Source organism: Zobellia sp. 1_MG-2023 (assembly GCF_030549125.1).
In the GTDB taxonomy this organism is placed as follows: domain Bacteria; phylum Bacteroidota; class Bacteroidia; order Flavobacteriales; family Flavobacteriaceae; genus Zobellia; species Zobellia russellii.
In genome coordinates this window covers 1-461,373 of the sequence record NZ_JAUOSY010000002.1, presented here as the reverse complement: position 1 = coordinate 461,373, position 461,373 = coordinate 1, and the positions used below count along the sequence as shown (strand labels likewise).

General features: G+C 39.4%; 374 protein-coding genes and 7 tRNA genes (1 of these 381 only partly in view). 209 read left to right on the top strand and 172 right to left on the bottom strand.

Going from position 1 to position 461,373, the window contains the following annotated elements:
* On the bottom strand, nucleotides 1-2,132 hold the 5' portion of the coding sequence (locus tag Q4597_RS05895) for an AsmA-like C-terminal region-containing protein (protein WP_303405232.1). It extends 589 nt beyond the left edge of the window; only the first 2,132 of its 2,721 coding nucleotides appear in the window; its start codon is at nucleotides 2,130-2,132; the stop codon falls past the left edge of the window.
* A gap of 178 nt (nucleotides 2,133-2,310) precedes the next feature.
* Nucleotides 2,311-3,021 (bottom strand): queuosine precursor transporter, encoded by a 711-nt coding sequence (locus Q4597_RS05890; protein ID WP_215438463.1) that lies wholly within the window; start codon nucleotides 3,019-3,021, stop codon nucleotides 2,311-2,313.
* 106 nt (nucleotides 3,022-3,127) lie between these two features.
* Here Q4597_RS05890 and Q4597_RS05885 point away from each other — a divergent pair, with 106 nt between their 5' ends.
* Complete coding sequence (locus Q4597_RS05885; protein WP_303405230.1) at nucleotides 3,128-5,227, top strand: OmpA family protein; 2,100 nt, start codon at nucleotides 3,128-3,130, stop codon at nucleotides 5,225-5,227.
* A gap of 74 nt (nucleotides 5,228-5,301) precedes the next feature.
* Here the strand turns inward: Q4597_RS05885 and sppA are convergent, their stop codons facing one another.
* The gene (gene sppA, locus Q4597_RS05880; RefSeq protein WP_303405228.1) at nucleotides 5,302-7,065 is read right to left on the bottom strand and encodes a signal peptide peptidase SppA; all 1,764 of its coding nucleotides are present in this window, start codon (nucleotides 7,063-7,065) and stop codon (nucleotides 5,302-5,304) included.
* A gap of 71 nt (nucleotides 7,066-7,136) precedes the next feature.
* Between sppA and folK the strand changes: the two genes are divergently transcribed.
* Nucleotides 7,137-8,282 (top strand): 2-amino-4-hydroxy-6-hydroxymethyldihydropteridine diphosphokinase, encoded by a 1,146-nt coding sequence (gene folK, locus Q4597_RS05875; protein ID WP_303405536.1) that lies wholly within the window; start codon nucleotides 7,137-7,139, stop codon nucleotides 8,280-8,282.
* On the opposite strand, the gene Q4597_RS05870 is transcribed toward folK, so the two are convergent.
* The gene (locus Q4597_RS05870) at nucleotides 8,279-8,818 is read right to left on the bottom strand and encodes an RNA methyltransferase (RefSeq protein WP_303405227.1); all 540 of its coding nucleotides are present in this window, start codon (nucleotides 8,816-8,818) and stop codon (nucleotides 8,279-8,281) included. The genes folK and Q4597_RS05870 overlap by 4 nt on opposite strands.
* Before the next feature lie 198 nt (nucleotides 8,819-9,016).
* On the opposite strand from Q4597_RS05870, the gene mutS reads away from it, so the two are divergent.
* The 3 genes from mutS (at nucleotide 9,017) to Q4597_RS05855 (ending at nucleotide 11,964) form a co-directional block, all read left to right on the top strand.
* A complete protein-coding gene (mutS, locus tag Q4597_RS05865) occupies nucleotides 9,017-11,599 on the top strand; it encodes a DNA mismatch repair protein MutS (protein ID WP_303405225.1) in 2,583 nt (860 codons plus the stop codon).
* Between the two features lie 133 nt (nucleotides 11,600-11,732).
* A tRNA-Gly gene (locus Q4597_RS05860) sits at nucleotides 11,733-11,805 on the top strand.
* A gap of 75 nt (nucleotides 11,806-11,880) precedes the next feature.
* Nucleotides 11,881-11,964, top strand: a tRNA-Leu gene (locus Q4597_RS05855).
* A 750-nt stretch (nucleotides 11,965-12,714) separates the two neighbouring features.
* Here the strand turns inward: Q4597_RS05855 and Q4597_RS05850 are convergent.
* Both Q4597_RS05850 and Q4597_RS05845 read right to left on the bottom strand, forming a co-directional pair.
* Nucleotides 12,715-13,203 (bottom strand): DUF2335 domain-containing protein, encoded by a 489-nt coding sequence (locus Q4597_RS05850; RefSeq protein WP_303405224.1) that lies wholly within the window; start codon nucleotides 13,201-13,203, stop codon nucleotides 12,715-12,717.
* A complete protein-coding gene (locus tag Q4597_RS05845; RefSeq protein ID WP_303405223.1) occupies nucleotides 13,203-13,409 on the bottom strand; it encodes a hypothetical protein in 207 nt (68 codons plus the stop codon). The genes Q4597_RS05850 and Q4597_RS05845 overlap by 1 nt, the downstream gene beginning before the upstream one ends.
* A gap of 924 nt (nucleotides 13,410-14,333) precedes the next feature.
* Here Q4597_RS05845 and Q4597_RS05840 point away from each other — a divergent pair.
* From Q4597_RS05840 to ablB, 5 genes are read left to right on the top strand one after another with little or no spacing between them, the layout of a single operon-like run.
* Nucleotides 14,334-14,525 (top strand): hypothetical protein, encoded by a 192-nt coding sequence (locus Q4597_RS05840; protein ID WP_303405221.1) that lies wholly within the window; start codon nucleotides 14,334-14,336, stop codon nucleotides 14,523-14,525.
* A gap of 56 nt (nucleotides 14,526-14,581) precedes the next feature.
* Nucleotides 14,582-15,397, top strand: a complete 816-nt coding sequence (gene proC, locus Q4597_RS05835) for a pyrroline-5-carboxylate reductase (RefSeq protein WP_215438470.1) — start codon at nucleotides 14,582-14,584, stop codon at nucleotides 15,395-15,397.
* On the top strand, nucleotides 15,390-16,175 hold the full coding sequence (gene proB / locus Q4597_RS05830) for a glutamate 5-kinase (protein ID WP_303405218.1): 786 nt from the start codon (nucleotides 15,390-15,392) through the stop codon (nucleotides 16,173-16,175). Before proC ends, proB begins: the two co-directional genes overlap by 8 nt.
* A complete protein-coding gene (locus Q4597_RS05825; protein ID WP_303405217.1) occupies nucleotides 16,176-17,375 on the top strand; it encodes a glutamate-5-semialdehyde dehydrogenase in 1,200 nt (399 codons plus the stop codon).
* 31 nt (nucleotides 17,376-17,406) lie between these two features.
* Entirely contained in the window at nucleotides 17,407-18,261 is an 855-nt protein-coding gene (ablB, locus tag Q4597_RS05820; protein ID WP_303405216.1) for a putative beta-lysine N-acetyltransferase, read from the top strand.
* 59 nt (nucleotides 18,262-18,320) lie between these two features.
* Here the strand turns inward: ablB and Q4597_RS05815 are convergent, their stop codons facing one another.
* On the bottom strand, nucleotides 18,321-36,944 hold the full coding sequence (locus tag Q4597_RS05815; protein WP_303405215.1) for a malectin domain-containing carbohydrate-binding protein: 18,624 nt from the start codon (nucleotides 36,942-36,944) through the stop codon (nucleotides 18,321-18,323).
* A 728-nt stretch (nucleotides 36,945-37,672) separates the two neighbouring features.
* Between Q4597_RS05815 and Q4597_RS05810 the strand changes: the two genes are divergently transcribed.
* The 3 genes from Q4597_RS05810 to Q4597_RS05800 are packed head-to-tail and all read left to right on the top strand — an operon-like array spanning nucleotide 37,673 to nucleotide 39,966.
* Entirely contained in the window at nucleotides 37,673-37,969 is a 297-nt protein-coding gene (locus Q4597_RS05810; RefSeq protein WP_303405213.1) for a hypothetical protein, read from the top strand.
* A gap of 56 nt (nucleotides 37,970-38,025) precedes the next feature.
* Nucleotides 38,026-38,661, top strand: a complete 636-nt coding sequence (locus Q4597_RS05805; protein ID WP_303405211.1) for a vancomycin high temperature exclusion protein — start codon at nucleotides 38,026-38,028, stop codon at nucleotides 38,659-38,661.
* Between the two features lie 51 nt (nucleotides 38,662-38,712).
* Nucleotides 38,713-39,966, top strand: a complete 1,254-nt coding sequence (locus Q4597_RS05800; protein ID WP_303405209.1) for an NRAMP family divalent metal transporter — start codon at nucleotides 38,713-38,715, stop codon at nucleotides 39,964-39,966.
* A 15-nt stretch (nucleotides 39,967-39,981) separates the two neighbouring features.
* Here the strand turns inward: Q4597_RS05800 and Q4597_RS05795 are convergent, their stop codons facing one another.
* The 7 genes from Q4597_RS05795 to Q4597_RS05765 form a co-directional block, all read right to left on the bottom strand.
* A complete protein-coding gene (locus tag Q4597_RS05795; RefSeq protein ID WP_303405208.1) occupies nucleotides 39,982-41,919 on the bottom strand; it encodes an OmpA family protein in 1,938 nt (645 codons plus the stop codon).
* A 9-nt stretch (nucleotides 41,920-41,928) separates the two neighbouring features.
* On the bottom strand, nucleotides 41,929-42,912 hold the full coding sequence (locus Q4597_RS05790) for a type IX secretion system membrane protein PorP/SprF (protein ID WP_303405206.1): 984 nt from the start codon (nucleotides 42,910-42,912) through the stop codon (nucleotides 41,929-41,931).
* A gap of 8 nt (nucleotides 42,913-42,920) precedes the next feature.
* On the bottom strand, nucleotides 42,921-46,598 hold the full coding sequence (locus Q4597_RS05785; protein WP_303405204.1) for a Calx-beta domain-containing protein: 3,678 nt from the start codon (nucleotides 46,596-46,598) through the stop codon (nucleotides 42,921-42,923).
* A gap of 151 nt (nucleotides 46,599-46,749) precedes the next feature.
* Nucleotides 46,750-47,637: an ACP S-malonyltransferase gene (gene fabD, locus Q4597_RS05780; RefSeq protein WP_303405202.1), complete on the bottom strand. Its 888-nt coding sequence runs from the start codon at nucleotides 47,635-47,637 to the stop codon at nucleotides 46,750-46,752.
* Between the two features lie 69 nt (nucleotides 47,638-47,706).
* Nucleotides 47,707-48,216, bottom strand: a complete 510-nt coding sequence (locus Q4597_RS05775) for a gamma carbonic anhydrase family protein (RefSeq protein WP_303405200.1) — start codon at nucleotides 48,214-48,216, stop codon at nucleotides 47,707-47,709.
* A gap of 31 nt (nucleotides 48,217-48,247) precedes the next feature.
* Complete coding sequence (locus Q4597_RS05770; protein WP_303405199.1) at nucleotides 48,248-48,976, bottom strand: LytTR family DNA-binding domain-containing protein; 729 nt, start codon at nucleotides 48,974-48,976, stop codon at nucleotides 48,248-48,250.
* A 29-nt stretch (nucleotides 48,977-49,005) separates the two neighbouring features.
* Nucleotides 49,006-50,961: a histidine kinase gene (locus Q4597_RS05765; protein WP_303405198.1), complete on the bottom strand. Its 1,956-nt coding sequence runs from the start codon at nucleotides 50,959-50,961 to the stop codon at nucleotides 49,006-49,008.
* Nucleotides 50,962-51,206: 245 nt separating this feature from the next.
* Between Q4597_RS05765 and Q4597_RS05760 the strand changes: the two genes are divergently transcribed.
* Entirely contained in the window at nucleotides 51,207-52,394 is a 1,188-nt protein-coding gene (locus Q4597_RS05760; RefSeq protein WP_303405197.1) for a VWA domain-containing protein, read from the top strand.
* Between the two features lie 80 nt (nucleotides 52,395-52,474).
* Here the strand turns inward: Q4597_RS05760 and Q4597_RS05755 are convergent, their stop codons facing one another.
* The gene (locus Q4597_RS05755) at nucleotides 52,475-53,491 is read right to left on the bottom strand and encodes a type IX secretion system membrane protein PorP/SprF (RefSeq protein WP_038237978.1); all 1,017 of its coding nucleotides are present in this window, start codon (nucleotides 53,489-53,491) and stop codon (nucleotides 52,475-52,477) included.
* Nucleotides 53,492-53,624: 133 nt separating this feature from the next.
* On the opposite strand from Q4597_RS05755, the gene Q4597_RS05750 reads away from it, so the two are divergent.
* The 3 genes from Q4597_RS05750 to Q4597_RS05740 all read left to right on the top strand — a co-directional run bounded on the left by Q4597_RS05750 (nucleotide 53,625) and on the right by Q4597_RS05740 (nucleotide 55,901).
* On the top strand, nucleotides 53,625-54,539 hold the full coding sequence (locus Q4597_RS05750; RefSeq protein WP_303405195.1) for a NifU family protein: 915 nt from the start codon (nucleotides 53,625-53,627) through the stop codon (nucleotides 54,537-54,539).
* Nucleotides 54,540-54,622: 83 nt separating this feature from the next.
* Entirely contained in the window at nucleotides 54,623-54,823 is a 201-nt protein-coding gene (locus Q4597_RS05745) for a dodecin family protein (protein WP_215438486.1), read from the top strand.
* 241 nt (nucleotides 54,824-55,064) lie between these two features.
* Nucleotides 55,065-55,901, top strand: a complete 837-nt coding sequence (locus Q4597_RS05740; protein WP_289061546.1) for a mechanosensitive ion channel family protein — start codon at nucleotides 55,065-55,067, stop codon at nucleotides 55,899-55,901.
* Between the two features lie 15 nt (nucleotides 55,902-55,916).
* Here Q4597_RS05740 and tsaB read toward each other — a convergent pair whose 3' ends face one another.
* From tsaB to ruvB, 27 genes are all read right to left on the bottom strand, one after another.
* Nucleotides 55,917-56,591, bottom strand: coding sequence for a tRNA (adenosine(37)-N6)-threonylcarbamoyltransferase complex dimerization subunit type 1 TsaB (tsaB, locus tag Q4597_RS05735; protein WP_303405194.1), 675 nt, complete (start codon nucleotides 56,589-56,591; stop codon nucleotides 55,917-55,919).
* A 98-nt stretch (nucleotides 56,592-56,689) separates the two neighbouring features.
* The gene (locus Q4597_RS05730) at nucleotides 56,690-58,042 is read right to left on the bottom strand and encodes a TolC family protein (RefSeq protein ID WP_303405192.1); all 1,353 of its coding nucleotides are present in this window, start codon (nucleotides 58,040-58,042) and stop codon (nucleotides 56,690-56,692) included.
* Between the two features lie 31 nt (nucleotides 58,043-58,073).
* The gene (locus Q4597_RS05725) at nucleotides 58,074-59,213 is read right to left on the bottom strand and encodes an efflux RND transporter periplasmic adaptor subunit (RefSeq protein WP_215912953.1); all 1,140 of its coding nucleotides are present in this window, start codon (nucleotides 59,211-59,213) and stop codon (nucleotides 58,074-58,076) included.
* A 63-nt stretch (nucleotides 59,214-59,276) separates the two neighbouring features.
* Nucleotides 59,277-60,539, bottom strand: coding sequence for an ABC transporter permease (locus Q4597_RS05720; RefSeq protein WP_303405190.1), 1,263 nt, complete (start codon nucleotides 60,537-60,539; stop codon nucleotides 59,277-59,279).
* A 1-nt stretch (nucleotide 60,540) separates the two neighbouring features.
* Entirely contained in the window at nucleotides 60,541-61,770 is a 1,230-nt protein-coding gene (locus Q4597_RS05715) for an ABC transporter permease (protein WP_215912954.1), read from the bottom strand.
* Nucleotides 61,760-62,464 carry an ABC transporter ATP-binding protein gene (locus tag Q4597_RS05710; protein WP_215438493.1) on the bottom strand — a complete coding sequence of 235 codons (705 nt, stop codon included), beginning with the start codon at nucleotides 62,462-62,464 and terminating at the stop codon, nucleotides 61,760-61,762. The genes Q4597_RS05715 and Q4597_RS05710 overlap by 11 nt, the downstream gene beginning before the upstream one ends.
* A 108-nt stretch (nucleotides 62,465-62,572) precedes the next feature.
* On the bottom strand, nucleotides 62,573-63,685 hold the full coding sequence (locus tag Q4597_RS05705; protein WP_215438494.1) for an efflux RND transporter periplasmic adaptor subunit: 1,113 nt from the start codon (nucleotides 63,683-63,685) through the stop codon (nucleotides 62,573-62,575).
* A 61-nt stretch (nucleotides 63,686-63,746) separates the two neighbouring features.
* Nucleotides 63,747-65,006, bottom strand: a complete 1,260-nt coding sequence (locus Q4597_RS05700; RefSeq protein WP_303405187.1) for an ABC transporter permease — start codon at nucleotides 65,004-65,006, stop codon at nucleotides 63,747-63,749.
* 32 nt (nucleotides 65,007-65,038) lie between these two features.
* Nucleotides 65,039-66,283, bottom strand: a complete 1,245-nt coding sequence (locus Q4597_RS05695; protein WP_303405185.1) for an ABC transporter permease — start codon at nucleotides 66,281-66,283, stop codon at nucleotides 65,039-65,041.
* 100 nt (nucleotides 66,284-66,383) lie between these two features.
* On the bottom strand, nucleotides 66,384-66,617 hold the full coding sequence (locus tag Q4597_RS05690; protein ID WP_303405183.1) for a hypothetical protein: 234 nt from the start codon (nucleotides 66,615-66,617) through the stop codon (nucleotides 66,384-66,386).
* Between the two features lie 38 nt (nucleotides 66,618-66,655).
* On the bottom strand, nucleotides 66,656-67,189 hold the full coding sequence (locus Q4597_RS05685; protein ID WP_215912958.1) for a DUF420 domain-containing protein: 534 nt from the start codon (nucleotides 67,187-67,189) through the stop codon (nucleotides 66,656-66,658).
* Nucleotides 67,190-67,912: an SCO family protein gene (locus Q4597_RS05680; RefSeq protein ID WP_289038823.1), complete on the bottom strand. Its 723-nt coding sequence runs from the start codon at nucleotides 67,910-67,912 to the stop codon at nucleotides 67,190-67,192.
* A gap of 25 nt (nucleotides 67,913-67,937) precedes the next feature.
* Entirely contained in the window at nucleotides 67,938-68,576 is a 639-nt protein-coding gene (locus tag Q4597_RS05675; RefSeq protein ID WP_303405178.1) for a hypothetical protein, read from the bottom strand.
* 99 nt (nucleotides 68,577-68,675) lie between these two features.
* Nucleotides 68,676-69,062 carry a cytochrome C oxidase subunit IV family protein gene (locus Q4597_RS05670; RefSeq protein WP_215438501.1) on the bottom strand — a complete coding sequence of 129 codons (387 nt, stop codon included), beginning with the start codon at nucleotides 69,060-69,062 and terminating at the stop codon, nucleotides 68,676-68,678.
* 50 nt (nucleotides 69,063-69,112) lie between these two features.
* Nucleotides 69,113-70,102 (bottom strand): cytochrome c oxidase subunit 3, encoded by a 990-nt coding sequence (locus tag Q4597_RS05665; protein ID WP_215438502.1) that lies wholly within the window; start codon nucleotides 70,100-70,102, stop codon nucleotides 69,113-69,115.
* A gap of 97 nt (nucleotides 70,103-70,199) precedes the next feature.
* Nucleotides 70,200-70,781 carry a cytochrome c oxidase subunit 3 gene (locus Q4597_RS05660; RefSeq protein ID WP_289038815.1) on the bottom strand — a complete coding sequence of 194 codons (582 nt, stop codon included), beginning with the start codon at nucleotides 70,779-70,781 and terminating at the stop codon, nucleotides 70,200-70,202.
* Between the two features lie 8 nt (nucleotides 70,782-70,789).
* Nucleotides 70,790-71,689 carry a heme o synthase gene (gene cyoE, locus Q4597_RS05655; protein WP_303405175.1) on the bottom strand — a complete coding sequence of 300 codons (900 nt, stop codon included), beginning with the start codon at nucleotides 71,687-71,689 and terminating at the stop codon, nucleotides 70,790-70,792.
* Nucleotides 71,690-71,866: 177 nt separating this feature from the next.
* Nucleotides 71,867-72,571: an energy transducer TonB gene (locus tag Q4597_RS05650; protein ID WP_215438505.1), complete on the bottom strand. Its 705-nt coding sequence runs from the start codon at nucleotides 72,569-72,571 to the stop codon at nucleotides 71,867-71,869.
* A 53-nt stretch (nucleotides 72,572-72,624) separates the two neighbouring features.
* Nucleotides 72,625-73,047 carry a VanZ family protein gene (locus tag Q4597_RS05645; protein ID WP_303405172.1) on the bottom strand — a complete coding sequence of 141 codons (423 nt, stop codon included), beginning with the start codon at nucleotides 73,045-73,047 and terminating at the stop codon, nucleotides 72,625-72,627.
* Nucleotides 73,019-73,399: a glycine cleavage system protein GcvH gene (gene gcvH, locus Q4597_RS05640; protein ID WP_215438507.1), complete on the bottom strand. Its 381-nt coding sequence runs from the start codon at nucleotides 73,397-73,399 to the stop codon at nucleotides 73,019-73,021. Before gcvH ends, Q4597_RS05645 begins: the two co-directional genes overlap by 29 nt.
* Nucleotides 73,400-73,555: 156 nt before the next feature.
* Complete coding sequence (gene sprA / locus Q4597_RS05635) at nucleotides 73,556-80,749, bottom strand: cell surface protein SprA (RefSeq protein WP_303405170.1); 7,194 nt, start codon at nucleotides 80,747-80,749, stop codon at nucleotides 73,556-73,558.
* 5 nt (nucleotides 80,750-80,754) lie between these two features.
* Nucleotides 80,755-81,336, bottom strand: a complete 582-nt coding sequence (ruvA, locus tag Q4597_RS05630) for a Holliday junction branch migration protein RuvA (RefSeq protein ID WP_215438509.1) — start codon at nucleotides 81,334-81,336, stop codon at nucleotides 80,755-80,757.
* A 57-nt stretch (nucleotides 81,337-81,393) separates the two neighbouring features.
* A complete protein-coding gene (locus tag Q4597_RS05625) occupies nucleotides 81,394-83,691 on the bottom strand; it encodes an NADP-dependent malic enzyme (RefSeq protein ID WP_215438510.1) in 2,298 nt (765 codons plus the stop codon).
* Between the two features lie 109 nt (nucleotides 83,692-83,800).
* Nucleotides 83,801-85,126 carry an MFS transporter gene (locus Q4597_RS05620; protein WP_303405166.1) on the bottom strand — a complete coding sequence of 442 codons (1,326 nt, stop codon included), beginning with the start codon at nucleotides 85,124-85,126 and terminating at the stop codon, nucleotides 83,801-83,803.
* A gap of 121 nt (nucleotides 85,127-85,247) precedes the next feature.
* The gene (queG, locus tag Q4597_RS05615) at nucleotides 85,248-86,168 is read right to left on the bottom strand and encodes a tRNA epoxyqueuosine(34) reductase QueG (RefSeq protein WP_303405165.1); all 921 of its coding nucleotides are present in this window, start codon (nucleotides 86,166-86,168) and stop codon (nucleotides 85,248-85,250) included.
* 1 nt (nucleotide 86,169) lies between these two features.
* A complete protein-coding gene (locus Q4597_RS05610; protein ID WP_303405163.1) occupies nucleotides 86,170-87,663 on the bottom strand; it encodes a P-loop NTPase fold protein in 1,494 nt (497 codons plus the stop codon).
* Nucleotides 87,664-87,672: 9 nt separating this feature from the next.
* Nucleotides 87,673-88,695 carry a Holliday junction branch migration DNA helicase RuvB gene (gene ruvB, locus Q4597_RS05605; protein WP_215438513.1) on the bottom strand — a complete coding sequence of 341 codons (1,023 nt, stop codon included), beginning with the start codon at nucleotides 88,693-88,695 and terminating at the stop codon, nucleotides 87,673-87,675.
* A gap of 119 nt (nucleotides 88,696-88,814) precedes the next feature.
* On the opposite strand from ruvB, the gene Q4597_RS05600 reads away from it, so the two are divergent.
* Nucleotides 88,815-91,079 (top strand): acyl-CoA dehydrogenase, encoded by a 2,265-nt coding sequence (locus Q4597_RS05600; protein WP_303405161.1) that lies wholly within the window; start codon nucleotides 88,815-88,817, stop codon nucleotides 91,077-91,079.
* A gap of 14 nt (nucleotides 91,080-91,093) precedes the next feature.
* On the opposite strand, the gene Q4597_RS05595 is transcribed toward Q4597_RS05600, so the two are convergent.
* The 9 genes from Q4597_RS05595 to Q4597_RS05555 all read right to left on the bottom strand — a co-directional run bounded on the left by Q4597_RS05595 (nucleotide 91,094) and on the right by Q4597_RS05555 (nucleotide 103,898).
* Nucleotides 91,094-91,915 (bottom strand): GIN domain-containing protein, encoded by an 822-nt coding sequence (locus Q4597_RS05595; RefSeq protein ID WP_303405159.1) that lies wholly within the window; start codon nucleotides 91,913-91,915, stop codon nucleotides 91,094-91,096.
* 157 nt (nucleotides 91,916-92,072) lie between these two features.
* The gene (locus Q4597_RS05590) at nucleotides 92,073-93,899 is read right to left on the bottom strand and encodes a cbb3-type cytochrome c oxidase subunit I (RefSeq protein ID WP_215438516.1); all 1,827 of its coding nucleotides are present in this window, start codon (nucleotides 93,897-93,899) and stop codon (nucleotides 92,073-92,075) included.
* A gap of 67 nt (nucleotides 93,900-93,966) precedes the next feature.
* Nucleotides 93,967-95,070, bottom strand: coding sequence for a cytochrome c oxidase subunit II (locus tag Q4597_RS05585; protein ID WP_215438517.1), 1,104 nt, complete (start codon nucleotides 95,068-95,070; stop codon nucleotides 93,967-93,969).
* A gap of 30 nt (nucleotides 95,071-95,100) precedes the next feature.
* Nucleotides 95,101-96,438 (bottom strand): quinol:cytochrome C oxidoreductase, encoded by a 1,338-nt coding sequence (locus tag Q4597_RS05580; protein WP_303405157.1) that lies wholly within the window; start codon nucleotides 96,436-96,438, stop codon nucleotides 95,101-95,103.
* A gap of 16 nt (nucleotides 96,439-96,454) precedes the next feature.
* On the bottom strand, nucleotides 96,455-97,015 hold the full coding sequence (locus Q4597_RS05575) for a cytochrome c (RefSeq protein WP_289038797.1): 561 nt from the start codon (nucleotides 97,013-97,015) through the stop codon (nucleotides 96,455-96,457).
* Between the two features lie 2 nt (nucleotides 97,016-97,017).
* Nucleotides 97,018-97,548 (bottom strand): DUF3341 domain-containing protein, encoded by a 531-nt coding sequence (locus Q4597_RS05570; RefSeq protein WP_215912972.1) that lies wholly within the window; start codon nucleotides 97,546-97,548, stop codon nucleotides 97,018-97,020.
* A gap of 2 nt (nucleotides 97,549-97,550) precedes the next feature.
* Entirely contained in the window at nucleotides 97,551-99,302 is a 1,752-nt protein-coding gene (gene nrfD, locus Q4597_RS05565) for an NrfD/PsrC family molybdoenzyme membrane anchor subunit (protein WP_215912973.1), read from the bottom strand.
* Nucleotides 99,303-99,337: 35 nt separating this feature from the next.
* On the bottom strand, nucleotides 99,338-102,496 hold the full coding sequence (locus Q4597_RS05560) for a TAT-variant-translocated molybdopterin oxidoreductase (protein ID WP_303405155.1): 3,159 nt from the start codon (nucleotides 102,494-102,496) through the stop codon (nucleotides 99,338-99,340).
* A gap of 34 nt (nucleotides 102,497-102,530) precedes the next feature.
* Nucleotides 102,531-103,898: a c-type cytochrome gene (locus tag Q4597_RS05555; RefSeq protein ID WP_215912975.1), complete on the bottom strand. Its 1,368-nt coding sequence runs from the start codon at nucleotides 103,896-103,898 to the stop codon at nucleotides 102,531-102,533.
* A gap of 234 nt (nucleotides 103,899-104,132) precedes the next feature.
* Here Q4597_RS05555 and Q4597_RS05550 point away from each other — a divergent pair, with 234 nt between their 5' ends.
* On the top strand, nucleotides 104,133-104,504 hold the full coding sequence (locus Q4597_RS05550) for an SPOR domain-containing protein (protein WP_303405154.1): 372 nt from the start codon (nucleotides 104,133-104,135) through the stop codon (nucleotides 104,502-104,504).
* Nucleotides 104,505-104,565: 61 nt separating this feature from the next.
* Here Q4597_RS05550 and infB read toward each other — a convergent pair whose 3' ends face one another.
* The 3 genes from infB to rimP all read right to left on the bottom strand — a co-directional run bounded on the left by infB (nucleotide 104,566) and on the right by rimP (nucleotide 109,264).
* The gene (gene infB / locus Q4597_RS05545; RefSeq protein ID WP_303405153.1) at nucleotides 104,566-107,433 is read right to left on the bottom strand and encodes a translation initiation factor IF-2; all 2,868 of its coding nucleotides are present in this window, start codon (nucleotides 107,431-107,433) and stop codon (nucleotides 104,566-104,568) included.
* 120 nt (nucleotides 107,434-107,553) lie between these two features.
* Entirely contained in the window at nucleotides 107,554-108,786 is a 1,233-nt protein-coding gene (gene nusA / locus Q4597_RS05540; protein ID WP_215438525.1) for a transcription termination factor NusA, read from the bottom strand.
* 16 nt (nucleotides 108,787-108,802) lie between these two features.
* On the bottom strand, nucleotides 108,803-109,264 hold the full coding sequence (gene rimP, locus Q4597_RS05535) for a ribosome assembly cofactor RimP (RefSeq protein ID WP_215438526.1): 462 nt from the start codon (nucleotides 109,262-109,264) through the stop codon (nucleotides 108,803-108,805).
* A gap of 192 nt (nucleotides 109,265-109,456) precedes the next feature.
* On the opposite strand from rimP, the gene Q4597_RS05530 reads away from it, so the two are divergent.
* On the top strand, nucleotides 109,457-110,830 hold the full coding sequence (locus Q4597_RS05530) for a cation:proton antiporter (protein WP_303405151.1): 1,374 nt from the start codon (nucleotides 109,457-109,459) through the stop codon (nucleotides 110,828-110,830).
* A 55-nt stretch (nucleotides 110,831-110,885) separates the two neighbouring features.
* Here Q4597_RS05530 and Q4597_RS05525 read toward each other — a convergent pair.
* Nucleotides 110,886-110,957: transfer RNA gene (locus Q4597_RS05525), tRNA-Gln, on the bottom strand.
* 298 nt (nucleotides 110,958-111,255) lie between these two features.
* On the opposite strand from Q4597_RS05525, the gene Q4597_RS05520 reads away from it, so the two are divergent.
* The gene (locus Q4597_RS05520) at nucleotides 111,256-114,642 is read left to right on the top strand and encodes a DUF2723 domain-containing protein (protein WP_303405149.1); all 3,387 of its coding nucleotides are present in this window, start codon (nucleotides 111,256-111,258) and stop codon (nucleotides 114,640-114,642) included.
* 112 nt (nucleotides 114,643-114,754) lie between these two features.
* Here Q4597_RS05520 and Q4597_RS05515 read toward each other — a convergent pair whose 3' ends face one another.
* The 3 genes from Q4597_RS05515 to Q4597_RS05505 all read right to left on the bottom strand — a co-directional run bounded on the left by Q4597_RS05515 (nucleotide 114,755) and on the right by Q4597_RS05505 (nucleotide 117,143).
* Nucleotides 114,755-115,051, bottom strand: coding sequence for a co-chaperone YbbN (locus tag Q4597_RS05515; RefSeq protein WP_215438529.1), 297 nt, complete (start codon nucleotides 115,049-115,051; stop codon nucleotides 114,755-114,757).
* Nucleotides 115,052-115,148: 97 nt separating this feature from the next.
* Nucleotides 115,149-116,372, bottom strand: a complete 1,224-nt coding sequence (locus Q4597_RS05510; RefSeq protein ID WP_303405147.1) for a metallophosphoesterase — start codon at nucleotides 116,370-116,372, stop codon at nucleotides 115,149-115,151.
* 48 nt (nucleotides 116,373-116,420) lie between these two features.
* Nucleotides 116,421-117,143, bottom strand: coding sequence for a copper homeostasis protein CutC (locus Q4597_RS05505; protein ID WP_303405146.1), 723 nt, complete (start codon nucleotides 117,141-117,143; stop codon nucleotides 116,421-116,423).
* A gap of 64 nt (nucleotides 117,144-117,207) precedes the next feature.
* Between Q4597_RS05505 and Q4597_RS05500 the strand changes: the two genes are divergently transcribed.
* From Q4597_RS05500 to tsf, 8 genes are all read left to right on the top strand, one after another.
* Nucleotides 117,208-118,197, top strand: a complete 990-nt coding sequence (locus Q4597_RS05500) for an isoaspartyl peptidase/L-asparaginase family protein (protein WP_303405144.1) — start codon at nucleotides 117,208-117,210, stop codon at nucleotides 118,195-118,197.
* A gap of 58 nt (nucleotides 118,198-118,255) precedes the next feature.
* Nucleotides 118,256-121,096 (top strand): DNA polymerase I, encoded by a 2,841-nt coding sequence (gene polA, locus Q4597_RS05495; RefSeq protein WP_303405142.1) that lies wholly within the window; start codon nucleotides 118,256-118,258, stop codon nucleotides 121,094-121,096.
* A gap of 103 nt (nucleotides 121,097-121,199) precedes the next feature.
* Nucleotides 121,200-121,547, top strand: a complete 348-nt coding sequence (locus Q4597_RS05490; RefSeq protein ID WP_303405141.1) for a T9SS type A sorting domain-containing protein — start codon at nucleotides 121,200-121,202, stop codon at nucleotides 121,545-121,547.
* Nucleotides 121,548-121,761: 214 nt separating this feature from the next.
* Nucleotides 121,762-122,664: a hypothetical protein gene (locus Q4597_RS05485; RefSeq protein ID WP_215912983.1), complete on the top strand. Its 903-nt coding sequence runs from the start codon at nucleotides 121,762-121,764 to the stop codon at nucleotides 122,662-122,664.
* Nucleotides 122,665-122,887: 223 nt separating this feature from the next.
* Entirely contained in the window at nucleotides 122,888-123,343 is a 456-nt protein-coding gene (gene rplM / locus Q4597_RS05480; RefSeq protein ID WP_215438535.1) for a 50S ribosomal protein L13, read from the top strand.
* On the top strand, nucleotides 123,343-123,729 hold the full coding sequence (gene rpsI, locus Q4597_RS05475; RefSeq protein ID WP_215438536.1) for a 30S ribosomal protein S9: 387 nt from the start codon (nucleotides 123,343-123,345) through the stop codon (nucleotides 123,727-123,729). The genes rplM and rpsI overlap by 1 nt, the downstream gene beginning before the upstream one ends.
* A 254-nt stretch (nucleotides 123,730-123,983) precedes the next feature.
* Nucleotides 123,984-125,030, top strand: a complete 1,047-nt coding sequence (gene rpsB / locus Q4597_RS05470; protein WP_303405139.1) for a 30S ribosomal protein S2 — start codon at nucleotides 123,984-123,986, stop codon at nucleotides 125,028-125,030.
* 104 nt (nucleotides 125,031-125,134) lie between these two features.
* Nucleotides 125,135-126,100 carry a translation elongation factor Ts gene (tsf, locus tag Q4597_RS05465; RefSeq protein ID WP_215438538.1) on the top strand — a complete coding sequence of 322 codons (966 nt, stop codon included), beginning with the start codon at nucleotides 125,135-125,137 and terminating at the stop codon, nucleotides 126,098-126,100.
* Nucleotides 126,101-126,297: 197 nt separating this feature from the next.
* Here the strand turns inward: tsf and Q4597_RS05460 are convergent, their stop codons facing one another.
* A complete protein-coding gene (locus tag Q4597_RS05460) occupies nucleotides 126,298-128,169 on the bottom strand; it encodes a peptidase M61 (RefSeq protein WP_303405137.1) in 1,872 nt (623 codons plus the stop codon).
* Between the two features lie 179 nt (nucleotides 128,170-128,348).
* Between Q4597_RS05460 and pyrH the strand changes: the two genes are divergently transcribed.
* The 6 genes from pyrH to Q4597_RS05430 all read left to right on the top strand — a co-directional run bounded on the left by pyrH (nucleotide 128,349) and on the right by Q4597_RS05430 (nucleotide 135,808).
* Nucleotides 128,349-129,056, top strand: a complete 708-nt coding sequence (gene pyrH, locus Q4597_RS05455) for a UMP kinase (protein ID WP_215438540.1) — start codon at nucleotides 128,349-128,351, stop codon at nucleotides 129,054-129,056.
* A 42-nt stretch (nucleotides 129,057-129,098) separates the two neighbouring features.
* Nucleotides 129,099-129,656, top strand: a complete 558-nt coding sequence (gene frr / locus Q4597_RS05450) for a ribosome recycling factor (RefSeq protein WP_215438541.1) — start codon at nucleotides 129,099-129,101, stop codon at nucleotides 129,654-129,656.
* 136 nt (nucleotides 129,657-129,792) lie between these two features.
* Nucleotides 129,793-132,189, top strand: coding sequence for an RND family transporter (locus Q4597_RS05445; RefSeq protein WP_215912988.1), 2,397 nt, complete (start codon nucleotides 129,793-129,795; stop codon nucleotides 132,187-132,189).
* 77 nt (nucleotides 132,190-132,266) lie between these two features.
* The gene (gene asnS, locus Q4597_RS05440) at nucleotides 132,267-133,700 is read left to right on the top strand and encodes an asparagine--tRNA ligase (protein WP_303405134.1); all 1,434 of its coding nucleotides are present in this window, start codon (nucleotides 132,267-132,269) and stop codon (nucleotides 133,698-133,700) included.
* Nucleotides 133,701-133,742: 42 nt separating this feature from the next.
* Entirely contained in the window at nucleotides 133,743-135,203 is a 1,461-nt protein-coding gene (rpoN, locus tag Q4597_RS05435; protein WP_215912989.1) for an RNA polymerase factor sigma-54, read from the top strand.
* Nucleotides 135,203-135,808 carry a hypothetical protein gene (locus tag Q4597_RS05430; RefSeq protein WP_215912990.1) on the top strand — a complete coding sequence of 202 codons (606 nt, stop codon included), beginning with the start codon at nucleotides 135,203-135,205 and terminating at the stop codon, nucleotides 135,806-135,808. The genes rpoN and Q4597_RS05430 overlap by 1 nt, the downstream gene beginning before the upstream one ends.
* Nucleotides 135,809-135,816: 8 nt before the next feature.
* Here Q4597_RS05430 and Q4597_RS05425 read toward each other — a convergent pair whose 3' ends face one another.
* The 8 genes from Q4597_RS05425 to Q4597_RS05390 form a co-directional block, all read right to left on the bottom strand.
* Nucleotides 135,817-136,506, bottom strand: a complete 690-nt coding sequence (locus Q4597_RS05425; RefSeq protein WP_215912991.1) for a porin family protein — start codon at nucleotides 136,504-136,506, stop codon at nucleotides 135,817-135,819.
* Nucleotides 136,507-136,579: 73 nt separating this feature from the next.
* Nucleotides 136,580-137,062: a biopolymer transporter ExbD gene (locus tag Q4597_RS05420; protein ID WP_215438547.1), complete on the bottom strand. Its 483-nt coding sequence runs from the start codon at nucleotides 137,060-137,062 to the stop codon at nucleotides 136,580-136,582.
* A 23-nt stretch (nucleotides 137,063-137,085) separates the two neighbouring features.
* The gene (locus tag Q4597_RS05415) at nucleotides 137,086-137,712 is read right to left on the bottom strand and encodes a biopolymer transporter ExbD (protein WP_215912992.1); all 627 of its coding nucleotides are present in this window, start codon (nucleotides 137,710-137,712) and stop codon (nucleotides 137,086-137,088) included.
* 15 nt (nucleotides 137,713-137,727) lie between these two features.
* Complete coding sequence (locus tag Q4597_RS05410; RefSeq protein WP_215912993.1) at nucleotides 137,728-138,168, bottom strand: hypothetical protein; 441 nt, start codon at nucleotides 138,166-138,168, stop codon at nucleotides 137,728-137,730.
* Nucleotides 138,169-138,192: 24 nt separating this feature from the next.
* Nucleotides 138,193-138,939, bottom strand: coding sequence for a MotA/TolQ/ExbB proton channel family protein (locus Q4597_RS05405; protein WP_215912994.1), 747 nt, complete (start codon nucleotides 138,937-138,939; stop codon nucleotides 138,193-138,195).
* Between the two features lie 244 nt (nucleotides 138,940-139,183).
* Nucleotides 139,184-139,271, bottom strand: a tRNA-Ser gene (locus Q4597_RS05400).
* 111 nt (nucleotides 139,272-139,382) lie between these two features.
* Nucleotides 139,383-140,417 (bottom strand): asparaginase, encoded by a 1,035-nt coding sequence (locus tag Q4597_RS05395; RefSeq protein ID WP_303405129.1) that lies wholly within the window; start codon nucleotides 140,415-140,417, stop codon nucleotides 139,383-139,385.
* 40 nt (nucleotides 140,418-140,457) lie between these two features.
* Nucleotides 140,458-141,225, bottom strand: a complete 768-nt coding sequence (locus Q4597_RS05390; protein ID WP_303405128.1) for a TatD family hydrolase — start codon at nucleotides 141,223-141,225, stop codon at nucleotides 140,458-140,460.
* A gap of 37 nt (nucleotides 141,226-141,262) precedes the next feature.
* On the opposite strand from Q4597_RS05390, the gene Q4597_RS05385 reads away from it, so the two are divergent.
* The gene (locus Q4597_RS05385; RefSeq protein ID WP_215912997.1) at nucleotides 141,263-141,703 is read left to right on the top strand and encodes a TIGR02281 family clan AA aspartic protease; all 441 of its coding nucleotides are present in this window, start codon (nucleotides 141,263-141,265) and stop codon (nucleotides 141,701-141,703) included.
* 101 nt (nucleotides 141,704-141,804) lie between these two features.
* On the opposite strand, the gene odhB is transcribed toward Q4597_RS05385, so the two are convergent.
* Nucleotides 141,805-143,028, bottom strand: a complete 1,224-nt coding sequence (gene odhB, locus Q4597_RS05380; RefSeq protein WP_215438554.1) for a 2-oxoglutarate dehydrogenase complex dihydrolipoyllysine-residue succinyltransferase — start codon at nucleotides 143,026-143,028, stop codon at nucleotides 141,805-141,807.
* 48 nt (nucleotides 143,029-143,076) lie between these two features.
* Nucleotides 143,077-145,890, bottom strand: coding sequence for a 2-oxoglutarate dehydrogenase E1 component (locus Q4597_RS05375; RefSeq protein WP_303405125.1), 2,814 nt, complete (start codon nucleotides 145,888-145,890; stop codon nucleotides 143,077-143,079).
* Nucleotides 145,891-145,987: 97 nt separating this feature from the next.
* On the opposite strand from Q4597_RS05375, the gene Q4597_RS05370 reads away from it, so the two are divergent.
* Nucleotides 145,988-146,524 carry an alpha-ketoglutarate decarboxylase gene (locus Q4597_RS05370; protein WP_303405123.1) on the top strand — a complete coding sequence of 179 codons (537 nt, stop codon included), beginning with the start codon at nucleotides 145,988-145,990 and terminating at the stop codon, nucleotides 146,522-146,524.
* Here Q4597_RS05370 and Q4597_RS05365 read toward each other — a convergent pair.
* From Q4597_RS05365 to Q4597_RS05355, 3 genes are all read right to left on the bottom strand, one after another.
* Nucleotides 146,521-146,874 carry a hypothetical protein gene (locus Q4597_RS05365; RefSeq protein WP_215438556.1) on the bottom strand — a complete coding sequence of 118 codons (354 nt, stop codon included), beginning with the start codon at nucleotides 146,872-146,874 and terminating at the stop codon, nucleotides 146,521-146,523. The genes Q4597_RS05370 and Q4597_RS05365 overlap by 4 nt on opposite strands.
* Before the next feature lie 86 nt (nucleotides 146,875-146,960).
* The gene (gene galE, locus Q4597_RS05360; RefSeq protein WP_303405121.1) at nucleotides 146,961-147,977 is read right to left on the bottom strand and encodes a UDP-glucose 4-epimerase GalE; all 1,017 of its coding nucleotides are present in this window, start codon (nucleotides 147,975-147,977) and stop codon (nucleotides 146,961-146,963) included.
* Nucleotides 147,978-148,079: 102 nt separating this feature from the next.
* Nucleotides 148,080-149,234, bottom strand: coding sequence for a DegT/DnrJ/EryC1/StrS aminotransferase family protein (locus tag Q4597_RS05355; protein WP_303405119.1), 1,155 nt, complete (start codon nucleotides 149,232-149,234; stop codon nucleotides 148,080-148,082).
* A gap of 91 nt (nucleotides 149,235-149,325) precedes the next feature.
* Between Q4597_RS05355 and Q4597_RS05350 the strand changes: the two genes are divergently transcribed.
* Entirely contained in the window at nucleotides 149,326-150,561 is a 1,236-nt protein-coding gene (locus Q4597_RS05350; RefSeq protein ID WP_303405117.1) for a 3-deoxy-D-manno-octulosonic acid transferase, read from the top strand.
* A gap of 778 nt (nucleotides 150,562-151,339) precedes the next feature.
* Nucleotides 151,340-152,539, top strand: coding sequence for a fumarylacetoacetate hydrolase family protein (locus Q4597_RS05345; protein WP_303405115.1), 1,200 nt, complete (start codon nucleotides 151,340-151,342; stop codon nucleotides 152,537-152,539).
* On the opposite strand, the gene Q4597_RS05340 is transcribed toward Q4597_RS05345, so the two are convergent.
* Nucleotides 152,525-153,076: an RNA polymerase sigma factor gene (locus Q4597_RS05340; protein ID WP_215913005.1), complete on the bottom strand. Its 552-nt coding sequence runs from the start codon at nucleotides 153,074-153,076 to the stop codon at nucleotides 152,525-152,527. The two genes, Q4597_RS05345 and Q4597_RS05340, sit on opposite strands and share 15 nt — an antisense overlap.
* A 95-nt stretch (nucleotides 153,077-153,171) precedes the next feature.
* Between Q4597_RS05340 and Q4597_RS05335 the strand changes: the two genes are divergently transcribed.
* From Q4597_RS05335 to Q4597_RS05315, 5 genes are all read left to right on the top strand, one after another.
* Nucleotides 153,172-154,344, top strand: a complete 1,173-nt coding sequence (locus tag Q4597_RS05335) for a FecR family protein (RefSeq protein WP_303405112.1) — start codon at nucleotides 153,172-153,174, stop codon at nucleotides 154,342-154,344.
* Between the two features lie 61 nt (nucleotides 154,345-154,405).
* Nucleotides 154,406-157,417, top strand: a complete 3,012-nt coding sequence (locus tag Q4597_RS05330) for a TonB-dependent receptor (RefSeq protein ID WP_303405110.1) — start codon at nucleotides 154,406-154,408, stop codon at nucleotides 157,415-157,417.
* A 224-nt stretch (nucleotides 157,418-157,641) separates the two neighbouring features.
* Nucleotides 157,642-160,065, top strand: a complete 2,424-nt coding sequence (locus Q4597_RS05325; protein WP_303405109.1) for a TonB-dependent receptor — start codon at nucleotides 157,642-157,644, stop codon at nucleotides 160,063-160,065.
* 45 nt (nucleotides 160,066-160,110) lie between these two features.
* Nucleotides 160,111-161,259 (top strand): PepSY domain-containing protein, encoded by a 1,149-nt coding sequence (locus Q4597_RS05320; RefSeq protein ID WP_303405107.1) that lies wholly within the window; start codon nucleotides 160,111-160,113, stop codon nucleotides 161,257-161,259.
* Between the two features lie 182 nt (nucleotides 161,260-161,441).
* Nucleotides 161,442-161,945: an SHOCT domain-containing protein gene (locus tag Q4597_RS05315; protein WP_303405105.1), complete on the top strand. Its 504-nt coding sequence runs from the start codon at nucleotides 161,442-161,444 to the stop codon at nucleotides 161,943-161,945.
* Between the two features lie 70 nt (nucleotides 161,946-162,015).
* Here Q4597_RS05315 and Q4597_RS05310 read toward each other — a convergent pair.
* Nucleotides 162,016-162,097 (bottom strand) — tRNA-Leu (locus Q4597_RS05310).
* A 113-nt stretch (nucleotides 162,098-162,210) separates the two neighbouring features.
* On the opposite strand from Q4597_RS05310, the gene Q4597_RS05305 reads away from it, so the two are divergent.
* The gene (locus Q4597_RS05305) at nucleotides 162,211-163,599 is read left to right on the top strand and encodes a dipeptidase (protein WP_303405103.1); all 1,389 of its coding nucleotides are present in this window, start codon (nucleotides 162,211-162,213) and stop codon (nucleotides 163,597-163,599) included.
* A gap of 289 nt (nucleotides 163,600-163,888) precedes the next feature.
* Here the strand turns inward: Q4597_RS05305 and Q4597_RS05300 are convergent, their stop codons facing one another.
* Complete coding sequence (locus tag Q4597_RS05300; RefSeq protein WP_303405101.1) at nucleotides 163,889-164,467, bottom strand: alkylphosphonate utilization protein; 579 nt, start codon at nucleotides 164,465-164,467, stop codon at nucleotides 163,889-163,891.
* A gap of 272 nt (nucleotides 164,468-164,739) precedes the next feature.
* Here Q4597_RS05300 and Q4597_RS05295 point away from each other — a divergent pair, with 272 nt between their 5' ends.
* The 3 genes from Q4597_RS05295 (at nucleotide 164,740) to Q4597_RS05285 (ending at nucleotide 168,020) form a co-directional block, all read left to right on the top strand.
* A complete protein-coding gene (locus Q4597_RS05295) occupies nucleotides 164,740-165,105 on the top strand; it encodes a BlaI/MecI/CopY family transcriptional regulator (RefSeq protein WP_215913018.1) in 366 nt (121 codons plus the stop codon).
* A gap of 2 nt (nucleotides 165,106-165,107) precedes the next feature.
* On the top strand, nucleotides 165,108-166,793 hold the full coding sequence (locus Q4597_RS05290; RefSeq protein WP_303405099.1) for a M56 family metallopeptidase: 1,686 nt from the start codon (nucleotides 165,108-165,110) through the stop codon (nucleotides 166,791-166,793).
* Nucleotides 166,794-166,919: 126 nt separating this feature from the next.
* Nucleotides 166,920-168,020 carry a DUF4407 domain-containing protein gene (locus Q4597_RS05285; RefSeq protein WP_303405097.1) on the top strand — a complete coding sequence of 367 codons (1,101 nt, stop codon included), beginning with the start codon at nucleotides 166,920-166,922 and terminating at the stop codon, nucleotides 168,018-168,020.
* A gap of 1 nt (nucleotide 168,021) precedes the next feature.
* Here Q4597_RS05285 and Q4597_RS05280 read toward each other — a convergent pair whose 3' ends face one another.
* The 15 genes from Q4597_RS05280 to Q4597_RS05210 form a co-directional block, all read right to left on the bottom strand.
* Nucleotides 168,022-168,372 (bottom strand): Hpt domain-containing protein, encoded by a 351-nt coding sequence (locus tag Q4597_RS05280; protein ID WP_303405096.1) that lies wholly within the window; start codon nucleotides 168,370-168,372, stop codon nucleotides 168,022-168,024.
* A 230-nt stretch (nucleotides 168,373-168,602) separates the two neighbouring features.
* Nucleotides 168,603-169,604 (bottom strand): metal-dependent hydrolase, encoded by a 1,002-nt coding sequence (locus tag Q4597_RS05275; RefSeq protein WP_303405093.1) that lies wholly within the window; start codon nucleotides 169,602-169,604, stop codon nucleotides 168,603-168,605.
* Between the two features lie 21 nt (nucleotides 169,605-169,625).
* Complete coding sequence (locus tag Q4597_RS05270; RefSeq protein ID WP_303405091.1) at nucleotides 169,626-171,398, bottom strand: MutS-related protein; 1,773 nt, start codon at nucleotides 171,396-171,398, stop codon at nucleotides 169,626-169,628.
* Nucleotides 171,399-171,437: 39 nt separating this feature from the next.
* Nucleotides 171,438-171,797 (bottom strand): MmcQ/YjbR family DNA-binding protein, encoded by a 360-nt coding sequence (locus Q4597_RS05265; RefSeq protein ID WP_303405534.1) that lies wholly within the window; start codon nucleotides 171,795-171,797, stop codon nucleotides 171,438-171,440.
* Between the two features lie 16 nt (nucleotides 171,798-171,813).
* Nucleotides 171,814-172,347: a GNAT family N-acetyltransferase gene (locus tag Q4597_RS05260; RefSeq protein WP_303405089.1), complete on the bottom strand. Its 534-nt coding sequence runs from the start codon at nucleotides 172,345-172,347 to the stop codon at nucleotides 171,814-171,816.
* 5 nt (nucleotides 172,348-172,352) lie between these two features.
* A complete protein-coding gene (locus tag Q4597_RS05255; RefSeq protein ID WP_215438580.1) occupies nucleotides 172,353-172,751 on the bottom strand; it encodes a Dabb family protein in 399 nt (132 codons plus the stop codon).
* A gap of 25 nt (nucleotides 172,752-172,776) precedes the next feature.
* Complete coding sequence (locus Q4597_RS05250; RefSeq protein ID WP_215438581.1) at nucleotides 172,777-173,400, bottom strand: DUF4230 domain-containing protein; 624 nt, start codon at nucleotides 173,398-173,400, stop codon at nucleotides 172,777-172,779.
* A 2-nt stretch (nucleotides 173,401-173,402) separates the two neighbouring features.
* Nucleotides 173,403-173,753, bottom strand: coding sequence for a DUF4260 domain-containing protein (locus tag Q4597_RS05245; RefSeq protein WP_289038702.1), 351 nt, complete (start codon nucleotides 173,751-173,753; stop codon nucleotides 173,403-173,405).
* On the bottom strand, nucleotides 173,750-174,502 hold the full coding sequence (locus Q4597_RS05240; protein WP_215913027.1) for a cyclase family protein: 753 nt from the start codon (nucleotides 174,500-174,502) through the stop codon (nucleotides 173,750-173,752). Before Q4597_RS05240 ends, Q4597_RS05245 begins: the two co-directional genes overlap by 4 nt.
* A gap of 99 nt (nucleotides 174,503-174,601) precedes the next feature.
* Complete coding sequence (hemW, locus tag Q4597_RS05235) at nucleotides 174,602-175,735, bottom strand: radical SAM family heme chaperone HemW (RefSeq protein ID WP_303405083.1); 1,134 nt, start codon at nucleotides 175,733-175,735, stop codon at nucleotides 174,602-174,604.
* Nucleotides 175,736-175,989: 254 nt separating this feature from the next.
* Nucleotides 175,990-176,544: a crossover junction endodeoxyribonuclease RuvC gene (gene ruvC, locus Q4597_RS05230; RefSeq protein WP_215913029.1), complete on the bottom strand. Its 555-nt coding sequence runs from the start codon at nucleotides 176,542-176,544 to the stop codon at nucleotides 175,990-175,992.
* A 10-nt stretch (nucleotides 176,545-176,554) separates the two neighbouring features.
* On the bottom strand, nucleotides 176,555-177,025 hold the full coding sequence (locus Q4597_RS05225; RefSeq protein ID WP_289061430.1) for a hypothetical protein: 471 nt from the start codon (nucleotides 177,023-177,025) through the stop codon (nucleotides 176,555-176,557).
* Nucleotides 177,026-177,153: 128 nt separating this feature from the next.
* On the bottom strand, nucleotides 177,154-178,293 hold the full coding sequence (locus Q4597_RS05220; RefSeq protein WP_303405079.1) for a lipopolysaccharide assembly protein LapB: 1,140 nt from the start codon (nucleotides 178,291-178,293) through the stop codon (nucleotides 177,154-177,156).
* Between the two features lie 2 nt (nucleotides 178,294-178,295).
* Entirely contained in the window at nucleotides 178,296-180,260 is a 1,965-nt protein-coding gene (locus Q4597_RS05215; protein ID WP_303405077.1) for a M56 family metallopeptidase, read from the bottom strand.
* 11 nt (nucleotides 180,261-180,271) lie between these two features.
* Entirely contained in the window at nucleotides 180,272-180,652 is a 381-nt protein-coding gene (locus Q4597_RS05210; protein WP_155598441.1) for a BlaI/MecI/CopY family transcriptional regulator, read from the bottom strand.
* A gap of 199 nt (nucleotides 180,653-180,851) precedes the next feature.
* On the opposite strand from Q4597_RS05210, the gene Q4597_RS05205 reads away from it, so the two are divergent.
* On the top strand, nucleotides 180,852-181,367 hold the full coding sequence (locus Q4597_RS05205; protein ID WP_215913032.1) for a DUF456 domain-containing protein: 516 nt from the start codon (nucleotides 180,852-180,854) through the stop codon (nucleotides 181,365-181,367).
* A 13-nt stretch (nucleotides 181,368-181,380) separates the two neighbouring features.
* A complete protein-coding gene (locus tag Q4597_RS05200; protein WP_215913033.1) occupies nucleotides 181,381-182,697 on the top strand; it encodes a serine hydrolase in 1,317 nt (438 codons plus the stop codon).
* A gap of 14 nt (nucleotides 182,698-182,711) precedes the next feature.
* Here the strand turns inward: Q4597_RS05200 and Q4597_RS05195 are convergent, their stop codons facing one another.
* Nucleotides 182,712-183,266 (bottom strand): nitroreductase, encoded by a 555-nt coding sequence (locus Q4597_RS05195; RefSeq protein ID WP_215438592.1) that lies wholly within the window; start codon nucleotides 183,264-183,266, stop codon nucleotides 182,712-182,714.
* 87 nt (nucleotides 183,267-183,353) lie between these two features.
* A complete protein-coding gene (locus Q4597_RS05190) occupies nucleotides 183,354-184,511 on the bottom strand; it encodes a homogentisate 1,2-dioxygenase (RefSeq protein WP_303405074.1) in 1,158 nt (385 codons plus the stop codon).
* A 280-nt stretch (nucleotides 184,512-184,791) separates the two neighbouring features.
* On the opposite strand from Q4597_RS05190, the gene Q4597_RS05185 reads away from it, so the two are divergent.
* The gene (locus Q4597_RS05185) at nucleotides 184,792-184,917 is read left to right on the top strand and encodes a hypothetical protein (RefSeq protein ID WP_256439076.1); all 126 of its coding nucleotides are present in this window, start codon (nucleotides 184,792-184,794) and stop codon (nucleotides 184,915-184,917) included.
* A 233-nt stretch (nucleotides 184,918-185,150) separates the two neighbouring features.
* Here the strand turns inward: Q4597_RS05185 and Q4597_RS05180 are convergent, their stop codons facing one another.
* The 3 genes from Q4597_RS05180 to Q4597_RS05170 form a co-directional block, all read right to left on the bottom strand.
* On the bottom strand, nucleotides 185,151-186,428 hold the full coding sequence (locus Q4597_RS05180) for an NAD(P)/FAD-dependent oxidoreductase (protein ID WP_303405071.1): 1,278 nt from the start codon (nucleotides 186,426-186,428) through the stop codon (nucleotides 185,151-185,153).
* 126 nt (nucleotides 186,429-186,554) lie between these two features.
* Complete coding sequence (locus Q4597_RS05175; RefSeq protein WP_303405069.1) at nucleotides 186,555-187,457, bottom strand: universal stress protein; 903 nt, start codon at nucleotides 187,455-187,457, stop codon at nucleotides 186,555-186,557.
* A 90-nt stretch (nucleotides 187,458-187,547) separates the two neighbouring features.
* Nucleotides 187,548-188,183, bottom strand: a complete 636-nt coding sequence (locus tag Q4597_RS05170) for a Crp/Fnr family transcriptional regulator (protein WP_215438739.1) — start codon at nucleotides 188,181-188,183, stop codon at nucleotides 187,548-187,550.
* A gap of 178 nt (nucleotides 188,184-188,361) precedes the next feature.
* On the opposite strand from Q4597_RS05170, the gene Q4597_RS05165 reads away from it, so the two are divergent.
* The 13 genes from Q4597_RS05165 (at nucleotide 188,362) to Q4597_RS05105 (ending at nucleotide 201,581) form a co-directional block, all read left to right on the top strand.
* Nucleotides 188,362-190,758 carry a heavy metal translocating P-type ATPase metal-binding domain-containing protein gene (locus tag Q4597_RS05165; RefSeq protein WP_303405066.1) on the top strand — a complete coding sequence of 799 codons (2,397 nt, stop codon included), beginning with the start codon at nucleotides 188,362-188,364 and terminating at the stop codon, nucleotides 190,756-190,758.
* A 136-nt stretch (nucleotides 190,759-190,894) separates the two neighbouring features.
* Nucleotides 190,895-191,329 carry a doxx family protein gene (locus Q4597_RS05160; protein ID WP_215438597.1) on the top strand — a complete coding sequence of 145 codons (435 nt, stop codon included), beginning with the start codon at nucleotides 190,895-190,897 and terminating at the stop codon, nucleotides 191,327-191,329.
* Between the two features lie 195 nt (nucleotides 191,330-191,524).
* A complete protein-coding gene (ccoS, locus tag Q4597_RS05155; protein ID WP_289061415.1) occupies nucleotides 191,525-191,734 on the top strand; it encodes a cbb3-type cytochrome oxidase assembly protein CcoS in 210 nt (69 codons plus the stop codon).
* Nucleotides 191,735-191,736: 2 nt separating this feature from the next.
* The gene (ccoN, locus tag Q4597_RS05150; RefSeq protein ID WP_303405062.1) at nucleotides 191,737-193,941 is read left to right on the top strand and encodes a cytochrome-c oxidase, cbb3-type subunit I; all 2,205 of its coding nucleotides are present in this window, start codon (nucleotides 191,737-191,739) and stop codon (nucleotides 193,939-193,941) included.
* Between the two features lie 5 nt (nucleotides 193,942-193,946).
* Nucleotides 193,947-194,138 (top strand): CcoQ/FixQ family Cbb3-type cytochrome c oxidase assembly chaperone, encoded by a 192-nt coding sequence (locus Q4597_RS05145; RefSeq protein WP_215438600.1) that lies wholly within the window; start codon nucleotides 193,947-193,949, stop codon nucleotides 194,136-194,138.
* Entirely contained in the window at nucleotides 194,135-195,070 is a 936-nt protein-coding gene (locus Q4597_RS05140; RefSeq protein ID WP_303405061.1) for a cbb3-type cytochrome c oxidase N-terminal domain-containing protein, read from the top strand. Before Q4597_RS05145 ends, Q4597_RS05140 begins: the two co-directional genes overlap by 4 nt.
* 47 nt (nucleotides 195,071-195,117) lie before the next feature.
* Nucleotides 195,118-196,536: a cytochrome c oxidase accessory protein CcoG gene (gene ccoG / locus Q4597_RS05135; RefSeq protein ID WP_303405060.1), complete on the top strand. Its 1,419-nt coding sequence runs from the start codon at nucleotides 195,118-195,120 to the stop codon at nucleotides 196,534-196,536.
* Between the two features lie 16 nt (nucleotides 196,537-196,552).
* Nucleotides 196,553-196,999 (top strand): FixH family protein, encoded by a 447-nt coding sequence (locus Q4597_RS05130; RefSeq protein ID WP_303405058.1) that lies wholly within the window; start codon nucleotides 196,553-196,555, stop codon nucleotides 196,997-196,999.
* 7 nt (nucleotides 197,000-197,006) lie between these two features.
* A complete protein-coding gene (locus Q4597_RS05125; RefSeq protein ID WP_303405057.1) occupies nucleotides 197,007-197,711 on the top strand; it encodes a sulfite exporter TauE/SafE family protein in 705 nt (234 codons plus the stop codon).
* A 28-nt stretch (nucleotides 197,712-197,739) separates the two neighbouring features.
* On the top strand, nucleotides 197,740-198,228 hold the full coding sequence (locus Q4597_RS05120) for a GTP-binding protein (RefSeq protein WP_303405055.1): 489 nt from the start codon (nucleotides 197,740-197,742) through the stop codon (nucleotides 198,226-198,228).
* 65 nt (nucleotides 198,229-198,293) lie between these two features.
* Nucleotides 198,294-199,748: a vanadium-dependent haloperoxidase gene (locus tag Q4597_RS05115; RefSeq protein ID WP_303405053.1), complete on the top strand. Its 1,455-nt coding sequence runs from the start codon at nucleotides 198,294-198,296 to the stop codon at nucleotides 199,746-199,748.
* 138 nt (nucleotides 199,749-199,886) lie between these two features.
* Nucleotides 199,887-201,155 (top strand): acetyl-CoA hydrolase/transferase family protein, encoded by a 1,269-nt coding sequence (locus Q4597_RS05110; protein ID WP_303405051.1) that lies wholly within the window; start codon nucleotides 199,887-199,889, stop codon nucleotides 201,153-201,155.
* A gap of 24 nt (nucleotides 201,156-201,179) precedes the next feature.
* Nucleotides 201,180-201,581 carry a group III truncated hemoglobin gene (locus tag Q4597_RS05105; RefSeq protein WP_215913046.1) on the top strand — a complete coding sequence of 134 codons (402 nt, stop codon included), beginning with the start codon at nucleotides 201,180-201,182 and terminating at the stop codon, nucleotides 201,579-201,581.
* On the opposite strand, the gene Q4597_RS05100 is transcribed toward Q4597_RS05105, so the two are convergent.
* Complete coding sequence (locus Q4597_RS05100; RefSeq protein WP_303405049.1) at nucleotides 201,578-202,048, bottom strand: pyridoxamine 5'-phosphate oxidase family protein; 471 nt, start codon at nucleotides 202,046-202,048, stop codon at nucleotides 201,578-201,580. The genes Q4597_RS05105 and Q4597_RS05100 overlap by 4 nt on opposite strands.
* A gap of 235 nt (nucleotides 202,049-202,283) precedes the next feature.
* Between Q4597_RS05100 and Q4597_RS05095 the strand changes: the two genes are divergently transcribed.
* Nucleotides 202,284-203,675, top strand: a complete 1,392-nt coding sequence (locus Q4597_RS05095) for a Gfo/Idh/MocA family protein (protein WP_303405047.1) — start codon at nucleotides 202,284-202,286, stop codon at nucleotides 203,673-203,675.
* Between the two features lie 63 nt (nucleotides 203,676-203,738).
* On the opposite strand, the gene Q4597_RS05090 is transcribed toward Q4597_RS05095, so the two are convergent.
* The 8 genes from Q4597_RS05090 to Q4597_RS05055 form a co-directional block, all read right to left on the bottom strand.
* Nucleotides 203,739-204,560: a universal stress protein gene (locus Q4597_RS05090; RefSeq protein WP_303405045.1), complete on the bottom strand. Its 822-nt coding sequence runs from the start codon at nucleotides 204,558-204,560 to the stop codon at nucleotides 203,739-203,741.
* A gap of 31 nt (nucleotides 204,561-204,591) precedes the next feature.
* On the bottom strand, nucleotides 204,592-205,953 hold the full coding sequence (hemN, locus tag Q4597_RS05085; protein ID WP_303405043.1) for an oxygen-independent coproporphyrinogen III oxidase: 1,362 nt from the start codon (nucleotides 205,951-205,953) through the stop codon (nucleotides 204,592-204,594).
* Between the two features lie 73 nt (nucleotides 205,954-206,026).
* On the bottom strand, nucleotides 206,027-206,236 hold the full coding sequence (locus tag Q4597_RS05080) for a hypothetical protein (RefSeq protein WP_215438613.1): 210 nt from the start codon (nucleotides 206,234-206,236) through the stop codon (nucleotides 206,027-206,029).
* A 9-nt stretch (nucleotides 206,237-206,245) separates the two neighbouring features.
* Nucleotides 206,246-206,752: a DinB family protein gene (locus Q4597_RS05075; RefSeq protein ID WP_303405041.1), complete on the bottom strand. Its 507-nt coding sequence runs from the start codon at nucleotides 206,750-206,752 to the stop codon at nucleotides 206,246-206,248.
* A 158-nt stretch (nucleotides 206,753-206,910) separates the two neighbouring features.
* Nucleotides 206,911-208,035 carry a glycerate kinase gene (locus Q4597_RS05070; RefSeq protein WP_303405039.1) on the bottom strand — a complete coding sequence of 375 codons (1,125 nt, stop codon included), beginning with the start codon at nucleotides 208,033-208,035 and terminating at the stop codon, nucleotides 206,911-206,913.
* A 10-nt stretch (nucleotides 208,036-208,045) separates the two neighbouring features.
* A complete protein-coding gene (locus Q4597_RS05065) occupies nucleotides 208,046-209,650 on the bottom strand; it encodes a sodium:solute symporter (protein WP_303405038.1) in 1,605 nt (534 codons plus the stop codon).
* A gap of 299 nt (nucleotides 209,651-209,949) precedes the next feature.
* On the bottom strand, nucleotides 209,950-211,260 hold the full coding sequence (locus tag Q4597_RS05060) for an amylo-alpha-1,6-glucosidase (protein WP_303405036.1): 1,311 nt from the start codon (nucleotides 211,258-211,260) through the stop codon (nucleotides 209,950-209,952).
* Nucleotides 211,261-211,350: 90 nt separating this feature from the next.
* Complete coding sequence (locus Q4597_RS05055) at nucleotides 211,351-214,029, bottom strand: TonB-dependent siderophore receptor (RefSeq protein WP_303405034.1); 2,679 nt, start codon at nucleotides 214,027-214,029, stop codon at nucleotides 211,351-211,353.
* Nucleotides 214,030-214,223: 194 nt separating this feature from the next.
* Here Q4597_RS05055 and Q4597_RS05050 point away from each other — a divergent pair, with 194 nt between their 5' ends.
* The 32 genes from Q4597_RS05050 to Q4597_RS04895 all read left to right on the top strand — a co-directional run bounded on the left by Q4597_RS05050 (nucleotide 214,224) and on the right by Q4597_RS04895 (nucleotide 270,618).
* Nucleotides 214,224-215,249, top strand: coding sequence for a LacI family DNA-binding transcriptional regulator (locus Q4597_RS05050; RefSeq protein ID WP_289061383.1), 1,026 nt, complete (start codon nucleotides 214,224-214,226; stop codon nucleotides 215,247-215,249).
* 164 nt (nucleotides 215,250-215,413) lie between these two features.
* The gene (locus Q4597_RS05045; RefSeq protein WP_303405533.1) at nucleotides 215,414-216,382 is read left to right on the top strand and encodes a YafY family protein; all 969 of its coding nucleotides are present in this window, start codon (nucleotides 215,414-215,416) and stop codon (nucleotides 216,380-216,382) included.
* 176 nt (nucleotides 216,383-216,558) lie between these two features.
* Complete coding sequence (locus tag Q4597_RS05040; protein WP_215438620.1) at nucleotides 216,559-217,449, top strand: sugar phosphate nucleotidyltransferase; 891 nt, start codon at nucleotides 216,559-216,561, stop codon at nucleotides 217,447-217,449.
* A complete protein-coding gene (locus Q4597_RS05035; protein ID WP_303405030.1) occupies nucleotides 217,449-218,513 on the top strand; it encodes a phosphotransferase enzyme family protein in 1,065 nt (354 codons plus the stop codon). Before Q4597_RS05040 ends, Q4597_RS05035 begins: the two co-directional genes overlap by 1 nt.
* A 162-nt stretch (nucleotides 218,514-218,675) precedes the next feature.
* Nucleotides 218,676-222,806, top strand: coding sequence for a hybrid sensor histidine kinase/response regulator transcription factor (locus Q4597_RS05030; RefSeq protein ID WP_303405028.1), 4,131 nt, complete (start codon nucleotides 218,676-218,678; stop codon nucleotides 222,804-222,806).
* A gap of 376 nt (nucleotides 222,807-223,182) precedes the next feature.
* Nucleotides 223,183-226,278, top strand: coding sequence for a TonB-dependent receptor (locus tag Q4597_RS05025; protein ID WP_303405027.1), 3,096 nt, complete (start codon nucleotides 223,183-223,185; stop codon nucleotides 226,276-226,278).
* A 12-nt stretch (nucleotides 226,279-226,290) separates the two neighbouring features.
* Complete coding sequence (locus Q4597_RS05020; protein WP_303405026.1) at nucleotides 226,291-228,099, top strand: RagB/SusD family nutrient uptake outer membrane protein; 1,809 nt, start codon at nucleotides 226,291-226,293, stop codon at nucleotides 228,097-228,099.
* Between the two features lie 27 nt (nucleotides 228,100-228,126).
* Complete coding sequence (locus Q4597_RS05015; protein ID WP_215438625.1) at nucleotides 228,127-228,588, top strand: DUF5018-related domain-containing protein; 462 nt, start codon at nucleotides 228,127-228,129, stop codon at nucleotides 228,586-228,588.
* 73 nt (nucleotides 228,589-228,661) lie between these two features.
* On the top strand, nucleotides 228,662-230,218 hold the full coding sequence (locus tag Q4597_RS05010; protein ID WP_303405025.1) for a sulfatase: 1,557 nt from the start codon (nucleotides 228,662-228,664) through the stop codon (nucleotides 230,216-230,218).
* A 12-nt stretch (nucleotides 230,219-230,230) separates the two neighbouring features.
* Entirely contained in the window at nucleotides 230,231-231,739 is a 1,509-nt protein-coding gene (locus tag Q4597_RS05005) for a sulfatase (protein ID WP_303405023.1), read from the top strand.
* Nucleotides 231,740-231,757: 18 nt separating this feature from the next.
* Nucleotides 231,758-233,326: a sulfatase-like hydrolase/transferase gene (locus Q4597_RS05000; RefSeq protein ID WP_303405021.1), complete on the top strand. Its 1,569-nt coding sequence runs from the start codon at nucleotides 231,758-231,760 to the stop codon at nucleotides 233,324-233,326.
* Between the two features lie 17 nt (nucleotides 233,327-233,343).
* Complete coding sequence (locus Q4597_RS04995; RefSeq protein WP_303405019.1) at nucleotides 233,344-234,096, top strand: GDSL-type esterase/lipase family protein; 753 nt, start codon at nucleotides 233,344-233,346, stop codon at nucleotides 234,094-234,096.
* A gap of 13 nt (nucleotides 234,097-234,109) precedes the next feature.
* Nucleotides 234,110-235,822, top strand: a complete 1,713-nt coding sequence (locus Q4597_RS04990) for a glycoside hydrolase family protein (protein WP_303405017.1) — start codon at nucleotides 234,110-234,112, stop codon at nucleotides 235,820-235,822.
* Nucleotides 235,823-235,828: 6 nt separating this feature from the next.
* A complete protein-coding gene (locus Q4597_RS04985; protein ID WP_303405016.1) occupies nucleotides 235,829-237,271 on the top strand; it encodes an alpha-galactosidase in 1,443 nt (480 codons plus the stop codon).
* An 87-nt stretch (nucleotides 237,272-237,358) separates the two neighbouring features.
* Nucleotides 237,359-238,960 carry a sulfatase gene (locus Q4597_RS04980; RefSeq protein WP_303405015.1) on the top strand — a complete coding sequence of 534 codons (1,602 nt, stop codon included), beginning with the start codon at nucleotides 237,359-237,361 and terminating at the stop codon, nucleotides 238,958-238,960.
* A 14-nt stretch (nucleotides 238,961-238,974) separates the two neighbouring features.
* Nucleotides 238,975-240,477, top strand: a complete 1,503-nt coding sequence (locus Q4597_RS04975) for an alpha-L-fucosidase (RefSeq protein WP_303405014.1) — start codon at nucleotides 238,975-238,977, stop codon at nucleotides 240,475-240,477.
* A gap of 34 nt (nucleotides 240,478-240,511) precedes the next feature.
* Nucleotides 240,512-242,224 carry a GMC oxidoreductase gene (locus Q4597_RS04970; protein WP_215438629.1) on the top strand — a complete coding sequence of 571 codons (1,713 nt, stop codon included), beginning with the start codon at nucleotides 240,512-240,514 and terminating at the stop codon, nucleotides 242,222-242,224.
* Nucleotides 242,225-242,226: 2 nt separating this feature from the next.
* Entirely contained in the window at nucleotides 242,227-242,790 is a 564-nt protein-coding gene (locus Q4597_RS04965; RefSeq protein WP_303405013.1) for a gluconate 2-dehydrogenase subunit 3 family protein, read from the top strand.
* 48 nt (nucleotides 242,791-242,838) lie between these two features.
* On the top strand, nucleotides 242,839-243,756 hold the full coding sequence (locus Q4597_RS04960) for a hydroxypyruvate isomerase family protein (RefSeq protein WP_303405011.1): 918 nt from the start codon (nucleotides 242,839-242,841) through the stop codon (nucleotides 243,754-243,756).
* Nucleotides 243,757-243,786: 30 nt separating this feature from the next.
* Complete coding sequence (locus Q4597_RS04955; protein ID WP_303405009.1) at nucleotides 243,787-244,719, top strand: sugar phosphate isomerase/epimerase; 933 nt, start codon at nucleotides 243,787-243,789, stop codon at nucleotides 244,717-244,719.
* Nucleotides 244,720-245,203: 484 nt separating this feature from the next.
* Nucleotides 245,204-248,323, top strand: coding sequence for a TonB-dependent receptor (locus tag Q4597_RS04950; RefSeq protein WP_303405007.1), 3,120 nt, complete (start codon nucleotides 245,204-245,206; stop codon nucleotides 248,321-248,323).
* 21 nt (nucleotides 248,324-248,344) lie between these two features.
* Nucleotides 248,345-249,883: a RagB/SusD family nutrient uptake outer membrane protein gene (locus Q4597_RS04945; protein WP_303405005.1), complete on the top strand. Its 1,539-nt coding sequence runs from the start codon at nucleotides 248,345-248,347 to the stop codon at nucleotides 249,881-249,883.
* A gap of 154 nt (nucleotides 249,884-250,037) precedes the next feature.
* Complete coding sequence (locus Q4597_RS04940) at nucleotides 250,038-251,564, top strand: arylsulfatase (RefSeq protein WP_303405003.1); 1,527 nt, start codon at nucleotides 250,038-250,040, stop codon at nucleotides 251,562-251,564.
* A gap of 24 nt (nucleotides 251,565-251,588) precedes the next feature.
* The gene (locus Q4597_RS04935; protein ID WP_303405001.1) at nucleotides 251,589-254,984 is read left to right on the top strand and encodes a VCBS repeat-containing protein; all 3,396 of its coding nucleotides are present in this window, start codon (nucleotides 251,589-251,591) and stop codon (nucleotides 254,982-254,984) included.
* A gap of 410 nt (nucleotides 254,985-255,394) precedes the next feature.
* On the top strand, nucleotides 255,395-258,514 hold the full coding sequence (locus Q4597_RS04930) for a TonB-dependent receptor (protein ID WP_303404999.1): 3,120 nt from the start codon (nucleotides 255,395-255,397) through the stop codon (nucleotides 258,512-258,514).
* A gap of 15 nt (nucleotides 258,515-258,529) precedes the next feature.
* Nucleotides 258,530-260,068: a RagB/SusD family nutrient uptake outer membrane protein gene (locus Q4597_RS04925; RefSeq protein ID WP_303404997.1), complete on the top strand. Its 1,539-nt coding sequence runs from the start codon at nucleotides 258,530-258,532 to the stop codon at nucleotides 260,066-260,068.
* A gap of 186 nt (nucleotides 260,069-260,254) precedes the next feature.
* A complete protein-coding gene (locus Q4597_RS04920) occupies nucleotides 260,255-261,736 on the top strand; it encodes a sulfatase (RefSeq protein WP_303404995.1) in 1,482 nt (493 codons plus the stop codon).
* A gap of 9 nt (nucleotides 261,737-261,745) precedes the next feature.
* The gene (locus tag Q4597_RS04915; protein ID WP_303404994.1) at nucleotides 261,746-263,572 is read left to right on the top strand and encodes a right-handed parallel beta-helix repeat-containing protein; all 1,827 of its coding nucleotides are present in this window, start codon (nucleotides 261,746-261,748) and stop codon (nucleotides 263,570-263,572) included.
* Nucleotides 263,573-263,733: 161 nt separating this feature from the next.
* Nucleotides 263,734-265,617, top strand: a complete 1,884-nt coding sequence (locus Q4597_RS04910; protein WP_303404991.1) for a right-handed parallel beta-helix repeat-containing protein — start codon at nucleotides 263,734-263,736, stop codon at nucleotides 265,615-265,617.
* A gap of 31 nt (nucleotides 265,618-265,648) precedes the next feature.
* Nucleotides 265,649-267,745 carry a sulfatase-like hydrolase/transferase gene (locus tag Q4597_RS04905; protein ID WP_303404989.1) on the top strand — a complete coding sequence of 699 codons (2,097 nt, stop codon included), beginning with the start codon at nucleotides 265,649-265,651 and terminating at the stop codon, nucleotides 267,743-267,745.
* A gap of 17 nt (nucleotides 267,746-267,762) precedes the next feature.
* Complete coding sequence (locus Q4597_RS04900; RefSeq protein WP_303404988.1) at nucleotides 267,763-269,103, top strand: sulfatase; 1,341 nt, start codon at nucleotides 267,763-267,765, stop codon at nucleotides 269,101-269,103.
* A 42-nt stretch (nucleotides 269,104-269,145) separates the two neighbouring features.
* Nucleotides 269,146-270,618, top strand: coding sequence for a sulfatase (locus Q4597_RS04895; RefSeq protein ID WP_303404986.1), 1,473 nt, complete (start codon nucleotides 269,146-269,148; stop codon nucleotides 270,616-270,618).
* A gap of 70 nt (nucleotides 270,619-270,688) precedes the next feature.
* On the opposite strand, the gene Q4597_RS04890 is transcribed toward Q4597_RS04895, so the two are convergent.
* Nucleotides 270,689-273,415: a carboxypeptidase-like regulatory domain-containing protein gene (locus Q4597_RS04890; protein ID WP_303404984.1), complete on the bottom strand. Its 2,727-nt coding sequence runs from the start codon at nucleotides 273,413-273,415 to the stop codon at nucleotides 270,689-270,691.
* 272 nt (nucleotides 273,416-273,687) lie between these two features.
* Here Q4597_RS04890 and Q4597_RS04885 point away from each other — a divergent pair, with 272 nt between their 5' ends.
* Genes Q4597_RS04885 through Q4597_RS04875 form a run of 3 tightly spaced genes read left to right on the top strand, consistent with a single transcriptional unit; the run spans nucleotide 273,688 to nucleotide 278,994 of the window.
* The gene (locus tag Q4597_RS04885) at nucleotides 273,688-275,163 is read left to right on the top strand and encodes an arylsulfatase (protein ID WP_303404982.1); all 1,476 of its coding nucleotides are present in this window, start codon (nucleotides 273,688-273,690) and stop codon (nucleotides 275,161-275,163) included.
* A gap of 45 nt (nucleotides 275,164-275,208) precedes the next feature.
* Entirely contained in the window at nucleotides 275,209-277,482 is a 2,274-nt protein-coding gene (locus tag Q4597_RS04880) for a sulfatase-like hydrolase/transferase (RefSeq protein WP_303404980.1), read from the top strand.
* Between the two features lie 6 nt (nucleotides 277,483-277,488).
* Complete coding sequence (locus Q4597_RS04875) at nucleotides 277,489-278,994, top strand: sulfatase (RefSeq protein ID WP_303404978.1); 1,506 nt, start codon at nucleotides 277,489-277,491, stop codon at nucleotides 278,992-278,994.
* Between the two features lie 7 nt (nucleotides 278,995-279,001).
* Here the strand turns inward: Q4597_RS04875 and Q4597_RS04870 are convergent, their stop codons facing one another.
* Nucleotides 279,002-280,153, bottom strand: coding sequence for a hypothetical protein (locus Q4597_RS04870; protein WP_303404977.1), 1,152 nt, complete (start codon nucleotides 280,151-280,153; stop codon nucleotides 279,002-279,004).
* Between the two features lie 165 nt (nucleotides 280,154-280,318).
* On the opposite strand from Q4597_RS04870, the gene Q4597_RS04865 reads away from it, so the two are divergent.
* Nucleotides 280,319-283,156 (top strand): glycoside hydrolase family 2 TIM barrel-domain containing protein, encoded by a 2,838-nt coding sequence (locus tag Q4597_RS04865; RefSeq protein WP_303404976.1) that lies wholly within the window; start codon nucleotides 280,319-280,321, stop codon nucleotides 283,154-283,156.
* Between the two features lie 324 nt (nucleotides 283,157-283,480).
* Here Q4597_RS04865 and Q4597_RS04860 read toward each other — a convergent pair whose 3' ends face one another.
* Nucleotides 283,481-284,659, bottom strand: coding sequence for an acyl-CoA dehydrogenase family protein (locus Q4597_RS04860; protein WP_215438647.1), 1,179 nt, complete (start codon nucleotides 284,657-284,659; stop codon nucleotides 283,481-283,483).
* A gap of 55 nt (nucleotides 284,660-284,714) precedes the next feature.
* Entirely contained in the window at nucleotides 284,715-285,425 is a 711-nt protein-coding gene (locus Q4597_RS04855) for a tRNA1(Val) (adenine(37)-N6)-methyltransferase (protein ID WP_303404974.1), read from the bottom strand.
* A 276-nt stretch (nucleotides 285,426-285,701) separates the two neighbouring features.
* Here Q4597_RS04855 and Q4597_RS04850 point away from each other — a divergent pair, with 276 nt between their 5' ends.
* The gene (locus Q4597_RS04850) at nucleotides 285,702-286,745 is read left to right on the top strand and encodes a sugar phosphate isomerase/epimerase (RefSeq protein ID WP_303404973.1); all 1,044 of its coding nucleotides are present in this window, start codon (nucleotides 285,702-285,704) and stop codon (nucleotides 286,743-286,745) included.
* Between the two features lie 38 nt (nucleotides 286,746-286,783).
* On the opposite strand, the gene rimM is transcribed toward Q4597_RS04850, so the two are convergent.
* Together rimM and Q4597_RS04840 are read right to left on the bottom strand one after the other, a co-directional pair.
* On the bottom strand, nucleotides 286,784-287,314 hold the full coding sequence (gene rimM / locus Q4597_RS04845) for a ribosome maturation factor RimM (RefSeq protein WP_303404971.1): 531 nt from the start codon (nucleotides 287,312-287,314) through the stop codon (nucleotides 286,784-286,786).
* A 15-nt stretch (nucleotides 287,315-287,329) separates the two neighbouring features.
* Nucleotides 287,330-287,866 carry a 30S ribosomal protein S16 gene (locus Q4597_RS04840; protein WP_215438663.1) on the bottom strand — a complete coding sequence of 179 codons (537 nt, stop codon included), beginning with the start codon at nucleotides 287,864-287,866 and terminating at the stop codon, nucleotides 287,330-287,332.
* A gap of 306 nt (nucleotides 287,867-288,172) precedes the next feature.
* On the opposite strand from Q4597_RS04840, the gene dnaE reads away from it, so the two are divergent.
* The 26 genes from dnaE (at nucleotide 288,173) to Q4597_RS04715 (ending at nucleotide 321,920) form a co-directional block, all read left to right on the top strand.
* Nucleotides 288,173-292,609: a DNA polymerase III subunit alpha gene (gene dnaE / locus Q4597_RS04835; protein ID WP_303404970.1), complete on the top strand. Its 4,437-nt coding sequence runs from the start codon at nucleotides 288,173-288,175 to the stop codon at nucleotides 292,607-292,609.
* A gap of 141 nt (nucleotides 292,610-292,750) precedes the next feature.
* The gene (gene trxA / locus Q4597_RS04830) at nucleotides 292,751-293,068 is read left to right on the top strand and encodes a thioredoxin (protein ID WP_038237640.1); all 318 of its coding nucleotides are present in this window, start codon (nucleotides 292,751-292,753) and stop codon (nucleotides 293,066-293,068) included.
* Nucleotides 293,069-293,188: 120 nt separating this feature from the next.
* The gene (locus tag Q4597_RS04825) at nucleotides 293,189-294,118 is read left to right on the top strand and encodes a DUF58 domain-containing protein (protein WP_303404964.1); all 930 of its coding nucleotides are present in this window, start codon (nucleotides 293,189-293,191) and stop codon (nucleotides 294,116-294,118) included.
* Between the two features lie 72 nt (nucleotides 294,119-294,190).
* Nucleotides 294,191-294,264: transfer RNA gene (locus tag Q4597_RS04820), tRNA-Asp, on the top strand.
* Between the two features lie 230 nt (nucleotides 294,265-294,494).
* On the top strand, nucleotides 294,495-295,739 hold the full coding sequence (locus tag Q4597_RS04815) for a site-specific integrase (protein WP_303404962.1): 1,245 nt from the start codon (nucleotides 294,495-294,497) through the stop codon (nucleotides 295,737-295,739).
* A gap of 180 nt (nucleotides 295,740-295,919) precedes the next feature.
* Nucleotides 295,920-297,164 (top strand): SEC-C metal-binding domain-containing protein, encoded by a 1,245-nt coding sequence (locus Q4597_RS04810; RefSeq protein WP_303404960.1) that lies wholly within the window; start codon nucleotides 295,920-295,922, stop codon nucleotides 297,162-297,164.
* 115 nt (nucleotides 297,165-297,279) lie between these two features.
* Nucleotides 297,280-297,699: an HYC_CC_PP family protein gene (locus Q4597_RS04805; RefSeq protein ID WP_303404958.1), complete on the top strand. Its 420-nt coding sequence runs from the start codon at nucleotides 297,280-297,282 to the stop codon at nucleotides 297,697-297,699.
* 119 nt (nucleotides 297,700-297,818) lie between these two features.
* Nucleotides 297,819-301,565 (top strand): efflux RND transporter permease subunit, encoded by a 3,747-nt coding sequence (locus Q4597_RS04800; protein ID WP_303404956.1) that lies wholly within the window; start codon nucleotides 297,819-297,821, stop codon nucleotides 301,563-301,565.
* A complete protein-coding gene (locus Q4597_RS04795; protein ID WP_213829555.1) occupies nucleotides 301,562-302,782 on the top strand; it encodes a TolC family protein in 1,221 nt (406 codons plus the stop codon). The genes Q4597_RS04800 and Q4597_RS04795 overlap by 4 nt, the downstream gene beginning before the upstream one ends.
* 15 nt (nucleotides 302,783-302,797) lie before the next feature.
* Entirely contained in the window at nucleotides 302,798-303,313 is a 516-nt protein-coding gene (locus tag Q4597_RS04790; RefSeq protein WP_213829556.1) for a DUF3347 domain-containing protein, read from the top strand.
* Nucleotides 303,314-303,320: 7 nt separating this feature from the next.
* Entirely contained in the window at nucleotides 303,321-305,822 is a 2,502-nt protein-coding gene (locus tag Q4597_RS04785; RefSeq protein WP_303404954.1) for a heavy metal translocating P-type ATPase, read from the top strand.
* A 23-nt stretch (nucleotides 305,823-305,845) separates the two neighbouring features.
* Entirely contained in the window at nucleotides 305,846-306,313 is a 468-nt protein-coding gene (locus Q4597_RS04780) for a DUF305 domain-containing protein (RefSeq protein ID WP_213829558.1), read from the top strand.
* Between the two features lie 6 nt (nucleotides 306,314-306,319).
* A complete protein-coding gene (locus Q4597_RS04775; protein ID WP_303404951.1) occupies nucleotides 306,320-308,092 on the top strand; it encodes an efflux RND transporter periplasmic adaptor subunit in 1,773 nt (590 codons plus the stop codon).
* Nucleotides 308,093-308,136: 44 nt separating this feature from the next.
* Nucleotides 308,137-308,445, top strand: a complete 309-nt coding sequence (locus tag Q4597_RS19735) for a DUF6660 family protein (RefSeq protein ID WP_313788416.1) — start codon at nucleotides 308,137-308,139, stop codon at nucleotides 308,443-308,445.
* Between the two features lie 124 nt (nucleotides 308,446-308,569).
* On the top strand, nucleotides 308,570-312,913 hold the full coding sequence (locus Q4597_RS04770; protein ID WP_303404950.1) for a CusA/CzcA family heavy metal efflux RND transporter: 4,344 nt from the start codon (nucleotides 308,570-308,572) through the stop codon (nucleotides 312,911-312,913).
* A complete protein-coding gene (locus tag Q4597_RS04765; protein WP_213829561.1) occupies nucleotides 312,913-314,112 on the top strand; it encodes an efflux RND transporter periplasmic adaptor subunit in 1,200 nt (399 codons plus the stop codon). Before Q4597_RS04770 ends, Q4597_RS04765 begins: the two co-directional genes overlap by 1 nt.
* A gap of 22 nt (nucleotides 314,113-314,134) precedes the next feature.
* On the top strand, nucleotides 314,135-314,551 hold the full coding sequence (locus Q4597_RS04760; protein ID WP_126160965.1) for a Fur family transcriptional regulator: 417 nt from the start codon (nucleotides 314,135-314,137) through the stop codon (nucleotides 314,549-314,551).
* Nucleotides 314,552-314,608: 57 nt separating this feature from the next.
* Nucleotides 314,609-314,965 (top strand): STAS/SEC14 domain-containing protein, encoded by a 357-nt coding sequence (locus Q4597_RS04755; protein ID WP_303404942.1) that lies wholly within the window; start codon nucleotides 314,609-314,611, stop codon nucleotides 314,963-314,965.
* 11 nt (nucleotides 314,966-314,976) lie between these two features.
* Nucleotides 314,977-315,348, top strand: coding sequence for a DUF3703 domain-containing protein (locus Q4597_RS04750; protein WP_140591943.1), 372 nt, complete (start codon nucleotides 314,977-314,979; stop codon nucleotides 315,346-315,348).
* The gene (locus tag Q4597_RS04745) at nucleotides 315,348-317,321 is read left to right on the top strand and encodes a heavy metal translocating P-type ATPase (RefSeq protein WP_303404940.1); all 1,974 of its coding nucleotides are present in this window, start codon (nucleotides 315,348-315,350) and stop codon (nucleotides 317,319-317,321) included. Before Q4597_RS04750 ends, Q4597_RS04745 begins: the two co-directional genes overlap by 1 nt.
* An 83-nt stretch (nucleotides 317,322-317,404) precedes the next feature.
* On the top strand, nucleotides 317,405-317,890 hold the full coding sequence (locus tag Q4597_RS04740) for an asparaginase domain-containing protein (protein WP_303404939.1): 486 nt from the start codon (nucleotides 317,405-317,407) through the stop codon (nucleotides 317,888-317,890).
* Between the two features lie 9 nt (nucleotides 317,891-317,899).
* Nucleotides 317,900-318,817 carry a LuxR C-terminal-related transcriptional regulator gene (locus Q4597_RS04735; protein WP_303404937.1) on the top strand — a complete coding sequence of 306 codons (918 nt, stop codon included), beginning with the start codon at nucleotides 317,900-317,902 and terminating at the stop codon, nucleotides 318,815-318,817.
* A gap of 259 nt (nucleotides 318,818-319,076) precedes the next feature.
* Nucleotides 319,077-319,913, top strand: a complete 837-nt coding sequence (locus Q4597_RS04730; protein WP_281987786.1) for an RteC domain-containing protein — start codon at nucleotides 319,077-319,079, stop codon at nucleotides 319,911-319,913.
* Between the two features lie 320 nt (nucleotides 319,914-320,233).
* Nucleotides 320,234-320,518, top strand: a complete 285-nt coding sequence (locus tag Q4597_RS04725; RefSeq protein WP_140591951.1) for a helix-turn-helix domain-containing protein — start codon at nucleotides 320,234-320,236, stop codon at nucleotides 320,516-320,518.
* Between the two features lie 3 nt (nucleotides 320,519-320,521).
* A complete protein-coding gene (locus Q4597_RS04720) occupies nucleotides 320,522-321,274 on the top strand; it encodes a hypothetical protein (protein ID WP_303404934.1) in 753 nt (250 codons plus the stop codon).
* Nucleotides 321,258-321,920, top strand: coding sequence for an ATPase (locus tag Q4597_RS04715; protein WP_303404932.1), 663 nt, complete (start codon nucleotides 321,258-321,260; stop codon nucleotides 321,918-321,920). Before Q4597_RS04720 ends, Q4597_RS04715 begins: the two co-directional genes overlap by 17 nt.
* A gap of 75 nt (nucleotides 321,921-321,995) precedes the next feature.
* On the opposite strand, the gene Q4597_RS04710 is transcribed toward Q4597_RS04715, so the two are convergent.
* The 4 genes from Q4597_RS04710 to Q4597_RS04695 all read right to left on the bottom strand — a co-directional run bounded on the left by Q4597_RS04710 (nucleotide 321,996) and on the right by Q4597_RS04695 (nucleotide 324,055).
* Complete coding sequence (locus tag Q4597_RS04710) at nucleotides 321,996-322,202, bottom strand: GDCCVxC domain-containing (seleno)protein (RefSeq protein ID WP_130962971.1); 207 nt, start codon at nucleotides 322,200-322,202, stop codon at nucleotides 321,996-321,998.
* Nucleotides 322,202-322,807, bottom strand: a complete 606-nt coding sequence (merTP, locus tag Q4597_RS04705) for a mercuric transport protein MerTP (protein ID WP_130962970.1) — start codon at nucleotides 322,805-322,807, stop codon at nucleotides 322,202-322,204. Before merTP ends, Q4597_RS04710 begins: the two co-directional genes overlap by 1 nt.
* A gap of 10 nt (nucleotides 322,808-322,817) precedes the next feature.
* Nucleotides 322,818-323,189, bottom strand: coding sequence for a metalloregulator ArsR/SmtB family transcription factor (locus Q4597_RS04700; RefSeq protein WP_130962969.1), 372 nt, complete (start codon nucleotides 323,187-323,189; stop codon nucleotides 322,818-322,820).
* Between the two features lie 236 nt (nucleotides 323,190-323,425).
* Nucleotides 323,426-324,055, bottom strand: coding sequence for an N-acetylmuramoyl-L-alanine amidase (locus tag Q4597_RS04695; RefSeq protein WP_303404930.1), 630 nt, complete (start codon nucleotides 324,053-324,055; stop codon nucleotides 323,426-323,428).
* Nucleotides 324,056-324,244: 189 nt separating this feature from the next.
* Between Q4597_RS04695 and Q4597_RS04690 the strand changes: the two genes are divergently transcribed.
* From Q4597_RS04690 to Q4597_RS04650, 9 genes are read left to right on the top strand one after another with little or no spacing between them, the layout of a single operon-like run.
* A complete protein-coding gene (locus Q4597_RS04690) occupies nucleotides 324,245-324,532 on the top strand; it encodes a hypothetical protein (protein WP_073243663.1) in 288 nt (95 codons plus the stop codon).
* A 36-nt stretch (nucleotides 324,533-324,568) separates the two neighbouring features.
* A complete protein-coding gene (locus Q4597_RS04685; protein WP_281987792.1) occupies nucleotides 324,569-324,853 on the top strand; it encodes a hypothetical protein in 285 nt (94 codons plus the stop codon).
* On the top strand, nucleotides 324,840-327,242 hold the full coding sequence (locus tag Q4597_RS04680; protein WP_281987794.1) for a TraG family conjugative transposon ATPase: 2,403 nt from the start codon (nucleotides 324,840-324,842) through the stop codon (nucleotides 327,240-327,242). Before Q4597_RS04685 ends, Q4597_RS04680 begins: the two co-directional genes overlap by 14 nt.
* Nucleotides 327,243-327,246: 4 nt before the next feature.
* Entirely contained in the window at nucleotides 327,247-327,834 is a 588-nt protein-coding gene (locus Q4597_RS04675; protein ID WP_157363549.1) for a conjugal transfer protein, read from the top strand.
* 2 nt (nucleotides 327,835-327,836) lie between these two features.
* Complete coding sequence (locus Q4597_RS04670) at nucleotides 327,837-328,679, top strand: hypothetical protein (protein ID WP_140591969.1); 843 nt, start codon at nucleotides 327,837-327,839, stop codon at nucleotides 328,677-328,679.
* Nucleotides 328,680-328,699: 20 nt separating this feature from the next.
* Complete coding sequence (locus Q4597_RS04665) at nucleotides 328,700-329,314, top strand: conjugal transfer protein TraK (RefSeq protein WP_157363550.1); 615 nt, start codon at nucleotides 328,700-328,702, stop codon at nucleotides 329,312-329,314.
* Nucleotides 329,315-329,344: 30 nt separating this feature from the next.
* Nucleotides 329,345-330,274, top strand: coding sequence for a conjugative transposon protein TraM (gene traM, locus Q4597_RS04660; RefSeq protein ID WP_157363551.1), 930 nt, complete (start codon nucleotides 329,345-329,347; stop codon nucleotides 330,272-330,274).
* Between the two features lie 32 nt (nucleotides 330,275-330,306).
* Nucleotides 330,307-331,137, top strand: coding sequence for a DUF4138 domain-containing protein (locus Q4597_RS04655; protein WP_281987796.1), 831 nt, complete (start codon nucleotides 330,307-330,309; stop codon nucleotides 331,135-331,137).
* Between the two features lie 7 nt (nucleotides 331,138-331,144).
* Nucleotides 331,145-331,507: a hypothetical protein gene (locus Q4597_RS04650; RefSeq protein ID WP_281987797.1), complete on the top strand. Its 363-nt coding sequence runs from the start codon at nucleotides 331,145-331,147 to the stop codon at nucleotides 331,505-331,507.
* A 3-nt stretch (nucleotides 331,508-331,510) separates the two neighbouring features.
* On the opposite strand, the gene Q4597_RS04645 is transcribed toward Q4597_RS04650, so the two are convergent.
* From Q4597_RS04645 to Q4597_RS04605, 9 genes are all read right to left on the bottom strand, one after another.
* Entirely contained in the window at nucleotides 331,511-332,482 is a 972-nt protein-coding gene (locus Q4597_RS04645; protein ID WP_281987798.1) for a hypothetical protein, read from the bottom strand.
* A gap of 139 nt (nucleotides 332,483-332,621) precedes the next feature.
* Nucleotides 332,622-333,242, bottom strand: a complete 621-nt coding sequence (locus Q4597_RS04640) for a hypothetical protein (protein ID WP_281987799.1) — start codon at nucleotides 333,240-333,242, stop codon at nucleotides 332,622-332,624.
* A gap of 3 nt (nucleotides 333,243-333,245) precedes the next feature.
* Entirely contained in the window at nucleotides 333,246-336,350 is a 3,105-nt protein-coding gene (locus Q4597_RS04635; RefSeq protein ID WP_281987800.1) for a class I SAM-dependent DNA methyltransferase, read from the bottom strand.
* Between the two features lie 221 nt (nucleotides 336,351-336,571).
* Nucleotides 336,572-338,158, bottom strand: a complete 1,587-nt coding sequence (locus Q4597_RS04630; protein WP_281987802.1) for a type IV secretory system conjugative DNA transfer family protein — start codon at nucleotides 338,156-338,158, stop codon at nucleotides 336,572-336,574.
* Nucleotides 338,159-338,163: 5 nt separating this feature from the next.
* Nucleotides 338,164-339,195 carry a MobB family relaxase gene (gene mobB, locus Q4597_RS04625; RefSeq protein ID WP_281987804.1) on the bottom strand — a complete coding sequence of 344 codons (1,032 nt, stop codon included), beginning with the start codon at nucleotides 339,193-339,195 and terminating at the stop codon, nucleotides 338,164-338,166.
* An 11-nt stretch (nucleotides 339,196-339,206) separates the two neighbouring features.
* Complete coding sequence (locus tag Q4597_RS04620) at nucleotides 339,207-339,587, bottom strand: BfmA/BtgA family mobilization protein (RefSeq protein WP_140591979.1); 381 nt, start codon at nucleotides 339,585-339,587, stop codon at nucleotides 339,207-339,209.
* A gap of 427 nt (nucleotides 339,588-340,014) precedes the next feature.
* The gene (locus Q4597_RS04615) at nucleotides 340,015-340,212 is read right to left on the bottom strand and encodes a hypothetical protein (RefSeq protein ID WP_140591980.1); all 198 of its coding nucleotides are present in this window, start codon (nucleotides 340,210-340,212) and stop codon (nucleotides 340,015-340,017) included.
* 11 nt (nucleotides 340,213-340,223) lie between these two features.
* Nucleotides 340,224-340,673 carry a JAB domain-containing protein gene (locus Q4597_RS04610; RefSeq protein WP_281987808.1) on the bottom strand — a complete coding sequence of 150 codons (450 nt, stop codon included), beginning with the start codon at nucleotides 340,671-340,673 and terminating at the stop codon, nucleotides 340,224-340,226.
* A 78-nt stretch (nucleotides 340,674-340,751) separates the two neighbouring features.
* Nucleotides 340,752-341,096 carry a single-stranded DNA-binding protein gene (locus tag Q4597_RS04605; protein ID WP_099543840.1) on the bottom strand — a complete coding sequence of 115 codons (345 nt, stop codon included), beginning with the start codon at nucleotides 341,094-341,096 and terminating at the stop codon, nucleotides 340,752-340,754.
* Nucleotides 341,097-341,879: 783 nt separating this feature from the next.
* Between Q4597_RS04605 and Q4597_RS04600 the strand changes: the two genes are divergently transcribed.
* Both Q4597_RS04600 and Q4597_RS04595 read left to right on the top strand, forming a co-directional pair.
* Nucleotides 341,880-344,429: a DEAD/DEAH box helicase gene (locus Q4597_RS04600; RefSeq protein ID WP_303404918.1), complete on the top strand. Its 2,550-nt coding sequence runs from the start codon at nucleotides 341,880-341,882 to the stop codon at nucleotides 344,427-344,429.
* A gap of 15 nt (nucleotides 344,430-344,444) precedes the next feature.
* Nucleotides 344,445-344,529: transfer RNA gene (locus tag Q4597_RS04595), tRNA-Phe, on the top strand.
* A gap of 70 nt (nucleotides 344,530-344,599) precedes the next feature.
* Here Q4597_RS04595 and Q4597_RS04590 read toward each other — a convergent pair.
* The 7 genes from Q4597_RS04590 to Q4597_RS04560 form a co-directional block, all read right to left on the bottom strand.
* Nucleotides 344,600-345,145 carry a hypothetical protein gene (locus Q4597_RS04590; RefSeq protein ID WP_303404916.1) on the bottom strand — a complete coding sequence of 182 codons (546 nt, stop codon included), beginning with the start codon at nucleotides 345,143-345,145 and terminating at the stop codon, nucleotides 344,600-344,602.
* 68 nt (nucleotides 345,146-345,213) lie between these two features.
* Nucleotides 345,214-346,050: a DUF932 domain-containing protein gene (locus tag Q4597_RS04585; protein ID WP_303404914.1), complete on the bottom strand. Its 837-nt coding sequence runs from the start codon at nucleotides 346,048-346,050 to the stop codon at nucleotides 345,214-345,216.
* Between the two features lie 264 nt (nucleotides 346,051-346,314).
* Nucleotides 346,315-348,111 (bottom strand): ParB/RepB/Spo0J family partition protein, encoded by a 1,797-nt coding sequence (locus tag Q4597_RS04580; RefSeq protein WP_303404912.1) that lies wholly within the window; start codon nucleotides 348,109-348,111, stop codon nucleotides 346,315-346,317.
* Between the two features lie 658 nt (nucleotides 348,112-348,769).
* Nucleotides 348,770-352,174 carry a LamG-like jellyroll fold domain-containing protein gene (locus tag Q4597_RS04575; protein WP_303404910.1) on the bottom strand — a complete coding sequence of 1,135 codons (3,405 nt, stop codon included), beginning with the start codon at nucleotides 352,172-352,174 and terminating at the stop codon, nucleotides 348,770-348,772.
* A 217-nt stretch (nucleotides 352,175-352,391) separates the two neighbouring features.
* Nucleotides 352,392-352,601 (bottom strand): hypothetical protein, encoded by a 210-nt coding sequence (locus Q4597_RS04570; RefSeq protein WP_215438667.1) that lies wholly within the window; start codon nucleotides 352,599-352,601, stop codon nucleotides 352,392-352,394.
* 108 nt (nucleotides 352,602-352,709) lie between these two features.
* Nucleotides 352,710-353,375, bottom strand: coding sequence for a DNA-binding response regulator (locus Q4597_RS04565; RefSeq protein WP_303404908.1), 666 nt, complete (start codon nucleotides 353,373-353,375; stop codon nucleotides 352,710-352,712).
* 12 nt (nucleotides 353,376-353,387) lie between these two features.
* Nucleotides 353,388-355,319 carry a hypothetical protein gene (locus tag Q4597_RS04560; protein ID WP_303404907.1) on the bottom strand — a complete coding sequence of 644 codons (1,932 nt, stop codon included), beginning with the start codon at nucleotides 355,317-355,319 and terminating at the stop codon, nucleotides 353,388-353,390.
* A gap of 515 nt (nucleotides 355,320-355,834) precedes the next feature.
* Between Q4597_RS04560 and Q4597_RS04555 the strand changes: the two genes are divergently transcribed.
* From Q4597_RS04555 to Q4597_RS04530, 6 genes are read left to right on the top strand one after another with little or no spacing between them, the layout of a single operon-like run.
* Nucleotides 355,835-356,731, top strand: a complete 897-nt coding sequence (locus tag Q4597_RS04555; RefSeq protein ID WP_303404906.1) for a hypothetical protein — start codon at nucleotides 355,835-355,837, stop codon at nucleotides 356,729-356,731.
* Between the two features lie 38 nt (nucleotides 356,732-356,769).
* Nucleotides 356,770-357,825: a substrate-binding domain-containing protein gene (locus Q4597_RS04550; protein WP_303404904.1), complete on the top strand. Its 1,056-nt coding sequence runs from the start codon at nucleotides 356,770-356,772 to the stop codon at nucleotides 357,823-357,825.
* A 39-nt stretch (nucleotides 357,826-357,864) separates the two neighbouring features.
* Nucleotides 357,865-359,385: a sugar ABC transporter ATP-binding protein gene (locus tag Q4597_RS04545; protein ID WP_303404902.1), complete on the top strand. Its 1,521-nt coding sequence runs from the start codon at nucleotides 357,865-357,867 to the stop codon at nucleotides 359,383-359,385.
* 23 nt (nucleotides 359,386-359,408) lie between these two features.
* The gene (locus Q4597_RS04540) at nucleotides 359,409-360,377 is read left to right on the top strand and encodes an ABC transporter permease (protein ID WP_303404900.1); all 969 of its coding nucleotides are present in this window, start codon (nucleotides 359,409-359,411) and stop codon (nucleotides 360,375-360,377) included.
* A gap of 24 nt (nucleotides 360,378-360,401) precedes the next feature.
* Nucleotides 360,402-361,898 carry a mannitol dehydrogenase family protein gene (locus tag Q4597_RS04535; protein WP_303404898.1) on the top strand — a complete coding sequence of 499 codons (1,497 nt, stop codon included), beginning with the start codon at nucleotides 360,402-360,404 and terminating at the stop codon, nucleotides 361,896-361,898.
* Nucleotides 361,899-362,786 (top strand): carbohydrate kinase, encoded by an 888-nt coding sequence (locus Q4597_RS04530; RefSeq protein WP_303404896.1) that lies wholly within the window; start codon nucleotides 361,899-361,901, stop codon nucleotides 362,784-362,786.
* A gap of 3 nt (nucleotides 362,787-362,789) precedes the next feature.
* On the opposite strand, the gene Q4597_RS04525 is transcribed toward Q4597_RS04530, so the two are convergent.
* A complete protein-coding gene (locus tag Q4597_RS04525; protein WP_303404894.1) occupies nucleotides 362,790-364,280 on the bottom strand; it encodes a mannitol dehydrogenase family protein in 1,491 nt (496 codons plus the stop codon).
* 157 nt (nucleotides 364,281-364,437) lie between these two features.
* Here Q4597_RS04525 and Q4597_RS04520 point away from each other — a divergent pair, with 157 nt between their 5' ends.
* The 3 genes from Q4597_RS04520 to Q4597_RS04510 all read left to right on the top strand — a co-directional run bounded on the left by Q4597_RS04520 (nucleotide 364,438) and on the right by Q4597_RS04510 (nucleotide 366,236).
* The gene (locus Q4597_RS04520) at nucleotides 364,438-365,163 is read left to right on the top strand and encodes an NrtR DNA-binding winged helix domain-containing protein (protein WP_303404892.1); all 726 of its coding nucleotides are present in this window, start codon (nucleotides 364,438-364,440) and stop codon (nucleotides 365,161-365,163) included.
* 212 nt (nucleotides 365,164-365,375) lie between these two features.
* The gene (locus tag Q4597_RS04515) at nucleotides 365,376-365,684 is read left to right on the top strand and encodes a T9SS type A sorting domain-containing protein (RefSeq protein ID WP_215438677.1); all 309 of its coding nucleotides are present in this window, start codon (nucleotides 365,376-365,378) and stop codon (nucleotides 365,682-365,684) included.
* Between the two features lie 228 nt (nucleotides 365,685-365,912).
* Nucleotides 365,913-366,236: a T9SS type A sorting domain-containing protein gene (locus tag Q4597_RS04510; protein ID WP_215438678.1), complete on the top strand. Its 324-nt coding sequence runs from the start codon at nucleotides 365,913-365,915 to the stop codon at nucleotides 366,234-366,236.
* Between the two features lie 106 nt (nucleotides 366,237-366,342).
* Here the strand turns inward: Q4597_RS04510 and Q4597_RS04505 are convergent, their stop codons facing one another.
* A complete protein-coding gene (locus Q4597_RS04505; RefSeq protein WP_215438679.1) occupies nucleotides 366,343-366,774 on the bottom strand; it encodes a peptidylprolyl isomerase in 432 nt (143 codons plus the stop codon).
* Nucleotides 366,775-367,039: 265 nt separating this feature from the next.
* Between Q4597_RS04505 and Q4597_RS04500 the strand changes: the two genes are divergently transcribed.
* Nucleotides 367,040-368,017: an acyl transferase gene (locus tag Q4597_RS04500; protein WP_303404887.1), complete on the top strand. Its 978-nt coding sequence runs from the start codon at nucleotides 367,040-367,042 to the stop codon at nucleotides 368,015-368,017.
* Here Q4597_RS04500 and Q4597_RS04495 read toward each other — a convergent pair.
* Together Q4597_RS04495 and tyrS are read right to left on the bottom strand one after the other, a co-directional pair.
* On the bottom strand, nucleotides 368,014-368,544 hold the full coding sequence (locus Q4597_RS04495; RefSeq protein ID WP_303404885.1) for a hypothetical protein: 531 nt from the start codon (nucleotides 368,542-368,544) through the stop codon (nucleotides 368,014-368,016). The two genes, Q4597_RS04500 and Q4597_RS04495, sit on opposite strands and share 4 nt — an antisense overlap.
* Before the next feature lie 86 nt (nucleotides 368,545-368,630).
* On the bottom strand, nucleotides 368,631-369,926 hold the full coding sequence (gene tyrS / locus Q4597_RS04490; RefSeq protein ID WP_303404883.1) for a tyrosine--tRNA ligase: 1,296 nt from the start codon (nucleotides 369,924-369,926) through the stop codon (nucleotides 368,631-368,633).
* A gap of 103 nt (nucleotides 369,927-370,029) precedes the next feature.
* On the opposite strand from tyrS, the gene Q4597_RS04485 reads away from it, so the two are divergent.
* Entirely contained in the window at nucleotides 370,030-371,037 is a 1,008-nt protein-coding gene (locus Q4597_RS04485; RefSeq protein WP_303404881.1) for an NAD-dependent epimerase/dehydratase family protein, read from the top strand.
* Here the strand turns inward: Q4597_RS04485 and Q4597_RS04480 are convergent.
* From Q4597_RS04480 to Q4597_RS04470, 3 genes are read right to left on the bottom strand one after another with little or no spacing between them, the layout of a single operon-like run.
* Nucleotides 371,018-371,437 (bottom strand): DUF4296 domain-containing protein, encoded by a 420-nt coding sequence (locus Q4597_RS04480; RefSeq protein WP_303404879.1) that lies wholly within the window; start codon nucleotides 371,435-371,437, stop codon nucleotides 371,018-371,020. The two genes, Q4597_RS04485 and Q4597_RS04480, sit on opposite strands and share 20 nt — an antisense overlap.
* Before the next feature lies 1 nt (nucleotide 371,438).
* On the bottom strand, nucleotides 371,439-372,773 hold the full coding sequence (locus tag Q4597_RS04475) for a dihydroorotase (protein WP_303404878.1): 1,335 nt from the start codon (nucleotides 372,771-372,773) through the stop codon (nucleotides 371,439-371,441).
* A 1-nt stretch (nucleotide 372,774) separates the two neighbouring features.
* Nucleotides 372,775-373,503, bottom strand: coding sequence for a polyprenol monophosphomannose synthase (locus tag Q4597_RS04470; protein ID WP_303404876.1), 729 nt, complete (start codon nucleotides 373,501-373,503; stop codon nucleotides 372,775-372,777).
* 162 nt (nucleotides 373,504-373,665) lie between these two features.
* On the opposite strand from Q4597_RS04470, the gene Q4597_RS04465 reads away from it, so the two are divergent.
* The 3 genes from Q4597_RS04465 to Q4597_RS04455 are packed head-to-tail and all read left to right on the top strand — an operon-like array spanning nucleotide 373,666 to nucleotide 376,742.
* Entirely contained in the window at nucleotides 373,666-375,333 is a 1,668-nt protein-coding gene (locus tag Q4597_RS04465; protein WP_303404875.1) for a glycosyltransferase family 39 protein, read from the top strand.
* Nucleotides 375,333-375,989, top strand: coding sequence for a DUF4271 domain-containing protein (locus Q4597_RS04460; RefSeq protein ID WP_289038476.1), 657 nt, complete (start codon nucleotides 375,333-375,335; stop codon nucleotides 375,987-375,989). The genes Q4597_RS04465 and Q4597_RS04460 overlap by 1 nt, the downstream gene beginning before the upstream one ends.
* 6 nt (nucleotides 375,990-375,995) lie before the next feature.
* The gene (locus Q4597_RS04455; protein WP_215438689.1) at nucleotides 375,996-376,742 is read left to right on the top strand and encodes a uroporphyrinogen-III synthase; all 747 of its coding nucleotides are present in this window, start codon (nucleotides 375,996-375,998) and stop codon (nucleotides 376,740-376,742) included.
* Nucleotides 376,743-376,828: 86 nt separating this feature from the next.
* Here Q4597_RS04455 and pckA read toward each other — a convergent pair whose 3' ends face one another.
* Both pckA and Q4597_RS04445 read right to left on the bottom strand, forming a co-directional pair.
* The gene (gene pckA, locus Q4597_RS04450) at nucleotides 376,829-378,427 is read right to left on the bottom strand and encodes a phosphoenolpyruvate carboxykinase (ATP) (protein WP_215438690.1); all 1,599 of its coding nucleotides are present in this window, start codon (nucleotides 378,425-378,427) and stop codon (nucleotides 376,829-376,831) included.
* Between the two features lie 86 nt (nucleotides 378,428-378,513).
* The gene (locus tag Q4597_RS04445; protein WP_303404872.1) at nucleotides 378,514-378,900 is read right to left on the bottom strand and encodes a DUF423 domain-containing protein; all 387 of its coding nucleotides are present in this window, start codon (nucleotides 378,898-378,900) and stop codon (nucleotides 378,514-378,516) included.
* Between the two features lie 81 nt (nucleotides 378,901-378,981).
* On the opposite strand from Q4597_RS04445, the gene Q4597_RS04440 reads away from it, so the two are divergent.
* The 4 genes from Q4597_RS04440 to Q4597_RS04425 all read left to right on the top strand — a co-directional run bounded on the left by Q4597_RS04440 (nucleotide 378,982) and on the right by Q4597_RS04425 (nucleotide 381,907).
* Complete coding sequence (locus Q4597_RS04440; protein ID WP_303404871.1) at nucleotides 378,982-380,361, top strand: saccharopine dehydrogenase family protein; 1,380 nt, start codon at nucleotides 378,982-378,984, stop codon at nucleotides 380,359-380,361.
* A gap of 93 nt (nucleotides 380,362-380,454) precedes the next feature.
* Nucleotides 380,455-380,925 carry an Lrp/AsnC ligand binding domain-containing protein gene (locus tag Q4597_RS04435; RefSeq protein WP_215438693.1) on the top strand — a complete coding sequence of 157 codons (471 nt, stop codon included), beginning with the start codon at nucleotides 380,455-380,457 and terminating at the stop codon, nucleotides 380,923-380,925.
* 40 nt (nucleotides 380,926-380,965) lie between these two features.
* A complete protein-coding gene (locus Q4597_RS04430; protein WP_215438694.1) occupies nucleotides 380,966-381,292 on the top strand; it encodes a hypothetical protein in 327 nt (108 codons plus the stop codon).
* Between the two features lie 102 nt (nucleotides 381,293-381,394).
* A complete protein-coding gene (locus Q4597_RS04425) occupies nucleotides 381,395-381,907 on the top strand; it encodes a ferritin (RefSeq protein WP_303404870.1) in 513 nt (170 codons plus the stop codon).
* Between the two features lie 79 nt (nucleotides 381,908-381,986).
* Here the strand turns inward: Q4597_RS04425 and Q4597_RS04420 are convergent, their stop codons facing one another.
* From Q4597_RS04420 to Q4597_RS04410, 3 genes are all read right to left on the bottom strand, one after another.
* A complete protein-coding gene (locus Q4597_RS04420; protein ID WP_303404869.1) occupies nucleotides 381,987-382,685 on the bottom strand; it encodes a zinc metallopeptidase in 699 nt (232 codons plus the stop codon).
* A 215-nt stretch (nucleotides 382,686-382,900) separates the two neighbouring features.
* On the bottom strand, nucleotides 382,901-383,155 hold the full coding sequence (locus tag Q4597_RS04415) for a SemiSWEET family sugar transporter (protein WP_215438697.1): 255 nt from the start codon (nucleotides 383,153-383,155) through the stop codon (nucleotides 382,901-382,903).
* A gap of 29 nt (nucleotides 383,156-383,184) precedes the next feature.
* Entirely contained in the window at nucleotides 383,185-386,229 is a 3,045-nt protein-coding gene (locus Q4597_RS04410; RefSeq protein ID WP_303404868.1) for a leucine--tRNA ligase, read from the bottom strand.
* 80 nt (nucleotides 386,230-386,309) lie between these two features.
* On the opposite strand from Q4597_RS04410, the gene Q4597_RS04405 reads away from it, so the two are divergent.
* From Q4597_RS04405 to Q4597_RS04385, 5 genes are all read left to right on the top strand, one after another.
* Nucleotides 386,310-387,188, top strand: a complete 879-nt coding sequence (locus tag Q4597_RS04405; protein WP_215438699.1) for an ABC transporter permease — start codon at nucleotides 386,310-386,312, stop codon at nucleotides 387,186-387,188.
* Nucleotides 387,189-387,273: 85 nt separating this feature from the next.
* Nucleotides 387,274-387,540 carry a DUF3098 domain-containing protein gene (locus Q4597_RS04400; RefSeq protein WP_303404867.1) on the top strand — a complete coding sequence of 89 codons (267 nt, stop codon included), beginning with the start codon at nucleotides 387,274-387,276 and terminating at the stop codon, nucleotides 387,538-387,540.
* A 2-nt stretch (nucleotides 387,541-387,542) separates the two neighbouring features.
* Nucleotides 387,543-388,337 (top strand): undecaprenyl-diphosphate phosphatase, encoded by a 795-nt coding sequence (locus tag Q4597_RS04395; RefSeq protein WP_303404866.1) that lies wholly within the window; start codon nucleotides 387,543-387,545, stop codon nucleotides 388,335-388,337.
* A 35-nt stretch (nucleotides 388,338-388,372) separates the two neighbouring features.
* The gene (truB, locus tag Q4597_RS04390; RefSeq protein WP_215438702.1) at nucleotides 388,373-389,086 is read left to right on the top strand and encodes a tRNA pseudouridine(55) synthase TruB; all 714 of its coding nucleotides are present in this window, start codon (nucleotides 388,373-388,375) and stop codon (nucleotides 389,084-389,086) included.
* A 117-nt stretch (nucleotides 389,087-389,203) separates the two neighbouring features.
* A complete protein-coding gene (locus Q4597_RS04385; protein WP_368506673.1) occupies nucleotides 389,204-389,887 on the top strand; it encodes a hypothetical protein in 684 nt (227 codons plus the stop codon).
* Here Q4597_RS04385 and Q4597_RS04380 read toward each other — a convergent pair.
* Both Q4597_RS04380 and Q4597_RS04375 read right to left on the bottom strand, forming a co-directional pair.
* Nucleotides 389,864-390,490 carry a thioredoxin family protein gene (locus Q4597_RS04380; protein WP_303404864.1) on the bottom strand — a complete coding sequence of 209 codons (627 nt, stop codon included), beginning with the start codon at nucleotides 390,488-390,490 and terminating at the stop codon, nucleotides 389,864-389,866. The genes Q4597_RS04385 and Q4597_RS04380 overlap by 24 nt on opposite strands.
* 180 nt (nucleotides 390,491-390,670) lie before the next feature.
* On the bottom strand, nucleotides 390,671-391,801 hold the full coding sequence (locus Q4597_RS04375; protein ID WP_303404863.1) for an esterase-like activity of phytase family protein: 1,131 nt from the start codon (nucleotides 391,799-391,801) through the stop codon (nucleotides 390,671-390,673).
* Nucleotides 391,802-391,957: 156 nt separating this feature from the next.
* Here Q4597_RS04375 and Q4597_RS04370 point away from each other — a divergent pair, with 156 nt between their 5' ends.
* From Q4597_RS04370 to Q4597_RS04360, 3 genes are read left to right on the top strand one after another with little or no spacing between them, the layout of a single operon-like run.
* Nucleotides 391,958-392,521, top strand: coding sequence for a DNA-3-methyladenine glycosylase I (locus tag Q4597_RS04370; RefSeq protein WP_303404862.1), 564 nt, complete (start codon nucleotides 391,958-391,960; stop codon nucleotides 392,519-392,521).
* Between the two features lie 21 nt (nucleotides 392,522-392,542).
* Nucleotides 392,543-393,130: a hypothetical protein gene (locus Q4597_RS04365; protein WP_303404861.1), complete on the top strand. Its 588-nt coding sequence runs from the start codon at nucleotides 392,543-392,545 to the stop codon at nucleotides 393,128-393,130.
* Nucleotides 393,111-393,797, top strand: a complete 687-nt coding sequence (locus tag Q4597_RS04360) for a DUF2490 domain-containing protein (protein ID WP_303404860.1) — start codon at nucleotides 393,111-393,113, stop codon at nucleotides 393,795-393,797. Before Q4597_RS04365 ends, Q4597_RS04360 begins: the two co-directional genes overlap by 20 nt.
* On the opposite strand, the gene aat is transcribed toward Q4597_RS04360, so the two are convergent.
* The 4 genes from aat to Q4597_RS04340 all read right to left on the bottom strand — a co-directional run bounded on the left by aat (nucleotide 393,768) and on the right by Q4597_RS04340 (nucleotide 396,657).
* A complete protein-coding gene (gene aat, locus Q4597_RS04355; protein ID WP_408065829.1) occupies nucleotides 393,768-394,448 on the bottom strand; it encodes a leucyl/phenylalanyl-tRNA--protein transferase in 681 nt (226 codons plus the stop codon). The genes Q4597_RS04360 and aat overlap by 30 nt on opposite strands.
* A gap of 92 nt (nucleotides 394,449-394,540) precedes the next feature.
* Nucleotides 394,541-394,918, bottom strand: coding sequence for a DUF3127 domain-containing protein (locus tag Q4597_RS04350; RefSeq protein ID WP_303404859.1), 378 nt, complete (start codon nucleotides 394,916-394,918; stop codon nucleotides 394,541-394,543).
* Nucleotides 394,919-395,018: 100 nt separating this feature from the next.
* A complete protein-coding gene (locus Q4597_RS04345; protein WP_303404858.1) occupies nucleotides 395,019-395,684 on the bottom strand; it encodes a hypothetical protein in 666 nt (221 codons plus the stop codon).
* 88 nt (nucleotides 395,685-395,772) lie between these two features.
* Nucleotides 395,773-396,657: a flavin reductase family protein gene (locus Q4597_RS04340; RefSeq protein WP_394370250.1), complete on the bottom strand. Its 885-nt coding sequence runs from the start codon at nucleotides 396,655-396,657 to the stop codon at nucleotides 395,773-395,775.
* A gap of 145 nt (nucleotides 396,658-396,802) precedes the next feature.
* Between Q4597_RS04340 and Q4597_RS04335 the strand changes: the two genes are divergently transcribed.
* Together Q4597_RS04335 and Q4597_RS04330 are read left to right on the top strand one after the other, a co-directional pair.
* Nucleotides 396,803-397,951, top strand: coding sequence for a PAS domain-containing sensor histidine kinase (locus Q4597_RS04335; RefSeq protein ID WP_303404857.1), 1,149 nt, complete (start codon nucleotides 396,803-396,805; stop codon nucleotides 397,949-397,951).
* A 49-nt stretch (nucleotides 397,952-398,000) separates the two neighbouring features.
* The gene (locus Q4597_RS04330) at nucleotides 398,001-398,342 is read left to right on the top strand and encodes a hypothetical protein (protein ID WP_303404856.1); all 342 of its coding nucleotides are present in this window, start codon (nucleotides 398,001-398,003) and stop codon (nucleotides 398,340-398,342) included.
* Between the two features lie 3 nt (nucleotides 398,343-398,345).
* On the opposite strand, the gene Q4597_RS04325 is transcribed toward Q4597_RS04330, so the two are convergent.
* Together Q4597_RS04325 and greA are read right to left on the bottom strand one after the other, a co-directional pair.
* Nucleotides 398,346-398,738 carry an HIT family protein gene (locus Q4597_RS04325; protein ID WP_215913129.1) on the bottom strand — a complete coding sequence of 131 codons (393 nt, stop codon included), beginning with the start codon at nucleotides 398,736-398,738 and terminating at the stop codon, nucleotides 398,346-398,348.
* An 11-nt stretch (nucleotides 398,739-398,749) separates the two neighbouring features.
* Nucleotides 398,750-399,226: a transcription elongation factor GreA gene (greA, locus tag Q4597_RS04320; protein ID WP_215438717.1), complete on the bottom strand. Its 477-nt coding sequence runs from the start codon at nucleotides 399,224-399,226 to the stop codon at nucleotides 398,750-398,752.
* A gap of 172 nt (nucleotides 399,227-399,398) precedes the next feature.
* On the opposite strand from greA, the gene Q4597_RS04315 reads away from it, so the two are divergent.
* Nucleotides 399,399-399,809 (top strand): hypothetical protein, encoded by a 411-nt coding sequence (locus tag Q4597_RS04315; RefSeq protein ID WP_215438718.1) that lies wholly within the window; start codon nucleotides 399,399-399,401, stop codon nucleotides 399,807-399,809.
* 6 nt (nucleotides 399,810-399,815) lie between these two features.
* On the opposite strand, the gene Q4597_RS04310 is transcribed toward Q4597_RS04315, so the two are convergent.
* From Q4597_RS04310 to Q4597_RS04300, 3 genes are all read right to left on the bottom strand, one after another.
* Complete coding sequence (locus Q4597_RS04310; RefSeq protein WP_215913130.1) at nucleotides 399,816-400,475, bottom strand: hydrolase; 660 nt, start codon at nucleotides 400,473-400,475, stop codon at nucleotides 399,816-399,818.
* Between the two features lie 51 nt (nucleotides 400,476-400,526).
* Nucleotides 400,527-401,507: a Gfo/Idh/MocA family protein gene (locus Q4597_RS04305; protein ID WP_303404855.1), complete on the bottom strand. Its 981-nt coding sequence runs from the start codon at nucleotides 401,505-401,507 to the stop codon at nucleotides 400,527-400,529.
* A 121-nt stretch (nucleotides 401,508-401,628) separates the two neighbouring features.
* On the bottom strand, nucleotides 401,629-403,794 hold the full coding sequence (locus tag Q4597_RS04300) for a TonB-dependent receptor (RefSeq protein WP_303404854.1): 2,166 nt from the start codon (nucleotides 403,792-403,794) through the stop codon (nucleotides 401,629-401,631).
* A 381-nt stretch (nucleotides 403,795-404,175) separates the two neighbouring features.
* Here Q4597_RS04300 and Q4597_RS04295 point away from each other — a divergent pair, with 381 nt between their 5' ends.
* A complete protein-coding gene (locus Q4597_RS04295) occupies nucleotides 404,176-406,656 on the top strand; it encodes an ATP-binding protein (protein WP_303404853.1) in 2,481 nt (826 codons plus the stop codon).
* On the opposite strand, the gene Q4597_RS04290 is transcribed toward Q4597_RS04295, so the two are convergent.
* The 11 genes from Q4597_RS04290 to Q4597_RS04240 form a co-directional block, all read right to left on the bottom strand.
* Nucleotides 406,631-408,013 carry a sigma-54 dependent transcriptional regulator gene (locus Q4597_RS04290; RefSeq protein ID WP_303404852.1) on the bottom strand — a complete coding sequence of 461 codons (1,383 nt, stop codon included), beginning with the start codon at nucleotides 408,011-408,013 and terminating at the stop codon, nucleotides 406,631-406,633. The genes Q4597_RS04295 and Q4597_RS04290 overlap by 26 nt on opposite strands.
* A 179-nt stretch (nucleotides 408,014-408,192) precedes the next feature.
* Nucleotides 408,193-408,498 carry a hypothetical protein gene (locus tag Q4597_RS04285; protein ID WP_215438724.1) on the bottom strand — a complete coding sequence of 102 codons (306 nt, stop codon included), beginning with the start codon at nucleotides 408,496-408,498 and terminating at the stop codon, nucleotides 408,193-408,195.
* Nucleotides 408,499-408,576: 78 nt separating this feature from the next.
* Nucleotides 408,577-408,882 carry a hypothetical protein gene (locus tag Q4597_RS04280; protein ID WP_215913136.1) on the bottom strand — a complete coding sequence of 102 codons (306 nt, stop codon included), beginning with the start codon at nucleotides 408,880-408,882 and terminating at the stop codon, nucleotides 408,577-408,579.
* A 71-nt stretch (nucleotides 408,883-408,953) separates the two neighbouring features.
* Nucleotides 408,954-409,262, bottom strand: a complete 309-nt coding sequence (locus Q4597_RS04275) for a hypothetical protein (protein WP_303404851.1) — start codon at nucleotides 409,260-409,262, stop codon at nucleotides 408,954-408,956.
* Between the two features lie 484 nt (nucleotides 409,263-409,746).
* A complete protein-coding gene (locus Q4597_RS04270; protein ID WP_215913138.1) occupies nucleotides 409,747-410,052 on the bottom strand; it encodes a hypothetical protein in 306 nt (101 codons plus the stop codon).
* Nucleotides 410,053-410,410: 358 nt separating this feature from the next.
* Nucleotides 410,411-410,716 (bottom strand): hypothetical protein, encoded by a 306-nt coding sequence (locus Q4597_RS04265; protein WP_215435913.1) that lies wholly within the window; start codon nucleotides 410,714-410,716, stop codon nucleotides 410,411-410,413.
* Between the two features lie 229 nt (nucleotides 410,717-410,945).
* On the bottom strand, nucleotides 410,946-412,484 hold the full coding sequence (locus Q4597_RS04260; protein WP_303404850.1) for a DUF4301 family protein: 1,539 nt from the start codon (nucleotides 412,482-412,484) through the stop codon (nucleotides 410,946-410,948).
* Nucleotides 412,465-413,052, bottom strand: a complete 588-nt coding sequence (locus Q4597_RS04255; protein ID WP_215913140.1) for an AAA family ATPase — start codon at nucleotides 413,050-413,052, stop codon at nucleotides 412,465-412,467. Before Q4597_RS04255 ends, Q4597_RS04260 begins: the two co-directional genes overlap by 20 nt.
* Nucleotides 413,007-413,645, bottom strand: a complete 639-nt coding sequence (gene pnuC, locus Q4597_RS04250; protein WP_303404849.1) for a nicotinamide riboside transporter PnuC — start codon at nucleotides 413,643-413,645, stop codon at nucleotides 413,007-413,009. The genes Q4597_RS04255 and pnuC overlap by 46 nt, the downstream gene beginning before the upstream one ends.
* Nucleotides 413,629-413,889: a thiamine-binding protein gene (locus tag Q4597_RS04245; RefSeq protein WP_215435918.1), complete on the bottom strand. Its 261-nt coding sequence runs from the start codon at nucleotides 413,887-413,889 to the stop codon at nucleotides 413,629-413,631. The genes pnuC and Q4597_RS04245 overlap by 17 nt, the downstream gene beginning before the upstream one ends.
* Before the next feature lie 60 nt (nucleotides 413,890-413,949).
* Nucleotides 413,950-414,582: a 4'-phosphopantetheinyl transferase superfamily protein gene (locus tag Q4597_RS04240; protein WP_289061248.1), complete on the bottom strand. Its 633-nt coding sequence runs from the start codon at nucleotides 414,580-414,582 to the stop codon at nucleotides 413,950-413,952.
* Between the two features lie 82 nt (nucleotides 414,583-414,664).
* Between Q4597_RS04240 and ahcY the strand changes: the two genes are divergently transcribed.
* Nucleotides 414,665-415,981, top strand: coding sequence for an adenosylhomocysteinase (gene ahcY / locus Q4597_RS04235; protein WP_215435924.1), 1,317 nt, complete (start codon nucleotides 414,665-414,667; stop codon nucleotides 415,979-415,981).
* A gap of 183 nt (nucleotides 415,982-416,164) precedes the next feature.
* On the opposite strand, the gene rpmA is transcribed toward ahcY, so the two are convergent.
* The 3 genes from rpmA to Q4597_RS04220 form a co-directional block, all read right to left on the bottom strand.
* The gene (rpmA, locus tag Q4597_RS04230; RefSeq protein WP_303404848.1) at nucleotides 416,165-416,425 is read right to left on the bottom strand and encodes a 50S ribosomal protein L27; all 261 of its coding nucleotides are present in this window, start codon (nucleotides 416,423-416,425) and stop codon (nucleotides 416,165-416,167) included.
* Between the two features lie 78 nt (nucleotides 416,426-416,503).
* The gene (gene rplU, locus Q4597_RS04225) at nucleotides 416,504-417,151 is read right to left on the bottom strand and encodes a 50S ribosomal protein L21 (RefSeq protein WP_215435927.1); all 648 of its coding nucleotides are present in this window, start codon (nucleotides 417,149-417,151) and stop codon (nucleotides 416,504-416,506) included.
* Between the two features lie 185 nt (nucleotides 417,152-417,336).
* On the bottom strand, nucleotides 417,337-417,801 hold the full coding sequence (locus Q4597_RS04220) for a DUF4199 domain-containing protein (protein ID WP_303404847.1): 465 nt from the start codon (nucleotides 417,799-417,801) through the stop codon (nucleotides 417,337-417,339).
* 169 nt (nucleotides 417,802-417,970) lie between these two features.
* Here Q4597_RS04220 and Q4597_RS04215 point away from each other — a divergent pair, with 169 nt between their 5' ends.
* Nucleotides 417,971-419,293, top strand: a complete 1,323-nt coding sequence (locus tag Q4597_RS04215) for a pitrilysin family protein (RefSeq protein ID WP_289061237.1) — start codon at nucleotides 417,971-417,973, stop codon at nucleotides 419,291-419,293.
* A gap of 73 nt (nucleotides 419,294-419,366) precedes the next feature.
* Nucleotides 419,367-421,436: a pitrilysin family protein gene (locus Q4597_RS04210; RefSeq protein WP_303404846.1), complete on the top strand. Its 2,070-nt coding sequence runs from the start codon at nucleotides 419,367-419,369 to the stop codon at nucleotides 421,434-421,436.
* A gap of 292 nt (nucleotides 421,437-421,728) precedes the next feature.
* On the opposite strand, the gene Q4597_RS04205 is transcribed toward Q4597_RS04210, so the two are convergent.
* Nucleotides 421,729-422,571, bottom strand: a complete 843-nt coding sequence (locus Q4597_RS04205) for a DMT family transporter (protein ID WP_303404845.1) — start codon at nucleotides 422,569-422,571, stop codon at nucleotides 421,729-421,731.
* A gap of 210 nt (nucleotides 422,572-422,781) precedes the next feature.
* Here Q4597_RS04205 and Q4597_RS04200 point away from each other — a divergent pair, with 210 nt between their 5' ends.
* Complete coding sequence (locus Q4597_RS04200) at nucleotides 422,782-423,195, top strand: hypothetical protein (protein WP_252735727.1); 414 nt, start codon at nucleotides 422,782-422,784, stop codon at nucleotides 423,193-423,195.
* Nucleotides 423,196-423,308: 113 nt separating this feature from the next.
* On the top strand, nucleotides 423,309-423,728 hold the full coding sequence (locus tag Q4597_RS04195) for a hypothetical protein (RefSeq protein WP_303404844.1): 420 nt from the start codon (nucleotides 423,309-423,311) through the stop codon (nucleotides 423,726-423,728).
* Nucleotides 423,729-423,782: 54 nt separating this feature from the next.
* On the opposite strand, the gene Q4597_RS04190 is transcribed toward Q4597_RS04195, so the two are convergent.
* Nucleotides 423,783-425,036, bottom strand: a complete 1,254-nt coding sequence (locus Q4597_RS04190) for an NAD(P)/FAD-dependent oxidoreductase (RefSeq protein ID WP_303404843.1) — start codon at nucleotides 425,034-425,036, stop codon at nucleotides 423,783-423,785.
* A gap of 208 nt (nucleotides 425,037-425,244) precedes the next feature.
* On the opposite strand from Q4597_RS04190, the gene hutH reads away from it, so the two are divergent.
* From hutH to Q4597_RS04030, 32 genes are all read left to right on the top strand, one after another.
* Entirely contained in the window at nucleotides 425,245-426,783 is a 1,539-nt protein-coding gene (gene hutH / locus Q4597_RS04185) for a histidine ammonia-lyase (protein ID WP_215435949.1), read from the top strand.
* Nucleotides 426,780-427,907, top strand: coding sequence for a WG repeat-containing protein (locus tag Q4597_RS04180; RefSeq protein ID WP_303404842.1), 1,128 nt, complete (start codon nucleotides 426,780-426,782; stop codon nucleotides 427,905-427,907). Before hutH ends, Q4597_RS04180 begins: the two co-directional genes overlap by 4 nt.
* Nucleotides 427,908-428,014: 107 nt before the next feature.
* The gene (gene fabG / locus Q4597_RS04175) at nucleotides 428,015-428,770 is read left to right on the top strand and encodes a 3-oxoacyl-ACP reductase FabG (protein WP_215435955.1); all 756 of its coding nucleotides are present in this window, start codon (nucleotides 428,015-428,017) and stop codon (nucleotides 428,768-428,770) included.
* Between the two features lie 15 nt (nucleotides 428,771-428,785).
* Nucleotides 428,786-430,003, top strand: coding sequence for a beta-ketoacyl synthase (locus Q4597_RS04170; RefSeq protein WP_303404841.1), 1,218 nt, complete (start codon nucleotides 428,786-428,788; stop codon nucleotides 430,001-430,003).
* 12 nt (nucleotides 430,004-430,015) lie between these two features.
* A complete protein-coding gene (locus Q4597_RS04165) occupies nucleotides 430,016-430,258 on the top strand; it encodes an acyl carrier protein (protein WP_303404840.1) in 243 nt (80 codons plus the stop codon).
* A 23-nt stretch (nucleotides 430,259-430,281) separates the two neighbouring features.
* The gene (locus tag Q4597_RS04160; protein WP_303404839.1) at nucleotides 430,282-431,169 is read left to right on the top strand and encodes a lipid A biosynthesis acyltransferase; all 888 of its coding nucleotides are present in this window, start codon (nucleotides 430,282-430,284) and stop codon (nucleotides 431,167-431,169) included.
* 71 nt (nucleotides 431,170-431,240) lie between these two features.
* Entirely contained in the window at nucleotides 431,241-432,164 is a 924-nt protein-coding gene (locus Q4597_RS04155; protein WP_303404838.1) for a dialkylrecorsinol condensing enzyme DarA, read from the top strand.
* A 9-nt stretch (nucleotides 432,165-432,173) separates the two neighbouring features.
* Complete coding sequence (locus Q4597_RS04150) at nucleotides 432,174-433,307, top strand: beta-ketoacyl-ACP synthase III (RefSeq protein ID WP_215913153.1); 1,134 nt, start codon at nucleotides 432,174-432,176, stop codon at nucleotides 433,305-433,307.
* Between the two features lies 1 nt (nucleotide 433,308).
* Nucleotides 433,309-433,746 (top strand): hypothetical protein, encoded by a 438-nt coding sequence (locus Q4597_RS04145; RefSeq protein WP_215435968.1) that lies wholly within the window; start codon nucleotides 433,309-433,311, stop codon nucleotides 433,744-433,746.
* 61 nt (nucleotides 433,747-433,807) lie between these two features.
* Nucleotides 433,808-434,200 (top strand): ABC transporter permease, encoded by a 393-nt coding sequence (locus Q4597_RS04140; protein WP_303404837.1) that lies wholly within the window; start codon nucleotides 433,808-433,810, stop codon nucleotides 434,198-434,200.
* A gap of 38 nt (nucleotides 434,201-434,238) precedes the next feature.
* On the top strand, nucleotides 434,239-434,637 hold the full coding sequence (locus Q4597_RS04135) for a hypothetical protein (RefSeq protein ID WP_215435973.1): 399 nt from the start codon (nucleotides 434,239-434,241) through the stop codon (nucleotides 434,635-434,637).
* Between the two features lie 8 nt (nucleotides 434,638-434,645).
* Entirely contained in the window at nucleotides 434,646-435,641 is a 996-nt protein-coding gene (locus Q4597_RS04130; RefSeq protein WP_303404836.1) for a BtrH N-terminal domain-containing protein, read from the top strand.
* Nucleotides 435,642-435,718: 77 nt separating this feature from the next.
* Complete coding sequence (locus Q4597_RS04125) at nucleotides 435,719-436,462, top strand: ABC transporter ATP-binding protein (RefSeq protein ID WP_303405530.1); 744 nt, start codon at nucleotides 435,719-435,721, stop codon at nucleotides 436,460-436,462.
* Nucleotides 436,455-437,723, top strand: coding sequence for an ABC transporter permease (locus Q4597_RS04120; protein ID WP_303404835.1), 1,269 nt, complete (start codon nucleotides 436,455-436,457; stop codon nucleotides 437,721-437,723). Before Q4597_RS04125 ends, Q4597_RS04120 begins: the two co-directional genes overlap by 8 nt.
* Nucleotides 437,713-438,150 carry a thioesterase family protein gene (locus Q4597_RS04115; protein ID WP_215435982.1) on the top strand — a complete coding sequence of 146 codons (438 nt, stop codon included), beginning with the start codon at nucleotides 437,713-437,715 and terminating at the stop codon, nucleotides 438,148-438,150. The genes Q4597_RS04120 and Q4597_RS04115 overlap by 11 nt, the downstream gene beginning before the upstream one ends.
* Nucleotides 438,143-439,291 carry a beta-ketoacyl synthase gene (locus tag Q4597_RS04110; RefSeq protein ID WP_303404834.1) on the top strand — a complete coding sequence of 383 codons (1,149 nt, stop codon included), beginning with the start codon at nucleotides 438,143-438,145 and terminating at the stop codon, nucleotides 439,289-439,291. Before Q4597_RS04115 ends, Q4597_RS04110 begins: the two co-directional genes overlap by 8 nt.
* Nucleotides 439,288-439,896 carry a 3-oxoacyl-ACP synthase gene (locus Q4597_RS04105; protein ID WP_215913156.1) on the top strand — a complete coding sequence of 203 codons (609 nt, stop codon included), beginning with the start codon at nucleotides 439,288-439,290 and terminating at the stop codon, nucleotides 439,894-439,896. The genes Q4597_RS04110 and Q4597_RS04105 overlap by 4 nt, the downstream gene beginning before the upstream one ends.
* Entirely contained in the window at nucleotides 439,893-440,150 is a 258-nt protein-coding gene (locus Q4597_RS04100; protein WP_038237427.1) for a phosphopantetheine-binding protein, read from the top strand. Before Q4597_RS04105 ends, Q4597_RS04100 begins: the two co-directional genes overlap by 4 nt.
* A gap of 125 nt (nucleotides 440,151-440,275) precedes the next feature.
* Entirely contained in the window at nucleotides 440,276-441,481 is a 1,206-nt protein-coding gene (locus Q4597_RS04095) for a beta-ketoacyl synthase (protein ID WP_303404833.1), read from the top strand.
* Complete coding sequence (locus Q4597_RS04090) at nucleotides 441,478-442,542, top strand: beta-ketoacyl synthase N-terminal-like domain-containing protein (RefSeq protein ID WP_303404832.1); 1,065 nt, start codon at nucleotides 441,478-441,480, stop codon at nucleotides 442,540-442,542. Before Q4597_RS04095 ends, Q4597_RS04090 begins: the two co-directional genes overlap by 4 nt.
* Nucleotides 442,536-443,312 carry a polysaccharide deacetylase family protein gene (locus tag Q4597_RS04085; protein ID WP_303404831.1) on the top strand — a complete coding sequence of 259 codons (777 nt, stop codon included), beginning with the start codon at nucleotides 442,536-442,538 and terminating at the stop codon, nucleotides 443,310-443,312. Before Q4597_RS04090 ends, Q4597_RS04085 begins: the two co-directional genes overlap by 7 nt.
* Nucleotides 443,305-443,922, top strand: coding sequence for an outer membrane lipoprotein carrier protein LolA (locus Q4597_RS04080; RefSeq protein WP_303404830.1), 618 nt, complete (start codon nucleotides 443,305-443,307; stop codon nucleotides 443,920-443,922). The genes Q4597_RS04085 and Q4597_RS04080 overlap by 8 nt, the downstream gene beginning before the upstream one ends.
* On the top strand, nucleotides 443,903-444,514 hold the full coding sequence (locus tag Q4597_RS04075; RefSeq protein ID WP_303404829.1) for a hypothetical protein: 612 nt from the start codon (nucleotides 443,903-443,905) through the stop codon (nucleotides 444,512-444,514). Before Q4597_RS04080 ends, Q4597_RS04075 begins: the two co-directional genes overlap by 20 nt.
* Complete coding sequence (locus Q4597_RS04070; protein WP_303404828.1) at nucleotides 444,511-445,098, top strand: porin family protein; 588 nt, start codon at nucleotides 444,511-444,513, stop codon at nucleotides 445,096-445,098. The genes Q4597_RS04075 and Q4597_RS04070 overlap by 4 nt, the downstream gene beginning before the upstream one ends.
* Before the next feature lie 4 nt (nucleotides 445,099-445,102).
* On the top strand, nucleotides 445,103-445,471 hold the full coding sequence (locus tag Q4597_RS04065; RefSeq protein ID WP_303404827.1) for a 3-hydroxyacyl-ACP dehydratase: 369 nt from the start codon (nucleotides 445,103-445,105) through the stop codon (nucleotides 445,469-445,471).
* 5 nt (nucleotides 445,472-445,476) lie between these two features.
* On the top strand, nucleotides 445,477-445,980 hold the full coding sequence (locus Q4597_RS04060) for a ubiquitin-like protein Pup (protein WP_289038361.1): 504 nt from the start codon (nucleotides 445,477-445,479) through the stop codon (nucleotides 445,978-445,980).
* 92 nt (nucleotides 445,981-446,072) lie between these two features.
* Nucleotides 446,073-447,242 carry a DUF2062 domain-containing protein gene (locus tag Q4597_RS04055; RefSeq protein WP_303404826.1) on the top strand — a complete coding sequence of 390 codons (1,170 nt, stop codon included), beginning with the start codon at nucleotides 446,073-446,075 and terminating at the stop codon, nucleotides 447,240-447,242.
* On the top strand, nucleotides 447,235-450,924 hold the full coding sequence (locus tag Q4597_RS04050) for a 1-acyl-sn-glycerol-3-phosphate acyltransferase (protein ID WP_303404825.1): 3,690 nt from the start codon (nucleotides 447,235-447,237) through the stop codon (nucleotides 450,922-450,924). The genes Q4597_RS04055 and Q4597_RS04050 overlap by 8 nt, the downstream gene beginning before the upstream one ends.
* Complete coding sequence (locus Q4597_RS04045) at nucleotides 450,921-452,468, top strand: NAD(P)/FAD-dependent oxidoreductase (protein ID WP_215436008.1); 1,548 nt, start codon at nucleotides 450,921-450,923, stop codon at nucleotides 452,466-452,468. Before Q4597_RS04050 ends, Q4597_RS04045 begins: the two co-directional genes overlap by 4 nt.
* A complete protein-coding gene (locus tag Q4597_RS04040; RefSeq protein ID WP_303404824.1) occupies nucleotides 452,468-453,349 on the top strand; it encodes a cupin-like domain-containing protein in 882 nt (293 codons plus the stop codon). The genes Q4597_RS04045 and Q4597_RS04040 overlap by 1 nt, the downstream gene beginning before the upstream one ends.
* Before the next feature lie 54 nt (nucleotides 453,350-453,403).
* Complete coding sequence (locus Q4597_RS04035) at nucleotides 453,404-455,080, top strand: C45 family autoproteolytic acyltransferase/hydolase (RefSeq protein WP_303404823.1); 1,677 nt, start codon at nucleotides 453,404-453,406, stop codon at nucleotides 455,078-455,080.
* Nucleotides 455,080-456,369 (top strand): phenylacetate--CoA ligase family protein, encoded by a 1,290-nt coding sequence (locus tag Q4597_RS04030; RefSeq protein WP_303404822.1) that lies wholly within the window; start codon nucleotides 455,080-455,082, stop codon nucleotides 456,367-456,369. The genes Q4597_RS04035 and Q4597_RS04030 overlap by 1 nt, the downstream gene beginning before the upstream one ends.
* Before the next feature lie 101 nt (nucleotides 456,370-456,470).
* On the opposite strand, the gene Q4597_RS04025 is transcribed toward Q4597_RS04030, so the two are convergent.
* The 3 genes from Q4597_RS04025 to Q4597_RS04015 all read right to left on the bottom strand — a co-directional run bounded on the left by Q4597_RS04025 (nucleotide 456,471) and on the right by Q4597_RS04015 (nucleotide 459,387).
* Nucleotides 456,471-456,785, bottom strand: coding sequence for a GIY-YIG nuclease family protein (locus tag Q4597_RS04025; protein WP_289038350.1), 315 nt, complete (start codon nucleotides 456,783-456,785; stop codon nucleotides 456,471-456,473).
* A 61-nt stretch (nucleotides 456,786-456,846) separates the two neighbouring features.
* Nucleotides 456,847-458,943, bottom strand: coding sequence for a DNA helicase RecQ (recQ, locus tag Q4597_RS04020; RefSeq protein ID WP_303404821.1), 2,097 nt, complete (start codon nucleotides 458,941-458,943; stop codon nucleotides 456,847-456,849).
* 111 nt (nucleotides 458,944-459,054) lie between these two features.
* The gene (locus tag Q4597_RS04015) at nucleotides 459,055-459,387 is read right to left on the bottom strand and encodes a single-stranded DNA-binding protein (RefSeq protein ID WP_303404820.1); all 333 of its coding nucleotides are present in this window, start codon (nucleotides 459,385-459,387) and stop codon (nucleotides 459,055-459,057) included.
* 270 nt (nucleotides 459,388-459,657) lie between these two features.
* On the opposite strand from Q4597_RS04015, the gene Q4597_RS04010 reads away from it, so the two are divergent.
* The 3 genes from Q4597_RS04010 to Q4597_RS04000 all read left to right on the top strand — a co-directional run bounded on the left by Q4597_RS04010 (nucleotide 459,658) and on the right by Q4597_RS04000 (nucleotide 461,281).
* On the top strand, nucleotides 459,658-459,924 hold the full coding sequence (locus tag Q4597_RS04010) for a hypothetical protein (protein ID WP_303404819.1): 267 nt from the start codon (nucleotides 459,658-459,660) through the stop codon (nucleotides 459,922-459,924).
* A 15-nt stretch (nucleotides 459,925-459,939) separates the two neighbouring features.
* Complete coding sequence (locus Q4597_RS04005) at nucleotides 459,940-460,416, top strand: hypothetical protein (protein ID WP_303404818.1); 477 nt, start codon at nucleotides 459,940-459,942, stop codon at nucleotides 460,414-460,416.
* A gap of 211 nt (nucleotides 460,417-460,627) precedes the next feature.
* Nucleotides 460,628-461,281, top strand: a complete 654-nt coding sequence (locus Q4597_RS04000) for a hypothetical protein (protein WP_303404817.1) — start codon at nucleotides 460,628-460,630, stop codon at nucleotides 461,279-461,281.
* Nucleotides 461,282-461,373 lie beyond the last annotated feature (92 nt).

The window sequence follows — 461,373 nt, the reverse complement described above, 5'->3', positions numbered from 1 at the left end:
TCGTCTAAATTAAGCTGCTTTAGGTCAATAAAATTTAACTTACTATCTAGAGCGGTAAGCAACGGGGCACTTTCCGAATCAATTTCCTTTGTCATGATATCCGCAAAGATATCACCGGTCAAAGTCAACAAGTCCGGCACCAAATCATCCGTTAGACTACCGGACAGTTTAATATCCGAATCTAGTGTTCCCTTTAAAATCTGAGCAATTGGCGCAACTGCCTTAAAAAGCTCAAGAGACTTAAAAGTTTCACTTATCCCCAACTGCTTCATATCTAAATTCATGGCAAATCTTGGGGTCTCTTCTTTTGTTGAAACCTCACCATTAAAAGCCATTTTACCATTAAAAATAGAAGAGGTCATATTAGAAAGTGTAGCTTTTTCATCCTTAATCTTCAAATTACCTTTTACATCTTTTAACGTAAGGTTGTCATACAGAACCGTATTTGCCGATGCATTTATATTAGCATCCAAGAAAGATGGAATCTTAATTTTCTCCTCGGTAGTACCTGCTGTTTTGCTTTCTTCAGTTTTGTTTCCGGATGCTTCGGGTTCCGTCTCCTCAACCATAAAATCGCTTAATGCAAAAGTGTTTGAAGAAAGGTCAAAATCTCCCTCTACCTTTTCGTCATTGAACATAAAGCCCAACAGGTTCTTAATAGTTCCTTTGGCACTAAAATCAGTCTTTCCGGTAGTACCGCTCAATTCATTAAGGGTAACCGTAGAAGGGTTAAAGGTTAAACTTGTGGTCTTAAGTTTTACAGGGTTTGGTATTTCAGCGGACTTGTATTCAAAATCGCTAACACTAATTTTTCCGTTTGTGGTGGTCTTCTCATATTGTTCCTTCTCTATGGAAGCCATATCAAATGCCGTACGTACATCTGCCACTAGAAGTCCCTTTAAATCTAAATCGGCCGGAACAGGATATGCCTTCTTAAGATTGGCCAAATTCATTTTACCATCTATATGGGCCTTTACCTTGGTATTACCCATTAACTCCTTAATATTAGCAGTCATATTAAACTTATCCTCATCGATCATAAAGGAAAGCTTGTCAATATCTACATACGTATCCTCTGCAATACCAGTGGTATTGTTAATCTCTGTATCTATAAAGACGTTTCTAACGGATTTTGGTAAATCGGGATATTTAAAAGATGCATTTTCTGAATTGATCATAATATTGAACTTAGGAATATGCTCCTCATCTACAATACCGTTAAACTTACCATCTAACATAAAGTTTCCGGTAGTTTTAACGTTCTCTATATTTTTTGAATACTCCTGTGGAATAACCGCCAAAAAGCTTTTAAAGTCGGAAGATGGGGTCTTGAACGAAATATCAATCTCTTGGTTATCCTCATTCACTTTAATAAAACCATCAAATACTAAAGCCAACTGATTGATTAGGGCCTCATTTTTCAAGAAAGTGTATTTACTTTCCTTTAAGTCAACACCAATAAGGGCATCTAACTGAATTTTATTCTTGTTCAAGTAATTGGTACTGTCCATTTCAAAAGAAACCAAAGCTTCCGTAAACGTATCCAACTCTGATTTCTCCAAAGAAAGGTCGCCTTTACCATTGTGTTGCATCTCCGAAATCTCCAAACGCATTCCGGTAGATCGGTCATCATATACAATTTTGGTGTCCGTAATGGCATACGATTGCAGGTCAAGATTAAAACCATCCGTGCTTTCTGTTTCGGCAGGTGCATTGGGCTCATCAGAAGGTATGGCTATGTCAAAACTGGCATTTTCTTCCTTATCGATAGTAACGTTAACGAGGGCACCATCTACGGTTAGACTTTTAACCCCTATAGGCTCATCCTGCCCTTTAAACAACTCTCCAATACCCATGGAAAGCGCTACTTTTTTAGAAGCAAAAAGCGTGTCGCCTTCAAATGGCGCTTTGTTCAACAGAACTACATCTTCCAGACTTACTTCTGCATTGGGAAAACTACTAAAAAGGCTTAAATCGGCTTCCGAAAAATCAAGCGTAGCGTTCACATTATTGTTTACGTTATTCTTAATAATATCTCCAATTTTGGATTCTAGAAAGAAAGGAGCGGCAATCAATACACCCATTATAAGTAGTACTATTACCCCTATAATCCTGATTATTTTCTTTTTCATATTTCTAATTCAAATACTGATTCAAATAAAATTTAACGGAACAAAATAGGCATGTGTTCATCCAAACCTTAAAATCGCCATTAAACAAACCTCAACCTAACAAAAGTGAAGCGGTCTTTTTAGCTCTTAAATCAAGATTCTTAACCCTATCGGATACAACTCAAAAAAGCATTGAATATTATACCTCTAAGGCTATTTCTTCGCCCACGGCCAATTTGAACCGTTTTCTCATGATATATACGAGCAAATACAAAAAAGGAGTATCTAGAAATGCTATAAAAATCTTAAAAATGAATCCACTTACCACTAAGCCAAAAAATAGGTGCCATGGCAGAATTCCAAAAACACAAAGCAGCCCTACCACGGTGAAGGTATCTACAAACTGAGAAAGAAAAGTAGAAAAATTATTACGCACCCAAAGATACTTGCCTTTAGTAAGCTTTTTCCAAAAGTGGTAAATAGCAATATCTATGTATTGTGCAAAAAGATAAGCGATCATGGATGCCAAAACCGCTATGGGAGAAAGTGCAAAAACATTGGTAAACGTACTATCATCTACCGGAGAAGATGGTATGGCAGGGGCCACCTCTGCCACAAGAATTATCCCCATAGAGAACAAACTTGCAAAAATGCCGGCCGTAACTATCTGGTTAGCCTTTTTTCTTCCGTAGATTTCAGAAATCAAGTCCGTGATCAAAAAAGTAATAGGGTAAGGTAGGATTCCAACGGATACCTCAAACAAGGATACGCCAAAAATAGTAAAATCACCAAACGGGTTCCAATAGAAAAACTTCTGAAAAATAAGATTGGAAACCACCAATGAGGTAATAAAAAGGGCTCCCAAATACAGGTATATCTGATATGCCAAACGGCTATCTCTCACATTCATATGTAATTTCTTATTAAAAACATCGGTGAACGGTACAATTTCGCCGATGGTCGTTCGTTATTGCATCACTACCTAAAAACCAAAAATAGCTTAAAAAATACCAAGCATGAAAAAAACGATACTTACATCATTACTTGTTTTAGGCGGATTAAGTGCCAAAGCACAATCGTATGTCGGTTTCCTGACAGACAACTACAGCGGTGTACACAGCCTAATTGCCAACCCTGCAAACATTACCGATTCCAGATTTAAAACCGATATAAACATTGTAGGCGCAAGTACTTTCTTCAGTAATGATTACTACGGATTGAAATTGGGAGATGTAGTTACATCCGATTTTGACTTTGATACGGACGGCACAAAATATCCAAAAGACAGCAACAACTTTTTTGGAAATGCAGATGTGCTAGGCCCCTCCTTTATGTTCAACCTTACCCCAAAAAGCTCCTTGGCCATTTTTACCCGGGGAAGAGTAGGTTACAACGTAAATAAAATAAACGGAAATACCTTTGAAAGCATCTCCAACGATTTTGATGAGAACGATGATCTTTTTATTGACGAAGACGATGTATACCTAACAGCCAATGCATGGGCAGAAGTTGGGGTTACCTATGCGCAGGTTCTCATGAACAAAGATCAGCATTTCTTAAAAGGAGGTATCTCATTAAAATACCTACAAGGTATGGGCAATGCCTACGCCAGCGGTAAAAACATTACCATAGATTATGATGCCGATGGCACTCCCCTTCCCGGAGGACGAACTACAGGAAGTATTGAGTCCGTTGGTGAAGTAAACTATGGACATAGTGATAATATTGATGACAACTTTGAAGATTTTGATGTTGAAATCGTTGATGGCGCCACAGGTTTTGGCGTAGACTTAGGAGCCGTATACGAATGGAGACCGGATTACGCTTCCTATTCTTCAAAAGACGGTTCTAACACTTTTAAACATCAGAATAAATATAAACTGAAATTTGCCCTTGCCATTAGTGATATAGGTTCCATTAACTATAAAAATGGCACACAGAACAATTATGATATTACGGGAACGGTAAATGAAGACGATTTTGAAAACGAAGACAATCTAGAGGATATCCTAGATAATTTATACACCCAGACAGGAACAGGGTCTTCTGAAAAATTCGCTTTACCTACAGCTCTTCATTTTAATGTGGACTATAGCTTGAACCAAAGGTTCTACCTGAATTTAAACACGGATTTCTCATTACGTTCCAACAGCAAGGTAAACGCGAACAGAATACCTACTATGGTTTCCTTAACTCCACGTTTTGAAAGTAAGTGGTTCAGTTTTTATATGCCCGTAAGCCTTACCCAAGGTTCCGGAGCGCAATGGGGTGCCGGTTTTAGAGCAGGACCTTTGTATATTGGTTCCGGGTCTGTTATGACCTTATTGTTAAGTGACAATTCCAAAGCTGCAGATGTATATGCAGGATTAAAAATACCGGTATACCAAGGAAAACCTAAAGATCGAGATGGTGATGGAATAGTTAACAGAAAAGACGATTGCCCCGATGAATTTGGACCAGCGGAAAACAATGGTTGCCCATGGCCTGATACTGATGGTGATACCGTAGTTGACAAAGACGATAAGTGCCCTGAAGAAGCAGGTGAAGTTTTAAACGATGGTTGCCCCTTGGTAGATTCGGACGGTGATGATGTTATGGATGAAGATGATAAGTGCCCAAATGAAGCGGGTGCTGCCGAAAATGAAGGATGCCCATGGCCTGACACTGATGGCGACGGTGTACTGGATAAAAATGATGACTGCCCTAATGAAGCGGGAACGGTTTCCAACAACGGTTGCCCAGAAGCACCTGAAGTTACCGAAGAAGTACAGAAGCAATTGAACGATTACGCCAAAACTATTCTTTTTAATTCAGGAAAAGCGAGTATTAAAGCGGAGTCTACAAGTGTTATGGTAGACATCATTACTATTCTAAAAGAATACCCGGATGCCAAATTTACCGTGGAAGGTCATACGGACAGTGTAGGAAGTGAAGCTACCAACCAAAGGTTATCAGAGTCCAGAGCTACGTCCGTAAAAGATTTCTTGGTAGAAAAAGGTATAGACAGCTCCCGATTAACCGCTGTTGGTTATGGCGAAAGCAAACCTATTGCCTCTAACATGTACAAAGATGGTCGTGCTCAAAACAGAAGAGTAGAAATCAACCTTGTAAAATAGAACATCAAAATCAATTATATACCAAAAGAGCCAGCGTATAGCTGGCTCTTTCTATTTTAAACAACTGATCTTTGTTATTTTATGTCCAACACAAAAGGCATGCGCGCCTGAACGCCTTCTTGATTCATAGCGGACTTTACTTGCTTTAGTATAGAATATGCTTCCATACCTATTTCCTCTTCTATAAACTCTTGTTTCACCTTTGCGCTGGCACCTCCTAAATCTTCTAAGATACGTTCCAGACCGGTTTTATATTTCGGAAACTTTTTTATTCCGTAATCACTCAATTCTGCCATACGGGCGGCTTCGGCAATAGCATCCTCTAAATTACCAAGTTCATCTATGAGGCCTATACGCTTTGCATCTACCCCACTCCATACTCTACCCTGTGCCAAGCTATCCGCTTCTGCCATACTAATATTCCTCCCCTGAGAAACCCTTTGCAAGAAGGTATCATAGGTGTGCTCAATACTTTCCTGAACGTATGCCCTAAACTCACTGGTCATAGGCTCAAAAAACGAATATTCCAGAGAATTTTTGTTGGTCCCCACCTGTTCTGCATTTACACCTATATCCGCGGCCAACTCGGTCATATTGGGCACGGTTCCAAAAACTCCTATAGACCCGGTAACCGTTGTAGGTTCAGCAAAAATCTTGTTCGCACCAACTGCAATATAATACCCGCCGGATGCGGCAACGTTACCCATAGAGACTATAACAGGTTTCACTTCTTTGGCCAATTCTATTTCTCGCCAAATGATATCTGAAGTCAGCGCACTTCCACCGGGAGAATTCACCCTAAGAACTATTGCTTTTACGTCTTCGTCTTCCTTCGCTTTAATAATGGCTTCGTTTATAATACCTTGACCAATTACATCAGGGCCACCTTCGCCATAAAGTATTTCGCCTTGCGCAAAAACAACGGCAATCTTATCCTTACCTTTTTTAAGCACTTTCTTGTTGGAACGAATTACATAGTCCTCTAAGGCTACAATATTTAAATCGTCTTCTTTTTTTAGATTAATGGCATTTCTTAGTTTTTCTTCATATTGGTCAAAGAAAATAACATCATCTAAGAGGCCGCTTGCTTTAGCATATTCCGGGGTTCTACCTCCTAAAGTATCTGCAATAATGTTAAGGTCGGTATGCGAAATACCTCTTCCTTTAGAGATGTCCTCAATCATTGAATTCCAAAGCGAACCCATTAATTCTTCAATCTGGGTTCTATTGGCCTCACTCATTTCATTAGAGATAAAAGGCTCTACGGCACTCTTATATTTTCCATGGCGAATAACCTCCATCTTTACACCGGTCTTCTCCTGTAAATCCTTAAAAAATAGAACTTCGGTAGACAATCCACGAAAATCCAATCCACCTACCGGATTCAAAAAAATAGAATCCGCCACACTGGCCAAGTAGTAATCTTTTTGCATGTAAAAATCGCCATAAGTATAAATAAATTTACCCGAAGCCTTAAAATCTTCCAATGCCTTTCTTACCGCCTGTGTTTGCGCCAGACCGGCCATCATAAAGTTATTGTTGATGCTTATACCCTTAATATTATCATCATCTTTTGCTACGGTAATAGCATGCAGAATTTCATCCAACCCTTGGGATTGTTCCATAAATGCCCCAGTAAAGGGATCCATATCATTGTTACCCACATAATCACTAATAGGCAACTTTAATTGTAGCTCCAAAATGGAGTTCTTTTTTATGGAGACGGTTTCTTCGGAACTACCTGCAATGCCAATAAAAATAATGGTCATTATGAAAATAACTCCAAAAGCAATCAAGCAGCCAATTATGGCCGCCAGAAGATTTCTTAAAAATTTCATGAAAATTGGGTTAGTATTTTTACCCAAAGATAATGAACTCACCTCTACTTTTTGTTACTTTGCTATATATTATGAGCAACCCCAAAACAGTTTACCTATCACTAGGAAGTAATCTTGGTGACACTTTAAATAACCTGCAAGACGCAGTATTCGCTATAAACAGCACCGCCGGAGAAGTCCAGAAGATATCTCATGTGTATCAGACAAGCTCTTGGGGTTTTGAATCTAGCGACTTCATGAATATTTGTCTGTCGTTAAAAACCACCATGGCTCCACAAGAGCTGTTGCGTACCCTTTTAAAAATAGAAACGCAATTAGGAAGAAGACGTTTTACGGAAGAAGGCTACCAACCCAGGCCTATTGATATTGACATTCTGTATTACGAAAGGGAGGTTCTAATTTCCGAAAACCTGGTTATTCCCCATCCGGAACTGACGTACAGGAAATTCGTGCTCAAACCCTTGTCCGATATTGCACCGCAGTTTTATCACCCAATCGTGAACAAGGACACGCGAAACCTTATTCAAGAATGTAGGGACAAAGGCAAACTAGAGCGCACGACATTTAAACTGCATCGCAACAGAGCCGAGCTATTTGCCCATTTAAACTTCATTGCTATTGAAGGTAACATTGGAGCAGGTAAAACCACCTTAGCCAACAAAATATCGGAAGATTTTAACGGAAAACTGGTATTGGAGCGTTTTGCAGATAACGCCTTCCTACCCAAATTTTATGAGGACCAAAGCCGTTATGCCTTTCCTTTGGAGATGTCATTCCTAGCGGATAGATACCAACAGTTTACAGATGACACCTCGCAATATGACCTTTTCAAAAAGTTCATGGTGAGCGATTATGACATTTACAAGTCCCTTATTTTTGCACGGATTACATTGCAGGCGGAAGAATTTGAACTATACCGAAAGCTTTTTCATTTGATGTACAAAGAGGTAAAAAAACCTAAAGTATACGTCTACCTCTACCAAACTACGGAACGTTTGCTGGATAACATTAAGCAAAGAGGCAGGGATTACGAACAAAAAATAGCCCCGGACTATCTTAGCAAGATTAACAAGGGATATTTTGAATTCATAAAAGGATACCCGGAACAGAACAACTTGATTATCGAATTGGGAGATATGGATTTTGTAGAAAACAAAGACGACTACAATACCATTATTGATAAGATAACCAAATTTGCCGTTCGGTTGCCAAACTAAGATTTTAAGGCATTACACTTGGACCAGAGGTCCCAAACAACCACACCTGCGCTCACCGAAATATTCAATGAATGCTTGGTGCCGTATTGTGGGATCTCCACTACCGTTTGGCTGGCGTTCACCACTTCTTGCGAAACTCCTTTTACCTCGTTACCGAATACTAGCGCATACTTTTTATCCGCATCTATGGTAAGTTCATTAAGCATGACCGCATTTTCCGCCTGCTCAATGGCCAAAACCGTGTAACCGTCAGATGTCAAGGAGTTTACCAAATCAACCGTGTTTTCACGATATTCCCAGTCCACACTCTCGGTAGCGCCCAAAGCCGTTTTTCTTATGTCTTTGTGCGGAGGCTGCGCTGTAATGCCACAGAGGTATATTTTTTGTATAAGAAATGCATCCGCCGTCCTAAAGACCGAACCAATATTATTCAAGCTTCGTATGTTATCCAAAACAATAACGATAGGCGATTTTTCGGCCTTTTTAAAAGCTTCCACATCCAATCGGTTCAATTCTTCATTCTTAAGTTTGCGCATGCTAAGATTTCCCTAAACGGGATATTTAATGGTTATATATAAGGTAAAACGCTGAAGATAAACTTATCCTGAAATATCAACAATGGTTTATCATCCCTATAAAAAATAGTACTTTCGTTTTACTGACTTTCGCCGTAAAATTAAACTATTCTTATCGCTTTGGGAAAATCGCAAAAAACAAAAAAGGTAACGCCTTTAATGAAGCAATACAACACCATCAAGACCAAGTATCCTGATGCCCTGTTATTGTTCCGTGTAGGCGATTTCTACGAAACTTTTGGTGAGGATGCCGTAAAAGCATCCAAAATCCTGGGCATTATACTCACCCACCGTAACAATGGTGGTGACCGCACAGAATTGGCCGGTTTTCCACATCACTCCCTGAACACCTATTTACCTAAACTGGTAAAAGCCGGTGAACGGGTGGCCATTTGTGATCAGTTGGAAGACCCCAAAATGACCAAGACCATCGTAAAACGGGGCGTTACGGAATTGGTTACTCCCGGCGTTGCCATGAACGACGATATTTTAAGCGCAAAGACCAACAACTTTCTTTGTGCCGTTCATTTTGGCAGAAAATTATTGGGTGTATCCTTTGTTGATATTTCTACAGGCGAATTTTTAACTTCGGAGGGTACCGAAGAACAAATAGACAAACTCCTGCAAAACTTTGCTCCTAATGAGGTTTTGGTCTCCAAAAAGCACAAAAAAGAATTTCTAGATGTTTTTGGGAAGCAGTTTCACACCTTCTATATGGAAGATTGGGTCTTTCAGAACGATTATGCGCAAGAAACCCTAACCAACCATTTTAAGACCAGTACCCTTAAAGGTTTTGGCGTAGACCATCTGGCACACGGTATTATTGCTTCCGGGGTAGTATTGCATTATTTATCCGAGACGCAACACCGCCAACTGCAACACATAAACAGCTTAAAACGTATTGCGGAAGAGGAACATATTTGGATGGACCGCTTTACAATCAAAAACTTGGAACTTTACCATTCCTATAATCAAAATGCGGTAACCCTTCTAAGTATTATAGACAAGACCTTATCACCTATGGGAGGGCGAATGTTGAAGCGGTGGTTGGCCTTACCTTTAAAAAATACGGAGAAAATTAGCCGAAGGCATCAAGTGGTTTCCCATTTGCACGGCAACGATGATACTTTATTAAAAATACAGCAGCGCATTAAGCAAATGGGCGATTTGGAACGCCTTATTTCCAAAGTAGCTACGGGAAAGGTAAATCCAAAGGAAATCGTACAGCTCAAGAATTCACTTGAAGCCATTATTCCCATAAAACAGCTTACGGCACAGAGTAAAGACGAGTCGCTTCAGCTTATATCAGACCAGCTACATGCTTGCGATATGCTTCGTAACAAGATCAAAGAAATGATCAATGAAGAAGCTCCCGTTCATATTCCAAAAGGTAAAACCATTGCCGATGGATACTCGGACGAGCTGGACGAATTGCGCGGACTGGCTTTTTCGGGCAAGGATTATTTGGACAAAATGTTGACTAGGGAAACCGAGCGCACTGGCATTACATCTCTTAAAATAGCTTCCAATAACGTTTTTGGTTATTACATTGAAGTCCGAAATACGCATAAAGACAAGGTACCGGAAGAGTGGATACGCAAACAGACCTTGGTAAATGCCGAACGCTACATTACGGAAGAGCTCAAAGAATACGAAGCAAAAATCCTGGGTGCGGAAGAACGTATTCTCAACTTGGAACAACAACTGTTTTCCCAATTGGTAGTTTGGGCACAGGAATATATTGCACCAGTACAGAACAATGCACAGCAAATTGCGCAATTGGATTGTCTTTGCGGCTTTGCACAACTGGCCAAAGAGAACAACTATGCCAAACCCGTAATTAACGACTCTACCGAAATCAATATTAAAAACGGAAGGCACCCGGTCATAGAAAAACAATTGCCCTTGGGCGAGGCGTATATTTCGAATGATGTAGTGCTAAACCGAGACGAGCAACAAATTATCATGATTACGGGTCCTAATATGAGTGGTAAATCCGCCATTTTAAGACAAACGGCGCTAATCGTACTTCTTGCACAAATGGGCTCCTTTGTACCTGCGGAAGCTGCCGAAATTGGTTATGTAGATAAGATTTTTACACGAGTTGGTGCAAGTGATAATATTTCTATGGGTGAATCTACTTTTATGGTGGAGATGAACGAAACAGCCTCTATCCTAAACAACCTCTCAGAGCGCAGTTTGGTTCTTTTAGATGAGATAGGCCGTGGAACCAGTACTTATGACGGTATTTCCATTGCATGGGCTATTAGCGAGTATCTGCACGAACACCCGGCAAGGGCAAAAACGCTTTTTGCCACACATTATCATGAGCTTAATGAAATGTGTAACACTTTTGAACGCATCAAAAACTTTAACGTATCCGTAAAAGAGTTGAAAGACAACGTACTTTTCTTGCGTAAATTAACCGAAGGTGGAAGCGAGCATAGTTTTGGTATTCACGTGGCAAAAATGGCGGGAATGCCCTCCCAAGTCATTCACAAAGCGAACAAAATTCTCAAAAAATTGGAGAAATCGCACTCCAGTGAAGAGCTAACGGACAAATTACAAAGTGCTCAAGACGAAATGCAATTGAGTTTCTTTAATTTGGACGACCCCCTACTGGAACAAATAAAGGAAGAAATCACCTATCTAGATATCAACACCTTAACACCCGTTGAAGCCCTTATGAAATTGAATGAAATTAAGCGGTTGCTCACCAAAAACAAGAAGGCCACCTCTTAATTTTTTAATCCAAAAAACCGTTGTTTTTTTATTTTTCAGATTTCATAAAAAATTTCTTTGCGTTTTAGAGAATTGTATTAAATTTGCATCCGCATCTGTGAAAGATGTCACGTTCTTTACCTTAATACAAAACGCGAAAATAGCTCAGCTGGTAGAGCGCCACCTTGCCAAGGTGGAGGTCGCGGGTTCGAATCCCGTTTTTCGCTCTAAGAGCAAAATACCGCTCAACGAATTGAACGCTGCATGACAGCGTTTTTTTGTTAAAAACTTTACCAATAGCGGCTCGAGTGGTGGAATTGGTAGACACGTTGGACTTAAAATCCAATGGACATTAGTCCGTACGGGTTCAAGTCCCGTCTCGAGTACTCAAACCCTTGTTAATCATTTGATTTTCAAGGGTTTTTTTTGTTTTAAGAAAGATGTGTTTGTAACCATTTTGCAACAAAAGCAGACAAGCACTTATCCTAAGCCCTTTTATAGATACCAATCAATAGATGAAAGACAAAAACAAACTACGCTACAAGCAAACATATTATTTGATATAGCAATTAATAACTAAAGACTTGATTTAGTAGTTCTAAATCCCCGGCAAAAACCTGAAAAATGATTAAAAAAAACCTTAGTAATTCTTGGTCATATTTAAGGAGAACACTTTACTTAAAACTATTAGTTCAAAAGCCTTTCACACCCAACACTCCTCAATATTCACAAAACAACATTTGAGTTGACAAATGATTCAAATTAATATTTGAGATTGAAAAAAAGGTGATAAGGGTATAAAATAGAAAATTACAGAGTTGTTTCAGAAGTAAGCACAAAACAAAGGAACCTTTAAAATATCTAACGCAAGGACACATAACTATAAACTAGTTAGACAATACCACAGTAAAACTCATAGTATCGTCTCCAATCACTTTAATCAAACAAACGCCACTCTCAGACCAAGTAATTAAATATAATAAAGCGTAACCAGTTTACAATGCGCAAAGAGTTAGACTCTTATTTTTAATTTAAGCAGTAAAATTAATAATATGGGATCAAAAGAAGAATTTAAGTTCTTTGATTTCAGAAGAAAAAAAAAGGATAGAATAAAGTTTTAAGAAGCGAAATTCATTTTACTTCTTTCCATTACCAGTAACAAATACAGTGACTAATGCAATCAAATCAAAAGCCCCTAAAATCGTAGCACTTATTTCGTATCCAGATTTAGCTAAATCCCATGCAATAATCCCAAAAACTAAAGCGATTGCAAAACCGAACCACTGACCTGTAGAACTTTGATTAAATGACCTCTCCATACCAATCTTCTCAATTGCTATACGATGTTCAAGTTGTTTCTCCACCGTTTTCATCAATCTATCACCACCATCGGGAATAACTTCATTATAAATCCTAATAGTCTCACCATCTGGAAGTGGACCAGATTGATGCCTAACTCGCATAGCACGAAGTATAATGTCTTTTTTTTTAACAGGAAGATCCTCAATAACCTCCGCTACTTCAGCTTCAATTAAATCTTCTCTATCTCTAATTTCTGGAATGGATTTCTGTACTTTATCACCATCTTCTTTTTTAGCTTTAGAATGATGTTTTTTAGAAGACATTATTTAGACAAAGTTTTAAAAAATTCTTTAAAATCTTCACCAACCATTTCCCAGTCTTTAGCTAGAGCTTTGTAATCAGCCAATTCTCCAGATTTAGAAGTGTTAAATTTTTTTCTAGTAGCAAAAATATCCAAGACACTACCTACTCCAGTCAGATAGCTTCTTCTTGGAAATAAAAAATCGGTTCTTTTTTCTGTCTTAGTCATTAGTCTAAATAAAATTAATCCTATTTCAAAGATATATAAATACACTAACAGTATGTGTTAAAAGATGTATAACAGCACTATATTGTTGTGTAAGTTCCTTAGAAAAGTAATATATATTATCTTCTTCACCAAAATTTTGACACAAAAAACCTTTAAAAGAAGTTAAATCACTATAATTATTATATTTAGAATAAACAATACCAGATTCCTAACCCTTACATCCACAACACCATATAATAGATAAATTAGCAACATCTGTTTTAATACACAAACCTTCTGCAATTTTTCAATTTTATGCTTTAAATATTTGAATCACATTTGTAGCAGCTTTATCCATATACTTGAATAGGTAATTATGCTACAATTTCACTTTCTGGAAGCTGGGTAATTACACTACACTTTTTAATTATTTCGGTCCTTAGCTTTTGATGAAGGTTTTGAGAATTACCCTGTATGATTTGCTTTAAATTCTCTTTTTGTTTCTCTTTTTGTTTCTCTTTTTGTCGATACCTATGATTTGGCTTCAATTCATCAATCCAGTATCTAGGATTAGAAAACCTTTCTAATGACCTTAATTATGAATTTTTTAAATCATAATTACAGAACTCTATCATAGTAAACTACTTAGGCACCTCTCCAAACTGAGGTATAATACAAGACATATCACAAATGTAAATTTTGTAAGATTGTTTCTTACAAAACAATTACATCATAAATTCTTATATTTTTCACAAACCCATTGTATTTATTATTCTTCACATTATTTCGGTTTCTTAGGATTTCCTATAAAACAACTACACGCATATTGAAATACCTTACATTTTAAGTAAGATAGTAACCCATTTGGACTACAATAACAAAACCTTAACACCATATACTTGCGATAGCTATCTATTATGATATGTTACAAGCTAAATAAATTTTATGAGGCTATTATATATCAGAAGAAAAACAAAAACAGAAAAGCACTATAGCGCGAAAATGGGGCCCTTAACCACAAGGGTAACTTCCATTAAGCGCTACTTTTTAGGGCTACCTATCAACACCCTTCAGAAATACCGTAAAACCTATTACGGAAAAATAAAGAACTATGATGAATGTCAACTCTTTGTCTAAAACCAACCTCAACACTTTACTTTAAATATTCAATAGTAATCTTTTAAAACAAATTCATGAAAGTACTAGTAATCGGAGCCGGAAATATGGGATTGACCTATGCAGAAGGCATGTCTAAATCTAAATTGCTCAAAAAAAAGAACATTATGGTATTGGACAGTTCCGAAGAGAAACTGAAAGAACTGAATGAAATAGCGCATTTTGACGCTTTTAAAACCTTAGAGGAATGTGTACCGCAAGCGGATATTATTTTCATTGCCGTAAAGCCGTACCATGCCACAAAATTGTTCGAGACCATAAAGCCTATGGTCAATTCGGAACAGATTTTAATCTCCATTATGGCAGGTATTACCATAGAAACCATGAAAGAGCAATCCGGCTTAAGTAAGATTGTACGCGCCATGCCCAACTTGCCGGCCAAAATTGGAAAAGGACTTACCTCCTACACCTCTTCAAGCGAGGTTTCACGAATTGAACTTTTAACCGTAGAAAGTCTCTTGGATACTACGGGCAAATCTATCCGTGTAAGCGATGAGAACTTTATTGATGCCTCTACCGGAATTTCCGGAAGTGGCCCTGCCTATGTGTTCTATTTTATGCAAAGTATGATGGAGGCGGCGCTACAAATGGGCTTTTCCAAAAAAGTATCCACTGTTTTGGTGAGCGAAACCTTTACGGGCGCCATTGAACTTTTTAACCAGAACAACTTAAGTCCAAATTCTTGGATGGACCGCGTAGCTAGTAAAGGTGGTACTACGCAGGCCGCTCTAGATTCTATGGATGACAATAATGTAAGTGAACTTATAAAAGAAGCAGCATTCGCGGCTTTTGACCGTGCTGTTGAACTTGGTAAAGAAGAACATTATGCATAAGGAACTTATAGTAATAAAAGTTGGCACCAACGTAATGACCAATAAAGACAACCGTATTGTACGGCCGGTCTTGCGCAGGTTGGTAGAACAGATTGCGGAACTCTATGAGCGCGGCATTATTACCATTTTGGTTTCGTCCGGATCGGTAATTGCCGGAAAGGAAGTTTTGGGCAATTCCAGTATTGAGAACGATACGCAAAGACGACAGGTATATTCCGCCATTGGCCAGCCTAGAATGATGCGGTTGTACTACAACATATTCCATGATTACGGTATGAAATGCGCTCAAGTACTTCCCACCAAACGCGATTTTAGTCCAGGCGTACACCGCCAGAATATGATTAAATGTTGCGAAGGATTGCTTTCGGAAGGGGTAATACCTATTGCCAATGAAGATGATGCAGTGTCCGTTACCATGTCCATGTTTTCGGATAACGATAAGTTGGCCAGTTTGATAGCTCAACTAATGAATGCCGATAAACTTATTATCCTAACCGATATTGACGGACTCTACACGGGGCACCCGAATGCAGATGACAGCGACCTTATTTCACATGTAGGACCAGAGGACGATTTCAACAAATACATAAAAGACAGTAATAAAGCTGCTGGCGAAGGACGCGGCGGTATGGGGTCCAAACTGGATTACGCCCAACAAGCGGCAGCCAATAGCATACCTACTTATATTGCTAACGGTAAAAAAGACCGTACGATAATAGATATTATAAACGGAAAAGATGTGGGCACTAGAGTTGCCCTAGAAAAACAAGAAGCATAAATGAAACTACTTACAACAGATATAAAGAACAACGTATTGGATTCTATGGTCCGTATTCTGAACGAAAACCGGACAGAATTGCTCCAAGCCAATACAAAGGACTTAGACCTTTTTAATAAAGATGACCAGGCACTCTATGAGCGTCTGATAGTTGATGACAAAAAAATTGACGAGATGATCGCTGCCGTAAACAAGGTGCGCTCGCAAGAAGATCCAGTTGGCAAAGAAATTTCAACTCAGGATTTACCTAACGGACTTCACGTAACCAATAAAACGGCTCCATTTGGCACCATTATGATCATTTACGAATCCCGACCGGACGTAACCATCGAAGCTGCCGTACTTGCCTTTAAAGCAAACAATACCATCCTGCTAAAAGGAGGTAAAGAAGCGTTGCACAGCAATACGGTCCTTGTTGATTTTTGGCATAGGGCACTAGAGGAAAACAATTTACCCACGGATTATATTCAACTCTTGAACATGAACCGTGAAGAAACCCAAGCCTTTTTAAAAGATCCTGAACAAAAGTTAGACTTAATTGTACCCAGAGGTGGTGAAAGATTGATTGCTTTTGTAAAAGAACATGCCAAATGTGCTGTTCTAGTAAGCGGGAGAGGCAATAATTTTCTATATGTTGATGAAAATGCGGATTGGGAGATGAGCCTGAAAGTAATATTGAATGCAAAGACCGCAAAGATATCTGCATGTAACGCATTGGATAAGATTTTGATTCATACTGATATTGAGGATTACTCGCAGAAAATGATAGACTTGGCAAATATTCTCAAAACCAATGGTGTAAGTCTTTTGGTTGATGAAGATGCCAAAAAGGTACTAAAGGACGAACCTCTAATTCCCGACCCATCCGTTTGGAAAGAAGAATTTCTAGCCATGAAATGTTGTATAGGTACGGTTAATAAAACAGATGAGGCCATAGCAACCATAAACGAGCATTCCGGTGGGCATTCGGCCACAATTATGACCACAAACAAAGATACTGCCCAGCATTTTATGGAACAGGTAGATTGTGCTGCGGTCTACCAAAATGCTTCCACTCGCTTCACGGATGGCGGCCAAATGGGCGTTGGGGCCGAGTTGGCCATTAGCACGGACAAATTGCATCATCGTGGGCCTTTGGGATTAAATGAACTTGTTACCAACAAGTACTACATTTTTGGCGAAGGTCAGATCAGAGCGTAAATACAATTAAAAACACAAATCAAATAGATAAATGTTCGATACCCTAGAGAAAATTAATGGGGCCACCTTACAACATGGTCGCGCACATAATCGCGTATACCTTATGGATACGGAACAGTACAACTGGGATTTGCTCATAGAGAACATGAAAACCATAGCGCATAAAAAGGAATACGACAAAATTCTGAGTCGAGTTCCAGAAGAGGCTATCGAAGTTTTCAAATCTAAGGGATATACTGTTGAGGCTAAAATACCCAAACTATACAACGGAGAGCAAGCCGGTTATTTTTTAGCCGATTACCTCAGCACCGAACGTGCCAACAGCCCTAGTCAGGTAAAGAAAACCATTACTTCGGTAAAGACAATTGCTCTCGCGGCCAATAGTTCTTCGGAAGATGCGTTCTTTGCTTTGCCTGATCATCTTGAGATACGTAAACTTGGTGAAAAAGATTTACCGTCTATCATTCGTTTGCACGAAATGGCATTTCAGTCCTATCCGTTTCCCATTCATGATCCAGAGTATCTAAAGCAGTTACTACAAGAAAACCATGAATTTTATGGCCTCTTTGAAAATGATGCTCTTTTGGTTTCCGCTATCCTAAAAATTCAGGAGAATGAATCTAGCGTAGAAATCATGGATTTTGCCACACATCCCAATTATAACGGGCAAAATCTGAACTACTATTTAGTTCAGGAGATTAAGCAACGTGTTTCAAGCAACAAGTACAAAACTTTATACGCTTTGGTTCGCGCTACCTCATATGGTCTAAACATTACCTTTAGTAAACACGGTTTTATTCTTGGTGGTACCTTGATGAACAATACTGTAATTAGAGGAAACTTAGAAAGTATGAATGTTTGGTATTGTAATCTAAGTGAGGCATAATAAAAAAGAGGAGCGATTGAATCGCTCCTCTTTTAATTTACACTACATTCAGCTGAACCCTATCTATGATTCACTATCAATTTCCTATCAAAAACATCTCCATCACTAATACCTATACGCAACAAATACATGCCATTCGTAAGGTGAGAAACATTAAGTGAGTACTCGCCTTCAGCTGTTCTTAATTCTTGCCCATCATACACTGCTATCAATCGACCGGAAACATCGTGTACATGGATCCGATTTACTTGAACTTCCGGGTTCTGAAGTCTAATTTTTGTTTCCACCGAAGCTGGGTTAGGGTACAAATCAACTCCATTTGGAACCTTTTCACTGTAGAATACTACATCAGCAATTGCCTCTGGCTGTATGTTATCAGCAATGACTTTTTCATCAATAGTTTTTCCACTACCTCCACAATTTGATGCTGAACCTCCAAAGCCAGAAGGTAAATCTCCAGTTTTGGTCAAGAACAATTTATCTAGACCTAAACCGTCTTCCCTATGTCCTATTTCAATCTTATTGATTCCATCTACAAGCTCAAAACTTCGTGGTTTGCTCAATTGTTCATTAAGATGTACTCTATGCCATACAAATTCATTACTGGCAGGAATACTGTTCCAACGTACCCAAGCTCCATTATTAACCCGTATCCAGAAACTATCATTAATTCCTGAAGGAGTTCTTACAAGTCCAAATATTGCATAAGTACCCTCACTTACAGATACATTATAGGTCAATACCGCTTCCCCTATATTTCCTGATGAAGAATTAAATCCTGTGGGAGGCACAACGTACTTTCCTCCCGATCTGGAAGCATCCTCTACAACCGTCCAACCCGTACCGATTACACCACATTCTGCCTCTAACCACACTTCTTCTTGAGCATCATTATTAACCGTGACGGTGACATCATCAAAAGCGGACCGGTCTTCATTATCGGTAACCGTAAATCTCAGCACATATGTACCGTCAACCAAAAATACCGCATTTAATTCCGGGGTGTTGCTATTGGACATAATGGCCGTATCCGGTCCTGAAACTTGAGACCATTGGTAACTAACATTTCCACCATCTGGATCATAACCGTTTCCGACCAAGCTAACTTCGCTAGTTGACAAATTGATTTCAATATCCTCACCGGCATTGGCTATAGGATCAAATTGAACTACCGAACCATTGCCAATTATCTCTATGGCCGATAGTTTAGGTTCATTTTTACCATCACTACCTTCCGCATCGAATACTAAATTCAACTGACCATCTTGGATATTCGTATTGAAGGTTCGTATTACAATAGTTTCCGAAACTGCTTCCGAAAGAATATCAAAATCATCCAGTATTTTATTTCCTTCCATTTCTACATCAAAGACACGCCTACCTGCGGTTCCCGGGATTCCTCCTTGAGCGTTCCAGAAAATCTCTGCAAAATGTAACACCACTTGATACTCCCCGTTAGGAACAGGAATATCATAGCTAAAGACCGGTGGCAAAGCACTTCGTTCAGTTTTATATAACTGTGGTACATTGGCGCTGGCATTGGTATATGACTTACCTCCTACAAAGTATTGGTCAGCTAGAAAAACTTGACCGTTATGGGTCATTTCAGGCCCACCCGCATTGATTCGTAGAGCGAAGTCATTTACTTCAGGCTCTTCTACCAGAACAGTTACCGAATGTGTATCTGTTTCTCCTTGCGCATCGGCAACGGTCAGACTCACCTCATATTCACCAGGACTCACAAAAGTATGCACCGGATTTATTTGAGTTGAGCTACTACCATCTTTGAAATCCCATATATAAGAGACCACTTCTTCATCATCTATTGAGTTACTACCATTAAAGTTTACTTCTAACGGAGCTACACCATTTAATGGCGTTGCACTAGCAAAAGCTACGGGTGCCTCATTGACTTCACCTACACTAACTATTTCAATTGCCGACAACTTGGGCTCGTTTCGCCCATCTGGTGCATTAGCATCAAAGCCAAGATTTAACACACCATCAACAATAGTAGTATTGAACGTATGGGTCACTACGGTTTGCGTTCCCACATCTGCTATGATATCATAATCGTCCAAAATGGTATTTCCTTCCATAACCACATCGAATACACGTTTTCCTACAGCACCCGTTCTTCCACCTGTAGCGCCCCAGAAAATCTCAGCAAAATGTAAGGTTACTTGATACTCACCATTTATCAATGGAATTTCGTAGTCAAAGTTAGGGGGCATCGCACTACGTTCCGTCTTATATAATTCAGGTACCTCAGCACTGGTGTTCGTATAAGATTTACCTCCTACAAAATTATGGTCTGCCATGTACACTTGACCGTTATGGGTCAATTCTGGCCCTCCGGCATTAATACGCAGTGCAAAATCACCTACTACCATCTGTTCCTCTACCACTACTGTTAGGGATTCCTGATCTGTAAGTCCTTCTGAATCCGTTACCGTTAAGGTTACGGTATACGTTCCCTCTGTATTGTATGTATAGACTGGATCCGCTAAGGTAGAGGTATCACCATTTCCGAACGACCATGCGAAATTTAGGTTTTCCGTACCATCGTCATCAGTAGAGTTACTTCCTGTAAAGCCTACCTCTAAAGGAGCTTCACCATTTAAAGGTGTGGCCACTGCCACTGCCACAGGCGCCTCGTTCGGTGCTTCAACGACAATCGTAACTGTATCTACATCAACCTCACCCTCCTCATCAGCAACCGTGAGAGAAACATCAAAACTTCCGGCATTAGTAAAGGTATGTTCAACAAGGGCTCCTGTACCGTTTGCCGTTCCATCTCCAAAGTTCCAAGTATAACTTACAATGTCTTTATCATCACTTGAACCGTTTCCGTTAAAGCTCACAACCAACGGAGCCCTGCCTGTAGAGATATTTGTAACTATGGCTGCTTCCGGAGCCTCATTCTGTTGTGTTTCTTCTTGAACACTTACATTCTCGAACGCTGCATCCGTAAGCTGATCATCGTTATGGGAAGTAGTAGCTAGACCTACAAAAATAGTTTCGTTCATAGGTAGCACCTTAGATCCAACAAGAGTCCAATTTCCATTTGTTTCAGAAACATATCCGGTAAAGGTATTGCCTGAACGCACCAATCGAACATAATGCGGGAATCCTCCCGGAACAGATTGTGGCGTTGTAAAGTTGGCACTACTCATTGCAGCACCCTTTACAGGGCGATCTTGAAAACTATGTCCTACACCTCCCAAGTTGTTGGGATTTGGCGAAATAATCATTTGAGCAAGAACTGAATTGGCATCCAGATCATTCCTCATCATAACCCCAGCCTTGGCCCAGACACTGGTAGCCTCCAAACTCATTACTTGTGCAACGATTTCACCGTCACCGGTCAACTCTCTGTATACGTAATGAAATTCATCTGCATTGTTCCATATATCCGCTCCTGAAGCACTCACTTCATACCTACCGTTTTCAAAACAGGTTTCTCCCTCTATTTGAACAGAACCTATATCATTATTGACCCATCCTTCAGGTAATGCACAAGGAACAACGATATCATCTTTACTTACTATCTCAATACCTGATAGTTTAGGCTGATCAACACCATTGGCACCACCTGCATCAAAATGCATATTTAAAATGCCGTCTTGCACTACAACATCAAAGGTCCTCACAACGGGAGTTTCTGAACCTGACACTAGGGTTATATCAAAATCAGTCAGCACTTCATTTTCTTCTAAAGAAACATCAAAAACACGTTTGCCTGCACCCCCAGCTCCACCGCCTGTGGCTCCCCAATAAATTTCGGCAAAGTGCAACGTAACTTCATAAGTACCATTATCCAAAGGAATATTATAGTCAAAAATAGGTGGTGTAGCACTACGCTCAGTTTGATATAACTCAGGGACCAATGCATTTGTATTTTCGTATACTTTACCACCAACGAAGCTCTGATCTTGTTCAAAAGTTTCCCCTTCATAAACAAGTTCTGGACCACCCACATTGATTCTCAGGGCAAAGTCTGACATTACAGGTGCCTCAGCTTCTACCTGAACCGTAATTACATCTTCCAAATTACCTTCATCGGTAACCGTTAAGGAAGCGTCATAAACACCCGCCAAGGCATAAGAATGATTAGCAACAGCAGTGGTAGCCGTATTTCCATCACCAAAATTCCAGAGATAGCTTAGCGATCCTTCAGAATCACTAGACGCACTACCGTCAAAATTAAACGATAAGGAGTTGGCCCCGTTCAACGGTGTAACCGTAGCTATAGCGTTTGGCGCCGTATTAAGTGGTGCCGAAACTGTAATTGTTGTTGATGCCGTTCCTGTTAAATTCTCATCATCTATGACGGTAAGGACCACTGTATAAATACCTGTAGACGTAAACGTATGACTTGTATCCGAATCAGTATTTATTGGCGAACCATCACCAAAATTCCACTCATATCGTAACGTAGTCGGATTTTCATCAGTTGACCCGCTACCAACAAACTCAACATACAAGGCTACTTCTCCTACTTGTACACTTGCTTGAAGAAGCGCTACCGGAGCTTGATTCTCAGGGGTAACCGTTATGGAAACCGTGGCCGTAGCCGAAAGTCCCGTTTCATCTTCAATAGTGTACTCAAAACTATCAGAACCAACATAGCCTACATCAGGTGTATACAAAACAGAGAGCCCATCTTCTTGAAGCACTGCTTCACCATTTTGAGGTGTATCTACGGTAACAATCGTAATGACCTGACCATTAGGTTCCGTATCGTTTGCCAGCAAGTCTTCTATAAGCATGGCCGTATCTTGAGTGGTTTCTACCTCATCATCTACTGCAACCGGAGCTTCGTTAATTGAGACTGTCAAAGTCGTAGTTGCTGTAAGACCATTGATATCGACCGCGTTAAACACTACCGGCACACTACCCGTAGCATCTATAGGAGCTGTACCCGACACTGTAGCGGAGTGATTATCATAAGTCATCCAAGCTGGAAGGTTTCCTCCGTTTACCGTAGCTGTTACCGTCAACTCATTACCCGCATATCCTTTGTCAAAATACGAAGCGATATCTATATTGAATTCCTCCCCTACATTGGCCAAGTACTCTTGATCGGGCTGCGCCGTTGGTACGGCTTGAGGCCGGATGTTTATGAAATAAAAAGTATTATCGTTCCAATCACAATTTGCCGATCCCGCACCACAACCGTTCTGCACAAAATCCTGTAAAACAATATATTCGTTTGGAACAAAGTTCCCATTATGATTAATTACCTTATAAACCCTAGCTCCCAACAAGTCAGGTCTACGCCCTGAAATGTTATTTCCACCGGTTGTCAAATAATTGGCTACGGCAATTCTAAAGGGCTCGGAAACCACATTACTTGTATCAAAATTGATAACCCCTGAATTATTCTTTGGTAGCAAGGTCTGGTAATTGCTTCCCGTATGGGAAAAACTAATTCCTCCAACAGTTTCCGTACCGTCTACCTCTACAAATCTAGCTCCGTTTGAGCCCGTACCGTGTAAGGCCGATAATTGAATACCGATGACCGGTTGATTTGGGTCTGCTTGAACAAAAGCATCACTTAAAATAAGATCTCCTTCATAACCCGCTTCTATATTTGCCTCTAAAGGAAAATTAGAACTTGGTCTATAGGTAAGATTATTGGGCGGAGTAATAGTTCCCGAATCATTTACGATACTCAGCATACTAGATTGAAAACCAAAAGCATCAAACACCTCTTGCGCATGGATTTCATCCCCTCCCTCTGGCTGGGGCGCATACCCACCGTGAAGCACAGCTTTGTTATTCAACGCGTTGTCCGCATTGGAAACAATTTCAATATCTTCTACAAAAATACCATTATTACCATTTCCGGTAGTAGCTATAAATGTGATGTCTACATCTGCATAACCTCCCGTTGGAATTATAATAGGTAATTGCACTGGACTCCCATTGGAATCAAGTAACTCAAAAGCATAGTCGTTGGCGTCGGAGATATTTACTTCCGTCACCAATAAATCACCCGTACCGGTATTATTCAACCGCATGACATTTGTATCATGAAATTGAGCAGAACCAGGTGTACCCAACCGGTAGAACGTGTAATAATCATCGGCTGGAAATCCTCTATCCGTACCAGGTACCTTGGTCATATTCTCTATGGCCAACAAAGCTCCTGTTGGGGTTTCTATGGTAAAGTTGAATGTTTTAACAGAACTGTTGCCATTGTTATCCTCAGCTGTCACTACAAGAGTGTGGGTTCCTTCGTCGGTTAAATCGAATGCATCAGTATAATTTTCTACCGTACCTCCATCAAGTACATATTCTATGTGAGCAATTCCACCACTTTCACTTTCATCCTTAGCCTCTAGAGCGATATTTACAGCTCCCCTATATACATCCGGGGCACTTTCATTTCCGTTAAATGTAGCGATTATAGTAGGTGGTAATAGAGAACTGTCTATAGAAGCCAATCTAATGTAACTTACCTTGGCATTATCTCCTGAAGGAGCCAAAGACAGTCGCAACAAACCATCGGTTACCTCTACCTGCTTGGTATTTTGGAAACTATCAAAATTTTCGGGAACGATACTTTCTTGGTCATAATCCACTACAACAACTCCATTTACATCTAAGACATGGTTGCTATCCGCATAATCTGGATCACCCGCAACACTAATGTTTACAGAATATATACCATTAGGCACCTCTACTACCCAATCACGAAGCGGATAGGTATTGGCCGATCTATGACCTATAATGGAAAAGGTTTTTACCAAGGCATCATCATCAGTACCCGTATTTCTATTCCTGGCATTGGCGGCGGCATCGGCCGGAGTAAGGGTACCTGGCTCTACCCATCCATAGTTTAGATCTCCAAGAACTGTATTTTGTGTTCCGTAAGGCAAACCAACATCATTAATATACCCCTCAGGGGATACCTCTATTTCATCTGGGTTCTGAAAATTGAACTGATAGGTATAAACCAACTCATTCGTAACTTCCAAGGCTATTTGCACCGTGGCTCCTTCATAGTTTACTGCAGAAGCACTAATCGTGGCCTCATACGAACCAATGGACAAACCTGAAATATCCACACCTACCTCAAATGGTGTACCCATTTCAAAGGTTTCAGGAAGGACGACCCATTCTTCGGTACTTTCCAAGTTTATTTCTGTAGCGGTTATACCGCCATTGCCACTTAAAATTAATGATTGCTCTGGTATATTCTCTTGATTGATTGACGCAAAGAAACTTATATCCTCCTTATCAAAATCTAAGGCTAGTACGCCACTTTCAAATGGAATCACATTATCAATGATAAACATATAATCTTGATAATCTCCATTGGAGGCATCCTCAAAAGCTATGAGGTAGCTATTTTCAACAGCATTTCCTTCTCTATCATTTACAGGATATATCCTAACCCTATGGGCCACTCCTCCTGTGTTAATTTCATCTTCGGTATAATTGAATCTCTCAAAGAATTTGGATTCTACATAAAACCCAAATACCGCTCCTTGAGGGTCAAAGGTATCAGTACCTGAAGTAATTGGGGGAAATAGGGTCTGTGCATTTGCTATATCATCTGCTAACACCCCTACTTCATGGGTTACAACAGTTCCATCATTGGTATACCAGCCGAAAGGCAATTCTTCCCTTGGAGAATAGCGTCCAACGGGAGTGACCTTAACGGGTTGCTCGGATGCCTTCACCCATCTTTCTACTTCTACCTCATCACCTACGGGAGAAGGATCTGTGGAGCTGGACAAGGAGGTCCATCCTACGGATATACCAACACCCAAAGCATCTACAACATCTTGCAAGGCAGGTTCCTGACCTCCTTCAAAACCAGATTTTTTCAAGGCATGCAATCCTATTTCAAGGCTGGGATTATCCGTATCATCACTTCCTAAAGTAAGTACAGCATCTTGGTAACCTAAGTCCGTTCCGTCTAAACTGGGCGTATAGGTCAACGTATATATTTGACTTTCTCCTGGGTTTAGCGTTACTGGGCCCGAAGGTTGAACAGCACTGAATTGACTTGCAAAATCACCTGTTAGGCTTGCACTCAAAATATTCAGCACGGCACTGCCATCATTGCTTATCTCTACCGTTTTTTCATCAGTATTGCTTCCTTCGTTATTTGTTGTTGCTTCAAAAATGAGTTCCTCGGGAGTTGCCACTATGGATGGCCCCATACTTGCCGGGGTGCCCGCCCTTAGTAGTGTCAATCGAGCGGTTCCGTTATTGTCGCGATCGTATTCCGAAATATAGATATTCCCCGTTGTGGGGTCTTCCACCACATCCAATGGATCATCAAAACCACTAAGCCCTGGAATACTACTGTAGGCTTCGGCAATATCCCCGCTTGATTTAGGGTCTAATACCAACAAGTCGTCCTGTCCGCTAAAACGGACTACCATAAGAAGGCCTTGTAATTTCCCTTCAAAAGCATCACTCTTATATTCTATGGCCCCATTGGGCGATTTGTTCTTTCCAAAATCAAATGCAGGTTCGCGATAATTTGGATCTGGTGCCAAATCATCGGGGTATTTGCCCACATCGGTATAGGAAGCCTCTACCTGACCGGGCAATCCACTGTATGAAATACCACCGTGGTTCAATACGAACTCTCCCCTGTAAGGATTGGGATGACCGTGATACGACCCGCCTTTGGTCTTGAACAACCAGTCTTTTTGCGTTTCCCCTCCCAGTAATTTTGGAACATTGGGAATTGAGGTCAACCCATCAATACGTCTTGCCAGTGTATAATCCGAAGTTGAAGGCGAATTGGGCGAACTATTATTGTTGCCCGCAGTACCGTTGGTAGGCACATATAGCCAACCATTGGAATGCCATACCAAATCATAGGCATTACGAATACCTGATGCAAATATTGTTAATGGTGAATTGGCAGCATAGGGATTGTAGGTAGCATCACTCATTTGCAAACTACCATTTGGCGCTGTATTTATTACCGAAATATCATCCGTAGTATAAACACTTAAGGGAAGACTATTTGGTAATTTATCTAACTCCAACTTTAAAATAGCAGCAGCCAAAAGTCTTTCGGGCCTATTGCCCCAATTACCATCTGGACTACCTCCTGCCGAGTTACTCCCTTGCGTAATATAAAGATCTCCTTGGTCATCAAAAGCTATACTGTTAGTTAAATGATCGTTTACAGATCTAGGTAAATGGATAACAAGGTCTTCTACTGTAGACAAATCCGGACCGGTCAAACGCGATAGCTTACCATCCCATTCCGGACCGCCCGAAATAGAGGCCTTACTATGGGTTACATAGGCGATTAAATTATCGGCAGTAGATGCGGGGTCAAATGCCAGACCAATAATCAATCTATCATCGTTACCCCCTGCATTGGTTTCTGGATGAAGGGAACCTTGTAACGGTGGGTTTAATATTTCCAAATTACTCAAAGTTCCGTCCAAGGCCATTTCCCATCTATAAATTTGGCCATCTGAATTAAAGTTACCAATAGTACTTGCGTAAAGCTTACCATCAGGTCCGATTACCAAACTTGAAAAACGTTGATTATCAACACCAGGACCTAAATTGACTACACCTGACACCTTGGTAAATTCAACCCCTGTTAAATCCCGTATAGGCGTGCTTCCATCATCAAGTTCTCCCGTTTCAAATGTAGATTCAAAAGCACGGAAAGGTATTCTATCATTCAACTCGCCCCTTCGGTTTGCCTCTATATCACTAGTAAGCACAAAGCGATAGGTCGTAAATTCCTTTAAATCTTGTATCGGAGTCAACGTAATGGCATCTCCCCCTCCTGTATCATTGGAGTTGGAAGGCACCAAGACATCTCCGCCCGCAGTAACCTCAAATAAGTTGATATTGCCCGCCAGGGTGTTATTATCTATCTCATAATCGTCAGGGACTATAACCTCAACGTTGATCTGAAAATCTTCAATTCTCACATCGTTGGTGTTATCAGCGGGATTAACATTAGCGAAATACGGCTGAACAACTCCACTGCCTTGGGTTATTTCCAAAGCGTTAATCTTTGTATTAAAACCACCGGAAGCATCTATGGTAAGTCTACCGTCGGTAACCGTTACATTGGCCACTCCCGAGGAAAATCTGGTAGAAGCGCCCTCGACCCCAGTGGGCGAATACCTATTTATCGCATTAACACCTTCAATGTTTATGGTGTGAAAAGGTTCCGTACCTGCCTGACCATCAATATTAGGATCACCTACCCCTACAGCAACCATGTAATTTCCATTGGGTATTTCCATTTCCCAAATACCCTCTTGCCCTTCAGGCTTTACATTTTGATACTGCATATGTACTAGGGTATTTTGTAATATGTCTACCCCCGCAACTCCTCTATTACGAACCCTTTCGGAGAGGTCCAAGCCCGTTGCACCATCAGTAGCCAACCAACCATAGCTATATCCATTACCACGATCGGCGTAGGCCAAACCAGAATCTACAAGATATCCCGAAGGCGGTACGTCATCTGGAAGTGAAAAATTGATATTAACCGGTTCAAAGGCCACTACATCATCTGAAACTATTCTAAAATGTTGGAAAGCATGATTAACATTGGCAGTAGTCTCTCTTCGTTTCGTATTAAAGATACCGGCAAAAGATAAGTTATCATAAGAAGAATTGCCCGTAATAAAACCTAAGGGCAGTTGTAAAGACCCCACTTCAACCTCGGTTCCTCCGTTCAAGGTATAGTACCCAACAAGTAGATTGTTTTCAACATCTACAAATATCCTTAGGCCTACGTTACTTGTATGTAAATCTGTAATACCATCGGCCTTTAAGGATTGTGAAATTGGGGAAAGACCATCCAATTCGGACAGTAACTCTACCCTATTTCCATTGGAAGTCACCAACTTAACATAGTTATCTTCATTAAGACCGAACCACAATCCTGCTTGCTCGGAATTATTGGAGCCATCGCTATACGGATTCACCAAGGAGGTTTCTATACTAAAACTTCCGTAGCTATCGGCATCGACGGCTACCCCCAAGGTATTGATCTGTGAATTTACATCTGTGCTCGTTCCGGCACCTGGACCATTACGCAGATAGGCGATACCATTCGCGGCATTTAGAACCAGATTTCCATTGGACAAGCTTATCCTACCGGGTTCATACCCCGGAACATTTGGATTGAAAGCGGTACCATCTACCGCAAGCCTTGCCGAGGGGTTATCGACCATGGTAAAGCCTGTATTGGCCAATCCGCCTTCGGTCCCATCAAAATTCAAAGAGAAGGGCAAGCTTACCTCAAGCTCGTCACATTCTAAAATACTAATAGGGGAACAAGCTAGGCTAGATGCATCGTCAAAGGGTTTGATATTTCTGACAATGACGACAATATCTTGGTAGTCAAACCCGGAAGTATGTTCTTCCGTAGCGATAATATAGGCGTTCTCTTCCCCAGGAAGCTCATATACCCGTACATGATGCGGAATGGCGTCGGCGAATGTATTGAGGGCATCTTCGCTAAATAAATGTCGGTCGCCAAAGAATGGCCATCTACTATAGAAACCAAAACTTACGGCTCCCGGATCAAACTCCGTTGCCCCAACAATAGGAGCGTTAAGTGTCTGTCCGTTACTAGCGGGGCTATTGGAAACTGTAAACAATTCTGACGCAGTATTTGCATCGCCACTAACATACCATCCAAATGCCACTACCGGAGTTGTATTTGTAGGACCGTATACACTTAACAATTCAACCGTAACCGGTGCATCAACAGCCCTTTCAAATTTTTGAACGGCCACTTCATCACCTAAAATATCATTATAACCGCTGCCATTTGGTAAATTGATAAGGTTGGTCGTCGGATCGGTATCTCCCACATTTACGGCGCCATCGCCCAAATGGGTATCCAATATCCACTGCAATGAAGGCTCATTATTTCCTCCCAGTCCCGTTTTACCCAGACCGTTCAATGACACGACTACGGGTTCCGCATTTGTGCCCGTCAAGGTCAATTCTGCCGATTTAGGACCGTTGGAGGTAGGTGTAAACACCATCTGGAACGAGGCTGAATTCTGGGCATTTATCGAAGTGGGCAAACCGACAATCGAAAACTGATCTTGATCTACCCCTGTTATTTGAGCTTGAATATCACTCAAGCTTGCGTTACCCAAATTGGACAGCAAAATCTCGCTCGTGAATGATTCCGAATTCGAGATGGCATCACCTGTTACCTTTTCCGTATCCAAAACAATAAGTGGTGTAGGCGAAGCTTGATTGCTAGGTTTGAGCAATACGATTTGGCCTCTTCCATAGTCCGACACATAAATATTTCCGTTGGTGGTATCCTCTACTAAATCTAGTGGATCTTGAAAACCTGTAAACCCAGGTATTCCCTCTTTAAAGGTCATTATATCGCCTCCTGACCCATCCGGCACCAAGGCAATGATATCACTTCCTCCACTGTACCTAACAACTAACAAAGCTCCTTTTAAATTTCCACTTTCGGCGTTACTCCGATATTCAATGACGCCGTTGGGAGATTTATTCAATTCAAAATCAAAGGCCGCTCCCCTATAGTTTTCGTCTGGTTGCACCCCGTCATAAGCTGATTTACTTACATCGGCATCACCACGATTCAACACAAACTCTCCTCGATAGGGATTAGGATGTCCGTAATACCCCATGTCAGTATTGGGGTCAATCCTGAACAACCAATCCCGCTGCACATTGTTTCCGTCCGAAAAAGGTACAACAGGGTACAAAGGATTACTATGGTCATATATTGTACCATCCGGTCTTCTTGTCCCGTTAATAGATGCTGGGGCATTACTGCCACCAGCCGTTCCATTAGTTGGCACGTATAATTGTCCGTTGGAGTGCCAAACCAAATCATAGGCATTACGAATACCTGTAGCGAATAACGTTAAAGGGGCATTGATATAATATGGATTGTACAATCCGTCCAAAGTTGGAGAATTCACATCTACCGCATTAATTGCCATAGCATTTCTTGTAGTACGCACATTAAGTGGTAAGGTACTTGGTAAAAGAGAAAGATCCAATCTTAGGGTAGCGGCCGTCAATAAGCTCTCCTCCCTATTGCCCCACGAACCATCCGATTTACCAGCCGCACTGTTACTTCCTTGATTAAAATAGATTACATTGGGTTCACCTGGCCTAAAGGTTAGACTATTCGTCAAATGATCTTTAGTAGACCTAGGTAATTCGGTTACCAATAACTCTTCGTTTTCAAGATTGGCACCAGTGAGTCTTGAAATTTTTCCATCCCAGTCCGGAGCACTGTTTAAACCTCCTGAATTATGGGAAACATATGCAATCAGATTAGACGAAGTAGCCGAAGGATCAAAGACGAGTCCCACGGAAGTCCTACTTCCTCCATAAGCATTTTTCCAAGTGGTAAGTACTTCTTCACCGGACAGCGTCCCGTCCGAATCAATATACCATCGGTGAATATCTCCAGAGATTTTTAATCCGTACAGCTTATCATCTGGACCAATGGTAAGGGTGGAATATTTTCCGTTTGAACCCACAACTCCCGCATTGGTAAATGAAACGTTATCCAAATCCGTAACCGGCCCTGTATTTCCATCACCTGTAGTAAATGAAGAAGTAAAAAATTCAAAAGGTTCCCCTACCAAGTCCAACACCCCATCAATTTCAAATACATAAACTGTATTAGCCTCTAAAGGAAGGTTTGGAACCAAATTAATGGCATCTCCACCACCGGTTCCATTTACACTGGCCCCAATTTGTGCAGTACTTCCCTGCTTAAACAAACGTACCGTAGTATTGGTGATGGTCGTATTATCAACCCCTGCATTACCACTGGTATCAGAGTTTGGCAAGAAAAGATTATTGGCGGAAACACTGCTGTTAACCGACACCCCCGTAGCTCCATCAGGTGGAGATATTGCGACTACCTTTGGAGTCTGTACACCTACGGAAGCAGCTACGATTTGTACACTATTAATTTTTGTATTCTTACCGGATCCCCCTAACGGATCAAGAGTCAATCTATTATCACTTACATTAACTATGGCGCTTTCCGATGTAAATCGGGAGCTTGCACCAGCCATACCTGTAGGTACGTAGTCGTTCACCAAATTCACTCCTTCCACGTTTATCCTATGCGCAGGGGTGTTGACTGCAGGTGTATCAACATCGGGGTCACCTACAAAAACCGTTACCAAATAATCACCGTTGGGAACTGCAATTTCCCATTTGGCATCTGCTAAATAGCCATTGGAAGCATTGGAAGAAACATCCCCATACTGCATGTGCACCAAGGTGTTATTTAACTCACTTACTCCTGAAACGGCCCTATTTCTTCCATTTTTGGATAAATCCGCGGGTTGTGATGTATTTGCATCCAACCACCCATATACAAAACCGTTGTCCCTATCCGCATAGGCATCACCACCGTCTTTTTCATAACCAGCAGGAGCTGCTGTAGCTTGATCCGAAAAATTAATATTTACCGAAAAATCATTTATCGCTTCGGTAATTTCCAAGTTGATAGTCATTTCTGCATTGGCATAGCCCATGTCAGGTAGGTCACTAGCAAAGATTGTAGTACCATAAGAACCTACCGGTATATCCGAACGAACTCCAAATTCTATTTCGCCCAGTACCGGTTCAGTAGGTAAAATCAACCATGATTCCGAATCAGGATCATCAGAAAGTACAAAAGTGGGATTACCTGAGCTGGCGGAAACCGTAACACTTTGTTTTTCAATATCCGCACCTTGTTCCCCACTAAAATTGAGTTCATCAACATCAAACGAAATAACTAAAGGCTCTGCCGCCTCCGCTACAACAAAATCTTTGAATAATACAGTAACGTTTTGGTCTACATCCGCTCTTCGCTGTGTGGTGAATACTCCTGCAAAGTTCAATAACTGCGTTGGGTTCTCCGCATCGTACATACTTCCTGAAAAATAACTGGACGGCACGGACAAGCTGTTTACTCCTCCTTGGGAGACCAAAACCTCAGTTCCCCCATCAAGCGAATAATACCCTGAAACCGTATTATTTATAGGATTAAGTTCCAAACGTAAATTAATAACTCCAGTACTTGAAGCTATATTGGCAGTATTCAATTCCAGATATGCTGTTTCCGATGTAGTCCGATCCATGTTCTCAACCTGCAATTGGACTTTTTTACTGGTATTCCCCGTTTTTGAGACTACCAATTTTACAATATGATCCTCATCTAGCCCATACCAAACACCTGCTTGTTGAGAATTATTTCCGGCACTAACCGAAAAATCCGGATTCTCAAGAGTTGTAGATACACTAAATACGGTTGAAGGCACTGGCAACCCAACTCCCAAAGCATTCATTTGTGAATTGGTCTCCGTACTACTGGGCGTACCTTGAGAAGGCAACTGACTGTAAAAAATACCTTTGGTACTTGTTATTGAAAGTCCAGAAGCATCTCGTACTACAAGACTGGGGGCGTATCCCGGTATATTTTCATCTGCGATAGCATCATCTGAAGCCAACCTGGCACTAGGCTCTAAAACCATGGTAAAACCTGAATCCGATAGCTTTCCATTCGTTGTCGTGAAATCTAGAGATAAGGGTAGTGAAGTTTGCAATTGATCACAGGGCAATGCACTTAATGGGCTACAAGGTTGAACTTCAACCACATCGTCAACATTGACCGTGATTTGGGCAGAAACCGCATTCACACCATCCCCTACCTCTACCGTAAGTATGTACTGAGGCACAGTTTCGGCATCTAAAGGAATTAAAGTAGTGAGTTCCCCATTATTAGGATCTATAGCAAAGGTCCCATCATCGTTCCCTGCAGTAATAGCGTACGTTAATAGATCCGAATTAACATCCGATGCCTGTACGTAACCTATAGAAGTTCCCACCGAAACGTCCTCCGCAATACCGAATATCTGATTCTCCACAACAGGAGCTGTGTTCAACACTTCGGTTACGACCACATCATAATCTGAAGCAAGGCGTACACCTCCAATTTTGGCATCATTAGTACCAACAGAACTAATAAATAAACGATCAATTTTGGGAGTTCCTACTACAGTATGAGATCCTGCAGAAGTCCATACCGTCTGAGTTAAATCGAGTTTTGGATCTAAAGTCCACGAATAACTAATGGCCCCTATTCCATCCCATTCGCCTTTTACCACAAACTGGAATGTCTTATCAGAATCTACGGTTATATTTCCGTTATCGGAAGCAGGACCGCCCAATCCTATTCTTGCCATAAGACCGCCGCTGCCATTGCTAGCTACCTGTTCTCTTACCCATTGATCTCCGGCCGCATCATCTGCGATGCGAATAGCCGTACGAACCCTATTGCTTACGCTACCCACTTTAAAATAGGTGCTAAAATAAAACGGCTGATCGGCCTCCAATGTTACTGGAGCATCAGTTAAAGGAATCAAATCGTGGGTATGTGGACCATTGGAAAAATCAAGGGAATGGGTTAGGTTAGGACTGATGGCCTCGTCCAAAACCGGAATAGCCACATCACCGGGCTTCTCCTTAAGCCATTGCGTGGGTGCAACCTCATGTAAATTACCTAAAGTATATGCATCAAAATCATCCAAAAATGAAAATGATGAAGGCGCTGCGGGCGTAGCCGTCAACTCTATATCCAATAGGGCCGGAACAAAACCTTTTGCCGTAGCAATAACCCTTGCACTATGAACATCACCTTCCAAAAGAGAGGTTCCGTCCAAAACAAAATCATAAGATCCTATATCAGTTTTTTCCGGAACAGTGAGCCAATCATTACTAATTGTTTCATTTATATTATCATCAATTACCAACCCTATGTTAACTGCTCCGGCACCCGCCAATAAAGCAGAAAATTCTGTATTTGCCCCTGCTTCCACGGATTGATTTGTAATAGCCGGAGTAAAGTTCAATAAGCCGTTTACGGGACTTTCTGTTGATTCCACAACATCAATATGCGTGATTTTTGAATTGAACCCTCCAGTTCCATCAATGGTCAACAGGCCGTCCAACACCTCTATTATCATAGAAGAGGTACGCACTTCTTGTTCTACAGGAGCAAAAGCGGCAATTATAGAATACCCTTCAACAGTGGCACTATGCCTACTATCCGTATTTCCGGTAGCCTTATCCCCAAGACCAATGGTTACCTCATAGGTGCCATTGGGAACTTCTATTTCCCAAAATAGTTCGTTCTTTCGAGGTTGACCATTGCCCCAGCCAGCAATATTATCGCCCTGAAAATGGACCAAGGTCCCTTCTAATTTTTCTTGAAGTGAGGCTGCATTATAATTGGATATGTTTCCAAGGCGCATACGACCAACTCCATTTGAATTGCCCGCAACGTCATCCGAAGCATCAAAAGGATTACCTGAAGACGCTAGTTTCCAACCATAATTATAGCTATTTCCGTTTAGGGTCACAGCAGCATTACCAAAGGCTTTACCATAATCAGCCAAATACCCCGCTGGCGGAATTGTAGGGGTAGTAGGATTGGTAGGGTTATTCTGAAAATTAACATGTGCCTCAAAAGGAAGCTCTTCCTTAACCACTATCACCGACCAATCCTGAGTAGTAACACCATCTTCTGCCGTTACAGAATAAGTAACAGGACCATTACTAAAATCAGAGAACTCGCCGGATGCCGGAATACTTGCCGCTCCTGAGGAAAGTGTAATCTGAGGAGCCAAGGCGGTTAAATCTGAAGTACTTTCTACTTCTATGTTTACGGTATGTGCCCCTGCATCTATAACCGCGTCCCCAATTTCAGACCCCAGCACAAAAGTTAAAATATCCGTTTCCGAACTGGCCGCAACAATCTCTTCAACTGAAAAATCATCATACGAAACCACCATACTTCCAGAAGTAGCGCGTCTTGTTGATGTCATGATTCCTGCGTAGGTCAAAGCTTCTGTAGCCGTATCCGCGTCGTGGTCAGCACCAATTAAAAATGAATTTGGCGCAGTCATAGAATCAGTTGCCCCTGTTACTTGGAGCATTTCTCCTCCGTCTAGGCTGTAATAGCCTCTTACAGAATTATCCGATGGATCAACTACTAGTTTGAACTCAATAGAAGTTACTGTACCGCTCAAAAAATTAGAGGTGTTATACTCTTCTAAAATTAAATTAGCTGAATTTCCAGGATTCGTTTGTTCCAAGAGCATTTGTATTTTTTGCTCTGTGGCCGAGTTTTTTACAACTACCAATTTGACGAAGTTGTTTTCGTTCAATCCCAACCATACACCAGCTTGTTGTGATTTGTTACCTGCTGTACCGGTAAAGTCTGGTTGAATCATGGTAGCTGAAACTTCAACAGGGTTAGCTTCTATTGAAAAGCCGGTACCAAGGGCATTCATCTGAGAATTAGTTAACGTACTTTGTGGAGACCCAGAAGGTTGACTATAATTTATCCCATTAGTAGCCATAACGTTCAACCTACCTCCAACAATAGAAAGATTGTTGGGCAAGAGGCCGGTTACGTTTGGATCTGCGTCTAAATTATCCGCAGCCAATCTGGAAGAGGGAGGATCCACCATAGTAAATCCCGTGTTAAGTATTCCCGCCCCAGAACCATTAAAAGTTAGGTTAAAAGGTAGTTCAGAAGCTATTTCTGTGCAGTTCAAAGTACTTATGGGCAAACATGGTGTTTGTCCAAAACAAAAAGTTGTAAATAGAACTAATACGGTTAGGATAGTAATTTTTTTCATACGCGAATGTATAAGGCTGGCTTGGTGTTAATAATTTGATTGTAAATCAGGAAAGTTTCTTTGTTAAGGGGGAGAAAAATGATTGGGGGAGAGAAATGAGCATAACGACTCGTCCGGCCTATGGACCGGATAAAATTAATGGGGGAAGATACTAGGGTAATCGGTAACGCTCTGAAATGACAAAAAACGTCATTCCAGACACTTGGTTTGGTGTGCTTCATTTTTAATAGGTTGGTTTGGTCAAACAACTACTAAAATCCAAGCAAGGTGAGTAAAATTACAGTAAGAATTTGTGGGGTTAATTTTATTAAACCTAAGAAATCTATTTTGATAATAGAGTTCCGAAAAATTTAAAATAGCTGACCTACAATGTTTTATCGATGAAATACACTATAGCGTTTTCGCCGAAAGTATAATAACAAGTAATTACATATAAAAAATAAACTTTTATCTTACAAAAATTAAAACAGTGATATAGCCAAAAGTTTGTTTTTGCTTCACTTCCTCCCCTTATATTTCTCTCTTACGACGATATTTTCTAAAAAAACGAACATTTAAATTTTAAATAATCGGCAAAATTCATTTCAAAAAACAAACAAAATCCTACCACTCATCGAAAAAATTAATGTAATTCATAATTATTAACGTTATCCTCTATACCTCGAAATCATAATATTAACAACATTAGGCTAGGATTAGTTTTAGCCCTCATCTTAATTTATAGCAATATGGCCTCGAACTCTACACAAACATCAATCAATTTACATCAGCCAAAATTTGACCACCCAACGGAAAAATTGATTACAAAGCTTCAACAAATAAAACTCAGGTTTCAATCTAATTACTATGGTAATTCCGATGGTAGAAAGTATGAGATAGCCCGTAATTTTAATATTAGATTGAGCAATATTATTTTTGAAGTAAATACATTGACCTCAAAGTTAAATTTAGCTCCCAAAAGAGGGTATCTAACCATACAATCGGAAATTCAACAGCTAGAAAAGGATTTGAACGAGCTTATTTAAAAGAAAGCGCTCCTAGGCTTTCTTTTGCCTATATTTATAACATACTTAATATCTATATGAGAAAAAGGCTCTACAAAATTGGTGGATTACTTATTATAGTCCTTTTTCTCTTTATCCTGTTATGTGACTATATAATAAGTTCATCTGCAGAAGGCAAGACCTTTTCGGATTCAAATGAAATCACTAAAAACAGGGTGGGGTTGGTACTAGGAACTTCTAAAAAATTGATTGGAGGTCTTCCCAACCCGTACTATACTTACCGCATAAAAGCTACGGTTGAGCTTTATAATGCCCAAAAAATTGACTTTGTATTGGTAAGCGGCGATAACGGTACTCGCTACTACAACGAACCCAATACGTTCAAAAAAGATTTAATTGCCAACGGAATACCTCCTGAAAAAATATTTCTGGACTTTGCCGGATTTAGAACTTTGGATTCCATGGTTCGTGCCAAAGAAGTATTCGGATTAGACAACGTTACTGTTATATCTCAAGAATTCCACAACCAAAGAGCCATTTACTTGGCCGAGAAAAAGGGCTTAAAGGCTATTGGCTACAACGCAACAGGCATTAGTGGCAAAGAAGGTCTAAAAGTTCAGCTACGGGAATATCTAGCGCGAGTTAAGGTATTTCTAGATTTACTTTTCAACACTCAACCCAAGTTTTTTGGCGAACGTGTTGAAATAAAATAAACCTCCCTTTCATTTAAAAAACCTATTTTGGTTGCCTAAATTCATTTTAAGGTGTCAAAATTAAAAGTGCTTTTAAAAAATCTTGGACCGGGTCTGCTGTTTGCCAGTATGGCAATAGGCACGTCTCACTTGGTTCTTTCTACAAAAGCTGGCGCCCAATACGGATGGGTAATGGCGATTCCTATTCTCTTGGCCAACATTTTTAAATATCCATTTTTTGAGTTTGGAGTGCGCTACACCAATGTTACAGGAAAAACGCTTACGGAAGGTTACCTCAACCGAGGTAGAGGTTATTTGTGGTTTTATGCCATTATTACCCTAATAACCACTTTTACCATTCTAGCAGCCTTATACACCGTAACTGCCGGGTTGTTCATTAACCTTTTTCAGATATCTGAAACTTATATTAACTATATATCTCTTGCCCTTTTTGCTTTTATAAGTCTCTTACTTATTATTGGCAAATATAGATTTATGGAGGTATCCCTAAAATTTGTGGTTTCCATTTTATTCCTTGCCCTTTTGGTCACAACCATTGTTGTTCTACTTAAAGGCCCCGTAGTACCGGTTTCAGACTTTACCTCACCACCTATTTTTGATAGCATGGGAATTCTTTTTCTCATTAGTTTAATGGGGTGGATGCCCACTACAGTAGAGGCTTCTAGCTGGGTAAGTCTATGGAGTGTAGAAAAATGGAAGACCCAACCCAAACCTTCCTTAAGGGAATCTCTACAGGAATTTAAGGTGGGGTATTTTACAACATCGTTATTGGCAATTTTCTTTCTGATAATCGGATGTATGACCCTCTATGGCACCAACACTGCGTTAAGTGGAAATGCAGTAACCTTCGCGGATCAAATTGTACAATTATTCACTACCCATATTGGACCATGGGCCTATATTCTTATTGCCATATCTGCCTTCGCAACCATGTTCAGTACGTGTATGACGGCACATGACGCCTTGGCCAGGGTTAGCTTAGATATAATAGACCTGCTATTTTCTAACTTGAAATTGTCTGGAAATAAACGGGTTTTCGCATTTGGCGTACTTGCCTTGGCATGTATAAACTTTACCGTTGTAAGCGTCTTTAAATCCAACATGGGGCAATTGGTGGCCTTGGCAACTTTTGTTTCCTTTGTTGTAGCACCTATTGTAGGGTATATGAATTTAAAAAATGTAATGAGCGAAGAAATACCGGAAGCAAATAAACCGAATAAACCATTGCAACTACTGACCTACTTAGGTATTCTCTTTCTATCGCTCTTTTCCGTATACTACTTTTATATTGTAGTCTTCAATTAACCGCAGTAACCAAGCTTACTTACTTAGTTCCTCATAATTCTCGATAACAAATAGCGTTCTAAGGTTTTGCTTATGTAAAAAGTCTAAACAGTACACACCATTTGTACAATTATTGGTAATTTTTTCCTCGCCATAACCAACTGCCTTGGTGATGTTTTCATTTGGCACTCCGTTCGCCAATAAATAAGCTTTTATTGCTGCAGAACGTTTTTCAGATATACGTTTGTTAGAACTGCTACCTCCTCTACTATCCGTATGGGTCTCAATTGAAATTTTAAGTTTAGGGAATTTTTTTATGGCATCTACTACCTTGTCCAATTCCGGTGTCATGGCCAAGGTTACATTACTCTTGCCTGTCTCAAAATAGAAATTATTCAGGCTTAGCACATTCTTTCCTTCTTTCTCCCTAACAATATCCTCTAAAGAGACCAATTGTATTTGAGATGGCGCCTTCTGTAATTCTTCTAATTCCTTTGGATTGTATTTCTCTTTAAATGTTGAATAACCATCTTTGGAAATCTCCATGGAAACCACATCTGTATAGGGTATCTCTACTTGATAGGCACCATTGATATTAGTAACCATTTGACTGAGTACAGCACCATCCTTATCAAAAACCGTTACACCCACATTAGCTATAGGGGTATCGTAGGGAGGTTTCACTACCGTACCCTTAAATATAAGTGTGCGTGGCCCTGGTTTACTTGCTATCTTAAAGCCATAAATATCATCATTACCTTTACCTCCTGGTCTATTAGACGAAAAATATCCCATTAGCTCATGTCCTTCGCTTGGGCGAATGATAAAGCCAAATTCATCATATTTCGTATTGATTCCTTCTCCTAGATTTACAGGAATACTAAAGGTGTTATCTGGCTGAATATTGCTTCGGTATACATCCATACCCCCATGTCCATAAAAAACATCGGAAGAAAAAAAGAGGCTATTATCGTAGACAAAAGGAGCAATTTCATTTCCAGGAGTATTGACTCTAGGCCCCATGTTAATGGGTTCGGACATAACCTGACCGTTATTGGTTACAACATAATAAAGGTCGGTTCCCCCATAACTATCATCAAAATTTGCCGCAAAATATAATCTTTCGCTTGCCGCATCGTAGAAAGGATAGTAAAAAGAGGTACTTAAGTCTTTTAGCAAAAACCGAAAAAGTCCGCCTTCATATGCCATACCAATTGCCAGTGCATTTTTTCCTTTCTCATCAAACGAAAGTTGTTTTCCGTTAGCATTGGAAAGCACATAGTACGTTCCTCCTGTAATACTGGAGTAGAAAGGTGTAGATTTGTGAAAAGGGGAATCCGGCACGCCTTTATATACATTAACATTGCTGATGTTTCCACCCTTTTCTATATCGGCCTCATAAATATCCAAGTACGACTCCCCAGATGGCCCATAAATACGTTTTGATTTATTCTTTCTACCACTACTAAACAGCAACTTGTCTTCGTGAAAAGCAGGTGAAAAATCGGAAAATTCACTATTACCGGTCAATGTAAAAATAAAGAACCCTGCAGATTCCGTTTCCTTGTTATCCTGTAGTAAATAATTGAAGTCAGCATTTTCTACCAATTCACTTTCAAGAACATTGCTTTTGGACTTCAAAAAGGCCTTTACTCTTTCCTGTTCCGAGATTTTAGCCAAGCTCTGCAACATCTTATTAAACCGATGTGCAGACATGATAGTATCGTTCTTATTAATATCTAAATATAATTTAGATGCTTTATTATATTCTCCCGTTTTAAAATAGGAATCGGCCAAATTCAAGAGCTGATGGTTGGTAATGAACTTACCCTCTTGCATTTGTTTGTTATATTCTAAAATAGCATCTTCATACGCATAACTATAAAAATACTTATCGCCTTTAGATGTCATTTCTTGACCGAACGAAGGTGCCACGGTCAACGTAAAAAGTAATATGAAGATTTTGAATTTCATAGTCTAATATTAGAAAAATCTTGGCGTATCTATTTGTTTTGGCTTTCCTTTTAAGCTCTTGTTGCTTCCTCCGGAACCATCACCTCTACCCAAGAAGAACTTAAGAATAACTTCATGGGAACCACTACTAAACTCTCCTAGTGGGTTTGTGTTGTAATCATAAGAATAACCAATAAAGCTACCGCTCGTAATCTGAAAGCCAACTAAACCACTAACGGCACTCCCCAAACGATAGGATGCACCCATTGTAAACCGATCATTAAACAAAAAGTTAGCACTAAGATTGGTGTTCAACGGAGCTCCGTTAATATAATTCAATAAAAAAGCGGGTTTGAACTTTAATGTTTCCGAAACATCAAAAACGTACCCCCCAATAAAATTGAATTGCATTTTATCCTCTATAATCGTGGCGACATCATCATTATAGATTCCATCAGTTAAAAAATTGGGAATAGACGCTCCTAAATACCAAATATCATCTTCATACAAGAAGAAACCAGCCCCAATAGTCGGGTAGAATTTTGAAATGGTCTCACGCCCTAAAATAGGTTCTCCGGGGTTTTCGAACGTACCCTTTGAAAAATCTACGTTTAAGAATGAACCACCGGCATCCATACCAAAAGAAAGCTTTGCTTTATCCGATACATTAAATTGATAGGAATAAGCCAACTCTACATATGTCTGAGTTGATGGCCCTAATTGGTCACTTATAATATTGAACCCCATGCCTGTTCTTTCATTGGCAAATGGTATGTTGGTACCTAAGCGAATCGTACGGGGAGACCCATCTACATCTAACCATTGAGCCCTATAGGCAACTGCTATTTCAGGATTCTGAACCGACCCCACATAACCAGGATTGAAGCTACCAATATTGTACATATACTGCGTATACTGTGGTTCTTTTTGGGCAAAACCGTTTGCCGAAATGAACAATACACCTATAGCAAAGCAGATGTAACCGTAAAAGGATTTTAATGTTCTATACTGCATTATCCAAATTATCTTATGAGCTGTATCCAGCCTTTTTTAGTGGTATTGGTATCAAAACCTTCTACTTCTTCTTGTAAGGTTAAATTTAAAACGTAGAAGTAAGTACCGTCTGGGGCCTCTTTACCTTCCCACATTCCGTCCCAAATAATTTCCTCGGTCATCTGATCGCCCTCGAAAACCACTTTTCCGTATCTATTGAAAATTTTAATATCGTAAACAAGATCTACCGGGGTTGAATTGAAAGTACCATCTTCATTTCTCTGATACTTATTGATTTTTAATTCATCATTTACACCGTCATTATTTGGCGAAAATTGATTAAAAATCAATCCAAGATCTAAATCGGATTTTCTTGAGACCCTAACACGTACCGAATCAATATTATTCTCGTACTTGCCTTCACTATCTACAGGTGAAGACCTTATAATTTCTGCTTGATTAGTAAATTCTCCTTCTAAAGGAACCAATACCCTTATTTCCAGAGTAGCGACCTCCCTATGTATAAGTTCAGGAATAGTCCACAAACCGGTTTGAAGACTATATTCTCCTTTATCAGCTACATGGTCTATATAATCAAAGCCACTTTCGCTTTCTTCAGCAATGACATCTAAAACTTGAATACCGGAAACTGCATCAATTTCGGACTCATTGGTAACCTTTATAGTAAAGACAACCTCCTCGCCAATTAAAGGGTTTACTTCACTTAGATTATTTTTTATACTGAAAGCATCCTCTGGATCAACTATTCTTGCAAACTTTTCCAATACCAAATCAATACCCTCGGGCAAATCAATATTTAAAGTCACCTCTGAGCTATCATTATCCGGATTTTCATCAACGGGAAAAGACTGCAACAATTCGGCAATATTCGTATATGGTCCGCCATCTAGAACATCAACAGTTATACTTAAAGTTACCGTTCCATTAGCCGGAATCTCGGCAATTGTCCACTCACCAGTAGCTACTATGTAACTTCCTTCGGTAGCAGTATGTGATTTATACTCAAAGCCGGTTTCTAGCATTTCACCAATAGTAACATTTCTCGCTACCCTATCGGACAAATTATTTACCGCTATGGAAAAAATAACCTCATCTCCCGCTATGGCTTCGGCCTTATCAACCGTTTTTACAACCTGAAGATCTATTGGTGTAGGATCGCAATTTCCATTATTGATATCGGGATCACAGGCATCTAGAGGATTGGTACCGTCTGCCTCCTCTTGACCATCGGTAATTCCATCTCCGTCCGTATCACAAAGTCCGTTGGAGTTATCCGGAATACAGGCATTATTGTTGGCTGGATCTAACTGATCAACAACACCATCTAAATCCGAATCCAAAACATTAGAATCCAACGCATCTATAATACCATCACCATCTTCATCTAAAGGGTTATCAAAATCATCACCAACTTCGTCCCCGTCGTTTATTCCATCATCATCCGAATCCGGATTGTTTGGATCTGTTCCCAAAGTAGATTCTAATCCACCCAACAACCCGTCTCCATCGTCATCCGTATCACAACTGCTCACTGAAATTGTAAGCTCCGCTGTTTCATTTTCGCAAGGCGCCTGCGCTCCCGTGGTTGTATATTCAAAAACATATGTACCATTGGGCAAACCTTGAAAATCTACTACATTTTCTCCATTTATAGCAGGAGTAGCCGGACCAGAGGCCCATGCCCATGTACCCGCACTTGCTGCTTCCGAGAAAGTAGTATCTAAATCCAATGTGGTTGTTCCAAAGTTGGAATCATTACAAGAAGATGCGTCCTCTGGAGCTCCTGCAGTAACAGGAGGAAAAATAACCGCCTCAACCTGTACCCTTGGCGATGATTTACACCCATTGGCTTCTGCTTCCACATAATAGGTAGTTGTACTTGCTAAATTGTTAACGGCAAAACTAGCTCCTGTACCCACTGGTGAACCACCCGTAGCACGTGTAAACCAATTAATTGTAGCGTTTTGGGTTGCCGTAGCCCTAAGCACCACCCTTCCCGGACCACATCTACTGTCGCCCGCTGAACTTGTAATTTCCGGTGTTTCACTCTGAGCCAGCGTTAATGTTAACAAAGGGCTGGCGCAATCGTTTATCGCATCGTAATAAAATCCATAATATGTACCTGGCAAAGGATCATTTAGCCTGTTATTAGGAACAAAGCTACCCGTGGGGTCCGCATCATCGGTTGCCCAGCGCAACACGGTACCGTTAGGCCCACTATTAGGCGCATAATCGTTTAGACCAGTGGTTATGTCATCACAAAAAGTTCTCTGTATACTCGTATCTAGAACCGGAGCTGCGTTTCCAGCGGTACAAGGATCGCAATCATCAACATTTATGGTTACCGATATAGAATCATTAGTACAAGGTGCCTCAGCACCTGTTGTTGTAAACGTGTAAACATAAGCGCCTGCAGGCTGCCCCCTAAAATTCACTTGGTTATTAGCACCTGCCGGATTTACCGTTGCTGGTCCTGAAGTATAGGTCCATGCACCTGCATCGTTACCTGTAATTAAAGAATTTAATGCAATACGAGTTGGTCCAAAATCATCGTTGGCATTATTACATGCGTTTTGAGGAGTAGTTACTGTGCCAACGGACGGTGGTGTGTTAAAAGTTATGGTAACAGGACTACTGGCTGTAAAACAGGAATTGTCATCCGCCCAATAAACAGCATGATAAGTTCCCGTGGCAGATATGTTAGGGTTAGGTAATAGAGCCCCTACTGTAGTTGGATTTGCATTATTACTCCATCGTAACGAACTACCCGCTGGAGCACTATTTGCACCTCCGGTTACGTACGTATTTAAATTAACAGTAGCAGTAGGAGGGTTACAAACCGCATTTGCCCTTCCATTTATGGTTGGCGGGGTATCTCCTGCGGCACAATCATTATCAATAATTGTTACCGTGCGTTGCGCTACAGGCATTTGAGTGTACGAAAATTGGGTATTGTTACTTGGATCACCCAATGTTAAGATTATAGTTTCGTTGGCTTCAGGGTCCGTATCACCAATAGTTGCAATATTTATATTCCTAGTTAAAACACCCTCGGGAAAAGTCAATGGACTTGCACCTTGAACGGAATAATCCGTACCGTTAGTAGCTGTGCCAGTAATAGTATATGGTATAGTTACCGCTGCACCAGTGGCATTAGATTTATCAAGGTTAAGAGTAAATGTTGCAGTTGCAGCGCCGTCTTCTGCAAGTGTAGCGGGCGTTCTGCTTAAAGTAAAAATACCCTCATCATTGTCCGCAATAGTAAAGGTTGCCGTTCTAGCACCATTATTAATGGTCGCACCGCCTGATGCACTTACTATAGTTATAATTATAGTCTCAGCATTTTCAACTAAGTTATCATCTTCAATTTCTATTGTAGTGGTAACTGATGGAAAAAGCAAGTTCAAAACAACTGTTCCCTGAAGTGCCTCAAAATCCGTACCAGAAGTTGTGGTTCCTGTTACACTATAAGTAACCGTATTCGTCGTTGCCGGATTTGAATTCCTAGAAATAGTGAAGGTCGGATTCGGTCCTCCTTCGGTAACATTGGTTGCCGATGTGGATAAAGAAACAACTTGAGCACTGGCCACGGAGCCAACACCTAAAAATAAAAGCAACAATAGAACGATTTTGCCATGTGCTCTCAAACTACGGGCAAAGCGAGCTTTTTTCTTTTTCAATTTCATAACTGTCCTTTGAACAAAAATTCAATTCACAGCAAATAAAGTAGGTCCTGGCTAAATGGGCATCAATATTACTAAAAAAATCATCCACAACCGTAAATTTGGGGTTAAATCAAGGTTTAATGGATGAACTACATCATATACGGATGAAACATCAACTTGGGATATCTGCCGACTGACTTTCTGCTCCTGGAGCAATCTTTCTAACCAACCCTTGCAACACTTTACCTGGCCCAACCTCTATAAACAGAGAGGCTCCATCGCTTACCATATTCTGTACACTTTGCGTCCATTTTACGGGAGCGGTCAATTGTGAAATAAGGTTCTTTTGAATTTCAGTAGAGTCACTTACCGCTACGGTAGTAACATTTTGATAAACAGGACATTTTGGCGTTGCAAAAGTGGTGTTTTCTATTGCCGATGCCAATTCTTCTCGTGCAGGCTCCATTAAAGGTGAATGAAATGCGCCTCCTACAGGAAGTACCAAAGCCCTTCTTGCTCCTGCTTCCTTCATACTTACACAGGCTGTTTCTATGGCTTCTACATCGCCGGAAATCACCAATTGACCTGGGCAGTTGTAATTAGCGGCAACCACAACACCCGGTGTCTCTGCACATATTTTTTCTACTATAGCATCTTCCAACCCTAAAACAGCCGCCATAGTGCTCGGTTTAAGCTCACACGCTTTTTGCATGGCCAAAGCACGCTGAGAAACCAATTTTAATCCATCTTCAAAACCTAGCGTTCCGTTGGCTACCAAAGCAGAAAACTCTCCCAAAGAATGACCGGCAACCATATCCGGCTTAAAACTGTCACCCATTACCTTACTAAGAATTACCGAATGTAAAAAAATGGCCGGCTGGGTAACTTTGGTCTGTTTTAGGTCTTCCGGGGTACCTTGAAACATAATATCGGTAATGGAAAAACCAAGGATTTCATTGGCTTGCTCAAACAGTTCTTGGGCCAGCGGATATTTTTTATAAAGGTCCAAGCCCATACCTACAAACTGTGCTCCTTGTCCGGGAAATATATATGCGTTCATTCTTTTTAATTTTTTAGTGCGTGCAAAAATAGCAAATTAAGTATAAGTCCCAAGTACAGAGCACTGTTCTTACTCCTTAAACCAACTACTGTACATAACATAATTATTGGCTATACGGTCTATTTCCCCGGAACTCAGTTCCGGACTAATGTCCTTAATCTTTTTTGCGGGTGTACCCGCAAATACACTTCCCGAGGGAATATGCGTGCCTTTTGTAACCACAGCTCCTGCCGCTATAATACTATTGCTCTCTACAATACAATCATCCATAATGATACTTCCCATACCTACAAGCACATTATCTTTTAAAGTACACCCATGAACAATGGCGTTATGACCTATTGAAACGTTATTACCAATTGTTGTTGGCGATTTTTGATAAGTACAGTGCACTATAGCTCCATCCTGTACATTAACCTTATTACCCATTTTTATAAAATGCACATCTCCCCTAAGGACGGCATTATACCAAATACTGCATTGATCTCCCATAGTTACCTCTCCAACAATGGTCGCATTCTCGGCAATAAAACAGTCCGTTCCAAATTGTGGGGTTTTCCCTTTAATCGTTTTTATCATTCTAATTTCCTTTACCTTAATTCTATATGTTCTAAAAATACGCCAAAAACTCTTTTTTCTTAGAGGCCGAAACCAATAACTCTTTTCCGTTTGAAACTACCACACTACCTCCCTTTCCCTTTCTATACTTCACCACCTCATTAACATTCACTAGATATGATTTATGAATGCGAGCAAATGAAAAGCCGGCCAAGGCATCCTCAAAATACTTTAGAGTCTTGCTGACCAAAATCTTTTTATTCTCTAGATAGATTTCAGTATAATTATCATCGGCTTTGCAATAGAGAATATCAGCAACATTCAGCACCTGAAAACCGTCTTGCTGCGGAAGGGTTATTTTCCCTTCTACGGATTTCAATTTAGGTTGTAATACCGTATCCGTCAGTTCAATTTCTTTTTGTTTAATTTCTTGTACATATTCCACCGCCTTTATCAATTCATCAATGTTTATGGGCTTCATAAGATAATAGGCCGCATGGCTGTTCAAGGCATCCATGGCATATTGGTTATAGGCCGTTACAAATACGGTCTCAAACGTACGGTCTGGTAACTGGTCCAGTAAATCAAAGGCATTGCCAAAAGGCATTTCAACATCTAAAAACACAAGGTCCAATTCATGTTTTTGTATAAGTTCCAATCCTTCTTGAATAGATGCAGCCTCCCCAACCAAATTGACATCAACACAATATTTTCCTAAATAGTTCCGTAATATTTCACGGCTATTGGCTTCGTCCTCTACAAGTATGGCGTTTAATTTCATATTGGAATTTTAATTGAACAAGCAGCTTATCAATCTTTTCGTAAAACGAATACCACCTTGGTTCCCGAGCCCTCTTTGGTAAGGTCAGAAATAGCAACATCTACCTTATTTTTATACATATCGTTCAGAATGGCAATACGTTTTTTGATGTTTCCCATTCCCTTTGATTTTTGTTTCTTTTGGTTCTGGGTTTTCAGTTGAGATGATTTTTTTCTACCTATCCCATTATCAGTAATGGTTATTTCTAGGGATGTTGCCCCTTTTGGTTTTACATCGATTTTTAAAAGCCCCTTTTCATCTTTATATCTAAGCCCGTGCCAAATAGCGTTTTCTATGTAAGGCTGAAGCAACATAGGCGGAATTTCAAAAGCCGAAACATCTAGCCCCTTATCTACATTCAATTCATAACTGAACTTATCCGGAAAACGGGAATGCTCCAACTTTACGTAAAGCTCCAACAGTTCCAATTCCTTGGTCAGGGGAATAAAATCTTCTTCGGAATTTTCCAAAACCGAACGCATTAAGGTTGAAAATTCACTTAAAAACCTATTGGCACTACGCTCATCACTCTTTGCTATGTAGTTGTTGACGGAGTTGAGGGCATTAAAAATAAAATGCGGATTCATCTGCGAACGCAGGGATTTCAATGCCAAGAGATTGTTCGCTAGTTTTTGTTGTTGATTGCTACGGTAAAAGAAAAAAGCGGCCAGACCCAACAAAATCATCCCGAATATCAGGGAATAGATAATCCACTTTTGGCGCTTATTACTCTCTTGAATAAGCTGCTGGCCGGTTACCGCTAAGTCATATTTGCTTTGAGACAACTCCCTCTCTTGCTCCAAACCAGAAATACGATTTTGCTTAGAGGCAATTTCACGATTAAAACGCGCCGCCCTAGAAATTTCTTGTTCCTTTTGCACGTATAGACTATCTACCAAGGACACATAATTACGATAGGTTTCAAAAGCCTTTGGATAGTCTCCCTTATATTCAAAAACCTCGGAAAGTTTGCGTGTTGCATCTTTTTGCACCACTAGATCATTCTCCGAACCTGCCTCTTCTATACTCTCTTTAAGGTATGGAATAGCCTCATCATACTTGTCCTGAGCAATGTATGCATTGGCAATTTTGTAATTGATACGTTGCGAGGTAATAGAATCAAAATCTCCTCGGGCCTCTTTTTTAGTAGTTCTTCCCTTGGGTAGGGTCTTTAATTCGTTAAGGCTTTTTTTACGAAGTTCAATTTCAGCACCATATTGACTTTTTTGATTGTAGAAATCGGCTACTTTTTCTTTTTCCTGTACTGCTCGTTTGGGCTCCAGACCTTCGGTTAATTGCAAGGAACTATTGTAGTACGCACCTGCCTCAACCAACTTATCATCTTGAGCATACGTATCGGCAATTTTTGAATTTAAATCGGCTACTTTGGGAGATATCTGATTCTTCTTAGCCACAATTAACCCCTCCTCATAAAAGGCTACGGCTTTATCTATCAAACCTAATCCGCGGTAAGCATCACCCAAATTTTCGTTCAAGCTCACCTTTTGATTCGGCTTAAGGCCTTCTATTTTCAGTAAAGGCTGCAATTCCTTTTCTGCTTCTGAAAATTGTTTGTTCAAAATATAGGCTTCACCCAAGAGCAAGGTGGTCCGGGTAGATTTGTGGGCTTCCAGAGCATCCTTATAATTGGTAATTGCCAGGTCATATTGTTTATGATATTGATATACTTCACCCAGAGCGACCAATGATTCCGAAAGCGATTTTTTATCAGCCTGTTTTCCAAGTACGGCAATGGAATTGGTGATGTAATCTATGCTTCTTTTAATATCACTTTGCTTGTAGGAGTTGGCAGAATCCAAATATACTTTATGAAGACTACTTTGCGGCTGAGCCATTTTGCTACTGCGCACCTCTTTTTGCGCCCAAGAGTTCATTGTGGAGCACCCAATAAAAAGGAAAAACAATATGTAGCGAACTGTTTGCATTTGATTATTTGTACAACGTAAACTTAGTTGAATTATGCGTCATTAAAAAACGTCATCTGTCACTAAATGGGCGAAAAATGAATTGTTTTAAAGGCTTCACACACCCAAAAGGAACGTTCCCTCTTTCAAAAGGCCACTTCACTCAAAACAGGTTTTACAAGAATTAAGTTGCTTCTACTTTTACCTCATCAATAACACTTACAAAAACATTAATCCCCTCTTAATAGAGTTCAAAAAATTAAATTATGAAAAACATTAGACAGATTCTAGGATTGGCTTTTATGTCACTTGCTTTAACAAGCATGTACGGCTGCGAGCTAAAAACCAAAAAAGAAACAACAAAACCTGTATTGGCCCAGGGTTTTTTACCAGATACAAATGACAGGCCTAAAAGCAATACCGTTAAAATTGCCCTTTTATTGGATACTAGCAATAGTATGGATGGACTCATCAACCAAGCTAAGTCTCAACTTTGGGACATTGTAAACAAGTTCACCTATGCCAAATGTGGTAACGAGCAACGCCCAGAATTACAAATTGCCCTTTATCAATACGGAAACGACAACCTATCCTCTAGGGAAGGGTATATTCAGCAAGTATTGAATTTTAGTGGAGACTTGGACGAGATTTCAGAAAAGCTATTCTCATTGACCACCAATGGAGGCGAAGAATATTGCGGCGAGGTTATCCATACTTCTTTAAAACAATTGAATTGGGGAGATAACCCGGATAATCTAAAAATGATTTTCATTGCAGGTAACGAACCATTTACCCAAGGAAAATTAAACTATAAGGACGCGGTCACCAATGCCAAAGAAAAAGACATTGTAGTCAACACCATTTTCTGCGGGAACTATGAGCAAGGTATTAACTCCGATTGGAAAAACGGCGCCACTTTAACCGGAGGTGAATATATTGCCATTGACCACAATAGAAAAGTTGTTCATATTGATACGCCTTATGACGATGTTATCATAAAATTGAATTCCAAACTAAATCAGACCTATATTTCGTACGGTGCTATGGGGAGTGTCAAAATGGAAAAACAACGTACTCAAGACTCCAACGCTTATGAACTGGAAGAAGCCGTAGCGGTAAAAAGAGCCGTAAGTAAAAGCTCCAGACTTTACAACAACAAGAACTGGGATTTAGTTGATGCCCTAGAAGATGAGTCTTTTGATATTGCCATGCTTGAAGAAACCGAACTACCAAAGGAACTAAAAGGAAAGTCAAAAACGGAAATGGAAGCTTATGTTCAAGAAAAGAAGTCCGAACGAAGTAAAATCCAAAATGAGATTCAAAAACTAAATACCAAACGCGAAAAATTCATTGCTGAACAACAGAAAGAAGGAGAAAAAGGAGAGCTAGAAAATGCGATGCTGGAAGCCATCAAAAAACAGGCTGCAAAAAAAGATTATAAGTGGGAAGAATAATCCCCTTCTGACATAAAATAAAAAGCATCCTGAAAATTCAGGATGCTTTTTTTATTTTCTTTATCTAGATTACACAGTATTTACTGAGCTGCAGGACAGTAACAATCATATTTACGTTCTTTTTGTCCAAAGTCATATCCTAACGTGATTTGATGAAATCCGCCATTATCAAAAACAACACTTCCTGATTGATAGGAATAATTATAAGACACCATAAAATTCCCAATATTAGCCCCTACAATTGGAGTAAACAGTTGCAAACGTTGCTCTCCAAAACTATCTGATGTAGCAAATTGGGCACCTTCAAAACTTCTACGGTATGAAAGTCCTCCCCAAATACGACCAAAGTCTACGTCCTTATAGACCTTAGCATTCAAATCGATAGACTTTTCTTCTGTAAATTCACTCATCTGAAACAAAATAGAAGGCTCTAGCTGCCATTCTTGCTTACCAAAAATGTATCCTACAGAAAACAAATACCTTCGTAAATTATCAATTACGGGCACATTTGCAGGATCCTGTCGGCCAAAACGATATAAATTACGCTTACTGCTTAACAGGTTGTTCACCGCAAAATGAGCATAAAACTCCCTAAGGTTATATGAAAAGCCCAGGTCCATGTTAAAATAACCTTCGCTAATCTTACTACCTATCAAAGCATTATCAGGTTGTGCCGAACGAAATTCAGTTTCATCCAAACTGCTTTGCAAATACGTTGGACTCAATCCAAAAGATAACTGATTAAGGCTTCTTGCGTCTCCACCAAGTTTTAAATGATGGGCATAGGTTAATTTTACACCGGTCTGCGCATGGTAACCATTGGCATCGTTAAAAATGATGGCTCCCACCCCGCTATTGCTTTCACCTATTCTAAAATTGGCATTTATTGTTTGTAAATTTGGCGCATCTTCTACACTAAACCATTGCATTCTTGCAGTAGCCCTTATTTTGCCCCCATCACTAATACCGGCCATTGAAGGGTAAACGAGATAATAGTTATCCGAGAGGTAATCAAAATATACAGGTATACCTTCTTGCGCGGTAGATTGAAAAGCAAAGGCAAGAGACGCTAGCAAGAGCAGTAATCGGTTTTTCATCTGTTGGATATAGTGGATGATTGATTGATCGACTAAATATAAGGTATAACGGATGAAACGTAACATTATTATATAGACAATTCCATACGGACTGTTCGGAAATAGGTTGTATTTTTACAAAAATTTTGACACCATGAAGGAGTATACAATTACGGTTGTTAAAACCAACAACCCTGCGATTCTAAAATTTGAGACGAATCACTTTCTGACCAAAAACAAGAACTACGAGTTCAAAAATATAGACGAAGCCAAGAATTCACCTTTGGCCCAGCAACTTTTTTACCTTCCGTTTATTAAAACGGTATATATTTCTGGAAACTTTATTGGCCTTGAGCGCTATGACATTGTTGATTGGGACGACGTTAAAGACGAGGTTGCCCAGCAATTGGTGGAATATCTAAATGCAGAGGAGCCTATTGTGAACGAAGAAGAGCTTACCAATAAAAGAGTGGCCATTACGGTTTATGCCGAGGTTACCCCTAACCCATCTGTAATGAAATTTGTAGCGAACAAACCTATTGTTCCCGGTGCTTTTGAGTTTAAAAATATAGATGAGGCAAAAAATTCCGAATTAGCTAAGCAGCTATTTAACTTCCCGTTTGTAAAGGAAGTTTTCTTTGACCTTAACTATGTTTCCGTTAGCAAATACGATGTAGCGGAATGGGAAGACGTTACCATGCAATTACGCGAACATATACGCGAATACCTTGCGGATGGTAACGAGGCTGTTTCCGAAAGTGCAATAGCCAAGACAAAAGAAGCTGCTCAGGATAGTTCATCACCTAATCAACCTGTAGCAGAATTGGATGACACTTCTCAACAAATAGTAGACATCCTAGAGGAGTATGTAAAACCTGCTGTTGCCAGCGATGGCGGAAATATTCTCTTTCAATCCTATGAAGAGGATAGTAAAACGGTAAATGTTATACTACAAGGGGCCTGTAGCGGTTGCCCTTCCTCTACCTTTACTTTAAAAAATGGAATTGAAACCATGTTGAAAAATATGATGGGAGACAAAGTAAACGAGGTAGTGGCCATTAATGGCTAATGGACTAATTTTTATAGGTTTAGAATCAAGAATCCTGTTCAATAATTTCGTAATTTGAAACGAATCATAAAAAACAGAGTATTATGGCAGTTTTAAAAGTTATTGAAGTATTGGCAAATTCCGATAAAAGTTGGGAAGATGCAGCCAAACAAGCGGTTGCCCAAGCCTCTAAATCAGTAAAGAATATTAAATCCGTTTACATTAACGAGCAAAGCGCTACAGTTAAAGATGGTAAAATGGATAATTACCGAGTAAACGTAAAAATTACCTTTGAGGTAAATTAGTACGGAAACCAAAACTAAAAAAAGCGTTGTAATAGGATTACAACGCTTTTTTTATTGCTTGAATCCTTAAAGATTGGTTGTATTTCAATAGAAATACAGGCTAGATATACGGTCAATTTGGGCACATATAAACAAACTATTAACGCATTTAATTTTTGCACTCCGGATTAACAATAGTTTAATTAACTGAGTTTGATTGAAGCCTTTGATTTTAGTATGTTGCTCCCTCAAAAAATAGTACATGGAAAAATTTGCAGATTACCAAGAACATATTGATAAAGCTATAGATTGGGTATGGGAGGTCTTGCCCGATGTTGTTATGGCGCTCATTATTCTGGTAGCCGGATTATGGGTGATTGGGTTTTTAAACAAAATGGTCCGTAAGTTCTTTGAAAAGAAAGACTACGACCTAGCTTTAGAAAGTTTTTTACAGAGTTTTATAAGTATAGCTCTCAAAGTCTTACTTTTTGTTTTGGTCATAACCCAATTGGGAGTTAAATCGTCATCACTTATCGCTATTATTGGTGCTGCCGGTCTTGCTATTGGTTTGGCCCTACAGGGCTCACTTTCCAATTTTGCCGGAGGCGTACTTATTCTCCTGTTCAAACCTTTTAAAATAGGCGATTGGATTTCGGCCCAGGGGGTTGATGGCTCCGTAAAGGAAATTACTATTTTCTACACCAAGGTAAATACCTTTGGCAACCAATTGGCTATCATACCAAACGGACAATTATCCAATAACAACGTGGTAAATTATAGTGCGATGCCAACAAGGCGTGATAATATAAAAGTGGGTATTGGCTATAGCTCTAATATCAAAACCGCTAAAGATATCATGTTAGACATTTGTCAAAAAAATGAGAACGTACTTAAAGACCCCATGCCAGAAGTGTATGTAGATAGTTTGGGCGATAGCTCCGTAAATCTAACATTAAGGTTCTGGGCAGAGAATTCTGTCTTTTGGGCCGCTCACTTCTTTATAATTGAAGAAGTAAAAAGAAGGTTTGATGAAGCAGAAATTGAAATACCGTTCCCACAACGTGATGTTCATGTAAAGGGTGAATCCCTAAAAGCTTAAATCAAGCCAACAGAATTATTTCTTTTTCTGTTGAAGGATAAAATCTTTTAAATAATAAGGCTCAAAGTAGGCTACATCTTCAAAGTGGCCTACTTTGAACTTTTTATAGGACAAACGGGCCATTTCATTTGCCGAAGGCACTACGGAAGCATCAAAACTTAAATTAGTGTTTGAGAGCACGGATTTACACTTTTCGGCGCCATTACCCACCAATAGAACCTTACCTTTTTTCATAAATTCAGCGAATGAATCTTCATCAATAATTTCGGCTTCGGTGGGTCTTACCTCGTTTTTATCCTTGTCAAAAACGGATGAGTACACCTCCATACGCCGCGCATCCAATACGGGAATTACAAAATCTATTTCCTTGGAAGATACTTGCTCTGCCATACTCTCTAGAGTGGCAATTGAAATTAAAGGTATATCCAAAGCAAAACATAATCCTTTAGCCGCAGAAACCCCAATACGAAGACCCGTGTATGAACCCGGACCTTTACTGACTGCAATGGCATCTAATTCGGAAGCATCCATATTTACCTCCTTAAGCACCTCTTGAATAAAAACATGCAACTGTTCAGCATGTGAATAATTAGGCGTATCGTGCTCTTTAATGACTAAAACACGCCCCTCTTTAGCTATACTTACCGAACAATTGGTAGTAGCCGTTTCTAAGTTTAATATTATGCCCATACGGCTGCAAAGATACACGAGAAGGTTTAATTTACATACAAAAAAAGACCCGCCCAGTATTACACTAAGAAGGTCTTCAGTTTTTGGTAATTAGAATCTTACTTCAACTCCAAAGGGAGTCCAAAATAGAACTCCAATACCTTAAGTCTAAAAATATAGTCGTACTTGGTACGGATTAATTCAGCTTCTGCATTATCTACCCTTGATTGTGCCTGACTAAAGTCAAAAGCATTCATAAGGCCAACATCATAACGTTCTTTTGAATAATCGTAGGCAAGACGTCTTGCATCCAACGTTTTTTGGGCCGCATCATAGGCCTTTGAAAAACTCTTGACATCTACATATGCTTGATTGATGCTAGTCTCCAAATCCAATTTATCCTGTTCCAACTGCAATTTGGCCTTCTCAACATTAATTTTAGAGCGCTTTATATTGTTCTTTACGGCAAAACCATTAAAGATTGGAATGTCTAACCTAGCCCCGTAAGAAATACCGTCATTAATCCACAATTGATTTACAAAACTCTCTGCAGGAACCAGCCTTCCCGTAGCACTATCAAATCCGCCTTGATCTGAATATCTGGTATTGTAATTAAAGAAAGCCCCCAAGGTTGGATAAATAGCCCCCTTGGCGATATCCAAATCTTTCTTGGCCAAATCTATATTGGATTGCGAAAATTTAATGTCGTTTCTAAAAGTTAAGGCCTCTGCAAAAATTTCTTTTGGTGATTTTGACTGCACCTCGGATGGTGGAACCTCAAAATCGGCATCCAAGACATCAAAATTTTCATAATCCGTTATCTGAAGCAATTGCGCCAGATTGATACGGGAAATCAACACTTGGTTCTGCGTATTTACGATTTGTTGTTCAAGGTTTGCGGCGGTTGCCTCTATTTCCAATAAATCTCCCTTGGGAATAACACCGGCATCCACCAATTCCTTAGACCTTTTTAAATCCTGTTCGGACACAGCAAACTGGGCTTCAAAAACCTTTAATGTTTCCTTATTGGAGAGTATCTGCAAATAAGCGTTGGCTACACTCAAGCGAATATCGTCCTTAAGATCATCCAAACGGTATTGATTGGATAATGCGTTCAGTTTAGCACGATTTAAACGGTGTAGATTTCGCAAACCGTCAAAAAGTGTCAAAGACGATGTCAACCCTCCATTGGCAGACAAAATTGTTGTGGTTACCGGCTGATTGGTGGTTGGGTCAAACGAAAGACCTGTACTACCCGTTACGCTTGCACTAGAATTCACCGCAGGTAACATTGCTCCCACCGCGTCCGATTTATCTATTTGTGCATTTTGCAGATCCAACTCATACTGTTCTACGGAAAGGTTATGTTCAACCGCATAGTCTACACACTCCTGCAGCGTCCATTTTTTCTGCTGGGCGCTAACGGCCCCAATAGAAAATAAGAGCAGTAATGCTGTTAGTTTAAAATTCATGTTTTGATTATTTGATTATGATTGATGATTTTTACTCTTCTTTAGCTTCCTCTTCCTCTTCGTCTTCTCCTTTTTTAATAGGCTCGGTCTTGTTCCAAATCTTCACTTTGTCCGATTCCGTTAATCCTGATACGATTTCAACGTTAACCCCATCCGAAATTCCTATCTCAATATCCCTTCTTTCAAACTGCTGATCACCAGTTTCAATCTCTACGTATGGTTTATCGGTCTTTTTATCAAACTGCAACAGCGCTTCGGGAATAACCAGTACGTCGTCTTTTTTCTCAAGAACCAATGATGCATTGGCACTATATCCAGCTCGTATAAAAATATCATCTTTTACCTCAACATCACCTTCAATCTTAAACTGTACCGCACCTGTTTCCTCTATTCCTTTAGGTGCTATAAAACGTAATTTTGCATCCAGCTCGGTTCCTTCTATTGCACCCAAACTAATTTTTAAGGGTGTACCTACTTCCAATTTGGCAACCTCGCCTTCATCAACCTTTCCTTCAAAAATCATCTTGCTTAAATCCGCAATGGAAGCAATGGTTGTACCATCATTAAAATTGTTACTCTCAATAACCTGATCACCTTCTTCTACCGGTATTTCCAAAATAGTCCCGTCTACCGTAGCGCGTATGTTCGTATTAGCACTGCTGGAACCTCCGGCCGACCCTTGACGAATAATCTGATAGTCTGCTTTTGCATTTTCAAGCTCCTGTACCGCTTGATCGTTCTGTAGTTGAAGGGTATTAAAATCCTGGCTAGAAATCACACCTTTATCGAACAAGGTCTTGTTCCTGTTGTATTCAATTTTTATATTATTAAGTGCCAGTTCGGCATTCCTTACCCTACCTCTAGATTGGTTTAGGGCCTGTTCGTTTGGCACCACCTTAATTGTTGCTATTAAATCTCCCGATTTAACCTTCTGCCCCTCCTCCAAGTATATTTTTTGGATGATACCCGAAATCTGAGGTTTTATTTCTACCTCATCCTCTGGAATTACTTTTCCAGTGGCCACGGTTTTCTTTTCTATATTAGAAATGAAAGGAGTTGACGTCTCATACGTAACAGCATCTTTACTGTTTGATTTCACGAAAAAAGCTGCGGCCCATAGGGCACCTAATATCAAAATACCAATTAAGATATATTTTACGATTTTGTTCATTTTTTCAGATGTGTTTATTGTCTATTGGTTCTGTTGTCTTCCTATTTGTTACAAAATAGCTTGTTATTCTTCACGTAGCGCGTCAATAGGCTTAATACTAACGGCACGTTGGGCAGGTATAAGCCCAATTAAGGTTCCTAATACCACCATAATGGCCAACGCCCCTAACACATAGGGTATAGGCACTGTTGGGTTTGTATAAGGGAAATCAATATCTTTTGTTAAACTAGCAATACCCGCCAAAGTCATGGCACCCAAAATAATACCCATGATACCCGCTATGACGGTAAGAAAAACGGATTCTAAAATAATCTGGTTACGCACTTCCGCAGGTGTGGCGCCAAGCGCCCTTCGTACGCCAAGTTCCTTGGTTCTTTCCTTTACCGAAATAAGCAAAATGTTACCAATACCTATAACCCCTGCCAAAATTGTAGCAATACCAACAATAAGGGACAGAAACGTAATTCCGTTGGCAAAACCAACGATTTTATTGAACTGTTCCCCCAAATTGAACGACCCAAAAGCACGGTCATCATCCGGATGTACGTTATGCAGGTTCTTTAACAAGTCCTTTATATTCTCCTCTACTTTTATAACATCTGCATCATCATAGGCCGCAATGGAAAACCATCCTACATTTTCGCCTGTATTGTACAATTTTTTGAAGGTGGTAAAAGGAATAAAAATATCGCCATCACCACCAAAACCACCACTAGGCTCAAATTTATGGACTCCTATTACTTGAAAATATACATTGTCAATTTTAAAATATCCACCAATGGGATTCTCATCCTTATCAAACAGCTCTTTTTGTGTACGCTCACCAATTACCGCCACTTTACGGGACTGCTCAATATCCTCATCATTAATAAAACGACCGCCATCATAAATTTTCTTGGGAGCTATTTTGGTAAAAGCCGGATAATCCCCAAACAAAGAATAACTACCCGTTTTGTTCTTACGGCCAATGTTGGCAGGGGGCGACCCAAAAAATCCACGTACGTTTCGTGGGGCAATATATTCTACTTCCGGTATACGATTTTCTATCATTACCGCATCTTCGATTTTTAATTGCATCTGCCTTCCGGTCTTGTACCCCTCATTGGGCATGCTTGTGCTTTGCCCCCATACGAACATACTGTTCCTGGCAATGGTCTGGAACATGCTCTCAAAACCATTGTCCATGCCCTTGGCCGCACCGGAAAGCGCTATGTAAATAAAGATGCCCCATAAAACCCCAACAACCGTAATGACGGTCCTAATATTGTTCTTACTGATCGAACCGAAAATCTCTTGCCATGTATTTCTATCGAATATAAAGCTCATATTATTCGTCTCTTAGGGCTACAATGGGTTTAATACGTGCGGCACGCCTTGCGGGAACATACCCTGCAATGGCACCAAAAATAATCAGTACTATAGTAGCCGAAACCGCTATACCTGTATCTATATATGGGTTGGTAATAAAAAAGTCCTTTAGCTTTTCACCCATTGAACTTAAAATGGCTACACCAACGAGCATCCCAACAAAACCGGAAACCGTAGTTATAAATACGGATTCCAATAAAATAGTTCCAATTACCGCTTTGGGCGTAGCGCCTAGTGCCTTGCGTATACCCAATTCCTTTGTTCGTTCCTTGACCACAAAGACCATAATGTTGCTGATCCCGATAATACCTGCTATAATAGTTCCAAAGGCTACGAAACCTACAATGATCTGTAACACCCTGGCAAATTGCTGATTCTGTTTTAATTGATCGGCCACATTCCTGATGAATATTCCGTTTTGATCCTTAGGATTGATGTATTTTTTTGAGCGGATAAACTTATCCAAACTCTTTTCAAAGGCCATAGCCCCTGCATAACCAATCTCCGGTTTAAACCCTACAACAATCTGATTGATCTTATCCGTGTTCTTTTCAATCAACTGTCGGGTGGTATATGGTATATATACCACGCGCTCTTCATTATCTCCTCCATCATCTTGAAAAACCCCAATAACTTTAAAAGAGCTACCGCCTACATCTATATATTTACCCATTGAATTTTTAGCCCCAAAAAGGTCTTGCTCCACCAACCTACCAATTACAGCATATTTGGTCTTGTTTTTTATATCCAGGTCGTTTAAGTAACGCCCCTTCATCATAATGGTCATTTCATTGTACTGGTGTGCAGGCCCTACTGCTTGTGTTCTATAACTATTGGACTCGTTTTTGTAGCTAACCGTATCCTGGCGTGTTAATCTTGGTGAAATATAATCAAGGAACAAGGGGAAGTTTTTCTCAATATCTGCCAAATCACTATTATCGAACTCAATGGCCCTATTGGATTTATAACCTTTATAGGGCATAGTTGTCCTACCAGGAAATATATAGAACACATTGGTGGCATCATCACCAAAAAAATCATCAAAAGTATTGATGAGGCCGTTGCCAAATCCGAAAAGCACAACAAAAATAAGAATACCCAAAGCCACGGTAAACCCCGACAAAAATGTACGAAGTTTGTTTTTTTGAATAGTCTCGAAAATTTCTTTCCAGTTGTCTCTACTTAACATATTGAGCAGCCCTAACCTGTTCTACTTTTTTATCTTCCACGATTACTCCATCCTTTAAATGCACAATACGCTTACACATATGGGCAATGTCTTCTTCATGCGTAACGACAAGAATGGTATTGCCCTCATCATTTATATTCTGAATAAGATCCATTACTTCGTACGATGTCTTACTATCCAATGCACCGGTAGGCTCATCGGCCAAAAGCACTTTTGGTTCTGCCGCCATAGCTCTTGCTATTGCCACACGTTGCTTTTGCCCCCCGGAAAGTTCATTTGGCAAATGGGTTGCCCATTCTTTAAGCCCCACCTGAGCCAAGTATTTAAGGGCTTTTTCCTCCCTTTCCTTTCTAGGTACTTTTTGATAGTATAAAGGAAGTGCCACATTTTCCATAGCACTTTTGTAGTTAATAAGGTTAAACGACTGAAATATAAAACCTAAGAACTTGTTTCTGTATTTAGCCGCTTTGGTCTCGTTCAAATTCTTAATAGGAACTCCGTCTAACGTATATGATCCGGAATCTGCCTCATCTAACATTCCCAAAATGTTCAATAAAGTTGACTTGCCCGATCCGGACGAGCCCATAATAGCCACAAGTTCCCCTTCTTCAATACTAAAATTCAACCCTTTTAAAACATGCAACGAATTGCTACCCATTTTGTAGGATTTATGCAGATCTTTAATTTCAATCATGGTAGTATTGTTAATTGTATTTGGAATTCTTGAACAATATGGCAATAGGACTTGTAAGTTGCCCAATTGTTACAAGATGGACTCCAAATTTTGTGTTAAATAATAAAATTATCCTTTTTCTTCCTCCTTTTCAATGGCATTCCAGACTTTGATTTTATCTGTTTCTGTAAGTCCGGATTTTACTTCAACAAAAATACCATCGCTGATTCCCAGCTCAATATCCTTGCGTTCAAAGCTTTGATCCCCACTTGACACTTCTACATAAGGCGACTTTGTTTTATCATCAAACTGCACCAAAGCTTCCTTAATAGCCAAAACACTATCTGCCTTACCTAGTATTACCGATGCATTGGCACTTAGCCCCGCCCTGATAAAAACGGAATCCTGCTTTTTCATAGTTCCTTTAATTTCAAACTGAATGGCACCGTTCTCTTCTTTTCCCTTAGGAGCTATATAATCTAGAACTGCATCAAACACCTTTCCCTCTAAAGCCCCAACAGTAATTTCAAGAGGCAAATTCTCTTTAATTTTACCTACTTCACTTTCGTCTACCTTTCCTTCAAAAATCATTTTATCTACATCTGCAATGGCGGCAATGGTAGTTCCTTCGTTAAAATTGTTACTCTCTATTACCTGATTACCCACTTCCACGGGCACCTCAAGTACCATTCCGCTAACGGTTGCCCTAATTTGAGTATTTGCGGCATTTCCATACCCTTTTGTAGTACCTGTTTTTACAATATCATAACGCTTGTTGGCCGCAGCATACCCTTGTTTAGCTTGGTCATAAGTAACTTCCGCACGTTCCAAATCTACTTTTGATATCACCCCTTTAGCGAACAACCCCTTTTGACGCTCCAGGTTTCTAAGCTGGTCATCTAAATTAATCTTGGCCTCATCAATTGTATTTCGCGCATCGTTAAGCGCATTTAGATTGGGCACCACCTTAATCCTACAAAGCAAATCTCCCGACTTTACATAATCACCACCTTCAACAAACACCTCTTCTATTACCCCAGAAATATTAGGCTTAATGAGTACTTCCTCCAAAGGAAGTATGCTTCCCGTGGCTACCGTTTTCTTTACAATAGTTTTTTTAGATGCCTGTTCCGTTTCATACACTACAGGGTCTTCAGCGTTTTTTTGGTATAGGTAATACATTGATCCGCCAAAGGCCACGACTATAAGCAAAAGGATGATTCTGGTTACTGACTTTTTCATTTTTATGATTGATTGATGTTATGTTATTCGATTGTTGTTTTTTACAAAATTGATTCTCAGTCTACTCGGTTCTGAGTGCATCTATGGGCCTTACTTTTATTGCACTCTGCGCCGGAATAAAACCAGCCAAGAGACCTGAAAAAATAAGAATGAACAGAGCCACTACAACTACCCCTAAGCTTACACTGGGATTAGCGAACATATCTACCGGACCGTTTATATCTAAAAGCACATTTACCCCATAGATGAACAATGCACCTAAAGTAATCCCTGCCATACCCGATATAATGGTCAAAAAGATAGATTCCATTAAAATCTGTAGTTTAATGGACCAAGGGTCTTCTCCCAAAGCCCTACGTATTCCTATTTCTTTGGTTCTTTCCTTTACCACAATAAGCATAATGTTACTTACCCCAATTATTCCGGAAAGTAACACTAGAATCCCTACGAAATAGGCGATAAAACGCAACGCCCCAAATAAACTCTGAACGCGCTGAAATTGTTCATATAAATCAAAATGCCCAACGGCACGTTGATCATCCGGGTGCACTTTATGGTTTTCCTTAACCACGCCCATAATCTTATCCTTTAGACTAGTGATAGAAGTACCATCGTTTGCAGTTATGGCCATCCATCCCACATCACTTCCCCTATTAAAGGCTTGGGAAAATGTGGTAAAGGGCACGAAAATTTCCTTTTGCGCTTCCTCGCCATCGCCATCGTTGCTCTTCTTTTTATAGGTTCCGACCACCATAAAATTCACTCCCTGAATCTTTATAAACGAACCCAATACTTCTTCATCCTTATCGTAAAGCCCTGCTCGTACTCCCTCCCCTATTATTGCAATCTTTCGTTTTTCCTTTATATCATTATAGTTCAAAAACCGCCCGGAAGTCATGGTCATAGGGTCTTGCTTACTAATTTCAGGATAATCACCGTACACATTATAGGCTCCGGTCTTAATCCCTCGGACTACATTGTTGGCTCCATTAAACCCGCCAAGTTGGTTTCTTGGAGATATAAATCTTAGGTTGGGCACCTTATCCCTTATAGCCTGAACGTCTTCAACTTTAAAAAGAAAACTTCTATTTTTTGGAAGGCCCTTATAGGGCTTAGTAGTACTTCTAGACCACATGAACATGGTATTGGTAGCGATGTCTCCAAAGTCTTGCATAATCCCGTTCTCCAGCCCTTTTCCTGCCGAAAGCAACAGGATTAAGATGAAAATACCCCAGAACACCCCAAAGGCCGTTAATACGGTTCGGAACCAGTTACCGGTAAGTACTTCTAAAATTTCTTTCCAACGGTCTTTATTGAACATGTTTGTGAAATAAAATTGGTTCAGATATTTTTTTATTCATCTCGTAATGCATCAATGGTATGAATATTGGCCGCCCTCCAAGCAGGAAAGAACCCTGCCACTGCCCCCGCCAATACTAGTACAAAAACAGTTGAAATAGCTACCGTAAAATTTACGGAGGGGTTTAAAACGTAGTCCACCTCTATATGAGGGCCAACAAACTCCAAGAGTCCCATACTAAAAATGAGTCCAGCAAAGCCAGAAATGGCCGTAATGAAAATAGATTCGTGTAAAATCATCCCAACTATAGACCATGGCTTGGCTCCAAGTGCCTTTCGTATACCAATTTCTTTCGTTCTTTCCCTTACCACGATCAGCATAATATTACTCACCCCAACCACACCAGCTATTATGGTACATATGCCAACGAACCAGAAAAACAAAGCAATATTATCCGTTAGACTATAGTACCTTTTGGCTTCTTCCATAGCACTCCATACGAATATAGCATTGGTGTCATCCGGAGCAACAGTATGAGCTTGTTGCAAATACGACTGAAGACTGTTTTTGAACTTTATGGATCGGGAAACTACTTCTTCAAAATTATCTGCTGGCGGTAAAGTATATGCTAGGTTATTTAATCTATCCCCACCGTTAAAAGTGCTTTGGGCCGTGGTCATGGGTATGTAAATGCGCTCCTCTTCCCTGTCCTCGGTTTCATTGAATATGCCAACAATCTTAAAAGGTAGTCCTGAAATCTTAATAAATTCCCCAACCGGGTTATCAACTTTAGAAAAAACATCATCTGCTATTTTCTTTCCTATTATAGCTACTTTAGCCCTATCCTTTTCATCCTGGGGATTTAGAAATCTACCCCCGGACATATTTGCATTCTCTATTAATTGAAATTGGGACGAAACTCCCTGTACCTGGTACACCAATGCTTCATTACCGTAGGTAACCGATACATTCCGAACAAAAATTCTAGGTGATTTAAATTGAATGTCATCTTCGAGCAACTTTGCCGAAAACTCGTAGTTGGCATTGGTTAACTGAATATTTCTGCCAGGGTTGAGCCCCTTATATTTTTTTGTAGTAGTACCCGGCCACACCCAAACACTGGTTGCCGCATCTTGTTCAAACTCATGGGCAATACCATTGCGAAAGCCTTCGCCAAAACCTAATAAAATAACGAGAATAAATATACCCGAAGCCACGGATAAACCGGTAAGGAAGGTTCGCAATTTATTTTTGCGAATCGTATCGAAAATTTCCTGCCACCTTTCGATGTCGAACATGTAGTTGATTTTGATTGATTGATGAGCACGATGGGGGATATCGTACAACTACAAGACTATGAAGGGCACTTTTTGTTACACTAAATTACCAAAAGAAATGTTAAACTTCTTCTGGGGACCTATTTTTCATCTTTTTGTATACGAAATAAAAGAGTCCTCCTACAAGAATATAGGGCAAAGCCATAAGGTATACAATGCCGTTGTTTATACCTTCCGCTGCATCAACGTTACCGCTACTTTCCAAAGCGGCACGACACATAGCACATTGCGCCTCCATATCTTCAGGAATCATTAAACTAGCTAAAAAAAGTAAGGCAAACAGGCTCTTTTTCATTCTCATGTATTAAACAATTATCTTCTTCCTATTTTCTTCTAACTTATATAGTAAGGTGAAATCATAATGTACACCACAACCCCCGTAACCGCAACATACAACCATATTGGAAACGTAACCTTTGCCCATTTTCTGTGGCTTTCAAACTTTTCCAAATAAGCAAAAGCATAGGTTTTTAAGACCATAGGTATGATAGCGATTGAAAGAACAATATGCGAAATCAGAATAAAGAAATAGACATAACGCATACCTCCTTCACCACCGTAGGATGTAGATTCTGAAGTCATATGATACGCAATATACATTACCAAAAACAACAGAGACAATCCAATACAACTGGTCATTATGTTCTGGTGTAGTTTCTTTTTACCGTTTTTTATGGCCCAAACAGCCACAATCAACAGCACGGCCGTAAGTCCGTTTATTGAAGCATAAATTGGAGGCAAGAAACCCAGTCTTTCTACATTTGGTATTTTAACCCCAAACAATATGGCCACCACTACCGGTACAATTATAGAAACTACCGTAATTAACTTATTAAACCTTTTTTCCTTGGCTAGCGTCTCCTCCATCTATTCTGCTAATAAACGTTTGATATCTTCTTTTAAGATTGAAATCTGCTCCTTTTCACCGTGGTCATTTTCACCTTGTTTCTCGGTAATGGCACCACGATAGTAAATGATAGGGTTTCCAAAATCGTCTTTTCTTGACCTTAAATATCCTTCTTTGTCCACTAAGGCAAACAGACCGGAATGCTCAAAACCACCTGGTGCATCCGGCATTTCAGAAGCAAAAATATTGAAACCGTTATTGGCCAAATCGTAAATCTGTTCTTTATCACCGGTCATTAAATGCCAGTCCAAATCTGTAATTCCATTCTTTTCGGCATATGCTTTTAATACCGTAGGAGTATCAAAATCCGGAGTTATAGAAAATGAAGCTATTCCAAATTGGTCATTACCCTTGAATTGGTTTTGTATTTCAACCAGATTTTGGGTCATGATAGGACAAATAGAAGGGCAGCTCGTAAAGAAAAACTCCACAACAAACACTTTACCCTTATAATCCGAATTGGATATGGCCAAGCTATCTTGATTGATAAGATTAAAAGAAGGCACCCTTTTCTTTTCTCCATTTAAAGTGATGTAGGACAAAGTACTCTTTGCATTTTCTACATTCAAACGGTCGTTCTCTACAATGGTTCCACTAGAAATACGGTTTACAATTTTTGGTACGAAGATGATTCCAAAAACCAGTATTACCAAAGACACCCAAACGTACGTATACTTTTTCATTGCAGCATTTAAATCTAAACCGTTACTACTTTTGCCTATCGGCGCTATTCTTTTTTAGGGCCATACGATATTCCGCCAATATAATCTTTACATCATCTTCCATCTTATTATTAAGTTCGGAAACCGATGAAGCATCAAAACCGTATAGCGTACCTTCCTTATCATCTTCCGTTCTGCCCCTAAGACTCAAATCTTTGTCTATAATAAAGGCATAGGGCGTGCTTAAATCGCTTTCAAGCTCTATATCCGTATTCAGCGAATTGAAAAAATCGGTTACTTGCTGGTCATTGCCAAAAACAAAGTTCCATTTTTTCATATCCACTAAATGTCCCAACTCCTTCTTTAACTCATTGGCCTGTACCTCGGTTCCCTTTGGCATTACCATGACAAACTGAAAGTCTTTAAACTGATAAAAACGCTTGTATATTTTTTGATTAAGGTTGAAGGCGTTACCATTTTTTTTATCTGGATTTTTACCCAAGAAACCTACCACGGTAATATTATCTTTGAGACTAACATTGGGATCCATGTGCGCCACGTCATCCACTCCTTCTGTCAAAACCGATAGCTTTCCAAAGTTAGTTACCCCTGAAGCAAAAAAGAGATATGCCACTATAGGCAAAATAAACAATACCACTAAGACCGAATACTTTTTTACCTGCATAACAAAAGAGTGCCGAACACCAAATTTAGTAAACCACAAAAATAAAAAAGACGGTTGTGAAACCGTCTTAGTATGCTGTTAATTTATTAAGATATTATTTTAGAAATTCCACTGTATGAAGCCATCTTTGTATACGTTGTAAACATAATCTGCCTCAAAAAGAAGAATGAACAATAGATAAGCTACTAGAAAAATAGGAGTCCATACAATCGCCCTTCTCAAAGAACTCTTTTCATCACGTAAGTGCATAAAATCCCAAGCAATATAGTACGCCTTTACCAAAGTAAGGATTATGAATATCCAGTTCAACAACTTCATCCCAATAAAATAGGAATGTGTTAATGATCTTGGTTTTACAATACCCAATACTACTTCAACCGCTGTAATAAGAGAAAGAAATATAAGTACTCCCCAAATTTTCTGGGTGTTGGACTTAAACTTCAACAGTCCTCTAAAAATTTCCAGTTTGTGTGCGTGTTGTGCCATATTATATAAATCTCAAATGCGTTATATATCGTTTTTTCAGGAAGAATAAATTATACCAAGTAGAAAAAGGTAAATACAAATACCCATACCAAATCTACAAAGTGCCAGTACAGACCAACTTTTTCAACCATTTCATAATGTCCTCTTCGCTCATAGGTTCCTAAAATCACATTAAAGAATATGATTACATTGATAATTACACCTGAGAAAACGTGAAAACCGTGAAAACCTGTTATGAAGAAGAAGAAATCTGCAAATAAACGACTACCATATTCATTACGAATTAAGTTAGCTCCTTCAACAACTAATTGACCGTCCTTTATTTTCTTAAGAGACTCCTCTCTGTTGAGTAAAGTTTTATGTCCTTCATGCTCACCTTCCTGGACTATCGCCTCAGTTCGGATAAGGATGTTAGGGTTAGCCTTAAAGCCTTCCATTACCTCGTTAAACGAATAACTAGGCATATATCCTTCATCAAAAAACCAAACTCCGTTCTTACGCTCATGTTCCGCACGCTCCGTAGGTATAGTCTTTGCAAAATCACGAATTGCAGCACGTTCGCCCGTTTCGGCATTTACAAATTGTAAAATACGGCCACCTTTAGTCTCAACCGCACCATAATCACCTTTTATAAACGTACCCCATTCCCAAGCCTGAGAACCTACGAATATAGCACCACCGATAATGGTAAGGAACATATACCAGATTACGGCGTTTTTCTTCATTTTATGTCCTGCATCCACAGCCAAAACCATAGTTACGGAAGACATAATAAGTATGAATGTCATAAAAGCCACATAAATCATGGGGTAATTACCATGAAAGAAAGGAACGTGGGTAAAGACCTCATCCGCTATTGGCCATGTTTCTATAAACTTAAATCTTGAAAAGCCGTAAGCAGCTAAAAAACCTGAGAAAGTTAAAGCATCAGAAACGATAAAGAACCACATCATCATTTTTCCGTATGATGCTCCTAGGGGACTATTTCCGCCACCCCACACGTTTTCTTCTGCCGTACCAGTTGTTACCGTTGTATCCATATATTTTGTAGTATGGTTAGATTTTGCACAAATTTATAGTTTTCTTATGTATCGTGAAAGCGCTATACACATGAAAAACCAACTTTATTTAATTTTATTACCCTACGAAGTACATAAATGCCAGTAAATAAACCCATAACAGGTCTAAAAAATGCCAAAAAGTTGCTCCTAAATCTACTCCTAAATGCTCTTGAGGGGAGTATTTACCCTTTACCTGATTGTATAAGACCACTAATAAGGATATAAGACCTGCCGCTACGTGTACAATATGCACCATAGCAATCAAGAAAACATATGATAATTTAATGTTACTTGTTGGACCCGTGAAATAGTATCCTGTGGCTATCATTTGGGAAAATCCGTTGAACTGAAACGCAACAAAGGCAATACCCAGCCCCAATGTAGCCAACAACCAACGTGTTCCTACAGTAGCGCTACCACTTTTTATAGCTTTTTTTGCCATAATATACGTTAGACTACTAGCTATGATCAATGCCGTACTCACAAAGAACGAACTTGGCAAATGAAGGTCACTGATCCAATCTTCACGAGAGCTACTTACAATATAAGCACTGGTCCACCCTGCAAAACCCATGATAAGGCTTACAATACCAAACCAGAGCATCATTTTTTTAGCCCTATCGTTCTTTTCTTTCCCCGTTCCTCTTGTTAAATCCATGATCATATTTAAATAAACTTATCTACTACGTAAACCACCTGCATTAATGTAATATAACTAACACTGGCCAACATTAATTTCCGTGCGGTAACGTTATCCCGTTTTTCGTACAAAAGAAAAGCGAAGACCAACATGACCATTCCCATTAAAAATATAATAATCGCTGCAGGAACGGAAAGTCCTAACCTACCTGTAAAACCAAATACGGGCACGATGGAAATAACCAACATCCAAATGGTATACATTATAATCTGCAATGCTGTGCCTTTGTCCTTTTTTCCAGTAGGTAACATTTTAAAACCTCCTCTTTTATAATCATCATCCAACATCCAACCTAAAGCCCAAAAGTGAGGAAATTGCCAGAAAAACTGAATCATGAATAATGTTCCCGGCTCAATACCAAATTCATTAGTAGCAGCTACCCAACCGAGCATAAAAGGAATTGCCCCAGGAAAAGCCCCTATAAAAACCGCCAAAGGCGTCTTGGTTTTTAATGGTGTATAACAACTTGTATAGAGAAAAATGGAAATAGCCCCGAACATTGCCGTCTTAGGGTTCAGCACATAAAGGGAAACTACCCCTAGAACGGTAAGCAAAATAGCAATGAACAATGCTTTTCTAACGGACATCCTACCAGAAGGAATAGGCCTGTTCTGGGTACGTTTCATTAACGCATCCAAATCCTTTTCAATAATCTGGTTGTAAGCATTAGATGCTCCAACCATACAATAGCCGCCAAACGCTAATAGCAAAAGTGAAACAAAGTTAATCTGATCGGCTCCCAGTAAATAACCGGCCAAAGAAGAAAAAACCACACTAATTGCCAGTCTGGCTTTGGTAATCTCCTTAAAATCCGCCATTGCCAACGCCAGAGAAGGAGTTGTTGCCGTATTCACCGCTGTCTTCATTCATCTTTTTTCGAACCGCAAAGATAGCTTTCAACCTCTATTTCTGCAACCAATTGGACATCTTTATATTATACCGTACAAAGCCATCAAAAATTAAAGAGCGATTATAAGGTTAATCAACAAAAAAAAGCCTGTCTACGTTGTAGACAGGCCTTGAATATATTTTGTAAGCGATGCTTATTGCAATTTAAATGTAATAGGAATACTGAATGGAACCCTTACAGCTCTACCACGTTGCTTACCTGGTGTCATTTTAGGAAGCTTACTAATGATACGAGCAGCTTCTTTTTCTAGGTTTTTGTCCGGTCCACGCATTCTAACGTTACCAATGCTACCATCTTTTTGAATAGTAAACATTACACTAACCCTACCTTGAACCCCCATTTCCTGGGCAATTTCTGGGTATCTAAAGTTTTTCCCGATGTGCTTTTGCATCATCTTCTGGAAACAAGCCCTTTTATCAGACTCACTTTCACAACCTGGAAAAATAGGTACATCTTCAATAACTGCAAAAGGTACATCTACATCTTCTACCTCTTCTTCAACAATTACATCTTCAACTTCAATAATCTCTTCTTCCTGACTTGTCTCAGTAGATTCAATTACAGTTTCCTCAACCTCTTCTTCATCTTCAACAACTTCAATAATTTCAGGAGCCGCTGGTGGCGGTGGTGGCGGTGGCGTCTTAATCTGCTCCGTCATAGGAACTTCTTCGTCCAATTCATCATCTACATTCATTGAAATATCGTAGTCATTTGTCTTATCGTACGTTTTCCACTCTAGCGCACCATATACCAATGCCATTGTAAGTGCCAGACCAATAACAAAATAGAGTCCGCTATTGCGGCCTATATCTGCTTTCGGATTCTTTTTCGGTTCCATAATTTTGTGTTTTAATGTTTGCTAATTTAATTAAATATTCCTTTAACAAGCAACTAATTTTTCCATTTTAACCACCTTTCCTTGGAAAAAAGGGATTTAACGGCCAATGACCCTAAGATTGCACCCACACTATTTGCCAATGCATCTAGGATATCGCCATGACGATCTGCTGTAAAACTATACTGTAATACCTCAATAATTATACCATAAATAATAGCCCCCACTACTGCATATAACACAGCCTTGCGTAGCTCCAAACCTCCTTTTGTCCTTTCCTTGATAAATAGCACTGCCAAAAAAGCGGCCCCAAAGTAAAAAGAAAAATGAACTACCTTATCAAGGTTGGGTATATCTATATTAGCAGCTTCAGTATCAGAGAAAGAAACTAGGCTAAAAAAGGTAACAAATACCATCCAGCCCAAAAACGCAATCGTATACTTGTTGTTTTTAAGCACCAATAAGTGATTTGTAATCATCTGCAGACAAAAGATCATCTACTTCAGAGGCGTCACTAATTTTAATTTTCACCATCCAACCATCGCCGTAAGGGTCAGAATTCACTTTTTCGGGAGCATCCTCCAAAGCTTCGTTGAACTCTATGATCTCTCCGCTCAAAGGCTGAAACAAATCGGATACTGTTTTTACCGCTTCAACCGTTCCAAAAACCTCTTCTCTATCCAAGGTTTCATCTACGGTCTCTACTTCCACATATACAATATCGCCCAATTCACTCTGAGCAAAATCCGTAATACCAACGGTAGCTACATCGCCATCTAATTTGATCCACTCGTGATCCTTTGTATACTTTAATTCTGCAGGTATATTCATGGTCTAATTTTTATGAAAACAAATGTATTGTTTTCTGAAAGAGTTTTCAAAAAAACAAGACCAAGTTAATGGGCAAAAGGCAAAAATTACCCTAACTTAATATTAGACCCAGATATAGCGCACGATTTACACCTCTGCAACCCATTGGAAAGCTTATTAATTACCAAAATTATACCTAATAGTAAATCCTGAATTGATTGTAGTCTGAGGAAAAGCAGTAGATACAGCAAACTGCGAGAATGAATGATCGTAGAAGAACAAGGCATTCAGGTTTTTGCTTAGCGCATAATCCGCAGTAAATTTAATGGACAGTAAGTTTTGACCTGATGTAATCTGGTTATTGTCAATATCTAAATTTCTAATTATAGTGATGTTGTCTCTAAGCGTAACATCTGCCTTTAAATTCAAATCTCCTTTTAAACGTGTCTTGTTTCCGCCAATGTTGGTAACAAACTTAACATCCTTAAACCTATACCCAAGACCTACGGTGTATTCCTTACCGTTCATTTCGGTCATAAGGTTATTATCAAAGCTAAGCGCCAAGGTTCTACTGGTTCTCATTTCGGCTAGAACACTTACGGAGTTTTTCATTTCAAAATCCATACGCACCAACGGGTTGAACTCATCGTTCAATACCACGTTGTTTAAAATAAGGTCTGGCATTCTATCTCCAGTCTCAGGGTCTAATGTAGACAAACCATCATTCTCTAGCTGTACTTTTTCTAGATTGGTCTGAAAAGAGTTTATACTGTAGGCTGCCCGATAACCGTGGCTCACAGAAAAACGCTGAAACCTTTTCTTGAACCACTTGTTACGCATAAGACCTGTAAACTTCAAATTCCAGTTAGGAATTGGGATATCACGGAAGGCATCTAAGTTCACACGCTCCGCATCCTGCCCTGTATATGCCGCAAAGAAAGCCGGCAACAACACATCTTGCTGAGTTTTACTGTACTTTTCAGGAAAACCTGTTTCTGGATTTATGTTTGCCACTTCTCCCCTATCCGCTACTAAACGATTGGCGATGATAATACGGTTTTGCTTAAACTGTTCAAACGTTTTGGAATCAAACTCGTCACTTTTATTGAAAATCGTACCGAGCATTACTGTAGAAATACTAAAGTTCCCGTATTCGTTACCTAAAAGATTATTATACTCCAACGAACCGTCCGTATTACGTATAACACTAAAATTCTCCTGATAACTATTAGAAAACTGCCTATCCGCAGATAAATCTATCGTTAAATCTTTAATGGGCTGAGCCGTGGCCGTAATATTCAATTGTTTGTTGATATTCTGAATGTACTGCTCGTTAAACTCGTCAAAACCGGTCAACCATCCTTTTCTTGCGGCATCAAAACGCACATCTGCCTGACTACCAAAAACAAAACCGAACGAAGGTTTTAACGAACCTACGAAACCAACGGATTGCGTATACCCTGGGAGCACTTTACCTCTGCTTTCATTATAATTAAGGTTCAACCGTTTTACCATAGTGAGGATATCTACCGCCGTATTGAAAAGACCACTAGTTTTCTTTTCTGTCTTTTCACTGCCCGAGGCCGGGTTACCCGCTTTATCCCTTCGCACCGGAGCCCTATTGGCCGCAGATTTTCCACTTCGTTTTTTAAGCCCTATCATATCATAGAACTTCTGCATGGTAAGATTAGCAGTTAGGTTGTGCGTACTAGCGTTTTGTACTGTATTAATATCTTCCAACGCTACTTCCCTAAGTGCATCGCCACCACGCTGCCAATCAAAATTACTGGTATAGCTGTATTGTGCATTTATAAAATCCAGTACAGGAATTTTACTAAAAGGCAGGTCGTAGTTTAGTTCTAATTGTTGGGCGTGCCTATTTGGCTCTCCCAAATCCCAAAAACCGTCCCAAAGTCCCAACGTCTCATCTATACGTTGGTCTTCATCCCCAGTACCGTTTACAAAATCTTCATAATAATTTCTTACGATGTGGTTGTTACTGGCGGTCATATTTAAACGGAGTGATTTGGTAAGGCTATAATTTACCGCATACTGCCAATTAAACTGATAATTTCTTTGTTGCAACGTTGGTAACTCCAATTTATCTACCCCTTCTTCCACAACATCCCTAAAACGTTGTTGGTTGAATTGCCTATCTATATTAGAGTTAACCGAAATACTGGTTGGCAACAGACTTAAGTTCAATTCTTTTAACCACCTCCAATACCGACTAGTAAACAGCGAGTCGTTTTTCATAAAAGGCGCCACTTCTACAGGCTTAAAATTATGGTTATAAACCAAGCCTGCAGCAACGTTTTTATCCTCTAAAGAAGCAATTTCAAAATCTCTATGATTGGTTTCGTTGTACGAATAGTTAAAAGTAAAGTTCTCTACATCGTAAAAATTGGCATCGGCCTCTTCTCCTCTATCTTTGCGAACTCCAATAAAGTTTATACTGGTACGCTTGGTATAGTCTTCTGCCTGCTGCTCAATGGCCTTTGCATCTTCAGGGTTATCTGCAGCATCAATTCTGTCCTGTAACTTTAAATCATCATATACCGGATCAAACTCAGGCGTAATCATTTGTTCCGATATACCGTAGTTGAACGGAAGTTGAATACCCCATTTATTAGGAAGCAGCTGACCAAGATTTACATTGGTAACTACATCATAGGAAAGCGCGTCTTCACGAGCACGTTCATTGGGCATCTGATCAATGGCGCCAAAACCTGAAGTACTGGTACTACCGGTTGCGGAGACATTCGCAAAATCTGCGAAGTTTGCATCTACGGCGGCCAATGCGGCCCAACCTCCTTCATTATCCAAACCTGCCAAACGAAGTTCATTGAACCAAACCTCTCCTCTTGCCGGGGTTCTACTTACATTCTTTACCCCTACCATCATACTACGGATACTCCCTAAAGAAGGGTTACCCTGTATTCCAATACGTAATCTACCGGGAGTTCTTGCTGAAAGCGGATCCACGGAAACCACTTCCCCGTCTATCACTTCAAAATATCTGATTTCACTTAAGTCCGTTCCCGAAATCCAAACCGACTTTACCTTATTAAGGTCTGCTAGCACAATTTCCATCTGGTTATTATCCGGCCAAATAGCTTCTTCGGAAGTAGCTCCAAAAGAGGTGAACTCCAACGGAATTTCCAACTGATAAAAGTTCTCGGAGAAATCAGTTCCTATTCTAAGAAAACCTACCAAAGGTTGGTCTACATCATAAATATCTGTCTCTAAAATTTTCTCGGCATGTATGAACATTTTTAATTTTTCATACTGACGCACATCAATATCAAGATTCTTAAATACACCTCTAGAATCTTGAGACTCCAAATTTTCCACCACCAAAGAAAGAGATTGCTCATTCTGTTGTATAATGGTATTGTTATTGTTCAATTGCTCACGAAGAACACCTGGAGGCAGCACATAAGGAATAGGACTTCTACTTTCGTTTTCCTGAATGTTAACCGCATTAACGTCTAAGGTAGTGGCATCATCTGCCGTATTTGGGTCATCTACATCAAGAGACTTAGTATAGGTTCTCCAATCTCCACGTACAAGATCTAACGTAGCAAAACGCAAAAGCACATCACTAGAGAAGCCGGTCATGTACATACGTAATGAGCTTATAGAGCGAAAATCATTGATACCACCTACTGCTTCGGTAAAATCACTTAACGGAATTTTATACTGGATCCATCGGGTACGCACTGTACTTTCATTAGGAATTCTATTTCCTGAAAGCACTAATGAATCACGAATGTCGGTTACATATTTATCGTTAATGGTCGTATTGGGTTTAATAGGAATCCGGTATTCATAGTAACTGTTGACCGTATTCATGGTCAAATCACGATCAATATCCTCTACATCTGGCAATGTGGTAGACCCTCTATTATCATTAGTTACCTCAACCGGCGAGTTTCCTTGCGGGTTGTTGAAATTTAAATATCTATTAAGTATCCCACCATCACGTTGCAAGAAGTATTCGTAGTTATCCAAAGCTGGATCTTCCGGATTATCGTTCCCATAAATTGCGGCTTCGGCTCCGTCATTAAGACCATCAAAGCCAAGATCTTGTTGTGAGCGACTACCTTCATTCACATCAAAGGCATACACTAAGGCCTGGGTTGCCGGAACCGGACCCCACGTAGGATTTTCCGGTTTTACACTTCCCTCACCGTTAACTGGTAGTCCATTTTCATATTGCTTAAGGCCATCCGCCAAAATATCTTCGGAAATATTACCTAGGTTAAAAACTAATTCTCCTTGACTTGTTGCAGTTCCTTCTAAATAAGGATCCATCACCCAAAACTGAACAAACTCAACATTGGCCTGCTCAAAATTGGTACTGCTCAAAGACCGCATGATACCACCCCATTTATCATTGGAAGATTCCGTGCCAAAATTAGCATTTGCGTTATACGGGCCTTTTAACTCAGGGTAATACGCTAAATCTAATGTAGTCTGTTGACGCGTCTGTCCTTGAGCTACTTCAACCTGAGGAAAAACCTCATCTATAAATATCCTTCTTGTAGCGTTTGTTGAAATATCATTATCACTGATACTCGCAGGCCTTTGGTTGGTATAAAAGACAGGGTCAATAGAATACCAAGCCATTTTTGCCCTACCGAAACCGGTTTCCAAACCTTTTTGAGTGGGTGAATCCAAAAATTCCACCGGTGTACTTGCCAGTGCCCAACCCAAAGAAGAGCGGATATCAATTAGAGCCTGAGCCCCTTCAAAATCATCTAAGTATGTTGTTGTTTCCCCTTGAAAGTCGGCATTTTTAGGTGAGCTAGGTTTTAACCAAGCAACTTCTCCCCTAACCGAAAGATTAGACGGAACGTCCGTATCTATATTAGGTAGTTTATTGACCAAACGGGTCAAGAAAGGAACTTCGGTTGAAAAATTTCCATTGATTCCGAATACGGTATTATTCACAGGCTCTACGCCAAAGTTGGACTTTTGCGTTAATGGCCTTTCATTTAGGTTTAATAAAGTGGCCCCTAAAACAAAATTCTTGTTGAATTGATGCTCTACGTTTACGCCAGTAAAACGACGGGTTTGCTGACCGAATACGGCATTATTTTCTACTGAAATATTAATTGGGGTATTGGATGCCTCCAAACTTGGATCAAGAATCTGAACCGTACCTGCCTGATAGTTTACCGTATAGTCTATACCTTCCTGCAACTGTCTTCCTCCAGCGGTAACACGCACAGAACCCCTGGGCACGTTAAAAGCTCCGATTGGAATACCATTGCTTCCCTCTGACTTGTATCTACCTTTTAATAAGAACTTATCTTTTTCCGGGTTTTGTAAGGCCGCAGATTTGGTAAGCTCATACATATCCCTAAATACATATTTCTCTTGGTTGGCGTTATATCCGCTTTCGGCATTATAATCCCCACCACCTAAACGTTCAAAAAGATATTCCCCAAAAGGCTCAACTTTCGTAAATATAATTTGGCCGTTCTGCGTATCTACGGTTATGCCCGGAACAAAATCAAAAAAACCATCACCACCAGGTTGCACATCATTGTAGGCATTAAGTCTATCAAAATTAAAGACATCTAACAATATGCGCTCTTGCAAAGGTTTTCCTCCATCCGTTTGGGCAGGAAAATCTTCAACCGGAGTAATATAGTTCCTTGGTGTTGGGTTAGAGTAAAGGATATTCATTTTAAAATCTTCCTGACTCAACCTAAAAGCACCGGTGGCATAAATATTCTTCATCATCAAATCCCAAATAGGATCGGACACATTGGTAATATTACTTTTCAGTAATTTCAGCACTAAGGTGTTATTATCAATAATAGGGTTTTCCAAAGATCCGGAAACCGTTGTTGCATCTACCCCACCATTGGCAAATTCACCAACCTGATATACTTTTCCATTATAGGTATATTGAAAGGCTACCGCCAATACCTCGTCATTGCTTAAACGTTGGTTTAATGAAATGTAGCCCAATTGGGTGTTAAATTGAAAATCCCTGCCCTGCTCCAACTTTCTTGCATTTTCAAGATAAGCGTAATCAAACCCTTGGTTAGGTTGGTAGCCCGAAATATTGAAACCTTGCTCAATGGTAGCCACATCACGTATGCTCTGTGTAAGTGCCCCACCTTTACCAATTGACGCAGGATTGTAATCATTTGCATCGTTACGTGGCAACTGGTTGGGCTGTCCTGAATTTGCGTTGAAAAATCCCGTTGGGGCATTTTCTGCAATCCTAGTCTTATTTTCACCTGCTAACAATGGGTCATATTCTCCCAAATCCTGAATACCAACTATATTACGAACGTTTAAAGTTTGCTGACTACGGTTGGTAACCCAAACCTCCAAACGGGTTATCTGTACTTGGCTCCTGATATAGGGGTAGTTAACCAAAGCTGCATCATAATTATCCCTAAAATACTGGGCCAGGAAGAAATGCTTATCCTCATCATATTGAAGTGCCGAAACGGAAAATTCATTTACCGTACCACCGCCCTGAGCTACAACTGTATTATTTTGAGAACGCTGTTCCGAGAAAACTGCGGTAACCGTGGTCTTACCAAATTGAAGCTGAGTTTTTACCCCAAAAAGACTCTGTGCGCCCGTTATAAGGGAGCTGTTGAGCGGCATGTTTACGTTACCCACCTCTATTGACTGAATGATATCGTCCTCCGTAGGTGTATAATCCAGTTTAACAATATTCTGAAAATCAAAAGTAGCCTCGGTGTCATAGTTGGCCGTAACCTGTAATCTTTCGCCTATTTTACCAAGCATACTTAGACTTATACGCTGATCAAAATCAAAAGATAGATTGGTACGGTTTCTTGGGGATAAAGAGGGGTTGTCATTTTTTTGCCAAATAACCCCTAGATCCATAGCCACGGATCCCTGTGGGATTACCTCTATAGTGTTACCTCCAAAAATGGATTGAAAAAAACTGTTGTTTACGTAAAAATTGGGGAGTAAGTTTTTTCTTGCTTCTTCACTACCTTCTTTTTTTCCGGCATAGGCATCGGATTTTTCTTTAAAGTAGTCCTTTATTCCTTCTTGGCGTACCAGCTCATAATATTGCTCGGGAGTAAGTATCACTGGGTATCCAATATCAAAATCACCTACCTTTTCAGAGTAGATGTACATATTTAGATTTGGATCGTATTCGTATTTAGAGACAATACTTTCCGGGTTTTCCATTTTGAGCTTACCCAAAGAAAAACCGGTCTTTACGGAATCCACTTCCTGCTCTTCCCTATCTTCATTTTCTGTTTCTTGGGCATACGATACACCGGAGGAAACGAGCAAAAATAAAAATAGGAGTGTAAGCTTAAATGGTGATTTAAGAAATAGTTTGGCCCCTGTTTTCAAACTTGTTATAAATTTTTAAGCGCAAGTTTAATAATGTTCTCTACGCTGAGCGAGGGGTCTTGGATAAGTACTTTGTCAACTACCTTTTCGGCGGATCTTCTTACAAAGCCAAGAACCTCTAAAGCAGATAACGCTTCTTCTTTATTTGTATTGTTCGTAGGAGCGGAAACTTCGCCTATATCGTAAACTTTTAAAATCTTATCCCTAAGGTCTAGAATTACACGTTGGGCCGTTTTGGCTCCTATACCTTTAATGGACTGAATTGTAGCCACGTCTCCATTGGCAATTGCGTCTCTAATTTGGGCCGGTTCCAATGAAGAAAGCATGGTCCGGGCCGTACTTGAACCAATACCTGAAACCGATAGTAAAAGACGGAAAATCTCGCGCTCTGATCTTTCGGCAAAACCAAAAAGCGTATGTGAGTCTTCCTTTACTTGAAGATGAGTAAACAAACTAATATTTTCCGAATCGCCTATCTTAGAAAAAGTGTTCAAGGAAATATTTACAAAATAGCCAACTCCAGCACATTCTATCACTACATAGGTTGGGTTTTTCTCTACAAGTTTTCCTTTAAGATGGGTAATCATATCCGGGGTTGTTTTGGGGAATTATTTTGCCCGGTCATTAGAACCGGGCAATTACTATTACTTGGCCTCTGTTTTGGCCTTTTTTCTTTTTTCTCTTTCCTGTGCATCTATAACAGCAACCGCCGTCATATTTACCATTTCATCTACGCTTGCACCTAATTGAAGGATGTGAACAGACCTTCTTAGACCAACCATAATAGGACCTATACTATCTGCTTGGTTCAGTTCTTTTAAGAGCTTGTAAGTAATGTTCGCTGATTCCAAGTTTGGAAAAATTAAGGTATTTACCTTTTTACCCGCCAGTTTGGAGAACGGGAACTGACTCTGTAACAATTCTTTGTTCAGGGCAAAATCTGTTTGAATTTCACCATCTACCACAAGACTTGGGTTGCTTTCATGTAAAATACGAACCGCTTCCCTTACTTTTTTTGCATGCGGATGGTTAGAAGAACCAAAGTTTGCGTAAGACAGTAAAGCCAATACAGGGTCAAATCCAAAAGTTGAAGCCACATTTGCGGCATTTTGAGCTATTTCTGCAATTTCTTCCGCATTTGGATCTATATTGATAGAGGTATCCGCCAAAAATAATGGACCTCTATCCGTAATCATAATGTTTACCGTAGATACCTTCTTTACATTTGAAGCTCTACCAATAACTTCCAAAATTGGTTTTACAACCGTTGGGTACGCCCTTGAGTATCCAGATATCATTCCATCTGCATCACCTTCAAGCACCATCATAGCTCCAAAATAATTGCGCTCACGCATTCTTATTTTCGCACTGTAAAGTGTAGTACCGCTGCGCTTTCTGCTTTCCCAGAACTTGGTTGCGTAGCGTATATGTTTCTCATCAAACTCTTTGGAAGTTGGATCCAAAATATCTATCTCGGCATCAAAATCCAATTCCTTTTTCAATTCTAAAATAATCTCTTTTCTACCTAAAAGAATAGGCTCAGCAATACCCTCTTCATGTACGATTTGAGCGGCCTTCAACACATCAAGATGGTCGGCTTCGGCAAAAACAATACGTTTTTTGTTCATTTTTGCCCTGTTGTGCAATAAGCGCACTACTTTGTTATCGTTCCCGGAACGTTGTAGCAGTTCTTCTTTATACCGGTCCCAGTCATCAATAGGGCTTTTGGCCACGCCACTATCCATGGCAGCTTTGGCCACGGCCGGTGGAATTTCAGAAATAAGACGTTGATCAAAAGGTTTGGGAATTATATATTCTTTACCGAACGTTAATCGCGTTTCCCCATAAGCAATGTTTACCTGTTCCGGCACGGGTTGTTTGGTAAGTTCGGCCAATGCCTTAACGGCGGCCATTTTCATTTCTTCATTAATAGCAGTAGCCCGTACATCTAGGGCTCCTCTAAAAATAAAAGGGAAACCAAGTACATTATTCACCTGATTAGGATGATCGGAACGCCCTGTAGCCATAATGATATCTTTCCTGGTCTTTATGGCCAAGTCGTAATCTACTTCAGGATTAGGGTTTGCCATGGCAAAAACAATAGGGTTTTCCGCCATTGAATTCAACATATCCGGTGTTACGATATCGGCTATGGAAAGTCCGATAAAAACATCGGCATCTACCATTGCTTCGGAAAGAGTATCAATTTTTCTATCCGTAGCAAATTCCGCTTTGGAAGCAGATAGATTTTCGGCATCTTTTCTAATAACCCCTTTACTGTCCAACATCACAATATTTTCGGCCTTTGCACCAAAAGCCTTATACAGCTTTGTACAGGAAACAGCAGCAGCACCAGCACCACTAATAACAATACGGACTTCTTCTATTTTCTTTTCGGACAGTTCCAACGCGTTTAACAAAGCTGCAGCAGAGATAATGGCCGTTCCATGTTGATCATCATGCATTACCGGAATATCAAGCTCTTCTTTAAGCCTTCTTTCTATTTCAAAAGCTTCGGGTGCTTTTATATCCTCCAAATTGATGCCGCCAAAAGTAGGAGCGATCATTTTTACGGTCTCCACGAATTTATCAACATCCTCCGTATCAACTTCAATATCTATTCCATCTATATCCGCAAAAATTTTGAACAGCAATCCTTTCCCTTCCATAACTGGCTTTGAGGCCTCCGGACCAATATTACCAAGCCCCAATACAGCTGTACCATTAGATATAACGGCCACCAGATTTCCTTTAGAGGTATATTTATAGGCATTATCCTTATCCTTAGCTATTTCCAAGCAAGGTTCTGCTACACCTGGCGAATAGGCCAAAGCCAAATCTCGCTGGGTTGAATAGGGTTTTGTAGGAACGATTTTTATTTTGCCAGGTTGCGGTTTAGCATGATATATCAATGCTTCCCTTCTCTGTTTTTGATTGCCCATAGGAATATTAGATTTAAGAAAACAAATTTAAGGGTATTCTTCGGATATGTGTAGCCCGTTTAGAGGATAAATTTCCAAGAATTTACGCGATTTACAGGTATAAACCCAACTAGCCCACATTCTCCTTTTTGGCCTCCTTTACGTTCAACCGTAAAGAAAGAACCGCGGCAAGAACAAAAAACACCCCAGCGAACAATATAGCGTTAACGGCATTACCACCAAGAAGGTTCTTAAAAATAGGTCCAAAAGTAAGCGTCTCTATCCCCATGGGAATAACGATCATCATATTTAAAATACCCATGTACACGCCTCGTCTATCCTGAGGCACAATCTTGGAAACCATGGTATAAGGTATACCCATCATAGCCGCCCAACCTATACCGAACAAGACCATAGGAAACAACACGGTAATAGGATCGGAAATATATGGAATTGCGAAAAGTGCTAGCCCTGTACCCAATAAACTGGCCGCGTAGACTTTTTTACTCCCGAATTTAAGCGCCAATGGCACCAATGCCAATGCTACGACCATAGTGGTAATATTGTACGTAGTGCTCATTTTTGCCGATTGCGCGGCAGCTCCGGACAAATCAAATCCCATAGTACTCATGAACAAAGGTGTTATAAACTGCCAATACACGAATAGGGCATACCATTGAAAAAGATAGACAGCAGAGAGTTTCCACATAAAAGAAGGCATTTCTTTTACCGCTTTGGCAATTTCTATAAAGGGCATATTAAAACGTTCCCCAAAAGAAAGGGCTTTATGAGCTTTGATTTCTTCCATTTCTTCTTCCGTAGGTGGAATTTCGGGAGTTTTTAATACGGACCAAAGAATGGTTGATACGGACAAAAAGGCTCCTATAAAAAAGGAGTAATACAACCACTTAGGTATGGAACCGGCTACATCCGCAACATCTCCGCCCCCAAACCAATCTTGGAACAAAAAAATGGATGCGTTGGCCAAAACGATACCGGCACCAACAAATAGACTTTGCATTTGGTACCCCAGACTCAATTGCTTTTCTGGCAACTTATCCCCTACAAAAGCACGGTAAGGCTCCATTGCCATATTGTTTCCCACATCTAAAATCCAAAGTAACCCTACTGCAAACCACAAGGCGGGACTCAACGGAAATGCAAAAAGGCAAAGACTACCAATAATAGCTCCAATCAGAAAAAACGGTTTACGCCTACCAAAACGGGGCGACCAAGTTTTATCCGATATAGCTCCGATAATAGGCTGAACGATCAAACCCGTTACAGGTCCAGCTATATTAAGAATAGGCAACATATCTTCCGATGCTCCCAAAAACAAAAAAACAGGATTGATTGCGGTTTGCTGAAGTCCAAAACTGAATTGGATGCCCAAAAAGCCGACATTCATGTTGAAAATCTGCCAAAAACTTAAACTCGGTTTTTTAATAAAGCTCATTTGAAGTTGGTTTTGGTATAAAAACTACCAAACAAGATAGCACAATAATTCATCGACCTGAAAGAACTTACCTAGAAAATATAAAAGATAGCAAACTCTAACGTTTTCGTAGTTCGCTGCTTTATTTTAGAAATTTGATATTGCGCTGTAAACCTGAGAATTTAGTCCTTTTTACTGCCGACTTCTGAAAAACTTTTCGGAAAACATCTTCGGTAATTTCTTCCCAATCTTTTTTGGACATGGATAATAATTCCGGATGTGGATTGAACAAGGGTTCTTGGTGAGGTTTTGAAAACCGGTTCCAAGGGCATACATCTTGACAAACATCACACCCAAAAGCCCAATCATCAAACTTACCCTCAAATTCCGTTGGAATTTCATTTTTGAGCTCAATGGTAAAATAAGAAATACACTTACTTCCGTCAACCACATAGGGCTCCACAATAGCTTCCGTTGGGCATGCATCTATACAAGCGGTGCAGGTTCCGCAATGATCCGTAACCCTAGAATCATATTCCAAATCCAAATCAACAATAAGCTCGGCAATAAAATAAAAAGAACCTACCCTTTGGGTGAGCAGGTTGCTGTGCTTTCCTATCCACCCCAGGCCACTTTTAGCGGCCCATGCCTTATCCAGAACGGGCGCGGAATCAACAAAAGCCCTTCCCCCAACTTCACCTATATTTTCAGAAATAAAATTTTGAAGCTCACGCAATTTGGATTTAATGACATGGTGATAATCTTGCCCGTAAGCGTATTTGGATATTTTATATGTGCTTTCCTCTTGTGTGTTTTCGGGATAATAATTCAGCAGTAATGAAATGACGGATTTAGCCCCGTCTACCAAAAGACGTGGGTCTAAACGTTTATCAAAATGATTGGCCATGTACGACATTTCACCATGCATATTGTTATTGAGCCATTTCTCCAATCTAGGAGCTTCCTCCTCCAAAAAATCCGCTTTAGAAATACCACAAGACAAAAAACCGAGGCGTTTGGCTTCGGTTTTTATAAGTTCGGAATAGTAGATAGTATCTGCCAACTTACTTTATTAAATCAATATAGGTTTTTACAGCCTCTTCGAGAATGGCAAAATAACTTATCTCCTTTGTATCAGACTCCTCTCCATCCTTTAAAATCTCTACACACTCAAAAGCGATTACATAATTTCTTATCAATGGTCTACATATAAACACATAATTATCATACTCAAGTTCGATATTCGTCTCTGTATTTTTATTGAACTTATCAGGGGCAAAACTCATGTAATTAATAAGAACCAATAGTTCCACAATTTTATGTCTTCCATCTTCATCATTATTCTCATATCCTTTGCTTCTTTCAATAAATTTAGCTTTTTCAATTTTGTTTAAAAAAGCGCTTGTGTTATCGAAAAAATCTAATAGAAAATGAATAATTGTAACTACATTAAAGTCAAATTGATAAAATATAGTCTTGTGGGCAAAAGGATATTTCGTAAGTGAAGACTTACCTGACCTTAGGTCGTAACTTTCATTACACCTTAGTAATTCTCTAAAATTCAACAAATTATATTTAATCAATTCTTCGATTACATATCTTATGTGTCCACCGACTCTATAATCTGGAGTAAAAAAATCATAACCAACCCCGACATCGATGTCATTCAAATATTTGCCAATAATCTTATTGATAAAAGAAGACGAACTGAACCAATAAATAGCCGAATAGAACTTATCTATATATCCACAAAAATCCGCTTGTAAGCCGTATCTATGTATAAAAACATTTTTGACATTATTATAATCACAAACTAAAATTACTTTATCAAAATCGAACTTATTGTCATTCTCCACTCCCATGAAATCAATGTGCGCAGAAAATATATTGAGTAATCGAAAAATATGATCCGGATCAAGTCTATCCAAATCATCAATTACAAGCACCATAGGTTTTTCTAAAGAACCTTCACTTTTGGACCCTTTAAGTTGTTCGATTAATGTTCTAATCAATTCTGTAAAAAAATCCTCTTCGTAAATATTACCTATTTCAGTGCTTTTTCTCCCAAGATAATCGGTTACGGTCTTTAAATCATCCTCTTGAAACTTACGATGAAAAAGTTCATACTTATTTTTAAGAATCTTGAGTTGATCATAGACCTTAAGTAAACTGCCACCATATTTTGCCGAAAACGAAAGGAACGACGCAAAAAAATCTATTTTCCCTCCTAAATTCTCTTTACTTATAAGATAAGTCCAAAGTGTTAAGTGGTACGGTATTTCTATTTTTTCAAAATCTTCTTTTGGAATTTTACCGATTAATTGAAGTAAGATGTCAAATTTGATTAATTCAAAAATGTCTTCATTGGAAGCTACTGAATAATTAACCGGATATATATGAATTGATTGGTAAGTGTCGTTTTTTTCAAAAAAGTCTTTTATAAAAGTAGTTTTTCCACTCCCAAAAACACCGGAAAAGAGTATTTTGGAATTTTGAGAAAATTTTATTTCAAAATCCTCAAAAGGCATCACAACCTTCTCTAAACGATTATTCCTCATAATGCATTTTTAAAACAATCCTGGTTGCACTCCTCCTTTGAGCTTCCCCAAGTGTTTATACGCCAAATCCGTTACTTCACGGCCACGCGGTGTTCGCATAATAAAACCCTGCTGAATCAAGAAAGGTTCATATACTTCCTCTATGGTTTCGGCACTTTCGGAAACCGCTGTTGCCAACGTGGTAATACCTACGGGGCCTCCCTTAAATTTATCTATAATGGTAGTAAGAATCTTATTATCCATTTCATCCAATCCGTGAGCATCTACATTCAATGCCTTTAGACTGAATTTTGAAATATCAATATCTATGCTTCCATTACCTTTGATTTGAGCAAAATCGCGCACTCTTCTTAAAAGGGCATTACAAATTCTAGGTGTACCCCTACTCCTGCCCGCAATCTCAATTGCAGCTTCTTGGGAAATAGGAACTTTTAGTATTTCTGCACTACGCTCAACTATGGTTGAAAGTAATTCCGTAGAATAATATTGTAAGCGGCTCTGAATACCAAAACGCGCACGCATGGGTGCCGTTAACAATCCCGAGCGGGTGGTAGCCCCGATCAGTGTAAACGGATTCAGGTTTATCTGTACCGATCGTGCATTGGGGCCCGACTCGATCATAATATCAATTTTATAATCTTCCATAGCGGAATACAAGTACTCCTCTACTATTGGGCTCAAACGGTGAATTTCATCAATAAAGAGTACATCGCGCTCATCCAAATTGGTAAGCAAACCTGCAAGATCGCCCGGTTTATCCAAAACCGGTCCGGAAGTAATCTTGATGCTTACCCCTAGTTCACTCGCAAGAATGTGGGCCAAAGTGGTCTTACCCAGTCCCGGAGGGCCGTGAAACAAGGTGTGATCCAATGCCTCCCCTCGTTGATTGGCGGCCTCCACAAAAACCTTTAAATTCTCCAATACCTGCTCCTGGCCCGTAAAGTCATCAAAACTTATGGGGCGCAAAGCTCTTTCTATATCAAATTCCTCAGGGGTAAAATTCTCTCCTTCGGCGTCTAAGTACTCATTCATATTAAAACAAAGATAGCAGAAAAAGAAACAAGCCCACTATACTTCACACCCCTAATCTACCGTTTTCTATATGGCCATAGGCCGCATTATTTTGAAGATAATTTTCGTAATTTCATTCTATGCAAGACTCCACTTATTCCTCAGAAATTCTTCAGTACATCCCATTTTACTATGTTATTTGGTCCGATGACCTGCTCACAGCATCCGAAATTAATGTTGTACAAAATGCGATAGACGCAGATAAAACCCTATCCGAAAAGAACAGGGCACAATTACTTACGTGGCTTAATACACAAAATCCGCCCGCAAATACAGAATTAAAAAAATGGAAACAGACTATTTCCAATTCAGGAGTTAAATTAATTGAAAGTGAAACTTACCCATTAGCCACATTTAGCCAAAAGGTAGTGTGCCACTATAAAGATGTATGTCCATTTAACGAACAATTAAAACATATTGAAATACAACTGGGTATTCAACCCAATCATTACAATCACCTCTTTGATGTTGATGTAATTCATGAAACTACCTCGGAATTTTATGATTCCAAAGAGATCGATACGATTTTAAAAGGGAAGCATGCCAAACTGGTGGATGATTTCAGGGAAGTATTGGCCGACCCTATTTTTAAGTGGGAAGTGCACCGAAACAAAGAAGATTTCAGAAATGTTGTTCTGAACCAAGTTAAATTCTTAGCCAATAAGGGCTATGGAGCCATGGCCTACCCAGAGGCATATGGCGGAACCGATGATATGGAAGGTTATGCTTACATGTTTGAAAATATGATGTTTGCCGATGGCAGCCTTTCTATAAAATTTGGAGTGCAGTTTGGTCTTTTTGGAGGAAGTATCCAAAAGTTAGGAACTAAAAAACATCATGACCTGTACCTCCCAAAAACAGGAAAAGCAGAGCTTTTAGGTTGTTTTGCCATGACCGAAACGGGCCATGGGTCCAACGTACGGGGAATAAAAACTACGGCGACTTACAACAACGAAACAGACCAACTTGTAATTCACACCCCAGGGAAAAACGATAATAAAGAATATATTGGAAATGCATTGCACTCCAAGATGGCATCTGTATTTGCGCAACTCATCGTAAATGGAAAAAACGAAGGTGTGCACGCCATTCTGGTTCCGCTTAGAAATGAAAAGCACGAACTTTTGCCCGGAATAAATGTAGAAGACAATGGTTATAAACTAGGTCTGAACGGAGTTGATAATGGTAAAATTTGGTTTAATCAAGTTGCCGTACCCAGAGAAAATCTACTTAATAAATATGGGGACATTAAAGAAGATGGGGCTTACCACTCTGATATAAAAAACCCAAATAAACGTTTTTTTACCATGTTGGGCACCTTGGTGGGCGGAAGAATTTGTGTGGCCCGAGCAGGTTTGGGAGGTGCTAAATTTGCTTTAACCGTTGCCATAAAACATGCCTTAAAGCGCAGACAATTTAATGACAGTATTAAGGTACAGGAAGACCTTTTAATGGACTACCCAACGCACCAGTTGCGTCTAACCCCTCTAGTGGCTAGCGCTTACGTCTATCACATAACCCTTGATAAGATGATGCAACAATATTGTGACCCATCCCAACCAGACAAGCGAAAGATAGAAACCCAAGTGGCGGGCTTAAAATCTATCATCACCTGGTATGCAAATGACACCATTCAAGAATGCCGCGAAGCTTGTGGCGGTAAAGGCTACCTTTTAGAAAACCGTATAGCCGACTTAAAAGGCGATGTAGATATCTTCACCACTTTTGAGGGTGATAATACCGTATTGTTATTATTGGCCGCCAAGGGGGTTCTATCAGACTTTAAATCGGAGTTTAATAGCGCAGGATTTTCCGCAGTACTAAAAATATTGGGCATACAGATCAATGACAAATTAACCACGATCAATCCTATTTACAGTAACAAAGTAGATAAGGATCATTTATACAATCCTAAATTCCACAAGCATGCTTTTGAATACCGTACCAGACGGTTAACCTATACCTTGGCTATGCGAATTAGAGATTATATTAAAACGGGAATACCTTCTTACCAAGCGTTTCTTAAAGTACAAAGCCACTTGCTGGCATTGGGCAAAGCCTATAGCAATGAACTAGCCTTTTCTACTTACAATGATTTTGTAGAAACCATATCCGACGCCAAGAACAAAGCTTTGTTTCAGAAACTAGGAACGTTACACGCACTTTATACTATAAGACAAGATGCGGAATGGTACTTAGAACAAGGTTATATAGGTGGGACAAAATCTAAGGCTATCCGCCAACGTGTAGAACGATTATCAAGTGAATTAAGACCCCATATAGGAGTCCTAGTAGATGGGTTTGGCATACCGGAGCATTGTATGAGCGCACCTATTGCCAAATAACATCGTAGTTCTAACTATTTCTCCTTATGTAACTCAGAAGTATCTAGAAAGTCTATTATCTCTACTTTGCCCTCCCCATACAAATGGGTCCTGGCGTTACCACTTGAAGAAAGTTGTAAGATTTTGGTACTGTTTATATCCGCAGTAGCGGATTCCTCTAAAGTAAGATAAACAGCTTCCGACTCTAATTTTTCAGCTTTTAGATTGGAATTTTCAAAAAGGTTGGCATACAATTCAAATGTAGTTCCTTCCAAAATAGCGGTAGCGTTTTTGTACAACTTTACATTACTTAAATCACTTGTGCCAAATACCTTTACGTCAACCCTGTCTTTTAAAACCAAATTTATCTCTTGTCCTTTTAAGTTGAATTCCCCTGAACTGTTACCTTCCATATTGATATTAAAAACTTCGGCATCAGCATTTAAATCCAATTTTGCGGATTCATGTAGATCTACATAAAGATCCTTTGCATTAACCGCTCCGTCCATTTCAATTTTCCCATCATACATTGTAATGGCCTCCAGGTAAATATAGTTGACCGTAATCTCCAGTTTCTTTTTACGGGTGATGTTATAGAAGGAGCTAATCTGAAGCACGCTATCTTGAACCTTAAACCTTAAAACGTCTATTAGGTTGTCATCAGCAGTGATAGCAACGCCTTCCTCAGTAGAATCATGTAGCTTAATATCAAGGTCATCACGCAGTTCAATTGCATGAAAAGCAGGCAATTCTTGATAAACATCTATCACAACCTTATTCCCCTTTATTTTGGGTTTACGTTGCCCAAAAGCCTGAAAAGTAAATAATAAAACAATTAAAAAAATAAAATTTCTCATACTACAGTCCCTTTGACACCAGTTGATTAGACCCTTCTCTTATAATTTGCAAATGTATCTCTTATTGTTCTTACGCAACAAGAATGTTAAATAAAAGTATCAAAAAAAATGCCCAACTATAAAAGTCGGGCATTTTAATTTGAGTTAGTCTAGTATTTTAATGTTGAAGCTCTTCTTCATCTTTTTGTAAAGGTACGGTCTGAGGAACAAAATCCTGACCTGGAAGAATGTACTCTCCGTTTTCATCTACCTTACTGTAATCATAAGCCCAACGGTGAACTTCAGGAATGGCTCCTGGCCAGTTACCGTGAATATGCTCCTGTGGTGTAGTCCATTCCAAGGTTGTTGCCTTCCAAGGGTTCTTAGGACCTACTTTACCGTAGAAAATACTTCTTACAAAGTTAAATACAAATATAAGTTGAACACCTGCGGTGATAATTGCAAACACGGTCATCAATACTTGAATATCCGTTAATTCATCAAACATTGGGAAAGCGGTATTCTCATAGTATCTTCTTGGCACACCGGCCATACCTACAAAATGCATTGGGAAGAAAATACCATACGAACCAACTGCGGTAACCCAGAAGTGGATATAACCTAAGTTCTTGTTCATCATCTTTCCTTCAAACATAGTAGGGAACCAGTGATAAATACCAGCGAACATACCGTATAGTGCAGAAATACCCATTACCAAGTGGAAGTGAGCAATAACAAAATATGTATCATGTACGTTAATATCCAATGTACTATCCCCTAAGATAATACCTGTAAGACCACCTGTTATGAAAGTTGACACCATACCTATTGAAAACAACATGGCAGGGTTTAACTGTAAGTTACCTTTCCAAAGTGTCGTAATCCAGTTAAAGGCTTTTACTGCAGATGGAATAGCGATCAAAAGCGTTGTAAATGTAAATACAGAACCTAAGAACGGATTCATACCCGAAATAAACATGTGGTGACCCCATACAATTGTAGACAAGAATGCAATCGCCAAAATTGAAGCAATCATTGCACGATAACCAAAAATAGGTTTTCTAGCATTTACCGCCATTACTTCGGATACAATACCCATGGCAGGTAAGATTACAATATATACCTCAGGGTGACCTAAGAACCAGAAAAGGTGCTCATATAATACCGGTGAACCACCTTGGTAGTGTAATACCTCACCTTGTATAAATATATCCGACAAGAAGAATGACGTACCAAAGCTTCTATCCATTATCAACAACAAAGCTGCAGATAATAGTACCGGGAACGATATAATACCGATAATGGCCGTTACAAAGAATGCCCAAATTGTTAGTGGCAATCTTGTCATAGACATTCCTTTTGTACGAAGGTTGATTACCGTTACTACATAATTCAACGATCCCATAAGAGATGAAGCAATGAAAATAGCCATAGAAACCAACCACAATGTCATACCCATTCCCGAACCAGGCTGAGCCATTGGCAATGCACTTAGCGGAGGATAAATAGTCCACCCTGCAGCCGCCGGTCCTGCTTCAACGAATAAAGAGGAAATCATTATTATGGAAGACAAGAAAAACAACCAATACGAAAGCATGTTCAAAAAGCCCGAAGCCATATCCCTTGCACCAATTTGCAACGGAATAAGTAAGTTACTAAATGTACCACTCAGACCCTGTGTAAGAACAAAGAATACCATTAACGTACCGTGAATGGTTACCAATGCCAAATAAACATCCGCATCCATAACTCCATCTGGAGCCCATTTTCCTAAAAAGGTCTCGAAGATACCAAAGGATTCCCCTGGCCATGCCAATTGCATACGGAACATAATTGACATTGCGATGCCTAGCGCTCCCATTATCAAACCAGTAATCAAATACTGTCTAGAGATCATTTTATGATCTTGACTAAATATATATTTGGTTACAAAAGTTTGCTTGTGGTGATGCTCATGATCGTCATGTGCATGGTCATCTAACTGTGCATTTGCAGTAACAGACATATTTGTTATTCTTTAATTTTAATTTTCTTTTAAAGCGCTCCTAGACTATACCTTACGAAAACTCGTATTAGTGACTAGCCGTTGCAGTTTCAATGTTCTTGAATTCATCTGTAGATGCTTGACCCATTACATTCTGCCCAAAGGTTTTTTGCTCGGCTATCCACGCATCATACTCTTCTTGAGTCTCAACAATAATCTTCATTTGCATATTGTAGTGAGACTTTCCACATATCTTATTACAAAGTAAAATATAATCGAACTCCCATGGATCGGAATTTTCCTCTCCATTAGCCGCTCTTTCCGATCTAATCTCGTTTGTACGTTTTACTTTATCAGCCACATCAGGATTCTGACGCATTTCTTCCGTAGTATAAATTGGAGTGAAAGAAAATTCAGTAATCATACCCGGAACACAGTTCATTTGAGCCCTAAAATGCGGCATGTATGCAGAATGAAGCACATCTTGCGAACGCATTTTAAAATTAACCTTTCTACCTACAGGAAGGTGTAATTCTTTAACGATGATATCATCTGCGGCGTAGCTGTCAGACTCATCCAAACCAAGTACGTTGGCCTTATTGATATCAATCATTCTAACGTTAGCCTTACCTAATACGTTATCCTCACCACCATATCTAGCCGTCCAACTAAATTGTTGTGCATAAAGCTCCACAATTAATGGATCGTCTTCGTCATTAACATCCATAATAGTAGTCCAAGTGTATAATCCCCAAAGGATAAGTCCAGAAAGTACTATTACAGGAATTATAGTCCATATAAACTCTAGACGATCACTGTCCGCAAAGAAAAGGGCCTTTTTACCTTCAACACCACGATACTTGTAACCAAAGTAGTGTAACAAAGCCTGTGTAAGGGTCTGCACAATGAAAATGATAATGAAGGAAACCAACATTAAAGAGTCATACTCCCCACCGTGAGCAGATGCAGCTTCCGGAAGTAAAAACTTAGAATATTTCCAGAAACTAAAAATTGTAATACCGTAAATAAAGATAAGAAACGCGAACAGAAGGTATCCGTTTGTTTTGTTATCCGAATCGTTGGCTATTTGAGAATTTTCGGCTTTGAGCTGAGACAATTCAAATATCTTCGTCATCTGCCATATCGCAATTGCCACCAAGGCTAAAACCACTAAAGTCAATAATGTAGTCATCGTATGTTCTACTATTATACGTTAAAAATACTAATAATGAAAATGTCTGCTCTCCTCAATAAACGGGTTACGTTTAGGCTGTAAAGGTGCAGTTGACAATGCACGGAACACCCAGAAAATGAATAGGCCGGCAAAGAAAAGAACAGCCCCAATTTCAGATATACCTATAAACCATTGATCACCTACAGTTGATGGCATAATCATATTGAATATATCCATATAGTGCCCACCTAAAATAACGATACCTGTAAGAACCACAAACCAGTTCATACGTTTGAAATCGCTATTCATAAGAAGCAACACAGGGAACAAAAAGTTCATTACTATCATTCCAAAAAATGGTAATCTATAATCTGCAATACGCGTTACGTAGTATGTAACCTCTTCTGGTATGTTAGAGTACCATATAAGCATAAATTGAGAGAACCATAGGTATGTCCAGAATATACTAATACCGAACATAAACTTAGCTAAATCATGTATATGACTATTGTTCACATCTGGCAAATAACCTCTAGACTTAAGGTACACGGTTACCATAGCTATTACGGTAATACCTGATACGAACATACTAGCAAAAACATACCATCCGAACAAAGTACTGAACCAGTGCGGATCAACACTCATAATCCAATCCCAAGACATGATAGATTCCGATACTAAGTAAAATACCAAGAATGCCGCAGACCATTTAAAGTTCAACTTAAAATTGGCATTGTCGTTAGACTCATCCTGTCTTAGTGAAAGTTTTCTAGAATACTCTCTGTAAAAAATCCAACCCGCCAAAAATATAGCGGCACGTATTAAGAAGAAAGTAGGATTTAAATAACCGGCCTTACCTTGTAAAAGTTGATCATGGGCAACTACATCGGCATCCATCCACACAAACAAGTGGTTCATGTGCAAAACCGACAGAACCAGTATTACAAAAACGATAATTCCACCAGGAACTATATATGCCGTAATACCTTCCATAACCCTAAAAAGTAACGGAGACCAACCGGCCTGCGCTGCACGTTGTATTGCATAGAAAGCCAAAACCCCCAAAGCAATCATAAAGAAAAAGAATGCGGCTACATATAAAGCGGCCCATGGCTTATTCTGTAATTGATGTAAAAGGTGTTCGTCGTGAGAAGAATCATGTTCCTCACCGTGAGCCTCAACAGCATCACCGTGTCCTTCTGCAACAGCGCCATGTGCTTCTACCGCACCATGGGCATCTCCATGTCCATCACCATGACTGGCCACTATAGCTTTTGCCTCTTCTACAGTACTTGGTGCCGATATAAATCCGATAGCAATACCAAGTATCCCAAGAGCCATTAAAATAAAGGAACCGATCTTTAATTTGTTTGAAAACGTATACATATCCCTTTTCTAAGTATTATTTCGTTAAGTCTTGTTTCAATTTCATCACGTACTCCGAAACTTGCCACATCTCTTTTGTATTCATCTGAGATGCATAAGAACCCATAGAGTTCAATCCGTAATGAATGGTATGGTAAGCTGTACCTACTGTAATGTTTCGAGCTTCATCCGCATATGTTGGAACACCCAAAATCTTTTCTCTTTTTACAAGCGTACCTTGACCATCACCTTTATCACCATGGCAAATAGCACAATAAATGGTATATAATTGACCACCTGCAGCCAAATCCTCTTCAATCTTCACTGAATCCAATGGACTTTTTTGAACTCTTGCCAACTCTTTACCTTCCGGTGTATTTTCATATCCGTAAGGAATCCAGCCACGAGAAATAGTATTTGCCGGTGGAACCATTGCCTCCTGACGATTAGGAAGAAAATCTACCTCACCATACGCCTCGTAACCTACTGGCTCGTACATATTAGGCATATATTGATAGTTGGGACTGTTCTTATCGGCACAAGCCGTAACACACAGTAGCAACCCAAAAACGATTCCTATTTTGCTAAAACTGTTCATATTTAATGACTGGTTTTTTCAACTATGTTTATCTCCACTGCCCCTGTATCCAACAACAGATCTTTTAACTCTTTTTCGTTACCATGAATATCTATCTCCATTAAGAAATGATCATCCGTAGTACGTACATCTGGATTTTCCGCTTTTTTGAAAGGCCATAAACGGCTTCTCATATAAAAAGTTATAACCATTAAGTGAGCCGCAAAAAATACAGTTAACTCAAACATAATAGGCACAAATGCCGGCATGTTCTCTATATAACTAAAACTAGGCTTCCCACCAATATCCTGAGGCCAATCCTCGATCATGATGTAGTTCATCATAAGCGTAGCTACACTAAGACCTATACAGCCGTAAATAAACGACGTAATGGCAATACGTGTTGGAGCCAACCCCATAGCCTTGTCTAAGCCATGAACAGGAAATGGACAATATACTTCTTCGATGTGATGCTTGGCTGCCTTTACCTTCTTAACGGCAAGCATTAGCACGTCATCATCATCATAATATGCATGTATCGCTTTAGATGCCATAGCTATTGTTTCTTATTATTTAATAATCTTGCCTGACCGGCCCAATCGTCTCTTTGCGCTCTACCTGGGAAAGATTCTGTTATTGAATCCAACAAATCATACTCCCTATTGGTCATTCTACCCACTTGGGCAAAAGTGAATATTCCAATTTCATTAAGTGTTGCTTCCATTTGAGGACCTACACCTTTAATTTGTTTAAGGTCATCAGCAGTCTCTTTTGTTGCATCAAACTTACCAATAGTACTCAAAAGCTCAGAAACACTCTCACTGGTATCTTGTTGCGGCGCAACTTCTCCCATAAGCACATCATCAGTAATAACTTCTTCTTTAGTATCAGCAGCAGACAATTTTGTTATCTGATATAATGGCTGACCCGCATCTCTTAGTTTTTTATACTTACTTCCAGATGACTTCAAGATAGATTTAACCTCCGCTTGAGCGATTACAGGGAATGTTCTAGCGTAAAGAAGGAACAACACGAAGAAGAATCCAATGGTACCTACAAAGATTCCGATATCTACAAATGTTGGCGAGAACATAGTCCATGAAGATGGAAGGTAATCTCTGTGCAACGATGTTACGATAATTACGAAACGCTCAAACCACATTCCTATGTTCACTACAATAGATATAGCGAAAGAAAACATAATACTAGTTCTCAATTTTTTGAACCACATGAACTGAGGAGAGAACACATTACAAGTCATCATTGACCAGTAAGCCCACCAGTAAGGTCCAGTAGCTCTGTTCAAGAAAGCGTATTGTTCGTATTCAACACCTGAATACCAAGCCATGAAAAGCTCTGTAATATATGCACAACCTACAATAGAACCGGTTAACATAATAACAATGTTCATTAACTCAATATGCTGAACAGTGATATAATCTTCCAAGTGACACACTTTACGCATGATAATCAAAAGTGTATTCACCATTGCAAAACCAGAGAAAATTGCTCCAGCCACAAAGTATGGAGGGAAGATGGTTGTATGCCAACCTGGTATTACCGATGTAGCAAAGTCAAAAGATACAATGGTATGTACAGAAAGTACAAGTGGTGTAGCCAAACCTGCCAAAACCAACGACACTTCTTCAAAACGTTGCCAATCTTTAGCACGACCACTCCAACCAAAACTTAACAGACTATATATTTTCTTTTGAAAAGGAAGGATTGCCCTGTCACGTAACATCGCAAAATCAGGAAGTAGACCCGTCCACCAGAATACCAAAGAAACTGAAAGGTATGTAGATATCGCAAATACATCCCAAAGTAGCGGTGAGTTAAAGTTTACCCATAACGAACCAAATTGGTTAGGAATTGGCAATACCCAGTATGCCAACCAAGGACGACCCATGTGAATAATAGGGAAAAGACCCGCCTGAACAACAGAGAATATTGTCATAGCCTCCGCAGAACGGTTAATAGCCATTCTCCATTTCTGACGGAAAAGCAAAAGTACGGCAGATATCAAAGTACCAGCGTGACCAATACCTACCCACCAAACAAAGTTGGTAATATCCCAAGCCCAGTTAACGGTCTTGTTCAAACCCCATGTTCCAATACCGGTAGAGACTGTATAAATAATACAACCAACACCCCAAAGAAATGCCACTAAGGCAATGGAAAACACAATCCACCAATGCTTATTGGCCCTACCCTCAACCGGAGCGGCTATATCCACACTTACATCGTGGTAGCCTTTATCCCCAATAACCAAGGGCTTTCGTATAGGTGCTTCGTAATGCGACGCCATATAAATCTATTATAGTTGTTTACTTAAATACGGTTTTATGCTTCGTTCGTATTCCTAACCTTAACATGGTAGAATACATTTGGCTTAGTTCCCACATGCTCCAATAAATGGTACATACGATTACTTTCTGCCAATTTGGAAACTTCACTTTCCTTATCATTAACATCACCAAAGATTATAGCTCCTGTGCTACATGCAGATGAACACGCCGTTTGAAATTCCTCATCTTTAACAGGACGACCATCTCTTTTCGCATCCAAAATAGACTTCTGAGTCATCTGAATACACATAGAACATTTTTCTATAACCCCTCTTGAACGAACATTTACATCAGGATTCAATACCATTTTACCCAAGTCATTGTTCATATGGTAATCAAACTCGTCATTGTTGTTATACAAGAACCAGTTGAATCTACGAACTTTGTACGGACAGTTGTTTGCACAATATCTAGTACCCACACAACGGTTATATGCCATATGGTTTTGACCTTGGCGACTGTGAGATGTTGCCGCAACCGGACAAACAGTTTCACATGGCGCGTGGTTACAGTGCTGACACATTACAGGCTGGAATGCCACTTGAGGATTAGCCGCTGGATGCTCCAACTCACCAAAACCACCTAAAGAACCATTATCACCTGAAAGACCATCAAACTCATCCTTCTTAATATTGTCTCCCTCAAAAGTATCTTCCGAAGAATAATATCTATCGATACGCAACCAGTGCATATCCCTACTCTTTCTAACTTCTTCCTTACCTACTACAGGAACATTGTTCTCTGCATGACAAGCAATAACACATGCACCACAACCGGTACACGCATTTAAATCTATAGACATATTAAAGTGATGGCCTATAGTACGATCAAAACTATCCCACAAATCAACAGATGTAGCCGGAACCTCTTGGTGATCCAAAGAAACCACCGGAACTTCGTTCCACTCAGCGTGATCCTTTGTATTGAATATCTCCAAGGTAGTCTCCTTAATGATATCACCTCTACCCATTAAGGTCTTATGCAACTGAATACATGCAAACTCATGCATTCCCGAAGCTTTCTCAATAGTAGCTGCCTGAACATTGGTGAAATTCTGATACAACGGATAAGCATTAACACCTGTCTGCATCTCAGATTTCATTCCTACTTTTCTTCCATATCCTAATGAAAGACCAATAGAACCAATAGCTTGACCCGGCTGAATAATTACCGGAACATTATTTAGCACAACTCCATTTACGGTAACGTTGGCATAACTACCGTCCAAACCTCCATTGGCAACGTGCTCGTTTACAAAACCTAAACGCTCAGCATCTGCCTTGGAAACGGTAACATAGTTATCCCAAGAAACTCTAGTAATTGGATCAGGAAACTCCTGCAACCACGGGTTGTTAGCCTGCTGACCTGCACCCATACCCGTTTTAGAGTAAAGAGTAAGCTCAACACCGCCTCCGCTGGTAGCATTTACCAAACTATTAATAGCCGTAGCAATAGGAATACCTGCCTGAGCAGTCACTTCCTCAATTACATCGGCACTTGCCGTTTCTTTATCTTCTTCTTCGGAAACCGCATTTTCTGGATCCGCATCAGAGCTTAAAGTCATACCTGCCGCAGAATAAACACCATCATGCAATGCTTTATTCCAATCATTTCCAGCCAATATTGACTGAGACCAGGTTTCCTTTACATATTCGTAATATGTTTTATCACTACCTAACCACTTTAACAATGCAGTCTGAAACTGTCTTGTATCAAAAAGTTCTTTAATGGTAGGTTGCATCAAACTGTATTGCCCTTTCTTGATTTGGGTATCTCCCCAAGACTCCAAGAAATGATTAGCTGCTGCAGTATACTGCGCTACTTCTGTAGTTTCATTCCAATTATTGGAGAACACAACAGAAAGACCAACTTTCTCAACACCTTCTTTAAAGTCAGCCGCATTAGGAAGCGTATACATAGGGTTAACACCGTCTACGATCAACGCGCCAACTTTGCCCGCCTTCATATCCGCAATCAACTTCTGCACTGCCTTAACATTTCCTTGTCTTACATAACGAGGAGAAGCAGGATCAAAAGCCTTACTACCCAACATTTCATTAATTGCAAGAACAACCGTTTGAGCATGTATATCATCAAGACCCGTAACTACTACGGCCTTACTTTTATTCTTTCTTATATGAGCAGCCACACCATCTATGGTCTTCTGAACATTTTCAGAAAGCTCACCACCAACACTTGTACCGTTCAACTTAGCATACAACTGAGCCAAAGCTATTTTCTGTTGCATTGGCGTTAAGGGCACACGCTTATCCGCATTGGCACCACTCAAGGTCATGTTTGCCTCAAACTGTACATGACGCGACATCTTACCATTTTTAGGTACTCTACCTTTTGCATACCCCCCATCATAGCTTCCTCCTTGCCAATCTCCTAAGAAATCCGCCCCAAAAGAAACTATAAGGTCTGCCTTTTCAAAATCATAATCCGCCAAAGCACGCTCACCGTATTTAGCTTCATAAGCACTAGCTGCGGCATCTTCGGCAATAGCATCATAAACCACATGGTTTACATTACCATACTCAGCTTTTAATTCACCGATCAATCTATCCGTAGAGGGGCTAGCATATGTTTGTGTCAACAATGCGATTTGCTGACCAGAACCTTTAAGGCTTCCTAATTTTGCTTTTACAGCAGCATCCAAAACAGACCACTCAGTAGGCTCTCCATTTGCCATTGGCCCCTGTAAGCGTGTACTATCATATAAAGAAAGTACAGATGCCTGAACTCTTGCATTGGCAGATCCGGCAACCTTGGCATCTTTATTATTTTCAACCTTAATAGGACGACCTTCCCTTGTTTTAATAAGGATACTTGCAAAGTCAAAACCGTTCGCTATAGTTGTAGCATAATAATTAGCAACGCCTGGAACAATATTTTCTGGCTGAACAACATAAGGAATAGATTTATGCACAGGTCCTTCACAAGCAGCCAATGAAGCCGCTGCGGTACTAAAACCAACGTACTTAAGAAAATCCCTTCTATTTGTAGATGTAGCAGATAGACTTTCCTTATCTCCCAAAAAATCATCTACTGGAATTTGCTCAACAAACTCGTTCTGTCTTAGCGTCTCAACAATGGAATCGTTCGGATTTAATTCCGCCTCGTTCTTCCAATATTTTTTGTTTGATGCCATACTTTCTATGTAATTAGCTACTTTCTAGATTCGATTAATAATGACACTTTCCACATTCCAGCCCGCCCATTTGCGCAGCCGTCAACTTTTCAACACCATATTTCTTGGAAAGCTCGGTATGAATTTTTTCGTAGTAAGCATTACCTTCTACCTTAATTTCAGTTTCTCTATGACAGTTAACACACCATCCCATTGTTAGAGGCGAGAATTGATACATAATCTCCATTTCCTCAACAGGACCGTGACATTGCTGACACTCAATACCCGCAACACTTACGTGCTGAGAGTGATTGAAGTATGCAAAATCAGGCAAATTATGAATACGCACCCATTCTACAGGCTGACTCTCACCAGTATATTTCTGATTTTCCTCATCCCAACCTACAGCGGCATAAAGCTTTTTGATTTCTTTGTTATAATCAACACCATACTCACGCTTACCTTCTTCCAAAGTTTCATCAGCAACTTGGTAAATTGATTTATGACAGTTCATACACACGTTCAAGGAGGGAATTCCCGAAGTCTTAGAAACACGTGCAGACGAGTGACAATACTTACATTCAATTTTATTATCCCCAGCATGGATACGGTGTGAGTAATGTATTGGCTGAATTGGCTGATACCCTTGATCAACACCTACCTGCATCATCCATCCGTAAGCAAAATACGCACTACCCAACAAAAGAAAAATAACTGAAACCAATACCAAAAATTGGTTTTTAGCAAACGCTTTCCAAAGTGGCAATCTCTTCTCGGATGCTTCATTTTCCAAAACAACCCCATTAGCTTCGGCTATTCTTCTCAATGTTTTGTTCACCAAGAACAACATCACCACCAAAAGACCAAAGACGAGCGCCAAAGCACCTAGAACTATTTCATTTGAAATTCCATCGGAAGCACCACCAGAGCCACCAGCAGCTTCACCACCAGCCGCAGCCGCAGGAGCAGCGGTTTTTGGAGGAGCGGCCGTATAAGCCAAAATATTATCAATATCCTCGTTAGACAAGGTTGGAAACGGAGTCATTGCCGCCTGATTGTACTCAGCATAAATCTTATTAGCATAAGAATCACCTGAAGCGATAAGCCCAGGACTATTCTTAATCCATTGATACAACCAATCACGACTTAAACCTTCGTCATCTGACAATCTAGTCTCTACATTAGCCAGAGCTGGACCTGTCATTTTACGATTTAAAGAGTGGCAAGCTGCACAATTCTGATTGAACAACGCTTTACCTTTAGCCGGATCTCCCGCAGTATCACCAGATGCAGCAGCTTCGGAAGAAGCCCCATCTTCACTTCCACCATCTTGAGCAGATATAGAAACGGAAAATAAAAGGAAAACAAATAGAGTTAAACCTAAAACCTTAGAAATCGAATGGCGGTACGGAACCTTTTTCATATGAATCTTATTTCTATCGACATCTTGGCACGATAATTTCATTTATAGAAAACTTGTGTTATTCTTATCAGTGCTAAAATCGAAGGCAAAAATACGTAATAGACTTTATTTTGAAAATGTTAACGGATTGATAATTCCTAATTTATATCTATTCTAAATAATATGTCATCCTTTACAATGCCGAGGAATACGCTACTTTTGTATAAATTATTAAAACCCAATTATTTCACTACAATGAAGACAATTTTTGCACTCAGTTTCTCCCTTGCGTCTTTAACATTTGGATATGCCCAACAGGGCCAAATTAACATTGAACAAGAACAAAAAATCACTGATTTAATAGAAATATATAAAACCTCCAACGAAAGTTCGGAATATTACCGCATTCAAGTAGGCTTCGGCTCCTATAATAAGGCTCAAAGTATTCAAGCTAACGTTGAGCAAGATTTCCCGGACCTACCCTCAAAAATAGACTTTGATTCACCTACATACCGAGTAAGGGTAGGAAGATTCCAGAACAAGCTAGACGCCGAACGAAAGTTTAAAGAAGTCCGACAGAAATATCCGGACGCCATGTTATTAAAACCAAAAAAATCGACCCGTTAAGGTCGATTTTTTTTGCTCTATACTGTCTCATTTAACAGTGATATGTATATTCTCAAGAGGTCTATTTAGATTTTAATTTCTTCTTAACCTCTACCTCTTTGAAAGCCTCTACAATATCCCCTTCAACTATATCATTATAGTTCTTGAGCTGCAGACCACAATCATACCCTTTGGCCACTTCCTTAACATCATCTTTGAAACGTTTTAAGGATGTCAACTCTCCTGTATAAACAACTACACCATCTCGTATAAGACGTATACCTGCATTACGGAAAATCTTACCATTGGTTACCATACAACCGGCAATCGTACCAACTTTAGATATCTTAAAGGTCTCTCTAATCTCTGCGGTACCCGTAATCTCTTCTTTGATTTCAGGAGAAAGCATACCCTCCATAGCATCCTTAAGATCATTGATCGCATCATAGATAATAGAGTACATTCTAATATCAATTTCTTCCTTCTCCGCAACATCTCTTGCATTACCCATTGGCCTTACGTTAAAACCAATAATAATAGCATCGGATGCCGAAGCTAACAACACATCGGATTCGGTAATAGCGCCAACTCCTTTGTGTATAATATTCACTTGAATTTCCTCAGTAGACAATTTTTGGAACGAATCCGTTAAGGCCTCCACAGAACCATCAACATCACCCTTCAAGATAATGTTAAGTTCCTTAAAGTCACCCAAAGCAATACGTCTTCCGATTTCATCCAACGTAATGTGACGCTGTGTTCTAACAGACTGCTCACGCTGCAATTGCGAACGCTTAGTAGCAATCTGCTTAGCCTCTCTTTCATCTTCCAATACATGGAATTTATCACCTGCTTGTGGCGCTCCATCCAAACCTAGAATAGAAATTGGCGTGGCCGGACCAGCTTTTTGAACAATTTTTCCACGTTCATCCTGCATAGCCTTAACCTTACCACTATTGGTACCTGCCAATACATAATCCCCAATTTTAAGGGTTCCACCTTGTACTAATATGGTAGAAACGTAACCACGTCCCTTATCCAAAAAGGCTTCTACTACAGTACCATTGGCCATCTTATTAGGATTAGCCTTAAGCTCTAACAATTCGGCTTCAAGCAATACTTTTTCAAGCAATTCCTTTACACCTTGACCTGTCTTGGCCGAAATATCATGAGACTGTATCTTACCGCCCCAATCTTCGACCAATAAATTCATTTGAGCCAACCCATCCTTAATTTTCTCAGGGTTTGCGGTTGGCCTATCCACTTTATTTATAGCAAAAACAATTGGTACTCCAGCTGCTTGAGCGTGACTTATTGCTTCTTTTGTTTGAGGCATAATAGCATCATCCGCAGCAATAACAATAACTGCAATATCCGTTACTTGCGCACCCCTTGCTCTCATCGCGGTAAAGGCTTCGTGACCCGGTGTATCCAAGAAAGTGATTTTCTGACCACCTTCCAAGGTTACACCATACGCACCAATATGCTGTGTAATACCACCACTTTCACCTGCAATTACATTAGCTTGTCTAACATAATCCAACAAAGATGTTTTACCGTGATCCACATGCCCCATTACGGTAACAATAGGAGCTCTCGGTTCTAAATCTTCAGGAGCATCTGCCTCAACTTCTATTGATTCTTCCAGATCAGCAGTAACGAATTCAACTTCGTAACCAAACTCATCTGCAACAATAGACAAGGTTTCAGCATCAAGACGTTGGTTCATTGTAACCATAATACCAAGTGACATACAAGCCGAAATAATTTCAGTAGTACCTACACCCATCATGGTAGCAACTTCACCTACGGTTACAAACTCCGTAACCTTCAATACTTTGCTCTCTAATTCTTGCTGCTCAAGGTCTTTCTCCGTTTGTTGACGGTGTTGATCCCTCTTATCCCTTCTATATTTAGCACCTTTTCCTTTCTTAGATTTTCCTTGTAATTTCTCCAAGGTCTCTCTAATCTGTTTTTGTACATCTTCTTCAGTAGGCTCAACTTTAGGAGCACCGTATCTTGGATTTCCACCGCCGCCTTTTCTAGCCGCTGGACCTGTACCGCGTTGTCTTGGAGCATTGCTCTTATTACCGCCGCCACTACCAGGACTACTAACTATACGTCTTCTGCGTTTTTTACGATCACCGGCAGCATCACCTGTTTTAGGCTCCTCTTTTTTCTTCTTAGGCTTGTTGAACTGAGAAAGATCAATTTTAGCCGTAATCTTTGGACCGGTAAGCTTCTTATACTTTGTAGTTAAGACACCATCGTCTTTTTTCTCCTCTGAATTCTCAGAATCAGCCTCCGCTTTGGTCTCTTCTACTTTTTCAGGAGCTTTTTCTTCTACCTTAGCTTTAGGTTCTTTTAGTGCTTCCGGTTTCTTTTCCTCAAGCTTACCAACAATTTTAGGTTTCTGAAGTATGGTCCTTGTTGGTTTCTCTTCAACCTTAGGCTTCTTTTCTTCCACCTTTTTAGCCTGCTCTACTTCTTTTGGTTTTTCAACCTCAGCAACAACCTCTTTTTCAACCTTTTCTTCTTTTTCCTCTACAGGAGCAGGAGTTTCTTTAGGCTTCTTACCGGCATCCAAGTCTATTTTACCAACAGTTTTGGGACCCTGAAGCTCAACTTTACCTGTCAAAGTTTTTTCTTCTGCCGCAGCTGCACGCTTTTCTCTAGCTAAACGTCGTTCCTCTTGCTCTTGCTCCAACTGCAATCGCAAAGCCTCTTTTTCCTTACGCTTTTCTTCGCCTACTTCTTTAGAGGCGACTTTTTTGCTTTTATCGGTCTGAAATTCTCCTTGAAGCACTTCATAAACCTCATCGGAAATCTTTGTAGTAGGTCGCGCATCAATCTCATGCCCTTTAGAGGCAAGGAAATCAACCGCCCTATCCAAAGAAATATTAAACTCTTTGAGGACCTTGTTAAGCCTAATTTTTGCAATGTCTGCCATAAATACTTTCTCCTAATTCTCTTTAATCCTTGCTAATATACAGAACTCAAAAGGGTTTTACATTCCAACACATTAGCAGTATTTTCCGCTAAAGTATTAAAACCCATGACGAGTTCATAGCTAATCTTCCAATTCTTCTTTAAGAATACGCACAACTTCGGAAATAGTTTCCTCTTCCAAGTCCGTACGTTTCACCAAATCGGCTACATCTTGCTCTAAAATACTACGAGCTGTATCCAATCCTATTTTCTTGAATTCTTCTATAATCCAAGCATCAATCTCATCTGTAAACTCTGTTAACTCAACATCTTCCTCAACACCTTCTCTAAACACATCAATCTCATAACCAGTTAATTGCCCGGCCAAACGAATATTATGTCCGCCACGACCAATTGCCTTAGAAACTTCTTCCGGTCTTAAGTAAACCTGCGCCGTCATCTTCTCATCATCTAACTTCACAGAAGAAACTCTAGCCGGACTCAATGCTCTCGTCACCATTAATTGTGGGTTAGCCGTCCAATTGATAACATCAATGTTTTCATTGCCCAACTCACGAACTATACCGTGAATTCTTGACCCTTTCATACCTACACAGGCACCAACCGGATCAATACGATCATCATAAGAATCTACAGCAACCTTTGCTTTCTCACCAGGAATACGAACCGCCTTTTTAATGGTAATTAGACCATCGTAAACTTCCGGAATTTCTTGGAAAAACAATTGTTCCAAGAATTTAGGGGAGCTTCTAGACATAATAATAGTAGGCTTACTACCTTTTAGCTCCACACTTTCTATTACCCCACGAACATTATCTCCTTTTCTAAAGAAGTCAGATGGTATCTGTCTATCTTTTGGCAAAATAATCTCATTACCTTCATCGTCCAACAAAATAATTGCCTTGTGACGAATGTGGTGCACCTCTGCGGTGTAAATTTCACCCTCAAGATCTTTAAAGTGCTTGTAAATGGTTGTATTGTCGTGCTCGTGAATTTTTGAAATCAAGTTTTGACGAAGCGCCAAGATGGCCCTTCTACCTAAATCTATAAGCTTTACCTCTTCCGAAACATCTTCACCAACTTCAAAATCCGGCTCAATTTTACGCGCTTCCGAAAGTGATATCTCTTCATTTGGTTCCTCAACCTCACCATCTTCAACAACTATACGATTTCTCCAGATTTCCAAATCGCCTTTATCCGGGTTGATAATAATATCAAAATTATCATCGGAACCAAATTTCTTCTTAAGCGCACTACGGAATACATCTTCCAAAATGGCCATTAGGGTTACCCTATCTATAAATTTGTCGTCTTTAAATTCCGAAAAAGACTCAATCAGTGCAATATTTTCCATTATGCTACTATTACCTTTAAAATTTTAAAATGACTTTTGCTTCTTTTATATCAGAAAAATTGATTAGCTCCTTCTTCTGAACTGTAACTTTCCCTTTTCCAATGGGTTTGGGTTCCCGTGCTTTCCATTCAAGAACAATACCATCATGGGTAGTTTCGGTTAAATTTCCCTCATAGGTTTCCGCCTCCGTTCGTACGGCAAGCTTTCTTCCCACATTTTTATTGTACTGTCTTGGCATTACCAACGGCGATGCCGCCCCAGCAGAAGCGACCTCTAACGAAAAATCATGTTCATCACGGTCTATATTATGCTCTATGGCACGACTAATTTTCATACAGTCCTGCACGGTTACGCCTTCATCCCCATCCAAAACCACTTTAATGGTATTGTCTGCAGACATCGAAAAATCTATTAAAAATAAAGACCCATCTTCCTCTAGGGCATCTTTTAAAAGGGCTTCGACTTTACTCTTCAACATAACATTTAGAAATAAAAAAGAGGACTAAATTGTCCCCTCATGAATACTTTTATATCCTTTCAGTGTTGCAAATATACGATTTTTTTGTTTCCCGCAATATCCGATTCATTTAAAGAGTTTTATATCATATCATTTCATCTAAAATTAACGATTTAATAGTACTTTTAAAATATCCCAACCAAATTAACGACCATGGAAATACTCTCTTCTTACAATATGATTATTGGCGCTTCCGCCATAGTCATCATCTCTTTCTGGTTTAATGGCATCTCTAAAAAAACCAATATTCCGTCCGTACTTATGCTAATAGTTCTGGGTGTTGCTTTACAATTTGCCCTGAAATACATTATTGGAACCGAAATAGATTTTGAAAAAAACCTGCGCGGCACCTTAGAAATAATCGGAACGGTAGGACTGATCATGATTGTATTAGAAGCCGCCCTAGAGCTTGAACTGAAAAGAGAAAAACTCATACCCATTCTCAAATCCATGGCCATTGCCCTACTCGGGCTTGTAGCTTCCGCATGGGTAGCCGCCTTAATTCTTTACCAATTTATAGAAGGCATGACCATGCAGTCTGCCTGGCTGTACGCTACCCCTTTGTCTATTTTATCCAGCGCCATAATCATACCCAGTGTTACCGGTCTTAGAGAGGACAAAAAGGAGTTTCACATTTACGAAAGCACCTTTTCGGACATAATGGGTATCATGATGTTCTATTTTCTTACCGGAGGCTTGGATCCCGAAACTGATTCTAGCCCCGTTGCTTTTGCCGGCAATATTGTTCTGACTATTGTTATTGCCATTATTGCCAGTTACGCCCTGGTACTGATTTTCCAAAAAATAAAAAGCCAAGCCAAGCAATTTTTATTAATTGCCGTACTGCTACTATTGTACGCTATTGGCAAAAAAATGCATCTATCGTCATTGATTATAATCCTCATATTCGGGTTGGTCATTGCAAACGTTAAATTGTTCTTTCCCGGAAAGACGGCTATTTTTCTTGAAAAGGAAAAAATGCACCAAATCTATCATGAACTACACATCATAACCCTAGAAACGGCTTTTGTTGTCCGCACGTTTTTCTTCGTGATTTTTGGAGTTACCATTGTACTTGCTTCTTTAATGAGCCTAAATGTTGCTATGGTAAGCATTCTAATTATAGCCTCCATTTACGTAATCCGTTTTCTTGTTTTGCGGGTTTTTATCGGTAAAGATATCCTACCACAAGCCTTTATTGCCCCAAGGGGATTGATCACTATACTTCTTTTCTATGCCATTCCTACGGAAGCAGAGATTGCCGGTTTTGAATCGGGAATTCTTTTGTTCGTAATTATTGCCACCAGTCTGGTTATGACCTGGGCCATGATAAAGGACAAAAAGAAAATGGGTACTATGCTAGATGAGATAGATGAAGAGATTTTGGCACGGAACGAAGCGGAGGACCAACTGAACGAACATAATGAAGAAATTACGGAACAGGAAGCAAGCAATGAAAACCTAGATACGGAAGACAACCCTCCCGAGTATCCCGAAGATACGGAACCTGACGATCGCCCCATATAAAGAACTCCAACAAAAAAAAGCCCGATACTTTTCCGTATCGGGCTTTTTAACTCTGTTGGCCTACTAGGACTCGAACCTAGAACGACTGGACCAAAACCAGCTGTGTTGCCAATTACACCATAGGCCATTACCGTAATTTCTGCCGAAACAAGTTCAGCATTTGAGCGTGCAAATTTAAAACAAAGTTTGGTTTGCACAAACATTTTCTGCTACAATAATTCCAAATCTACACAACTTACAGATTTTCAGCACCATAAAATTAATAATTTGATTCATTTTTATACGCTTAACCACCGCCAACAAGCCTTTGACTACAATTCTTTCTATACTCACCTTACAAATAGCTTGTTAAAGGTTTATCAAAAATGACCTTCCATATCTATATTAATTAGTAAATTCGCCGCATTGGTTAAACCACGTAGTACATGTTTTCAAAGAACTTCGAAAAATGGGACAATCTTCTTGGATGGTCCGTCTTTTTTATTGCCCTAATTACTTACGCAATAACCGTTGAACCCACGAACAGTTTTTGGGATGCCGGTGAATACATTGCCACATCTGCAAAACTCCAAGTGGGCCACCCTCCCGGAGCACCACTGCTCCAAATGATCGGGGCCTTTTTTGCCATGTTCGCTTTTGAACCTGACCAAGTGGCCCGTATGGTAAATTACGTTTCTGGTGTTTCCAGTGCATTTACCATCCTGTTTATGTTTTGGACCATTACCAACCTTACCCAAAAACTCATAAAACAAAAAGATGATGTTATAACCAACAGCAAGGCCATTGCTATTTTTGGCTCTGGAATTGTTGGCTCCCTTGCTTTTACTTTTTCGGATAGCTTTTGGTTCAACGCAGTAGAGACCGAGGTATATTCCACAGCAAGTCTCCTAATGGCATTATTACTTTGGCTTGGCCTAAAGTGGACGGACGACCTTGAAAACCCAAGAGGAAACAAATGGATCGTGCTTATCTCATTTGTGGTTGGCCTTACTTTTGGGGTTCAGTTCATGGGCTTCTTGGCTATACCGTCAATAGGTTTACTCTACTATTTCAAAACATACAAAAAAACAACTATAAAGAACTTTTTGTTGGCCAATATTGCTGTGATTGCAGTATTGATGCTGGTTTACAAATTCTCTTTAACCTATGTTCTTAAACTTTTTGGTTGGAGCGAAGTATTTTTCATTAATAGTATTGGCCTTCCGTTTAATTCGGGTACCATCATTATGGGGCTCATATTCATTGGCGCATTCTATTTTGCACTTAACTACACTAGAAAGAACAGTTACAAAACGGCCAACACCATTGTTCTATGCTTAATGTTCCTATTTTTAGGTTTCTCTTCATGGATGATGCTTCCTATTCGCGCAAATGCAAGAGTGGTCATCAACGAAAACAATCCGGAAGATGCCCGTGCTTTATTGGCCTATTATAACCGTGAGCAGTACCCCGGTGTTGATAGTCCGTTTTACGGGACCTATTACTCCAACACTTTTGGGGTTGGTGGTGAGGACAAAGACGAAGCACCTAAATACGAAAAGGACGAAAAGCTAGGGAAATATGTAATCGTAAATTATTACAAAGGCGCCGTACCTGGAGACGACCCTAAACATATAGGCTTCTTACCAAGAATGTGGAGCGGTCAGAACGCAGAAAACTACATGCGCTATTTTGGGCCCTTGGATTTTAAGATGACACAATCCAACGAGGAGTTGAGAAAAGCGGTTACCCAAGTAAAAGAAGGCTTTGCCAATGGCGAAATAGATGCCGAACAATACATTAGTTTCCTAAGAAGGTTTGGTGATTATATTGAGGTTCAACCACCATCCGTTTGGCAGAACATTAAATACATGGTACAGTTTCAATTCGGATACATGTACTGGCGTTACTTTATGTGGAATTTCTCCGGGAAGAACAATGATGTTCAGGGCCGTTATAACGGAAACGGAGAATGGCTAAGTGGTATTGGGTTAGTTGATAGTCCACGTCTAGGAAGTCAAAGCAATCTTCCGGACGAAGTTAAGAACGACAAGGCCCGAAACACCTATTTCTTACTCCCCCTAATTCTAGGTATAGTTGGTATATTGTTTCAAATAAGTAAAAACCCAAAACAGTTCTGGGTACTTTTAATCTTCTTTTTGTTCACAGGTTTGGCTATTCAGTTTTACACCAATCCATATATTTTTCAACCTCGTGAAAGAGACTACTCCCTTGTAGGTTCGTTCTATATCTTTGGAATATGGATAGGCCTTGGCGTATACGGACTTTTTGATGAACTCAAGAAGTACCTCACCCCTAAAATACTGGCTCCGGCCGTAACCGTTATTTGTCTTTTAGCGGTTCCTACGGTTATGGCAGTACAAAACTGGGATGACCATGACCGATCTAATCGGTTTACCGCAAATTCATCGGCAAAAGCCTATCTAGACTCCTGCCAAGAAGATGCAGGGGCCATACTCTTTACCATTGGGGATAATGATACCTTCCCGTTATGGTACGCCCAAGAAATAGAAGGCTACCGTACCGATGTTCGTATTGTCTGTACCAGCCTTTTTGAAACGGATTGGTATATTGACCAAATGAAGAGAAAGGCATACGAAAGTGAAGCCATACCATCACAAATTGCCCATGAGAAGTATCGCTGGGGAACTCGTGATGTGCTATACTACCAAACCGTAGACCCACTTTTCAACAAGAAAATATCAGAAAGCCGTTGGTCCATTCAAGATTTTATAAAGTGGGTAGATAGTGACAACCCACAAACAAAGCTGAAGTACATCCTTGAAAGACAGGAGAATATTGATATAGATGCTTATTCTGAAAGCAGCCAAAATATCGTGTACTACCCTACCAACAAATTACGCATACCGGTAAACAAGAAAAACGTCTTGGAAACAGGTCTGGTAAAAGAAAAGGATTCGGCCTTGATCGTAGATTATATTGATATAGACCTTCCAAAAAGTGCCATTACCAAGAAAAGCATGATGATGTTGGATATTATTGCCAACAATGACTGGAAACGCCCTATCTATTTTTCAGGAGGAAGTTTTGATGATGCCGAATTTATTTGGATGAAAGACTATTTGCAATTAGATGGAATGGCGTACAAATTAGTACCCATCAAGACCGAACGCAGAAACTCTTTTGAAATGGGACGAATTGATTCCGACCTGATGTACGATGTAGTTATGAATTGGGACTGGGGCAACTCTGGAAGCTCGGACATCTACCATGACCCCCAAACCCGTATTCAAGGCTTGTCTTACCGGAGTAACTTAGCAAGACTTTTAGAACAATTGCTAAAAGAAGACAAAATAGAAAAGGCCAAGGATATTATAGACCTTACTATAAAAAACCTTCCTGTTGAATACTTTGGCTACTATACTTTTGTTGAGCCTTTTGTAGATGGATATTACAAAGTAGGCGAAACAGCCAAAGCTCGCGAACTTTTCGGAAAATTGAAATATATTTATCAAGACCGTCTGGAATATTATGCCAGCATACCTCTTGAAGAGCAATATGACAAGATAGACGATATCATTGCCGATATGGAAGGGTACCGTAGAAATATTGATATTCTGATCGGAAACAACGACCGTGAAATGGCAGAAAAGGAAACTCTAATATTCAATGAATATATAGATAAGTTTCAGCATTTCTACAGGGACAATATTTTACAAGAAGATGATTTAGAACCTGGTCAGAATCCTGACTTAGAGGATACCGTTCCTGTTTCTGACACTACGGCAATAGACGCAGCTACGGCAGGAGAAAACCCTGTGGACACTACATTAGTCCCGGTCACTAACTAAGTTAGCTTACTCTATACAGAAATAAAAAAATGCCCTTCATTGCTAAAGGGCATTTTTTTATTATTCCATCTATACCGCTCAAAAAAAAAAGCGCTTTAGCAGTAAGTGCTTATTATAGGTATTCGTTTAGGATTCCAATAAGTGTATTGGCATCTTGCTCACCACTTTGGCGCCATACCATTTCACCCTTTTTATAGATCATAAGTGTAGGAAGCCCTTTAACACGAAGTGCCTGAGCAAGCTCTTTATTTTTATCTACATCGATCTTAATAACCTTGCCTTTATCACCCAAAGCCGCGGCTACATCACGCAAAACGGCGTGCATCGCATTCGATTGCTCGTTCCAATCCGCATAAAAATCCAAAAGAACAGGGATTCTTAAATCTATAAGTTCACCAAACTTTGACATACGTAGTTCATTGGGTTAGGAGCCAAATGTAAGAAAAAATGTTAAATTGCCACCTATACCCCCAATTTTATAGACTTTAGGTGGCGTTAAAATCGTGTTAAGCTTTCTTTTTAAGCGTGATTACGGTTATTTCAGGCCAAATTCCTACCCTACCCGGATACCCTAAAAAACCAAAACCCCTATTCACGTTTATATATTGCCCAAGCTCTTTATAGATGCCCGCCCAGTATTTATAGCGCCATTTTACAGGACTCCACTTGATCCAACCAGGAATTTCTATACCAAACTGCATTCCGTGTGTGTGGCCACTTAAGGTAAGGTGATAATGGTACGCATCGTGCAAAACCACATCTTCCCAATGAGAAGGGTCATGGCTCATGAGTATCTTAAAATCATCTTTATCTACATTGGCTACTGCTTTTTTAAGGTCTCCAGCTTTTTTAAAACCACCACGTCCCCAGTTTTCAACCCCAACCAAGGCAATCTTATCGGCTCCTTTTTGTAAAAACCGATTTTCATTCAACAATAGATCAAAACCCATGTTTCTTTGTAGGTTCTTTAAATCCTCCAAATTCTGATGTTTGGCTTCTTCCGTTTCCCAAGCTACATAATCGCCATAGTCATGATTTCCCAAGACTGAGAACTTACCGTCCTTGGCTTCAAGAGTGGTAAAAAGTTCTGCCCACGGCTCCATTTCGGTAGCCATGTTATTCACCATATCACCTGTAAAAAGGATAACATCGCTATTTTGTTTATTAATCAGGTCTACAGCATACTCTATCTTCTTCCTATCATCAAAACTACCACTATGCACATCGGATATCTGAGTGATTTGATAATCATGGAACCCAGCGGGCAAATCATCAAACTCCAAAGTATACCTCAATACTTTAAAATTGTACTTCCCCTTATACATTCCGTAGAGCAATGCGCCAAAAGGAATAGCCGCCAAGCCTAGACCCAATATGCTCAAAAATTTTCTGCGTTCTGGCAAGGTAAACTCTTTAGACTGACCAAAAAACTTTTGATACCCACTAGATATGACCCTAAAAATATCTTCGGAAAAAAGAAAAAGAATAGTCACCAACTGAAAGGCCAATACGGTCAATAAAAACCCAAAAGCATAGCTTTTAGACCTGCTCAGGACCCTACCCTCCTCTTCACCTAATGTAAATTGATAAATAAAATTACCCAGTACCAATACGGCTATCGCAATAAAGAGATAGTACACCCAAGGGTATCTGGTTACGGTTTTCAAGGCCTGTAAAGTATAGAGGCCCATAACAATATAAACGGCAATAAAAATAATCCAACGTAGCATAGCTACAAAGATATTTTAAACTGAGACGGGTATTGCCTCATTTAGATTTTATTTAACCCTATTTACGATAGTTGCAATTGTACCTGAGTGGGTTACGGTAATTTCAGAATCGCTTAAAAACGATGGAGAATTCATTGGTACCCGGTCCGTTTCGGGCAATGTTCTTAACAGTTTAGTACCCGAAAGGTGAATCGCCTTAAATCCGGACGCCTTAAAACCCATTACATTATCCGGCCTAACACCACCTCCCGGCATAATGGTACAGGTTGTAGATTTTTCACGAAGCCCCTTCAAGAGCTCCAGCCCTTCAGGAGCAGATTTCCGCTGTCCTGAAGTTAATATATAATCTACACCCAAATCTTCCAGTTGTGCTAGTGCGACTATTGGGTTTTTCACCCAATCGAAAGCGCGGTGAAACGTAAACTTCAAACCTACTGAAGCTTCAATCAACTCTCGGGTTCTGTCCCTGTCTACTGTAAAATCAGGATTTAAAACACCGGAAACGACGCCTTCAAACCCCAGATCAACACATAATTGAATATCCCGCATCATAATTTTTAATACATCGGGGGTATAGGTAAAATCACCGCTTCTAGGGCGAATCAATACATGAACGGGAATAGAAATTTGCTCACGAACGCTTTTCAACAGTCCGTATGAGGGGGTAATTCCTCCTACGGCAAGTTCAGAACAAAGTTCTATGCGATGCGCACCACCCTTTTGGGCATTTAATGCAGATTGCAATGAATTGGCACAGACTTCTACTAGCATTTTACTTATATTTAATGCCCAAGTGGCATTTTAAAACTACACCTAAAATAGAAATCTTAAACCCATGCAAAGAAGAAAGTTCCTAAAAAATTCAACTGCCGCCACGGCCGGTTTAATTTCAGCCCCTTTAATGGCTGGCAAAACTCCCCCGCCTACAGACCGGGTTACAGATAATTCCGCAGCTATAAAGCCTATAGTTATATGTACTTGGGATTTTCATAAAGCTTCCTCCAAAGCATGGGAAGTCTTAAAAGAAGGCGGTACTTCTCTTGATGCCGTAACCCAAGGTGTAATGGTTGAAGAAAACGATGTAAACAACCAGACGGTGGGTGTTGGTGGCAGACCCGACCGAGACGGAAATGTTACTTTGGACTCCTGTATTATGGATAAAGATGGGAATTGCGGTGCGGTACTGGCCATGGAAAATATTGCAAATCCTATTTTGGTTGCACGTAAAGTAATGGAAGAAACACCCCATGTTATGCTTGCCGGAAAAGGAGCTGAGCAATTTGCTTACGAAATGGGATTCAAGAAAACCAACCTCCTTACCGAAAAATCAAAGCAAGAGTGGATGGAATGGAAGAAAACCTCGCAATACAAGCCTATTATAAATATTGAAAACCATGACACCATTGGCATGCTTGCCATAGATGCCAACGGCGATATTTCAGGAGCTTGTACCACAAGTGGCATGGGTTACAAAATGGCGGGTCGTGTTGGCGACTCTCCAATTATTGGCGCCGGGCTGTTTGTTGATAATGAGATTGGCGGAGCCACAGCAACAGGCGTTGGCGAAGAGGTAGTTCGTACGGTAGGCAGCTTTCTTATCGTGGAATTAATGCGTCAAGGAAAATCTCCCCAGGAAGCTTGTAAAGAAGGTGTTGAGCGAATCATGGCCAAAAATAAAGGTCGGAATGATTTTCAAATCGGTTTTATAGCCGTTAACAAAGCAGGCGAAACCGGAAGTTATTGCATTCACCCGGGATTTACCTATCGGTCTTATTCTGAAGCTGGACATGTAAATAATCCATCGGAAACTTATATCAAATCTTAAAACACTTAAAAGAATTCAAAAACTTGATTAGCTTTGAATCCTTTTGAAAAACTATAAAATGCCAGAACAAAAACGACTCTTCTTACTAGACGCCTACGCACTAATTTTTCGTGGATATTATGCACTTATAAAAAACCCGAGAATCAACTCCAAGGGCATGGACACCTCTGCCATTATGGGATTCATGAATTCACTTTTTGATGTAATCAAACGTGAAAAACCAGACCATTTGGCCGTTTGTTTTGACAAAGGTGGAAGTGCTGAGCGCACCGAACTGTTCCCCGAGTACAAAGCCAATAGAGATGAAACCCCCGATGCTATTCGTACTGCCATCCCTTATATCCAAGACATTCTTAAGGCAATGCACATACCTTCTGTAATTCTTGAAGGTTGGGAAGCGGACGATATTATTGGAACTCTTGCAAAACAAGCCGAAAAAGAAGATTACAAGGTATTCATGGTTACACCGGATAAGGATTTTGGCCAGCTGGTCTCCGAAAATATTTTTATGTACCGCCCTGCAAGAATGGGTAACGGAATAGAAATTTGGGGCATTCCCGAAATACAAAAACGTTTTGGAGTTGAACGGCCAGAACAGGTCATAGACTACCTAGGAATGATGGGTGATGCCAGTGACAACATACCCGGACTACCTGGCGTTGGAGACAAAACCGCAAAAAAATTCATTGAGCAATTTGGTTCTATGGAAGGCCTTTTAGAAAACACAGATAAGCTAAAAGGTAAAATGAAAGAAAAGGTAGAGGCGAACAAAGAGCTCGGGCTACTTTCAAAAAAACTGGCTACCATCTGTATAGATTGCGATGTTACTTTTAACGCAGAAGACTATGAGCTCTCCGTCCCCGACAGTGAAAAAGTACAAGAGATTTTTGAGGAACTGGAATTTAGAAGGTTAAAAGACCAGTTTATCAAAATATTCTCTGGAGAAACAGAACCCCAAACCCAAGTAAGCAATACCGAATCGGCAAAAAAACAGTCAACATCTTCCTCATCTGCCGGAAGCGGGCAATTTTCTTTGTTTGGCGGTGACGGAGCGTCTGCAGCAACCATAGCGGACAGCTCTAGCAGAAAAACCATTAAGGATATTCCCCATGTTTACCAAAGCGTGGCACCGGGTATGGCCATGAAGCTATTTGTCCAAAACCTAATGAAACAGACCTCTGTTTGTTTTGATACGGAAACTACATCGTTAAATCCGTTAGAAGCCCAGCTTGTAGGTATCGCATTTTCGTGGGAAGCCACTAAAGGATACTATATTCCATTCCCCGAAAACAAAGAGGAAGCACAGGAACTTATAGAAATCCTACGCCCCTTCTTTGAATCGGAAACCATTGAAAAAATAGGTCAAAACCTTAAATATGACATTAAGGTGTTGAACAAGTATAACATTAAGGTTAAAGGCATGTTCTTTGACACCATGTTGGCGCACTACCTTATAAACCCGGATATGCGACATAATATGGATGTGCTTTCCGAAACCTATTTGAACTACACCCCTATTTCCATTACTGAGCTTATAGGCAAGAAAGGAAAAAATCAGCTAAACATGCGCGATGTTCCTTTGGAAAAGCAAACGGAATATGCTGTAGAGGATGCAGACATTACTTTTCAATTGGCACAGCATTTTAGACCGGAACTGGCCGAGGCCAAAACCGATATTCTTTTTAAAGATATTGAAGTTCCGCTACTACGTGTTCTGGCCGACATGGAACTGGAAGGCATCAACCTGGACAAGAAATTTTTGAACAGCCTTTCTGAAGACCTGAACAACGATATTAAAAATCTTGAAGAAAAAATTTACGAAGCTGCAGGAGAAGAATTCAACATTGGTTCACCAAAGCAACTAGGTGAAATTCTCTTCAGTAAAATGAAATTGGTAGACAAACCTAAAAAAACAAAGACAGGTCAATTCTCTACCGCGGAGGATGTTCTTTCCTATTTGGCCAAGGACCATGAAATTATTCAAAACGTATTGGATTACCGTGGGTTGGCAAAACTTAAAAGCACCTACGTTGATGCTTTACCGGAACAAGTAGAACCCACAACGGGAAGAGTCCACACAGATTATATGCAAACCGTTGCAGCTACTGGCCGTTTGAGCAGTAATAATCCTAATTTACAGAACATCCCTATCCGTACGGAAAGAGGCCGCCAAGTTCGTAAAGCATTCGTACCCCGCAACGAAGACTACATTTTATTGGCTGCGGATTATTCTCAGATAGAACTGCGCATCATTGCCGCGTTGAGCGAAGAGACTACGATGATAGAAGCGTTTAAGCACGGAGAAGACATTCATGCTTCCACGGCATCAAAAGTATTCAATGTACCTATTGAAGAAGTAACCCGTGAGCAAAGAAGCAATGCCAAAACCGTTAATTTTGGGATTATTTACGGGGTTTCCGCTTTTGGATTGAGCAACCAAACCGATTTATCCCGTTCCGAAGCCAAAGAACTGATAGACACCTATTACAAAACCTACCCAAAGCTAAGAAATTACATGAGCGAGCAGGTAGATTTTGCCCGTGACAATGGCTATGTACAAACAGTCTTGGGACGAAGACGTTATTTAAAAGATATCAACGGAAGTAATGCCATTGTACGTGGGGCTGCAGAGCGTAACGCCGTTAATGCCCCTATTCAAGGTAGCGCTGCAGATATTATTAAAATTGCCATGATCAACATTCACAAGAAATTATCGGAAGGCAACTACAAATCCAAAATGCTCTTACAGGTACATGATGAATTGGTATTTGATATCTACAAACCGGAATTGGATGAATTAAGCGGATTGATAAAATCCGAAATGGAGAACGCCTACAAACTAGAGGTACCGCTAGATGTAGAAGTTGGCCTTGGCCAAGATTGGCTGGAGGCGCATTAGACATACAAAACCTGCCCTTTCACAACATTTTTTCGTGTAAAGGGCTTTTCAGTTTTACTTTTACAGTCCTATTCCAAATACAATAGGCCAAGTTAAATTTAAAATGAAAACTTTAGCGACCCTTTTTACCATTCTCTTTTTAGTGTGCAATAGCCATGCGCAAGATACACCAATGCACAAAACTGGCCATAGCACGAACATAACCACCAAAAAGAAAGTAAAGGTCTTTCCTAACCCCGCTAGCAACGTAGTTAATATTTTAGGTTTAAAGAATACCGCAAAGGCTAATATATCCGTCATGGATATTTATGGAAATACCGTATTATCCCATCAATGGGAAATCCGAAGAAATGCCATTAGCATACCTGTGTCCTCTCTAGAGACCGGGGCTTATATTATTAATGTACACTCTAACGAAGAAAAGATCTGCACTAAATTCTACAAGCAATAATCATTTAAAGATTTTGTTTTCTTTTCAGTACGGAATTATACTCTTACTTCAATCGCTCTGGACACTTCTCCCGCCTTTAAATCAACTACTTAATATCATCTAAGACATTACATATACCCCACTACTCCTATAGGTCAAACTAAATTTTAACATTTAATATGTAAGGCAAACATAAAGTGCCGTACAAAACTGTAAATTTTAGAACCCTATAACTATGAAAAACAGAATTACAGTTTTACTCCAGATTTTTATCGCAACCTTGCTTTTTACAAGTAATCTGAACGCTCAAGGCCCTATTGATGGTTTCTTTAGCAAGAAAGGAAAAACAAGTATTTCCTTATCCTATTTATCAGGTAATTATGATAAGTTCTATGTAGGTGGCCAAGAGGTAAGTCCTGTGCCCGCACATAATGAAATAGACCAGACCATCTATAGCCTACATGCCACTTACGCCGTTACGGACAATTTAACCGCAATTGCAAATTTACCATACATAAAAAAAGAGGGTAACGGTGTAGCTGACCCAATCAACGGCACAACAGAGCAGTCAGATTTTCAGGACCTTAGTATCTTCTTAAAATGGGCTCCATTTACCAAAAACCTAGAGAATGGATCAATGACCTATATTGTCGCCTTAGGCGGGTCCGTACCCTTAGGTTATGAACCTAGCGGAATCTTATCATTGGGATCCGGCGCACCAGGTATAGATGCCAAAGTAGGCTTACAATACAAGAACAATAACGGCTTTTTTGCCATGGTCATGGGAGGCTATGGACATAGAGGCAAAGCAGACAACAATTTTAGCTTGGGTAACGGTAGTGATTTTGACGCTCCTGATGTGGTTAATGCAGTCTTAAAGTTAGGTTATGCCGGTAAGCATTTTTACCTAGACGCATTCCTAGATTCACAATCGTCATTGAACGGGGTTGACATAATGGGTCCCGGTTTTGCCGGAAATTTTCCGGAAACAATCGTGAACTACTCAAAACTGGGAGGAACCGTTTTTGTTCCCTTTACAAAATTTATTGGAGCTAATATTGGAGGCGCTACAATTATAGATGGGAGAAATATTGGCAAAAACAAATATTACAATGTTGGATTAACCTTAAATTTGTAAATCCAACACCCTAAATCGGGTAACTTGCCAAAGTACTCCTTAAAAAAAAACAGATTCTTGAACACCTAGGATCTGTTTTTTTGTCATAAAAATGATTAAGAAATTGAAAAAGAGTGTTTTTAACTAAAAATATTCCGAAAACAGCGCTTGTTTTTCAATAGAATTAGTGTACATTTGCAGCCCGTTTGACGGGATTGAAGTGTTTAATTAAAAAGTAACCGTAGTGGATACATTAAGTTATAAGACCGTTTCTGCCAATAAAACAACTGTGGACAAACAGTGGCTATTAGTTGATGCAGAAGGAGAGACTTTAGGCCGATTGGCTTCTAAAGTTGCCAAAATGCTTAGAGGAAAACATAAGCCAAGTTTCACCCCTCATGTTGATTGTGGTGATAACGTGATTGTTATCAATGCTGAGAAAATCAATTTAACAGGTAACAAATGGGACGATAAGACCTATTTGCGTTACACAGGTTATCCTGGTGGTCAGCGTTCTACATCTGTAAAAGAGCTTTTGGCCAAAAAACCTGAGCAAATTGTAGAAAAAGCGGTTAAAGGCATGCTTCCAAAGAACAGATTAGGTGCGGACCTTTTCAGAAACCTTAAGGTTTTTGTAGGTACAGCTCATAATCATGAAGCTCAAAAACCACAGGTTATCAACTTAAAAGAATTCAAGTAATGGAGACCATTCACAAAATCGGCAGAAGAAAAACAGCGGTTGCCCGTGTATACGTTTCAGCAGGTACAGGAAATATTACTGTAAACCAAAGAGACCTTAATGACTATTTTCCAACGGCAACTCTTCAGTACAAGGTTAAACAACCTTTTGCACTTACTGAAAACGAAGATGCTTACGATGTAAGTATTAATGTATACGGTGGCGGTATTACCGGTCAAGCAGAAGCTATACGTTTAGCCCTTTCTAGAGCTATGTGTGAAGTTGACGAAGAAAATAGACTAACTCTTAAACCAGAAGGTTTATTAACTCGTGACCCAAGAATGGTAGAACGTAAGAAATTTGGACAGAAGAAAGCTCGTAAGAAATTCCAGTTCTCTAAACGTTAATATTCAAGATTATTACGGTATCCATTTCACGATGGATACCTTTTTTTATATTTTTCTTTAATCAAAGTTCATTGAAAGTTCGCTTAAAGCGAATAAATTAAAAACTATTTTTCACAAGATAGTTATTCGGGAGACCCAAGAGCATCTCATGCTCAAAGGCACCGTTAGTTTAGCATCTAAATGCTCGAGGCTTGTCTATTTATAGACATACCACTCAGGCATTGCCTATTCAAAAGAACGTAAACTAAATTCAAATGGCGAAAGTCGAAGTAAAACAATTATTGGAAGCTGGTGTGCATTTTGGCCACCTTACACGAAAGTGGAACCCTAACATGGCGCCCTACATCTACATGGAGCGTAACGGGATTCACGTTATCAACCTTTACAAAACAGTTGCAAAATTAGATGAAGCCAACGAGGCTCTTCAAAAAATTGCTGCATCTGGACGAAAAATTCTTTTCGTTGCAACAAAAAAACAAGCAAAAGACATCGTTGCAGAGAAAGTAGCGAACGTAAACATGCCTTTCATCACAGAAAGATGGCCTGGTGGTATGTTGACCAATTTCGTTACCATTCGTAAAGCGGTAAAGAAAATGGCATCTATCGATCGTATGAAAAAAGACGGTACGTTCATGACATTATCTAAAAAGGAGCGTCTTCAAGTAGACCGTCTTCGTGCTAAACTAGAAAAGAACTTAGGTTCTATTTCTGACATGACACGTCTACCTGGTGCATTGTTCATTGTTGATACTATGCGTGAGCACATTGCCGTTAAGGAAGCTCAAAAATTGAACATTCCTATTTTTGCAATGGTTGATACAAACTCAGACCCAAGAGATGTTGATTATTTGATTCCATCTAACGATGATGCTTCAAAATCTATCGATATTATTATGACTCAAGTAACCAATGCAATCGCAGAAGGTCTTGCTGAGCGTAAATCTGAAAAACAATCAGGTAAAGAAGGTGCTGAAGAAACCAAAAAAGAGCAACCAAAGAAAGAAGTAGCAAAAGAAGCTCCTAAAGCAGAAGCTCCAGCCGCTACAGAATCTGTTGATCTTACAAAAATTGAAGGTGTAGGACCAAAAGCTGCCGAAGCTTTGGTAAACGCCGGTTTTGACTCTTACTCTAAATTAGCCGAAGGTGACCCTGAAAAAATCAAGGAAATCCTTACAGAGGCTAGCTCTAGAATGGCCCACCTTGACCCAACTTCATGGCCAAAGCAAGCTCAAATGGCTGCTGAGGGTAAATGGGACGAGCTTAAAGAATGGCAAGACAGTGTTAAAGGAGGCGTAGAATAAGTTCTGCCACCTTATTGCAAACAATAATAATAACATAACATTTGCTTTAAGATAGAGCTGAAATTACACTCTATCTTAGAGCAAATTGAAAAATAGCACAGAAAATGGCAAAAATTACAGCCGCAGAAGTAAACAAATTAAGAAAAGCAACTGGCGCAGGAATGATGGACTGCAAAAACGCTTTGGTTGAAGCTGATGGAGATTTTGACAAGGCAATTGACGTTCTTCGTAAGAAAGGTCAAAAAGTAGCCGCAAAAAGAGCCGACAGAGAATCATCGGAAGGTGCTGCTGTTTCCAAATTGAATGCAGATCAAACCGCTGGTGTAGCAATCGTTCTAGGTTGTGAAACTGATTTTGTTGGAAAAAACGAAAACTTCCTAGCTTTAGCAAACCAACTTGCGGAAATAGCTTTAAACTATGACTCTAAAGAAGCTCTTTTAGATGCGGATTTTGGAGGAATGAGCGTTGCCGATAAATTAGTTGAGCAAACAGGAGTTATTGGTGAAAAGCTAGAGATCACTGCTTTTGAAAAACTAGAAGCTCCTTACGTTGGAACATATGTTCACATTAACAAGATTGCTGCTTTAGTTGGCCTATCCGCCAAAGTAGAGTCTGCTGACGTGTTGGCAAAAGACCTTTCTATGCAAGTTGCTTCAATGGGAGCTACTACATTATCTTACAAAGATTTTGACCCTGCATTTGTTGCAGCAGAAACAGAAGCTAGAATTGCCGTTATAGAAAAGGACAATGAAGAATTAGGCCGTTTAGGTAAAACCCTTAAAAACGTTCCTCAGTTCATTTCAATGTCTCAATTAACTGATGAAGTTATAGCCAAAGCAGAAGAAGATGCTAAAGCTCAACTTAAAGCTGAAGGCAAACCAGAGCAAATTTGGGATAAAATCCTTCCGGGTAAAATGGAAAGATTTGTTTCGGATAACACTACTTTAGATCAAGAACAATGTTTATTAGACCAAAATTTCATTAAAGATGAAAAAATAAGCGTTGCAAAGTATGTTGAATCTTACGGAGATGTTCATGTTACAGGCTTTAAGCGTGCAACAGTAGGATAAATCAGAGATTAAACCTTATATAAAACCCGGTCTAACAAATGATGTTAGACCGGGTTTCTTTTTTTTCCTAATCTATTTCTCTTGTACACGAACAAAAGTTACAGACAACTTCCCATCAATTACAAAGTCCGTTTTAAAACAAAAAGAGCGCTACTGAGAAAGTAGCGCTCTTTATTTATACTTATTGAAAAACCACCTTATTTCCCTTTCATCCAAATCTCCCTTAGCTTAACGGCATCTGCACTAGCATCTGCAATTGGAGTTATCGTTTCAATACTCAAAGTTGGATTACCAACCTTACCTTCTAACTCAAGTTCCTCTTCTCCTCGTTTAACCGTCATTTTAATCTCAGTATCCGGAGACCACGCAAAACTCTGTCCTATAATAGACCTTATAGACGCTAAAGTAACCGGGGTACCGTTAATACTCTTTATAACATCACCTCCCTGAGCCTGCAAACCATTAAAGAAGCTATTTAACTGTATTCCTTTTCGTATAAAAACTACATTTTCATCGCCTTGCTCAACATCAATAAAAGGATTATCCCCATCTAAAAAATATCCAGTCTCCTGCTCAACCAAAGCGGTTTTTAACCCAACTTTTTTCAAGTAATCGTTGTAATTAATCGGGGTATTACCAATAACATGGGTATCAAAAAAAACACGGATTTCAGGATAGGTCATAGCTACAATTTCATCTATAAGCTCATCATCTTTAAACGGCGTGTTGTTACCATACTTCTTAGTTAACTCCTTCATCAACCATAACACACCTTTCTCTCCATTACTAAGCTCCCTCAATTGAATATCTAACGCCATGTTAATCAAAGTACCCTTTTCATAAACATTCGCATAGTTCTTTTCATAAGGCTCTACCAGAATGTTCTTACTCATTTCGGTAAAAGACATATCATCATCATAAGCTTTTGCATTATTTATCTTACCCATCATACGCTCATAGAAATCCGCCTCATCAATAAGCCCTTGTTGAATCTGAAAAAGATTGGCGAAGTATTCCGTGGTTCCCTCGTACATCCATAAATGCTGAGACATTTTAGGGTCGTTGAAGTCAAAATATTGCACCTCTTCGGAGTGCACATTTAACGGTGTAACGATGTGAAAAAACTCGTGAGAAACCACATCTACCATTGCCTGCTCCAATCTATCCTTTGTCATTGCTTCAGGCAAAACAACCACCGTAGAGGTATGGTGCTCCAATGCCCCAAAACCGGAAGCATCATCAGCTTCCATAGTTGACAAATACAATAGGATGTTATAAATTTTGGTTCCATTGATCTCTCCCAAAAATGTCTTCTGGGCTCCCATCATTTTCTCCATACGATCTCTTAGGCTCAATGCAGAATAAATTCCGCTTGGAGAGTAAACACTTAATGTAACCGTTATACCATTTATCTCAAAAGTCTCCGTATTTGGTTTGGCATAAAGAATAGGGTTGTCAATTACATCAAAATACCTATCCGCCGTAAAAACATCAACGTTTGCAACTGGAGACTCCAGTTTCTTGGGAGTTAAAGACGTTGTAGCCTGCAGTGCTTCTGGCCTTGAAATAGACAATTCATAAGGCACCTCCTTAAGTCCACCAAAATAACCAACAAAACCGTGTAGGTTGAGCATAAAGGTTTTACCCGCTATAATATTTGTTCCGGAAGGAGAAAAAACCTTATCCTTTACCTCCCCTTCCGTATCGTAGGTGTCATTTACATAATACGTAACTTTATCCAAGTTTCTTCCGTTGGAAATCGTCCATGTGTTATCATCCTTTTTAGAGAAAGCCAGCTCCTTTCCATCGTAATCCAAAGCCTTGAAGCCTTCAATATATTGGCCATAATTATCCGTACTGTAGGTACCAGGAACGGTTTTTGGTATAAAAAAAGACACTTCATCTGTGGTGAAAGCACCAGCATCTACCGTAACAGCAACTTTATCATCAACCACGTTCTTTAAATCCAAAACCGCCAAAACCGGAGTCTTATCCGCAGTAAGCAGATTCTTTGTTGCCCCACAACCGGCCAATAATATAGTTACGGCCAGTAAACTTAATTTTCTCATCGTATATATTTTAACACTCATATGTAAGTAATACCCCTATTTTTAGAGGATTACAAGGATATAAAATTTACTAGAATCCTGCACCATTATTAGGAAATAATTAAGCTTCGCTTTATCTACCACTTCAAAAACCAACCCTAAGATTTTTTGATTATTTTTGCCTCAACGAAATACTAGCCATGCAATACAAAAGAATTCTCTTAAAACTTAGCGGTGAAGCCCTAATGGGTGAAAAGCAATACGGAATAGACTCTAAACGTCTAGCCGAATATGCAGAAGAAATTAAAGAAGTAGCACAGAAAGGTGTAGAAATTGCCATAGTAATTGGTGGAGGAAACATTTTTAGAGGACTTACTGGAGCCGCAACCGGGATGGATCGGGTACAAGGCGACCATATGGGCATGCTAGCTACAGTTATAAACGGGCTTGCACTGCAAAGTGCCTTAGAAATGCAGGGCGTACAAACGCGACTACAATCTGCCATTCAAATTAACGAAGTGGCCGAGCCTTTTATCAGAAGACGTGCCATGCGCCACTTAGAAAAGGGCCGCGTAGTAATTTTTGGAGGCGGAACGGGAAACCCTTATTTCACAACTGACTCCGCTGCCGTTTTGCGTGCTATAGAAATTGAGGCTGATGTAATTCTAAAAGGTACCCGTGTAGACGGCATCTATACATCTGACCCTGAAAAAGACAAAAACGCAACCAAGTTTGACACCATCTCTTTTGCAGACGTACTTTTAAAAGGCCTCAAAGTAATGGACACCACTGCGTTTACGTTAAGCCAAGAGAACGAACTGCCTATTGTAGTTTTTGACATGAACAAAAAGGGCAACCTAATTAAATTAGTAGAAGGCGAAAATATTGGTACTGTTGTAAATCTTTAGCCTTAATTTAGTTTTATTTGCCGCTTATATTATATTTGAATTATGAATGAAGATATACAGTTTATACTAGACTCCGCCAAGGAAAGTATGGATGCTGCCATGAGGCATTTGGAAAAAGAGTTTATGAAGATACGAGCTGGTAAGGCAAGTCCGGCCATGCTTTCTTCCGTAATGGTAGAATACTATGGTTCTCAGACACCACTTTCTCAAGTAGCTAACATAAATACTCCCGATGGACGTACTATTTCTGTGCAACCTTGGGAAAAGAATATGTTACAGGAAATTGAAAAAGCCATTATGAACTCCAACCTAGGCTTCAACCCTATGAACAATGGCGACTTTGTAATCATTAATGTACCGCCATTAACCGAGGAACGAAGAATTCAATTAACAAAACAGGCCAAAGCCGAAGCGGAAGATGCTAAAGTAGGTATCCGTAGCGCTCGCCAAGATGCCAATAAGGAAATTCGTGATTTGAGCGATGTTTCCGAAGACTTACAGAAAAATGCAGAAGTTGATGTTCAGGCACTTACAGACAAGTACATAAAAAAGGTAGATGCGTTTTTAGTCGTAAAAGAAGCGGAAATTATGAAGGTTTAACCTCCCAGTTTCCAATAGAATTAAAAAAGCAGCCTTACTGGCTGCTTTTTTAATTTAGCCCCATACGTTAATTAAATATTACATTTTAGGAACAGACCTAATCATTCTATACCTTTGCGCTCGGAAAAATCGAACGATGGCAGCCAAACTTAAACAAGGTTTTTGGGAGAAGACAGCAAGTATAATTCTCCGAAATCGTATTTTGATACTTATTTTAATCGTTGCATTTACGGTTTTCTTGGGTATGCAATGGAAGAATATGCGCTTCAGCAACACTCAGGCAAACCTTCTTCCGGATGACCACCCTGTTAACTTGGAGTATCGTGATTTCCTTAAACAGTTTGGTGAAGAAGGCAACGCCATAGTTTTTGCCATTCACGATTCTACCCTCTTTACCCCTACCAATATTAACAGATGGAACAAATTCAGCAAACAGCTTGCTGCATTTCCCGAGATAGATTTTGTACTCTCCTTAGATAACCTTCAAGAACTAAAAAAGGACAACGAAAATCAAAAGTTTGTTCTTGAGCCGCTCATTAGCTCCAAGGTTAAGACCAAAAAAGAAATAGATAGTATAAAAAACCACCTGTTTAACGACCTACCTTTCTATGACAATTTACTCTTTAACAAAGAGAGCGGTACTGTCAGAACCATAGCAAACTTAGACGGGGATATTGTAAATACGAGCGTCCGAAAAGATTTTATCCTTGAAGACCTTAACCACCTGATAGAAAACTTTGAATCTGAGACCGGACTGGATGTTCGTGTTTCAGGTATGCCCTATATTAGGACCATGAACTCCCAAAACATCATAGATGAAATTGGGAAATTTATCCTTGCCGCCCTAGGTGTCACCTCACTGATCTTCTTTTTCTTCTTTAGAAGTTTCCGGGCAACTTTCATTTCTATGTGCGTGGTTATAATTGGGGTAATGTGGGCCTTTGGTATTTTAGGCCTTTTACAGTATGAGATAACGGTTCTTACCGCTTTAATCCCACCGCTGATTATCGTTATAGGTATACCTAACTGTATCTTCTTAATCAATAAATATCAGCAAGAAGTCAAAAAACACGGTAACCAAGCCTTATCATTGCAGCGCGTTATATCCAAGATCGGTAACGCCACTTTAATGACCAATATGACCACTGCATCCGGTTTTGCAACGTTCATTATAACGGACAGTAAGTTGCTTAAGGAATTTGGTATTGTAGCATCCATTAACATCATTGGTATTTTTATATTATCGCTACTCATCATCCCCATTATTTACAGCTTTTTATCGCTTCCTAAAACAAGGCACCTAAAACACCTTAACAAGCGCTGGATAGATGCTTTTGTAAATTGGATGGAACGCATTGTTAGGGAACGTAGAATTGCGGTTTACATCGTTTCTTTGATTCTTCTTATTACCAGTATAATTGGAATTTATCAAATTGAAATTTCGGGAAGCCCCATAGAGGACATGCCCAAAAACGCTCAATTTTTTAAGGATATTCGTTTTTTTGAAAAGGAGTTTGACGGTATCATGCCCGTTGAAATCGTTGTGGATACCAAAAGGCCAAAAGGAGTTTTAAAACCGGCCAACCTAAAACGCATAGACCAATTAAGTGAGGTAATTACTGAAATCCCGGAACTTTCAAAGCCCATTTCGGTAGTAAATTTGGTCAAATATTCAAAACAGGCCTTTTACAATGGCATTCCAAAATATTATCAGTTACCTACTTCACAGGAGAACAACTTTATAATGAAAGTTGCCCAAAATTCCGACGGAAATGGGAACCTATTAAAAAACTTTGTGGACAGCACAGGGCAAACCGCTCGTATCACCACCTTTATGCAAGACGTAAAAACGGACCGCATGGAGCAAATTGAAGAAAGACTAAACGAGAATATCAACAAATTTTTCCCTGCAGACCGCTATAACGTTTATATGACGGGAAGCGCATTGCTATTCTTAAAAGGCACAAAATACCTCGTAAAAAACCTAATTCTATCCCTGGCATTCGCGATTTTCTTGATTGCCCTATTTATGGCCTATCTTTTTAGGTCATTCCGGATGATTGTTATTTCACTCATTCCCAACTTACTACCGTTGGTCGTGACCGCTGGTATTATGGGTTTTGTAGGTGTACCCATCAAACCTTCTACCATACTGGTATTTAGCATTGCTTTTGGTATTTCCGTAGATGACACCATTCACTTCTTGGCCAAATACAGGCAAGAGCTGATAGCCAATAGATGGCAGATTAAAAAATCCGTATACGCGGCCTTACGCGAAACTGGAGTAAGTATGTTCTATACATCCATCGTACTTTTCTTTGGGTTTTCGGTTTTTATCATTTCAAATTTTGGTGGAACCGTAGCTTTGGGCGCCTTAGTTTCTGCCACGTTAATGTTCGCTATGTTAGCTAACCTTATCCTCCTTCCTTCCCTATTATTGTCTCTGGAGAGGAATATTGCGAGTAAAAAAATCTTGAAAAAGCCCCAAATAGACATTCTTCCGCAAGGCGAAGACGATGTTACTAAAAATTGAGGTTGATTTAAACCGTTAGAAGTATTGATTCTTTTCTCAAAAACTTATCTTTGCGCTTCAATTTTCAAGTGACTTAGATGAACTCGTATAGCGTAAAAGAACTACTTTCAGAAAACCTCTTACTACAAGAAGTAACTATAAACGGATGGGTAAAAGCATTCCGAAGCAATCGCTTTATAGCCCTGAACGATGGGTCTACCATTAACAACCTGCAATGTGTTGTAGATTTTGAATCGTTTGACGAGAGCGTCTTAAAACAAATTAACACCGGAGCAGCTGTAAAGATTACGGGTACTTTGGTGGAAAGTCAAGGAAAAGGCCAGAAAGTTGAAATTCAGGTAAGCGACCTAACCGTTCTTGGTGCCGCAGACCCGGAAACCTATCCTATTCAACCTAAAAAGCACTCATTGGAGTTTTTGAGGGAGAAAGCACATTTGCGCATACGTACCAATACATTTGCTGCCATAATGAGGGTTCGTTCTACATTGTCTTTTGCCATTCACCAGTATTTTCAGCAGAACGGATTCAACTATTTTCATGCGCCTATCATAACAGGTTCGGATGCCGAAGGTGCGGGAGAAATGTTCAAAGTAACAACTCTAGATGGCAAGAAACCACCATTGACCGAAGATGGCGAAATCAACTATAAAGAGGATTTCTTTGGAAAGGAAACCAATTTAACGGTTTCCGGACAACTTGAAGCGGAAACGTATGCCATGGCATTGGGCAAGGTATATACTTTTGGCCCCACTTTTCGCGCAGAGAACAGTAACACATCTAGGCATTTGGCGGAATTTTGGATGATAGAGCCGGAAATGGCTTTCTTTGACCTTAACGACAACATGGATCTTGCCGAAGATTTTATAAAAAACGTTATTAAATACGTTTTGGAAAACTGCCAAGATGACCTTGAATTTTTGGAAAAACGTCTTTTAGACGAAGAGAAAACCAAACCACAGGCAGAACGAAGTGAAATGCCGCTGATTGAAAAGTTGAAATTTGTATCGGAGAACAGCTTCAAACGTGTAAGCTATACCGAAGCCATAGATATTCTGAGAAACAGTAAACCCAATAAGAAGAAAAAATTCCAATACCCTATAAACGAATGGGGTGCCGATCTACAAAGTGAGCATGAACGTTTCTTGGTAGAGAAACACTTTAAGTGCCCGGTTATCTTATTTGATTATCCTGCCAAAATAAAAGCCTTTTACATGCGCTTAAACGAAGATGGCAAGACCGTACGCGCCATGGATATACTTTTCCCTGGTATTGGCGAAATTGTAGGTGGTTCTCAACGTGAAGAGCGCCTAGACGTCCTAAAAGAAAAAATGGCCGCTCTAGGGATAGATGAGGAAGAACTATGGTGGTATCTAGACCTTAGAAAGTTTGGTAGTGCCGTTCATAGTGGTTTTGGTCTTGGATTTGAGCGTTTGGTACTTTTTGCTACGGGCATGGGTAATATTCGTGATGTAATTCCTTTTCCACGAACTCCCCAAAATGCAGAATTTTAGTTAGAAATAGTTATCTTAGAAGGCAAGCTATATTAGTCCTAAATGCTAAAACAACACTTACAGTTTAAATTATCGCAGAAGCTATCTCCTCAGCAGATACAGCTAATGAAGTTGATTCAGTTGCCTACTCAGGCTTTTGAACAGCGGCTAAAGCAAGAGCTAGAGGAAAATCCTGCATTGGAAAGCGGCAAGGAAGATTTAGACGCAATGGACGATGAGTTTGCGGACACTTACGAAAATGAAGATTCGGATAGTGAAATTATTTCTGCGGAAGACATCAATATTGATGACTACTTAAGTGATGATGAAATACCAGACTACCGAACCAAAGCCAACAACTATAGCTCGGACGACGAAGAAAAAAACGTTCCCTACGCGGCGGGCACTTCATTCAATCAATATTTACTAAATCAACTTAACACGGTTTACTTAAATGATGAAGAATGGAGTATTGCCGAATTTTTAGTTGGGAGTGTAGATGAAAGTGGCTACATCCGTAGACCGATAGCCGATATTACGGACGACCTAGCTTTCACTCAGAATATTTATACAGACGAAGAGACAATTGAAAGGGTTTTAAAATTAGTTCAAAAACTAGACCCTCCGGGCGTTGCGGCCCGTTCGCTTGAAGAATGCCTCATCATTCAACTAAAACGAAAAGAAACTACTCCCAGTGTTGAACTCGCCATCACTATTCTTGAGAAGTCTTTTGAGCAGTTCACCAAAAAGCATTATAAAAAGCTTATTCAGAAGTACAATATTTCTGAAGAACAACTTAGAGATGCTATTTCCGAAATTGAGAAACTAAACCCAAAACCTGGGGGCTCTTATTCCGGAAACAATAGGATGATAGAGCATGTCGTCCCCGATTTTTCCATTCGCATTGTTGATGGGGAACTAGAACTTACCCTAAACGGCAGAAATGCACCGGAGCTACATGTTTCTAGGGAATACAACAACATGCTTAAAGGCTATAAAGACGCCAAGAAAAAATCAAAATCGCAAAAAGATACCGTCCTATTCATTAAGCAAAAATTAGACGCGGCCAAATGGTTTATAGATGCCATTAGACAACGGCAACAGACGCTTTTCATTACCATGAACTCTATCATGCACTACCAATCCGAGTACTTTCTTACCGGAGACGAGCGCAACCTTCGCCCAATGATACTAAAGGATATTGCAGATGAAATAGAAATGGATGTATCTACCGTATCCCGAGTTGCGAACAGCAAGTACGTTGATACCCCTTACGGCACCAAATTGATTAAAGAGTTTTTCTCAGAGTCAATGAAAAACGACCAAGGTGAGGATGTTTCTACCAAGGAAATCAAGAAAATTCTTGAAACGGTTATTGGCGAAGAATCCAAGAAAAAACCCCTTACAGACGACAAATTAGCAGCGATATTAAAAGAAAAAGGCTACCCTATAGCCCGTAGAACGGTTGCCAAATATAGAGAGCAGCTAGACATTCCTGTAGCACGATTGCGCAAACAAATTTAATGAAGGTTTTCTTAAAGGCTATATCCTACGTTTTTCACCCATTGTTCATTCCTGTAGCAGGAACTTTAGCCTACTTTCTAATTACGCCAAAATATAGCCCTATAGCCATTCAAAGTGCGAATGTCTTACCCATATTTATCTTAACGGTAATCATTCCTATAATCGTCTATTTTATACTTAAGAATTTAGGTTTGGTAACGAGTATTTTTATGTCATCTGCCAGGGAGCGTAGATACCCAATATACATTCACATTACTTTACTGCTATTCGTGGTTTACAAGGTTATTCCCAACACCAATATTGCTGAATTACACTTTTACTTTGTTGGACTCATAATCGCGTCTCTAACCACCCTAATTACGTTATTTTTTAAATTAAAAATAAGTATGCACCTCATGGGTATGGGGAGCTTGGTTATGTTTCTAACGGCACTAAGCATTCACTTTGAGGTAAACATAACCTTAGGGCTGAGCATATTTACATTGCTAACGGGACTGGTAGCTACTTCCAGACTATATCTCAAGGCACACACAAGAGCAGAGATAATACTAGGATTTTTAGTTGGCTTTCTTTCGCAGCTAATGATTATACGCTTCTGGCTTTAAACTTTGGTCTATAATATGTAGAAAATAAGCCCTATTCTAAGTGGCTTGGTATTTAAGCTCTCGTTTCCCACTACCACATTATCGTTAAAAACACCGGTTAAGGAATAATAGGCATGCAAGTTGAAGGTATTATACCCAAAGTTTAAGGTAAGTCCATATTGAAAGTCACGAATATCTTCATTATAAAAAGATATTTTACCAGTATCCACAGGCACTAACTTGGACCTTCCCCCAAAAACATATCCAAATTTCATCCCAGCATACAACCTCCAAAACTTATACTCAGAGGCTGTAGAGTTTCTCCAACGCACCTCAAAAGGCACCTCCAACATATGAGTTTCAATTTTATTACGCTTAAAGTCATTATCACTCTCAAGTATGCTATACAAAATTCCTGAAGCTGTTTCCTCTGCTTTAAGATTGGAATAATACGAATATACCCCGTAACCAAAACCAAGCCCTAATGCGGTAGTACGGCTATGATTTAAAGGGATATCCTTTATAAAACCCGCCTGTAAACCATAAGACAGGTTTCGCTGACTTACACCTTCTGGCTGATTCAAAAGAAAGTTATAGGTTATACCAATGTAAAATTGATCTTCAAAATATCTAGAATCAACGACTGTTGAATCTCCTACCACTTGACCATACATGCCAAAGCAGCACATAAAAAACAGAATAACAACATAACGAATCATAACTCAAAATTAAGCAAATAAAAAGCGCCTCAGAAAAAATTCTGAGGCGCTTGTCATATAAGTTTAAGAAATACTACTGCAAGTTATTAAAAGCATCTCCATCGTAAGTTGTATAGTTAACTTTCAATGCATTTACCTCTCTTAACTGTTGTTTAATATCAGATATTAAACCCATGTTAGCATTCTTATCTACTTTTAAAGCCGTTGTCAAAACATTTTGAAGTTCCTGTGGCTTCTTTGCTCTTTCTTGTAGAATATAATCACCTACATCAGAAGGAGAAGAAAACTTGTCGTTCAATTGAATTCTAGCTTCCTTTCCAAATTGAGCTACATACTGAGACGTTGGCTCACCTACGTAAATATATATTACCCGGTCCTTCTTTTCCAATTTCTTGGTCTCACTAGCGTTAGGCAAAGTATTCTCTACTTTCAATGTGTTATCTTTCATAACCGTTACGGTCATAAAAAAGAATAAAAGCATAAATACAATATCAGGTAACGCAGCAGTATTTACCGCTGGTAAACCTCCGTCCTTTTTCTTTTTAAACTTTGACATATATTATTCTTTTATACTCTTAATTAATTGGATGATCCGGTCTCTGCCTCAGATAACTTCTGTGGAAATAAATCTTGTATCCTTTTAACCTTCTCCTTTAGATCCTCTTTTCTACCGGAATCAGTTTCTGGATTCAAATATTCAGCTTCCATATCAGTAAAATCTCTCTTATAAAGACGTTGAGCCTCACGGTTTCTTAAATCGTTGTAAGCCCCTACCAATTCGTTTTGAACTGTTATGTAAGTGCTATACTTAGTCTCACGATCGTTCTTCAAAGAAATAATAGCCTTTGCCGGGTTATCAGATGACTCAGGAAGTCTCTTTCCTTGGCAGTAACTACAATATTCAGGAGAACCTGATGGTGCACCACCGTTATCCAAGAAAGCCATTGCCTTTTCTCTTAGACTCTTGATATCAGTAAGCTCATCTTCCACTAACAACTGACCATTACGGTTAATATTAACGGTAAAGATGTTCTTTTCCTTAATTACCGGTGGCTCTTCTGTAGGCGGCTCAATAGGTGGCAACATACGATCCAAACCTGCATCCGTTTCAATGGTTGTGGTAACCAAGAAAAATATTAGTAGCAAGAATGCTATGTCTGCCATTGATCCGGCGTTTACCTCTGCTGGTCCTCCTCTTCTAGACATAATTCAGTTCTTTAATTATTTTATCATTTTTCTCACACCACCCCAAAGCATAGACCCAACGGCCACCAAGGTTAATATGAAAAATACATTTATACCTGCTCCGATTTGCTTTATCTCAGCCTCATCAGTCGGTACACCTCTGTCTGCCATTTCCTGAACGCTAACATCGGTTCCGCTAGCCATTACAAAACCAATCCCAACAACTAAAAGGAAACCAACAACTACAAATAGTGTTTTCTTTAAATTAGCTGGATTAGAAAATAGGTTTTTAAGAGCAAATACAAGACTGAACACAACCGCTATTCCCAATAGCAACCAAGTAATAGCGAACATTCCGTTAAGAGCCCCGTTATTTACCGCCTCAGAGGCAGGTGTCTCAGACTCTGGAAGCATGAACCATAAGGCAGCGCCTATCAAGCCCACAACAACCAATATTATCTTTACAATTTTGTGCATAATTTTAGGTATTACGTGTGAAACTTATTTTTTGTGGTCCACCAACATGTCTATCAAAACAATAGACGAATCTTCCATATCATTAACGATACTATCAATCTTAGCGATAATATAGTTATAGAAGATTTGCAGGATAATAGCGGTAATAAGACCGAATACCGTAGTCAATAACGCTACCTGGATATCACCTGCAATAAGGGACGCACTTAAGTTACCCACTGCACTAATTTTCTGGAAGGCCTTAATCATACCAATTACCGTACCCATGAAACCAAGCATTGGAGCAATAGCGATAAATAAAGACAACCAAGAAACGTTTTTCTCCAATTGACCCATTTGAACACCACCATAAGCTACAACAGCCTTCTCAGCAGACTCTACACTTTCTCCAGCTCTATCCAAACCTTGGTAGTAAATGGAAGCAACAGGTCCTTTAGTGTTTCTACAAACTTCTTTAGCAGCTTCAACACCACCCGATGCCAATGCATCTTCTACTTGTTGTCTTAGTTTAGCAGTATTCGTAGTTGCCATGTTCAAATAGATGATTCTTTCGATCGCTACCGCAAGACCAAGAATCAAACATAAAAGAACAATACCCATAAAGCCGGCACCACCTTGTATAAACATTTCTTTCAACACTTGGGTGAAACCTTTTTCAGCTTCAGCCGGGGCATCTTGCAGCATCATTGCTGTATTAGCCATTGCATTAACAGTATTTGTACTCATTACAAACAACCCGCCCACGGCTAGGATAGAGGATAATTTTTTCATTTGTTCAAACTTAAATTAGTTATTTAATAGGGTTAAAGATAAAAAAAAATCACAATAAAAAAAGTAAAACTTCGTTGCATCGGGGAAGTGGTTGCCAAATACTGAGCAAGACATTGAAACAGGTTTTCACACCCGTGTCCGTGCCCGAACGAATCAAGCATAGACCTCCATTTTGCATATAAAAATTAAACTTACAAATATTTCCAGTTCAAACTAATTTAAACTGAAAAATCTTTTTGTTCTGCAGAGAGGAAGGGATTCGAACCCTCGATACACTTTTGGTGTATACACACTTTCCAGGCGTGCGCCTTCGACCACTCGGCCACCTCTCTATTTTAAACCTGTCCTTTTCTACCTTTTTACAAAAACAGACCAGACAAGATCACCCTTTTTAAGGGGTGCCCAAATAACAAAAAAAATATTAGTTGATGAAATTAAAACTATTAATTTTCTTGAATCTCTCCACGTAGCGAAGTCTCAAATATGCTCTTGAACAATTTTGGCGATACATTATTACCCAAAAGGTACATTAACTTGGCAATTGCAGCTTCGGTCGTAATGTCTTTACCATTAATAACTTGCAGCCGCTCCAACTGTTTACTTGTTTCATAACGCCCCATAGAAACACTACCTCCCGAGCATTGTGTAACATTTACAATATGAATATTATTTTCTTTTGCCTTTTCTAAAATATCTATGACCCAAGGCTCATTTGGCGCATTTCCGGCTCCATATGTTTCCAAAATTAAACCTTTTAATCCCGGAATAGCCACCACACTTTCCAAAACAGCAGGCCCAATACCTGGAAAAAGCTTCAAAACCACAACATTAGTATCCATATTTTTATGGACCTTGAACCTTTTGCGCCTCACATAAGGTAGCAAATATTCTTCACTTACCTTTAAATGAACACCGGACTCAATCAATTCAGGGTAATTCAACGATGCGAACGCCTGAAAATGCTCCGCATTTATTTTGGTGGTACGATTGGCCCTGTACAATTTATATTCAAAATAAAGGCCTACCTCTTGCACTACAGGCCTTTTGTTTCGCTGCAAAGCCGCTATTTGAATGGACGTAATCAAATTTTCCTTTGCATCTGTACGCAAATCCCCAATGGGCAATTGCGATCCGGTAAAAATGACCGGCTTGGCCAAATTTTCCAACATGAAACTTAATGCAGAAGCTGTATAACTCATAGTATCACTACCATGAAGTACCACAAACCCATCATGGGAATCATAATGACCCTCTACAATAGAAGCTATCTCTGCCCAATGCTTTGGGTTCATATTGGAAGAATCTATCGGTTCCTCAAAAGAAACGGAATCAATGGTACAATCCAACTGCTTTAACTCGGGTATATTCTTCAGTAATTTATCAAAATTAAATGCCTTAAGCGCCCCCGACTCATAATCCTTGACCATACCTATAGTACCGCCCGTATATATTAAAAGGATGTTACTTTTATCTCCCAAACCCTACATATTTATTTTTATACTGAATAAACAGGACGTTTTAGACCCCAAATACCTGCTTTGAATTTTCTGTGGTGACATCTGCTATTAGCTCCGTAGACACATTATAAACATCGGCCAGTTTTTCAAGCACGTTCATAAGGTATGCACTTTCGTTTCGTTTTCCACGATAAGGTACCGGAGCCAAATAAGGCGAATCGGTCTCCAAAACGATATGCTCCAGTGGAATTTCAGCCAAAAACGTATCTATTTTTCCATTTTTGAAGGTAACCACACCACCAATACCCAGCTTCATATTATAGGATATTGCTTTTTGAGCCTGTTCCAGATTCCCCGTAAAACAATGGAAAATTCCATGCAACTCATCTCCTTTCTCACTCTCCAAAACCTCAAAAACCTCATCAAAAGCATCACGACAATGGATAACAATGGGCAATTTATACTTTTTTGCCAACTGAATCTGCGCCCTAAAAGCGTTTTGTTGTTCCTTTAAAAAGGTTTTATCCCAAAACAAATCAATGCCAATTTCACCAACGGCATAAAAATTTCGTTGTTCAAGCATTTCCTCTACATGGCTCAACTCTTCCTTGTAATTCTCTTTTACATGAGTTGGATGCAAGCCCATCATCAAAAAAATATGTTTCGGGTATGATTTCTCTAGCGCCAACATAGCACTTGTATAAGTTGAATCAATAGCTGGTATAAAGAATCGTTTTACACCAATGGCAATTGCTCTATCAATAGCAATTTCCCTATCCTCATCAAAAGCTTCACTGTATAAATGTGTGTGGGTATCCGTTAGTATCATGCTGCAAAAATAGCCTTATCTTTGACAAAAAGAATAGATGTCCTCTTTGAAAAGATTCCTACGAAAAAAAAAGTACACCCAAATCCCGTTAAAGCTCACCAAAACCGATCACTTTGAAATTTCAGCCAAAATAAATGGTATTACCGGAAGATTCATTTTAGACACTGGAGCATCAAACACCTGTATTGGCATTGACAAAATAAAGCAATTTGGACTTGCCTCCGAAGCGTCTGAAATTAAAGCTGCAGGAGCGGGAGCCACGGATATGGAAACCCTTATATCTGACAAAAACAAAATTCAAATAGGCAACTGGAAAGCGAAAACATTAAAAATTGTACTTTTTGATTTAGTTCATGTAAACCAAGCCCTAACCGCACACAACAGTTTTCCGGTAGACGGAATCATAGGTGCAGATGTCCTAAAGAAAGCAAAAGCAGTCATTGATTATGACAAATATTGTGTATATCTAAGAATGTAGGCAACGTACCCAAAAACGTAATTACGCAACAAGAAAAAACCCTAAAACTCTTTAACAGACTTAAGAGTTTTAGGGTTATATATTATAAAGAATAGTATTTTCTACATTTCCAAAGCCTTCTTAACATTACCATCCATTAATAATTCTTCTGGATTTTCCAATGCTTCCTTAATGGCGACCAAGAATCCTACAGATTCTTTTCCATCAATAATACGGTGGTCATAAGATACGGCCACATACATTATAGGTGCAATAGCAATAGCCCCATCTCTAACAATAGGTCTTTCCACAATGTTGTGCATTCCTAAAATGGCACTTTGCGGTGGATTGATAATTGGTGTGGACAACATTGACCCAAAAACACCTCCATTAGTAATAGTGAATGTACCTCCGGTCATTTCATCTACAGTGATTTCACCTTCACGGGCACGAATAGCCAATCTTTTTACTTCCGCTTCAACCCCCCTAAAAGTAAGGTTCTCCGCATTTCTAATTACCGGAACCATCAATCCTTTAGGACCTGAAACCGCAATACTAATATCACAGAAATCATAGGAAACCATTTCCTTCCCATCGATCATTGAATTTACCGCCGGATACATTTCCAATGCACGAACTACGGCTCTTGTAAAAAAGGACATAAAACCTAAACCTACACCATGCTTGGCTTTAAAATCATCTTTATATTGCTTTCTAAGTTCAAAAATAGCAGACATATCAACCTCGTTAAAGGTGGTAAGCATTGCTGTTTCGTTCTTAGCGGAAACCAAACGCTCCGCAACTTTTCTGCGCAACATAGACAGTTTTGAACGCGTCTCCCCCCTACTTCCTCCGGTAGGTGTACCCATAGAAGGAACAGCGTTTACAGCATCATCCTTAGTGATACGCCCATCTTTTCCGCTTCCTTTTACAGCAGAAGAATCGATACCTTTTTCACTCAATATTTTTCTAGCGGCAGGAGAAGCTACTCCTGAAGCATACGTTTCTTTTGCCTGTGCAGGTTGCGGCGCTTTTGCCTCTTCCTTTTTAGGCTCCGCTTTTTTATCTTCAGCTAAATCCTTTTCCGCAGCAGCCCCTTCCGGTTTTGCAGCATCTGTATCAATTAAACAAACTACGGCACCAACGGCAACAGCATCACCAACTTCGGCCTTCAGCGTAATAACCCCACTTTCTTCAGCAGGAAGTTCTAATGTAGCCTTGTCTGAATCCACCTCGGCAATGGCCTGGTCTTTTTCAACGTAATCACCATCTTCTACCAACCATTCCGCAATTTCTACTTCGGTGATAGATTCACCCGGAGATGGGACTTTCATTTCTAATATCATGCTATACTTATTTGCTGTGTTATCTTTACTTTTAAAATCGTCTAAACCTTAATCGTTAGTAGGTTTAGGTATTGGTTTTGACATATTATTCTTTGTCTTATCGAATACATAATCAATTACTTGCTGATGTCTCATTTTTGAACGCACCGCACTACCGGCCGCAGGAGAAGCATAAAATCTTCTTGAAGCTACCCTGAATTTGTGCGAATCACTAAAATGCATCATCATATGACTCCAAGCCCCCATGTTTCTTGGCTCTTCCTGTGCCCACACCAAATCGTCCACCTTGTCATATTTTGCAATGATTTCTTTCATTTTTTCAGCCGGAAGCGGAAACAATTGCTCTACACGAACCAATGCCACATCTTCCCTATTCTGCTCTTCTTTTACCGCCAATAAATCATAATAGAATTTACCGGTACAGAACACAAGAGTCTTTACCTTTTCTACAGTTACGGAAGCATCATCTATAACTTCTTGAAAACTACCGGTTGCCAATTCATCTACGGACGAAACTGCCTTTGGATGCCTCAATAAACTTTTTGGCGTAAATATGATAAGAGGTTTTCTGAAATTAACTTTCATCTGCCTTCTTAAAATATGGAACATCTGAGCTGGAGTTGAAACATCTGCTATGTACATATTGTCCCTTGCACAAAGCTGCAAATATCTTTCCATACGAGCAGAGGAATGTTCCGCCCCTTGACCTTCATAACCATGAGGAAGCAACATTACCAATCCGTTCTGTAGTTTCCACTTATCTTCTGCCGCAGAGATATACTGATCTATCATAATTTGGGCACCATTACTAAAATCCCCAAACTGCGCCTCCCAAATAGTTAATGTATTAGGACTTGCCATGGCATAACCATAATCGAAACCAACTACACCATACTCTGACAATAATGAGTTATAAATCTGAAACTTAGCTTGTTTGTCACTAAGATGATTTAATAGCATTACTTCTTCTTCACTCTCCTCTACCTTCATTACGGCGTGTCTATGCGAAAAAGTACCACGTTCCACATCTTGACCGGACATACGCACACCATAGCCCTCTTGCAACAAAGTACCATAAGCTAATAATTCGCCCATGGCCCAATCTAGCTTATCGGTCTCGAAGAACATGTTTTTACGGTCTCTCACCAATTTCTCTACCTTACGCAAGAATTTCTTATCCTTTGGCAGTTGTGTGATTACCTTTGCCACCTTGGTAAGTTCCTCCTTATCAACAGTGGTATCTACTTTCTCCATCATCTCCCACTCACGAACATTGGAAAAACCTTTCCATTCGTCCGCCATAAAGGGAGTGATTTCCGTTTTATCTTCTTTACGGGAATCTACAAGCTCTTCTTCCAAAGAAGCCTTGTATTCCTCTTCTAATTTTTTTACATAGTCGGCCTCTATAATTCCTTCCGCCAACAATCTTTCCGCATATATATCACGCGGATTTTGATGCTTAGCTATAGCCTTGTACAATTTGGGCTGTGTAAAACGAGGCTCATCACCTTCATTATGACCATACTTCCTATACCCTAGCAAATCAATAAACACATCTCTATTAAAACGCATACGATATTCCAGAGCAAAAAGTGAGGCATGTACCACAGCTTCTGCATCATCTGCATTTACATGCAGAACAGGACTTAAAGTAACTTTACCCACATCCGTACAGTAGGTAGACGTACGTGCATCTAAATAGTTTGTGGTAAAACCTATCTGGTTATTGACCACCATATGAATAGTTCCGTTGGTCTTATAGCCATCCAAATTAGCCATCTGAACCAACTCGTACACAAGACCTTGACCTGCAATAGCCGCATCACCATGCACAACTATTGGCAATACTTTTGAAAAGTCATCCGGAAAATGAGCATCTTGTTTTGCACGGGCTATACCCTCTACAACGGCACCAACGGTTTCCAAATGCGATGGATTGGGTGCAATGTTCATTTTTATTCTGTTACCGTTATCCGTTTTACGTTCGGACGTCCAGCCTAAATGGTATTTTACATCACCATCAAAAATCTCTTGCTCATAATCCTTACCATCAAACTCGCTAAAGATATCCTTTGCGGCTTTTCCAAAAATATTGGTAAGTACATTAAGTCTCCCCCTGTGGGCCATTCCCATAACAAACTGCTCTACACCAAGCTCGGCAGCACGCTCCACTACAGCATCCAAAGCAGGAATCAATGATTCATTACCTTCTAGGGAAAATCGTTTTTGACCTACATATTTAGTATGCAAAAAGCCTTCGAACGAAACAGCCTGATTCAATTTTTTCAGAATCCGTCTTTTGTGCTCGGCATCAAATTTTGGGTGATTGTCATTTACGTTCAACCAATTCTGAATCCACTCAACACGCTCCGGTTTACGGATATACATATATTCAACACCAATGGCATCGCAATAAATATGTTGTAAATGATCAATAATTTCTTTTAGACTACTTGCTCCAATACCGATAATCTCACCGGCATTGAAAACCGTATCCATATCACCTTGTGAGAGTCCAAAGTTCTCAATATCCAGTGTAGGCTCATATTGTCTACGTTCGCGAACAGGGTTTGTTTTAGTAAACAAATGCCCTCGGCTACGGTAACCATCAATCAAACGAATAACCTGAAACTCCTTTTGAAGCGACTCCGGCATTTGCTGCACAGCACCACCCTGTGTGCCATTCTCAGCTATTAAAGCCTCAACATCCAACCCATCAAGAGCAGATTCGGTTCCAAAATCGAAACCTTGAAAAAAGGCACGCCAACTAGGCTCTACACTGTCGGGATTGATAAGATACTTGTCGTATAATTCCGCAAAAAAAGAAGTATGAGCGGTATTTAGAAAGGAATATTTGTCCATAGAAGATTCTCTGTCATGCAAATAAATGGGTACAAAAATACAATATTTCCCATTTCTGGGATGTATCTTAGTATGCAATTTTGAAAAAATAAAGATAATGATTAAAAAACTTTATAAGACCCCAAAAAGTACTTTTTTAGGGTTGTTTCTTATCGTTTTTGCATTAAATTGTTCCGCACAGAACACTTCTGCACCTTCAGACTTCTGGAATAACGTAAAATTTGGAGGCGGGCTAGGTTTTGGACTCACCAATGGCGGCTTTAATGCATCTGTCTCACCTAGTGCCATATATCAATTTAATGATCAATTTTCCAGTGGCGTTAGTTTAACGTTCAACTATGCCAAATTGAACAATGACAAAAGGTACGCTTATGGCGGCAGCATCCTTTCTTTGTACAACCCTCTACCATTTCTTCAAATTTCTGCAGAACTAGAGCAATTACGTATTAACCGATCAATTGCTATTAACGGTTTTCCTGGTATTGAAGACAATTATTGGTCTCCAGCACTATTCCTAGGACTGGGATATACAGACCGGAATTTTACGCTTGGAATTAGCTACAATCTGCTCTATGATGACAATAAGAGTATTTATGCAAATGCCTGGCTTCCTTTTGTGAGGGTCTACTTTTAGGAGTACTTGCTTTTAAGCCATACCTTTTGTAGTTCTCTTTTTAATATGAGAAAGGCCACTTGATCCGCTACCTCAACTACATCGGTGACGGTTATTTCTTTAAAGGCCTTCTCCGGAACATCTACAATGTAGAGCAAATTGAGGTATTCAGAAAAACGCTCCATGATAAGGTGATATATTTTCTCCTTTAGAACACTTTTTAAACCCTCCGGATGTACATCTGGACTAAGGCCAATATGAATATTGGCCAGACCAAAATCCTTTATCAATTGGGCAACCAACTTTTTATAAAGGTCGTTTTTTTCTGCATTGGCAAGCAATTCTGTACTATTGGAAAAATTCAAAACCATAAATTAACTACGTTGTTGAGTGTAACGTTGGTTTTGGATTTACAAAAAAAATAACCTCTAGTTACAGAAAACACAAGACAATTAGGTTAAGCCCTAATTTTTTGTTCCCACTCCCAAGCGGATTTCATTGCTTCATCTAAGGAATATTGTGCTTTCCAGCCCAAAACTTCATTTGCCTTCTTTGTATCCGCATAAGCAGATATGACATCACCAGGTCTTCTATCTACAATTTTATAGTTCAGTTTTTTTCCTGAAACTTTCTCAAAACTGTGTATTACCTCTAACACTGAACTTCCTTTTCCAGTACCTAGATTAAAGACTTCGTAGTTATCTTCGTTTTTATTACCCAACAACCGTTGTAGTGCCTGTACGTGTGCTTGAGCTAAATCTACTACATAAATATAGTCACGAACACAAGTGCCGTCTTCAGTAGGGTAATCATCTCCAAAAACAGATAGCTGCTCTCTTAGGCCCACACCAGTCTGTGTAATAAACGGCACTAGATTTTGTGGCACACCAATAGGCAACTCCCCAATTTTAGCGCTCGGGTGCGCTCCCATAGGATTAAAATAGCGCAACGCTATAGCATTCAATGCCGGCGTAATAGCGCAGGTATCGCGAATTATTTCTTCGCCCATCTGCTTGGTATTACCATAAGGCGATTCTGCCGGTTTTACCGGGGCCTTCTCGCTAATAGGCATTTCATCGGCTTGACCGTAAACCGTACAAGAAGAGCTAAATATAAAATTGGAATTGTCTTTCTTAGACAGTTCTTTTAATAGGTATACTAGCGTACCAATATTGTTTTCGTAATACAGAAGAGGCTTCTCAACACTTTCACCAACTGCTTTTGAGGCTGCAAAGTGAATTACCCCTTCAATATCCTGATGTCTTCTGAAAAAATCTTCAACCTTTGACTTTTCCTTTAAGTCTATTTTTTCAAAAAGTGGCATTTTACCGGTTATTGAAGAAATACCCTCCAATACTTTTTCGGATGAATTAGAACAATCATCTATTATTACCACCTCAAACCCCTTGTTCTGAAGTTCTACAACTGTATGCGATCCAATAAAGCCGAGCCCGCCGGTCACTAATATTTTCATAGTTCAATTTTTTCGAAACCTATAAAACACCTGTTTGGTTCCTTCTGTAATTTATAATCTAATTCGTTTTTAAAAATCCATGATTAAGAAGCGAAAGCACTCTTAACCATTTACAAAATTTAAAACTGTTGTTGTAATAAAATCTATTTGCTCATCATCCAGCTCTGTATGCATAGGCAATGAAATAACTTCTTTCACCAATTGGTTCGTAACCTGAAAATCTGCTTCATTATAACGCTCATCCGCATAGGCTTTTTGCTTGTGTAAGGGAATAGGGTAATAAACCCCGCAAGGAATATCGTTCTCGGCCAAATGCTTTACCAAAGCATCTCGTTTTCCGTTGGTGACCCTTAATGTATACTGATGAAATACGTGGCAGGTACAATCTTGGCAAATCTCATTTTTACACTTGGTCGTTACAGGCGTAATAATATGTTCTTGCCCCTTAAAAGCGGAATTATAACTTCTGGCCGCTTGTCTCCTGCGGTCACAGTACTCATCTAACTTTGGCAGTTTTGCACGAAGAACCGCCGCTTGTATAGAATCCAATCTAGAATTGACCCCTACCACATCATGATGGTAGCGCTCATACATACCATGGTTTACAACACCTCTTAATGTATGCGCCAATTCATCATCATTGGTAAAGATTGCTCCTCCATCTCCATATGCCCCTAAATTCTTTGAGGGAAAGAAAGAAGTAGCGCCCACATGACCTATGGTTCCAGCTTTTTGTTTACCCCCATTATCGAACAAATAATCAGCCCCAATAGCTTGTGCATTATCTTCTATAACATATAGGTTATGTTGTTCCGCCAATTGCATAATAGCATCCATATTGGCACACTGCCCAAACAAATGAACCGGAACAATGGCTTTGGTTTTAGGCGTTATGGCCTTTTCAACAGCGGTAATATCTATATTGAACGAATCTGGCTCCACATCTACCAACACCGGTGTTAATTGCAAAAGGGCAATTACCTCTACGGTGGCGGCAAAAGTAAAGTCTGCAGTAATTACCTCATCTCCAGGCTGGAGCCCCAAGCCCATCATGGCAATCTGCAAAGCATCCGTACCATTGGCACAGGGAATAACGTGTTTTACACCTAAGTATTCCTCCAACTCCTTTTGAAACGACTTTACTTCCGGACCGTTTATAAAGGCCGAAGTTTCCATGATAGTAGCTATAGCTGAATTTACCTGTTCTTTTATTCCTTCGTACTGGCCTCCCAAGTCGACCATTTGAATTTTTTTCATCGCCATGAATTATATAAATCTGTGCAAAAATACGAAACCAAGCAGTACAATTTTATGTAAAGAAGTGTAATTTAGCCCAAAATATGAATCAGTGCATAGCATCTATAATGTGATTGTTCAGATTTCTTGGTTCTTCCTGAAAATTCTGGCCCATTTCAATTCTAAATTAAAGTTGTTCGTAAACGGCCGAAAGCATTCCTTTTACCTACTGGACAACGCTATTTCCAAAGAAGACAAAACTCTCTGGGTACACGCCGCTTCACTAGGTGAATTTGAGCAAGGGCTACCTATTATAGAAAAGCTAAAAAAAGAATACCCTACCCATAAAATTGTACTCACCTTTTTTTCTCCATCAGGATACGAGCTAAAAAAGAATACTTCAGCAGCAGATGTTGTGGCCTACTTGCCCATGGACACCAAAAAAAATGCATCTCGCTTCATAAAATCCGTACATCCGGACTTGGCCATTTTTATAAAATATGAGATTTGGCCTAACTATGTAAGGGCATTGGAAGCCAACAAAGTCCCGACCATTTTAATTTCTGCCTTGTTCAAAAAAAGCCAAGTTTACTTTAAGCCTTACGGTGGATTTATGAGAAATACACTAAAAAAATTCTCGGCCTATTTTGTTCAGGACGAAAATTCAAAAAAACTATTGAAATCCATTGGAATAACCAATACCGAAACTAGTGGGGACACTCGCTTAGATCGTGTTTCCGAAATTTTGGATAGAGATAACACCTTGGATTTTATGGAAGTCTTTAAAAACGACAAACTATGTTTTGTTGCCGGAAGCACTTGGCCCGAAGATGAAACCATATTAATAGACCACATCAACCATGCTCCTAAAAACTTAAAGTACGTACTAGCCCCACATACTATAAAAAAGGATAAAATTTTGGGCCTTGCCGGTGCATTTACAAAAAAAACCACACTCTACTCAAAAATTGACAACAACAATCTTCGCGATTATGATGTGTTAATTATTGACAATATAGGGATGCTCACAAAAATTTATAGTTATGCCGATATCGCCTACGTTGGCGGAGCTTTTTCTACCGGATTGCACAATACCTTAGAACCCGCTGTTTTTGGGATACCGGTTATTATTGGACCTCATTATGAAGGGTTTAAAGAAGCGGAAGATTTAGTAGACCGGAAGGGTATTTACACCATAAAAGACCAATGGACATTTGGCGAACTGTTGAAAAAATTCTTAGATAGTCCCGAATTCCGAAAAAAGACAGGCGAAATAAATGCAGGCTACATTTCTAAAAATAAAGGGGCCAGCTCGGAAATCATGAACCACATTCGAAAGCTCCTGTAAATTTCTATTTAAAATTTACCCCTTTTGCAAGAATCCAGGTTTTCACAAGCTTGTGGTTCCCTCTAAAACGTAATGCAAGTTACCTGAAACTTCGGTATTTCCATTTAACCAAGATACGTTTCACCGTTTTTATTACACACTTCAACCAAGAAATATACTAAACATAAGCTAGTTAAGTCAAATAATTCGCAAAAATTAAGCTTCATATTTATTAATTTCTTAAATTTAAAGAAATCTAACACTTATGGAACAAGAGCTAACTTTTGGAGTAAAAATGCTCAATGGATTTCTTAGAATTATGATTGCCTGTCTGGTATTTATCTTATTAGCAGTACCGGTGGCACTCGTTTTAGATTTGATAGGAATCTTATAGCACCCTAAAAACATTGAATTGACCGAACATAAAAATGGCCCTGTAGAAGGGCCTTTTAATTCTCATAAAATTGCAAGTAGGTTCATAGCATAACCTGTTCTATTTACTATATCCAACAGAGATTTCCTTACCTGCTCCCAGGTTTTTCCAAACTTAAGTTTCATTAATAGTCAATCTCACGCTAAAGCCTGTATCCTTCATAATTTTCCCAGCCCCCCAGCAGGAGCTTCAATTTATATTTAGAATTTAGAGCAGTTCGTACTCAATCTCTAAATTCCTATAATACGTGTAATCTTTCTATTGTTTAATAGACCTATCTTAATAAAAGCCCTAGTTTTCATCCAAAAGTACAAACATCCAAACTAGATTTATTTACGTATTTTCTAAGACCACCAATACTACAAAATGAAATACATTGACTTGAACACCCTTATCCCCCAATTGGCGGAAACAGGTACATGGATAGGCAGATGCGCTGTACCATCAAAAAAAGCATATAATGGAGTGGCCGGACCCCACGTAGTTCTAGCCAGAAAAGGAAACGTTTATGATCTTTCTGCACATTACAATTCTACCAGCGAATTAATCAATAGTAAAGACCCCGTTACCAAATTAAAGGCATTGACCAATTTGCCCAAACTTGGTAAAGTAACGGACATTCTTAAGAACTCTCTGTATTTCAATAGAAATCCCAAGATTCCATATTTCATTGCTCCAAATGATATTCAGGCTATAAAGGCTTGTGGTGTTACTTTTATCAAAAGCCTACTGGAAAGAGTCATTGAAGAAAGAGCCAAAGGAGATGCCCATGCGGCCAATGACATCCGCCAGACCATATACGCCTCATTAGGCAATGATTTAAGTAAAGTAGTAGCAGGTTCTCCCGAGACCGAGAAGCTCAAGGAAGAATTACAGAAAAAAGGTCTTTGGTCTCAATATCTTGAAGTAGGTATAGGAAAAGACGCAGAAGTTTTTACAAAAGCCCAACCGTTATCCGCCATTGGTTTTGGTGCGGAAATAGGTGTTTTAAAAAGTTCTAAATGGAACAATCCCGAACCGGAAATTGTACTTGCGGTATCCTCTTCCGGCAAAATAGTGGGCGCCACATTGGGTAATGACGTAAATCTTCGTGATTATGAGGGCAGGAGCGCCCTTTTACTGGGCGAGGCTAAAGACCAGAATGGTTCTTGTGCCATAGGCCCTATGTTCCGTTTGTTTGATGACACTTTCTCTCTAGATGATGTTAAAAATTGCGATGTGGAATTTGCCATGGAAGGAAAAGATGGTTTTACCACTTCTGGAAGCAATAAAATGAAAGAGATCAGCCGCACTCCTGAAAATCTGGTTTCTCAGGTGATAGGTAAGAACCACCAATACCCAGATGGTCTTGTCCTCTTTTTAGGCACCATGTTCGCCCCTACGGAGGATCGTGGTAAAAAAGGATTGGGCTTTACTCATAAAAAAGGAGATCAAGTAAACATTTCCTCAACTCATTTAGGAACACTTATCAATTGGGTAAATACTTGCGATAAAATACCCAAGTGGAAATTTGGCATTGGATCTTATACAAGCTATGTCTTAAAAAGAAATTTAAAGAAAAGTTAGACTCAGTAATAAGAAAGTAGTAGCATGCTGTCTTAAAAAGTGCAGCGCTTTAGACATTTGGTTTTCTACCGTCTTAATGGAGATACCCATATCCAATGCAATCTGCTTGTATTTCTTTTTTTCCAACTTATTTTGCACGAAAACTTCTTTACACCGTGGTGGCAGCTGCGAAATAAGAACGTTTAGATTTTCTAGCTTCTCATCTACCCTATCCCGCTCAAAAGCGGTATCGGCAATAACTTCCCATTTGATTTTATCCAAGGTATCAAAGTTTATTTTCTTTGCTCTAACGTGTTGTAAAAACTGATTGTAACAACATTTGAACAAATAATTCTTTACCGAACCATTAATATGTAACTGAGCTCGTTTTTCCCATAAATGCACCAAAGTATCCTGAACAATATCCTCTGCTAAATAGCGATTGTTACACATTTTAAAAATGTAGTTACACAACCAATCATAGTATTCGGAAAACAAATACCGGTACGCTTCGGCATTACCGCTCTGCATCTTTTTGACCAGTTTCTGTTCGTTCATTCTTTATAGTATTCTTTCAAATTTAAATAAAAATCATTCATAAGTAGGGGTTTTTTGACAATTATGCATCATTAAGTTAAAAGGTGTAAATATTTATGAATTACCACGAACTAATTTCTAAATGGCTGGACGGGACTATTTCTTCCGAAGAGAAAACACACCTAAAGACCTGGGTATCTGCAAATGAGGTCAATTTAAGCATCTTTAAAAAGAGAATTAGGGAATACAATAAAGAAACCGCTTCAACTTTTGATTTTGAAAAAGGCTTTTCAACCTTTAACGCTAGACTTTCAGCAAAAAAACGCAACAGAAAACGGCTTCTTTACGGCCTATCCTTTGCTACTCTAGGCATACTGTTGGTACTGGGAGGCTTAGAGCTCCTCAACCCTCCATTCTCAACAAATAAGGCAGAACCCATTGTATCGGGAATTGATACTGACCAAGAACCCATTGAGCACATAACCATTACTTTGGCAGACGGCAGCACCAAAATTTTATCCAGTAATGGTTCTGAGGTATTGACGGATGCGGACGGAAACATAATTGCCGACAAAAACAGAGGCGAACTCAGCTTTCAGTCTAAAAACCAGAATAGATATATGCCGGTGGTTTATAACGAAATTTATATTCCCTACGGGCAGACCTTTAAACTTAAACTGTCCGATGGCACTTCTGTTTGGTTAAACGCCGGTTCCAGGCTAAAATTTCCTACCAATTTTAATAATGATTCTTTAGTAAACAGAACTGTTTTTCTTGAGGGCGAAGGCTTTTTTGATGTTACCGAAAACAAGAAAAAGCCATTTTTGGTAAAGACCCAAGGTCTTACCGTTAAAGTGCTAGGCACACAATTTAATGTCTCGTCATACCAAAACGAAGAAACCATTGCTACTACATTAGTAGAAGGCAAAGTCAGCATTAACGAATCTAACGCTCCTAGCAACGAAATAAACCTGACCCCAAGTTTCCAGGCCAATTATAAAAAGTCCGAAAGTAACTTTAGTAAAGCAAAAGTGCAGACAGAGCTTTATACCGCCTGGATGCAGAACAAGCTAATTATTGACAACCTTAAGTTTTCCGAAATCCTGGTCAAACTTGAAAGGATTCATCAAGTAAAATTTCAAAATAACGCACAACATCTAAACAATGAAGTCTTTAAGGGCGAATTTGAAAATGAAAGCATAGAGTCTATACTCAATACAATTTCACTTAGCACTCCATTTAATTATACAATAAATCAAAACACAATAACCATAAAAAGCAAAAGCTAATGTAACACTCTCATTTATAAACAAAAACAACTAATTAGTAACTATCAAATTCACAATGATCATGAAAAAAAACCAAAAACACAGTGCTCGGGCCACCAAGCGCCTCAAGCAACTAAATCTAAAGACCATGCTCAATTTGTTTTCGCTGTTCTTTATTGTTTTTCAAGTGAGCGCGGGTACAACATCTCAAAAAAAAATTGAGTTGGATTATGAGAATACGCCGCTAAAAAACATCTTGAATGAAATAAAAACGCAAACCCAATATCGTTTTTTCTACAATACAAAAGAGATAGACGATACCAGAAAGATTTCGTTTCACGCCAAAGAGGAAGCACTTGAACAGGTATTGACCAAGCTTTCTGAAAAGGCCAATTTCGATTTTAAGATAAACGGAAAACAAATTGTACTCACCAAGAAAACAGAAGCCCCTAGTTTGCCCCAAGAAAGGGAAATTGAAGGTACCGTTAAGGATGCATCCGGCGAACCCCTCTCCGGAGCAACTGTTGTAATCAAAGGGACCACAACAGGAGCACAAACCGACTTTGACGGTAATTTTACCATTACCGCTCCAGATGACACCGCTGTTCTTGTTGTATCCTATATTGGGTACGAAACCTTGGAAGTGGCCATTGCCGGAAAAAGTTCTTTTAACATTACCTTGAACGAAGCTGCAGCCCAGTTAGACAATGTGGTTATTGTGGGCTCAAGAAACCCCAACAGGACTTCTACGGAGACAGCTACCGCAGTTGACGTAATTCCTATGGAGGATGTGGTTTCCAAAACGGGTAAAATTGAGGTAAACCAATTATTACAATATGCGGCACCCTCTTTTAATGCGAACAAACAGTCCGGATCCGATGGAGCAGATCATATTGACCCCGCTTCTTTACGTGGTCTGGGTCCTGACCAAACCTTGGTTCTGATCAACGGGAAAAGAAGACACCAATCTTCATTGATCAACGTATTTGGAACACGTGGTAGAGGCAACACGGGTACCGATCTTAATGCCATTCCATCGTCTGCAATTAAAAGAATAGAAATCTTAAGGGACGGTGCATCTGCACAGTATGGCTCGGATGCCATTGCCGGTGTTATTAATATTGTACTAAAAGATAGAACGGATGAACTTTCCGGATCTATTAGCTATGGTGCCTATAGTACCAATGCCCCAGGGGATTTCCCCGATGGGACACCCAACACGGACGGTAACCGACTAAGCACGGAGAGAGATGGAAACGCCATAGGCGACGATCAAAACTTTGACGGTGGGTCTATAAAATTCGCTGCTAATTATGGTGTTAAGATCGGCGAGGAAGGTTACGCCAACTTTACTACGGAGTATATAGCGAAAAACAAAATTCTAAGACCCGGTTTTGATTTTAGAAGGGGCTTTGGCGAGGCCGCTATAGATGGGTTTAATTTCTTTGGAAACATAAACATTCCGGTTACGGATAATACGGAAATCTACGCTTTTGGAGGTAGAAACTATAGAGATACAGATGCCTTTGCCTTTACCCGGAACAATCCTACGGAACGTAATGTAGTAAGTATTTACCCTAATGCTTTTACACCTCGTATCACTTCTAATATTATTGACAACTCTGTTGCTGTTGGGGTACGAACTGAAATGGAAAACGGTTGGAACGTAGATATAAGTAACACTTTCGGAAAGAATTTATTCCATTACTTTATTAAAGGTTCTTTAAATGCTTCTCTTGAAGAAACATCACCTACAGATTTCGACGCTGGTGGACACAGCCTTAGCCAAAACGTAACCAACTTGGATGTTTCTAAGTTTTATGAAGATATCATGTCCGGTATGAACCTAGCTTTTGGTGCAGAGTACAAAACCGAGAATTTTGAGATTTTTGCAGGCGAAGCCTCATCATACGGAACTTTTGATGTAGATGGTGTCCTAATTACAAACCCTGCCACACAGACCATTCCTACGGATCCGGTTACGGGCGATCAAAGACCTGGTGGCTCACAAGGTTTCCCAGGTTACAGCCCTGCTAACGAAGTAGACCGAAGCAGAAGCAACGTCTCACTTTATGGAGATTTAGAACTGGACGTTACCGAAAAATTATTGGTCAGCGGTGCCGCACGTTTTGAGTATTTTAGTGATTTTGGAAGTACCACTAACGGTAAGTTGGCGGCAAGATTAAAAGCGTCCGAGAACATTAACATAAGAGGTTCCGTTAGTTCAGGTTTTAGAGCGCCTTCATTAGCACAAATCTACTACAACCTTAAATTCACCAACTTTATTGGTGGTGTAGCTTCGGAAGCTCTTCTTTCTCCGAACAACAGTCCGGTTACCGCTTCTTTCGGGATAGGGCCATTAAAGGAAGAAAAAGCATTTAATGCCGCACTAGGTTTCACCGCTAAAGCCGGTAATTTTACCGCAACGGTAGACGGATACTATATTAAGATTAAGGACCGTATTGTGCTAACAGGAAATTTCCCTGCGCCACAGATACCAAATGTTAGTTCTGCCCAGTTCTTCGTAAACGGCGCGGACACCCAGACCTCAGGTCTTGATGTTATTTTGGCTTACAAAAATACGCTTTCTGAAGACAGTTCATTTGGTGTAACCTTTTTGGCCAACTTCAATGATATGAAGATTGATAATGTAGATAACGGAAGTTTGGATGAAAGCACATTCTTTGGTGAGCGTGACAAAAGTTTCTTATTGGCCTCTGCACCTGATAGTAAATTAAACTTAAACCTAAACTACACAAAAGGTTGGTTTGATGCTGCACTAAGCTTTACCCGTTTTAGTGAGATAGAACTTATTGACTACCAGATTTTTGAGGATTTTGCTGATTTAGGTTATTCTTCGCAAGCCGATTTATTAGATGGAGCAACCGATAGGTATAGTGCAAAAATAGTTACCGATCTAAATTTTGGGTTTGAACTATCTGAAAGTTTAAAACTAAGTGTAGGTGGTAATAATCTGTTTAATGTGTATCCTGACCAACAAGACGACTGGTCTGATTCAGGCGGGTACTGGGATGCCGTACAAATGGGCTTTGCAGGTTCTTATTACTACGCAAGACTCGCATTTACCTTCTAAAACAAGCACTTATATTTGTTTTAGCTAAGTGCCAAAAGCCACTCACTTTTATGTTGAGTGGCTTTTTTATTTTGATATCAGGTTCCTTTAAAGTGCTTTACTCCCATCTTCCGATTATACAATGTAATTGCCTTTATTTAAATTAAATCTAAATAATTTTTGTGGGTTTTACGCAAAAAATTACTTTTGCCGAAATCAATTATTCATATTTAGTCTAAATAAGCATGAGACAACTACTTACGGTAATTCTTGTTTTTTCCTCCTTAACCTCATCGTTCGCTCAAGTCGGTAAAATTGAAGGAATCATAACAGATAACTCCCAAACCCCTCTTATGGGGGTTAACGTATCAATCAAGAACACCAATGTGGGAGCGTATACCAATGAAGACGGCAGTTTCGAAATCGAAGACATCAGCACCGGAGAGCATATATTGACCATATCCTACCTTGGTTTTAAGACCAAAGAATTGACTCTAACCGTTCTTGCAAACGAAACCAAAGACCTAGGTAGTATTACGCTCTATGAGGGAAATGAAATATTAAGTGAAGTGGTCGTAAAAGGAGAAAGACGCAACAAGTTTTCTAGAAAAGAAACGGCCTACGTGGCCAAACTGCCTCTTAAAGACCTAGAAAATACACAGGTGTATAGCACCATAACTACAGATTTATTAAAATCCCAAGTTACTACAACCTTTGAAGATGCCCTAAAGAGTGCCGTGGGTGTTGAAAAACTATGGACTTCCACAGGCCGTGGTGGTGACGGTGCCGGTTATTATTCGCTTCGCGGATTTTCTGTGCAACCCCAGTTGGTAAATGGATTGCCCGGTCTTACCAACGGAACTATAAATGCCGCCAACATTGAGCGTATAGAAGTTATAAAAGGTCCATCGGCAACACTTTTCGGTAATGCCGTAACTTCCTATGGCGGTCTAATAAATGTTGTTACCAAGAAACCGTATGTAGGTACGGGCGGCGAATTGTCCTTTACCTCGGGCACCTATGGTTTTAATCAAATTAGTGGTGATTTCAACACCCCGCTAGATAAGGCCAACAATATTTATTTTAGGTTGAATACGTCCTATGCCACGGAACAAAGTTTTCAGGATGCCGGATTTAGAAAGTCTTTCTTTGTGGCTCCATCCCTCTCCTATCGTGTAAATAATAAACTATCATTTTCATTCTACGGAGAAATTTCACAGGCAGAACAAACCAACCCCATGTTTTTGTTCCTAAACCGGAGCGCTCCAACAGAATCGGCCAATCTAGAAGAACTAGGGTACAACAATAAATTGTCCTTTACAAGCAACGACCTTTCTCTGGAAAATCCCACCCAGAACTACCGTATAGAAATGGATTATAAACTATCGGATTCTTGGCAATCGCAGACCATTCTTTCCAAAAGTTCTACTTCAACCCGCGGTTACTATTCTTATTTATTCGATTTTGGTGTGCTGGGCAACGACACTTTTACCCGGTACATAAGCAAGCAAAATGCAAATACCCAAACTACGGATATTCAGCAAAATTTTATCGGAAACTTTAAACTGGCCGGTATGCAGAACAAACTTGTTTTTGGTATTGATTACTACAACTCTACCCAAACGGATAATAGTACAGGGTATGCTTTCTATGGCAATATTACTCCCGAAGGTGGCTCAAACGGAAACAATCCGTTTACGCCAGAGGTAGAAGAAGACCTCTTCCCTTTGTCCACGGCCGGGGTAGATGCCGCACTTGCTTCACAGGGTGTAAGTAATATAAAATCCAAATCGCACATTTACAGCGCTTACGCCGCAGATGTATTGAACATCACCCCTTCGTTATCGGCTATGGTAGGTTTGCGTTTGGATGTTTTTGATAATGAAGGTGATTTGGCTACATTGGAAGATGATTTTGACCAAACGGCTTTCTCTCCTAAATTTGGCTTGTTGTACCAACCGATCCAGGACAAATTATCCGTCTTTGCCAATTACCAAAACGGCTTTACCAATGTTGCGCCTGCTTTAGTTGGCGATGTAAATGCAGGCCCACAAACCTTAAAAACCTTTGATCCCGAGCAAGCCAATCAGTTAGAATTCGGCATAAAGACCAACCTTTTCAGCAACCGTCTCAACGCTACAATTAGTTATTATGACATAAACGTAAAAGACAGGGTAATTACGGATCCAGCCTCGCCATTTAACAAAATTCAAGGAGGCGAAGTTGAAAGCAAAGGCTTTGAGATAGAAGTTAACGCCAACCCTATTAATGGCTTAAATATTAGGGCCGGTTACAGCAATAACGATAGTGAGACCACAGTATCCGACAATGCTGAAATATTAAACCGAAGACCTTTGGAAGCAGGGCCGGAAACCACATACAATTTATGGGCTAATTATGAATTCCAGGACGGTTCTCTAGAAGGGTTTGGACTTGGGTTTGGGTTTAATGGTGCCAGTGAACGTTTTGCCATAAACTACGCATCAACAGGAGAGTTCATATTACCAAGTTATACCATTGCGAATGCTTCTGTCTTCTATCAAGCAGACAAATATCGCATTGGTCTGAAATTGAACAACGTATTCAACAAAGAATATTATAAGGGGTGGACCACCATTACACCCCAAACCGCAAGGGCGCTTTATGCCAATTTCACTTATACTTTTTAATATTTGGCGAGCAACGGGTGATAATCTATTTATATAAACAGCATTATGAAATATAGAAATTCAATTCTTACACTTCACAAAGTTATTGGTCTAGCTACAGGTCTGGTGGTTTTTATTGTTGCTGTAACCGGATGTTGTTGGACCTTTAGGGAAGAAATTGAAAGTCTGTATGACGGATATAAAAAGGTTACGCCCCAAGAGGCCGCAATGCTAACTCCTACAAAAGCAAGGGCATTGGCCAAGGAAATTTTTCCGGACAACCATGTACATGGTACTGTCTTTGGACAAAAAGATGATGCCATTGAGGTTATTTTCTACGATGCCGAACCAGAATTTTACCAAAGTGTTTTTCTAAATCCGTACACGGGAGAACTTATTCAAGTAGACAACCATCTTACAGGATTTTTTGCCTTTATTCTAAAAGGACATATGCGCTTGTGGCTACCCAAGGCTATTGGCGAACAAGTGGTTGGGATTTCTATTCTACTTTTTATGCTCATCATTATTTCCGGAGTAATTTTATGGATACCCAAAAAGCGTAAAAACCTAAAACAAAGGCTAAAGTTTGATTGGAAAGAAACCACACGATGGAAGCGTAAGAACTTTGACCTACATTCCATTATAGGATTCTATATCTGTTCCTTGGCTTTTGTCCTGGCCTTGACCGGCTCCATTCTTTCTTACGGTTGGCTCCAATACGGAATGTACAAAATGGTAGGAGGCGAAAAAGAAGCCCGTTTTATCATTCCCGAAAATAATAGCGAAGCCCTTGCCGCCAATACCGATGTACTACCAATAGACAGGCTCATCGTAAAGCTCCAAAAAGAGTCTCCTGAAGCCAAAAGCTTTGAATTGCATTATCCGGATTCCGAAAAATCCAGTGTATATATAGAAGTATCCAACAGTGATGGTCTTTTTTATGATTCCGATTTTAGGTTCTTTGACCAGAATACGTTAGAAGAGATTGAAACCCCTAGTATTTATGGGAAATACAGCAATGCGGACGTTTCGGATAAAATTCTCCGGATGAACTACGATATTCACATTGGTGCCATTGGAGGCATTGTGGGCAAAATTATTGTTTTTATCGTTGGACTTCTCACCGCCAGTTTACCAGTTACCGGTGTACTATTATGGTATGGACGTACGTACAAGAAAACCAAAAAACTTAGAGTAGCATCGGCACAAAGCTAGGTTTAGATAAGTCTGAAAGCTCAGAAAAAATTTATGAGAATTTACCTATGGCAATGTCCATCTGATTTTCTCACTTTAATCTATTTTTTATTTGACAACAGACTTTTGTTATTTACGAAATTCTGTAAGCTTTTACTTTGGATTATTTGTAATATTGCTTCTGCAACCCAAACCATTTAACAATGAGGAATTTAGCATTTATTTTTTTACTAATCATAGTTTCCGTAAACGCACAAAAAAAGCAAATAGGAGTCTATAAAGCAGATAATGGCGTAACCTACAAGTTAAAAGATAAAATCACACTTAACGTAGGTTCTGATACGGATGGCACTTTTAATTACGTAACTATGCCATTGGTTTCAGGTGACGATAAAAGAGGTGGTAGACATTTAGCTAATAGTCTTTTTAAGATAATAGGTATAGAAAAATATAGCGGAAAGAAAAGAACAGGAGTTAATATTGTTGCCAAAAAAGGGCTTGGCTTAATACATGTAGATATTATAAACGCAATTAGAACATGTGAGGTTACACCATGTACTCAAACATCTTCTACTTCTCCAGTAGTTATAAATGAGTCCGACAAGTATGATAAACTTAAAAAACTAAAAGACCTTTATGACGATGGTGTAATAAATAAGGATGAATACGAAGCAGAAAAACAAAAAATCCTAGCGTCCGAAAAATAAGGTTAAGAAATATTACTATACAAAAAAACCTCAACATTCTAATGTATAGATAGTTGAGGTTTTGTACTTGTACAGGCGGAGAGACTCGAACTCTCACACCTTGCGGCACTAGATCCTAAGTCTAGCGTGTCTACCAATTCCACCACGCCTGCATCTCCCAATCAAATTGGGATGCAAATATAATGCAAAATTTTAATTCTCTAAATTTTCCGCCATTTAAAAACGTTCTTTTTCGTATTTTTAATTTACACTCTAAATTTGCTACATGCAAAACGTACAAGAATATATTACAGATAATAAGCAAAGGTTCTTAGATGAACTTATACAACTCCTTCGTATTCCGTCGGTAAGCGCGGATTCCGCCTTCTCCCAAGATGTTTTTGACACCTCGGAAGCAGTAAAGACCGCGCTGGAAAATGCCGGGTGCGATACGGTAGAAATATGTGAGACGGATGGTTATCCCATCGTCTATGGCGAAAAAACAATAGACCCCAACCTTCCAACGGTTCTTGTTTATGGTCATTATGATGTGCAACCACCGGACCCGATAGACCTTTGGAACTCGCCTCCGTTCGAACCGATAATCAAAAAAACGGAACTACACCCAGAGGGCGCTATTTTTGCCCGTGGAGCCTGTGATGATAAAGGCCAGATGTATATGCACGTTAAGGCATTGGAATTTATGGTGAAAACCGACCAACTGCCCTGCAATGTGAAATTTATGATCGAGGGAGAGGAAGAAGTGGGCAGTAACAATTTAGCAGTTTTTGTAGCCAACAATCGTGAAAAGCTTGCCAATGACATTATATTGATTTCCGATACCGGAATGATCGCAAACGATGTTCCTTCCATTACCACAGGACTACGCGGACTAAGTTATGTAGAGGTAGAGGTTACCGGACCTAACAGAGACCTGCATTCCGGGCTGTACGGTGGTGCCGTTGCTAATCCTATAAACGCGCTTACCAAAATGATCGCTTCGCTCCATGATGAGAACAACCATATTACCATTCCCGGTTTTTATGACAAGGTAGAGAACCTTTCGTTAGAAGAACGCGCAGAAATGGCCAAGGCTCCGTTCAGTCTAGAAGCCTATGAAAAAGCATTGGATATCACTTCCGTAGACGGCGAAAACGGCTACAGCACCAACGAGCGAAACAGCATTCGGCCCACGCTAGATGTAAACGGCATTTGGGGCGGTTATACAGGCGAAGGTGCAAAAACGGTCATAGCCAGTAAGGCCTACGCCAAAATTTCTATGCGTTTGGTCCCCAACCAAGATTGGCAGGAAATCACCCAATTGTTCAAAACCCATTTTGAAAGCATTGCCCCAAAAGGGGTTACCGTAAAGGTAAAACCGCACCACGGCGGACAAGGGTATGTTACACCAATTGACACAATTGGCTATCAAGCGGCTTCCAAAGCCTACGAAACCACTTTTAGCAAAAAGCCTATTCCACAGCGCAGTGGTGGTAGTATTCCTATTGTAGCACTGTTCGAGAAAGAACTGAACAGTAAGACCATTCTTATGGGCTTTGGGTTGGATAGCGATGCCATTCATTCGCCCAATGAACATTTTGGAGTTTGGAACTATCTAAAAGGCATAGAGACCATACCTTATTTTTATAAATATTTTACTGAATTTCAAGAATAAGGCTTATTAACTTTGAATTTTATTCCATAAATTTGACATATGAAAAAAGCTCTCTGCGGGAACAGAGAACTTTTTACATTGATTACAGTATTTTATCAATACCGAATCGGATAATCACATAGCATGTTTTCAAAACACTGACTATCCAGCCGTATTTAAGCCACTTCCTTCTAAAGGATTGAGGCTTTTTGATAAATTTTATCATATCTCAAAGATACGAAAAACGAAACCTTATTTAGAATGATTCTAAATAAGGTTTCAACATTTTTATTAACATTATATCTTTTGATTATGTTTTCTTTACATATTTGGTAATAATCACAATTTGTTGACCATCAACCTTACCTTCAATATATTCGGCATTTTCACGATCTAAAGAAATCCTACGTACAGGTGTTCCTTGCTTGGCTACCATACTAGAACCTTTTACTTTAAGGTCCTTTACGAGCACAACATTATCACCGTTCTCCAAGATAACCCCGTTCACATCCCGGTGAATGATTTTTTCGGCTTCGGACAAACCTTCTCCGGTAGCTTTCGCCCATTCCAAAGTTGCATCTTCTAGATACATCATATCCAACAAGTCTTTAGGCCAACCCTCCGCTTTTAAACGGGAAAGCATACGCCAGGCCACTACCTTTACAGCATCGTACTCGCTCCACATGCTATCGTTCAAACAGCGCCAGTGGTTGGCATCCGTAGTATCAGGATTTTCAATCTGGCCAGTGCACGTAGCACACGCCAGTAGGCTACCATCAATCCCACCCGTAGAAACAGGTGGCACCTCGTACACACTAAGTTCATTGGTGGCACCACATAGTTCACAGGTATTGCCACTTCTACCCTTTAATTCTTCAAGTACACTCATAACGTTTAAATATGGGGCCAAATGTAAAGTTTTCAACCCTAATACGTCCCACAGTACTGCCCTTTTTATCCCTTAAATCCCAAGAAGGACGTTCCCGCTAAAAAGCGGGCCGGGCTATACATTACAAGTACGCTTAGCAAAAAAGCTAATGCGGGCTTTCCATTACTATCCCTAACGCATGTTCAAAATTACATTAACTAACAATTAACAACTCTACGTTTGTAGAATAAAACTTTATGCTCTATGTTTGTAGAATACAAATGTAGCGTATTATGCAATTATCCAAAACAGAAGAAGAACTTATGAATATTTTATGGAAGCAAAAGAAAGCTTTCATGAAAGACCTATTGGATGCATACCCTGAGCCAAAACCCGCTACTACAACCGTAGCAACCCTTTTAAAAAGAATGACGGACAAGGGTTTTGTGGCCTACAAAAGTTTAGGGCGATCCCGTGAATACTATCCATTGGTCAGAAAAAAAGACTACTTCTCCAAACACGTAAACGGACTCATTAAAAACTTTTTTAATGATAGTCCGGGGCAATTTGCTTCTTTCTTTACCAAAGAAACGGACTTGAGCAGAAAGGAGCTTGAAGATTTAAGAAATCTCATAGACAACGAAATTAAAAAGCGATAACCATGGTTCTCTTCCTACTAAAATCTACCGCTTGCTTGGCCCTATTTATGGCTTTCTATAAGTTAGTTTTAGAGAATGAGCGTATGCACGGTTTTAAACGCATATATCTTCTTCTGGCCTTAGTACTGTCCATTGTAATTCCATCAATAACCTTTGTGGAGTATGTAGAAGTTCCTTCTTTGGCCCATGAAATAGACCACGTTACAACGGCATCAAACCAGATGGCAATGCCTGCAGGCGAAGAAGAGTCCGTTAGTTTGGATACCACCACCCTCTTACTATTCATATACTCGTTAGGGGTGTTGCTTTTTTCCTTTCGGTTTTTTAAAAATTTAGGACATATCCTGGTTAACATCCGCAACAATCCAAAATTACGGATGCAATCCTTTATTAATGTTTTGCTTAGTGATATTACTGTACCCCATACCTTTTTCAATTACATTTTCCTGAACAAACAAGAATTTGAAGCTAGTGAAATTCCCCAAGAAGTACTGCTGCATGAGGCTGCGCATGCCCAACAAAAGCACAGTTTGGACATTCTATTTATAGAACTATTGCAAATTATCTTTTGGTTTAACCCACTGGTATGCATCATAAAAAACTGGATCAAACTAAATCATGAATTCCTTGCCGATCAGGCAGTTCTTAACCAAGGTACTCCAACCCCTAAATATCAAAATATACTTTTAGCGTTTGCCTCATCAACAAACGGTAAAGATTATCAGTCGAGTCTGGCTAACGCCATCAATTATTCATCAATCAAAAAACGTTTTACAGTCATGAAAAAAACAACCTCAAAAGAATCGGTGGTCTTAAGAAGTGTCGCCGTTCTGCCTTTGATTACCATGCTCCTATTCAGCTTTAGCGAACAGATTACCGTACCTAAAGAAACCTCTGCCGTACAGGCCTATCAAAGCGAAGCCACTGAGCAGGAAGTGGCCCATTATAACGCATTGGCCAAAAAGTACAATGCTATCCCAAGGGAAAAGAGAAATATATCCCTAGAAGATATAAATACTTTGGAGCTTATTTATGGTAAAATGTCCAAAAAACAACAAAACGAAGCACAGCCATTTCCTGAATGCCCTGAAAACAAAAGCGATAAAAAAGGAGCTTGTGCAGAAGAGATTTCTGAATATAATGGATTGGCCAAAAAATACAATAAAATGTTAGCCAAGGGCAAAGCCATTCTTATCCAAAAGACAGAATTAGACCGTATGGCTCACCTCTATGCCCAAATGAGCACAAAACAACGCTCCAGTGCCCAGCCTTTTCCAAATTTACCCGAGCCGCCGGAACCCCCAACTCCACCTACCCCTCCTGAAGCAAAGATTGAAATTGAGGAACTTGTGGAACATGCCGTGGAAAACGCACTGGAAGAAATAGTTGCTTTTGAAGATATACATATTTCAGAGCTTACAGACCTTACTTTTAATGAGGAGAAGTTTGAACACAGAATTCACATTGTAAGACCTGAAAGTCCACCAAAACCAAAAACGCCTCTGGAGCATGTTAAGGAAATGGCCACTAAAGATGCCGTATTCTATTTGGACGAAAAGGAAATAAGTTCTAAAAAGGCCATTCAATTACTAAAGAAAAACAAAAGCATAAATATAGACACACGCACAAGCAACAATGAACCACCCAAGGTAAAATTATCCGTTAAGCCAATTATAATTAACAACTGACCGTAACCCATTTGTGTCTTAAAGCCTTCTAAACAGAAGGCTTTTTTTGTAACAAAAAACGTAACTTACGTCTAATTCATCATCAATCTGCCCAGCAATGGGTATCATCAAAAAAAATCGGACATCATGGTACAGCAATTTTTTATCCTCTGCTCGGGGGCGGACACCTCCATTCTAAAAACCTGTTCTAAAGGCGAACAGAACAAATATGCCGGTATTGGTGCTACTGTATTCTTTACCGCACTCATGGCCTTTATTGCCAGTAGTTATGCTCTCTATACTGTTTTTGACAATGTATACACGGCTGTTTTCTTTGGTCTCATTTGGGGACTCTTGATTTTTAATCTAGATCGCTTTATTGTCTCCACCATTAAAAAACGGGATAGTTTTGGCAACGAACTTTTGCAAGCAGCACCGCGTCTGCTACTGGCAATTATCATTGCCGTAGTTATTTCAAAGCCGTTGGAAATGAAAATTTTTGAAAAGGAAATAAATCAAGTGTTATTGGAACAAAAAAATGAGATGACACTGGCCAATAAAAATCAGCTAGCCTTACAGTACACCCCAACCATTGAAAAACTAAATGCCGATATTACTCAATTAAAGGACGAAATTTTAACCAAAACAGCTGAAACGGATGCTTTGTACAACACCTATATAACCGAAGCAGAAGGGACTTCCGGAACATTAAAACTGGGTAAAGGCCCAGTTTATGAAGAGAAACGTGAGAAACACGATGCCGCTTTGGCGGAGTTGAATGTTCTAAAAGAAACCAATGCCCAAAAGATAACGGGAATAGAAAACGAAATTTCAGCTTTAAATGCAGAATATGCAGATGTGGTTAAAAATTCCCAACCTGTAATAGATGGTTTTGATGGCCTCATGGCCCGGATCAATGCTCTTAATGAGCTGCCGTGGTGGCCCTCGTTCTTTATATTTTTACTATTTCTTGCTATTGAAACCTCCCCTATTATTGCCAAACTGTTATCCCCAAAAGGAACTTACGATGTAAAATTGGAGGAAGAAGAAAGTATGGTTCATACATGGGCACGTCAAAAAATACAACAACGAGAACAAATACTTTTAGCGGACACGGCTCTGAGCGAGAAAATCTACAATGAGATAAAACGGGAAGAAGAAGTTTACGCGTACAAAAAGAAAAAAGCCGAGGAACTTTTAAAATTACAGGCAGATGCCTTTAGAGACCTTCAGGTGAAGCAATTATAGGTTAGTAATCCAGTAAATCTAAAAAGATATTTATTTTTTTGAGTACTTTTTTAAAGTCCTCATCCAAAGCTGCGTCTCCCGCATGCAACCTTTCCTTATGCTCCTCTGCAAAGGCAAAGGTCTTTTCCATGCCCAGCACGCTTATCTTATATTTTAATTTGTGTACGATTTCTGCAGCGGCCCTGGGTTCATCTAACTTTATGTGGTAAAGATATTTACCAAGGTCCCATGAAAATTCGGATTTTAGAAGGGTAACGAATTTGCGTTCAAATTCTAAATCACGAGCACCTACGAGGTTCTCCACGTAGTTTAAACTTGGTCTTTCATCCCTATATCCCGCAAAATCCTCCATAAAACCTATCTCTCTTTTAAGCTCTTCAATCCGTCATTTCTTCAAGATAAACTAAAGGTAAGAATTATACTACCTCAATTTTCTTGTTTGTTGTGAAACCGTCAAAAAAATACGTTACTCCCTAAAAAAAAGATGTTAACGATTACAAAAAAGCGCCAAATGATAGCATTTCCGCAGCAAATGAACAGTTTAAACAATGTATCTACGCTCAGGAACAGGACCCTAAGAAACTAGTTGCCCCATATACGTTCCCAAAGCGCACTTAACAGTCGTTTGGCATCTGCGCGGTACTTGGGCATTTCTTGAACAGTTAACCCATCACTACCTCTTTTAAGTTCGTAGCTGAAAGCAAACTTAGACTCTTTAGGGTCTATACTAATAAGTCCAAACCTTAGGTCATTAAAATATAATTTGCCGGCCTTCTCGGTTATCGTATACCAACCATTGGTTATAGCGATAAGTCGTTCTACTTTATCATTGGATTTTAAGTCTCCAAGAAGTTCATGGTTCTTAGGGTAAGAGGTGAATTTAATTTCTTGGGTATCAAAAAAAGAATAATACCCTATCAAGTAGGAATCACCAGCGTCTACATTGGCAGTCCACAAAAGAGAATTGAACGGCATAGGCCGGGTATCTATGGCTTCATAAGATATGCTTTGTATTTCTAAATTATAAAGAAACTCTTTATAGGCAACCCACTTTAAAATTAAGGTGGTCAACAGATAGACTGTACTTACCGTTAACCCCAACCTATTGTACCTTTTTCGTTTGGGCGATGTCCTTTTTTGTCGCATGGCCATTATCAAGAAAATGATAAACGGAACCGTGTACAATGGGTCTATGACAAAAATATTCTGAAATGCCAATCGGATTTTAAAGGGCCAAAACAACTGGGTGCCCCACGTGGTAAAGGTGTCCAATATAGGATGTGTAAACATACCCCAAAACATTAACCAAGACCAATCTTTAAAAGTAGCTTCGCTTTTCTTTTCTATCTTGGTGATAAGCCATCCAAATAGGGGCGCAAACAGTAAGGAAAAGAAAATGGAATGGCTAAAACCCCTATGGATTTCGGTTGCGGTAACCGTATCAAAAAGAAAACGTGCCGTGACGTCCAAATCTGGAATAGTACCTGCAATAGCCCCATAGAGCATAGCCTTGTTCCCAACCTTTTTACCTAAAACGGCTTCACCTACCGCGGCTCCTAAAACTATCTGGGTTAACGAATCCATTTTTGATTGTTAGTTGACTAGCTATTCTACAATTTCCATTTTCTTCAACAAGAACGAAGCATTCATATTCTGGCAAATTCCGTCCTTAAACTTATAATCAAAATGAAGTTCATCATTAATGATTTCAGCATCAAAATAATGGTTCTCAACCTGAGGCAATGTATCGGCCACCTCACAAAGGCTTAAATCATGCGTGGCAATAATTCCGGTGGACTTTGAAGCTACCAAACGCTCCACGAATTTCCGGCTACCCTCTGCCTTATCCGTACTATTGGTTCCTTTCAAAATTTCATCCAAGACAATAAAATAACGATCCTCCTGAATTTCGTCTACAATGAATTTCAATCGTTTTAATTCCGAAAAGAAGTAAGACTCGTCATCCGTTAACGAATCCGTAGTACGCATGCTGGTAATCAATTTTATGGGAGAATACACCACCTCTTTAGCACAAAGCGGAAGCCCTACATTGGCCATTACAATCTGTAATGAAACGGTACGTAAAAAAGTACTTTTCCCGGCCATGTTAGCTCCGGTAACGATAAAGAACTGTTCCCGATCTATTTGAAAGTCATTTAAGACGCTCTTTTCCGGATTAAGCAATGGATGCCCTGCTCCAGTGGACTTTAGCACCACTCCATCCTTAGTAATTGTTGGATAATTGTACTGCGGATGATTGAACCCAAAATTGCCCAGACTGTTATATGCGTCAAAAATTGCGATAGTATCAAACCATTTTTCTACAAAAGCACCATGCTTTCCGATCCATTTTTCAATCTCATAGCAGTGTGTCAAGGTGCGAAGAAAAAAACCGTTCCCAAAGAAGAGGTAAATAATGTTATTGTTCTTGTCCAGACTATTGAGCTGTTTGGAAAACTGTGCTATGATCAAAGAAGTCTTTTCTTTATCCCGAAGCACGTTACCCTTCAATTGCTTTAGATAATCGGAAGTAAATTCCGTATCCTCGATCAACGTTAGTAATTTGTTGTACTGTTGAAAACTGCTCTGTACTTGGGAAGCATCTCCTCCAAGCTTGGTGATTTTTTTAGTATAGATTCCCGTGATGCCCATACCTAGGACAAGCCAGAGTACTAAAACCGATTCCGGAGCAAAATCAAAAAAATAAAGCGCGAACAATAACACGGAAACTACGGAAAACACCATTGGCACATACCGTATTATTTTTGGAACAAAAGCTTCGTAACCCGCCAACCATTTTACAATAGCATCCGTTTTACCCTCGGTTTTGGCCAAAGAAGCCGTTGCCGAAAAGTTTTGGCGCCATTCCGGCATTTTGGCGAGTTCCTGTATAGCTTCCTGTTTCTTAGGAATTCCGTCTATCTCGTTAGCCTTAAAAAGAGCAGCAAAGGTTTCCGCCCCTTGTTTTAAAGCGGTACGGTTGGCATACTGAAAAAATGAACCCCTACCGAACAAGTCTATGTCCTGACTGAAATAATGCAATGGGTCCTTAAACTCATCGCCTTCGGGCAGGTCATGAAAGTCACGGTGCAATACTTTTAATTCGGTCCGGTTAATATCCAGCAACGCCAACAGCCTATCTCGTTTGTACTGAAGTCCGGCATGTCTGGTTACCAAAAAAAGAAAAAGTACAATGGTTACCAACACTACGGCCATAACCCATTTCGCGTCTCCTAAAGTTAGGTAAACGCCAAAACCGGCAATACAAAATATGGCCAAACGCAGCATACTCGAAGCAAATAACAGCTTCTTTATTTGCGCTAACTCTTTGGTGTATTTTTCAATCTCACCGTTATAAAAAGATTCTAGTTGCTGCATATATCCTACACGGATTTTTTAAATAAGTGATGACGTTTTCTAAGAAAGAGCATCATACTCCGCCTTGAGCTTTTTGGTAAATTTGGAAATAACCAAATCATAGGAATGGTCTACCAATTCCGTGATTAGTTTTGGAGGCAGATTATCCAACAAAAGCGTATTCCAATGAACTTTGCTCATGTGGTAGCCAGGTATGATATGACCATCAAACTCTTCCCGAAGTGTTATTGCCCTATCTGGATCACACTTTAGATTCACCTGAGGTGGAAGCCTTTCCAGAGCACAAAGAGCGAACATTTTACCCATAACCTTAAATACCAAGGTCTTCTCGTCAAACGGAAATTCCTCTGTTACTCCTTTCTTGGCGATGCAATACTCCCGAAATACTTCAACGTTCATCATTTCTTAAGGTCCTTTACTGTTGGGGTACTTTCAGTTTTTCCAAGGACAACCAATGGTATCTTACTTTCATGATAGGTGTATCCCCAATATCGTTCCCTTCTACGGTCTCCAATCGTTTTCCTCCGCGAGAGTCGTAAAACCCTTGTGCCGATTTGTTACCCTCAAGCACCCACAAGTACATACCCTTATCAGAAGTACTTTTTTCTACCTCATCTGCAACGCACGCCATTAAATGTCTTCCAACACCAAGGCCCTGGGTCTCTGCTGAAACATGCAAATTATCCAATAGGGCACCATAGGTGTTGTCTTGGTTCAAAAATACGCACGCAAAACCAAGCATAACTCCGTCTTTCTCCGCCAAGATTACCTTTTGGTCCAAACTTGGGGTACCAAGTCTATCCCGCCATACTTTTTGGCGGTCGGCAAAAGCCAATTCATCCAAGTAATTATCGCTAAAGACTCCTCGGTAATTCTCTTGCCAACTTTTAGTATGTAACTGGGCTATTGCCAACGCATCTTCCAGCGTGGCATACCTATAAACGACCATAAAACTTACTGTATACCCTTAGAATCGTAAACGATTACCTTTTCCCACAATGCGCTAGATTCCTCTATAAATACCTTATGAGGAGCTTCGTCTTGATAGTTCTGCTGCGCTTCAGCAGATTCAAAAGTTACAATTAACGAGTAGGTAAACGAACCATCTACCACATCTCTACTAGCCTTTGGCGGGACGCCTATAAAACTGGTTTTGGCATAGGCTGAATTATCCAAAAATTTCTGAAGCGACTTCTCAAATGTAGCTCGGTCTTCTTTGCTATCCGGGTTTTTAAACCAAAAGTATACGGTATGGGCAAAATTAGGGTCAAATTCTCTCATGTCATTCTTTGTTTGGCCATTAGCGGTAATGGCAAGTGTTAAAAATAGTATTGAAATAGTAAGTGTTCTCATGTCTGTTGTTTTTAATATATGTAAATTAATCTTCGAGCATTTCTTTTTGTTTTTCCGTAATCTCCAAAGCCGTGTAATCTAGTTTCCAACCAATGGTCTCTACTATCTTTTCAATTAACAAAACAGCTTGAATAGCCTCTTTCCTGGCAGTTTGCATCAGTCCACTCTGCGGAATCTTTTCTCTTATGTGTTGTTTGGCCTCTTTGTTCAATAGGGTTAAATCATCCGAAGAAAAGAAATTGAACATACCACTCTGAATGTCATAAAACTGAATATCCGGCTCTATGGATAGAATCTCTGGCTCCGGAAAATGGGTCAGGATAATTTTTTTATTCTCGTCATCGGCCTTTATTCTTACTTTTTTTAGATCATAACCAATGTGTGCCTTGGCATTGATGACCAGCAGCGCTTTTTTCTTGCTGCTTACCAAACTCATAAAGCGTTCCTTTATATTCTCGTACCTGTAGATTTCTGCAAAATCGCCTTCTACCGAAACCAACTTACAAACGCTCTGTATTTTTTCTACCAATACTGTAGATTGGTGCTTGGTAAGTTCTTTACTTTTTTGCTTCCTAAAATAAGAATACACCCAATACATTAGGATAGCACCTAGAATAAGACCTAAAAAAGTATCGAAAATATTATCCATTCTTATTTTCCTATTTCCCCCAAGTGGGTAAACTTAAAACCTTTATCATATTTTAGACCATAGCCAAAAACACGGTCCATTGCCGCATGCGAAAATAAGATAATCCCTACCAATTGCAATACGGGTGCCGAAAGATACACCCCAATTATATAGATGGCAAGAGCAATTCCTTTGTGATGAAAAATATTATAGAAAACGGCACCCCACTTATTCCCCAAAAGATAGCCCAACATACTAAAATCCGGAGTTAACAGCAACACTACGAACCACCACCAGGCATATGGCAAAAGACTGAACATGTATATTCCAAACAAGAACATACCCAACTCCTCTACCTTTAGCCACTTGGTCATTTTTGTATAATTCTATAAAGTACAGGTCTACTGGGGCTGGCATCATTTTCAAAAGGAGCCACCTGAATATTTAACAGATACGTGCCATCTTCAATAGAATTGGAAACATAAATAAACTCCGTTATAGTGGCTTTTTTTCTGAGTTTTCCTCCAAAATTCCAGAAAGCTTTATGGGCTACCAGTGCTCCATCATCCTTTTCTTTATCTACGGAAGGTAAGTCTACCAATAAATGCTCCACACCTTTTTCTACAAGAAACTCGGCAGCCTCTTCTGTGAGGTAAGGAGGGTTTGAATGTGAATATTGGCGGGACTTTTTCTGCTTCATATTAGGCAGGGTACGTATAACCACGGCCTCTCTCTTTTTGTTCCCCAAAGCATATTTAAGCTGCTTTTTTGAAACCACAAAGTCGTTATCTACCATTTCCGGAGCAATGGTAATGACTTCCGCCAGAAAGAAAAATTGTTTTAAGTTTTTATTGATAGAATGAAAATCTTCTGTAATATGACCTACACATTCCGTGTGTGTGCCGTGGGCATGCGGGTTGAATGAAATATCATTGAAATTGATGGAAGCCCCTTCGGACACTTTACCAACATACCCTTTTTCTTCGTGCGGCTCAATTGTTGGCGGGGCCACATACCATGCACTTACATTTTGCTCGCCACCCTTAATGGCTATTGAAATATCCAAGGGTTTGGTAAGGTCTATGGGGTAGTTTCTTGTTCTATGTTTTATAGTAGCAATCATAAAAAATATTCTATTTTTAGGATAATCCTTGCGTTAAAAAACTTAAAAGCGGTTATCCTTTTCCGTACTGTACAACAGCACTAATTTTCACTTTCATATTTACCCCAAATTTACCATAAAAAGGTCGGATGCGAGACCATCTGCCAAAAAACGACCTTTTTTAGTGGTCAGTAATGTGTCTCCATTAATATGAAGTAAGTTATCCTTAAGATGTTTTTCGGCCTGCATTAAAGCGTACTCACGATATTTTTCACCAAAATCAGACGCAATTCTAGAAAGCGATACACCCCAAATGGTTCGCAAGCCTGTCATTACATATTCATTATAGGTATCGGTCATTGATAATGTTTCGGTTTCCATAGGGAGCTCCCCTTTTTCAATGGACTTCAAATATTTTGGGTTGTTATTGATGTTCCAACCCCTACTAACCCCATCATAGGAATGGGCGGACGGGCCAATGCCCAAATACTTCTTCTGTTGCCAGTATGCTGTATTGTTCCGCGAAAAATATCCGGGCTTCCCAAAATTGGATATCTCGTAGCTTTCAAAACCGGCGGCTTCCAAAGTTTCGGACAAAATATGAAAATGCGCCTGTGCCACCTCATCATCTACATTCTTTACCAGGCCTTTTTTAATAAAGTTGGCAAGGGCAGTTTGTGGCTCAACAGTGAGGGCATAACTGGAGATATGTGAAATCCCAAAGGAGAGAGCCTTGTCTATATTTTCCCTCCACCGTTCGTTGGTCATATCCGGAATGCCATAAATTAAATCGATAGAAATATTATCAAAATATGTGGTGGCTTCCCTTATACAATTTTCGGCTTCGCTGGCATTGTGCGCCCGGTTCATCAACTTTAAATCCGCCTCAAAGAAAGATTGAATCCCTATGCTTAAACGATTGATAGGACTCTTGGAAAGAGATATTATTTTCTCCGTGGATAAATCATCGGGGTTGGCTTCTAAGGTAATTTCCGGATGCTCCGAAACCGAATAGTGCTCATAAACCGAATCAATTATCGACTGGATTTCTTCAGTTTTCAACACACTAGGTGTTCCTCCCCCAAAATAAATGGTTTCTACCACCTCATCCTTAAACTCATCCTTTCTCAAGGAAAGCTCTTTCTGCAAAGCCAGGACCATAGCCTCTTTCTTCCCCATTGAAGTAGAAAAATGGAAGTCGCAATAATGACAAGCCTGTTTGCAAAAAGGAATATGAATGTAGATGCCGCTCATGGGTTAAATAGTATTGAGATTTTAGTAGTTAGTAGTTAGTAGTTAGTAGTTAGTAGTTAGTAGTTAGTAGTTAGTAGTTAGTAGTTAGTAGAAGTTAAAAAACGTCCATCAGGAAATGCTTTACACAAGATTTTTTTCGTTTAATTATCCTTTATCTCTACTTCTAACTTCCTCCTATTTATATATTTCATCGTTGGAATCTCAGTACTCTTTACTCTTTACTCAATACTCAGTACTAAATACTAATTCCTACCCTACTTCTTCACCCTTTTTGCATTCTGCTTTACAAAAGCGTCCCACCCGGTATAACTTTTACCAACTTCTACCCTCCCTTCGTTATAGAAATGGCAAACTGCTGCAGCAAGGCCATCCGTGCTATCAAGATTCTTAGGTAAGGTTTTTAGCTTTAATACACTTTGCAGCATTTTAGCAACTTGTTCTTTACTGGCGTTTCCGTTTCCGGTAATCGCCATTTTTATTTTTTTTGGCAAATATTCGGTAATGGGAATTTCACGCGAGAGTCCGGCAGCCATAGCCACACCCTGCGCACGACCTAGCTTAAGCATAGATTGTACGTTTTTCCCAAAGAAAGGAGCTTCAATGGCAATTTCGTCCGGGTGATAGGTGTCTATCAGTTCTATGGTACGCTCAAAAATGAGTTTAAGTTTGGTGTAGTGATCGTCATACTTTTTGAGCATCAATTCGTTCATTTGGATGAACTCCATTTTTTTTCCTACCACTTTTATAAGACCAAAGCCCATAATGGTAGTACCTGGGTCAATACCGAGTATAATTTTTTCTGTTGCCAAATATTTTAATTTATTGAAGCACTATGGGAATTCTAAATTTTGCCCTAACCGGAATACCTCTTTTAAGTGCGGGTTCAATTTTGGGCAAACTGTTCAGGCTCTTTTCTATTTGTTGATCAAAACCTGGAAGCTGGTCTTCGGTTATATTACCTTTATCAATATGTAAAAGGGATATGGCCCCTGAAGCCTCCATTAAAAAGTCTACAAAAATAGTGTCTTTTACGGCTTCTTCAACCACAAAGTCCGATTCTTCTAGCGTTTTGGAAAAATGTTTCAAAAGCGTTGCCATAAAGCATTGCTTTTGCTCTTGTTTAGAAGCAATTTCATCACAATCGGCAAAAAGAGGGTATTGGTCCACATCTTCCCAATCTATGCTCAATATCTCTTTATTGACCAATTCTTGGGTCTTCTCTTCCTTTGACGCCGACCAATTGCATGCGGTAAGCAAGAACAAAAAACATAAAATTGTGAGGTTTCGCATTGCCCTAAATTCTAGGCGGAAATTACGATTTTTTGTGGAGGTTTGTGCTATGAATCGCTATTCCCGCAAGGAAAATACTCCAAAATGGCAGTTTTCAATTAAAAAATGGAATTGAAAAACGATAGTGGTTATTTTACATCATAATGGATTTCCTCTTTTAATTCAGAAATACGCTTGCTTACCATTTTGGACATATAGTCGTTTTTATCACCAAATCTCTCGTCAAATTTTTCATAATACGTTAATTTGATTTTAGGGTCTTTGTAATACTGATCCGCCACTGTACAAACATTGTGATAGACCAGTGCATCATCCGGGTCTTCTTGATGTGCCAGTTTGTAGTATTTCAAAGCTGTTTTCATATCGTCCTTATTCCTTGCGATTCCCGCTAAAGCTACATATTCTCTTAACAAAAAGGGCTTTTGAACCGTAATGGATTCTTCAATATAGTATTGAGCGCTATCTACTTGCCGATTTTTCCAAAACACCTGACCCAAATTGAAATAAGCATCGGCATTTTCATCATTCAACTCCAGCACCTTTCTATAATTTATCTTTGCCGGCTCAAACTCCCATTCTTTAAAATAACAGTAGGCCAATTTCTCGTAGATATACTCCTTATGCTCGCCCAATGCTATTAACTTTTCAAAATACGGACGCGCTTTAGTGTATTCATCATTGTTATAATACGCCAATGCTTTTAAGTTGAGCATCGCCACATCATTTTCATAGAAATGAAGTCCCTTATCAATAAATGTTAAGGCCGAATCTTTTTCTCTCTGGCCCACATAATATTTCCCTAATTGAAACAGACTTCTTAAATGTGTACTATCAATTACCACTGCCTTTTTGTAAGACGCCAGACCACGCTCCGTCTTTTTTTCTTCACGAAAAGTCTCTCCCAAATAAAAATGATACTCAGGGTTGTTACTTGCAGCATGCGTCAGTTCTAAAAATAGGGCCTCCGCATTCGTAAAGTCTTTTGTTTTCAGATACAGCTTTCCCAGTTCAAATTTTGCAATTTGAAGCGTTGTATCTTGAGACAGCACATTCTGATACTGCGCAATTGCTTTTTCATAATTGCCAATAGCGTTATAGGCCCGAGCAATCTGTAAAGTAGAAGTAATGGAACCATCTTCCGCATAATGGTTAATCGCCTTTATGTAGTTACCTGTAGCGAAGAGACTATCTGCTACGGAGACTGTTGCTACTTGGGCTTCTGATGTAACACAGAAAACCAACAAAAAGATACTAACTATGACTCTCAAGTTTATCTAAGTTTAAAAGTGATAGGAACTGAATATGGTACATTTACATTTTTACCGTTATGTTTACCCGGGGACATTTTAGGTAATTTAGAAATAATACGTTCCGCTTCCTCTTCTAAAGATTTATCCGGGCCTCTTGTAGAAATATGAGTAATGTTTCCTGAGGTATCCATTAGGAAAATTACCAGAACCCTGCCTTGAATCCCTCTTTCTTGTGCATCCTGCGGATATCTGAAATTCTTGGAAATATGCCGATTTACACTTTTCTGAAAACAGTCTTGTATATTATCCGCATTTTCACAACCCGGAAAAACAGGGGGGATTTCTACTTCTTTAAAAGCCACGGAATTCCCATAAGCTATTTGGGCCTCAGCGGATAATTTAGCTATTTCTTCCTTTTGCATTTGCGCATAAATATCATTAGTACTAGACGGACTAAACCCTGCTTGCTCCAGCTTAAATGTAATAGGAATTGAAAATATAACTTTAACAGTTTTACCCTCGTAAGAACCCGGTGTCACACGCGGCAATTTTTCAATGATACGGACTGCTTCAGCTTCTAATGATTCATGGGGACCTCTTTTTCGAATATCTACAATTGAACCATCTTCATCAATAGTAAACATAATACTTACCCTGCCTTGAATTCCCTTTCTCTGAGCTTCTTCGGGATAATTAAAATGTTTACTAATATGTTTCTGGATATTTTGTTGAAAGCAAGCTTTTAAATCATTTTCATTTTCACAACCCGGAAAAACAGGAACTTCGTCAGCATAGATAAAAGGCACTAGATTTTCTTCCCTATAAATCTTTTTCCAATCGTACGGTTCGTCTGCAGAAGGTGAAAAGTTTTTGAAGTACTTTGGCGAACCATTATTATCAACAGTCATTTTAGCCCGAATTGGCTCATTGTTAATTCCCGAAACAAATACGTTATCCTTTGTACTTTCGAACTTCAATGAATTTTCGGAATCTTTTACCTTCAAACTCCAAGCTTCTTCGGAACTGGCTAGAGACTTCAATCTTGTATACACCATAGTTTCCTCTTCTTCAGAGAGATCATCTACACTGCTTACGGTTATAACATTATCATTGTCGATAGCATCGTCCTTATTATCATTTTCACACGAAGTATAAAATAACATACCCAGTACCAAGGGCACCAATGCCAAATATTTTAATTTGAAAACCGATTTTGATTGTGATTTTTGTAACATGACAATTCGTTTTTTGATTAATGATGATTTAAAAAAATGATTGATGAACGATATATTTTGAGTTTGGAATACTTGGGAAAGCAACAATTGGTATTGTTCGTTTTTATTGTTTTTCGCAACTTTTGCATCGGCGATGAACTCGTGCAATTCCGAAATTCTATTTTGGTAGACATAAACCAGCGGATTAAACCAGCCAATAACGCGCATGAGCTCAAAAAAGAGTAAATCCCAAGAGTGCCCTTGTTTTATATGAACCAATTCATGGGCTATGATATTGGTGTAATCCGTTTTTGAAACTTTATCCCCAATAAAAATTGATTTAAAAAAGGAGAAAGCCATATTGCTATTGGGAATCAGTATTTGCGTAAACTCCTTGAAACTAATCCTGTCTCCTTTTGTACTCAAAAGATACAGCTGGCGCAGCTTATACACCAATAACAACGTAGCTACTAGTGCTCCAGATACAAATAATACCATTTGCCATGAAATGTCTATTGCCGTAGGCTCCTGAACCCCAACTACAAGGGCATTATTTACCCCCCAAAATTCCTCGCCATATTCAATATAGGGCTGTTCCACTGTGGTTTTAAAGGCTTCTATTTTTATAAAGGGCAGCACTAAAGACAGCAAAAATGTGCTCAAAAGATAAAAGCGGTTCCATTGAAAAAAGGTCTCCCGTTTTAAGAAAAAATCATAAATAACAAGAAAAACCAATTGAAAGGCGATGCACTCTAGGATGTACTGTATCATCAAAACAGATTTTAATTATTCTTTTTATTTGTCTCGTCAGGTTTTTTAATATCCTTTAAAATGGACTCCAATTCCGAGAGACTCATATCGTTCTTCTTCATAAAGAAAGAGACCATACTTTTAAAGGAACCCTGAAAATACCCGTCTACCAGCTTGTTAATACTCTGATTGCTGTAATCCGACTTCTTTACGATGGGAAAATACAGATACCCCTTCCCTTCTTTTTCATGGTCTACAAAACCTTTGCTTTCTAAAATCCTTACAATTGTGGATACCGTGTTGTATGCCGGTTTGGGTTCTGGCAACTGTTCAATAATAGCGGCAACATTGCATTTTTCCAGTTGCCATAACTGCTGCATCACCTCTTCTTCTGCTTTTGTTAATTGCTTCATTTAACTAAGTATTTAGTTCATCTACAAAACAAATATAACTAAAAATATAGTTTAAACTAATATTTTAGTTTAAAAAATAAAAATCACATCAACGGATACTAACTAACTGAATATCAAACAAAACAGCAAGTAATTAAATTCATATCCTTTTAGGGTGTAACAAAATGAGGTTATCTTCGTCAAACAGAAAATTGATAAAATGGACATTGTATTACTCATTTTAGGCTTCATCTTTATGCTCATTGGCATTCTGGGAAGTTTCCTACCGGTTCTACCCGGACCTCCTATTAGTTGGGTAGGCCTATTGTTATTACACCTTACTCAGGCGGTCCCCCAAGACAATTTGTTCTTGGGAATTACAGCCGCTCTGGCCCTGTTGGTTTTTGGCTTGGACTATGTAATTCCGGCCATGGGGACAAAGAAATTCGGGGGTACAAAATATGGTGTTATTGGTACCACTCTTGGTCTTTTGGTTGCCCTTTTCTTTCCAATTTTAGGTCCGTTTGGAATTATAATTTGGCCATTTGTTGGTGCCTTAGTTGGCGAATTACTGAACAAAGCCGATGGAAAAACAGCCACTAAAGCCGCATTTGGGTCGTTCTTAGGCTTTTTGACCGGAACTTTTATGAAGTTCTTAATCGCTATAATCTATTTAGGACTCTTTATCTCCAAAGCATGGAACTACCGGCTAGAATTATTTCCATTTCTTAACTAATACATCTCATCTCATGAAAAAGATAATCTGCTTACTTGGTTTTACCCTCATTAGTCTTTCTCTTTTTTCACAAAATTTCAGTTCCCCAAAGCTAGACAGCCTATTTACCGCTCTGGAAAAACATGACCGTTTTATGGGAAGTGTGGCCCTTTCCCATAAAGGAAAGACCATTTACACCAAGACTATTGGTTATGCCGATATGGAAACCGAAAAGAAAGTAGATGTAAACACAAAATTCAGAGTGGGTTCCATTACTAAAATGTTTACTTCCGTACTTACTTTTATGGCCATTGAGGAAGGAAAAATAACTCTGGACCAACCTATAGCCGACTTTTTTCCTAACATTAAAAATGCCTCTAACATTACTATTGGTAATTTGCTTAATCACCGAAGCGGTATTGCCAATGTTACCAGCAGACCGGATTACCTTCTGTGGAATACGCAACCTAAAACAAGACAGCAACTACTGGAACTAATAGAACAAGGGGGTAGCATTTTTGAACCTAATAGTAAAGGGGAATACAGCAACTCCAATTATCAGCTATTGACTTTTATTCTGGAAGACGTGCTAAAGGACAGTTACGCTAATCTTATTAAAACAAAAATAACTGAGCCCCTGAAATTGAAAAACACCTATATGGGGAGCACCATAGATACCAACAACAATGAGGCTTTTTCATATAATTATGACACCCGCTGGAACAAGTCTTTTGAAACCCATATGTCCATCCCAATAGGAGCTGGGGCCATAGTCTCTACTCCTACTGACCTTAATACCTTTTCCACCGCTCTATATGAAGGAAAACTTATTACCAAAGAAAGTCTAAAACAAATGAAGACTTTTGAAGATGGTTACGGCATGGGATTGTTTGAAATGCCTTATTTTACTAAAAGAGGATTTGGACACAATGGTGGTATAGACGGTTTTACTTCTCAACTAGCTACATTTCCCAAGGACCATATTTCCGTGGCACTCACATCTAACGGCACTCGTTATAGCAACAATGATATTCTCATTGCAGTTTTAGCGGCATATTATGACAAGTCTTTTAGCCTACCCAATTTTAAAACCATTGAGGTTACGGCAGAAGATTTAGAAAAATATTTAGGCATTTATGGAAGCAAACAACTGCACTTAAAACTTACTATTACCGAGAGTGAAGGAAACTTAACAGCACAAGCTACCGGTCAGCCTTCATTTCCGTTGGAAGCTGTAGAAGAGCATGCTTTTGAGTTTCACCAAGCAGGCGTACGTCTGGAATTTAACCCAGAAGAAAAGACCATGCTACTAAAACAAGGAGGAAACACGTATACGTACACCAGGGAATAGGCTTTGGACAGGCCTTAATCCATCCAAACTACTTTATCCGCAATTGGGGTCCGCTGCCCCTCTTGGATGGCCTCATCCGTATAGCCCATATAGAAAAAACCCAAACAAGCTTCGCCTTGGTTCATTTCAAAGAAATCGTTCATGTGCTTAACGAGTCCCGGTGAGCTCCAATAGCAACCTATACCCATATCCGTACAGCAGAGCCACATGTTCTGGACCGCCATTGCCGTAGCAGCTACTTCTTCCCATTCAGGAATACTTTGAGCAGGGTCCCTTTGCATACAAATAGCAATAATTGCACCGGCACGTTTAGGATTTTCAATCAGTTTTTTGGCTTTGAATTCTTTTGGGTTCGGTTCATTCTCCAAATATTTCAGAGAAAGGAATAATCCTAATTTTTCTTGGGACTCGCCCTGTAAAACTCGAAACCTCCACGGTTCGGTTTTCTTGTGGGTGGGTGCCCAATTGGCCGCTTCCAATATTTTCTCAATATCGGCCTTGGCTATTGGCTTATCATTGTATTGCGCCGGAAAGACAGAACGTCTATTTTTTATTAAATCTAATATCACTTATCTCTTATTTTCTTTTTCAAAAGTATCCAAAAAGCGAGAGCCTAGCATGGGCTTTAGCAAAAAGATAACAGACCTCTTATAGATTTACTCCAACCAACTTTTATAATATTTGCCATCATCTATATCCATGGCCTGTTGGGTGAGTTTTAACGGCTTAAACGTGTCTATCATAACCGCAAGTTCTTCGGTTTTGCTTTTTCCTATACTGGCTTCATAGGTGCCTGGATGCGGACCATGAGGAATACCTGCAGGATGTAAGGAGATGTACCCTTCATCAATACCTTTTCTACTCATAAAATCACCATCCACATAATAGAGCACTTCATCCGAATCTATATTGGAATGATTGTACGGTGCGGGAATGGACTGCGGGTGATAATCGTACAACCTAGGACAGAACGAGCATACTACAAAGGCACTGGTCTCAAATGTCTGGTGTACTGGTGGCGGTTGGTGAACGCGACCCGTAATAGGTTCAAAATTATGAATAGAGAACCCATACGGAAAATTATATCCGTCCCAGCCCACAACATCAAAGGGATGAGTAGCATAAATCATATGGTGCAATTGCCCTTGCTTCTTCACTTTAATTAAAAACTCGCCCTTTTCATCAAAAGTCTGGAGATTTTGGGGCAACTTAAAATCACGCTCGCAAAAAGGCGAATGCTCCAAGTGTTGTCCAAACCAGTTACGATATCTTTTAGGTGTGTAAATAGGATGATAGCTTTCGGTTATCAACAAACGGTTGTCTTCGGTATCAAATTCAATCTGATATATCATACCTCTGGGAATCACCAAATAGTCCCCATATTCAAAAGGAATTTCACCTAACAAGGTCTTTAACGTTCCCGAACCCTTATGAACGAACAAAAGCTCATCTGCATCTGTATTCTTATAAAAGTACTCCGTTAACGATTTTCTTGGTGCCGCAAGCCCTACGTGAACATCATTGTTAAAAAGAACGGTTTTACGGCTCTGCAAATAGTCATCTTCCGGAGCAACCTGAAACCCCTTGAGCAGCCTAGATTTTAAATTGTATTCTACAGCGGCCCTTGGAGCAATATCTAAAGTTTTGCCCACTTCTTTTACTTGGGTAGGCCTATGTAAATGATATAGTAAAGAAGACATGCCATCAAAACCAATGGTGCCGAACAATTGTTCGTAGTGCAAAGTGCCATCGTCTTTTTTGAAAATGGTATGTCGCTTTTGCGGAAACTTTCCTAGTTTATGATATAAAGGCATCGTTTTTTCTTTAAAAATCTAGTTTAAAAATACGGCTTTTTTATCGATATCGCATATTTGGCCCTTTTTATAAATGGATGAAATTATTAGAACAGGACAAAATTCTTAAAATGGAAAAAACGTTTTATTAACGTGTTTCATCGATGAAAACAAATCTATTTGCCGTAAGTTTGAGGTGTTGTTAAGTTGATGAGAATGAGCGATGTAAAACTGAAAAGATTCAACTCTTTTGACCAGTTTTAAAAAACCAGTAAAAAACCAAAACCTTAAACCTCGTATCATGCAAAAAACACAATATCAGTTAAAAGCGGAAAAGGCAAAAAAAGCATGGTTATCCATCCAGAACAAAGTAACTTCTAAACGCAACCAAGAAAATCTTCTTGAGCGCCAACTGCAAAAAATCTAAGTTTTTAGAGTCAGAATATCATTAGGTCTACCTATTAATTCCTAAAGGTAGCCCGATGATTTCATGCGCCCGATCGCTACCCTAAAAGGGAAACCACCTGCAAACAGCGCACAAAAAAAGCCTTCCAACATGGAAAGCCTTTCATTGGCCCAAACCTATACAGGCTCTGGGTCACAACACAACATGGCAAAGATACTAAAGCATTTTAATTAATTGCTATCTGTACCGCTAAACTATGTCCTAGGAGTAAAACGCCTAAGAATAAGCCTTGCCGCTTTATCATAATTGATGTAATTGTAGGCCCAGTTAAAAAATACAATCACCTTGTTCCTAAAACCAACAAGCGCCATTAAGTGCACGAACATCCAAATGAACCATGCGAAAAAACCTCCAAATTTTAGTTTTTTGATGTCGGCTACGGCCTTATTTCTTCCTACAGTAGCCATGGTTCCTTTATCTACATAGGTAAAAGGTTTCATTTCCTTACCCTCTAGCAATTTCTCCAAATTTTTGGCCAAGAGCTCCCCTTGTTGGATTGCGGGTTGCGCCACTTGTGGGTGCCCTTTGGGAAAAGCCTCTGTTTCCATATAAGCAATATCTCCAATAGCAAAAACCGAATCATACCCCTCTACTTGATTGAACCGGTTTACCTTATACCTATTCAATCGTTCTACCAATATATGGGGTGCAAAACCCTCAATTGCAGCACCCGTTACGCCCGCCGTCCAAATAAAGTTTTTAGTACGTAGCGTGCTTCCGTCCTTTAAGGTAACCTGTTCTCCATCATAATTACTTGCAATAGCATTTAGATGTACGCGCACACCCAATTCCTTTAAAAATTTGGTAGCCTTTTTAGAGGCGTTCTCACTCATTGGAGGTAAGACCCTAGGGCCGCCCTCGAACAGATTGATTTCCATTTCATCTACATTCAGATGCCTATAATCTTTTGGAAATACATTATTCTTTAATTCTGCAAATGCCCCAGCAAGCTCAACTCCCGTTGGTCCCGCTCCCACAATGCAAAAATTAAGTAAGGCTTTGCGCTCTATAGGGTCTTGGGAATCATCTGCCTTTTCAAAATTCTGCAACATTAGACTTCTAATGTCCAATGCCTGCGGCACACTCTTCATAGACATGGAGTACTGGGCGATCTGCTGGTTTCCAAAGTAGTTGGTCTTTGTACCTGTTGCCAAAACCAGATAATCATATTCTAGGTTTCCCGTATCTGTAAGAATCAGTTTTTGTTCGGGGTCAATACGCTCAACATTGGCCAGTCTAAAGTAAAAATTCTCCAAGTGTTTTAGCACTTTGCGAATAGGGTACGCAATGGAATCCGGCTCAAGACCGCTGGTTGAAACTTGATATAATAAGGGTTGAAATGTATGGTAGTTATGTCTATCCAGTAAAACAATCTGTAAGTCTATTTCACTGAGTTTTTTTGCTAGTGATATTCCGGCAAAACCGCCACCAATAATCACTAATCTTTTCTGACCTGTATTAGGAAGGTTCATCGCTAATTTTTTTACAAAATTAAGAAGAACCCCAAGAGTATCTTTTTTATTTTGAGAAATATAACATATAAAATTATCGCAATAAAAAAACTAGGATTTTGTTTGTCCCGCTATGGTAAAAATTGATTACTCAGAAACTAAAGAACTCTCCTCTTTCCGGCTCTTTAAAGAGCTGCACATACCCAGTTCCGGTATAACCAACAAAGGTATCTGAGTGTGAAAAGCCACACGTTTCACCACAAGCTCCCTAGTTATATTTTCCATATAACTATGTTGGTAATGGAGCATGGCCAACAGGTGAATATCCAACTCATTGCTAAACACCTCAAGCGTTTTGGAAATGGAATTCAGTTCCGAAACCGTATGTACATAATGCTCCACACCATTTAAATATTTGCGCAGCATACCTAAATTAAACTTCTGAAGTTCCGTTAAGGCCGAAATTTTGTGCTGTACGTGCACTATCCTAATTACGGCATTAAAGGTAAGGGCCATATCCAAAAGAGGCTTAAGCTCCGATTCCGTATAAAAACGATTGAAATCTGTTGCAAAAGCTATTTCGTCCGGTGTTTTGAATTTAAAATGTTGAGGAACGGCAAGTACCGGACATCTCTTTACCGCCTTTATTATTCGTACCGTGTTACTCCCCATAAAGACCTCATCTAGACTAGATGCCCCTTTGGTTCCGGCAATGACCAAATCTATGTTATAATCATCCACCACTTCCCGTATCTCGTCTACCAACATTGAAAAAGAAGATATGGCCGTGAATTTATGCTTAGGGTTTTGGAACTGGGCCTGTATTCCTGAAATGAAGTTAGTTAACCCTTCCTCTGATTGTCTTCGTGCCGAATCCTCTATTTGTCCGTCAGAAACATTGGCAGCCATGAACCTACTGTGTGCAATATGGGGCGTATAGGTATTTAGCACATAAAAGTTACAAGCTTCATTTTCAAAAAGCTCTATGGCGTAACGCGCCGCATTCCATGCATTTGCCGAAAAATCTGTGGGAAGTAAAATATTTTTCATCTACTTTTTTTATTGAAATCTTCAAGGGTAAAAGTAGAACCAAACCCATAGGCAAACTATGACATATATCAGTTTTTGAGAAGTGCGCTTTTAGAAACCTTCAATTAGGTCTAAAAGTTTACGTTCCTCAACCACCCCAATCCGTTTTCCGGAAGTCTTGATCAATCCCTTTTTCTTAAATTCGGAAATAATCCGGATACAGGATTCGGTAGCAGTGCCCACCACATTGGAATAATCTTCTCTCGACAAGGTTAATTTCAAGAATCCTTCATCATCCTCTCCGTAATTCTTTTTGAGGTATAAAAAGGCTTCGGCCATTCGTTGCTTCACGGTTTTCTGGGACATATTTACAATAACATCATCTGCCTCCTTTAAATCGTGGGCCATATGGCGTAATACCTCAACCGCAAAATTCGGGTTACAGTCAAGCGTATTGGAAATAACATCTTTGGGTATAAAACACACCTCCATATCACTCACCGCAATAGCACTTAGGTTCGTTACCTCTTCCGCAATTACGGAACGTTGCCCCATTACAGCACCCTTACTGGCCAACTTCACTATTTGGTCCTTTCCGTTGGCACTAAGTTTAGACATTTTGGACACACCGTCCCTAACACAGAAAACACCATCTAATTGTTGACCTTCGTGAAAAAGGGCTTCACCTTTTTTAAGAGTCTTGGAGATTTTGGAATCGGACACTTTCTTCAATTCTTCTTTGCTCATAGCACGTAACGAATTGAATTGCCGTATTATACAATTTTCACATCTACTATTCATAACTCTATTATTTATACCTGACACTACAAAGGTACCGTTCGTAATCTACACAAAACCTGACAATTGTCATGTTTTTAAACATCTATAACCCGCACCTTTGTAACAGGTATTAGCAAGTGTAAAGATGAATTCTAATAATTGTTTCCATTGCGGTAATGACTGTGAATCCAATGCCATAGTCTTAGATGATAAAAATTTCTGTTGTAACGGCTGCAAGACCGTTTATGAAATTCTATCTAGCAATGATTTAAACTACTATTACGATATACAATCGGCTGCAGGGGCAACCCCAAAAGCTATTGATGGAAGATACGCTTTTTTAGATTCAACAGCAATTACTGAACGTCTTATTGAATTCAATGATGGAGACATCCAAATTGTTAACCTCCATATTCCACACATTCATTGTAGTTCCTGTATCTGGGTGCTTGAAAACCTTAACAAACTAAACGCGTCTATAAAAAGTACGCAAGTAAATTTCCCTAAGAAGACGGTCCGTATTACATACAACAGTGCTGATGTTTCTTTAAAAGAAGTTGTCATTCTTTTAGCAAGGATTGGTTACGAACCCAATATTTCACTAGATGATTTTGATAATAAAAAGAAAGGTGCCGATCGCAGCTTAATTTATAAACTTGGGGTTGCCGGTTTTGCTTTTGGCAATGTCATGTTTCTTTCTTTTCCTGATTATTTTGACCTCTCCTCCAGTGATGCATCGGGCGGTGAGTTCTGGCTCAACAGATATGAACCGGTATTTCATTGGCTCATGTTCCTGTTTTCATTGCCTGTCCTCCTCTATGCAGGTAGGGATTATTTTATATCGGCCTATAAAGGACTACGAAGTAACCTATTGAATATAGACGTACCCATTGCCTTAGGAATTTTGGCACTCTTTCTGCGCAGCACACTAGAAATTACATTTGGCTGGGGAAGTGGATTTTTTGACTCCTTAACCGGTTTGGTCTTTTTCTTGCTCCTAGGAAAATTTTTTCAGCAAAAAACCTATTCTTTTTTATCGTTTGAACGTGACTACAAATCCTATTTCCCTATTGCCATAACCCGTATTTCTAGAGAAGGCAAAGAAGAAACCGCTCAAGTGCACGACATAAAAAAAGGCGACCGATTATTGATTAGAAACGAAGAATTGATTCCTGTTGATGGTATACTGATAAACGGACAAGCCCGTATTGATTATAGTTTTGTTACCGGTGAATCCGAACCGGTTAAAAAAGAATCCGGAGACAAAGTCTTTGCCGGCGGAAAACAGCTTCAGGGTGCTATAGAGATGGAGGCCTTAAAATCGGTTTCACAGAGTTATCTTACCCAATTGTGGGGAAACAGTGTTTTTCAAGAGGATAAAGCCACTAAGTTTCAGACCTTGACCGATAGTATTGGAAGAAGATTCACCATTGCGGTACTTTCCATTGCTTTTTTATCTGCGCTGTTCTGGCTTGTATATGACCCAAGCAAAGCCATGAACGTTTTTACGGCTGTCTTAATAATTGCTTGCCCATGTGCGATTGCTTTGGCCTCACCCTTTACTCTTGGTAATATGCTGCGTATTTTTGGCAGGAAAAAATTTTACCTGAAAGATACCAGGACCATAGAACAGCTCGCACAAATAGATACCGCTATTTTTGATAAAACAGGCACCATTACTACTTCTAAAAAAAGTACCGCCACCTATGAGGGAATGCCACTTACGGAAGCCGAAGCTTCTTTGCTTAAAAATACCTTGCGAGGCTCTAACCACACACTAAGTAGAACCCTTTATAACCTGTTGGCCCAGCAAAACATTATTACTCTAGATGAATACGAAGAGCATATTGGCAAAGGTGTGGAGGGCATAAAGGACAACACCCACATAAAAGCAGGTTCCGCCATTTTTGTAGGCAACACAGAAACTGCTGACGCACTTACGACTTCTGTACATGTTAGCAGTAATGACACCTATAAAGGCCGCTACGTTTTTCACAATCAATACCGTGATGGGGTTTCTGAAGTATTTCAAGAAATGTCCAAAAAATTTGGATTGGCTATCCTATCAGGAGATAACGAAGGAGAAAAACCACGATTGGAAAAATTGCTGCCCAAGCTTACGCCTCTTTATTTCAACCAAAAACCACAGCACAAACTGGAGTTTATAAAATCCTTGCAAGAACAAGGTAAAAAAGTACTCATGGTAGGCGATGGACTAAATGACGCCGGAGCATTGGCCCAAGCCGAAGTAGGACTTGCCATTTCCGAAAACATTAACGTTTTTTCTCCTGCCAGTGATGGAATTATGGACGCTTCCAAATTTCAACAGTTGAACAAGTATATCATGGCTTCCAAAAAGGCTATGAAAATTATAAAATTATGCTTTCTCTTATCCTTAATGTATAATATTATTGGTCTATACTTTGCCATTACAGGACAACTGGAGCCTGTAATCGCAGCCATTTTAATGCCTTTAAGTTCTATAAGCGTAGTGGCGTTCGCAACGGTAGCTACCAATGTAATAGGAAGAGAATTAAAATAACCTCTAAAGGCTATTCTTACAAAGGAGAAGAAATTGAATGCAACCGGAAAACTTAACTGTTAAAAAACCAATCCGAATGCTATAAAAAGTTAGGTTTGTAAGGTTCAAAAACCAACTCAACTAGACTAAACAATACATGCCTTCTTCAAAGACAGCTTTGCTATACACTCATTTTAAGAAAATTTCACTCCTGCAAATCTCAATAGGTGTTGTTTACCTATGGTTTGGGAGTTTAAAATTCTTTAGTGATGCCAGCCCGGCCGAAGAAATGGCCAAAGACACCATTAGTGTGCTCACGATGGGACTTATCCCTAGGGAAACCTCTATCATTCTTTTGGCAATTTTAGAAGCGGGAATCGGTATTTTCCTGCTTGTGGATATTTATAGAAAGCAAACGGTAATTATAACCCTTGCCCATATGGTCTGCACCTTTACCTCTCTTTTACTTTTAAGTGAGATATCGTTTACTTCTAGCCCTTTTGCCCCTACTCTCCTTGGCCAGTACGTAATCAAAAACTTGATTATTATTGCGGCTTTAATTTCCATTTACCAGAACACCAAAAAAGCCTAAACTTCTGCTATAGGCCTACTTTCATCTAACTCAAAATCTGTTTTCACTTTTTCCTCACAAATAGTAACGCAACACACATAATAACAGACAATTAACTCGCACACAAATAATCTTCAAGGTATTTATCAAAACCTGATATAAGTCATATTTAATGGCGAAACCGTACCGTAGTTTTACACCATAATTCAGGTAGGTATGAGTGTAATTTATGTGTTATTGGCTATCAGCATTCTTGTTGCGGTCCTATTTTTCATAGCATTTATCGTTTCAGTTAGAAGTGGTCAGTATGATGATTCGTACACCCCTTCTGTACGCATGCTTTTTGAAGATGAATTGGTCTTGCCTAAAAAGACGGTCACTAAAAAAGTAGAGAAAGAGAAAATCCAACTAAATAAACAAGTATAATTATGGAAGTTCAGCAGTTTTATTACGATAACAAAATCGTGAAAAATTTCCTCTATGCAACCATGTTTTGGGGTATTGTAGGTATGTCTGTGGGCTTATTATTGGCCTTTATGTTCATGTTCCCCAATTTAACCGATGGTATTTCATGGTTAAGTTTTGGTCGCTTACGCCCGTTGCATACCAACGCGGTAATTTTTGCATTTGTAGGAAATGCCATTTACGCCGGGGTTTACTACTCCACTCAGCGTTTGCTTAAAGCACGTATGTACAGTGATTTTCTTAGTAAGTTTAATTTCTGGGGTTGGCAACTTATTATTGTTGCGGCGGCCATAACACTCCCTTTGGGGTATACTAGCTCTAAAGAATATGCTGAACTTGAATGGCCCATAGATATTGCCATTGCTTTGGTTTGGGTGGCTTTTGGGGCTAACCTAATTGGTACCATGATCAAAAGAAGGCAACGCCATCTATATGTAGCTATTTGGTTTTACCTGGCTACGTTCGTAACGGTTGCCGTACTTCATATTTTCAATAATATTGAATTGCCCGTAAGTGCCTTAAAAAGCTACTCGGTTTACGCAGGAGTTCAAGATGCATTGGTACAATGGTGGTACGGCCATAATGCGGTAGCTTTTTTCTTGACTACCCCATTCTTGGGCCTTATGTACTATTTTGTTCCTAAGGCGGCCAACAGACCAGTATATTCTTATAGACTTTCTATAGTTCACTTCTGGTCATTAATATTTATCTATATATGGGCAGGTCCGCACCACCTTTTATATTCTGCTTTACCGGATTGGGCACAAAACTTAGGGGTTGCTTTCTCTATCATGCTTTTGGCTCCTTCTTGGGGTGGTATGATCAACGGACTATTAACCTTGCGTGGGGCTTGGGACAAAGTACGTACCGATCCCGTTCTAAAATTTATGGTGGTTGCCATTACCGGTTATGGTATGGCCACTTTTGAAGGTCCAATGCTTTCGCTTAAAAACGTGAACGCCATTGCCCATTTTAGCGACTGGATCATTGCCCACGTACACGTTGGTGCTTTGGCGTGGAACGGATTCTTGACATTTGGTATGATCTATTGGTTGGTTCCTAAAATGACCAAGAACAAGTTATTTTCTACCGGCTTGGCAAACTTTCACTTTTGGATCGGAACCTTGGGTATCATTTTATATGCATTGCCCATGTATGTTGCCGGGTTTACACAGGCCTTAATGTGGAAAGACTTTAACCCAGATGGCACTTTGGTTTACGGTAACTTCTTAGAAACCGTAGTAGAAATTATGCCTATGTACTGGATGCGTGCTATTGGGGGCAGCCTCTACATTTTTGGAGCAATAGTCATGATCTATAACGTTGTGCGTACTATAAAATCCGGTAGCGTTATTGAAGACGAGTTGGCCGAAGCTGCAGCACTTACTCGTGTTTCAAAACATAGAACAGCTGGTGAAACTTTCCATACATGGTTAGAGCGTAAGCCTATTCAATTAACAATTTTAGCTACTGTTGCTATTTTGATTGGCGGCATTATACAGATTGTGCCGACTATATTGGTGAAATCTAACATACCCACGATTACCAGTGTAAAACCCTATACTCCGTTAGAATTAGAAGGTCGTGACCTGTATATTCGAGAAGGTTGTGTTAGCTGTCACTCACAAATGGTTCGTCCTTTTAGAAGTGAGGTAGAGCGTTATGGCGAATATGCAAAGGCAGGTGAATTCGTATATGACCACCCATTCCTTTGGGGTAGTAAACGTACAGGGCCAGACCTATTAAGGGTTGGAGGAAAATACTCCGATAACTGGCACCTGAACCACATGTATGACCCACAAAGCACCTCATCCGGTTCAATAATGCCCGCCTACGCTTGGCTTATTAGAAACGAGCATGACCGAAGCAATATTCAAACTAAAATGGAAGCCATGGTAACCCTTGGCGTGCCTTATACCGAAGACGATATTGCAAATGCCGATGCCCTAATGGATGAGCAGGCAGAAAAAATTGAAAAAAATCTGTACACAGACCCTGATTTTGCAAAAAGCTATGAGGCCGATAAAGCCTATGCCGCCGAAAACGGTGAGGAATTCGTAGAAATGAGAGATCGTGAGATTGTAGCTCTAATCGCTTACTTACAACGTTTAGGCACTGATATTAAGGTGAAGGAAACCGGGGAATTATTATCTGACAACAAAAATTAGAAATCATGTTCAAATTTGTAAAAGGTTACATGGAAACTATAGATGGTGTAGCAACCTACCCCATGATATCATTACTCATCTTTTTTGTGTTCTTCACATTGCTGTTCTGGTGGGTAATCACAGCCTCAAAATCATATATAAAGGAAGTTAGCGAATTGCCTTTAGAAGAAGATAACCAACAAAACCTAGACCTATGAAAAATACATCTACATGGTGGATCAAGATACCGCTCATATTCTTTTTAATATTCGGGTTAACGGAGTTTTTCGTTGATTCCGGTGAAATGCCGGCCTTTATAAAATACCCTATGGTACAGGTGTTCCTGGTTTTTATCCTGTTTTTGCTTATCGCAATTGCGGTAATTACCAGGGCCATTGAAAATGTAATGTTCCAAACACTTTCAAAAGAAGGACAAGAACGTTATCTAGCGGCCAAAAATAAAACCTTTGAGTGGAAATGGGGACAAAGAATCTACCAAAAAATGTTGGGTTCCAAGCCAATTGAAAAAGAAGGCGAAATTATACTAGACCACAACTATGACGGTATACGGGAACTAGATAACAACTTACCTCCATGGTGGGTGTATCTTTTCTATGCTTCCATTGTTTTTGCCGTAGTGTACATGGCCCGTTTTCATGTGTTCAATGACTATGATCAGGATCAAGAGTATGAGCAAGAAGTTGCCGCAGCCCAATTGGAAATAGAGGAGTATAAGAAAAATGCAAAAGATCTTGTTGACGCCAATACCGTTGAACTACTCACAGATGCAGGAGACCTAAAGGCTGGTCAAACTATTTTTGAAAGCAATTGTGTAGCCTGCCATATGATCGATGGTGGCGGTGGTATTGGTCCCAACCTTACGGATCAAAACTGGATTCTTGGCGGAGGCATCAAAAACGTATTCCATACCATATCCGAAGGTGGTCGTGATGGCAAAGGTATGATTGCATGGAAACAAAACTTAAAACCTGCAGAGATTGCACAGGTAGCAAGTTATGTACTAAGTTTTGAAGGTACCACTCCAGCAAACCCCAAAGCTTCCGAAGGTGATGTTTGGGTAGACCCCAATGCGCCCGAACAAGCTGCACCAGAAGTAGAGGTAGATTCTGCTTCGGTTTCCGTAAACTGATTAATGCAGGGTTCATATGCCCTGTTAGCTGATAAAGCGAAAAGAAAATGGCACAAGACCAAGATAATTTTAGAGATTCAATTGGCACCATCAAAGAAGATGGGAAAAGGGCATGGGTATATCCCAAAAAACCTAGTGGCAAATTTTACAAATACCGTAAATATGTTAGTTACGTGCTCCTTGCATTTCTGATTTTTTCTCCTTTTATAAAAATAAACGGCAATCAGTTTTTAATGTTCAACGTGTTGGAAAGACGTTTCAACATCTTTGGTTTTCCTTTTTATCCGCAAGATTTTCACCTTTTCGTTATCTCTATGATCATTGGGGTGGTTTTCATTGCCTTATTTACCGTTGCTTTTGGTCGTATTTTCTGCGGATGGATGTGTCCACAGACCATCTTTATGGAAATGGTCTTCCGTAGGATAGAATATTGGATAGATGGTGACCGCGGTGCCCAAATGCGATTGGATAGACAAGAGTGGAATGCCGATAAAATTCGGAAACGGGCATTAAAATGGTTCATTTTCTTTGTCATATCATTTATAATAGCCAACGTGTTTCTTGCCTATTTAATCGGTAGCGACAGATTGATACAATACATTACGGATGGACCGGGGCAGCATATAAGTACCATGGTTTCGCTACTGATTTTTACTGCGGTATTTTATTTTGTCTTTGCTTGGTTCAGGGAACAGGTGTGTATTATTGCGTGTCCTTATGGCCGCATGCAAGGGGTACTTTTAGACAACAAGTCTATTGTTGTGGCGTATGACCATAAACGTGGAGAGGCCGAAAACGGCAGAAAAAAATGGCGCAAGAACGAGGACCGTGAGGCACTAGGTCATGGTGATTGTATAGACTGCTTTCAATGTGTAAATGTTTGCCCAACCGGGATTGACATTAGAAACGGAACACAGTTGGAGTGTGTTAATTGCACTGCTTGTATAGATGAGTGCGATACCATTATGGAAAAAGTAAACCTTCCAAAAGGTTTGATCCGTTATGCCAGCGAAGACGAAATAACCAAAAAAGAAAAGTTCAAGTTTACGCCTCGCTTAAAGGGGTATACGGCGGTATTGGTCATATTAACCGGAGTACTAATTGGTATGATGTTCTTAAGAAATGACCTTGAAGCGAATATTCTAAGATTACCGGGGCAACTTTACGAACATAAAGAAGGTAATATTATCAGTAACGTGTACACCTATAAATTGTTGAATAAAACCACCAAGGCGGTTGAAGATGTTCACTTTAAATTGATATCCCCAAAAGGGGAAATTAAACTGGTGCGCCACGAAAATTTTGATGTACAGCCAGAAGCTTTGGCAGAAGGTACCTTGTTCATAGAAATTAATGCATCCGCTTTAAGCGGAGACAAGAACAACCTAAAAATTGGGGTGTACAGTAAAGACAAATTAATAGAAACTACCACGGCCCGCTTTTTGGCGCCACGTAGTTACAAATAGAACCTAAATAAAAATCATGAAAATTAATTGGGGTACAGGTATTGTCATAGCTATCATCGCATTTATCAGTTTTATCATGTTTTTTGTGGTCAAGATGACTACCAGCCATGATGCCAATCATGATTTGGTAACCGAAGAATATTATAAAGCCGAACTTGGTTATCAAAAAGAAATAGACGCGGAGCAAAATGCCATTGACTCCCATGAACAAATTCAATTGGAAAAAACCGCCGACGGATTGTTGGTGATTTTTCCCAAAACATATTCAAACACAACGATATCCGGTATTGTATCCCTTTACAGACCGTCCAATAAGCACTTGGATTTTGACTTACCCATTAGTCTGTCCAATTCACATTTGCTCATACCTGACAAACGCTTGTTGGATGGTCGTTGGGATATAAAAGTTACTTGGAAACACCAAGGAAAGGATTTTCAATACAAAGAAAGCATAACCTTTTAAGAAGCATATGATTCTATCTGCACTCATATTAGGACTTATGGGAAGTTTGCACTGCGTAGGCATGTGCGCGCCCATTGCCTTTATGCTTCCGGTAGATAGAACCAACAACTTCAAAAAACTCGGCCAGATCTTTATTTATCATTTTGGTAGGCTTATGGCCTATGCCATCATAGGACTTGTTTTTGGGCTTGTTGGAAAAGGCCTGTCCATCTTTGGCGCCCAACAGAAACTCTCTATTGCCATAGGTGCTTTAATGATTTTGGTTGTATTGATTCCCTATAGAACATTCAATAAATACAATTTATCCAAACCCCTTTACAAAATCATATCAAAGGTTAAGAACCAACTTGGAAAAGAACTGAAGAAAAAATCGGCGGATACCTTTTTGACTATTGGATTCTTAAACGGATTTTTACCTTGTGGTCTGGTCTATATGGCACTTTTTGGAGCAATTGCCATGGGCAACGCTTTACAAGGTGGTCTTTACATGATGTTATTTGGACTAGGAACTATTCCTCTTATGACAACGGCAATCTATTTCAGTGGTCTACTTAAAGGAAGCGTACGCCAAAAAGTACAAAAAGCTATTCCCGTTTTTGTAGTGGTCATAGGTTTACTTTTTATCCTTAGAGGTCTTGGGCTGGGTATTCCATACGTATCCCCTGCACCTGTAACTCAATTAGCCTCAAGTGCTATAGAATGCCATAATTAAGGGCCACGGCCAATAAAACTATTCTCTTATGAAACCGCTACCCAACGAAATTATACTTCGCCCAAGGTTTCAATTGGATGTGACCGAAACCAAAGAGTTGGTTCTCCAAAAATTTGAGACCGCCGCATACCCTCCTTTTCTAGTTAAAAAGCTTGACGAACATGTTTTTATCAAATTTGATACTAAAAACAATCATTTTTGGTCGCCTCAACTTCATTTACAGATAGATGAATTAGATGAAACCAATTGTCGTATCTACGGTGTTTTTGGCCCAAACCCAACCTTATGGACCTTCTTTATGTTCGTACATTTTATAATAGCCTGTTTATTCATCATTTTGGGAATTTGGGCCTATTCCAGCTCCTCTTTAAACAAACCTTATCATTTACAGTTAGGATTAATGATAACATTGATAGTGCTATGGTTCGCTCTATATTTTTTCGGAAGGGGCGGCAAACAAAAAGGAAAACCCCAAATGAAAGAATTATATGCCTTTATGACGAAAGTTCTTACGTGATAAATTTTGAGATTTTAAGGCCTTCCTTATATTTGAAAGTTAACAACAACCTAACAATCAACCAAATGAAACGTATTTTAATGCTAACCCTTACCGTAGGGTTATTATACTCCGGCGTAGCATTCGCCCAAAAAAATCAAGAAGAACCAAGAGGAACGGAAAACATAGCCTATAAGTGGGGTAAAATGGCTTTGGATGCAACAGCTTCGGACACCGAAAAATTTAAACCCAGGCCCACCATAACCTCCCGTTACCTAGGTCTGATTTTCGTTTCTATTTTTGATGCATGGTCTAGATATGACAAAAACGCTATACCTGTTTATCTGAAAGGCGTAGACCGTAGGCCCGCAGGTGAGCAAAATCTAAAAAACAAAGAGATTGCCATTAGCTATGCCGCCTTTGGAGCCATGAAGGAATACTATTATTCAGATACGGAAATGTTCCGGAAATTTATGGTAGACTTAGGGCTTGACCCAGATAATACTTCAATGGACCCAAGCACTCCAGAAGGGGTTGGGAATTTGGCCGCAAAGTCCACTATTGAAGCTAGAAAAAATGATGGTAGTAATCAATATGGAGAGGTTGCAGGCTCTAACGGAGAACCCTATTTTGATTATACCAACTACAATCCCGTGAACACCGCAGATGAAAATACGGATATTAACCGTTGGCAACCCAAGTATTTCTCCGATGGAAAAGGAGGACAATATGCCCCAGGTTGCCTTACCCCTTACTGGCAAAAGGTAACCCCAATTACCTTAACTTCAGCGGATCAATTTAGACCGGGGCCTCCCCCAATGGTTGGCTCCGAACAATTAAAGAAAGAAGTTAAGGAAGTGGTAGACCTACAAGCCAATCTTTCGGATGAAGAAATTGCGTTGGTTGAATTTATGAGAGACGGACCGCAGTCCGTTCAGCAAGCCGGTCATTGGCTTAAGTTTGCCCAAGATGTTTCTCGTCGTGACAACCATACTTTAGATCAAGATGTAAAAATGTATTTCCTAACGGAAATTACGGCTATGGACGCTTTTATAGCTTCGTGGGATTCAAAAATGTTCTATGATTACGCCAGACCGTATGCCTTAGTTCATGAGTATTACAAAGACCAAACCATTAAAGCTTGGGGTGGACCCGGTAAGGGAATAGTTGAAATGAAAGGACAGGAATGGAGACCTTACTCGCCAGATATTTTTCTATGCCCACCTTTCCCTAGTTACACTTCGGGACACAGTACTATTAGTGGTGGTTGTGCCGAGGCGCTTCGCCTTTTTACAGGCGATGAACATTTTGGGGAATCCGTAGAACTTATTCCTGGTTCCCTAACCGAACTGGATTCAGTCCATTTTGGGAAACCGGTTACCATACACTTTCCAACATTTACCGAAACCGCAAACATGGCGGGTATCTCACGCGTAATGGGCGGGTATCATATTCAAGCCGATAATATAGCTGGTCTACAGCTAGGACGGGATGTAGCTTCTCAAGCATGGAAGTTTTACAACAAGCATTTGGGCAATTAAGTAAAATAATTTGTACTATAAGCAAAAATGGGAATCCTAAAGGGTTCCCTTTTTTTTAATGGCACTAGCCAAAATATGATATTGTTCATGTTTTAAAGAGCCTCTAGTATAGATATTTGCATGACAAAATAGATTGTTATGAAAATTGTTTCCAAAGCCGAGGCCGCAGCATCCGTAAAATCCGGAGACCGTGTATTTTTTCAAGGGGCCGCAATGACCCCTAATGTTCTTATAGATGCCTTATGCGATAGGTATGAAGAGTTGAAAGATGTAGAAATTATATCCATACATACCGAAGGCGATGCCAAATATTCCCGAGCACCTTATAACAAAAGCTTTAGAATGAATAGCTGTTTTGTTGGCAGTAACATTAGGAACATGGTCAATAGTAACTTGGGGGATTATATCCCTATTTTCTTAAGTGAAATCCATCTATTGTTCAGACAAGGCATCTTACCTATAGATGTAGCCGTGGTACAAGTTTCTCCTCCTGACAAACATGGGTATTGCTCACTTGGTGTTTCGGTAGATGTTACACTGCCGGCAATTCAAATGGCGAAAAAAGTAATCGCACAGATTAACCCTTCCGTACCCAGAACCCATGGGGATGGCATCATTCACATTAATAATATTGACTGTGCCATTGAGGTAGATCGCCCTATACATGTACATGATATCCTATCCATATCTCCCGTTGAAGCCCAGATAGGCAAAAACGTAGCCGAACTGATAGAAGATGGTGCCACCTTACAAATGGGTATTGGAAGCATACCTAACGCAGTATTGAACAATTTAGGCAACCATAAACGGCTAGGTATCCATACCGAAATGTTCTCAGACGGGATACTGCCTTTAATAGAACAGGGAGTAGTAACAGGGGAGGACAAACAGATAAAAACCGGAAAAATTGTTACCTGCTTTGCCGTAGGGTCACAGAAATTATATGATTTTGTGGATGACAATCCTTCGGTACACTTTAAGGAAGCTGCCTATACCAATGACACCTCCATTATAAGAAAAAATCCAAAAGTAACGGCAATTAATAGTGCTATTGAAATAGACCTTACAGGTCAAATTTGTGCCGATACCATTGGCAGCAGACAGTATTCCGGTGTGGGAGGGCAAATGGACTTTATCCGTGGCGCATCACTTTCAAAAGGAGGAAAACCAATTTTTGCCATGCCATCGCTTACTGCAAAAGGTATCTCTAAAATAACCCCCTTCTTAAAACAAGGAGCCGGGGTAACTACAACAAGAGCACATGTTCATTATGTGGTAACAGAGTATGGCGTAGCGCATCTTTTTGGAAAAAACCTAAAAGAAAGAGCCAAAGCTTTAATTGCCATAGCCCATCCTGACTTTAGACAAGAACTTGAGCAGGCCACTTACGAACGCTTTAAGAACTAAGCCTAATAGTGTATTTTTGATGTAATGGAAAAAAAGGAAATTAAAAGCAGAGACGATGTACAGCTACTTGTTGAAACCTTCTATGGAAAAATACGGGAAGATGAAACCCTTGGTCCTATTTTTAATGGAATCATTTCTGATTGGGAAGCGCACCTAAAGCTTTTGACCGACTTCTGGGAAACCCAACTTTTTCTGCAGCGCAAATACAATGGCAACCCTGTTACCGCCCATCAAGAAGTAGATGATAAAACTCATGGTACAATAACTTCCGAACACTTCGGTATTTGGTTGAATCATTGGTTTGCCACCTTAGATGAGCTTTTTGAAGGAGAAAGAGCTTGGATTGCCAAAAACAGGGCTCAAAAAATGAGCACCATGCTCTTCATGCAGATGTATCAGCATAGGCAGACAAAACCAAATGCTTAAGTGGTTGCGTTTCTATATTTACCTACTATATCGGAAATATGAATACAATACACTACAGGTGCTTCCTTGGATTCAATTTTACTTGAAAAATCGCCAATAAAATCCACCTTAGTTTCTTCATTTCTATTTAGAAGCTCGTGCACACCATTGGCAAAGGTGTGAAGGTATTTTTTGGCCGTAGGTCCTTTTAATTCTTCAAACGTACCATTAACCTTTACGGAACGCCAATTATGAAAGGCCTCAATATCATCAACTTGTAATGCCACCTGAGAATAGTTACGCATAGATTCAACTTTATGGCCCTCCCCTGAGTAACTTATCAAACATTTATTTTCCCTATCATAAAAATAGGTAACCGGAACAATATGCGGACTCCTACCTGCCACATAGGCCAAATGACCTATACAATGGTCACTTAAAAATTGCATGCAATCATCCTGTTTCATTTCACTAACTAATTTTGCCATAACTGTTTTGTTTTGATTGCCATAACTGTTTCTTACTAGTAAATATAACAAGTTTGCAAATGGAATGCTATGATAATTATCAGTTTACGGAAAGTAATCCGTTTTAATAGTTCTTTTATATAAAACCACATACGCCTAGAATGCTCATTTTTGGCAATATCCATGATTTGCAGTAGCGATAACAATTGTCTAAATTACACTTCCAAACCACCTAATCAGTAATCGTCCTCAAAACATGAAACAAAATTCCTCACGAAGATATTTTCTTAAAAAAGCCGCTTTAGGTTCTGCTGCAGTAACCTCTGCCCCATTTATTTTATCGGCATCTAAAGATGAAAGCCTCCTAATGCAACGTGCATATGAAACCAGTGTATTCACGTCTAACGACCAAATAAACCTTGCCCTAATCGGAACCGGTATCCAAGGCATTTTTGATACCCAAGCGGCACTTACCGTTTCCGGTGTAAAACTGGTTGCCGCATGCGACCTCTACACCAGTAGGCTGGAAAGGGCCAAAGAATTATGGGGCGAAGCAATTTTTACGACCCGGGATTATAGAGAAATTTTAAATAGAAAAGATATTGATGCCGTTATCATCGCCACTCCTGACCATTGGCACCAGAAAATAGTGATAGATGCCCTACAGGCCGATAAACACGTTTATTGCGAAAAGCCTATGGTTCAGCAGTGGGAAGAAGGCCAAGCTATTATTTCTGCCCAAAAAGCATCCGGGAAAATATGTCAAGTAGGTAGCCAAGGAATGTCGTCCTTAGGAAATGAAAAAGCCAAGCAATTGTACAAGGAAGGTGCCATTGGCGATATTGTAATGTTGGACTTCTACAATGACCGTTATTCAGCGGAAGGTGCTTGGCAATATCCCATTCCACCAAATGCCAGCAAAAAGAATGTTGATTTTGACACATTTCTTGGGAAAGCCCCCAAAGTTCCTTTTGAGCCCAAACGATTCTTTAATTGGAGAAATTATAGAGACTATGGAACCGGTGTTGCAGGTGACCTCTTTGTTCATGCCTTTTCCACTTTGAACCACGTAATTGATTCCCACGGTCCTGACCGAGCCATGGCTACAGGAGGATTGCGATACTGGAAAGACGGCAGGGATGTGCCTGATGTTAGCATTACGCTTTACGATTATCCAAAAACTGAAACCCATTCCGCTTTCAACGCTGCGTTTCGTATCAACTTCATTGCCGGAAGCGGCGGTGGTAGCGGTTTTAAACTGATCGGCACCGAAGGAGAAATGGAAATCGGCCAAAATTCCGTTTCCCTAAAACGCTCTAAACTTAGTCTGGTTCCCGGTGGTTACTCTCTTATTTCTTTTCCCGAAGCTATGCAAGAACAAATCAAAAACGGATATGCCCAGCAAAATCTGGAGACCAGAGCCTCCGCTTTAGAAACCGGAACTACCAAATGGCAAGCACCAAAAGATTACAAAGGTGGTCATCACGACCATTTCTATAATTTCTTTACCGCCATAAGAGAAAACGGAAAAGTCATCCAAGACCCAACGTTTGGATTACGGGCCGCCGGAGCAGCGTTACTGGCCAACGAAAGTTATTACAAAAAGGAGCCTGTACAATGGAATCCTACAGAAATGAAATTAAAATAGGCTACAATAAAAAGGGCGGCCCGTATAAAACGTACCGCCCATAGTTGCGTAGTTTAAGTGCATCTATATTTTAAAGGTCACCACCGGAATATTAGAGTGGTTTACAACATCTTCGCCAATACTTCCCATAAAGAAATGGGCCAAGCCTTTACGGCCATGGGTAGAAATACCAATGGCATCGGCACTATTATTTTTACTGTAGTTTAGAACACCGCGCTCTACACTATAATCATTATATATTTCAACTTGCAACGCTTGGTTTACCTTACCAATAAAGTTATTTATACGCGTATAAATATCATTGGAACTCATAAAATTATCGCCTGGCGTATTAATATACACTAAATCCAGTTCTGCGTTAAGCATAGTTGCAAAAGCTTTTGCCTTTTCAAAACCTGCAATACTTTCCTCCTTAAAGTCGGATGCGAAGACAAAACGGTTAATAGTAAAATCCGTAATCTCCTTTTTGATAACCAATACGGGAATATCAGCATTTCGCACGACTTTTTCAGCATTGGAACCAATAAAAATTTCTTCTAGACCATCCGTGCCGTGAGAACCCATAACAATAAGTTCTGCATTATGATCCGCAGCAATTTCATTCACCTCACTAAACACTTTGTAATGTTTAATTATGGGGGTAACCTTTAGGCCTTTTAAATAAGGTTTATTAAGAAATTCGTTAAATCTTTTCTCGGCCAATTTTATTAGAAAAACAGTTTGCTCAGGGTGAAATCCCTCCGTAGAAGTTATCATGGCCTGGTTAAGTTCCAACATATGCAGTGCCAAAATTTCGGAGCCGTGTTTCTTGGCTAATGATACCGCCACTTTTAGGGCATATTCTGACTGTTGGGAGAAATCTAAGGGTACAATTATTTTTTTCATGGTATATCTATTTTTAACGATTAGGGCAACATTAAACGGTCATAGAAAATAATTTTCTTTGGGGCTCTTTTTTATGTAACAGAACATCAAACGCCATACATATATTCCTGATGAAAGGACGTCCTTTTTCGGTTACCTCTATACCTGAGCAACCTATATTTACCAATTTATCCTCTTCCATAACACGCAGCCTTTCTACAACCTCATCTATCCTTTCAAAACGTTGACTGAACAAACCCCATGAGGTTTTAAAACCGCACATTAAATTTAGGATATGCTTCCTAATTACACGATCTTCATCCGTTAAGATATGACCTCTATAAACCGGAATAACTCCATTTTCAACCAAATGTTGGTATTCTTCAATACCTTTTACGTTCTGGGCAAAACCGTACCAACTATCACTAATGCTCGAAGCTCCCAGACCAATCATGGCTTGGGTCTTAGATGCGGTATACCCCATAAAATTTCTGTGTAAACTACCAGACTCCATGGATTTGTAAAGTGAATCTGTTGAAAGAGCAAAGTGGTCCATACCAATTTCATGATAACCAACTTCGGCCAACAGGGCCTTACCGGTCTCGTACTGTTGGCGTTTCTCTTCGGCTGTTGGCAAATCGGCATCCTTGTAACCTCTTTGGCCATTTCCTTTTAACCAAGGCACATGTGCATAGCTATAAAAAGCCAAACGGTCTGGGCGTAATTCTTTTGTGCGCAAAATAGTTTCCTTTACATGTTCCTCTTTTTGAAAGGGAAGGCCAAAAATAATGTCGTGGCCCACAGAGGTGTAGCCAATCTGCCTAGCCCATTGCGTAACATTTTTTACATTGGCAAACGGTTGTATACGGTGTATAGCTTGCTGTACTTTTATATTGTAATCCTGAACGCCAAAACTTACGCGCCTAAAACCAACATCATATAGCGCCTGTAAATGTTCTTTGGTAGTATTATTAGGGTGTCCCTCAAAACTAAACTCATAGTCCTGGGCTCTTTTGGCTAGGCTAAAAATACCTTTGATCAGGTTTTTTATGTGCTCAGGAGAGAAAAAAGTAGGTGTACCACCTCCCAAATGCAGTTCTTTTATAATTGGGCGTTCCGAGAATAGATCACAATACAGTTTCCATTCCTTTAATACGGACCGGATGTACGGTTCCTCTACCTCATGCCTCTGCGTAATACGCTTGTGGCAGCCACAAAACGTGCACATGCTTTCGCAAAACGGTAAATGTATATATAAACTTATGCCTTCTTCTGCATTGCTTTCTTCAAAACTTTGGATTAAACTGGATTTCCATTTCTTAACCGAAAAATTATCCATATTCCAGTATGGAACAGTGGGGTAGCTGGTATATCTAGGTCCGGCTACGTTATACTTCTGAACTAAACTACACATAAATTATATCTTGTTTGATACAAACTTAGTCCAGTTACAATACTTAAAATATGATATTTATCAGGTGCGAAGATTATAGCTCCTCACAGGCAAAACCTTGCTCTTGTAACAATGAGGCTACCTTAGAGGAATGCTGACAGGTTTCGACCCGGAGGATATTGTCACAATCCTCCAAGTCAAAATTCCATCTACCTTCGGGTTCTACCATACGATTTAAAAAGGGCTTTAAATACCTTATTTCCTTTCGTTTTCCTACAGTTGTTTTAAAAACTAGAACAGTCATACCAAAGATTTAAGCTTCCGATCTATCATAAAACATGGGTGGCTCAATACCCAAGGCCCGTAAATACACATATCCCTGACCTCTGTGGTGTATTTCATTATCTATAAAATATTGAATAGATGATATGATAGTACCCTCATACTCCCCAAACAATTTAATGGTCTCCTGAAATTTTTCAATTCCTATCTTAGACCAGTTGGCATTGATTTCTTCTGTAGTTTTGTCCCAAAGCTCCAACACCTTGCTTTTACTGTTTCCGTGAGCTACCTCTTCCGTAAAAGGCACCGCCTTACCTGTCACAATTTCCTGAATACCTGGCCCCGCAATGCTTAACAGTTCATCAACCATTTTTGAAAACGGGCGCATACCGCCAATGGAGAAATCAAAATAATCTTTCTCTGGAAAAGCTTCAATTACCTTTCTGGTCAAAGCTCTATGCCCTTGCCAATGGGCCAATAGTTCGGCAGGAAGAATTACTTGTGCTACTTGTTCGTTAGGAGAAATTGCTGTGTTCATAATTTACATTTTTAAGGTTCGTATTGTATTACAAGAACAAATGTAAAAGGGGGCAGTGACAGCAGTTTGTCAGTAGTAAAATTGAAATGCTATATTTTTTTAAATCGATTAAAACCCACTTCATATTTTAAGCTGATTTTAAGTCGATTACACCACCCCTATTGTATCAGCTTGGCGAAATTATAACTGGCATTCACCAAATTTGAATAACTGGAAGCCATAGCTTGGGGTAAAGTAGAAATTCCCCTTACGATTGAATTTACATAGGCCAAACCAAACTTTTCTTGCTGTTCTATGGATATAGAAACCGAACCACACAGCGCAGCAACCGGAATGTTATTTTTCTGGGCAGAATTGACCACTCCATTAATAGTTTTACCGGATAAGGTCTGTTCATCTAGTTGGCCTTCACCCGAAATAATCCAATCGGCATCTGCAATTGCGTCATCAAAATGAGCCAGTTCCTTTACCAAATCTATACCGGAGGTCAGCTCTCCCCTTAGAAAAAGGATAGCCCCACCCCCAATTCCACCAGCGGCACCTGAACCTTTTATTTTTTGAAGATTTGTATCGTAGGTGTCCAACGCTACTTTGGCAAAACTCTTTAAGCCTTTATCCAAAATTTCAATTTCCTCTGCGGAAGCTCCTTTTTGCGCCCCGTATATCTTTGCCGCACCATTTTCGCCATAAAATGGATTGGAAACATCGCAAGCAATTTTGAATTTGGCATTGGCCAACAACGGATGCACCTGTGAAGCATCAATACTCTTTACTCTATTTAGACTACTTCCTATAGGCTCTAACTCCTTACTGAAGTCACCTAAAAAACGATACCCCAAGGCATTGGCCATACCCATACCGCCATCGTTCGTGGCGCTTCCACCTATTCCCAAAATAATTTCTTTCGCTCCCCTTTCTAGCGCATCCGCAATAAGCTCTCCTGTTCCAAAAGTAGAGGTGTGCATACAGTTCCTATCCGCATCCTCTAATAATTTTAGTCCGGATGCTTCCGCCATTTCTATATACGCAATATGAGTTTCAGCCGCATATAAATATGAGGCGTTTATAGGCCTGAATAAGGGGTCGTTTACCGTTATGGCAACCTTCTCCCCCTGTATATAATGTTTAACCACATCAATAGTGCCGTCCCCACCATCGGCCAAAGGCATTTTTAAGATTTCGGCATCATTAAACACCTTCTTTAAACCCTCCTCTACAGCGTCACAAAATTCAAATCCATTAAGGGAACCTTTAAATTTATCTGGGGCTATTATAAACTTCATAAATGTGATTTTAGTTCAAAATACTAGGCAACGAAATACTGAACATTACTATAGCCGCAAAATAGGCTAACAAAATAGCCACCTCTTTCTTCCCGGAATAGTAAACCACCTCCAAGCCTTCATTAACTTCCCTCTTAACCGTATAACTGACCGCAAGAGCTACCAAAACAGTAACCAAACATCCTAGGGCGTTCCACCAGAACCAGAAGATTTGGGGCACATATAACCAAAGATAGATATTAAACAACACCCCAACCACAATTCCAATATTAGCTCCAAGGGCATGTGTTCTCTTGGTAAGAATTGCCAGAATAAATGCCGCCAATATAGGTCCGTAAAAAACGGAACTTATTTTATTAATGACCTCTATGACCGTACCTTCTATATTTCCCGCAAAAAAGGCAAAAAACAGACATACAAGTCCCCAAAAGATAGATAACAGCTTTGAGTAGGTCATATATTTTTTGTCAGCCATATTGGGGTTAAACCGTTTCACAAAATCCTCCATAGTAACTGCGGAAAGGGAATTTACGGTAGAACTTAAAGTAGACATAGCCGCAGACATAATGGCAACGATAAGTATACCTATAACACCATTTGGCAAATATTTTATAATGAAAACCGGCACCATTAAATCTGCCTTTTTTCCTTCCAAGGACGAAATATTGGCTTGATAAACCACATCCATCTGTTCCTGAAAACTTGCATCCTGAACCAAGAGGGTACCCAATACAAGTCCCATAATACAATAAGTTAACGTAAAGGGAAACCTGAGCAGGCCATTGGCCATCATTAACTTTTTAAGATTGGACATGCTGCTTGAAGACAACAACCGTTGTGACTGGGTCTGATCTGTTCCATAGTAGGAAGCATATAGAAAAAAGCCCCCAATTACCATGGGCCAGAAACCAAATTCGTCATTACCCTCTGCATTTGAAAAACCCCATTTGCTAAAATCAATAGCCGTAACACGGTTCCTATCCACATGGGTCAAAAAATTATCCATGCCGCCCAACTCACTAAACCCGTAGAAAAGACAGATAATAATACCAATGAAAAGAATACTCATTTGGATAACATCTCCCCAAATAACCGCTTTCATTCCCCCTTGGTAGGAGTAAACCATGGTAATCAAACCTATGATCAAAATGGATATCCAAAAATCCAACTGTATGGTTGCTTGTAGAATCAATGCCATGGTGTAGACCATTACACCTGTTGCTACGGACCTACTTATTTGAAAAACAAAACTGATAAGCAAACGAGATGAAGCATCAAAACGTTTTTCCAAATATTCATAAACACTTACAATTCCAGATTTATATAAAGTTGGCAGTACTGCAATCAGTAAAAAAGCCATTGCCAGAGGAACTCCTAATTCATAGGCCAGCCATTGCATACCTCCACCATCTTTTAGCCCAACAAAGGCCGGTGCAGATATAAAACTGATAGCCGAAAGTTGTGTAGCCATAGCCGAAAGGCTTAAGGGCAACCAAGATGTTTTTCTCCCCCCTAGGAAATAATCGCCCCCGGAATTATTTTCCTTGAACAAAAAGCCCAGCCCCAAAAAGGCTACTAGGTAAAGAACGATTATGATATAGTCTAAATAATTCATGAGTACAAATACTTTTGGTTTGGTGTCCTATTCTTTATTCTGTTCAACACTCAGAATATGATAAACATTTGCCATACAATTATTTTAGAATTCTAAAAATATAGCAGAAATATCTTATATTTTAATATAATTGACTCTCCATGGCGGAAATTGTATTCAATTAACAATTTACCGCCATTTTGAGTCTCATGAGAACAAGAGACGCTCAACAACTAGCAACCAGTCTACGATAACCGCCCAGGTTATACGCATACATAGACTTGCCTCCTATCCTCAATCTACATTACAACAGAGTACTTTTAACTCTTTAACAAGTCTATTACCAGTGCTGCACTCCACGAGAAGTTATCACCACCATATCCTTTTCTTTTTTCCTCTCCGGTATCTTTCCTACAATCGAAATATTCAAAAAAGCCGTCTCTCTCAATAAGTTCTATGGAATCTTGCTTAACGCGATTTGCAATATCATTGTAACCATAATCCTTTAATCCGCGGTACAACATCCAATTCATATTGATCCACACAGGTCCTCTCCAGTATTTTCTTGGGTTAAAACGATCATCAGTAGGATCAAAGGATGCACAAAGGTATTTGTCATCTCCACCAAAGCGATCCATCATGGTATGTACTAATTCCTCAGCTCTTTCTTTACTGGGAATTACAGCGAACAATGGAGAAAAGGAAGATGAGGAGACGTGCCTGATCGGCTTTTCATTCCTTAAATCATAATGAACATAAGCGCCCAATTCCGTATTCCATAGTTTTTTATTGAAAGATGCAATACTCTTTTCCTGGTTTTTACGCAGGTAGGCTATTTTATCTTCATTACCTCCTATCATTTCATAAAGCTCTATTAAAGCCTGATTTGATTTAATGAGCATGGCATTGAACAGTGGATCTTGCACCAAAAACGGGGAAAGTTCGGCTATTTTAGTATCATCATAGTTGTTCTCTTTTGCAATATCAATGATGTATAAATAATGGTCGTACTCTCTCTTGGATGGTCTTTCCGAAGCATCAACATGAGTAGTATCTTTTCGTTCAAAAGTATATTCCGGCGGATTCATCGTATCCCAAATATCGTCCCATACCGGAGAGTTGTCCGTTCCGGATTCCCAATTATGATAAATGTAAACCAAACCTTCATTTTGAGGGTCTCGGTTTTCATAGAAATATACATGGTTGTCATATACCTTATCTATCTGCCCTTTTATAAAATTGAGCATATCTTCCTTATCCTCTACAATGTTGAGCATATCCTGTAGAATAAACCCTGTAACCGGAGGTTGGGTCATGCCTGTAGATTTATATTGCTTTGAAGAAAGAGGATGCAGATCCGATCTATGGAAATCGTGACCCGGAAAATAAGAATCATCATCTGTATGAAAAACAATGTGCGGTATAAATCCATTATCCCACTGTGCATTCAACAAGGTCTCTATTTCCTTTTTTGCGTGATCAGTATTGTAATGGGCAAGGCCAACCGCAATAAAACCACTATCCCATTTCCATTGGAACGGATAGAGTCCCTTACTGGGGATAGTAAAACCTCCTTCTTGAAAATTGGCATCTAAAACGCTAATTGCCCTATTGATTATATTTTCTTTCATAACATGCGTAAGAATAAAACACATTGGCAGCAAGCCACCACCAATGTGCCTTTGAATTAAAAACTACTTAACTAAATCTTAAATTGATTTTTAGAAGTTGAAAGTGGCCGTCAAGAAGAACCTTCTTGGAAGTATGGGACGACCTACAAAAAACTCTGTTTCGCTCTGGCCAGCGGCACCTGCCCTAGGGTTACCTTCCGTAATACCATCACTATCAAACAAGTTGAAGATGGAAAAACCTAAACGCACGGACTGGTTTTCTTCCGGTTTACCAAAAGTGTAACCTGCGCCCAATCTACCAATTGGAATAGCATCTAGTTCTATGTCATTAACATCAGAAGCATATTTACTGCCCGTGTAATTCACACCAAAGTTGGCATCAAATTTATTGTTGTCATAATAAGCTCCCAACGACCCTAAAAAGTTAGGTTGTCTTGCTAATTTGTTCCCTACGTTGGCTTCTGTAGAGGTGCCGTTCACCAAATCAAAGTCTGTGTTTTTAGTAATTTCATGACCTTGGTAGGTTACTGTTCCCCTTAGGTTAAAATTACTCGCCACTTCATAATCACCTGTAGCCTCCAAACCAATGGTTCTAGTATCTTGCTCAGAACGGGTTTCATCAATTAACTGTCCGCCAACAATAGCTTGCTGTATTTTAACCCTGTCCTTTAAAGCCACATAGTAAGCGGCAACCGATCCGGAGAACTTAGGCGTACCAAACTTGGCACCGACCTCAAACTGAATAATATTTTCTGGGTCGTACGGATTTTCAGAAATACCCGCTACTGGTGCAAAACCCCTTATTTGAGGGAAGAAATACCCTTTTGAGAAGTTAGCATAAAGGTTGGTTGCATCGCTCAACTCATAAAGACCGGCAAAAGAAACCGCCCAACCTGAAGCTTTAATAGAAGACCTAATGAAGCTTCCATCTGCAGTTTGCACATCGCTCAATGCTGTAGTCAACTCGGGGTTGTCATAAACCGTTGCACTTGTTATTCCGCCCTTAGCGTTCTCACCATCTGTATGCTCATATCTGAAGCCTACATCAAAACGCCATCTATCAAAAATCATCTCATCGGTTAGATAAAAAGCCATTCTATTCTGGGACAGGAAGTTATTTGAGGTCTGACCGATACGGTTGTACAAACCGCCTTCCGAATAAACTACATTATCTCCGGTCCCATCTGTATAGTTTAGATTTACCAATCTAGGGGCATTGTTAAACTCGGACAAAACACGATACTGGTAATTTACATCCTCTGCCTCTGTACGTGCTATAAAAGTACCTAAGGTTATGTTGTGGCTACCGCCGTTCATGGTTTCAATGGATTTTGTCAACGAAGCCTCTCCGGAATAATCCGTCATTGGTCGTAAACGGTCTACGTGAAGGTTGTCTATTACCAAATCTGAACCGTTTACTTGAGAATTAGGATTTCCTCCTTGGTACTGTGCGGTGTACCCTAGATTGCCAGGAGCAATGCTTGCCACGTAGTTATCTAACGTAATAGGATTACCATTATCTCCGTTTCCACCAACATAAAGGGCAAAATTATGCTTGTAGTTTGCGTATTTTACTTTAGACTTAAATCTTAGGTCATCTTCCAATCTGTAGTCAAAATCTGCCAAAAGGTAACCACCTGTGGTAGAAACACCATCGGCAATAGGGCTATTGTAAGTCCCTCTCGGGGTAAGAAAAGAAGTATTGGCCAGTTCACCGGTCAATAACTGTTCTACTGGCTCACCGTCATTTCCGGCCAAACGCTCTCTACTTCCACCGGACAAAGGTAACGGAAGGTAGAACTGGGCCTTATCATTTATAAACTGACCATGTACGGTAAACGAACCTTTATCAAATTTCTTCTTAATATTGGCTCTGAACTGCACCCCTTTTGTAGGCAACCCTGTATCTATGGGTCCACGATCATGTCTTACAAATCCGGTAAAAGCATAGTAGGTATTGGAATCTTCTCCACCCAATTGGCCACCGCTGTAGAAGTCGGTTTTTAACCGTCCCATATTGGCAACTTCTAGGTTTATAATATTACCAGGATTGGTATCTCCCGTTTTACTTGTATAGTTAATGATACCGGCCACAGAACCTGCACCATATAAGATGGCAGAACCACCACGTACAAATTCCACCCCTTTAAAACCAATATCCGGTCTTGCGTATACATCATGCGCGGAAGAATTTAAACCAAAGGTGCTCATTAAAGGCATACCATCATATTGTAGAGGATTGAATACATACTGACCACCAGAAGGCAGACCTCTAACAAATACATTAGTTGCCGTTTCACCACCACCACCTTCTGCAGTAATACCAGGCACACTTCGCAAAATATCTGCCTGGCTATTGGCCGATAGTTTCGTGATTTCTTTCATTTTTACAGAGCTAATGGACAATGGAGCTTGCTTTTGAGACCTGAATGTACTGGACGCGGTCAAAACCACCTCATCTAATTGTTGCCCTCCTTCTTGTAGCACAAAATTTACAGTTATATCCGCTCCATTCAATTCCACTTGCTTGTCAAGCGTAGTGAATCCTAAATATGAAGTTCTTAGGACTTGGCTACCTTCTAAATCTGTTGTAAACGTATAGTTGCCATCAAAATCTGATGTGGTACCGGAAGTACTACCAACTAGTATAATATTCGCTCCTGGAATGGGTTCCCCAGCACTATCCGTAATGGTTCCGGATATTCCTGTCTGGGCAAAAGCACCAGTACTGAGTAGGAGACCGACAACCGCAAAAATTACCTTTTTCATAATTGTAGTTTTAAATTGAGTGAACTTGAGTTATTGTTAATTTCATAATACACAGCCAAAACTATTTGAATATCATATTATTTCGACAAAAAAATTACAAATTTGATATGCAAACGTTCCCGCAATCGTTTGCAATTCTTAATTTTATGCCAAATAAAATTGCATTACGCTGAAAATCAATAGGGTTTTATATCATGAGCAAACGACACAACACCACTTTAAAAGAACTTGCAGAAGAATTAAATCTTTCCGTATCAACCGTTTCGCGTGCTTTAAACGACCATCCGGATATAAATGCAAACACAAAGCAAAATGTAAAAGACTTGGCACGAAAAATGAACTATTCACCCAACTTGTTCGCACGAAGTTTCCGGTCTCAGAAAACGAACATCATAGGGGTAGTCGTCCCCAACATTTCTCACTACTTCACTTCTACGGTTCTTAAGGGCATATTGGAGGAAGCCGAAAAACAGGGTTACCGAATAATTATATCAGAATCTAATAACAGCGAAGCCAAACAGACGGAAATGCTCAATACCATGACCCAGTTTGGAGTTGATGGTATATTAATGTCGCTCACCAGAAAAATTGAAAAAATAGATGACCTCCTGCAAACTTTGAATCGGGTACCTGTTGTCCTGTTTGACAAAGTTTCCCAAAAAATACCGTGTACCCAGATTGTTATTGATGAAGAACAAGCAGCGTTTAATGCCGTGGAGCACCTAATTGAATTGGGAAAAGAACGCATAGCCATTATAAAGGAAACGGAGAATTCATACAATTCCGAAAAGCGCTATGCAGGTTACCTTCGCGCTTTGGAACACCACGGCATCAAAATTCGCGAAAAGATTATTTTAAGTACGGAAGATATCTCACTTATTCACGGTAGGCGCCTTACCAACATTCTTCTAAGTATGAAAAAAAGGCCGGATGCCATTTTTGCCATTACGGACAATGCCGCCATCGGAGCCATAAAGGCGCTCAATAAATTCAAGGTTAAGATTCCTGAAGAAATTGCGGTAGTAGGCTTTAGTAACTCCGCAAATTCCAAAATTATTCAACCGGAACTAACTACTGTAGACCAACCAGGTGACAAAATTGGTCGCACCTCCGTTAAGTATCTTATAGAGGAAATTGAAAACCCGTCCCAAGACGTCATCACTAAAACAGTTGAGATTAAAACCACACTGGTAGTCCGGGATTCTTCCCTACGTGCTTAATTTCAGCTCTTTTTTGGTAATGCTGACAAGCTGTTGTCACCTTCTCCCATTTTCTTTGTGCCTACAAAATGTGCGCAAGGTACGTGAACAGCTAAAAAATGAAATTCCGAAATTATTCAGGTCAGTCTCTGAAGTTTTATCTTTGGAATATATACCGCACTCTTATGGGCTTGGACACCATTAATAGATTTGACCGCATAGTAGCTATATTAATTCAACTGCAATCTAAACGTATAGTTAAAGCGCAAGAATTGGCTGATCGTTTTGATGTTAGTCTGCGAACGATTTATAGAGATATTCGTTCGTTGGAAGCTTCGGGTGTGCCTATTTCCAGTGAAGCCGGCGTAGGCTATTCCATTATGGAAGGGTACCGCCTCCCTCCAGTTATGTTTACCAGAGAGGAAGCCTGTAGTTTTGTTGCCGCGGAAAAATTGATGCGAAAATTTACGGATACTTCATTAGGTTCTCATCATAAATCCGCTATGTACAAGGTAAAGTCGGTTTTAAGGGGAAAAGAAAAAGATTGGATTTCCACTTTGGAATCTCAAGTCTTAATAGACCCGTCCCAAACACCTTTTGACGAAAACATACCCAACGCGCTGGAGATTTTGTTTGAAAGTATAGCGGATAAAAAACAGGTGTTTCTAAAATACCATTCTTTGAATGCGGAAAAACCATCCGATCGTTTTATTGAGCCTGTAGGGCTTTTTCACGAGAATAATTTTTGGTACGTGCTTGGCTATTGCCACATAAGAAAGGACTACAGACAATTTAGAACGGACCGAATGCTGCGTATTGGCAGAAGCCACCAACCTTTTACATTAGAACATGGCTTATTGGACGAGCACTTGAACAAACAGCCCGAAAGGAAAAAAACCAAGGTTGTGATTTCTATAGACAAAGCTATTGCCCGGTACATTTCGGCTGGAAGAAAACAATATGGTTTTGTATCCGAAGAGGTAAAAAAGGACAAAGTTCTTATGACCTTTATGACTTCGGACATTATAAATGGCTTCCCCAGGTGGTATCTTATGTTTTGTGATTACGCCGAAATTTTAGAACCTAAAAGTTTAAAAAACCGAGTTATCGAAATTCTGAAGGAGGCCCAAAACCGACTCGCACAAAATATTTAAAAGGCCTTCTACGCCTTTATTTCAATTTACAAACGCCAAAAAATGCATCCATTATCAGCTAAACGATCAATGCTTAGCAATCCACAAGATGTCAAAAAATTGTTATGTAAATAGAAATGACCTACAAGTTTTCAGGTTAAAACCTTATTTTAGCGGCTCTCAAAAAAAAGAAAGACATGACCTTATTATTAATGGCCGCTGGTAGCGGTAGTAGATACGGAAAACTAAAACAATTTGACGATTTAGGCCCTAACGGCGAATTCTTAATGGAGTTTGGCATCTATGATGCTCTCAAAAACGGCTTTGACCATATTGTTCTCATTACTAAGAAGGAAAATGTTTCTTTGGCTGAAAATCATTTAAGACCAAAATTACCCGCCAATATTAAACTAGATGTTTTGGCTCAAGAAATTACAGATTTACCAGAAGGATGTTCATTCTCAGGGGAGCGTAAAAAACCTTGGGGTACGGCGCATGCCGTTTGGACTGCTAGAAACGTGATCAATGGTCCTTTTGCAGTTTTAAACGCAGATGATTTTTATGGTCAATCCGCTTATGAAAACGCGGCTAATTTTGCCCGAGAGCACAATAATGATAATACATTTGCCCTAGTTGGGTATACCTTAAAGAATACCTTGTCCGAACATGGTTCCGTATCAAGGGGAGTTTGCCAAGTGAACGGAGACGATTTGATCTCTGTTGATGAGCGCTTAAAACTTGAACCTAAAGATGGTAAAGTACTGGATCTTGATTCTGGCAATGAATATACCGGCGAAGAACAGGTGAGTATGAACTTTTGGGTTTGCCAACCTTCTATCTTCGATAAAATCGAAAGTGAATTCAGAACGTTCCTTGCTGATGATAACCTAGCTACGACTAGCGAACTTTACATTCCTAAAACGGTTCAAGAAATGCTGCAGGCGGGAGAAATAAAGGTAAAGGTAGTACCTTCTGGCGGTGATTGGTTTGGTGTAACGTACGCCAGCGACCGTGAAAAAGCCGTTGCCAACCTTCAAGGCAAAACAGATGCGGGCAAGTACCCTTCTCCGCTTTGGCCAAAACAGTAATGAGTAGGTATTCCATAAAACACCTTAATGAACTATTAGGGCACTTTTCGGTGCCCCGAACAAAGTACTTGATCAAACCGTTAACAGACGGTTTGATCAATGATACTTTCTTGGTTTTTGATGGCCCTACCCCACTCTACATATTACAACGTGTAAACCATTTGGTTTTTACAGATGTAAAAGGGGTCATGAACAACATTCAGCAAGCCTTTATCTATTTACAGGACCACGACTACAGTAAAATAACCTTGGTACCGCCACAAAACGGAAACAGCCATTATATCTCCCCAACAGGAAACCATTGGCGTCTAATGACGTTTATTGATGGTAGCACGGCATACAATACTACGGAAGACACTAATATTGCTTTTGAATCGGGAAGGATAATTTCCAAGTTCAATTTACTTTTACAACAAGCGGATTTAAATGATTATGTAGATACTATACCTCGTTTTCATGATATCGTATTACGGGAAGACCAATTTAAATCTGCCCTTAAATCTGCTGCTCCAAATAAATTGGAAACTGCCCAAGAGGCCATAGCTTTTACCAAGGCGGTCTTAAAAAAACTTTCCATATTAGATTTAACGAAGTTACCGATCAGGGTTTGTCATAATGACACCAAACTAAATAACATTCTCTTTTCAAAAGAGAGCAACAAAGCGCTTTGTCTTATTGATTTGGACACGCTTATGAAAGGCTATTTCCTTTACGATTTTGGCGATGCCGTACGAACTATAGCCAATACCGCCGCAGAGGACGAAAAAGACCACAGTAAAATTGTTTTTAACGAAGCTCTATTTGAAGCTTTCATAGACGGCCTTGCAACAAACAGTTCCTTCTTAACCAAGACAGAAATTCAAACGTTACCATGGGGTGCCGTTCTCATGCCTTTTCTGCACGGTATACGGGCATTAACGGATTACCTGAACAACAACATCTATTATAAGGTAGCTTACGAAAATCAAAATTTGGACCGTAGCCTAAGCCTATATAATTTTACAAAAAAAGCATTGGACCGTATGAGCTATATGGAAAAAGTGGTAAACGAAAAGTTGTCTTAAATTGAATATACCCCTGTGCAAAGTGCGCACGGGCAACTTCATATTTATTTTAGCTCCAACAAACCTGGAATAAAAGCTAGATTAAGCATCAACTATAGTATTTTTACTACCTTGAAAATATATTTCCAATATTACATAGGTACTAAATCGGTTTCTGGTTTTATGTCCAAAAAAGTTTACTCCATACTCGTATGTCTGTTCTTCTTCCTGTGTCTTTCGGCGCAAGAGGGCGGCCTTAAGTTTTCGCAAAATTACACGATTTCCAACGGGTTGGCACACAACGGGGTAACCTCCATTCTTGAAGATTCAAGAGGTTATATTTGGGTAGGCACCTTTGAAGGCCTCAACCGTTATGATGGATACGAATTCAAGACTTTTAAAAACACCCTAAACGATGATGTCTTTGTAAGTAACCGTATCAGGTCTTTAAAAGAAGATTCCAAAGGCAACATATGGATCGGTACGGACGAAGGAATATCTATATATGATTACAATCTAGAAAAATTCACGAACATTTACTCCAATCAACTTGCCAAGAAAGGAGTTAAAGGACCCGTGGTCAGGGATATTGTCATTGATCAGAATAACGGAACCGTACGCTGTGCTACGGAAAAGTACGGCATTTTAGTCTTTAACGAAGATTATACCTTAAAGGATGAGCATGTACCTACCGCTTTCTATAGTAACGGAGCAGTTGAATTCTATAACTCCATTTCTATTGATGAAACTATTTCTCTATATGCTACTTCTGCTGGATTGCTTTCATTCAACCTGAAAAATCAAGAATTCACTAAAGTAGCCGAGAATACTATCGATAATAGCGAGTCTGTAATGCGTATGGACGAAACTTCTTTTTTAGTTACGCTTAAAAAGGGATTTGCTATTCTAGCATATGAAGAAAAAGATAATGAGTATATATATCAAATAGTAAAAAACAACCTCTTAGCCACAGAAAGCTTTAATAGTTCGGGCTTTGACCATCAAAACAATCTTTGGTTGGGAACGCTTAACAATGGTGCGGTTCGCATTAATACTACGGATAGCTTAAAGTATGATTCCACCATAGACTATTCGCTTTTTAAATTCCAAAACAAACAGCTTCGTATCAGTTGCTTTAAAGCTACATCCAACAACAGGTTTTGGGTAGGTTCTTTTGACAAAGGTCTTTTTAGATTTGACCTCAAAAAAAATCCGTTTAAGGAATTTAAAGGTAAGAGTCCTTATGAATTTGGGGTAAGTGACCGCCATTTAATTCACATAGCCCCACTGGACAACCAAAACGTATACCTCACAAAAAACCAAGGAGGTCTTGCCTTGTTCAATACCAAGGAAGCAAAATTTAAACCTTTGCCCTTTACGTTTGACGAAAAAAACGAATCGCAGATTTCTTCGGTTTACGTAGATTCTAAAAAACGAACATGGATGAAAGTAGCCAATAAGGGCTATTTTAGGCTGAATCCAGGAGAGAAAAGGCCACAACCTATCAATACAAGTTCCCTGCCCGAATTTTCGGAAATTGATTCTTATAAAATCACAGAAGACAAGAAGGGAAACATCTGGCTGGGAACTAGAATAGGCGTCTATAAGTTGACCATAGACGAAGAAGGTTCTGTTACCCGAATAGAAGCCTTGAACGACAATCCCTATTTTGAGGATTCTAAAATGATCTTGGCCCGTTACGTATATGCAGACCCAAAGTATGATTTTATCTGGGTAGGCACCGCAGAAGACGGCCTCTTTAGAATAGACATTGAAGATGACCCACTGCTAAAAGACGCAGAGGTCAAACATCTACGGATGGACAAAAAAGAGGGCGGGCTACCCAATAATTTTGTATCGGCCATAATCAGGTCCCCAAGCGGAAACCTGTGGATAGGAACGGAAGGTGCCGGAATCTGCAAAGTAGAAAACAGTGAAAACGAACCTATATTTATTCCCTACTCCGAGAAAGACGGCCTTTCCAACAACGTTGTTAAAAGTATAAACGTAGATAGCCAAGGTAATTTATGGATAGCCACCAACGTTGGCCTGAATAAATTTTACCCTGAGGAAAAAAAGTTCAGAAAGTTTGGAAAAGAAGACGGTTTGCCCTTTGAAGATTTCTGGTATGCTTCGGGCTATCTGAACAACGGTACTTTGGTCTTGGCCGGTCTAGAAGGCTTTTCTTTCTTTAAGCCCAAATCTATAATGGATGCGGAGCCCTTACCGGTACTGCACTTTGGAAACTTTAAGATTTTCAATCAGACTATATTCCCACAAGACACCATTAATAAAAGGGTCTTACTATCCGAACGGCTCCATAGCGGGCAGACCTTAGACCTCAAATACAATGAGAATGTCTTTAGTGTAGAAGCATTGTCCCTACATTTTGCATCAACTGAAAATCATTTTTTAAAATACAGATTATTACCTGTAGATCAAAATTGGTTTCAGACCACTTCGGACCAACGGATGATCAATTACAATGGTCTACAACCCGGAACCTATTCCTTAGAAGTAGCGGCATCAAATTCTATTGGAGAATGGACCGCACCTAAGACATTGAACATAATTATTTCTCCTCCGTTTTGGAAAACTCCCTTGGCCTATATTCTCTATACTTTAGCCTTCCTCCTAATTCTAGGTGTTATTCTATATAATATTATCAAAGTACAGTCGCTGCGCTACAATATTCAACTAGAACAAATAGAAAAAGATAAAGTAAAGGAGGTTAATGCGGCCAAGCTTCGTTTTTTCGCCAATATATCCCATGAGCTTAAAACACCGCTCAATCTTATTTCCAGTCCGGTAAAACTTCTATCGGAACGGTATAGAGACAATATAGATTCTCAAGAAAAGTTGAACATCATTGCTAGGCAATCCAAAAAAATAGGGCAGCTCATAGACCAGATTCATGATTTTGAACGTGTAGATGCCAACTTAATGGAGATGGACTATTCAAGATTCTATTTTGACGAGTTTATAGAAAGCATGGTTCCCGATTTTCATTTCTTAGCCTATAACAGCCATAAAAGGTTACAGGTTATCTCCGATGATTCCAACATAGTAGTATCTGCAGATCGCGATAAGCTAGAGAAAGTTTTCAATAACCTCTTAAGCAATGCTTTTAAGTATACAGGTGCCAATGATGTCATTACCATAAAGTATGTTAGTGAAGATAAAGACCTACTTGTTTCCGTAACGGATACCGGAAGAGGTATAGATGATGATGACCTTCCCCACATTTTTGAAAGGTTTTACCAATCACGAAAAAGAGAAAGTGTACATTCAACGGGTTCAGGTATAGGTCTTGCTTTTTCCAAAAAATTAGTGGAAATGCATTATGGCTATTTAGAAGCATTTAGCGAAATAGGGGTAGGCACAACCATAACGGTACGTCTACCGGTGGTTAAAAAAGAATCTGCAGATGACCAAGCCCTAAAGGAAAAAGCCATAATATCTGCCGAAAACAAAGTTTCCAATGCCGAAACAACGATAGCAAAGACCGAAATTTCCAAGATAAAAACCAGCGGAGACTACACGGACCACTTGATTTTCTATGTAGAAGATGTCTTGGATATGCGGCTATATGTGTCAAAAGTACTCTCTAAATTCTTTGAGGTAAAAACCTTTACCAATGGCAGGGAGTGTTTGGACGCTATGGAAGACCAATGGCCAGATCTGGTAATCAGTGATATTCAAATGCCCGTCATGAACGGACTTGAACTTTGTAAACGTATAAAGGCCGATATTAAGACAAGCCATATTCCGGTAATTCTGCTTACGGCATTGAACGATATAGAAAATCAGATTCAGGGTATTAAGGATGGAGCGGACGCCTACATTAAAAAACCATTTGATGCCCGCCGGTTGGTTGCCCGCACCGAAGCATTGTTGGAAAACAAAAAGCGATTACGGGAGCGTTTTAAAATTGGTATTCCGCTTACGAAGGACAATAACCTAAACATTAGAAACGACAACGCATTTCTTGAAAAGCTATACCATCTTATGGCCCAGAACCTGGACAATCAAAATCTAGATATGGACCAAATTGCGCGTCAACTTTATCTTAACCGGACACATTTTTATCAAAAAGTGAAGGCATTAACGGATAAAACTCCGTTTGAAATGCTAAAAATGTACCGTCTGAAAAAAGCAGCGGAATTATTGGTACAGCAACCGGACTTATCCGTAAACGAAGTTTATACGATGACCGGATTTAAAAGCCGAACGCATTTCAGCAAACTTTTCAAAGAAATGTACAATACCACACCGGGTAAATATTCAGCTCAGAATAAAAATACTTCTTCATAACGCCAAGCGCACAGAACTAACCGCTCTCCTACTACTAAAATTTACGAATTCATAGCCTTGAATATCTTAGGCGATTTTACGCCTCAAAACTCATTTGTTTCAAGGGATTACTCTTGACCTTACAGCTACAAACCCCTTCCACAAAGGGTCTTTAGCTACTGTTAACCACCTCTAAAACAGTACAAAAGAAAACCTTCTGCTGGTCTGCCCTAAAATTTTAATAGCCATCAGTTTGAATTTAAAGAGACATAAAATTTACGCTTGAATACATCATTTTTTGCTTGAAAAATACCTTTGTTTCTCGCTATTGTTAAAAAATTAACATTCCAAATAGCGCCTTTCACTCAACTTAAATTTTTTATAACTCAACTCAAACATGAAAAATAACAGACCTAAAATTCCACAGCGTTGGTTGTTTTCGCTTTGCTTAATGATGTTGCTCATATGCAGCTTCTCTTTTGCACAAACAACAGTTAAAGGAACGGTAATAAGTACCGAAGACGGTATGCCGCTTCCCGGTGCCAATGTCTTGGTAAAAGGAACCAGTATTGGAATTGTTACCGATTTTGACGGTAATTATTCTATTGATGTTCCTGCTGGCTCGGACATTTTAGTATTCAGCTATATTGGGTACAGCACCCAAGAAGTTACTATTGATGGAAAAACCACAATAGACATTTCATTAGACACGGATTCTGCTAAATTAGACGAGGTGGTAGTTATTGGTTACGGTACATCTACCAAACGAAAAATGGTTGGAGCGGTTACCACGTTAGCACCCGAAAAATTGGAACAAACCCCTTTCAACAATGTTGGCGAGACCTTGCAAGGACAAGTATCCGGTCTTATTGTAGAAAACAGTGGTGGTGCTCCCGGTAGCTCTCCGGCTATCTCCATTCGTGGTGGTGGTTCCCCTTTATACGTAATTGACGGGGTCATTACAGAACAACAAGATTTTCAAACCATTAACTCCAATGATATTGAAAGCATCAGTTTTCTTAAAGATGCTGCGGCAACCGCTGTATATGGTTCAAGAGCGGGTAACGGTATTGTTTTGGTAACGACCAAAAGAGGCAAAGACGGAAAAATAAACGTCAATTACTCCTACAATTACCAAATGAGCCAACCCACTATATTACCGGAAATGATGAATTCCTATGAATTTGCACAGGTTCAAAATGCTGCAAGTGCCTATGAAGGCATACCGGTTCCGTATTCCCCAGAGCAATTAGAAACCATCAGGACCCACGCAGACTTGGACACGTATCCGGACAATAACTGGCCAGACCTGACCCTTAAGGAATTTGCTCCCGAGCAAAGGCACAATCTTTCACTTTCCGGAGGAGACAAAAAAACCAACTACTTTGTTTCTATGGGGTATATTGATGAAGGAAGTCTGCTTAAACAAGATGTAGTAAACTATACTAGATTCAATGTTAGAAGTAACGTAACTACCAAATTTGATAAAATAGGTCTTGAGGTTGGCGTAAACCTCAACTCCAGTATTGAAAACTACGAAGAACCTTCTGCGGGTATGTTTGGTGTTTGGCGAGCTGTAAACCAAAATACCGACCCACTTTACAGAGGTTATAATCTAGACGGCACACTGGCCGGGGGCGGCAACGGAGACAATCCACTTGCCTTAACGGATAAGGACGCGGGTTATAACAAGACCCGGGACAAGTTCATTAATGCACAGCTAGACGTAAAATGGCAAGTTCCCAACATAGAAGGTTTTAAATTAGGGGTAATGGCCAACTACCGTGATGGTGATGGTTGGGGTAAATTATGGGAATACAATGTTCCGCTATACATGCAGGACGGCTCCCTAACACCACAAACACCACCGGCCTTGAGCTTAAATTCATACTACAGTAATAGATTGTATTTTGAATCTAGTGCTTCTTACTCCCGCACCTTTGGCATGCACGGTCTTGATGCTACCTTTGTGTACAACCAGACTACCAGCAAATATGCAGATTTAGGAGCTTCAAGAAGAAATTACTTGTCCGGTGCCGTAGACCAACTTTTTGCCGGTCCGGCCGTGGGTAAAGACAATGACGGTAGCGAACAGGAAGCCGCCAATGCAGGTTATGTTTTCCGTTTGAAATATGACTTTGACTACAAATATATCATTGAGCTTAGTGGTCGTTATGATGGTAATGACAATTTTGCCCCTAAAAAAAGATGGGGATTCTTTCCCGCCATGTCATTTGCATGGAATATTGCCGAGGAGAATTTTATGCAAAAGCTTAAAGAGGATAATATCATCAACTCTTTAAAACTTAGAAGTTCTTATGGTAAAACAGGTGTCTCGGAAGGGGTAAACAGATTTGGTTATATCCCCGTATACAATCTTGAATCTGGCGTTTATACTATTGGCAATGCCTTGGCAAACGGTTACTCAGAAGGTAATTTGGTAAATCCGGACGAACTCACTTGGTACAATAGGGAATCGTTCAACTACGGATTGGATTTCTCTACATTCGGAGATAAATTTAGCGGTACCCTAGAGTATTTCTACTACTTAACCACAGGGTTTTTGGTAAGTCCACAAAATGTGTACTCCCAACCTTTGGGCAAACCTTTGCCTCAAATTCGCTCAGGTTCTAAACAACGTAGAGCCGGATATGAAGTTTCGCTACGTTACAAAGGAAACATCAACGAGTTTAGATTTGGGTTAGGCGGTAACGTTTCTTATTTCAATCAATTATGGGAACAACTGGATACCGAAGACCAAGCTACACTCAAAAACCCATACACAAGGGAAACCCATAGGACCGATTACTGGCAAGGGGGAAAAGTATTTGTTACTGACGGATTATACCAAAATGACAATGATATCTTAAACACCCCACGTTTGTTAAGTTCTACGGAAACTCAAGGTGGAGATATCCGCTATGTGGATTCTAACGGAGACGGTAAAGTGGACGAGCAGGATAAACGCTTGCTAGGCCTTCCTTCTCAACCACGCCTTACCTACGGTATAGATTTTAATATGAGTTACAAAGGATGGTTCATGAACGGTCTCTTTCAAGGTGCCGGAAACCGTTATATTGGTTTTGATCGGTTTATTGCCGCAGAAGCCAAACGCTTAACGTATATCTATCAATTGGACTATTGGACACCGGAAAACCCGGGTGCATCCTACCCTAGACCGGTTACTTCAGTAGCCGTGAACGGAGGCAATAATGATATTGTAAGCAACCCTTCGGATTACTTTTTAAAGAACGCCAAATATTTCAGATTAAAGAATATTCAGCTGGGTTATGACCTAAAGAAAACGTTTTTAGCGGATAACAACTGGATTTCTTCCTGTAAAATATTTGCAAGTGGCACCAACCTGTTTACCATTTCTCCGGTAAAAGACTTTTTTGACCCAGAACAAGTGCAAAGTGCCAACAACGGGATAAACAGCTACGGCTACCCAGTACAACGCACGTATTCATTTGGTGTAAACCTAGGATTTTAATTCAAAAAAATAATGATGAAGAACTTATATATAACCCTGTTTTCTGTTTTGATCGCCCTCATGAGCTTCTCATGTAGCGACGACCTTTTAGATACCAAACCCTTAGACAAGTACACTGAACAAGATGTGTGGAGCGATGCTAGTCTTGCCCAAGGTTTTATTTATAACACCTATAATTCGGTATTGCCTGAATTATTGGTCAACCCGGAAGATCCAGACCCAAAAGGAGGTGGCGCCGGTAATGACGATTTTACCGATAATACCGTTTTGGTAAATGCCAACAAAGTGGCTTTAGACCTGATCGATCAATTTTATGACGCCGGTTGGGCCAAAAACAACTCTTATTATTTCTACGGAAGGGCTCCATTAGGGTTAAAATCCCCTATAAAACAAAATTCTTTTGAAGTCATCAGAGACTGTAACTTGATTATTGAAAAAGTGGCCGCTTCGGAAGGCATCCAGGAAAACATCAAACCTAAATTGATTGCACAGGGCAAGATGTTACGTGCTTTAATCTATTACTCAAAGGCACGTTTGTTCGGTAAATACGTAATTGTAGATAAGGTGCTCACACCAGAGGACGATTTAAAGTTACCACGATCGGAAACCATAAAAGAGACCTATGATTTTATCATCAAAGACTTACAGGAAGCAGCTCTAGATTTACCCGTTTCTAGCAATGTAGAGACTGGCGAACTTACAAAAGGTGCCGCATATGCTATGTTGGCAGAAATTGCACTGCACGGCGCTGCATATATAGAAAGTGGAAAAGAAGACTATTACAACATTTCCAAAAAAGCAAGCGAAGACTTATTTGCGCTAGGGTACAGTCTAGACCCTAATTACGCAGAATTGTTTAACAATTACACCAATGCATTAAATTCGTCGGAAATCATATTAGGGCTATACACCAATATAGATGCTACGCTCTGTGTATTGACTCCAATGCAACGTATTGTTCCTAATATGGAGGTTGCCAAAACGGAAGGTACCCCAAAACTGAACGAATCATTTTTAGGGTGGACTACCGCCATGCCTTCTGCCGATTTGGTTGATGATTATTTGGTAACCGATACGGACGGAGTAGCAAAGAGATGGAACGAAACCTCATACTATCAAGATTTTGAGACCAACGGAGGGTTTCTTTCCGATGCTATATATAACGAACATCGCGACGCCCGTTTCTTTGCTTCTATTGTACAGGATTCCTCAAAACTTTTTACCAATACCATTACCACTAGAGTTGGTGGCAATATGCATTATGTACAAAGTACGAAGGGTACTGAAGCATCCACTATATCCGGCTATTTTATAAGAAAAGGTATTTATCCTGATATTGAAGGATACAAAGCGGTAAACTTCACAAATTACCATCAGGTCATTACCAGATTAGGCCGTGCCTATTTGAACTATGCTGAAGTTATGCTGCGTCTAAATGATGCAGAAACAGCGGTTCAATACATCAACAAAACCAGGGTTGAGCATGGTAAACTACCGGAGCTTATGGCAGGCATGACCCTAGATCAAGTGTGGGAATGGTACAAAATTGAACGTCGCGTAGAATTGTTTTTTGAGAACGATAGATATTGGTCCCTTTTAAGATGGGGTAAAGAAGAAGGCGGAGGCATCATTTCGGAATTAAACGACAAAGAATATACCTTCTTTGAAATTGCAGCAGATGGCAAAGGCTTTGAAAGCGTACCCGTAATATTAAAACCGGGCAATCAGAAAAAACGCTTTTCTACAAGACGCTACTTATTTCCTGTTCCTGAAAACGAGCGTATCCTAAATGAAAAACTAGATCAAAATCCAGGCTGGTAAACTAACGCACAACAAAATTCGTATAAAATGAAAAATATAACATACTTACTATTCTTGCTCGTAGGCATTACAATGACCTCTTGCCTGAAATCAGATTTAGAAGAGCTGCCCACATTTAACGAGGCCGAAATTACCAATTTCAGATTCGAATATAGATGGATTGATGACACACAAGACTTTAACCGCCTACAAGTGGTTCAATTGAATGTAGAAACGACCATAGACACGGTTAATCAAAAGGTAGCTTGCGCCATAACTGTGCCGCCTGCCAATGGCGATTTTCCGGAGGAAGTACGGTCACAGGTAAGCCTTTCGGAAATAGTGGGCTACGCAGATATTTCTACGGCAGCTACGTTGGCCCCGGCAAACGGAGCCCCTGCCCTTGGTGAGATTGGCGATTTTAGCACCAACCCTATCAGTTACGAAGTTACAGCGGCAGATGGCACCAAACTTACTTGGGGTTTAACCATTACGGAATTCAATAAATAGGGCAGGGTATGTATCCCTACTCCTAGTTTACGTTGCACAAACAATTTGTAACTTTCTTGTAAAAATCAAGTTTATGATAACATATGCTTTTCCAACTTTTCAGTCCCTTTTAAAATTCAGTATGGTAGGCGTGTTAGCCTTTTTGAACATTCCTACCAGTGAAAATACAGTAACAAAAACAGAGCGCCCTAATATTCTGTTCTGTATTGCGGATGACGCTTCAATGAAGAGTTTTGGTGCTTATGGAGATACCTTCATCAATACGCCGGAAATAGACCAACTGGCCAAGGAAGGATTGGTATTTCAAAATGCATATAACGGCAACCCTAAATGCTCGCCGGCACGGGCCTGTATTTTAACGGGTAAGTACAGCTGGCAGTTAAAGGAAGCCGCGGACCATAACGGACGTTTTCCTCTGGAATTTAAAACCTATCCGCAGTTATTGGCTAAAAAGGGCTATCGTGTGGGGTATACGGGCAAAGGTTGGGGTCCTGGTGTGTATGACACTAAGGACAACCCCGCAGGGCCGGAATACAACACCATAAAACTAGAACCGCCGTATAAAGGAATTACGGATGTTGACTATGCCGCTAATTTTGAGGCTTTTCTCAATGAAAACCCTACGGATACCCCGTTTTGTTTTTGGTTGGGAACCAAAGAACCCCATCGTTTTTACGAATTGGATTCTTGGAAGAAGGCGGGCCGAAGGTTAGAAGAAGCCAATGTACCGCCCTTCTATCCAGATAATGAAGTGGTTCGCGGTGATTTATTGGATTATGCAAACGAAGTAGAGTGGTTTGATACCCATGTGGGTAAAGCAATTAAAGCTCTTGAGAAAAAAGGGCTGCTAAAAAACACATTGGTCCTCATAACGTCTGACCATGGTATGCCGTTCCCAAGGGTGAAAGGCCAGATTTATGAAGAAGGCTTCCATATTCCGTTGATTGCTTATTGGAAAGGAAAAATTGTTTCCGGCCGTACGGTAAGCGATTTCGTTAGCTTTTCTGATTTGGCCCCTACTTTTATGGAGGTAGTGGGTGAAACGCCTCCCGAACAAATGACGGGAAGCAGTCTTACAAAACAACTTTTTTCTACGGAATCCGGTAGGATAGATAAAAATCGGGACCATGTGCTTTTAGGCAAAGAACGTCATGATATAGGACGAGCCAATGAAGACGGAACCGACCTAGCCTATCCGGTAAGGGCCATCAGGAACGACTCGCTCTTATATGTTCACAATATAAAACCTGAGCGGTGGCCCGTGGGCAACCCAGAATATGGCTTTATGAATACGGATGGTTCTCCTACCAAAAGTTACCTAACCTCGCTTAAACCGGAAGATGACGAGTACCCTTTCTTTGAGATGAATTTTGATAAGAGACCGGAACACGAACTTTATAATATTGAGAAAGACCCGCACTGCATCCATAATCTGGCCAATAAACCGGAAAATGCAACGGTCATCAAAAAGCTTCGTACCCAAATGGAAACGGAACTTATTGCTCAGGGCGACCCCAGAACACTGGGCAAAGGAGACATATTTGATAATTATATCTACTACGGTAAGCGATTGGATTACAAAACCGGTAAACGTATCGCCCCGCTCAAGTACATAAAAAAAACCGAATAAAAATTTAGCACTATGCATCTAAAACCAAGGTCTTTTTATTTTGTATTGTTATTCCTTGCCTCGTTCGGGTACAACTGGGCCCAAGAAAAACAACCCAATATTATTTTTGTCCTTGTGGATGACCTTGGTTATGCCGATGTTGGTTTTAATGGCTCTACTTATTTTGAAACTCCGGCATTAGATGCTTTGGCCAAAGAAAGCCTGGTTTTTGACAATGCCTATATGTATCCTACTTGTTCTCCCTCAAGGTCCGCACTTTTTACAGGAAAACAATCCTTCCGAACGGGAGTGTACACGGTTCCTGTATTGGAGAAAGGAGATGCTCAAGAAAATATATTCTCTAGATGGACGGTTGAAAAGGAACACCCCATTTACGCCAAACCCCTTGCCCAAGCCGGGTACAAGTCCATTCATTTGGGAAAATGGCATATTGTAGGTCCTTATCCAGAAAAAGAATTGGCTATGAAATGGCCTATTCAACAACGATTGGACCAACCCCAAGCGGGAAATTTTACCTGGGTAGAAAATCATAAGACCCCAACCGTAAAACAATACTATCCTGAAGGAAGGGGCTTTATTAAAAATGTGGGCGGCACCTTTAGAGGTGACCCCGCCTTAGAAGAAGGTGGGTACAAAAGTGAACGCGGAGGGTATCGCGCTCCGTTCAGCAACCCGTTTATAACTCCAAAATCCAATGACGAATGGCTTACGGATAGATTGGCTGACGACGCCATTGAGTTTATGGACCATCATAAAACCGACCCATTTTTGGTCAACCTCCATTTTTACGCGGTTCATCGTCCTATAAAAAACAGGAACGATGCACTTTTTAACAAATACATGAGCAAGCCTGGGGACCCCGTAACGGGGCAAGGAATAGGCAAGAATAAAGAACGGATGGCCAGCTACGCCACCATGGTAGAATCTATGGATGAGAACATTGGTAAAATCATGGCGTACCTTAAAAAAAACAAGCTAGAAGAGAACACCATTTTAATTATTACCTCAGATAATGGCTATCACCCTATTGCCTCGGAGAATCTAAAGTTGAGAGGTGCCAAAGGAGAAATTTATGAAGGCGGAATAAAAGTGCCAGCACTAATTCACTGGCCTGGCAAGGTAAGAGCCCGAAGAACTGAAATCCCTATTTCAGTTATGGATTATTTCCCCACCCTAATGGATGTGGCCAACATTGCTTACAAAGGTCAATTAGATGGAAAATCCCTTACTCCCCTATTTAAAAAAGACAACTCTGATTTTAAGCAACGCCCCTTGTTCTGGCACTTGGCTAGTCAATACAAACACGGCACCTGTTCCGTAATCCGAAAAGGAGATTACAAGCTGATCCAATTCTTGGCAGATGGAAAACTAGAACTTTACAATCTAAAGACAGACCCTAAAGAAACCAAGAACTTGGCCCAAGACCATACCAAAACAACACAAAAATTACTTGATGAGCTGGTAGCATGGCGGGCTTCAAACAAAGTGCCGTTACCGCCAAATTCCATTCTCTCCAAATAATCTAAACTGTCCTAACCAATGCATTTCACTAAGAAGTTTTTAATTCAAGTTTTTATAATCCTTTTTACTGTTTCCTTAGGTTGGGCTCAGAAAAAAGAGGTTCAAAAACCTAATATAGTTCTTATTTATGCCGATGATTTAGGCCGTGGTATGCTGGGCACTTACGGTCAGAAAATGTTGACTACGCCTAATATTGACAAGTTGGCTTCAGGAGGGATGCAGTTTGAAAGAGCTTATGGCGCCATGTATTGTGCCCCGGCACGGGCCAGCTTATTGACCGGAATGCACGACTGTCACGGGGGTGACGCCATGACCATAGTAAAAGCGGGTATTTATATGGAATTGGACAATGGGCTCAGCTTGGATGAAATTAAGACTAAAATTCACCAAGTGGCACTGCCTGCTAAAAAAGATGAAGTATTCTTGGGCGAAATTGCTCAAAAGGCAGGTTATACTACAGGACAGTTCGGGAAATTGGAATGGGGTTTTGCAACCACTCCTGAACGTATGGAACGCCATGGCTGGGACCATCATTTTGGGTACTACGATCACGTTAGATGCCATGGGTTTTACCCTCCCTTTCTTTTTGAGGATGGCAAAAAAGTAGATATTCAAGGAAATACACATGTAGATTGTGCCAAAACTACGGAATATGACTCTCCCGAAAATTTTAAGGACCGGTGGAATATGGAAGGAAAAGCCGTCTATTCCGAGCATATTATCATGGAAAAAATGTTGGACTTTATGGATGATATCCATCCCCAGAAAACGAACAAGCCCTTCTTTTTATATTTCCCCACACAATTGCCCCATGGGCCTACCATGGTTCCTCAAGTACATCCGGAATTGGCGAACAACCCCAATTTAACCCAATGGGAAAAAGAATATGCTTCTATGGTTAAAATGCTGGATGACGATGTAGGCCGAATTTATTCCAAACTGGAAGAAATGAAAATTTTAGACAACACTATCATCGTCTTTACATCGGACAACGGTCATGAAATCTATTACCCCGAAGAAGGACGTACCTCAAAAAATAACGTAAATGTAAAGGGAGAAGAATTTGATAATATTACCACACGCTTCAATAGTCGTGTTACAGGTGATGTTTTTGACGGCAATGATGGTATGTCCGGAAAAAAACGCGACAACTGGGAAGGTGGCGTGCGTGTTCCCCTGTTCTGGTATTGGAAAGGTCATATAAAAGAGGGTGCAGTTTCGGACCAAATGGTTAGTAATTATGACTTTTTAAATACACTCGCCGAAATTGTAGGCACCCCGCAAAGAAGAGAAAAAGATGGAATTTCGTATGCAAAAGCTCTTTTTGGAGGTAAACCCAAATTACGCGATTACACTGTTTACTCTTCAAAAATGGGTCCTGCTTTGGTAACCCAAGAGGGTTGGAAGCTCAGGTATTATTTAAAAGAGGATGTATTTCAACTTTATTACCTACCAGATGATTATGAAGAAGTGAAAGATCTAGCCAAGGACCATCCACAAAAAACAGAAAAACTAAAAGCCATTCTGTATAAAGAATGCAATCAAGACTGGAAAAATGGCTTAGGGCCTATACAAAAGAGAGTCTAAAACCAAGTTGAAGTATTATGGCTAAAACACCCAAACTAAGTTACACCTTGCTCCTTTTGTTTACAGGCATACTCTTATCATGCTCCAGTACCAAAACACCTCAAAATAAGATAAACCCCGCAGCGCAATCCGTTCAACGAGATGGCGAATGGTGGAACCAAAGACATGAGACCATAAAAAGCCGCCTCAAATCTGACCCTGAATTGATTTTGGTGGGCAATTCCATTTTTCACACTTTGGAAAAAGAAGACCGAAAAGAGGTTTGGACCAAATACTTGGACCGGTACCGTACCGTAGATATGGGCATCAGCGGTGACCGCACCGAAAATGTCATCTGGCGTATTGAAAATGGAACCTTAGAAGGTATCAATCCAAAAGTAGCAGTTGTACTCATAGGTACGAATAACACGGACGGGAACCATTACGTAAACATAAGCACCCCAGAAGAACTGGCCGCAGGCATATATAAAATATGTGATCTGTTAACCCAAAAACTACCGGACACCAAAATTCTACTCATGGGTATTCTTCCCTATGGCTACAAACCCAATCACAGAGATAACATCAACAAAGCAACGAACAAACTTATTTCTGCTTTCCCAAAAAAGAACTCAAAAATCTACTATATCAATATTGGCCATACATATATTGATGGTAATGGAAAGGTCAACAAAGAACTTATGCCCGATTACCTGCACCCTAATGCAGAAGGACATTTACTAATGTTTGAAGCACTTGATGCCGATATTCAAAAATTGATTTCAGAATAGAAACACCTTTAAAATGAAAACCAGCTACCTTTTACTTGTCCTAGCCCTTCTTAACCTCTCGTCAATTCAATCTCAACAAAACACAAAACCGAAGAAACAAAAAAAAGAAGCCCACGAAATGGTCGTAGAAAGAGCGCGCCCGGCCGAGTGGAGCAGACTTGTTCTAGGCGGCCGTTTTATGGACCGGTTTCTACCTATGCCAGACCTTGGGGGAATGACCTCTAACACTTGGGGTGCGCCCGGCGTAGTTCCCAGAGATATTAATAATGGTGTTGAAAGTCCGCTGTGGTCCTATTGGGGAGGCAATACTTTATTAGAACAAGAAGATGGAAAATACCACTTGTTCGTTTGCCGTTGGCCAGAAAATGCCGACAATGGACACATGGCCTACCATGATAGTCGTGTTGTACACGGCGTTTCGGAATCGCCTTTTGGACCCTTTAAAATTGCGGGCGAAGTGGGCCACGGCCACAACCCCACATGGTACGTTACCAAAAAAGGAAGGTATGTACTTTACGTAATCGATAAATATTATGTGGCTCAACACATTAACGGCCCTTGGAAAGAAGGCCAATTTGAATTTGACAAACGTGGCCGCGAAACCTCAAGTGCTTCCAATTTTATGCACAACTGTACTTTTGCCCAACGCGAAGACGGCTCCTTTTTAATGGTAAACCGCCATGGTTACCCCTACTTTAGTAAAGATGGCCTAGCCAAATGGAATATGGTTGGCGAGAAATCTGTATATCCACCAGTAGAGGGCAAATATGAAGACCCCGTTATTTGGAAAGACAATGTTCAATACCACCTGATCGTAAACGATTGGTTGGGAAGGATTGCATGGTACTTGCGCTCAAAAGATGGTGTAGATTGGAAAGTAGATCCCGGTGAGGCCTACATGCCCGGCATTTCCGTGCATGAGAACGGTACCAAGGAAGATTGGCATAAATACGAACGTATTAGAATATTACAGGATGAAAAAGGAAGGGCCATTGCCGCCAATTTTGCAGTAATAGACACCCTAAAATATGAAGACCTCCCCAATGACAATCATAGTTCTAAACTCATTGTTGTTCCGTTGACAAAAGAAAAACTGCTCACCGTTTTAAATGATAAAAAAATTACTTCAAGCACAAAGGAAATTAAACTTAAAATTGAAGCGGAAAGCGATTTTAACCCTCATACTGATATTGATTTAGGCTCCTTACGCTTTGGTGCTTCGGAACAGGTAAATTTTGGAAAAGGAAGCAAAATAAAACGAACCGAAAAAACCGGCAAAGACCTCATTCTCATTTTTAATGGTAAGGGCAATGGCCTTACTGATGATAATTTTGCAGGAAAACTACTGGGTAAAGACAAAAAAGGAAAATTGCTTTTTGGCTATACCCGTTTGCCAGAAATTGAATATCTACAACCCATTCTATCCGCTGGTGCACCCACCTTATCAAAAACACCGGAAGGATACACTATTGAAGTGAAAGTAGAAAATTTTGGGCAAGTAGCTTCAGCGGAAACGGATATTAAAATATACCTGGTACAAGATGGTAAAGAGTTGAGTTTGGCATCGGGCAAGATTAGACCTCTAAAACCATTTCAGGAGGTTACGCTATCGCTACCCAGTGAATTTAAACTACAAAAAGATACAACTTACCATATAAAAAGTACCATTTTACCTAAAGGTGGCCTACCGGTAAATTTCACCAAAACACTCACGCTCCAAGAATAGTACAACATGAACAACCGAAGAAATTTTATAAAAAAAGCTGGCATGGGTGTTGCCCTAGCCGGGGTTACCGGCCCAATGGCGGTAAAAGCTGCTTCTACACATTATGAGGTAGCAAGCAAAAAAGACCCAACCCGAGGAGAACAAGTAAAAATAAAGGTTACCAACCCTTTATTCTGCCCGTACAACAGTGATGGCACCCCTGCTCAAAAAGGTGGTGATGCCTACTATTTCTTAAGCGATGCATTTACCCATAATCCGTTTACGGTTCCAGCTAGTGGAATGAGCGGTTCCCCTATTATCCGCGATGCCGCCGGTAAATTCGTTGGTTTTATGACCACTTTTGGTTTTGAAAATTCTACTTTCAGTTTTGATGGAAAAAAAACCCTTACCATAAACGTTCCTGAGGGACAGGAACTTTTTGTTGATGAAAGCGGTAATGGCGATGACGCTTGGAAAGCCTACAATACCCAAATTATGCAGCGCCTGAACATTCAGCCCTACAAGGTATTCCCTCACTTTTGGGCAGATGTGGAATATTGTACTTGGGTAGAGCAGAAAATACAATCCAATGTTCCTAAAGGGCACTTTAATCTACTGAATCACGACTTTGTAGCGAAGTATTTGGATAAAATTATCGAATACGGATATCCTAAGGGAAAAATGACCTTGGACCATGGCTGGGGCCAATTTCCGGACGGTAGTTTAAACTCCGGTTACGGCTCGTGGCATCCGGATCCCAAAAAGTTTCCAGATTTCAGAAAAACCATGGACCTTATCAACGAAAAAGGGTTTACTCCCGGCCTATGGATAGCATTTCCTAAAATACATGGCTCCAGTATTGCTGCCCAGAACAATCCTAATCTTTTGGGGGCTTACAGAGCGCAAGGCAAAACGGAGTACGACAAGGGTGTGCGATGGCTGAACCCCAAGGCAGATATTTTTGAGTACGCTTCGGAGACAATCCACCGCTTTTACAAAATGGGGGTACGCAAATTTAAAATCGATATGTCTTACAACACTAAATCGGACATGTTACACATCCATAAAGAATTGTACAAAGCAGCAAAAGGCATTGACCCTACCATTGAAATGGAATTTCATGTTCCAGATATTTTCTTTACCAAATTTACCGATGTTACCCGTACCAATGATGTATGGCTAAACGATAAATATGACTGGCCCGCCCGTGTAAAGACCCATTATGAAATTTCCTATAAATCCTCACTAGGTCGGGGCATTAACCTAGACCATATTGGAGGTAATGCCGAAAAAGATATTACCGAGGAGAAATACCTAAGACATTTGGAAATGTTTAAATCCAAAATTGGATACCCATTGGTTTCGGTACTTCCACATCATATCAGCCAGAAGTGCGTTGAAGCTACCGGTGATTATTTATGGGATTATGAAAAAGGACCTAGACACATTATTTCCGATTTTTATTCCTAAAGACAAAATTTACCCTAATGTACCGAGAGAGACAATAGATAAACTAGTACATACACAAGTTTACCTTATTTCTATTTCATTTGGACTATGGAAATCATTGCCCTTATGACGCTTTGGATAAAGAAACACGTATCTCTAGTTTTGTTTTGCTGTGTTCTTATGCTCGCCTCGTGCGGAGAGACTCCCAAAACATCTCAAAAGGAAACCAATGATAACCGCCCTAATATTCTTTGGATTACTATTGAAGACTGGAGCCCGGACCTTTCCTGTTATGGCACAAAGGGTATACATACACCAAACGTAGATAAATTGGCCTCGGAGGGTATTCGTTACAATAAAGCCTTTACCACCTCTCCCGTCTGTTCTACCTCTCGCTCGGCAATGATGACCGGTTTTCATCAAAATTACATTGGAGCCAACCAACATCGTGAACATAACAAACAACCCCTACCCCATGGTATAAAGCCCATTCCTAAACTCTTGGAAGAAGCCGGATATTTCACCACTCTAATGAGTTGGAAAACCGATATGAACTTTTTACCGGACACTAAGGAAGAGCTCTTTATGAATACCAATGATTGGGCAGACCGCAAACCGGGACAACCCTTCTTTGCCAGAATCACTTTTGGAGGTACGCACCGGTCTTGGAACCGAGACCCCCAAAGATCTATTAATATAAGTGATGTTGAGCTTCCCCCTTATTATGCAGATACTCCCTTTGTTCGTCGCGATTGGGCCAATGGCCTTGAACAAATGCAATTGGTAGATCGGGAAATAGGCAGTTTATTAAAACGACTTGAAGACGAAGGGTTGGCCAATAACACTATTGTTTTCTTTATTGGTGATCATGGCCGTTGTCACATACGAGGCAAACAATTTTTGTATGATGGTGGCATCCGCATTCCCATGATTATGCGGTGGCCGGGCCAAGTAGAACCTGGGCAAGTAAATGACGACTTGGTCATGTCTTTGGATATTGATGCTACCATACTTGATGCCGCCCATGTTACACCGCCAGTTCCCCTACACGGAAAAAACCTCTTAGGCGATGAGGTAAAAAACAGAAAGTACGTTTTTGCCGCCCGTGATAAAATGGACGAAACCCATGATGCCATGCGCTCCATACGGTCAAAAGATTATAAGCTCATTCTTAATTTAATGCCCGAAAGACCATATTTACAGTATAACCAATACAAGGAAAACGCTTATCCGGTATTGGCCGAAATGAGCATTATGTACCTAAAAGGAGAGCTTACTCCCGAGCAAGCCGCCTTCTTTGCCCCCGTAAAACCGCAAATTGAGCTATATGACCTACAAAAAGACACATTTGAGGTAGACAATGTAGCCGATAACCCCGAATATAGCTCTGTGAAAAAAGAGCTGTTGGCCCAACTGCAGAACTGGCGCACCCATGTTATTAAAGATAAAGGTGTAAGTGAAGAGTTTAAGGCCCTTGGCGTTTTTCCCGATAAGAATCCATTTTCAACAGTGGACGAATGGGTAGCCAAAAACCAAAAAAATTATGATTTTAACCGTATAGGCTGGCCGTCATGGTATCCTACTAAAACACTTCAAGAATGGCAAAAGGCCCGTGACAAATGGGAGCCTTATGTTATGAGAAGCGCAACCGAAGATATACCTCGTCCTGAAATTGGCATTATCACCAAAAAGAAAACGAAAAAGAATTAAAGCCAAAATTCAGAATGACAACAAAAACCAAATTTGCACTAAAAGTAGCGATCGTCCTTTTTTTATTTATGGGGATAACCGCATTGCACGCTCAACTAAAACCAAAAAAATTCCAGCCAGAATGGGAATCTATAAGAGCCGGATATGAGATTCCAGAATGGTTCAAAGATGCCAAATTCGGTATTTTTTTACATTGGGGCCCTTACGCCGTACCCGCGTACAGTAGCGAAAAATATCCAAAAGGCATATATGACCCCAAATGGTCCAAAGGTGGTAAAAAGCCTTACACCTATCACCGTGAACATTACGGAGACCCTTCAAAATTTGGGTATAAAAACTTCATACCTGAATTTAAGGCCGAAAAGTTTGATGCCAATGAATGGGCTACTCTGTTCAAAAATGCCGGTGCCCGTTACGTAGTACCTGTTGCGGAACATCATGACGGCTACGCCATGTACGCTTCTAACCACACCCGCTGGAACGTGAAGGATACAGGACCTAAAAAAGATGTTATGCGCCTATTGTCCGATGCGGTCAAAGCTAAAGGAATGAAGTTTGGAGCATCATCCCATTTTGCGTTACACAGGATTTATTATGAAAAAGACGACCCAACTTGGGACACCAACAATCCTGAATTTTACGACCTGTACGGTGAGCCGGTAGGTAATGATACGTTACCCACCAAAAAATTCCTAAACCTATGGTGGAATCGTACCACGGATATTATAGATAATTATGAGCCGGATTTGCTCTGGTTCGATTTTGGGTTGGACAAACCCGGTTTTGAGGTCATGCACAAAAAAATACTCGCCTACTACTATAACAAAGGTGAAGAATGGAACAAGGGTGTTGTTTTTCAGGACAAGAACATGAGAAACAAATCCTTTCCTGAAGACCTTATCGTGCTAGATATTGAACGTGGCCGTATGGATGGCATTTACAAATACCCTTGGCAAACAGATACTTCAATAGGAAAAATCTCTTGGGGCTATGTAACCAATGAAGAATACAAAACTTCCAATTACCTATTGGATGAATTGATAGACATCGTAAGCAAAAACGGATGTTTATTATTGAATATAGGCCCTAAAGCCGATGGAACCATTCCCTCAGAAGCCAAAGAAATACTGAACGAAATGGGCCAATGGCTAAGTCTTAATGGCGAAGCAATTTATGACACACGACCTTGGACCATCTTTGGCGAAGGCCCTACAAAAGTAGAAACAGGTCATCATTCCGAAAAGAAAAATAAGGAATCCGGTCCGGAAGACTTTCGTTTTACTACCAAAGGAAAAACCCTTTATGCAACGGCATTGGGCTGGCCAAAAGATGGCAAATTCACAATAAAATCACTTTCAAAAAATAATCCGAATACATCAAAACGAATTAAATCTGTAGAATTCATAAGCGGTAAGAACAACATAAAGTGGAAACAGTCCTCCAAAGGTCTTTCCATATCGGTTGACGGCCAAAAGCCTTGCGAAGCAGCCTACGTCTTTCGTATTCTATTGGAATAAAACATATCAAAACCTATTTTTCAAAACGTAACAAATGAGCAAATTTTATTTTAACGAAGAACAAAGTTCCTATGATGCCATTGTAGTAGGCACCGGTGTTAGCGGAGGCTGGGCCGCCAAGGAATTGTGCGAAAACGGACTAAAGACCTTAATGCTCGAAAGAGGCAGAATGGTGGAACACATAAAAGATTACACCACTGCCCATATGGACGACTGGGACTTTAAACACGGCATGGAGCTTTCAATTGAAGAAAAGGCAAAACGTCCCAAGCAAAGCCGGACCAACAAAGGCAAAAGCGCAGATTCGTACAAATGGTTCGTAAACGATTTGGAACACCCCTACAATGAGACCAAACCCTTTAATTGGATGCGGGGATACCATGTAGGTGGACGATCCATTACTTGGGGAAGGCATAGTTACCGCTGGAGCGAAATTGACTTTGAAGCAAATAAAATTGATGGCCATGGCGTAGATTGGCCCGTTCGTTATAAAGATATTGCCCCTTGGTACGATAAGGTAGAAAGCTACATTGGCGTATCCGGTGAAAAAATGGGACTAAGACAACTACCCGATGGCCAGTTCCTTCCAATGATGGAATTAAACTGTGTAGAGCAACATTTTAGGGATAAAGTCTATGAAAACCTAGACGGAAGGGTCGTTACCTCCGGCCGTATAGCACATATTACGGGTGACAAAGAATTTGAGGGACGTACCAAATGCCAGTTCAGGAACCGTTGTTCCAGGGGGTGTCCTTTTGGGGGCTACTTTAGCAGTAACTCGTCCACACTTCCAGCTGCGGAACGAACAGGGAACCTAACCCTAAGGCCGGATTCAATCGTTACCGAAGTTATTTATGACCCGGATACCAAAAAAGCAACGGGAGTTAAGGTCATTGACCGATTGACCAAAGAAGAACTGGTATTCAACGCCAAGGTTATTTTCTTGTGTGCTTCGGCCATAGCATCGGCTTCCATATTGATGCAATCCAAATCAGACCGTTTTCCTAACGGAATGGGCAATGATTCCGATCAATTGGGTAGAAATATAATGGATCACCATTTAGGTGCAGGGGCTAATGGAAAATTTGATGGTTACGACGATAAATATTATAAAGGCCGAAGACCAGGAGGTGTGTACATTCCTCGATTTAAAAATATAGACGCCAAATCTCAAAGCAAAGATTACCTACGCGGATTTGGATATCAAGGAGGCGCAAGCCGTAAAAACTGGAAAGATGCCGTTGCCGAACTTTCAATGGGTGCCGAACTTAAAGAGGCGATTCTAAAACCTGGCGGATGGACTATGGGCGTAGGTGGTTTTGGGGAAATACTTCCGTACCAAGACAACCGTATGACCCTAGACTATGACAATCTAGATGGTTGGGGCCTACCTACCGTAACCTTTGATGCAGAAATACGTGACAACGAGTTAAAAATGCGTGAAGATATCGTAGTGCAAGCGGCAGAAATGCTAAAAAAGGCCGGAGCAAGAGACATCAACACCCACAACAGCTCGTATAATATTGGTCACGGCATTCACGAAATGGGAACCGCCCGTATGGGAAGAGACCCAAAGACATCAGTTTTAAACGGTCATAACCAAATACATGAAGTACCCAATGTTTACGTTACAGATGGTGCTTTTATGGCCTCATCAAGTTGTGTAAACCCGTCATTGACATATATGGCGTTTTCAGCAAGGGCCGCCAATCATGCAGCAGAAGAACTTAAAAAAGGAAATATATAACCATGGATAGAAGAAAAGCATTAATGCAAATAGGAATGTCTATGGGTTACGTAGTAGCCGCACCCACATTCATGAGCGTTTTACAAAGCTGTAACTATACTAAAACCACTACGTGGGTACCTCAGTTTCTCAATGAAGACCAAGGTACGGTACTTATAGGCGTTATAGATAGTATACTGCCCAAAACCGATACATTATCGGCCTCGGAAGTTAACGTTCATATCTTTTTGGACAGTTTTGCAAACGAGGTAATGCCTCCTGCTCAGCGCGACCAATTCAAAGCTACCTTGAACCAATTGGCCGTGAACGCCCTAGAAAGCACAAACAAAGAGAACATAAGTGACCTTACTGAAGCCGATCTTGCACCTGAGGTATTAAAAGCATTGACGGATAAAAAGGCCGAAGGCGTTCCCTTTGCCAAAAAAATCAGAGACCTGACCATTTGGGGCTACAAGTGCACGGAATATGTTGGTGAAGAAGTGCTGGCATATGATTCTATTCCCGGTAAATATATTGCCTGCGGAGATCTGGATGAACTTACTGGGGGAAAAGCTTGGTCTATTTAACGTGAAACCAATCATCATAACCATTTTATAAATAACCAAGAACCTGCCATGAAAAGACGCAACTTTATCCAAAAAACAGCATTATCAACAGGAGCAATTTCAATGGGTTCGGGCCTATCATATGCCGCTACCCTAGCTTCACCAAAAGACCCCTATAAATTCAACCTTAAGTATGCTCCGCATTTGGGAATGTTTGAAAATCATGCGGGCAAGGACCCTATTGACCAGCTAAATTTTATGGCAGATCAAGGCTTTACCGCTTTTGAGGATAATAAGATGCGTACCCGAGATGTAGTCCTGCAAGAGAAAATGGCCCAGACCATGCAAAAAAGGGGCATTGAAATGGGTGTATTTGTAGCTGTTTTTCTAAAAGATGGACATGTAGCTTCTGGAGACCCGGAAAAAAGAAGGGCTTTTTTAGAATACTGCAAAGAATCCGTAGAAGTAGCGAAGCGAGTGAATGCCAAATGGATGACCGTTGTACCCGGTAACGTGGCTCCTAAAATAAAAGAAGGTTACCAAAGAGCCAACGTTATTGAAACACTCAAACAAGCTTCGGCAATTTTTGAGCCACACAATCTTACAATGGTGCTTGAACCTCTAAACTTTTTTAATCATCCGGGAGCATTCCTAACAGACTCGCCACAGGCCTATGAAATCTGTAAGGCCGTAGACTCTCCCTCATGTAAAATTCTCTTTGATATATATCATCAACAAATCCAAGAAGGTAATCTCATACCCAACATGGAAGCCTGCTGGGATGAAATTGGCTACATACAGATTGGTGACAATCCGGGAAGAAAAGAACCTAACACAGGAGAAATCAATTATTGGAATGTTTTAAAATTCATTAAAGAGAAAGGCTACAATGGAATTTTGGGCATGGAACACGGTAACTCAAGACCTGATAAAGAAGGTGAGCAAGCGGTTATAAATGCGTATAAAAACGTAGATAGTTTTAAATAAATCAAGACTAAAGTTTAGAAACTAAGGAAAATGCAAAGAAGAAAATTTATCAGTAAATCAATACAAGCGGCAACTTTAGTATCGGTAGCCGGAGTTCCTTTTCATGGTTTCGCAGATACGATAAAACTAAACAAAGACCGATTTTTCAAAATCTCGTTAGCAGAATGGTCTTTTCATAATACACTGCGCGCCGGAAAAATGGATAATCTTGATTTTGCCGCGAAAGCTAGAAGTTTTGAATGCGAAGGGTTGGAATATGTTAATCAGTTTTTTATGGATAAGGCAAAAGATAAGACCTACCTCAAAGAAATGAATAACAGAGCAGATTCTGAAGGAGTCAAGAATGTGTTGATAATGATCGATAGAGAAGGGCAACTAGCGGATGTAGATTCCAAAAAACGCTTACTTGCCATAGAAAACCATCACAAATGGATTGATGCCGCCCATTTTCTTGGCTGTCATGCCATTAGAGTAAATTTAGGTGGAGGAATAGAAAAGGGAGAAGCTGCAAAAGCTGCTATTGACTCATTGCACAAACTTGCGGATTACTCCCAAGATTCCAACATTAATATTCTAGTCGAAAACCATGGCGGATTCTCTTCGGACGGTGTGTGGTTGTCTAATGTGATGAAGAATGTAGAACGAGAAAACTGCGGTACGTTACCAGATTTCGGCAACTTTTGTATCGAAAAAAACAAAAATCGAGAATGTGTGACAGAGTACGACAAGTACAAAGGGTTCGCAGAGATTTTACCTTTCGCAAAAGGAGTAAGCGCCAAATCTATTGAGTTTGATGAAATGGGCAACGAAACCACCATTGATTATTTTAAAATGATGAAAATGGTTAAGGATTCAGGGTACAAAGGCTTTATTGGTATTGAGTTTGGCACATCTACCGCCTCAGAAGAAGAGGGGGTTAAACTGACCCGAGACTTACTCATTAGAGCTTGCTCCCAAGTTTAAACAAAAACACTTAGAAAATTTAGCGTTATGAAATACACTCCCTTCAGAATAGCATGTGCGGTTACATTTTTAACGCTTATTTCATGAACTGATCCGGGAGAGCAAAACAATTTAGCGCAACTGCGTGAGGATATAGTTAAAAAAATGGACGAACAGTTATAAAAATTAATTTCCGGCGATGGTCTTAGGAAATAGTATAATTCTAAGAACTGAATAAGTCCTAGGCACAACGGTACTTGCATATTCTCCATATTAGAGAGACATTTAATTTACTCAGACATACATTTCACCTAAATATTAAGATTTTTTTTGTAGTCGTTAATTTATAAAAATTATGTACTTTCATTGCCGTTTCTTCAATAAACAACGCCATTTTTGCCATTTATTTAGATCATTTGTTGCCCTATTGAAACCATTTGTTATACATCAAAATTAACTCCAAAACTATATTCGCTTTATTAACTCAAAACTCTCAAATGACCTTATGAAACACAAAAAACAATCAACCAAAAAACCTTTGTTGCTGCGGCTGGGATTATCCTTTATAGGACTCCTTTTAGCCACTATGCAACTACACGCACAAGATGACACTATTAGCGGTACGGTTTCAGATGACACTGGAATGCCTTTGCCCGGTGCAAACGTATTGGTAAAGGGAACCACAACAGGAACCCAAACCGATTTTGATGGGAATTATACAATTTCCGCCTCCAATGATGCTATTTTAGTGTTTAGCTACATTGGTTTTTCAACTCAAGAAGTACCAGTAAATGGTGAATCTACTTTAAATGTTACTTTGTCGGAAGATGCAAGTAAGCTAGATGAAGTTGTTGTTGTAGGTTACGGCCAACAAAAAAGAGTAAACCTTACCGGTTCGGTAACCGCTGTAGATGAAGAAGCTTTGGAAGACAGAAACGTACAAAATGCGTTTCAAGCACTTCAAGGACAAGCGGCCGGTCTACAAATTTCACAAAACAGTGGAGCTCCGGGTAATGAAGGCCTTAACATTAAAATACGTGGTCTTAACTCTTTTGGTAGTAACAACTCTCCATTAGTATTGATTGACGGTGTAGAAGGTAATCTACAAGATTTAGACCCCTCTGTAATTAGTTCCATTTCTGTGCTAAAAGATGCATCTTCAGCAGCTATCTACGGTTCTAGGGCTGCAAACGGTGTTATCTTGGTGACTACCAAGAGTGGCGGTAACAACAACTTTAAGATTGAATACAGCGGTAGTGTGTCAACGGAGACCTTTACCAAGGTACCGCAAATGATATCCAATTCGGCAGATTATATGACTTTAATGAACCAGGCATTAATCAATACACCTGGAGCATCTGCCAATCCGTATCCTCAAGAAGTGATAGATGCTTACCGAAACAATCAAGGCAATCCAGCTTTTCCTAATACAAATTGGTTTGATGAAGCCTCCAGAACCCCAATCGTACAACGTCATGTTGTAACGGCTAGTGGTGCAATTGATGGCACCAGCTATAATATTTCTATGGGTAACTGGGATCAGCCGGGTATTATTCGCTCTTCAGGGTTTAAGAAGAATAACTTCTTTATGAGTGTAAAATCAGATATAGGAGAAAAGATTACCGTAGGAGGTACCGTATCTGGCGTAGCTTCAAAAACAAGTGGTCCTCAGCAGGCAGGCACAGAATCCGGCTTATTCAATTTATTTAGAGTTAGGCCAACTTGGGGGGTGTATACCTTAGATGGCACAGGACATTATTCAGGTAAAGCATTCTCTGGAACTGATACAGAATTTCCTGGTTTTGATGAAGGATTTACTAGAAACAACCCTATAGCTGAGCTTGAAGTTCAGGATGGAGAGGTTTTAAATCAATATAACTTTAACGGAAACCTCTTTTTTGATGTTAAGCTTTCAGACGATTTGGTTTGGAGTACAAAAGGAGCTTATAAGTTTGATTATGACTACTATAAAAATCAACGTATTCAATATGACGAATACAATTATAGAACAGGCGAATACCTAAGAACAACTCGTGATGCTTCACAATTAACTATTGATAATACGTGGAGTAAGCAAACTACGTTATTCTCTACGCTGACGTATTCAAAATTGATTGGCGACCATGACTTTAAAGTTTTAGGAGGGTATAGTCAAGAAGGTTTTGATCGTAATTTTACTAGATCACAAAGAACTGGCATTCCAAATAGAAAAATCACTGATTTAGAAGGTGTAAATTCTGAAAATCAATTTACAACCGGTTTTTCTGAAAGTTGGGCTATTCAGAGTTTCTTTGGTAGAGCCAACTATAACTACAAAGAAAAGTACCTTCTTGAAGCAAACGTAAGAGGAGATATCAGCTCACGTTTTGCTAAAGGAAACAGATTAGGTGTTTTCCCATCGGTATCTGCTGGTTGGAGATTGGACAAAGAAGATTTCTTTCAAGATATTGAAGCAGTAAGCGAACTAAAACTTAGAGGTTCATGGGGGCAATTGGGTAACCAAAATATTGGTATTAATGTACAGGATGATGAATTAAATTCTGGTATATACCCTTACCAATCTACCCTATCTTTTGACCAATTTGGCTATCCTTTTGGAAGTAGTGTTCTTGCAGGAGTCGGCTTAAGAAGCCTAGTTGATTCCGATATTACATGGGAAACTACAACGGTAACGGATTTTGGAGTAGACTTTAATCTATTTAATAGAAAACTATATGGTTCTGCCGATTACTACGTAAAAGAAACCGTAGATATATTAAGACAACTACAAGTTGATGAAAGTAGTGGATTGGATGCTCCTGTAGTTAACCAAGGTGCAATGACCAACAAAGGTTGGGACATTGTTATTGGTCATGACAATAGCATAAACGAGGATTTACGATACAGCATAAACGGAAACGTTTCATGGTTCAAAAACCGTTTAAAAACTTTTGGAGATCCAGAGATACAGAACAGAAACATAAATGAAGAAGGTTACGCTTTTGAAGATTGGTACATGTGGGAAGCCGATGGCTACTTCCAAGATGAAGCGGAAATTGCAAGTTCGGCTACTCAGCCTCAACCTGGTAAGGTAGGTTTCATTAAATTGAAAGACCAAAACAATGATGGTGTTATTGATGGAGATGACCGTATCCATATAGACGGTAGATATCCTGCTTTTGTGTACGGGTTAAATCTTTCTTTGAACTTCAAAAACTTAGATTTTAGAATGTTTTGGGAAGGTGTAGAAGGCACTAAAAACTATATTGCCCGTGACCCTTTTAGACAAGATGGCGGTACGGATAAAGCTTGGTTAACCGAAGCATGGACGCCCGATAACAGAAACTCTAGATTGCCTGCGGTATATTACGAAACAGCCGAAACACGTAGAGCTACAGTATATAACAATTCTTTCTGGTTATGGGACACGTCTTATCTAAGATTAAGAAATGTTACCTTGGGGTATTCTCTACCTACTGACGTATTGGACAAGACACCGTTCAACAGATTACGATTCTATTTTGCAGCAGAAAACTACCTTACCTTCCAAAAAGACTACCCTATTGATGTAGATCCGGAAGCTAATGGTGTAGATGCCTATCCATTTAGAAAAACATTAACATTAGGTGTAAACATGACATTTTAGTCAATCAAAAATATTATATAAATGAAAAAGACAATCTTATTACTCGCTCTATCCTTTCTGGGGATTACAATAAGTTCGTGCGAGGACGACTTTTTAGACAAGCAGCCTTCTTCTCAACTGCCTTCAGAAACTTTTTGGCAGACTGAGCAAGATGCAGAACTAGCATTGACCGGAGTATATAGTAATTTACAACAGAACATGTTGGCTATACGTGCAGATGGTGGATGGCCTCCAACAATCAAACCAAACTGGGACGCCCTAACAGATGATTGTTATCAAACATTCAATTATGGTTTTAGAGAATTGATTGATGGAACGGCAAGTCCTACCTCTGGCGGTAATAACGGTGCAATCGCACAACTTTACAATGTATGTTATAAAGGAATTCAAACCTGTAATTTCTTTTTAGCAAACATTGATCAGGTTGAGAATATTGAGGCTGATAAATTAAATGGATGGAAAGGTCAAGTAAGCACTCTGCGTGCATTTTTCTATTATAACTTAGTTACTACTTATGGAGAGGTTCCTCTTAGAATAGAACCAACTACTTTGGATAATCAAGATTTACCAAAAGCTCCTGAGTCAGAAATATTCGCTCAAATTGAAAAGGACCTAATATTTGCTGCTGCCAACTTACCAGAAGCTCCTTACGGAGATGGTTATGTTGTTAAAGGTTCTGCAAATGCTTTATTAGCCCGAACTTACTTGTACCAAGAAAAATATGCCGAAGCAGCTGTAGCGGCAAAGGCCGTAATGGACGGTGGTAGTTTTTCGCTATCTACTAATTACGAAGACCTTTTTGTAGATGCAGGACAAGTTGACAACCCTGAAATTATTTTCTCTACAAAATACTCAAGTGCTCCTGGTGAATTCCAAGATAGAGGTAGTGAAATCATGATAGGCTTTTGGGGAACTCTTAAACCAACTGAAGATTTTGTGAATTCTTTTGAAGCTACTGATGGTCTACCAATAGATGAATCTCCTCTTTATGATGAAGCCAATCCTTTGGAAAACCGTGACCCTCGACTAAGTAAAATAGTACAGGTAGGCGAATGGAATCCTGAAATTGAGCAAAAGACCTTGTCCGGTTTTGGCTTGTTAAAATGGACAACCCCACAAACAAGGGCTTCCCTAGTGCAGAATTTTACAGAAGGTACAGACTATATCCACATTCGATATGCCGATGTTTTGTTGATGTATGCTGAAGGTAAAATAGAATCCGGCAGTATTGACACCTCTGTTCTTGATGCCATAAATGAGGTAAGAGCAAGAGCATATGGTGTGGCAGTAGGAGATACAGGTTCTTACCCTGCCATAACTACTACAGACCCGGGTGAACTTCGTGAAGCCGTTCGTAACGAGCGTAGATACGAATTCGGTTTTGAAGGTTTACGCTATTTTGACCTTAAGCGTTGGGGCATAGCAGAAGAAAAATTAAATGGTTTTTATGATCCGCATGTAGATGCTAATAGAGTATTCCTTCCAAAACATTATAAATGGCCGTTGCCACAAAGTGCAATTGACAAGAATGATGCTCTTGAGCAGAATCCTGATTATTAATAGTCTACAAACATGAGAACAGTAAGACATCTGTTTTTATTAAAATTGTTGAGTTAGTTTTATCCTAAAGCCAGTTGACTATTTTGTCAACTGGCTTTTTTATATCGTTTCCATTAATTAATAGTATTTTCAATCTCCCTTTAACAGTTAACTCATGAAAATTCTAAAAAGAAGACTAGTTACGCTTACCACACTCTTGGCATTGGCGGCAACCTTCCAAACTTACGCTCAACAACCCAATATTGTAATCATCTATGCAGATGACATGGGCTATGGAGATCTACAGTGCCAGAACAAGGATTCTAAAATACCCACTCCCAATCTAAACCAACTGGCGTCGGAAGGCATTCGTTTTACTGATGCCCATAGTTCTTCGGGTATTTGCTCTCCTAGTAGGTACGCGTTACTTACAGGAACCTATCACTGGCGAAGACAGCATGATATTGTAAATTCTTTTGGCCCTCCATTTTTTAATGAATCGGATGTTACACTTCCTGAACTCCTGAAGACCAATGGCTACAAAACTGCAGCTATCGGAAAATGGCATTTAGGGTGGAATTGGAAATTCAAGAACGAACCTTCAGGCGAAGTTTTTCAGTGGAACAAAAAACGTAAGTTCTACAGACCGGAAGATATTGATTGGAGCGGACCCCTCACGGGCGGGCCGTTAGATCAAGGTTTTGACTATTATTTTGGTGATGGAACCATTAACTTTCCTCCTTACGCATGGATTGAAAACGACCAATTTATTGAACTTCCAAAAGCAGTTATGGACGTTCATAATGTAGGTTTCAATGTTAATGAAGGCGAATGGGAGTTTAGACCAGGCCCAAAAGTTAAGGGTTGGAACCCATATGAGGTACTTCCTACCCTTACCAAAAAAACAGTAGCCTACATCAACCAACAAGAAGCAGATAAACCGTTCTTCCTTTACATGGCTCTACCCTCTCCCCATGCACCAATAATCCCTAACGAAGAATTTGTTGGCAAATCTGAAGCAGGCCCATATGGCGACTATATGTTCCAAACTGATTGGGTTGCGGGTCAAGTGATGAAAGCTTTAAAAGATAAAGGGCTAGATAAAAACACTATCGTAATTTTCACTGCGGATAACGGTCCTGAAAAATATGCTTTTGAGCGCGCAGAAAAATACGAGCATTTTAGTATGGGAGATTTTAGAGGACTAAAACGTGACGTCTGGGAAGGTGGTCATCACGTGCCTTTCATCGTTAAATGGCCAGAACAAATTAAAGCTGGAACCGTTTCAAAGGAAGTCATTTCTCAAGTAGATATCATGGCTACTCTGGCAGAAATCACAAACTCTACAATTCCTGAAAATGCGGCACCGGATAGTTATAATTTACTAGACCTTCTAAAAGGTAAAAAATACAGCACTCCATTGCGGGAAGCAACCGTACACAATACATACAACGGTATTTGGGGTTTGCGAAAAGGGAAGTGGCTATACATTAACAAACCTTCTGGCGAACATTCAAAAATGCCCGATTCTTTTAAAAAGTTGAGAGGTTACAAAGATTTTGATACACCCGCCCTTTTATTCAATATGGAAAAGGATCTTGAGCAAAGAAATAATATTGTTGAAGTACACCCTGATGTTGTACAAGAAATGTCCACTATTTTAGAGACGTATCGCGAACAAGGGTATTCGGTAAAACGGTAAAAAATAGCCTCGTAAATTAAACCTATGCCTGCACTTTCTTTTGGACGTTATTCTATTTTGCCAATCACACGGTTGAAGTTATTGGCTGTGTTTGCGTTGCTATTGGTATCCTGTCAAGAAAAAGAACAACTAGGAACACAAGTTGAGAAAAACACTCTTTTCCAAGAGGTTTCCAGTGAAACTACAGGCGTAAATTTTGACAATTCCGTAAAAGCTTCCAAAACGCTAAACTTATTCTCCTACATGTACTTTTACAATGGCGGTGGGGTTGCTGCGGGCGATCTAAACGGGGATGGTCTTGATGACCTATATTTCACGGGAAATCAAGTTCAGAACAGATTATACCTCAACGCGGGAAATTTCGACTTTAAAGATATTACCGAGCAAACTGGTACTGGCGGCGATTCAAATTCATGGTACACCGGGGTTAGTCTTGCAGATGTAAATGGGGATGGCACATTGGATATTTATGTAAGTCAGATTGGAAAAATTTCAGGAGCTAACGGGCACAACCTCCTCTTTATCAACCAAGGCAATGACGAGAAAGGTATTCCAAAATTTAAAGAAAGTGCAATTGAATTTGGCCTAACAGTTAAAGGTGCAACCACGCAAACCGCATTTTTTGATTATGATTTAGATGGAGACCTAGATGCGTATATTATGACGCACTCCAATTTTAACGACGGTGTTCTCCCCCGTGCCGAAAAACGACTCATTTCCAGTCCGTATGGCGATAAGTTATTCCGAAACAATGGAGGTAAGTTTACCGATGTCACCAAAGAATCCGGTATCTATAGCAGTCCATTAGGGTTTGGATTGGGTATTAGCACGGCAGACATTAACAAAGATGGCTATCCAGATATTTATATTGGGAACGACTTCTATGAAGATGATTACCTGTACATTAATAACGGAGATGGTACATTTACGGAGGATTTAGAGTCCCGTATAAAACACACCAGTCGGTTTTCTATGGGCAATGATATTGCCGATTTGAACAATGATGCCCTACCGGATATCCTGTCTCTGGATATGCAGGCGTACGAGCCCGAAATCTTAAAAGCATCGCATGGTGAGGATTCATATGCCATTTTCAATTACAAACTATCCTTTGGGTACCAACACCAGTATGCACACAACACCTTTCAACTGAATAGAGATGGAGACCACTTTAGCGAAATAGCAAGATTATCAGGAATTGAAGCCACAGATTGGAGCTGGTCCGTTTTGGCAAGCGATTATGACCTGGACGGGCAAAAAGACCTTTTCATTACCAACGGTATTTTTAGGCGCAGTAATGATATGGATTATATGCAGTTCCTTTCAGGAAATGAGGTTCAAAAACAATTGCGTTCCGGTAATTATGACTATAGTAACGCCCTTACGGATAAAATGCCAAGTTATCCTTTGCAGAATTTCTTCTTTAAAAATAATAACAACCTTACTTTCACCAATACTTCCTCTGAATGGGGCGGCACAAAAAAAGGCTTTTCAAACGGTGCTACTTACTCAGACCTTGATAATGACGGCGACCTAGACTTGGTAATTAACAACCTTAATGCAAAAGCATCCATCTTAAAAAATACCACCATAGAGAATGACAGTTTAACCAAGGATTATTTAAAAATAAAGTTGAAAGGTCTAGCTGGAAACGATTATGGAATTGGCGCTAAGGTTATTTTAAAGAACAAAGGTCAAAAACAATATCAGGAATTATTGAATGTTCGCGGGTATCTATCATCTACCCCTCCCTATTTAAATTTTGCAGTTGGCAAAAACACTATTGTAGATACCGTCTTGGTACAATGGCCAAACAAGGAGCAAACCGTTTTAACAAATGTGAATTCAGGTCAAGTGCTGAGCATTGCCCAAGAAAATGCTTCAACCATATCATCAGAGACCAAAAAAACACCTAAATCCCTTTTTACCCTTTTAAACAATAGTGAATTAGATATTGATTATCGGCACCAAGAAAATCGGTTTTACGAATTTAATAGGGAACATTTAATTCCGCATATGAATTCCACTTGGGGACCTCCTATTGCTGTAGGAGACCTCAACAATGATGGTTTAGATGATTTTTTCGTTGGTGGGGCACTAAACCAACCTTCTAAAATCTACTTGCAGCGATTTAATGGTAAGTTTATCTCATCATCATCAAAAGCACTACAAACGGATGCAGCTTCTGAAGATACTGCAGCCAATTTTGTAGATGTTAATGGAGACGGTCATTTGGACTTAATTGTGGGTAGCGGCAGTAACCAAGAAATAAAACCAGACCCTAAAAGTCTTACCCGACTATATATAAACAATGGTAAGGGCAACTTTACAAGACAAGATAATTTTCCTGAAATCTATACAACGGTTTCAGACTTGGCAACAGCCGATTTTGACAAAGATGGAGACAATGATGTTTTTATATCCTCTCGCTCTGTACCCGGTAAATACGGTTCTTCTCCAGATTCATATCTTCTTAAAAACGATGGAAAAGGCAGTTTTTCCATGGATACATCATCACAAAAACTTTTTGAAAAATGCGGAATGGTCAATTCTGCAAAATGGGTGGATTTAAATGGTGATGATTGGCAAGACCTTGTATTGGTAGGTGAATGGATGCCTATTAAAGTGTACTACAATTCAAACGGGAGTCTTAACGAAGCTAACCCAGAGGCCAACTCCCTACAGTTTTCAAACGGTTGGTGGAACTCCCTAGCATACGGAGATTATGATAATGATGGCGACATTGATTTGGTAGCGGGCAATCTTGGACTAAACTCAAAATTAAGGGCAACGGAAAAAGAACCGGTACAAATGTACTATTCGGATTTTGACAAGAACGGTTGGCCCGAAGGAGTTACTACACATTTCATTGAAGGAAAGGAACATGTTTTCTCCTCAAAAAGCCTTCTTGAAAAACAAATGGTATATCTCCGCAAAAAATTCCCCACATATAGTGCTTTTGCCCAAGCGGACTTCAAGGCTATTTTTACACCAGAAGAGTTAAAAAATACCGAAATTTTAAAGGCTTACGAATTCAGGAGTTGTTTCATTGAAAATCTTGGAAACAAAAAATTCAAACTTAGACCGCTACCTACCCCAGCTCAATTCTCTACGGTAAATGCTATTCATACACTAGATTTTGACCAAGACGGGAGATTGGACCTATTGTTGGGAGAAAACTTCTATGATGCCAACATAGAGCTAGGACGGTACGACGCCGGCTATGGAACGCTGTTAAAAAATATGGGAAACAGTAATTTTAAAGAAACACCCATTTCTACATCAGGATTGTTACTAGATAAGCAAACCAGACACATCAAAAGCTTGGTCAGCAAAAGGTATGGAAAACTACTGATTGTATCCAACAACAATGATAGCCTTCAGTTCTATAAGGCTTCTACAGAAGAAAGATCTCATTAAGCTTATTTTTGAAACAACTAAAACAAGAGTTTTATAACTTGTTTTGTTTTAATACACCGCTCACACCTCCTACGTCTTAAAATCATAGGAATTGAAAACAATCATAACTCTCCTTGTGGCTTTCTAAAACGATATATCCCCTATAATAGACTTTAGCCCCCCCCTTTAGAATAGTATTCCTTAAGTAGATTTACTGAGAGACACAAAAAATAAACTCAGAGATACAACTACCCTATTCATTACCATACATTTGACATTTTCACATAAATTTAACTTTTTATTATACAATAATTAACAAAGAGCCTCGGAATTTGTTTATTCCGCAAAAACTTACAAGGCTCAAAATTTAAACCAAACCAACCACCTCTTTAATTATCAACACTCAGAAAATCAAACTAAAAGAATTTCTTATGAAGAAAAATCAACTATTCATTAACTGGAAACATACGCTAAAAATAAGCGTAACGTTCTTGATGCTGTTCTTTGTAACATCAATTATTCAAGCACAGAATACTACCGTAAACGGTACGGTCGTTGATCAAAGCGGAGTACCATTACCAGGAGCAAATATTCTGGAGAAGGGAACATCAAATGGGGTTACCGCGGACTTTGACGGAAAATTCTCGATAAATCTTAAAAAACCAGATGCGGTATTGACCGTCTCATACATTGGTTTCTCTACACTACAAGTTACCGCGAAAGGAAATAGCTCCTTAAAAGTGGTAATGCAAGAAAATGCCGCAGGGTTAGATGAAGTTGTAGTAGTAGGTTATGGTACCCAAAAGAAAAGCGATTTAACAGGATCGGTAGGGTCTATATCCTCAAAAGACCTACTAAAGGCGCCCATTGTTAAAATTGGGGCAGGGTTACAGGGAAAAATCAGTGGAGTAAATATTCAGCAAACAACCGGTGCTCCCGGACAAAAAATGAAAATACGTATACGGGGAGGAAGCTCTATAAATTATGGAAATGAACCCCTATATGTAATAGATGGCTTCATTGGCGCCGACATTTCAACTATAAACCCGAACGACATTGCTACCATCAACTTTCTAAAAGATGCCTCCGCAACAGCTGTTTACGGATCCAGAGGTGCGAACGGCGTGGTACTGATTACTACAGTTGCCCCTAAAGAGGGCCCATTAAAAGTTACTTTTGATACAAATATCGCAATGAGTTCTATGGTAAATCAATACGATATTTTACCAATAGATGAAATGGCGGAACTAATGAACGAACAACAAGCCTCATTAGACAAACCTGCGTTCTTTTCACCTGCGGACATAGCTGGTTTCCGATCCAGAGGTGGAACGGATTGGGTAGATCTTATTACGCGCCAAGGATATAGACAAAACTATTCCCTGAATCTTACAGGAGGGTCCGAAAAGCTAAAATATTTTTTCTCTGCCAATCACTTAAATGATGAGGGAGTCATAAAAAATTCATTTTATAGAAGAACCTCTATTCGTTCCAATATCTCAGGAAACATTGGTGAACGCATTCAATTTAAATTTAACACATACGGAACGCACATAGAATCACAAGCTAATGGAAGGGGTACGGGAGGTACCGGAAACCCAATTGGTAACGCTGTAATCTTCCCTCAAATGTGGGCGTCACGTGACGCGAACGGCGAGTTTATAGATGGAACAACCTATAACAGCTATAATGGTGCTTTTCTTGTAGGAAGACTAGTAAATCCAGAGATGCAGGTAAGGCAAAACCAAGAAAACCTAAATGATAAAATCACGTCTAACATTGATTTGAACATTGATCTTGCCAACCATTTAACATTATCCTTAAGCGCAGCCGGAAGCCTTTCTATGAACTATCGTGGGCAAAGAACCCTGCCTGACTTTATTAATATAAATAGAGATAATGTTACCGCCCAACAAGCATATAACAGGGGCAATAGCTGGTTGGCCAACAGTATTCTTACTTATGAAAATGATTTTGGAGAGCACAACCTTAAAATATCGGGCGTTTATGAATTTTCAAAATCGGTAAACCGTAACAATACAGCCACCGTAGGTAGTCTATCAACACTGGCCAATGAATGGCACCTTTTGGCCAACGGTACGCCATCGTCCATTAATTCAGGTTATGGTACCGGTAAATTACGCTCTTATATGGGTCGTTTAAATTATAGCTTTAAAGACAGATATTTGCTTACGGCCTCTATGCGTGCAGATGGATCATCTAGATTTAATTCGGATAACAGATGGGGCTACTTCCCCTCTGCCGCTTTTGCATGGAGAGCCTCCGAAGAAAATTTTATTCAAAATTCCAGTTGGTTGAGCAACTTAAAATTTAGAGTAGGTTTTGGAGCAGTTGGTAACCAAGCCGTAGGTTATGGAACCATCCAACAAACATTTGCTGCATCCGATAGCGGTGATGGGCGTAATTATGGATGGTACCAATTAGACAATGGAGAATCCGTACAAGGTGTTGTTCCGGGGTCTATTACAGATAATAATCTAAAATGGGAAACGACAACTTCTTATAATGCGGGTATAGATTTTGGTATCTTAGACAACAAGCTATCCGGTACGGTAGATGTCTATTCCAAAAAAGCTACAGATGTTATCATTGCCAAGTCAATTCCCAGATACACCGGTCAATCTGCTATTACAGATAATTTTGCTGACATAGATAACAACGGTGTTGAAATAGGCCTTAACTGGAATATCATGAACAAAGATGATTTCCAATGGACCGCATATGCCAACTTCACGAAAAACAAAAATATCATTCAGGACTTAGGTGAATCCGGCGGTGAACCTGTGGAAGAAATTTTCATAGCCAATGAAGAACCTATAGGTATCTGGAGCTTAGTTGGAGGTAACAATAAATTTATTGTAAGGAAAGGTGAGTCTATGGGGGCGCTATTTGGTCTGAAAGCTACTGGAATCTGGCAAGAAAATGAAGCCGCAGAAGCAGATTCTTATAATTCTAGACCGGGTGAAGTTAAATATGAGGATGTAGATGGTGATGGAGTGATATCTGCAGAAGATAGACAAATAATTGGTAGTGCCGCTCCAGATTTCACCTACGGATTAGGTACCAGCATGGCTTACAAAGGTTTTGACCTTTCAATTCAGTGTATAGGAAGTGTAGGTAACGACATCTATAATTGGACGGACAACAGATTGAACTATGGTATTCTCTCTACCGATTATAGAGACAGATGGTCTCCTACCAACACTTCTTCTACACAACAGGTTATGCCGTATGGAACGGATTACTCCCTAACCTATGTGGTAAGCCAATATGTAGAAAAAGGGTCGTTCTTTAAAATCAGTAATATGACACTTGGGTATAACATTCCAGACAATACTACAGATGCCTTAGGAATAAGCAGTTTAAGACTATACGCGAGTGCAGATAACGTTCTTACCATTACAGACTATTCCGGTCTAGATCCCGAAGGCTCTAGTACGGCATTATCCAGTGATTCCCAATCAGGTATTGATGCCTTTTCATACCCCCTAACAAGAACAATTTCTCTTGGCCTTAAAGTAAGCTTTTAATCAAAAAAGAAAAAAATGAAACGAATACATACCATATATAAAACACTTGTTGCAGCTGCAATTCTACTAGGATTGGCGAGTTGTGAAAAATTAGATGAAGGATCCGATGGAGTAGTTGCCTCCGCCACATTTTATTCGGATGAAAATACTTTAGACGCCGGTATAATAGGCATCTACGGAACCTTACGTAGAAACACCTGGGGATTGGACAACTATTCCCATTTTTCAGGAGCAGACGACTTAACTTCAAGGCTGGGCAGCAATAAGTGGGTTGTACTAGAATCAGATCAATTTGCAAAGACTGCAGGTAATTCTTGGGCCACCAATGATTACAATGGCAATTACCAAGCTATACTTGCCTGCAATAGCTACATTGCCGATGCCCACCCGGAAGACGTGGAAGAAGCGGTCTTAAATGCAGCCCATGCCAATGCCTATTTCATAAGAGGCTTATGCTATTTTAGGCTTGCAACAAGCTTTGGCGATGTACCCATGCCACTTGACCCTATTCCGGACCTGGAACTTTCCTTAACTCCTAAAAGAGAGGTTATGGCTCAAGTAATTAAAGATTTAGAATTTGCGGTAAAGTGGGCCGTTAATGATAGAGACTCCAACCCTATGGTATCTAATGGTAGAGTGTCAAAAACTGCAGCAAAGGCCTTCTTGGCAAAAACATATATGCAATTAACCGGTTACCCTTACAATGAAACGGATAAATGGGAACGAGTTAAGGAGTTAACAGGCGAAATTATAAGTGATGGTGTTTATTCTTTAACAGATGATTTTGCCCACAGTTTCCAAGACCCGCACCAAATTAACAAAGAGGTTATTTTTGCCCACATAATGTCACGGGAATCGTGGCCAATAATCACTCAAAACAGGGTGTATGGCTTTAGGTGGGCCAATTGGATGGATTTATACATGGAATGGACCTATTTCAATAATTTCCCTGAAGGCTATAGAAAAGAATTTTCTACCGCCACTGAAGGAAATCAATTCTTTGACGAATTTCAAAATCCTGTTGTTACTAAATATACTTGGGGCACAAGAGCTCCTAATTCTACGGACCCCGTTGATCATGTTTTTGAACACACATGGCAAACTTCTAATGACCGTATTGCAATGCGCTACGCCGAAGTTTTACTCATGCACGCCGAAGCTTCTGCAAATTTAGGAGATTTGGACACCGCACTGGAAGAATTGAACATGGTGAAAAGAAGAGCTTATGCCAAAGGAGCCACCAAACAAGCTGAAGTTGCTTCTTTAGAGCCAGGCTTTTGGATGACTGCTGACCCAGAAATTGATTATACATTGGCCGAACTTTCAACACCTGAATTAATGATCGATGCCATCGTTAATGAAAGAGCCTATGAATTTTTGGGAGAAATTAGTGGTAATCGTTGGTTAGATCTGGTTCGTTTGGAAAAAGTTGCCGAAGCAAATGCAGGTCGTGATTCAAGAGAAGTTCCTTTAATAGGAGATCCATCAGATAAAAACCTATGGTTTACTCCTATTCCAGCTACAGAAACCACACTGAACCCCAACCTTAATTAAGGTCACAAAAAAACTAAATTAGTTGAGTTAGTTTGTTGGGCTGTTCTTTTACCGGGGCAGCCCTTTTTTTTAACAAAAACGTATTTTGTACTAACAAATACATTTCGTGAACTGCAAGGCACACAGCTTTATGAAATAAAACCATTCTTTGTATCTCATTATGCAAAAAACCGAAAAGTAATCCGCATGAAAACGATTTTAAAGTATAGTTTCTCCATTTTACTTGTTTTAATTACCCTTACAAGCTGCTCCAACGAGCGAAAAAAAAACAAAGAAAAGGAAAGCGCCCAGGTTAGTAATTCCCCAAACATTATTCTATTCGTTTCTGATGATCACGGCACCGATGCTATTGGCGCCTATGGGAACGAAGTAATCAAAACACCTAACTTGGACCAACTTGCCGCAGAAGGTGTACGTTTTGATAATGCCTATTGTACCAGCGCCAGCTGCGCCGCTAGTAGGTCCGTTATACTTACCGGTCTTTACGGACATGCTACAGGATCTTATGGACACGTTCATGATTATCATCATTTTAGCAGTTACGATAACATAAAATCTCTCCCCGTTCTTCTTGAAAACTCTGGTTATGAAACGGCAAGAATTGGTAAATACCATGTTGCACCGGAATCTGTCTATCATTTTCAAAAGGTCCTGGAAGCCAATCCCAGAAATACTGTTGAAATGGCCGAACAATGTAAAGAAGTGCTTAATTCAGATAAACCATTCTTTCTTTATTTCTGTACGGACGATCCACACCGTGGGGCTCCTTTTGAGTCGGACCCTTGGAACGTACCAAATAGTTTCGGGAACAAGAAAGAAGGTTATGAAGGAGTTGAAACAATTACCTATGACCCAAAAGATGTTGTAGTTCCAAGTTTCCTTCCAGACAGCAAAGAGAGTCGTGAGGAAATAGCCCAATATTACCAAAGTGTATCTAGAATAGACCAAGGCTTTGGTAAACTCATGAAAATGCTAAAAGATACGGGCAAGGATAAAAACACCATCGTCATTTATATTTCGGATAACGGAATGGCCTTCCCCGGTGCCAAGACTACGGTTTATGAGCCAGGCATTAAACTCCCATGTATCATAAAAGACCCTTTGTCCGATGTAAAAGGTGGCTCCGTAAACAATGCCCTTATTTCATGGACAGACCTTACCCCTACTATTTTGGACATGGCGGAAATCTCCTATGATTCCAATGATTTTCATGGCAAATCGTTCAAGAAAATAATGAGCCAAGAAAACCCAAAAGGATGGGATGAAGTTTATGCTTCGCATACCTTTCATGAAATTACAATGTATTACCCTATGCGAGTCGTAAGGGATAAAAACTACAAGCTTATTCGGAATATCGCATGGCGACAAGAATACCCCTTTGCTTCGGACCTTTGGGCGGCATCTACATGGCAAGAGGTATACCGAAACGAAAAAGAATACTACGGACAACGCAAGGTTAAAGATTACCTCTTCAGGCCTGAGTTTGAGTTGTTCGACCTATCAAAAGACCCGGAAGAAAGCATCAATTTGGCCACCGACCCAAACTACGCCAATGTGCTAGAGGCCCTAAAGACCAAAATGAAAACTTTCCAAAAAGAGACCAAAGACCCATGGCTCATTACTTGGGACCATGATAATTCGCTTCAAGGCACCGGTGTAAACCTCTAAAAAATACATATGACTCACTTTAAATCTATAAAAACACTATACCTGAGCACTATTTTGTGTTTAGCCATGTATATATTATCTGCACAGCAGACCATTCATATTCAAGCCCAGGCCGAAGACATGACGCCTTTGGTCCGCAAAGCACTAGAGAATGCAACGGACAAAAACCTGACTTTGATTTTTGATAAAGGCATTTATAAATTTTTACCGGATTACGCCACTCAGCGCTATTCCTATATCACCAATCATGGTAATGGACTCAAGAACATCATTTTCTTATTGGAAGATTTTGATTCCGTTACCATAGAAGGTAATGGTGCCGAATTTATTTTTCATGGTCAGGTTGCCCCTTTTCAAATTAAAAATTGCAAAAAACTCACGGTTAAAAACCTAAAAATGGATTGGGATATCCCATTCTTATTTCAAGGTGAAGTTCTTGCTGTTAATGAAACCGAAGGCTGGCGGGACATTAAACCTTTTACCGAAGGTTTTTCATGGGAACTAAAGAAAGAACGCATTTTGTTCCCCAACATAGATGGCTTTACTTTTCCCGAATTGGGAAGCACCCTTGCCTTTGATGCGCAACATAAGCGGGTGGCCCATGGTGCATGGGATATGAGCAGTAGACCGCGTTGGGTAGAAAAACGCCCCAATGGCGTCCTACGTTTTCATGAACATTTAAAACAATACCCGGGTGTAGGCTCAATTCTAAACTCAAAGGGAGACCATGACCACAACCGTTATGCCCCTGCTTTTCAAATTACGTCTTCCAAAGATGTTCATTTGGAAGATATAACTATTCACCACGCATTGGGAATGGGTTTTCTTTTTGAACGAACTGAAAATATTACCATTAGCAATTCCGGTATTTATGTACGTAAAGGTTCGGACCGGGTAGTTTCTACCATTGCAGATGCTACGCATTTTGCCAATTGCAAAGGTGACATTCTCATTGAGGACTCCACCTTTAAACATATGTTAGATGATGGTACCAACGTACATGGCACCTATGTAGTTGTAGATAAGGTTTTGGATGATCATACCGTTCGCGTATCCCTTCAACATTTTGAACAAATGGGTTTTGAATTTGCTGCTTCGGGCGATGAAATCTGGTTCATTCAGCAGCCCAGCCCTAAAAGAGCCTCAGAAAATACGGTAGCCAGTGTTTCGGTCGTTAACGATAAATATTCGGACATCCGCTTTAAAAATAAACTTCCAGATAATTTAGCCGAAGGCGATATCCTAGAAAACAAAACATGGAACCCCACTTTTACAATGCGTGGTTGTACTATAAAAGACCATAGAGCAAGGAATATAGTCCTGAAAACACCCTTAAAAACAGTTATAGAAAACAACAATTTTTCTTCTATGATGTCCTCCATATTCTTTAGGGGGGAAACTTATTTTTGGTTTGAATCGGGTGCGGTAGAAGATGTCCTGATCCAGAATAACAATTTTGACCATTGTGCCTATAGCGGAATGGAACATGCCATTTTAAACATAACACCTCGTCTAGGAAAGATTTTTGACCAGACCCAAACATATGACCGTAACATCCGCTTCATTAACAACACCATCAAAACTTTTGATAATAGGATTGTATGGGCAGACCGGGTAGACGGACTCACTATTTACGATAACGTAATTGAACAAATGTCCGGTTCCGCTCCGCTATATCCAAACGCACATCAATTCGATTTTAAGAATTGTGACCATGTTGAGATTTACAACAACACCTACACAGGAGAAACGGAGAAGGTGCTTTCATCAGATGAATCATCCGCCAAAAACTTAAAATTTAAGCGAAACAAAGGGTTTGCAAAATACAAGAAATAGTAATGTTCATTCTTGTAAAACCTTAATCTATAACTGGATTTAGGCCTATAAACAGGGACTTGAATGACCAAAGACATAATATTTACCCCTAAAGACAAAGAAAACACGCTAAGCCTATAATTTGGCCTAGAACAAACACTTTTATTAAATACGAGAAACCTATGCCGAAAATTATAGCCCGTTGTTCCGTTTTTATACTTGCCTTGATTTCCACAAATATTTATGCTCAAAATACCGTTGGTGAGCAAGTGCTTTTCAATACATCTATTTCTGATGATGCCACACCAGCAGTATTGGCCCGCATACTGCATGCGGATAAAGAGCCCATTTCAGAAATAAAATTTGAAAAAGGAACCTATCATTTTTATCCGGATAAGGCATACGAGCGCTTTACCCGTATTTCTAACCATGATGATGTTATGGCCAAAACGGCCTTACCTCTTCTTGGTTTTAAAGAGCTGATTATAGACGGCCAAGGTTCTACCTTTATTTACCATGGCAGAATGATTCCTTTTCTGATTGAAGGTTCGCAAAATATCACGGTACAGAACGTAACTATAGATTGGGCCATGCCCTTCCATAGCGAAGGAACCATTGTGGCCAACGATGAAAAAAACAACACTTTTGATGTTCAATTTTCAGATGAGTACCCTTATGAAATCAGGAACGAGCAACTAATTTTCCTAAAGGAATACTATGAGCATGATCTTGGACAATCTATTCTCTACGACCCCAAAAGGCAAGCAATTGCTTTTGACACTGAATCGTATACGTCCATTACCACTGTTCGAAACTCAAAAGTGCAGCACAACTTCGATAAAATAAAATACAAATACAAAGTAGACCCACGTTCCAAAGTAGAAAAAGTTAGAGGCAAGGAAAACAATTTAAAGGTTGAAGAAATAAAGCCGGGAACCGTTAGGATTTATAACCATAAGAAAAAATTACCTCCCGTAGGTATGATTATGGTCTGCAAGGGAGACCAAAGCTTAAATCGTTTGGCCCCGGCATTTAGAATAACCGGCACAGACGGTTTCAACGCCAACAATGTTACCGTACACCACGCTGGTGGTATGGGCCTGATTGCCGAAAATTCTTCCGATCTTATTTTAGATGGCTTTCATGTAAAACCCTCTCACGGCAGAATGGTTTCTACATCTGCAGATGCCACACATTTTGTAGGTTGCCGCGGTAAGGTTGTCCTTAAAAATTGTACGTTCAACAATCAATTGGATGATGCCACTAATGTTCACGGTACCTACCAAGAGGTAATAGATATTTTAGGTGATAACAGCATTGGTGTGCGTATGGGCCATGCACAACAACAAGGCTTTGCCATAGGAAAGAAAAACGATACCATTGGGTTGGTAGATCTTCAAAAATCATTTTTTGGTTACGATCATCTTACGCTAAAAAGCATTACCCCTATAAATGGGCGGTACCAGATTATTACATTCAATGAAAACATACCTCCTACTTTAAAGACTGGCGACCTCATCGAAAATTTAGAAGGCTACCCGGATTTAGTGGTACAGAACTGTAATATTAGCCGAAATAGGGCTCGTGGCCTCTTGATATCCAATCCTAAAAACACCTTAATAGAGAATAATTTTTTCAGTACAGAAATGGAAGCTATCTTAGTTCCTGTTGAGAGCAGCCATTGGTTTGAATCGGGCAACGCTGCCAATCTCACTATTAGAAACAACACGTTTCAGGACAACCAGCATAGCGGATTTGATAGAGGTGTAATCCGTTTTGTTACAGATGACGACAATGACAACATCGCCTTTAAAAATATTCGGATAATTGATAACGAATTTAATCAGTTTGATAATATGATATTGGAAATTTCCAATGTAGACGGACTATTATTTGAGGGAAATACCATTACCAATTCAGGAACTTTTCCAATGTTGCACTCAGATAATCCCGCCATTAAAGTAAAAGCGTCAAAAAATATAGTTTTTAAAAAAAACCGATATAAAGGAAAGGCCGAAAATATTTTAGAGACCGATGATACTATGTCCAAACTAAAATTCCGTTAACCAAACACTTTAGTAAACCATAAAACATTCCATGGTACATTCAAGAGTTACCTTACGATTTTTAACACTACTTCTTTTTAGCATGGGTTATTCTTCCTTTGCACAAGAAGCTAAATCGATAAAAAAACCGAATATCATCTATATTCTCACGGATGATTTGGGGTATGGAGACATTGGAGCGTTCTTTCAAAACCAAAGAAAAGAAACAAATGATCGTAGCGAGCCTTATGCATTAACCCCACAATTGGACAAAATGGCATCTGAAGGGGTTATGCTTACCAATCATTATACGGCAGCTCCGGTATGCGCACCATCACGATCGTCTGTACTATTGGGGGTTAGCCAAGGGCATGCCAATGTCCGCGATGGCCAGTTTGATAAGGCTTTGGCAGATAACCACACACTGGGCAACGTATTGCAAAAAGCAGGCTACAAAACGGCGGCAATTGGTAAATGGGGCCTACAAGGTTCAAATAGATGGTCGGAAAACGGAGATTCTTGGCCCGCACACCCCAACAACAGAGGTTTTGATTATTACTATGGCTATATACGGCATAGAGATGGTCATGAACATTATCCCGTTGAAGGTGTGTATCGCGGAAAAAAGGAAGTCTACGAAAACAAAAATGAGGTAAGTAAAGGACTGGACAAGTGTTATACGGGCGATTTATGGACGGCCGTTGCCAAAAAATGGATCGTAGAACAGGTAAAGGGAAAAGAAAACGAGCAACCATTCTTTATGTACCTAGCTTTTGACACGCCACATGCCGTTCTTGAATTACCCACACAGGCCTATCCAGAAGGAGGCGGGTTACACGGTGGGTTACAATGGTTAGGAAAACCGGGGAACATGATAAATACGGCTTCGGGCAAAGTAGATTCATACATTCATCCTGACTATGCCAATGTTACTTACGACCATGATAAAAACCCAAGTACGCCAGAGGTGGCTTGGCCGGACGTATACAAACGTTATGCTACTAGCACCCGTAGAATAGACAGTGAGGTAGGCGATTTATTACAATTGCTAAAAGACCTTAATATTGATGAAAACACTTTAGTGGTTTTTAATTCGGATAATGGCCCTTCTATGGAGTCTTATTTAGAAGAAGAATATGCCGCCGATTTTTTTAACAGTTTTGGACCTTTTGACGGTATCAAAAGAGATGTGCTTGAAGGTGGGGAACGTACTCCTTTAATTGCGCGTTGGCCCACTAAAATTCCGGCTGACCGGGTTATAAAGTCTCCGAGCATTGCCTATGACTGGCTCCCAACGTTTACTGAAGCTGCGGGTTATACTGCACCCGTAAATAGTGATGGAGTTTCTCTACTGCCTATTTTAACCGGAAACGGAAAGCAACAAGAAAGCCTTATTTATGTAGAGTACAACCAAAGTGGAAAAACACCGGAATACGAAGAATTTGCACCCAACAATCGCGGCAGAGTGCGAAAACAGATGCAAATGATGCGTGAGGGAGATATTGTTGGCCTACGCTACAACATTCAAAGTGCGGATGACGATTTTGAATTCTACAATATTGTTGAGGACACGCACCAAACCCTAAACTTGGCCACTCTACCAAATATGGAGACACTACAAGTACAGATGAAAGAACGAGTGCTTCAAGTACGCATGCCCGATACGAATGCTGCAAGACCTTATGACAACGCTGCAGTTCCTGCTGTTTCATTACATAATCCAAACAGCGGATTGAATTGGAGCGCATTCAAAAACAATGCACCTTGGCTACCTAAAGTGGATGGTTTAACCCCTGTAGCAAGTGGCAAAATAGGCACACCTAATGTGGCTCAAGTAAAAGAGAAAGGCGATGTTTTTCTATTTGAAGGTTTTATTCAAATCCCTACGGAAGGCAGTTATACCTTCTTTTTAAAGTCTTCCAACAGTACGTTTGTCCGCATTCATGAAGCGAGTGTTATTGATGCCGATTACGGTTATGAAACGGGTTCCGAGAAAAAAGGCACAATGAACTTAAAACCGGGATACCACCCTATACGCATATATTATAAAAAGAAACCCGGAGCAACACCTAAACTTGACTTACGATGGAGCGGTCCTACAATTGAAAAAAGCACAATTCCCGAATCGGCATTTTTCGTGGTTAACTAAAAAAGAGAGATAGTCAAATGAAAAATATTATTCTTTTAGCAATAATTCTAATCGGCTTAGGTAAAGGCTTGGCCCAGGAAAAGCCTAACATTGTTTTGCTCTTTGTAGATGATTATGGCTGGGCCGATGTTGGTTTTAGGAATTCCAAATTCCACACACCAAATATTGACCACCTTAAAAAAGACGGATTCAACTTTAACCGTGCTTATATTGCCACACCTACCTGTAGTCCTAGCAGGGCTTCGCTACTGACCGGGAAAGAACCGGTACGTTTTCAAATGGTACGCCATATTATTGATGGCAAGGAAAAGGCCGCTAAAAATAATATGCCCGGAGGAAAGTTCAACTTATGGCCTACAGACCCCGTACAAATGCCCTCCAGAAATTGGTTGCCGTTGGAGGAAGTTACCTATGCAGAGCGGCTAAAAGAATTTGGCTATTACAATATGTTCATTGGCAAATGGCATTTAGGTAGTGAAAAATACCATCCGGTACATCAAGGATTTGATGCCCAATATGGCACAGGAGACCATGGACATCCCGGAAATTATTATGCGCCGTTCTTTAAAACAGGAAATCCATTACCTGATTTTCCGGAAGGCACTTATTTAACCGATGTACTAACAGAAGGTGCGGAAAAATTTATTACGGAATATGATAAAGAGCAACCCTTTATGCTATCGCTCTGGTACTATAATGTACACGGGCCACATATTGGCCGTACGGACTGGGTAGAACGCTATAAAAAAGAAGGTTTAACAGGCAAAGACGCAGAATATGCTGCCATGGTAAGTGCAATGGACGAATCCGTAGGGAAAGTTAGAAAAGCAATCGATAAAAAAGGCATAGCTAAGAACACGGTAGTCATCCTTCTATCCGACCAAGGAGGTTATTTTAGTAACGCTCCGTTATCCGGAGGAAAAACAGGTGGTAACACTTTAGGCGAGGGTGGTGCCCGAGTTCCGTTCATTATTTCTTACCCGGGAGTTACTATGCCGGGCATTTCATGTGATGTTCCCGTGCAATCTATTGATGTGTTTCCTACTCTGGTTGAGATAGCTTCAGGTAAAAAATCCAAGAATAAGAACATTCAAGGAAAAAGTTTGATGCCTTTGCTCCAGGGCAAGGAATTCAAAAAACGCAACCTGTTTTTCTTCCGTAGTTATGAAGATCAATACACTGCTATAATGAACGGAGATTGGAAAATGGTAAAATACCACAGTGGCAGACATGACTTATTCAATATAAAAGAGGATCAAAGCGAATCTAAAAACCTCATCAATATAGAAGTTGATCAAGCAAAAAAAATGAAGAAACAGTTAGAAAAATGGGAAAAAGAAGCTGTTCCCGAGTTTTAACCGTTCATCTCTGAAGGCCTGTATAAAATGAAAATTGAATCAATGAATAAAATAATAACGACTGGTATTTATTTGCTATTTACCTGTTTAACTTTTGCTCAAGAAAGACCGAATATTATTTGGCTCATGGCCGAAGATATGAGCATTGACTTAGAGTGCTACGGTATGAAAGGTGTTAAAACACCCCATCTGAACAAGATGGCGCAAGAAGGCGCTAAATTTGAAAATTGCTTTGTAACCAACCCCATTTGCTCGCCCAGTCGTTCTGCAATGCTAACGGGTACACACCAAGTAAAAATAAACGCGCACCATCACCGAAGCAATAGAGACGTTCCATTGGATGAGCGGTTTAAACCTTTTACCTATTGGTTAAGAGAAGCCGGTTACACAACTATTTTAGGCCACCATGGTGTAATGGGAAAAGGGCGCAAAATAGATGCTAATTTTAAACATGAACCCATTGGTCCTTGGGACGGAAAAACTCAGTTCGGAATTTTTGATAAGTACGATACTTTTGAGAAAGAAGACCAACCGTTTTTTGCCCAGATACAATTGGTAGCTAGTCATAGAGGTGATTGGTGGGATGAGGTTCGTGAAAACTCAAAACACCCTGTAGACCCTTCAAACGTAGAATTGCCCGAATTTATGGCCGACGACCCAATCATTCGTTTGGATTGGGCCAAGTATTTGGACCAAATTGAGTTTTTGGACAATGAAGTAGGCATGATTTTTAAAGAATTGGAAGACAAAGGAATGGCCGATAATACCGTTGTTATTTTTATAGGCGACAATGGCCGTTGTAATATTCGTGGAAAAGGGTATTTACAAGACCCGGGCTTGCACATTCCACTGCTCGTCTATTACCCCAAAGATATAAAGGCCGGTCAAGTTAGAAAAGATGTGGTTTCTGCTACGGATATAACCGCAACCGTATTGGATTTTGCCCAAGTAGACATTCCCGAATACATGACCGGGAAACCTATATTCGATTCTAATTTTAAACGTGAGTTTGTCTACGGAGCACGTGATCTTTGGGACGAGGTAGAAGAAAAATCCCGCGCCATTACCTCGGGAGAATGGAAATATATTAGAAATGACAAACCCGAAGTTCCCTTTGACGCAGGACAGGCGTATTTAGAATTTTATCGCCCTGCCGTGCACCGAATGCGCGCCCTAAAGGCCGAAGGTAAATTAAACGAAAGCCAAAAGCTGTTCTTTGCCCCTAATAAGGACAAAGAAGAGTTATACCATCTAACTACCGACCCTCAGGAGCTCCACAATTTGGCAAAAGACCCAAAATATGCAGATATGTTGCAGATAATGCGAGCCAAGACCGAGGCCTATGATATAGAAATGAAACCCGTAAACACCATATACCATCCTGAGCATGCTATTTCTGTGGATGCCCTAAAATGGGTAAAAGAAGAGCGGCCCGAAGATTACCAAAGAATGTTAGATGGAGAAGAAATTGGCTTTAAAAAAGCCGTTCAAGGATACAAAGAAAGTTTAAGATAGTTGTGTTAGTTAGTTTGTTTTAAGTCTCCGGATTACGAGTTTCCGGAGGCTTTTTTTATGCCCTATCGGGCTAGCCCTTTCTTGGTTTACTATTAAGCTTGTGCATATAACTTACAATAAAATAACGCCCCAGACTATCAGAGGTGGTTTCTTCAAAATAATTGGTAGTACTGCGTCTGTAGATATCAATATTCTTATCGAGTAAATCTATCAAAACCAGTTTTAGGACATGGCTTTTCTCTTTGGAAAAAGCATAGGATACCGTAGCGTTCCATAGGGGAATGTTCTCGTTTGAAGCAAAAGCATTATCCGTATAAATAAAATAATCAAACTGGGTATTAAAGTTCACTTTGGTACTTAAATCACAATCCAACATAGAAAAATATTGCTGTTTAGTGTACTTACGATCTAAATCGCGCTCTATTGAAAAGGATGTGTTGTTTACGCTATAGGTAGCTCCCGCTTTAAGGTCCACAACACTTTTGTTACTATTCTCCAGCGTTGCACCCACGAGAAAATCTTGGGAAGTAACTTCATTAAGCTGAAAATTTATAATGGCGTTATTGGTATTAAAGAGGTTCCTATTTCGGAAAGAGTAGCGCAACCCCAAACTTTTTATCTTCTGGCTAAACCCAAGTATAGTATTCAATCTTCGTTTGATTCCGTTATTCTCGTAACTCAGGGTTCTAACGTAGTCATCATCTACATCAACACTCTTAATTATAGCATCTTTTGAATATTGAAATTGAACTCGCGAATTAAAACTAAAGGACGATTTAAAATCATGCACAATGGCGGACACGGTCAGGGCATCCATCCTTTCGGCAACCAAATCCGGATTTCCCTTACGTATAGAAAACGGGTTCAAATCGTTGATTACCGTAGAACTTTCAAAAGGTCTTGGCGTGCGAATATTCTTTTTATAGCTCAACCTGTATTTTCTACCTCTTTTGGGCACGTATTGCACCGTGGCCAGAGGATTAACGAACAACCTGTCCGTTACCGTGGCCGCTTCGTTTACAACCCCGAACCTCCTTACGATATCTTGTAGCTCCACGGCCGCATAGGTATTAATTTTCCCCGTGGTGTAGCTATGCGCCAACCTGGTTTGGTAGTTATTCTCATTATGGTCATAATCGTATTTTAGGATTTCCTCTTTGTTTTTCGCATTTACGGTTATCTTATTCTGATAGACATTTTCATTATCTATTTTATTCCCCATATAGGACTCCAACTTCATATAATGATTGCTCCCAAGGGGTTCTGTATATTTAAAATTAAAATTGACCAATGATGTATTGAGTTCTTGTTCCCGTATAGTATTCAGTTCCCTAACAGATTCCTTAGGGGTATTTATACGCCTAGCGATCAATGTATTTTGATCGTTCTTCATAGTAGACCGATTAAAGGTCGTATTTAATCCTGTTGCCAAGCTCCTCCCCTTTTTTCGCAATTTTTGATAGAAATTAAGTCCCAAATTGGCTCTTTTCCTATCCCGATCCACCGTAGACTCATTATCATTTGCCGTATTTAGTTCTTCTTCTTTAAAATAGCGTCCCATACGGTTGGAATAGCTATTGACTACATCTGAAATCATTTGCCCTTTAATGATCAAGCTGTTATTAGGGTTGGATTTGTTCCTGTAATCCAAATTAAGATTGTGATCGTTCTTGGTGTTTACGTATTCGTTCTCCGCTACATAGTCAAAATTATTAGCGTTGGAAAAGGTGATTCTTTTAGATACGGAAGTACCGTCGTTTTTAGAATAGTTATAGAAATAATCTCCGTTCAAGGATTCTTTCTCCTTAAACTCATGCCCCACATTTATCCCGGCCACACCCGTGTTTAAATACCCACTTAAGCTTTTGGTCTTTTGTGCAGAATTCTGTTCTTCTTCCTCATCATCGCCATCAACTCCATCGGAATTCTTTAAAAAATCCTGAATATTTGAACCCGTTATATTTATGTTGTTAATTTTACCAATGACCGAAAACTGGGTTTTAGAGGTAAACTTGTTGTAATTGAGGTTGCCAAAATAACGATTATCAAGCCCCAGACCTGCCGAAGCTTTTCCAAAGCCATTATACTTTCTTGATTCTTTTAAGGTAAAATTAATGACCACCTCCTTATTTCCGTCCGCTACACCGGTAAGTTCGGACTCGTCACTCTTTTTATCAATAATCTCTACATTACCTATGGCGTCTGCGGATAAATTTTTGAGTACAATAGAGGGATCGCCACCAAAGAATTCCTTTCCATCGATCATGATTTTAGTCACTTGGTTCCCCTGGGCGTTCACCTTTCCGTCAGAATCTATTTCCATTCCTGGAATTTTATTCAACAGCTCCTCTAAATTATCATCTGGATCCACTTTAAAGGCACTGGTACTAAAAGCTATGGTGTCTTGTTTAATCTGCACAGGCACCACTGCAGTTAGCGTAACCCCCTCAAGTTCGTACGTATCTTCAATCAGTGTCAGTTTTCCAAAGTCTAGGGCCTTTCCCGTAAAGGTAATGTTCTTGTATAAGGAGATATAGCCCAAGCAAGAAACATTTAAAATATAATCTCCTTTTTGGGTTTCGGCTATTTTAAACTCGCCATTTACATCGGTAATGGTATAATCTACGTAGGTAGAGTCTTTTGTACTCAACAAAATAACCGCAACGGCTTCCAGGGGTTCGTTGCTATCAGAAAGTACAGTTCCCGAAATAGACTCGGGTGACTGAGCTTGTATTGAGCAGAAAAATATAAAGAAGAGAAAACACAGAGCTGCCTTTCCTTTTTGAAAATTTACCATTAAACCTTAATTGAATTATAGCGCTAAAAGAGCAATGCCTAAAGATAAAATGAAGCAAATAAACAGATGTACATAAGAATACAAGAAATGTATTGTTGAGTACACATTCTATGATCGGTATGATCAATTTGCTCTAATAATGCAACAAATGATCAATGGCACAAACTATAACAAGTAAAATAAGTACATTGCTTAGTGCTTTATCTTATAGGCCATTAAATTTGTTTCACTCTTGTTATAACCACTATCAAAGTCAAAAAAACTTTACAACTATGAGATTACGTATTGCCCATTTCCTATTTTTCCTTTTTTCTATTTCTTCTCTATTGAGTTTAGGCTCCTGCAAAGAAGAAGCAAAAACGGAACAAAAAACGGTTCCACAAAAAGAAAAGCAGCCCAATGTAATTTACATTCTAGCGGATGACCTTGGTTATGGGGATTTAAGCTCATACGGTCAAACAAAGTTTGAAACGCCCCGTATTGATGAATTGGCGGCTAGAGGCATACAGTTTACACAGCATTACAGCGGAGCTCCCGTTTGCGCTCCCGCCCGCTCATCCTTAATGACGGGACAACATACGGGCCACACTCCTATTAGAGGTAATAAAGAACTTGAAGGCGAGGGTCAAACGGCCCTGCCCGGCAATGCGGTTACCGTAGCCGAAATCATGAAAAAAGCAGGCTATACCACAGGAGCTTTTGGCAAATGGGGATTAGGTTTTATTGGCAGCGAAGGCGACCCGGTTGCACAAGGGTTTGACGAATTCTACGGATACAATTGCCAGCGTATGGCGCACAGGTATTACCCTCCCCATTTATGGCATAATGAAGACAAAATCTTACTTGATGGCAATGACTGGACAAAAACCGAAACCTACGCACCGGATAAAATTCAGGAAGCAACTTTGGCATTTATAGAAGCTAATAAAGAAAAGCCCTTTTTCGCCTACGTTCCTTTTGTTTTGCCTCATGCAGAATTAATTTCTCCCAAAGACTCCATTTTTGATAAGTTCAAGGACAAATTTGAGGAAACACCCTTTACGGCGGAAAACGATTTTACCTCGGACTATGGTCCTGACATTGTTTATATGGAATATGCTCCCCAACTTAAGCCCCGCGCTGCCTTTGCATCTATGGTATACCGTATGGATGTGTATGTAGGGCAAATATTAGATAAATTGGACGAACTGGGCATTGCGGAAAACACCATTGTTATGTTCGCAAGCGATAACGGCCCACATGCCGAAGGTGGTGCAGACCCTGAATTTTTCAATAGTTCTGGAGGACTAAGGGGCATTAAAAGAGACTTGTACGAAGGTGGTATACGCTCTCCGTTTATTGTTACATGGCCCAATAAAATTAAACCTGGCTCAACCTCCGATCATGTTTCTGCATTCTGGGATGTTATGCCTACATTGGCCGAAATCACCAATACAGACGTTCCGGCCGCTAGTGACGGTATTTCATTCCTTCCCACCCTGTTAGGCAAAGAAGGACAAAAAGAACATGACCACCTGTATTGGGAATTCCCTATTCAAAAAGGACGAAAAGCAGTTAGAAAAGGGGACTGGAAAGGTGTTATATACAATTTTACCCAAAAACCCCAAGGCCAATTTGAGCTTTATAACCTAGCCGATGATCCATCTGAAACCAAGAATGTTGCCAATGAACATCCAGAAATAAAAAAGGAGATGAGGCAAATTATGGAAAGCGAAAGTGAGGCATCAGAACTGTTCCCTTTTGAGTAGTTTTCGATTTAAAAACCAACCAAAAATTAAACCATTGCATATCCTATGAAAACCATTTATTTTCTTCTAAGCCTTTTTTTATCGGTTTCCTGTTACGCCCAGAAGCCGAACAATACTAATTCAGAAAAGCGTCCCAACGTAATCCTGATTATGGTTGATGACCTTGGGTACGAAGGAATTGGCAGTTATGGAGGCACATCTTACAATACCCCAAACATAGATAAACTTGCTGCAACGGGTATGCAGTTCAATCAGGCGTATGCACAACCGCTATGCACCCCTACACGTGTAAAACTTATGACGGGGCAATATAACTTTCGTAATTGGGAAGCTTTTGGAATTTTAAATCCTAAACAAAAAACGTTTGGCCATATCATGAAAGACGCAGGTTATGCCACCTGTATGGTGGGCAAATGGCAACTACAGAGTTATGACCCTCCAGGCTACCCAGGAGGTGAACACAGAAGAGGTATTGGCATGAAAGTAGAAGATGCGGGCTTTGATGAATACAGCATGTTTCACGCCTTTCACACAGAAGACAAAGGTTCCCGGTTTGCCAATCCAACTATTTATCAAAACGGAGAATTCCTAAAAGAAACAGATGGTAAATATGGCCCTGACATTTTCTCGGAATATTTAAACGATTTTGTTGGCCGTCAAGCGGATAAACCATTTTTCGTGTATTACCCTATGGCTTTAACGCACGGTCCCTTTAACCCAACACCAGATAGTTCCGATTGGAAATATGCTGAAAAAAGATTGAATGACGAAACCGTATACTTTAAGGATATGGTAGAGTATTTGGATAAAATTATCGGGAATATCGTAACTAATCTGGAAAAGAAAGGCCTACGCGAAAACACGCTTTTAATGTTGTATTCCGATAATGGCACACACCAAACCATTTTTTCCAAGATGGGAGACCTAACGGTTCAAGGTGGCAAAGGTTTAACTACCGAAGCAGGTATTAAAGTCCCTTTTATCGCTAACTGGCCTGGTCATATAAAAGAAGGCAGCGCATCAAATGAGTTTATTGATGCCATAGATTTTATGCCCACTATTCTTGAAGCTACAAACACCCCGACCCCTGCCGGTTTTGAGCCAGACGGGGAGAGTTTTTTACCGGTCTTGAAAGGGGAGCCTGTACAGCGTAGAGACTGGGTATTTATGAGCTACGACCCTAAACCAGGTTGGGACAAAAAACAATTTGCCCCGGCGGAATTTGTACTGAACGCCAACTATAAACTATACGGAGACGGCAGGTTCTATAACACTAAAAATGATGTACTGGAAAAAGATTCGTTGCCATCCAGTAAACTCTCTACACAGGAAAAACAGCTTAAAGGGAAATTTCAAAAGGTTTTAGACTCATTAAAAAAATACCCCACTTACGGGTGGATAGAACGTTTAGCTCCAGAGTTTGATTCGCTAGTATCAAAACATGCCCGTATTGAACTGGTTGCCGAAGGTTTCAACTGGTCCGAAGGCCCGGTATGGTTACCAAAGGAGCAAAAGCTCATATTTTCCGATGTTCCCGAGAACAAAATTTACCAATGGCATAATTTAGACGGGCTCAGCTTGTACATGTCCCCTTCGGGAGGTACGGGAATTGCAAATGGCAATACAGGAAAGGGGTCTAACGGACTTATTCTTGACCCTCAGGGAGATTTAGTTATTTGCCAAGTAGGAGACCGTAGAATAAGTAGACTTGCAAGTTTGCAGGATTCGCTTCATCCAAAGTTCACCCCTATTGTAACCGATTATAAAGGAAAAATATTCAACTCCCCCAATGACCTGGATTATGACGCTAACGGAAACCTTTACTTTACGGATCCTGCTTTTGGTTTAGGTAATGGTAAAAGTGCCATTGGTTTTAACGGTGTTTATTTTTTGAGCAAGGATAACAAATTAGTTCTCTTAGATGATTCTATAAAAGCCCCTAACGGCATTGCCGTATCCAATGATAACAAAACCCTTTACGTTGCGGACTCTTTTAAAGAACAACCCAAAATCCTGGCGTATGATATAGTAAGTGATGGGAAAGTGGCCAATAAAAGAATTTTCTTTGATGCTACCCAACTTCACAAAGCCAGTATTAGTAAACAGTCTCCTGATGGAATGAAAATTGATAAAAAGGGGAATATTTTCCTAGCCGGTCCTGACGGGGTTTTAGTTATTTCTCCTTCTGGAAAGCATTTGGGAACCATTAGAACCGATAAAAACACTGGAAATTGTGAGTTTAGTGATAATGGTAGGTACCTGTTCATTACTGCAGACGATTATCTTCTAAGAGTAAACCTAAGACCCTATTCCAAATAAACCGCCATGTACAAAAACTATACATTATCTATTCTTTCAATAGGTCTTCTACTCCTTTCTTCCTGTGCAGAAAAGAAAAAAGAAGAGACGAAAGTTACCCAAGAACGTCCCAATATAATTCTCATCATTGCCGATGATATGGCTTGGGACGATAGTGGTGCTTATGGCCATCCCAATATAAAAACACCCAATATAGACCAACTGGCACAAGACGGAATGCGTTTTGACAATGCCTTTTTAACTGCCAGTTCATGCAGTCCCAGCAGAACCAGTATTATTACCGGCCTATACCCTCATAATACAGATGCTGAACAACTCCATTGGCCGTTACCATCGGATAGAGTGACTTTTGTGGAGGAGCTTAAAAAATCTGGCTATTGGACAGCGCAAGCGGGCAAATGGCATTTGGGCGACTCCATCAAAGACCGCTTTGACCTTGTAAAGGACGTAGGTACACAAGGTTTTCAGTTATCGCCAACAGGTGAAAAAACAAAACAAACGGGTGATGGTAGTGGTTGCGAAGAATGGGTACCCGTACTTCAACAAAGACCAGAAGACCAACCTTTCTTTCTATGGTTGGCAGCAGTAGACCCCCATAGACCCTATACCGAGGACATTATTGACAACCCTCATGCTTTAGAAGATGTACTTCTTCCACCCTATTTTCCTGATACCAAAGAGGTTCGTGAAGACTTTGCCCATTATTACAACGAGATTACCCGTCTTGATAATTACGTAGGTAAAGTAGTGGCGGAATTGGATAAACAGGGCATTTCGGATAACACTATGATTCTATTTATTAGCGATAACGGTAGGCCTTTTCCACGTGACAAAACCACTCTTTATGACGGTGGCATAAAGACACCTTGGATCGTAAAGTGGCCCAATGAAGTAGAATCCAGTTCTGTTAATTCCAACTTGGTAAGCTCAATAGACATTGCCCCCACCTTCTTGAAACTAGCAAATTTGGAGCCTTTGTCCAGTTTTGAAGGTGAGGACTTCTCTCCGCTATTAGAAAACACCAAAACAAAAGTAAGAGACCTTATTTATGCCGAAGACCATTGGCATGATTACGAAGATTACACCCGTGCGGTACGCTCGGAAGAATACAAATACATACGCAATTTCTATACGGATTTACCCAACACCCCATCTGCGGATGCTTTTGTTGGAGGTACATTTAAATCTATGCAAGAGCTAAAGAAAAAAGGGAAACTCAACCAAGCGCAGTTAGCTTGTTTTATAACACCGCGCCAAGAAGAGGAGTTGTACGATGTTGTGAACGACCCTTACGAGCTAAAAAACTTGGCACAAGACCCAGCGCATCAAAGCACGCTTGAGGCGCTTCGTAAAGAAATGAATAGCATCCGTAAAGCTTCAAACGATAGTCTACCGGATTTTAGAACACCGGATGAATTTGATCGCGAGACAGGAAAATCCAACTCATTCAGAAAAAGACCTCGACCTTCAAAAGTAGAAATGGAAAAAATTATCAGGGCCATGAAAAAGTAGGTGTCCTTTAAAAACTGACCACTGTTTCCATTTTCAAATCGGTGTCCACTCTATTTTTTCCCCTAACTCTAAAAAGTGCCGTAAAATATTTTTTACCTTTTAAATATTTAGTTTCAAAAGTCTTAAGGCTATCCGCATTGGTAAAGTATTCAACGGTGGCACTCACGCCTATATCGTGTTCTGAAAAGAAAACAAAATGCTCTGTAGTACCAATGCCTGGGTATTTTGAAACTATGGCATATTCTTGGTCAACGGAAGAAGCTCCAAAGGCAAACGAACTATCCTTCTTAGTAGGATGACCGGACAGCTCCAACGTTTGTCCAGATAATTTAAAGTAAGGATTGGCGTCATTAAAAAACCCGATGAATTGATTATCGTTCTTTACTGGCCCCGCGTAAACGGCATTGCCTTCCTTTATTTCCGGCAAAGTAGTTTGTGTAGAAAAACGGATGGAGAATTGTTGGTCATAGGTTTGAAAAAATTGTTGCAAATGTTGGGTTGCCATAGCCGCCATACGAGTAGTATAGCTATAATTTGCAGGACGTAGTACCCCTTGTAACTCTGGCTTTCTCTTCAAAAGGTCATAAAACTCATCAACACTGTTTATTTGAAAATCTCTGGTCCAGCCCCTACCACCGGTCATGGTTTTACCCATGGCACCAAAGTGATCCCCCAAAACAACGTTAGTAGAAGTATCGGAATCCAAAAAAGACTCCCATAACAACGGTTTCTTTAATGGCATTTTATTCACCAATAACACTATCAAGGCTAGGAGCAATAAAGCATAGGGTAAAATTTGCGTCCAACTCATTTTTTGGACCCAACCTGCCGGCACCTGCTTCTTTACAAACCTTACTTTATACTGGCCTTTATCAATTTTTAATTGCCATGCATCAGTACTGCCTTCGCTTGCATAGTAGGTGGCCAACTTTTTTCTAAGGTTGTAAATATTCACCCTCACCCTTGGATTACTTTTTTCGTCCGTCTGGCTATTCTTAAAAAACTCAAGCTCTATTACGGTCTCTTTTAGATGCTCCCCTCGTTTGGTAGCTTCATAAAGATATTGTAGCAACCCCCTACTTGTAGGCGCATTTTTAAAAGTTTCACTATCCCTAATTTTAGAAACTACCTCTTGTTCTATTTTTTTCGTCAGTTGCATATAGAATACAGTAAAATGGGTGTATCCCGTTCAACTTTAACCGTTATAGCTACAGTTAAAGAGAGGTTAAAGTACTAATAATAAAGTGTGGAACATACATTTGCTAGTATCAATTTTATTTCCATTCCAGAAAACCTACCTGAATACCATTCTAAAAAACAACAAATGAAAATCACTTCTACCTTTATCCTACTGCTACTATCCATTTTGGGAGCGAGTGCCATGCAGAGCAACGCACCATCAACAGATGTTGAAACACAAAAAGTTTACCTCTCAGGAACAAGTAAAGACGATATGGTAAACTGGGAATTCTTTTGTTCCGATGGCATGAACAGTGGCAAATGGTCAACTATTGGCGTACCATCTTGTTGGGAGCTACAGGGTTTTGGAAATTACAACTATGGAAAGGATGACTTTGATGTGCGTAAGAACGAATATGGGCTTTACAAACATCAATTTAATGCTCCCAAAGACTGGAAACAAAAAGAGGTGAAAATTGTCTTTGAAGGTGTTATGACGGATACCGAAGTCAAGATTAACGGAAAACTTGCCGGTGCAATACACCAGGGTGCGTTTTACGAATTCAAGTACAACATTACCAAACTCCTGAAGTACGGCGAAAAAAATTTACTGGAGGTTAAAGTCAATAAAGCTTCCTCCAACATGTCCATTAACCATGCGGAAAGACAAGCCGATTTCTGGATTTTTGGTGGAATCTATAGACCGGTTTATTTACAGGCTTTTCCAAAAGAAAATATAGAACGCGTAGCTATCGACGCCAAAGCGGATGGAAGCCTTGAAGCCGATATTTTTACAACATCTAAAAAAGCACAATCACTGCGCATTTCATTATTGGATATCAACCACAATAAATTGCAAGATCTACCAGCTAACAGCATTACTAAAGAAAACGGAAAGTGGAACTTTGTTTCAAAGGCAAAGTACATAAAATCATGGAATCCGGAATCACCACAGCTCTATTACCTGAATATAGAACTCTTGGGTGAAAAGGGTGAAGTGCTCCATAAAACTATGGAACGTATTGGCTTTAGGACGGTTATAGTTCGTGAGGGGGATGGAATCTATGTAAACGGGCAACGAATTAAGTTCAAAGGTGTAAACCGTCATTCATTTTATCCCTCCTCGGGAAGGACTACTTCCAAAGCACTTAGCATAGAACATGCAAAAATGATGAAAGACATGAACATGAATGCCGTTCGCATGTCTCACTACCCACCTGACACACACTTTCTAAATGCAGCGGATTCTCTTGGTCTTTTTGTCATAGACGAAGTCTGCACATGGCACTCTCCACACTTGGACACTAGAGTAGGCGAGAAAATAGTTAAAGAAACTGTAGTTAGAGATGTAAACCACCCATCTATTCTTCTTTGGGCCAATGGTAACGAAACAGGCTGGAATACTGAGTTAGACGATGATTACGCCAAGTGGGATATTCAGAAAAGAGAGGTCATTCATCCTTGGAATATCTTTAACAAAACCAACACCATGCACTATCCTAGCTATCATATTTTTGCTTATGATACCTACGCCAAGGATAAAATCTATTTCCCTACTGAATTTTTGCATGGTCTATATGATGGTGGCCACGGTGCCGGATTAGAGGATTACTGGAAACAGATGTGGAATATGCCACTAGCCGCCGGAGGTTTTCTTTGGGATTTTGCAGACGAGGCCGTTGTTAGAACGGACAAAAACGGCATACTGGATACAGATGGCAATCACGCTGCCGATGGTATTGTTGGACCTTATGCCGAAAAAGAGGCCAGTTACTTCAGTATTAAAGAAATTTGGTCTCCCGTTCATATTGAGGACCGGTTTATAAAGCCTGATTTCAACGGAATTTTTAGGGTACAGAACAGATACCACTACACCAATTTAGCCGGTATTAAAATGGTTGCCCAATGGGTACAATTTGATGGACCCAAAGGAACGGATAAGGTTAAAATCCTATCCGAGGCCACGGTACAGCTTCCCAGTTTAGAGCCAGAGAGCACAGGAACCTTTAAAGTAAATTTACCGGAAAACTGGCAATCATCGGACGCGCTATATTTGACCGCCACAGACCCCAGCGGATTAGAAATATTTACTTGGAGCTACCCTGTACAAGCACCAAAGGTCACGAACAATCGCAACATTAATCGCTCAGAAGAAGGAACGATTACCACCCATATAGATGCTGGAAACATTACCGTTATAGCTAACGGAATACAATATACATTTTCCGAAAAAACAAGTTTGTTGCAAGAAGTGAAGAAAGGGGCTAGAATTATTCCCTTCAACAACGGACCGCTAATTTTTGACCACAAGGACAAAATAGAATCCTTAAAAATAAACGAGCTTAAGGATCAGGTAGAGATAGTTACTGTTTTTGAGGCGTCCGACAAATCTCCCAGTTGGGCCAGCCACAAAGAATATAGTTCCGATGTTATTAAATGGACAGTTCACTCCAACGGCCTATTGGACCTGCATGTTGAAATTAAAGGCAAAAAAATAGTGAAAGGGTTTAAAGGTATTACCTTTTCTTTTCCGGAATCCGAGGTTGCCGGCATGAAATGGCTGGGAGACGGTCCTTACCGGGTTTGGAGAAACCGCATGAAAGGCACCAAACTAAAAGTTTGGGAAAACGATTACAACAACACCGTTACGGGTGAATCTGGTTTTGTGTATCCAGAATTTAAAGGCTTCTTTTCCAGTTTGTATTGGGTGCAGGTGAAAAGTAAAAACAATACTGCTTTTACAGTATACTGTAATTCCGAAAACACTTTCCTACGCATGCTAACCCCGCAACAACCAAAAGAAGACCCCAATCATAGAGTTTCCGTAGATTTTCCGGAAGGCGATATTTCTTTCGTCAAAAATATTCCGGCCATAGGAACCAAGTTCCAAACCGGGGATAAAATGGGTCCCCAGGGAAATTCAGAAAATTATTTTGGAAATGATGATGAGCCCATCAGTATAGACCTGACCTTTGAATTTTAGACTGAAAAGTTACGAAACGCCATAAACTAAAAAGAGTCTCATCGGTTTCGACAAGACTCTTTTACGAGAACACTATATGAAAATGAAAAAATTTAATTCTGTTTGATTAACACTGTAAACTTACGGTGGTCTTACGCATTTTGAAAAAATATGATGTGAAGTGGCCGATTTCTGTTGTGAAAACGTCTTTTCTTGTAATTCCACTCAAAATACCCCCATATTTATCCAACATAGGACTGGGCTTTTTCAAGTTAAAACACAAAAAAGAATCTAAAATATGAGGAACCCTATTTTAGCTAAAGCTATAAATTTCGGTAAGTTTTGTTATTGAAAGGCCGGAAACCCGGTAATATCAGCTCCTGTAATCAACAAATGAATGTCATGGGTGCCTTCGTAAGTAATTACACTCTCTAGGTTCATCATATGGCGCATAATGCTATATTCTCCCGTAATTCCCATTCCACCCAGCACCTGCCGAGCCTCTCTGGCTATCTTGATAGCCATATCTACATTATTACGCTTGGCCATAGAAATCTGTGCAGAAGTAGCCCTACCCTCATTCCTTAATTGCCCTAAACGAAACGCCAATAATTGTGCTTTGGTGATTTCCGTTATCATCTCAGCCAACTTTTTCTGCTGTAATTGGGTAGCTGCTATAGGTTTACCAAATTGCACACGTTCTTTAGCGTACCTCAAAGCGGTATCATAACAATCCATAGCCGCACCGATTGCCCCCCAAGAAATACCATAACGGGCAGAATCCAAACAACCCAAAGGAGCCCCTAGTCCAGATTTATTGGGCAACAGATTTTCCTTTGGCACCTTAACGTTGTCAAAAATAAGCTCTCCGGTAGCAGAAGCCCTTAAAGACCATTTATTGTGTGTTTCCGGTGTTGAAAACCCTTCCATTCCCCGCTCAACTATAAGTCCGTGTATACGGCCCTCTTCATTCTTAGCCCATACCACAGCAATATCGGCAAAAGGCGAATTGGAAATCCATAGTTTGGCCCCGTTCAACAAATAATGGTCGCCCATATCCTTGAATTTTGTTTCCATACCACTTGGGTTGGAACCATGATTGGGTTCTGTAAGTCCAAAACACCCCATCATTTCACCCGAAGCTAGCTTGGGTAAATATTTTTTTCGTTGTTCTTCGGTGCCATAAGTGTAAATTGGATACATGACCAAAGACGACTGTACTGAAGCCGTGGAACGCACCCCGCTATCCCCACGTTCTATCTCCTGCATAATTAGTCCGTAGCTAATTTGGTCCAATCCCGCTCCACCATATTCCTCAGGAATATAAGGACCGAATGCTCCTATTTCTGCCAATCCACCTATAATTTGTTTCGGGAATTCCGCTTTTTGGGCATACTCCTCAATAATGGGCGAAATATCCCTTTTTACCCATTGACGTGCTGCATCACGCACTAATTTATGTTCTTCGGAAAGAAGGTCATCAAGGTTAAAATAGTCTGGAGCTTCGAACAAATCAGGTTTCATAAGATGAATTTTAATCAAATATACTGATGAAACGTAACATTACGAATACAAATTGTTACATTTTTAAATAAAAATCTTTGGTCAGCGCAATGTATTCGTTGGTGTACTCATGCCTGCTTGTTTCTATGGTAAGTTCATTGGTCTCCGGCGCTACTTTCTCAAAACCAAACTGCAATAAACTGCGTTTTATTTTAGCGGTAGAACTTCCTTTTACATGGGTAATTCGGTTTGGGTATAAACCATAACCGGCTGCCATTTTGAGAAAAGCGTTCTCTTCTTTATGTGGAATTATAGTGGCAAACGCCCCTTGCTTAGCCATTAATTTTGATACACCTTCCAGCAATTCATCAAAAGGTAACGATTGATTTTGTCTGGCTTTATCCCTAGCAGCATTGCCACTTGAGACATCCTCTGCATAAAAAGGGGGGTTAGAAACAATTAAATCATACGGATCTTCCCATTCTTCCACAAATTCATCAAGACCGGCATGGTAACAAAATAAGCGATCACCCCAATCGGACATTTCAAAGTTAGATACGCACTGTTCATACGCACCCTCATCTATTTCCAAAGCATCAATAGTATCCGCAAGACCACGTTGGGCCAGCATTAAAGCTATTACCCCTGTGCCGGCCCCAATATCCAAAATAGACTCCGGGTTATTCTCAATAGATGTCCAAGCCCCTAACAGCACCCCATCTGTACCTACTTTCATGGCACATTGGTCTTGATTGATATTGAATTGTTTGAATCTGAACGGTTTCATAGAACAATGTTGTTCATTAAATTTTAAGGATGCTAATTTTTAAAGCATGCGCTAAAGAACAACTAATTTTAATTATAATTTAAAAAGAACATTAAAATTTACAAATACCCCTAACAGTCCCTCCTTTTGTTATAGTGTTTGCAATACTTGTTCCTAGAATTGAAAATACCTAATTTTCTTGATGTAAATTACCCTTTAAAAATTATGATTTCAGCTTGCCTGTAGCAATAAACTGTTATAAAAACTCACGTACACTTTAAACCAAATTATACCAAAATGCAAAACAACTCAAAATCCGGAAGACGCAAATTTTTAAGAAATACCTTAACGTTAGCCGCAGGGTCAAGCCTCATTACCCCATCTTTGTTTGGCGCTCCGTCCATATTAAAATATTACAATAAACCTAATTCCAAATTTAATGGAGTACAGATAGGGGTTATTACCTATTCCTTTAGGAGCATGGAAGATCAAAGTGCTGAAGCTACTTTAAAATATATCTTGGACTGCAATATAAATGCTATTGAATTGATTGGCGATCCTGCCGAGACTTTTGCAGGAAGACCAGAAAACACATTGGACAGAAGTGTATACTTTGGGTTGATGAAAAAGAAAAAAAGCGGAGCCATTTCGGATAACGAAGCAAAGGAGCTAGCTGAGATACAAGCTGAACAAGCAGTCTACAATGCCAAAGTAACGGAATGGCGAAAGAATGTCGATATGAAAAAGTTTGAGAAGTTCAGAAAAATGTACAATGATGCCGGAGTACAGATATACGCATTTAAGCCAAGAAACACCTTTGGTAAAAACAATTCTGACGCTGATATTGATTGGGGCATGAAAACAGCAAAAGTTTTAGGTGCCAGCCACGTTACCGTAGAGCATCCAAGTAACGATGCTACTACACTTAGACTAGGAAACTTTGCTAAAAAGCATGGAATTTATATTGCTTACCATGGCCACGAACAACAGACACCTACCCTTTGGGATACAGCTTTGGAGCAATCAAAATACAATGCCTTAAACCTAGACCTGGGCCATTTTGTTGCAGCAGGCAATACCGCCCCACTGGAAATCATAAAAACCAAACATGAGCATATTAAGAGTATGCACTTAAAGGACAGACAGACACTGGAACACGGCAAAGGAAATCTAGTTTGGGGCAGTGGTGACACTCCGTTGGCAGGTGCATTACAGTTAATGAAGGACAAAAACTATACCTTCCCGGGAACTATAGAACTTGAGTATGATATCCCACAAGGCTCTAATGCCGTGGCGGAAGTCCAAAAATGTGTGGAGTTTTGCAAGAATGCACTGAAATAAGCACCAAAAAAAGGTAGACCGGGCCTAACAAGCCTGGTTTACCCTAAATACAAGTCTACAAGACCTTCCGGTGTGCTTACGTAAACGGTCTTATTATCCCTATCAACTTTTTTTACGATTTGATCAATGATAGGCACTAAAATTTCTTTACCGTCTTTTTCTATTTCAAAAATAGCTTGGGAAGTAGTATCGTTAACCCCGGTTATTTTTCCAATGTTGCCGTGCGTCTCATCCAATACATCAAACCCTATGACCTCATGAAAATAAAATTTATCGCCCTCTAATTTGGGAAGAGCGGATAAGGGCAAATAGAGCTCGTGCCCCATGATACGGTCTGCAGCAGCTTCGTCCTTTACTTCTTCAAAATCTATGCGCAGTAAGGCCGATTTATGTAAGCGACATCTATCAATAAAAAATGGAACCAGTGCATTGCCTTTCATCAAGACAAAAACTGATTCCATGTTTTCGTATACTTCGGGTTCATCGGCATCTAGTTTCACCAGTACCTCACCCTTAAAACTATATTTAGAAACGATTTTACCGAGGTAGAAACAATCTTCCTTACGCATTCGTTTCTAAATTATTTATTCTTCTTCTTTAGATGCTTCAGCTTCTACGGCCGGAGCTTCTTCTGCGTCTGCCTCTTCAGCTTCAGGAGCTTCTGGCAATGCAGCAGCGGCAGCTTCAGCAGCACGCTTCTCGTTTACTTCTTTTTCAGCTTTCAAAGCTTCTGCTCTGGCTTGCTCTTTTTCTTTGTCAAGACCATCAACTTTAGAAGCAATCTTACTTTCTTTTTCCTCTAACCAAGCTTTGAATTTCTCTTCTGCTTGCTCTTCGGTCAAAGCACCTTTACGAACACCTCCTAATAAGTGGTGCTTTAAAAGTACTCCTCTATAAGAAAGAATAGCTTTAGCTGTATCTGTTGGTTGTGCACCGTTTTGTAACCATTGTACTGAATTATCAATGTTCAATTCAATAGTAGCAGGGTTGGTGTTTGGGTTGTAGATTCCCAATTTTTCCAAGAATTTACCATCTCTTTTCGCACGGCTATCCGCAGCAACGATCCAATAAAATGGTTTTCCTTTTTTACCGTGTCTCTGTAATCTAATTTTAACTGGCATATCACATTAATTTGTAGGGTGCCCGACCCTTGTTATTAATTCATTTTAAAATCTTCCCTTTTAAAGGGCTGCAAATATAGAATTTCTTTTTGATGTACACCTACTCAATTTAATAAAAATGATGCATTGCCCGTCTTTTTCCCGAGTCGTGACAATTACAACTTAACACACTCGCTTTGAACCCTTTATTTACAAGAACCCTTACAACTTCAGATCCGTTAATAACTCTTAACAAGTCATTCGTTCTAAGAGCGTTCTTTTTGCTTAATTTTATAGTCTCTTTTTTAAGCTGAAACACGAACTCTTATGTACCTCATTTTTGATACGGAAACCACCGGACTTCCCAAGCGCTGGGACGCCCCAATTACCGATACGGACAACTGGCCACGTTGTATACAGATAGCTTGGCAGTTGCATGATGAAATGGGTAATTGTATTGAACATCAAGATTATTTGGTGCGCCCAGACGGATTCAACATACCTTATGATGCCGAGCAAATTCACGGAATTTCTACAGAATTGGCCGAACAACAAGGTGTTTCCCTTTCGGAGGTTCTAGAGAAGTTCAACATAGCCATGTCCAAAACAAAGTTTATCGTTGGGCAAAATGTTGGTTTTGATGTAAATATCATGGGGGCGGAATTTCACCGTTTAGGTGTTGAAAACCCATTACAGGAACTTCCGGTCCTGGACACCTGTACGGAGCATACCGCTCAGCTTTGCCAAATTCCCGGTGGTCGTGGTGGTAAATTTAAGCTACCCACGCTTACGGAACTACACCAACACCTGTTTGGCGAACCTTTTGGCGAAGCGCATAATGCCACTGCCGATGTTGAGGCAACTACACGTTGCTTTTTGGAGCTTATTCGTAAGCATCAGTATACTACTGAACAATTAGATGTTCAGCCCGATTATTTCAAGAATTTCAACGAGGCCAATCCTCAGGAGATTCAACTTATCGGTTTAAAACACATCAACCTTAAAAAGGCTTCTAAAAAAATAGCCGACGCACTTTGGGAAAAGGACACTGGTGGCGTTTCCCAAGAAGAAATTGAGGAAAATTTGGCTACATTGGAGTCGGCCAGTTTTGCTCATTTGCACAATCACACCCAGTTCTCCATTCTGCAATCTACCACCAGTATTCCGGATTTGATTGCCAACACGGCAAAGGCAAAAATGCCAGCAGTGGCAATGACCGACCACGCCAATATGATGGGGGCCTTCCATTTTGTAAATGGCGTGCTTAACCACAATAAAGGCGTTGTTGCAAGAAACGAGGCCAATTTAAAGCGCTTCGAAGCAACACAAAACGGTACACTTGAAGAAGGACAAGAACCGTTGAACGAATTACCGGAACCGGAATTGGAAATTACTCCGATTATAGGTTGCGAATTTCAGGTCTGTGAAGACCACACCAACAAATCTCAAAAAGACAACGGGTATCAAATTGTTATGCTCGCCAAGAGCAAAAAAGGGTACCTAAACTTGGCAAAAATGTCTTCCATTGCTTTTGTGGACGGAAAATACTATGTACCTCGAATCGATAAAAAAATTATAGAGCAGTACAAAGAAGACGTTATGGTGCTTACCGGAAACTTATACGGCGAGGTACCAAGTAAAGTATTGAATGTTGGTGAAAACCAAGCTGAAGAAGCCCTTATTTGGTGGAAAGAAACTTTTGGGGATGATCTTTACATTGAAATCATGCGCCATGGCCAAGAAGATGAAGACCGGGTAAACCAAGTTCTGATACAGTTTGCCAAAAAGCACAATGTTAAACTCGTAGCCACCAACAACACCTACTATGCCGCTAAGGAAAATGCACATGCGCATGATATTCTTTTATGCGTTAAAGACGGCGAAAAACAAGCCACGCCTATAGGTCGTGGTCGTGGGTACAGATACGGATTGCCAAACCAGGAGTACTACTTCAAGTCTTCGGACGAGATGAAAGAACTTTTTAAGGACATACCTGAAGCCATAATCAACATTCAGGAAATTGTGGACAAGGTAGAGACGTTCACCTTGGCCCGAGATGTACTGTTACCTGCTTTTGATATTCCCGAGGAATTTCAGTTTGAAGAAGATAAACTGGACGGCGGCAAAAGGGGGGAAAACAAATACCTACGCCATATCACCTATGAAGGCGCCAAGAAAAGGTATGGCGAAATCACACCTGAAATTGACGAAAGGCTTGATTTTGAGCTTCAAGTAATTGAAAAGACAGGCTACCCAGGTTACTTTTTGATCGTAGAGGATTTCATTAGGGCGGCACGTAGCATGGACGTATCGGTTGGTCCTGGTCGTGGCTCGGCTGCAGGTTCCGCCGTTGCGTATTGTTTATGGATTACGAATTTAGACCCCATTAAGTATGACCTGCTTTTTGAGCGTTTCCTAAATCCGGATCGTGTAAGTATGCCCGATATTGATATTGATTTTGATGATGAGGGCCGTAGCCGGGTAATGGACTATGTTATTGACAAGTACGGATCTAATCAGGTGGCACAGATTATCACCTACGGTACCATGGCCGCCAAGTCTTCCATTAGAGATACGGCAAGGGCGTTGGATTTACCTCTGGGCGATGCGGACCGTATGGCAAAGTTGATTCCCAACATGTCTAAATTGAAAAAAATCATTGGGATTGACGAAAAAGTGCTCCGAAGCAAATTCAATAGCGAAGAGCTCGAGAAAATAAACGAACTCCTTAACATTTCCGAAGGGGACGGGCTAGAATCCGAAACCTTGAACCAAGCATATATCTTAGAGGGTTCCGTTCGTAATACCGGAATTCATGCCTGTGGGGTGATTATTACTCCTGATGATATTACCAAGTTCGTACCTGTGGCTTTGGCCAAAGATTCGGACATGTACTGTACCCAGTTCGATAACTCCGTTGTGGAAGATGCGGGATTGTTGAAAATGGATTTCTTGGGATTAAAAACGCTGACCTTGATCAAGGACACCGTTAAAATCGTAAAGGCAAAACATGGTATTGAACTAGACCCAGAGAATTTTCCGCTTGACGATGTAAAAACATACGAGCTCTTTCAACGCGGGGAAACAGTTGGGGTTTTTCAATACGAATCCCCCGGTATGCAAAAACACATGCGCTCATTAAAGCCAACGGTTTTTGCGGACCTAATTGCCATGAATGCCCTGTACCGCCCAGGCCCAATGGAATATATACCTAGCTTCATTGCTCGTAAACACGGTACAGAAGAAATTGTATATGATTTGGATGCTTGTGAAGAGTATCTGGCGGAAACCTACGGAATTACCGTGTACCAAGAGCAGGTGATGCTCCTTTCTCAAAAATTGGCAGACTTTACCAAAGGTGAGGCCGATGTTTTGCGTAAGGCCATGGGTAAAAAGCAAAAGCACGTTCTTGATAAAATGAAGCCCAAGTTCATTGAACAAGCTTCAGCAAAAGGGCATGCCGTTGATAAATTGGAAAAAATCTGGAAAGACTGGGAAGCCTTTGCTGCCTATGCCTTTAACAAATCGCACTCTACCTGTTACGCTTGGATTGCGTACCAAACCGCCTATTGCAAGGCCCACTACCCCGCCGAATATATGGCCGCGGTATTGAGTAACAACATGAACGATATTAAACAGGTTACATTTTTCATGGAAGAATGTAAGCGTATGGGCTTAGATGTACTTGGACCAGATGTAAACGAATCTTACTATAAATTTGCCGTAAACGATGCCGGTGCTGTACGTTTTGGTATGGGTGCGGTAAAAGGAGTTGGCCGTGGCGCTGTGGAAACCATTGTAGAGAACAGAAAAGAAGAAGGCCCGTTTAAGTCGGTTTTTGATTTCGCAAAGCGAATAGATTTACGTGCTGCCAATAAAAAGGCGTTTGAAAGTTTAGCCGTTGCCGGCGGATTTGATTCTTTTGGAGACACCCACAGGGCACAGTACTTTCATGATGAGGGTGATGGGGTTACCTTTCTGGAAAAGACTATAAAATATGGTGCCAAGTTTCAAGAAAGCGAAAACTCAAGTCAGGTTAGTCTTTTTGGTGATGCCAGCGAAGTACAGATACCGGAACCCGTAGTTCCTCCATGTGAAGAATGGGGCACCATGGAAAAACTCCGCAGGGAAAAAGAAGTGGTGGGTATTTACATTTCAGGTCACCCGTTAGATGATTTTAAAACTGAAATAGATGCCTTTTGCAACGCCTCCCTTTCAGATTTGAGCGATCTGCAAAACGTTGTAAATCGGGAGTTGGCTTTTGCCGGTGTTATTACTGACGTGCAGCACCGCGTATCCAAAAACGGAAAAGGCTGGGCCGCATTTACTGTTGAGGATTATTCGGAATCGTACGAGTTCAGGATATTTGGCGAAGAATACCTTAAGTTCAGACATTTCTTAATGATCAATTCCTTCGCCTATATCAAGGTATTCGTGAAAGATGGATGGACCAACCGAGAAACCGGCAAAAAAGGAGACCCGCGTATTCAGTTCAATAGTTTTATGCTTTTACAAGAGGTGATGGAAGCTTATGCCAAGAAACTCACCATTAAACTGAATATAGACGACCTTAAAGAGAAAGATGTAATTCAACTTAGGGACACCCTTACCGCTTATCCGGGCAACCATCCGCTTAACTTTATTGTTTATGAAATGCAAGAAGAAATTAAAGTAAGCTTAACTTGCCGAAAACAAAAAGTACAGATCAATAGTGAGCTATTGGCGGATTTAATGAAGAACGACGTGCATTATAAACTCAATTAGACCAGTGTACTACCTCCCAGAATATGAATTCTGGACCCTATAAATTAGATTGATAACACAATAGCTAAAACCAATGTATCGTTAGTAAGGAAACCGTTAGATATTTGACTAACTTTGCATAATATATAAAAACATAAAATCATGGCATTAGAAATAACAGACGCTACTTTTGATGAAGTAGTATTAAAAAGCGATAAACCTGTAGTAGTTGATTTTTGGGCAGCATGGTGTGGACCATGTAGAATGGTAGGGCCTATCATTGAAGAAGTTAGCTCTGAATACGAAGGCAAAGCCGTTGTTGGTAAAGTTGATGTTGATGCAAATCAAGAATTTGCCGCCAAGTACGGTGTACGTAACATTCCAACTGTATTGGTATTCAAAAATGGTGAAATCATTAACCGTCAAGTTGGTGTATCTCCTAAGAAAGTATATACAGACGCGATTGACGCTGCTTTATAATATATTCCTCTCTCTTGAGGAGAACAATAAAAAAAATCCTGCTTTTAGCGGGATTTTTTTATACCCTAAACCCACGCTCCCGTCCTGATAAAGTTCCGGTTTAATGCCTATCTTAGTAACATGAACCTGCAATCCGAATTAAACAAAACATCACTTTTCCAAAATCTAGAGCTCCTGGCCAATCAGGTTGTGGAAGGCTTCATAAGTGGTATTCACAGAAGTCCGTTTCATGGTTTTTCGGCAGAGTTTGCAGAGCATAAAATCTATAACGCAGGCGAAAGCACAAAACATATAGATTGGAAACTTTTCGCCAAGACGGATAAACTGTACACCAAACGATACGAAGAAGAGACCAATTTGAGGTGCCATATGATTTTGGATAGCTCGGCCTCTATGTACTATCCGCAGACAAAGGACCTGTCGGTTACAAATTTAAATAAAATAGGTTTTGGGGTATTGGCCATAGCGGCGCTCATGAACATCCTTAAAAGACAAAGAGATGCTGTTGGTCTAAGTGTTTATTCAGACAACTATAATTTTTATGCCCCGGAAAAGGGTAGTGAACGGCACCACCAAATGTTATTGGCCAAACTAAGTGAACTGAGCCAAGATACCAAACCCGCGCAGCAGACAGAAACCTACACCTATTTACACCAAATAGCGGAGAACATTAAGAGAAGAAGTCTAATTTTTCTTTTTACGGATATGTTCCAAACTTCTGAAGACGACGAAAAAATTTTTGAAGCCCTTAGACATTTAAAATACAACAAGCACGAAGTGGTGTTATTTCACCTCATGGACAAGTCTAAAGAATACCATTTTGATTTTGACAATACTCCAAAACGCTTTTTAGATGTGGAGACCGGAGAACATATAGATTTGTATTCCAGTAACATAAAAGAATCCTACGAACGCAGTGTTCGCTCCTATTTTGAAGATTTAAAATTAAAATGCGCTCAATACAAAATTAAATATGTGGAAATTGATGTAAAGGGCGACTTCTCCCAAATACTCAACACCTATTTAACGGAACGAAAGAAATTCATATAAAGCTGAAAAATTTATTGAAAATTGTTTGTGCAATTGAAAATGCGGTGTATATTTGCACTCGCTAAACGCCACGGTCTGGTAGTTCAGTTGGTTAGAATACCTGCCTGTCACGCAGGGGGTCGCGGGTTCGAGTCCCGTCCAGACCGCTTAAAGGGTTAACAAAATCCCTCAAAACCTTGTAAATCCTATGATTTACAAGGTTTTCTTTTTTTAGAGCAATCATATAATTTGATATCATTTGCATCTAAAAGGTCACAAATCGTCAACATATCTTCTTTATCAAAATTATGTTGACAGAATAACGTAACTTACTCATAGTTAATATAGTTGATTTGACTTTCGTCCAGTAATGTTTAACCATTAAAAGACGACAACTATGCGAACTTCATCAACATTTTCAGTACTGTTTTGGGTGTACGGTAAACGTGCTGTAAACAACAAGGCAAACATCTACGTTCGACTTACCCAAAATGGTAAGCGCGTGAACATTAGCCTTAAAAAGAAAATTGAAATTACCACTTGGGATGAGAAAACCCAAAGGGCTAATGGAACCGGTAAAGATTCACGTATTCTCAATCTTTATTTGAACGAGGTACAATCAAAGATTTATCGAATTTACGAGGACTTCCAAAAGGAAGAAAAACCATTTACTTCCCAAATGGTAAAAGCGAGATTTCTGGGCGAAGACAAAAAACGCTTTTCTTTTCAAAATCTGATTGATTACTATAATGAAAAGATGCAGCACAAACTGCATAAAAATACATTGGGTCAGTATAAAACTAGCCAAAGATATATGCTAGAGTATATTTTGAAAGAGTATGAAGAAACGGATATTTTTCTATCTGAGCTAGATTATAGTTTTATTGTAGGGTTTGAGGATTTCCTGCGCTCTTACGTTCCGAAACCTGGACAAAGTAAAATAGGCAATAATACTGCTATGAAGCATATTAAGCGTCTTCGTAGAATGGTAACCTTAGCCTATCGAATGGAATGGTTGGATAGAGACCCTTTTGTCAACTTTAAAATGAAAATTGAAAAGAAAGAGCGTGAGTTTCTGACAGTTGAAGAGTTACAGAGTATCGAGGACTTGAACTCCTCTATTGAGCGTCTGGTAGTTGTCAAAGATTTGTTCGTTTTTAGTTGTTATACAGGTATCTCATATAGTGATATTGTAGAGTTGACTAGCAACAATATTGTAATTGGAATAGACGGTAATCCGTGGATAATGGCCGAAAGGGTTAAAACGGGTACACCGTTCAAAATTCCGTTATTGCATCAAGTACAGACCTTAGTTGATAAATATAAAGACCACCTCAGAACCCAGAGTAGCACACACCTTCTTCCAAAGCTTTCAAACCAAAAATTGAATAGTTATTTAAAGGAAATAGCTGACCTGTGCGGTATCAAGAAGAACTTAACCTTTCATATGGCTAGACATACATTTGCGACTACCGTTACTTTGAGCAACGGTGTTCCTATTGAAACGGTCTCAAAATTATTAGGTCATACTAAGCTGTCTACAACTCAAATATATGCAAGGGTAGTTGAGAAAAAGGTAAGTGATGATATGGCACTTCTGAGGGATAAAATAAGTCAAAGAGAAATGGAAAAAGCTGTTTGAAAAATTTAATGATTTAGGTGTTAGTAAAAGTGTTTGTGTTTGGATGAATACTTTTTCCTAATATCCAAAACGTTTATACCAAACCCTTGATTTTAATTTTAGATGCGTTTTCACATTAGTTTAATTTAACTATTTTGGACACGGTTAGATTGCGTGGAAACGTGATATTAAAATAAAATTATGTCAATACCAATAGTATTAGATAAATCAACATTTCAAGGCCTCAACTACGAAGATATAATTGAACTACATAAATATTATATCGTCAATGTTACACCCTTGTTGGTTTCAGAAATTTTGGGTGACCTTGCCAAAGAAGAAAAAGAAGGCAGAAAAGCACCCAAAGACCAAGTTACAGATTTGGCAAAAAAAATGTTTCCGTACAATGCATACGTAAATATGAATTATAAAGTGCTGGTTGAAAAATCTTTAACTGGCGAATTTACAACTGCCGATAACAGACCTTTTTTAAGTGCTCAGAAATCTATAAATACACCTACGAAAAAGGGGATGACTTTTGTTGAGACAGAAGAAGAGTTATCTATAAAAAGATGGAAAAGGGGCGAGTTTGACACAACGGACGAAATTATTGCCGATGTATGGCGGACAGAATCCAAGGATGACGATGTGGTAATAACATTCAAGTCGAAATTTGACCACCTTAAAGACATTAAAATAAGAGACCATAAGCCTTCAAATAAAGAAAAGTTTTTAAGTCTAAAAGAAAGGTTGAAAGAACGCCTTTATATCGAAATTGAGCCAGTCGATATTTTAAATCTCACGATGGATTATTTTGAAATAAATCCAGATTTTCGAAAGACTATTGAATCGAGATGGAAAGATGGGTCGTATCCAGATTTACGAAGTATGGCTAGTTATGCGATGTATTGTTACGAGGTTGTCTGTCTTTATTATATTGGAATTAACAATTCATTGTGCGGTGAGCGATTGACAAATCTTTTGGATTTGGAATATCTGTTTTATGCACCATTTGCAAGAGTGTTTAGCACCAACGACAAATTTCTAAAAAATCTATTTTTTGCCGTAGAACCTAGTGATACATTCTTTTTAACATTGCCTGAATTAAAAGAAGATTTCAAAAAATTTAAGGCTTTAAATAAGGAAAGGGAAGTGTTCAATGAGCCACCAAATAAAGATTCGGAAACATATCGAATTTGGGATAGTGTTTTCGATATGGAACTTACTCGAAGACTCAAACCATCCGAAGCAGAGATAAAACGAAAAGAGGTTGAATTAGAAGAAATTATCAATATAGCTCATACAGGTAAGGAAGGTAAATTCGAAGGGGAATCAGATTTTATGGTAAAGGAAATGTTTATGTCTCCAGATGACCCTTGTCCTTGCAAAAGCGGTAAACCTTTTAAGGATTGTCATCTTGCTCAAGCTCGAAATAGAGCTAAGTAATTAAAAAATATGAATAATATTATGAGGATAAATCATTGAAAAGCTGCTCCAATCAAAATTAAAATTCTGTTAATCCAAAGATAAACTGTTAAATTTTTGTAACTTTACATACTAAATGAAGCAAATTTTCCATAAAATATTATCCATTTTGATGGCATTTGTAGTGTTGTTTACTACAATGTCCTTTACAGTTGATATGCACTATTGTGGGGATTCTTTAGTTGACTTTTCGGTTTTTACGAAAGCGGAAAGTTGTGGTATGGAAAAAGCACAACCCGCTAAAAGTTGCGAAAATCCTTCGATGACTGAAAAAGATTGTTGTACTGACCAACAATTTGTTAAGGAAGGCAATCAAGACTTAAAAACATCTTTCGATAAACTTACATTCGAGCAACAAACTTTTGTTGCAACATTTTTCTACACATATATCAATCGCTTTGAAGGACTTGATGAAAACATCGTTCCTTTCAAGGATTATTCGCCCCCCTTTGTCGAACGGGACATCCAGACCCTTTACGAGAAATATCTAATTTGATTTTTAGACAGTAACCTTTTCGCCCTGCGGTATTTCCGTTTTGGGCTTGTTTTGTTGTGGTCTTTTTTCAGAACTACATCAAGACCAACTTTTGTATAACTGTCTAATTATCATTCTATATGCTCAATAAAAGCATAAAATTTTTAATCGAGAACAAACTCGTTGCGGTACTGATGCTCGCCCTATTTGTGGGTTGGGGTATTGTAAATGCACCTTTTGGTTGGGAAACTGGCATTCTGCCTAGTAACCCTGTGGCCGTGGATGCCATACCCGATATTGGCGAAAATCAGCAAATCGTCTTTACCAAATGGCAAGGACGTTCGCCACAGGATATTGAAGACCAAATTACCTATCCGCTTACCACTTCCTTATTGGGAATACCAGGGGTAAAAACCATTAGAAGTTCCTCAATGTTCGGGTTTTCGAGCATCTATATCATTTTTGAAGAAAATATAGAATTCTACTGGTCACGAAATCGAATTCTGGAAAAACTCAACTCACTTCCAAGCGGTCTATTGCCAGATGGTGTTAACCCAGCTTTAGGACCAGATGCCACGGGATTGGGACAGATTTTCTGGTACACATTAGAAGGCCGTGATAAGGATGGCAATGTTACAGGTGGATGGGACTTACAGGAACTTCGTAGCATCCAAGATTATTACGTGAAATATGCCTTGTCATCTGCAAGCGGTGTTTCAGAAGTTGCCTCTATTGGTGGTTATGTTCAAGAATATCAAGTGGACGTGAATCCGGAATTGATGCGCCAGTACAACATTGGGCTATCTGATATTGTAAAAGCCGTTAAACATAGTAATCAGGATATCGGTGCTCAGACTTTGGAAATGAACCAAGCTGAATATCTGGTTCGTGGTCTAGGTTATGTAAAGTCCATAGAAGATATAGAAAACGCGGTAGTTACCTCTAAAGAATTCACTTCTATCAGGATAAAGGATGTGGGCAAAGTCCATTTAGGTCCAGCTACAAGACGCGGTATTCTTGACAAAGAGGGTGCTGAAGTTGTCGGCGGTGTGGTTGTGGCTCGATATGGTGCAAATCCTATGGAAGTCATTAACAACGTTAAAGACCAAATTAACGATTTAAGTGCTGGACTACCTTCTAAAGAATTGGCCGATGGTCGCACTTCACAAGTTACCATAGTTCCGTTTTATGACCGAACCGAACTTATTCAAGAAACTTTAGGTACGCTGAATGAAGCGTTAACGCTCGAAATTTTAATTACCATTCTTGTCATTATCATAATGGTCTTTAACCTACGAGCCTCTGTTTTAATTTCTGGTCTATTACCTGTTGCGGTATTGATGGTTTTTATTGCGATGAAACTTTTCGATGTAGATGCAAACATTGTGGCACTTTCCGGAATCGCTATTGCCATAGGCACTATGGTTGATGTGGGCGTAATTCTTTCCGAGAATATTATTAGGCATTTGGATATGGAAAACACCGATTCTGAAGGAAATAAGCTGCCTATAAATACAGTAGTTTACAATGCGACCACAGAAGTTTCAGGTGCAATTCTTACGGCTGTACTAACCACCATTATTAGCTTTGTTCCAGTCTTTACAATGGTAGGTGCTGAAGGGAAATTATTCCGCCCGTTAGCCTTTACCAAGACAATGGCACTTACAGCGTCTATTATTGTCGCTCTATTTTTAATCCCACCATTTGCAGCTTTTTTATTCCGAAAGAAAGGCCTCAAAAACCCATTCAAATACATACTTAATATTTCTTTGATAATTGCGGGGATAATCGCAATGATATATGGGTTCTGGTTAGGTCTCATATTGATTGCCTTTGGTGCTTCGGGAATCGCTGGACTACAAGGAAAGCTGACCGAAAAGAAAGCTAATTTGGTCAATATCATCATTTCATCGGTAGCCATTGTTTTCTTATTGGCTGAATACTGGCGACCATTAGGTTTTGACCGAAGTATTGCAATGAACCTCATTTTTGTAAGTATCGTGTGCTTTGGATTGCTTGGTACATTTTGGGTCTTCCGCAAATATTATACAAGAATTTTAAGATGGGCTTTACGGAATAAATTTCTATTTCTTTCCGTACCAACGGCTATAATCATATTCGGTGTTCTTATAATGCAGAATACAGGTAAGGAATTTATGCCTTCATTAAACGAGGGTTCGTTCCTGTTAATGCCAACATCTTTACCACACGCAGGGGTTGAAGAAAACAAACGAATTCTACAACAATTGGATATGGCAGTCGCCACTATCCCTGAAATAAAAACAGTCGTTGGTAAGTCTGGACGAACGGAATCTGCTCTAGACCCTGCACCCCTATCGATGTATGAAAATATCATTCAGTACAAGTCTGAATATATGATGAATTCGGAAGGAAAACATCAACGTTACAAAGTCAATGATGATGGTCTTTTTGTTCTCAAAAATGGTAGGTTAATTATCAATCCAAATAATGAAATAGAGGAAGGTGAAAACTATGAAGCGTCCCAATTACAGACAACAGTTACACGAGATGAATTGATTATTGACGATGATGGTGAGTACTATCGAAATTGGCGTCCTGAAATCAAAAGTCCAGATGATATCTGGAATGAAATCGTTCGGGTCACAAAACTACCCGGCATTACTTCAGCACCAAAGTTACAGCCCATTGAAACTAGATTAGTGATGTTACAGACAGGAATGCGAGCGCCCATGGGTATTAAAGTCAAAGGCCAGAATTTGAGCGAAATCGAAGATTTTGGTCTTCAGCTTGAAGCAGTTCTTAAACAGGCGGAAGGGGTCAAAGAACAAGCTGTATTTGCAGACAGAATCGTAGGTAAGCCTTATTTGCTAATTGATATTGACAGAGAGCAACTGGCCCGGTACGGTATTTCAATAATGCAGGTTCAGGAAATTTTGCAAGTAGCCGTTGGCGGAATGCCTCTAACTCAAACCGTGGAAGGTCGGGAACGTTATGCGGTACGTGTACGCTATCCTCGGGAATTGCGAGAAAACCCCACGGACTTGAAGAATATTTACGTACCTGTGGAAAAAGGAAATCCTGTTCCTCTGGGTGAGTTGGTAGATATTCGTTACGAACTAGGCCCACAGGTTATAAAAAGTGAAGATACCTTTTTAGTGGGTTATGTCCTTTTTGATAAACTGGACGGTTTTGCCGAAGTAGATGTCGTAGAAAATGCCCAAGCGTTAATAAAAGCAAAAATCGATAATGGCGAATTAACCGTTCCAAAAGGTATCAACTACCAGTTTACGGGAACGTATGAAAATCAATTACGCGCAGAGAAAACATTATCCGTGGTTGTTCCATTGGCACTTGTCATTATCTTTTTGATTCTTTATTTCCAATTCCGTTCGGTAGCTACATCTTTAATGGTATTTACGGGAATTGCGGTTGCCTTCGCAGGTGGTTTCTTAATGATATGGTTCTATGGTCAAGACTGGTTTTTAAACTTCAATTTCTTTGGCGAAAATCTGCGGGACTTGTTTCAGATGCAAACTATAAATCTAAGTGTAGCAGTATGGGTAGGATTCATTGCGCTGTTTGGTATTGCTACTGATGATGGTGTTGTGATGGCGACCTACCTCACACAAACGTTTGACCGAAATACACCTGAAAACAAGAATGAAATTCGTGATTCCATTGTAGAAGCTGGCGAAAAACGAATTCGTCCTTGCCTAATGACCACAGCAACGACCATATTGGCATTGCTACCCATTTTGACATCCACTGGTCGAGGAAGCGATATAATGATACCGATGGCCATACCAAGTTTCGGTGGGATGCTTATAGCATTGATTACGCTGTTTGTTGTTCCTGTGCTATTCAGTATGAAAAAAGAATTTCAATTAAAACGAGCGAGCAAATGAAAAATATAATAATCATAGTATGTCTTTTGCTTGTTTCCTCTTTCGCGAAAGCACAAGAATTACAGTCTTACATTCAGGAAGCAGAGGCGAACAATCCAGAGATTCAAGCCTATGAATTGCGGTATAATATTGCCCAAGAAAGGATAAATGAGGTTAACACATTGCCAAACACTACCGTTAGTGCAGGCTACTTTGTGAGCGAACCAGAAACGAGAACAGGTGCTCAGCGTGCACGATTTTCAATATCTCAAATGTTGCCTTGGTTCGGAACAATTACAGCAAGGGAAAATTATGCCAGTTCAATGGCTGAAACCGAATTTGTGGAAATTGCTATTGCCAAACGAAAATTGGCGCTTTCCGTCGCCCAATCGTATTACACTTTGTATTCCAACAAGAAAAAACAAAATGTGCTGGACGATAATATTCAATTATTGCAGACATACGAGCGTTTGGCATTAACATCAGTCGAAGTCGGGAAAGCCTCAGCCGTAGATGTATTGCGTTTGCAAATTCGACAAAACGAACTGCAACAACAAAAGGAAGTTTTGCAAGAAGAATATATCGCAGAACAAACCGTGTTCAATAATCTGCTGAATCGTGAGGAAGATATTGTCGTTGATGTTGTTCCAGAAATGATGATTCCATCGGAAGACCCTGTTTTTAGCGATGAAGGATTGTCCCTCAATCCTGAACTGCTTAAATACGACAAGCTCTACAAATCCGTAGAGCAATCAGAACTTTTAAATCAAAAAGAAAGTGCGCCAAATCTAGGATTTGGGCTAGACTATGTTCCCGTGGCAGAGCGACCAGCGATGAACTTTAACGATAACGGAAAGGATATAGTGATGCCAATGGTTACACTTTCCATACCCATTTTCAACAATAAGTATAATTCTGTTTCCAAGCAAAACAAGTTGCGACAACAGGAAATAGAATCTCAAAAAAATGAGCGATTAAATTCGTTGGAAACGGCTTTCGCAAAAGCAAAATCACAACGTAATCAAGCACGGATAAAATTCAATACTCAGGAAAAAAATCTTAACCAAGCCAAGAATGCTGAAGAAATTCTGATAAAGAATTACGAAACGGGGACAATAGATTTTAACGATGTACTAGACATTCAAGAATTACAACTAAAATTTCAAATTAATCAAATCGTGTCGGTGCAAATGTACTATGTGCAATCTGCCGTCATCAATTATTTAATAAATCAATAATCTAAAATTATAACAATGAAAACACTATTTAAGACAACAGTATTAATGCTTGCTATCGCAAGTTTGGTTTCGTGTAAAAATGAAACAAAAAATGACAACAAAAATTCAGATTCCGTTACTGAGACTGCCAAGACAGCTGGATTAACCTTTAATGATGATAAGGTTGGAAAACAATTTCAACACTACATTCATTTAAAGACCGCATTGGTAAAATCAGATTTCAATGAGGCTCAATCTGGGGCAAAAATGTTAATGGAAAACACGGATGATGCAGATTTAAAAGGTATGCTCTCTAAAATTTCAGAAACAACTGATATTGAAGTACAACGTACTATATTTTCCGATGTTACGGAAAAGATGACTGATGTGGTAGCTGCATCACTTTCTAGTGGTGAGGTCTATAAACAATTTTGCCCAATGGCCTTTAACAATAAAGGCGGTTACTGGCTATCTAAAGATGAAGAAATTCGTAATCCCTATTATGGGAATAAGATGCTAAAATGTGGTCGCATTTCTGAAACTATTAATTAGATAGCAAATGAAACACACCTATCACATCCACGGAATGACCTGCAACGGTTGCAAAACTCACGTCGATAAAACACTTTCCAATGTGGAAGGTGTGACTAACGTATCCGTAGATTTGGAAAAAGCTGAAGCGGTCATCGAAATGGAATCCCATATTCCCATCGAGAAGTTTCAGGAAGCTTTGAAGCAAGATGGTGGTTCGTACAGTATTCACACTCTAGGCGAACATCATAAGGTTGTAGATAAAAAAGAGAAAGCAGCAAAAGGGCAAGGAACGGGAACGTTCTATTGCCCGATGCATTGCGAGGGTGACAAAACCTATGACAAGCCAGGTGATTGCCCTGTCTGCGGAATGGATTTAGTCGAAGAACAAAATTTGTCAACTTCTTCCGTAACGCAATATACGTGTCCCATGCATCCAAAAATCGTAAAGGATGAAGCTGGAAGCTGCCCAATTTGCGGGATGGATTTAGTACCAATGGAACCCGATATGTCCGCAGAGGAAAAGACCTATAGAAAACTACTTAAAAAGTTTTGGGTTGCCGTGGCATTTACATTGCCCATCTTTTTAATAGCAATGTCGGAAATGCTGACCAATAATCCATTATATGATATTCTGGAATTGAAGTATTGGAATTGGATTCAGTTTGTGCTTTCCATTCCAGTCGTGTTTTATGCTACTTGGATGTTCTTTGAACGTGCCTACCGCAGTATTAAAACTTGGAATCTCAATATGTTTACACTCATTGGAATCGGTGCTGGTGTAGCTTGGTTATTTAGTGTAATAGGTATGCTTATACCTGACTTTTTCCCAGACCAATTTAAGACCGAAGCAGGTACGGTTCACGTCTATTTTGAAGCTGCTACTGTAATCCTCACTTTAGTCCTTTTGGGGCAGTTACTTGAAGCTCGTGCTCACAGTAAGACCAATTCCGCGGTAAAAGAGCTATTGAAGCTAGCACCTAATAAAGCCATTAAAATAGTCGATGGCGAAGAAAAAGAAGTAAGTATCGATGATATTGAATTAGGCGACATTCTAAGAGTTAAGCCAGGCGATAAGATTCCTGTGGATGGTGTTTTGACCGAAGGGGAAACTTCCGTTGACGAATCGATGATTACAGGCGAACCGATTCCCGTAAACAAAATCGTAGACGATAAGGTCAGTAGCGGAACAATCAATGGAAATCAGTCCTTTTTAATGAAAGCTGAAAAAGTTGGTTCAGACACGCTATTATCCCAAATCATCCATATGGTAAACGATGCTAGTCGCAGCCGTGCGCCCATCCAGAATTTGGCAGATAAGGTTTCGGGATATTTTGTACCAGTTGTGGTCATAATTGCCCTGATAACCTTTGCGGTCTGGGCAATTTGGGGGCCAGAGCCAGCCTATGTTTATGCCTTGGTCAATGCCATCGCTGTATTAATAATCGCTTGTCCTTGTGCTTTGGGTCTTGCCACACCAATGTCCGTAATGGTAGGTGTTGGTAAAGGCGCACAAAATGGGGTGCTAATCAAAAACGCTGAAGCCCTCGAAAAGATGGACAAGGTAGATACACTCATAGTTGACAAAACGGGAACAATTACGGAAGGTAAACCGACAGTTGAAAAAGTGGGGTCTTTTGATAATGGCTTTACTGAAAATGAAGTACTACAATATATCGTTTCCCTGAACAGCCAAAGTGAGCATCCACTCGCTGAAGCAACAGTTAAATACGGAAGGGAACAACAAACTGAATTTCTAAAGGCAACTGGTTTCAATGCTGTAACTGGTAAGGGTGTTGAAGGAAAGGTCAATGGAAAAGAACTGTCTTTGGGCAATACTAAAATGATGGAAGTAGCAAATGCGAAACTTTCAGAGGCTATGGAAAATGAGGCACAAACCTATCAAAAGCAAGGCAAGACGGTTTCTTATCTGGCTATTGATGGCAAGACTGTTGGATATGTTGTTATAGGTGATAAAATCAAGAAAACAAGTGCCAAAGCTATCAAAGCATTGCAGGACAAAAATATTGATGTCATAATGCTTACAGGCGATAATCACGATACAGCCCAAGCCGTGGCAAAAGAGCTCAATCTTGCTGATTTCAAAGCAGGAATGTTACCTGAAAATAAATTACAGGAAGTTGAAAAACTACAAAAAAATGGACACGTAGTCGCAATGGCAGGTGATGGTATTAACGATGCGCCTGCATTGGCAAAAAGTGATGTTGGTATAGCAATGGGAACGGGAACAGATGTAGCGATTGAAAGTGCAGCACTTACATTGGTTAAGGGCGACTTACACGGTATTGTGAAAGCACGAAATCTAAGCGATGTTGTTATGAGGAACATCAAGCAGAATCTGTTCTTTGCCCTCATCTATAATACGTTGGGTATACCAATTGCAGCCGGTTTACTCTACCCATTTTTCGGAATCCTTTTATCCCCAATGATTGCCGCTTTAGCAATGAGTTTCAGTTCCGTATCGGTTATTGCTAACGCACTAAGATTAAGAACAAAATCAATTAAATAATTCACACTAAAAACAAAAGGAATATGGAAGATTCAAACAAAGGAAACTATAAAACTTTTTACATAATGCTGGCGTGCTCATTTGTTGCAATGTACGTTACAATGTATCTAAATACCTACTCGTTAGACCACGTATTTTTTAGCTTGACCCGTTTTTATATGGTCTGTCTTGGCATTGCTACAATGGCAGTAATAATGTGGTTTTTTATGCGAAAAATGTATAACGATAAAAAGAAGAATATTGTAATTCTGGTAGGTAGTTTAGTTCTGTTTGTGGGTGCTCTCGGTTTAGTAAGAGTGCAAGCACCAATAGTAGGTGATATACTATGGATGAAAGCTATGATTCCACATCACTCTATTGCAATTTTAACGAGTGAACGTGCTGATATTAAAGACCCTGAAGTGAAGAAACTGGCAGAGGATATCATCAAGGCACAAAAAAAGGAAATTGAAGAAATGAAGCAGATGATTGAACGATTGGAAAATAAATAATTTGATATGAACAAAAACATTTTATACATCGGTATCGCAGCTGTCATAGGACTGTTTGGTGGGTGGCTCATTTTTGGTGGTAATTCTACCGAAAAAGACGGGGCGGCGATGACCGAAACACACGACCATTCAGATGAAAGTACTGAACAAATGTGGACGTGCTCGATGCACCCACAAATTATGCAACCAGAACCTGGTGACTGTCCTATTTGTGGTATGGATTTAATTCCAGCGGAATCAAGCGCAGATGGTTTAGCAATGAATGAAATAAAGATGACAAAAAATGCAATGGCATTGGCAAACATCCAAACGACTATTGTAGGCAATGCATCAGAAGACAGCGAGAATATGATTTCGCTTTCAGGCAAAATCAAAATGAATGAGGAAGAAAACGCCATTCAAGCTAGTTATTTCGACGGCAGGATTGAACGGCTCAATGTAAATTTTGAAGGTCAGGAAGTAAGAAAAGGGCAATTATTGGCCACTATTTATGCGCCAAATTTGGTAGCGGCTCAACAAGAATTGATTACCGCAGCTTCACTCAAAGTATCGCAACCATCTCTATACAAAGCGGTACGAAACAAACTAAAACTTTGGAAACTTTCGGAAAGCCAAATTAATAGTATCGAAGAATCAGGGAAGGTTAAAGAGAACTTTCCCATATACGCAACGGTTAGCGGTACGGTATCTGAAAAGATGGCTTCTGAAGGCGATTACGTAAAGCAAGGGCAACCCATCGTAAAGGTGAGCAATCTAAATTTGGTATGGGCAGAATTCGATGCTTATGAAAACCAAATTTCAGAATTCAAGAAAGGTCAGAAAATCAAGGTTACAACCAATGCTTATCCCAATGAAATATTTGATGCTACGGTTTCATTCATAGACCCCGTTCTGAATACTCAAACGAGAACTGTCGTGGTTCGAGCCAATTTGAAAAACAACAAAGGGATTTTTAAGCCAGGGATGTTCGTCACAGGCAAAATCAAAAGCAAATCAACTAGTTCAGAAGTACAACTTCGCATTCCAGCGAGTGCGGTAATGTGGACAGGCGAACGCTCATTAGTTTACATCAAGACAAATCCAAATGAACCCATTTTTGAAATGCAGGAAGTAACGCTTGGCAATCGAGTTGGTGATATTTTTATGGTCGCTTCCGGATTACAAGAAGGCGATGAAATAGTAACTAATGGAACGTTCACAGTTGATGCAGCTGCACAATTACAGGGTAAGAAGTCAATGATGAATAAATCAGGTGGAAAAACAATGACAGGACACGAAGGACACTTAGGTATGCAGAATACAGGTAACGAAACCACTAGTAGTTCAACAATGAAAATGGAACTACCAAAGACAGTTCAAATTGCGTTTCAGTCTGCTTTAACGCCATATCTTAAAATGAAAGATGTCTTTGTAGCTGGTGATGCTCAAAAAGTTTCGTCTTTCTCACAGGAAACCTTAGAAATATTAGAGCCAGTTTCTGATTCGGATTTGGGTAAAATGGAACAAGCCCACATTTCCAAAATCAAAAAAATGTTGAAGTCAATAAACGAAAGTGATAACATCGAAAATCAGCGTAGCCATTTTGTGGTTTTGAACCAAAATTTTATACCGATTGTAAAGACTATAAAAGGGTTGAACCCAAAGGTATATATTCAGAAATGCCCAATGGCAAATAACAACAGAGGGGCGTTTTGGATAAGTAAAGATAAAGTCATCAGTAACCCTTATTATGGCGAACAGATGCTTACTTGTGGAAGTGTAGTTGATTCATTGAAATAATACTTTGCAACACAGTTGCACGAAAATCTTTTTATCTTTGTAGCTTGAAATATTTTACACTCATATTAGCAATTTACTTCTTAGCACTTAATGGTGTGCCCTGTAGCGATACAGGAAACATTAATGAAGATTCCCAAGTAGTTTCCTTAATTGACTATGATAGTGAGCACGACCAAGATTGTGAATTATGTTCGCCCTTTTGTCATTGTCATTGTTGCCACGTTCACACTATAGATTTTGGCATAACTTCATTCGAACCGTATCAACCTAAGATTTCACAAGAGTACTTCGACCATTTCGATGGTTTTGAAAACAACTTTTTTCATTCCCTTTTACAGCCCCCACAGGTATAATTCAGTTTTCATAGGATAGCTATATCCTGTTTTGACGTGTCCTTATTTTGGATATGTCAAAATAGTGCATTGCATTTCTGTAATGTGCCCACAGAGAATTTAAACTGAATTAACACCCATATCTATGATTAATAAAATCATTGATTTTTCAATCAATAACAAATTTATTATTGGTCTGCTCACACTTGCATTAATTGGTGCAGGTATCTATAGTATGACCCAAGTTCCTATTGATGCCGTGCCAGATATTACCAATAATCAGGTACAGGTCATTACACAATCGCCCAATCTGGGGACAGAGGATATTGAGCAATTTGTAACCTATCCTGTCGAGGTGGCAATGAGCAACCTGCCCAATGTCAGGGAAATTCGTTCGATTTCCCGCTTCGGACTCTCCGTAGTGACCATCGTCTTTGATGACGGTGTCGGAACGTATCTTCCCAGACAGCTTGTAGCAGAAAAACTGACAGAAGTACAAGAACAAATCCCTATGGGTTTTGGTGAGCCTTCTATGGGTCCCATTTCTACAGGGCTAGGCGAAATCTATCAATACACCCTAGAGGTTGAAGCCGAATACCAAAGTGAATATTCATCTACAGAACTGCGAACAATTCAAGATTGGATAGTACGTAGACAAATGGCAATGGTTCCTGGCGTCGTGGAAGTAAATGCCTTTGGTGGCAATAAAAAACAATATGAAGTTGCAGTAGACCCAAACGAACTTCGAGCTATTGGTATCACAATTACCGAAGTGTTCTCAGCTTTGGAAAACAACAATCAGAATACGGGCGGTGCTTATATCGAGCGTAATCATCAAGCTAATTTTATACGTGGCGAGGGTCTTGCAAGAACTGTATCGGATATAGAAAATATGGTCGTCAAGACGGTCAATGGTATTCCTATCAAGATTAAAGATGTTGGTAAGGTGAGTATAGGAAGTGCCGTCCGTTACGGTGCGCTGACAAAAGATGGCAAAGGCGAAACTGTTGGCGGAATGATTTTGATGCTTAAAGGGGCTAATTCCAACGAAGTTATCGAAAACGTGACCCAACGTATGGAACAGATTCAGCAATCACTTCCTAAAGGTGTTAGTATAAAACCATTTCTTGACCGAAGTGAATTGATTGCGGAAACAACGGGAACGGTAACTGGAAACCTTTTGGAAGGTGGGCTTATCGTAATCTTTGTTTTGGTTTTGCTCTTGGGAAATTGGCGTGGTGGTCTTATAGTAGCATCCACTATTCCGCTATCGCTTTTGTTTGCATTCATACTAATGAACGTTTTTGACGTATGGGCGAACCTGATGAGTTTGGGGGCGATTGACTTTGGAATCATCGTGGACGGTGCGGTCATCATCGTAGAAAGTACTGTTTTCCTAATGTATTCTTATGTAGTTAAAAAGAAGGCCGTGAGTTCTGAAACGAGGGACGAAATCGCTGCAAAGGCTTCTAAAAAGATGATGAACGCCGCCTTCTTCGGCCAGCTTATAATTCTTATTGTCTTCCTACCCATTTTAGCTTTGGAAGGTGTCGAAGGCAAGATGTTTCAGCCTATGGCGCTGACCTTCATCTTTGCGATGATTGGTGCAATGTTGCTTTGTCTGACCTATGTCCCAATGATTTCAGCGTTATTCTTAAGACCGCCGAAATCCGAAAAAAAGTCTTACGGCGATAAGTTTGTCCATTGGATTGAAAGAAAATACGAGCCGCTGTTGACCAAATCGCTTACTAAAGGGAAGATGGTTATAGGTATCGCTATTGCTCTTTTTGCAGTTGCCATTTTTGCCTTTACCAGAATGGGCGGCGAATTTATCCCACAGTTGGATGAAGGCGATATTGCGTTTCACGCCATCCTGAAACCCGGAAGTTCCCTTTCAGAAACCATAGAAACAACCACAAAAATAGAGCAAATAGTTAAGGCGGAATTTCCAGAGGTGGAAACTATCATCAGCCGTATCGGTGTGGCCGATGTACCTACTGACCCGATGCCGATGGACATTGCCGATGTCTTCGTCATCCTTAAACCAAGTGATGAATGGACATCCGCCGAAAGCAAAGATGAACTGGTCGAAAAAATGAAGGATGCCATAAGCATCGTACCCGGGGTCAATTATGAATTTACCCAGCCTATAGAAATGCGTTTTAACGAACTACTTACGGGTGTACGTGAAGATGTTGCTATTAAACTGTTTGGGGAAGATTTGGACATACTGGCAAGCAAAGCGGAAGAAATGGGTAAAATCATTGCAACTGTTCCGGGTGTTGCGGATATGAAAGTAGAGGCTACCGATGGCCTTCCGCAAATTACGGTTAACTATAATCGTAACAAGCTCGCGCAATACGGTCTTGAAATCAACCAACTCAATAGTGTGTTACAAGCTGCATTTGCAGGTGGAAAAGCAGGCGTAATTTTCGAGGGGGAAAAGCGGTTCGATTTGGTAGTTCGTCTACAAAAAGAGAATCGGGAAAGCATAGCTGACATTAAAAATCTGTTCATAAACCTTCCAAATGGTTCACAAATTCCGCTACGTGAAATTGCAGAAGTGAGTTATGAGCCTGGTCCAATGCAAATAAGTAGAGACAATACAAATAGACGAACGTATGTAGGTATCAATATTCGTGACCGTGATGTTAAATCTGTAGTAGAAGAAATTCAGGATAAATTAGATGCCCAATTTGAATTACCACCTGGATATTACATTCGTTATGGTGGGGCTTTTGAAAACCTCGAACGTGCCAGCAATAGGTTACAGACTGTTGTGCCAATAGCTTTATTGCTCATATTCATTCTGATTTACTTTGCCCTAAAATCCTTTCCGCAAACCTTGATGATTTATGTAGCAATACCTATGGCGACCATAGGTGGCGTGTTCGCTCTATGGCTTCGGGATATGCCTTTTAGTATTTCGGCAGGGGTCGGTTTTATTGTGCTCTTTGGGGTAGCTGTACTGAATGGATTGGTAATGATAAGCGGTCTGAATGAACTGAAGGAAGAAGGCGTAACAAACTTAAAAGACAGGATTGTGGAAGGCACAAAACGTAGGATACGCCCGATTATGCTTACTGCCTTTACCGATATTCTTGGTTTTTTGCCTATGGCGATTTCAGCATCCGCAGGGGCTGAAGTGCAAAGACCCTTGGCTACCGTGGTTATTGGTGGATTGATAACTTCAACCCTTTTAACGCTGTTTATTCTGCCCATTTTTTATCAATGGGTCGAGAAACGTTCTGAACGAAAGGCAAAATTGAATCCAAAATTTGCTACCGCTATGGCAGTAGTTTGTTTGCTATTTACTTCTGCTTTCGCTAAAGCGCAGCAAGTTCCACAGAATGATTCGCTGCCGGTAATATTATTGGAAAAAGCGGTAGAAGTTTCTAAGGAAAATTATCCGCTCTTGAAAACGAAACAGTTGGAAATTCAAAGACAAACTGCATTAAAGGGGACTGCTTACGACTTTGGCAACACCCAAGTGTTTACGGGTGGCGAGGAAATATCGGATGGTCAGGGTATTTATACATTGGTTGGCTTAGGGCAACAGAATATCAACTTATTCGGCATAGGTGCGAAAAAGCGTCTGCAAAAGCAACGTATCGCTTTGGCCGAAACAGCTCTTGACCTTTCTGAACTTCAAATAGAACAGGAAGTTAAAAAAGCTTGGTCGCAAGCCTATCAGCAAAGGCAAAAATTTGAACTGTACCAAGAACTGGATTCTATCTATTCACAATTTGAAAAAGCCATTGCGCTCAATTATGAGGTAGAAGCCATTTCACGCTTGGAATATTCATCAGCTACCAATCAAGCCTTGCAAATCCGCAACAAATTGCAACAGGCCGAAAGCGATTACGCCATTGCCCTTCAAAAACTAAACCTATGGTTGGTTTCAGACACTTTCTATTCTGTACCTAAATCGCTTGACGAAAGTGAATTTGCCGTATTGGGCATACCCACAACAGTGGAAAATCATCCCAAACTGAAACTTTCGCAAAAGCAAATTGATGAAGCTGAGGCAAATTATGATGCGGCTCGTGCTGACTTGCTTCCCAAGTTTAATCTTCAGGGCGGACTTCAAACAGTGAACGGCAATAGCGGATTTTACACTTATCAGGCCGGTATTTCCATTCCTTTATTTTCTGGTACGGAACGTAGCCAAGCCAAGGCCGCTAAAATTGACGGCGAAATTGCAAGAACTAATGCTGATTATACACAACGCCAATTGCAATCCGAATATCAGCAGGCCGTAAAGTCCTATCAAAAGTGGGAAACATCTTGGCAATTTTATAATAATAAAGCCTTACCCCTTGCCGAAGAGCAACGCAGAGGCGCACTACTTGCCTACAAGGAAGGTGCAGTGGACTATGCAGCATTTACACAAATAATAAGGGATGCCATAAATACCGAAATGGATGCACTGGATGCGCTCGACAATTATCTAAAATCAGTTTTCGAACTACAATATTTTAAACAATAATGAAAAATCTATCTAAATATACAGTCATCGGTTTATTGGTTATGCTCTTAGGGTTAACCTCTTGTGGTGATTCTAAATCAGAGTCAGCTGAAAACAATAAAGGAAATTCTGAAACGGAAGAAGCCCACACAGAAGGCGAAGCTGAGGAAGTGATGCTTACGGCCAAACAGTTCGATGCATTAGAAATGAAAATCGACACCTTACAAATGCGAAATATGAGCGGGTATGTGGAAGCGAACGGTCAACTGGAAGTCCCGCCCCAGAACGAGGCCACCATAACAACAGTTGTAGGTGCAAACGTGGTTTCCATCGAGGTTATCGAGGGTGATAAGGTCAATAAAGGGCAAACAGTCGCTTACCTCTCGCATCCCAACATCATTCAGAAACAGACAGACTACTTAAATGCTTTTAGTAATAGTCAGTTTTTGAAAAAGGAATTTGAACGACAAAAAACCCTCTACGATGCAGGTGTAGGAAGTGGTGCCAATTTCCAAAAGGCAGAAGCTGAATACCAAGCATCCCGAAGTATGGCAAAAGGTCTTGAAGCCCAACTGCAACAACTTAACGTTAGTGCATCGGGCGTAAGAAACGGAACGATTTACCAGCGTGTGGCGCTCAGAAGTCCCATCGAAGGATTTGTACAAAAGGTAGAAGTCAAAACAGGGCAGTATGTAGAACCCCAGACCGACCTAATGGAAATCGTGGACACCCACCATGTGCACGCCGATTTGATGGTCTTTGAAAAAGATGTCTATAGGGTAAAGGAAGGTCAAAAAGTAACGTTTAATGTCCAATCCAATCAAGGGCAGGAACTGACCGCGGAAATCTATTCCGTGGGCAAAACTTTTGAGCAGAACCCGAAAGCGATACACGTTCACGCAGAAATTGAGAACAAGGAAGGCAACCTGATACCCGGAATGTACATTCAGGGACGCATACAAACGGATAACAATAAGACGTTGGCTATACCCGAAAGTGCCATAGCCGCTGATGGTAACCGATTTTTTGTGTTTTTAGCTGAAAAGGAAGGTAACGATTGGGCTTTTACACCTAATGAAATAACAAAGGGGGCTAAAGACGGGGAATGGATTCCTATTGATTTTCTAACGGAACAAAAATCGAATGCCAAATATGCCTTAAACAACGGTTACTATTTAATGGCAGAAATGAAAAAAGGCGAAGCAGAACACTCACATTAAAATTGATTAATAACATCATTAGATGAAAGAAATAGAAAAAACATTGGAAAACAAAAGTGTGCGTCCTACGGCAATGCGCATTTTGATTTATAAGTATATGGCCGAGAAAGAAATTGCTGTTGCATTAACAGACATTGAGAACGCTTTCGCGAAAGCGGACAGAACTACGCTCTATCGAACCTTAAAAACTTTTGAAGAAAAAGGAATCGTGCACCAAATAGACGATGGCACTAATATTTCAAAATATGCGCTTTGTGAACCTGGGTGCAATTGTGAAATCGAACAAGATTTACACCTGCATTTTCATTGCAACAACTGCGATGAAACCGTATGTCTTACAGAACATAAGATACCGCAGGTTAATCTACCAGATGGATATGTGGCTGAGGATGCTAACTTGGTTATAAAAGGTATTTGCGAAAAGTGTAGCGGGCAATAAATGCACTTCCGTTGCACGGTTTAAACCTGTACTTTGAACGCTGAAAAATAAGAACTTATGATACAGTTTATAGATACGAAAAAAGAGAGCCTGATTGCCGCAAAGCTTTCGGGTAAATTGAACGAAGAAAATTTAAAAACCATTCACAAACAAATCCATCGAATCATCGACAAGGGTCACAAAGTGGACTTCTATTTTGAAATGGAAGATTTTGATGGCTATACTATTAAAGGGTTTTGGGAAGACATCAAGACTGATGTAGCACATATCAAGGATTACGGGAAAATAGCATTCGTTGGAAATGAAAAATGGCAAGAATGGGCAGCAAAGGCAACCGATTTCTTTACCGGAAGCGAAGCCAAATATTTTGAAGCCAAAAATAAGGAACAGGCTATGACTTGGATTAATTTATAAAAACTTGTTAGATGAAATTTAATACCAACATCCCTAAAGGCTTAAAAGAACACTATGATAAGGAATTGAATCTATATCGTAACGCATTGAATCGGAAAGATTATGGAATTGCTTGGAAGCATCTTGAACGCTCTCACATACTTGGGCAGTCCTATCCTTACGAACATACCTATTCCCATTGGCTAATGCTCAAATTTGGCTTTAGACAAAAAAACATAAAAGAGATTTTAGGTCAAGTTGTTCGATTGGTCGTTGGCGGGTGGAAATCATTTATTGACTACGTGCCCGTAGGAAATACGGGTGGTGCTAACGTTCCACCTCTTAAGAGAATGGAACTTCCTCACGACTTGGAAATTATCTTAAACCAATACAGACCAACCTAATGAAAAAGAAAAAAGTAAACTTACGTGATTTAGACCCTAAAGAACATAAGGGCGAGCACAGCCACGATGACGGACACAATCACAGCAGTCCGGAAGAATTGTCAAACTTCAGAACTTATTTACCTGCCATTTTTAGCTTTGTGATGCTGATAGTTGGCATTGCCATTGATTATTTTGATGCCTTTCCCTTCTTTAAAGGTTGGATTCGTGTCGTCTGGTACACTGTGGCTTATATTCCCGTAGGATTTCCTGTGATAAGGGAAGGCTGGAACAGTATCTTAAAAGGCGACTTTTTTACGGAATTTTTCTTGATGTCCATCGCCACTTTGGGGGCATTTGCAATAGGTGAATATCCCGAAGGTGTGGCGGTGATGCTTTTCTACGCCGTAGGCGAACTGTTTCAAAACGCAGCGGTCAATCGCGCCAAAAGGAATATTAAAGCGTTACTCGACGTGCGCCCTAATGAAGCATTGGTCTATCGAGATAATGATTTTGTCTCTGTCAATCCTGAAACCGTTGAGATTGGCGAGAAAATTCAGGTTCGGGTGGGTGAAAAAGTACCACTCGATGGTATTTTACTTTCAGATAAAGGGGCGTTTAATACAGCAGCTTTGACAGGTGAAAGCAAGCCCGATACCATTGCGAAAGGCGAAAAGGTTTTTGCGGGAAGCATCAATCTCGATGGTGTCATCGAAATTGAAACCACTAAAGAGTTTAAGGACAGTTCCATTGCCCGTATTCTGGATATGGTGCAGAATGCCACCGCCCGTAAATCAAAGACTGAACTGTTCATCAGAAAGTTTGCACGGATTTACACACCTATCGTTGTATTTCTGGCTATTGGTCTGACTTTTCTTCCTTATTTCTTTGTTGATGATTACGTGTTTCGTGATTGGTTGTACAGAGCATTAATTTTTTTAGTTATTTCCTGTCCCTGTGCATTGGTTATTTCCATTCCTTTGGGCTATTTCGGTGGTCTGGGTGCAGCATCACGTAACGGTATTTTATTCAAGGGCGCATCCTTTTTGGATGCAATGACCAAAGTGAATACCGTGGTAATGGACAAAACGGGAACTGTTACCAAAGGGGTCTTTAAGATTAAGGAAGTGGTCAATACATCCGCTTTCGCGGAAGCGGAATTTATGCAATACTTGATGGCGATGGAAGAACAATCTACTCATCCAATCGCAAAGGCAATATTGGAATATAAAGCTGACGGTGTTGACTTGGAAGCAACTGAAGTTTCTGAAGTTGCTGGAAAAGGCTTAAAAGGAACGGTCAATGGAAGAACCGTTTTGGTCGGTAACAAAGCATTAATGACTTCGAACAGTATCGAAGTACCCTCTGAAACCGATAGCATTGTAGAATCAATAGTAATGGTTGCCATTGATGGAAAGTTTGCAGGTTATGTAACCATTGCCGATGAACTGAAGGAAGATGCCCACCAAGCTATTAAGCAAATAAGGGAAGCTGGAATTTCAAAAATCATAATGCTTTCTGGCGATAAAGATTCCATTACGCAACAGGTTTCCAAAGAATTAAATATTGATTGGGCAAAAGGTGGTTTACTACCGGAAGATAAGTTGAACGAGGTTGAAGGGCTCAAAAAACAACCTGAAACGAAAGTAGCCTTTATAGGCGATGGTATTAATGACGCGCCCGTATTGGCAGCAAGTGGTGTAGGTATCGCAATGGGTGGCTTGGGTAGTGATGTTGCCATTGAGACGGCAGATGTCATCATCCAGACCGACCAACCAAGTAAAATTGCAAGAGCAATTAAAATTGGGCGTTCTACCCGAAAAATTGTTTGGCAGAATATTGGTTTGGCATTTGGTGTAAAGGCTATCGTACTTATTCTTGGTGCTGGTGGACTAGCAACAATGTGGGAAGCCGTTTTTGCAGATGTGGGTGTAGCATTGTTGGCTATTTTAAATGCGGTACGATTGCAGAAAATGAAATGGCAGGAATCGTAGAATTTTCCTCATTGTAGTTACCAAGATGAAAATTGATTACAAATAATAACCGTTATATTGTAGGTCACAAGAAGTCCTATTTTATGATACACATAATAACAACCGGCGGCACTATCGAAGGGTTAGAATATGAAACTATCGAAAGCGAGAACCAAGAAAGTAAAATCTCAATCGAAGATTTTTTTAGGTCGGCTAACGTTTCATTCTCTTATTCCATTGAAAATGTCTTGAATAAAGACAGCCGCTCTATGACAGATAAAGACCGCCAGCTATTGGTTGATAAAATCGAGGCTACAAGCGCAGAAAAAATAATTTTAACCCACGGTACTTTCACAATGGAAGATACCGCAAAATATATCGGAAAACTTAACCTAAATAAAACGATAGTCTTAGTTGGCTCATTTGTTTTAGGCACATCCAATGGTACAGACGCCCCTTTTAATTTAGGTTATGCAATATGCTCAGTTCAATTTCTAAAACCAGATGTATATGTGGCAATGAACGGTACTATATTTCATTGGAAGAATGTGACAAAAAATTTAGAAACCAACAAATTTGAGCAGCGATGAAAAAGATAAATGTTTGGAACATCAATACATTGGACGACTTTTTTCTATCTTTTATTAGATACGGTCATTGTATTGTTCACGCTCTACTATTCAACTCGAAAAGATTCAAGTGGTTATAAGCGATTTTTATCTTTGGGTATTTTATTTATTACCTATAATTTAACAGGTGGATTTTTGCCAATTAAGAATTTTCCTGGTCCTCTCATTCTTCAGTACATTATAACTTATGGCGTTGCCATAGCCCTATGTGTTTATATAGTTTACTATCTCTATAAAGAATATGATATCATTGTATTAAAGTACAATTCTTCTATTAGAAATTTAGCGATTTTGTCTTCTGGAAGTTTTATTATACTATTTTTAATCTCATACTTTTTTACCTATTCCTTAGACGCTTCAAGGTTACTTTTTACCATACCTATTTCTGTTCTTGCCTTTGTGTTTTTAGGTATGTTTTATGAAAGAATTTCCCATCCAAACAATCCAAATGAATACATCCTACGTCGTAATAGATTATCGATGATTAGCGTGACAAGTATTGCGTTGTTACCTATACTAACCTTAATTGGGGATTTTCAATGGTTGACTTTTACTGTTATGAACGCGGCTTTTTATGCCATAACGATTATTGAAATAGACCGACATTTATATTTTTTGGAAAACAAGACCAAAATGTATGAAGTATTTGCAATGAGTAAGGAACAGGCAATTAACTCGGCAGAAACAAAAATAATCTACGAAAACTTGACACGAAGGGAAATAGAAATTACCTTATCTATTCTGAGCAATCTTAGTTACAAACAAATAGCCAAAGATTTATTCATTGCCGAAAGTACTGTCTCTAAACACGCTTCTAATATCTATAAAAAAACTGGTGTAAAAAATAGAAGGCAATTCATTAGTCGATATCGAAAGAAGGCGAAGTAGCGTTGTTCCTGATACCATAGCGATTACCGTAGGAAAATACGGTTTATTCCGTACATATCTACGGAATAAAATACCCTTCTTTCAAAATTATGTTATTACATTTCAGTTGTTCTTTGGCCGCCCTTTGTCGTAAAAACTTCTACTTTCAAGTACCTGTCCCACACATTCGCAACTAAAGAATTCTTACAACCACTAACAACCCATCCAAACTAAGACCACCCGCAGTAATGTCGGTGTTTAACTGTATTTATGGCTATAAATGGATTTAGAATCACTAAGCGAAAATCTTCTCGTAGAATTAGACGGGATAAGGCTCGAAAATCTTCCGATTTTGGAACTATCCTATCGTTCCATCGAGCTAAGTAGAAATTTGCTTACTGTTTTTAAAAGAAACATTTTAACCAACGATTTTGAAACTGTTGATGATGAAGTAAATTTCTTCAAAAAAATAAAACAAGTTCCATTAGTCAAACTCATATACTTCTCAGAAATTCATTCTTTTGAAATCCAATTTCCTAAAGCTGATAGAGCTGCCCAACTAAAATTTATAAAAAAGAAGATTGGTAAACTAAATCGCTTTTTTCTTTATAACCTTGACTTTGGCCAATACGTAAAATCTGGGGCAACCCATTTTGATAAGACATATTACACCAGAGACCATCTCGATACCTACCATATCACTACTTCCAAATTCTATTTTCAAGACCCTGATTTTTGTACGCCAAGAGATATGCTTTTAGGTAAGTTCAAGGCCTATACTTCCCTTATTAATTATATGGAACAGAAGAAACATTCAATTAAAAATAGATTAAACGGTAATAGTATGAATGTAAAACCCTTGGATAAAATCCCTTGGCCTTTCACAAATACAGATTGGGTTGAGCTGCTCTACGCACTATGCGCAAAAGGTCTCGGGAAGCAGGACAATAAAAGTATTATGCAACTTTCTAGAAAGTTGCAACAGATATTTGATTTTGAACCCAAAGACATCTACAAAACCTTTCAAGACATCAAGAATCGTAAAAACAGCCGAACATTGTTCCTTGACCAGCTGATTGCTTCCCTTCTTTCAGAAATGGATAAAAGCGAGGAATAGTCGCTAACCATTCTCATTTACCTATCCTTTTATCTGCTAAAATAAGACCGTACTACGGTTGACCTACGGTAATTATATTCTCATCCTCTTTTCCATAAATTTTGGTACAATTTAAAGTTCAATTAATAGTGCAAACACCTCAAAACACCCTAAAACTAATCAAATTTCAAAATGTTAAATTTTGACCGTAGTACGGTCGTACTGGGGAATAAAATCCATTAAAGCTATTCAAATTTGTAGAACGAAAGTCAAATCAGGTCAGAGGCTATCAAATTAGTTGATAGCGATGCGATAGCCTCTTTCTTTAAAACCGTTCTATTATGCCCACAAGTATTATTACCACAGACGACCTTCGAGATTTCAAAATGGAATTACTCGATGACATCAAAAAACTATTATCCAAACAAGCTACTGGAAAACTGAAAAGGTATCTCAAATCTTCTGAGGTTATGGACTTGTTACAAGTCAGTCCAGGTACTTTGCAAAATCTTCGTATCAATGGCACTTTGCCCTATACCAAAGTAGGCGGTATTATCTACTACGATGCCGAGGAAATTCAAAATATAATGACCGCCAACCGTGTGCAGCACGGTTCAAATTCTTAAGTAATGAACTATATAAAGCTACTTAATGCGGCTTTTGAAAAGTTCTATTTTGATGACCGCCTAAATCCCACACATATCAGCTTGTATATGGCGCTGTTTCAAGAATGGAACAGTAGTCGGTTTGCAGATGAATTTTATGTAAACCGTAGGGATTTAATGCGTTGTGCTAAAATAGGCTCAAAATCCACCTATCATCGTTGTGTTACGGATTTGGACGCGTGGCTTTATCTATCCTATTTCCCATCTAACAATCCATACAAGGGCAGTAAAATCAAGATGTCCATTATTGGGAAAAGTGATGAACCTGATATGGGACGATACAATCCCACATTAGAACAGCTTGCGGAACAGTACTATCCCATACCTGAACCAGTTGTGGGACAGCACCATCCCATAAATGGACAGGTTGTAGACCCATACCGTCCCATAGGTGGACAAGCATTGGTATCTACTACAAACAATATCAAACAAGAAAACTATACAAAACAGCCAAAGGGCTGGCAGGCCGTAATTGATTTTTTTGTTGAAAAAGGTTTTAATGCTGATGAAGGAAAAAAATTCTACGAGCATTATGAAACTAGGAACTGGCAAACTAGCGATGGTCAACAAATTCGTGATTGGCGAGCTTTGGCCACAAACTGGATGGATAGAACTGAGCTTTTCGAAGAAGAAAACAAAGCAAACAAAAACCAAGCGTCCCAAATCAAGGACAACTTGCGAACCACTAAAAACAAAGATTATGGACAACCCCTCTAAAATTATTGAAGGTGGCGTAGAATATTCACTGGGAAAATTTGACGGCAAAAGCGTTGTCTATGACTTTCTAAAAATTTTGATTTACCTGAATGCAAAAGGAAAACTATTGTTTGGCAAGAAATTCAGAATCTATGAAGAAGATAAAAACATACTGCTTAAACTTTGTTCATATTTCATTAAGGATAAAGAGAACTGCGCTACCTACGGTATTGACATTGACAAAGGTATTTTACTTTCTGGACCTGTTGGGTGTGGTAAAACCAGCCTTATGAAATTACTTCGCCACATAGTTCCGTTGCAACGCCCTTACGAAATGATTCCTTGCCGGAATGTAACTTTTGGTTTTAACCACCTTGGCTTTAAAACTGTTGAAGAATACGGCAATACTAAATTCTATTGCTTTGATGATTTGGGCGTTGAACCGGCTGGACGGTTTTATGGAAAAGATTTGAACGTAATGGGCGAAGTGCTCTTATCCAGATATGAACTTTATCTCGATACCAAACATAAAATTAAAACTCACGCTACCACCAACTTAAATGCTGAAGAATTGGAAGAACGCTATGGCAATCGAGTTCGTAGCAGAATGCGAGAACTGTTTAATTTGATTGCCTTTGATAAAGGTGCTGGGGATAAAAGGAAATGATTAAAGTGCTTTTTTATGAATACGTTGCACAAACGGTTATTAAATATATTGACTTAAAGTCTAGTTGGAAAATTTTCAACAACAACTTTTATTTTCCTGAATAGGTGGACAGGCTACAGTTCCGAATGAGCAATAAACGCAACAATCGCCTTCATTTGGTTTCAAAACCATTTTACAATTCTCACATTCGTAAAAGAATTGACAAGCATTTGTCGGCATATCTTCTAATTTTTGATATCCACAGTTCGGACAGGTAATCTCTGATTTTAAAAGAACTTCCATTAGTTTTCTTTTTTGTTGGTTACTTTATAGCCTGTTGAGTTAATTGCTTTCTCGATTTCCGTTTCATTCGTTTTGGTTTGGTCAAATTCAATGATGGCATTCCCATTTTCGTAGGACACTTTTGAGGTTACAATTCCGTCGAGCTTGTTTACTTCGTGGTTGACGTGCTCTTCGCAACTTGCACAAGTCATCCCTTTTACATCAAAATTTACCGTATGGATATTGGATTGATTTACAATAACCACTTCCTTCTTGTTATTCGGATAAAAAATGTGAGAGTAATATGGAAAACTTATTGATATAGCCGCAAATAGCGTAATACTTATTAAAAAACCTTTAGTTTGAAACCACTTTGGCTTTGCATCCACTTCACAACAATCCTCTGCATTTTTCGGTTTTAGATAATCATACCAGGCATAACCAAGTGCTATGACAGCGATACTAATTAAATAGGGTCTAAAGGGTTCTACCCAAGATAAAGCGGATGCACCTCCACCAACGCCAGCAATCAATGCAATAACTGGTGGTATACAACAAGATGATGCGGCTACAGCAGCAAACAAACCTGTATAAGCTGCATTTTTTGATGTTTTTACAGTACTCATTATTAAAAATTTATGCTGTTCTTCTTTTTAATTTAATTGACTTAAAAATACTATTTAGAATATCGGTCTCATCCTCGTTCAATGAATAGTATAAGGTTTGCCCTTCTCGCCTTGAGCTTATAATATCTGCATCTTTCATTTTTCGTATATGCTGTGAAACCGCAGGAATACTCATACCTAAAATATCGGCTAAATCACAAGGACATAGTTCTTTTTCCATATTTAAGAGGAATAGCACCTTTAAGCGTACTTCATTACCTGAAATGGACAGTAGTTTTGTTATTTTATCGAAATCATTAGTCATACCATCAATGACCGTTTTGCAGTTTAGTAACTGCTTATGGTCAGCTTCAGCTCTCGTACAAGAAATTTCCATTTTCATAATAACTATTTAGATGAACAAAGGTATAATTAATTGCGTATTTAAGCAAATGCTTAAATATAAATATTCTGCTATCGTTATTTTGAGTTTAATTGTATCAAAAATACCGTTGGCGCTATGCTATAATAATTCAACTTCTGAACGATTTACATAGTAGAATCACTTCAGAAATAAATTGTACCACAACGGCTTTTAAACTTTTGGTTATCTCTAAAAATAAATCTTTCATAATCGTATTAGTTTTGTATCGATGATAAAATAGTGCTGGCAATGAATTGGACACTGGTAACATCTGAAATATAGTTTCCTTCATCTTTATTTGATAAGAACCCAAGTTCCAACAGAATGGAAGCACAATAGCCTATGGTGTCTTTTAATACCAGAAAGTTTGCAAACTTCACGCCTCTACTTTCATATCCTATCTCTTTGCAAAGTGCTTTTTCAATTTGGTAACCTATATAAATAGATTCTTTTGAATAATTTGTTTGCTTTCGTGAAGCATAAACTTCTAGTCCTCTAGCATTAGAATTATCCGAATGATTACAATGTAAAGAGACAAACAAATCTGCATCAAGGATTTTGGCCAGTTTTGTTCTATCCGATAAATAAATAAGCGTATCATTATACCTGGTCAAATAAATATCTAGAGGCCTGTCCAGTTCGTTATTTAGCTTCAAAATGGTATTGGCAATATTAAGTACAACATCCTTTTCTTGGATATTATTAATGCCTATCGCACCAGCATCTTTTCCACCGTGTCCAACGTCAATTATAATTCGTTTTTGAGTACTGGTTTCCTGTCCAAAAATGATGCACATTTTTAAAAGCAAAACCACAAAACTGACGTTTTTGAGCACTTTTTTCATTTTCAATTTTCGGGTTATCAACAACTTCCCTTCAAAAATTCATAGAATTTGATGCCAAATAATAACAATTAAATTCAATTGATTTCAAATAATATTTTATTCACAAATATTTGATTTTCAGTTATTTATGTACAAATATATGTAAATTTCAGAAAGGGAAAATGAATAAAAAATCTAAACAATTTTATTATGAAAAAATCAATCTACTTAGCAACTTTTTTATCGTTGCTCTCAACATCACTTTTTGCTCAAATTGGGGGAATTGAAGATTCCGTTAATGATGTGGGCGATACCATACGTACCATATTTCCAATTTTACTTGGTGTCATCTTTCTAGTTGGATTCCTATTTAACGCAGGACATTTCTTTGGGGAAAACGCAGACCTTAAAAAAGGTATTACTAGAGTACTTGTATTTGTTTTGATTGCGGGTGCGGTTGTGGGCATCTTCACATATTTAATAGGCATCGTAGTATAATTGAACCCTCATCGAGGGCTTTATTAAAAAAGCTGTATGAAGAAATTCGAGGTCTATAAAAACATTAGAAAAAGGGCAGTCATTTTTGGGCTGCCTATTTCCCTGTTCGCCCTAATGATGGTTTCCATTTTGGCTTCGCTGCTCATTATCATCTTTTCTTTCAGCTTCGGGATAATAATTGGCATACTCGTTTTTAATGCTGCCTTATATGTAGCTCTCACGAGAATAACACATAACCCACAATTATTTCAAATGGCTAAAGCCTTCCCAAGAATAATAAGTAACAAAAGAAACTCGGGCTTCGATTATGAACAAGATTAATCTTTCAGCATATAACCCTATTACAGATATTCAAGACAATATCATATTTGCCAATAATGGCAATGTCGTTCTGTGCTATAAAGGGACATTGCCAGAAATCTATTCTTTATCCGAAAAAGACTTTGAGGATATACACGGTGCTTGGTTTCAAGCTTTAAAATCTTTGCCTATTGGCACGGTGTTACAAAAACAGGATATCTACCTTAAAAAGAGTTATACTTCTGAAGAACTTCCGAGTACAACATTTTTAGAAAAAGCAACACACGAGCATTTCAAAGGACGTGCTTATATGGAACATCGTTGCTTTTTGTTCTTTACGCTCACTAAGAACAAGGCTCTAAATAATTCAAAATATGTCAACCCTTTTCGTAAAGTTTCAAAAGGTATTGTTCAACAATTAGATGACAACGTTAAGAGCTTCATCGGCTCGGTTAGTGATTCGGTTTCTTTTATAAACAATAGCCGAAAAATGACCTTTGTTCCGCTTAACGCGAAAGACATTCAACAACTCACAAATGGTTATTTCAATGGATTCAATGAAGGCTTTGATACCGACATCATATTAGATAAAAAAAGCGTCAATATTGGCGAAAACCATTTTGATGCCCTGGCCATTAATAGCGAACTGTGCTTTGGCGAAAGTGTACAGAGTAGCAAGACCAATGAGAAATTCACTTCTGACGACTTTGTGTTTCATCAAGGGTTTATTGATGGCTTAGGGCTTACGCTTAATGAGAATCATATTGTAAATCAAATCCTGTATTTGGATGATAAACAAAAGTGGCGCAAGCTGCTAGATAAGAAAGTTGAAGAACTCAACAAAAGTTCCAACTTCGGTTCACAGAACAAAGTGGTACTTGGTAAAATTCAACATATTCTCGACCAAATCAATGCAGATGACAATGCACGGATTATTCGTGGTCATCTCAACATCGTCTATTGGGATAAAAACCCTGAAAATTTAAGTCGAATCGGTTCTAAAATCAAAACTGAATTTAAGGAACTGGATATTATCCCATATTATCCAAGAGGTGAGGAACGGAAGAACTATATACTAAATAGTTACTGCTGTTTTTCTTCCAACTTTTCAAATAACGATTTATATGTAACGGATTTAAAACACGCACTATGCTTGTTTATTAATAATACAAACTACAACTCGGATGCTACTGGAATTATCTTTAATGATAGAGAACATAACGTTCCAGTTCTAAAGGACGTTTGGGACGAACGCAAGAAGCGTATCAAAGCACGAAACTTTGCCATTTTTGCACCTACTGGCGAAGGGAAGTCCTTTTTGGCAAATAACATTCTACGCCAATATTTTGAGAGTGGTGTCCGCCTAGTCATAATTGACCTTGGCGGATCCTACACAAAATTCGCCAAACTCTATCCAGAAAAATACACGGTGCTTCGTTATGAAAGCGGAAAGAATCTAGGCATTAATCCTTTTTATATAAGTAATACAAATGACCTCACACCTGAACGTTTGGAAGACTTATCTGTATTCTTATTTGAACTGTTCGCCTCTGATTTAAAGGTTACCAAAGCACAATCGGTTTCGGTCAAAAAGATATTGCGCCATTATTATAACAACACTTCAGAAAATCATTCTTTAGATGGTTTCTACAACTTTATAGAAAGGAATCAGAAAGACCTTCTGAACACCTTAAAAATCCATCCCGACTATTTCAATATTACCAGCTTCTTGCACGTAATGTCTGAGTATGTCGGCGATGGTCTATATAGCTTCCTCTTTGAAGTTAGCGAAGACCAAACCTATAAAATTGAGGACAAACGCCTAATTGTTTTTGAGCTAGATGAAGTAAAGGATAACAAGGAAATCTTGTCCGTAATGTTGAAGCTGATTAAGTCGGCCATCCAAAGAACAATATGGAAAAATAGAGCAGAAAAAGGAATCATCCTTTTCGATGAGTTTGCGAAACAATTGAAGTTTGATAACGTACTGGAAAGTGTAGAATTCTACTACCAAGCTATCCGTAAACAAAATGGTGCGATTGGGATTATTCTTCAATCCATAAACCAGCTTCCCAATAACTCAACATCAGCTAGCATATTAGAGAATACGCAGGTCATTTACAGCCTTAACAACGAAAAAGGCTATGACGAATTGGTCAAAAGGCTCAACCTCTCAAGTCATGACTTGAACCAATTAAAGTCCATCAAAAATAATCTTTCCGGACCACGAAAGTACACCGAAATGTTTATCAAGATTGGGAAGGAAAGCAACATCTTTCGGCTTGAAGTTCCTAAAGAAGTCTATGCAGCTTATTTAACCGATGGCCAGGAAAATGAGGAAATAATGAAGCTCTACAATGAGCATCACGATATGGAAAAAGCAATAATTCAATTCACATCTAAAACATAATATTATGAAGACAAAAATCAAAACAATCTTGTTAGGGCTATTCTTAATGGTTGGCCTTTTATTGCCTAACGGTGCTACCGCTCAGGGGATGCCAGTTTATGACAATACCAACTTTATCAGTTTGGTAAAATCGCTTGTGGAATCGGCAAAACAGACCTCTCAACTTATCCAGTCCGTAAAGTTCTTGAAAGATGCGAAAGAGGCAATTGAGAAAGTGTCAAGTGTTGTGCAACAACTTAGGGCAGTTGAAGAAATAGCAGCTAACAATCAACGCCTTATCAATGTAATGCAAAACGATTTGCGGGATATTTTAAACTCGCCTTACATCAAACCAGAGGAAGTTACACGAGTTGCGGAATCATTTGATGCGATTGTTCAAAACTCTTTGGACACGGTTGAATTTATGGGCGAAATTTTATCTAGTGATAATCTAAAAATGTCCGATGCTGAACGTGCTGAAGTTTTAAAGCAGAAAGAAAAAGAATCTAAGGAAATGGTTTCAAATATTCAAACAAGAACGAAACGCTACAAGGATATTATATCCTTCAGAAAAATGCAGGACAAAATTAATAATAGAGAAACAGATTACTAATAATGACCGCAGCCATACTTTTAGGGATTGGACTGGAATACATTGATGCAGTATTTCAAACCATACAGAACAGTAGCTTTTCGCAATATACTATTGCAGGAATGAAAACGCTTGCTGTATTGTTCTTTCTGGTCAATATCCTAAAAAAATATAATGAAGGTATTGCGGATAAGGATGGTTATACTTGGGGATTAAGTCCGGGGGAATTGACCAAGAATTTTGCCATTGTACTTCTGGTTATATTTTCAACGCAGGTTTTAGGCTTTTTTGATGGCATCTTGGTTTCCATAGAAGCGCAATATCGTGGTACAGCACCAGCTTTATTGCCATTACAGATGCAGGATATTCCTATAGAAGAAGAAATAAATTTTTTAGAGGCCGCTCAAGCGGCAATGGCCTTATTATATGAAGCTCTTGTCACACCACTTTACGGATTCAAAATATTTGCATTTATCATTAGCCTTATCCTTTGGATTTTGGATTTGTTCATCTACCCGTTGTTTCTTGCTGAACGCTACTTTTTATTGGGTATAATGCAAGCCTTTTTCCCGCTGGTTATAAGTCTAGCAGTTTTTGAAAAATTCCGTTCGCTTGCTTACACATTTTTCAAGTTATATGCCGCGGTTTATATGTTGGTGCCTGCATTCTTTCTGGTTAATGTATTTGTAAACGCCCTCTATACTGAAATCAATACGAATTTCTGGACAAACCTTTTTGGGACAGATGTCGGCCAGGGCTTTTTTGCACCTGTGGTTCAGCTAGGGTCAGTTTGTTTCATTGTTTTTCTAAAGTTCAAATTATATAAACGCGCCACTTCGTTTACCCTCAGATTATTTACTGCCTAGGGCAGATTAAACATATAAATATGAAAACACCATATAAGAACATATACAACGTCTTAAAGTTGAACAGATTTATCGTGTTGGCAGTTGTCATTTTTGCGATGCTATCGAGCACCTTTTCACTTTGGATGGCTTTTAAGACGAATAAAGAAGCACTTAATAGTGCCTTTGCCATTAATACCGATGGCAGTATTATTCCGCTGAAGCTTGTTACCCAAAAAGAAAATTTCAAAGTAGAGGCATTGGCGCATTTGGACCTGTTCCACAACTACTTCTATAATATCGATGCCAGTAACTACGAACGGAATCTTGAAAAGGCGCTTTGGTTAGGCAATAGTTCTGTGGACAACTTGTATCGTCAGAAAAAAGCCGATGGTGTCTATAATCGATTGCTGCAATACTCACTTGTTCAAAAAGTACTAAGTATTGATTCACAAATCGAAGAACAAAACGGAACATACGTCTTTAGAACGATTACAGTATTTGAAATCAATAGAGGTTCAATAATTGACACCTACGAACTCGTTTCTAGTGGAAATTTAATTCCAGTTGATAGAAACTTTCCAAACAACCCACACGGCTTGTTGATTACGAACTATTTCGAGAACACCTTAAAAAAGATAAACGATGAAAGTTGAGCCGATAATCGGCATTTAAAAACCACAATTATGAAATTAGAAAAAAACAAAATAGTATTTGCTGCGGTATTGGCTGTGATTTTCATATTTCTCATTTCCTATTCAATGATGGTTATGGGCGATGACGAAAGTGAGAACGAAAACCTTGAACAGACCTTGGTTCCGGACTTGGACGAAAACCAAAAAGAATACGATTCCAAGCTTGATGCTATCAATGACCTAAAGGAAGTGCGCGAGAATAACGCACCCAGCATCTACGATGAAAAACTTTTGGATTCCACAGGTCTTTACAATCCGGATTTGCCGGAACTTGAAAAAGAACGCATTGTGGATAGTATATACAATGCAGGTAAAATTCAATACTCTGACAAGAAATACAGAAACTTAGGGCAAAAGAAAGTTGTGAAAAAGAGCGCACAACAAATCGATTCAGCCGAAATAAAACGAGAACAAAAAATTCAAGCCAAAGAATTAGGATTAGAACATCAATTATTCTTTGCTGCTTCGCCAAAACCAAATGAAGTTTCAATTATTGGTAATACGGATGAAATGATATATGTGGTTGTCGATGGCGACCAGGTTGTTAAAGCAAACACTAGATTGCGGATGCGTCTTACCAAATCAGCTACTATTAATGGTAAGTTGATGCCAAAGAATACACCAGTTTTTGGTTTTATAAGCTTTCAGCCAAATCGTGCTTTAATCGAAATTGAGAACATAAAGCATCATCCTACCAAGCTAAAGGCATTCGATTTGCTCGATGGTAGCGAAGGTATCTATGTAGAAAACAATTTTAGGGCTGAAGCTACCACAGAAGTTTTGGATGATGTTATTGGTGATATCAATATTCCGACTGTTCCGCAAGTAGGTGGAATTACACAGGTATTTAGACGTCGTAATCGAAGCGTTAAAGTAACTGTGCTCAACAACTACAAATTAATTCTAAAACCAAAATTATGAGGCCCATAATGGGCATTTAAAAACGCACTCTTATGAAAAAGTATATTATAATTTCAGCCCTCATTATTTCCGCTTTCGCGAAAGCACAAATAAACGTAACATTAGATACCATTTATGCAAACGATACTAAAAACGTTGCGCTATTTTTTCCAGAACCCATAAGACAAGGCATAACCGGTTCGGATAATTTTGTCTTTAGTTATAATCGTGAAAAAGAACAATATTTTGGATTACTTCAGGCAAAGCCCGGAAAGGAAAGTAATCTGCTGGTAGTCAATAGAAATGGTGCAATTTTTTCGTATATTGTAAGATATAAAAAGCAGCTGTCAAAGCTCAATTATTTTATCCCATTATCAAATAGTATTGGTAATGAGAAGCCAATCGTAGCCGATTCGATTCAGGTTGTAACTTCTGAAAAAAATATAGATAACAGAACCTACTATTATCAAAAATTCTGCACCTATCTTCTTAACAGAAACCAACGCATCGGTCGGATTAAGAAGCGCACACAGGGCATCGTCTTGACCGTTGAAAATATAGTTTTTGATAAAGAAGAACTCTATTTTGTCATTCAGATTGAGAATAATTCTACGTTGGATTACGATTTGAATTTCTTGAACCTTTCCATCGAGACTCGACAAAAAGGGAAAAGGAAATCCTTACAGAATTTATATCAAGAACCTATTTACAAGCACCATTTGCCGTCAACAATTGCAGAAGGTAAAATGGTAAGATTGGTTTATGTAATGCCTAAATTCTCGTTGTCCAATGACCGTAGGGCAATTTTAGAATTGAACGAGAAAGATGGTGAACGCAATATAAAACTGAACATATCACACAGATATATCAATAACCCAAATTAATAATATTATGAAAAGATTAGTCATTTGCTCACTCGTACTTTTATTCATTTCTTGCTCTGAAACCAAGAATATGTCGCCATCAGAAACTGTAAAGATTGTTGTTGAAAGCTTTTATGCTAAAGATAATAACATCTTAAAAAAACATACAACTTCTGATGGTTATGATAGTTTAATGATGATTCAGGGTTTAGTGCCAGACGCTGATAATGATGCAAAGGTTACAATATCAGATGAAGTTATTGAGACCGATACTGCGTGGGTCAAATACAGTTCTAATTATGATAATAAGCCTGGTATCTTTAAACTCATCAAAGAAGATGGTCAATGGAAAGTGACGAGCAAAGGACCGAGAGAGAAAGGGCCTTTTTAATGGTTAATCTTTTAGTTCAACACTAACATAATCAAAATAGATTTTCAATTTTTTCTTTACGAAATTCAAATAATCAATTTCATCTTGGTTAGGCGGGTACTGTCCTGCAATGAACAATAATTTTGTTCTATCGTCATCGTCCTTTTGCACATATGATATTATTTGACCTAAACCCTCTCTAATGCAATCAGAGGCAAAGGCCGATGACTTTACTTCATAGAAATGAATTTCATTTTCTAATTTAACTTTTATGTCAACATAATTTTCCTCAAGTATAACGTTGTCCTTACCGTATTTTTGTTCCAGCTGCTTCTGTAGTATTTCTTGAATTTTGTTGTGTTTTTGTTCTGCAATGTAACTGGTGCTTCCCCTTCTTTTCTGTTTAGATGAACTTCGCAATTTAGTTCCCTTTCTGTTAGTTTTTCTCTTTTTTCCGGTGTTTGTCGTTTTTCCGTTATCACGACCAAATTTCTCATATAGAAAATCAGCAAATTGATATATTGATAAATGGGATGGTTTATTGGCAATAATCAAATTCTGAATTTCAGAAGTTTTAGTTTTTCTAGTAACATTCAACCCATAATGTTCAGCAATTTTATGAAGTACGGCTTTCTTAAAAATTGGAATCAATCTTTCGTTTGAATAGAGATAGGCTATTTTCCATTTTACAAAAAGAGTTAGATGTAAATCATCAATTTTTTCAAAGTCTCCCTTTTCGGAATATTCAATAATCTTTAAGATTTCAGCTTTTACGTTTTCAAATGCTTCTTTTCTATTCTCTCCATAGTAACGTTGCCAGGAATAAAGATTGTCGTTTATTAAGTTTTTTGGATTTGCATTTGGGTCACTTCGTTTATAAATTCCAAACTTGCTAGAATTTATACCCTTAATACTTCCCAGAGCTCTAGTTTTGGTTTCCAACCATTGGCAGAATGTATCTTTATTCCCAATAGAAACATACTGTTCTAAGTTCATAGATTTGATGGTCTCGATGTCCCACCTTTCAAGAAATTCGTTGAGTATTTCCCTTGATAATTCAGTATTATTTTCCAAATGAAATTATGGTATTAGTTAAAGTCTTTTCGGAAAGTAAAAACACCTCTTTTATATGCTTCTAGGCACTATTTAAAGAAGTGAAATCAAACATAAAATGTCTTATAACCATATCGTCAGGATGTTCTGATTCGTAATACTTATTGTGTAAATGATAAGCTTTAGATTTCAAAAATTCAGGTTCTCTATCGTCTTTCTTTAGAAGCTTGTTTATGCCGTACACAGTCTTATGTAAAGCTCCTTCTAGGACATACCCAAGTAGGCATCCATTTTCATATTTATTGGAAACAAAACTGTTAATTCCGGTATCAATATAACGTCGCTTTAAGCCAGAATCTTTTTCCTTAAGATTTTTGGCTTCCATATGGTATTCATACTCTAAAGATGAATTTATGGTTGCCAATCTAAGGTCTATTCTAGGTTGTTTCGCTGCAAAACCCTTTTCTTTTTCTATATTATCTTTCGGTAAATGTTGCTCCACGTTCGTAACGATGCTCCACTTTAATCTTAGTGGATTTTCCTTGATGTGTTCGTGCAATTCGGAAGTAATGTCATTTTCATCCCAATTGAGTTTGATGACTTTGGTTTCCATAGCTGAAACATAAGATTCCGTTATCAGCTGAAAGCATTTTTCTTCAAAGCCTCTTTTGAAGCTGGCAACTATTACTTTGTTTAATCCCATTTACTATACTTCATTAAGGATTTCCAGTATTAATTCTGAAGCATCTTCAATCGCCATCGATTGAGTCCAGAATCGCCTCTGATTGGGACGAACAATAAAAATCTCGTTGCCTGTTTTATAATTTAATTTTTTTCTGAAATAAATATTGGTTGCTTTCTTTTGCCACAATTCTTTATCCAAGTCCTGCAATATGTCGTGTATATCCACACTAGATATTGAAACTTCCTTCTCGGAATCTTCAAACTCAACCTTAGTTATCATTAAAGGTGAGAAATGACTTATGTTTCCATAAATGGTACAATTAGCATAGAAATCCTGATTTTGTAAAAAGTCATTTAAATGCTGCGAAACCTTTATGGCATAATCTTGAATTTCATTTTTGTTAGTTGGACCAAGAACATATTGATATCTCTTAATCAATAATGGAATGGTAAATTCTACAAAATTGTCTACAATTAAGCTTTCATCGATTGAAAAGTCAAAACATTTAGATATATAGCTATCAATCTCCTTTTCAAACTTTTTTGTATTTGTATTGAAAATTTTAGATTCCTCAATTATCATCTTATCATAAATATCAGCAAGATGATATAGGTTCTTTTTGGACAAAGAAAATGGAAGTCGATAAACTTCATTAGGTTTGATTTCTTCTCTTTCTATTCCGATAGATGCCGAACATAAGAAAAGATAATAATAGGCAAGCTTTGAGTTTATAAAACAAGTTAGTCCTTTAAGTACTTTTGAATCAGAATGACTAAACCCTAAGACTTTACTATTAAACGAACAGGCTTCATCTTCATAAGAAGCACAAATTTTCCAATTGGAAAGCCCTTCCTTAATTAAGATATGTGGTGCAGAATAAGTTTTTTTTGCTCCGACGCGTCTAAATACATTAATTGTGGGTAAGTCTTCCACTTGCACGCCATAATACTTTGCATATATTTCCTTTGACGGCTGAGTAAGTCCAGAATTCAAATCTGAAAATGAGTGTGAAACGTAACGTTTAATATTCTTAGGGGCAATGTATCTATTTGGAATTTCGTTATCTACTTTCGGGTTCTTTGTAGAATTATTCAAAAATTGTAATCCAGAGCCCTTGTCAATTTTCTCATCCGATATAAACTGTTCCAGACTGTCTAAAGCATTTAGTTTTTGTATTAAATTAATATCTCTAATTCCACCCCACATTGCAATTTTCCAAATTTTTGAAGTTGGTTTATTGCATTCTTCCCGTGGAAGATATTTTAAATCTGTTCCATCAATGCTAACACCTTCAATAACATTAGATTTAATGTAGGTCTTAGGGGCATAATAGACAATTGTGTCCGATTTTTTCTTTGGTGGACTTTTTCTATAAAATGCAATACTGATTGGTCCAGTTGCTGAACCAAACAATTGACCACCGAAATCTTTAGGTGCATTTCGTAAAATCGAGAAATTATATATTTTCTCTACATAGCATTCATTAAAGAGCCACTTTCTAAAATTTTGATACGTTATTTTGGTGTTCGTCAGTATTTTGGTATTGAAAATCAAAGCGATTTCCCCATTTTCAGAGAAGTTGGTTGCCTTATGTAAGAATGGTAGAACCATTTCCTTAGCAAATCCATATTTATCACTATAATCTCGAATAGATTGGGATAAGTTCTTAGTGCCAAAAGGCGGATTCCCCACCACCAAATCAAAGTCTATTTGTTCTACTTGTGGATTTTTCTGAATAGTATCACTTCGGAATAGATTATTGCCTTGTTCGACCAAAGTATCATCTGAAGGGTCATTTATCAAATATGGTAAGCGGTAGTCTTTATTTTGCCAGATTGTCTTAGGATTCAAGTTATCTACCAAAGCCAAATAAAGACTAAAAGCAGCTACCTTGATTGACTGAGGGTGTATCTCTATACCAAATATGTTTTCCGTCAGTAGCTTCTTCAGTTCGTTAAAATCCGTGAGCTTTTCTGCATTTGCATTTTCGTGGCGCTTGACTAGACGTTTAAAACTTTCAACCAAAAAAATCCCCGAACCACACGTTGGGTCCAATACCTTAACATTAAATTCTTTTTCCGTCCTAGAGATTGGCAATTTCTCATTCAATATGAGTTCAACCAGGGAAGGTGGTGTGTAATAAGTACCTGTATCTTGTTTTAAAGTAGGGTTTATTTCAGCAAGGAAGTTCTCATAGATTTCACTTAACAATTCTATTTGAATAATGCTAAAATCGAACAGGCGTAAATCTTCAAAAAGATTCTGTTGTAAGGAATTATCATTACCGTTGATGAAACACTTTCGGATAATCTTTAGGTGTTCTCTAGAAATTGACTCATTACTATCTATAGTAAAAACATTACCATTAAAATATTCTTCCAGTTTTTTAAAAAGTGAATATGTCTTATCTGCATCGTCCAAAATGTCGAAATAAGACTTGGACCCTTTTTTTATTTCTGAATAGAACTTTTCATCAGTTGCGCCTCTGTCCTCTAAATACAATAGAAATAGAGAACGCATTATTATTTTATGAATTAGGTTTATTTCTAAACCTTCCGCTTGTAATTGCTTAGCAGTATAGGTAAGGCTCTCTACAAGATATTTATCTACCCTTCGCTGAAGGCTTATCTTCTTTCTTATGTCATACGCTTCCTCCAATGTCCATATAATACCTGTATCAATGGCAATAGTGGAAAAAAGATTTTGAAGCTGTTTAAGTTTGGTTTTATCAGAGAACTTATAAGAAGCTATTTCGAGTGTTTTAAGCTCCTTCTTATAGTCAAAATCATCTGATTTAATTATAAGAGGTTTCTCGGCACAATTATAAATACGGATTTCAGTTTCCGCATAAACATATAGAAAAATTACCTTTTTGAAGTTCCAGATTTTTTTTTGAGCCTTTGCAACTTGATGAAGAGCCAGGTCATCAAATTTTTCAACCTTTTTTAGAAAAACCGCAGGATAACTATTATGATTTTCGTCGGTACTGAAATAAATTTCATCAATACCGAAGTCTCTCACTTGATTGATTACAACTAACTGACTTTCAGAAATTTGATTAGATTCCGAAGTAACAGAGACGGCCTTGTCCAAGCCTAAATTTTCTATTATATCAAAATCAATCATATCGAAAGTTGCCCAAAATATCTGATAGTTAGTTACATACTAAATTAATTCCAAAGGTACAAATGATTTTGCGATTTTGATAATCGAAGTTTTACTATTATTTGGAATATTTCCAAATTTATGGATGCGACAGTTTAATGTGCTACCGTTTTAATATTAAAATGAGTTCCTCTAAAAATAAGTTCTATTGCACCACCTACTACACCACCTACAATATTATCTCAATGAGCATTGAATATCGACCTCGCTTCATCATAAACCCGCTCAAAATTCTCTTCTAAATCTGCCTGATTAAACTGCTTCGACACCTGCGGAAGCTCTCTTGGAATACTAGCCAATTTAAACTGTACCTTCTTATCCTTCCCATCTGCATAGGTTATAAATTCGCCCTGTTTTAACCTGAAGAAAACATCAGCACGAATCTTAGGGATTTCTTTTTCTCCAGTCGTAATACGTGTATCAAAATCGAGATTATGTCCACGACTTATACTTTTCGTTGGGTCTTTGATAATTTCAAAAAAGCGTTCGTAATATTTGGCGGTGTCTGGGTCGTTAACTTTACCAAAAAATTGATAGGACAGATTGCTTAAAATTGCTTTGCTTGCTTTATCGCCATACATCATATCATTCTGAATTTTGTCTTGCATCACATAAATAGTAGCAATGTCATAACTACGCAAGGTTGCAGGAATACGGTGCATATTCAAAAGGCGAATGGTAGGCGCTTCTTCCATCAAAAGAAAAGACGGCCTCTGACCGCGCACGCTCATTTGTTTGGTAATGGTATGAATAATAGTTGCAATTACGGGCGAATAGGATGTTTCATATTTTGGATTGTTTACCACAGAAATAATCGCAGGGTTTTCTTCTCTATTGATATTCAAGGGTACTTCGTCTGCGGACAATGCCATAAAAATGCGCTGTGTACTAATTCGTTTCAGAGCATTTGCCAATGTACTCTTGACACCAGCTGTTTGCCTATCTGAATCTTTTCCGCTAATAAAAGCATCTGCCATTGCTCTCGATGTGGTATTGGTTTCTAAAAACTGTATAAGACTGTCCGTATCTAACATTTGATAAATCGCTATCAAATGTGGCAGCGTACAATATTTAGCATAGTCGGTTTTCAGTTTCCAAATCAAACCGCCTATCAATCCTTCAGCTGCATCGTTAAAAAATTTGGTTGTTCCAGTCGTTCCTGATTCTCTTTGCTCTAAAAGATTTTCAATCAATACCCGTGACACTTCATTTACACTTTCCTCGTTCTCTAAATAGCGAGGTGCAATAGGATTTACCTTATGGATGATTTTATCAAAGGAAATGACCTTAAACGGAATATCACTATCCTTAAACAATGGATATGCCATTTCGGTCAGTTCAAAATCCTTGTAGTCGTGAATAATTCCGCAAAAGTCTTCTTCCCGGAAATGTTTTAGAAATCCATAAACCACACTTTCGGTTTTTCCGCTTCCGGCGGATCCGATGACGGATGCGCCACGTTTAATATTATCTAGTTTGAAGCTTCCTTTATTCGTAGAAAAACTGACTTGGTATTTTGTGTTTCCATTTTGTGTGTCTTCAGTCTTATGCAGAAAAACATACAATCCTATATTAATTAGCATTAGAGGACACACCAAATACAATACTATCGAAACCAATTCATTCCCTTCAGAAAGATAGAATACGAGAAATGAAAGCATTGCGATATTTAAAATAAACGCATACTTATTTACTCGAAATAGCACATAGAAAACAGTACTGGCCAAACCAATAATTGAAAGTATCGTTATGATATTATCTATCTGCATACTAATTAGATTCCAATGGAACTTGATTTTATGGCCACTTCCGCACCACGCCTTAACCGCTTGAAAACCCGAAGTGCAATCTGCGCCTGAGTAACAGGAATACTTGGAACGATTGGCAATCCTGTTTTCGTCATCATTTTGAAAGCCAATGCTTTTTCGTTAGCTGGTAATTTCATTAAGGCTGCAAAGTAAAGCTTGGGGTTTTTCACAAAATCCTTTCGTGCTTTGTAGGTCTCAGCAAAGTTGCGTTTATAGCCAAAAGTCTTGTCAAACGTCTTTTCTGCTTTCTCAAAAAAATTATCTCTATCAAAACCACGTTTTACGTTCTTTCCGTGCATTTCAACTTCCGAAGCTTTGTGTTTACTTCCTGGGGAAAGACTGATTGAATTGGAAGCATCTTTTCTGCTCACGATGATATGAATATGACTTTGGTTTCCATCTTTTTGCATTCCCTGGACTATCCGTTTTCCATTTTGTTGATGTGGTGCTTGGCGTTCCAGTTTAGCGATTTCCTTTTCCATCCTTTTAATATTCCCTTCAGCTCGTCCTTCCTGAATATTTCGGATTTCGGTTTTAAGCTGAAGTATTTTTGTAGCATACGATTGGTTTTCTTTTATCTGTTTATCCGTTCCCTTAAAGGTTCGTTGATGTTCAATTTTGGCATAGTATTTTATATCGTTTATTGAAATTGGTCTTCCATTGATTTCCCGATTGAAGCTGGCAACATAATCTTTCATCAATTCACGAGTGTAGGTTTTTAAGTCTTGGCTATTGTTCTGAAGTTTACGCAATTCATATTTTGAAGGACTGACTGTGATGGAATAAAATTTAGGTTCTTTCTTTTTCAATTTTGCGGTGTTTCCATCAATCTCTTTTACCACTTCTTCAGCAGAAATCTCATCCCCATATTGATTGAAAAAGTGTTCCATATCCTGTTGTTCTATACCTTCATTTTCTTTCTCTAAATAGCCCACAAAATCTGCTGAACTTTGTGAATAATTATTTCCCAATTTTTGGGCTGTTATTGTAATATACATAGCTCAAAAATTTATAGTTGATTACTTGGTTTTTGCTTTTCACGAAAGCGTACTTCTTTCTTTTCTTCAGCATATTTCTTTTCTACGATTAGCGGTTTTTTAGTTGGCTCTTCAGTTTCAAAAAGAGATTGAATCATCGCCACCGTAGGTTTGGTCTGTGTCTTTTCCACATCCCTCATTATAGCAATAACCGCATTGATTCTTTTGAGTAATTTAGCTTCAATGGTGCGTCCCGTTGGTCCTAATTTTTCCTTTGGCGAAATTTCATTGTAGAAGAAAAAATCGAGCATCGTGGACATTGCCTCTGTGTGTGATTTGAAGTAAGTGCGTGAGAATGTTTGGAAACGTTTTGCTGTTTCCTTTTTAAATCTAATGCCAGTAAATGAGTCCATATTTCGCCGATTTGTCGCAAAATCGTCCCTAAAAATGGGCGTTTCCAGCCCGTTTGTCGCAAATCGTTGATTGTCAGGAAATTAAAATATATTCAAATTGTTGGTAATCAGCTATTTGAAAACGAAAAGGAATCAGAAACATCGCGCAGCGTGTTACCCTCTTGCTATTCCTTTTCGTCCCGCTCGCGGGACAAAAATCCATACAATCTGGTTAAAAAACCGATTGCCATTTTAGGAAAATAATTTTCCGATATGTTATTTTTCGATGTATAAGGGTATCGGCGAAAGTCAAAAATTGGATAACCTTACTTTAATTTGTACGCTGAATTTCAGCATTGTAAAGATACATTTTTTTCTTGAATTGAAATGTGAATTGCATACAAAAACACCCCTAACATTAGAGGTGCTTAAAAGTAACTTTAGGAAATTAGATGTTGAAAACGAAGTTATACGTGTATAGATTTTTAATCATTTCCTCGTCTATCAACTTGTCATAATCTGCCCCAGTTTCGTCAACATATTCTTGAATAGATTCCCCAAAAAGATGTATAACGTGTTCCCTAGAAACCTGAAAAAGTTCCTCTTGTTTTTCCTCGCTCAAATCTTGAAATTTAATGTAAATCATAGCTTTCAGTTTTACAAAAGTCCATTATCAGAAAAACTGTAATAATCCCCATCAGGTGCAAATATCAAATGGTCAAGAATGGTAATATCGAATAGCTTTGATGCCTTTTTAATTTTGCTCGTTAGTCTCTTATCCGCATCACTAGGTTGTAATTTTCCACTTGGATGATTGTGCGTTAAAATTATTGCCACGGATAGAGATTTCAATATAACCGCAAACAATATTCGTAGGTCTATTAATGTTCCTGTTATACCGCCATGTGAAAGTTGATAGACCCCTTTTACCTTATTGCTATTGTTCAACAAAACCACCTTAAAGGTTTCTTGTATTCCGATAGTATCTTTATCCCAATCCTCAAAAAGAAGTTCGGCTGCATCTTGCGAACTACCAATTTTTTGCCATTTAGAAGATTTCAAACCGCCTTTATAACTAATCTTTATTTCGTTAACTTGTGCTTTCATTGTTTATAGTATTTAAAATGTGAATAATGAAAAAAGAGGGCGCAACTTTCGAGAGGAACGCCCTCTTTAATTTTAGGTTTACTTATCGCCTTTACTTCCAAGTAAAAGGATTTCATCGGCTACAACTTCCGTAACATAGCGTTGTTCGTTATCATCCGTTGTGTAGCTTCGGGTCTTTAGTTTTCCCGATATTCCAACTTCTTTTCCTTTAGCAACATACTTTTCTACTATTTCAGCAGTTTTGCCCCAAGCAACAATTGTATGCCAATTCGTATCTGTTTGCTTTTCGCCTTTACTATCTTTGTAATACTCATTTGTGGCTAGTGAAAAACGGGCTACTTTCTTTCCGCTTTCAAGGTTCGTAATGGTTGGTTCTTGTCCAACATTTCCAATTAACTGTACGTGATTTTTAATAGTACTCATAATAAAATATTTAAGTGATTTATATTTCCCCTATTGATTTAAAACAGATTAAATTTTAAGGGGTGTTTGTTCTTTTCTTCTGTGCATCGCACAATGGATAGAGTGGGTTTTGTCAAGACTTTTAGGGTAAAATCAGGTGTGTTTGCGACGTAGTAAAATCCTTAGATTTTCAAGGAAGTAGAAACCTTATTTTTCACTAAAACTCGTATAGTCTTGACAAGTTCCATAAGGGCATTAGCAATTCTTTTAAACGCAGTTGCGTTTGAGCGTACCGACAGTTAAGCGAAATAAGTAGCTGTGGTTAAATTAGAATTGGTTATGTCGTGCCTGTTTTTCGACGACCCGAAAAACAATTAAGGCTTTATCCATTATAAACCCCTTAAAATGTGTAAGGCAGCGGTTCGGTTTTTAAGGATTTTCGAGTGAGGGCTCAAGAAGACCGCGCCGAAAATCCTGTTAAGAAAATCGAAGTGATGTCTTTCCGATGAAAAGGCGGACTTAATTCACAATTTTGGCTCGGGAATGTAGTGTTCCTTCCCAGAGCATCGGGAAGGGTTAGCGGAATGGAAAGCGGAAATTGGGGATTGTGTCCAAGACCTGTATAATGAAGCTCTTTTCTCGGATTGTAGCTTTTCGCGAAATGAAGGGGAATGGGCTGAGTGGGTTATAAAAATAGAATATACTTATTTACCAAAGTTTAAAATGATAATTAAATATTTCTAATTTGACTATGTAAGTATTTATGTTAAAATAACTTACAAGCATTGACCAAATTTTACTATTTTGTTGGTCAAGAAAATAATCGCTGAATTGATGAATATATTTAAGAAAAAACTAGAAGATACAACGCCAAAACAACTCAATTTTGAACCAACTGAACTATTTCAAACCTTATTTCATAAAGAGGGATATGCTTACCTCAGAGGAATTCAAGAAGAAGTATTAAACTCTTGGCATATTATAAGAGCCCAACGAGATGTTCTTTGTAAAATGAATACGGGTTCTGGTAAAACGTTAGTAAGCCTGCTAATGTTGTATTCGAAAATGATAGAAGGTGTTGGACCAAGTCTTTATCTCTGCCCAGATAAACAACTCTTGGAACAGGCTAAAATTCAAGCAAATTTATACGGAATACCTGTTTGTGAAGTTGAATATGCAGGGCAAAGAAGTGTGTTTCCTGATGATTTCTTAAATTCTAAGGCTATACTCCTATGCACATTTCAAAAGTTATTCAATTCCCGCTCAATTTTTGAAAGAGATAACATTGATGTGGGTTCTATTGTTCTCGATGATGCACACGTATGTCTAGATAAAGCTAGGGATGCTACAACATTGTTAATTCCTTTCGGTCACGATTTATCCAAGAGATTACTCAAGTTATTTAAAGGGGATTTAAAATATCAAGCTCCAGGTACTTATCACAGACTAATACAAGGTGACCCTTACGCTAAAATCTTAAAAGTTCCTTACTGGTCTTGGCTCTCACGAAATGAGGAATTAATCGAGCTCATTGGTGAATTTAGTGATGATGATGAATTATTTTTCAAATGGGGATTGATTGCCGACGATTTAAAGTCTTATGATTGCTACGTAGGTCCAAGGGGTATAGAAATAGCACCTGCTTATGTGCCATTTCATAACGTAAGAGCTTTTAATGAAGCAAAACACCGATATATTCTTTCAGCAACATTTGAAGACCAAATAGACTTGATAAAAGATTTAGGAATTGATAAAAATAGTATTAAAAATGCTCTGATACCTAAAGACCGTAAAGATGTAGGACAACGCTTAATCCTAGCGCCACAGCGATTTGATTCGAGAATAACCGATGAGCAAATAATGGCCTTAGCAAAAGATTATTCTAAATCGGGAATTAATGTTATGGTACTGACGCCATCTTCGGAACGGGCAACCAAATGGGAAGACATCGGCGCTGAAATAATTGAAAATGAAAGTATCAATAAAGATATCGGCAAGCTAAAGAAAAAGAAGGGGCTATTCTATGTACTAGTTAATAGGTATGATGGTGTTGATTTGAATGGGGATATGTGTCGAGTACTTATTCTTGATGGTTACCCATCATTCAGCTCCTACGAACAGCTATATGCAGAACTACGTTTGGAATCTGTAAAAGCATCATTAAAAGCACAAATAATAGAACAAGGATTAGGTAGGGCGGTAAGGTCTGGAAGTGATTATTGTACTGTATTTCTAATGGGTAAAGACTTGCTACAATTTGTAGGTAACAAATCTAATCTTCAGTACTTCACTCCTGTAACTAGAGAACAGCTTAAATTGGGGCTTTCGCTTTTAGATGAAGAGTCTAAAGACAATGCTTTAAAAACAATTAAAGAAACAGCAAGTCTGTGCTTGGTGCAAGATATGAGTTGGCGAGAATACCACTCAGATATATTGTCCAAAATCGAAGTAGATAAAACAGATGACCGAATTTTGAAGAATTTAGAAATTGCTGATGTAGAATCAAGAGCTATCGACCAATTTAGAAGAAGGGACTATGAAGGTGCTAGTAACCTTATTTTAAATGATATTGTGGACTCGGTAGATTTAACTTCTAAACAGCGTGGTTGGTATTTTGAAAAGTCTGCCAATTATTTATTTCTTGATAATGCTCCTAAATCAAATGATTTACAATTAAAAGCAGCCCAAACGACTTCGCACATGCTTCAATCTAAAAATGGTCATAGCTATACCAAGATTACAGCTAACGAAGGGCAGGCTATACAGGTGCTTCATTTTATTAAACGCTTTGAGACATCACAAGATTTTAAAATGTATATTGAAAGTCTCTTTGAAAATCTTAGTTTCAGCCAAGATATACCGCATACTAAATTTGAAAATGCTTTGGCAGAAATTGGAAGCTTAATTGGTTTTTATGCACAAGAACCAGAAGCTGAGTTTGGGAATGGTCCAGATGTTCTATGGGTAATGACCGACCAGCATTATCTTGTGCTAGAAGCAAAATCAAGGGCAGTACACGACGTTATCACTAGAGATAACATTAATCAACTTCTAGGCTCTGGTGAGTGGTTTAAGAATCTTTACGGACCAGCAGCTAATCATAATTTGGTTACATTGCAACCGCCAAACATAAAAGGGTGGAATGTAAATACAAGCGAAAACACTCGTGTTATCGATGAAGATTCTTTAAATTTATTGAAGGACAATTTAAGAAGATTTGTTGATGGAATCAATAATTCGGGGTTTATTGCTGCTACAACGAAGGAAATTGCTAACTTATTAGGAATACATAATTTCACGCCCATTGGTTTTAGAACTTGTTATCTCAAGCCAGTTTATTCGAAAAAAGGATAGATTAAGGGTTAAAATATAGATGGCTGAGTGGTCGAAGGCTCCTGATTGAAGTTCAGGCGTACGGGAAACTGTACCGAGAGTTCGAATCTCTCTCTATCCGCAGATACGAAAGTATTTTAGCCCGCAATTTATTTGCGGGCTTGTTGGTTAGAACGGTCTCAACTTACTCTTTAAAAAAGTACTTCCTGATTTTTAGGTAAAATCTTTGCCTCTGATTTTTCAGCACTTTTCAATTTATCTTTTAGCGCCTTTCTTCTTTTATCATAAATCCATCTTCTCAAATTATTCAAAAGACCCGTTTCATATTCTGAAAGTTTGTTGGTTGCTATTTCTTTCATTGCGCCTAACTGGTCCTTATTCTTAAACTGACTCGCATATTGAAGCCCCAGCCAAGTATAAATATTTACCCATTCTGTGGGCATTGGTGCTTCGTAAGTTCTAGGCATCATATATGCTAAAGCCTCAGTAAGTGAAGCCATTTCTTCTTGTTGCATTGAACATAATAGTCTTGATAATTTTATGTTTTTAAGTATGTCTTTAGGAATTATATCCTGCCAGGCGGATTTAAAAACAACGATTGGGCTGGTAAGACAATCCATAAAATTGAAGACGAAATCGTTATCACGCTTTTTATTAGATTTCAATGTTTTTTCCTTTTCTTGTATCGGTTCACACTCAAAACCAAAGTCAAATTGTACTGTTTTTATATTATTCATAATATTTAGATTTTAGATGTAAGAGAAAATCCAGTTTAGATAGGTACTGGATAAACCTTTAAATATTCCTAAGCCATTTCATAGACTTCATCGAATAATTTTTTATCTAACCGTTCTTGTTGGCCAAAACTCTTCTTCAATGTATTGTGCAAAACCGAGTTAAAGGCATTATAGCCTAACCATAGATTCGGTTCTTCATTGAGCAATAAGGCTTCATAATTCAAAATCTCGATAACCTCACGAGACTTTTTTGAAGGGTCACTATTCTTATCGCTACACTCGTATCTAAACAGTTTAGTTTTGTCTAGAATGGCCTTTACGAACTCCTTTGTATCGATGATTTTAAATTCCTTCATCTTATCGAACTTCCTAGTAATGGTATAAAACTCATTATCCAAAAACTTGTCAAATAAGTTGTTCAATCTTGGCATAATCAAGTGCGTATTATTCTTACTATGCTTTATGGAAAACTCGATTTCCGCCTGAGAAACGTGCAGTCCGTTAGAACATACTTTTCGGTAAAATCCGAAGTGGCCAGAGGTCTTTTCGCTACCGTCATAAGAGTTTTTAAAGCGAAGCATCGGCAGTATCAAATCTTCTTTATTTTTTACAGAAAACTGACTCTTATCGTCAATAATGAAATCTGTAATGAACGACCTGTCATTTTTGTTGATGGTACGTTTATGATAGTTCAGTTGTGCATCGGATAGCATTTCTTCAGCTTTCTTGAAGAACAATAGATTCGGAATGTGTCCATAGCTGTTCGATACTACATTGACAATTTTTCCATTGGAAATTATGACGTTTTCAAGTCCACGTCTGGATTCCATCTGCGTCAAAGTTTTTAAGGATTTCATTTCTGATGGAACAAAGATTTCATCCTGTTGTAAATTTTGTAAATACATAGCTTTTGAATTTAGATTAAACAATATTTGAGCGGTAACCCAAACGGAAGCTAAAATCTCAGCTCAAAAGGAAACGGAATAAATAAGTAAGGGAAGAAGCGTTGGCTTTATGCCGTAGTCTTTTGATGGGTGTATTTTACGAGTTTATCTTTGCGTTACTATTGATTGATTATTATTCTACCTCATAGCTGTTTTTACCAAAGTATTATCAAAAAAAAGAAGAAGAGCCAGCACGGATGCCGACCCTTCTTCAAACAACAAAAGCTAATCGTTCAATTCCTGAATTTGCTTTTCAAGAACTGCTATTCGCTCTTTCAAGCGTCCTTCACGCTTGTTTCTTCTTTCTGTATATTCCTTTTCAATATTTGCAATCTTTGTTTTATAGTAACCCTGCATTGCATTGTAAAATGAAATATTGGTTAAATTATTGACGTGATTACTTTCGCCAAAATGTACTTGTTTCGTTAGGATATACCTTATTAACTTATGGAAGATTTCTTTTTTGAACTTCTTCTTGAAATTTTCGATAAGTTCAATTCTCGTCATCTTTGAGGTATCGCCTAACAGTCCTGAAAAGTATTTCTGTTGGCTCATATAGTCAACATTATTTTCAAATAGCGATATTGAGAAAGCCACCATTTCATCTACCGAAAGCGTTTTCTTGGTTTCTATGTATTTGGTATCTCTTATCATTTCGACAACTTCTTCAAACTGCTTGTTGTTATCGATTTGCTTCTTGCGGATTTCCCTTTCGTTGATTTTAATAATTTGTTCTTCAGGGGTACAATCAGCCATTTTTCTATCGGCCAATGGTGCTGAGTGTGTAGTCAATTCACTTTTTGATTTTTCAACAATCTTTACAAAGACTTCTTTGTGTCTATATGTTTCAGGATGGAAAACGATACCATTTACAAATCCATTTTCTTTTGCAGAATTGTATGTTTCCAATTCCTCTGTGTATTTTTCAAGCGCAACGTTATATTCCTCCTTTAATTCTTCTTCAGAATAATCGTAATGCTGGTACTCCTTTTTGATTGCCTCTATTGTAGGTTCGATAGGACGCTCAATTATTTCTACATCATCGAGAAGATAGACTTTCAATCCACTATTTTCCAGTTGGGCAATAACAAGCTGATTTCGTTCTTCGTCTGCCCAATACTTTTGTATCTCCGGAATAAGAATAATATTCTCTTTCTTTGATTTCTCAAGCAGGTTCAAGAACGACTTGCTTTTCTTCGATTCATAGCAAGCTGATTTTGTACATACCATTTTACCATCCCCGAACAGATTACCTTGATTTGCTGCATTGAAAGGACATTCATTACAAGCTCCAGCTTTTACAATCAATTTCTTGTCAGCTACGTCAAAAGGTGCTTTTTCTAAATCAAAGGTCTGGTCTTTAATCATTCTGTTGACTTGATGGACATTGAAGTCTTCGCCCATAGTCTCAAGCATCATTTGTTGTTCTTCCGGCTCGAATAGCGCAATACCAATCCCTAGGGAAATGGTCATATCTCCATTACGTACAAAGTGCTTAAACCCTTCTATGAGACCAGCTAATTTTAAACGCTGTCTTATAAAATTATCACTTCGCCCTAATCGTTTTGCAATTTCAGACGGTGCATATTTCTCGCTCAGAAAGGCAATTGCCTCCGCTTCTTCGGTCGGTTCTACATCCTGTCTCTGTAGATTTTCGATGATTTGAACTTCTAGAACATCATTATTCTTATAAGTTCTCACGATACAGGGTATCGTTTTCTTGCTTGCCAACTTACTGGCACGAAACCTACGTTCGCCCATCACGATGATATACTCTTTTCCAGATTTACGGACAGTAATAGGTTGAAGTACACCGTGCTTTTTTATACTCTCAGAAAGCTGTTGCAGTAATGCTTCGTTAAATGTCTTTCTTGGTTGCATTGGGTCGGGAATTACCTTATCAATACTCAGGTTCTGAATTTGAAGCCCAATTGCCCTTTGTGTCAATCTTTCTTTGACCTCCTTTTTAACGGCTGTACTTGCCTTACCGTTTCTACTTGTGGTACTTGCTTTTGTTGTCATAATACTTAAATTTTAGATTAAACAATATTTAAGCAGGAACCAAACGGAAGATAAAATCTTGGCTCAAAAGGAAACGGAATAAATGAGTAGGGAAGAAGTGTTGGCTTTATGCCGTAGTCTTTTGATGGAAGTATTTTACGAGTTTAAATTGCGGTGATATTGTATGATAATAAACTCTCCAGATTATCTACGTCAGGAAAGTTATTTTAAATCAATAGAGTATTTTATTATAAAACAGACTCTTAAATTTAGAAGTGAATTGTTAGTTTCTACGACCTAAAACGTTTCAATTTATTTGATTTTAAATGTTATTAATTGAAAAGAATTACTATTTTTGCATCAGACGAATTAAAAGAAACTATTACCTACGGGAATTAGTTCACAAATCGTCAACATTAATGAAGATATTTGGCAGAAGTGCCACAGCGACTGGGCTCGTTGAGCAAGGTTCGAGTCCCGTCCAGACCGCGAAAAGCCTTCAACGCAAGTTGGAGGCTTTTTTAATTTCAAATATCACCTTTCCTTTCTCCCCTAAAATAGTCTTTCCTCAAAAAGTAAAGCGACAACTTTATTGGGTATCAAACAAAAAAAGACCACAACAAAAATGCCATGGTCTATTCTTATACGTCTTAAAAGAAACGTGTTTTATTAGTTACACCTATTCCTTTATTATTTTAAAACTCCATTCGAGCTCGTTTTGAAGCACTTTAACTATATAGATAGCATCAGGATATGCCGAAAGGTCTAACTCGGGCTCTGCGTCATCCGTTTTTAAGGAGAGTAATACATGTCCAGAAAAATCGGCCACAACAATATCCTTTTCGCCCTCAACAATTCCAGTTATCCTAAAGCTACCTATAGTTGGATTAGGATGAACGTATGCAGGCTGAGTAACTCTAGTCCTCATATTATTATCCATAGACACATCAGACTTGGAAGCCAAATCTCCAGAGCCCGTTGCCGCACTTTCTTCTTCAAACAAGGATAATACTTGCTGCTTGGTAAGTGCCGTACTGAACAACCGCACCGCATCAATACCGCCTTTAAAATATTCCTTGCCCCATCCGGACCATCCTATCCAAGCTACATTCCTATCTTTTAAAGTACCTGAGAGCGCCTCACTGTGCACGTTTTCTCCGTTTATATACCAACGCATATCACTACCATCATAAGTACAGGTAACCATTTGCCACACATCATTTTTAATAATTCCCTTACTTATTAATTTTCTTCGGTTCTCCTGTGTAGTTACCTTAAAACCAAGTTTACCTCGGTTAACGAACATCATAAATCCTCCAGAAGTAGTACTACCTACGATTCCTTGGTAACTACCTTCTGCATTGCTAGGATTTACCCAAGCCGAAACCGAAAAGCCCTCCTGTAAATTATCATCTAGATTTGGCAGGCGAATATGGTCATCACTTCCATCAAACCACAAAGCCCCTTCTATTTGACCACTTACTTTATCCTTGTCAAAAGTTAATCCGTCCTGAAGCACACCGGTACGTCCAAGTCCGCTCGTATCACCCGCACTCACCCCGTTCAATTCATCCAGCGGCCAATGCCCCACTAAATCAGGTATACTTTCATCTTCACTATCGGCAACAGGCGGTACCTCTACCTCTTCTTGCGTCCCTAAAATTTCAATGGCATTAATAATAGGATGCCTAACACCCCCATCTAATAGCAGTGAAGAGAAATCTATCTCTAATTGTCCATCGGAAACATTTACCGTGTACGCCTTAGTAAGCACGGTCTCCGCTCCAACTTGGGCAAAAACGTCCAGGTTATCCTCTACCAATACACCCTCTAGGTTTACATCAAAAACTCTCTTACCCACACCTCCGGAACCTCCTCCGGTAGCACCAAACCACAACTCGGCAAAATGAAGCTTTACCGTATAGTCTCCGTTTTTCAATGGAATATTATAACTCATTACCTGGGAACGGCTAAATCTGAATTTTTTGAACGGATCATCAAGACCGGTTTGAGGTCTATTCAACGTAAAGCCTTCATCATAGTAAGTATCTGCCAAGAACGTATCTCCTTTGTAAGTTGTTGCCTGCCCACCAGAGTTAATGCGAAGGGCAAAATTGATATCCGAATCGGTATCCGTGTCCGTATCCGTATCCGTCTTATCAGTATCTACATCATCCTCATCAACAAGATTCTCTGTTCTAATTCTATACGCCCAACCTTTAGTGCGGTCATTATTGGGTACTGCTGGTGTTTTCATGGCCCCGGAGCCATTTGTTGTGATATTCTCCGAGGAAATCCAACCTCCATTGTTCACATCCCACCATTGAAACTGATAGGTCTTTGACGGTTGTAAGTTCTTTAATGTGGGCAGCGCTTTAGCATTCTTTCTAGAGTCTGCCGTAAAAAAACCAAGTGCGAACGATTTGTCCTTGGATACAGATAAGGTGTGCAAGTAGTCCTGACTATCACTTAAATGAGTATCCGCAGCAGGCACCAATTGACTGTAATCATGCCCCTTGTCCAATATAAAATCTTTTAAATGCCCCATAGACTGGGATTCAAACGCGTTGAGCGCGCTAACTTGAGGCTCATTAACAGGCACAACGGTAGCTCCTCCAGACCTTGAGGTAGAACTTGCCGCCCCGGCGTACCACGCATCTCCCCAAGCGTGGCCCGCCAGACCACCACTTAACACGGAACCGTACATTTGCATTTGCGCCATGCTGGTGTCATCCATTCCCGGATTGATTTCGTTCATGGAATGCAGACCCCAACCTGGATAAAACGGTTCTAAATTTAATGCAGGTTTAGTTGTTCTTCCGTGATAAATATCCCGCAACCAAGAGTGCATGGTCTCATCCCTCTCTGCATTACTCACATTTTGAATATCAAGTGCCGTAGGTATGTCCCGTTCCCAATTCTTTAATGTTGTATTGTATGACATTGCGGTCCTAGGCTGACCATAGGGCATTTTATACCCTCCAATTTTTTTGTTAAGTTCACTATTTGCGTGTTTAACCAATTTTAACCACTCTGGATATACATTTCCCGAGTTGGTATCATGGTGCACCCAACTAAAAATCATATTGTAGCATCCATATCGCGCCCATAGATAGCGGATATAGTTATAAAATGCGTTTTTCTCTACCTGAGAGCGAAATGGCCATCGTTCATGTCTTCTTATGGATTCGAACAAGGTCACAAATCCTTGCTCTGATAAGAATTGCATCCGCTGGTCTACGGACTGCCAATATTTTGGGTCAATTTTTTGATAATCCGCTTCCGGAAGTTTATCGGTTATGGATTGCCCTCTAGTCTTCAATTCAAAAGGAGTCTCACCATTAGGTGCAATTTTCTCACCCCAAGTCTCACTGGCCCACAAACCTCTTTCTTTACCCGGGCGATCCAAATTCCTTCCTAATTGCTCTAGATAGGTATCATCCGGAAAACTTGCAATAACATTAAGCCCATTGAAGCCCTGCTTTTTCCTTGCTGAAATATAATCCTTAAACGATATACCGGAAATGTCATTAGCACGATCAAAACCAAATACTGCAGTCAATGCGGACCAAGACGTATCGGCGGTGAAAAAGAAGGGAGTACCATCTGCATACTCTAAAGTTCGTTTGTTAGGGGCCACCCTGATAAATCCGCGATTATTGGGATTGCTACTCACGTCTGCAATAGACGCACTAAACGTTCCACTTTTACCCATAAAACCGCGGTCAGATTTTGTAACTGTCTCGTCTAGCACTTTCCAAGACCAGTTACCTGGTGAAGTAGCCACCAAACGACCACGAAATACATTTCCGCCATCCCAAAATACGGGAATACGATATGCCTCACCGGCCGAACCTTCTTTCTTTAGCTCAACCCACACATCTACTTCCATGTAAGGGTTGCTATATTGTTGTTGGCTGTTGAATTCTATTTCAACAACCTCCATCACGGAGAAATTAGTTTTTTGGGCAAATACACTTGCACCTGTACAGCTCAAGAGCATTACCAATAAAACAATTCTAACTAGTAAAAAATTTTGCTTGTAAAGGGGTTTACTTTTAAAGTAATCAATAAATGAAGTCATGGGGAATGGGGGATTTTGAATGATTTGTCTGTAACATTACACATACGTATGAATCACAGATTTTAGATGTCACTCATCGATATATTTTGCATTTTAACGATTCTAACGCACAGTAGAACTTTTTATTGTGTGAATCATCAGTATTAAAGACCAAACCCACAAATTTGACAATCCCCCAATCATCTCCTCTGCAGGCCGGTCTTACTCTTTATAACTTTTAGGATGGACTACAACAGCCCTTTGCACAACGTTGGCAAGGGTTTGCCTGCTTATAAATTTGTTTAGCCGCATCTACCGCCAAATAACAAGAACCATGAACCCCTAGATCGGTTTTACTCAAAATAAAGGCCAGTAAATTACAATCTTCTTTATGCACATCATAGTCTCCATTGGCCTGAGCCGTATTGTTAACATAGTATCTGGTCATTGGTTATAAAACTTTTGCCAAACCTAACACCTTTACAAAACAATCCCTTACAGATATCCGTAAGGGATTGACATTTATTGGTCGGGTGATATAATGAAAAATATAGTGTTAGATTCTACCTTGTTTTATAAGTTTGGCTATGAGGTGATGGGTGTTCTTTGCCCCAAAAGCATCAAACAATCTGCTTACTTTTTTATCTATGGTACTCTCACTGTTAGGAGAAATATTCTGACTTTTTAATTTTTCGGAGATTTCCTTTTTGGTAAAACCTTCTGCAAGATCTTGTAGAATCATAAGATCATACTTATCCAATTCAAAAAGGGCGCTCCCACCATTTAGGTTAATTTGCGGAGAAACATAGGTACGGTGCTGGGATACCTCCTGTATAGCCATAATCAATTCATTCAACCCATTACGGCCCTTGCAGACATAACCGTTTATTTGCTGATCGGTAAAAAGAGGATTGATTTCAGCTGGGTCATCTACCATAGAATTTACAATAACCTTTATATTGGGGTCTACCACCCGTATAGCCTCAATTAGCGATTGTCCGGAAGTTAGTTTGCGTTCTACCGGCCCTTCCTTGAACGAGAGGTCGGTAATTAACAATTCATACGGCTCCCCGTTTTGAAAAGCAACCTTAAATCTATTATACGCCTTATCGCAATACAGCTCTTCCTGTATATCCTCTACCTCTAACCGGTTCTCCAAGGCATTGACTATACCTTTATTGGTGTCCTGAAAATCTTCGGCAATAAGTATTTTTTTGAACATAATCTGTACTTTTTAATTCGGAATTTCAATCTGGGCCCTAAAACCATCGCCCTTATCTGAATCAAAAGTAAGACTTCCCTTTATTGCCTGAATACGCTTTTCTGTATTCCAGAGTCCATTTTTATTATTTAAGCTACTTTTTGTTGCTCCGTTACCGTTATCGGCATAACTAATTACCAATTTTTTCTTTAACTGTTTAAAATGAATGGACACCACTGTAGCACCACTGTGCTTTTGCATATTTATCATTAGCTCCTGCAGCACTTTGTACAAGGTTTTTTTCGTTAACGCAGAAAGACTATCCCATTCTACCTCCAAACTTCCGGTAACCAGTAACTGTGCATTTCTGCCATAGCCACTTAACATACCAAAAAGCACTTCCTTGAATTTGGGTCCCGTATCCACATCATTGATTTCCCTTGAAAAATCCCGACTTTGGTTATAAAGGCCATCAACCACGTTTAGGACCTCGGTACGCTGGGCTCCGTTTTGGAGTAAAACCATGGCATGATTTAGTTTTCCGGCAAAATCGTCATGTAGTTTTCTAGACAGTTCAGCTTCGGTCTCATACGTAGCTTCTATCTTTACTGTCCTATTTTCCTGCTTCAAGTGCCTTGCGTGTTGCACTAAATAGAACCCCGCAAAAACAGAAACGAATAAGAGTAACGCAAAGCCCGAATAGGATATAATTTTTTGATTTCGCTGTTCAACCACTTCCAATTTGCGTTCCGCATTTTCTTTTTCTAAGCGTAGAATGGACTCTTGTTTAAACCTGTCATCATACCTATATTTTGCAAATTGGGTCTTTACCTTTAATTCTTGCTCGTACAAACTATCTTGCAAAAACACATACCTATTTTTCATACCCACATCTGCCGGCAATAACTTCATCAGCTGTTTTAAAGCATCTTTTTCCGCACGCGGTATTTTTAAAGATTTAGATAGGTGTATGACCGAATCAAAATAGACTTTGGATTTTTCCGGACTGACAGCACCATAAAATTCGCCCATATGCGTATAACTGGCTATTTGCCCTCTTTTATCTTCCTTAACAATTCTAATGGCCAACGGCTTTTGAAATTCATCTTCCCGGACAGAAGAGCCTGCCAACCACTTTGCATAGGCCAAATTGTCCAAAACCCGAGCATATTCTTTCTGATATTTCTTTAAGGTGGAGTCATTTGCTATCCTACCCAACAAATCAATAGCATCATCATACGCTTTACTATCTATGTAACTTGCAGCCAGATTGTTCTCATAGATCAGCTTATCAATATTTGATTGTGTGGTACCAATTGCTTTTTGATAATATTTTACAGCATCGGAAAAATTCAACAATTTCCTATGGTTGGTTGCCAAGGTATTATAGCAATTAGCCCTATCCGTAGGTGATTTTAAAAATTTTAAAGCATCGGTAAGCGTTTCTTTACTACCAAAAAAATCGTTGTTGTTCTTTTGAATAATACCAACATTCATTAAGTTGTCCCCTACCCCAACACTATCGTTCAGACTTTGATAATATTCTTTTGAACGTGAATAATTTTCAACGGCCTTAAAATAATCATGCTCAATTTCAGCAAAATAATACCCCCTTAAATAATAGTGTTCCGCTAAAAGCGATGCCTTACCTATTTTATCCCTTTGACTTACCAAAAGATCACTATACTTCAAAAGACTATCATATTGACCCGAGCTAAAATGAAGCATACTTTTTTCATCAAGCACATACCCATAAAGGGAATCAACAACGGGGTCTTTTAGTTTTTTATAAGATGCATTTATGGCCCGTAGTTTTTCCTGGAGTGAAAGCGACTTCTCTTTTGAAAGGTTATAATACACCAAAGTGCTGTCCGAAACTCCAGCACTGCCCACACCGGAAGGTTCATTCTTTGAAGAACAACAAACTATGAAACAAAAAGAAATTAAAAAAAGTAACTTCTTCACAAGCAATGGGGAATTCTGAGGTTGAACTAAATAATCATGCGTTAAAGCAGGGCTCAAAATAGTAAATTAAATTGGTACTTGTCCCATTTAAACAGCCCTTTGAATTCCGACCAAATCACTCCAAAAACATCTGACCGAAACAACTTTTTCATAAAATTCCTTTTTGCTTTTTTTCTAAAGTGACTATGTGTTTTTCTGTAATAGAACATCCTACAAAATTTGGTTATGAATGTTCATTAAACACTGATATTTTCATTTCTCTCATAAAATCATTTAGACTAATAAACCATAGACACACCCTACTAAACAAACATCAAACGTATAATTTACATTTTATATGAAAATTTCACTTTTTCTAAAAAAAGCAAAGGCATTAAAGATAATTTCGCATATAATTAAGGTAAAATATAACATTATTTATGTTAATTAATTTGGTAAGTAAAAAAATAAAGTTTTCATTTGCTTAATAAACGTAAAAAAGACGTTTATTATAATCAACTTGTAACCTTCACATTATGAAACTAATACTACCCATTTCACAAAGTAGAATCGGTTTTACTTTGAAGAATCTACATCCTAAAGAAATTGAACTATTCTATAAAGCCTCTTTTATGACGGTTTTTTTGTTCACTCTCTTCATTGGCATTAATTCAGCTGAAGCACAGGAAGAAACAAAAAACGAAGACCGCTACAAAGCTTTTAACACTGGCGGCCATCTAAAGAACATGCATATATGGCACGGTTCTGTAGTACATCCTGGAGCCATGTTCGCCACCCATTTGGAATATAATTCAAAGAATGAAAAATTTACACTTGGTGCTTGGGGCGGTGCCGGATTTACCACTACCGATGTTATCCATAAGGATTCAGGGCAGAACGTAAGGGCCAACTATAAGGAGGTTTCCATTTATGCCGTCTATCGTCTTTCTGATACATTTTTTGCCGAAGCCGTATCGCACAACAATTACACAGGCGTAGAAGAAAGGGGCGACACACTTCACTATTGGAGCTATGATAAAACACAGGGATATAATTTTGTTGATATCAATTTTGGTTACAATATTACTCCAAACACATTGCTATACCTGGCTACCATTATAGGCGGTGGTTCCGGAGATTATGAAATCCAACCTGGTGGCTCTTTAAAAAACTCATGGACGCATTATTTCGAAATAAAGAGCAAAGTATGGAAAATTGACAATTACGAACTATCCTTGTTTGCCGGTGGCGCATGGTCTTTCTTAACAGATAAAACATTCTACACCCAGGACAAAGCAAATGTTATTAATGTAGGATTGGCCTTGAACAAGAATATTACCGTAGCCAACTACGAACTACCGGTTGAAGTTACTGCAATGTGGAACCCAGAGAAGCAAGCAACGGTCTTGTCGCTTGATTTTTCCTTATTTTAACAAAACCTGAACCTAAATAACAGCTAACAGTATTGTTTATGAAAAATAAAAATTCAGCTTTAATGAAAATCACTGGCCCATTCATGGTGGTTACTTTACTATTGGTGAGTAGTTGTGCCAAGCAGTTAGAGACAAGCAAATCCTCAAGCAACACATCTGATGATACGGAGGAAAATTTCGTAAGTAAAATAGACCTCTCAGAAAAAAGAATAGGCTATTGCACCCCCTCGCTAAACGCACCCTACTACCAAGCGCTATTCCAAAGCATTAAATCCACTACCGAAAAAAATGGTATGACCTTCTTGTCCGCCGATGGCCAAAATGACATTAACAAACAGATTGCCGCAGTTGAGGACTTGATCACAAAAGGCATAGATGCGCTTCTCCTTAACCCACTAGACCCAGATGCCTTGGTAGGCGTCACCAAAGTCGCCAAAGCTGCCGGTGTTCCAGTATTTATCATAGACAGTTCTATTGACCCATCCGCAGATTTCGTAACCACCATTCAATCCAACAACTTGGCAAACGGAGAACTTGCAGGAGAATGGCTAGCCAAAAAATTCGGTAAAGAAAAAATGAACATAGCCTTATTGAGCGGTAATGCCGGTAACCCAGTGGGCAAAACCCGTAAACAAGGGCTGCTACAGGGCATTACGGAAGAACAACTTAGAACGTTGGGCTATATTGACCTGAACATTAAAACCCAAATGTACACCAACTGGTCCTATGCCGGCGGATTGCAGGCCATGGAAGACGTTTTGGTTGCCCACCCCGATGTAAACGTAGTCATTACTGAATCTGATGTTTGCGTACTAGGAGCCATAAAAGCAATTGCCCAGGCCGGCAAAACTGATGATATTTTAATAGTTGCCGGTGCAGACGGACAAAAAGAGGCTATTAAATACATTATGGAAACCAATTTTTACGGGTGCACCGCCATGAACAGTCCTGTACAGATAGGAAAAAACGCAGTTCAGTATGCCATTGAATACATGAACGGAAAAACCGATTTCCCTAAGAACTCATATACTGCACCATTACTAATCACAAAAGAGAATGCTGCACAATACTACAGGCCAGATGCTATATTTTAAGGAAGGTCCGCAATACTCAATTAACAAACCTTGTTAAACATGAAGACTAAAAATAGCGAATACCGAGTTGAAATGACCGGAATATCAAAAAGCTTTGGAGTGGTTTCTGTACTTGAAGGTGTAAATCTTAAGGTAAAGCCCGGAGAAATTCATGCGCTACTTGGAGAGAATGGTGCCGGCAAATCTACATTAGTAAAAATCCTTAGCGGTGTACACCAAAAAGATGGTGGGAAAATTTTGCTGAACGGCGAAGAGCTAAATCTAAAAAACACACATGAAGGCCAGGTAAAAGGCATTAGTGTGGTCTATCAAGAACTATCGCTGGTAAACGACCTATCCGTTGCCGAGAATATTTATTTGCACAAACTTGGAGCAAATAAGTTTTGGATGAACTGGAAAAAAATAACCCAAGACGCACAAGAACTTATAGACTCTTTAGGCTTTAAGATTGATGCATCTGCGCGAGTAAGAGATTTGAGTATTGTTCAAAAACAAGTAGTAGAAATAGCCAAGGCCCTGTCCGAAGACACAAAAGTACTGGTACTGGACGAGCCCACTACCGTTTTTGACCCTACTGATACACAAAAATTGTTTGACAATTTGTTCAGGTTAAAGAAAGAAGGCATTTCCATCATTTACATCTCTCACCATTTAGAGGAAATCTTTAAAATAGCAGATTCCATAACAGTCCTTAGGGACGGTGTGGACACAGGTTGCGTGCCCGTTTCCGAGACTGACACGGATAGTGTTATTCGGTTAATGATCGGACGCGAACTAAAAGACTTGTACCCGGAACGTCATGCAAAAATAGGATTGGAACCTGTTTTTGAAGTCAAGAACTTAACAGCTAAGAACAACCTGGTTCATGACGTATCGTTTTCCGTTAAACCTGGTGAAGTTCTAGGAATAGCCGGATTAGGAGGTAGCGGAAGGACCGAAACTGCCAAATTGATTTTTGGTGCCGATAAGAAAAAATCGGGAACCTTAATTCTAAACGGAAAAGAGATAAAAACAAAGTCGCCCGTTGATGCTGCAAGACATCAAATAGGCTTTGTATCCGAAGACCGTAAGGAAGAAGGCGTCTTCTTACCACTTTCCATAAGAAAGAATATAAGCATTACCAATTTTGGACCCATTTCCAACAGACTAGGCTTTTTAAAGACGGAAAAAGAGCAAGAAAACGTATCCTCCTTAATTGATAAGCTAAATATTAAGACCCCTAGTTCAGAAGTTAGTGTGGGTAATTTAAGTGGCGGCAACCAACAAAAAGTGGCTTTGGCCAAATGGCTTAGTATAGACAGTAAAGTAATTATAATTGATGAACCCACGCGAGGTGTAGATGTTGGTGCAAAAGTTGAAATCTATAACCTTATAAATGAAGTTGCCCAGAAAGGTGTAGGTGTAGTGGTCATTTCTTCCGATATGCCAGAAATAATGGGTATATCGGACCGAATTCTGGTCATGCACAAGGGTACTTTTTACGGCGAGTTGACCAAAGAGCAATTTTCCGAAGAGAACATTCTTCGCTACTCCATTGGAAAAGCATTAAAAACAACATAATCCAACCATTTAAAAAATAAATCATGGCCTTAACAATGAAACAACAGCTTAGTAGTCCGGGAGGGTTTCTCAAGTTTCTAATCAAACACAACACCATTTTCATTTTTATAGTATTGGTAGTGTTTTCAGCATTAATTTCGGATGTATTCTTTACATCGGTAAACTTATCCAATTTACTGAAACAGGTTTCTGGTATTGGCATCATTAGCATTGGAATGCTAATCGTTATCCTAACCGGTGGGATAGACCTTTCCGTAGGATCCATGGTGGCTTTGTTAGCTGTTACTTTCGCAATTTTGGTGAATACATTTATTTTACCCCTAGCCATTCTATTGACCATTCTAATCGGATTTTCTTTGGGAAGTATAGCCGGTTATCTTGTAGCATATCAAAAAATGGCACCCTTTATTGCAACCCTTGCCTTAATGACCATTGCAAGGGGCCTAGGTTTCATCTATTCAAAAGGTTCTCCTATTACCTTCACAACTTACGGAGGGCTTTACATGTCCGACTTTGCCAACAATTCAACTTTGGGCATACCTAACATTTCCATTGTATTCTTTATCATCGTCATATGTGCAATGGCAATGCTACGCTACAATGTATTTGGAAGGCTTATTATAGCTATAGGGAGCAACGAAGAGGCTTCTAGATTATCAGGTATCAAAGTAAATAAATATAAGTTTTTGGTGTATGCAATTTCTGGGTCTTTGGCAGCAACTGCCGCCATTATTGTTGCCTCCAGAACAAATTTGGGATCGCCCAATATGGGTATGGCCTGGGAACTTGATGCCATTGCCGCAGTTGTAATTGGCGGTGCAAGTTTAAACGGAGGAAAAGGAACTGCTATAAACACCTTAATGGGGGTCCTTATTTTAGGCTTGATAAGCAACATCCTAAACCTCCTGAATGTACCCTCCTACCCACAACAGGTGGTAAAAGGAGCCATAATCATCTTTGCCGTTCTCTTACAAAAGTTCGAAAGCAAATAACTAAAAAACATAACGTTACGTAATATGACTAGCTATAAATTAAACAGCAAAAACCTCAGCAAATTTTCAAATGAGGCTTTAATTCCAAAATATGATAGGTCTACTTTAAAAACAGGTATTGTTCACGTAGGCATAGGGGGGTTCCATCGATCTCATGAAGCCTACTATACCGATCAGTTATTACATGACCCAGCTAACTCGGATTGGGGTATTTGCGGCATTGCCCTACTGGATTTTGATACTAAAATTTACAACACCCTTAAAGAGCAAGATGGATTGTACACGCTTATTGTGAAGGAATTGGACGGCACCTTGACCAAAAAAATCATAGGCTCTATTGTAGAGTACCTTTTTGCCCCAGAAAACCCAACACAAGTAATAGAGAAAATGGCAAGTGCCGATGTTAAGATTATAACCTTAACGATTACCGAAGGTGGTTACAATTACAACGAAGCAACAGGTGCTTTTGATTTTACAAATCCCTTAATTCAACATGACTTAGAAAACCCAAGAGCTCCCAAAACAATTTTTGGTTATTTGACCCAGGCATTAAAACTCCGAAAAGAAATGGGGTTGCCCGGCTGCACCATTCAATCTTGCGATAACATTCAGGGAAATGGGCTTATGACTCAAAAAATGTTACTGAGTTTTGTGGATATAGCGGAACCGGAACTTGCGCCTTGGATAAATTCCAACGTATCATTTCCTAATGCCATGGTAGATAGAATCACCCCCGCTACATCTGAAAAAGACATTGCCTTATTAAAAGAATCTAGCGGAATTGAGGATGCATGGCCCGTAGTTTGCGAACCGTTTAAGCAATGGGTCATAGAAGATGATTTTATCTCCGGAAGACCTGCCTGGGAAACCGTAGGCGCCCAATTTGTTGAAGACGTAGTTCCCTATGAAAAAATGAAGCTCAGTCTGTTGAATGCGGGACATTCGGTCTTGGGAATCCTAGGCGCTCTAATTGGCTATGAAACTATTGACGAATCTGTTCATAACAAAGCCATACAAGCCTTCTTACACACATATATGGATGAAGAGGCGACTCCTACTTTAGGCAGTTTGGAAGGAATCGATTTAAAAACGTATAAACAGTCACTGCTTCAAAGATTTGGAAATATTTACATTAAAGATCAAATAGACCGAATTTGTTCCGAAAGCTCCGCTAAAATTCCCATTTTTATTTTACCCACAGTACATACCCAATTAAAAAATGGCGGCCCTATTGAACATGCAGCTTTTGTAATAGCAGCTTGGGCCATTTACAGTGCCGGTATTGATGAAAAAGGAAACACTTTGAACATTAAAGATGCCCTTGAAACAATCCTAAAAGAAAAAGCACTGGTTGCCAAAGAAAATCCCGCGGCTTTTTTAGAAATAGAATCCGTTTTTGGAAAACTAAATCAATCAAAAAGATTTGTTGATTCTTATTCAGAAGCCTATCATAACATTCTAAAACATGGCGTAGAAGAATGTGTAAATAAAATGAACAATAAAGCTCTAAATAATATTTAAATGAAAAATATAGTTTGTTTTGGAGAAGTTCTTTGGGATGTGTTCCCAACTCACAAAAAGATTGGAGGAGCTCCTTTAAATGTTGCCTCGCGTTTAAAATCATTGGAGAACAGGGTATGCTTGATAAGCAAGGTAGGAAATGATGCCGCAGGTAGCGAAATAATTGATTTCCTAAACAAACAAGGTATTGACACTCAAAGTATAAAAGTTGACCATACCCTGAAAACCGGAGACGTAAAAGTTTCTTTGGACAACCAAGGTTCAGCCACTTACAGCATAGAGTTCCCTAGAGCTTGGGACTACATTGAACTCACCCCGGACACCATAAATATTACCCGGACTGCAGATGCATTTATTTATGGAAGTTTGGCTGCAAGAAACCACCTCTCTAAAAACACACTATCTGCACTTTTAAAATTGGCCAAGTATAAGATTTTTGATGTGAATCTTAGAGCCCCTCATTATACGGCAGATACCTTGTCCGAACTCATGGACGCCGCCAATTTCATTAAGTTTAATGACGACGAAATTCTTGAAATAGCAAAAGCGTTAGATTTTGAATCTGAGTCTCTAGAAGAGAACATCAAATTTATAGCGAAGTATACCAATACAGAATCTATTTGTGTTACAAGAGGCGGTAAAGGCGCCATACTCTATAGAAACGATTTATTTTATTACAACAATGGCTACCCAATTGTTGTGGTAGACACCGTTGGCGCCGGAGATTCTTTTTTGGCATCTCTGATCAACAAGTTACTTAAAGGTACTCCCCCTCAAAATGCGCTTGACTATGCCTGTGCTATTGGTGCAATTGTGGCCAGCCATGAAGGAGCCAACCCCAAAATAGAGAAAGCTACTATTGACCAAATGATTTATGTGCAATCTTAAATGTTATAACAGATTAGCATTAAAATCCTTTATACACTCTTTAATCGTACGCGTTCTAATATAATTTAGATAGCGCACGTACTTTTCTACAAAAATGGAACTGTTCTTTAAATCACCAAAAACAGAATCTATTTCTAAAAACCTAAGCGGTTCCTGCTGAGATTGGGTAGCTCTTCTAATTAGAACATTACTAATTGAGTCGGATATTTTATAGGCTTTACCTTGATCATCCGAACCATCATAATACTTACACCATGCGGCAACAAAAAAAGCAACGCTATCAATAACCTTATCTTTAGACAACTGCGCCTGTACCGTTGGCAAAATGAAGATGGGGACTTTTGCAGAACTTTCGTTGCAAATTCTTGACAGGCTATCATAAATATGCGGGTTCTTAAATCTGGTAATTAAAGTAGATTTATAATTTTCCACCAAATGAACCTCGGCCTTGTCCAGCACAGGAATGACCTCTTCATCCATAAAAGTTTTTAGGAAAAGCATAAAATCTTCATCGTTTGCAGCCTCACTAATGGTTTTATATCCATGAAGTGTGCCCAGTACCCCCAACAGGGTATGGCCTGCATTAAGCAACTGAAGCTTCATTTTATCATAAAATTCAATATACTCCACAAACTGCACTCCTACCTTTTCCCACTCTGGTCTTCCATGGAAAAAATTATCCTCTATTACCCAATTTGAAAAAGGCTCACAGACTACCGGCCATTGATCTTCAATTAAAAAATCGTTTTTCAAGATTTCAATATCCTCTGGGCGTGTGAGCGGTGTAATCCTATCTACCATTGAATTGGGAAACGTTGTGTTTTCCTTTAACCAAGGCAATAATTCGGGCTCCATCTTATTTACATAATTGAAAAAAGAAGCTTTCATCGTATCTCCGTTCCCTTTGATATTGTCACACGATAAGATAGTACAACCCGTTAGGCCCCTGAACTTCCTCAACTTAAAGGCTTGCACCAAGTATCCAAAAACGGTTTTAGGATAAAACGGATTTCTCATATCCTCTTCTACAACAGGATTCTCCTGGTCAAACTCTCCCGTTATCTCATTTAAATTATACCCGTCTTCGGCAATAGTCAACGAAATGATTTCAATATCAGGATGAGCAAGTTTTTCAATAACCGCCATGGGGTTTTCAGGACCAAAAAAATACTCTACAATAGAGCCAATAACTTTTATTTGATGAGATCCATTGGCATCTTTCATTACCAAGCTATAAAGACCGTCTTGATCCTTTAACACATTATATATCTTTCGGTCTGCATCCAAAAGGTCTATTCCGCATATACCAAAATTCAGTTCATTATGCTTTTCTATCAATTCGTGCATATAATATGCTTGATGCGCTCTATGAAAATTACTTACCCCTATATGAGCAATACTTGTTTTAATTTTGTCCCGATCAAACACAGGGGTCAATACCCTATTCTGCATTGCTCCTACGTTCTCAATATTTAAGTATAATGGGTTTTGCATGTTTTTTACAATAAAGAATCAGTGTCCAAAATCTTTGAATTTACATAAAAAATAAAATTATATCTATATTTTTTAAGGGTTCATTGTATATTGACGAAATAGAACTTCAGGGCGATTCAAAATGAAGTTTAAAACAAAGATAAGAGAGCCGTATTAAATGGATTTTAGAAAACTGGATAACGTATCTGTTAATTGTGTCATTTTTGGCTTAGGCCCAGAAGGCCTGGATGTTTTATTGCAAAAACGAACGCTAAATATGTTCCGAAAAGAGTACCCAATAATTGATGACTGGGTCATTACGGGAGAACGTGCTTTTATCAACAAAACCTTAGAGGAGTCTGCCAATAGTATCTTTAAAAGCATAACCAACCTTAACGAGTTCAACAGGATCCAATTTCACACCTACGGCATTACTTCTAGAATTAAAACCGACAAAGATTTGTTGTGGACCAAAAGTCAAGGACTCAAAACACAATCCATGACTATTGCGTACTATTTTGTTCAACCCAAAAAGAACATTAAACTAAGTAATGATGAATTTAAGTGGTTTCCGCTAAAGGCCTTACCAGAACTGGGGTTTGACCACAAAAAAATAATTGAGGACGCTCAAGAAGATTTGAAGCAAAAAATCATGGTTGAGCCCATTATATTTGATTTTATATCACATAAGTTCACCTTAAACGAACTTCAAATTGCTTTTGAATCTGTCCTGAATATTGAAATTGACAATCGAAATTTCCGAAAAAAGGTTCTAAAGAAAATTTATATTGTCCCTTTAAACGAAACCCGAAAGGGTAACGCAAAAAAGCCCTCCAAACTCTATGTTTTTAGCCGGGATGTATATGATAAAGTAACCGAAAAAGACCTAATCATAAATATTTAAGAGCTTACACTACCCTAAGTTCAATTTTCAAGTTAAAATAGCTCTACCAAAAAATGGATTAAGTTATTCGTATAGGGCAAACCATTAAATATTGGTCAATTAATGCTTTCAGAGTTCCGATTATACATATTTTCTTACATTTCATAAATTCGGGCAACGATCAAAATAAAGATTTCGTATATTCGTGGTATATTATTTGCTCACATAATTATATGAAGCACTTTTACCTAATTATTACATTCTTGTGTATCTCGTTTTCCTATGGTCAAGAAACCCAGAGTAATGGAGATATTAAGGGTTTTAAACTTTACCCAAATCCTGTTACGAATGGCAAGGTGTACATTAGCACAAATGACAATGCACCCAAACAAGTTCTAATTTATGATGTTTTGGGTACGCAGGTTCTAGAAACCAAAATTAACGGCAACGAACTCTATCTTTCTGATCTTGATGCCGGTGTTTATGTATTACGGGTCTATCAAAACAATAAAGTAGCTACAAGAAAATTAATCGTTAAGTAGCACTCCTCTTTTTACAACAACACCTTTTCCGAACCCTCTTATTTTCAATTTATTACAACCAAGACACCTGTCGACAAACTTCAAACACCTGTCGATGAATGGTAACAAAATAGCGATGAACGGAAACTGATGTGACGCTCACCAACACCCAGGCCATTTTCACAACATTTCAGAACAATCACCCGCCCCATTTTCTACCTTTAAACTGTTGACCCCAAATCAATAGTTATGCGCATTACCTACTTTATGCTTTTCATGGTATTTACCATTGGAATGTCCGCCCAAGATTCATTTGATTTTCAAAATCAAAAAAAAGAAGAAATTCCCGGTTTTAAGCTATACCCCAATCCTGCTTTTAATGATGTGGTAAATGTTATTACCAGAGACAACCAATCAAAATACATTAAAGTTTACGATGTCTTCGGGAAAATTGTGCTTACGGACCAAATTTCCAAGAGCAATCTAAATATCTCTAGGCTTGTACCAGGTGTATATGTGCTTCAGGTTACGGAAAATCAAAAAACCAGCAACCGAAAACTGGTTGTAAAGTAGCCAAAAAAAAAGCTCCCTTTCAGGAGCTATTTCAATTTAATTAAAAACAAATATGTAATGTTTTACCATATCCTCCCTTTATTTTAGGAGTTCATATGATACAACTTTACAATATCTCTACTACCTCTAGATCAAAAACAAGGTCTTTACCTGCTAAAGGGTGGTTACCGTCAACAACAATACTTTCTTCTTTTACCTCAGTAACCAATAAATTAATTTCCTGCCCGCTTTGGGTCTGAGAAACTAGTCCCATTCCTACTTTAGGCTCAATATCCTGTGGCAATTGACTCTTTGGAACTTCCTGTATCAATTCTGCTTTAGGCTCTCCGTAAGCTTCCTCTTTAGGTATATTAACGGTTTTTTTCTCATTGACTTTCATATCAATCAGACCTTTTTCAAACCCAGGTATCAATTGTCCCTGACCCATAGTAAATTCAATAGGCTCACCTCTTTCAACAGAGCTATCAAAAACCTCACCTGTAGTCAACTTACCTGTGTAATGTACTTTTACCTTATCGTTCTCTTTAATTTGACTCATAATATCATTTTAAAAAACAGCAAAATGCTATTTTATAGCTATTTTGGTAAAGGTACAGGTATAAAAACGGCTACAAAATCTTTAACCCAAGCCTTCCTTGTATTTAGAAAACATTAACATTTTACACCTGATTAGTTAAAAGAATTAACAATTAAAAAACTGGTTACCTACGAATAACCAGATACATTAAAATTATACACTTTTACCCATCTTGTTTATTTTTTACAGAAAAGGATATCACTATTTTTGCACAAGGAATAGTATTATGAACGGTAGTGAAATATTTAAGATAAATACACAGAGCGAATTTGACGCCCAAGCTTTAAAAGTTTTTAGGCACCAGTATCGCACCAATGCCGTGTACCAAGAATTTTGTTCCTATTTAGGTAAGTCCGATGCAAATGTTGATGAAGTTTCCGCAATACCCTTTTTACCCATTTCCTTTTTTAAATCGAAAGAAATTATTTCTGGAGATAAGCTCCCGGAAACAATTTTTACAAGTAGCGGCACTACCGGAAGCAATACCAGCAAACATTTTGTAAACCGGCTTTCTCTGTATGAGGAAAGTTTCAGAAATGCATTTGAACTATTTTACGGTAAAGTTGAAGATTTTTGCGTTCTGGCCCTGTTACCTTCTTATCTGGAAAGAGAAGGCTCATCTCTTATTTATATGGTTGATGATATGATCAAGCAGAGCCAGCATCCGGATAGCGGCTTTTATCTTAACGACCTAAATGGTTTACGCAACAAACTGATTCAACTAGACGCAAACGGTCAAAAAATATTGCTTATTGGAGTTTCTTTTGCCCTTTTGGACATGGTTGAAACCAATACGCTAAAACTAAAGAACACCGTAATCATGGAAACGGGCGGCATGAAAGGCCGACGAAAGGAACTTATTCGCGAAGAACTTCATTCCATCTTAAAAAAAGGCTTTGGCGTACCGGTCATACATTCCGAATATGGCATGACAGAACTATTATCCCAAGGCTATTCAAAAGGAAACGGTATTTTTGAAACTCCTCCTTGGATGAAAATCCTAATCCGCGATACGGAAGACCCGCTAGCCTACCAAGACCATAAAAAAACTGGAGGTATTAATGTTATAGATCTGGCAAATATTGATTCTTGTGCATTTATAGCTACGCAAGATTTAGGCAAGACCTATGAAAACGGCACTTTTGAAGTATTGGGCCGTTTTGACCATTCCGATGTTAGAGGCTGTAATTTAATGGTACTTTAAAGTCCCAATATTTTGGCATCAACAAAGAATGTAGAGTTTACGTCAATCTCATGATCCGTACTGATCAACTCATCAGTAACCGTATTCAACCTTAGGTTAAATTTGTCTTTTTTGATGTACTCTTTTAAGTCTACGTCTATAACATCTACATCTAAAACATCACCAATATTCTCGTCTACTTCTTCTTTAGAAGCAATCATTATCTCATCAAGACCCTCTGCGGAAATATAGATTTCTATAGATTCAAGAAAACTAAAATCACTATCGTCCGGAGAGGTGATTTCCAATTCCAACTTAGTTAGTTTAATTTCTTCAATCAAATCTTTACGCGTATCGTTTACCTCAAACTGTGAATCAGAATTGGTTTCCATGTCCGGCGTGAACATATCAAAAGGAAGGTCTATACCTGCCGAAGATGGTATAGTTACTTGACTATTATAATCCAGATCAAATTTGGTAAGCTCGTCTAACTTATCACAAGAAGTCAGTGTAGCAAAAACGGTAAGAATCAATAAAAATTTACGCATCTAATTCGGGTTTGAAAAATGTTACTGGCTACATAACGCTTTCCAAACCCGTTTTAGTCTACCTTTTATCTTAAAAAACGGCCGAACTATTGTACCACTAAAACAAAATAGTTCTTTTTACCCCGCTGTAACAAAACAAATTTGCCGTTGATCAAGTCACTATCCGTAATAAGATAATCTGCTTTTACTTTTTCTTTATTTACAGAGATAGAATTCTGTTTCAGCTCCCTTCTTGCTTCACTGTTTGATGCTAAAAACCCCGTTTTATCCGCAAGTGCACCGATCATATCCAATCCTGGAGTAAGCTCCTCTTTAGAAATTTCGGCTTGTGGTACTCCGTCAAAAACATCTAAAAAAGTCTTTTCGTTCAAACCTTTCAAATCTTCCGAAGTAGACCGTCCAAAAAGAATGTTACTAGCCTTCTGAGCATTTTCCAAATCTTCCTGTGAGTGCACCATTACGGTAATTTCTTCGGCCAAACGCTTCTGCAAAGCACGCATATGCGGTGCTTCTTGGTGCTCTTTTATCAACTCTTCTATTTCTTCTTTGGAAAGAAACGTGAATATTTTAATGTACTTCTCAGCATCTACATCTGAGGTATTCAACCAATATTGGTAAAATTTATAGGGTGAAGTCCTTTCGGAATCCAACCAAATATTACCTCCTTCGGTCTTTCCGAATTTAGTACCATCCGCTTTTGTAATCAACGGGCAGGTAAGCGCATAGCCTTTGCCCCCTCCTATTCTTCTTATTAGTTCCGTACCTGTGGTAATATTTCCCCACTGGTCACTACCACCCATTTGCAACGTACAATTATGGTTTTGGTACAAGTACAGAAAATCATACCCCTGTACCATTTGGTAGGTAAACTCGGTAAAGGACATTCCTTCCTTGGATTCCGCTGAAAGTCTCTTTTTAACCGAATCCTTGGCCATCATATAGTTTACGGTAATATGCTTGCCCACGTCCCTTATAAAATCCAGAAATGAAAAATCTTTCATCCAGTCATAATTATTGACCAAGATGGCTGCATTGTCCCCATCACCATCAAAATCTAAAAACCGCGACAATTGTTCCTTTATAGCTTCTTGGTTATGACGGAGCGTAGGCTCGTCTAATAGATTACGCTCTGCCGATTTTCCGGAAGGATCACCTATCATACCCGTAGCACCACCAATAAGCGCATAAGGTTTATGGCCTGCCAATTGAAAATGACGTAACATCATTACCCCTACCAAATGGCCAATGTGCAAAGAATCTGCAGTAGGATCAATACCCACATAGGCAGATTGCATTTCGTTCATTAAATGTCCCTCGGTTCCCGGCATTGCGTCATGCAACATGCCTCTCCATTTTAATTCTTCTACAAAGTTTGAAGTCATGTCCGTCTATTCTGTAAATTTAGCTGCAAATATAAAAGTAAATCGCCGCCCAACCCTTGAATAATACAGGAAATTATTCATCGCTATTCGCTAACTTTGGAACATGATATTGGTTACAGGAGGAACGGGGTTGGTAGGTTCGCATCTTTTATTGAAATTGGTGCAGAGCGGTAGTTCCGTTAGGGCCATTCACAGAAAGCAAAGCAATCTGGAACGTGTGCGCAAAATTTTTGGGTATTACACAGATGATGCCCAAATCCTGTTTGATAAAATTGAATGGGTAGAGGCCGATATTATAGATATTCCCGCCTTGGAAATTGCTTTTGACCAGATTACCCACGTATACCACACTGCAGCCCTTATTTCATTTGACCCTCAAAACTTTGATACGCTAGAAAAAATAAATACAGAAGGAACCGCCAATATTGTAAACCTATGTATTGCCCATGGTGTACAAAAGCTATGTTATACCAGTACCATTGGCGCCATAGGAAGAACATTGGGGAGCGGCATGGCAGATGAAGAAAATGCGTGGACCCCTCGTGAAGCCAATGTATATGGACTTACCAAACAAGCAGCGGAAATGGAAGTCTGGCGCGGTTCCCAAGAAGACTTGCCCGTAGTTATGGTCAACCCCGGGGTAATCATAGGTCCGGGATTCTGGCATAGCGGTAGTGGAGATTTGTTTACCGTAGCAAAAAAAGGGTATCGGTTCTACCCTCCTGGTGGCACAGGCTTTATCACAGTGCATGACGTGATTAAAATGATGGTAACCTTGATGGATTCAGAAATTACCAACGAACGCTATATTGCCGTAGCCGAAAATCTGACGTTCAAAGAGATTCTGACCAAAATAACTGTAGAACTCGGCATAAAGTCACCATCCGTGCAACTAAAGTATTGGCAACTTGAAATAGGAAGATGGTTAGATTGGCTAAAAAACCTATTCTTTAAAAACGGAAGGAGAATCACCAAAAACTCCATTCATTCCTTAAAGCACCGAGAAATTTATAACAATCAAAAAATAAAAAACGCCTTAAACTTTGAATTTGAGGCGTTGGATGAAACCATTTCTTTATGTTGTCAAAAATTTAAGGAAGAGTATCATTAGCTTTGGCCTTGGCTTTTTCCCTTTCTAATTTTTCCTTGGCCACTCTAAGACTATCGTTCACCTTTTTCTGCTCTTCCAAAACCTTGGCCTCAGACTCAAGGTTAGCCTCTACTTCCTTATAAATTTTTTCGTATTCCACAGGTAGCGAAGCGTAATAGCGATCACTTTCTACCAGTTGCAAACTATCTATATTGTACTTTTCAAAAATATAGTCCATAGGCTCTACATCATTGTCCCTGAGCACCTGCATATTAGTTGTTTTGGCAGCGTTCACTACGGCCAAGTCCTGAAGAATGGCCACCATTTGCTCCCTTGGAATAAGGTTTTCAGGCTTTTCCAAAAGCTGCTCATTACAGGATATAATCATAAAAAATACCAGAACCGCTGCTAACTTCTTCATATTATCTGTTGAATGTTAATCGCCTTGCATTGCGCTCTGGAGAAAAGTTTCCGTTTTCATAGGCCAAGTGACCGTTAACAAAGGTGTGCGTCACGGAAGACTTAAAGGTAGTACCTTCAAACGGAGACCATTTGCATTTGTACGCTATATTCTCTTTTGTTACTTGGTAAGGAGCATTCATATCTACCACTACCAAATCTGCAAAATAGCCTTCTCTAATATAACCTCTTTTTTCAATCTGAAATAGTATGGCGGGATTATGACACATTTTCTGCACCACTTTTTCTACGGAAATTACATTCTCATGCACTTTATCCAATAAAGCGGTGAGTGCATGTTGCACCAATGGACCGCCCGATGGCGCTTTGGTATACACGTTATCTTTTTCACTTAATAAATGGGGGGCGTGATCCGTTGCTATAACATCCAAACGATCATCCAGCAACGCTTTCCACAACTGGTCCCTATCCGCTGCCGTTTTCACTGCAGGATTCCATTTAATCAAAGTGCCCTTGGTATCATAATCCGCTTCTGAGAACCATAAATGATGCACACAGACCTCTGCTGTAATTTTCTTCTGCTCTAACGGAATATCGTTCCTGAACAAATCTGTTTCCTTTCCGGTAGACAAATGAAAAACATGTAGACGGGCACCTGTTTTTTTAGCTAATGCCACAGCCTTTGAAGAAGAAAGATAACAAGCCTCTTCACTTCTTATAATAGGATGATATTTTACGGGAATATCATCTCCGTACTTCTCTTTATACTCGGCAAGGTTTCTTTTAATGGTTCCCTCATCTTCACAATGTGCAGAGATAACCATTTCTGTATTTCTAAAAATCTTCTCGATTACTTCCTCATTATCTACCAGCATATTACCTGTGGAAGACCCCAAAAAGAGTTTTACACCCGAACAGGCGTTTTTATCCAGTCGTTTTAATTCTTCCAAATTATCATTGGTACCTCCAAAAGGAAATGAATAATTGGCAAAACTGGACTTGGCACCCATTTGAAACTTTTCCTCTAACTTTTCTATAGTAGTAGTTTGCGGATTGGTATTGGGCTGCTCCATATAAGTTGTGATTCCACCAGCTACGGCAGCTCTACTTTCGGAGGAGATATCTCCCTTATGCGTAAGGCCCGGCTCTCTAAAATGCACCTGATCATCTATAACTCCCGGCAAAAGGTATTTACCTTCGATATCTATAATTTTAGCGGTATCATCAGAAATATTAGCTTCAATTTTCACGATAATATCATCCTGAAGCAAAACATCGCTCTCAAAAATCGTGTTCTCGTTTACGATTTTGGCATTCTTTATCAATATTTTTCCCATACTAAAATCTAGATTTTTGAAACATACTGCGCATTTTCATCATAAAAACGCCAACGATGGCTTCATTGATAATTGATGACGACATTTTTGATTTTCCCCTTACTCTATCTCTAAATATGATAGACACTTCCTCAATCTTATAATTTTTTAGATACGCTCTAAATTTCATTTCAATCTGAAAAGCATACCCTATAAACCGTACGGAATCTAGACTTATATTTTCTAGAACATGACGTCTATAGACTACAAAGCCAGCAGTAGGGTCATGAACACGCATTCCCGTTATCATCTTTACATAAAAAGAAGCACCATAAGAAAGTAACACCCTATACAAAGGCCAATCTACCACGTTAACTCCTTTTTTATAACGTGAACCTACAACTACATCCGCGCCATTGGCACATGCCCTGTAAAGCCTTAACAAATCTTCTGGATTATGAGAAAAATCGGCATCCATTTCAAAAATGTAGTCATATCCTTTTGCAATGGCCCATTTAAAACCGTGTATATAAGCCGTACCCAAACCTGATTTTTGCTTTCTGACCTCTAAAAAAAGTCTTCCGGAAAATTCCTTTTGCAACTCTATTACTTTTGCAGAAGTGCCGTCCGGCGAGTTGTCATCTACTATAAGAACATGAAAATCTTTAGTGAGACCAAAGACCGCTCTAATAATAGCTTCTATATTCTCTATCTCGTTGTAAGTGGGGATAATAACTAGGCTGTCTGACACGGATTCGCTTGAATTTTGACAAAAATAACATTTTAAAAGTCTCCAAAAAATGCCAACTATGGAATTGTGAAATTTTTAAAGGTCGGCTATCTATCAGAATTCGTAATTTTGAGCGTTCTAACAACAATAGACCTAGCCTCTATTTGAGACACCAACTAAAGAATGAAGTCTAAACTGCCACGAATTTTTCTAATCTTACTAGGTATAGGTTTTTTATTAAACCTGCTTCAATCCTATTTTACCCCTCTTATTTTTGACGAGGCATATTACTGGCATTTTGCGCAAAACATGGCATGGGGCTATTTTGACCACCCTTCTATGGTTGCCGTTCTCATTAAAATTAGCAGTTTCTTCTTTAACGGCGAGCTGGGAGTTAGATTTATGAGTTGCATTCTTTCGTCTGCCACTTTATTCATTCTTTGGAGCATTGTAGACCACCCTAAAAAGAAGGACTATGTGGTTCACTTCTTTGTACTTGTCTATTCCATGACGCTTTTGAACGCCTATGGCTTTTTGACCCTGCCGGATACCCCGTTGCTATTCTTTACCGCATTGTTATTATACGTTTACAAGCGGTTTATTGAAAAACCAGACCTCTTTTGGGGTATTGTCATGGGCATTACCATGGCGGGATTAATGTACAGCAAGTATCACGCGGCCTTGGTCATCATATTTATACTGCTTTCCAACCTAAAATTGGTTTTAAACAAATATGCATGGCTTTCCGTCATTGTTGCCTTACTCTGTTATGTACCGCATTTTATCTGGTTGTACGAGAATGAATTTGTTACCATAAACTATCATCTTTTTGACCGCCCTAACGACCCTTACAACTTTAACAAGTATACATTAGGGTATTTTGTAAATCTTGTGGCCATCTTTGGTTTTACCTTTCCATGGATTTACTGGGGCCTTTTTAAAGCTAAAGCAAGCGACAAGTTCACCAGAGCCCTCCTCTTTTTAATCTTTGGAGTGCTTATTTTCTTCTTTATCTCCAGCTTCAATAGAAGGATTCAGACCCAATGGATTATTGTAATCTCTATTCCGCTTATAATTGTTGTTTTCCGTTTTATGATGGAAAATGAAATTGCAAAAAAATGGATATACAGAATGGGCCTTTTAAATATTGTTATTATTCTCTTTCTAAGGGCGGGACTTATTTACGAACCTATGTCTCCCATTTATTATGAGACCCATGGCAATATTGAACTGATTAAAGACGTAACGGACAAGGTAGGCAACACGCCTTTGGTGTTTGAGAACTCATACCGTAACGCTCCCATGTTCGCATTTTATTCCGGTAATGACACCTATTCCCTTAATAACGAAAGCTACAGGCTCAATCAATACTCTATTGATGATTCCGAATCTAAAGTACAGCACAAAAAAATACTGTATCTATCTAAGCGCTCCTCTGATGCCGAACTTACCTTTACAAAAAGTGATAGCACCAAAATGTATGGCAAATACATAGACAATTTTGAAACTTTTAGAAAACTCAGAACCCTACTGGAAGGGCCCATAAGTTTTGATTTTGAGCAGGAACAGACTTTTGAGCTATACAATCCGTACGATTTTGATATAGACCTAAAGAAGCTCAGGTTTAATGTGGCTTACATGAACGCCTCTAAAAAAGTAAAGGACCGTTTGCCCATTAAGGCCCAGTTAAAAAATTCTTCGGTTACACATATTAAAGCTAAGGATACGCTTACCTATACCTTTAAATTTCCTAAGCCCAGAAAATTAAATGATCCAAAATACGTTAGAATAGGTATAATGGAGAACGGACTCAACTATGGTATTAACGGACGAAACACAAAACTAAAATAATGGAACCCATATTACGAACTGCCGGCACTGCCGATTGGATTACCATTATACTCATAAGCAGTATTGTGTTTTTAGTACTGGCAAAAGGATTGTTTTATAGCCGTTTTCTAAATTTCATAATACTTCCTTTCAACAATAAGTACATCTTTATGTACAGTAAAAAGGAAAAGTTGATGAATTGGTTCCATATATTCTTTACCATTTTCCAGGTTATCAATTTTTCGTTGTTCGTGTACATGGCGCGGCAAATTTTGAGAGGTGATACCAATGATGCATACCCCTTCATGTACCCCATAATCTTAGCCAGTATTTTAGGGTTTATTGTCGTAAAAATAATCTTACAGCTAGGCAATGGGTTCATTTTTGGTTCCGGAAAGACCATTGGAGAACTTATTTTTAAAAAATTATCCTACCTAAATTATAGCGGAATTATCATGTTTTTGGCCAACGTAATACTGGCTTACGTAGCGCAGGGCTCGGAAGTTGTGGTCTATATAGCCATACTTTTAATCCTCCTCATAAATGTAATCGGGTGGGTTACAGTGTTAAGGAATCACCAAAAATTTATCACTTCCTACTTTTTCTATTTTATTTTGTACCTTTGCGCTCTCGAAATTTCCCCGTTTGTTATCATTGGCAGTTATCTTAAACAATAGGTTTATATGAAAGTAAAGACGATTTTGGTCTCGCAACCAGAACCGAAGATGGAAAACTCACCGTATTCGAAACTGATAGATAAGGAAAAAGTTAAAGTTGACTTCAGACCTTTTATTCATGTGGAAGGTGTAGATGCTAAAGAAGTACGACAGCAAAAAATAGACCTGAAGAACTATACGGCAATCATCTTAACCAGCCGAAATGCTGTTGACCATTTCTTTAGAATTGCTGAAGAAATGCGCTTCAAAGTACCGGATTCCATGAAATATTTCTGTCAGTCGGAGGCTGTAGCTTACTACTTACAGAAATATGTAGTTTACCGCAAGCGTAAGATTTATGTGGGCAAGCGTAACTTTGTTGAATTGGTTCCGTTGTTCAAAAAGTATAAAGGCGAAAAATTTCTATTGCCATCTTCGGATGCATTAAAGCCTATTGTACCTGAAATTTTAGACGGTCTGGACATTGAGTGGAAGAGAGCTGTTTTCTATAAAACCGTAATCAGCGACTTGTCCGATTTAAGGGATGTATACTATGACATTTTGGTATTCTTTAGCCCTTCGGGCATTGAATCCTTATTACAGAATTTCCCTGATTTTGAGCAGAACGACACAAGAATTGCCGTTTTTGGTAACTCTACTATTGATGCGGCTACAGATGCAGGTCTACGGATAGATATTAAGGCTCCAACGCCAGAAACACCGTCTATGACCATGGCGCTTCAGAAATATATTACTACGGCAAACAAGAAGTAAGATCACTTACTTTACGCTATAAAAAAAACCCTTTGTTCACAAATTGAACAAAGGGTTTTTTTTGTTTTATCCTTTCTACAAAAGGCCTAAAATGCATAACGCTGCGGCCCGCCGCGGCGTATTTCCTCACTTGCAAAAGCTTCAAACTTTTTAAAGTTCTCCCTAAAAGCGTTCGTTAACTTAAAGGCTGTGGTGTAATAGGCCTGATCATCGTTCCATGTAGCTCTGGGGCTCAACACTTTTGTTGGAACACCAGGACACTCCCTTGGTTGCGCCACTCCAAAAACGGAATGAATATGGTAATCGTCATAATTGTACAAACCTAAATCGCCATTAAGGACAGCGTTTATCATAGCACGGGTATATTTTAGCTTCATTCGGGTCCCAACACCATAAGGCCCTCCGGTCCAACCTGTGTTCACCAACCATACGTTAACTCCGGCATCCTGCATTTTTTTGCTTAACATTTCAGCATATTTTGCGGGGTGCAAAGGCATAAATGGCGCACCAAAACAAGCCGAAAATGAAGGTATGGGCTCTACAACCCCAGCTTCCGTACCGGCCACTTTAGCAGTATACCCGGATATAAAATGATATGCCGCCTGGCTTGGCGTAAGTTTAGATATTGGAGGAAGCACCCCAAAGGCATCTGCCGTTAAAAAGAAAATATTTTTTGGGTTCTTTCCTATAGACGGTCTTTGAACGTTCTCAATATGATAGATAGGGTAACTTACCCTTGTATTCTGAGTAATGGAAGTATTGGCAAAATCTACATTACCGGCCTCATCCATAATAACATTCTCTAAAATTGCACCTTTTTTTATGGCTCCAAAAATTTCCGGCTCGTTCTCTTGAGACAGGTTAATGACCTTTGCATAACATCCCCCTTCAAAATTAAAAACGGCATTTTCATTGTTCCATCCATGCTCATCGTCACCGATCAATTTTCGGGAAGCATCCGTAGACAAGGTAGTTTTTCCAGTGCCCGATAGTCCAAAAAAGATAGCCGTATCCCCTTTCTTGCCCACATTTGCAGAACAATGCATTGGCATGGTATTCTTTTCTACCGGAAGTATAAAGTTTAAAGCAGAGAATATTCCTTTTTTGATTTCTCCCGTATACCCGGTTCCTCCTATTAAAGCTATTTTTCTTGTAAAGTTTAGAATGGCAAAATTATGTTGCCTTGTACCATCTACTTCGGCATTGGCCATAAAACCCGGGGCATTTACTACGGTCCATTCCGGTTCAAAATTCTTTAGTTCTTCTTCCGTAGGACGAATGAACATGTTATATGCAAATTGATTGGACCATGGATACTCGTTAATTACCCTGATGTCCATCCTGTAATTATGGTCTGCACAGGCATAACAGTCCCTAACAAACAATTCTTTCTCATTTAGATAAGCAATGACCTTATCATATAAAGCATCAAATTTAGAGGGTTCAAACGGAATATTTATATCGCCCCACCAAACCTTTTCTTCGGTTATGGCATCCTTAACAATAAATCGGTCCTTCGGAGACCTTCCGGTAAACTCCCCCGTGTTTACTGCCAAAGCACCGGATGATGCTTTTTTACCCATTTTTCGCTCTAGCGTAATGGCTTCTAATTCTGATGGCGATAGCTGATAATGTAAATTATCGTGCGTTATACCGTACGATTTTAAAGAAATAGATTTTCCCATTTTTTAAAGAATTGTTAGTTGAGAGTTTATTTTAGACATCAAAATTATCAAAATAATAATTCAACACTCCTAAAAATGAGAATTTATTAGTCAAAATGTTTGAAAAGTCGATAACCAAATATACTCCAACCAATAATCAACAAGGTTCCGCCAAGTGGCGTTACCAGCCCAATGACCTTAAAATCAAAACTGCTTAAACTATTTGTTGCCAACAGATAAATTGAAAAAGAAAAACAGATAATACCTGCTAAGAGAAAATAGAAAATCATTTTTTTACTAGCTTCGGGCAACTGTTTCATACTACCCAAAACAAGCAAAAGCAATGCATGGTACATTTGGTATTTTACACCCGTCTCAAAAGTTTGAATAGAATTGGCATCTACTAACTTTTCCAATCCATGGGCACCAAACGCACCCAACACAACCGCAGTTACCCCTAATGCAATTCCCGTGAGACATATTGTTTTGTTCATAACTTATATGATGTATTTTTTTATAAATATAACAATCACTACCTTAGTCTCTCGTTATACATATTAAAAGTACAAAACTAAATGTCGCGAAATATACTTGTTATCGGAGCGGGAAAATCCACATCATACCTTTTAGATTATTTCTTGGAAAAATCTGAAGAAGAAAAATTACACCTTACTATTGGCGACCTTAACCCAGAGAACCTGCCCCAACACATACGGGACCACAAGAACTGTACGGCCAACCATCTGGACATACAGAATGAAGAAGATAGAAAAAACATCATTTCACGGTCTAATATTGTGGTTTCTATGCTTCCCGCATTTTTACACAGTAAGATTGCCGCAGACTGCGTTGCCCTCAAGAAACATTTGGTAACCGCATCTTACGTAAGTGACACCTTAAAGGCCTTGGATGAAGAGGTAAAGCAAAAAGGACTTGTGTTTATGAATGAAGTTGGTCTAGACCCCGGAATAGACCATATGAGCGCCATGCAGATTATTGATAGAATTCGTGATCAAGGCGGAAAAATAGTATTGTTCGAGTCTTTTTGCGGTGGACTCGTTGCCCCCGAAAGCGACACCAACCTCTGGAACTACAAATTTACATGGAACCCAAGAAATGTAGTACTAGCCGGCCAAGGAGGTGCTGCCAAGTTCATCCAAGAAGGCACGTACAAGTATGTTCCTTACCACAAACTGTTTCGTCGTACGGAGTTTTTTGACATTGAAGGTTACGGACGTTTTGAGGGATACGCCAACAGAGATTCTTTAAATTACAGGGAAGCCTATGGTCTACAAGATGCACTTACCCTTTATAGGGGCACAATGCGCAGGACCGGATTTTCCAAGGCTTGGAATATGTTCGTACAATTGGGAATGACGGATGATAGCTATAGGCTCGAGAATTCCGAGAACATGTCCTACCGAGAATTTACGAACTTATTTCTGCCGTACTCCCCAACGGATTCGGTAGAACTTAAACTACGTCACTACCTAAAAATAGATCAGGATGACAGTATGTGGGACAAAGTACTGGAACTGAACCTTTTTGACCAGAACAAGACTATCCCCCTAAAGAATGCCACACCCGCGCAAGCACTACAGTATATTCTTGAGGATAGTTGGACGCTAAAAGATTCCGATAAGGATATGATCGTTATGTACCATAAGTTCGGTTATGAGTTGGATGGTCAAAAGCATCAAATTGATGCCAATATGGTAGTTATTGGAGAAAACAGAACTCATACGGCCATGGCCAAGACCGTGGGTTTACCCGTTGCCATAGCCACTTTGGCCATATTGAACAAAAAAATCACTACGCCTGGTGTTCAAATTCCGATTAAAAAGGAGGTCTATGAACCTATTTTAAAAGAACTCAAAACCTATGGTATCGATTTTAAGGAATATGAAGTACCGTATTTAGGGTATAATCCTGATTCTGTATCCAATGGCGAATAGGTGTCCTTCACATTTCAACAATGAAGAGAAAATATCTCTCTACAAAATTCAAACAATAATAGCTACTTTTACCATCAATTTGAAACTCAACTCATGAAACTAGGTAACGATAAAGTTAAAATTGACGGTATTGACAAGAAAATTCTAAGGTATCTCATGGAAGATGCTAGAAAACCCATTCTTGAAATAGCCCGAAACATTGGTATATCCGGTGCCGCAATCCACCAACGTTTACGAAAACTGGAGTCTTCTGGACTACTTTCAGGGTCCAAGTTTATTATCAACCCTAAAATTATGGGGTACCATACCATGGCCTATATTGGCATTTACCTAGATAAGGCCATGAGCAACCCCGTTGCAGTCAAGCAACTGGAGAAAATTCCAGAAGTACTTGAATGTCATTACACTACGGGAAATTGGTCTATTCTCATTAAAGTACTCTGCAGGGACAATGAGCACCTAATGCACGTATTGAACAAAGAAATTCAACAAATAGAAGGGGTATCCCGTACGGAGACCTTTATTTCCTTGGCCCAACAAATTGATCGACAAATTCAGATATAATGTTTGGATTAAATCTAAATAAGGATTATTTTTGTCCCCAATGGAACGCATTCATTCATCACAATACTATACATTTTTCCAATCCGATAAGGAAAGATGCTTTTATATAGACCTAGGTCAAAAGGTTGTGCGTTTATCGTTTTGCCAACTGCTTGCCTTACGCCAGAGGGTTTGGAGCATAAACATTGAAGACCATTTTGATGAGGACAAGAATCCACATGGTTTTGAAATTTTATCCCTTTGTAATAAAGAGCACCTTTTTGTTTTGAATACCCTAGAGGTTCTTGACCTTAAAGAATTGCTTACCGGTGTATTTTTCTTGCTTGATATTGCAGCTCAGACACCTTCCCTTACCTCAAGAGGCTAAACCTCCTATTTTTAATCAGTCTAAAACCAGTTATAAATTGGTCAAAGGCCTAGTTATACGCATACTTTATTGATAACTTTACGTTAAGTAAAGAAAAAGACAATGAAAGATATAGCAAGACAACAGATGAGTATTAAGGTAGAGAGCATGGATATGCTCAACGCCCAAATACAAATGGAAGGAAAAGCATCTGCATCATATTTAGCCATGGCATCATGGTGCGACCAACGAGGTTATATAGGAAGTGCAGACTTTTTGTACGCACAAGCGGCAGAAGAAAGAGAACACATGATGAAGATTTTTAAGTTCGTGAACGATTGTGGCGGTAACGCCCTATCTCCCGAAATTGGAAACGTAAATCACGATTTCTCTTCTTTGGAAGAAGTTTTTGAAACTGCTTTGAGCCAAGAAATTGAGGTAACCAAATCTATAAACAGTATTGTTGCTTCGGCCAAAAAGAACAATGACTTTGGTGTGGAGAACTTTTTACAGTGGTTCGTTACCGAACAATTGGAAGAAGAAAAAACAATGCGTGATATCCTTGACCTATTTGAAATTATGGGTCGCGATGGTATCGCCTTAAAATTTATAGACGAGCGCATTAAAGCGGAATAAAATATTAGATTAACTCAAATAAAAAAGGCTGCCCAATTCATTTTGGACAGCCTTTTTAATTGCTTTATCGTCTTTGAAACTAATCTCTACTACCACCGAATACTTGCATAGCCCAATACGCCAAAGTAGCCAATGAGCCAATTGCCGCTACTAAATACGTTCTTGCCGCCCATTTAAGCGCATCTTCCGAACCTTTGTATTCTTGTGGTGTTACTACATTCTTGGCTTTTAACCACGCTAAGGCACGGTTACTGGCATCGTACTCCACGGGTAAAGTAATTAAGCTGAATAACGTAGCCATACCCATCATCACTAAACCGGCAACTGCAACATATCTCCCTAAACCAGCACCACTGGCAGCACCTAGCATAAGTCCACCAAAAACAACCCACATAGATAATCCTGAAGTAACACTAACAACAGGTACCAATTTAGAGCGCAAGGTCAACCATTCATAGGCCTGTGCGTGTTGTACCGCATGGCCACACTCGTGAGCCGCTACAGCCGCTGCGGAAGCGTTTCTTTGGTTATACACACCTTCACTTAAATTTACTGTTTTGTTCTGCGGATTGTAATGGTCCGTAAGCATACCTGCGGTTGAAACCACTTTCACGTCTCTAATACCATGATCAGCCAACATTTTCTCTGCGATTTCTGCTCCGCTCATGCCATTACTTAAATGCACTTTAGAATAGTGCTTAAACTTGCTTTTAAGCTTGTTACTTACCAACCAGCTTACCAGAGCTATGGCACCAATCAATATATAATATCCCATCATAATTTTATTCTTTTTAAGATTTGAATTTAAAGATAATCAAAAACCTTTCATTTTGTTAGCGCTCACTTCAGCCGCGCTTACTTTGTCTATAATCTCTATGCGGATTGGATGTTGCCTAATCAAAACGAATACTTAACTGATCTAGTGAAAAGCAAAAACCTCGCCAAATCAATTTGGCGAGGTTTTGAAGTTTTATGCTGCCAAAATGTCTTTGGCTATTTGTACTTGAATTTTAAAATCAGCATAAATAAAAGCAGAAATGCTGTTATGCCGTTTGCCAGTGTAACGGGCAGACTACTTATTAATATACCGTATGTAAGCCATAACACAACCCCAATAAAGAGTACCAAATAGGTGGTGAGCGAAATGTCTTTGGTAGACTTATCGCGCCACGTTTTATACACTTGTGGCACGTAACCTGCCGTGGTGAGAATAGCGGCCGCCAACCCAAGAATTTCAATGTAATCCATAATCTATTTAGTTGACGACTTTATATTTTCTACCCTACGATATTAACTATTTTTCCTGGAACAACAATCACTTTTTTAGGTGTGCGCCCTTGTAATTGCTGTTGTGTTTTTTCATGGGCCATTACCGCAGCTTCAATTTCATCTTTGCCCAAATCCAAAGGAAGCTCTAGTTTAAAGCGCATTTTTCCGTTGAAGGAAACCGGATACTCCTTGCTGCTTTCCACCAAATATTTTTCCTCAAATTTTGGAAAAGTCACGGTAGCAATAGAACCTTCATGCCCCAAAAGCTTCCAAAGTTCTTCCGCAATATGTGGTGCATAAGGGGAAACCAAAACCGCTAAGGGTTCCAAAATCGCACGGCTATTACATTTCTGTGAACTTAGCTCATTAACGGCAATCATAAAAGTAGATACCGAAGTATTAAAACTGAAGTTCTCAATATCTTCTTCTACCTTCTTAATAGTCTTGTGCAAGGTCTTGTAGCTGTCTTTTGAAGGCTCGTCTTCCGAAACCGCAAAAGCACCCTCGGCCCCTGAGTGGTACAAACGCCATAGTTTCTTCAAGAAGCTATGTACACCGGTAATACCCGCCGTATTCCAAGGTTTGGATTGCTCCAAAGGCCCTAAGAACATTTCATACAAACGCAATGAATCTGCTCCGTACTCCTCACAAATAGCATCCGGATTGACCACATTGTATTTGGACTTGGACATTTTTTCTACCTCGCGTGTCACTAAATACTTATCCTTAGTTTCCTCGTTACCGATAACGGATTTACCCTCTCCAATAAATATTGTATTTTTATCAAATTCTCTCTTATAAATGTGATTTGTTAAAATCCTTTCAACGTCTAATTCATCTGAACCATTAACCAAATCCACATTCACATGCGTTTTTAAAATATCGAATTTTACTATTGAAAGAAAATTAGAAGACAAAACCAGATTAGTCCTCAAGTACTCATCCAGAAAAATCTTCAAATCCCCCAATGCAATTCCTTTAGAAACCGATAAACCTTTTACTTTTTTAACAATCATCCTTAAATCTTCCTTCTCCTCCTTAGAATAATTCGATGGGTTTTTTACCAAAATTTCTTCTACTTGATTTGTATCAAGAATAATTTTATGAACAAAAGCACTTGTCCCCGTAATCATCCCCTGATTAATAAGCTTTTTAGCAAACTCATCTTTGGGTACTAAACCTAGATCAAACATAAACTTCTGCCAGAAACGGCTGTACAACAAATGGCCCGTAGCATGCTCGCTACCTCCAATGTACAAGTCCACATCCTGCCAGTAGTCAATGGCTTCTTTTGAGAAAATCTCATCCTCATTATGTGGGTCCATATAGCGGTTAAAGTATTGCGAACTACCCGCCCAACCCGGCATGGTATTCAACTCTAAAGGCCATACGGTCTTATGGTCTATCTTATCGTTAGAAACAACTTCATTTTTTACGGTATCCCAAGCCCAAACGGTAGCATTGCCCAAAGGCGGCTCCCCGGTTTCGGTAGGCAAGTATTTATCAACCTCCGGTAATTTTATGGGCAAATGCTCCGCAGCGATCATTTGCGGCATACCCTCTACATAATACACCGGAAAAGGCTCTCCCCAATAGCGCTGACGGCTAAAAACGGCATCGCGCAAACGGTAGTTGACCTTACCTGTACCCGCGCCAATTTTCTCAATCTCCGCAATGGCTTTTTGAGTCGCTTTTTTATAATCCAATCCGTTTAAAAAATCGGAATTGGCAATAACGGTCGTATCCTTATCCGAAAAAGCTTCCTCGGAAATATCAACCCCTTCAAAAATATTAGGAATAGGAATGTTGAAATGCTTGGCGAAGTCATAATCGCGCTGATCCCCACAAGGCACGGACATCACCGCTCCGGTTCCATAACCCGCCAATACATAATCCCCAATCCAAACAGGAATAGGTTCCTTGGTAAACGGATGCTCTGCATACGCTCCCGTAAATGTGCCGGAAATGGTCTTTACATCTGCCATACGGTCACGTTCCGAACGTTTTGCCGTAGCTTCTATATAGGCCTCCACCTCAGCTTTCTGTTCCGCAGTAGTAATCTTGGCCACCAAATCATGCTCCGGGGCCAAGGTCATAAAAGAAACCCCAAAAATAGTATCGGGCCGTGTAGTAAAAACTTCAATTGGATAAGAGGTCTGCACTTCATTGGTGGTAACGGTCTTGAAAGTTACGGAAGCACCTTCACTCCTACCGATCCAATTGGTCTGTGAATCTTTAAGCGGCTGAGGCCAGTCTACCGTATTCAACCCATCTAACAAACGCTGGGCATACGCACTTATGCGCATACTCCACTGTGTCATTTTTTTACGGATTACCGGATGACCACCGCGCTCTGAAACACCGTTTACAATTTCATCATTGGCCAGAACCGTTCCCAAAGCAGGACACCAGTTTACCTCGCTTTCCGCCAAATACGTTAAGCGGTATTGCAGCAAAATTTCCTGTTTTTTCTTATCTGAAAAAGACTGCCAATCCGCTGCGGAAAATTGCGCAATATCTTCGTCACAGACCGCTTGTACATTAGCATTTCCTTCCGCCTCAAAAACGGCGACCAACGTATCTACAGATTCGGCCTTATCCGTTGTTTTATTATACCAAGAATTGAAAAGTTGAATGAATATCCATTGCGTCCACTTGTAATATTTGGGGTCAGATGTACGTACCTCACGGCTCCAATCAAAGGAAAACCCAAGTTGATCTAACTGTCTACGGTACGTAGCAATGTTCTTTTCTGTAGTAACCGCAGGATGCTGTCCGGTCTGTATGGCATATTGTTCCGCCGGAAGGCCAAAAGAATCGTAGCCCTGTGGATGCAAAACATTAAAACCCTTGTGTCTTTTATAGCGTGCATAGATGTCACTGGCGATATATCCTAACGGATGGCCCACGTGCAATCCGGCCCCGGAAGGGTAAGGAAACATGTCCAACACATAGTATTTTGGCTTATCGGAATTGTTCTTGGCCTTGAACGTTTCGTTTTTGGCCCAAAAGTCTTGCCATTCCTTCTCTATTTTCCTAAAATCGTAGTGCATCTGATATCTTTCTTTTCAATGTGGCGCAAAAATAAGTTTATTCAATTTACTTTCCTAAATTTACGGTCGCATACACGAATATGGGCAAGTCTTTTGAACAGTATCAGAAACAAAAATTGATATCATCGTACTTTTCGGTGGTACTGAGCATTGCATTGGTGCTATTTTTATTGGGTATTTTGGGGCTTTTGGTCATCAACACCAAAAAAATGGCCGATCACTTTAAGGAGCAGATTACGATTTCTATTTTCCTAAAGGACGAAGCCAAGGAGTCCGAAATTGACCAGCTGCAGAAAAACCTGATACAAGAAGAACATACCAAAAGTGCCGTTTTCGTTTCCAAAGAGGATGCCGCCAAACAACATAGTGAGGAAATTGGCGAGGATTTCCAGAATTTTTTGGGGTACAATCCGCTTAAAAACTCCATAGACGTACAGTTACGTGCAGATTTTGTAACCCCACAGGAAATAGATTCATTGGCTACCAACCTTGCCAAAAAGACCTATGTGGAAGAAGTAAGCTATGACAAACCTCTAGTTGGCCTGTTGAGCGAAAATGTAAAACGCATTAGTTTTTGGATTTTGATTGCCAGTGGTGTACTTACTTTCATTGCCATTTTACTTATCAATAGCTCTATACGGTTAAGCATTTATTCCAAACGTTTTATTATCAAAACCATGCAAATGGTGGGAGCCACTAAGACTTTTATACGCCGGCCCTTTATTTGGATGAACGTAAAACTGGGCATGTTCGGTGCTTTAATCGCCCTACTTGCCATTACTGGCGCATTATATTATTTGGATAAAAATTTTCCGGAACTAGAACTCTTTAAAGATGTTGAACAATTGGGCCTATTGTACGGAGCCATCTTTATTCTGGGCATCTTTATTTCCTTGATCAGTACATTTTTTGCCACGCAACGGTTCCTGAACCTAAGAACGGACGAACTGTACTATTAACCCCGTAATTACTAAAAATACCCTCCAAACAATAAACCTTTACGACCATAAACTTTTTTAAGTAGAACTTCGTTAAATTTGCAGCATGGGTAAGAAACAAAAAGAACAGAACGGCCAACCGGCCAAGCAAGAATTTATATTTCAGAAAAAGAACTATACGTTCTTTTTTGTAGGCCTTGCCTTTATTGCGGTAGGTTTTATACTTATGAGCGGAGGTGGTAGTGATGACCCCAATGTTTTTAATGAGGACATTTACAGTTTTAGAAGAATACGTTTGGCCCCTACCCTTGTACTTATTGGTTTAGGTATTGAGATATATGCCATATTGTTGAATCCGCACAAGAAAAATTAATTTTGGACACGTTAGACGCCATCATTCTCGGTATCATTCAAGGATTGACCGAATTTTTACCCGTATCATCAAGTGGACATTTAGAGTTGGGGAAAGCCATTTTAGGCGACAACTCCGTACCCGAAGAAAGTCTTTTGTTTACCGTAGTACTCCATTTTGCAACTGCTCTAAGTACCATAGTTGTCTTTAGAAAGGACATCTGGGAAATCATTAGCGGCCTTTTGAGTTTTAAATGGAACGAAGAAGCCCAATTCTCCGTAAAAATTATTCTATCTATGTTGCCTGCAGTTTTTGTAGGCCTCTTTTTTGAAGAACAACTGGAAGCCTTCTTTGGTGGCAATGTTAGGTTCGTTGGCTTTATGCTATTGATTACCGCTGTACTCTTGTATTTTGCGGACAAAGCCAAGGACACGGATAAAAAAGTAAGTTTTGGCAACGCTGTGGTCGTAGGTATCTCACAGGCCATTGCCATGTTGCCCGGTATTTCTAGAAGTGGTGCTACCATTTCTACTTCCGTACTATTGGGTGTGGACAAGACCAAAGCGGCACGTTTTTCTTTCTTAATGGTGGTCCCCCTTATTTTTGGTAAAATTGCCAAAGACCTTATGAGCGGCGACCTAAATTTTGATGGAGGAAATAATGTGGCCATGGGCGCCGGTTTTATTGCCGCGTTCGTTGCGGGTCTTGCCGCCTGTACCTGGATGATCCAATTGGTAAAAAAGAGTAAACTTTCTTACTTTGCCATCTACTGCCTTATTGTGGGACTGATCGCTATTGGCTACGGCTATATGAGCTAGGCCAGTTTCATTGAACAGGGATTAATACGTTTTATATGGATTCTCGCACCCAAGAAGATTTTCTTGCCGGACAAATATTGCTAATAGACAAACCCCTTGGGTGGTCTTCTTTTCAGGCCGTAAACAAATTAAAATGGGTCATTCGCTCAAAATTCAAACTAAAGAAGTTTAAAATTGGGCATGCAGGAACTTTGGACCCCTTGGCCACCGGCCTATTGATTATCTGCTGCGGAAAATTCACAAAAAAAATACCCGAGCTTCAAGGGCAGGCCAAAGAATATACGGGCACCATTACTTTAGGGGCCACAACACCTTCTTACGATCTGGAAACCGAAGTTGACCAAACCTACCCTACCGAACATATTACCGAAGCACTTCTTAAAGAGACCCTTACCCAATTTATAGGTGATATTGAACAACGTCCTCCCGTTTTTTCGGCTTTAAAAAAAGATGGCAAACGCCTTTACGAGTATGCCAGGGAAGGGAAGGAAGTTGAAATAAAAACGAGAAGCGTAAACGTTTCAGCCTTTGAAATTACCGAAATGAAACTCCCAAATGTTAAATTTAGGATAGTTTGCAGCAAAGGCACTTATATTAGGTCTTTGGCACATGATTTGGGGCAAGCACTACAAAGCGGCGGGCATTTATCAGAGTTAAGAAGAACCAAAATAGGCGACTATAACGTAAATAAAGCCATTGCCCCCAACATATTTGCGGAAAATCTACTAGGAAAAACATCAGAATCATAAAAAGAACACCCTAGCCTTTCCGTTCAACGAATAATTAAAATATATTTTTAAAATTGTGGTTATACCACTATGACATTGAACCGTAAACATTTAGCGTTCCTTATTACCATCTTTTCCATGTCCATTATTGTGTTGGCACTGTACAACATACATTTGGGTCAGGATAAAGAGCAGGACGACTATGTGGTAGAAATGATGCTTGAGGAAGATATTGAAGAGCTTCTTGAAGAAAAAGAGGAGTTAGAGCAAGAAATTGAAAAAGCAGACCCGATAAAGAGCCATATGGCCTATAACGAAACTGCAAAACCAAGCTATGGCAATCCAGAACCTTTAAAAACACTTGAAGAGCTTTTGGAAGAAAAATTAGCTTCAGAAAACAGTGAAGACTCTAACGAGCAACTTACGGACTCAGAATATGCAGAGCGCGTAAAAGAGCTGAAAAAGAAACGCCAAGAGGCCAAACAAATGCTTGGCGAAAAAGAAGCCCAGAAAAAGGAATTTACCAACAACTTGGCCAAACGTCGTACATCTGTTTCCTATTCACTGGTAAACCGTAGCAACTATAGATTACCTCCCCCAATCTACACTTGTATTGAAGGAGGCAAAGTTGTAATTAACATTCAAGTTGATGCAATGGGTAATGTTGTAGATGCCGATTATAATGCAAAAAGCTCCGGCACATCTAACGGATGTTTAATAGACAACGCCATTGCTTATGCCCTTAAGGCTAAATTTAGCTCCGGGGAAAAATCGGTTCAGAAGGGAACGATCACCTATCTATTTCAAGGGAAGGCGCGCTAACAATTCTTTAAGCGTAGATTGCCCTTTATCCTTATTGTACCATTGTTGAATTTCCTCTTTGATCTCAGGCAATAGCTGTCCATGTTTTTCTTTATGATCCGCTACTAGTTTTGCCGCAGGAGCCGGTCTTGGTCCCCAATCTGCCAAAACCTCTTGATTCTCTGCATCCCAAAAAATTAATTTAGGAATAGACATTCCGCCGTTGGTTAGAAACTGGTTCATGAGGTCTACATTCTCATCCCGTAAAACCACTTTAAAATCTACGTGGTCATTAAGCTGGCCCACTTTGTTGATTACCGGTAAAGCGGGAGCAGCATCACCACACCAACTTTCCGTAAGGACTATCAACTGTATTTTTTTATCCAATTTGGCAATTGTAGCTTCGTCTTCCGCACTAATCTTTACGGTTTTATCAAAACGTTTCATACGGCGGTCATTAAGCATCGTGTAATTGGCCAATGCTTCCGTTTGTACCGGACCTGTTGAGCGTCCTTCTAAAGCCAGCTGATTTACCATAGCGCGGTAATCTTCATAAGAAACCGCTTGTGAAAGGGCTTTTTCTATTAGTTGGGAAACGTTTGTTTTGGTAGTAGGTGTTGCCATTTTATTCGTCTTTAATTTATAACAAAGTTAATAGGTTAAACATACAAGCTTGGTAACTTGGGTAACATTGGTAGGGCTTAATTGCAAAAACTTACAAAATGCCCTATACAGTGCATATCATATAGAAAAAGTCCGCTATGCAAAAGCATAACGGACTTTTAAGAAGTTTACTATTGCAGTTTATTTAACCTCCAAAAGTATAAATTGATTTAACTGCGGGCCAAAAGCACTAAAATTATTATCAGCTACCAAAACTAGGGAACGATTACCGTTTTCTAATTGAGGGCCAAAAGTGATACCCTCAATATTATCTACCACACCATCCGTTAATTGATTTCTGACCGTCTCAAAATCGAACACCAACTTCTTGGTCGCTTTTGTGTAATCTGCATCCTTAAGGCTATCCATATGGCTTACATCGGTAGCTTTGGAAGCATCTACGTCATAAATTTTTACATTGTTACCTCCATCAGCATAACCCGTAGAAAAAGAACGCTCCAAAACCAAAAACCGGTCCATATCATATTCTAAAATTTCAACCACTCCATTTACCGTAAAAGACGATTCATCAAACTTTCTGGCAATGGGATCTAGTTCATAAGCAAACTCTCTGCCGAATGCCCCGGATCTATTTATGTACGCCATCCTTACCGGTGAATCCGTATCCTCTAACACAGGTTCCGGACCGTCTTGTACAAGGGGCAATTCCATTGAAGCCCAGTATCCTTTCTTATCATAGGAAACGGAAAGACCTTCAATAACGCCATTGTGGCGTGGCCCACGATTCTCATCTCCGGACACTTTAAATTTTTCGGATAAAGCAATGCTAGACTTATAGGTACCTTCCAAACCGGCAACACGAACAAAAGGATCTACACCGCCTTTAACATTCCCCTCACTAGACCATAACACACTACCCCCAGGTGTAATCCGGATGGCTTCAGGATCAATTTCATCATCCGAAAAAGGCAAATTACTACCGTTCAACAATTCCGTTACGCCATTAATGGTTACCTCCTTAAACTGGTTTTCACCAAATGAAATATCAGCTGTGTAAAAACGGATAGGCGCCTTTGGATCATCACTGATTATATACCATTTACCATCTGCATAATCTATAGCAGATAGCCCACCTACAGTTGTATTGGCATACGTCGCTCCATCTGGCAAAACATATTCATCAAGAAATTCTATGCTCTCAATTTTATTGGTAGTAGAACCGCCATGACCTATAAAATCATCTATGTGTTCACAGGATATAATAGTGGTAAGAATAACCAATCCGAATATTTCTAAACTAAATTTTTTCATTTTTTATTTTTTATTAGTTCCGCAAGATGCCATATAGATTTTAGAAGCGGTTTAGCTGTAGATTACGATTAGATTAAGGTTGTATTATTTTAATTCAGAATACAACATCAGCAAAATACGTCTGTATATTATTAACTTTGAACTCAAATTCTCAACATGGAAAAACAAAGATGTGGTTGGTGCAAAGGAGATTCGCTTTATGAAGCTTATCATGATGAAGAATGGGGATCTCCCGTAAAAGAAGACGATACACTATTTGAATTTCTGGTCCTAGAGACCTTTCAAGCCGGATTAAGCTGGATTACCATTTTAAGGAAACGTGAGAATTTCAGAAAAGCATTTGACAATTTTGACTATAAGAAAATAGCTTTATACGATGAAAATAAAATTCAGGACTTGCTCCAGGATGCAGGCATCATTAGAAACAAATTAAAGGTTAGGGCAACAGTTTCCAATGCTTTAGCGTTTATAAACGTGCAAGAGGAGTTTGGGAGTTTTAGCAATTATATCTGGGAATTTGTAAATCACTCTCCCCTTAAAAGCAGCTACGAACATTACAAAGATGCTCCTGCGACAACAAAGATCTCAGATACTCTGAGCAAAGATTTAAAAAAAAGAGGTTTTAAGTTTGTAGGCAGTACCGTTGTATACGCTTTTATGCAAGCCGTAGGAATGGTAAACGACCATGTAGTTTCTTGCTTTAGATATGATGAAGTCTAAATTGTATAAAATTTAATTGTTATGAATTTTAAGTCCGTTTCTTTTCTAGTCCTCTTTTTCACTCTTTTTACTAGTATGGCCTTTGCACAAATAAAAGATGAGCGCGAACATCGTATTAGAAAATCTCAGTTTCCCGAAAATGCACACCTATTCATACATCAAAAGCTGATAAATGCCAAGCGCATTCGTTTTTACAAAGAGATAGATGGTGATAAAATAAGCTATGAGGCCAAATTTAAAAAAGACCGTTTAAAATACAGTATTGAATTTGATGCACAGGGCAAATTAGAAGATATTGAAATTACTATAACCCCAGTAGACATCCCTAACGAGGCTTATGCAAAGATTACTTCGTATTTGGAGAAAAACTTTAAAAAATATCGAATACAAAAAATTCAACAGCAGTATATTGCCGATGAAAACGATATTGACCAGACCTTAAAAAACGCCTTTCAAAATCTAATGTTACCTTCCATAAAATACGAATTGATCATTGATGGAAAGCGCGAAAAAAGCTTTGAAGAATTTGAAATACTTTTTAATGCCGAAGGCAAGTTTGAACTGATTAAAAAAGCGTTACCACCAAACTATGACCACGTACTCTACTAGAACGCTTTTTATTGCTTTTGGTCTACTTTTAAGCAGCTTAGGTTACTGTCAAGAAAACACTACGGGCTATTTTGAGCCCGATATTTCGCTCAACTATAAAATAACCCCAAATTACTCACATAACTTTAAGATTGCCCAACGGGCCTATATTTTCAAAGACGATTTTAAATATCAGGTAAGACAACTGGACCTCTCTCATTTTTCAACTATTAAAATTGGGTTTGAGCAGAGTATAGCCCTAGGCGTACAATATAGATTTAGGGATTCTTTTGATGCTCCGGGAGAAAACGAACTGAGAATAACCGAACAGTATAAGTTTTCACATGCTTATGATAATATAACCGTAGGGAGCCGTTTACGCGCCGAACAACGCATAAGCCCATCACAAACAGTTCATCGTTTTAGGTATCGCTTATCTATTGATGCTCCGTTAAAAGGAGAAGAATTGGATATTGGCGAGCCCTATGTTTCAGCGTCTACAGAATCCTTGCTAAGCGTAGCCAAAGGCAACAAACCTGTTTATGACCAAAGGATTACCTCTCATATAGGCTGGCTATTAAACCGGGAAACCAAATTAGAAGTGGGTGGAGAATATCGTGCGGAGCATTACACCCATGAAACACAACATATTTTCTTCTTATTGACCTCTCTTATTTTCAGCCTCTAAAATTTTAATGAATTCTTTACGCGGAATTTCTTCTGCTCCAAGGCTTTCTAAGTGATCGGTATGTATTTGGCAATCTATAAGTTTATAATTTTTACCTTCTAACTCTTGGGCCAGATTAATAAAGGCAAATTTTGAAGCATTGCTAACCTTACTGAACATACTTTCCCCACAAAAAACCGTACCCAAGTCTATTCCGTAAAGTCCGCCTACGAGCTCATCATTTTCCCATACTTCGTACGAAGTGGCAAACCCATTTTCATGCATTTTTAAATATGCATTCTTCATACTTTTGGTAATCCAAGTGCCGTCTTGATCGTGTCTTTTTATACTGGAACACGCCTCTATTACCTGCTTAAAACAAGTGTTTTTTGTTAGTATAAAATGGCCGTCCCGCAGTATTTTGCGCATGCTTTTGGAGACTTTTATTTTATGGGGAATTAAAACCATTCGTGGGTCCGGGCTCCACCATAGAACCAATGAATCATCATTGAACCAAGGAAAAATTCCACTTTTATAGGCCAGTAACAAACGTTCTACAGAAAGGTCTCCGCCAGCTGCTAAAAGACCGTCATAATTAGCATGTTCCACAGCGGGAAACGCCAACTCTTCAGACAAAAAAACTATAGAATTTCTGGATTCTTGGTCCTGCACTTTTGGGGTTATGAGATATACAAAAATACAAAAGCCCCATTAGACTTTATATCCTTGGGGCTTTTTAACATTACGATTAAAACGTTTGACTCCTAGAAAGGCAAATCGTCGTGATCTTCTTCGTTAAGGTTATCGGCAGGCTGAAAAGCTTCCGCTGGTGGAACAGGAGGCATTCCCGGTCCACTTTGCTGAGTCTGAACGCCTTCAATTCTCCACCCTTGTATAGAGTTAAAATATTTAACCTCACCTTGTGGGTTGGTCCACTCCCTACCTCTTAAATTGATGCTGATTTTTACATCTTGACCAACACTAAAGTTGTTTAACAAGTCCGTCTTGTCCTGTACGAACTCTACCATTATATGCTGTGGATATTGCTCCTCTGTAGTTACTACTATCTCGCGCTTTCTAAACCCATTGTTACCAAACGTTTGGGTTTCTCCTACCATCTTTACTTTTCCTTGAACTTCCATGATTATGAATTATATGTGAACTAATTTTTATAGCAATAAAAGTAGTTTTAATCGCATAATTCACCTAAAAAAACAAACAGAAGTTATTAAAGGTTATGAGCTATAGTTTATAAAAGAACTTTATGCCCAAAGCTGGGTTTGGACCAAACCTTTTACCTATATCTTCATAAAGAGAAGTATACCACTCCCTAAAGATATCCGCACTCTGCTGATTAACAATATTGGCATATGTACTTGTGCGCCAGCGCAGGCCAATACCCCCATAGAAATTAATACCCGCCTTTTTTCCCAGATTTAACAGTAAACCAAATTTTAGGTGGAAACCATACTTTTGTCGTGTAAAATCCGCTTGGTCATAGGTGTAGTTTTCTGAGCCTCCCGACTGGTAATCACCATTTAAAAAAGTATTGGACTGATTTATATAAAAAAACTCCGCCGCTAGATATTTTAAAGTTCTTAGTTTAGGATTAAGTATATAATAAAATTCTGGTCTTACTTCCCACAAGCGATAACTTTCGCCTAAATTTTCATTTAAAATAGCCATTCCTTTACCACCATAGCCCACGTCCAGACCCATTTTCCAATGCCCTTTTATATGTTGAATATACCCCAAACGCAATCTAGGAGCGTATGTGTCCAACAATGAGAAAGGGTTAGCGGTTATGTATGAATCCGACCCTATATGATGGGAGCCTCTATTTTCTTGGGAGAATATTCTTGAAGTGATGGCACAGCAAAGCAATAGGATAAGGAAAGAAGGTTTCATAATGGGCAAATTTATACGTGGCTATTATTTTGCCCTGAAACAGTTTCATCTGATAAAACCCTACTAACATACCGGTTTTCCAGTAGTTTTACTCTGCCAATAATGTCTTCCAAGCAGAAAGCACATCGTTTTTACGCAAAAACTCCTGAGCTTTTAATTCCAATGGTTTTCTTTCCCCACCACTGATAAGCGAACGTATTTCTACATGTGCGGACAAAAACTCTTGTACTGCATTCTGATCGGGAACTTCCTCTACATTACCCAACATGCCCAAATCGTTTCCGGTGAGCACACTACTTGTACTTATGTGTTCCGGTATATTGTCTATACCAATACCTAAAGTAGATAGGGGTTTAGGCACTTCAAAAAGTCCCAAATTGGCCCTACTGTACCAATTACCGCCCATACGGGCTACCTGATCTATTTTTCGTTGATCAATGGCACTGTTTTCATCCAAAACATCCGGGTCTATATGCACTTTAACTACCTCGGCAAAAATTAAATTTCCTGCTCCTCCCTCACGTCCCAAGGCTTCAACCTTGGTAACTTTACACTCAAACTGCACGGGCGATTCCGCCACTCTATACGGTTTTACAACATCGGAAGGCACCATGGTGAGGCCGGCCTTTTCAAATTCATTTACATCCTTTCCGTATTCCGTACTGGACAAGGACATTTGTTGTACCATATCATAATTAACAATGTTGACCACTACCTCCATAGTTAATAATACATTCTGCAGTGTATGCTTGGTGGTATTGTCCCGCACTCTTCTTGCCGGTGAAAAAATCAATACAGGCGGATTGGCACTAAAAACATTAAAAAAACTGAAAGGAGAAAGATTAGGATGCCCTTTTTCATCTACGGTACTCGCAAACGCTATTGGCCTAGGCCCTACAGCTCCTAAAAGGTAACCATGTAACTGTGCGGTAGAAACCGCCTCCGGAAGTACTGAAATCATCTCTTTTGCCATGGCATAAAGGTAAGAAAATTGCCTGCATTAAATGCAAGACCCCAGATAGCCTATACACCATTTTCTTCTTATTTACGTTATCTTTGATGAATTCCGTCTATACCAAAATTGAAGTACGCACGGAATCTAAAAGCTATTTATTCGGATGAATTTTAATCCTAAGAACAAATCTTCCAACCTTATTTTACTCATTGCATCCTTTGCTATTGTGAGTCTTATACTTTGGAATACGAATAGTTTCTTTAAAAAATTCAAAGAGGAAGAACGTCTTAAAATGGAAATTTGGGCCACGGCGCAATCAGAATTCCAACAATCTTCGGAAGATGCTGATCTAGGAAACCTTCATCTTAAAGTATTCCAGAACAACACCTCTACTCCAATGATTCTGGTAAACAAAGACGGGTCTGTCAAGACCAATAATATGGCCAAGGACAAGGTTGTAGATTCCGTTTACGTGCAGAATCAAATACTAAAGTTTCAGAATGAGAATATTCCCATTTCCATTGATCAACAGGGCGAACATTTGGCCACTTTATACTATGGCAACTCTGAGGTACTGAATAAATTAAAATACTACCCCATTGCCCTTTTGCTCATCATATTTCTATTTGCGGCAGTTATTTTCTTCTTTTTCAAAACTAACAAGGCTTCCGAACAAAATAAACTATGGGCAGGAATGGCCAAAGAAACGGCACACCAGATCGGTACGCCCCTTTCTTCTTTGTTAGGCTGGAACGAGCTTCTAAAGACGGAAAACATTAACCCGGAGATTACAAAAGAAATAGCAAAGGATATTTTTAGGCTGGAAACCATTACCGAAAGATTTTCCAAAATTGGTTCATTACCCAAGTTAGACCCACATGATATTGTTAAAGAAACCAGAGATGCGTATGAATATCTTAAATTGCGAAGCTCAAAACTTATTGAATTTTCTTTTAGCTCCAATGTAGACCACCTTCAGGTTATGCTGAATGTTTCATTGTTTAACTGGACTATTGAGAACCTGGTTAAAAACGGTATTGATGCAATGAAAGGCAAAGGAAGCATCCATATTGACATTACTCATGAAGGGAAACAGGTTCACATTAAGGTTTCGGATACCGGCCATGGGATTCCTAAAAGCGATTTCCAGGCTATTTTTAACCCTGGGGTTACCAGTAAAAAAAGAGGTTGGGGACTAGGCCTTTCCCTAGTCAAAAGAATAGTGGAAGAATACCATAAGGGGAAGATAAAAGTACTTTCGTCGAATAAACAGGGTACAGTTATGCAACTTACCCTAAAGACACTAAGTTAGAAGGCTAATCTATAAAAAGTGAAATTTTATATTTCTTATACGCAGTAAAATGGCAAAGGAAAAGTTAGTAATGATAAAAGAAGCGGACCTGACAAACAACTGTCCGGAATGTTTTAATCAAGATTTAAAGCTTTCATTTTACCAAAAACACAAAGCGGGGAAACTTTTTAATTCCATTACCAACGAGGTTACCTCTAAAATTGTCTGCAATAAATGTGGTACGGACATTTATCCGGTAAGTTGGACGGACGATATTGAGCGAAGTTTTAAATACTATGAAAAAATGGTCATCCCGGACCGCAGTACAATAACGTTTACCTCCTTGTTTTGGATACTTTCCCTACTATTGATAGCTGTAGTAGCTGCGGGAGTTTATTTCCTGATTCAATAATGCCTATTGAAGTGCGGCCCTAATTTTTTCGGCCGTATCCTTAAATTCCTCTTCTGACAGCGAAACCTTATGTTGAAACGTTGCATTTTGCATATTCGTAAGCGGAATAAGATGCACATGTACATGAGGTACTTCTAGACCAATAACGGTCATACCCACCCTCTTGCACTCAATGGAAGCCTCTATGGCCTTACCAACTTTTCTCGAAAACGCCATAAGGCCCATGTAGGAATCCTCATCAAGATCCATGATCTTGTCTACTTCTTTTTTAGGAATACACAACGTATGCCCTTTGGCATTGGGGTTGATATCCAAAAAAGCAAAATAATTATCGTCCTCGGCTATTTTATAACAAGGAATTTCGCCGTTTATAATCTTTGTAAAGATAGATGCCATTGTAGATAGTTTTAAGACCTTGTTATCTCTAAAATATCAAATTTTAATGTACCGTTAGGCACTGTAATTTCGGCTGTTTCACCTACTTTTTTCCCTAACAAGCCTTTGCCAATAGGAGAATTAACGGATATTTTACCCGATTTAAGGTCCGCTTCACTTTCGGCAACCAAAGTATATTTCATTTCCATACCGTTGGTCTGGTTTTTCAACTTTACCGTTGATAGCACCAAAACCTTAGAGGTATCTAGTTGTGATTCATCAATTAAGCGTGCATTGGACAAAGTCTCTTCCATCTTTGAAATCTTAAGCTCCAACAGACCCTGTGCTTCTTTTGCGGCATCGTACTCGGCATTCTCAGATAAATCTCCTTTATCCCTTGCCTCAGCAATCGCTTGAGAAGATTTAGGACGCTCAACATCTTTTAGATAGTTAAGCTCGTCCCTTAATTTTTGCAATCCTTCTTTTGTATAGTAAGATACGTTACTCATATGATACTCGTTTAAAACATCTTGTAAAATAAGAAAATCCTCTACATACACCGCTACATTAACGGTTATTTTAGAGAGGATTTAACGCAAATATACATAATTTTTGTTCAATTTTGTTCCATGCATTTTAATTGATAATTCTGCCATGAAGTATTTTTTAAGCTTTTTTATTATGATATTCTTACTCTCATGCAGTAATGATGGTGTAGTTCGCAATCCCTACCTGCAAGAAGTAGGCTTTAGGTTTGATATGAACCTGAACCTGCCCCTATATAGCAAGCTCACGAATATTGGCAGCATTGTTTTTGTTGAGAATGCGGGAGTTGGGTTAAAGGGAGTCTACGTAATTCAATCCGGTATTGATCAATACAGGGCTTTTGAGGCCTCATGCCCCAACCATGTACCTAACGACTGCTCGCAAACTGTACTAAACGGTATAGTTGCTACCTGTGGTTGCGAAGATTACGAATACAACCTGTATACCGGCCAGCTTACCAATGCCCCAAAGGATGACGAACGGCGCTATGATATGCTAGAGTATCGCGCTACAAGAAGTGGCAATATTGTATTGATTTCAAACTAAACGCGCTTATTCGTTCCTATAACGCTCCATAATATCTTTAAATAATTCCCCGGAGCTTGGAGGTGTATATGATATGGCGTTGGCACCAGCTTCTATGGCCAATTGAATGGTCTCATCTGTCTTTCCTCCGGTAGCTATAATAGCCACCTCTTCATCAATATCGCGTATGCGCTTAATAATATCGGCCGTTTTTCCTGCACCGGAAACATTAAAAATATCAATCCCCGCTTTTATTCTCCCTTTTATATCATCTTTCTCGGATACTATGGTAATGGTTACCGGTATATCTATTCTATCCTTTAACTGTCTGATAAGATCATTAGGTGCCGGTTTATTCAAGACCACACCCAAAGCACCTTGAAAATCTGCATGCACCGCCAACTCTACAGAACGGTTACCGGTTGTAATACCTCCGCCCACTCCGCAAAAAATAGGTTTGTCCGCCGCCAAAATCAACGCGTTGGAAATGGTAGGTTGTGGTGTAAAAGGATATACGGCAATAATGGCATTGGCATTTGTATTTCTAATAATGGCCACATCCGTACTAAACAGAAAGGACTTCAACAACTGCCCAAAAACCCGTATTCCCGAGCACTCATCTATAATTTCGGGAACCGACACAATGTTCTTACGCAGCTTGCTACCAAAAGCAGGTATTTTTTTCATATAGTTGGAATAAATTCTTTGTGAAATTTTAAAAGCGATGGACCTAGCCCGTTACAGCTTACCCAAAATACTATCCATTACCCAACTGGTATGCAAAGCTGTTTCTCCGGTTGAAGGATGCCGTTTTCCACCAGACAGGTCTTTTTTCAAGTTTTCTACGTGAAATTGCTGCACATGCTCCGGGTGCGCTATGAACAATTGTGTTTTTCCTTTTGTATTGGCAAGGACCACATCGGCCTCTTCAAAAACAGAAAAACTGATTTTACCTTCACTCCCGTTAATTTCCACTAAGTCCTCCCTTTGGTGAGTGCCAAAATTCCAAGTACCGGAACCTGTAATTCCGTTTTCATGAATCCAATGACCTGTTACTGCATCTTTGGCCGAGTACAGCCCCTGTTGGTTCAAGGCAGTGCCCGAGACGTTTTTAAAATCTCCCAACAGATAAGTAAAAAGGTCTAGACCGTGACTGGCCAAATCATCAAAATAACCTGCCGGGGCTACTTTGGCATCCGTACGCCAATTGTATGCACCACTTAAGTCCATAGCATTGGGAGGCTTTCCCAAAAACCAACGAATATGTCTCACTTGTCCTATTTCATTAGCATCCAACCATTCTTTCACCTTTAAAAAACGAGGCAATGACCGGCGATAATACGCTACGAACAACGGTAAATTCTTCTCTGTGAACGCCTGCTGAATCTCAAGACTATCCGCATAGCTCGGAGCCATGGGCTTTTCTATACAACAAGGCTTTCCCGCAGCAGCAACTTTTAATGCATACAGTTTATGGCTATCAGGAGGAGTGGCAATATAGACGGCATCCACTTCGGTATCATTTATCAATGCCTCTGCATCTGAATAATATTTGGATATACCGTGCCTTTGAGCATAATCCGCTGCTTTTTCCGCATTACGGCGCATGACGGCAACAACCTCAAAACCTTCTGTTTTTTGATAGGCAGGTCCGCTTTTTACCTCGGTTACATTTCCACAACCTAAAATACCCCAGCGAACTTTTGTTCTTTCTTCCATATAGTCCATACTTTGAATCTGTAGTAAAAATAACAGATTTAAGAACAGCTTGTAAAGCGTAGAGAAACTAATTCAACAAGTTATTGACGCAATCCGTTTAGGGAAAAAATTACTATCGCACTTAAAACCTAACCGTTGCTCCCAATAAGAAATTAGTACCCGCCTGAGGGTAATATCCTGCTCCTTCAAAAGTCTGAACCGAACCTGAGGAATTATCATCATACGTATAGAAATATCCGTTGGAGACTATATCCTCATCAAAAATGTTATTTACCAGTGCAGATAAAGTGATACGCTTTATTACCGACTTAAAATTAAGCACATACTGCACGTTAAAATCTGTTTGCGAATAGGCTTCCAAAATAGAATTTTCTGAATCTATATTACCCATATACTGCTCGCCTACGTATTTGGACAGTGCCGAAATCTGAAGATTTTTTACCGGAGAATACGCAAAACGGTTGCCTATGACCACATTTGGAGAATACGCAATATTGGTATTCCCAAGGTCGCGCAGCACCCCGTCTCGTTCAAAAAAGAAATCTAAATTCTTATTTGAACTGATGGCAATATTGGGTTGAATTTGCCATTTTTCACCTAAAAATACATTGGCATCCAACTCAAGACCTGCACGGTAGCTATCTCCCACATTGGCACGCAAGGGCGCTCCCACATCGTTTAACTGCCCTGTTAGCACCAGTTGGTCCTTGTACCTCATATAATAGGCATTGGCATTCAATTGAAATGATGTGGACACATAGCGCCACCCCAACTCAAAATCGTTTAGTTTTTCAGGTTTTGGGCTTCCGCTTTCGTAATCGTTTCTATTGGGCTCACGATTGGCCACCGCATAACTGAAATAAAAATTGTTGTTTCGGTTTAGATCAAACACCACTCCGGCTTTAGGGTTGAAAAAGTGAAACGTATCATCTACCAGACCTGTTTCCTCGCCATTAGCCGTATACCCCACCCTTCTATATTGCAAATCTGCAAAAAGACTCCACTTATCGTTTAGCCCATAATTGGCTTTTGTGTAAAAATTGAAATCGGATTTATTGGAATCGTCCTCATAATACCTATCACGGATTTGACTATCCGTAGCGTAACGTGCCCAAATTACTTCCCCAAAGTGATCCCCTTGGTAGGAATTCCACCCTCCGCCTAAAATAACATCTAAACGATTTTTGGTATAATTAGCAGAGAATACAGCCCCATAGAACTTGTTATCCAACCAACGGCGGCGTATTAAATCTGTTGTATTTACAGAATCCCCATTCACTACAATAGGCTCAAAACCGTAAGTGGCAAACTTATCTTCTTGTTTATACTGTTCAAAAAAACCACTCCCTTTTGTAAAGTGAAACGCCACATTGGTACTCCATGTATCCGATAGTTGCTGATTCCAAAGAAACTGCGCATGGTTTTGTTTATAGTCGTCCACCTCATTGTCATAAAACTGCTCATCTCCATTTTCATCTGTATAAGCACCTGCGGAATTATAGGTTCTGTTATCCTTTAATGTCTGTGCATCTATCCCGTTCCAAGATTGGTAAGTAACCTCATGCCCTCCAAATAGCAATGCTTTTAACTGCGTTTTTTCATCCGTATAGGCGGCCTGCAAAAAATAGGAATCCAAATCTGACGAAGCCCTATCCACATACCCATCCGAACTTATTCTTGAAAGTCGCCCTGAAATTTCAACATGGTCGTTTAGCAATCCCGTACTGAATTTTATATTGTTCCGCAACGTTTTAAAACTGCCTATAGAAGATGAAATTTGAGCATACGCTTCATCCGCAACCGCATCAGTCAACAAATTAAGACTAGCACCAAAAGCACCTGAACCATTGGTAGAGGTACCCACACCACGTTGCAACTGCAAACTCTCCGTAGACGAAGCAAAATCCGGCATGTTTACCCAAAACGTACCGTGAGATTCAGCATCATTGTAGGGTATACCGTTAATAGTTACGTTTACACGTGTATTGTCACTACCACGTACCCGAATACCTGTGTACCCAACACCTGCACCGGCATCTGAGGTAGTTACCACACCCGGCAAAAAGTTCATGAGAATAGGAATATCCTGACCCAAGTTACGGGAGGCGTACGCTTCCTTTTTTAGATTGGAGAAAGTAACAGGAGTGGCCTTGTTGACCCTTATGGCAGAAACAAATACTTCATCTAGGTTTATTTCCTTGCCCGTTACAGAGTCAATTTCTTTTTCTTGAGCAAAAGCTGGGCCTATTATTCCTATAAAGACCGCTAGTATTACAATGTATTTCATTCGTATAAATTAGCTACGAATAAAAGGGGCGTTATTCTGATTTTAGATTGATTTCCATCCGGTAGTGGACATACATAATTCCAAGAAGTGATAGAATCACTATCCCTTGGCAGCATTACCCGCCCAGGTTCATTGGGTATAATCTCAGCTCATCCTGAAACAAACAAAACACGGTTGGTTTTATCTGATACAACAAGAGTTTGCACCCCTTTGAGATGGCGCAAAGATAGGTACGGACTTCCATATTTCATAACTAATTCAAGCAAAAGACCTACCAGGACCGCTTCCTAACCAATTGGATCAAACAATTAACGGTTATTTGTAAACCCTAAACGCATTATATACGTATTTTTAAAACACCTTTAGTACACATGATCCCCTATGGCGAACACCTCTAGAAAATCCAAGAACAAGTTTACCTTGAAAATTATTGCCAGCTACCTTATTTTGGCATTATTGGCAGCGGGTGTAGGGTATTTTGTGTACACCGAAATACAAACCTACATTTCTACCGAAACTGCCGAGGTAAACGATGAAAAATTATTACGTACAAGTTCTTTAATGACCAATCTTTACGAAGCGGAAAGTCTGTCTAAACTGGCGCTGCAGAGCAATGAAAAATTAAATTTTGATGCCTACGCCCTTAAAATTGACTCCATACAGGTAGAGATTGACACGCTAAAGAAGTTGATGCTGGGCGAAGAACAAAAAGGACTTTTGGACAGCCTGCAGGTTCTATTGAACCAAAAGGTGAACAACAATAACGAACTACGTAGTTTAAAAATCAAAAGCAATTCCGCCAACTCTTTGGACAAAGCACTTAAGGAATTTGAAAAAATAGAAGAATCGTTCGGTAAATTCTCTGCCGAGAATCTATTTACAAATTTTGAACAACTCTCCCCCAAAGTACAGCAGTCACTACGCGAATATGCCGATTTGATTAACAGAAACGCACCAAATTCCGGAGACAACACAAAGAATGCCGCCTATGTAGACTCTATTTTGAACGTTTCAAAAGCCATGTTGCGCAGAGCAAAATTTGTGGATACACGATCACAACGCTCTTTGGCCCAAAAAGAAATTGAGGCTAACCGCAACGACCTTGAACTGTCTAGACAGCTCCAAAATATCATTGCCGCATTTGAAAAAGAAATAATCACGAGCAGTTACAATACCAGTATCGTAAAACGGGAAACCTTAAAAAGAACCACGCGTATTGCCGGTATGGCCGCATTACTAGGTTTTCTCATTGTTGGCATATTCTCCTTCCTCATTACCAGGGATTATTGGAAAGTACAGACCTACCGGGTACGATTGGAAAAAGAGAAGAAATTTTCGGAATCCCTTTTAAAAAGTCGGGAACAGTTAATTTCTACCGTTAGCCATGACCTACGAACACCCCTAAATACCATTAGCGGTTATAGCGAATTGCTTGAAAGCACAGAACTATCTCGCAAGCAGAGCGGATACATTAAAAACGTAAAATCGGCATCTGAGTATGTGGGGAATTTGGTAAATGATTTATTGGATTTTTCTAAATTAGAGGCCGGTAAGCTCAAAATTGAGAAAGTACCCTTTATACCTGCGCACCTTATTCAGGAAACCGCAGAAAACCTACAGGCAATTCACGCCAACAAAGGTTTAAAATTAGTGTTGGAAATAGCTCCTCAATTACAGCAAACCGTATTGGGAGACCCCTTTAGGATCAGACAAATCCTCACCAATCTCATGGGTAATGCCTTTAAGTTTACAGAAGAAGGACAAATTAAAATTACCGCTACCGCGGAAAAAGGAAAGGACAAAGCCATTTTTGCACGTATTCAGGTAAGTGATACCGGTATTGGTATCGCCAAAGAAAAACAACATCTTATATTTAAAGAATTTACGCAAGCGGATAGTAATACCGACAAGAAATTTGGTGGTCACGGATTGGGACTTACCATATCCAAAAAATTGGCAGAACTTCTCAAAGGAAAATTAACCCTTGAAAGTAAACTGGGCTTGGGAAGCACATTTACCTTGTTGCTTCCTCTGGAAATAACGGATGCAGTAGAGAAACCCACCCAAGAAATGCCCTATTTGGCACCAAAACTGCGCATGCTTATTATTGATGACGATACGGCCCTGTTACATATGTTAAGGGAACTGGCCGAAAGTATGGGAATTACAGCGCATACCTTTACCAATTTTCTATCTATAGAAAAAGACTCGCATCTTGCGTATGATTTAGTATTGACCGATATTCAAATGCCACAGGTAACCGGTTTTGAAGTCTTAAAAAAGCTGCAATCCGGGGTATATAAACACTACACGAACCAACCTATAGTTGCGATGACCGGCAGAAGGGATTTAGGGCCCGAAGCGTATATAGGAGTCGGTTTTTCTCAAGTCTTGCAAAAACCCTTTTCCAAAGGCGAACTCATAGCTACGCTGAAATTACTGGGCATAACTACCCAAAAACAAGAAGAGAGCGAAGAAAAAACAGAAGTCTCCGATCAAGGTCCTAAGCTGTACAATCTTGATATTATCCATTCGTTCTTAGGAAAAAACGAAGATGCCATCCAAGACGTATTAGGAACATTTTTGAGCGATACCAAAACCAACATGCAGCTTCTTGAAGAAACGGTAACCGCAAATGATTACCCACAAGTAAACCATTTGGCACACCGCATGCTACCCATGTTCAGGCAATTAAAAGTAGAAAACTGTGTAACACTTTTGGAAAAAATGGAGCTCTGTACGCCCCAAGACCTTGACCCGGATATGCTCTCTAGCTCATTTACGGTTCTAAAACACGATGTTAGAAAACTGGTGACGGAATTGGAAGAACGCCTGGCTACAAATCCAGATTATAATGGTTAATTTTATTGTAGAGCGTCTTTCTGGTCACCTGTAGTAATTTGGCTGCTTTTGATTTGTTGAAATTAGTTTTCTTTAAAGCTTTGATGATTCGGTCTTTTTCAAATTCCGATTTTGAAAAATTCTCTACGGGAGTTTCCTTTTCTTGCGGCTGAAGTACTTCTTTGGGCAAGGCATCCAATTGCACCTCATCACCTGTGGTTAACAGTACCGCTCTTTTTACAACGTTCTGCAATTCCCTTAAGTTACCCGGCCAATGGTATTCCTGAAAGGCCTCCCAAACTTCTCCGGAAAAACCATCTACATTTTTATCTAAACTAGCATTGGCCTTGTTCAAGAAGTTTTCCGCAAAAAGCACTAAATCGTCGGAACGTTCTTGTAGCGAAGGTATTTGAATAGAAAATTCGTTCAATCTGTGAAAAAGGTCCTCTCTAAAAGTTCCTTTTTCCACGGCTTCCGTTAAATCTTCATTGGTTGCCGTAATAATTCGTAAATCAACATTTATTTCTTTGGTACTCCCTACACGTTTTATCTTTCGTTCCTGAAGGGCCCGAAGCAATTGTATCTGGTTTTCATAAGATAGGTTTCCTACCTCATCCAAAAACAAGGTTCCCTTATTGGCCGCCTCAAAATTTCCGATTTTGTCCTCTACCGCGCCGGTAAAACTTCCTTTTATATGTCCAAAAAACTCACTTGTAGCCAATTCTTTGGGTATAGCCCCACAATCTACAGCAATGAAATTAAAATCTTTTCTCTTACTGTTATCGTGAATTGCCTTAGCGGTTACTTCTTTTCCGGTACCGCTTTCACCAGTAATCAATACGGACATATCTGTAGGTGCCACTAGCTTTATGTAATCATCCAGCTTTTTAGAGGCATCACTAATGCCTTTAACAATAGTACTCTTGCCACTATTTTGATTTGGCTGTTTCTCAACTTTAGGCTCGGCACTATTTTTTCCCTCATTGGTTTTTGGAGCCGTTTTTACCACTGTAGCGGATTCTACCTTTAAGGCATTATCCAAAATCATCACAATCTCCTCTGGAGTAAAAGGCTTTGAAATATAGTCGAACGCTCCCTTTTTCATGGCGTTTACGGCAGTACCTACTTCGGCATAACCCGTCATAACAATAACTTGGGTCTGCGGACTTACCTGTTTGATATCCGTTAGAAGTTGAATACCGTCATAATCGGGCAAACGTAAATCGGTCAGAATCAAATCAAAATTGGTTTTACCGAATTTATCTTTGGCATCTGGGGCAGTAAAACTGGTCTCTACTTCGTAACCGTGTCTGGTCAAAAACTTTTGAAGCATTTGACAAAATGCGGCATCATCTTCAATGATTAAAAGGTTTGGCATAAAAGCAATCTAGTGTTCTGTATCTATCTACGTAAAAATAGCACAAGAAAGCTGTTTCTCCTCTAAATTTATCATAAAAGATAATTTTAGAAGTGGTCCAAAACGCAAAAAAGGAACCGTTATCGCACGGTTCCTTTCTCAAAATTGGTTCGGAATCTCTTCCGATAATTTAGCTATTTTTATTGCTCAATAGCGTTACCTTCTTCATCAACGATCAAGGCACCAGAAGTACCATCTTCCAAAGAAACTTCCAATTTGTACTGGTTAGCTTCGTTTTTGTGTGCTTTGTTGATAGTTGCTCCTGGGTAGTTAGTCTCTACCATTGCAGTTACAGCTTCTGGAACTTCTTCCAAAGCTACTTCAGAAAACTCTTCTTGAGCTACAGCTTCAGTAGCTGTATCTTGAGCTTCAGTTGCTTGTTCTTCTTGAGCGAATGCAGTTAAACTTCCTAGTGCAAATACGGTGGTGATAAATAATTTTTTCATGATATGCTTATTTTATATATGTTAATAATTAATGGTGATATGTTATTGTAATAGGGGGAACAATGAAGTTAATCCTTCTTATTGTTGAATAGGGTTTCCTTCTTCATCAACGATTAGGGCACCAGAAGTACCGTCTTCCAAAGAAACCTCCAACTTGTACTGGTTAGCTTCGTTTTTGTGGGCTTTGTTGATAGTTGCTCCTGGGTAGTTAGTCTCTACCATTGCAGTTACCGCTTCTGGAACTTCTTCCAAAGCTACTTCAGAAAACTCCTCTTGAGCTACAGCTTCAGTGGCTGTATCTTGAGCTTCAGTTGCTTGCTCTTCTTGAGCGAATGCAGTTAAACTTCCTAATGCGAATACGGTGGTGATAAATAATTTTTTCATTTTGTTCTTATTTTAATGTGAATATATATAGTGGTAATTAATTTATTTGGGGGAACTCTTTAAGGTGATTCTTATTGCTCAATAGCGTTACCTTCTTCATCAACGATTAGGGCACCAGAAGTACCATTTTCCAAAGAAACTTCCAATTTGTACTGGTTAGCTTCGTTTTTGTGGGCTTTGTTGATAGTTGCTCCTGGGTAGTTAGTCTCTACCATTGCAGTTACAGCTTCTGGAACTTCTTCTAAAGCCACTTCAGAAAACTCTTCTTGAGCAACAGCTTCGGTTGCTGCAATTTCAACAGCCTCGGCAGCTTGTTCTTCTTGAGCGAATGCAGTTAAACTTCCTAAAGCGAATACAGATGTGATAAATAATTTTTTCATGATATTAAGGTCTTATGTTTATTAATAATTGATTTCCCTTAGTATATAGAAAAGATGATACCAATATTTTAAAAAACCACAATACACTAAATAACAGGTGTTTACAATATTTTCTCTTTTTTGAAAGTGTGTATTATTGTAAAATACTGTTTCATTTGGGTAATAATTCCACAGTATACATTACTCGATCACCAACCTGTTAAGTGCACAATTGGCCTACCATTAAAGCAAAATGGTATTACAGAAAGCAACATCAAAACTATTGGCTCCCATAACGAGCTATAAAATGACAAATACAGAAAAGTGATAATCCAAAAAAATCCGGATGTAGATTACACCGGATACTTCACTTCAGGTTTAGAGAAGCCCTTTATAGCGGACAAAATAGTTTAAAACCGAAACCTTATTAAATATAGAAAGGGGCTGCAGATGCAACCCCTTTCTGACCAAACCAACTTGATACAAAACAAATAACTCAAGTTATTTACATTTCAATCCAGTTACCATTTTCGTCAGCATATAAAGTACCTGCAGTACCATCTTCTAGAGATACTTCTAGCTTGTATTGTTTCGCTTCGTTAGCGTATGCTTTGTCTATAGATGCAGTAGGATAGTTTTTAGCAACTGCTGCTGTTACAGCTTCCGGCAATTCATCTGCTGATACTTCAGAAAAATCGTCCTGAGCGGCTACTGCCTCTGTTGCTGTTGCTTCAACTGCTGTTGCTTCTTCTTGAGCAAAAGCTGAAAGACTTCCTATTGCGAAAACTGCTGTGATAAATATTTTTTTCATAATCGTATGCTTTATTTAATATTCTGATATGTATATAGAAATAATGATACCAAAACACCCTGAACAACACAAATAACTGTATTCTAGATACTTATAATATTACAAGCATATTTAGAGTGTGTAAATGTGTGTATTTTTAGGTGTGTAATGTGTAAATTATACACGAACCCGCCCTTCTATGGTTCAATTGCAATACAGCTTCTACCACCCATACAGACAATGACCAAGGAGCAAGTAAAATTGAGCACTTGGAAAACTTAAGTAACAAAACTTGAAAATCACTAAAAACGAAAAGCCCTGTCTTATATGAGACAGGGCTTTTCTACTAACATTTTTACTTAATAGCTAACTACTTAGCTTATTTTTCAATCCAGTTACCTTCAGCGTCAGCATATAATTCAGCTGTTTCGCCATCTTCTTTAGCAACTTCTAATTTATATTCAGCTTCTTCGTTCATGTAAGCTTTAGAGATAGTCGCTCCTGGGTGAGCAGCTTCTAGAGCTTCAGAGATAGCAGCAGGAACTTCTTCCGCAGCTATTTCAGCATATGCATCTTGAGACTCAACAACCTCAGTTGCTACTTCTTCTACTACTGTTTCTTCTTCTTGAGCAAAAGCAGTCATTGTACCTAAAGACAATACTGCAGCAAACATTAAATTTTTCATTTTGTGTGTGTTTAAATTATTGATTTGTTTTGATACTGCTTAGTATAAAGAGAAAATAATGCCAAGAGTGTTTTTTAACTTAAACAGACCACAAACACCTAAACATCAACACAATACACCAGTAACCTGTTTAAGACACAATGTATACACATGTGTAAAAAACAAAAAAAGTGTGTAAAAATTACACACTTTTTGAGTAAACAATTATTTGAGTTACCAGTAAGACAACCTATTTTACCTGATGGGCAGGTCTTAACAAGTCGTTTACAGTTTTAACCGGGTTGAAAGTAGAAGAAGGTACTTCTACAAATATGGTATTCCAAAAAGCCATGGCACCATTCCACAATCCAGGAAGCTCCAATGCCTTCAACTCCCTACCTTCTTTAGTTTTACCGGTAATGAAACCTTGTTTTACATCTACAAAATTCATTAAGTTATACTTTTCGCCTTTGTAGTTTTTAACAGCACACACTAAATCAACAGGATTAAAGTGAGTTGAATTCTTAAGAATACCGGCCTGTTGGTCATTCTCCATATCTATTTGAGCCGATTCTATTATCTGAAGCGATATATTACCCTTTCTATCATTGATCCAAAACGGACCTCCGCCAGGTTCTCCCTCATTTTTAACCATACCACAGATACGTATAGGCCTATTGATTTTGTCCTTTAAAACCTCTATTTGTTCACCTATGCTAAAACCTGAAAAACTATCTGAAAAACGAACATTAAGATCGTTCTCTAAAAAGCTCTTGATTTCATCTAACTGCTGTGCAGTTACATCCCCATTATCCAAACGCTTTGCAAAGTCAAACGCTTTTTCTTGAACCGTTATAAGCACCCCGGCCAGTACCTTTTTACTATCTGCAACCTCACCTGCAAATTTTGGTACGGTAACATTGTCTATATTCTTTATGAAAATGATATCCGCCTCTTGCTCGTTCAAGTTTTCTATAAGTGCGCCATGACCACCTGGTCTGAACAGAACAGAACCATCGCCATTTCTAAATGGCTCATTTTGCATATCTACAGCTATGGTATCCGTAGATGTTTTTTGATTGGAATATGTTACTTTGAAAGAAGTATTGGTTGCTGCGGAAACACGCTCTTTTACGGTATTGAATTCCGTATTGAACATATCGCCATGCTGCTCACTTATCGTAAAATGCAACTCTGCCGTATCGCCAGTTTTGGCATAAACCGCCGCTTCTTTTAAATGCTCCTCAAAAGGAGTAGCGGTGTAATCTCCGTAATTATGGAACGGCAAAAGACCTTTAGGGTAAAAACCATAGTTCAGGGCATCTTCTGACATCATTTCCTTTACAAATAAATACACTTCTTCATCCTTGGACGAAGTTTTACCCGCAATACGTTGTTTTACCAAATCATAAAAGGCAAAGTTGGTCATTCCCTCGGAAAAAGCTTTTAAAGCTTTGTCATTTGTACGCTCAAAATAACTGTCTAACGTTTCTTTTGATGGATCATACGCATCCAAAAAATTAAACAACGCCTTAAACATACGCGATGCTGCTCCGGATGCAGGCACAAACTTTAACAAGGATAAGTTACTCTGCGAAGCATCAAATTTTTGTATCAGTTCCTTCTCTTCGGCCTGGGTAAACTTAGAAAGACCTTCACCAACGGTAACGGCTTTTTCCAACTGCACAAACGGAATACCTTCTTTAAAGGTTTCTATTTGGTCGTGTACCTTTTTTTCTGAAATTCCCTTTTTGGCCAATAAAGCCAAATCATTTTCTGTTAGTGTCATCTAATCTTTTATTCAATAATTTATCTATGTGTTCTACAGCGGTTTCTAGGCGCTCCTTTCTATCGCCCTTCAATATAATGAAATTACGATTATATTTTTCCAAGGTTTCTTTAAAATAGAGGAACATGCGCTCCCGCTCATTGGGCTTATCCCTTAAATCATCGCCCACCCACGGCACATCTATATAGGTAAGCAAATACAAATCATAATGATTATTTAATGCATGCTTCTCCAAAACCGGATCGCAATACCCAAGATAATAAGCTTCTGAATATACTTTGGTCTCTAGCAAATCTGTATCGCAAATGAGTAGGTCCGAAGCCTTTTTGGAGAGTTCGTTCTCTAACTTCATCTGCCCCTCGGCAATAGGTAAAAGATCTTTAGGCTCGCAGGTCTTTCGTTCATTGTTCCACTTGTTCTGCAGATACTCTCTTGCGTATTCTGCCACCCAAACGGTATTATAGTGCCTTGCCAACTGATCGGAAAGTGTGGTCTTTCCAGTAGATTCCGGACCGAACAATACTACTTTAACAATGTCTGAGGGCTCTTGTTCAAACTTTTTTTCCATGCGAGATAACCGTAAACTGCAACAATTGTAAACAAGAAATATTGCAGAGAAGTAAATATAAGGCCTTTGTACCAATAAAGGGGAACGCTAATGATATCCCCAATAATCCAATACACCCAATTTTCTATTTTTTTCTTGGCCATAAGCCACATTCCCACAAAGAAAATTGCGGTAGTAAAGGTGTCCACATAGGCCGTCCAGTTATTAAATTTATCAAAAAACAGATAAATCAGACACACAAAAATTATAGTACCCACGAACAGCAGAACAGACCATTGTTTCTCCTTTTTAGAGGTACGTGTAATGGGAATAAAATGGGTGTCATCAACTTTTCTTGTCCATACATACCACCCGTATACGCTCATACTAAAATAGTAAGCGTTTATAAGCATATCTCCTAAAAGTCCAAAAACCAGTAGAATATAGACAAAGATGGCCGTGCTTATAATTCCGGTAGGAAAAACCAGAATATTCTCTTTCTTTGAGAACCAGACACTAAGAAAACCAAAAATTACCCCAATAATTTCTAGCACTACCAAGTGTAGAGGCGTGCCTTCGTACTGGGCAAAAATCCAATCAAAAATGGGGTTCATACGAGCTTCGGTCAGACTTTACTACTTTCATAAACAACAGACCTTTATCCATTAATTCAAAAGCTTCTTTTATATCATTTTTTAAAACATCCATTACCTGATCGTACTCCCCGTAAACTTGAGTGCTCAACGGATTTTCCAAAACCATAAGACCGGAAGCGCGGAGTTTTTTGATGAAATTTATAATGTGCTTCTCAAAATCGTCTTGAAGAGGAGAAAAAGTAAGCTCTACAGATATGTTCATTTTCTAGGATTATTATAAGGGGTACTATTAACGTGATCTTTAGTTCTCGTACTATTGATTTCAACTCTTTATTGCATAAACACAAGTGAAACCTTCAAACTCCATAAAACGTATTTGATAGTGGGATAAATCTCCGTGGTATAAAATTTCGGCAGTGGTAGCCGCACTGTCAAAAGTAAAGTCCGATACATCTATATGATGTATAAAACTTAGGCCTTGTTGTGCATATATCTTGTAAAGTGCTTCTTTACTCCCCCAAACTATGGTAAGCTTCCGTATTAGGGCATCTGTATTGGCAATGGTACGGTACTCTTCAATAGGAGTAAATTTATGGGCAATACGCAGTATTTTTTCGCGCTGCATTTCAATATCAATACCTACTTCGTTCTTACTACTTATAATGATACCCGTAAAATGGTTTGAATGGGTAATACTTATCTTATTACCATCATTTAAATGGGGTTTACCAAATTCATCATAAAAAAGGTCCTTATCAACATAACCGGCCTCAGCCATTAAATGCCTGATACTTAAAAACCCTCTACGATGTAGTTCGGATTTCATACCATCCATTCGGTTTTGACAATGCGCGGTCAGGTCTATACCCTTAGAAAGCTCCTGTTCTGTTTCGGTAACCTTCCAGATGTACACCTTAGTGTCCTTATTTACCTTTACTATCTTATAAAGAGGCATATGGTTCTATACGTTTTTCTTAACTTTGCAACCACAAATAGCTGTTTAGCTAATATAACGAAAGTAAAAAATAAAAAAGAATATGGATACCAAAACTGTTTCTTATGTACCTTATAAGGTAAAAGATATTTCTTTGGCGGACTGGGGAAGAAAGGAAATTGAACTTGCAGAAGCCGAAATGCCAGGACTTATGGCCTTACGTGAAGAGTACGGAGAAGAGCAACCTTTAAAAGGTTCCCGAATTGCCGGATGTCTTCACATGACCATCCAAACCGCTGTGCTTATTGAAACTTTGGTAGCCTTGGGTGCCGATGTTACTTGGAGCTCTTGTAATATATTCTCTACTCAGGACCATGCTGCCGCTGCCATTGCCGCTGCCGGTATTCCAGTATACGCTTGGAAAGGTATGACCGAAGAGGAGTTTAACTGGTGTATTGAACAAACTTTGTTCTTTGGTGAAGAGCGCCAGCCCCTAAACATGATTTTAGATGATGGTGGCGACCTTACCAATATGGTGCTGGATGATTATCCAGAATTGGCAGGAGCCATTAAAGGTCTTTCCGAGGAAACCACTACTGGAGTTCACCGTTTGTACGAACGTGTCAAAAAGGGAACTTTACCTATGCCGGCCATTAACGTAAATGACTCGGTTACTAAATCAAAATTTGACAATAAATACGGATGTCGTGAAAGTGCCGTAGATGCTATCCGCCGTGCTACTGATACCATGCTTGCAGGTAAAAAAGTTGTAGTTGCCGGTTATGGAGATGTTGGTAAAGGTACCGCTGCTTCTTTTAGAGGTGCCGGATCAATTGTGACCGTTACTGAAATTGACCCTATATGTGCGCTTCAAGCCTGTATGGACGGTTTTGAGGTTAAAAAATTGGAAACTGTAGTAGGTACCGCAGATGTTGTTATTACCACAACAGGTAATAAAGACATCATTCGCCCAGAGCACTTTGAGGCTATGAAAGACAAGGTCATTGTTTGTAACATTGGCCACTTCGATAATGAAATCGATATGACCTGGTTGAACAAAACTCATGGAGCTACCAAGGATACCATAAAACCTCAAGTAGATAAATACACTATTGATGGCAAGGATATTATTGTATTGGCCGAAGGTCGTTTGGTAAACCTAGGTTGCGCTACAGGGCACCCAAGCTTTGTAATGAGTAACTCGTTCACGAACCAAACTTTGGCACAGATAGAGCTTTGGAACAACAGCGCTAATTACAAAAACGAGGTATATATGCTACCTAAACACTTAGATGAAAAGGTAGCTGCTTTACACCTGTCTCGTTTAGGTGCCGAGCTTACGGAACTTAATCCGGAACAAGCCGAATATATTGGCGTAACGGTTGAAGGTCCATTTAAGCCTGAGTATTACAGATACTAGAATATTGTAGTCAAGACATAATTTTTATTTAGAATTGAAACCCCTTACAGAAGTGTAAGGGGTTTTTGTTTTTTCCATTAAATCAGGAGACACTATTTCGTCAAAATTCAACTGACATGTAAACACAAAAAAACCCTCTCCAAAAACTTGGAAAGGGTTTTTATACGATAAAAGAAATACTTCTTAAGCCTCAAACGGCTCTATGGAAACATAAGATTTTCCACCAGCTTTCTTTTCAAACTTTACTAGTCCGTCTACACGGGCATGCAATGTATGGTCTTTACCGGCATACACATTCTCACCTGGATTGTGTCTTGTACCACGTTGTCTAACGATGATATTTCCGGCAACAGCGGCTTGGCCACCAAAAATCTTAACGCCCAAGCGTTTCGATTCTGATTCCCTACCGTTTTTAGAACTACCTACACCTTTTTTGTGTGCCATGATATTAGGTTTTTAAAAGTGCTTCCGTTAGAAAACTTCAGGTTGCACAATATTGATTATACTTTAAGGGGTTAGCAATTATGCTTTACCACCATCTAATTCGTCTTGCCATTTCTTCAACTCATCCCACTTACCTTCAGCGGCTAATTTAGCTTGTGCAGGCCATGTGTCTGTTACGTGGTTACCACGTACATCTGCGATGATTTCAGAAATCTTAGCAGCATCTGTCTTTGCCAATTCGGCAAAGGTAGAAATTCCTGCAGCGATTAAAGTCTCGGCAATTTTTGGACCGATTCCTTCAACTTTTTTCAAGTCGTCCGCTTTTCCGGATTTCTTAGGAGCGGCAGCTTTTGGTGCAGCTTCCTTTTTAGCAGGCTTCTCCTCTTTCTTAGGAGCAGCAGCTTTCTTACCACCTTTCGCAACGATGCTCTCGATTACGATTTCGGTCAAAGCTTGACGGTGACCGTTCTTAACACGGTACCCTTTACGTCTTTTCTTCTTAAAAACGATTACTTTGTCACCTCTTAGGTGTTTAACGACTTTTGCCTCAACAGTGGCTCCGTCTATAGCCGGGGCGCCTACAGTAATGTTCGTTCCGTCCGCTAAAAGAAGTACATTGTCAAAAGTTACCTTTTTACCTTCTTCAGTTTGTAAACGGTGAACATACACTTTTTGGTCTTTCGCAACTTTAAATTGCTGCCCTGCCATCTCTACGATTGCGTACATAATTGTGTATATATTAGTTTATTGTTTCCGCCCATTTTTTCAATAAGCGGATGCAAATATACGTCTAAATCGTTAACCCACAAGTGTTTTTTAGATATTTTACCCTCATTTTTTGAGTCCAAAGCCCGAAAATAAAGCCGCAAAATAAAATTGCAGCTTTTACATTATTTCAATCAACCTCTTTATCAGGGATGATTGACCAATTTTCTCTTAAGATTACGACTTGTTTTAAAGAGTTGCATAAACGATAAAGTCAACACCAAAGATGTAGCAAACCCCATTATAGCAACGGTAAAGAATACTATTCCTTCAAAACTTTTGTAATCATTGAACCAGGCAGTAGACAGTTGTTCCAAAAACATACCGTTTAGTTCCGTACTGTAGAAGGCGAAAAATATGGTGAATACCAATGTAGCTACAAAACCGGTTACCAAACCAGCGGTAAACCCCTTTCCATAGTCAAAACTATCCGGGTTTTTCAATTTAAAATACTTGATTGCTTCATAAATTCCAAAGCCTGTAATGACACCATTAAAAAGACTAAAAAAAATATTAGTGTGCAAATTAAACAATGAGAGTATCAAAAAATAAGCAATCAAGCAACCGCTCGTAGCGATTCCAAATCTAATGGGTTGAGCATATTGTTTCATTTTTATAATATTTTGAAGTTCAATTCTTTAAGGTAATAATTATTTTAAAACGATGCTATAAAAAGGTGTTAATTAAAAGCGATAGAGTTAACTTTTCTTACAAAAACAGATATATTCGTGTAACAATACCAGTTGGTCAACTACTAACAAAATATCTAAACACTACACAATGAAAAACAAACTATTTACTGGAGGCTTTCTTCTTATGGCCGGGCTCTGCCTTCAGGCCCAAGAGGTAACTTATGAAGAATACGAACTCAATAATGGACTTCATGTAATTCTTCACCAAGACAATACGGCGCCTATAGTCACAACCTCGGTTATGTACCATGTGGGCGGAAAGGACCGTACCGAAGGGCGTACCGGTTTTGCCCATTTTTTTGAACATTTGCTTTTTGAGGGCACCAAGAACATAGAGCGCGGCAAATGGTTTGAAATCGTTTCTTCCAACGGAGGTAAAAACAATGCGAACACTTCCCAAGACCGCACCTATTATTACGAGGTGTTCCCTTCCAACAATCTAAAATTAGGGCTTTGGCTAGAATCCGAGCGCATGTTGCACCCCGTTATTGATCAAAAAGGTATTGACACACAACAAGAAGTGGTCAAGGAAGAAAAAAGGCTTCGATATGACAACAGGCCCTACGGCCAACTCATTCCCGTTGTAGGTAAAAATCTGTTCAAAAAGCACCCTTACAAAGACCCTAACATTGGCTATATGAAGGATTTGGACGCCGCAACCCTAGATGATGTTGTTGCGTATAACCATAAATACTACGTACCTAACAATGCGGTATTGGTAGTTGCCGGTGACATTGATATAGCCGACACCAAAAAAATGGTGGAAGACTATTTTGGCTCCATACCAAAAGGTGAGGAAATAACTCGTAACTATCCCAAAGAAGACCCAATTCTTAAAGAGGTTAGAACCAAGACCTATGACCCCAACATACAGATTCCGGCCTCTGTTATTTCATATAGAACCCCTGGTTTTAAAGAAAGAGACGCCTATGTTCTGGATATGATATCCACTTATTTGAGTGATGGTCGTAGTTCCAAGTTATACAAGAAAATTGTAGACGACCAAAAACAGGCACTGCAAGTTGGTGCTTTTAATGTAGGACAGGAAGACTACGGCATGTACTTGGTATATGCGCTTCCCGTAGGAGAAACCAGTCTTGAGACCCTAAATACGGAAATGGAGGAGGAAATTGCAAAAGTTAGGGATAGCCTAATTTCAGAAAAAGACCATCAAAAACTACTGAACAAGTTTGAGAACCAATTCGTAAACTCAAATTCTAGCGTAGAAGGCATAGCAAATTCATTGGCGCGTAACTATTTGTTGTATGGCGATACAGAGCTTATCAATAAAGAAATAGACATTTTTAGGTCCATTACCCGCGAAGAGATCATGGAAGTAGCGAACAAGTACCTAAGACCTGAACAACGGGTAATTATAGATTATCTTCCTGAAGAATCACAATCCAATTAAAAACTATGCATAGCGGGATCAAAGAAACCGCCGTTCCATTTTTATTATTTCGCCAAAAGAAAAAACACTATTCATGAAAAATATATTTACAACCCTATTTCTTCTTGCCTTTGTCCTCGTAGGACAGGCTCAGATAGACCGTAGCCAAATGCCGGAAGCAGGTCCGGCTCCGGAAATAAACCTGAAAGACCCACAAACTTTTGAACTCAGAAACGGATTAAAGGTCCTAGTTGTAGAAAACAATAAACTCCCACGGGTTTCCATTCAACTAAGTATAGACAACCCTCCTGTTCTAGAAGGAGCCAAGGCAGGTGTTTCGGTTTTAACCGGTAGTTTGTTGGGCAAAGGTTCTAAAAACATCAAAAAAGACGACTTTAACGAGGAGGTGGATTTTCTGGGAGCACGTATTAATTTTGGTTCCCAAAGTGCATTTGCCAGCTCGCTTTCCAAATATTTTCCTAGAGTATTGGAGCTTATGGCAGATGCCGGTTTAAACCCAAACTTTACCCAAGATGAATTTGATAAGGAAAAACAGAAAATTATAACCGGCCTAAAATCCGAAGAAAAAAGTGTTTCCGCTATTTCGGGTAGGGTTGGTTTGGCTCTGGCCTACACTAAAAAACACCCTTATGGAGAGTTCATGACCGAAGAAAGCGTTAACAAAGTAACCCTTACGGACGTTATTCAATTTTACGAAGACTACTTTGTTCCTGCCAATGCCTATTTGGTTATTGTGGGAGATATAAAGTTTGATGAAGTAAAAACTTTGGTAAAGGAACAATTTACACCTTGGACCAAAGCGGTACCGCCTTCTTTTGGTTTCTCAAAACCTGCGGACGCCCAATACACACAAATCAATTTTGTAGACGTTCCCAATGCCGTTCAATCTGAAATTACGGTAGAGAACTTGGTAAGCCTACAGAAAAAAGACCCGGATTTCCTATCTGCACTAATGGCCAATGAAATCTTGGGCGGTGGCGGAGAAGGACGTTTGTTCCTAAATCTACGTGAAGACAAGGCCTATACCTACGGTTCATACTCCCGTTTGGGCAATGATAAATATGTACCTGCTCGTTTTAGGGCTACTGCCAGTGTCCGTAATGCCGTAACGGATAGTTCCGTTGTTGAAATTTTAAAGGAAATTGAACGCATTCGTACCGAACCGGTTACTAAGGAAGAACTAGAAAATACAAAAGCTAAATACACTGGCCGTTTTGTAATGGCATTGGAAGACCCTTCTACCATTGCAGATTATGCCTTGGATATTGAAACCGAAGGCCTGCCCAAAGATTTTTACAAGACTTATCTTGAGAGAATAAATGCGATTACCATAGAAGACGTACAGCAAGCGGCAGAGAAATACTTAAAACCGAACAACATTCGTATTGTTGTAGCCGGTAAGGGCAGTGAAATACTTGAAAATTTAGAGAATGTAACGTTCAAGGGCAAAAAGGTTCCGGTCAAATATTTTGACAAGTATGCCAATGCTACCGAAAAACCGGACTACAATGCTAGTCTGCCGGCAGATGTTACCGCGCAAACAGTTCTGAACAACTATATTAAAGCAATAGGAGGAAAAGAAAAACTGGCCGGAGTTGAGTCCTATTTTCTTTTGGCCGAAGCGGAAATGCAAGGCATGAAACTGAACCTTGAAGTTAAAAAAACGGCAAAAGACCAGTTTATGCAAGATGTAAAAGTTGCCGGCAACTCCATGAGCAAACAAGTATTTAATGGAGAAAAAGGCTATATGGTGATGCAAGGACAACAAAAAGATATGGGTCCGGAAGAAATTATAAAAGTAAAGGATGAAGCCGCCCCTTTTCCCGAGCTCAATTACCTTAACAGCGATGTTACTTTAGAAGGTGTGGAAAATATTGATGGCAAAAAAGCCTATAAACTTAAAATAACTGCGGAAAAAACAGCCTTCTACGATGTAGCAAGCGGACTTAAAGTTCAAGAAACTACAACAGCCGAAATGGGTGGCCAAACTATGACCAGCACCATAAACTACATGGATTACAAAGAGGTTTCCGGCATACAGTTCCCGTTTATAATGGCACAGACCGTAGGACCTCAACGCTTTGAATTTATTGTTTCGGAAATAAAAGTGAACGAAGGAGTTTCTGAAACCGATTTTGAGTAAGCACGATAGATAAACATAACTCTTTATACGGCCAAAGCAATGGGGAATTCACCCTATTCTTTGGCCGTATTTATTAAAGGGATGGTTGCTTTGAAACTACCCAACTGCATCCAAGTTTTATAAATAAAATGGCTAGCGAAGTAAAACCACAGGTCTTAATCCCCGTTGTTATCCTTAAAGTTAACCACAATACTGGCAGCGCTGGAATAACCATCTTTCAACAAAGCGATGATTTCTGTAACTTACTTCTTTCAATATCATAATTGCATTGGAACAACTTGCACAAGGAATCTTATTTTTTTCTGTTGACCATCCAGACACCCAACAAAATCACAACCCCACCTATCAATTGATAGGCGTTAAGTGATTCTCCGTCAAAAACCGCCCAAAAGATGGCCACTAAGGGAATGGTGTACGTTACCGAAGCAGCAAAAACCGGACTTGATAACTTTATAAGTTTGTTGAAGAAAATATTAGCAATAGAAGTACCAATAATAGCCAATGCAAGAAGATACCATAAAGAAGATTGCATTTCTACATTGCCGGAAACCTCGTTGAAAAACCCTGAATAAAAGACTAAGCCCAATGCTGGAAGAAACGCTATTGCGAAACTAGAAGTTGTAACCGCCAACGGTCTTAAGTGTGACAAATGTTTCTTTATAATATTAATATTAAGCGCATAACCTAGAGCGGAAAGCAGTATAAATATGGCGTACAAATAATTTTGATCGGGATTAAAATCCATTCCCACAACAATTAACGCTACCGTACCCGCCAAACCAATGAACACCCCGGCCACCTGCCTTTTGGTAATAATTGCTCCAAAAAGAAGCACTCCTACAATGGTAGTCAACAGCGGCACAACCGAATTAAATATAGACGTCACGCCACTATCAATCTGGGTCTGCGCCAAAGCGAACAAAAAAGGCGGAAAAAAAGAACTTAACAAACCTGCCCATGTTATCCATTTCCAATCTTTAAGACTTAAAGTACGAACAGTTCTAAAACCGAACAAAAACAATACTAATGAAGCAAATACAATTCGTAAGCCTCCCAATTGCATTGGCGTTAGACCTACCAAAGCCTTTTTAATAAGTATAAACGAGGAGCCCCACACTAAAGATAGTAGAGCCAAATAAAGCCATTTTTTACTGTAATCGTTCAAATTTCCTTGGGGTTGAATAGCGTCAAAAACAAAGAAGTAAAGATGCGGCTTTTTTTAGAAAACACAACACGTACTTGTATATCAAAACACCCAAACGATCACAAATTTCAACTATCACATAATTTTGATTTCCGTCTGCTATTTTAACCGTTGCAGGAGTATTATATTTGCAAAAAACTAATGATGAAAAAAATAGCCCTATTTGTAGCATTTGCATTTACCTTGCTAACCTTTTCCTGCAATTCAAAAAAAGAAACTACCCAGATGAAAAGCGTTATGGCCATACATGACGAAGTAATGCCGGAAATAAGTAAAATGGGGAAACTTGTTGGTGAACTGAGCAGCAAGGAAGACAGCACAGAGGTTGGCCTAAAATATAAGGAAGCCCGTAAAGAACTGCAGGCCGCGCACAAAAGTATGATGGATTGGATGCAAAACTTTGGCTCACGTTTTACCGCAGATGAGATTCTTAACGGCAAAGAACTGTCCAAAGAAAAGCAAATCTGGTTGAATGAAGAGGAAGAAAAAGTGAAGGACTTACGAGATCAAATAAACGGAAGCATCCAAAATGCCGAAGAATTATTGAAAAAATAAACCTTGCATTGCGTAGTATACCGAAAAAACAATGCGTTAGCAGATAAATAAAACCTCTAGCCCTGCGTAACCCGTATTTTTACCAAGCACAGAATTTCTAAAGTCCTATTGCTATGAAAAACTTGTTTTTAACCGTTGCTACAATTTTTGTTTTGGGTACAGCTGCTATTAATGCACAAACCACCACTACCCCGCCTACAAAAATGGAAGAGGTCATGAAATCCCATGATGTAGTAATGGATAAAATGCCTTTAGTTTCCAAACTAATCAACAAGCTGCAGACCAAAGCAAACGCCTCGTATAAAAAATCAAAATACGAGAACGCCATCGCAGATTTAAAAAATGCGAACGAGTCTATGATGATTTGGATGGAGAACTTTGGAAAACGTTTTGATGCAGATGAAATGCTAAAAGGCAAGACGCTCTCTCCTAAAAAACAAGAATGGTTGTTAGAAGAAGAGAAAAAGGTAAGCCAATTAGATGAAGAAATAGACTTAAGCCTTGCTCAAGCACAAGCCGTTTTGAACAACTAGAATACCCCCAACCAAATTTTCAACGGCCACATCAACTAGACCCTTAATAGATTTTTAAGAGTTGTTCTGGGCTTCCATTTCCATATCCGCTATACGGGCAACGGTCTTTACCAATCTATTATGATTCTTTACGAACGGATTGGTCTTATCCCATACATAACCCGCCAGCACAGCACAAATCTGCTCCTTAATAACCGGATTTTCCGTACTGTGGAAGAAAATTGTTTGTAGATTTCCGGTATACCACTCCTTTACGTAAGTAGAAAATACATTCACTCCTTCCAACATATAATCCGTATATTCGGTCTGCCAATCTACTTTTTCACCATTTAATTCTTTGGCTATTAACTGAGATGCCAAATGTGCCGACTCCACAGCAAACGTAACCCCAGATGAAAATACCGGATCCAAAAATTCCGCACTATTACCGGTCAGCACAAAACCCTTACCATATAGTTGTTTTACAGACTTTGCGATGTTCTTAATCATTCGCGGTTCAAACGTGTAATCAACACCATCAAACCTATCAAAGTAATATGGCGAAAGCTTCATCATTTGCTGAAGTTTCTCTGTATTCGTGCCTTCAAAAGCTTCCATATAATCCGTCTTTCCCACGAACCCAATACTTGTAGAACCGTTGGAAAAAGGAATTACCCAAAGCCAAGTATCGGTATCAATTACATCAAAAGTAATGATGGTTCCTTCCTTACCTTCAGGTCTTTTAATATCTTCCACATGGGTAAAAATTGAAGAATGCATGGGTATTTCAGATGGTTTCTCCAAATCTAGCAAACGGGGCAACACCCTACCAAAACCACTGGAGTCTACTATAAATTTAGCGTGAACCGTAGATACTTTTCCGTCTATACCCTTTATAGTTGTGCTAGACGAACCGTCTTTGGAAAAATCAACTGCGGTCACCTCTTGTTCAAAAGCAATATCCACGCCCCAGGATTGCAATTCGTCCGTTAAGGCCTTATCAAAATCTGCCCGTGGTACTTGCCACGTCCAATCCCATCCATCTCCATGCTTCTTACTAAAATCAAAATTACACACGACCCCTTTATTATTCATAAAACGGGCGCCGTCCTTAACTTCAAAATTCATGGCTTTAAGACAATCCAACAAACCAACCGCTTCAAAATGGTCCATACATCTTGGAATTAAACTTTCACCAATTACAAACCGGGGAAATTTACTCTTCTCAACAACCTTAATTTTAAGCCCTTGTTTATAAAGATAGGCAGCAGCAACGGAACCGGATGGCCCTGCGCCTATAATGAGTACGTCAACATTTTCTTGTTGCATTTATTTGATTTTAAAATGAAAGAATCCAAGGTTTCTATTGGTTTCGGAAACGGTTTCTGTTACCAGAACATTGTATTGTGTGCTAAATTAAGACATTGATTCACTAATTATTATAAATTTGCAATCCAAAATCGCTAATTTTAGGTTGCCAAGTCTTATTTACAGACGTCACTAAAATATTACAAATACCTCATAGAATCAACCATAGATGCCGAAAATAAAAGGAAAGTTAGGAATTGAAGAGTTCTACAGTATCATTTTTAAAGAAGATGTTTTATCTATAGATGACAAGGTAATTAAAACGGTACAAGACAGTTTTGATTTTCTTAAAGAGTTTTCAAAGAACAAGGTTATATACGGTGTTAACACGGGTTTTGGGCCCATGGCACAGTATAAAATTAAGGACTCTGAAACCATTCAATTACAATATAATCTAATAAGAAGCCATGCTTCCGGCACCGGCAATCCTATTCCTCCCAAATATGTAAAGGCGGCCATGCTTGCCCGTTTGAATACACTTAGTCTGGGCAACTCAGGGGTTCATCCATCCGTTTTGGAAACAATGACCGACTTAATAAATAAAGATGTTACACCGCTTATTTATGAGCACGGTGGTGTTGGCGCCAGTGGAGATTTGGTTCAATTGGCGCATCTAGCCCTTGTTCTTATAGGTGAAGGCGAAGTGTTCTATAAAGGTGAAAGAAGACCTACTCCGGAGGTTTTTGAAGAACTGAACATAACACCAATTAAAGTTGAATTACGCGAAGGTTTAGGTCTAATAAACGGAACATCCGTAATGACCGGTATAGGTATTGTAAATGCTATATACACCCGTCGGCTATTGGAATGGACTATTTGTTGTTCCTCTGCCATAAATGAAATTGTTCAGGCATACGATGATCATTTATCGGAAGACCTCAACCAAACCAAGCGGCATAAAGGCCAACGTGAAATTGCACGGGCCATGCGTAGCCACTTAAAGGATAGCACTCTTACCCGTAAAAGGGAACATCATTTGTATGTTGACAATAATGGCGTTTCCGTTTTTGAGGAAAAAGTGCAAGAATATTACTCTCTACGTTGTGTTCCCCAAATTTTAGGGCCAGTACTGGACACTTTGGACCATGTAGAAAAAACACTCATAGAAGAGGTTAATTCTGCCAATGACAATCCTATTGTTAATGTAGAAAAGAAACATGTATACCACGGAGGGAATTTTCACGGAGACTACATCTCGTTGGAAATGGACAAGCTAAAACTAGTTGTAACCAAGATGACCATGTTGGCCGAAAGACAACTTAATTACCTCCTGAACTCAAAACTTAACGACATTCTACCTCCTTTTGTAAACCTAGGAACCTTAGGCCTTAATTTTGGGATGCAAGGTGTACAGTTTACGGCAACATCTACGACGGCAGAGAATCAAATGCTTTCAAACCCCATGTACGTACATAGTATACCTAATAACAATGACAATCAAGACATTGTTAGTATGGGTACCAATGCAGCCAATATTACTAAAAAAGTAATAGAAAATGGATTTGAGGTGATAGCCATTGAAATGATTACCGTTGTCCAAGCAATAGAATACTTAGATCTAAAGGACAAAGTTTCCTCAAAAACAAGAATGATGTACGACGCGGTTCGTAAAATAGTTCCCCCGTTTAAAGATGACACTATTATGTACCCTTATGTAAACGAGGTAAAAAACTATATTATTAACCATCAAAACAAAGAAGTAAAATGAAAAAACTAGCATTTTTATTGGTACTTCTCGTCAACGCATTCACGCTTTGTGCACAGGAATTTGCTTTGGTCAGAGAAGATGGAAAATTTGGTTTCATAGATAAAACCGGAACCTATGTTATTCAACCAAAATTTGACAAAGCGGATAGCTTTTCAAACGGATTGGCCGCTGCCATGGAAAACGATTTCTGGGGATTCATAAACACCAAAGGGGAATGGGCCATTAAACCTGAATATGATAGGGTAAAAATGTTCAATTCAGGCTATGCCTTAGTTCTCAAGGATGACCAATGGAGATATATTGACACCAATGGCAAAAAACTTGAAACACCAAGTAGCGAAAAATATTATGACTTTGAAGAAGGAGTTGCCCTTTTCCGTTCAGGAGATAAAATTGGACTTCTAGGAACCAATGGAAAGCTAATTTTGGAACCCACTTACGATGCCATAAAAAAATTCCGAAATGGCCATGCCAAAGTAAGTAAAGGAGAACTATGGGGAATGATTGATATATCGGGAAAAGTTGTTATTCCCGTTGAATACGATGAAATAGGTAACACTTTTAAAGAGGCCGGAGTTTATGGTAAAAAAGATGGGACTTTTGGAATCATACACAACGGTAACTTTAACCCAATAGACCACGCTACCAAGGTTTACAATTTTCATGGCGACTCTAAACTAACCTATGCTTCCCGAGAGAAAAAAGCAGGTTTTGTAAATAGTAAAGGAGAATGGGTACTGGAACCTACATTTGATAAGGCCAGAGCCTTTTCAAACGGCTTGGCTCCCGTTGCAATTGGTAAAAAATGGGGATACATTAACGAAAAGGGAGAAATGGTCATTGAACCACAATTTAGAGATGCAGAGGTATTTTCTAAAAATGGCCTTGCTCCTGTTAAAGACAAGAATTGGGGCTTTATAGACACTACCGGTAAAGTTATTATTCCAATGGAATATGGTATTTCCGGAAACTTTGCTTTTCTAAAAGGTGCCGAGGAAAAAGGCTTTGTAAATGGGCTTGCCCGTGTAAAATCAAAAAAAGGTTGGGGCTACTTTGACGAACAAGGCAACTTGTTGGCCGATAAGTGGTTTCAAAATGCAGAACCGTTTGTATCCGTCAAATAAGGTGGTTCCTTTTTTTAATTATTAATTTCACTAGCTTTAAACAAAGACTTAGCGAACGGAAACCATACACCCAAAACCTTAGGGGTTATAAAATCTACAATTCTTAGATGAACGAAAAGAAAGCGGAAAAGAAAAAATACGCATTGGTAACAGGAGGGTCTAGAGGAATAGGACGTGCCGTATGTGTACAACTGGCCAAAGACTTGGACTACCAAATTCTTATAAATTACAATAGCAACAAAGCAGCTGCGGACGAAACACTTAGATTGGTAGAAGAAGCTGGCGGAAAAGGTGAGCTTATGGCCTTTAACGTAACCGATGCGAAAGCTGTAAATGCCGCTTTGGAAGCTTGGCAAGAAGCACATGAAAACGATGTTATAGAGGTAATCGTCAACAATGCCGGTATAACACAAGATGGCATGTTCATGTGGATGAAATATGAAGATTGGTCCAAAGTAATAGATACCAGCCTTCATGGTTTCTTTAATGTTACCAACGCCCTTATCCAAAAGCTTTTGGTCAACAAATACGGACGGATTATTAATATGGTTTCCGTTTCAGGGCTTAAAGGCACACCCGGCCAAACCAATTACTCCGCCGCAAAAGGGGCAGTTATTGGAGCAACAAAAGCACTTGCACAAGAAATTGCCAAAAGAAACGTTACAGTAAATGCTGTTGCACCCGGTTTTATCAGAACGGATATGACCAATGACCTAGACGAAAAGGAATTAAAGAGAATGATTCCGGCAAATAGGTTTGGAGAAGCGGAAGAAGTAGCACATGTGGTATCTTTTTTAGCTTCAAAAAAATCGGGTTATATTACTGGTGAAGTTATTAATATCAACGGCGGTATTTATTCTTAAATTTCAGAAGGGGCAATGAAAAGAGTAGTAATCACAGGTATGGGTATATATTCTTGTATAGGCAAAAACCTAGACGAGGTAAAAACATCCCTGTATGAAGGTAAATCAGGTATCGTCAATGATCAAGAACGACTTGATTTCGGTTATCGCTCTGGGCTCACAGGAATGGTTGAAGAACCTAATCTGAAAAAATTACTATCCAGAAGACAAAGACTTAGCCTTGGTGAAGAAGGCCAGTATGCCTACATGGCTACTATTGAAGCCCTAAAGAATGCCAAGATAGAAGACAGTTTTTTTGATGAAAATGAAGTTGGTGTCATCTACGGTAATGACAGTACCGCAAGATCTGTTGTAGAATCTACCGATATATTACGAGAAAAAAAAGACACCACATTAGTAGGGTCCGGAGCTATTTTTAAGGCAATGAACTCTACCGTAACTATGAACCTTTCTACCATATTTAGGCTTAGAGGGGTGAACTTTACTATTAGTGCTGCTTGCGCTAGTGGGTCTCATTCTATTGGTATGGGCTATCACCTTATAAAAAGTGGTCTTCAGGACTGTATTATAACGGGTGGGGCACAAGAAATAAATAAACTGGCCATGGGCAGTTTTGATGGCCTTGGTGTTTTTGCCACTACAGATGGTGATCCGGCAAAAGCCTCAAGACCTTTTGACCAAGCCAGAAACGGTTTGGTACCTAGTGGTGGTGGAGCAACTTTAATTTTAGAAAGCTATGATTCCGCAGTAAAGAGAGGAGCGCCTATCTTGGCGGAAGTTATAGGATATGGGTTCTCTTCAAATGGAGGACACATCTCTACACCAAATGTAGACGGACCTTCGCGTGCTATGCGAAATGCACTGCAAGATGCCAATATAGAAGCCTCGGTAATAGATTATGTGAATGCACATGCTACTTCCACCCCGGTAGGCGATGCCAATGAAGCAAAAGCCATTTATGAAGTTTTTGGCCAGCACAACCCACCGGTAAGCTCAACAAAATCTATGACCGGACATGAATGTTGGATGGCTGGTGCAAGCGAGGTTATTTACAGCATGATTATGATGCAAAATTCGTTTGTTGCACCCAACATCAATCTAGAAAATATTGATGAAGATGCAGCAAAATTAAACATAGTTAAAGAAACGTTAAATAAAAAAATTGACGTATTTTTGTCCAATTCATTCGGGTTTGGTGGTACAAACTCCGCTTTGATATTAAAAAAATGCTAGCGAAAGATGGTGATGACCAAAGAAGTTATTATTCAAAAAATAGATGATTTCCTTGTCGACGAGTTTGAGGTCGAAGAAGAAGAAATCGCTGCCGATGCTAATCTTAAAGATACTCTAGGTTTAGACAGCTTAGATTTTGTTGATTTAGTAGTGGCCGTAGAAAGCAATTTTGGCGTAAAGCTAGTAGGTGAAGACTTTATAAACGTTACTACCCTACAGAATTTTTACGACCTTATTGAGCGTAAACTTCACTGATACTCCCCTGAGAAAACCCAAATATGGCAACAGAATGGGAAGGAAAATCCAAAGGCACTGTTTTAGGATATAGAATTTATATTTTCTTTATCAAAAAACTAGGGCTAGGTGCTTCATACCTACTCCTTCATTTCGTAGTTTTTTATTACTGTATATTTTCTGTAGCGAGTACTAAGGCTATATTCTACTATTTTCACAAAAGACTTGGGTATTCTACTTTAAAAAGTCTCTTTAACGTCTACCGCAACTATTACGTCTTTGGCCAGACAATTATAGATAAGGCGGCCATATCCGCAGGTTTAAGGGACAGGTTTACCTATGATTTTGACGGAATTGAAAAGATTGAAAGTCTTCTAGAACAGAAAAAAGGAGGTATTCTATTAAGCGCCCATATTGGTAATTTTGAAGTTGCACAACATTTTCTCCAAGATATAAATGCCTTTTCTTCAATCAACTTGGTAACATGGGATCGCGAGCACGAAGAAATCAAGGCCTATATGGAAAGTGTTACCTCAAAATCCAACATCAAGCTTATTCTAATAAAAGAAGATATGTCCCATATCTTTGAAATTCATACGGCCCTAACAAACGGCGAGTTGGTATGTTTTACGGGAGACCGCTACATTGAGGGTACAAAATTCTTGGAACAGCAATACTTAGGAGCCACGGCAAAATTTCCTATGGGTCCTTATTTATTAGCTTCCAGATTAAAGGTTCCGGTTTTGTTCGTTTACGTGATGAAAGAATCCAAAAAACATTACCACCTATACGCACGAACTGCAGAAGTAAAACGTGGTGATGCCCAAGGTCTACTGGAAAAATATACCGAAAACCTAGAGTGGATTATTACAAAATATCCACTACAATGGTTTAATTATTTTGATTTTTGGGGAGATAAGACAAATAAATAGGATATTTGGTCTATCCCTAAGGCAGCTATTAATCATTATGTTTCTAACTGCTGTACCATAACCTTATGAAAATGAAAGAAGTACTTGTTGTATACTACTCCCAAACAGGGCAATTACGTACAATTATAGATTCTGTATTATCTCCTCTAAACCGAGAGTCAACAAACATCACCTACCACCAAATTATTCCTGAGGAACCTTACGAATTCCCATGGAAGAAAGAGCGGTTCTTTGATGTTTTTCCGGAATCTTTCCTTCAAATTCCTACACCCATTAATAAACCTGATGCTTCGGTGCTTTCCAAAAAGTATGATTTGGTAATTCTAGGGCACCAAGTCTGGTACCTATCCCCTTCCATACCCTTAAATTCCTTTTTAAAATCAGAAGCGGCAAAAACCCTTTTGAACAACACCCCGGTCATTACCGTAATTGGGGTGCGCAATATGTGGGCCATGTCACAGGAAAAGGTGAAAAAAATGCTCATTGGATTAAATGCCAAACTAGTGGGAAACATTGCCTTGGTGGACAAAAACATCAATCATATTAGCGTAATTACTATTGTGCATTGGATGCTCAAAGGCAAAAAGGACCGCCTTTGGGGCATTTTTCCAAAACCTGGAGTTTCTGACAACACCATTGCATCCGCAGATAAATTTGGCCATCCGATTAACGAAGCTCTTTTAAATTCTGATTTTTCTTCCCTACAAGAAAAATTGAATCGTTTGGATGCTTCCATAATCAGTAACTTACTGGTTCAGATGGACAAACGTGGAAACATATTGTTTTCCAAATGGGCCAACCTTATTAAAAAGAAGGGAGACCAAGGAGACCCTGCCCGTAAAAAATGGCTACGTTTCTTCAACTATTACCTGATATTTGCCATTTGGATAATCGCACCTATAGTTTTTATTGTATTTTTGCTCACTTATATCCCAATGTATAGGAAAATCAAAAGGGAAAACAAATATTACGCCTCTGTAGACTATAAGGAGTAAGACTGACACATGAAAAACGCTTACATTACCAAAATATCTAAATTTTTGCCCAACTCACCTGTCGAAAACGACCAAATTGAAGAGAAATTAGGGTTTATAGACGGACAAAAGTCTAGGGCAAAGAGCATAATTCTACGTAACAACAAAATCAAGAAAAGGTACTATGCCATTGACGAAGATGGCAATGTAACCCATAATAATGCCCAGCTTACCGCGGCAGCAATAGAAGAACTTTGCGATTCTGATTTCAGCAAGCAAAACATAGAACTTCTTTCCTGCGGAACCTCTACACCAGACCAACTTTTACCGTCTCATGCGGCCATGGTACACGGTGTATTGAAAAACGGCAATATGGAAATAAATTCGGCCTCCGGTGTTTGCTGTTCCGGCATGAACGCCTTAAAATATGGCTATATGGCCATTAAAACAGGGCAGGTAAACAATGCCGTATGTACCGGTTCAGAAAAAGTTTCTACTTGGACCAAAGCAGATTTCTACCAGGAAGAAATTGAGCATTTAAAGGAATTGGAAGAGAACCCAATGATTGCCTTTGATAAAGATTTTTTACGATGGATGCTTTCCGATGGATCAGGAGCCATCTTAGTAGAAAACGAACCCAAAGGAGATACGCCTATAAAAATTGAGTGGATGGAAGGTTTTTCATACGCTTATGAAATGGAGACCTGCATGTACGCCGGTGGCGAGAAGCTTGAGAGCGGCGAACTAAAACCATGGAGTGAATTTGCTCCGGAAGATTGGGCTAAAAAATCTGTTTTTGCCATTAAGCAGGATGTAAAACTGTTGGGTGAAAACATCTTAAAAAAAGGTGTGGATTGCCTAAAAATGGTTTATGAAAAACATGGTATTGGCCCCAATGATGTTGACTATTACCTCCCCCATATTTCTTCGTACTTTTTTAAACAGGGACTTTATGACGAAATGAAGGAACAAGGCGTAGAAATGCCTTGGGATAAATGGTTTTTAAATCTTGAACATGTGGGTAACGTAGGTGCGGCATCCATATACCTTATGCTAGAAGAACTGGTTTCTTCGGGTAAACTAAAAAAGGGTGATAGAATATTGTTGCATGTTCCGGAAAGTGCTCGTTTTTCATACACTTACGCCTATCTAACTGTGTGCTAGCATGAATGTATTGAAAGAAACCATTACCGATAAAGAGTTTCTACAAAACCTTATTCCGCAAAAACCACCTTTTATTATGGTGGGCAAATTGCTTGAATATTCAGAAAAAAAAATTGTTTCCGGGCTTATTGTTCCAGAAGACAATCTGTTTGTTTTTGAAAACCGGTTTATGGCCCCGGGCCTTATTGAAAATATGGCACAGACCGTGGCATTGCACACCGGTTACAAATACTATTTGGCCCAGAAACCCGCTCCGACGGGATATATAGGCGCCATAAAAAAAGCTACCGTTAATGCCTTGCCATTTGTAGGCCAAGAACTGGAAACCACGGTAGAAATCCTTCATGATATTATGGGCATAACCATGGTATCCGCCACTGTAACCTGCGAAGGAATTATACTGGCTACAAGTGAAATGAAAACCGCACTGGCAAACTAATTTGGAAGCACGCGTAAACATAGACATTAAGAATTTCCTGCCCCATAGAGAACCTATGCTTATGGCAAGCGTAACGCCTTTTCTTGACGAAACTTCGGTTGAAACGCATTTTAAAATAGAAGAATCCTGTATTTTTGTCGCCAATGAATACCTATCCGAAACCGGACTTATTGAAAACGCGGCCCAAACCTGCGCCGCCATTGTTGGTCAAAGTTTTTTTGACGATGATGATAAAGACGGAAGTCAAAGTAAGGTCATTGGCTATATAAGTGCTGTAAAAAAAGTACATATTACCGCATTGCCTAAAGTGGGCGAAACCATTGTAACCAAAGGCAATCTCGTTTCCAGATATGATAATGAAGCTTTTAGCAGCTGCACCATAGCTTCTGAAACTTTCAGAAATGAAGAATTAATCGTAGCTTGTACTTTGAACTTTTTGATCCATGAGGTTTAAGAGGGAAAAATAGTGACAATCCCCCAAAATAACGACCAGTGAAAAAAGAAGAAGTACCACAGGACAAAGGCCTTTTAGATTCTGCCCAAACCAAAGAACTCACTTATGCCGTTGATGAAAATGGCGAGTACACTACAGAACTGAGTTCCGGATGGGACCCTAAGACTATTGCTCTTAGCAACGCCATAAAAGATATTGAAGAGCGAGTAGCCGCGGCTAAGAAACGGGTAGAAAACAATGAGACCAGCCCCATTGAATATTATATGGAGCTACACAAAATGGACCTCCCCATTCTATCTAGCTATGTTGGACTTTGGCAATGGCGCGTAAAGCGACATTTTAAACCAAAGGTTTTTCAAAAACTTAACCAAAAAACGCTTCAAAAATATGCTGATATTTTCGAAATCAGTATTGAAGAATTGAAACACATTTCTTAAACATCCGCATGCAAATAGAATTTACCCACAAACAATCGGCACACTGCGAAAACGGTGTGGTAAGTAACCTAATGCGCCACAACGGCTTTGAGGTAAGCGAACCTATGGTCTTCGGTATAGGTTCCGGCCTTTTGTTCTGTTATATTCCCTTTTTAAAAGTAAACCATGCTCCGGTAGTTACCTATAGGGCTATGCCAGGTTTTATTTTTAACCGGTTCGCCAAAAGAGTAGGTATCAAAATAAAACGGGAAAAATTCAGCAATCCGGAAGCGGCAAAATCACGCCTGGATGAAAATCTGTCCAAGAACAACCCCGTAGGCCTACAAGTGGGTGTTTACAACCTTCTGTACTTTCCGGATGAATACCGCTTTCACTTTAACGCACATAACCTAGTGGTCTATGGCAAGGAAGAGGGTAACTATTTGATCAGTGACCCGGTTATGGAACAGGTTACCACCCTAACCGAAAAACAGCTTGAAAAAGTACGCTTTGCCAAAGGCGCATTCGCCCCTAAAGGCCATATCTATTACCCAACCTCATTTCCAGAAAAATTAGAATTGAAAAGTGCGATTATAAAGGGTATTAAACAGACCTGTCGCGAAATGACCGCCCCTTTTCCTATTGTAGGAACAAACGGCATTAAGACCATTTCCAAGCTTATTCGTAAATGGCCCAAGAAAAAAGGTGCTAAAGTGGCTAATCATTATTTAGGACAGATTGTACGTATGCAAGAAGAAATAGGCACAGGTGGCGGAGGTTTCCGTTATATCTATGCCGCTTTTCTACAGGAGGCAAGCCAAGTTCTAGACAACGAAAAACTAAACGAACTCTCAAAGGAAATGACCAAAATTGGAGATGACTGGCGAGACTTTGCATTGAATGCCTCACGTATCTACAAAAACCGTAGCCCCGAAAATGATGCCTACAACAAGGTGGCCGATGAACTTGAAGCTATTGCCAATAGCGAAGCGGAATTTTTCAAAAAACTTAAAAAGGCCATTTAAAACCCTCTTTTTAACCTTATCGTCTTTAATAAGACAAACCGTGGTTTATCTTGTTAATTTCGATTAGTTTTGATGTCATGATCCAAATCAACCAGCTTTCTAAGATATATAAAGGGGCCGACGATTTTTCCGTCCGTGATTTGGATTTAACCATAACCGAAGGTGAGATTTTTGGCCTCTTAGGTCCAAATGGTGCTGGGAAGACCACTCTCATATCAATGCTTAGCTCTCTACTAAAACCTACTTCAGGACACTTTACTATAGACGGGCTGAATTACAAAGACCATAAAAACAAACTAAAACAAATAATAGGCATTGTTCCTCAGGAATATGCTCTCTATCCGTCATTAACGGCCTATGAGAACCTCGTCTATTTTGGAAGCATGTACGGACTTAAAGGTCAGTCTTTAAAAAACGACATCCATGCCCATCTTGAGACCATGGGACTATCAAAATTCGCCCATAAAAAAATTAAAAGTTTTTCCGGAGGGATGAAACGCCGCATAAACCTAATATCCAGCATCTTACACAATCCAAAAGTTCTATTTTTAGATGAACCTACCGTTGGTGTGGACGTACAGTCTAAGAACGTTATTATGGCTTACCTAAAGGAATTGAACAGTGCGGGTACTACCATTATTTACACTTCACATCACTTGAACGAGGCCGAACAATTTTGCACCCGCGTAGGTATTATTGACCACGGCACACTGGTGTGCATTGGCACACCTAAAGAACTTATAGCCCAAGAAGAAAATGCAGCACATCTAGAAGAAGTATTCTTGGCCAAAACCGGTAAAGCTTTACGTGACCATGCATAAACTTTGGGCCTCTACATACAAAGAGTTTTTACTCATTACCCGAGATATTGGTGGGTTGGCCGTACTATTTCTTATGCCCTTGCTATTGGTCATTGTCATTACCACAATTCAGGACAATTCATTCAAAAGTATAAAAGAGACCAAACTACCTATTCTTTTGGTAGATATGGACAAAGGAAAAGTATCCGAAGATATTTTAAAAAGCCTGGCCGATTCCAAATTGTTTCAAGTAGATATGGCCGCTACGGATGAGGAAGCCAAACAACAAGTCTTAAAGGGCGATTATCAATTGGCTATTGTAATACCAAAAGACTTATCCTCTCAACTAGACATTAAAATTAACGAGAACGTAGATGGCATCTTAGCTAAGTTCAGTGATGGCGAAGAAAACATTCCCGAAGTAAAGTCCAAATTGGAACCCAAAGAGGTGAAACTGTATTTTGACCCTGCAACGCAGCAATCGTTCAAAAGTTCCGTGCGAAGTAATATTGATAAGATGATTTCTAAAATAGAAACCGAAACCATCTACAGAGCCTTTCAAGAGCAATTAACGGACGACCCCTCAGAAGCTATTTTTGAAACCGAAAAATTCATCACTTTTACGGAAATTGTACCTAGTAAGCACAAAGAAGCACTAATACCTAACTCTACACAACATAATATTCCTGCCTGGACCCTCTTTGCCATATTTTTTATAATTCTGCCATTGGCCATTAATATGGTGAAGGAAAAGAATCAGGGCACATTTGTACGATTACGAACCAACCCTGTTTCCTACGCTACCGTATTAGGCGGTAAAACTATTGTTTTCCTAGGTGTATCATTAGTTCAATTTGCTCTTATGTTGGCATTGGGAATTTTTCTTTTCCCTCTCATCGGTTTACCTAAACTAGATGTTTCCGGCAGATTGCCCCTATTGTTCGTAGTTGCTTTTTTTGCCGGTCTAGCTGCGGTTGGCCTTGGCCTCTTATTGGGTACCGTTGCCAAGACACAGGAACAATCCGCACCATTTGGAGCCACTTTTGTTGTGATTTTGGCCGCAATTGGCGGGGTTTGGGTTCCTGTTTTTGCCATGCCAAAATTCATGCAAGTACTCTCTAGCCTATCTCCAATGAATTGGGGGCTAAGTGCATTTTATGATGTATTTTTGCGCAACGCGACTTTTAGTGAGATTATACCCGAAATATCCCTGTTACTCATATTTTTTGTGGTCACCACGCTCATCGCCATAATTTATAACGAAAGAAAAAATGCCGTCTAACACCAAAAAAGAAATTAGTTTCACGAGTGAAGTCCGTGTACGGTTTGCAGAAACGGACCCTCTAGGTATTGTCTGGCACGGCAATTATATTCAGTATTTTGAAGATGGTCGGGAGGCCTTTGGTAGGCACCACGGTATTTCGTACCTAGACCAAAAAGACCATAACTTTTCAACCCCTATCGTAAAGTCTTCCTGTGAACATAAGCTTCCATTAAGCTATGGAGATGTTGCAACCATAAAAACAACTTATGTAGACTCTCAAGCGGCAAAGATGATTTTTAAATATGAAATCTATAATCCTAAAGGGGCAGTTGTTTGCACTGGAGAAACGGTTCAGGTTTTTGTTGAATTGGGGGGCGAATTATCCTTGGTAATCCCAAAGTTTTTTGCGGATTGGAAGAAAAAAGTAGGCCTTTTAGATGAATAACGTTTACCTGTCACATAACAACATTGTTTCCGCATATGGCTTTGATAGTGCTTCTGCGGTAGATAGCATTAAAAATGAGGTAACCGGACTTACATTGGTAGATGATTCCAAAGTTCTGCCAAATCCGTTTTACTCCTCTCTAATCCATCAGGAAAACCTAGAAAGCGAATTTCAAAAATTAGATTCTAAGGAAGCTCACACGAGACTTGAGCAAATACTTCTGGTTTCCTTGGCGGATACGCTTAAGAAATCGGGCATAGAACTTACGGAACGTGTAGGTTTAATCGTTTCCACCACAAAAGGAAATATAGATGTCTTGGATGCGGATAGTCCGTTTGACGAAAACCGGGCATATCTTGGTGAGCTAGGAAAAAAATTAGAAACTTTTTTCGGGTTTAAAAACGAAGCCATAGTGCTATCCAACGCTTGTGTGTCCGGAGTTTTAGCCTTGGCCGTAGCCAAAAGACTGATACACCAAGAACGCTATGACCACTTGTTTGTAGTTGCCGGGGATTTGGTAAGTAAATTTATTTTAACCGGCTTTAACTCGTTTCAAGCCTTAAGTGAATCTCCCTGCAGACCCTATTGTAAAACTCGCGCAGGTATTAATATTGGAGAGGTAGGCTGTAGTATACTTATTACCAAGGACAAAGCCTATCTTGTAGACGAATCTGTGCAAATTATTGGCGAGGCCTCCTGTAACGATGCCAACCACATTTCGGGTCCATCAAGGACTGGGGAAGGATTATACCGAAGTATTGTTTCTGCAATGGAACAAGCAAAAGTAGATGCAGACGCTATAGATTACATCTCGGCTCATGGTACGGCTACCATGTACAATGATGAAATGGAAGCCATTGCCTTCAACAGGGCCAACTTACAAAAAACACCTTTAAACAGTTTAAAAGGTTATTTTGGACATACGCTTGGGGCTTCCGGACTATTGGAAACCATCATCGGGATGCACTCCTTACATACGAATACCCTTTTTGCTTCGCCGGGATTCCAAGAACTAGGTGTATCGCAACCATTGAATATTATTACCAAGACCACACCAAAAGAAAATCATATTTTCCTAAAGACCGCTTCCGGTTTTGGGGGTTGTAATACAGCGGCAATTTTTAAAAAAGTTAATTCATGAGCAGTCCTGAATATCACATAAAATCATACTGCCATATTAGAAACGGTAAAGTCTCAAAGAACGGAGAGATTCTCTTTTCCGATGATTCCGAAGAATTTCCGGCTTTTATAAAATCAGCATACAAACACTTTAAAACCGATTATTCAAAGTTTTTTAAAATGGACAACCTCAGCAAACTGGCATTTATGGGAGCCGAGGTACTTTTACGGGACACCAGCGAACAAAATACCGCCCTTGTCCTTTCAAACAAAGCCTCAAGTTTGGATACTGACCGTAAGCACCAAGCTGCCATCAGTAACGAATCCGGAGCATTTGCTAGTCCCGCTGTGTTTGTTTACACACTTCCGAATATCTGTATGGGTGAAATTAGCATTCGCCACAAACTGTATTCTGAAAATAGTTTCTTTATATTTGCCGAGTTTAACCCCTATTTATTGTCAGATTATGCCAATGATTTGCTGATATCAGGCAAAGCCAAAGAGGTTTTATGTGGCTGGGTTGATTATGACAAAGGAAAATATGATGCGTTTTTATACGTTATCGCTAAAAAAGGTGTGTTGCCCCATAATACAGGAGAACTTACCAAATTATACAGAACAAAATGAGCGAACTTAAACAAGAATTGAAGGAAAAAATCATCGAACAATTAAATTTGGAGGATGTTTCCGTTGACGAAATCGCAAACGACGACCCACTTTTTGGTGAAGGTCTTGGTCTTGATTCAATTGATGCGCTAGAGCTAATTGTAATGTTGGACAAAGATTACGGTATTAGATTGGCAGATCCAAAAGAGGGCCGTAAAATCTTTGAATCTATAGATACAATGGCCGCTTATATAGCTGCTAACCGAACCAACTAAAGGTTCTATCGTCTTTTAAGTTGCCAAGCACACGGTTGTACTACACGGTTAGCCGTATACAACTATAGCACTTAAGCCTAAGATTCGTATTTTTATTCCATATCTATTAATACATTCAAATTAATATGTGCAAGGGCATAGCAATTACCGGCATGGGCGCTATTTCTGCCATTGGAAACAATGTGCAAGAAAACTACGATGCGCTGGTTTCCGGTAAAATTGGTATTTCAAGAATTTCTAAAGTAGATACCGTTCATAAGAACGATATTATGGTCGGGGAGATTGAAATGACCAATGACCAATTAAAGCAAAAACTTGGTATTGGCAAAGAAATAGCGGTATCAAGAACTGCTCTTCTGGCTATGCTTGCTGCCGATGAAGCCCTAAACCAAGCTGGAATTACCGATATAAATGATTGCGAAACCGGACTTATTTCCGGGACCACCGTGGGTGGTATGGACCAATCCGAAAAGTATTATTTTGAATACCTTGAGAGCGATGAGCATTGGGGTCATATTAACGGACTCCACGCTGGGGATTCTACCCAAAAACTTGCAGACCATTTAGGGTTAACGGAAAGTTTTGTTTCCACCATAAGTACCGCTTGTTCCTCTGCTGCAAATGCTATTATGCTAGGCGCGCGTATGATAAAATCAGGACAGTTAGACCGTGTAGTGGTGGGTGGTACGGATAGCCTTTGTAAATTCACCATAAACGGATTTAAGACCTTGATGATTTTATCCGACACCTATAACACCCCCTTTGACAATGAAAGAAAAGGGTTGAATCTTGGTGAAGCCGCTGCCTATCTTGTTTTAGAATCCGACGAAATTGTAAAAAGGGACAATAAAAAAGTGTTGGGCTATGTAACGGGTTATGGCAATGCTAATGACGCCTTTCACCAGACTGCATCTTCCGAAAATGGGGATGGAGCGGTTCTTGCCATGGAAAAAGCATTAAAAGTTTCGGGTCTAAACCCTTCGGATATAGATTATGTGAACGCCCATGGTACCGCAACCCCTAACAACGACCTTTCCGAAGGTCGTGCATTGCTCCGTATGTTTGGAGACCAAGTACCGGAATTCAGCTCCACCAAAGCGTTTACAGGCCATACATTGGCGGTTGCGGGTGGTATAGAGGCCGTATATTCTGTTCTGGCATTGCAGAACAATGTAATTTATCCCAACCTGAATTTCAAGACTCCCATGAAGGAGTTTAATTTGCTTCCGCAAACCACGGTAAAACAAAAAGAGTTACGCCATGTACTCTCCAATTCTTTCGGGTTTGGCGGCAACTGTTCTACTCTAATCTTTTCCAAAGAAGCGCAATGAAACCAGTATATATAAATAGCGTAGGTTCCGTTTCGGCACAGAAAACTTTTGACAACAGCGAGTTTCTTAACGAAATAACCGAGTATACGGACTCCGTGGTTCACGTAATAAACCCTAATTACAAAGAATACATTCCACCGGCAGCGGCGCGACGCATGGCCCGTGGTATTAAAATGAGTACTGTAAGCTCTAAAAACGCCCTTACCGAGGCGGGAATAGAAAATGTGGATGCCATTATTGTTGGTACCGGTCTAGGTTGCATTGGAGACTCGGAACGTTTCGTTAGCGACATCATAAAGAACGACGAACAATTTTTGACCCCTACCCGCTTTATACAGTCTTCCCACAATACCGTAGCCGGGCAAATTGCACTAGGATTGGGCTGTAAGGGACATAATTTCACTTTTGTACATTCGGCTGTTTCTTTTGAGTCTTCGCTTATAGATGCAAAAATGATGCTTCAGAACAATGAGGCCGATACGGTTTTAGTTGGAGGAGTAGATGAATTGGTAGAACATCACGTAACAACGCACCGTCTAATCGGGCATATTAAAAAAGAACCTGTTGCCTCAAAAGACCTTTTGCAATCCAATACTGAAGGTATGGTCATGGGCGAAGGGTCTCACTTTTTTGTGCTCTCCAAGGAAAAATCAAACTCCTGCTATGCAGAATTACTTGCTGTAAAAACTTTCAATACACTTGCCAAAGAACAAGTAGAGTCAAAAATCATTGCTTTTCTTGAAAGCAACAAAATGACCGTTAAGGATATAGACGTGGTTATTCTTGGTAACAATGGTGATGCTAATTATGACCATTATTATGAGCAACTTAGCAACTCCCTTTTAACAAACACACCGCAAGCTTATTACAAGCATCTTTCAGGAGAATATGATACCGCAACGGGGTTTGCCTTTTGGTTGGCCAATAAAATTTTAAAGACCCAGACCGTTCCGGACAGTATTCAACTAAATTCTATTAAGCCTGCTAAACTACAGACCATCTTGGTGTACAACCAATACCGAGGAGAAAACCATAGCCTCACCTTAATCCAAAAATGCTAAAGCGGAATAGGGTAAATACCGCCGCCATTGCTCTTTTGTTTCTACTGGGAACACTTTATTTTTTTGGTCATGCACCTTGGCACACTATTCTTTTATTACTGTTCGTTTGGTTCGCCATAACCGTATTTGGCTCTTTTTTTATCCAATGGAACTACCATTTACACGCCTTACACTCCAACAAAGCCCTTAACAACAATTGGATTTCTATAACTTTTGATGACGGACCCAATAGGGAATTCACCCCAAAAGTTCTTGATTTACTTGAAAAATATAATGCTAAAGCAACTTTTTTCTGCATAGGCGAACAGATTGAAAAACACCCGGAAATCCTAAAAAAAATCATTGCCCAAGGGCATACTATTGGTAACCATACCTACTCGCATACCAATACCTTCGGTTTTTTTTCGTTGGATAAAGTAATGAACGAACTTACTAGAACAAAAAAAGCAGTCCACACATTAACCGGAAAAGAGATGACACTCTACCGCCCAGCTTTTGGGGTAACCAATCCACAGATTGCAAAAGCCGTTAACCAACTAAACATAGAGGCCATTGGATGGAACGTACGTTCGTTGGACACCACATCTAGGTCCGAAAAAACTATATTAGAACGCATTACGAAAAAGGTTTCAAAAGGTGATATTATACTGCTTCACGACACTAGCGAAAAAACAATACGTGTTTTGGAACAGTTATTGTTATTTTTGCGAGAGAAAAATCTGAGTTCGGTCACTGTTGACCGTTTACTAGAAATCGAAGCGTATGCATAAGATACTTTTTCTTTTATTTTTTATATCCTTATCCGCTGTGGCCCAAAAAGAAATGACCCCTGCGGAAGCTACGGCTTTAAAGGTCAAGGTAAAGACCAGGGCAAACGCCACAACCACGGTATTGAGCGATTTTACGCAATACAAGCATTTAGATTTCCTTTCGGATGATATCGTCTCCCAGGGCAAGTTGGCTTTTAAAGTGCCCAATTTGGTAAAGTGGGAATACACTAAGCCTTTTGCCTATTCCGTTCTCTTCAAAAATGAAACACTGTTCATTAACGATGACGGTAATAAAAGTAATATGGATGTGGGCTCCAACAAGATATTCAAACAATTGAACCAACTTATTACCGCCAGTATTCGCGGGGATATGTTCAATGATGATGAATTCAACATAAAATATTTTAAAATAAACGATTCTAGCTTAGTTTACTTTCTCCCTAAAGATGAGCAGTTCTCCAAATTTATAAAGGCTTTTCACCTTTCGTTTAACGCCCAAGGCGATGTTACCGAGGTAAAGATGATTGAACCTTCCGACGATTATACGCACATTAAATTTTCAGATCGCGTCGTGAACAAAAACGTGTCCGATGCGGTTTTTACTCAGTAGTTTTTGCCTCTTTCTTCTAGTAAGTTGTGCTTCTTATCCCTCTCAAAAAGGATTTGAGCCTGCTAACGATTTTCAGGAAAAAACTACGAACCCTTTTTTTTCCAACACCCAAAAAGACTATGTTTACAAGGCTAAAATAGATGCTTTCAACAAATCCTTTGGTGGCCTGTTCATTGTGAAAAAGCTAGGTGAGAGACACCACCGCATTGCATTTACCACAGAAATAGGGAATACCATTTTTGATTTCACTTTTAAAGGGAATGATTTTAAGGTAAATCGGGTTCTAAAGGAATTGGACAAGAAAGTACTCCTTAATATATTAAAAAGGGATTTTAAAGCCTTGATACAAGAGAAATCCAGGGTAAAGAATAGTTTTAAACTAGCTCAGGATACGGTCTTACAAACGGACATCCTCTCTAAAAAACATTATTTTTATTACAACAATGGGCAACTACATAAAATTGCCCGCGTAGACCGAAACAAAGAAAAAGTAGAATTCAAATTCACCCGTATAGAAGAGCAATTTGCAAAAGAAATTGAAATAGCCCACCATAATTTTAAACTTCATATTGCATTAAAAGCGTTGAAATGAAAACAATACAACTACTCTTTGCCCTAATGGTTCTGGGCTTGTCGGGAACGGCAGTCGCGCAGACCCGCCCAGGAATAAAATTAGGATTGAACAATTCCAACATTAGCAACACCACCCTAGACATAAAATCCGGAATTTATGTAGGAGCATTTGTAGACATTCCATTTTCTGACTATTACTCCCTACAACCAGAACTATTGTATTCCAATCAAGGCGGAAAATCCAACTCCGACCAATATGGAGACGTTAACATCAATTACATCTCCATTGGGTTGCCCAATAAATTCTTTGTGAGCCCAAATAGTGGCATTCATTTTATAGTTGGCCTAGGTGTGGATATCAACTTTGAAAACAATTTTGTTAATTTGACCAACTTTAACGGTGATGATGAAATTTCACCTGTAGACGTCTCCGTTTTTGGAGGAATAGGTTATGAGTTCGATTTTGGATTGATTCTTGAAGCACGCTACAAGCAGGGTACTATAAGCGTTGATTTCTTTGGGGAAGATGACCTATACGAAGAAGCGGGAAGTAACCTTAACGGTGTATTCCAGATAGGTGCCGCATATAAATTTAAACTATAAACACATGTTGATCGAAGGTTTATACACCGTAGAAAATTTTAAACAAGAAGACCAAACGGTACAGGCTACGGTTAAACTGAACGCCGCACATGAGGTCTTTAAAGGCCATTTTCCAGGAAACCCCGTAATGCCCGGAGTTTGCATGATTCAGATTATCAAGGAGCTGACCGAAAAGGCCACTGGGAAAAAATTATTTCTCTCTGTTGCGTCAAACATTAAGTTTATGGCAATCATCAATCCCGAAAAAAATGATGTTATTGAGCTTACATTAACCATTGCCGAGGATGATGAAACGGTAAAAGTTAAAAACACCACTTCCTTTGAAGAAACATTGGCGCTAAAGCTTAGTGCTACTTTTAATGTTCTAACCTAGACATTATGAATTTAAAGCTCGTTTTTCTGTTTATAGTATCCGCTTTGTCCATGGCACGCCCAGTAGACTTGCCAAAAGTTAGAACGGCTTATATTGAGGCAGCGGATAGTGAAGCGGCCACAAAAACCCTCCATGAAGAACTAATGTCCGTCTCCAAGACAGATGACAAAACGCTCGTAGCTTATAAGGGAGCGGTCACCACTATGATGGCCAAGTACGCCAAAGGAATAAAAGAAAAGAAAAACTACTTTAAAGAAGGGGCGGAGCTTTTGGAATATGCTCTGGAGGCAAAGCCTAAAAATGTAGAAATACGGTGCATTCGTTTAAGCGTACAAGAGAATGTACCCAAGATTACGGGCTACACTAAAAACATTGAAGAAGACAAGCAATTTATATTGGATAATTTTAACTCCGTTTCCAATAAAAACAGCAAGGATTTCGTTAAAGGATATATCTCCAAATCCGAGATTTTTAGCGAATCGGAAAGACAATTGCTACAAGGTTCGTAATACGTATCTTTGTAGAAAATTCAGAACCGGTCTTCTGAACCCTTTGAAAAAAATTGCTCGTGTCAACCCCTACCCCAACACTCCAAAATACTATGCAGCAACTTAATTGCTGCGTATTGGTACCCACATACAATAACGGTGGAACCTTAAGACGGGTGCTTGATGGTATTTTAGAACGCACCCACTCCATTATCATCGTTAATGACGGCGCGACGGACAACACAGCTGAAATTTTAAAAGAGTACCCTACCCTTGAACAAATTCATTTGCCGGAAAACAAAGGTAAAGGAAACGCGCTTCAAGTGGGTTTCAAAGCCGCAATTACCCAAAGATATGATTATGCAATAACCATAGATTCGGATGGTCAGCATTTTCCTGAAGACCTATCTGTTTTCTTAGATGAACTGCAAAAAGAGGAAACACCCAATGTATTGTACATTGGTTCACGAAACATGCAGCAAGAAGATGTGCCGGGCAAAAGTAGTTTTGGTAATAAATTTTCCAATTTTTGGTTTTGGTTCGAAACTGGCACCAAACTTCAGGATACCCAATGCGGTTACCGTCTATACCCTTTAAAACAGCTAAAGGATTTAAAGTTTTACACCCCAAAATTTGAATTTGAAATTGAAGTTATCGTTCGGTTGGCATGGGATGGAACATTGGTTAAAAATGTTCCGGTGCGTATCTTGTACGATGAAACGGAAAGGGTGTCCCACTTTAGGACCGTACCAGATTTTACACGCATAAGCATCCTAAACACTTGGTTGGTAATTGTAGCCATTTTATACATCAAACCCCGAAATTTCCTTCGGAAAATAAAAAAAAAAGGATTTAAAAAATTCCTTTTAGAAGACCTGCTGCGTAGTGACGACCCTCCTAAGACCAAAGCGCTTTCCATAGCCTTGGGCGTATTTTTGGGCATTGCTCCGTTTTGGGGTTTTCAGACCATTCTCGTTTTTGCTTTGGCAGCGCTATTTGGCCTGAACAAAGCAATTACCTTTGCATTTTCTAACGTTAGTCTTCCTCCTTTAATCCCTTTTATTATCTATTTTAGTGTAAAAATAGGCGTATTGATTACCGGCGAAGAGGTTTCTTTTTCAATAGAGAACATGACCGAAAACTTTGGAATGCTTCAAAATTTGAAAACCTATTTAATCGGCAGTTTTGCCCTGGCTATCCTATCTGCTCTATTTTTTGGAATTGTAGGTTACTTTACAATTCTATTCTTGGGAAAGAAAAAAATGGTGGTAGACAATGGGTAATTTCTTCTTTAAAGCATATAAGTTCATTGCCCGCAAACGGCTCCTTTCCACTGCGGTACTCTTATTGGTTCTAATTGGGCTCTCCCTTATTGTATCCAAGATTCAATTTGAAGATGATATTACCTCTCTTATTCCCGCCAATGAAGAAGCCCAGCGGGTACAAAAAGTTTTAAAGTCCATAACATTTACGGACAAGATTATCATCAACATACAAAAAGAAGAAAAAGGTACTGTTGACGACCTCACCAAATATGCGAAGGCCATACTGGACAGTTTGGAAAAGAACCAAGCCAACTTTATAAAAGGTGTACAAGGCCGGGTAAATTCCGATGATGTTCCCAAGACACTGGATTTAGTTTACAATAACCTCCCACTCTTTTTAGAAACTGAAGACTACCCGAGCATTTCAAATAAAATTGAGCCCGATAGTATTGCCACAGTAACCGCCGAAAATTACCGTACCCTGATTTCACCATCCGGTATTGTAGCCAAAAAAACCATCATCAAAGATCCTTTGCGGCTATCTTTTATTGCCCTTAAAAGGCTCCAAGAACTAGGCGTTGGAGACGATTTTAAATTAAAGAACGGGTTTCTTCTGGATAAAGAGGAAAAAAACATCCTGCTTTTCCTCACCCCTGCTTTTGGTTCTAACGAGACGGATAAAAATCTACCTTTTTCAAACGCACTTTATGACTTACAAGAGCAACTGAATAAGGCATACTCCACAAAAGTACACAGTGAATATTACGGTGCGGCCCTTGTTGCCGTGGCCAATGCCAAACAGATTCGTAGCGATATTCAATTTACGGTAAGCATTGCCATGACCTTGCTCATTATAATTTTAATGTTGTTCTACCGTAAGTTGGCATTACCCTTTATCCTATTTTTACCTACGCTTATTGGTGCCCTATTATCCATTGCCTTTCTCTGTATACTACGTGAGAAAATTTCAGCCATATCCTTGGGTATAGGCTCGGTGCTACTGGGAGTCACTTTAGATTATGCGTTGCATATCCTTACCCACATCCGTAACGGGAATGGTGCGGAAAGCCTTTACAAAGAGGTGGCACCTTCTATTCTTATGAGCAGCCTTACAACGGCTTCCGCATTTCTATGCCTTCTCTTCTTAGAGTCGCAAGCTTTGCAGGACCTTGGTATTTTTGCAGCGGTAAGTGTACTTGGCGCTTCGGTTTTTGCCCTGTTGTTCATTCCCCAGGTTTACTCTGCCAGTAAAGCGGTAAGTTCAAGAAAGACCATTTTAGACCGTGTGGCGGCTTTCGATTTTCACCGATCCAAATGGGCCATTATTGTACTGGTATTATTTTCGGTCATTAGTATTTTCACTTATAACAAAGTTGTTTTTAACAAGGACATTGCCAAGCTAAACTATGAAACCGAAGTACTAAGCGATGCTAGAAAACGATTGGAAATTTTAACTGACATCAGTTCAAAATCTATCTACATTTCTACTTACGGCAATAATACCCAAACGGTCTTAGCGCAAAACGACTCGCTTTACGACGCACTTAAAACCTTGGAAAAAAATAAGTCCATATTGAGTTTTAGTTCGGTTGGCGGACTCATTCGTTCCAAGAAAACACAGGAAGAAAAAATTAGGATATGGAAACAATTTTGGAGTCCGGACAAAATTAACACTACTAAAGAAAATCTAATTGAGAACAGTGCCCAGTTTGGGTTCAAACCCACTACGTTCTCCAAATTCTATGATTTATTACATTCGGATTTTAAGCCGATGGAGGTAACCGATTTTGAACCCATAAAATCTTTTTCTCTTGACGATTACATCGTTCATGATGATAACGGCACCACCATTACCTCGTTAGTAAAGGTAGATGATGACCATATTGGTGCACTGCGCAAAAAGTTCGAAAATTTACCCAACACACTTCTCATAGACCGCCAGCAAGTAAACGAGACATTTTTGGGCAACCTAAAAAACGATTTTAACAGCCTAATCGGGTACTCACTTATTGTAGTACTGCTTATCCTTTTGCTATTTTACCGCAGCCTATCGCTAACCGTAGTAACGAGTATCCCTATTTTTCTCACTTGGTTTTTAACCGTGGGTATAATGGGCCTTTTTCACATTGAATTCAATATTTTTAATATCATCATCTGTAGCTTTATTTTTGGGCTTGGGGTTGATTATAGCATATTTATCACTAACGGTTTACTCACGGAATATAGGACAGGTGAAACCGTATTGCATACCCATAAGACCTCTATTTTACTGTCGGTGATTACTACAATTGCAGGGGTCGGGGTTTTAATTTTTGCGAAACATCCCGTTCTCTATACCATTTCAACGGTATCATTAATTGGTATTCTATCTGCGGCATTCGTGGCCTTTACCGTGCAGCCCTTATTGTTTAGGTTATTTATTGGCAGTGCGGATAAACGCCCCATTTCGGTACGGTACTTTATACATTCAGTGTTATCGTTCGGGTATTTTGGAACAGGCGGATTTTTATACTCCATATACGGATGGTTAAAACTTAAACTATCACCGGAAAGCCGTACGAAACAAAACCGGGGCTTTCATAAAGCAGTTTCCAAATTAATGGGTTCCGTACTGTACACCAACCCTTTTGTATCCAAGGAAATAAGAAATCCGCTTAACGAAACTTTTGAAAAACCCGTAATGATTATTGCCAACCATACCAGCTTTTTGGATATCCTGGCCATTGGCATGCTACATCCAAAGATTATATTCATGGTTAATGACTGGGTCTATAATTCTCCCGTTTTTGGTAGTGCGGCAAAACTAGCGGGAGCTTACCCCGTTTCTGGGGGCATAGAAAACGGTGAAGCTTTTTTAAAAGAAAAAGTGGCCCAAGGGTTTAGTATTATTGCTTTTCCGGAGGGCACTAGATCTTCCACCAATAAAATAAAGCGATTTCACAAAGGAGCTTTCTATTTGGCACAGCAATTTGAGTTGGACATTCTTCCGGTGCTCATTCACGGAAATTCCGAAGTATTGCCCAAGGGCAGTTTTATTATCCGAGATGGTAGCATAACCATTGAGCTGCTACCAAGAATCAAGGCACATGACACCCAATACGGAAAAAACTACAGTGAGCGCGCCAAGCAGTTGGGCGCCTATTTTAGAAGCGAATTCAGAAGGCTTAGGAACGAAATTGAAGATGAAGATTACTGGACGAAAACGCTGTTGGAAAATTACAGGTATAAAGGCGACCAAATATATAAAGCGGTTGAACAAGATCTAGAAAACCATAAAGAGACTTACTACTCCCTTCTGAAAAAAATTGACTTAAAAAGTAGAATCGTACATCTGTCACAGGATTTTGGTCAGTTAGATATGCTCCTTGCCCTAGATTCCATAGACAGAAAAATAACAGTACACCTTAAGGATCAAGAAGCCACTTCTTTGCTCCAACATAATTTCTTAACCCGACACTACAGCAAAATTAATATTGCCCAAAGTCCAGAAGAAGCGCTTACCATAATTGCCGATGTGCTTATTCTGGACGTTCAATTAGAAATGGAGCAGCTTGCGGAACATCTAAACAACAATTTCACTACATTGATTCTATTAAAAAATGCGCGGGAAATTGAAGTGGAGCCACTAGAAACGTTAGGTTTCATTACTAGCGAACAAAATGATAACTTTAGGCTACTAAAAAAGACAAAGGGTCAATGAAAGAACATTATGACGTTGTGATAGTTGGTAGTGGCATGGGCGGTCTCGTTTCTGCTATTATTATGGCACGCGAGGGCAAAAGTGTCTGTGTTCTGGAAAAGAACAACCAATACGGAGGCAACCTACAGACCTTTGTTCGCGACCGGGCCATTTTTGATACGGGCGTTCATTATTTAGGAGGGCTTGAAAAAGGCCAGAACCTTTACCGTTACTTTGAGTATCTTGATATTTTGGACGGCTTAACCCTTACAAGACTGGATGAAGACGGCTTTGACCTGATTACTTTTGATGGTGACGAAAAGGAATATCCGCATGCCCAGGGTTACAAAAATTTTGAAGACAAGCTCGTTAAGGAATTTCCGGAGGAAAAAGAAGCAATTAGTACCTATTGCAAAAAACTTCAGGAAACCTGCAGCCGTTTTCCCCTTTACAATCTAAGACTTGGCAAACCCTATCATGAGGACACTGAACTTTTTACCTTACCGGCCAAAAAATATATAGACTCGGTTACGGAGAACGAAAAGTTACGTGCCGTACTTGCCGGCTCAAATTTATTGTATGCAGGTGAGGAAGGAAAAACGCCGTTCTATGTGCATGCCCTATCCATTAATTCATACATTCAAAGTTCCTATAGATGTGCAGATGGCGGCAGCCAAATAACCAAATTGCTCATCAAGCGTTTAAAGGAAAGCGGAGGCGAAACCTATAAACATAGTGAGGTTACCCGGTTTAATGTTGAAAACAAGCAAATAGTATCGGTCACTACAAAAAACGGTGCTGTTATAAAAGGAGACCTTTTCATATCCAATATAGAGCCCAAGCTTACCATTAAGATGGTAGGGCAAGAACATTTTAGAAAGTCGTACGCCAACCGCATCCAGAGTATAGACAGCACTATTTCGGCCTTTAGCATTCACATTGTACTAAAGCCCAAAACGTTTAAATACCTGAACCATAATTACTATCACTTTAAAAATTATGAATCGGTCTGGAACTCGCATCGCTATAGTCAAGAATCCTGGCCCGAAGCTTATATGGTCTCTATGGGCACCCGTAAGAACCAAGATGAGTGGGCGGATCAATTGACCGCCATAACCTATATGCGCTATGAAGAACTAGAGCCTTGGTCCGGAACTTTTAATACGGTAGCACAAAAAAATAGTAGGGGCGAGACGTACGAAGAATTCAAACAGACCAAGATAGATGCGTTTTTAAACGCCCTTGAGCAAAAATTTCCGAACATACGGCAAAGCATACAATCAATTCATACATCTACACCATTGTCCTACAGGGATTATATTGGTTGCAATGAAGGTTCTATGTACGGTTACGCCAAAGATTTCAACAATCCGCTAAAGACCTTTATCTCCCCAAAAACCAAAATAAAAAATCTATTTTTTACCGGACAGAGCATTAATATGCACGGTATTTTAGGCGTGACCATTAGTAGCGTAGTTACCTGTTCCGAAATTCTAGGCAGCGAATATTTGCTTGAAAAAATAACCAAAGGGCACACAAAGACCAACGAAAAAATAGATGCATAATGGGACAGTTTAAAACAACTCCGGTAGAACGCGTAGAAAACATCTCAAAAGCGGACTTCATTAAAAACTACTACAAGCCACAAAAGCCGGTTTTAATTACCGGGCTTACCAAAGATTGGCCTGCCTATACCAAATGGAAGTTAGATTATATTCAAGAGCGTGCCGGAGACCAAATTGTGCCCTTGTACAACAATGAACCTGCAAAGGACAAGGAAAGTGTCTATGCGCCCAAAAAGGAAATGAAGTTGAGCGAGTACGTTGAAATCCTAAAAACCGAACCCACGGATCTACGGATTTTCTTTTACAACATCCTAAAGGAAATGCCCGAATTGCTCAAAGACTTTGAATACCCGGATATTGGCCTAAAATTCTTTAAAAAATTACCGGCACTCTTCTTTGGTGGTGGCAAGTCTAAAGTATTCATGCATTATGATATTGATTTACCGGACAGTATGCATTTTCATTTTGATGGGGACAAAGTGGTAAACCTCTTCTCTCCCGAACAAACAAAATACCTGTACAAGGTGCCTTTTTCCATTCATAATATTGAGGATATAGACATGGATCATCCGGATTTTGAGAAATACCCCGCCTTACAGTATGCCCAATGTATTCGTGCCGAAATGAAACACGGAGATGCCCTCTATATGCCCAGTGGCTATTGGCATAGCATACGCTATTTAAACGGTGGTTTTTCTATGACGCTACGTGCCTTACCTAGGCACCCGGGGCGTTTTGCCAACATGCTCTACAATGTTATGATTATGCGCCACATAGATAACATAACCCGCAAATACCGCGGACAAAAATGGTTGGATTATAAAGACCGATGGGCAAAAAAACGGACAGAAAAGAACTTGAAAACGATAAAAAACAATTGAGGCGGCGTACTTTTACCTCTTAAGTGTTCCTATTAGCTTTTACCGATTGATGTAATGTCGAAAAAAATAGCACCAAAAATATACGTTCTTCTGGTCCTGGGCCTTCTTTTGGGGTCCTGCGGTGTTTCTAAATCCCTAAAAGACTTGCCCAACATAAGCCAATACGAAGCAAATGTAACGGAACGACAGCAACTTACAGATTCAACATATCTACTGGGCACTAATTTTTTGACCAAGAACCAACAGGGGCTTTATGAACTTTATGTCTCCGGGAACCCTTATGAACTGGGGCTTAAAACAGGAAACCTCACCCAAGAGCTTTTTCAGGAACAGGAACGTGTGTTCATTGAAAAAATAGACGACCTCGTACCCAAAAAAGGAAAGCAGAAACTGCTCCGGAAATTCTTGGCTTGGTTCAACCGAAAAATGTACAAGCATGTAGATGAGCAGTACAAGTCCGAAATTTATGGTATTTCTCAATATGCCTCCAAAGACTATAACCGTATAGCGGCGCCATACCCACGCGTCATGTACTTTCATGGAGCACATGATATTGGCCATGCCTTGCAAGACCTTGCATTGGTAGGTTGTTCCTCCTTTGCAGCTTGGGGAGACCATACTGCGGACGGCAAACTTTTAATAGGCAGGAACTTTGATTTTTATGCGGGAGATGATTTTGCCAAGAACAAAATCATTGCTTTTGTAGCCCCCGATGAAGGCCACAAATTCATGTCCGTTACCTGGGCAGGTATGGTGGGCGTAGTCTCAGGTATGAACGACCAAGGACTAACGGTAACCATCAATGCCGGAAAATCTAAATTCCCCCTAGTGGCCAAGACTCCCATTTCATTGGTAACACGGGAAATTCTACAGTATGCCTCAACTATTGAGGAAGCCATAACCATTGCAAGAAAGCGCGAAGTCTTTGTTTCCGAATCTATTTTTGTGGGAAGCGCCAAGGATAAAAAAGCTGCTCTTATTGAGGTTTCGCCGCATAAATTTGGAGTTTACGAAGTAGAAAACGGGAACCAACTGGTTTGCTCCAATCACTTTCAAAGTGAGGCATACGCCGATGATAAAAAGAACCGGAAACACATATTTGAAAGCCATTCCCAATACCGTTATGAGCGAATGGAAGAACTTCTGGACGAAGCTCCCAAAGTTACCCCAGAGCTCGCGGTAGACATCCTAAGGAACAAAAACGGACTGGATAACAAACGTATCGGGTACGGGAATGAAATGGCGCTCAACCAAATGTTGGCGCACCACGGTATTGTTTTTCAACCGGAAGACCTTATGGTCTGGGTTTCAAGCAATCCGTATCAATTGGGAGAATTTGTGGCTTATGACCTAAACGAGGTCTTTAAAAATGCCAACCAAAACCCTGGGGCCAAACCTATTTCTTTATCGGATAAAAATATAGCTCCAGACCCTTTTCTGCGTACTTTGGCCTATAGGCATTATGAACGCTATAGAGATTTAAACCGAGAAATAACCGCTGCTATTGCTTCCGAAGAGAAAATTGAACCTGCAATCCTGTCCGAATTTGTAGCCATAAATCCCGACTTTTGGGAGGTACATTTTCTGGTAGGGCAGTACCATTATCAAAATAAGAACTATCAAGAAGCGCTCAAAGCTTTTGAGACGGCACGCTCCAAAGAAATAACCACAGTACCCGATACGGAAGTCCTCAACAAGTACATTAAAAAAACCAAAAGGAAGCTCAAATAATGATTCCAGAAATAGAAAAAGCATCCATCCCGGAAATCAAGGCGTTTCAAGAAGAAAAGCTAAAAGAACTCGTAGGTTACGTAAGCGAGAAATCGCCTTACTACAGACGTCTTTTTCGTCAATATAAAATACATCCAACGGACATTAATACACTTGAGGACTTGGCCAAACTGCCCGTAACCACCAAGGAGCAGTTACAGCAACATAACAATGATTTTCTTTGCGTGCCCAAATCGCAGATTATAGATTTTGTGACCACATCGGGCACTTTGGGCGACCCTGTAATTTTAGGCCAGACCGATAAGGATTTAGACCGCTTGGCGCATAACGAAGCCATTTCTTTGGCCTGTTCGGGAGTGGGTAAAGATGATATTATACAAATGACAACTACTATGGACCGCCGTTTTATGGCCGGTCTTGCCTATTTTCTAGGAGTGAGAAAATTGGGCGCAGGTATTATTCGTGTGGGTGCAGGTATTCCGGAATTGCAATGGGACACCATCCTGAAATTCCAACCAACCTATCTAATTGTGGTGCCTTCGTTTTTGTTGAAATTGATTCAATATGCCGAAAATCATGAGATAGACATTAACGCTTCTGGTGTTAAAGGGGCCATTTGCATTGGCGAATCTTTGCGGAACCAAGATTTTTCATTGAACGTCCTTGCCCATAAAATTAAGGAAAAATGGAATATTGAACTGTATTCCACCTACGCTTCCACTGAAATGAGCACCGCCTTTGCCGAATGTTCGGAGCAGCAAGGAGGGCATCACCATCCCGAGCTTATCATTTCGGAAATTTTAGATGAGAACGACCAGCCCGTTGCCCATGGGGAAGAAGGAGAGCTCACCATTACCACTTTAGGCGTAGAAGCCATGCCTTTGCTTCGTTTTAAGACCGGAGATATTGTGGTTGCGCATACCTCACCCTGTGCTTGTGGCAGGAACACTATGCGTTTAGGACCTGTGGTTGGCCGAAAAAAACAAATGATAAAATATAAGGGCACCACCCTATACCCTCCCGCAATGGACAATCTTTTGAACGATTTTGAGGAAGTGGACGGTTATGTGTTCGAGATATATCATAATGATATTGGTACGGATGAAATCCTGATAAAGATAGCTTCTTCCTCGGCAGACCCTAAATTGATGCAGGCCATTAAGGACCATTTTAGGTCCAAGTTGCGGGTTTCCCCAAATATTGAAATCTGTCCTAACGCGGAAATCCAGAAACTACGGATGTCCAAACTGGGCAGGAAACCTATTAGCGTGATCGATAAGAGGCAGTAGCACCTGGCTTCGTCTGCGCTCAGCCATACGGTGCTAATAAACAAAAGCTATTTTCAGGCCGTACTCAGCTATACAGTGCTGCTGACATTGCGAATGTCATCCTACTCTGGCTTATACTTTGAATGCGAGTAATTCCGGCATTCAGAAAGAATTTGAAGCGTTTTGAACTTACCGTTCATTAATGCTATTTTCTTAGCACGAGACCAGCCTTTTAACTGTTTCTCAAATTGTAACGCTTGATATGCTTTTGTGAATTGTAAGTGATATAGCAACCTCACCGGTCGTCTTTTATTCGTATAGGCATTCTCGTAAAATCCCGTTTGGTGTTCTTCTAACCTTCTCTCAACGTTATTGGTGAAACCTACATAGAAACTTTTATCGGCACATTCTAAGATGTAAACATAGTATGGTCCCATAAAATTTGCTTTTTGCATGTTCATGTAAAATGCATGGCTGAGCGCAGCCGAAGCCAGCATTTTACTTCCCGATCAGGTACAAGCCCATTTGAATTTTCCAGTAGGGCATTTTCTCCTCAAAATATTCAAAGAACACTTTTAGGCCTTCGGGCTGATCAAGTTCGGACTGTGCTTTTTTAATGCTTGCAATTTCATCTTTGGAAATAAACCGACTCAAATCTACATCTGCGCCTTCGGCATGTGCTTTTTGTAGGTGATTGTAAACGCTACCTTCCTGTATACCGCGTTGCATTGCTATTTCTTCCACCGAAAAACCATCTTTCAACATTTGAAACGAAAGCTGATGACTGGGATTCTTTTTCTTCTTCTTTACCGGTTGATTGAACGCCTTTATTTCCTTTAAAAATGGAGCGGCGTACTTTTCCAATTTGGCCTGACCTACACCTGAAACTTCCATAAATTCCGTTTCGTTCTTGGGCAGCCTCTGTTCCATATCCTTTAAACTGGCATCGCTAAAAACTACGTAAGCCGGAACATTTTGCTCAGTTGCAATTTGTTGGCGCAACACCCGGAGACGCTCGAACAATCCGGTTGCGGCCATTTTGCTCTTACTGGTTTTCTTGGCTTGCGATTTTTCTTTTTTCTCCAGAATAGCCAGCTGAATTTCCTTGCCCTCGTATAGTACCTCTTTGGCGAGGGGCGTAAGCGAAAGACGGCCACCTTCCCTAAAATTAATGGAAAGCACCCCTTGGTTCAGCAATTGAATGATATACTGCTGTAAATCTTGCCAAGACACGTCCTTGACGGCGCCATAGGTTTTGATATGCTGATACCCTTTTTCCATCACTTGGGCGTTCTGTGCGCCGCGAAGTACATCAACCAACATGCCCATGGCTTCCTTTTCCTTTAAACGCGCCACTCCGGAACAGATTTTTTGGGTGAGGACGGTAGCATCAAAATATTGGGGCGGACGGTTACAAATGTCGCAATTGCCACAATTCTGGGTCATGTGCTCCCCAAAATAATTGAGCAGGGCAATCCGGCGGCAGCTTAATGCTTCGGCAAATTGCTGCATCCGCTCCAACTTGGCGTATTCCACATCTGCATTTTCGCTATTGGCAATAAACCTGCGCAGCTGGGCCACATCGGCAAAACTATAAAAAAGCAAAGCGTGGGCAGGTAGGCTATCCCTTCCGCCACGGCCAATCTCCTGATAATAGCCCTCTACGTTCTTGGGCAGGTTGTAATGAATAACCCAACGCACATTACTTTTATCTATACCCATACCAAAAGCGATGGTAGCCACAATAATGGGTACGCGATCGGTAATAAAATCTTCCTGTACCTTGCTCCGCTCTTCTGCGGGAAGTCCGGCATGGTAGGATTTGGCATTGAAACCGGATGCCAATAGCTTATCTGCAATGGTCTGCGTACTTTTTCGGCTAAGGCAATAGATGATTCCGCTTTCATTGGGCCGTTCCGCCAAAAACTCCAAAATCTGACCGATACGGTCTTGCGCCGGACGTACTTCCAATGAAATATTAGGACGATTGAAAGAGGCCAAATGCCGCAACGCATGTGGAATACGCAATTGTTCCAGGATATCGTCCTGAGTGGTTTTATCCGCAGTGGCCGTTAACGCAATTATAGGAACCTCGGGAAACTGCTGTTTTAAACCGCCCAATTGGGTATAGGCAGGCCTAAAATCATGTCCCCAGGAAGAAATACAATGCGCTTCGTCTATGGCAAAGAGACTAATGGTTATTTCCGAAAGAATGTGTTGTAAGAGCCCCAAACTCTCCGGTGCCACGTATAATAATTTGAGCTCGCCTTTATACAAATGGGTTTCTACCGCTTCCCTTTTTTCCGCTTCTAGAGAACTATTAAAATAGGCCGCGGAAATACCATTTGCCGTTAAGGCATCTACCTGGTCTTTCATCAGGGCGATCAACGGGGAAATAACAATAGCCGTACCGTTCATGGCCAAGGCCGGAAGTTGAAAGCAAAGCGATTTTCCGCCACCCGTTGGCATAATGGCCAAAACATCTTTTTGGGCGAGCACATCACTAATGATGTTCCATTGGTTGGGCCGAAACGAATCGTAACCAAAATTTGTTTTTAAAAGAGGAAGTAGTTCTTGTTCTGTAGTAAGCACCATGAATAGTATTGAAATTCTTGGCCGCAAAGAGCCGTTGCCATAAACCGAGGCAAAACCAAAGTGCGCTATTACACATTTTGGCCCTGCCCGGTTTGCAAAGAACGGTATATTCTATTTACCCAACATTAAAAGTTCGTTACAACGTACCTCTGTAATGTAACGTTTTTCACCCTCTTTGGTTTCATAGGAGCGGTGGGTAAGCTTGCCCTCTACCGCAACCTGTTTTCCCTTGGTGAGATAATTTTCTACAATTTCTGCGGTCTTGCCCCAGGCCACTATATTGTGCCACTGGGTATCGTCTACCCGCTCTCCTTGTGCGTTTTTATAACTCTCTGTAGTAGCTATGGAAAATTTGGCCAGTTTATTACCATTATCCATGTTTACGATTTCTGGGTCCTGACCCAAGTTTCCTATCAACTGTACTTTGTTTTTTAAGGCGTTCATTTTACTAATTTTACGTTAAACAGTTCATACTATTGAACCACGATGATTCAACACTGCAAACATAGAACGGGGTGCAAATTGTATTCGGTTACAAAACAATTGTTTTCGTTTGTAAACGTTTAAAAACGAATAAATATGCTGTAAGAATACACTTCAACCATTGTAAACCAGTATAGTTTGAGGGATTTAATTAAATTAGGTCTAAAATAGAGATAAAGCAACTAGTTGCTTTATATAATTGTTGTGCAACAAGCTAAACAAACCAAGATAATGAAGTACTATAAACGAAATTGGGAAGAAACTCGTGGAGATGAGTTTGACAGTTGGGGAAAATCCATTTGGTACTTTGAAACCGAAAATTCTGGACTTCCTACAAAGCAAGTTGAAGTTTATGAAAACGGAAAAGTATTGAAATATGATAAAACAAAATTGGAGGATGAATTTGGTGGACTTGGAGACCAAGAATTGGATTTAGAAGAATTCTCTGAATTTGAGATTTCAGAAAATGAATTTAACGAAATTTGGAAAAAGGATTAACTATTTAATCAAGATATGAATTCACAAACTATAATTACTGTTTTGTCTATTACTTTACCGCTTTTAGGTGCGGGAATCGGATATTTAATAAAAAGCAGTATTGAAAAGAAAAAAGAGCTTACTAACGAAATAACCAAAGAGAGAAGAGCTATATATCAACAGTATGTGAATTTGATTATTGGAATTTTCGCAAATACTAAAGCCAATAAAAGTAACAATCCGAACAAAATGCTGACTGACTTATATGAATTTTATAAAAAATATGTCTTGTATGCATCACCCAAAGTAATTATAGCATTTTCTGACTATTTCCAGTTTATGTATCACCAAGATGAAAATGAGGAAGTTGATTCTAAAACTCATTTGTTATTAATGACAAAGATAATGGTTGAAATGAGGAAAGATTTAGGCTTGAAAAACAATGACCTTGGAAAAAATGGACAAATGTTAATGAGAGCACTGATTAAAGATTATGATATAATAATTAAATAAAGCCAGTTGCCAACAACGTGTATAGCTCATTGCTATTCAGTTGCTTAAACCGAAATTAAGGCATATTTGGAAAGTCGCCAAATTTTTAAATTTGACGATTTCCAACAAAAAAGATAAATAGTAAAATTTAAAAATCTGGCTTGTGGCTCGACCGAAAAATAATCGCTAATTTAGACGCAACGAGCCATACACAAGACCGTTGTAAACAATTATGAAGAACATTTTACTTCTAATAACCGTTATATGCTTAAACGTAAAAATGTTTGCTCAAAATTGTCCTAAACCTAATATTTCTAAAGAACTTGAAATAAAAATAAGCACAGATTCTATCTACAAACAGGACGTTCAATTTCGAATGGAGTATTATGTTAAATTGAGCAAAATGATTCTCCCCAAGTATTTTGGACTAAAAAAACTAATAAAACAAAAAATAGAAGTTGAGGACAGGGCAAAAATTGAGGAACTTGCAAAATCGTATGAAAAAAATCGATTAGAATACTTAGATGAATTTAAAAAAACCAATGCAAGTGTATATCAAAATGCTTTAGGTTACAGTAACTTAAATACTTTATTGATTTTTGAAACCTTAAGTGTTTTCCCAGACACATATGCCATTCTATTAAATGAAACGATTCCTAAAAGTAGAGCCAAAGCAGAAGACAAAATTCTAATTGACCAATTATATTCGAAATACAACGGCATTATGATAAGAAACTCAGACTGTATTAGGGATATGGCTATGGACATTAAAACTGCGAAAAATCAATTCAAAATCCTTGAAATATTTCAAAATACTGGAAATAGAACCGAAGAAGATAATGCTAAAATAGAATTGATAAACTTGCTAATTTGGGCAGAGAAATAACTGTTTACAACAAAAGTAACCGTTGCACAAGCCGTTGATTCTCCACGGAACGGATTCATATAAGCCTCTTTACGGGGCTTTTTTTATGTCTG

What these genes read in the sequence shown, in the direction of transcription:
- Q4597_RS05075 (WP_303405041.1), bottom strand. Translation starts at nt 206,752, where the DNA reads ATGAACACAGCAATTTCTCCTAACGAACAAGTAGCACAAGTAATTCTT.
- asnS (WP_303405134.1), top strand. Translation starts at nt 132,267, where the DNA reads ATGAACTCGTATAGCGTAAAAGAACTACTTTCAGAAAACCTCTTACTA.
- Q4597_RS04910 (WP_303404991.1), top strand. Translation starts at nt 263,734, where the DNA reads ATGCCGAAAATTATAGCCCGTTGTTCCGTTTTTATACTTGCCTTGATT.
- Q4597_RS05805 (WP_303405211.1), top strand. Translation starts at nt 38,026, where the DNA reads ATGAGAAAAAGGCTCTACAAAATTGGTGGATTACTTATTATAGTCCTT.
- Q4597_RS04680 (WP_281987794.1), top strand. Translation starts at nt 324,840, where the DNA reads ATGAACAAGATTAATCTTTCAGCATATAACCCTATTACAGATATTCAA.
- Q4597_RS05590 (WP_215438516.1), bottom strand. Translation starts at nt 93,899, where the DNA reads ATGTCTGTTACTGCAAATGCACAGTTAGATGACCATGCACATGACGAT.
- Q4597_RS05715 (WP_215912954.1), bottom strand. Translation starts at nt 61,770, where the DNA reads ATGTTAAGTAGAGACAACTGGAAAGAAATTTTCGAGACTATTCAAAAA.
- tyrS (WP_303404883.1), bottom strand. Translation starts at nt 369,926, where the DNA reads ATGACTTCAAACTTTGTAGAAGAATTAAAATGGAGAGGCATGTTGCAT.
- Q4597_RS04200 (WP_252735727.1), top strand. Translation starts at nt 422,782, where the DNA reads ATGATGAAAAAAATAGCCCTATTTGTAGCATTTGCATTTACCTTGCTA.
- nusA (WP_215438525.1), bottom strand. Translation starts at nt 108,786, where the DNA reads ATGGAAAATATTGCACTGATTGAGTCTTTTTCGGAATTTAAAGACGAC.
- Q4597_RS04685 (WP_281987792.1), top strand. Translation starts at nt 324,569, where the DNA reads ATGAAGAAATTCGAGGTCTATAAAAACATTAGAAAAAGGGCAGTCATT.
- galE (WP_303405121.1), bottom strand. Translation starts at nt 147,977, where the DNA reads ATGAAAATATTAGTGACCGGCGGGCTCGGCTTTATTGGATCGCATACA.
- Q4597_RS05645 (WP_303405172.1), bottom strand. Translation starts at nt 73,047, where the DNA reads ATGATTACAAATCACTTATTGGTGCTTAAAAACAACAAGTATACGATT.
- Q4597_RS04790 (WP_213829556.1), top strand. Translation starts at nt 302,798, where the DNA reads ATGAAAACACTATTTAAGACAACAGTATTAATGCTTGCTATCGCAAGT.
- infB (WP_303405153.1), bottom strand. Translation starts at nt 107,433, where the DNA reads ATGGCAGACATTGCAAAAATTAGGCTTAACAAGGTCCTCAAAGAGTTT.
- Q4597_RS05345 (WP_303405115.1), top strand. Translation starts at nt 151,340, where the DNA reads ATGAAATACATTGACTTGAACACCCTTATCCCCCAATTGGCGGAAACA.
- Q4597_RS04160 (WP_303404839.1), top strand. Translation starts at nt 430,282, where the DNA reads ATGGCAACAGAATGGGAAGGAAAATCCAAAGGCACTGTTTTAGGATAT.
- ruvB (WP_215438513.1), bottom strand. Translation starts at nt 88,695, where the DNA reads ATGAATGAGTACTTAGACGCCGAAGGAGAGAATTTTACCCCTGAGGAA.
- Q4597_RS04905 (WP_303404989.1), top strand. Translation starts at nt 265,649, where the DNA reads ATGGTACATTCAAGAGTTACCTTACGATTTTTAACACTACTTCTTTTT.
- Q4597_RS05355 (WP_303405119.1), bottom strand. Translation starts at nt 149,234, where the DNA reads ATGAAAAAAATTCAAATGGTCGACTTGGGAGGCCAGTACGAAGGAATA.
- rimM (WP_303404971.1), bottom strand. Translation starts at nt 287,314, where the DNA reads ATGCGTAAGGAAGATTGTTTCTACCTCGGTAAAATCGTTTCTAAATAT.
- Q4597_RS04385 (WP_368506673.1), top strand. Translation starts at nt 389,204, where the DNA reads ATGTCCATTATTGTGTTGGCACTGTACAACATACATTTGGGTCAGGAT.
- Q4597_RS05095 (WP_303405047.1), top strand. Translation starts at nt 202,284, where the DNA reads ATGAAACAAAATTCCTCACGAAGATATTTTCTTAAAAAAGCCGCTTTA.
- Q4597_RS04750 (WP_140591943.1), top strand. Translation starts at nt 314,977, where the DNA reads ATGAAATTTAATACCAACATCCCTAAAGGCTTAAAAGAACACTATGAT.
- Q4597_RS04815 (WP_303404962.1), top strand. Translation starts at nt 294,495, where the DNA reads ATGCGAACTTCATCAACATTTTCAGTACTGTTTTGGGTGTACGGTAAA.
- polA (WP_303405142.1), top strand. Translation starts at nt 118,256, where the DNA reads ATGCCAGAACAAAAACGACTCTTCTTACTAGACGCCTACGCACTAATT.
- pckA (WP_215438690.1), bottom strand. Translation starts at nt 378,427, where the DNA reads ATGGGAAAATCTATTTCTTTAAAATCGTACGGTATAACGCACGATAAT.
- Q4597_RS05760 (WP_303405197.1), top strand. Translation starts at nt 51,207, where the DNA reads ATGAAAAACATTAGACAGATTCTAGGATTGGCTTTTATGTCACTTGCT.
- hutH (WP_215435949.1), top strand. Translation starts at nt 425,245, where the DNA reads ATGCCGAAAATAAAAGGAAAGTTAGGAATTGAAGAGTTCTACAGTATC.
- Q4597_RS05315 (WP_303405105.1), top strand. Translation starts at nt 161,442, where the DNA reads ATGAGGAATTTAGCATTTATTTTTTTACTAATCATAGTTTCCGTAAAC.
- Q4597_RS04805 (WP_303404958.1), top strand. Translation starts at nt 297,280, where the DNA reads ATGAAGCAAATTTTCCATAAAATATTATCCATTTTGATGGCATTTGTA.
- Q4597_RS04965 (WP_303405013.1), top strand. Translation starts at nt 242,227, where the DNA reads ATGGATAGAAGAAAAGCATTAATGCAAATAGGAATGTCTATGGGTTAC.
- Q4597_RS04755 (WP_303404942.1), top strand. Translation starts at nt 314,609, where the DNA reads ATGATACAGTTTATAGATACGAAAAAAGAGAGCCTGATTGCCGCAAAG.
- Q4597_RS05390 (WP_303405128.1), bottom strand. Translation starts at nt 141,225, where the DNA reads ATGATACTAACGGATACCCACACACATTTATACAGTGAAGCTTTTGAT.
- fabG (WP_215435955.1), top strand. Translation starts at nt 428,015, where the DNA reads ATGAACGAAAAGAAAGCGGAAAAGAAAAAATACGCATTGGTAACAGGA.
- Q4597_RS04985 (WP_303405016.1), top strand. Translation starts at nt 235,829, where the DNA reads ATGAACAACCGAAGAAATTTTATAAAAAAAGCTGGCATGGGTGTTGCC.
- Q4597_RS04155 (WP_303404838.1), top strand. Translation starts at nt 431,241, where the DNA reads ATGAAAGAAGTACTTGTTGTATACTACTCCCAAACAGGGCAATTACGT.
- mobB (WP_281987804.1), bottom strand. Translation starts at nt 339,195, where the DNA reads ATGTATATTACAATAACAGCCCAAAAATTGGGAAATAATTATTCACAA.
- Q4597_RS05550 (WP_303405154.1), top strand. Translation starts at nt 104,133, where the DNA reads ATGAAGACAATTTTTGCACTCAGTTTCTCCCTTGCGTCTTTAACATTT.
- Q4597_RS05270 (WP_303405091.1), bottom strand. Translation starts at nt 171,398, where the DNA reads ATGCAGCAACTAGAATCTTTTTATAACGGTGAGATTGAAAAATACACC.
- Q4597_RS05515 (WP_215438529.1), bottom strand. Translation starts at nt 115,051, where the DNA reads ATGTCAAAGTTTGGTGAACTTATAGATTTAAGAATCCCTGTTCTTTTG.
- Q4597_RS05180 (WP_303405071.1), bottom strand. Translation starts at nt 186,428, where the DNA reads ATGAACCTTCCTAATACAGGTCAGAAAAGATTAGTGATTATTGGTGGC.
- Q4597_RS05110 (WP_303405051.1), top strand. Translation starts at nt 199,887, where the DNA reads ATGAAAATTGTTTCCAAAGCCGAGGCCGCAGCATCCGTAAAATCCGGA.
- Q4597_RS04515 (WP_215438677.1), top strand. Translation starts at nt 365,376, where the DNA reads ATGAAGCACTTTTACCTAATTATTACATTCTTGTGTATCTCGTTTTCC.
- Q4597_RS05705 (WP_215438494.1), bottom strand. Translation starts at nt 63,685, where the DNA reads ATGAAAAAGTCAGTAACCAGAATCATCCTTTTGCTTATAGTCGTGGCC.
- Q4597_RS04650 (WP_281987797.1), top strand. Translation starts at nt 331,145, where the DNA reads ATGAAAAGATTAGTCATTTGCTCACTCGTACTTTTATTCATTTCTTGC.
- Q4597_RS04655 (WP_281987796.1), top strand. Translation starts at nt 330,307, where the DNA reads ATGAAAAAGTATATTATAATTTCAGCCCTCATTATTTCCGCTTTCGCG.
- Q4597_RS04850 (WP_303404973.1), top strand. Translation starts at nt 285,702, where the DNA reads ATGCAAAACAACTCAAAATCCGGAAGACGCAAATTTTTAAGAAATACC.
- Q4597_RS05290 (WP_303405099.1), top strand. Translation starts at nt 165,108, where the DNA reads ATGGTTCTCTTCCTACTAAAATCTACCGCTTGCTTGGCCCTATTTATG.
- Q4597_RS05175 (WP_303405069.1), bottom strand. Translation starts at nt 187,457, where the DNA reads ATGAAAAATATTTTACTTCCCACAGATTTTTCGGCAAATGCATGGAAT.
- Q4597_RS05885 (WP_303405230.1), top strand. Translation starts at nt 3,128, where the DNA reads ATGAAAAAAACGATACTTACATCATTACTTGTTTTAGGCGGATTAAGT.
- Q4597_RS05385 (WP_215912997.1), top strand. Translation starts at nt 141,263, where the DNA reads ATGTCCTCTTTGAAAAGATTCCTACGAAAAAAAAAGTACACCCAAATC.
- Q4597_RS04425 (WP_303404870.1), top strand. Translation starts at nt 381,395, where the DNA reads ATGAAAGATATAGCAAGACAACAGATGAGTATTAAGGTAGAGAGCATG.
- greA (WP_215438717.1), bottom strand. Translation starts at nt 399,226, where the DNA reads ATGAGTAACGTATCTTACTATACAAAAGAAGGATTGCAAAAATTAAGG.
- Q4597_RS04220 (WP_303404847.1), bottom strand. Translation starts at nt 417,801, where the DNA reads ATGAAACAATATGCTCAACCCATTAGATTTGGAATCGCTACGAGCGGT.
- Q4597_RS04715 (WP_303404932.1), top strand. Translation starts at nt 321,258, where the DNA reads ATGGACAACCCCTCTAAAATTATTGAAGGTGGCGTAGAATATTCACTG.
- Q4597_RS05255 (WP_215438580.1), bottom strand. Translation starts at nt 172,751, where the DNA reads ATGAGAACACTTACTATTTCAATACTATTTTTAACACTTGCCATTACC.
- tsf (WP_215438538.1), top strand. Translation starts at nt 125,135, where the DNA reads ATGGCAAAAATTACAGCCGCAGAAGTAAACAAATTAAGAAAAGCAACT.
- rpsB (WP_303405139.1), top strand. Translation starts at nt 123,984, where the DNA reads ATGGCGAAAGTCGAAGTAAAACAATTATTGGAAGCTGGTGTGCATTTT.
- Q4597_RS04695 (WP_303404930.1), bottom strand. Translation starts at nt 324,055, where the DNA reads ATGAAAAAAGTGCTCAAAAACGTCAGTTTTGTGGTTTTGCTTTTAAAA.
- Q4597_RS05375 (WP_303405125.1), bottom strand. Translation starts at nt 145,890, where the DNA reads ATGGACAAATATTCCTTTCTAAATACCGCTCATACTTCTTTTTTTGCG.
- rpoN (WP_215912989.1), top strand. Translation starts at nt 133,743, where the DNA reads ATGCTAAAACAACACTTACAGTTTAAATTATCGCAGAAGCTATCTCCT.
- Q4597_RS05700 (WP_303405187.1), bottom strand. Translation starts at nt 65,006, where the DNA reads ATGTTCAATAAAGACCGTTGGAAAGAAATTTTAGAAGTACTTACCGGT.
- Q4597_RS04565 (WP_303404908.1), bottom strand. Translation starts at nt 353,375, where the DNA reads ATGTTCAAAAAAATACTTATTGCCGAAGATTTTCAGGACACCAATAAA.
- Q4597_RS04855 (WP_303404974.1), bottom strand. Translation starts at nt 285,425, where the DNA reads ATGAAACCGTTCAGATTCAAACAATTCAATATCAATCAAGACCAATGT.
- Q4597_RS04280 (WP_215913136.1), bottom strand. Translation starts at nt 408,882, where the DNA reads ATGAAAAAATTATTTATCACCACCGTATTCGCATTAGGAAGTTTAACT.
- Q4597_RS05365 (WP_215438556.1), bottom strand. Translation starts at nt 146,874, where the DNA reads ATGGTTTTGAATTTTTCCAATAGTACAGAATTGCTTGCCAATGCAGAA.
- Q4597_RS05695 (WP_303405185.1), bottom strand. Translation starts at nt 66,283, where the DNA reads ATGTTCGACATCGAAAGGTGGCAGGAAATTTTCGATACGATTCGCAAA.
- Q4597_RS05260 (WP_303405089.1), bottom strand. Translation starts at nt 172,347, where the DNA reads ATGGTCGTTTATAGGTATGCCACGCTGGAAGATGCGTTGGCAATAGCC.
- Q4597_RS05845 (WP_303405223.1), bottom strand. Translation starts at nt 13,409, where the DNA reads ATGACTAAGACAGAAAAAAGAACCGATTTTTTATTTCCAAGAAGAAGC.
- Q4597_RS05265 (WP_303405534.1), bottom strand. Translation starts at nt 171,797, where the DNA reads ATGAACGTTGAAGTATTTCGGGAGTATTGCATCGCCAAGAAAGGAGTA.
- Q4597_RS04180 (WP_303404842.1), top strand. Translation starts at nt 426,780, where the DNA reads ATGAAAAAACTAGCATTTTTATTGGTACTTCTCGTCAACGCATTCACG.
- ccoN (WP_303405062.1), top strand. Translation starts at nt 191,737, where the DNA reads ATGGAAGTTCAGCAGTTTTATTACGATAACAAAATCGTGAAAAATTTC.
- Q4597_RS04555 (WP_303404906.1), top strand. Translation starts at nt 355,835, where the DNA reads ATGAAACTAATACTACCCATTTCACAAAGTAGAATCGGTTTTACTTTG.
- Q4597_RS04645 (WP_281987798.1), bottom strand. Translation starts at nt 332,482, where the DNA reads ATGAACTTAGAACAGTATGTTTCTATTGGGAATAAAGATACATTCTGC.
- Q4597_RS05145 (WP_215438600.1), top strand. Translation starts at nt 193,947, where the DNA reads ATGTTCAAATTTGTAAAAGGTTACATGGAAACTATAGATGGTGTAGCA.
- Q4597_RS04885 (WP_303404982.1), top strand. Translation starts at nt 273,688, where the DNA reads ATGAGATTACGTATTGCCCATTTCCTATTTTTCCTTTTTTCTATTTCT.
- Q4597_RS04465 (WP_303404875.1), top strand. Translation starts at nt 373,666, where the DNA reads ATGAAGTCTAAACTGCCACGAATTTTTCTAATCTTACTAGGTATAGGT.
- Q4597_RS04300 (WP_303404854.1), bottom strand. Translation starts at nt 403,794, where the DNA reads ATGAAATACATTGTAATACTAGCGGTCTTTATAGGAATAATAGGCCCA.
- Q4597_RS05240 (WP_215913027.1), bottom strand. Translation starts at nt 174,502, where the DNA reads ATGATTGCTACTATAAAACATAGAACAAGAAACTACCCCATAGACCTT.
- Q4597_RS05025 (WP_303405027.1), top strand. Translation starts at nt 223,183, where the DNA reads ATGAAAAATAACAGACCTAAAATTCCACAGCGTTGGTTGTTTTCGCTT.
- Q4597_RS04670 (WP_140591969.1), top strand. Translation starts at nt 327,837, where the DNA reads ATGACCGCAGCCATACTTTTAGGGATTGGACTGGAATACATTGATGCA.
- Q4597_RS05320 (WP_303405107.1), top strand. Translation starts at nt 160,111, where the DNA reads ATGAAATATAGAAATTCAATTCTTACACTTCACAAAGTTATTGGTCTA.
- Q4597_RS04240 (WP_289061248.1), bottom strand. Translation starts at nt 414,582, where the DNA reads ATGCCTCTTTATAAGATAGTAAAGGTAAATAAGGACACTAAGGTGTAC.
- Q4597_RS05305 (WP_303405103.1), top strand. Translation starts at nt 162,211, where the DNA reads ATGCAAAACGTACAAGAATATATTACAGATAATAAGCAAAGGTTCTTA.
- Q4597_RS04090 (WP_303404832.1), top strand. Translation starts at nt 441,478, where the DNA reads ATGAAACCAGTATATATAAATAGCGTAGGTTCCGTTTCGGCACAGAAA.
- Q4597_RS04100 (WP_038237427.1), top strand. Translation starts at nt 439,893, where the DNA reads ATGAGCGAACTTAAACAAGAATTGAAGGAAAAAATCATCGAACAATTA.
- Q4597_RS04525 (WP_303404894.1), bottom strand. Translation starts at nt 364,280, where the DNA reads ATGCAAAACCCATTATACTTAAATATTGAGAACGTAGGAGCAATGCAG.
- Q4597_RS05410 (WP_215912993.1), bottom strand. Translation starts at nt 138,168, where the DNA reads ATGCACAAAATTGTAAAGATAATATTGGTTGTTGTGGGCTTGATAGGC.
- Q4597_RS04900 (WP_303404988.1), top strand. Translation starts at nt 267,763, where the DNA reads ATGAAAAATATTATTCTTTTAGCAATAATTCTAATCGGCTTAGGTAAA.
- Q4597_RS04360 (WP_303404860.1), top strand. Translation starts at nt 393,111, where the DNA reads ATGACCACGTACTCTACTAGAACGCTTTTTATTGCTTTTGGTCTACTT.
- Q4597_RS04265 (WP_215435913.1), bottom strand. Translation starts at nt 410,716, where the DNA reads ATGAAAAATTTAATGTTTGCTGCAGTATTGTCTTTAGGTACAATGACT.
- Q4597_RS05740 (WP_289061546.1), top strand. Translation starts at nt 55,065, where the DNA reads ATGGAAAAATTTGCAGATTACCAAGAACATATTGATAAAGCTATAGAT.
- truB (WP_215438702.1), top strand. Translation starts at nt 388,373, where the DNA reads ATGGATTCTCGCACCCAAGAAGATTTTCTTGCCGGACAAATATTGCTA.
- Q4597_RS04475 (WP_303404878.1), bottom strand. Translation starts at nt 372,773, where the DNA reads ATGGGAAAAATATTGATAAAGAATGCCAAAATCGTAAACGAGAACACG.
- Q4597_RS04170 (WP_303404841.1), top strand. Translation starts at nt 428,786, where the DNA reads ATGAAAAGAGTAGTAATCACAGGTATGGGTATATATTCTTGTATAGGC.
- Q4597_RS04800 (WP_303404956.1), top strand. Translation starts at nt 297,819, where the DNA reads ATGCTCAATAAAAGCATAAAATTTTTAATCGAGAACAAACTCGTTGCG.
- Q4597_RS04380 (WP_303404864.1), bottom strand. Translation starts at nt 390,490, where the DNA reads ATGGCAACACCTACTACCAAAACAAACGTTTCCCAACTAATAGAAAAA.
- Q4597_RS04310 (WP_215913130.1), bottom strand. Translation starts at nt 400,475, where the DNA reads ATGAAAAAAATACCTGCTTTTGGTAGCAAGCTGCGTAAGAACATTGTG.
- Q4597_RS04305 (WP_303404855.1), bottom strand. Translation starts at nt 401,507, where the DNA reads ATGGAAGAAAGAACAAAAGTTCGCTGGGGTATTTTAGGTTGTGGAAAT.
- Q4597_RS04635 (WP_281987800.1), bottom strand. Translation starts at nt 336,350, where the DNA reads ATGATTGATTTTGATATAATAGAAAATTTAGGCTTGGACAAGGCCGTC.
- Q4597_RS04340 (WP_394370250.1), bottom strand. Translation starts at nt 396,657, where the DNA reads ATGGCAAAAGAGATGATTTCAGTACTTCCGGAGGCGGTTTCTACCGCA.
- Q4597_RS05015 (WP_215438625.1), top strand. Translation starts at nt 228,127, where the DNA reads ATGAAAAATATAACATACTTACTATTCTTGCTCGTAGGCATTACAATG.
- Q4597_RS04105 (WP_215913156.1), top strand. Translation starts at nt 439,288, where the DNA reads ATGAGCAGTCCTGAATATCACATAAAATCATACTGCCATATTAGAAAC.
- Q4597_RS05720 (WP_303405190.1), bottom strand. Translation starts at nt 60,539, where the DNA reads ATGAGCTTTATATTCGATAGAAATACATGGCAAGAGATTTTCGGTTCG.
- Q4597_RS05755 (WP_038237978.1), bottom strand. Translation starts at nt 53,491, where the DNA reads ATGAAAAACCGATTACTGCTCTTGCTAGCGTCTCTTGCCTTTGCTTTT.
- Q4597_RS04730 (WP_281987786.1), top strand. Translation starts at nt 319,077, where the DNA reads ATGGATTTAGAATCACTAAGCGAAAATCTTCTCGTAGAATTAGACGGG.
- Q4597_RS05675 (WP_303405178.1), bottom strand. Translation starts at nt 68,576, where the DNA reads ATGCAGGTAAAAAAGTATTCGGTCTTAGTGGTATTGTTTATTTTGCCT.
- Q4597_RS04975 (WP_303405014.1), top strand. Translation starts at nt 238,975, where the DNA reads ATGACAACAAAAACCAAATTTGCACTAAAAGTAGCGATCGTCCTTTTT.
- Q4597_RS04665 (WP_157363550.1), top strand. Translation starts at nt 328,700, where the DNA reads ATGAAAACACCATATAAGAACATATACAACGTCTTAAAGTTGAACAGA.
- Q4597_RS04485 (WP_303404881.1), top strand. Translation starts at nt 370,030, where the DNA reads ATGATATTGGTTACAGGAGGAACGGGGTTGGTAGGTTCGCATCTTTTA.
- Q4597_RS05485 (WP_215912983.1), top strand. Translation starts at nt 121,762, where the DNA reads ATGAAAAACAGAATTACAGTTTTACTCCAGATTTTTATCGCAACCTTG.
- Q4597_RS05510 (WP_303405147.1), bottom strand. Translation starts at nt 116,372, where the DNA reads ATGCTACGTTGGATTATTTTTATTGCCGTTTATATTGTTATGGGCCTC.
- fabD (WP_303405202.1), bottom strand. Translation starts at nt 47,637, where the DNA reads ATGAACGCATATATATTTCCCGGACAAGGAGCACAGTTTGTAGGTATG.
- Q4597_RS05600 (WP_303405161.1), top strand. Translation starts at nt 88,815, where the DNA reads ATGCAAGACTCCACTTATTCCTCAGAAATTCTTCAGTACATCCCATTT.
- Q4597_RS04580 (WP_303404912.1), bottom strand. Translation starts at nt 348,111, where the DNA reads ATGACAACAAAAGCAAGTACCACAAGTAGAAACGGTAAGGCAAGTACA.
- Q4597_RS05300 (WP_303405101.1), bottom strand. Translation starts at nt 164,467, where the DNA reads ATGAGTGTACTTGAAGAATTAAAGGGTAGAAGTGGCAATACCTGTGAA.
- Q4597_RS04325 (WP_215913129.1), bottom strand. Translation starts at nt 398,738, where the DNA reads ATGGCATCTATCTTTACAAAGATTATAAACGGCGAAATTCCTTGTTAT.
- Q4597_RS05670 (WP_215438501.1), bottom strand. Translation starts at nt 69,062, where the DNA reads ATGGCACAACACGCACACAAACTGGAAATTTTTAGAGGACTGTTGAAG.
- rimP (WP_215438526.1), bottom strand. Translation starts at nt 109,264, where the DNA reads ATGTTGAAGAGTAAAGTCGAAGCCCTTTTAAAAGATGCCCTAGAGGAA.
- Q4597_RS05245 (WP_289038702.1), bottom strand. Translation starts at nt 173,753, where the DNA reads ATGACCAAGTGGCTAAAGGTAGAGGAGTTGGGTATGTTCTTGTTTGGA.
- Q4597_RS05770 (WP_303405199.1), bottom strand. Translation starts at nt 48,976, where the DNA reads ATGAAATTAAACGCCATACTTGTAGAGGACGAAGCCAATAGCCGTGAA.
- Q4597_RS04435 (WP_215438693.1), top strand. Translation starts at nt 380,455, where the DNA reads ATGAAACTAGGTAACGATAAAGTTAAAATTGACGGTATTGACAAGAAA.
- Q4597_RS04960 (WP_303405011.1), top strand. Translation starts at nt 242,839, where the DNA reads ATGAAAAGACGCAACTTTATCCAAAAAACAGCATTATCAACAGGAGCA.
- Q4597_RS04875 (WP_303404978.1), top strand. Translation starts at nt 277,489, where the DNA reads ATGTACAAAAACTATACATTATCTATTCTTTCAATAGGTCTTCTACTC.
- Q4597_RS04270 (WP_215913138.1), bottom strand. Translation starts at nt 410,052, where the DNA reads ATGAAAAAAATATTTATCACAGCAGTTTTCGCAATAGGAAGTCTTTCA.
- Q4597_RS05370 (WP_303405123.1), top strand. Translation starts at nt 145,988, where the DNA reads ATGATTAAAAAACTTTATAAGACCCCAAAAAGTACTTTTTTAGGGTTG.
- Q4597_RS04615 (WP_140591980.1), bottom strand. Translation starts at nt 340,212, where the DNA reads ATGATTTACATTAAATTTCAAGATTTGAGCGAGGAAAAACAAGAGGAA.
- Q4597_RS04005 (WP_303404818.1), top strand. Translation starts at nt 459,940, where the DNA reads ATGAATTCACAAACTATAATTACTGTTTTGTCTATTACTTTACCGCTT.
- Q4597_RS05070 (WP_303405039.1), bottom strand. Translation starts at nt 208,035, where the DNA reads ATGAAGTTTATAATAGCCCCAGATAAATTTAAAGGTTCCCTTAATGGA.
- Q4597_RS04590 (WP_303404916.1), bottom strand. Translation starts at nt 345,145, where the DNA reads ATGAATAATATAAAAACAGTACAATTTGACTTTGGTTTTGAGTGTGAA.
- hemN (WP_303405043.1), bottom strand. Translation starts at nt 205,953, where the DNA reads ATGTGTAGTTTAGTTCAGAAGTATAACGTAGCCGGACCTAGATATACC.
- Q4597_RS05210 (WP_155598441.1), bottom strand. Translation starts at nt 180,652, where the DNA reads ATGAAGCAATTAACAAAAGCAGAAGAAGAGGTGATGCAGCAGTTATGG.
- Q4597_RS05815 (WP_303405215.1), bottom strand. Translation starts at nt 36,944, where the DNA reads ATGAAAAAAATTACTATCCTAACCGTATTAGTTCTATTTACAACTTTT.
- Q4597_RS05295 (WP_215913018.1), top strand. Translation starts at nt 164,740, where the DNA reads ATGCAATTATCCAAAACAGAAGAAGAACTTATGAATATTTTATGGAAG.
- Q4597_RS04285 (WP_215438724.1), bottom strand. Translation starts at nt 408,498, where the DNA reads ATGAAAAAATTATTTATCACCACCGTATTTGCACTAGGAAGTTTAACT.
- rplU (WP_215435927.1), bottom strand. Translation starts at nt 417,151, where the DNA reads ATGTACGCAATCGTAGAGATGGCAGGGCAGCAATTTAAAGTTGCGAAA.
- Q4597_RS05445 (WP_215912988.1), top strand. Translation starts at nt 129,793, where the DNA reads ATGGCAGCCAAACTTAAACAAGGTTTTTGGGAGAAGACAGCAAGTATA.
- Q4597_RS04880 (WP_303404980.1), top strand. Translation starts at nt 275,209, where the DNA reads ATGAAAACCATTTATTTTCTTCTAAGCCTTTTTTTATCGGTTTCCTGT.
- Q4597_RS04675 (WP_157363549.1), top strand. Translation starts at nt 327,247, where the DNA reads ATGAAGACAAAAATCAAAACAATCTTGTTAGGGCTATTCTTAATGGTT.
- Q4597_RS05680 (WP_289038823.1), bottom strand. Translation starts at nt 67,912, where the DNA reads ATGAAAAAGTATACGTACGTTTGGGTGTCTTTGGTAATACTGGTTTTT.
- Q4597_RS05505 (WP_303405146.1), bottom strand. Translation starts at nt 117,143, where the DNA reads ATGCTAGTAGAAGTCTGTGCCAATTCATTGCAATCTGCATTAAATGCC.
- Q4597_RS04035 (WP_303404823.1), top strand. Translation starts at nt 453,404, where the DNA reads ATGTCGAAAAAAATAGCACCAAAAATATACGTTCTTCTGGTCCTGGGC.
- Q4597_RS05810 (WP_303405213.1), top strand. Translation starts at nt 37,673, where the DNA reads ATGGCCTCGAACTCTACACAAACATCAATCAATTTACATCAGCCAAAA.
- Q4597_RS04530 (WP_303404896.1), top strand. Translation starts at nt 361,899, where the DNA reads ATGAAAAATATAGTTTGTTTTGGAGAAGTTCTTTGGGATGTGTTCCCA.
- Q4597_RS05170 (WP_215438739.1), bottom strand. Translation starts at nt 188,183, where the DNA reads ATGAGCAAAGAAGAATTGAAGAAAGTGTCCGATTCCAAAATCTCCAAG.
- Q4597_RS04085 (WP_303404831.1), top strand. Translation starts at nt 442,536, where the DNA reads ATGCTAAAGCGGAATAGGGTAAATACCGCCGCCATTGCTCTTTTGTTT.
- Q4597_RS04010 (WP_303404819.1), top strand. Translation starts at nt 459,658, where the DNA reads ATGAAGTACTATAAACGAAATTGGGAAGAAACTCGTGGAGATGAGTTT.
- dnaE (WP_303404970.1), top strand. Translation starts at nt 288,173, where the DNA reads ATGTACCTCATTTTTGATACGGAAACCACCGGACTTCCCAAGCGCTGG.
- Q4597_RS04950 (WP_303405007.1), top strand. Translation starts at nt 245,204, where the DNA reads ATGAAACACAAAAAACAATCAACCAAAAAACCTTTGTTGCTGCGGCTG.
- Q4597_RS04455 (WP_215438689.1), top strand. Translation starts at nt 375,996, where the DNA reads ATGAAAGTAAAGACGATTTTGGTCTCGCAACCAGAACCGAAGATGGAA.
- Q4597_RS05625 (WP_215438510.1), bottom strand. Translation starts at nt 83,691, where the DNA reads ATGGGCAATCAAAAACAGAGAAGGGAAGCATTGATATATCATGCTAAA.
- Q4597_RS04785 (WP_303404954.1), top strand. Translation starts at nt 303,321, where the DNA reads ATGAAACACACCTATCACATCCACGGAATGACCTGCAACGGTTGCAAA.
- Q4597_RS05825 (WP_303405217.1), top strand. Translation starts at nt 16,176, where the DNA reads ATGAAACTACTTACAACAGATATAAAGAACAACGTATTGGATTCTATG.
- Q4597_RS04610 (WP_281987808.1), bottom strand. Translation starts at nt 340,673, where the DNA reads ATGAAAGCACAAGTTAACGAAATAAAGATTAGTTATAAAGGCGGTTTG.
- Q4597_RS04415 (WP_215438697.1), bottom strand. Translation starts at nt 383,155, where the DNA reads ATGGATTACATTGAAATTCTTGGGTTGGCGGCCGCTATTCTCACCACG.
- Q4597_RS04190 (WP_303404843.1), bottom strand. Translation starts at nt 425,036, where the DNA reads ATGCAACAAGAAAATGTTGACGTACTCATTATAGGCGCAGGGCCATCC.
- Q4597_RS05045 (WP_303405533.1), top strand. Translation starts at nt 215,414, where the DNA reads ATGGGCTTGGACACCATTAATAGATTTGACCGCATAGTAGCTATATTA.
- Q4597_RS05160 (WP_215438597.1), top strand. Translation starts at nt 190,895, where the DNA reads ATGCCTTCTTCAAAGACAGCTTTGCTATACACTCATTTTAAGAAAATT.
- Q4597_RS05055 (WP_303405034.1), bottom strand. Translation starts at nt 214,029, where the DNA reads ATGAAAAAGGTAATTTTTGCGGTTGTCGGTCTCCTACTCAGTACTGGT.
- Q4597_RS04025 (WP_289038350.1), bottom strand. Translation starts at nt 456,785, where the DNA reads ATGGGACCATACTATGTTTACATCTTAGAATGTGCCGATAAAAGTTTC.
- Q4597_RS04215 (WP_289061237.1), top strand. Translation starts at nt 417,971, where the DNA reads ATGAAAAACAAACTATTTACTGGAGGCTTTCTTCTTATGGCCGGGCTC.
- Q4597_RS05215 (WP_303405077.1), bottom strand. Translation starts at nt 180,260, where the DNA reads ATGATACAGTACATCCTAGAGTGCATCGCCTTTCAATTGGTTTTTCTT.
- Q4597_RS05275 (WP_303405093.1), bottom strand. Translation starts at nt 169,604, where the DNA reads ATGGATTCGTTAACCCAGATAGTTTTAGGAGCCGCGGTAGGTGAAGCC.
- Q4597_RS05130 (WP_303405058.1), top strand. Translation starts at nt 196,553, where the DNA reads ATGAAAATTAATTGGGGTACAGGTATTGTCATAGCTATCATCGCATTT.
- Q4597_RS05405 (WP_215912994.1), bottom strand. Translation starts at nt 138,939, where the DNA reads ATGAAAAAATTATCCTCTATCCTAGCCGTGGGCGGGTTGTTTGTAATG.
- Q4597_RS05620 (WP_303405166.1), bottom strand. Translation starts at nt 85,126, where the DNA reads ATGAGCTTTATTAAAAAACCGAGTTTAAGTTTTTGGCAGATTTTCAAC.
- Q4597_RS04915 (WP_303404994.1), top strand. Translation starts at nt 261,746, where the DNA reads ATGACTCACTTTAAATCTATAAAAACACTATACCTGAGCACTATTTTG.
- Q4597_RS04925 (WP_303404997.1), top strand. Translation starts at nt 258,530, where the DNA reads ATGAAACGAATACATACCATATATAAAACACTTGTTGCAGCTGCAATT.
- Q4597_RS05020 (WP_303405026.1), top strand. Translation starts at nt 226,291, where the DNA reads ATGATGAAGAACTTATATATAACCCTGTTTTCTGTTTTGATCGCCCTC.
- Q4597_RS05570 (WP_215912972.1), bottom strand. Translation starts at nt 97,548, where the DNA reads ATGGCATCTAAAGCGATACATGCATATTATGATGATGATGACGTGCTA.
- Q4597_RS05665 (WP_215438502.1), bottom strand. Translation starts at nt 70,102, where the DNA reads ATGGATACAACGGTAACAACTGGTACGGCAGAAGAAAACGTGTGGGGT.
- Q4597_RS05415 (WP_215912992.1), bottom strand. Translation starts at nt 137,712, where the DNA reads ATGTCTAGAAGAGGAGGACCAGCAGAGGTAAACGCCGGATCAATGGCA.
- Q4597_RS05325 (WP_303405109.1), top strand. Translation starts at nt 157,642, where the DNA reads ATGAGACAACTACTTACGGTAATTCTTGTTTTTTCCTCCTTAACCTCA.
- Q4597_RS05250 (WP_215438581.1), bottom strand. Translation starts at nt 173,400, where the DNA reads ATGGATAATATTTTCGATACTTTTTTAGGTCTTATTCTAGGTGCTATC.
- Q4597_RS04745 (WP_303404940.1), top strand. Translation starts at nt 315,348, where the DNA reads ATGAAAAAGAAAAAAGTAAACTTACGTGATTTAGACCCTAAAGAACAT.
- Q4597_RS05660 (WP_289038815.1), bottom strand. Translation starts at nt 70,781, where the DNA reads ATGGATTTAACAAGAGGAACGGGGAAAGAAAAGAACGATAGGGCTAAA.
- Q4597_RS04210 (WP_303404846.1), top strand. Translation starts at nt 419,367, where the DNA reads ATGAAAAATATATTTACAACCCTATTTCTTCTTGCCTTTGTCCTCGTA.
- Q4597_RS04130 (WP_303404836.1), top strand. Translation starts at nt 434,646, where the DNA reads ATGCAAATAGAATTTACCCACAAACAATCGGCACACTGCGAAAACGGT.
- rpmA (WP_303404848.1), bottom strand. Translation starts at nt 416,425, where the DNA reads ATGGCACACAAAAAAGGTGTAGGTAGTTCTAAAAACGGTAGGGAATCA.
- Q4597_RS05040 (WP_215438620.1), top strand. Translation starts at nt 216,559, where the DNA reads ATGACCTTATTATTAATGGCCGCTGGTAGCGGTAGTAGATACGGAAAA.
- Q4597_RS04970 (WP_215438629.1), top strand. Translation starts at nt 240,512, where the DNA reads ATGAGCAAATTTTATTTTAACGAAGAACAAAGTTCCTATGATGCCATT.
- Q4597_RS04335 (WP_303404857.1), top strand. Translation starts at nt 396,803, where the DNA reads ATGAATTTTAATCCTAAGAACAAATCTTCCAACCTTATTTTACTCATT.
- Q4597_RS04920 (WP_303404995.1), top strand. Translation starts at nt 260,255, where the DNA reads ATGAAAACGATTTTAAAGTATAGTTTCTCCATTTTACTTGTTTTAATT.
- Q4597_RS04585 (WP_303404914.1), bottom strand. Translation starts at nt 346,050, where the DNA reads ATGTATTTACAAAATTTACAACAGGATGAAATCTTTGTTCCATCAGAA.
- Q4597_RS04765 (WP_213829561.1), top strand. Translation starts at nt 312,913, where the DNA reads ATGAAAAATCTATCTAAATATACAGTCATCGGTTTATTGGTTATGCTC.
- Q4597_RS05165 (WP_303405066.1), top strand. Translation starts at nt 188,362, where the DNA reads ATGAATTCTAATAATTGTTTCCATTGCGGTAATGACTGTGAATCCAAT.
- rpsI (WP_215438536.1), top strand. Translation starts at nt 123,343, where the DNA reads ATGGAGACCATTCACAAAATCGGCAGAAGAAAAACAGCGGTTGCCCGT.
- Q4597_RS04400 (WP_303404867.1), top strand. Translation starts at nt 387,274, where the DNA reads ATGGGTAAGAAACAAAAAGAACAGAACGGCCAACCGGCCAAGCAAGAA.
- sppA (WP_303405228.1), bottom strand. Translation starts at nt 7,065, where the DNA reads ATGAAATTTTTAAGAAATCTTCTGGCGGCCATAATTGGCTGCTTGATT.
- Q4597_RS04000 (WP_303404817.1), top strand. Translation starts at nt 460,628, where the DNA reads ATGAAGAACATTTTACTTCTAATAACCGTTATATGCTTAAACGTAAAA.
- Q4597_RS04050 (WP_303404825.1), top strand. Translation starts at nt 447,235, where the DNA reads ATGGGTAATTTCTTCTTTAAAGCATATAAGTTCATTGCCCGCAAACGG.
- Q4597_RS05610 (WP_303405163.1), bottom strand. Translation starts at nt 87,663, where the DNA reads ATGAGGAATAATCGTTTAGAGAAGGTTGTGATGCCTTTTGAGGATTTT.
- Q4597_RS04080 (WP_303404830.1), top strand. Translation starts at nt 443,305, where the DNA reads ATGCATAAGATACTTTTTCTTTTATTTTTTATATCCTTATCCGCTGTG.
- Q4597_RS04145 (WP_215435968.1), top strand. Translation starts at nt 433,309, where the DNA reads ATGAATGTATTGAAAGAAACCATTACCGATAAAGAGTTTCTACAAAAC.
- Q4597_RS05105 (WP_215913046.1), top strand. Translation starts at nt 201,180, where the DNA reads ATGGAAAAAAAGGAAATTAAAAGCAGAGACGATGTACAGCTACTTGTT.
- Q4597_RS04570 (WP_215438667.1), bottom strand. Translation starts at nt 352,601, where the DNA reads ATGACCAGATACTATGTTAACAATACGGCTCAGGCCAATGGAGACTAT.
- Q4597_RS04825 (WP_303404964.1), top strand. Translation starts at nt 293,189, where the DNA reads ATGAACCTGCAATCCGAATTAAACAAAACATCACTTTTCCAAAATCTA.
- Q4597_RS05775 (WP_303405200.1), bottom strand. Translation starts at nt 48,216, where the DNA reads ATGATAAAAACGATTAAAGGGAAAACCCCACAATTTGGAACGGACTGT.
- Q4597_RS04345 (WP_303404858.1), bottom strand. Translation starts at nt 395,684, where the DNA reads ATGAAACCTTCTTTCCTTATCCTATTGCTTTGCTGTGCCATCACTTCA.
- Q4597_RS04690 (WP_073243663.1), top strand. Translation starts at nt 324,245, where the DNA reads ATGAAAAAATCAATCTACTTAGCAACTTTTTTATCGTTGCTCTCAACA.
- Q4597_RS04350 (WP_303404859.1), bottom strand. Translation starts at nt 394,918, where the DNA reads ATGGAAGTTCAAGGAAAAGTAAAGATGGTAGGAGAAACCCAAACGTTT.
- Q4597_RS04195 (WP_303404844.1), top strand. Translation starts at nt 423,309, where the DNA reads ATGAAAAACTTGTTTTTAACCGTTGCTACAATTTTTGTTTTGGGTACA.
- Q4597_RS04775 (WP_303404951.1), top strand. Translation starts at nt 306,320, where the DNA reads ATGAACAAAAACATTTTATACATCGGTATCGCAGCTGTCATAGGACTG.
- Q4597_RS04245 (WP_215435918.1), bottom strand. Translation starts at nt 413,889, where the DNA reads ATGAACATATCTGTAGAGCTTACTTTTTCTCCTCTTCAAGACGATTTT.
- Q4597_RS05745 (WP_215438486.1), top strand. Translation starts at nt 54,623, where the DNA reads ATGGCAGTTTTAAAAGTTATTGAAGTATTGGCAAATTCCGATAAAAGT.
- Q4597_RS04165 (WP_303404840.1), top strand. Translation starts at nt 430,016, where the DNA reads ATGACCAAAGAAGTTATTATTCAAAAAATAGATGATTTCCTTGTCGAC.
- Q4597_RS04420 (WP_303404869.1), bottom strand. Translation starts at nt 382,685, where the DNA reads ATGATGGGATATTATATATTGATTGGTGCCATAGCTCTGGTAAGCTGG.
- Q4597_RS05120 (WP_303405055.1), top strand. Translation starts at nt 197,740, where the DNA reads ATGAAACCGCTACCCAACGAAATTATACTTCGCCCAAGGTTTCAATTG.
- ahcY (WP_215435924.1), top strand. Translation starts at nt 414,665, where the DNA reads ATGGATACCAAAACTGTTTCTTATGTACCTTATAAGGTAAAAGATATT.
- Q4597_RS05685 (WP_215912958.1), bottom strand. Translation starts at nt 67,189, where the DNA reads ATGGAGGAGACGCTAGCCAAGGAAAAAAGGTTTAATAAGTTAATTACG.
- Q4597_RS05580 (WP_303405157.1), bottom strand. Translation starts at nt 96,438, where the DNA reads ATGTATACGTTTTCAAACAAATTAAAGATCGGTTCCTTTATTTTAATG.
- Q4597_RS05710 (WP_215438493.1), bottom strand. Translation starts at nt 62,464, where the DNA reads ATGATTGAAATTAAAGATCTGCATAAATCCTACAAAATGGGTAGCAAT.
- Q4597_RS05090 (WP_303405045.1), bottom strand. Translation starts at nt 204,560, where the DNA reads ATGAAAAAAATAATTGTACCCTTAGATTTCTCCCAACAGTCAGAATAT.
- Q4597_RS04630 (WP_281987802.1), bottom strand. Translation starts at nt 338,158, where the DNA reads ATGCAGATAGATAATATCATAACGATACTTTCAATTATTGGTTTGGCC.
- Q4597_RS04930 (WP_303404999.1), top strand. Translation starts at nt 255,395, where the DNA reads ATGAAGAAAAATCAACTATTCATTAACTGGAAACATACGCTAAAAATA.
- Q4597_RS04710 (WP_130962971.1), bottom strand. Translation starts at nt 322,202, where the DNA reads ATGGAAGTTCTTTTAAAATCAGAGATTACCTGTCCGAACTGTGGATAT.
- Q4597_RS05890 (WP_215438463.1), bottom strand. Translation starts at nt 3,021, where the DNA reads ATGAATGTGAGAGATAGCCGTTTGGCATATCAGATATACCTGTATTTG.
- Q4597_RS04060 (WP_289038361.1), top strand. Translation starts at nt 445,477, where the DNA reads ATGAATTTAAAGCTCGTTTTTCTGTTTATAGTATCCGCTTTGTCCATG.
- Q4597_RS04865 (WP_303404976.1), top strand. Translation starts at nt 280,319, where the DNA reads ATGAAAATCACTTCTACCTTTATCCTACTGCTACTATCCATTTTGGGA.
- Q4597_RS05080 (WP_215438613.1), bottom strand. Translation starts at nt 206,236, where the DNA reads ATGACTGTTCTAGTTTTTAAAACAACTGTAGGAAAACGAAAGGAAATA.
- Q4597_RS04255 (WP_215913140.1), bottom strand. Translation starts at nt 413,052, where the DNA reads ATGGAAAAAAAGTTTGAACAAGAGCCCTCAGACATTGTTAAAGTAGTA.
- Q4597_RS04480 (WP_303404879.1), bottom strand. Translation starts at nt 371,437, where the DNA reads ATGAAGAAGTTAGCAGCGGTTCTGGTATTTTTTATGATTATATCCTGT.
- Q4597_RS04720 (WP_303404934.1), top strand. Translation starts at nt 320,522, where the DNA reads ATGAACTATATAAAGCTACTTAATGCGGCTTTTGAAAAGTTCTATTTT.
- Q4597_RS05765 (WP_303405198.1), bottom strand. Translation starts at nt 50,961, where the DNA reads ATGCAAACAGTTCGCTACATATTGTTTTTCCTTTTTATTGGGTGCTCC.
- Q4597_RS04410 (WP_303404868.1), bottom strand. Translation starts at nt 386,229, where the DNA reads ATGCACTACGATTTTAGGAAAATAGAGAAGGAATGGCAAGACTTTTGG.
- Q4597_RS05335 (WP_303405112.1), top strand. Translation starts at nt 153,172, where the DNA reads ATGAATTACCACGAACTAATTTCTAAATGGCTGGACGGGACTATTTCT.
- Q4597_RS05750 (WP_303405195.1), top strand. Translation starts at nt 53,625, where the DNA reads ATGAAGGAGTATACAATTACGGTTGTTAAAACCAACAACCCTGCGATT.
- Q4597_RS05330 (WP_303405110.1), top strand. Translation starts at nt 154,406, where the DNA reads ATGAAAAAAAACCAAAAACACAGTGCTCGGGCCACCAAGCGCCTCAAG.
- Q4597_RS04955 (WP_303405009.1), top strand. Translation starts at nt 243,787, where the DNA reads ATGCAAAGAAGAAAATTTATCAGTAAATCAATACAAGCGGCAACTTTA.
- traM (WP_157363551.1), top strand. Translation starts at nt 329,345, where the DNA reads ATGAAATTAGAAAAAAACAAAATAGTATTTGCTGCGGTATTGGCTGTG.
- Q4597_RS04725 (WP_140591951.1), top strand. Translation starts at nt 320,234, where the DNA reads ATGCCCACAAGTATTATTACCACAGACGACCTTCGAGATTTCAAAATG.
- Q4597_RS04940 (WP_303405003.1), top strand. Translation starts at nt 250,038, where the DNA reads ATGAAAATTCTAAAAAGAAGACTAGTTACGCTTACCACACTCTTGGCA.
- odhB (WP_215438554.1), bottom strand. Translation starts at nt 143,028, where the DNA reads ATGATATTAGAAATGAAAGTCCCATCTCCGGGTGAATCTATCACCGAA.
- Q4597_RS04870 (WP_303404977.1), bottom strand. Translation starts at nt 280,153, where the DNA reads ATGCAACTGACGAAAAAAATAGAACAAGAGGTAGTTTCTAAAATTAGG.
- Q4597_RS05425 (WP_215912991.1), bottom strand. Translation starts at nt 136,506, where the DNA reads ATGATTCGTTATGTTGTTATTCTGTTTTTTATGTGCTGCTTTGGCATG.
- Q4597_RS04700 (WP_130962969.1), bottom strand. Translation starts at nt 323,189, where the DNA reads ATGAAAATGGAAATTTCTTGTACGAGAGCTGAAGCTGACCATAAGCAG.
- Q4597_RS05010 (WP_303405025.1), top strand. Translation starts at nt 228,662, where the DNA reads ATGATAACATATGCTTTTCCAACTTTTCAGTCCCTTTTAAAATTCAGT.
- Q4597_RS04740 (WP_303404939.1), top strand. Translation starts at nt 317,405, where the DNA reads ATGATACACATAATAACAACCGGCGGCACTATCGAAGGGTTAGAATAT.
- Q4597_RS04040 (WP_303404824.1), top strand. Translation starts at nt 452,468, where the DNA reads ATGGGACAGTTTAAAACAACTCCGGTAGAACGCGTAGAAAACATCTCA.
- Q4597_RS04575 (WP_303404910.1), bottom strand. Translation starts at nt 352,174, where the DNA reads ATGACTTCATTTATTGATTACTTTAAAAGTAAACCCCTTTACAAGCAA.
- ablB (WP_303405216.1), top strand. Translation starts at nt 17,407, where the DNA reads ATGTTCGATACCCTAGAGAAAATTAATGGGGCCACCTTACAACATGGT.
- Q4597_RS05500 (WP_303405144.1), top strand. Translation starts at nt 117,208, where the DNA reads ATGCAAAGAAGAAAGTTCCTAAAAAATTCAACTGCCGCCACGGCCGGT.
- Q4597_RS04995 (WP_303405019.1), top strand. Translation starts at nt 233,344, where the DNA reads ATGGCTAAAACACCCAAACTAAGTTACACCTTGCTCCTTTTGTTTACA.
- Q4597_RS05140 (WP_303405061.1), top strand. Translation starts at nt 194,135, where the DNA reads ATGAAAAATACATCTACATGGTGGATCAAGATACCGCTCATATTCTTT.
- Q4597_RS04990 (WP_303405017.1), top strand. Translation starts at nt 234,110, where the DNA reads ATGAAAACCAGCTACCTTTTACTTGTCCTAGCCCTTCTTAACCTCTCG.
- Q4597_RS05285 (WP_303405097.1), top strand. Translation starts at nt 166,920, where the DNA reads ATGGTACAGCAATTTTTTATCCTCTGCTCGGGGGCGGACACCTCCATT.
- Q4597_RS04980 (WP_303405015.1), top strand. Translation starts at nt 237,359, where the DNA reads ATGGAAATCATTGCCCTTATGACGCTTTGGATAAAGAAACACGTATCT.
- Q4597_RS05560 (WP_303405155.1), bottom strand. Translation starts at nt 102,496, where the DNA reads ATGGCATCAAACAAAAAATATTGGAAGAACGAGGCGGAATTAAATCCG.
- gcvH (WP_215438507.1), bottom strand. Translation starts at nt 73,399, where the DNA reads ATGAATATACCTGCAGAATTAAAGTATACAAAGGATCACGAGTGGATC.
- Q4597_RS04075 (WP_303404829.1), top strand. Translation starts at nt 443,903, where the DNA reads ATGCGGTTTTTACTCAGTAGTTTTTGCCTCTTTCTTCTAGTAAGTTGT.
- Q4597_RS04260 (WP_303404850.1), bottom strand. Translation starts at nt 412,484, where the DNA reads ATGACACTAACAGAAAATGATTTGGCTTTATTGGCCAAAAAGGGAATT.
- Q4597_RS04810 (WP_303404960.1), top strand. Translation starts at nt 295,920, where the DNA reads ATGTCAATACCAATAGTATTAGATAAATCAACATTTCAAGGCCTCAAC.
- Q4597_RS05035 (WP_303405030.1), top strand. Translation starts at nt 217,449, where the DNA reads ATGAGTAGGTATTCCATAAAACACCTTAATGAACTATTAGGGCACTTT.
- Q4597_RS04945 (WP_303405005.1), top strand. Translation starts at nt 248,345, where the DNA reads ATGAAAAAGACAATCTTATTACTCGCTCTATCCTTTCTGGGGATTACA.
- Q4597_RS04120 (WP_303404835.1), top strand. Translation starts at nt 436,455, where the DNA reads ATGCATAAACTTTGGGCCTCTACATACAAAGAGTTTTTACTCATTACC.
- Q4597_RS04780 (WP_213829558.1), top strand. Translation starts at nt 305,846, where the DNA reads ATGGAAGATTCAAACAAAGGAAACTATAAAACTTTTTACATAATGCTG.
- Q4597_RS05190 (WP_303405074.1), bottom strand. Translation starts at nt 184,511, where the DNA reads ATGCCTTTATATCATAAACTAGGAAAGTTTCCGCAAAAGCGACATACC.
- Q4597_RS05460 (WP_303405137.1), bottom strand. Translation starts at nt 128,169, where the DNA reads ATGAGAAAATTAAGTTTACTGGCCGTAACTATATTATTGGCCGGTTGT.
- Q4597_RS04315 (WP_215438718.1), top strand. Translation starts at nt 399,399, where the DNA reads ATGATATTCTTACTCTCATGCAGTAATGATGGTGTAGTTCGCAATCCC.
- Q4597_RS05690 (WP_303405183.1), bottom strand. Translation starts at nt 66,617, where the DNA reads ATGAAAAAGAGCCTGTTTGCCTTACTTTTTTTAGCTAGTTTAATGATT.
- merTP (WP_130962970.1), bottom strand. Translation starts at nt 322,807, where the DNA reads ATGAGTACTGTAAAAACATCAAAAAATGCAGCTTATACAGGTTTGTTT.
- Q4597_RS04440 (WP_303404871.1), top strand. Translation starts at nt 378,982, where the DNA reads ATGTCGCGAAATATACTTGTTATCGGAGCGGGAAAATCCACATCATAC.
- Q4597_RS04770 (WP_303404950.1), top strand. Translation starts at nt 308,570, where the DNA reads ATGATTAATAAAATCATTGATTTTTCAATCAATAACAAATTTATTATT.
- nrfD (WP_215912973.1), bottom strand. Translation starts at nt 99,302, where the DNA reads ATGGCGTCGCATTACGAAGCACCTATACGAAAGCCCTTGGTTATTGGG.
- Q4597_RS04065 (WP_303404827.1), top strand. Translation starts at nt 445,103, where the DNA reads ATGTTGATCGAAGGTTTATACACCGTAGAAAATTTTAAACAAGAAGAC.
- Q4597_RS05065 (WP_303405038.1), bottom strand. Translation starts at nt 209,650, where the DNA reads ATGAATTATTTAGACTATATCATAATCGTTCTTTACCTAGTAGCCTTT.
- Q4597_RS05575 (WP_289038797.1), bottom strand. Translation starts at nt 97,015, where the DNA reads ATGAACAGTTTTAGCAAAATAGGAATCGTTTTTGGGTTGCTACTGTGT.
- pnuC (WP_303404849.1), bottom strand. Translation starts at nt 413,645, where the DNA reads ATGAACCCCATTTTTGATTGGATTTTTGCCCAGTACGAAGGCACGCCT.
- Q4597_RS04495 (WP_303404885.1), bottom strand. Translation starts at nt 368,544, where the DNA reads ATGCGTAAATTTTTATTGATTCTTACCGTTTTTGCTACACTGACTTCT.
- Q4597_RS04640 (WP_281987799.1), bottom strand. Translation starts at nt 333,242, where the DNA reads ATGGGATTAAACAAAGTAATAGTTGCCAGCTTCAAAAGAGGCTTTGAA.
- Q4597_RS04290 (WP_303404852.1), bottom strand. Translation starts at nt 408,013, where the DNA reads ATGCCAAACCTTTTAATCATTGAAGATGATGCCGCATTTTGTCAAATG.
- Q4597_RS05650 (WP_215438505.1), bottom strand. Translation starts at nt 72,571, where the DNA reads ATGGAACCGAAAAAGAATCCGAAAGCAGATATAGGCCGCAATAGCGGA.
- Q4597_RS04330 (WP_303404856.1), top strand. Translation starts at nt 398,001, where the DNA reads ATGGCAAAGGAAAAGTTAGTAATGATAAAAGAAGCGGACCTGACAAAC.
- Q4597_RS04540 (WP_303404900.1), top strand. Translation starts at nt 359,409, where the DNA reads ATGGCCTTAACAATGAAACAACAGCTTAGTAGTCCGGGAGGGTTTCTC.
- Q4597_RS04375 (WP_303404863.1), bottom strand. Translation starts at nt 391,801, where the DNA reads ATGAAAAAATTTAGTTTAGAAATATTCGGATTGGTTATTCTTACCACT.
- Q4597_RS04055 (WP_303404826.1), top strand. Translation starts at nt 446,073, where the DNA reads ATGCAGCAACTTAATTGCTGCGTATTGGTACCCACATACAATAACGGT.
- Q4597_RS04405 (WP_215438699.1), top strand. Translation starts at nt 386,310, where the DNA reads ATGGGCAAGTCTTTTGAACAGTATCAGAAACAAAAATTGATATCATCG.
- Q4597_RS04045 (WP_215436008.1), top strand. Translation starts at nt 450,921, where the DNA reads ATGAAAGAACATTATGACGTTGTGATAGTTGGTAGTGGCATGGGCGGT.
- frr (WP_215438541.1), top strand. Translation starts at nt 129,099, where the DNA reads ATGAATGAAGATATACAGTTTATACTAGACTCCGCCAAGGAAAGTATG.
- tsaB (WP_303405194.1), bottom strand. Translation starts at nt 56,591, where the DNA reads ATGGGCATAATATTAAACTTAGAAACGGCTACTACCAATTGTTCGGTA.
- Q4597_RS04735 (WP_303404937.1), top strand. Translation starts at nt 317,900, where the DNA reads ATGTTTGGAACATCAATACATTGGACGACTTTTTTCTATCTTTTATTA.
- Q4597_RS04125 (WP_303405530.1), top strand. Translation starts at nt 435,719, where the DNA reads ATGATCCAAATCAACCAGCTTTCTAAGATATATAAAGGGGCCGACGAT.
- Q4597_RS05840 (WP_303405221.1), top strand. Translation starts at nt 14,334, where the DNA reads ATGAGGCTATTATATATCAGAAGAAAAACAAAAACAGAAAAGCACTAT.
- Q4597_RS04620 (WP_140591979.1), bottom strand. Translation starts at nt 339,587, where the DNA reads ATGGACTCATTTACTGGCATTAGATTTAAAAAGGAAACAGCAAAACGT.
- Q4597_RS05520 (WP_303405149.1), top strand. Translation starts at nt 111,256, where the DNA reads ATGTTTTCAAAGAACTTCGAAAAATGGGACAATCTTCTTGGATGGTCC.
- Q4597_RS04150 (WP_215913153.1), top strand. Translation starts at nt 432,174, where the DNA reads ATGAAAAACGCTTACATTACCAAAATATCTAAATTTTTGCCCAACTCA.
- Q4597_RS04545 (WP_303404902.1), top strand. Translation starts at nt 357,865, where the DNA reads ATGAAGACTAAAAATAGCGAATACCGAGTTGAAATGACCGGAATATCA.
- Q4597_RS05490 (WP_303405141.1), top strand. Translation starts at nt 121,200, where the DNA reads ATGAAAACTTTAGCGACCCTTTTTACCATTCTCTTTTTAGTGTGCAAT.
- Q4597_RS04070 (WP_303404828.1), top strand. Translation starts at nt 444,511, where the DNA reads ATGAAAACAATACAACTACTCTTTGCCCTAATGGTTCTGGGCTTGTCG.
- Q4597_RS05555 (WP_215912975.1), bottom strand. Translation starts at nt 103,898, where the DNA reads ATGAAAAAGGTTCCGTACCGCCATTCGATTTCTAAGGTTTTAGGTTTA.
- Q4597_RS04760 (WP_126160965.1), top strand. Translation starts at nt 314,135, where the DNA reads ATGAAAGAAATAGAAAAAACATTGGAAAACAAAAGTGTGCGTCCTACG.
- Q4597_RS04895 (WP_303404986.1), top strand. Translation starts at nt 269,146, where the DNA reads ATGAATAAAATAATAACGACTGGTATTTATTTGCTATTTACCTGTTTA.
- Q4597_RS05005 (WP_303405023.1), top strand. Translation starts at nt 230,231, where the DNA reads ATGCATCTAAAACCAAGGTCTTTTTATTTTGTATTGTTATTCCTTGCC.
- Q4597_RS04505 (WP_215438679.1), bottom strand. Translation starts at nt 366,774, where the DNA reads ATGAGTCAAATTAAAGAGAACGATAAGGTAAAAGTACATTACACAGGT.
- recQ (WP_303404821.1), bottom strand. Translation starts at nt 458,943, where the DNA reads ATGGTGCTTACTACAGAACAAGAACTACTTCCTCTTTTAAAAACAAAT.
- Q4597_RS05530 (WP_303405151.1), top strand. Translation starts at nt 109,457, where the DNA reads ATGGAAATACTCTCTTCTTACAATATGATTATTGGCGCTTCCGCCATA.
- Q4597_RS05725 (WP_215912953.1), bottom strand. Translation starts at nt 59,213, where the DNA reads ATGAACAAAATCGTAAAATATATCTTAATTGGTATTTTGATATTAGGT.
- Q4597_RS05340 (WP_215913005.1), bottom strand. Translation starts at nt 153,076, where the DNA reads ATGAACGAACAGAAACTGGTCAAAAAGATGCAGAGCGGTAATGCCGAA.
- Q4597_RS04140 (WP_303404837.1), top strand. Translation starts at nt 433,808, where the DNA reads ATGGCAAGCGTAACGCCTTTTCTTGACGAAACTTCGGTTGAAACGCAT.
- Q4597_RS04365 (WP_303404861.1), top strand. Translation starts at nt 392,543, where the DNA reads ATGAATTTTAAGTCCGTTTCTTTTCTAGTCCTCTTTTTCACTCTTTTT.
- Q4597_RS04935 (WP_303405001.1), top strand. Translation starts at nt 251,589, where the DNA reads ATGCCTGCACTTTCTTTTGGACGTTATTCTATTTTGCCAATCACACGG.
- Q4597_RS04535 (WP_303404898.1), top strand. Translation starts at nt 360,402, where the DNA reads ATGACTAGCTATAAATTAAACAGCAAAAACCTCAGCAAATTTTCAAAT.
- Q4597_RS05225 (WP_289061430.1), bottom strand. Translation starts at nt 177,025, where the DNA reads ATGCGAAACCTCACAATTTTATGTTTTTTGTTCTTGCTTACCGCATGC.
- Q4597_RS04500 (WP_303404887.1), top strand. Translation starts at nt 367,040, where the DNA reads ATGAACGGTAGTGAAATATTTAAGATAAATACACAGAGCGAATTTGAC.
- Q4597_RS05115 (WP_303405053.1), top strand. Translation starts at nt 198,294, where the DNA reads ATGAAACGTATTTTAATGCTAACCCTTACCGTAGGGTTATTATACTCC.
- Q4597_RS04295 (WP_303404853.1), top strand. Translation starts at nt 404,176, where the DNA reads ATGGCGAACACCTCTAGAAAATCCAAGAACAAGTTTACCTTGAAAATT.
- Q4597_RS04510 (WP_215438678.1), top strand. Translation starts at nt 365,913, where the DNA reads ATGCGCATTACCTACTTTATGCTTTTCATGGTATTTACCATTGGAATG.
- Q4597_RS05585 (WP_215438517.1), bottom strand. Translation starts at nt 95,070, where the DNA reads ATGACTACATTATTGACTTTAGTGGTTTTAGCCTTGGTGGCAATTGCG.
- proC (WP_215438470.1), top strand. Translation starts at nt 14,582, where the DNA reads ATGAAAGTACTAGTAATCGGAGCCGGAAATATGGGATTGACCTATGCA.
- Q4597_RS04860 (WP_215438647.1), bottom strand. Translation starts at nt 284,659, where the DNA reads ATGAAACCTGATTTGTTCGAAGCTCCAGACTATTTTAACCTTGATGAC.
- Q4597_RS04430 (WP_215438694.1), top strand. Translation starts at nt 380,966, where the DNA reads ATGGAACGCATTCATTCATCACAATACTATACATTTTTCCAATCCGAT.
- trxA (WP_038237640.1), top strand. Translation starts at nt 292,751, where the DNA reads ATGGCATTAGAAATAACAGACGCTACTTTTGATGAAGTAGTATTAAAA.
- Q4597_RS05280 (WP_303405096.1), bottom strand. Translation starts at nt 168,372, where the DNA reads ATGGAGGATTTTGCGGGATATAGGGATGAAAGACCAAGTTTAAACTAC.
- Q4597_RS04520 (WP_303404892.1), top strand. Translation starts at nt 364,438, where the DNA reads ATGGATTTTAGAAAACTGGATAACGTATCTGTTAATTGTGTCATTTTT.
- mutS (WP_303405225.1), top strand. Translation starts at nt 9,017, where the DNA reads ATGAAGCAATACAACACCATCAAGACCAAGTATCCTGATGCCCTGTTA.
- Q4597_RS05790 (WP_303405206.1), bottom strand. Translation starts at nt 42,912, where the DNA reads ATGCAGTATAGAACATTAAAATCCTTTTACGGTTACATCTGCTTTGCT.
- hemW (WP_303405083.1), bottom strand. Translation starts at nt 175,735, where the DNA reads ATGAGCGGCATCTACATTCATATTCCTTTTTGCAAACAGGCTTGTCAT.
- Q4597_RS04445 (WP_303404872.1), bottom strand. Translation starts at nt 378,900, where the DNA reads ATGAACAAAACAATATGTCTCACGGGAATTGCATTAGGGGTAACTGCG.
- Q4597_RS05420 (WP_215438547.1), bottom strand. Translation starts at nt 137,062, where the DNA reads ATGTCAAAGTTTAAAAAGAAAAAGGACGGAGGTTTACCAGCGGTAAAT.
- Q4597_RS04110 (WP_303404834.1), top strand. Translation starts at nt 438,143, where the DNA reads ATGAATAACGTTTACCTGTCACATAACAACATTGTTTCCGCATATGGC.
- Q4597_RS05060 (WP_303405036.1), bottom strand. Translation starts at nt 211,260, where the DNA reads ATGAAAGAAAATATAATCAATAGGGCAATTAGCGTTTTAGATGCCAAT.
- Q4597_RS05050 (WP_289061383.1), top strand. Translation starts at nt 214,224, where the DNA reads ATGAGCAAACGACACAACACCACTTTAAAAGAACTTGCAGAAGAATTA.
- Q4597_RS05030 (WP_303405028.1), top strand. Translation starts at nt 218,676, where the DNA reads ATGTCCAAAAAAGTTTACTCCATACTCGTATGTCTGTTCTTCTTCCTG.
- Q4597_RS05850 (WP_303405224.1), bottom strand. Translation starts at nt 13,203, where the DNA reads ATGTCTTCTAAAAAACATCATTCTAAAGCTAAAAAAGAAGATGGTGAT.
- Q4597_RS04115 (WP_215435982.1), top strand. Translation starts at nt 437,713, where the DNA reads ATGCCGTCTAACACCAAAAAAGAAATTAGTTTCACGAGTGAAGTCCGT.
- Q4597_RS04550 (WP_303404904.1), top strand. Translation starts at nt 356,770, where the DNA reads ATGAAAAATAAAAATTCAGCTTTAATGAAAATCACTGGCCCATTCATG.
- Q4597_RS05730 (WP_303405192.1), bottom strand. Translation starts at nt 58,042, where the DNA reads ATGAATTTTAAACTAACAGCATTACTGCTCTTATTTTCTATTGGGGCC.
- Q4597_RS05870 (WP_303405227.1), bottom strand. Translation starts at nt 8,818, where the DNA reads ATGCGCAAACTTAAGAATGAAGAATTGAACCGATTGGATGTGGAAGCT.
- Q4597_RS04030 (WP_303404822.1), top strand. Translation starts at nt 455,080, where the DNA reads ATGATTCCAGAAATAGAAAAAGCATCCATCCCGGAAATCAAGGCGTTT.
- Q4597_RS05125 (WP_303405057.1), top strand. Translation starts at nt 197,007, where the DNA reads ATGATTCTATCTGCACTCATATTAGGACTTATGGGAAGTTTGCACTGC.
- cyoE (WP_303405175.1), bottom strand. Translation starts at nt 71,689, where the DNA reads ATGAAGACAGCGGTGAATACGGCAACAACTCCTTCTCTGGCGTTGGCA.
- Q4597_RS04605 (WP_099543840.1), bottom strand. Translation starts at nt 341,096, where the DNA reads ATGAGTACTATTAAAAATCACGTACAGTTAATTGGAAATGTTGGACAA.
- Q4597_RS05795 (WP_303405208.1), bottom strand. Translation starts at nt 41,919, where the DNA reads ATGAAATTCAAAATCTTCATATTACTTTTTACGTTGACCGTGGCACCT.
- Q4597_RS05200 (WP_215913033.1), top strand. Translation starts at nt 181,381, where the DNA reads ATGAAAAAGATAATCTGCTTACTTGGTTTTACCCTCATTAGTCTTTCT.
- Q4597_RS05785 (WP_303405204.1), bottom strand. Translation starts at nt 46,598, where the DNA reads ATGAAATTGAAAAAGAAAAAAGCTCGCTTTGCCCGTAGTTTGAGAGCA.
- Q4597_RS04840 (WP_215438663.1), bottom strand. Translation starts at nt 287,866, where the DNA reads ATGCCAGTTAAAATTAGATTACAGAGACACGGTAAAAAAGGAAAACCA.
- Q4597_RS05205 (WP_215913032.1), top strand. Translation starts at nt 180,852, where the DNA reads ATGGACATTGTATTACTCATTTTAGGCTTCATCTTTATGCTCATTGGC.
- proB (WP_303405218.1), top strand. Translation starts at nt 15,390, where the DNA reads ATGCATAAGGAACTTATAGTAATAAAAGTTGGCACCAACGTAATGACC.
- pyrH (WP_215438540.1), top strand. Translation starts at nt 128,349, where the DNA reads ATGCAATACAAAAGAATTCTCTTAAAACTTAGCGGTGAAGCCCTAATG.
- ccoS (WP_289061415.1), top strand. Translation starts at nt 191,525, where the DNA reads ATGAGTGTAATTTATGTGTTATTGGCTATCAGCATTCTTGTTGCGGTC.
- Q4597_RS04370 (WP_303404862.1), top strand. Translation starts at nt 391,958, where the DNA reads ATGGAAAAACAAAGATGTGGTTGGTGCAAAGGAGATTCGCTTTATGAA.
- Q4597_RS05000 (WP_303405021.1), top strand. Translation starts at nt 231,758, where the DNA reads ATGCATTTCACTAAGAAGTTTTTAATTCAAGTTTTTATAATCCTTTTT.
- ccoG (WP_303405060.1), top strand. Translation starts at nt 195,118, where the DNA reads ATGGCACAAGACCAAGATAATTTTAGAGATTCAATTGGCACCATCAAA.
- Q4597_RS05185 (WP_256439076.1), top strand. Translation starts at nt 184,792, where the DNA reads ATGCAAAAAACACAATATCAGTTAAAAGCGGAAAAGGCAAAAAAAGCA.
- Q4597_RS04095 (WP_303404833.1), top strand. Translation starts at nt 440,276, where the DNA reads ATGTGCAAGGGCATAGCAATTACCGGCATGGGCGCTATTTCTGCCATT.
- Q4597_RS04015 (WP_303404820.1), bottom strand. Translation starts at nt 459,387, where the DNA reads ATGAACGCCTTAAAAAACAAAGTACAGTTGATAGGAAACTTGGGTCAG.
- Q4597_RS04460 (WP_289038476.1), top strand. Translation starts at nt 375,333, where the DNA reads ATGGAACCCATATTACGAACTGCCGGCACTGCCGATTGGATTACCATT.
- Q4597_RS05430 (WP_215912990.1), top strand. Translation starts at nt 135,203, where the DNA reads ATGAAGGTTTTCTTAAAGGCTATATCCTACGTTTTTCACCCATTGTTC.
- Q4597_RS04795 (WP_213829555.1), top strand. Translation starts at nt 301,562, where the DNA reads ATGAAAAATATAATAATCATAGTATGTCTTTTGCTTGTTTCCTCTTTC.
- Q4597_RS04890 (WP_303404984.1), bottom strand. Translation starts at nt 273,415, where the DNA reads ATGGTAAATTTTCAAAAAGGAAAGGCAGCTCTGTGTTTTCTCTTCTTT.
- ruvA (WP_215438509.1), bottom strand. Translation starts at nt 81,336, where the DNA reads ATGATTACCCATCTTAAAGGAAAACTTGTAGAGAAAAACCCAACCTAT.
- Q4597_RS05595 (WP_303405159.1), bottom strand. Translation starts at nt 91,915, where the DNA reads ATGAGAAATTTTATTTTTTTAATTGTTTTATTATTTACTTTTCAGGCT.
- Q4597_RS05100 (WP_303405049.1), bottom strand. Translation starts at nt 202,048, where the DNA reads ATGGCAAAATTAGTTAGTGAAATGAAACAGGATGATTGCATGCAATTT.
- folK (WP_303405536.1), top strand. Translation starts at nt 7,137, where the DNA reads ATGAGCAACCCCAAAACAGTTTACCTATCACTAGGAAGTAATCTTGGT.
- Q4597_RS04275 (WP_303404851.1), bottom strand. Translation starts at nt 409,262, where the DNA reads ATGAAAAAATTATTTATCACATCTGTATTCGCTTTAGGAAGTTTAACT.